We start from the raw sequence: 439,667 nt of genomic DNA on the forward strand, positions 1-439,667 counted from the left end.
CAAACCATCCTGATCGACATGCCAATTCTCAATCTCGGTTTGGCTTTGGAAGATACCCGCACTCTGGTATACCAAGATAGAATTGACAGATCTTCCTTCTAGACGTTCATAGTCGGGCAACTGAGAGGTACCCTGCTCTAAATGCTCGGTACGTACATAGGTAAAATTGGCATTGATACCTAACTTCCAATCGGCATTGAACTGATGCTTACTGGATACATTAAAATCTATTCCACGGTCACGCATCTTGGCAAAATTCCGTATCGGTGCTCCGATTCCAAAACTCTGCGGCAGGGAAACCGAATTACTCAGGAGAATATCGTATCTGTTCTTTTGGAATACATCTACGACAAAACCTAACTTGCCGTTCCAAAGCGTAGCCTCTAGTCCAATATTCTCCTGTCTATTTTTTGCCCAGGTGATATTATGATTAGGAAGAGAACCATTGGTCAAATAAAATGTTGGCGCATAGGCTGTACCAAAAAGATAACCATAAGAACCAAATCTACCTGTGTTTCCGATACCATAGGTATAATAGTAAGAATTAGCACCTATGCCATCATCGCCAGTCAAACCGATAGAAGCCCTAAGTTTCAAAACATCAACAGTGGAACGTAATGGTTCAAAAAAGTCTTCTTTGGAAATATTCCAAGCCCCCGATAGACCTGGGAAGAATCCCCAACGATTGCCTGGAGCAAAGATCGTGGAGCCATCGAAACGGAAGCTTCCTTCCAAAAAGTAGCGTCCATCGTAATTATAGTTGACACGACCTACGTAACCGAGGCGAGCTGATTCAAAACGCGTACCCGATGTCACCTCGCCTGCTGTAGCTCCAATATTGATAATATCTAATCCAGGTGCTATTAGATTAATACGCTTATCACTATTAAGGTCTCCATTGGACTCGGTCACAGTGAACAGCCCCAATAAATCTAATCCGTGCACACCAAACTTACGATTGTAAGTCACCGCAAAATCCGCTGTATAGGTATTGCCATCATTGACACGATCTTCTACCGACGGCTTACCTGCTCCTGAGACTAGACGGGTACCTGTAGGACTCGTAGGGTCCCATTGATACAAAGGCACTGGAACACTATAATCTTTAGTACGTGTAAAATTTTTATCTACAGCGATGCTTGTATATGCTCCCAATCCCCTCACCATCTTACTCTCCCAAGTAAGCTTTCCGATCATCGTTATGAAATTATCTTTCGTATAGCGATATCCTGCTCGATCGGAAATATCTGCCATAGGATTACTTCCTCCACCGGTACCTACACCAAAAGTACCGTCTAACATATATACCGGGGTGAGCGGAGATGAATTGACCGCAGAATTGAGTACCGAAGCCCCTCTTACATCCTGCCTGCCACCTCGATAACTAATATTAACCTCGGCCTTTAGCTGGTCGCTAAGCTTGAAATCTAAATTTGACTGCAATGTATAACGCTTATATCCATTCCCGGCATACATGCCGTTTTGATCGGTATACGAACCAGAAACAAAATAACGGACAGCCTCAGAGCCGCCGTTGATATTCATGCTATGATTTTGAACTAAAGCCGAAGTACCGGTCAAAAGGTCGATCCAATCCGTGTTAGCATACTTGTGCGGTGCCCATTGATTTTGAATGGTATCCAAAACAGCTGGCGAATAAGGTGCTGGTAGACCATTATTGAGTGCAATCTCATTCTGAAACAAGGCATAGGTATGACCATCTATTGTGCTAATCATCCGACCTGGCTTAGTCCAAGAGGTATTATTAGTATAAGAAAAGGAAGGTTTACCTATTTTACCCCGTTTGGTGGTGATGATAATTACGCCATTGGCAGCCCGTGATCCATATACTGCTCCTGCTGCATTGTCTTTAAGTACCGATATACTTTCCACTTCATTGGGATCTATCTCCTGTAATCCAGCCTGATCATTACCATTAATATTACGAGGCACTCCATCTATAACCAACAAAGGAGCCTGGGTAAGTGATGTAGTACGGATCAACAGGGTAGCATCATCTGCTCCTGGTGTACCTGAAGTAGTTCGAGACAACAATCCAGGCAATCGGCCTGCAAAAACCTGTGAAAGATTCGTGGTCGGCATCTGGGTTATCTCTTCGGAGGTAATTGTAGAAACAGCTGTTGTTAGATTTTCCTTTTTAGTCTTACCGTACCCGACGACGACCATTTCATCCAGCTCTTGGTTTTCTACTTTTAGCGTGACCTTATTTTCTACATTGGGCAATAGGTTTGCTATTTTCCCTGAATACCCCACCATAGTAATACTAGCCATGAGGCTAGTTGTTCCTGGGATAGAGAAATAACCATCTTTGTTCGTTTGAAATTGATTTTCTACGTTTGCAACACGAATAGTAACACCAGGTAGTCCTTCCCCTTTTTCATCCAGAACTCTCCCCTTAATATATTGCTGTTCCTCTACAGTCTGTTGTACATGAGTTGTCCGTTGCACTGCTCTACGCTTGAATACAATCGTCCTATCAGATAAGGTATACGTAACAGGTTGCTCAATGCAACAGCTCTCCAGTACTTCTTTTAATGGTTTGTCTTTGACATCTATATTAACTGGTTTAAAAGATTTGGCCAAATCTGGTGAGTAGGCGAAATCATACCCTGTCTGTTTACGAAGTTCCCTTATGACTTCTTCCAAACTGGCATTTTTAAACTTCAGGCTCACTTGTTGGGCACTCAGCCCAAACGAACTGAACACCAATATGCCCGCAGCAACGGACTTAATACATTTTGTAGCCAAAATGGCTCTAAAAATGCGATTCCCCATCTTCTTTTCGGTATTCGATTTAGGTTGCATATTAAAATTGTAAATAGTTTTCTTTTTATATCTCTTGTTACTTGGTTATGTATACTTTATTGCCCTGAATGCGATAATTAACACCGATGCTTTCCTGCAGAATTTTCAGCATAGCATTCAATGGTTTATTCCGGGAAACTTGCAACGTGACACGTTCTATTGTCGCCTCTTCTGTACATTCAATCTGCACACCATACCATCGCTCTAGAATCGGAATCAAGCTCCCAAGATGCTTGCCCTGCAGATAAAAATCTCCAGCTTTCCAAGCAACGTATTCCTGCACATCTACAGAACGGACCTGGATAGCATCGCCTACAGTGGCCTGTTGCCCAGGTGTAAGGATACGTTGAACCCCATTTTTCTTTATTTTCACCTTCCCTTCGACCAATGTTGTCCGATAAGATGACTGTCCCTTATAAGCCTCTACATTGAATTGCGTGCCCAAAACCTCTACATCATGTCCTTCTGAACGTACAATAAACGGTTTAGCTATATTGTGCTGATTTCTTTTACTGACGTCAAAATAGGCTTCTCCATTCAGTTCGACTATTCTTTCAGTCGTCCCTTTAAAACTGGAAGGAAAACGTAAAGACGAAGATGCATTGAGCCATACTTTAGTTCCGTCCTCTAATTCTATCTGATAATATCCACCTTGAGGAACAGTAATGGTCTGCCATTTGATAGTGGCCCCCGACTCACCTACATCGGCTATAGACTCGCCATTCTCATAGGCAATTCCTGATGTCTGCACCTTGATTCCGCCATGATGATCATCTAGGTTAATGAGAGTCCCGTCATCCAACGAAAGAGTAGCCACATTACCTTTTGAATAAATCTGTCGCTCTGATGTTTCACTCTGTTCCATGTGCTCCTGCTGACTCGAGAGACTAAACCAATACAAAGAGAAGCTAGCGACAAGCAATATCGAAGCAGCAATAGCTCCCCAGTAGAAGCGTACACGCTTACTCGGTTCTACAAGAACTTCTTCTGGTTGTTCGATGATACCAAAGAGAATTTGACCTCTTAGCGCTGGTTTCAAAGCGACTTCATCTCGTTCCTCTTCGAATGATCTGCCCAACAATCCACGGACTACCTCTGCAGTAGACTCTTCATTCATCAGCTGAAAAAACTCTCGTTTTTCAGCTTTGGAACAAGTTTGATTGATATAGCATATCCACAGATATTCTATCCTATCTCTATCCATAATTTGCTTTATGAAAATGGTAAAGTAGTAGAGTGACGTACTTCATACTACCGCTTCGATACTGAAGACTTTAAAAAAACCAGGTCGGGTAGGTTTTTATTTAACTTTTTTTTATTTAATCAATAGAACGACTAAATACGCAGGGAAACCGCTACTTATCAACGCCATACGCAACTGCCTCAAACCTTCCTTCATATGAAAATGAACTGTATGAGTTGAAATATCCAATTGTTCTGCCACTTGTTGGTAACTCATTCCCTCTATACGACACAATTGATAAACTTCTTGCTGTTTTGGGCTAAGGTGCGCTAAGGCCTGTTCAAGTACACGCTGCCCTTCTTTCGCATGGATGCCCTCCTCCATACTATGGTCGACAAAATATTTATCATCTTCCCATTCTTCCAGCTCTAGAAAATGTGTCGCTTGAGACTTGAGCATATCAAAGGCTACATTCCGCGCTGTACGTATAAGGTACCCCTCCAACTGTTCGACCTGCAGCAACCTGCCGCGAAATTTCCAGATCCGCAGGAATACTTCCTGCACCACCTCTTGCGCAAGGTTCTCCGACCGAGTCAGTTTAAGTGCGAACGCATTTACCTTAGGGCTGAAAAAATCAAATAGGGATGTAAAAGCCTTCTCATCTCCGGCAGCCAAAAGCTGAGTAAACTCCTGATTGAATATCGACTTTAACATTATATATGATTCCTAATTGGAGGACAAATATAAAAAACTGAACAAGTATTGTACACTTTTTCGTCTGAGTAAATTGGTTTGGGCCACAAATTTACAATCCGATAACAGAATCCATCTGCCTTAGGAGCTACTCACAAGACAGTGATAATATTCCCTTGACGCTGAGACCGCCAAGGGAGTATTAATTACTTAACAAAAGGGGAATGCAGCATAAGATTGACCATTTTGTCAATTCTTTCCCTAGATGCAACTGTCAGCTTCCGCTCGTCCGTAAGCAGATCTTTTCGTTGCATCGGTAAGCTATAAGGTAATGTCCACCCACGCAATGATTTTGCGACATCATCCATCCCATTAATACCCTGCATCGCCTGCACCCCATCGGCCCAGCAAACGAGACCTATCAATTTCCCTGTTAAATAGGGAGATTGTAATTTTGCACTGCACTCTAACCAATCAAGACAGTTTTTCATTACTCCGGTCATCCCCCCATGATAAAGTGGGGTTAACCACACATGTAGATCGGTTTCTCTAAACATGATATTCATGCGATCTACCGAGTTGGGAACTTTATTCAGGGTCGTATCAAACAATGGAACCCCAGAGTCTGTAACTCTAAAAACATCGACAGAAGCATTTTCCGCCAAGAACCTCTCTTCAAAATACTTTGTTATTATTTCGGAAGTAGCTCCTTCTCTTCGGTCCAACGAACCATTAAATAATAATACTTTCATACATCTATCGTTTAAAAATAACTTTAGGCATACCCGCCTCACCATACATCAGCGTCGCGACCACAGGACGCAACTTATCTACAGCCACCATAAAGAGATCGGGATCAATATTAGGATTAGCTTTTACAACGACTTTGGCGCCTTCCAAATGTTCAAAATCAGCCCCCACAAGCTCCTCTCTCCACAAGAGATTCTTCAGCTCCTCCGTTGTTCTATAATCTACACGCCTCGCAATACCATGTAATCTGTCGGCGAGCATAAAATAAACCCAGGTAGGGATGATGGTATCTTCGCTACAGCCGATGGCCACTGCTTTGCCAGTCAATGCTGCCCAATCGTAACGAGACAATTCTTCTTTAAACTCCTTTTCCTTTATGATAAGCCCCATAAACAGAAAATCTTTAATATCCAGAAAAAAAACATCTTCCTGTGGCTCATAATCCATCAAGTCGATTGTTATAATACCGGATGCATGCACCTTATTAAAAAAAACTTCTTCTTCCATACTCCATTTTCTAAAATATACTAATAACCAGAGCCCAATCGACCGAATGGGTCGGCCTTATAATCCCAATATTACCTGCACAATGTAACAGTCGTAATGAATAAAATTAAAGAAACTTCGATATTCCATAGTGCAAAAATGAGAAATGCCTATTAATAAAACAAGTTAAAACTTGTTTTATTAATAGGCATTAAAAAAATAGAATTATCTTTACGCCGAAACATAAACGTAACAAACAGAACAAATGAAAAAAGAAAGTGTAGACCGTATCTTAATGATTATCAAAATGCGTGGAGAGGCTACACTTGCATTAATAGCGTCCGAGCTAAGCATTACCAAAGAAGGTGCCCGTCAACATCTCAATGGTCTGATCCAATCGGAACTAGTGATATCCGAGCAACGAAGTGAGGGTGTAGGACGTCCAACAATATATTACAGCCTCACGGACAAAGGTTTTTCACGCTTTCCGGACACCCACGCCCAGGTCACTGTAGATTTATTACAGGCGATAAAAAGTCTGTTGGGCGACGACGCCTTAAATCTTTTGATTTCAGACCGCGAACAGCAGACCTATAGCCGATATGCCGAAGCACTAACAGGATTAGATACGATAGAAAGCCGACTGGATAAACTCAGTCTGCTGCGTAGTCAGGAGGGGTATATGGCAGAATGGAAAAAAGAAGAAGATCTATATTACTTTATAGAGAGCCATTGCCCAATCTGCGCTGCGGCAACAGCCTGCCAGGGATTCTGTAGGGCTGAACTGCAGAATTTCATCAAACTATTTGGCCCTGCGTACGAAATCAAACGATTAGAGCATATCCTGGCCAAGGATAGACGCTGTGTGTACGAAATAAAAGAATTGTCCAAAGCTAGACAATAGCTATACCGAGCCATAGGTCGGCAAATATGTTGAAACATTTTATGTCCTAACTATTTACAGTTCAAAATATTCTTTATATCTTTGCGGACTTTAATAGTATTTTTAAACAAAATTTAAAAACAAAAACAGGTAAATGCCTACTATTCAACAATTAGTTAGAAAAGGTAGAGTAGCTCTGGTTGACAAGAGTAAGTCACCAGCGTTGGACTCATGTCCACAGCGAAGAGGTGTATGTACACGTGTATATACTACTACCCCTAAAAAACCAAACTCAGCAATGCGTAAAGTAGCTCGTGTACGTTTAACAAACGGTAAAGAGGTCAACGCTTACATCCCTGGAGAAGGTCACAACTTACAAGAGCACTCGATCGTTTTGATCCGTGGTGGTCGTGTTAAAGATTTACCAGGTGTGCGTTACCACATCATCCGTGGTGCATTAGATACTTCAGGTGTAGCAGGTCGTAACCAACGTCGTTCTAAGTATGGAACTAAGCGTCCTAAACCAGGACAAGCAGCTGCAGCTCCAGCAAAAGGCAAAAAGAAATAATTAAACGGAGGAAAGAAAAATGAGAAAATCAAAACCAAAAAAGAGAATCATTTTACCTGATCCAAAGTTTAACGACGTTCAGGTAACACGTTTTGTAAACAATATGATGTTTGACGGTAAGAAATCTATCGCTTACTCTATTTTTTACGATGCAGTAGAATTAGTAGAACAAAAAACACAAGAGAACGGACTAGAAGCTTGGAAAAAAGCTTTGAACAACGTAATGCCTGCAGTAGAGGTTAAATCTCGCCGTGTTGGTGGTGCCAACTTCCAAGTTCCTATGGAAGTACGTCCAGAGCGTAAAATCGCTTTAGGGATGAAATGGTTAATTTCTTACGCTCGCAAGCGTGGTGAAAAAACTATGTTCGAAAAATTAGCAGGAGAGATCATTTCAGCTTCTAAAGGTGAAGGTGCTGCTGTGAAGAAGAAAGAAGATACGCACAAAATGGCGGAAGCTAACAAAGCGTTCTCACACTTCAGATTCTAATTTTGAAAACGACAAAACAAATATGATTACACCGATCGTTGATAAAGATTTCCATCATTATCACGGTCGGTGTACTTATTTAAACTGTTAAAATTAAACAGCCTCCCAAAGGCAAACTGCAAAAATAAAATGGCAAAAGATTTAAAATTAGTTAGAAATATCGGTATCGCTGCTCACATCGATGCTGGTAAAACAACAACTACAGAACGTATACTCTTCTACTCTGGTGTAAACCACAAATTGGGAGAGACTCACGAAGGTTCTGCGACTACAGACTGGATGGCACAAGAGCAAGAGCGTGGTATCACGATCACATCTGCAGCTGTAACTGTATTCTGGAACTACCGTAACAAAAAATACCAAGTAAACGTAATCGATACTCCTGGACACGTGGATTTCACGGTTGAGGTAAACCGTTCGTTACGTGTATTAGATGGTCTAGTTTTCTTGTTCTCAGCAGTTGATGGTGTTGAACCTCAATCAGAGACTAACTGGAGATTGGCTGATGGATACAAAGTACCTCGTATTGGTTTCGTTAACAAAATGGACCGTTCAGGTGCTGACTTCTTGAAAGTAGTTGGCCAAGTAAAATCTATGTTAGGATCTAACGCTGTCGCTTTACAATTACCAATCGGTGCGGAAGATGGTTTCGAAGGTGTAGTTGACTTGATCAACAACCGTGGTATGGTATGGAATGAGGCAGACAAAGGAATGACTTTTACGGAAGTTCCTATTCCTGCGGACATGTTGGACGAGGTATCTGAATACCGTGAAAAATTATTAGAAGCTGTTGCTTCTTATGATGAAACTTTGATGGAGAAATTCTTCGAAGATCCAAACTCATTGACTGAGCGCGAAATCTTAGATGCTTTACGTAAAGCAGTATTAGACAATGCAATCGTTCCTATGGTATGTGGTTCATCTTTCAAAAACAAAGGTGTACAGACAATGCTTGACTTAGTAATGGAGTTATTACCTTCACCTCTTGATATCGAAGCGGTAAAAGGAACAAACCCGAATACAGGTGAAGAAATCGAGCGTAAACCATCTGAATCAGAGCCTTTCGCAGCATTAGGTTTCAAAATCGCAACTGACCCATTCGTAGGTCGTCTGTGTTTCGTACGTGCTTACTCAGGTGTACTTGAGGCTGGTTCTTATGTATTGAATACACGCTCAGGAAACAAAGAGCGTATCTCTCGTATCTTCCAAATGCACGCTAACAAGCAAAACCCTATCGAAAGAATCAGTGCGGGTGATATTGGTGCAGTTGTAGGTTTCAAAGATATCAAAACAGGTGATACACTATGTGATGAAAAGAATCCTATCGTTCTTGAGTCAATGCAATTCCCAGAGCCAGTTATCGGTTTAGCGATTGAGCCTAAAACTCAAGCTGACGTAGATAAATTAGGTATCGGCTTAAGCAAATTGGCTGAAGAGGATCCAACATTCGTCGTTAAAACTGACGAAGACACAGGTCAGACTGTAATCTCAGGTATGGGTGAGCTTCACTTGGATATCTTGATCGACCGTTTACGTCGCGAGTTCAAAGTTGAAGTAAACCAAGGAGCTCCTCAGGTAGCATACAAAGAGTCTATCAACGGAACTACAGAACACCGTGAAGTATACAAAAAACAATCAGGTGGTCGTGGTAAATTCGCAGACATCAAAGTTGTTATCTCTCCTATCGACGAGGATTATGATACGTCAAAATCAGCGCTTCAATTCGTAAACGAAATCGTAGGTGGTGCTGTACCTAAAGAATACATCCCTGCGGTTCAAAAAGGTTTCGAATCTTCATTGAACAATGGTGTATTAGCTGGATACCCACTATCAGGTATGAAAGTTCGTTTGATCGATGGTTCATTCCACGCAGTGGATTCAGATTCATTGTCATTTGAGCTAGCTGCTAAGATGGCATACCGTCAAGCTCTTCCTAAATGTTCTCCAGTATTGATGGAGCCTATCATGAAAGTAGAAGTATTGACTCCAGAAGAAAACATGGGTGATGTAATGGGTGACTTGAACCGTCGTCGTGGTCAGATGCAAGGTCTAGATACACGTAATGGAGCTCAAGTAATCAAAGCTATCGTACCTCTTTCTGAGATGTTTGGTTACGTAACACAATTACGTACTATCACTTCAGGTCGTGCGACTTCGACTATGGAATTCGATCACTATGCTGAGGCACCACGTAACGTACAAGAAGACGTGATTGCTAAATCAAAAGGAAGAATCAAATCTATTGAAGACTAATAATTTAGAATAAGGATAAAGGAACAAATATGGAGGACATGTCTTTTATCTTTGTTCTTTCCATCCTTAATCCAAAGAAAGATAAACCGACCGCTGGTTGCGAATAGCTCTAATCAGCGGTCATTTTAAACAAATAAAAAATGAGCCAAAGAATCAGAATCAAATTGAAATCTTACGATTACAATTTAGTTGACAAATCAGCTGAGAAAATCGTAAAGACAGTAAAACCTACAGGTGCAGTTGTTAGTGGTCCTATTCCATTGCCTACTGAGAAAAAAATCTATACGGTATTACGTTCTCCACACGTTAACAAAAAAGCACGTGAGCAATTCCAATTGTGTTCTTACAAGAGATTGTTAGACATCTACTCATCTAACTCAAAAACAGTTGATGCGTTGATGAAATTAGAATTACCTTCAGGTGTTGAAGTTGAAATCAAAGTGTGATAGATTTCAGTTACTGAAAAGAAAAGCCTTCTCTAACAAGAAGGCTTTTTTTATGGACGCAAACGAAGCCATCGTGTTAAATAAAAGTAAACTCTATACGGAATGGGTGCAAGGGTACAAACTATTGCCTAATTTTGTATATGGAGAATTTAAAAGGAAAGAAGGCCCTCATAACCGGTGGCGGTAGAGGCTTAGGTAAGGCTACTGCCTTGGCATTCGCCAAAGAAGGCATCAACGTAGCGATTACAGGGAGGAATGAACAACTGCTGAAAGATACAATCGCAGAGCTGGATACACTAGGCGTACAGGCGACTTATGCGGTCTTTGACGTGGCTGATTTTGATAGCGTAACAGCAGCTATAGAAAAGTTAAACGCTGACTTTGGAACATTCGATATTTTGGTCAATAATGCTGGTGTAGCTGCTTTTGGATCGGTATTGGATATGGATCCTAAGACCTGGAAAGATATTGTCGAAACAAACCTCTTGGGCACCTACTATGTCACCAAAGCGGTGCTTCCGCAGCTTATAGAAAAGAATGAAGGAGATATCATCAACGTGTCCTCTACAGCTGGATTGAATGGTGCAGCCACAACTTCGGCGTATAGCGCGTCCAAATTTGGTGTTATCGGTTTCTCTGATTCATTGATGCGCGAGGTACGCAAACACAACATCCGTGTATGCACATTAATGCCCAGCACAATTGCATCGGATATGTCCAAAGAACTACAGCTGACAGACGGCAATCCAGATACGGTACTACAGCCGGAAGACTTTGCCGAACTGATCGTAGCTAATCTGAAATTACCACGCAGGGCGATGCTTAAATCAGCTTCTCTCTGGTCTACAAATCCATAGATAACAAAAAAGCCTCACAAATGTGAGGCTTTCTATTTTTTGAACTTCTATTCAAATTAGAATTTGAAAGTCAAACCGAATTTAGCAGTGTTGAAGAAGTTGTTGAAAACATTTACGTTTGTATTGAATTCAGTCTCAGCTTTAGCACCATCTACGTCAGCTTTACGTGAACCGAAAGAAACTACATCAGCAAAAGCAAAGTTAACAGCAATTTTCTCTGTTAAGAAGAAGTTAGCACCGATACCTGCATTAGCACCAAATCCATTGAATTTAGCTGCATCAGTCTTAACATCACCAACTTTTTTCTCACCAACTTTCTCATTCATGTAACCAACACCTACTTCAGTGTAAGTTTTGAAACGTGAACCAACTTCTAAGAAGTAGTAACGACCGAAAGCACCAACACCAAAGTTTTTGTCTGTAGCAACAGTTTTGATATCAGCTGCATAAGTAGTTTTTTTATCTTGACCGAAACCGAAGTCAACTCCTACTGCGATTTTATCCGTTACGAAGTAACCAGCTTTAGGATTGAAGTTAAACTCTGAAGTTTTAGCTTTTGTTCCTTTATCGTTAGTATTAGAAGATTGGAAGTTACCTTCTACGATGAAGTTACCTTTTTCAAAACCAAATTCTTGCGCTTGAGAAGCAGCAGTCAAACCTGCAACAGCAGTTAATGTAAGTAAAAATTTTTTCATATCTTTTTAATTTATATTTAACACTGGCAAATGTAGAACTTTTTAAAATCAAAAAAAGAACAAAAAGTCTTCTAATTGTCACAACAACTAAAACTAAAAAATAAAAAACTAAAAATCAACAAGTTACAAGTGTAACAATTGTGTTTTTTATCAAAATGCGATAAAAAGATCGAATTTTATGCAATTATACTAATGAAAAAAGAACTTTAATACTGACTATTAATCAAAAAAAGGTCAATTATTTAAAAGGTTTCAAACGAAACTATAGAAAAAGGTCTAAAAAGTTTACTTGCACATATATTCTTAGAGCTGTTTTCCCCAATACCGACCGCTCCCTCTTACGCCTTCAGCTCTGAGACGTCCTTCGACTGTTGCTTATAGATTCGAAAACAACAAAGAGCCAAACCGATAACCGTTAATCCAGCCGATAGCAGAAAAGGCATTCCTGGGAAATAAAACCCCGTGCCCTCTCTGGTGAAATAAGAAAAACTAGAAGTCATCATCGGCGGAGCGACAAAAGTGGTAAACCCGAGCAAACAACCTAAAACTCCTTGGAGTGCTCCTTGTTCGTTGTCAGGTACGCTTAGAGAAATCATACTTTGCATAGCAGTTCCTTGAATACCTCCAATAATAAATACAATTATTCCACCGAATAGTAACCACTGCATGTCTGTGAAAGCAAAAATAAAAAAGCCCAGCATAATACAACATAAGCCACCGATCAGCATCTTCCGCTCCCCCACTCTATCCGTTAGAAAAGAGACACCCCACAGCTGCACAATAATAGAAAGGGCACCAATAAATGCCAATGAATACCCCACCATCGCATTGCTCCAGTGAAACTTCTCTATGGTAAAGAACGACCATACGCTCTCCATACTATGTGTTGCCATAGAAACAAACAGCATTGCAATAACCAATGACCAAACGGCAGGGAGTTTTCGCAAGTGTACAAGGGCACCCAAGGGATTGGCTTTTCTCCAATCAAATTTCCGTCGATTATGATTCTCTAGCGACTCTGCAAAGAAAAAATACCCGAATATAAAATTGATAAAGCTCAGTAACGCCGCAAAGAGAAAAGGTGCGTGTGTCCCCCACCCTGCCAACACCCCTCCAACAGCTGGCCCCAATATAAAGCCTGCCCCGAAAGCGGCATTAATCAAGCCGAAATACTTTGTTCGATCTTGTCCTGTGCTGATATCAGCTATACAGGCTGATGCGACCGAGAAACTCGCTCCGGTCATACCAGCAATCATACGCCCACAGAATAACCAAAGTATACTCGGTGCGAAAGCCAAGAAAACACAATCAATTCCAAAACCTAATAAAGAGCTTAAAAGCACCGGACGGCGACCATAAGCATCGCTAAGATTCCCCAGTACAGGGGCGAATACGAACTGCATAAAAGCATAACCAAAGGAAAGCCAGCCTCCATACTGTGCAGCAGTACTAATATCAGCGTGCAATAAATCGGTCAGTAATTGTGGTAATACAGGGAAAATAATTCCAAAACCAGCGGTATCTATCGTGACCACTATAACGATAAAAATTAGAGTATATCTCTGTTTAGATTTCATATTGATGTGACAATAACAAATAAGCCACTATGCCTGATGGATAATGTCTGTTGACAATATATTTAATACATGAAATGAACTTCGATCAGGAGTGATCAAAGTGTATGTCTATAGAAAAGAATAAATTTATTACTGCCGCATAATGATACAAAGGTATCGAAAAGAAAGTATAGCATCAAAAATCTCTTGACCAATACAAACAATAAGCATAGATTTCATCTTTTGGGTCGTCTTCCTTATCATTGGAAGACTTATTTATACAACAGAGCTTATGTATTATCTTAAGGTTTCATTTTAAGCAACGATTTGTACGAGTAGTCTTTAATAATGCTTCTACCCTCCTTCGAGAATGCTTCGGGACAGGTTCGGGATAGCATCGGTTGTTGTTTGCCTATCGTTTGCCTTAGAGGCGAAGCGAAGGCAAAGAGATACCGAAGGATAGGCGAAGCAATACCGAAGGAACCCCGAGTATGGTACGGAGTTGTAACGAAGGACAGTCGAAGCTATAGCGGATTTGAGGGGACTTGAACGGACTTAAGGAGACTTGAGGGGACTTCCCCTAGATCTTCGGATCCATTCTCATGGTTTTTCCGAAAATATAATCCCCCCGATGACCGATTCTCCTTTAGTTTAAAAGGGACCGTCTCAAGGATCAATAGACAGTCCCATTCAATACATATTTTATTATAAGGCTTGATTTACCTCATCTATCATTTTATCGATGGAGATTACGCCTCCTCCGGCTAAATACCATGTTTCGGAATCTAAATAAACAATTTTCCCATTTTTAAATGCATTTGTGCGTTGGATCAACTTATTTTCGATTTCTTCCTTATTCAGTGGAGTATCACCAATAGCAGCACTTCTATCTACAACAAATAAGATATCCGGATTAGTCTCTGCAATAAATTCGTTAGAGGTCTTCGTGCCATGAAGATGGGTATCTAAACCTTTTGCAGCTTCCTGCACACCGAGAATATCGTGGATAAGCCCAAAGCGTGAACCACTGCCATAAGCACTAAAACGTCCTTTATTATGTAATACAACTAACGCCTTTGCATCAGATTTTCCAGCTTTTTCTTTGACTGATGCGGCCTTGTCCTTGATAGCGGCTAGGGAAGCTTCAAACTCTTTTTCCTTACCAAAGATCTTACCCAGGTTAGCGGTATTTTTCTCTAATGCACCAAACTGATCCTTTGTATCCCAAACGGGAATAATAGTTGGGGCAATTTTAGAAATCTGTTCATAGGAATCTTTCAGCCTGCCTCCAATAATGATTAAATCAGGATTCAGCTCATTCAATTTTTCAATATTGGCCTCAACCAGATTACCTAGGTCAGCAATGCTATCATCGTCCTTATATTTCGAAAGATACTTTGGCACTCCTGTTTTGGGGATACCTACCGGCTTTACTCCTATAAAGTCTAGGTTTTCCAATTGACTAAAATCCAATACAACTACTCTCTTGGGATTGACTGGCACATCTACCGTTCCCAATTCATGAGTTACGGTGACTCTACCGCTAGACCCTTCACCTTCGGCCTTACTTTGATTAGCATTGTTACACCCCGTAAAAGCGACTGTTATCGCGAGTGCGAATAAAAAAATAGATTTTTTCATATATATATTATTTAAACAGAATTAGCATTATATTTTTTTGACTTTTAACAATAGATACAAAAAGTATATCCCTCCCACCAGATTGATAATTGTACTGATTGGTGTAGAAAAATTAAGTATCCGTTCCATAATGAACTGCCCTCCGACAAGAGCAACAATAGCTACCAGACAACAGGCTGGAATAACCAATCCGTGGCGCTGTGACTTTATCAATTGGTAAGTGACATTGGTCACCAACAAGCCTAAAAAGGCGATAGGACCGATTAATGCTGTAGAAACCGACACAAGAATAGCAATGATAATAAAGAAGGTCTTCACCACCTTAGGATAATCCACTCCAAGACTAATTGCCTGATCACGTCCCAAAGCAAGCACATCGAGATACCGATTCATTCGAAAAGCGAAGAGCAAAACGATTACCAAAATAACTGTAGCATACCATAGCAAGCTTTCATTTATCTTATTGAAAGAAGCAAACATCTTCCCTTGGATGATGAAAAAATCATTGGGATCAATCAATAACTGCATAAAGGAGCTCAACGTATTGAACAATATCCCAAGCACCAGTCCCACCAATAGCAACAAATACATATTGTTGCGCCCTCTTCTATAAATCAGAAAATAAAGCAGAAAGGAAAACCCGATCATGAATAGAACCGACAGCAAGAAATTGTCAAAACTATTAAGAACACGAAAAGTCGTATCACCGTATACAAACACAATGATGGTCTGCAATAGCATATAGACCGATTCAAATCCCATAATAGAAGGTGTCAGAATACGATTGGCAGTAATGGTCTGAAAAGCAACAGAGGAATAAGCAACACAACAAGCTAGGACAAGCATGGCGACCAACTTGATGGATCTTAATTCTAGTGCAAACCGCCAACTAGTCCCAAGATTATAGCCTAAGAATAAACCTATAATAATGAGGGCCAATAATAGTAATAGCAAAATCCGCTTCTTGTTCTCCTTCATTTCTTACGCAATAAAAGAAGGAGAAATAGTATACCTCCAATAAAACCAACAACCATACCTATCGGAACCTCGAAAGGGAAAATAATTACCCTTCCGATAATGTCACAGATCAGCAGAAAAATAGCTCCCCATAGCGCAACATAAGGAAGTGTCTTCTTAATATTATCGCCATGTACCATACTGACTATATTCGGAACGACCAATCCCAGAAAAGTAATAGAACCAGCAGTGATAATGACTGTACTAACGGTTAATGAGACACATAATACCCCAATATTCATAACAGATTTGTAATTCAGGCCAAGGTTTTTGGAGAAATCCCGCCCCATCCCTACCACAGCAAACTTATTGGCATATAGATAAGTGACTATTATCGCAGGTAGACTGACGTAAATAAGCTCGTACTGTCCCTGCAAAATACCTGAAAAATCGCCCATCATCCAGGCGTTCATATCCTGAACCAAATTATGATTGACAGCGAAAAAAGTAGCAATAGAGTTGAGAATACCTCCAAACATAAGTCCTACCAACGGAATAAAAATAACATTCCGAAATCGTATCCGTTCCGTAATAAACAAGAAGAGTAAGCTACCAAAAAAGGTAAAACAGAATGCAAAGATCCCCTTAACAAGCATACCCGATGTAGGAATAAGAAACATGCCTGCCAACAAACCAATCTTTGCAGCTTCTAATGTACCTGCTGTAGTGGGTGACACAAATTTGTTCTGTGTCATCTGTTGCATAATAAGACCACAGACACTCAATCCAATGCCAGCTAATATCAGCGATATCGTCCTTGGTATGCGACTCAAAGACACGATAGAAATCTTGTCTATATCCCAACGAAGAATATCTGATATAGAAATATCGGCCACTCCTACGAATAGGGAGAGTATAGAAAAAAATAATAAAACAATTATAAACAGTGTTGTCTTCAACTCCTTAGTCCAGTATTTGAAACAATTAACAGAATCATTACAATGCTATGCCTTAATGCTATTCTTATTAAGACTCATTATAAATATATTTGCAAAGCTAGATTTATCTTAATGCAAGGAGTTAATGAAACAGGATGATTATTTAATATAAACGGATTAAAAAAATGAAGGTATCAGCTAGACTAACGGAATCGAACAAATACTATATTCGCAAAGAAGTGAAGGATAGCTACAGTAAATCGGCTTTATTAGAAGAAAGTGAAATTGATATTGTAGAGCAAGAAATTGGTCATATCGCCTATAAGCAAATCGCTTCCAGTGGCATGATACTAATTGATGCAAAAATGTATTTTCAACTGCCGACAATAGATATCTTCAAGATAGAGGGAGAAAGTATCATGATGGAATTTCTGTATGACTCAAACAGTCACAACATCACTTTTTCGAAAAACTATCGTGGCCGATTCGAAATGGAGGCTGAAAAGCAGATTCATTTTTTCATTATCATCCTCTCTAAGGAATACTACTTCACCCTGATTCCAAAGAGCTACAGCTTACATCGAAACTTTGTAGATAATATCTTTGCACAAGACACCGTATCTATCTCGGAAACCATGCTGCAGTTTAATCCTGCTATACATAGTGTCATTCACGAGATCAAGTCCTGTAATCGCAAAGGAGAACTGAAACGTCTTTATATTGAAAACAAAATACAGGAACTCTTATTACTGCAATTGGAGGTAAACCAACAACAGTACCTACTGCTCCATCAATCCGGGCTGAATGACAAAGACCACAAAAAACTACTTGAAGCAAAGCATATCCTGGATACCAATTTTAAAGATGCGCCACGTATCCCTGAGCTCGCACGTATGAGCTATCTCAATGAGTTCAAATTGAAAAGCGGGTTCAAGACTTGTTTTGGCATGACTATCAAAAATTATGTAATCAGCTTAAGAATGAAACAAGCAATCAATCTCTTAAGTGAAGATCAACACAGTATCACCGAAATCGCATATCTATGCGGCTATAATGGCATAGTGCAGTTCTCCTCTGCCTTTAAAACGTATTATGGATACTCTCCAAGCTTTTTACGTAAGGTGCAGTAATAATTTCTACTTTTTTAATGCTACTTTCCCGTCGGCATTCTCAGGACAAAAGCTCCTCGGAACCCGCTTACTTTTTATAGGTTAATATCGGGACTTTTCTTAAGAAAGATAGTCCCTGTACCGTTGAAACATAAAGTATTGAGTTTAAAAAGTGTTTAGATTTATTTAGAAAAAAAACAACTAGCGACGGCCTCATTTTTCTAATTGCTAGATCAACATCTTCAATTAAAGCACTGGTAGAACTTCTAAGAACATATTTGACTTTAACCGCAACTCCTATTCTTTTGAACAACCGCGCTTCTAAAAGCTTAGCTTTAAGTAGAGTTTCTTTAGAAGCGATGACATGCAATAAACTAATTTCAATATTAAGATTTCTTACAAACCCTAAGATCTTCTTGATTTCTTTTTGATAATTAACCATATCTGAAGCGTAACAAATACTATCTATAGTTTTTGTCTTATAAAAACTAGGGACACTAATTACCGGAACTGGAGACTTCGCAACTAATTTGTTCGCTGACGTACTAATAGCCTCACCGCCCCTGCCTATCCCCTGAATACCAAGACATATACAGCTGCATTTATGCTTGGCGACGCATCTCAAAATAGTGGTCACTATATTGGGATTCATCTGAAGGTCTATCTCAAAATTGACGATAGGCGTTTCTATATTGGTAAAAATTCGATCTAAAAACTTGTTTAACTTAGCTAATATAAATTCTCTTCTGACTTGACGATAATTTTCAAACCTATGAGGTCGCCAGCTTTTGGGTTTCAAAAGATGATAAACATGCACAATAATCAAGGTAGCACCTTTTAACTGTGACAATTTATAAGCAAACTGAATCGCAGAAATAGAGCTAGCTGAAAGATCTGTAGCTACCAGAATTTTTTCCATACACTTTCGTCATTTTTCGCCAAAATTACTTATAGAATAATGCGGCTACAATGACGGATATCAGTCAAAATACTGATCGTTAGCGTAAAATATGCTTTACATATAATTTGTTGTTATACACTTTTCAAGATTAATCAAGAGTGCCTTACACAGGCATTTTTCGGGAAGGTTACTTATAATTGTTGTGAAGAAGGGATGTAAACCGTTTATTTAACTTTTCATCTTAATTAAACCGTAAAGATCTATAATCTGGATTTGACTTCCATTTCTTTCTATCAAACCTCTTTCTTTAAAATCGGTAAGTATTCTACTAACGGTTTCTATGGCAATACCGGCAAGTCCTGCAAGCTCGTCCCTACAAATATCTAGTTGGTCTATCGGGACCGCATCCTTATTTAACCGGACCAACACTTGTGCAAGTCTTTTTCTCACAGACTCATAAGCTAGCTCGATGAGTTGGTCTTCTTTTTCGTGTAAATTGGCAGATAATATTTTAATAAAGTGTTGATTAAGTTCAACATGTTCGTTTAACAAATCAATGATTGCACTTTTAGATATAAAATAAAGCGATGAATTCTGAGTAGCTTCGGCACTTTCAAGCCAAGGATCATCTAGTAACAAAGTGTCCAAACCAATAAAACTTTTTGGTTTATACAAACCTGTAATCATTTGCCGGCCATCATCTGTTAGTTTTAAGGTTTTAATACAACCTTCGATCAATAGATAAAGCCATTGCGAATGATCGCTTTCGTAATACAACATTTGCTTCTTTTTGATATGTCTTATTTTACATTGAGAGATAAGATCAATCAGTTTTTCTAGCCCTTTACCATTATGGGGATGAATATTGTCTACCTCGCTAATTGGCAATGATGTCTGATTCTTATTCTTGTTAATTCGAGCTTCTACAGACCGAACAAGTTGACCGCCCTGAAATGGTTTGGTAACAAAATCATCAGCGCCGCACGCTATACCTTTTTTTACAATATCTGGAGTCGATAATGCATTTAAAAAGACAAATGGGATTTTAGTGGTTGATGGATTTCTTGACAATACAGATAATACTCCAAAACCATCTATGTCTGACAACACAGTATTGCATAATATTAAACTAGGAAGTTTACTTATTGCTAGATTAATTCCTAGTTTGCTATTTAATGCAGCTGTTACTTCATACCCTGAATTTCTTAATATATCCGAATATTTACCCAGTAAATCCGGATCATTTTCGATAATTAAAATATTTTTCATTTTGTCAAGACCTATAGCTGATCATTCATAAATCTACTTCTAATTCTACCTTGCGGCAATTTTTTCTTAAAAAATGTAGCGTTTCAGCGACAAAACCAAAATTAAAATAAGTGACCATCGTCACTATAAACCTTGACAAGCATCATTTAATATACAATTCATTTTAAGGAAATTTAAATGAAAATTAATTATAAACTAAAAGTTAAGGGGATTATGAGCGCTATCAAACCGGGGATTGATTTTTTTAAAATTGGTTTAAACAACAAAAGTAGCAGAGCTACCTTAAAATACTCTTCGCAAAAACATGCAGGTAGTATTGTAGAATCTATTATTAGAAAGCAAGGCCATAATATAAGTAAGCTGGCTAGATATATGAAGATTAGCAGGTGTACATTATACAATTGGTTTGAACATGACACCTTACCTTTTGATATATTAGTAAGAATCGGCTCTTATATTAATTATGATTTTTCTTCTGACTTTCCCGAAGTTTTTTGTCCAAATACAGACGCCCAATTAGCCCCCTCTCCTTTAGAAAACCAATTCACAGAAAATGAAAAGATTGACTATTGGATAAGAAAATATATCCTTCTATTAGAAAAATACAACGAGTGTCTAGTAAACCAAAATCATTCTCAACAATCCAAATGATTTCCTTAGTTCAGTACATTCGTTCAAAATAAATCCTCATATCCTTTCCGATATTTTTAGCTTGTATGTACAAAGATTAGTACTAAAACTTAATGATGTTCGTTTTTTTGGCTATTATCTCTGATTTGTATCCGTCTATATACACCTCACTAAAGAGACTAAACAGTACTTGATGGCCTCCTCCTCTATTTCTATCATTTAGATACATCTCCCTTTTGATTATCCATCGTTTAAAACTGTTGAAAAATCAAATGTTCAAACTGAAAAATGAAATTCTGCTGTTTTACAACTTTTCTCAAATTGATATACAACAAAAAACATCTTCATCACAAATAGAATACAACTAATAATTGCACACCTAACAATTCACTTCTTCTACAATTCTTGTTAAATCTGTTCAATAAAAATGTAAACTTTTGTAAAATATGTATACCATTTAAACACTTTAAATACAAAGTAATTTGCTGCATAAATTATTGATTGTTTTATACATAACTTAGTTGTAAAGAAGTTTTTCACATTTTAAGAAATAAAATCATGAGAACAAAACACCTGCTAATTATTATATATATACTCACTTTTTGCTCATGTGCACAAAAAAGAGATTTGGCTTATTTCAGCAATTTAGCTCAGCAAAGCGCGGAGGATAAAATACAATATGAACCTATAAAAATACAACAAAACGACCTCTTGAGGATAAATATAAATAGTCTTAACCCAGAATCGAACACGCTATTTACAGTTAATCGACAAAATACAGCAGGTACTTATGAAGGTCCGACAGGTTATAGAGTTGCTAAAGACGGCATGATTACGCTGCCCGTAATAGGTAATATTAAAGTGGAAGGTTTGACAATTACACAAACCCAGGATATGTTAATAGAAAAGCTAGCTAAATATGTTAAAGAACCAATGGTTGAAGTACAACTCTTAAATTTTAAAATTACTGTAATCGGAGAAGTAAATAAACCCTCGAGCTTTACCATACCTGGTGATCATATTAATTTATTAGAGGCGCTTGGTATGGCAGGCGATATGACGGTTTATGGTAAAAGAGAAAACGTATTAGTCATTAGAGAGCAAAATGGGAAAAGAATAATGAAAAGGTTGAATTTAAACCAACAAGCTGTTCTTAATGATCGCTTTTTTAATCTGATGCAAAACGATATAGTTTATGTGGAGCCGGATAAATCTAAAGCTATAGAGTATAGCCCTAGCACGAGAATTATGCCTATTGTTATCGCCTCTATATCGGCAGTAGCTGTCCTGATTTCAGCCATTTTAAGAAATTAATTACTTAAGGAATAAGATCATGTTTGCAGAAAAGAACTTAAACGGCCCTAAAGACTTTTCAGAAGCTCTGAAAAGGTTTATCAAAAACTGGCCCTATTTTTTAATTAGCATTACAGTAGCAATAGCATTCGTTTACGGCTTCTTGCTCATAACACCTCCTATTTATAAAATTAGCAGCACTTTGCTCGTACAAGACAATAAAGAGGGTACCTCTATGTCTAACGGCACTGCTTTTAGTGATTTGAACATGTTCCAAACCACCAAAACAGTTGAAAATGAATCTGAAATTTTCAGATCAAGAGATTTGATATCTAAAGTTTTAAAAGATTTGAATCTTGAGACATCATACTTTCAAAAAGTAGGTTTTAAAACAATAGAGTTATACGGCAATACATTACCTATTAAAGTAGAAGTACAGGAATTAAAAAAGGGGGCTTATTCCAGAGCGATAGAAATTACATCCATTAACGAAAACCAATTTCGCTTAACAGATAGTAATATTAATCTGATTGCAAACTATAATCAACCTATCAAAAATAAAAACTATACAATAGATGTAAAGAAAGGACCTGCTTTTAAAAATGAATATGGAAAAATAAATATTCAATTTCAAGATCTGTACAAACTGACAGAGGTATACAGTTTAGCCAAGTTGAATGTAGTTCCTGTAGTTAAAGATGCTAATACTATTGTAATTAGTTTGAACGATAATATTCCACAAAGGGGATTAGACATTTTGACAAATCTTATTGAAAACTATAATATTAATAATGTAAACAATAAAAATATTATCGCTCAAAACACAATTAAGTTTATAGATAACAGATTAAAATATTTAATAAACGACTTAGCTGGAGCGGAACAAGATGTAGAGAACTTCAAACAACAAAATCAAGTGACTGATCTCGGTATAGACGCACAATTAAATGCAACAAGGTCGGTTGAATACAATCAACTGTTAGCAGAATCAGTTATAAAGCTCGGACTGGTAAAATCTATCGAAGGTTATTTTCAAAGCAATCAAGCACAAGGCAGTTTAGCGCCAAGTGCCATGGGAATAGAAGATCCTATACTAAATGTGATGATTGGAAAGTTTAATGATTTGCAGGCAGAAAGGAATAGAATGCTTCGCACTGCTAATGCTGAAAACCCTCTGGTTTTAAATTTGAATGATCAATTATCAAGTTTAAAAAGCAATATTCTGGAAAACTTAAAGTCAATTAAAAGTGGATTTAATATCCAAAAAGACAATTTGCAAAAAAATTATTCACAATTCTATAGTAAAAGCAAATCTGTCCCTACCATAGAAAGAGGACTTTTGGAAAGAAGTAGAGAGCAAAGTGTGAAAACTGGCTTATACCATTACTTGTTGCAAAAACGTGAAGAAACAGCATTATCATTATCTACAACAGTACCTACATCACAAGTTATAGATAGACCCGCTTATAATACCACACCTATTGCTCCAAAAGCACAAATGCTTTATTTATGCGGTTTAGTCTTCGGATGCTTAATACCTGCAGGTCTTATTTATGTTAGGGGACTTTTCGACAATAAAGTTAGGGATGCCAGAACCATCGAGCTTACAGGTGCAAAATTGCTAGGCGAACTTTCCCACAATCTAGATAAAGGCGCCAATGTTTTTCAAACAGACCATCGCTCCACTATTTCCGAACTATTTAGGTACATACGCATGAATTTAAGCTTTATGACAAATCAACGTCATAAAGTCATATTGGTTACATCCAGTATGAAAGGGGAAGGAAAGACATTTTTTAGCACCAATTTGGCAACTACATTAGGAATGCTTAGTAAGAAAGTTGTTATTGTAGAACTTGATCTAAGGAGTCCCGTCTTATTAAAAAAGTTAAACTTATCATCAACGCTAGGAGTTACAGACTACCTTGATGATGAATTTATTTCTGTAGATGATATTATCCAACCCAGTCTATTGTCAGATAACGTCAGTATAATTGGATGTTCAGAAATTCCAAAAAATCCAGCAGAAATGATCATGAGCTCTAGAATTGATGAACTCCTAAGCGAATTAAGAAAACGCTTTGACTATATTATTGTAGACACATCCCCTGTTGGACAAGTAGCCGATGCTTTCAGTTTAGCGCCTTATGTAGATGTAAGTATTTATCTGGTAAGATATAATTACACAAACAACTATCAATTAGCTATCCTGAAAGACATTAACGACGAAAATAAGCTTAAAAATCTAATGGTAGTGTTTAACGACGCTAAGAGAGAAAAGAACCAAAAGTATGGTTATGGTGGCTACGGATATGCCATGCCCAATTAACATTTTCATAAAACCAATAAATAGATCTATTGCAATATTTAAAACAATAGCCATTATATAAATAAACTTACGTTGCACCTGACTTAAAATAAATGATCTGCAAATAATTATTTTAGCCGCCTCTTATTTACCCTTTATCTAATTACTTTACAAAAACACACGCTCATCACTGTAAGTGATATGGCGAAGCCTTGCTCCCCAGAGTAGCGAACCAGGAATTACATATTGTTCAGAAAATTCTATTGGGTCTAATAAAACAACACATTTTTTTACTTCCTCTTAAAGAATCTAACAATGGAAATGGGATTAAATTACAAAAGAAAACTTGAAAAAAACTGGCTGGTTATTTATGTACGTCCACGTTGGGAAAAAAAGGTTGATAAACTGTTGCAAGACCAAGGGATAGAGACTTTCTGTCCGTTAAGAACTACCGAAAACCAATGGGCGGATAGAAAAAAGAAAGTTAGTATACCACTTTTTACCGGTTATGTCTTTGTTAAAATAGATGATAGAGATCTTACAAAGGTTAGATATACGCTTGGCGTAATTAACTATATCTATTTTATGGGGAAGCCAGCTGTGATAAGGGAGTCAGAAATTGAACAGCTTAAGGAACTGGTGAAAACATATAATAACCTGGAAATAATCAACCTAAATGATCTTTCGCCTGGTGATAGAGTAAGAATTAGAAGTGGCTTATTCTATAATCACGAAGGTAAAATAATCAAAGTACAAGGAAAAACGGTCCTGATGTCGCTTGACCATATAGAATGTGCATTGGTAACCTGTATTGAGATTAATCATCTTGTAAAAGCTTCACCTTTAAACACAGCATTATGCACAAGATAAAACCCACAAGAATAGCCGTAATCGGGCTCGGGTATGTTGGACTTCCACTCGCAGTAGAGTTTGCCAAAAAGCATAAAGTTATTGGTTTTGATATTCTCCAACGGAGAGTGGATGAGCTTAATGAAGGTAAAGATGGTACTTTAGAGGTCAGTGAAGAAGAACTTAAAAAAGTGCTAACCTATGACCGTACAGATCCAAATGGATTGTATTGCACGAGTGAAAAAGACAAATTAAATTCTTGTCAAGTTTTTATCGTCACCGTTCCGACACCTGTTGATAAGAATAACAGACCAGATTTAACGCCATTAATAAAAGCAAGTGCACTAGTAGCAAGTGTATTAAAAAAAGGTGATATTGTCGTTTATGAATCGACTGTATATCCAGGTGTGACAGAAGATGAATGTGTACCTATTTTAGTAGAAAAATCAGGGTTAATTTATAACGAAGATTTTTTTGTAGGATATTCGCCCGAACGGATCAATCCTGGAGATAAAGAACATACTGTTGCCAATATACTAAAAATCACTTCGGGCTCTACACCAGAAACGGCGACTACAATTGATAATCTTTATAGATCTGTAATTGGGGCAGGCACACACAAAGCTTCATCCATAAGAGTCGCAGAAGCAGCAAAGATCATAGAAAATGCACAAAGAGACATCAATATTGCTTTTGTTAATGAATTAGCAATGATTTTTAATAGGCTGGGTATAGATACCACCGAGGTGCTTACTGCAGCAGGCACAAAATGGAATTTCTTGAACTTCAGACCTGGCTTAGTCGGTGGGCATTGTATAGGTGTTGATCCCTATTACCTTGCCCAAAAAGCACAAGAGGTGGGTTATCATCCCGAAATTATTTTGGCTGGGCGCCGCGTAAACGATGGAATGGGGTCTTATGTAGCAGATCAGCTTATTAAACAAATGATCTATAACGGCACGCATATCATAGATGCAGATGTGTTGGTGTTAGGATTTACTTTTAAGGAGAATTGCCCCGATGTGAGGAATACAAAGGTAATCGACATAGTTAGGAGGTTAGAAGAATATAAAGTAAAGGTCTGCATTCACGATCCTTGGGCCAACTCAGATCAAGTCAAACAAGAGTATGGTGTGATTTGTCAGAATGGAGAGTCGAAGAAGAGACAATATGATGCAATTTTAATAGCCGTCGCTCATCAGGAATTTAAACACCTCGACCTTACAAAGCTTTGCAAAGAAAATACAGTCGTTTACGACATCAAATCAGTCTTACCAAATACCATGGTAAGTGCACGCTTATAACAAATGACTTTAAAGGAAAAGACCATCTCTGGCGTAATATGGTCAGTAGGTCAGCAATTTGGTTCTAAACTAATTAGTTTTTCTATAACCATAGTGCTTGCTCGCATTTTAACCCCGGCAGAATTTGGGTTAATAGCTATGTTATCGGTATTTATATCCATCGGAAATACACTACTAGACAGCGGTCTTACTTCTTCGCTTATACGGACGACTGATGCAGATCAAAAAGATTTTTCTACCGTTTTTTATTTTAATTTGATAGGGAGCACAATACTTTATTTTATATTATATTTTTGCGCCCCTCTTATTTCATCATTTTACCATCAGCAAGTCCTTACAAGTATCATCCGTGTTTATAGTCTGATATTTATTTTAAATGCTTTCTTTGGTGTACAAAATACCCGTCTTGTAAAAGAGATGAGGTTTAAAACACAGACAAACATACAAATACCGTCCTCTTTAGCTGGAGGAATTTTAGGAATTATTCTTGCTAAAACCGGATATGGCGTTTGGAGTCTGGTATGGATGAGTTTATTTACCACATTTTTATCTACCATACTTCATTGGATATATTCGGACTGGCGTCCAGTTTTGATATTTGATAAAACAAGTTTTAACCGTCATTTTCATTTTGGTTATAAAATGACCCTATCGGGGGTACTTGATACCCTTTACCAGAATATATATACCCTTATTATTGGTAAATTTTACTCTGCTACGCAACTAGGATATTATTCCCGGGCCGATTCTATCAGTCAGCTACCAACAGCAAATATTTCAGCAGCTGTCAATAAAGTCACTTATCCGATGTTTTCAGAAATATCGCATAATAATGTGCAATTGAAAAGGGTGAACAAAAAAGTGATGCAGCAGGTTATTTTTTGGAATGCTCCCATATTGATTTTTATGAGTGCCACAGCCCAGCCTCTTTTTAGTTTTTTATTAACCGATAAATGGTTGCCAGCAGTACCTTATTTTCAAATACTTTGTATTGCCGGTGTAATGCAGCCCCTTCATGCGTATAATTTGAATATTTTAAAGGTAAAAGGCCGGAGCGATTTGTTTTTAAAGCTGGAGGTTATAAAAAAAGCACTAAGTGTAATAGGCATTTTGAGTGTAATACCATTCGGCATTTACGGTCTGCTATATTTTCAATTATCCTTTAATTTCATTGGCTTTTACATCAACACAATCTATAGCGGAAAGATGATTAACTATCCGGTGAAAGAACAGATATTCGATATTTTACCCACCATAATCTTATCTCTCTTTATTGGTATTTCAACTTATCTTCTTGATTCTTTCTTAGTGGATTCTTTTAATATTAACAATTTGACACGGATTATCATAAGTGCTCTATTTTATGCTCTTACTTATTTAAGCATCAGCAATCTTATAAACCTTACGGCAATAAAAGATTTTAAACAATTAATTCTAAAAAGATGATACCAGTAACTAAGCCATTTCTTCCTAGAGTAGAGGAATTTGAAAACTATGTAAAAAGTATTTGGGACCGCCAATGGTTAACCAATAACGGCCCTCTGGTTAATGATTTGGAACTTAAACTCAAACAGTATCTAAATCTGGGTTATTTATTATATGTATCCAATGGTACTATTGCTCTCCAAATGGCTATTAGAGCATTGGAATTGAAAGGAGAAATTATTACAACTCCATTCTCTTTTGTTGCTACGACGAATAGTATTTTATGGCAGGGCTGCAAACCAGTATATGTGGATATCGATCCGGATACATTCAATATTGATCCCAATAAAATCGAAGCTGCAATTACCCCTAAAACCTCTGCGATTTTGGCAACCCATGTTTATGGCAACCCATGTAATATTGATGCAATACAAAGTATTGCTGATAAATACGGTTTAAAGGTGATATATGATGCTGCCCATTGTTTCGGAACCAAATACAAAAACAGATCAGTTTTTGAATATGGAGACATTAGTACCACAAGCTTTCACGCCACTAAATTGTTTCACACCATAGAAGGCGGAGCAGTTTTTACGAAAAAACCAGAATTGTTAGAGAAAATGGCATTTATGCGAAATTTTGGATACAGCGGTCCGGATACCCTTGCGCTGGCAGGTATAAATGCAAAAAATTCGGAATTCCATGCAGCTATGGGGTTGTGTAACCTGGGTCATATTGATGCTATTTTGGAAAAGAGAAGATCTTTATCGCTGCATTATCGAGAGAACCTGAAAAAATTAAAAGTTAAATTTCAGTTCATTGATTCTGCTCCCGATTACAATTACGCCTACTGCCCGATTCTGTTTGATTCAGAAGAACTGATGCGTGATTGTCTTGTTAAACTTGAATTGGCAGGTGTATATTGCAGGAGGTACTTTTCCCCCTCTTTGGCTACATTACCGTTTGTAAGCCGTAAAAGAATGCCCGTATGCGATTCTGTGGTAAAGAGAATTGTTTGCCTGCCTCTGTATGATACACTCACCATCCCCGATCTGGATATGATCTCACGTATATTATTGAGAGCACAGAAATACCCTGTGAAAACCATCAATAAACAAAAAGGCTTTGGAGAATTGATTGCCAATCGAATAGAAAAAGTCATAAATGGTCATGAAAAAAAGTAAACCAGCTATGAAAAGTATAGAAACTGAAGTGATGGTTAGTATCTGCTGTGTAACTTACAATCATGAGAAGTATATAGCACAGGCTATTGAGGGCTACTTGATGCAACAAACATCTTTTAAATTTGAGATTCTTATCGGAGAAGATTGTTCTACCGATAATACCAGAAAAATTGTAGAGGAATATGTTCTAAAACATCCTGATAAAATAAAATTAATTACTTCAGAATCTAATGTGGGTGTCCACAATAACGCGGTACGAGTGAATAAAGAGGTAAAAGGTAAATATCTGACCCAATGCGACGGAGATGATTATTGGACTGACCCTTTAAAACTGCAAAAACAAGTCGATTTTTTAGAACAGAATCAGGAATATATAATGTGTTGTCATTATTCGAAAAGGATTAAAGAAAATAATGAAATATATTATATGAATTTAAATCCAAAACCAATAGTCTATTCGTTTGAGGATATATTATTCGATAATGATTTTGAAACAGTACTCAATACAATTCTCTTCAGAAATACGACCGAAATTAGAGAAATTTACTCAACCGATTGGTTCTTTAAATTTAATGCCCCAGACAGATTTCTTAAACTTTATTTAACATTTACTTCCGGAAAGAAAATCTATGTTTTACCCGAAATAATGTGCTGCTATAGAAAGCATTCAGGAGGCATATGGAGCATGTTGAAAGCAAAAAGTTTAAAACAAAAAACACTTGACGATTTGTACTTGATTATTGAAATTTTTAAATATTCCCGCGTTCAAAAAATCAAGTTGCTTCTCTATTATCTTAAAAAATATTTCCTATTTGAAGTTAGAGATCACAGCCTACAAAATGCTTTTAGTACAATAAGAACCATATTGTAAGTGGTTAGAAAATATAATTATACATTAAATAACTTCCGATATGAAATATCTTAAGATTATTATTTTATTCTTAGTTTTCTGCAATCTTCCAAGTTATTTCTTGGTTAAAGCTAATGCCGCAATCGGTCAGCTTTTAAGCTACAGCACCTTCCTTCTCATCATCGTTTATTATTTTTTTAGCGAGAATAAAAAGCCGATAGTTCCATTTATCGTGTTTGGCCTTTTATTCTTTTTAATATCGATCATAGTCAGTGCACAAAATGACGATGGTTATTTAGTAACGCTTATTAAATATTTTATTGTCATAGTTATGGGTGCAAGTGTTGTAAGCGATACCACAAGGGAAGATATATATGTAGTACTTTTGCTAGGATGTTTAAGTATAATTTTTGAATCTATTTTTATTGAAGGTATTGGTGGCAGATATAGAGGGTATTATATAAACCCTAATGCAGCTGGCTATGCTTGTATATTAGGATATTCCCTAAGTTTCTCAATAAATAATAAAAAATTAAAAATCATTGGCCAATTACTGTTTTCAATTGCAGGCTTTCTTACTTTCTCCAGGACTTTCTTATTAATCTGGATATTAGTCAATTTGATATCTTTATTAATCAATTATAGAAATGTATATAAAATCCTAGTAGGTATTGTTCTATTTGGTCTGTTTCTTTCATTTGGAGATAAGCTGGATTTAAGTACGAAAAGAATGCATGCTTTTTCAGGAATACTTGAAGGAAAAGTAAATGAAGATTTAAAGGAAGAATCGAGAACAGAAACCTGGTCCCATTATTACAATCAAATTTTAAACAATCCAATCTTGGGTAATGGATACCATTCCTTTAGTGGAGAAATTTTTGGACCTGAATACAATTCTTATACTGTAAAAAATGGTGTACACAACACTTTTTTAATGGTCATTGGTGAAGCCGGCTTTTTTGTCCTTCTCTATTTTCTATGGATATATGGATCTTTTTTAATTAATGGCATAAGAATGTTTCATGATAACCCGGTAATTTTTCTGGTTTCATTTTCTTTAGTAATGTACATGCTTACCAATCATAATTATTTTGAAAATAACCTGGTATTATTTGTTTCGATGTGGCTATATATTCAAATAGATCTGAGCAAGAAAGTGTCTGAAAAGAAACATTTAGATCTTCACCAAGTCAAGAACTATCAGGTTGAGTATCTAAATATAAATGCATTTTAGTATGTGTGGAATTTATTTAACCAATATTCCCATTGAAGAGGAGGCCGTAAAATTAAAGCTGGAATCCATACAATTCCGCGGGCCGGATTATTTAGGGATTCAAAAAGTATTTGATTTGACTTTTGGACATTTACGACTATCCATTTTAGATTTAAATGTTCGTTCACATCAACCTATGACGTTTGAAGACCTCGTTATAGTGTTCAATGGTGAAATTTATAACTTTCAGGAGTTAAAAACAGATTTAGTAGCTCTAGGGTATACTTTTGATACAACCAGTGATACGGAGGTGTTACTAAAAGGTTATAAAGAGTGGGGAGCTGCTTTAGTGCCGAAACTAAACGGAATGTTCGCTTTTGCTATATATGATGCCACATCAAGAAAAATATTTTGTTCACGCGACCGCTTAGGTGTAAAACCCTTTTATTATTCATGGAAGGACGGTGACTTTGAAATTTGCAGCCAGTTACGTCCAATAAGCCAACACAAACAAATAAACAATGAAGCCGTATCCATGTATTTGGACTGCGGTTATATCCCCAGCCCATACACGATCTATCAAAATGTCTATAAATTACCTCCCGGGAATAATCTGGAGATTGATTTGGACAGACAAAAATACGATGTTAAAGAGTACTGGAATCTGAAGGAGGTCGCCGAAGTGAGCTTGTCTTATAATGAGGCCAAAGAGAAGTTGCACACTCTGTTAAAAGATGCCGTAAAAATAAGATTGCAAGCAGATGTGCCTTTTGGATCATTTCTCTCCGGAGGAATAGATTCTGCTCTAATATCCAGTATTGCTTCAACGGTTTCAAAGGATCCTATCAAAACATTTTCGATAGGCTTTGAGGATCCGGAATATGATGAAAGCAAGATCGCTGCAGAATATGCAAAAATTATAGGTTCTGAACATACAGAAACAATTTGTAAAGCAACAGATATTTTAGAAATGATTCCCCAATTGGTAAAAGTGTTCGATGAACCTTTTGCTGATAGCTCTGCATTGCCTTCTTTACTATTGAATAAAATAACGAAACAATCTGTTACCATGGTCTTGTCTGGAGATGGAGGGGATGAAAGTTTCTTTGGATACAACCATTTTAGATTAGTGCCTTACGCAAATAAAATTACGTTTGTGCCCTATTTTTTGAGAAAAATGGCAGCCAGCGTATTGAGTTTTAATTTCCTAGGTGCACGCGCACTTTCCTATAAAGGAATACTCAATGCTGCTTCAAAATATGACTTCATTGCAGGTATATTTGTTGGATATGACTCTCTTCTAAAGAAGAGAAACTTTAATTGGTTGTCTCACTATAATGGTTATAAAATATGGTCGAAAGATTTGTTACAGGCAACAGCTGATTTAAACATTAAATTGTGGCTAGAAAACGATAGTAATGTAAAAGTAGATCGTGCCAGTATGGCTCATTCAGTAGAAGTAAGAAGCCCATTTCTGGACTATAATATCATTGAGTTTGCAAGAACACTTCCTATATCATTTCGTTGCGAAAAAGGCCGGAGAAAAAAAATACTAAAGGATATCCTGAAAGAATACATTCCTGAAGAAGTATTTGATCAACCCAAAAGAGGATTTGCTGTTCCTTTAGCCGGTTGGATAAGAAATGAACTGCGTAATGAATTTGAAGAAAACCTAACAGACGATTTTTTACTTCAGATTCCCATTTTAAATACCCCCAGATTTAAAGATATTTTTAGAAAGCATTTAGAAGGAAAGCATGACTATTCATCTTTTATTTGGAGAATATATATTTTGTCTAAGTGGTATCAGGAATTTGGATTTTATAAAAAGATTGCTGTCCAATAAATACCTTTAGCACCGAATAATAATATCGTTTACTTCTTCTTTAACTAAAAAAAATTGTTTTAAGCATTTAAGGCTTTTCTAAATGCTTTTAATCCTTGGTTTGCCCCATTTAATATTTTGATCATTGAAGTTTTCCAGATAGTTGTCAGCTATGAAATACTCCTAGTTAGCGAAGCCCCATGAGTATTCCATTCCGATAACTCGGAATAGGTTAATGACAGATAAAAGACAGATTAAACACCTATGAAATATCCATGTAGCAAAGGCTACACAAATAAGAATGACCGCGAAGCAGCATGCACACCAGTTACAACAATCCGTGCATAATATAGTTTGGATATTCCATATGGCCGTTAAAAGTCAAATTATTTACATATGAAAAATAAATTATTTTTTGTTATTAATAACCTTCATAGTGGAGGGGCAGAAAGAGTGTTATCTATATTGGCGAATGAATTTAGTAAACAAGGGCTGAGCGTTTTTATTCTTTGCCTCAACGAAGCGGAGCCTGGGTATCAAATTTCACCTCATGTCAGGATGATTAATTTATTAGAGAAGAGGGATAAAGAAAATATTTTTAACCGTATTAAATATGCATTATTAATATTTCTGCGATTGTCCAAATTACTTATTAAAGAAAAGCCGACTTGTGTTGTCTCTTTTATGACCACGGCAAATCTATGGACTGGTTTAGCTTGCTCTCTAATTAAAACACCCTTTATCGTTTCAGAACGAACGACCCCTGATCATACGATTAATTCATTCAACTTCTTTTTAAAAAAGATTTCCTATATCATATATAAAAAATCTAAGGCTGTAGTTATACCAGCCAAAGGAATAGAGGACTGCATTAGAAAGCATGGATCTTTTAAAAGATTAAATAATTTCAAGATTATCAGAAATCCTTTAAATGTATTTAAATCGCCCTCTGCAAAACCTGTAAACAGTAAGAAGTTCATCTTAGGCGTCGGTCGACTTTCCTATATTAAGGGATTTGACCAACTAATTAAGGCATATAGTAAAATTAAAGCTGATGACATTGATTTATTAATTGTTGGTGGCGGAAGTGAATATGAAAACCTATCCAATCTAATTGAAAAATTGGGTATACAAAATCAGGCTAAACTAATCGGGCCAAAAGATAATCTACAGGATTACTATAATCAAGCGGAATTGTTTGTTCTACCATCCAGAAATGAAGGATACCCAAATGCTTTAATAGAAGCGATGAGTTTTGGCTGTCCTTGTATTGCAATGGACTGTGAGTTTGGTCCATCAGAAATAATAGAAAATGAAGCAAATGGAATTTTAATAGAGGCAAATAACATTGGTAAACTTACTTCAGCAATGGATAATTTATTAGCCGATGAAAGCCTTAGAATAAAAGTCGCAAGCAATGCGCAGTTAATAAATCAGATAAATTCTATAGAAAATATTCTTCCAAAATGGAAAGATTTGATATTGCATAATGCATAATCCATGTCCTTTCTTTTATTGTAATAGATATTCAACCACACTAAACTTCAGAATTATGAACATTCCATTTTCACCTCCGTTTATTGATCAAACGGTCATTGACCAAGTCGTACAAACACTTCAAGATAAGTGGATTACAACAGGACCTAAAGTTAAAGATTTAGAGCAAGAAATAGTTAAACTTACCAATTCGGATGCGGCAATTTGTGTAAATTCCTGGACATCCGGAGCAATACTGATGTTAAAATGGTTTGGGATTAAGGAGGGAGATGAAGTAATAATACCTGCTTATACCTATTGTGCTACCGCTTTAAGTGTTTTGCATTGTGGTGCCGTTCCTGTAATGGTAGATATCAACGATGATTTTTGTATCGATCCTGAAAAAGTCAGAAAGGCAATAACTCCGAAAACAAAAGCTATTATAGCTGTAGACATCGCCGGATGGCCGTGTAATTATGCTGAACTAAAAGCTATTATCTTGGATTCGGAGGTGAATAATATGTTTACAGCAGAGTCTGACAAACAGCAACTTTTAGGACGTATCTTATTGATCGCAGATGCAGCACATTCTATAGGCGCAACGTATAACGGTTTGTCTTCAGCTAAAATGAGCGATATCGCTATATTTTCGTTTCATGCCGTAAAAAATATCACCACAGCCGAAGGTGGGTGTATATGCTTAAATCTCCCACGCAGTTTTAATGCCATGACAGAATATGAATTTCTAAAGATATATACACTTAATGGACAAAATAAAGATGCCTTGGCTAAATCAAAAGGTGGCGGCTGGCGTTATGATATTTTATTTCAAGGGTTAAAAATTAATATGCCGGATATATGTGCTGCTATTGGTTTGGCACAAATAAAAAAATACAGTAATGAGTTATTGCCTCAACGTAAAGAAATAGCCTCAAAATATTGCAAGGGATTAGCGCAAATGAGTTGGTTTATCAAGCCTCCGCTGCAGGATGACGAGCGAGAATCATCCCACCATCTGTTTCCGCTACGAATAATGGGTATTAACGAAGCACAACGGGATCAAATAATAGATGATTTGGCTCAACTGGGTGTAGCGGCCAACGTACATTTTATACCGATGCCTATGCTTACCTATTTTAAAAACCTTGGGTATCATATAGAAGATTATCCGGTCGCCTATAAGCAATATTCATGTGAGATTTCATTACCCATTTACCCTCAGCTTACAGATGCCGAAATACAATTTATCATCGAATCGGTAATTGCCACTGTACAAATTCAGCTGAACAAACCAGTACAGGCAGAGGTGAAAGATAAAATTAAGAGAACAAGAAGACCAATCGTTTCAACAAGAATTTTTGGATATGGACACTAAACGCATATTTGATGTTTTATTAGCCTCATTTGGCCTGATTGTACTTAGTCCGGTTTTTGTAGTAATTGCGATACTGATACTTCTAGATTCAAATGGAGGAGTATTCTATCGTCAGATCAGGGTTGGGAAGAACGTGGAAGATTTTCCGTTGCTCAAATTCAGAACAATGTATGTTCATCAGACAGACCAGCAACTGCTTACCATAGGTAATCACGATACTCGTATCACAAAAATTGGATATTGGTTAAGAAAATATAAACTGGATGAATTACCTCAGTTATTAAATATACTAAAAGGCCATATGAGTTTTGTCGGACCGCGTCCCGAGGTTCGTAAATATGTAAATCTTTATAACGAGGAGCAAATTAGGGTACTCTCTGTTAAACCGGGAATTACCGATTGGGCTTCAATTGAATTTTCTGACGAATGTGAACTTTTGGCAAAGACCAATGATCCGGAGCATTTCTATATAGAAGAAATAATCCCATTAAAAATCGCACAAAATCTGAGATACATCAATAATCATGATTTATGGGTCGATCTGAAAATCATATTTCTGACTTTAAGAAAAATTGCGATTGGATAAAGCAGTCAATTAATACGATTCAAAAACTCATCAACAAAATGAAAATAGTTCACATTATAGGCGCACTTAGAAGAGGTGGAGCAGAGCGCTTTGTTGTCGACTTATGTAATGAGCTGGCAAAGAATGATCATTATCAAATATATTTAATTTCTCTTTGTGATAATGATGCAGATACTACTTTTCTTAATGAAATCAGCGGGAATATAAGTTATTTATCCCTACACAAGGGCAAAGGTCTAAATTTCCAGGTACTTTTTAAATTGACCAGTTGGCTGGTTAAGCAAAAAGCGGATGTAGTTCACACGCACTTAAATGCTTTTGAGTATTTGCTTTTGTATCGATTTATGAGTGGTAGTTGCAAGTTTTTTCACACCATCCATTCAACAGCCCAAGCCGAATGTCCGAATTTTCTAATTAAGGCATTTCGTAAAACGCTGTACAAGAAGAATAAGGTAATTCCTATCGCAGTTTCAAATGATGGGGGCAAATCATTTAAAAAATATTATGGTTTGGATAATGTTATTGTAATTGAAAATGGTCGTCCATTTTTAACTCTGACTGATGAATATCCTGTACTTATTAAAAGATATAAAGAAAATATAAACTCTTTCCTTTTAATTCATGTGGGAAGGATTATGAAAGTGAAAAACCAGCAGCTATTAATTGAAGCTGTACAAAAGTTTAATGCAAATGAAGAGAAAAAATGCAAGCTATTAATAATCGGTGATGTTCGTGATGAATCCGTATATCATCATCTTTATTCAATGATAAAAGACGACCCTTACGTTGAGTTTGTTGGAGGAAAAGAAAATATCGCTGATTTTCTAAGTATGGCAGACTTTTTCTGCTTATCAAGCTTTTATGAAGGCATGCCTATATCCTTAATTGAGGCATTATCAGTTGGATGTATATCTATTTGTACTAAGGCCGGTGGTGTTAAAGATATGATTAAGAATGAGGAGACCGGCTTCTTGAGCAATGATAACAGTGTAGATTCATATTATCAAACGATAAAAAGAGCGGTTTTCTATCCCGACAAACAAAAGATAAAAGAAAATAGCCTGAATTCTTTTAAACAGCGCTATCATATAGGAACTTCATGTAAAAAACATGTAGATGCATACCTTGTTTTCTAAACATAAATACTAAATAAACAGAACCTTTTAAGAATTTGCATAATCAGGTTTGGATAATGAAATTCTTGTTATTTAATCTTGACGAAAACATGAATAACGTAATTGACAGGTATTTTGGTGCAGACAAATGGAATATAGGATTTGTGGAACAATCTGCTGCAGATTTAATCCGGAGAAAAAGATTTAATGGAAAAGTAGTATGGTTGGAAGAGGATGAAGCGCATTATTCGGCAGACCCCTTTGTTGTCAAAATTAATTCCAGTCTTTTCATCTACTATGAGGAGCTTAACTTTTGGAAAATTAAAGGCAAAATTTCGAGAATTAAAAATTTTAATTTTAGCACTAAACAAAGGATATCTGGCCTTACACCAAAAGGGATCCATTTTTCGTATCCATACATTTTTGAAGAAAAGTCAAATCTTTATTGCATTCCAGAAACAGCAGATGCAGGTGAAGTAAGTCTGTATCAGCTGGATCATGAAAATGCTACCGAACTAAAGAAGAAAAGGGTTTTACTAATGGGGCCACGCTATGTAGATACTTCGATTATCCACTACAAGGGAAAATATTGGCTATTTACCAATATAGATGGCATGTTAAATGATCTATACATATACTATTCAGATTCATTAGAGGAGGAATTTAAACCACATGCGTTAAACCCCATTCCGGTAAGTTCAAAAAATTGCAGGAGTGCCGGAAACTTATTTATAGTAAACGGGCAACTTTACCGCCCAACTCAGAATCTGGAAATCCGTTACGGAGGATCCATAATTATCAATAAGATTTCTGAACTTTCTGAACATTCATTTAAATCAGATCCTGATTTTGAATTATTACCGGAGGCCCCTTATCTGGAAGGTATGCATAATATCAGCTTTGGAAACGATTTGATTGTTGTCGATGGAAAGAGAAGAACACATTCTCCCATTACTCCCGTACATAGATTATTAAAAAAAGTTCTTTACTAAAATAGTATGCCCTATTGGCACATAATGTTAGTTGAGAAATGTGATTATTTTCAAAGGATGGATACGGTTTCAAATAGATTATTATTTGTATCAATGTCTGATACTGCAGGTGGAGCAGAAAATATCCTGCGTATGGTAGCAGAGGTAACAAACAGTCCATTAATATTTCTCAAACATGTATTCGATTCGCGCCTTTTCATACCAAAAAAACAGGAGGTAAAGCATTTGACTCAAGGGACGCTGTTGATAGGCTTTTTGAAACTTGTTAAGGAGCTATACCCTTACAGAAAAGATTACACGATCATAAGTACACATCCTTACCTAAATTCGTATTTAGGCCTACTCAAACGCGTTGGATACCTAAAATCAAACCTAATTGTCCGCGAATGTACTTCGGTATTTACCCGCTATACAGGTCTCAAAAAATTAAGCTATCAGATAGCTTATAAATTAGGTTATCCAGCCGTTAATTTAATCGTGTGCCAAACAGGAATTATGCGTAATCAGCTATTAGCGCAAAATAAATTTATCCCAGACGATAAGGCTGTAATAATAGAAAATCCGATTGACCTAAATCATATACTAAGAAATGCAGAAGCCCCTATAGATGAAAGCCTGAGAGATTCAGAATTTATCTGCTCAGCCGGCAGGTTAATTCCTGAAAAGGGCTTTTCAATACTAATCCGTGCATTTGAAAAAATTGCACGGCAGCATGAGAATCTAAAGTTATTGATATTAGGAGAAGGCAAAGAAAGGAAAAATCTACATACTTTAATAAAAGACACCGCTCTACAAGAGCGAGTAGTCCTAATGGGGCATGTTGATAATCCAATACCATACTATAAAAAAGCAAAACTATGTGTTGTCTCCTCTATTAAAGAAGGATTTCCAAATGTTTTACTTGAAATGATGGCCGTAAATGACTCCGTTGTTTCAACCCTTTGCGCCGGTGGCATTGAAAGAATACCTTCTATTTTTAAAGTTGAACCCAACAATATCAACTCTTTAACATCAGCTATAGGATTTGCCATTGCTGCTTATCCCAATCAGAAAGACAACGGCAAACAAGACTATCTCAAAGATCGCAGTCCTGAGCAATTTATTAATTCTATTCTGGAAGAGGTGCACCGGGTAAATAGCTTATAACTTTTAATAAAAAGACTCAAATAGTCTATAATTCATCTATAAACTTATATCTTATGAAAATTTTAGTCACAGGTACGGCCGGATTTATTGGCTTCCATCTAGCCAAACGTTTGTTAGAAAGAGGAGATACAGTAGTAGGTATAGATAACATCAATGATTACTACGATGTCAACTTAAAACACGATAGACTTATAGAAACAGGAATAGATGTGACAGCACTAGAATATGGTAAAAGTAGGATAAGTACTAAATATCCAAATTATACTTTTATTAAATTGGATATATGTGATAGTGAAGGTTTAGCGGCTTGTTTTGAAACTTTTCAGTTTGATGCTGTTTGCAACCTTGCTGCACAAGCAGGCGTAAGATACAGTATCACAAATCCTGAAGTTTATGTAGAGACTAATATAAAAGGTTTTTTGAATGTTTTAGAGTGCTGTAGAAATTTTAAAATTAAACACTTACTTTATGCCAGCTCATCGAGTGTGTATGGATTAAATAAGGTAATGCCTTTTTCTACACATGAAAGTGTAAATCATCCGGTTTCACTATACGCTGCATCTAAAAAAAGTAATGAATTAATGGCTCATGCTTATAGCTATTTGTTTAATTTACCAACGACAGGTTTAAGATTTTTTACAGTTTACGGTCCTTGGGGTAGACCAGACATGGCTTTGTATATTTTTACCAAAGCAATAATGGAAGGTGAAGAAATAGAAGTTTTCAATAGCGGAGAGATGAGTAGAGATTTTACTTATATTGACGATATTGTCGAAGGCATAGTTCGAGTAATTGATACTCCCGCACAAGCAGATCCAAATTGGAATGCGAAAAGTCCTGATCCTGCTACTTCAAAAGTACCCTACGCTGTTTATAACATTGGAAGAGGCGAACCGGTAAGTTTGCTGAATTTTATTAACGAAATCGAAAAACATACAGGGATTAAAGCTAATAAAGCCTTTCTACCTATGCAAGCTGGAGATGTTACCGAAACTTCTGCGGACATTAATGATCTAACGAATAAGCTTCATTACCAACCAATAACAAGCGTGGGAACAGGAGTTAAAAATTTTGTAAACTGGTACAACAACTATTATACAGCATCTTATCAAAATCAGACAAAAATTATACAAACCGCAAATGGTTTGTCATAATACTGTAACATAAGGTTTTTTAACAACTTTAATAATTTTACTTGAAAACAAAAATTTGAAAAATCACAACCAGCTAAATATCAAAACCTAACGAAAAAACTTTCAAAGTTAAATTAGATAACTACTTCATTATCTGCATTGTGTTTTAAATTACAAATCTTTTAGGTTTGCGCCCAAGATGTAAATTTAAAACACAAGAATTCATGCAGAAGAAAACAAAATTAATTACAAAAGTGCTAGTATTTAGCTCACTACTGTTTACAATTTTCACCTTTAGTCAATGTCAAAAAGAAGGGATAGAAAATCTAACAATTGATGCTCCTAACGATGCGGATTTACAAAGTGCTGTTTCAACAACTTCAACTTCTGTATTCACCGTAAATGCTTCAAAAGGTATTTCCGACGGCGGATTTTCGGTACGAATTCCGATGGACGCCAATTTAATAAGTGACACAAATGATAAGCCAAATGCTTCTACCGTAAGGGTATTTGAAAATGGTGTTGAAATAGGCCCTTCGCACTCTGTACACCAAGAAATCAGAAACTTAGGTAAAGGTCGTTTCAGTCATAAATCGGGTTTCTTGTTTCTTTCGGCTTCTGATAACTCAGATCCGAGAACCAATCGTAAGAAATACACCTATACTGTAGGCGATCAAAGCATTACAATACCTCCAGTTGTTCCGCCAACCGGTACCACAGATCCTCCAGTATCTACTAATGTACCTATCGGATATGCTTCTGTAAATGGTAAAACAACAGGTGGTGCAGGTGGTCAGACAGTAACTGTGTCAACTTTTTCTGCGCTTCAAAGTGCTGTATCATCCTCGGCATCGTTAATTATACAAGTATCCGGAACAATTACCGGTTCAGGACTACTTCGGGTAGAATCTAATAAAACAATCCTGGGACTTAGCGGCTCTAAACTGATCGGTGCTAGTTTGTTTATTTACGGAAAGAACAATATCATCATTCGGAATATGACAATCAGTAAAGTTAGAACCTATTCCAACATAATTATTAAAGGTGGTGCACACCACGTATGGGTAGATCACTGTGACCTTTCATCAGAATTGGTAAGTGATTGGGACTACTATGACGGATTGCTTGATGTAGGAACAGGTGCCGATTACGTTACACTATCATGGAATAAGTTGCACGATAACCATAAAGCTATGCTGATTGGTTTTAGTTATAATGAACCGGAATCTGTTGGTAAACTCCGTGTTACAGTACACAATAACTATTTTTACAATGTTTCAGAACGTTGTCCAAATGTAAGATACGGAACTGTTCATACCTTCAATAATTATTATGACAAAGCTGGGTTTGTTAGCGCTTTTATGGGAGCAATTGTAAGAGTAGAAAATAGTTATTTTAAAAACACTTCACTCCCAATCAGAACAGATCTTAGTAATGTACCGGGTGTTATCAGCGGTGAAAGTACCAATATATTTGATAACTCTGGAAAAAACAAAATTACGACATCGCCTTCAAACTGGGCACCTACTTACGAATATAAATCAGTACTTAGTACTGCTGCAAATGTCCCATCTATTGTGATGAAAGGTGCTGGCGCAACTTTATAATCAACAGAAGTAAGTTAAAATATTTAATTGCAAGGCCATCTGACTGTAAGTCAGGTGGCCTTTTGGTTCATGTACAATTCTTTTTAATTCCATTATTATGGCAGAAAATAGAAAAAAAGTATTGATAGCGTGCGATTCTCCGCGTACATTACTTGATTTTAGGGGCAAACTCATTGAAGAACTTATCAAGAAGAATGAGGTATTTGTTTATACCCCCAAGATTTCACAACAGCATGTTCAAGAAAGGCTAAAGAATCTTGGAGTAACTGTTTTTGAAAATCATCTGAACGGAAGTAATGTATCGATCCTCTCCGATCTTACATACATGACTCAATTATACAAGCTTATCAGGAAACTAAGACCGGATATTTTCTTCCCCTACACATTTAAGCCTGTAATCTATGGAACTATTATAGCAAAGCTTTGTGGAATAGATTGTATAACTCCGATGTTAACCGGACTGGGGTACAATTTTACCGATAATGGTTCAAAAAAAAGTATAGTGAGTCTGATAACCAAAAAACTGCTTAAGTTCAGCCTGATGGAAAACCGGAGGGTCAGAATCATTCTTCAGAACCGAGATGATTATAATAAATTAATAGAATCAGGTATAATAGGAATTAAACATCAGGCATTTGTAGTAAATGGCTCTGGTGTGGATTTGGATCATTATGATTATTCTGAACCAGAAACCACTAATATCAGCTTTCTAATGATATCTCGCCTTATCAATGCAAAAGGTGTAAATGAGTTTTTTGAAGCAGCGGAAACCATCAGATCCAAATATCCGGATATAAAATTCAGGCTTATTGGTTCTTTTGATGATAATATTGACTCCATTAACAAAGAACTGTATTTCAAAATCCAATCTGGAGATACGGTAGAATATATAGGGCAAGTGGATGATGTAAGGCCATATATAAAAAACTCATCTATCGTTGTACTCCCTTCGTATTATGGAGAAGGTGTTCCTAGATGTATACTGGAAGGCATGGCCATGGGGAGAGCCATCATTACCAGCGATTCTGTCGGATGTCGTGAAACTGTAAATGTTTCACCTTCCTGTACTAATGGCTTTTTAGTTCCCGTAAAAAACATTCCAGCTCTTGCTTCCAAAATGGAGCACTACATAAATAATACCCGAGATATTATCTCGTATGGTATCAATGGGCGAAAATTCGCCAAAGAGAAATTTGATGTGAACCTTGTCAATGCAGAAATGCTTAAAATCATGAACGTTGGCTAGCTTGTACATCTAAAAAAACTATAGTTCTTTAAATACATTATTAGTCATGGCATATCGCTTGATCAATTTTCAACAATCGGAAGAATGGACAGCGTATGTCCGTAATTCTGTAAACTATGATTTTTATCATACCTGGCACTATCATTCACTAGAGAAAAATGGGGATCCATTTCTTTTCGTTTACGAAGAATCAGATGTCTTTATTGCTCTACCCCTGCTAAAAAGAGAAATTGCAAATTCAGGTTTGTATGATCTAACTTCTGTGTATGGTTATTCAGGGCCGATTTCCAATAGAAAATTTGCAGACATAAGTGACCAGATACTTGAAAATTTCAAATATTTCTTCTTAAACTTCATGAACACAGGAAGGTATATCTGTGTTTTCTGTAGACTTAATCCTTTCATTGACCAGAAGGTGTTAATTGAAAAAATAGGAGGAATTTCCGACAATGGTAAAACTGTATATATGGATTTATCCATTTCTATTGAAGAGCAAAGAACAGGCTATGAAAAAAGGATGGGCAGACAAATCAGGCACTTGAGAAAGATGCCTTACATTATTAAAGAAGCTAAAACTAAAGGTGAAATAAGGTCATTTACGGCCATGTATAATGAAAACATGCTCCGGTTGAAAGCAGAAAAAAATTATTTTTTTAACGAAGATTATTTTGCGGCAATCATTAAAGAGGATAGTTGCAAGTTAATCGTGATGTATGATGGAATTAAGATGATCTGCGGCGCAATTATTATGTGCTGTGGAGGTATAATCCGAAACCATCTGTCGGCCACAGCAGTCGATTATGTTAATCAATCGCCCAGTAAGCTACTCACGGACGAAATAAGTATAATAGGGAGACAGCTGGGAATGAAGTATTTCCACCTGGGCGGTGGTTTGGGAGGTCGAGAAGACTCCCTATTTAAATTTAAATCTTCCTTTTCAAATCTGTTTCTAGAAGATTCTACCTGGAAATTTGTATCAGATACATTCGTATACAATGACCTAATCAAAGAAAGAAAGAGCGATTTAAATATAAATTATTTTCCCTTGTACCGTTACCCTGAGATGATCATTAAATAAAATCAATCCGATTTCAAAATTCCGAATTCTTTTAAAAAACTAAATTTTTAACCATTAAATCTATATACTTTGAAAAATATATTTAATTATTCTGGAGCTACTATTAGTGACTTTGAGAATGCAATTGATCAGTTTGGTTGGGTTATATATGAAAACGCTCTTAGTGAAGAGCTGATTGCTCAAATTATTTATGACCTGGAACCTGCTTATTTGCAAAGAAGAGAAATCCAAACCCAAAACGGTATTGAAACAAATATGGAGGGTACCCTTCATCATTTATTGGAATGTGACAATTTTAGTTTACATTTTTTAGAACAAATGTTTTGTGATAAGGAAATGCGCTTCTTTTTAGGTGGAAACTACATCTTAAATGGGTTTAGCGCGGTTATTAACATGAAAAATGATAGGCCCTATGTTCAAAATATCCATCGGGATTTGAGAAGTTTTACCGGAAATATGAAAATGATGATCCAAATGATTGTGTTGCTTGATCATTTTACAGAAGAGAATGGCGCCACTTATCTACTTTCAGGCTCACACAAGGAAGATGTCAAACCAAGTGAGGAATATTTTTACAAACATGCTGACCGGGCGATAACAAAAAAAGGCAGTATTATCTTGTTTGATTCTAACTTATGGCATGCTGCCGGTAAAAATTACACTGAAAATGCCAGAAAAGTATTAACATTAAGTTTCACCAAACCATTCTTTAAGCCGATGTTTGATTTTCCAAGATATTTAGGTTATGAATTTGGAGAATCTTTAAGTGAAAGCTTAAGGCAGGTTGTTGGTTATAATGCCAGAATTCCAGCAGATTTGTACGAGTTTTATCAACCTCCTCATAAAAGAATGTATTTATCGAGTCAGGGTTAACAGTTTTTTTGAAAAAAATCAACTTCCAATTTTTATGAAAGATCAAAAAGAACTTCAGAAAACCATTGGAGGCTTTTTTCAGTTACAGCTCTCAAATGGCGAAGAATACTATCCTTCACTTATAAAATTAAATACAACTAGAAATGCATTAGAATATATATTGAGGGTTAAGGGGTACACTAAAATCTATGTCCCCTATTTTACCTGTGATACAATATTGGAACCTATGATAAAAATGGCTGTTCCATATGAGTTTTATACACTGGACAAACAGTTAGACCCTATAGTCGATTTTGAAATTGGATATACTGAATGCTTTTTGTATACCAACTATTTCGGTATAAAACAGCACACAGTAGAAAAATTAAGCAAAAACATTAAAAATTTAATTGTTGATAATTCGCAGGCCTTCTTTTCAAAACCAATAGATAAAATCGATACAATATATTCATGCAGAAAGTTTTTTGGTGTCTCTGATGGTGCTTACTTGCAACTTAATAGTAATCTCCGATTGAACATAGAAACGGACATATCTTTTGATAGATTGTTACATCTTATAAAGAGTATCGATATAGGAAGTGAAAATTCATATGGGGATTTTGTTGAAAACGATAAAAGTCTTGAAAATAACGATATAAAAAAAATGTCTGTTCTAACGCAGAAAATTCTTTCCGGAACTGATTATCAACACTGTGGAAAAACAAGAAAACAAAACTTTAAATACTTGCAAGAAAATCTGGGTACAATAAATGAGCTTGATATTGAAATGCCTCTTGATGCTGTTCCCATGGTATACCCTCTTCTTATCTCAAATGATCAAGTTAAAACTAAACTTATAGCGAATAAAATATTTGTTCCTACTTATTGGCCCAATGTTTTTAAGTGGACAAACGAACATATGTTTGAAAATCATCTGGCAAAACATCTTGTCCCACTACCAATAGATCACCGGTATACTATAAAAGATATGGAACGAATAATTTGTGTGTTGAAAGATATAATACGTGAACTAGCATCCTAACTCTATTGACTAGGCTCTTTATTTTTTGATTCACACTATGAATTTTCTTTTAAATAAGATGGATAATTTAGTTTATATAAGACCATTGGTTTTAAGTGATGCAAATGTCTCTTATCAGTGGAGAAATGATTCTGATATCTGGAAATATACTGAATTTAAACCTGATAGATACATTTCTTTAGAAACTGAGCAGGAATGGATAAAAGGCAAATTAGAGAATAAGGATGAACGACGATTTGCAATTTGCCTCAAAGAAAACAATCAATACATAGGAAATATTCAATTATTAAATATAAACAATGGACTGGCATCCTTTCATATATTCATAGGTGAGAAAAGCTTATGGGGAAACGGAATAGGCAAGCAAGCTACAAAGCTTATATTAAAGTATGCTTTTTTCGAACTAGGTTTAAAATGTGTTTTATTAGAGGTAAATCCATTAAATATTTCTGCTTGTAAAACTTACGAAAGAATGGGCTTTGTTGCAGTAGGCTCCAATGAAGGAACTGGATTTACCAAAATGAAATTAAATAAAAAAGAGTTTCCCATCTAACCTTAGTTCGCTTACTATCATGAGAAAATTAATCACTCTTTCTCACAAAGAGCAATGGATAGCCTACGTAAAGAATTCCGTAGAGTATGATTTTTATCATACCTGGCATTATCACACGTTAGATCAAAGTGGAGATCCCGTTCTCTTCGTATATGAAGAAGGAAATAACTACATCGCTTTACCTTTGCTTAAGAGAAAAATATCAGATTCCTCATTTTCAGATCTGGGTTCTGTATATGGTTATACAGGGCCTATTTCTAACCGCAAATTTGAAGATCTTGAAGAAAGTCTGATGGATAATTTTAAAAGCTCCTTTTTGGACTTTCTGGATAAGGAACATAATATTTCCGTATTTTCCAGACTCCACCCTTTCTTTAATCAATATTTATTAATCGAAAAATTTGGAGGTGTTTACAAGAATGGCAAAACTGTAGCGATTGATCTTACTATTCCACTTGAACAGCAGCGTAAAAAATACAGGAAATCCACTTATCAATATATCAAAAAAGCGTGGCATAATGGCTATTCAGTAAAAGAGACAAAAGATCTTGAAGATATCAGTGTTTTCTTTGACATATATACAGAAAACATGAGGCGGATTGAAGCCGGAGATTACTATTTTTTTAATAAACAATATTTTATAGACCTCATTAGTACAGATGAGTTTGACTGTCGTCTTATATTGGTTTATGCTGGCGATAAGATAATTTGTGGTAGCATAATTACCTGTACATGCGGCATAATTGAAGCCCATTTGGTGGCTACCTTAACTAAATATCTTCATAAATCACCTGCCAAATTTTTAACGGACGAAATTAGCATCCTCGGACGTAAATTAGGCATGAAGTATTACCACTTGGGTGGTGGTCTAGGTTTTAAAGAAGATACCTTGTTTAACTGGAAAGCTGGCTTTTCAGATCTGTTTTTAGAATATAAAAGTTGGCGCTATGTTGCCAATGAGCGAATATATAATTCCTTAGTTGATCGTATAGGAATTGATCCCAATAATAAGATTGATTACTTTCCCTTATACAGATGTCACTTTGTACCGGTAAATAATACAGTACTCCAATATTAGCTGATATAGGTTAACCTCCTGGTCTCGTATCCACCTAAAAATGTATTCTATGATTAAATTACTTACTCTTAACGAAAGAAACGAATGGAATTCTTACGTTAAACGTTCTTTTGTACATGATTTTTATCATACCTGGCATTATCATTCTTTAGACAATAGTGGTAATCCTATACTCTTGATTTATGAAGAAGGTGAAGACTTCATAGCCTTTCCGTTTCTCAAAAGAGTTATTCCTGATTCGCCTTTTTTTGATTTAAGCTCTGTGTATGGGTATCCTGGACCAATTGCAAGTAGAAAATTCGAACACCTGAATGAAGGATTAATCGATAATTTTAAAAAGTCATTTTTAAAATTTCTGAAAAACGAACAGATAGTCTCCGTATTCTCCCGATTGCACCCCTTTTTTGATCAGTATATTTTGATGAAGGAATTCAAAGGGGTTCATGAAAATGGACTTACAGTTGCGCTCGATCTGAATTTGCCTTTAGATGTTCAACGTAAAAAGTACGATCGTTCTACCTCTAGAGCGATCAAAAGGTGCCGTGATAAGGGATATTTCGTAAAGGAATCTAAACGACCAGAAGATATTGATATATTCATTGATATCTATACAGAAAACATGCGTAGAATCGGGTCCACAGAATACTATTTGTTTGACAAGCAATATTTTATAGACCTGATTCATTCGAATGAGTTTGATTGCAGATTATTATTGGTTTATTTAGGTGATGAAATAACATGTGCAACGATTATCTCTTTTTCGCACGGAATTATTCAGGCACATTTGGTTGCCACTAAAGCATCCTATTTAAATCAATCTCCTGCGAAATTTCTAGTTGATGAAATTACCATTATTGGACGCAAAAGGGGAATGAAGTTTTTTCATCTAGGTGGTGGGCTCGGATTTAAAGAAGATTCCCTGTTCCGATGGAAATCGGCTTTTTCAGATCTGTTCTTAAACTATAAAAGTTTCCGGTTCATTGCAAACCGCAAAGCATACAACTATTTGCTTGATAAGCGAGGAGTTGATAGAAAAATAGCAATTGACTATTTCCCTTTATACAGAGCTTCCATCGCCTTATTTTCCTCTCTATCATTTATCTAAAATTACTCTCATGAAAAAGTTATTATTTAGTGATAAAGTACATTCAAGATGGCTGATATTATTGATCGATCAGCTAATCGTAATCTGGAGCCTCTTTATATCTTTATTGTTGACCAAAAAAATTGAATCTGCTGAATTGTTTTACACCAGCGATATTCTGTACATAGGTCTGTACAGTGTGATTTCTATTTACGTGTTTATCAACATGAGAATTCATACAGGAATCATAAGATATTCCAATACAGAAGATATCTTTCGCGTATTCATGGCAGTGCTTATAAGCAGTATTGGTTTTATGCTTATCGGTAATCTGCTTGTTGCTCCATATTTTAAACTTCCGTGGCAATGGTTTGACAAAGCACTATTATTGAACTTTTTTATTTCTTCATCCTTGTTGATTATTTTGAGAATAGCCGTTAAACACATTTTTGGATATTTAAAAGATTTACAACCAGGAAATATAAAGGATAATATATTAATTTATGGGACTGACAACACGTCAATTCTGGTGAAACAAGCACTCGACACCTGTCAGGAAGCACCTATAAACGTGTTTGGTTTTATCGATGATGATCAGGATAAAATAAACAAACATATAGAACAAAAGAATGTATATCCGTCATTTTGCATAGAAACCCTTAAGAAAAAACATGCCATCAACAAGGTCTTATTAGTTGGTAACGATCTGAACATTAATGGTAAAAAGAAAGCAATTGAAAAATGTATAGAACTGGGCATTAAAGTCGTTACAGTGCCGTCCTCTGATAAATGGCTATATGGTAAATTAAGTCCTAGTCAGATACAGGATTTGAAAATTGAAGATCTTTTACAACGGGAACCTATTATCCTCAAGAAGAATAATGTATCAAAAGAGATAAAAGGAAAGAGAGTTTTGATTACTGGAGCGGCAGGTTCGATCGGTTCCGAAATTGTACGTCAGGTTTTAAACTATAAACCAGAGTATATCATCCTCTGCGATCAGGCAGAGACACCTTTACATGACCTTCAGCTTGAAATTGAAGATTATTATCCCGAAGCCAAAACCAAAATATTCATGGCCAACATCCAAAACAAAAGCCGAATGAAAACACTATTTGAAGAATTTAAACCACAGATTGTTTTTCACGCCGCGGCTTATAAACATGTTCCGATGATGGAAAACAATCCTACAGAAGCTATATTAACCAACGTATTAGGCACGAAAAACATATCCGATCTCTCGATAGATCATGAAGTAGAAAAGTTCATTATGATTTCTACAGACAAAGCTGTAAAACCCACTAATATTATGGGGGCGTCTAAACGTCTTGCAGAAATGTATATCCAATCGCTAAATAACAATAACATAGCATCCACTTCGGAAAACGTTGCAGCAAATTTTAAGAGTCTACATAAACCAAAAACTAAATTTATTACGACCCGTTTCGGGAATGTTATGGGATCAAACGGATCTGTCATTCCGAGATTTAAAGCTCAGATAGAAAAGGGAGGCCCCATAACAGTTACCCATCCCGAAATAACCAGATATTTTATGACTATTCCTGAATCTGTACAATTGGTACTGGAAGCTGCAGCAATGGGAAATGGAGGTGAAATCTTTATCTTTGATATGGGAGATCCGGTTAAGATTGTTGATCTGGCAAAGAACATGATCAAACTTGCTGGCATGGCTCCCGATAAGGATATCAAAATTGTTTTTACCGGATTACGCCCCGGAGAAAAGTTATATGAGGAGTTACTCCTTCTGGAAGAAGAAACTATTCCAACCCATCATCAAAAGATTAAAATATCTAAAATCATTGATTATAGCTTTAATTATGTTCATCGGGTTACAGAGGAATTATTACGCTTAAACAGCTTGAACAACGACTATGAAATGGTAAAAAAAATGAAAGAAATTCTACCAGATTTCATCAGTAATAATTCTAAATATGAGGAGCTAGACTTATTTGAGGTTAACTAGATCAACTTTTACATTTTTTTATCATGGGCATACACGTAGGAAATATTCTAGAGCAAGTTCTTAGAATGGAACGTATTGGGATTAGCGAATTATCCCGAAAGCTTAAAGTAAGTAGAAGAACAATATACAATTGGTTTGAACAAGAGAATTTGAATCTTCAAATTCTGTTAGAAGTTGGTAATATAATTGGACACGATTTTACAGCCGAATTACCAGAAAATTTAATAAAAAAACATCGTCACGTACTTAATGCAAAAGATACCTCTTCTGTAAAAAATACAGACGTTGATAATAATTCTGTTTATTTCTGGATGAATAAATATATTAGCTTGTTAGAAAAATATAATGATCTATTAAATCTCATTTCCGAAAATTCACCTTCAAATAAAAACATAACAGGTAAAAATGGTTATTTTTAATGCCACAAAAGCCTTTTTCTATTGGAAGAAATAAAATGATAACCTCAAATCTCCCCTCCTATCTCTTTCTATTCAGAATCAATGTAAGATGTAGAGGACGCAAAGATTTGCGCTTTCTTCTCTCCTAAACCTCGAAGAGATCAGAAAACTGTTAAACACAAAACAGGATCTTAAGCATTCCCTCACTATCTCTTCTTCCCCCCTTTTTCTTTACTCCTTAATACAGACTTCACCCACGACCGTCAATACGACGTATTTGATGACGTATAGGATTGGTACGTATTTTTTTCATCGATTCTTTAGAGTTCCTTACTACTGAAACAATAACAAACACTACTAAACCTCCACCAAGAACCTACAAATGAAAAAAGCCCCACTTTTCAGTGAAGCTTTTTCCAGTAGCGGGGAGCAGGATAGAACTGCAGTCCGCCAGCTGGCGGATATGAAGCCCGTCTCGTTAATACCTATAAATAACAAAAGCTCCAAGTTTCCTTGAAGCTTTTTTCAGTAGCGGGGAGCAGGATCGAACTGCCGACCTCAGGGTTATGAATCCTGCGCTCTAACCATCTGAGCTACCCCGCCGTTTCAGTGATGCAAATATAGCAATAAGGAATTATTTTCAAAGTAATTTTTTAGAGATTTTAATATTTTTATATCCTTCAAAAAAGCCTTCCGACGCAATTATCTAAGAATGAAAGCTGTAACATGTTGACAACTTTTTGGATGTTAACAAATATTATTCTGCTTCATGTACTTTTAAAATAAAAATATGTATTATTACAGAAATCAATATGAAAACGTTAACTAAAAAATGATTTAGCTATGTCGGAAAAAACTAAAATTCACCTAGAATATATAATCAACTCTTCTCCACGCATTCTGTACCCTTATTTAATTGAGCCGAACGATCTTGCACAATGGTTTGCTGATGATGTAATCTACCATGATGGAGTCTACGAATTCATCTGGGATGGCGAGTCGCATAGAGCAAAGATTGCTATTTCTAAAGAAAACAAATACGTTAAGTTCAAATGGGTAGATGACGAACCTCACTTTTTCGAATTGGAAATCATCCAGGATGAACTAACGAATGATGTGGCTCTTGCCATTACCGATCATGCGAAAGATGAAAATGTAGAAGATCGAAAAAAAATCTGGGACAACTCGATAAGCTATCTTCAAAGTGTAATTGGTGCTTAAAATTCTGTACCTTTGTTTATCACGCATAGCCTCATGTAAAGCTAACAAGGCCATGCTTATAGATACATGAAAAAAGTACACAAATTAATACTACAAGCATTCATTAAGCCATTCATTGTCACATTCTGTATCGTGATGTTTGTGCTTTTGATGCTTTTTTTATTTAAGTATATCGATGACCTTATCGGAAAGGGGTTCGAATGGTACGTCATTATGGAGCTTATTGGCTACCAATGTGCCGTACAGTTGTCCATGGCTCTCCCACTTTCTATGCTGCTCTCCTCCATCATGACCTTTGGTAATCTAGGAGAAAGCTATGAATTGGTCGCTATAAAAGCTGCCGGCGTTTCATTACGAAAAGCCATGAGCCCCTTGTTCATTTTGGTTGGAATATTCGCTGGCGGATCCTTTTTATTTTCCGACTACATACTACCTGTAGTCAATCTGAAGATGGGTTCGCTATTATGGGATGTCCGTAACAAAAAGGCGGATTTTCTCATCAAACCAGGAATCTTCAACAGTACCATTCCTGGATATGCCATTCGCGCCAAAAGCAAAAGCAAAGATGGGACGGTACTATACGACCTCACTATCTACGATAAATCTAAAGGCAATGCCGCGAGTGATGTCCTTGTTGCAAAAGAGGGATATATGTATAACTCGCGAGATCAAAGTTTCATGATCTTAAAACTTATCGATGGGGTTCGTTATGAAGACGCTCGTTCGAATAATGCAAAAACCTACGACCCTCGTCAACAGTTTACGCGCTTTTATTTCAAAGAAACGGAAACAAAGTTTGACATGGACGCGTTTGAAATGAAACGCACAGATGAGAATCTCTTCAAACAGCACCATCAGATGCTAAATCTACGTCAGCTTAAACTTAAGTCTGACACCAATCTGATGGAGCTGGATAGCATCTCCAAAATCAGTGCACAAGAGTTAAAACACAATATCCTTTATACTTCTCGGTACTATAACGAGGGGAATAGAGAGAAAGCAAAAATAGAACTCAATGGTGATATCCTAACATACATTCCAGAGTCTAATCGGAGAAATGTAATAAGCAGTGCTCTTGGGCAGATTCAGCAATTCAAAGATGGCACATTTAATAGATCAACCGAATACCAGGGGTTAATTGATAAAGATATCCGCTATGACGTTGAATACCACAGAAAATTCACATTAGCAATTTCTTGTCTTCTTCTATTTGCCATTGGAGCACCATTAGGTGCCATCATTAGAAAAGGTGGACTAGGCGCTCCTGTAGTGATATCGATCATATTCTTTCTTATATACCATATCATATCGACTGTCTCAGAAAAGGCTGCAAAAGACGGAGCTATCACTCCTTTTTGGGGAATGTGGATGGCAATAATTGTACTCACGCCATTAGCCGCGTTTCTTACCTACAAATCCACCACGGATTCTGCACTATTTGACATGGATCAATACAAGATTAAAGCACAACTTGCCTTAGGCTGGATTAAAGAAAAACTAAATATCAAAAAACAAAAGGTTTAGTCTAGATTTTGACTTCTTGATTATTAAAAGAACGAAAATCAACTATACCTTTGTAATTGGAAAACTAATATATCAATGGATATAAAATTAAACACAATCGAAGAAGCCATTGAAGACATCAAGGCTGGAAAAGTAATCATTGTAGTGGACGATGAAGACAGGGAGAATGAAGGTGACTTTATTACTGCAGCTAGAAATGCTACTCCTGAAATAATCAACTTCATGGCGACACATGGACGTGGATTAGTTTGTGCACCATTATCAGAAGAGCGCTGCAGAGAGCTGAACCTACACCCGATGGTGGGCCAAAACACAGCGATATACGAAACTAACTTTACCGTCTCTGTAGATTTACAGGGTTATGGATGTACAACAGGGATATCAGCATCAGATCGTTCAAAGACAATAAAAGCACTTATAGATCCTAATATTAAACCAGAAGAACTTGGCCGCCCTGGTCATATATTTCCATTGATAGCGATGGATGGAGGTGTTTTACGCCGTACCGGGCATACCGAAGCAACTGTCGATATAGCTCGACTTGCAGGCTTTGAGCCGGCAGGTGTATTGGTGGAGATCCTCAAAGAAGACGGAGAGATGGCAAGACTACCTGATTTGCTTGAAGTTGCCAAACGGTTTGATCTCAAAATCATAAGTATTGAGGATCTAATAGAGTATCGTCTAAAACATGATTCATTAATCAATGAAGAAGTATCCGTAAAAATGCCTACGGCCTACGGAGAGTTCCAGATGAAAGCCTTTACCCAAAAAAATAGTGGCGAACAACACCTTGCAATATACAAAGGCGAATGGAAAGAAGATGAACCTGTATTAGTACGTGTACACAGCTCTTGTATGACGGGAGATATATTTGGGTCTTGCCGCTGCGACTGTGGACCTCAGCTTCATAAAGCGATGGAGATGATTGAAAAGGAAGGTAAGGGCATCATTGTATACATGAACCAAGAGGGACGAGGGATCGGATTAATCAATAAACTTCACGCCTACAAATTGCAGGAAGAAGGTATAGATACTGTGGATGCCAATATCCAATTGGGATTCAAAGCTGACCATAGGGATTACGGCGTAGGTGCTCAGATACTCCGTCATATGGGAGTCTCGAAAATGAGATTAATGTCCAACAATCCGACGAAAAGAGCTGGTCTCGTAGGATATGGCCTTGAAATCATCGAAAATGTGCCTATTGAAATAGAGCCAAATGCGTACAACGAAGCGTATTTAAAAACTAAACGTGACCGAATGGGACACAGCATTCTCAAAAACATATAGATATAAAAAAAGAGGACTAAGTCCTCTTTTTTTATATCTACCATAAGTGATAACGTACGCCCAACGTTAAATAATTGGGCTGGAAGTTTTCATCTTCTACTAGATACTTCACCTTGTACCCCGTATATACCGATAACTGTACAGGCTTAAAATAATAGCTTAATCCAATCTGTCCGTTAAGAACAAAACGTTCATCTTTTACAAACGCATACTCTTTTACACCTACCTCTTGGTACCGAACAAAATCTTCAGCGACCCCAGTGCCAAGAAAAACGTTAAAATTGCTTTTTCGTTTGTCTAAAAATGAGAAAAGATAATCTGCACCAACAGAGACAAAATTACCGCGCCCATGTACCTGTGCCTGTACGGCGTTCCGACTGTTCAGATCGTACTTCCCTTGTATACCGAAACTACTTTCCTTCGCCGATTTTACGCTCATATCTCCATAAAATCCAAATGCCCAACTATGATCCTGTCCAAATGAAAGTGTCGACATCCCGGTTATAAATAAAATTACCACTAAAACTCTTCTCATAATAAATTAGTTTACTTGTTCCCCCTTTGATTTTCTATATGCTTTATAGAGTTTAATAAGCAGCATTAATAATATAGCCAAACCTACAATCCCAATAACACCATATATCCAATTCAGAGCGGATTTCAGAATAACGACAAATACGATAGCAAACAACAATACTGTAGCCATTTCATTCCACAACCTCAATTGTTGCGATGTCCAAGTCGATTTTTCATCCCTTAGACTGAACATTAATTTTTGAGTTCTGAAATGATAAAACACCATACCTCCGACAAACAACAACTTGACATGCATCCAACTTAGGCTTAATAAACCTGGAGTAGAATACAACATCAATAGTGCAGAAACAATTGCAATATACATTGCAGGAGTCGTTATCACCCACCATAGGCGGTTTTCCATTAATGAAAACTGCTTATGCAGAATTTGATATTCGACGTCCCCCTTACCTTTCGCTTCGGTATGATAAATAAAAAGTCGAGGCATATAAAATAGTCCCGCCATCCAACAGATTACAAAGATAATATGCACCGCTTTCGCATATAGGTATATCATAGCACAAAAATAAAAAGGAAAAATTAAATAATTTTTCCTTTTTTAATCTAATCGTTAGTATCTAAACTCTCTGATAACTTCCACTGCGTATTTGACATGGTCAAATGGCATATCAGGCATAATACCGTGTCCTAGGTTACATATAAAACCATTCTCCCCGCGCATTCTTTCGAACAACTCATGAATCTTAGCTTTAATCACCGGCTTGTCTGCATACATGATAAACGGATCTAAGTTCCCTTGAACAGCCATGCCTGCAGGCAGACTCTTCTTGATATTTAGCAGATCCGCATTCCAATCGACAGAAATAACGTCTGGATTACTTTCAGCCATTACAGGTGCAAATACAGATGCTCCTTTCGCAAATGATATTACAGGGACGGTACGCTTCAGATTCGCTAAGATATACTTATTGTACTTATGCGAGAATGTATGGTAGTCATTCCACGATAGCGCATTAGCCCAGCTATCGAAAAGTTGAACAGCATTAACACCTGCATCGATCTGCATATTCAGATAAGCTATCGTCAGGTCCGCTATTTTCTGAAGAATAAGGTGCGCCAATTCTGGCTCATTATTCAACATCAACTTCGTTAACTTAAAATCTCTAGAAGATCCACCTTCTACCAAATAGCTTAGTATAGTGAACGGTGCTCCCGCAAATCCAATCAAAGGAATACGTCCATCAAGACGTTGTTGTATAACACGGATTGCATCCGCTACATATTGCAATTTGTCAAGACAATCCACCGACAGATTTTCGGCATCCTTCCAAGTACGGACAGGATTTGAAAAACGAGGTCCTACTCCTTGCTCAAAAGATAGATCTCCTCCCATTGCCTCTCCAGTAACAAGGATATCCGAAAATAAAATGGCAGCATCGATACCCAAAAGATCAACCGGAAGCATAGTCACATCAGCAGCGATCTCGGGAGTTTTACACATCTCCAAAAAGCTGTATTTATTTTTAATCTCCCAATATTCCGGCATAAAACGTCCTGCTTGACGCATCATCCACACCGGAGGTCTCTCCACTTGCTGCGAAAGCGCAGCCTTGATAAACAAATCGTTCTGTAAAGTTGTACTCACTATATTCTAATTATATTTTTTTACGTCTTCTCTAATTTTTGCAACGATATCACTTTGTCTGTGCGTCAAAGCCAACTTATCCGTTAGGTCCAAGTAGGTTTTCACTCTATCGTATTCCTTTTTCCGCAGATTAATATTGGCAAGATTAATCAGAACCATTCCTTTCTCGTTGTCTCTACGCCACGGCAACCGCGACGCCAATTGGAAATGATACTCAGCCTCCTCTATATTATCATTTTTTAAGGCCAGATTACCTTTCATAAACTCGTAAAAATTACGTCTACCTTTACGCAGATTATCTGGATTTTTAATCTCAGAAAGCAATTTGGCTGTTTTCTCGTAGTCTTGCTTATGGAATGACTGGGTTGCTAAAAAAACAGTCCCTTCTCTATATTGACTCCATATAAAGTAACCAATAATCCCTAACAAATAAACACAAACATTATAGTGCTTAAAAACAACGGCATAGGCTAATCCAATAATGCCTATGCCAATTATTATCATTCGGCGCCGTGTATTCATATGTTATTACTCGGCTTGCCCCTCTGTATTATCTGTGAACTTATACCCCACCCCTCTAATCGAGTGAAAATAAATAGGATGCTTTTGATCAGGTTCAAAATACTTTCTAAACGTCAGAATAAAATTATCAATCGTACGGGTAGAAGGGTACACATCGTAGTTCCACACTGTTTCTAAAATCTGCTCTCTAGAAACAGCTTCATTACGCCGTTCGATAAGTAACTTTAGGAGCATGGTTTCTTTCTTTGTCAACGAAGTGACCGTACCATCTGCTAAGTGTAACTCATAGGAATTGAAATAGATGGTCTTGTCACCTATGGTATAAGAATTGAGTTCCTTTAACTCGTCTCCTTTCATCCCTCTTCTAATCAAATTACCTACACGCAAGATTAGCTCTTCAAGGTTGAACGGCTTGACCAAATAATCGTCTGCCCCTTTCTTTAAACCTGTAATGCGATCTTCGCTACTATTCTTAGCCGTCAGAAACATAATAGGTACTTCTGTATTCTGAAGGCGGATGGTTTCTGCAACCTGAAAACCATCGATTTCAGGAATCATTACATCCAAAATGATCAGATTGAAGCGTTCTTCTTTGAAGATTTTCAACGCCTTCTTACCATCGGTAGCCGTAGTGACACGGTACCCTTCTAATTCTAAATTTAATTTGATGGCCTCCAACAAGTGTTCCTCGTCTTCGACTAAGAGTATCCTTTGTTTAGCTTGCATAATTTTCAAATGTTACTTCAAAGATGCTCCCGGAAGGTTTATTATCCATAACCCTGATGGTAGCATCATGTTTTTGCAATACAGATTTTACTATATATAACCCCAAACCAGTTCCTTTGGTTTTGCGAGTGGATTCATTCCCTACACGATAGAATTTATTAAAGATAAGTCTCTTTTCCTCATCTTGTATACCAGCCCCATGATCAGCAACAGAAAAGACAAGGTCATTATCTTTTTTCTTGAGACTCACTTCTACATTGGCACAAGGTGGCGAATACTTGACTGCATTCTCCACAAGATTGGTCACCACATTAGTAATTGCAAACTTATCTGCATGTAAGACAATCCCTGGTTCAATCTGTGGCCTAATAATTTCTGATTTGCACGCATTTTTCTGAAGCCTATCTAAAATTTCTTCAATCAATACAGAAAAATCAAAATCCTCCTTGGGTAGAATAAAAGTCCTGTTTTCCAATTTAGTAGCTAATAGAACATTCTCCACCAAATAATCAAGACGTTCGATATCTTTCAATGAATTCGACAAGAAAGTTTTCTGTTGCTCACGATCCAAGTCCCGCTTCAATATGGTCTGCAAATAAAGCTTAACAGAAGCCAAGGGTGATTTTAGCTCATGGGTAACAGAAAGTAAAAAATTCTGCTGTTGCTGTTGGTAATAGCGTTCGCGTTCCAGATGTTTTTTCAGCTTAATTACAGCGAGCACAAAAATTGCTATAAAAATCAATCCCTCACCAATAATCATCCCCTTTCTATCTGGAACATGCTTTATGAACATGTATCCCCACCCTATTAATTGACAAAGTGCATATAACGCCAGTAGATAAAACCAAAAGAGTGCTCTTCTCATAAATGCTATTTCAACAAAAATAGGTAAATATAGGTGTATAATAAAATAGCCCGTGTTTTATGACACTAATAAGAAAAAGGAGTAAGGTCTGCTATACATATTGTGTACAATATTGAATTTATGTAGGTTTGTACATGTTCAAGCAAAAAAAAGACATATTTTTCGATTTAGATCATACCATCTGGGATTTTGACAAAAATGCAGAAGAGACCTTACATGAACTCTACGTAACGTTTCGATTTGACCGACTTTTTGGAAGCGAGCGCGCAGACTTGTTTATTGAAACCTATACACTGAACAATCACCGCGTATGGGATTTGTACCACCACGGCAAGATAGACAAACCTACGCTAAGAAAATTAAGGTTTGCAGACACCTTTACACAACTTGGTGTAGATCCAGAACTTTTCCCAGTTGCGTTTGAAGAAGAATACCTCAAAATTTGCCCCACAAAGACAAATCTATTCCCCAATGCACATGAGACACTTGCCTACTTAAAAGGCAAATACAACCTCCACTTGATATCAAATGGTTTTAAAGAGGCCTGTGAACTTAAACTAAAACACAGTCGCCTGGCGGACTACTTCAAAACAATCGTTATATCCGAAGTATTTGGAGTCAACAAACCTGATCCGCGCATCTTTGATCATGCTGTAAGCAATGGATCCGCTGAAAAAACGACTTCTATTATGATTGGAGATAATATTGACGCAGATGTACGGGGAGCACAAAACGCAGGTCTAGAAGCCATATACTTCAACAGTACTGGGGCTGATAAACCGACAGACGTAGACTATATGATCAGAGATCTTAAAGAGCTACAGCATATTTTCTAAAAATAGGGAAGAGTTAGAACACCCTTCCCTATTTTAATATTTTTTGAAGCAACCTAATATAGGACTGCGCTATCTTATTCATACCGTAATCATTGGGATGAGCATAATCTACAGTAGAATTGACATCCAAAGCAATCTCTCGACTATCTAACCAATATAGATTTTTGTTCCCCTCTTTTATTAACCGATCAAAAGTAGCTTTTCCTACTTCTGTAGACTTTTCATATTCCGCCAATGTAGCTTTATTCATAAATCCTGGAGTAAATGCGGAACTGTGTCCCGTAAGAACAATCGGCTTTTGCGGGTGCTTTACCCGAATGGTTTTGATAGCTCCAACAATCAAGGAGTCCAGCTGCTTTTCATTTCGCTGAGGGCCGACCGCTAAATTAGGAAGGCAGTCTAAAACATATGCCGCAGCGTCTTCTTGAGCGATCAAATCCAACACCGGTTGTTCCAACCGTCCATTTCCTGAAAATGCCAGATTAATAACCTCATTGTTCAAGGAACGTCCTAAAATATTCGTCCAGGCCATACCAGGACGCGACACACAGGCTCCTTGTGCGATGGACGTTCCGTACACCACAATAGGAGCCTTTTTTTCCTTGTTATCCACAAAAGAAAACCATTGCGATTTATCTACACCTATTTCAAGCCACTTTACCGTATTATACAAGGGCAGGTATAAACGATATACCCCTGTTTTATTGTTACCGATATTACTAAAGGTATACTGTATCGTATCTTTGAATTGGTAACTTCCATATGCCCAGCGCCATGTATTGGCTTCTTTCAGATATAAATCGACGCCACTGACACCCGTAGTCGGCATATGTGGCATATTCAAACCTCCAGATACGGCATAGCGCACTACTATAGTATCAGCATCGGTACGAAAGTCTACATATATACCTGCTGCATTCTGTCCCAAATTCCAAACCGCATCCCGCACCTGTCCTTGTAACCGACTTGGGAGACGACCAATTGAAATTTCATTCCTCATTTCTTTGGACCTTCCCTGTAAAACCTCTGCACCTACAGGGTAAAACGTTCGTTCGCTCTGCCCAAATACGCTAAGTGAACAGACCGAACAAAGGAAAGCACATACAATCACAGCTCTCCATCCCGTCATATACATACGCATTAGGGCAATACCTTGATGGCCACGTTACGATACCAGACATCGTCACCATGGTCTTGAAATCCAATCACACCTGGCTCAGCCCCCACTTTAGAAAGCAGCTCAAAAGCTAGAGGCCACTTATCTTGGCTAAACTTACTAGATTGCAATAATTTATTCCATTCAGGGGTTCTGACCGTATACTCTACGACTTTCTTACCATTCTGAAAATGTTGAATTTTCTCTCCCTGAACGACAATTTTCGATTTATTCCACGTTCCTACCGCCTTTGCATTCTGAGGCTTTGCGGGAATCATATCATAGAGTGATGCAGACTGTCTATTTCCATCAACACCCTTGCTTGCGTCTGGATGCTTCTCATTGTCCAGGATTTGGTATTCTGGGCTTGATATGTAAATCGGTTGACCTTTGACTTCTTTTGCTAAGAAAAACACACCGGAATTGCCTGCTTCAGATATCTTCCATTCAAACTCCAGTTCAAAATTCTTGAAATCATGTGCAAATATAATGTCACCCCCCTCCGGTTTATCGACATTAGGTTTTTTGGAAAACTTAAGTGCACCATCCTCTATATTCCATTTATTAGGAATATAAGCTTTATTATATCCTCGCCACCCTTCCAACGAGCTACCATCAAATAGTACATAGGCTCCGCTTTTGTTTTTCTTGAACTTTGTCAAATCTACCTTTGGCAGATCCATCAATTCATAAGTAGGGGCAACGGCCTCGAAACTCTTTTTGCCCTGTGCATGTGCTGCCGAAAAGGAAAACATTCCCATCATTAAGCAAGCTGATATAAAGCTAGTCTTCATTAGTGTATTTTTTATTTACGGTCTTCGAATTATCCAAAACAATTCAGGTTCAAATATATAATCGCAATTCTACCAATAAATATACAAATACTTAATGTAATTCCTACACTTAGTAGTCTAAAAGAAAATCCTAATAACCTCCCATATTTTCATCGGAAGGCATGTCTTCATTTTTCTTCCGACCTTTGGTCAAATCCTGCACTCCAAAACGGTAAGAGAAACCAAGCGTAAACGTACGCTTAGACCATCTAAAGAATCGGTCAGAATACTGAGACGACAGATAGCTATCACCACCAAACTGCCTAGAATCGAACAAATCGCGGACATTAAACGTTATACTGCCTTTACCTTGCAACACATCCTGTTTTAAAGCCAGATCTCCCCCCTTCATTGCTTTCGTCCTGCCCTGTAAACTGTTCATTGGAGCACGGTAGTCACCACGCAATTGAAGAGAAGTCAACTTTGCCAGTTTGAGGTTTGTGGTCAGGTTCGCATTCCAAGACAGTCCATCAGAAGACCGAACATTATACCCTTCATTCGGTTCTATTTTAAAATAGAAAACATTTCCATTTGCGGTTATATCCCACCAGGGAAAAATATTCACCTTGGAGACGACCTCAAACCCGGCATTATTTCTGGAACCTATGTTTTCCCAGCGCATAAAAGTAGCATTGGGATTATCATCCAAATAGACAGCTGCTATAGAATCATTTTGATCATACTGAAACGGTTGCGTAACGTCATTTATACGGCGGTAGTAAGCCGAAGCAAGGAAATTCCATCCCGAATAAAACTTTGCAAAACTCATCTCCACAGCGTGAATATCTTCAGGCATCAACTCTGGATTTCCCTGTCTAAAGTTCGTCTCGTCAGACAAATCCACGAAAGGATTGACTTGCCATCCCCTTGGACGTTGTACCCGCCTGGAATAACTCAGCTGTACTTTATCTCCTTCCGAATTAACGTCATAGGTCAAAAACAGACTTGGATATACTCGAAAGTAATCTAGTCTTCCTGGTGTCACATCTCTACCTTTTTCAATGAGAGATGGTTCAAAGCTACGGATAGTTGTATTTAGAAAAGCATCCTCCGCACGAAGTCCTAATTGTAGCCCTATCCGCTGAGATAACATACGCTGGTAGTTAGCGTACAATGCATGGACACCCGATTTCATATTAAAATCATTGTTCACCCCATAATCAGGTTCAAACACTCCTCCTACTAATTTTTCAGAACGCTGCCCCTCATCCGACGAACGTAATATCGTACGGTACCCGGCTTCGAACTTATGGTTCTCGCCTAATGGCAAAACATAATCCAGTTGAAAATTCCAATTCCGGCCACTTTCGTTGGTTGCATTTTTTCGTCTACTTTCGGAGATAGTAGAAGTCTTATCGTAGCGCTGTATATAGTCATTCGTACCATCCTCTTTGTCGTAACCAGAAGTTACATTAGCAGTCAACTCCTCTCCTTCCTTACGTAAGGTACGTTTAAAATCAAAACTGATATCATAGCCCAGATCCTCTTCTTTCTGTCTGGATTTGCGGGAACTGGAACTGCCATAACCAGGGCGGTTATAATAGTTGTAAAAAATATCTTCGCCTCTTTTATTATCCCTCAGACTCAAATTGGCTCCTACGCTAATCGTGGTCTTTTCATTAGCATAATAATCCGTTCCTAAACGAAAAGAATTATTGATTCCCTTTCGGAATGTTTCTGAGTTCGATTCGGTGATTTCACTGTTCTCCTGTTGCAAACCGTCAAACAGTTGCACAGTACGTACTCCCCCCTCACCTACATTACGGCCATTTCTATAATTATACCCTCCGAAATAATTAAACTTCCGGTCCCTATAATTCAACGTAACCCCCGCGTTATAGTTATCGTAGCTACCAACAGAAGCATTTGCTACCCCGTTAAACCCCGTGCGGGTATTCTTCTTTAATACAATATTGATAATTCCGGATTGACCCTCTGCATCATACTTTGCAGAGGGATTGGTAATGATTTCAACCTTAGCAACTGCGTCAGCAGGTAGCGACTGAAGCAATTTATTAACATCAGATCCCGCCATAGCAGACTCTTTGCCATCGATCAAAACACGAACGCTATTAGACCCTCTCAAACTCACAGAACCGTCCATATCCACCTGTAAGGTGGGAACATTAGCTAGTAAATCCTGTGCCGTACCACCTACGCTAACAATACTCTGGGAGACATCAAACACTTTTTTATCAATTCCCAACTGCAATTCGGGCAGACGCCCCTTCACAACAATCTCGTCCAGCTGGCGACCGCTCTCAACAAGGGATACAACACCGATATCATTTGTTTTATTGGCAGCAATTACCACACCTTCCCGTTCATAATCAAGCATTCCGACAAAACTGATCTTCAGGATATACTTACCGGCCGGAATAGCATCCATCAAAGCAACTCCATTGCTATCAGTCTGTCGTCCCTTTACAGGGGCCTTTGAAACAGCATGCAATAACGAAACACTAGCCCCAAGCACGGGCTCTTTGCTTGATTCTTCTAGAACAGAGACTTTAAACTGCCCTTGTTGCGCATATATAAATAAAGGTAGGGCAAAAAATAAGGTAAATAATAATTTAAGTTGCATAGCTTAGATTGCGTTCGTAAGCTACAAAAATGGAGAATAAAACAGAATAAGGGGCTATCGTAACCGTATTATTACCAAGCGAAAAACTACTCCACCGAAACGGTAAGACCTTCTGCCTTCAATATCTTTCTATAGATTTCCAACTCCACGTAAGGTCCTTCTAGCACCGCACATTTCCCTTCTGTGTGTACTTTCCAAGCAATACGTTCCGCCTGCTGTTCTGTATACTGCAGGTGATGGATAAGACAATAGATTACATGATCAAAAGTGTTGATATCATCGTTCCAAAGAATAAGCTTATGGCTTTCTTTAACAGAGGCTAAAATTTCTTCAAGCGTAAAGGTTTCTTGTTCGGTTTCTACACCCATAGCGCAAAAGTAGTGTATTTTTCAAAAAAACCGTAATTTTGTAGTAATTTCCTCCCTATAGGCAGCCCTCTTTAGATAAAAGGCCTTCCTAATCAGTTGATGGGTTGAAAATAGTTAGATTATTAACAACTAGAAGTAAAAAATCATGTTCCAATCTAAAATTGCAGGCCTAGGACATTATGTTCCTAAAAATGTGTATACTAACAATGACCTTACCCGATTCATGGATACGACCGACGAATGGATTCAGGAACGTACTGGCATCAAAGAAAGACGGTATGCTGATCGTCTAGAAGAAACCACTACCTCAATGGCTGTTGAAGCTGCGAAGATTGCTATAGAACGTGCAAAAACAACAGCTAAGGACATAGACTTTATTATATTCGCGACACTGTCTCCTGACTATTATTTTCCGGGCTGTGGAGTACTGCTTCAACGAGAAATGGGTATGGGAGAAATCGGGGCATTAGACATCCGTAACCAATGCTCAGGTTTTGTCTACGCTTTGTCTATAGCTGATCAATTCATAAAAACCGGAATGTATAAAAATATACTGGTCGTCGGTTCAGAAAAACACTCTTTTGCCTTGGATTTTTCGACACGAGGCCGAGCCGTCTCCGTGATATTTGGTGATGGAGCAGGTGCAGCCGTACTGCAACCTACAACTGAAACAGGCAAAGGCATCTTGAGTACCCACCTCCACTCAGATGGTGCGGAAGCCGAAAAACTAGCAATGTATTACCCAGGAGCGTCGGGAGGAAAAGGTTTGGAAAATAGACCAGAATGGCCTGACCAGGAACTAGGCGGTATGTTCGTAACCCCTAAGATGCTAGAGGACGGAAGTGCTTTTCCCTATATGGATGGTCAAGCCGTTTTCAAAAAGGCAGTGGTAAAATTTCCGGAAGTCATCGGTGAAGCTTTAGCTAAAAACGGACTAACGTCTGCCGATATAGACCTTCTGGTACCGCATCAAGCCAATCTCCGTATATCACAGTTTGTACAGAAAACATTGGGATTAGCGGATGATAAGGTGTTCAATAATATTCAAAAATACGGCAATACAACTGCTGCATCAGTACCAATTGCGCTTTCGGAAGCTTGGGAAGAGGGCCAGATCAAAGAAGGGGATTTGGTTTGCCTAGCCGCATTTGGAGCAGGCTTTACTTGGGGATCGGCATTGATCCGATGGTAATAATATAATGCTGTGATATGGAATCGTCTTTCTGTCGACTTTCTTATCACAGCATTTCAACTTGCTTTCTTACAATACACGCACTAATAATCCCTTCAGATATTCACCTTCGGAGAAAGAAGCACGTACAGGATGATCCTCTGGCTGCGAAAACTGTCTAATAAATTGGATTTCTTTACCTGCATCCAGAGCGGCCCAAGCCAATACCTGTTTAAAGGTCTCAATATCCATTGCTCCAGAACAAGAAAAAGTGGCCAATAAGCCTCCACTCTCCAACAACATCAATCCCCTACGATTCAAATCTTTATAAGCTCTAGAAGCTTTCTCTAACGTCGATCTTGAAGGTGCATACTTTGGCGGATCCAACACAATTACATCAAACTTTTCACCTTGCTCTCCCAATTGACGCAAGTACTTATTCACATCAGACTGAACAGCCACATGTTTTGTTTCATCAAAACCATTATACCTCACATTTTCTTTTAGGGTATCTATAGCTAATGCCGAACTGTCAACCGAGATAACTTCATCAGCCCCCGCTCGAAAAGCATTTAAGGTAAAACCACCGGAATAACAGAAACAATCCAGCATCCGCTTACCTTTGGCATATTGAGCCGTCAAAAAGCGGTTGTCACGCTGATCGCAATAGAAACCCGATTTCTGACCATCAATGATATTCACTTTATAGTGGATTCCATTCTCTACGATTTCAACAAAATCTGGAGGTAATTCTCCCCACAGCACCCCATTTTGATCTGGCAATCCTTCATATTCTCTGGATTTCAAATCACTTCTTTCGTAAATCCCCTTAGGTTGCAATAGATTTACCAATTCATCAACGATAAGTCCTTTGACCTGTTCTATCCCTACCGAATGGACCTGAATAGAAATATAGTCTGCATATTTATCCGCAATCAGCCCAGGTAAAAAATCAGCTTCTGCAAAAATCAAACGGACCGCATCATTATCTGCCGTCAACAGGTGCTTCCGATTCTGAATGGCCTTTCTTACACGTAATCTCCACCAGTCTTCATTAATCTCATTCGCTGGATTCCATTCCAACAAACGGACTGCTACGCGAGATGTATTATTATAGATTCCATACGCAATGAACTCCTCTTCTATATTATATACAGCTACAACCTCTCCTGGTTGTACCCGACCATTTATTTTGCCAATCGCTCCAGAAAATACCCAAGGGTGTAATTGCCAAGCAGCTTTATCTTTACCTTTTTGTAAGATTATCGTATTCATCGCACAAAAATAAAACTGAAGAAGCAAACAATATTATTTATTTTAAACTTTTTCAAAATTTTATTCCAAAACAATTAAAAAAAGAGCAGCACATATTGAATGGCTGCTCCTTTTGGCTATAACGATAGATCAATTTTATCACTATTGTAATGGATCGACTATGTGTTCAGACATAATATAACCTTCGTCTAATTCAATTATCTTAAAATTTCTAAATTCAATTTTTGCTCCCTCGGCTTCTAGGCATAAGTAGCCTTTACGCTGACTTGATTCGCGGATTCCGTTTACAAACTTCCCGTTAATAGACAATTTAATCGTACCATCTACACATACAACCGTATATTTATTCCACTCTCCCACCCCTAGACAACGATTTTCTATTGACTTACTCCTTATCCCTCTAGGATTGTCGGGTATGGTTCGGGTTTTCCCTGCACCAAAAAGCTCACCGTGAACATAGGCTATTGGCGGCACTACTCCATCTCTCTTATTCTGATTGACCCAATCTAGTTCTAGCATCTGGACTTCAACCCCGCTGGGCAATCTACTAGATACTTCAGGAACGGCATCGCACCAAACAAAAACACCAGAATTACCTCCTGCTTCCATATGTCGCCACTCGACATCCAAAATAAAATTTTGATACATCTTTTCGGACCGAATCACTCCGATAGGTAATCCCCTACAAACTAACACTTCCTGGTCTTTAGACCAAGTAGCAGCGCTAGTGTTTACATCGACCCATCTCAGGGGCTCACTAATAGGAGCTCCCTCCATAAGATCGCGCCAACTTTTCCCTTCTCCAAATTCAAAAAGGACTTCTTGAGAAAAACCAAGAACAGATGACATAAAACATAAAAAAAAGAGAACCAGCCTAACTATTTTTTTATAGTAAGCGTTATAATCACAATACGTACAATTCTCCCCGCTCACAAACGAATGATTACATGTTTTAATGGAATAACAAGACATTTTAAACAAAAGTTAAGGATGAATACCTAAATTAATTATCGAGGTCATTTTATCCATGCACTGTCAACCTCAAACATTCATTTCCAATCTGACTCGGAAATACTCCGTAATAGATTTGGACAAAACACACCATTTCTCTATTATTTGTCTATCTATTGCCTACGTGCAGGGTAGACAATAGATAGAGGGAGAGGCATGAATAGCAGACTATCTATTTGCGAGCAAATACGCCTTAAAATCTTCATAGCTGACCTTCAAGTCAGTAGCAAGCTTAGGCTTATTCGACAAATCTACCGCTCCCTTAGGAAGAGTTACTTTGGCAAATATCGCTTCGTCTATTGCGTCTGGAAATTTACAAGGGTGCGCCGTTGATAAAAACACCGAAGCGTAAGTCCCCGGTGTATCTCTACGATACGCCTCCGATGCCAGATAAGCTATCGCAGTGTGAGGGCAGGCTACGTAATTATATTTTTCATACAGCCCTTTCATCGCTTGTTCAGTCGCTCCATCATCATAGGTATACGACGATATCATACCTCGAAGGTGCTCTAAATCTCCATCAAACATATCTTGTATTCTCACCCAGTTACTTGGATTACCTACATCCATGGCATTAGCTAGTGTTTGTACAGAAGGTTTAGGCTCATAACTACCTGAACGAAGAAAACGGGGAACGGTATCATTTAGATTTGTCCCCGCGACAAAATGCGTTACCGGAAGTCCCATTTTATAGGCTAATAACCCTGCTCCAATATTTCCGAAATTGCCACTAGGCACTGTAAATACGACTTCAGAGATTCCCTGAGCTTTCAATTGAGCATAAGCCCAGAAGTAGTAGAATGTCTGAGGAATCAATCGAGAAATATTGATTGAGTTTGCCGATGTGAGGCGCAGCTCACGATTAAGTTCGGTATCATTAAAAGCCTCTTTCACCAAAGCCTGACAGTCATCAAATGTACCATCCACTTCCAGAGCTCTAATATTCTGCCCATTAGTAGTCAACTGCTCCTCCTGCACCTTAGATACTTTTCCCTTAGGGTACAATATTGTGACACGCGTTCCTTCAACTCCTAGAAAACCTAAAGCTACTGCTCCACCGGTATCTCCGGATGTCGCCACTAACACATCCAAGAGCTGATCGCCTTTTTGAGAGAAGTACCCCATTACCCGACTCATAAAACGAGCTCCAAAATCTTTAAAAGCATAAGAAGGTCCATGGAACAACTCCAAAACAGCGGTCTCCGCATTCAAGAATTTGACAGGAGCATCAAAATTAATCGCATCATCCACAATCTTCTTCAGATCAGCCTTTGGAATATCATCACCAATCAATGCTGAAGCCACGGTCAGAGCGATTTCCTGAAGCGAATATTGTTGTATATTCTGGATAAAAAACGGATCTAATTGTGGGATCAATTCAGGCATATACAACCCTTTATCCTGCGGAAGAGAGTTGAAAACGGCTTCTTGAAAAGAAACCCGTAAGGTCTTATTATTCGTACTATAAAGTTTCATTTTTTAAATATTAGATTTAAGATATTAGATTTAAGACTTCAACACTAAGCATCAAAATCCAGTAACCGAGGACCTTCAACATTAACCGCGGAAACATATTGATAACTATCTATTTCTTTCGATGACAAGTGTTCTTTAATCTTAGCTGTTGCTACACGAGCGATATCCGCTCCTCTAGAGATTGCTACCACCGACGGTCCTGACCCTGATATCCCGAAGCTTAGAGCGCCACATTCTAATGCAATCCGTTTCATCTCATAAAACTCAGGTATCAAAATAGCACGAGTAGGTTCGATCAATACGTCCTGCATGCTACGACCTATCAAATCATAATCATTTTGGAAAAGGCCCGCGATCAACCCTGCAATATTTCCCCATTGTACAACAGCGTCCTTCAGCAAGACCTTGTCTTTTATTAACTGGCGTGCATCACGCGTCGGTACATCGACCTGAGGAAATACAATCCCTGCATAAAGCTCTCCAGGGACGGGAAGTTTTACGATATCCAAAGCTTCCTGTCCACGGATCAACGTAACTCCTCCCATCAATGCTGGTGCAACATTATCAGCGTGCCCATGCCCACAGGCTAGCCGCTCTCCTTCTACACAATAGGGCATCAGTTCTTCCTTCGTAAGTGGTGCGCCCAACAAGGCATTAATTGCATACAGACCAGCAACCGTACTCGCAGAACTAGATCCCAAACCAGAACCTATTGGCATATGCTTGATAAGTTCAATCTCCACACCAATGGTATCCGCAACTCCTAGATCACTTAGCAACATTTTCACGCAGGCACTAACGGTGTTACGATCGGCATCAAGAGGCAAACGCCCATCATCACCTGCTATCGAACGGATGCGGACTCCGGGTTCGGCTACTCGATACATCTTAACCTCATCGCCAGGTTCGTTGACAGCAAACCCCAGGATATCAAAGCCACAGATCATATTTGCCACGGTAGCAGGAGCAAAAACCCGCACCTTATCTTTTATATTATCAAAGTTTACTTTCTTATCTAATTTTATTTCGTTCATAACTCGACTGTTAAACTGAATCAAAGATCTTATACGACTGCTTATCTGGCTCCGACATTAATTAAATCGGCAAATACCCCTCCTGCTGTTACTTCGGCTCCTGCTCCAGGCCCCTTCACTACTAGTGGTCGCTCTTTATACCGTTCTGTTGTAAATGAAATGATATTATCGCTACCTGAAAGTGCAAAGAAAGGATGTGTGTTATCCACCATCTGCAAAGAGATCTTCACCTTACCATCTTCCAATGTACCGATGTAACGGATTACTTTATTTTCGCTCGCCGCTTTATCCTTCAACGCATTAAAATACTGGTCAGCTTTCAATAATTCGGCATAAAATTCATCAACAGAGGCAGCCAGCAAACAGGATTCAGGCAGGATAGCACCTAAATCGACATCAGATGCTTCGATCACATGTCCTCCATCTCTTGCCAAAATCAACATTTTGCGCATAAAATCTACCCCTCCTAGATCATCGCGGGGATCAGGCTCTGTATAGCCCAACTCCTGTGCCTTTTTCACAACTTCATAGAAAGAAGCATCGCCAACGAAATTATTAAAGATATAAGAGATCGTACCCGACAGAATTGCTTCTATCCTTAAAATTCGATCCCCACTCATCATCAGGTCTTTTAAAACACGTACGATAGGCAAGCCTGCACCGACATTGGTCTCATAGAAAAAGTCAACCCCGTGCACACGTGCGGTGTCTCTTAGTGAACGGTACTGCGCATAATCTCCCGAATTTGCTATTTTATTGCATGTTACAATTGATATATTAGATTTAAAAATATCTTCATAATAGGTAGCAGGCAACTTACTGGCAGTATTGTCAATAAAAACGCAATTTGGCAGGTTCATAGCCTTCATTTTTTCCATAAAAGCAGATAGGTCAGCAATTTCCCCTTTATCATCCAAATCTTCTTGCCAGCCTTCTAGGTTAATTCCCCCTTCATTGAAGAGCATTTTTCTAGAATTAGAGATTCCAACGACTTTTACTTCGATATCATTATTGTCCAATAGAAAATCATGTTGTTCATGAAGTTGCTTAAATAAGGTAGCACCGATATTACCCGTTCCCAGATTAAAGACATGTAATGTCTTTTTCAACTCAGCAAAGAAAGCATCATGTACTGCATTTAACGCTTTAGCAAGGTCGTCTTTTGAAATAATAACTGATATATTGAATTCTGAAGACCCCTGGGCTATCGCACGTACGTTTATTCCGTTTCGACCTAATGCATGAAACAGCCTTCCTGATATACCCGGAGTACGCTTCATATTTTCACCTACTATAGCCAACACCGAAAGATTTTCTTCCAACTCAGGCATAATAAGCTTATTTGCTTCAAGCTCTAATTCAAACTCAACGGCTATCAATTGCAATGCTTTCGCTGCATCCTGCGGATTGACCGCAAATGTAATACTATGCTCAGACGATGATTGTGTGATTAAAATCACATTTATCTGCTCTCTCGCCAACATCGTAAAAAGTCGACCAGAAAATCCTGACTTGCCAATCATTCCACTTCCTGTAAGATTGATAATGGATATATCTGAAATAGACGATATACCTTTTATAGGATAACTAGACTTATCCGACTCAAACTGAATAACCGTTCCAGCCAGATGAGGTTCGAAGGTATTACGGATAGCGATAGGTATTTTCTTCATGAACGCTGGAATCATTGTTGGCGGGTAGATTACTTTCGCGCCAAAGTACGAGAGTTCCATTGCTTCTGTGTAAGACAATATAGGTAATGAAAACGCTTTTTTAACAATACGGGGATCCGCTGTCATCATTCCGTTTACATCGGTCCAGATTTCAATTATAGAAGCACCTAACACTGACCCGAAGATCGCAGCAGTGTAATCAGAGCCTCCACGTCCCAATGTCGTCACGCGTCCCTTATCGTTAGATCCAATAAACCCCGTAACAAACAATAATCTGTCCGCATGGGTATAGGAAAGAGCCTGAATCAACTGTGTTGTCAAATCTTCATTAATATGGGCATTTCCAAAATTAGAGTCAGTTTTGACATAGTGAGAAGCATTAATATATTCGGATTCCGGTATATATTGCTCCATGATTTTAGAAACCAAATAATTAGAAAAGCGTTCACCAAAAGAAACAATTAGGTCTTTGCTCTGCATGCTCAACTCTCTCAGTGCAAAGACGCCCTGTAGAATTTCATCCAGATCATTGAGCATAAGTTTTAACTTGGTAAATACCGGATTTTGGAATTTGACCGCGATAAGGCTCCTTACAACATCAAAATGCTTTTCCTCCAATGCTTTCAGGTTCTCATCAAACGATTTCCCTTCGGCGGCATGCTCTGCCATTTGAGTCAACAGATTCGTCACCCCAGACATTGCAGACAAAACGACAAGCGGTTTCTCTCCTTTGTCAAAAGACTCCTTAACGATTGCCAATACCTCTTGGATACTTTCTTTTGTACCTACCGAAGTCCCTCCAAATTTTAATACCTTCATTAGTTTTATATTAGTTTGTGTCAAAATAGTTCAAAAAAAAAGCCTTCCTCTTTTCTGGAGGAAGGCTCTATCTATTCGCTACACTTAATCATTTCACCATAGAACTACTCCCTCCAGAATCTATCCCGGTGGTAATAATAGTTGTTGAAATAATAGTGCTTAAAAACATCTCTTTTGTAAATTTTGAATAAAGATAATACAACTATAATAACAAATCCAAATTTATTTTGACAAAATAGAAATATTAATCATTTTTTTCCACCTAATTCAAGTGGATCATCAAATAGTGAAGCTTGTCAATATATCAAAAATAACATTTTACAATACTCATGGATGAACAAACAGAATAGCAGCTGTAACACAAGCAATTAAGCCAATCAAAAAGTTAAAGTTTTGTTAAAAAAATGTAAAATAGTTTGGAACCGCAATCATAATACCCTATCTTCGTTGATGTCGATGTGTAGATATACATCTACGGAAGGAAAGTTGTAATTAAATAAAGCGATTTAATGAAAACAAAAAAGATAATAGCAAGTATGCTATTTATAGGCTTTTGTCTAGTGTCGCACGCACAAACAACAAACAAAAGTAAAACAGGAGATCAGGATAATCTTACAAAAGAGTACTTTTCTCAGATTATGGGTGTAGCTATTAATACTACAACAAGCACAAAGCTTTATCAGTTTGTCTATGATTGGTTAGGTACTCCCTACCGATTAGGCGGAGATTCCAAAAAAGGCATAGATTGTTCCAAGTTCTCACTGGCTGTTTATGAAAACGTATTCAATACCACAATCGGATACAATAGCAGGAATCAATATGACAATGTAACTCCTATCAGAAAAAGCGATCTTCAAGCGGGAGATTTAGTTTTTTTCAAAATCAGAAGCAAAAGTATAACACATGTAGGTGTCTACCTAGGAGACGACAAGTTTGCACATGCGTCCTCGAGTAAAGGTGTTATGGTAAGTAGTCTTAACGAAGCTTATTGGCAGCGTTATTATTACAACGGCGGAAGACCTAAAAAAGATGAGGATAGGATTATGACGGCGGATGCGTCAAACTACAAAGAAGACATCAAATAGACTTAATTACTGTTTGAACAATATAGAAGCCTAGATGGAATCCATCTAGGCTTTTTTTTATTCATCTCTCACTAAATAATTTTCATACGTATTATATATAAGTTCTCTCCTAATTTCACTAAATTAGCATAGTCAAATAATCATCATGTCAACAAAGAAAACTCTGATATTAAACAAGCAACAGATACAGCAAAAATCTCGTCGTATCGCTTATCAAATCCTAGAAGACAACTTTGAAGAAAAAGCTGTTGTACTCGTAGGTATTGCTGACCGAGGGTATATTTTTGCTCAACGTCTACAAAGCATACTTCAAGAAATCGCACCTGAAAAAGAAATAGAACTTATCAAAGTTAATATAGAAAAAAGTAAAAGAAATCTAGAAGCTAGCACAGACCAACCTGTTGAAATGGCTAAAGACAAGGCAGTCATCATTGTTGATGATGTACTTAACAGTGGCCGCACATTAGCATATGCCCTAGGTGCCTTTATTAATGTACCATTAAAGAAAATGCGGACAGCAGTGCTCATTGACAGAAGCCACCATAAGTTCCCTATATTTAGTGACTTTTACGGTGTAAAACTATCTACAATTCTGAAAGAGCATGTTGAGGTCAGACTAGAAGAAATCGATAATGAAGAAGATGCTGCTTGGCTTTACTAAGCAGCACCTTTTCCATCCCTAACCTTTATTTATCTTAAGCTTCATTCCCGGTTTAATCATATCACTTTTTAAACCATTGTCAGCTTTCAGCTTGGAGACTGAACTTCCTGAGAACTTATTGGCTATCCGATCCAAAGAATCTCCTCTTTGCACCGTATAAACGACACTTGTATTTTTCCTTTTAGCTGCAGCAGTCTTTACATTCTCTGCCAAACGGGAGTCTACAGGCTTCTCTACAACCAAAACACGCCCTACAACCTTACTTTTAGAGGAAAGGCCATTCCATGCCACAAGATCTTGAACCGACACCCCTAGCTTACGTGATACACTAACCAAGGTTTCACCGCTTTTAACTTTATATTTCTTTTGGCTTTGAACAGCTAACTTTGTTTCTACCTCTTCATTTCGAATTGACTGCTGAGGCAGTACAGCTTCATTCAATGCTAAATACAAAAGACTATCATTTGTATTCTCCGTAATAGGCAACAATAAGCGTCGCGGTTTCTCGACCGACCCGACCACAACATTCTGCTTGAAAGCAGGATTGTATTTCTTTAACTGATCTAAAGATACCCCGATAGCTTCAGCTACATTTGTCAAAGCTATCTTTTTATCCACCATAATCAACTTGCTCTCCATTTGTAACTCTGTGGTCTCTGCCTCTATGCCATAGTAATCGGCATTTGAAAGAACATAGGTCATTGCAATATATTTGGGGATATAATTCTGCGTCTCTTTAGGAAGGAATGGAGCTAGCTCCCAAAAGGAAGGGTTGGTGAATCCCGACCGTTGAATAGCGCGTTGTACACATCCTCTTCCACAATTATAAGAAGCTAAGGCTAATAACCAATCGTTAAACTGCGTATGCGCTTCATTAATATAGCGAGCGACAGCATAGCTCGCCGCATAAGCATCTTTTCGCTCATCGATATTACTATTCATCTCCAAATCATAAAATTTGGCGGTAGCATACATAAACTGCCAAGGTCCAACCGCCCCGGAAGTAGAAACCAAATGAGGGTTTAATGAAGACTCAACTAACGAAAGATACTTGATCTCTTCTGGTATCCTGGCCTCTTCAAAAACAGTTTCATATATAGAAAAATAATGTTGGCTCAATCCAAGCAATCTATTCATATAGGGTCTATAATTCTGAGATGCATATTTACCAATATATACCCGCACCTGTGAATTAAACTCCAATGGCACATCCTTCGAAATAGACTTCAGCCTTCTCAGTATCCCGAGGTCTTCAGGGGTGATTTCTAGGTTTGGATCTATATTTTCCTTGATTGAATCGAGATGGGACGCCAATTGCTTTTGTTGAAGCTCTATAAAGGCATTCATCGAACTATTCAGTTCTTCTTTTTGGGTATCAATCGCAACTTCCTGAGCTATCGTACATGAGTACACAAATACAGCAGCGATTGACAGTGTAATAGAAAATTTCATGCTTTCTAGTTTTTCAGCCGACTAGTGGGCAAGGTTTATAAATAAAAAAGGATTCAATCCTCCAAAACGAAGATCAAATCCTTTTCCTTATATAAAAGCAATCATTAAGAATTGCTTGTGTTATCAGATGTATTGTTCTTTTGATCAGATGGCTCTTCCTTTTGCCCATCCTTAAATTCTTTAACACCACGTCCCAAACCACGCATTAATTCAGGAATCTTCTTTCCTCCGAACAATAACAGAACCAAGACAACTATAATGATAATCTCTTGGGTCCCTATAAATAATAAATTTGATGTATACATTTTGTTCTATTATACTTATAAAAAATTTTACAATAAACACTCCTTATTACAAATATAGATATTAATAAATTAATATCCCGTAACTATCTTGCTATCCAAGAAGATGGATCCAAAACAGTCTCTCCTTGGAAGACACTGAAATCAATATATGTAAACCCTTCTTCGGCATCTCCAGCCGCTGTACCGATTACTGTACCTGTACTTACTGACTGGCCTTTGCTAACTGAAGTGCTCTTCAAATTTGAATATGCCGTGTAATAATTACCATGTTTTATGACTACGGCTGAGGTTCCCATACTTACAACTTGTACTACTGTTCCGGAGAACACTGACTTTACAGCGGCACCATCCCCAGTCCGAATACGCACATAGTCATAAAAATCCCTTACACCATGCTCAACAACCACACTTCCATAATTACGGACGATATTACCCTGCGCTACAGGCCAAGGTAACCCACCCCTGTTAGCCTGAAAACTTGCAGACAGTTTTGCGACTTCAGGCGTACTCGCGATAACATCGGCCCCTTTTCTCTTATCGATTTCCTTCCGTGCATCCTCAACAGATTTACCCGTTTTTTTCGACTCCGCTAAAGCGGCTTTCTGCCGTGCTTCTTCGGCTCTCCGTCTCTCCTCTGCTGCCTCCCTAGCAATTGCGGCCTTTATCAACGAATTTAACTTTTTTCGTTCTTGTTGTTTTGCAGACAATTGACCTTGGAACGACTTTTCCTCTTTTGCCAATTGGCTTAATTGCCCTTGATGCTCCGAACGGTCTTTGGCGATAACATCTCTTTCTTTCCGTTGCTCGGCCAATAGCTCATTCTGTGTTTTTCTATCCACTTCCAGACGTGCAATCTTCAGTTCTATCTCCTTTTTAACACCTTCGATTTCTGCTGCTTTAATCTTTCGGGCATCATTAAACTGTTGCAAATATTTCACCCTTTTAAAAGCTTGGTTAAAATCCTTGGAGGCAAAAATGAACATCATTTTATTATAGGCATTCTTGTTACGGAAGGCAAACATGATCATCTTCTCATAATCTTGACGCATTTTTTCGAGCTCCACTTTTAGTGCTGCGACCGATTTTGTATTGTCATCAATCTGCTTAGACAGGTTACCTAATTCACGATTGATGATTGTAATCTTATCTTCCCGTAAATTCAACTGACGGCTAAGTGCGTTGACCTCCTTTTGGGAAAGGAGCTTTTCTTTAGTTTTAGCAGATAACTCTTTGTTCAAGGCAGAAATATCCGCATTGATTTTTTCCAATTGCTTCTTTAATTCCGCACTGCTTTGACCGTATGAGAAATGCGCACATGCGCCAATTATAAATATACTGAGTAATATTTTCTTAAAAACCATGAATTGCTACTTCTAAACTTAGCGTTTTATATAACCTCCAAAAATAAACATATCTCACTTACTTGCCTAATAAAAATAACTTTTTAACACCTTTACCACATTATTCTACCATTTTATATTTAGCTGGCACGACAAAAGGCGTATCTATATCCTGATTAAAATCGGCTTTATTGTAATTTAAAATTGCACTTATAGACATTCCGCCTGCTCCAAGTTTTATCTGTTGATTCTGTGGAAAATTATAGCCACCAGAAACTACGAAATTACTATAGAAGGATTCCAGGTTATCATCTCGACCGATAACATTTAGCCGGAATACCTTAGGTCTGTTCTTCTCATTCAAGCTGTACTGAAAAGCCAATTGATCCTTTACTCCAACAATCTGCACCTCATTTGATGCACTTGCCACAGTAATCTGGTCCGTCCTCAACAAAGGTTGTGACACATTAGCCATCAAAAGATCCTGCAAAGTAAAAAATGAAACGCCCTCTCCTGTATAACGATGCACATAATCGAAACGCTTTGCAACATACTCACTTCTCATTTTGTTTAATATCTGAATGCTATCCGGTGTAATCTTAACACGTGCCACTTCAAAATTAATCAATGTCGCAGTAACCGAGATCCAGATCTCCCGATCGCGCAAAACGCGCACATGCAAAGTCACGTCGTGCTTCTCATTATCAAACTCAATTTTTGATTTTGCTCGACCTGAAAACGTACTAAAATCGAGGTTATTAATCAAATAACCTTCTGCTCCATTTTTATACGCTGCTCCCTCTCCCCCCTTCGCACCGACCACTTGCTTCTTACTACCACACCCCAACACAATGGATAATGTTAGTAACAACAGAACACACCTACTCCACATATCGTTTATCTTTTATTTTTAACTTAATCTTATTTACATCCACATTATCACCTTTAACAAGAGACAGTGCTTTTTCCCACTGTTTAACTGCTTCTTTTTCTCTACCAAGTTGTACTAGGATATCACCATAGTGTTCGAATAGCAAAGCCGATGGGGATGAAGAAGACTTAATGGCCTTTTCCATCCAAAAGGCCGCTTCTTTATATGCCCCCTGTTGAAAGAGCACCCAGGCATAGGTATCTTGAAAGGTAGCAGAGCTCGCATCTATTTCATTCGCTCTCTTTGCATAAACTGCGGCCTTATCCAAATCCTTCTTCCGAATGGATAGATAATAAGCTAAATTATTCATAGCTGTACTATTGGTACTATCCAACTGTATAGCCTCCTCATAAGCCACATCAGAAGCAGCATCCATTTTCAACTGATGGTATAGATCCCCCAAGCCGCTATAAATAATTGATCTCAAATAGGTATTTTCCTCCTCGCTATGATCCAAAGCCATCTCCAACATAATACGTGTCTTTTCGAAATCCTCTTTTACCATAAAAGCCAATCCAGAAAAGTACATTAACATTGCATTACCAGGATTTGCTCGGATAGCTTCATCCGCATGGCGAATAGCTTCGTCTACTTCATTCAATCCTAAATCAGTATTGATTAACATACGCCAGGCATCAACATGCCGAGGATTAATCCCTACAGCGGTAAGAAATAGCGAACGGGCTTCTGCCGTATTCCCTTTACGCCACAGCACCTCACCTTTGACCACATGACTCTCTGCTATCCTCGGATGCACCAAGACTAAGGTATTTGCCAAGGTTTGAATTTGATCTAAGGTGAAGCCCTTAAAATCAGGATGCATCACATTCAGCATCACACGATGCTTATCGCCGAACTCGACCTGATTAGACTCGAATGCAAGCTTTAGCGACTCAAAAGTCATCTTCATCTTTCCATCCGCTTTATACGCATCTGCAAGATCCAAATATAGAACCGGATCTTTACTATATTTCACTCCTCGTTCTAAGACTGCGATAGCTTGTTTAGTCTTTCCCTTTTGCAAATTAACGTAGCCCAGTGTTCCATACACATGCCTTAATGTCGATTTACCATCCCACGGATCTAATAGCGACTCCGCATCCTGGAGACGATCGTTCATCACATAAACATCAGCCAAAACCACATCCAAGGTATCCGAAGCATGTCCCCTAGCTACCTCATCCTGATATACCTTAATAGCTGTATCCAACTTCTTAGCATTAGACAAAACCATAATTAAATCCCGTCCTATCGAAGGCACTCCAGTATACCTCTCTCTAAGTTCCTCTAATAGAACACTTGCTTCTGCCCAATTCTGTTTACTTTTATAAAGCTCTACGACAAGATTTGCGTGCATAATATTTGCATCATATCGATAGGCGGTTTTAGCATTTTCTAAAGCCTCGTCATAATTACCTGTCTGTCCGAACAACAAAGCCTTTGCGTAATACACTTCAGCCGCATCCGGGTACTTAGCCGTAATGCGATCCATTTCCCCCATAGCCTCCCTAAAATCACCTACCTTCAATCGTTCTTCAACCTTTGCCAACTGCATCTTATAAGGGGGATCGACACGTTGGGCATTTGCGGCTCCCGCAAACAATAGCACCCCAAATACAAATACTTTTTTTAGCAAACCTATCGCTTTTATATTCAAAACCATCTTCAAAATCATAGTAACACCTTTACTAAGGTAACATATTGCCTTAAAAAAAGAGTACAATAGTATCAAAAAGTTTAATCCGAAACTCCTTAATAAATGTTAAATTTGGTCATAAGACCATTAATTATCCCAAGTCAACACCGCTTTATACACCAACCCGGATAAACACATCTACACTTCGAAAAAAATTAAAACATAAAAGCAAAAATAAAAGAGCAACGTCTCTTGTGTTTTAAGAAATAAAAAACGTACCTTTGCAATCCAATTGTAGTGATTACGATTGGTATAACAACAAGTTTAATTAATTAAATAAAAGCAAGTGAATACGTTAAGTTACAAAACTGTCTCTGCCAACAAGAACACCGTTAACAAAGAGTGGATCGTTGTTGACGCTGAGGGCGAGATCTTGGGGCGCTTGGCCAGTGAAATTGCGAAAGTAATTCGTGGAAAACACAAGCCTACATTCACCCCACACGTAGACTGCGGTGATAACGTGATTGTTATCAATGCAGACAAGGTTAAATTGACTGGAAACAAATTAGGCGACAAAACTTATGTTCGCTACACTGGCTACCCAGGTGGTCAGCGTTTTGTATCTCCTAAGGAATTAATGGCAAAACACCCAGAGCGCATCATCGAGAAAGCTGTTCGTGGTATGTTACCTAAGAACCGTCTTGGCCGTCAGTTATTCAAAAATCTTTTTGTTTATGCTGGTGGAGAACACAAACATGAGGCACAAAATCCAAAACCCGTTAAATTCTAAGGAGCATTATTATGTCAACAACTAACACTTCAGGAAGAAGAAAAACTGCTGTTGCTCGTATTTACTTAGGAGCAGGAAGCGGAAACATTACCATCAATGGTAAAGACTACAAAGAGTATTTCCCAACATTGCCTTTGCAGTACATTGCTACTCAATCTTTATTAGTAGCAGAGTCACTAACAAATTTTGATGTTAAAGTTAACGTTCATGGTGGCGGAGTAAAAGGTCAAGCAGAAGCTGTACGTTTAGCAATTGCTAAAGCACTAGTTGAGCTAGACCCAGAAGTAAAACCAGCTTTACGTGCTAAAGGTTTAGTAACGCGTGATGACCGTATGGTTGAGCGTAAAAAACCAGGACGCAAGAAAGCTCGTAGAAGATTCCAATTCAGTAAACGTTAATCAAAGGAGGATCACAAAATGGCAAGAACTACTTATCAAGATTTATTGGATGCTGGTGTTCACTTTGGTCACCTTACTCGTAAATGGGACCCGAAAATGGCTAAGTACATTTTCATGGAACGCAACGGTATTCACATTATCGATTTAAACAAGACTCTTACGAAATTAGAAGAAGCAGCTTCTGCTATCAAACAAATCGTAAAATCAGGTCGTAAAGTTTTATTCGTAGCAACGAAAAAACAAGCAAAAGAAATCATCGCACAACAAGCTAAGGATGTAAACATGCCTTATGTTACAGAGCGTTGGTTAGGTGGTATGCTTACAAACTTCGCAACAGTTCGTAAGTCTATCAAAAAGATGTCTAACATCGACAAAATGCAAAAAGACGGTACATTCGATGTATTATCTAAAAAGGAAAAATTAATGATTCAGCGTGAGCGTATCAAATTAGAGAACCTTTTAGGAGGTATCGCTGATTTGAATCGTCTACCAGCAGCTTTATTCATCATCGACGTGAAAAAAGAGCACATTGCAGTAGCTGAAGCTATTAAATTGAACATTCCTACTTTTGCAATGGTAGATACAAACTCTGATCCTACTAACATTGACTTCCCTATTCCAGCAAATGATGACGCTACTAAATCTATTAGCTTAATCGCAGGAATTATCGGACAAGCAATCGTTGAAGGTTTGGAAGAGCGTAAACGCGATAAAGAAGAAGATGCGGAAAAAGAAGCTGTTGCAGCTAAAGCAGCAGTTGACAATGGTGAAGCAACAGATGCTACTCCAGGAAAACGCACTCGTAAAGCAAAAGACGTAGAATAATAATTCTATATTAAGCCGGATGGACAAGTGTTGGTTTCTGGAAGAAAAGCTTCCTTAAACAAACTCGTCTATCCGGTTTCTTTTTATAACATTAACAATAGCTTTACTTACAAAGTATACTTTTGTTAATCCTACAATTGTAATTTTAAAAAAAATAAAATATCATGTCAGTACAAATTTCTGCATCAGATGTAAACAAATTGCGTCAACAAACAGGCGCAGGTATGATGGATTGTAAAAAAGCTCTAGTAGAAGCAAACGGCGATTTCGAAGCTGCTGTTGACTACCTACGCAAAAAAGGAGCTAAAGTAGCTGCTAGCCGTCAGGACCGTGATTCTAACGAAGGTGTTATCATCGCTAAATCTTCAGCTGATGGTAAAACTGGTATCGTAGTAGAAGTTAACTGTGAAACTGACTTCGTAGCTAAGAATGCTGATTTCGTAGCTTTCGCAGATAAAATCGCTGATGTAGCTTTAGCTAACACTCCAGCTTCTTTGGATGCATTAAAAGCTTTAACAGTTGATGGAAAAGTTATTTCTGAAGCTTTAATCGAACAAACTGGTGTAATCGGAGAGAAAATCGACGTTTCTAAGTTCGAAATCGTAACTGGTGAAAAAGTAGTAGCTTATATCCACGGTAACTACCGTTTAGGTGTATTAGTAGGTCTTTCTGCTGACGCAGCAGGAGCTGAAGAAGCTGGTAAAGATGTAGCTATGCAAATCGCTGCAATGAACCCGGTTTCTATCGATAAAGATGGTGTTGATTCAAAAACTATCGAGCGCGAATTAGAGATTGCTAAAGAGCAAATCCGTGCAGAAGGTAAACCAGAAGAAATGGTAGAAAAAATCGCTGCTGGTAAATTGAATAAATTCTACAAAGAGAACACTTTATTGAACCAAGAGTTCGTAAAAGACTCTTCTAAAAACATCGCTCAATTCTTAGATTCTGTTTCTAAAGGATTGACTGTTACTGCGTTCAAACGCGTTCAATTAGGAGAATAATCAGCGTATTTACGTTGAAAAATATAAAAGCCTGCTTTATAATTTAAAGCAGGCTTTTTTATGGCATAGCCATTTATCACTTATTCGGCCGGTGTGATATAAAATGGGATTTCAATTTATCTAACCCAATATCCTCTTCTTCTTTATCCAGTTCATACAACCACACCTTATCATTCAACATCTCCACACGTTCCTTAGAGTTTATCAGATCCAGTGGTTTCACACGGAACTCTTTATTCAACGGTTGTTGCCGTGGCTGGAGTGTCTTACTATGTTGTATTATCTGTATATGAAACGTAGGCCATTTACCTACAGTAGCAAAATTAGCCATATAGAACTGTGCATAATCGTGCGTTGGAATCAAATTTCCAAAAACGCCCGTCACCTTAGTTGCAGATAAAACAGAAACACTTACCAAAAGCTCAAAAGACGTTTCATTAATGATATAAAACTTAGCTACACCGTTTTTTTGTTCACCTGCTACGCCTATGAAAATTCCTTTATCAATAAACGGTAGATTTGCCGTAGAAACACTTTCTTCCAGCTCATCTTCAGGCATCCTCATATTTCCGTGAACCAGAGTAACCTTGGTTTTTAAAACCGGAATTTCAAAACCTGTATCATCCGTAACCCCAATAACATCGTTGGCTTGAATAGAGGTAATATGTCCCTCAATCGGTTCCTCTACAAACCTTACCAAATCACCTATCTTCAAATTCATCTTTTTAACACACTTTACTTAACACATCGACGACACGGTCAATGTCTTCTTTATCATTATATAAATGAATCCCTATACGGATTCCTTTTCCTCTCGGAAAACATTTAATTCCCACCTCCTGCAGTAAGGGATAACAATCCTGCGGTACTTGCAAATTGATCAGCCCAGACCTACAAGACCTGCTTTCGACGATTGGGAGAATCCAATTCCGATCAATAAACCGCTCATAGGCATAGTCCACAACATCATCTAAATGCTGCTTTACGTTGGATAGACCTATTTCTTTAAAAAAAAGAACAGATTGAAGCAATGTTCCATGACTAAGTACATCTTGGTGCCCAGGTTCAAAAAACGTATCAAGAATTGATTTGTGTTCCCACATCAACTCTTTAGGCCGTTCCCGCTTCTGGGCATCTGCGTATAGCACTTCTTTTAATCTGTCGGACAGCATTACGTAACCATTTCCAAAACCTGCAACCATCCACTTATAACCGCTACCGCATACCGCATCAAAGCCCGATTCGATAAAATCAAATGGTTCGGTTCCTAAATACTGCGTAGCATCACCTATCAGAATAAGATCTGGAAAATCGCGTTTAAGCTCCTTAATAAAATCAAGATCTATCTTAAGTCCACTTATATACTGTACGATACTTAGTATAAGTACATCAGCTTTTTGCTGCTTGAGTGCATCGCGAATGTTGGCTTCTAATCGACCATCTCCAATCGCTATAATATCATAACGATAACCTCGACTTATCACCGGATAGTTTAATGAAGGGTAATCATCCTCTAGCAATAAAAACGTAGACTCCCTAGATAGACCTTCCAGCAACACGTTGAAGCCGAAGGAAAAGTTCGGAACAGCATACACATTGGTTGCTGGACAATTAAATAAACCCGATATCTCCGACTTTACCCCCTTTATAAAAGCCACCTGTTGATCCCTTAAACTACCTAAAGGATCAAAAAAAGCAAGCTCCCATTCCCGTCTCCATTCATAATGCTTTGTAGGCATTAGCCCATTTCCTGGCGTATTAAGGTAAGTCAATCCCTTAGGAATATCGAAATAACTTTTGTAATCCATTGATTTCAACTTCTTGTTGTTGTAGTTTCCTATAAAAAAAAGATGCATCTACTGTAGTCGCCCCCATTGATGCTAAATGCGAAGAATAAATCTGACAATCAATCAGCTGCAGATCAAAGTTTTGGCATAGGTAAATTAAGGCTGCCTTTGAGGCATCAGGAACCTTAGAAAACATACTCTCTCCACAGAATACCTTACCTATCAAAACACCATACAATCCGCCTACAAGATTCCCGCCTTGACGCACTTCGATACTATGTGCATAACCTTCTTGATGTAACCGGGCATAAGCAGTCAACATGTCGTCTACAATCCACGTCCCATCCTGCCCTCTACGTGCTACCGTAGAACACTGCTGCATGACATCTTCAAAACAGGTATTAAAGGATAGCTCAAATATATTTTTTGCAAGCACCTTAGCCATCGACTTGCTCACCTTCACCTGCTGAGGGTAAAGAATAAAACGCTCGTGAGGAGCATACCATAGAATAGGTGTATCATCGCTGTACCATGGAAATATCCCCTTCTTATAGGCCTCGAGCAACCGTTCTGTACGAAGATCTCCGCCTACTGCTAGAAGCCCATCTTCCTCCGCCAACTGTACATCGGGAAACAAAATTAAATCTTCATCTAATTGAAACACCATGGGAAAATAGACTTAGAACTACTAATCTGGCTGTCTCGGTTCCTTACTGATTTCGTCAAAAAGGCGATCCATATGCTCCACATATTCGTTTGTATCGTCCAGAAAAAACTCCAAATCAGGTACGATTCGAGCCTGATTCTTAATTCGTGCTCCTAGTTTATACCTGATTTCACTAACCTTAGCCTTAATGCTTGCAATATCAGTTTTGGCTGTATTGGTATTCAAAAAACTAAGGTATACACGAGCTATCGCAAGATCTGGAGTAACACGAACTTTTGTTACTGTTATAAAAGCCCCAGGAGCCCAATTCTTGCCATCCCGTAAAAACAGTTCGGCCAAATCCTGTTGGATTACTCCCGCGAATCTTTGTTGTCTCTTACTTTCCGTTCCCATGCTATATGAATATTTAAAATAATAATACCAGGCATCAACAAATGTCAACACCTCATCTCTTACAAAATTAGACAAAATGCTTTGTATTCACGAACACCTGAAATAAAACTTTCATCCCTGCTATTGAATCAATGGCAGTGGTAAAAGTTCTTGATCGCCTTTTAAATCTACATTTTCAGAAAAAAAAAGACTTGTCACGGGCAAGTGGACAAGTCTTCATCAAAATTAGTTTATAATTGGATAGAAAAATTTCTTTCAAGTTTTAAGACTTTGCCGTCTATCAATATTCAGTTGTTTACTTTTTGTTGGTTACAATTGTGAGTAAAGACTCACAAAGTATTTCTTTTCATCTCCCTTTGTGTTACAAACATAAGCAGATATTTATAATAACTGAAAATATATTTTAAAAAAAAGTAAGTGGTCACTTTTACACCTATTTGCTATTCTTCTTTCTCTCGTGCAAACACATCGGCCGATTGCCGTCCAAATTCATTACTATAGACCTTAATTAAAACCCCTACTGAGGAGAGGATAAGTGGGCCAAAGATAAGTCCAAGCATACCAAACATATTTAATCCTAATAGTACTCCAAATACGGTTATCATTGGTGGTACGTTTCCTAAGGTTTTCAATATCGTAAACCGCAATATATTGTCGATACCCCCCACCAAGAAAAAGCAATAGATCCCCAGACCAATACCACTAGCTGTCTCTCCAGATGCTAAGACCATAACGGTAACTGGGACATAAATAGTCATGGTTCCTAAGACCGGAACAATTGAGGCGACCCCTGTAAGCACCCCCAAAAGCACAAAGTTCTCCACCCCGAAAATCCAATATCCCAACATAGCGACCAGACCTTGACAAATACCTAAAATTGGAATACCTAACGCATTTGACCGTACCATCAGATTTACCTCATTCCAAATCTCATTCTTACTACGAATAGAAAAAGGTATTGCTCTTTCTATAGCACGCTCCATTGCTTTTCCATGTACCTGCATGAAGTAAAGGACAAACAGGGTTACGACCACATTAATAACCACCTCGACAACAGAGTTTACAATATTGGGTATATATCTGGTGAGTCGCTGCACAAAAGCCAATAAAGCCTCATCAGACATATCGATATCCTTAAGCAGCGGTTTATCTTTCATATACTCCTTGATCAAGTTAAACTGATCAACTAATCGATCCGTATTCGTCAAAAATGTAGACAACTGAGGTGCTAAATAATCTACAATAGCCCATATTGGCAACACGATAAAGACTATAGAGATAAAAATATACATGACACTGGTAGTGGACTTATTCCACTTGCGTCCTTCAGTAAGTGAAAAATAGGAACTTCGGAATAAGATATACAGGGTAATTGCTCCCAAGAAACCTGGCAGATAATACAGCAGATTCTTAAAAATCAAAATGCAGATCAAAAGAATAATCAGAATCAGCATAATCTGATTAATGGGCGTATTATTTATCTGCTTAGCTCTCATATTGTTTAGATTGTAAATCAATTAATCTCTTTGACCTTTTTAACACTCAGCACTGAGATGAATACCCCTATAAATAAAACGAGCCACCCCCATTTCAAATGCAATGTCTTAGCTAGGATACCATCAACAAATTTCATCCCAAAATAATTGTTTATCTTAAAATAGACACCCAAAAAAGCGACCGCACACCAAATCAAGAGCAGGTAAGATGTCCACCGGAACCAACTCACCTTTCTAAGTGTAAAAAAAAGAACCAGTACTCCTAAGAGTCCTATTGTTCCTCCGAAAAGAATGAGATCCGTCTGATACAAGTTCCAGTTTCCGACCAATGGTACCTTGAGAAAAGGACAAAACACTGTTGAAAACGCCGCAATAACTATCCCTAGCAATGCGTATATTTTATTAAGCACATACATAACGTAAAGGTAGATTTCAATTTTTGAATGTCAAAAGACTTTAAACGCAATTAATAATATTTTTTCACCTTGCAGGCACCCTATTCTCTTTCGCGAAACATGCACTCAACTGCAATTTAAATCAACATTTACTTCTCCAGTCTCCCTCCATCTACAATAGTTTAAAAGAGTAACTAATCTCTGAATTAACTTTATTTGTGCAAAACAGGTAGATGTCACCTGCTCTCAGACTAAAACCCAAAGAAGCCGAGGCTACGGAATACCTGAAGCACAAACCCAAACAAATCCCTGTAAAAAAGCGATTTAACAAAAAATTAACATTATTTATAAACCTTCTAAATTAGCTCGTTTGACAGATTTTTGACATAACACCCGAGGTTTTAGTCTACATTTGCATCAATATAATAGAGGCTAGATTACCAAGGCGTTGAAGAATTTAAAAGTTATAGCATTTACCCACAAACATGTTGACCTAAAAGATTTGGGCAATTTGGTGATTTGTAACGAAGAGTTAGATTCCAGATTAATCAATCTAAAAAACAACTTAGACATCCCTGAGATATTCTATATTGCAACATGTAACCGTGTGGAATTTGTTTTCTACGGAGCCCATGAACTGACTGATGATTTTATCGCACACTTCATGGATAAGATGAACTTCTGCGTGCCATCAGAAAGGCTTCAATGCTATCTAGGACAAGTAAACCGTTATTCTGGACTAGAGGCATTAAATCACCTTTTCAGAATGTCTTGTTCCTTAGAAAGCTTAGTCGTAGGTGAAAAAGAAATTTTAGCTCAGGTTAGAAGAGCTTACGAAAAGTGCAAAGAGGCTGGATTTACAGGAGACTTTCTTCGCCTCATGATGGATCGCCTTGTAAAGACAGCTAAAGAAGTCTACACCCATACCAACATTTCTCGGAATCCGATTTCTGTCGTATCGCTGGCATACCGCAAGCTGAAAGAAGTAAAACTATTAGGAAATCCTAGAATACTAGTGATTGGCTCGGGAGAGACGAACCAGAACCTAGCGAAATATTTAAAAAAGCATAAACTTTCAAATTTTGTCGTTTTTAATAGAACAATTGAAAATGCAAAATCACTTGCCAAAGAGCTAAACTGTGAAGCTTATCCACTAAGCCAGCTGGCAGACTACAAAGGAGGTTTTGATATTATGATCACCTGTACCGGTGCATCTGAATCTATTATCGACAACAATCTATATCAAAACTTATTACAGGGAGATACCGATAAAAAGATCGTCGTCGATTTAGCAATACCAAACGACATAAACGCGGAAGTCATCCCCGACAATGCAATTCACTATATTGAAGTAAGCGGTTTACAAGCTATCGCAGAGAAAAACCTCCAAGAACGCTATGGAGAACTGACAGCTGCCGAAAAAATAATCAACGAAAACATCAAAGAATTTCTTCCACTTATTAAACAGCGTCGCGTTGAAGTGGCAATGCGTCAGGTACCTGACAAAATAAAAGAAATTCGGGAAATTGCGTTGAATGAGATTTTTGCCCAAGATGTTAGTAAACTTGATCCGCAGGCGCGTGAAGTACTAGAAAAGGTCATTAACTACATGGAAAAAAAATACATAAAAGTTCCAATGGTAATGGCAAAAGAGATCTTGGTTAAGAACACCGAATTCGAAAACAATTAATTTACGATAATCTTCCTAAAAGATACTTTATTCTGACATTATATGATCAGATTATTAGGGTATTTGGCTAAATTTGCCATGGTATTTTTCGTAACATAAACAATCCATGTTGAATAGAAAACTAATTATTGGAACTCGAGGCAGTGAGCTTGCACTGTGGCAGGCTAACTTTGTAAAAGACAGATTAGCGGAAATTGGCATAGAGGCCGAATTAAAAATCATCAAGACTCAAGGCGATATTATCCAACACCTTAGACTTGATAAACTAGAGGGAAAAGGCTTCTTCACCAAAGAACTCGAAGAAGAGCTATTATCTTCTCAGATTGACCTAGCTGTACACTCCCACAAAGACTTGCCTACTGTAAATCCTCCAGGTCTAATCATTGCAGCGGTTTCAGAAAGAGAAAACCCTGCCGAAGTAATCATCATCCATAAAGACTGTGTTGATATTACAAAACGTCTATCCATAAAACATGCGGCTACGGTTGGTACCTCTTCAAACAGACGCAAAGCGCAATTGCTATCTCTTCGTCCAGACTTAGAATTTGATGACCTTCGTGGTAATCTTCAAACGCGGATTCAAAAACTACGGGATGAAAAATACGACGCTATTGTCTTAGCAAAAGCAGGTGTAAACCGTATTAACATGGAGCTTTCGGATTTCCATATTGAAGAGATCGCACCAGTAGAAATAATACCCGCCCCTGCTCAGGGAGTATTGGCTATCCAAATCAGAGAATCTGACCAGGAGCTCTTTAATACACTACAAAAAATCAATGACACCAAAGTCGCACAGACGATCGCTGTAGAAAGAAAGGTACTCAACATGTTTGACGCAGGTTGTCACGCTCCGCTAGGTTGTTACTGCCGCGAACGTGATGGCAAATTTGAATCTTGGACTTCTATTGCAGAAGACAACGAGGATTTTCCAGATCGCCTATACCTACAGGCCGACACAACAGAAGGAATGGCTGAAGCCATATTCAACAAGTATGACAAATCCAGAAAACTTCCTTCCTCATTGTTTATTACAAGAGATCTGGATGAAAACTCGTATTTGGGCCGCTACTTAAAAAAGCATAACATACAGATCGACGCACGCTCGTTGATAAAAATATACCCAACGATCAATGTCCTCGACTCCTTTATATTGAAAAGAGCCGATTGGATATTTTTCAACAGTAAAAATGCTATCGAGCATTTCTTCGCCCTTGACCCACTCATTCTGAAAAAGACTAAAATTGCGGTATTAGGAAGAGGTTCGGAATCTACCCTACGAAAATTCGGTCGGGTAGCAGACTTTTCTGGAGACGATCTTGGTATCAGTACAGAAGCTATCGCACAAGCTTTTGCCGAATTGGTCGACGGGCAAACCGTCCTCATACCTAGAGCCAAAGACTCATTACAAAGTATACAAAAAGCTTTGACCCCAAATACGCATATTATAGATATGCCGATTTACGAAACGGTACTCGAAGAAGAGGTTGACAAATCCAATGCTGAGGTATTAGTTTTCACTAGCCCAAGCAATGTACAAGCCTACTTCAAAGAAAACCTTGCAGACCCAGGTCAAAAGATAATATGTATCGGTTACTCCACAGCACAGGCCATAGAAGAAATGGGGCTTTCTTATACCCTACCCTTCTCACCCGATGAAATGGGACTTGCCGAAGCCATATTTGGACTGGATATGTAAATCGAACTTCGTACTAAAAGACTAAGAAATGTTAAAACGCCCTAGAAGAAACAGAAAGTCTCCTGTCATTCGTAATATGATACAGGAAACACACGTATCAGCAGCTAATCTAATCTTCCCTCTATTTATTGTAGACGGGGAGAACCAAAAAGTAGAGGTAAAATCCATGCCAGGTATCTATCGCTACTCTATAGACAACTTGCTTAGAGAAGTAGAAAGCTGTCTCAAAATCGGTTTGAACGCATTTGACTTATTCCCTGCTGTAGAAGAAGCACTGAAAGATAAATACGCAACAGAGAGCTATAGAGAAGGTACGCTTTATTTGCGCGCTATTGAGGCCGTAAAAAAGAACTTCCCTGAGGCATGCGTTGTGACCGATGTCGCTATGGACCCTTATAGCTCCGATGGTCATGATGGTATCGTAAAAAATAGCGAAATCTTAAACGATGAGACACTGGAGGTTTTAGGTAAAATGGCACTAGCCCATGCTCAATCTGGAGCTGATATTATCGCTCCTTCCGATATGATGGATGGACGAATTGGCTATATCAGAGAAATCCTGGATTCAAACGGGTATACCGATGTATCCCTGATGTCCTATACGGCAAAGTATGCTTCAGCATACTATGGTCCATTCCGTGATGCCTTAGGATCGGCTCCAAAAAATGGAGATAAAAAAACCTATCAGATGAATCCTGCAAATAGCAGAGAAGCACTGATCGAAGCACAACTGGATATGGAAGAAGGGGCAGATTTCCTTATGGTAAAACCAGGTCTTCCTTACTTAGATATCATCAAGCTATTGCATGACAATTTTGACCTACCGATAGCAGCCTACAATGTATCAGGAGAATATGCTATGCTTAAAGCTGCAATAGCAAATGGATGGCTTTCAGAAGCTGTGATTATGGAAACACTATTAAGTTTCCGCCGTGCTGGGGCAACCTCGATATTGACCTATCATGCAAAAGAGGTCATAGAAAAGGGCTGGGTAAAATAGATCTGAAAAAAATAAACTCTTATTAACGTTATGGCGACAAAAGATATATCAAGAGAGAAATCGGCTCAACTTTTTGAAAAGGCTAAAAATTATTTTCCAGGAGGGGTCAACTCTCCTGTACGTGCGTTTAAATCCGTATACGGCAGTCCATTATTTATTGAACGCGGAGATGGTTCGCGCCTCTGGGATGCGGACAACAACGAGTTCATCGACTTCTGTTGCTCTTGGGGTCCTTTGATCCTAGGACATAATAATCCAGAAATCCGTGAAGCGGTACAAGCCCAATTGGGTAAGGGATTGAGCTTTGGAGCTCCTACCCGCCTCGAAAACGAACTTGCCGACCTGATATTAACACACAATAAATATATAGAGAAGATACGCTTTGTTAGTTCAGGTACCGAAGCAGTTATGTCTGCAATTAGGCTAGCACGTGGCTATACCAATAGAAGTAAAATCGTCAAATTCGAAGGCTGTTACCACGGTCACTCCGATTCACTTCTTGTAAAAGCGGGATCAGGCTTGGTCACCTTTGGAGAAACTTCTTCTGCTGGAGTACCCAAATCATTTGCCGACGAGACAATCGTAATTGCTCTAAATGATAAAGAAGCATTGGAGAAAGTTTTCTCTGATTTCAAAGACCAGATTGCAACAGTAATAATCGAGGGTATCCCTGCCAACAATGGACTACTTATCCAAGATAAAGAGTATATCCAATTCTTACGAAAAATAACGAAAGACAATGGTGCTTTATTAATTTTTGACGAGGTTATAACCGGCTTTCGCTTAGGTTTTGAAGGCGCTGCAAAATATTACGATATACAACCCGATATACTTACCTACGGTAAGATTATAGGTGGTGGTATGCCTGTGGGTGCTTATGGTGCATCGTCCGAAATCATGTCAAATATATCACCTGATGGGAATGTTTATCAGGCGGGCACATTATCGGGCAATCCAGTGGCTATGGCAGCAGGGATAGCAGCCTTACGCATATTGTCGCAGCCCGGATTCTATGAAAAATTAGAACAGACAACACAGGCTTTCGTTAATGAAATTCAATCGTTCATTAACGAAAAACAACTTGATGTAAAAATATTTACAGTAGGATCGATCTTTTGGTTTGCCTTTGCAACTTCAGAACGCATACAGCGTGCTGATCAGATTGATCCGAATTCTATGTTGTATTATAAAAAAATGCACCGTGAGTTGCTCAATAGAGGAATATATTTTGGCCCATCGGGTTATGAAGTAGGATTTATATCCGCAGCCCATACAGAAGCAGACCTAGCGACAGCTCTCGCTGCCATCAAAGAATCTTTACTTATTGCTTTTGAAGCATAACCAAATGTAAAAAGCATGAAACAGGCTTCCTTTATAAAGGAAGCCTGTTTTTTTATTCCTCAAAAACAAATACGGCAATCCAGCTGTTGTATACGTTACATTAAATTCACACATAAACGTTAATATTATGAAAAATTGGATATGTAGCATTACAGCACTGACATTACTAGCTTCCTTTAGTGCCTGTAATGGCCCCACAAAAAATACGGAAGGTGAAGTCAAAGATAGCACACTGTTGAAAGATACAGTCGGCGCTATAACGGTGAACCCCATCGCTCATGCAAAGGATTTCCCAGGAGCTACTTTGAGCATAGCAAGTATAACAGGAGAAAAAGTTGGCAATGACTCTGCAAAAGTCACCGTAAAATACAACGTACACAACTTCAATCTGACCGAACAGACTGCCCATACCCATAATATGGCGAACTCCCATGAGGGCCAGCACATACATTTTATCCTGGATAATACCCCTTATGCTGCACTATATAAACCCGAACATAGCGTTACCGTTGCACTCAACTCCGAACACTACTTAATGTCCTTTCTATCTAGGTCATTTCATGAATCGATCAAAACAGCTGATGCGTCGAGATTGCTAAAATTCAGAGTTAATGCCAACGCTCAGATTGAAGAATTACCAAAAGTAACACCCCCCTCTCTATTCTACAGCAGACCAAAAGGCGAGTACAGAGGAGCTGACACCAAAAACATACTATTAGATTTCTTTGTTGAAAACACAACATTGGCTGCAGACGGAAATAAAATCAAAGCAGACATTAATGGGCAGGAATTCATGCTCGACCAATGGGTCCCTTATGAAGTACTCAATCTTCCCTTAGGCGAAAACGTTATCAAACTCACGCTAATTGACAAAGATGGTAATGCATTAACTGGCGATAATGTCTCTGTAGAACGGAAAATAAAGCTTATCGCGGAATAATCAATTATACTATATAAGGCTCCAGAATGACCTGCTCATAGGATAAATCTAGGGCCTTATTCTTTTATGGCAATATTTTTGCTTAGATTAAACGATTAAAGACTTGTAGTGTCTTATCATTATATATAGAAAAAAGAAATCGATTGTTTAACATTGAAACTAATTTGAAAATATGAAACGATTATTACTTGCATTTGCGATAGCAGGAGCATCCCTCATTACGTTTAATTCTTGTACAAAGGAGTACATTACAAACAATTTTGTTCCTAGCCAGACCATGATATACGAAAGATTTGCCAAAGACTGGACTGGATCGAAAAACAGTATTTATGTTGATCTAAACGTAAAAGAATTGACCCAATACTACATGGATCAAGGAATTGTAACACTTGCTATGAGTCAGGATGGAGAGAAAACGTTTCAGGCTATTCCTGGAACTATAGACGGTATATCCTATTCATTTGACTATCAACTCGGCAGTATCCGTGTTTATATAGAAGATCCAATAATGGACAACGGTGTGACAATCACCCCACCTAATAAGGTAATCTTCAAAGTTTCATTAACAGATGCTGATTGGGTAGAATAAGACTTTAAAGAGACTATCACTTTACACTGCCCCCAAAAAGCTATACACTTTCTGGGGGTATTTTTTTGATCAAGCATAGATCACGCCAAACTCTCAATCCCTTTTAAATGGACTTCCTCCCGCTAAAATTTGATAAAACAATACGTAAAAATACGATACAAAAGGTTTGTTTTTCGGACAAATACATAGGGTAGGCAAAAACGATTTTGCCGTTTTCCACACCTTTTTACGTCTTTATTTTCATCAAAAAAACAAAAAAAACAGCGCTTAAATAACTTTAAACCCATATTTCAGATCTCAAAAACCGTCTAAAACTGGATTTCGTCGAGCTACATCGCAAACGCTACGCGCTAGCGCACAGAGCCGACACACTAGCGTCCAGAGTCTTGGCGTTAGCTACCCGAGTTGACGACCTAACGCACAGAGATCAAGCGCTTACGTATACGGTCTACCTCCTAGTACATAGCCTCTAATCGCTCACTATTAACATCGGGAGGATAGCTCCTCATGGGCAAACGCTAGCCTGTATTGTCCAGACGCTCGCCCGGCTATGCTGCATGTGTGCTAAAAGCCTCTTCGCGCTAGCGTTTTGCATCCGCACGCTAGCGCATCTCCTCTGCTCACTAGCTTGCATAGTCTGTGTACAAGCTTAACATCTCTACGCGCTGACGTATATTTCCCCAACGCTAGCGTACGAGATAGAATCACTATCGTTCTTTCTACTCAGGTTATCGAAAATACACTATCCACCACAAGACACTTGGTCTTCCTATGGCAATTACAAGTGAACTTATAACTCAAAAAACAGGGTAAAAATTGTCCTAAGCAGATGCTCAGGACTTTAATAACTCTCTTGCGTGCTGTAATGCCGCCTCGCCAGGGTTGGTTCCACTCAGCATTTGTGCGATTTCCATAACACGTTCATCTTTATTCAACAACTGTATATTAGATTGCGTCTTATCCCCACGATCCTCTTTATAAACTTTAAAGTGTGCCTTTCCTTTTGAAGCGATCTGTGGTAAATGCGAGATCGCTAACACTTGCATATGATCTGCCAAGCTATCCATTACCTCTCCTACACGCAAAGCAACCTCACCGGATATCCCTGTATCTATCTCATCAAATATAATCGTCGGCAGGGCGGATGATTTTGCCACCAAAGATTTAATCGCCAACATCACCCGCGACAGCTCCCCTCCAGACGCCACTTTATGAATCGCCTGCATCGCCTGTCCTTTATTTGCGGAGAAAAGGAATTGTACAACATCCAGCCCCTTCACACTCATCCGATCAGCATCCAAAAGTTGTAAATCGATCTTCAACTGCGCATTAGGCATTCCTACAGCACTCAGTGTTTGCTGCACCTCCGTTTCCACCTTCGGAATAATTGCTTCCCGCTTCTCATGTATATCGCGCCCTAACTGGAGTACCTTTTGCATTTGCTCTTTCTGCTTATGCGCGAGTTCTTCTACAAGCTGATCTTGGTTTAAAACCATCTGAAGCTTACTCTCTAATTGTTGACGGATCTGGACGAGTTCATTTTCAGAATCTACACGGTGCTTTTTCTGTAGAACGTAAATCTCACTTAAACGGTTATTCACCTCATCTAAACGTTGTTCATCCAGATTGACGCTGCTCTCCTGTGTCACCAACTCATCGGCAATATCTTTGAGTTCAATCAGGGCACTTTGCATCCGTTCTGTCAACGCCTCAACACCACTAAGGTAGCGAGTTACATGTTGCACCTGTCCTACACTCTCCTTCAGAAGTGAAATCACAGTAGCTTCCCCCTCAGACAAGGAATAGCTTGCAGCATTTAGCCCCCGCTTTATTTCTTCAGCATGCTCCAACTGCTGTTGCTCTTCTTCCAATCCCTTGACTTCATCAAGCTGCACATTCACACGCTCCAATTCGTCAAATAAGAACTGATTATAATCAGCTTCCGCATTCGCACTGTCCAGCTCCTCCCTCACTGTCTTGAGCTGTTTGTCCAAACTCCGTAACTCCTTCAACTCTTCTCTAAACGAAATCAACCGTTCTTCATTTTCGGCCAGGCTATCTAAAACAAATAACTGAAAATCTTCGGTATTGATCTGTAAAGTTGCATGCTGGGAATGTATGTCAATCAATTTTTCGCCTAAACCCTTCAATGTAGCCAAAGTGACAGGCGAATCATTAACAAATGCGCGGGACTTACCATCTAACAGGATTTCTCTGCGGATAATGGTTTCGGCTTCATAGTCTAAGTCTTCCTCCTCAAAGAAGGATTCTAAGCCATAGGCGGAAACATTAAAATATCCTTCGATAACACATTTTCGCTCTTCGCTAAAAAAAGGACGCCCTTCTACCCTACTTCCCAAAATCAACCCCAAGGCTCCCATCAATATAGATTTACCAGCTCCTGTCTCGCCCGTAATGATATTCAGTCCTTTGTCAAAAGAAATATCTAAACTATCGATCAGCGCATAGTTTTTTATCAGTAATCGTACTAGCATAAAATTCAATCAAATTTTAGTTCTTCAACTTTTCATATTTTGACACATTCGTCGGGTCCAGGTCGGCCAACAAGTTGAAGACCTTAACACTTTCATTGCCGGGCATCTTCGAAAACAAACCTACAAATTCATTCGCCTTTGCTGTAAACAACGCATTGGTGAGCACGTTGCCGGTATTAGAGCGATCTACATCTTTCAATTTCACAAGAAGTTCCGCCATCTTTTTTTTCGATTCTAGCTCCTTTTCCGCCATCAGATCCAACCCTTCTCTATGATAGGTGTAAGAAAATTCTCGATAAGGAAAATACTTCCTATCCAACAAATTATTCACCAACCAGTATCTATTATCTGTAGCGTCCATAGCACGCCACCCTTCGGTCTGTGTGGACTGCGAATAGTTCACGATATTCCGGGCTCGTCCAAATACACTCGTCCCCCCCATACTTTTGAAGGTATCCATGTCCATCCCGATAATAATCTGCGCATAAAACGCTAACAAAGAAGACAACGTCCCCATATTTTGGTTTTCATTAAACTCCAGTTGCTCCCCCTCGGTATAGGTGAAATTAAAATATTTGTCTTTAAAACTCAGAACAGGAGAATTGTAATTCGTCCCGTATACAGGCCGTGCAGAATTGACCTGAACAGTCGCTTTATACTGGCTAACTCCATCAAAGGAAGAAATCACAATATTGAAGCTACAATCTATACGTTCCTCTGGTTTGACTTTATGATCCGTCCAGGATCGATTGTTTAAATAATCAGAAACGACCTTTTTCAAAAAATCTATAGTACGTGAGTTTGCATTTTGAACCTGAGGAGCCGAGATTTCAACTCTCGCTAGCAACTCCTGTCCCCACGATAAACAATAAAAGTGAACAAAAAATAAGGTGAAAAGAATCCGGACCATATGTATTTAAATATCTAAATCAAACTTAGATAAAATGCTTTATATTCACGAATTTGAAATTGAAATAATCTGAAATATCAATGTAGCAATAGCTACACAAACATGCCCATAAAATAGTTTGGATATTCCATCCCGACAGGTCGGGACAAGTTAATGACCACTAAAGAACAAACCGGTCCGCCAGCTGGCGGATCATGAAATAATTATTTGCATATGAATACCAAAAGAAAATAATATGTTTGCAATCATGTCAGACTTTAGCAAACAACTGAGTAAATATATGCCTGAGGCTGCTGCTCCCATTATCTCCCAATGGATCAATGACACGTCATGCCGCTTTAAAGTGACCCGAAGCCGTAAGACTAAACTAGGAGATTACAGGGCTCCTTTTAGAGGCAGCCCTCATCAGATTACGGTAAACCATGACCTTAATCCATACGCTTTCTTAATCACGAGTATTCATGAATTTGCACACCTAAAGACATATCAAGATTATAAAAGTACGGTCAAACCACATGGTAAAGAGTGGAAACAGAACTTTGCGGCACTTATACAGCCTTTTATTAAACTGTCTATATTCCCCACAGATCTCCTCATCGCGATTTCGTCCTATATGAGCAACCCATCCGCGTCATCATGTACAGATCTAAATCTATACCGTGCATTAAAAAAACATGACACCCAAAATACCGAAGGAGCGACTGTGGTGGAAGAACTTTCTCTCCATTCGATTTTCACCTTAAAAAATGGACGGAAATTCAAAAAGATGGAAAAGGTCCGAAAGCGTTACAAATGTATTGAAATAGCTACGGATAAGATATACCTGTTTCATCCCATTGCCGAAGTCTTCATCTCTGAAGATTAGCGTCTTATTCTGAGCGCCTCTTATCAATAGCTCAAATTATGGGAAAAATATTGTAATTTTAGAGTTTGCAATCCACAATAATATACTTTAAACAGCGTATTCACATATGAACAACCAGCTATTCATCATCTTATCTACATTCTTTATATGCATTGGATGTACGCAAACAAACAACACTTCATACGACGCATCGGGCATTGATAGTGCTGCTATTGCTGCTATCAACATGGAAAGCTATGCAAATAATGTAGCTAACCTAGCCTCAGATAAATTTGAAGGAAGAATGCCATTTACCAAAGGAGACAGTCTTACGGTCGATTACATCAAAAATCAATTTATAGCACTAGGATTACAGCCCGGAAATGGCGACTCTTTTTTCCAAGAGGTACCCATGGTCGAGATATCGTCCAAACCTATAACTCCAACACTTACATTTAAAGGAAAAAACGGCTCTCTATCCGCTCAGTACCTGGATGATTATGTCATCGGTACGAGGCGATTAGAAGACCATACCGATATCGCATCTACGGATTTGGTATTTGCTGGTTTTGGAATTGTAGCACCTGAATATAATTGGAATGACTACACCGACCTCGATGTAAAAGGGAAAACGGTCGTTGTCTTGGCTTCCGATCCGGGACACTATGACAAACAATTATTCAAAGCAGATACCATGACCTATTATGGACGATGGACCTATAAGTTTGAAGAAGCTGGTCGACAAGGTGCCGCAGGTGTACTAATCATCCACGACACCAAAGCTGCTAGTTACGGTTGGGATGTGGTCCGCTCGGGATGGAGTGGTCCTCAAATGGACCTCGATGACAAAAACACAGCAGATCCAAAACCACAATATGAAGGATGGATATCGGCAAAAACTGCGCAGCAGTTATTCAAACTGGCAGGAATAAGCATCGAGGCAATCGAATCTGCTAAAAAACCAGGTTTTAAAGCTATCCCCCTAGCTATTTCAACATCCGTGCAGTTAAAGAATACATTAAAACATGCAAAATCTAACAACGTCATTGCGAAAATAGAGGGTACCAAAAGAGCCGACGAAACCATCATCTATACAGCCCACTGGGACCACCTAGGAATAGGAGAAGCTGTAAACGGAGATTCCATTTACAATGGAGCGATTGACAATGCTGCAGGGGTCTCTGCATTATTTGAAATAGCAAGGGCCTTTCAGTCGGCAAAGGTAAAACCGGAGCGAACAATCATCTTTATGGCTGTGACTGCTGAGGAGCAAGGCTTACTAGGGTCGGCACATTATAGCAACAATCCAATTTATCCCATCAACAAAACTGTGGCAAACCTAAATATGGACGCCTTCAGTCCTTTGGGAGAGACGAAAGATGTCTCTATTGTAGGATTTGGACAAACGGAAATCGATGACTATGTCATACAATCCGCTAATAAATTTGGACGGACAGTGCACGGTGAGAAAAATCCAACATCAGGTGGCTTTTATAGATCAGACCATTTCAATTTTGTAAAAAAAGGTATTCCCGGCCTCTTTATGGGGAGCGGTACTGAGTTGGTATCGACCGATACGATACAAATCAATAAACGAAGAGCAGCGCTATCGAACCGCTACCATGCACCATCTGATGAATTGGATGACAACTGGGATTTTGAAGGAATACGAGCAGACATTAAATTGTTTTTTGATATTGGATATACATTAAGTATGGAAAAAACATTCCCACAGTTCAAAATTATGTCAGAATTTCGTGAATTAGGAGAGAAACGATTAACAAAGTAGTACTTTTGACGGAATCATTATTAAAAAAGAGAAAAACAAAAGAGAGAAATTAAATTATAAATCATGTTAACAGGAATGAAACACCTACACTCTACATTAGCTATCATCTTATTGATTGCTTTAGTTATTTCGATTGTAATCACGGCAGCAAATTATTTCAAAGCAAAACCTTACAACCGTAAAGTAGCATTAATTGGCTTTATCAGTGCACACCTTCAGTTGTTGATTGGTCTAGTTTACTTCTTCACGCTTAAATATCATACGATGTTCTCTGCAGGCGTGATGAAAAGTCCTGAATTACGCTTTAAAGTAATTGAGCATCCATTGACGATGCTTATCGCTATCGTATTGATCACAATTGGATACTCAAAAGCAAAAAAAGCAAAAGAAAGTTATGCAGCAAACAGAACTGTCTTTATTATGTATACAATCGGATTGATACTAATACTATCTAGAGTACCTTGGTCTACATGGTCTATATTCAACTAAACAAAGCTTTCAGAAAAAAAGGCATCGAAATAATCGATGCCTTTTTTATTAGACGATAAGCTTAATTGAAATCTAAGGTCTTATCCTTTGGCGATTTCACTAAGTAGCTGATTCTATACGTTTGCGTTTCATTTGGTTTCACGCGAAGCATCCAGGTTACAATTCCTGTTTCTGTATTAACCTGTCCGGACTTCGCTTCCAAAAGCTCTACCTCAATAGATTTGTCCGTAGAAATAGGAAATTGATCCTTCAACAAGATATCAACCTCACTAGCCTTGTTGTTCCTCACTTTGATCTCATAGGTAAACACCTGTCTTTTCCAGCTGCCCGAAACCTGTGTACTCTTTTGGTCCATGATCCGCTCTCTCTTTATGGATATTCCTTTATCCCGACCAAGGCTAAGATTTAACGTATCCACAGTTACATTCGGGTTGATGTAGGACTTACCCACAAACATATTTTCGAAAGATACATTCGCCTCCCCTGGTATAAGGTTTAACTTTTGGAAATCCGTAATCTCAGCCATTAAGAAAGCATCCCTATCCAATTTTGGAACTGCATAATACTTATAGATAGCCGGCTGTGAAAACTCTTTCAGTGCAACACTATGAGGCTGTCCGTTTGACAAAATGGTATAAGGAACCTCTATATCGAAAGTCGTGCTCAGTTGATTTTCGACCATATTAATGGCTGGAGCTGCAACCTCTTCTACATATTTAGCATCCGCAGTAACCTCTGCCCGTATAGACTTTGCGCTCATAGACTGTATCCTATTCTGCGTTCTATTTTGTACACTTAAATTTGCAAAAATTGCTTCATCCAAATTACGGATTACAGCATATGAAGGTGATAGAACTGGCGCAGTCCCTCCCACAGCAGGATTACCAGTTGATAGAATCAACTTCGCATTTCGCCAATCCACTCCAGAGCTTTGCGAGACGCCCGCCTTATAATACATTCTCAGGGGTGCTGATACTGAAGCGGCCTTCAAATCATAATAAGCTTGCCAGCTCGCGGCGGAGGTCATATAACGTATTTCCATTGAAACATTTCCACTACGAGCAGAGGTAATTTGTAACTTTAGCTGACCTCCATTTCCGGTATACATACGTAATCCCTCTTGAACTTTAGCTATTCGTTTATCCAATTGCTCGATCTCTTTGCTCAGTGCGGATATATCCTTATTAAGATTTACCGATTTAAGCTGATAATAGTCTACCAGTTTGGATAGGTCTGCGATATCGATCTTTCCATCTCCACCGCCCAACAAATTCTGGTTGGTCAAAATCTGTAAAGCACCCCGTGCTGCATCCAGCTTATTTCCCAACAACTCTCTATCGGCAGTAAATAAATCCAATGAATCCTTGAGCTTTTGATGCGAAGGGTTCGTCACCTGCACATCTTCAGCCCGCGTCTTGGCTATAGATAGTATAGAGAGATAATCGGGGCCACTAATCTGAATATTCCTTTCATCCAGGTCGCTGGCCACATTATTGATCACTAAATCACTACTACCGGCTGGTAGGTTGACTTGGATCCGGTTCTGCACCTGAGCTCCATTGGCATAGACCGTTACTTCTTTTACTTCTGCGGTTGCACTGAGCCTGTTTTGTGCAATACCAGGCAATACCATACCGAAAAATGAAACACAAAAAACAATTTTTTTCATACAATATTCTATTTTAATAACCATTTTGAATCTACAATTTGACTAGGGATGCACAATCCATACCAATTCCATAATCGACAACAATTAAAAATGCAATTAATACCCCTAAATATTCAAAATTCACTACCTTTACGAATAAACATTATGAAATTCAATTAAAGATGAGTGTAGATATTAACAATCTCGAGCAAATCGCTTCCCAGGTAAGACGTGACATCGTACGTATGGTACATGCCTGTCAATCTGGTCACCCAGGAGGGTCTTTAGGATGTGCAGACTACTTTGTAGCACTGTATTTTCACGCCATGAAACATGATACTTCTTTTCAAATGGATGGAAAAAACGAAGACTTGTTTTTCTTGTCCAATGGACATATCTCCCCTGTGTTTTATAGCACCTTAGCTAGAGTTGGTTATTTTCCGGTCAGTGAACTAGCTACTTTCCGCAAACTCAATACTCGTCTGCAAGGTCACCCTACTACCCACGAGCACCTTCCAGGAATACGCGTTGCATCTGGATCTCTTGGACAGGGGCTATCCGTAGCGATAGGAGCAGCACAAGCTAAGAAATTAAACAACGACAATAGCTTAGTCTACGTATTGATGGGAGACGGAGAGCTACAGGAAGGTCAAGTTTGGGAAGCAGCAATGTATGCCCCTCATAATAAAGTAGACAACATCATCGCTACGGTCGACTATAATGGAGCGCAAATCGATGGCCCTACCAACCAAGTATTATCTCTTGGAAACCTGAGAGCAAAATGGGAAGCTTTTGGATGGGATGTATTAGAAGTGACGAAAGGAAATGATATGACTGCAGTGATAGCAGGCTTAGATGAAGCAAAATCCCGTACTGGGAAAGGAAGACCAGTTGTTATACTATTGCATACAGAAATGGGCTTTGGTGTAGATTATATGATGGGAACGCATAAATGGCATGGCGCAGCGCCTAATGACGATCAGTTGGAGTCTGCTCTAAACCAAATCCCAAGAACTTTAGGGGATTATTAATTTTAATAGAGTTTTAGAAATTAGATATTACTCCTATCTCACACCTATAATATAATGAAAAAATATACTTTTACAGAATCTAAAGATACACGCTCGGGTTTTGGAGCAGGCCTGTTAGAAGCGGGCAAAATAAACAGCAATGTCGTAGCACTCTGTGCCGATTTGATCGGTTCACTAAAGATGGAGGCTTTTATTAAAGAGTTTCCGGAACGTTTTTTCCAAATCGGAATTGCTGAGGCGAATATGATTGGCATTGCCGCGGGACTTACAATCGGTGGAAAAATCCCTTTCACTGGAACATTTGCTAACTTTTCTACAGGACGTGTATACGACCAAATTCGTCAATCAGTTGCCTATTCTGGGAAAAATGTTAAAATCTGTGCTTCGCATGCTGGACTTACACTAGGTGAAGATGGCGCTACACACCAAATTTTGGAAGACATCGGTTTGATGAAAATGTTACCAGGTATGACTGTAATCAATACCTGTGACTACAATCAGACCAAAGCGGCGACTATCGCCCTAGTCAACCATGAAGGCCCAGTCTATTTACGTTTTGGACGTCCGGTAGTACCAAACTTCACCCCTGCTGATCAAACCTTTGAAATAGGAAAAGCGATTTTACTTAACGAAGGAACAGACGTTACCATTATCGCAACAGGCCATTTAGTTTGGGAAGCGATACAAGCGGGTGAAGAACTTGAAAAACTAGGCATCAACGCGGAGATTATCAATATCCATACCATAAAACCACTGGATGAGGAAGCTATCTTAAAATCTGTAGCCAAAACTAGGTGTGTTGTAACTGCGGAAGAACACAACCGTCTAGGTGGACTTGGAGATAGTGTCGCACAGGTACTTGCTCAAAAACTACCTACACCTCAGGAATATGTTGCCGTAAACGATAGTTTTGGAGAATCCGGCACACCGGCACAGCTTATGGAAAAATATGGCCTAAATGCCAACAGCATTGTCGCTGCTGCACGTAAAGCTATTAGTAGAAAGTAATTCAAATGGAAGACGCGCAAATCATTGCTATGTTTGCTGATGAACGTACACGTGAAGATGCGTTCAGTCATTTGTTAAAAAAATACCAACAGAAAATATATTGGCACGTCAGACGCATGGTCATCGACCATGACGATGCGGATGACGTGACCCAAGATATTTTCATCAAGATATGGCGCAATCTAGAGAAGTTTAGAGAGGATTCTCAGCTATACACTTGGCTGTACCGTATTGCTACAAATGAATGTATTACATTCTTAAACAAGAAAAAACAAAAACAGAATGTCTCGCTCGACGATGACAATTCTTCTTATCTATCTGAGACCTTAGCAGATACCACCTACTTCGACGGAGACAAAGCGCAGATGAAGCTACAACAGGCTCTACTGACGCTTCCCGAAAAACAACGCTTGGTATTTAATATGAAATATTTCGAGGACCTCAAATACGATGAGATTTCTGAAATACTAGGAACAAGTGTGGGAGCGCTAAAAGCTTCGTACCATCTAGCGGTTAAGAAGGTTGAAAACTTTTTTAACAACAACGATTAAACCTTTAGTCCGAGAAAGCATCTATACATAGACCATGAATCAAAGAGACACATATAACGAGCCAATGGAAGAGAATAACCTTCCGGATTCACTACGTGTCACCCCTTTTTCTACAGATAAGGATTTCTTTGCTAAACAGGAAGAGCTGATACGAGCCGAAATTAAAATTGGCCTACAGAGTTCTTCACTGAAATCAAGTGGATATACGGTGCCTGAGGGATATTTTGGACAATTAAAGGAATCTATTTTCCTAAAAGAATCTGAACGTAAACTCAAAGAGCAAGCAGCTGATTCATCGTATCAAGTACCAGAAAATTATTTTGAAAACCTAGCGGATTCAATACGCGTTAAAATTTCAGAGATCAATCTTAAAGAATCTGTTGTACAGAGCGGTTTTGCCGTTCCAGCAGACTATTTTGCGACTTTAGAAAATCGTATTACCACACAGGGTTCAGAAGAATTCCTAAAGTCAAAGGTCGCAACTGATGGTTATTCGACTCCAGCAGATTATTTTCAATCACTATCGGGCAAGATAATAACTAAAACATCAGCACATAGCAAAGATGAAGGAGTAAAAACAATTGCTATTAACAGAGAAAGAAGCTGGTATAGCTATATTTCTGCTGCAGCAGTTTTATTCCTTATCGGATTCGGTTCTTATTTTGCACTGAAACAAACTCCATCATCCGATGCGACTCCCAATCTACAAACTAACACATCGAAAATCAATGTGAAGGATGTAAGCGATGAAGAGATACTGGAATATCTCGCCCAGGTTTCGGAAGGAGAAGAGCTAATTCACCTCACAAAATTTGTAGAACAAGAGAAAACGAGCCAAGACCATATTGACAATTCAATAGACGACGAGGATATAAAGGAATATTTAAACTACATGTTATAATGTTACGGTTAAAGTATATTTTAATTGCGTTTTTTGCACTACTGTCTTCCCATTCAATCTCATTTGCACAACAAAGAAACTTTGAAGCAATTGAAAGTGAGAAGATTGCCTATATTACTAAAGAATTAAAAATTACTCCAAGTGAAGCGCAAAAGTTCTTCCCTATCTATAATAAGTATATGGATGAACTAAGGGAGTTGAAAAAAGCAAAAAGAGGAGAATCACCACAACAATCCAATTCTTTTATGGGAGGCAAGCGGGATGTCATTGCTTTTGACGCCAAAGAAGTCGAGACAAAGAAAAAATACAGAGAAGAATTTTCCAAAGTTCTCGGACAGGCAAGAGCGTCACAGTTCTTTCAGGTTGTTGAAGATTTCAACGATTTACTGAGAAGTACATTACAAGAACGACAAAACCAAGAGCGAAGAAGAAGATAAAAATTGCTATTAAAGCTTTATAGATTTTAGAGAAACCTCTTCGTCTTTACTGTCCGAATTCAGTAATCCAACCAACATTAAGGTATAGAGAGTCCTATTTTCTGGGACAAAAGTCTGTGAAATCTCCGGAGTCTTATTGCGATCTCCAGTAGGTATTATTTTCAAACTCAAACTTTCGTTAGCCTTTACTTCGATAAACTCGGTAACATCTTTAAAAGGAATGTTCCCAAACAAAGGCTGGGTCTGCTCCTTATCCCACATACTGAGAGCTGGAGCATCTTTAACCATATGTACGAATCTTATCTTCGCATATCCATCCCTAGGAACTACGATATTATCCTTTGAAAGTTTGACTTGAATACCTCCCTCCTCATAAAGGAACAGACTGTATATATTTTCTGCCTGCAACGTTATACCCGTTGACGTACGCAGTGGTTCACCTTTTGTCGTCATCCCTTCAATATTCAACCTCTTCTGTCCCGGAAAACTATTCCGATGCCGCATAAACTCACCGAAAGAAAATTTTTCATTTGTATTGTTAAACCGTACACCGTCTAAAAAAAGATTGACCTCTGAAGTACCGGGAACAGCATTGAAGGCTGCTAAACTAGAAAGACTCCCCGGATTATCAAATACGCGATTTGCATCATCCTTTACACAACTGCTTAAAAACAGTGTTATCAAAAAAAGCGCAACATTATATCTATACTTCATGGCTGACGAACAAAATACTAATTTACTCATTAAAACGAACAGTATACAACAATCGCTACAGATACCTTATAAATCCAATGACAACACTGCATTTCTACGGTTTTTTTTAATAAGTTTGTATAAGGTAAAGTATAACATTTTCATGGCATACAAAGGCAATACATTTAAAAATAGCAGTCAGAGTAGAAGTACTAAAGAGGCAAAGAATACTGCAACAACATCAACTAAAAAGATTCCCTCATTCGTCAAATCTTTCGATAACATTGATTTTTCGGAGGGACAAAGAAAAGCGTTAAAAATAATTGGTCTTTTCCTTATACTAAGCTCTTTTTTACTAGCAGTTGCTTTTACATCTTACCTTTTTACATGGAAAGAAGACCAAAGCTATATTGCAGCGACAAACGGAGGATGGAAAACACTATTTGATACCAGTGCAGAACTTCAAACTGAAGGATTAGAAACCCCAATCGTCGAGAATAAATTAGGAAAGTTAGGTGCCCTTCTTGCCAACATGTTTATTTTCGAGTGGTTTGGTATTGCCTCTTTTCTTTTTATCCTGATTTTATTTGTAGTTGGTTATAAACTGCTCTATAAAAAATCAATACTTCCGGTATGGAAAACCGTACTTTATTCGTTTATTGGCATCATATTTCTTTCCGTCACTCTCGGATTTATACAAGAATATATAACGGAGACGCCACATATCTTAGAAGGGAAGTTTGGTTTCTGGACCAATCAGTTATTAAACACACAAATCGGGAAATATGGTGTAGCTGGCCTTTTGATATTCTCCTATCTCACCGCCTTGATATTGATCTACAACCTTGATCTCAAATTATCATTTCAATCAACCAATAAATCCGATAATGTAGACTTTGAAGAAGAGGAGGATGAAGAACCGACCCAAATAAACAGAGTCTCCACACCAAAGAACCAGCCTGTCCCTAGCCCAGAAAAAGAGGAAGAGATTAATATTGATGGTGCCGTAATAGAAGTTTCAAATACCTTGCGAGGTAGGAACACGCCCAACCTATCTGCCAACCTATCTCCAAGTCTGAATGACAGGTACGCGCATCTACAGGAAGACAACCAAGAAGAGATCGAGGCCCCATCCCTAGACGATATAGAGGTTATCAACAGTGTGAACTTTGAAACAAAGGCTCAAATAGAACCAATTGCATCTTCGGAGAATACAACGATCGAATTGTCCATAGATCCTCCTCTTGATATTGAACCTCGCCAAGAAGAAGAAAACCAAGAGCCAACTTTAATTATTGAGGAACAAAAAGAAGAAAAGTCTATATCAGCAAGTGATTTGGTCGCTCAATTTGGAGAATACGACCCAAAACTGGATTTATCAAGTTATCAGCACCCTACGTTAGAGCTACTAAAGGACTATGGTACTGGAAAAATCACAATCAACCAACATGAGCTTGAAGCCAACAAAAACAGGATTGTTGAAACATTAAGAAACTACAGCATTGAGATAGAACACATCAAAGCAACGGTAGGTCCTACAGTCACCTTGTATGAAATCATCCCCAAACCTGGTGTACGGATTTCAAAGATCAAAAATCTCGAAGATGACATTGCATTAAGCTTGGCGGCTTTAGGTATACGGATTATCGCACCTATGCCAGGCAAGGGAACCATAGGAATTGAGGTCCCAAATAGTACTCCGGAAATGGTTTCTATGCGTTCGGTGATATCAACCGAAAAATTTCAAAAGACAGATATGGATTTGCCTATTGCACTAGGAAAAACCATATCCAACGAAGTCTATATTGCTGATTTGGCAAAAATGCCTCACCTGTTGGTCGCAGGGGCTACCGGTCAAGGTAAGTCGGTGGGTATAAATGCAATATTGACCTCTTTGCTTTATAAAAAACATCCAGCCGAATTAAAGTTCGTTCTAGTCGATCCGAAAAAAGTCGAGTTATCCTTGTTCAAAAAAGTAGAAAGACACTTTCTAGCAAAATTACCAGGCGAGGAAGATGCTATTATCACTGATACAAAAAAGGTTATCAATACACTAAACTCGCTTTGTATTGAAATGGACCAACGTTATGACCTGCTAAAGAATGGGCAGGTACGTAACTTAAAGGAATATAATGCAAAATTTGTCAATAGAAGATTAAACCCTGAGGAGGGTCATCGATTCTTACCCTTTATAGTTCTTATTGTAGATGAATTTGCAGATTTAATGATGACCGCAGGTAAAGAAGTTGAAACCCCTATAGCACGACTAGCTCAATTAGCACGAGCCGTGGGAATCCACTTGGTCATTGCAACGCAGCGTCCATCTGTCAATATTATTACGGGTACCATCAAGGCCAACTTTCCAGCACGGCTAGCGTTTAGAGTGCTATCCAAAGTAGACTCCCGGACGATTCTGGATTCGGGCGGAGCCGACCAACTTATCGGTCGAGGGGATATGCTCTTAGCTACTGGAAGTGACCTCATACGGATACAATGTGCGTTTGTAGACACACCAGAGGTAGAAAGTATTTCCGATTTTATAGGAGGACAACGGGGCTATCCATCAGCATTCATGCTGCCTGAATACGTAGATGAATCGGGTGAAGGCTCTGGATCTATGGATTTCGATATGTCCGAGAGGGATCAACTCTTTGAAGAAGCCGCCCGTCTTATTGTGATGCATCAACAGGGGTCAACCTCACTGATACAGCGCAAATTAAAATTGGGATATAATAGAGCTGGAAGAATAATCGATCAATTGGAGGCTGCCGGTATTGTAGGTCCATTTGAAGGTAGCAAGGCCCGCGAAGTACTATATCCAGATGAATACTCGCTAGAACAGTATCTAGAGACTTTGAGAAAAGCTGATTAATATGAAAAAACACATTCTTACATTGATTTGTACTGCTATTGCAGCGCTATCTATAGCACAGACCGATCCGGCAGCAACGAAAATGCTAAATGAGGTTTCCAAAAAGTACGATGCTTATAAAACGATTCGTTCGGAATTTGACTTGACTGTGCAAGATGCCAATAAAACAGCTTACAGTAATACAGGAATCATGTATTTCAACAAGCCTAAGAAACAATATGCTATCAAAATGGAAGATCAAGAAATATTGTCCAATGGAAAGACAGTATGGAATATCTCTCACGACATCAAAGAAGTTCAGATAACAGATGCAGAGCATGATGATAGTACTATAGGCCCAAACAATCTTTTCTCCTTCTATAAAAAGGGATATAAATATGTATCGATGCCTGAAGAGAAATTAACTAAAAATGGTAAAACCGAGTCCCTACGTGTAGTAGAATTATCTCCATTGGATACGAAAACAAACTATTTTAAGATAAAATTACGAATCAACCAAAACAATCATATACACGACGTTACAATTTTTGATAAATCCAGTAATCGATTTACTTATACGATTAAGTCACTATACCTAGGCCAAAAATTCGATGAAAGCACTTTTACTTTTGCGAAAGACAAATTTAAAAATTACGAAATAATCGATTTAAGATAAACATAAAAAAAGAGGTTAAATAAACCTCTTTTTTTGTATATTAGGCTCAGGAGGGATCTAATAACATGACCAAAATTACCTTAAAAGAAATTGCTGAAAGATTACATCTATCGCCATCTACTATTTCCAAAGCGCTGAACGATAGCTATGAAATCAGTGAAGAAACTAAGATAAAAGTTAGGGAGTTTGCCAAAGAGCATAATTACCAACCTAACCCCTTGGCAAAATACCTAAAATTAGGAAAGACCAACAATATCGGTGTACTACTACCAAGTATTCAAACTCCTTTTTCGGCTCAGCTACTACAATATCTACACCAGAGTGCCATAAGTAACAGCTACAACATCATCTTCATGCAAAGTATCGATAACGAAGAAGAAGAAGAGAGAGCATTAATGACACTGACCAATCAAGGTGTGGATGGAATTTTGATTGCTCCGGTAAGTGAGACCTCCAATCTAAAACTACTTGCTAGTATACATAACAAAAACTGTCCTGTGGTTATATTTGACCGCATCCACTATAATCTTGACACCCATAAGGTTGGCATCGACAATGTCAAAAGTACTTATCTAGCGACTGAGGAACTCATAAAAATAGATAGAAAAAATATAATAGTACTCTGTGGCAAAAATCTTGGAGTAACGCAATACCGCTTAGAGGGATACCGAAAGGCCCTGGAAGATTATAATATTCCAATTAAAGAAGAAAACATCATCTATATAGACTACAGTAAATCTCTAAAAAAAATAGATGAGAGTTTGAAAGAAGTTATCACCAAGTGCATGCATTCTGACAACGCTCTTAATGCTATTTTGGGTACAACGGAAACCTTGACTACACGTGTACTTGGAATCCTCGCCGACTTAAAAGTACAGGTACCTAAAGAAATTGCAGTTATTGGTTTTTCAAATATAGAATTTGCAAACAGCCTTAATCCCGCGTTATCCACAGTTCACCAACCTACGGAAGAAATGGCTAGTACTGCATTACAATTACTTTTGGATCTTATAAACTCAAAAAGAGAGCGGAGCCAGATAGATTTTCAAACTATTCTTTTAGAAACCTCTATCCAGCTCCGAAAATCTACTGCACTTGCATAAGAGCTATCAGCCCCTGTTCCACCCCTCTTAATTCGGCCAACCCGCGTAATCTACCAATAGCAGAGTACCCGGGATTCGTAACTTTATTCAAGTCGTCTAACATCTGATGCCCGTGGTCAGGTCGAAAAGGAATAGGACGTAGCCTATTTTGATTCTCTTCGACAAATATTTGGAGAAGCCCAGGCATATCTACATCGCCATCAAGATGATCAGCCTCATAGAAATTGCCTATACGATCCTTCTTAACGTTTCTAAAGTGAGCGAAATGAACCCTGTGCTTGATAGCACGGGCTATATCCAAAACATCATTAGACGCGCCCGCTCCTAAAGATCCAGAACAAAAGCAGACGCCATTAAAATGACTGTCTACCCCATTTATTACTCTAAGGTAATCCTCTTTATTGCTGGCTATCCGAGGTAAGCCCAAAATCGGATAAGGTGGATCGTCCGGATGCAGTGCCATCTGTATTCCGTTGGTCTCACAAACCTCTCGAATCTCCCCTAAAAACCACAAGAGATTGCTCAAAAGCCCATCAAGTCCGATATTGGAGTATACGTTTAAACTATTTTGAAGATCCTCCAACGAGATATCTTTTTCGCTAGGAATCCCCATCAATATCACATGAGTTAGCGAAGCCAGATCCTCGGCCGAATGCTCTTTAAAACGTTGCTTGGCAGCCGTTACGATTTCCTCAGAATAGTCCTTATCAGCGCCTTGTCTTTTCAGAATATAAATATCAAATAGAGCAAGGTCGGTCCAATCAAAATACAGTGCTTTTGCCCCATTTTCCATTTCTTTATCGAGCATCGTCCGCGTCCAATCCAATACTGGCATAAAATTGTAAGTAACAATATATATTCCACAGGAAGCGAGATTCGTAAGCGTTTCTTTATAATTATCGATATATCGCATTGCATCACGACCTCTAGTTTTTATAGCCTCATGGACTGGCACACTCTCCACAACAGACCATGAAAGTCCCCCCTCCTCAATTATCCGTTTCCGTTCAAGAATATCCGTTACTGTCCATACCTCTCCATGAGGTACATGGTGTAAAGCCGTGACGACACCTGTAGCTCCAGCTTGTCTGATATCTTGTAAAGACACTGGATCATCGGGTCCGTACCATCTCCAAGTTTGTTCAAATTTCTTCATTTTCTCTTTTTATTTACACGCCTGTCCATGCATTAAACCCACCGTCTACGTACACGGTCTCTCCCGAAACAAAAGCCGAAGCATCACTCAATAGATAAATCAATGTACCTTCCAGTTCACTCGGATCACCCAAGCGGGAATAAGGAGTGCCATTCACAAAACGTTGTGCCCGTTCGGTAAAAGACCCATCCGGATTAGTCAATAAAGTTCTATTCTGCTCCGTCAAAAAGACACCTGGTGCTATAGCATTGACACGCACTTTATCTCCATAGCGCAAAGCCAACTCAGTAGCCATCCATTTTGTATAGCCCACTACGCCATTTTTTGCAACAGTATAGCCCAATACCCTTGTGATCGCCTGACTCGAAGAGAGAGAACCAATATTTATAATCACACCCTTTCCCTTCTCTGCTATCACTTTACCAAAAATGTGGGTGGGTATTATCGTACCGAACAGGTTCAACTCTATTGCTTTGATTGTATCCTGTATATTAGAAGCGAATAAATCCTGATCCGGCCCGATTGTAGCTCCAGGTATATTACCGCCAGCCGCATTAACTAAAGCGTCTATAGTCCCCCATTTGTCCAATACCTGTTGACAAGCATGTAGCATAGACTTTTCATCCAAGACATCTCCTACAATCGCCAATCCCTCTCCTCCAAGTTCTTCAACTAGCATAACACGCTCTTGTGCTTTCACTAGATCTCTCCCAATAATACAGACTTTGGCTCCCGCTTCTGCGATAGCCTTCACAAAATTCTTACCGAGAATACCAGTGCCTCCTGTTACGACAACAACCTTCCCTGATAAAGAAAAACGTTCTAAAACATTCATAATCCAATTATAATTTTATTAAGATAATAAAGCTAATTAAAAAATAAGGTCATCGTTATATATATATACGAAAACGTTTTCGTACGCTTTATAGGAGTAGAATCAAAAAAATTAATCAAAACTAATAATCTTCATTTTTGGCACTAGTAATTTCATAACTCCCCATGCAGCTAAATAAGATACAGCACAAATGCTGAACATGATGGTATACCCAGTTTCGATATGCCCTAATGCCTTATAATGATCAAATAAATATCCACCAAGTTTAGTCATTAAAGCGCCTCCAATTCCTCCAGCCATTCCACCGATACCAACGACAGAAGCTACTGCTCTGCGCGGAAACATATCTGAAACAGTGGTAAATATGTTGGCACTCCAAGCCTGGTGTGCAGACGTACCTATTCCGATCAATAAAACCGGTGCCCAGAAACTATATCCACCTAAAGGCTGCGCTAATAAAACCACCAAAGGAAAAAAAGCAATAGCCAACATAGCTTTCATACGTCCATCATAAGCAGAATATCCTTTGTCTATAAAATATTTAGGGAACCAACCTCCACCGACACTACCAATCATTGTCATACTATAAAGCACTGCTAAAGGCAGCATGATATCCTCATTGACGATATTATATTGATCTTTAAGGTAGCCAGGTAGCCAGAACAGAAAAAACCACCATACTCCATCGGTCATAAATTTGCCTAAAGCAAAAGCCCATGCTTGTCTAAATTTCAACAATTTAACCCAAGAAATAGGTTTTTCATTTACCTCCAGCGGCAATCCTGCTTCCTTACGCCTTTTATCTTCTTCCTGATCCTTGCTAATATACGCACGTTCCTCATCAGACATACGTTTTTGCTTACTGGGTTTTTCATAAAAAACAAACCAAAAAATCAACCAGATAAAACCAAGTGCACCTACAATTTCGAATGCGGTAGCCCAGCCCCAATGACTTGCTATCCAAGGCACCGATAACGGCGCTAGTACCGCACCTATATTAGCACCTGAGTTAAAGATACCTGTAGCAAAGGAGCGCTCACTCTTTGGAAAATATTCTGCTGTAGCTTTGATGGCAGCAGGGAAATTACCAGCTTCACCTACAGCAAGCACCGCACGCGCAAACATAAAGCCAATGATAGAAACTGGTACCGATGCAATTCCTATCCAGCCAAACATATCGATTATTCCCTCTCCAATAAATATAGCATAGGCATGAATAACAGCTCCTACGGACCACAATATAATCGACCAAGCATAACCCCACTTTGTACCAAAACGATCCACAAAACGTCCTGCAAACAGCATAGATATCGCATAGACAAACTGAAATACTGCAGCAATATCTGCGTAATCACTATTGGACCAACCAAACTGTTCTTCTAATGTAGGTTTTAATAAACTCAATACCTGCCGATCCATATAATTGATCGTTGTAGCAAAAAACAACAGCGAACAGATTACCCATCTGTAGTTTCCCATCTTCGTATTTTGTGTATTCATCAAATTTTAGGTTTATATATTGTTTTTTAAATAGGACTTTCCATTTTTAGTAAAATCTAAAATATTCACGCGCATTATAATAACTGATATCCGCTATAATCTTACCTATCCATTCGATATCATCTGGTAATTCCCCCCGTTCGATCTCGCCACCAAATAGATCGCAGACCAATCTTCTAAAATACTCATGCCGTGGAAAAGAAAGGAAGCTACGCGAATCCGTTAACATGCCCACAAAATTACTGATGAGGCCGACATTAGACAATGCATTCATCTGTCTTGTCATACCATCCTTTTGATCCAAAAACCACCATGCCGATCCAAATTGAATTTTACCTTTGACAGATCCATCATTAAAATTGCCGGCCATAGCGGCAAAGAGTTCATTGTCTGCCGGATTGAGATTATACAATATAGTTTTCGCTAATTTGCCACGGCTGTCTAAACGATCCAAAAAACAAGATAGTGCTTGCGCCTGTTTAAAATCTCCTATAGAATCATGTCCTGTATCTCCACCTTTAGCCTGCAACATCCGCGTATTATTATTACGAAGTGGCCCCAAGTGGTACTGTTGTACCCAGTCTTTTTCATGATCCCACTCTGCAAAATACAATAGTAGTGCAGATTTAAATTTTAACACCTCTTCAGCAGCAGGTTGTTTTCCTGTACGAATTTTATTAAATACAGCATCTATTTCAGCATCTGTATAAGCTTCTGTGTACATGTATTCTAAACCGTGATCGGAGACTGAGCAACCGCATGCCGCAAAAAAATCATGTCTTTGTTTCAGACTGTCCAAATAATCTTGAAACCTTACGATCGACCTATCTGTGACTTCTTCTAGTTTTGAAATATAGCTATTCAATGCAATAGTATCATTCGCATTCATCGCTTTATCGGGTCTAAATGCTGGCAACATCTTAATTGAAGTTCCCTCCTTGGCAAAGTGTTGATGGTTTTCTAACGAATCGATAGGATCATCTGTGGTACATATTACCTCCACATTCATTCTTTTCAGTAAGCCTCTCGCCGTAAAACCGGGAGATTTTATTTGTTCATTTGCTTGCTCATAGATACTTTCGGCAGTTTTAGGAGACAAAAGTTCCGTAATACCGAAATAACGCTGCAATTCTAAATGTGTCCAATGGTATAACGGATTCCTTAAGGTGTAAGGAACTGTTTCAGCCCATTTTAAGAACTTTTCTTTATCCGAAGCATCCCCTGTTATATATTTTTCATCTACACCGTGTGCACGCATCGCACGCCATTTGTAATGATCGCCCCCCAACCAAAGCTGTCCTAGGTTATCGTATTTTGTATCCCGTGCTATCTGATCGGGCGGTAGGTGATTATGATAGTCTATAATTGGTAAGTTCTTTACAAAGCCATGGTATAATTCCTGCGCTCTACATGTGTCCAATAAAAAATTGTCGTCTAAAAAATTCTTCATTAATGGGTTTAAATTCTAGCATTAGTAATCTATTCTGACCATATATCTTATAATTGTTCAGATGAGGTTACACCGTTACTACTTATTACATACGAGCATAATAGAATCGCAATATAGGTAACATTTACAGTCTTGTTCACAAACTATTTACGAAAACGTTAGCGTAAGCCTTAGATGAACAAAGCAGGTTTCGCCTGTCAGATTCTGTAAAAATCTTCCCACCCCTTTCTGGGAGGAGGCCCCATCAAAAGCGCATTGGCAAATTGATTATTTACGATTTGCTTTTTACTGGTATCAAACTCAATTTTTGAATTTAATCGCTGCGCTATTACGCCAAGACAAAACACCTGGCTCAATGGTCCTGATATCGAGAATGGCGAACGTGTCTGCTCAACTCCTTGACAAGCCCTCAAGAAGTTAGCGTAATGGTTCGAACTAGAAGCCGGAACTTCAGGCAATTTATTGGCCATATCTTTGCCCTTCGCATCGGATATAATTTGTAAGGTGCTACCGTGTGACCCTCCTTTGAAAATTAAATCTTTGGAATAGATAATCTTTCCTGGATTTAACTGAGCAGGTTCCAATTGCCCCGTACTGGGAGGTGGAATATTGGGATCTAATCCCGAAACGCCGTACCCTTCCGGAATAGGAGGAAGATTGTTAATACCATCATACCAGTTTATCTCCACAGCTGGTTTATTCTGGCGCTTTGGAAAACTAAACTTTAGCGTGGACGACATCGGAAAAAAGAAAGAATTATGACCTTCCAACATGATGGGGTCTACGACCGTAGGTAGCCCCAGTTCTAAAAACTCGTGAGCGGTATCCAAGATATGTGCGCCCCAGTCGCCCAATGCTCCCATACCAAAATCGAACCAACAGCGCCACTGTCCATTAATAAAATCTTTGTTATAGTGGTGTCCTAGCGTATGCATCTGCCAAAGATCCCAATCTAAGGTATCTGGTATCGACTCTTGATTTGGAAAGTTTTTCATATTGATATCCCATCCATGCCAACGACGAGGCATATTCATATGGGCATCTATACGTGTTACATCTTTAATCACACCTGCTTTTTCCCAGGCTTTGAATTGAAAGTAGTTAGCTTCTGAGTGCCCCTGATTCCCCATCTGCGTGGCTATTTTTTTGTTCTTTTTTGCTTTTGCCATCAAGAGTTCGACCTCATGGAAGGTATGTGCAAGAGGCTTTTCCACGTACACATGCTTCCCTAAATCCATAGCCATCATAGTAGCTGCAAAGTGGGCAAAATCTGGTGTACCAATAGAGACTCCATCGATCTCATTGCCCATCTTGTCAAACATGATGCGAAAGTCCTGAAATTGCTTCGCATCAGGAAATAGCTTCAGAATATCCAAAGTTTGCTTAGCTCCCAGATCGACGTCGCATAAGGCGACGATATTACACAATCCTGTACTATGAAGTGCTTTTATAACTTCAGCTGCACGATTGCCGATACCAATACAGGCAAGATTTACGCGATCATTCGGAGATGCCATTTTGAGCTGTCCGAGTAGGCTGTTACTCAACAGTGCCGCTCCACCGGTTATTACAGATTTCCTTATAAAACTTCTTCTGGAGAAACTATTATTTATCATGATGGTAGATGATTTAGTTCAGTTCTTTAATTTTAATATTACGGAAAGAGACATGATCACCATGATCTTGTAAGAGAATATGTCCCTCCTCAGCCTCACCAAACCGTTCCCAGTTTTTATACTTGCTCAACGCGACCAGATCTTTGTACTCCTTAGATCCTCGTATATAGGACAGCACTTTAAAACCATTAAGGTAGTGTGTGACTTGCCCGTCCGCCGACACCACTATGCGTCCACGATTCCAGGACCCGATGGGCTTCAAACCACGTGTTGTTTTGTTTGCCGTAATCAGATCATATAGCGAAGCTAACGTACGGTTTCCATCGAGTCCTTCTTTTGCATCTGGATGCAATTGGTCATCCAAAATTTGATATTCCAACCCAATAGCTGACCCACTAGTTTGTTCTTGGAGTGTAACAAAGTACTTAACGCCACTATTAGCACCTGGAGAAAGTTTAAATTCGAAAGAAAAATCAAAGGTCTTGTATTGCTTTTTTGTAACGATATCACCACCATTTGTCGATTCGGCTCCATCTGATTTCAACACGCTAATTTGTCCATTGTTAATCTCCCAGCCTTTGTCCGGAAAATCACTGCTGCGCACGCTTCGCCAGCCATCCGCATTCTTGCCATTAAACAACAATTCATAGCCAGCTTTTTTCTCAGCTCTACTCAAATGGTTTGGCTTTAAATTAACGATATAGACATCTTCGGGAAAACTACGTGGCTTTAGGTCTTGGGTTTGGATACGGATATTTTTAAAATAAACCTTCTTTCCTGCCAAATAATCTGGTATCCCATGCACCTGTAGGGCGATAAAACCTTTTGGATCTAAGGTATCGATGAGATAAGTTACAGGCACCCCATTGAGCCAAGTCTTGGTTTCATCGCCAATAGCTTCGATGCGAATGTGGTTATAATCCTCCACTTTGTAAGCAGTCTTGGCTTTTTCGTTGAGGTCTACAGGATAAAGCCACAGTCTACGAGACTCATCATAGATACCTCCTGACCACGAGCGAGCAGTGGGATCGATTTCGACTTGTCGACCATATACTTGCCCCTTCTCATTGATATGACTTCGGGTTTGTACACCTGAATTAGTTTCGGTCCCCTCTAACTTTACTTCCAGTTCGAGGATAAAATCACCATAATCTCTCTCCGTTAATAAAAATGAATTAGGTGTCCCTTTTACCATTGTACCAACAATTACTCCGTTTTCAACGGTATAAGGAGCTTTCCCTCCAGCTGTCTTCCACCCTTTCAAAGTCTTACCATCGAACAGATCAGTCCACTTTTCTCCTTTGCTCTGAGCGTGAACACACGCTGTTGTCGAAAAGAACAAAACAAGTCCGACAATAAAAATTTCTCTTGTTACAGATTTAATGCTTGCCATCTATTTTGGTTTTAAGTTTTAATTAGTACATGAAGCTAGTAAACTATCCCCAGATTTAGGAGAGATATTAAGAATAAAGTGAATGTTATTTGCGAAAACGATTGAGTTAATAAAAGCATATCTACACCTGTTTATTTTTTATTTTTTGCTTGATAACACGTATTCTTGTGCAGAATAATTACCCTATAAATTTAATATGGAGACTTTTATGAAACGTGTATATTCGTTATTACTTGTTCACACCCTACTATTTCTTTCGGTTACTTTTGCACAGAAACCCACTATCAGTTTAGAGTTTATCAATCAAGAACTATCAGACGCCGCTCAGCAGATCCAGGTATTGGTTGAGGCTACGCCACAGGATAAATTCCCGAAAACTTTTGAAAATGGTCAGCAAAAATATAGCAATTCGGATTGGTGGTGCTCTGGTTTTTATCCGGGGACTTTACTTTATCTATACGAAGGATTAGTCGACCAGAGATTACTTGATGAAGCTAAGGAAAAACTGATCTATTTAACAAAAGAAAAGAACAATAAGGGAACACATGATCTGGGCTTTATGCTTTATTGTAGTTTTGGAAATGCGCTGCGCTTGACCCATGACTCTACCTATAAGGAGGTATTACTAACAGGTGCCGAGTCCTTAGCATCCCGTTATAGTGATAAGCATCAAGTTATTAAATCCTGGAGTTGGGGTTCATGGAATTATGCGGTAATAATTGACAACATGATGAATCTAGAGTTTTTGACTGAAATGTCTAAGCTATCAGGAAACCCAAGATATCGGACTATCGCTATTAATCACGCCAACACCACGATAAAAAATCATTTCAGAAAAGACTACAGCTCCTATCATGTCGTTGATTATGACAAGGATACAGGAGAGGTCTTCGCTAAGAAAACACATCAGGGTGCGGCAGATGAGTCTGCATGGTCGAGAGGACAGGGTTGGGCTCTGTATGGCTATACGATGATGTACCGGGAGACAAAGCACAAAAGCTTTTTGAGTCAAGCCCGCCACATTGCTAAATATATTCTTAACCACCCCAATCTACCAGAAGATCTGATACCTTATTGGGATTTTGATATGGATAAGATCCCTTCATCTAGCAAAATGTATGAAAATAGAGCTTTAAGAGATGTATCCGCTGCTTCTTTATATGCTTCGGCCCTATTGGAGTTAGCCCAATACACCAAAGGAAGCGAAAGCCGTCGTTTCTTTACTGCTGCAGAAACAATAATAAAGAATCTTTCTAAAGCACCTTATAAAGCTAATTATGGTGAGAACGGAGGGTATATCCTTCAGCATAGTGTCGGGGCATTACCGGGGAATTCTGAAGTAGATGTCCCACTGACCTACGCAGACTATTATTACGTTGAAGCTTTGATTCGTTACAAAAGATTATTGGAAGGACAGCCTCTTACATTGGGATTATAATACAACTGAGTTGAGTCGGCTCAAGGTCGGCTCAACTCAGTAAATATTTATCTGCCCATCCAGCCCCCATCAACAGTCAAGATAGTGCCGTGCACATAATCAGATGCTTTGGATGCTAAAAAAACAGCTGGCCCTTTAAAGTCTTGTGGCTGCCCCCACCTTCCTGCAGGTATGCGGCCGAGAATAGATGCAGAACGTTCGGGATCATCACGAAGTGCTTCAGTATTATCTGTAGCGATATAGCCTGGGGCGATCGCATTTACATTGACGCCTTTGGATGCCCACTCGTTGGCAAAGGCCTTGGTCAATGAACCAATGGCACCTTTAGAAGCAGCATATCCGGGAACAGTAATACCTCCTTGAAAAGTCAGTAGAGATGCTGTAAAAATAATCTTACCTGCCCCTCTAGCAATCATATCTTTTCCAATTTCACGTGTCAATACAAATTGAGCATTCTGGTTAATTTCAATAATTTCGTCCCAGTACTCATCAGGGTGTTCTGCTGCTGGCTTACGAAGAATATTACCCGCATTATTGAATAGGATATCGATTACGGGGTGATCCTTTTTTACTTGTTCTATAAACCGGTATAGCTCCTCCCGCTTGGAGAAGTTACATTGATATGCGTAAAAATTACGTCCCAAATCCTTTACAGCTTTCTCAACCGTAGATCCTGTCTTCTCTAACGAAGCGGATACCCCAATGATGTCTGCCCCTGCTTCAGCAAGAGCCTCGGCTAAAGCTTTCCCTATTCCTCTTTTACACCCTGTAACGATAGCAACTTTGCCCGATAGATCAAATGAATTTATAATTGACATTTCTTTACTTATTTAAATTTAATTCTCAATGGCTTTTTTATCGCATCAACGAAATCCTCAACATAGTCTTCCCACCTTTCTGCTGATGTTATCTTTCCGGCTCTATCCCAAGCAGCACCATTATAATAAACAAAAGGCTTTCCATTAGCAATTTCTGTCTTCAACAAGTATTGTTTTAAATCCTCAGGAATAAACTGAATTTTTGCTTTGGGGACGAATAGGGCTATTCCCGTACGACCAGCGTTATTGATCTCGGGTTCCCAATACCATAACGTCCGATCTGAAGCACTATACTCGAACTCAGGATTGCTCTCACCCCGCTTTACAATACCTACAACTACAGGTGTAGTCGCTGCATCTTTATTATCCAAGTTGACCTCGATCCGGCTGAACTGCTGACCTGCATCTATGGATATCGTCTTGCTGAAGGAAACTTTTTCACCTTGTATATCCTGGGGTTCAAAAATCAGACGGAAAGAACTCCTCAAAGGGCCATTATCCAACACCTGATATTGCCTATAATGCTTGGTAAATTGTATCTTATCGCTATAATAAAGAGCTAAATCTCCTGCACCAAGAGTTTGCCCAACGGAATAATAATCCATCCCCTCACCATGATCTTTGTGGTAATCATTTTCTTTATACCACTTATTAATCACAAGTTCATTGGTTCTCTTTGCCCAGTAATCCATCCCCTGTGCATCATCGCCCCTCCCTTCAAGTGCTTTGCCATACATTCGGAAAGCCACGAGATCATTTTCCCAAGCAAAATCATCAAACCGCTCGGGAACATAGCGCGCATAGGTTTTTGATTTAGCTGCTACTGCCCGTTCATTGTTAACTATAAGATGCAAATTAGAATTGGGTGCGATATTCACTTGGATCAACACATTCTTTACTGTCGCCGTCCCCAACTTCTCTAGTTGGTGGACTACGGGCTGACCAGAAGTTTTATCCAGTATACTAAAAACAGTGTCTATCCCAAAGTGCTTAGCGAAAGACGTATAAGGAATCGATATCACCTCTAGCCGATTCTTATCTGTCGGATTCGTCACTTGAATAATTCGCTGAGCCTGTGCCGATAGATATGTTGCGCAACCTATTGCGATCGTTAAAAAGGTCTTCTTCATCGCTATCTACTCACCTCAAATCCGTAATTGGACTTTTGTCCATATCATCATAGTCCATATTTTCGCCTGCCATACCCCATATAAAAGTATAATTGCTGGTTCCGGCCCCAGAGTGGATAGACCAAGGAGGAGAAATGACAGCTTGTTCGTTTTGCATCCAAATGTGTCTGGTTTCGTCGACTGGGCCCATAAAATGAGAAACGGCCTGCCCCTCTGGCACCTCAAAGTAGAAGTAAACTTCCATACGGCGATCATGCGTGTGCGATGGCATAGTATTCCAAACTGACCCTGGTTTCAACTCGGTCATTCCCATCTGAAGTTGACACGTTTGAATAACCGTGTGAAGCAACATTTGGTTGATAGTACGGTGATTCGCTGTTTCCATACTGCCTAACTCAATCTTATTAGCTTCGGCTTTTGTAACCCTTTTGGTAGGATAACTGTGATGAGCAGGAGTGGAATTTAAATAAAACTTAGCCGGATTTGATGCATTATCACTACTGAAATACACCTCCTTTGCACCCTTGCCTATATATAAGGCTTCCTTGGCACCTATCTCAAAAACTTGTCCATCAACCTCAACAACACCGGCCCCTCCAACATTGATAATTCCCAGTTCACGACGCGAAAGAAAGTAAGGCTCTTTTAAAAGAGGTTCTATGGTCTCTAATTTTATTTTCTGTGTAATTGGAAAAGCTCCTCCTGCCATATATCTGTCGTAATGGCTATATACAAAGTGTACTTTGTCTTCGAAAAACAGCTTCTCAATCAAAAAATTATCACGTAATCCATTTGTGTCCAACGACTTGCTTTCATTCGGACCAATTGCGTACCTAGATTCAAAAGTTACTGACATAATTGTATAGTTAAATTGTACTAAATATAGCTAGCTAAGCTAACAACAGCTTAGTTAAAGTTATTATTACACTTAATTGCTACTAGAAAAGATCTATTATTTCATCTTTCTCTGTATCAAAACTCAAATAAAAAAATCCATCTCGTTCAAAACTACGGGCAGGTGTAGCACTTTTCAGTTCACGTTTACTCCGAATGATACATTCTCCTCCGGATAAGGATTTCAACCGCGCATACGTAATCTCCATATCCTTCCAATGTAAATCAACTTGAAAGTTACCACGAGCCTTAATTCCAAGAACCTTTCCCTCCTTCCAAGTCCGCGGTAGCGCCGGCAACAAATCTATTATATCTGTATGACTCTGCATAATCATCTCGGTCATCCCCGCTGTCGCACCAAAATTTCCATCGATCTGAAAAGGAGGATGTGCGTCAAATAAATTGGGGTAAGTGCCGCCACCGCTCGTGCTTTTCACCGTTTTATCTGCCGGGTTTATATAGTTAAATGCCTTTTGTAAAATTTTATACGATCGATCTCCATCCCTCAATCGCGCCCACCAATTAACTTTCCAAGCCATACTCCAACCTGTGCTCACGTCACCACGATGCTCTAATGTTACTCGAGCTGCATCGGCCAGAGCTGGAGTTGTAAGAGGATCAATCTCTGTACCTGGATACAATCCAAAAAGCTGAGAAATATGCCGATGTGTATCCTTAGGGTCATCCACATCGTCATACCACTCCTGTATCTGTCCATATCGTCCGATCTGATGAGGATATACACGTGCTAACTGCTCCTCCAATTCTTTACGAAATGCTTCATCTTCTCCCAATTCTTTTGCTGCCTCAATAACATCAGTAAAGAGCTTGCGAACTATTGCCAGATCCATTGCGGTCCCCTTACCGATAGCATACTTCTTTCCCTCGTAGGTAAAATGATTCTCAGGAGACGATGATGGAACTGTCAGCAGATAGCCTGACTCTGGATCCGCCACCAACCAGTGTTGTAAAAACTGAGCTGCTCCTTTCATCAAAGGATATGCCCTATTGCTTAAGAACACCTTATCCCGATTATACCGATAGTGCTCCCACAAATGTGTGCTCAACCACGCTCCTCCCATCTGCCAGCAGAAAGCTTGCGGATAATAGGTTTTATCCATATCAAAATGTCCTACTGGAGAAGTTTTAGCCCATAGGTCCGAGTTATGATGTGCCATCCACCCCTCATCAATACCATAATTCACTTTAGCCGTCTTTGCACCATTAACAGCCAGTTCCTCAATAAATGAAAACAATGCTTCGTGGCATTCCGGTAGATTAGTACTTTCTGCCAGCCAATAGTTCATTTCAGTATTTATATTAATGGTATAATTGCTCCCCCATGGTGGATGTATCTTATCATTCCACAGTCCTTGTAGATTAGCAGGTCTACTACCAGGTCTTGAACTTGAAATAAGCAAGTAGCGGCCAAATTGATAGTACAGCTTTTGCAACCCGACGTCATCGCCATGTTGCATAAAGAGTTTCAACCGTTGATCAGTAGGCAACTGGCTATAATCAGTTGGTGCAACTAAATCAAACTTCACCCGTTCGAACAGATTTTTATAATCTAGGACATGTTCCTTACGCAACTTCTCCCCTCCTTTATTCATAGCTGCTTTTAGGTATCCCCTAGCAATGCTTCCTGGGTCTACTGCACCATGACCGGACTCCTGATCAAAACCTGCAAAGTTTGTGGACTCTGTCAAATAGAGTGTCACCTCATCCGCATTCTGGATTTTCAACGTGCTATCCTGTACAACGATTTCGCCTCCTTTAAGATCTATACCCAAATGGGCCTCAAAACGGATTCCGCGATTATTATAAACCACCTGATCAGGAAAGTAATTTCGTGCTGCGACCTCATAGGGTGCTTGCCCCTGCATAATCATTCCCCGACTTGTAGCCTTGGTACTATGCCTAAGCTTGCTATCTAATTGGATTCCAAAACTTAGCTTCCCTTTCTTATCCGCCTTAAGCTGGATAACGAGGGTTTTTGCGGGATGACTGATGAATGCCGTACGCTGGTAGCGCGTACCTTTGTTCAAAAAGTCAACGGTTGCAACAGCTTCATTGATATCTAGCGTCCGCACGTATTCCTCCGTTGTACCGCCCATATCAAATAATAAGCGTAAATCCCCTAAAGGAAGATAGCGGGCAGAGTACGGCCCCTGCATATTCCGCCAAATCGCCTCAGCCTCTTCGTAGTTCCTACTAAATATGGCCGATCGCAGTTCTGGAAGGAGTGCTGCCGCTTGCAGATTGTTACCAGGTTCTGGACCTCCTGACCAAAGCGTATGATCATTAAGCTGGAAATGCTCCTCCTGTATACCGCCAAATACCATCGCTCCGCTAAGCCCATTACCCAAAGGCAGTGCCTCCTCCCATATACGTGCCGGTTGATCATACCACAGTGTTAGCGACCTGTCTATACTCTCCTGTGAAAATACAGGTAGCGCACAAAACCAGCTAGTTGCTAGAGTTAAAAAATAAGCGAAACAAGACTTTATTACTTGCATAAGTTAAGCTGTATTAACATCTACATTTTGGCTTCCATTAATTTATCCGCCTTTGATACTGGGGTCCCCAATTTCATCTTGATTACAAATGCACGTGAAGATGAAAAGCTGTTCGGTACCATCACATCGTAATATGTGTTCTTGTCCAAATCCAAGCCTATGTCTGCATGTTTAACCTCCAACGTAACTTTAGTCGACAACAAAATTGCCTCCACAGGCACCTGCGTAGCTGCTTTTGGCACCGCGATACGCACAATACCATTTACCGGCCTGTTGAACACCGTTAAGTACAGATCATCGCCTTTCTGTGTATAGTAACCATATTTAGACAAAGGTAGGTCTGTATGACGTACCCCGTAGACCGCCTCACCGTTTACCTTCATCCAGTCACCAAGTTCCTTTGCTATTTTATCTTCCCGCGGGTGCATATTTCCTTCCCCGTCTGGCCCAAAGTTCAACACGAAGTTACCATTCATCGACACCGAATTCAGCAACATATCGAGGATATCATCCGTCGTTTTGGTATATAGGCCAGACCAGTCTTTCATATAGCCCCAACCGTTGGGCGGTATCGTCATCACCGCATCCCAATCATTGCCATCCAACCATTCGTACTCTTTCGGCATCTTACGCTCCCAGCCCTGCTCATAGTCACCCAATAGGTTGCCGTTCGAATCAAAGTGACGAGCACCATACTCATCGTTTCTAAAACGAGATCCTATAACTAGACCAGGATGCTTCTCCCGCATCTCTTTTTCCAGCTTATAGGTAAAGTCATAGGCAGCCTTCCATGAAGCATCCCAGGTACCATCAAACCAGAGTCCTTTTATCGTAGGGTAATTGTCCAACAACTCTAAAAGCTGATTGCGCGTATAAGCCAGAAACTTATCAAAGCGTTTCTTTTCCTCCGTCGTCTGCGGCACCTTACCCATATAATCTGGATTGTTCCATTCTAGCACAGAGAAATATAAGTATACATCAATACCTTCCGCAGCGTAAGCATCCACTACCTCTTTAACGATATCCTTTTTATAAGGCGTTTTACTGATGTTATAATCCGAGTATTTTGTAGGCCACAAAGCAAAACCATCGTGGTGCTTAGTCGTAAAAATCATATACTTAGCCCCCATATCTTTTGCCTGCTTTGCCCATTTCTTAGCATCAAAGTCTTTTACGCTGAAAGACTTATATAGGTTGTCATAAGTCTTTGTCCAGTCTTTGGGCGCATTAGCGCCACCCCAGCTCCGTATCCATTCCGATGCTGCTGCACCACCACGTGCGCTCACCCCTTCCCACTCATTCCCCGGAATAGCGTATACCCCCCAATGGATAAACTGCCCCAATCCGTAGTTTCTAAAAGCTTCCATATTCGCATCCGTGCGCTTAGCAGACACTAGCGGACCGTACATGACTTCTTTTTGCTCCGTAGGCTTCTTTTTCGGTCCCGTCCATTGTCCATAGCTTGTTCCCGACAATGCAAGCAACACTGCCGATAACAGGATATATTTTTTCATTTTCTTCATAACAGTTTTAACCTTATATAATTGCTATTAGAGCCCCACATGTTCATCCTTCGTGACCGAAGGCTCCCCGATAGCACGTTTATATTTCGGATCGTAGTTCCACTTTATTTCATCTTCGATAGTCTTTCCATCTTCTGTCTTTACGATAGCCTTTACCACATTCTCACCCAAATTCAACTGGACATTATCGTATTTGAAGTGTACGGCAGTTTCACCTATTTTTACTCCTTGCACTACTTTTCCATTCACCGTCAGAATCGGTTCCCCCTGATTAGAGTAAACAGTTATAGGCGTAATTTCATTTCCTCTGTTTACCACCCGACGCTGTGTGATGTATACCACTGGCGTTTTACTCCAATTGGCCTTATACCAATAGAAAGCATCTTTTTTCACTTTTCTATCAAACGTGACAATCCCTTTATAGTTACGAGGACGCACATTCAAGCCCGTAATCGGCGTCGCAAATTCAAAGGTATTCCACAGGTATGAACCTATTAAAGTAGGCGTTTTGGCTATTGTACCCCAGTTGATCTCGTGAAAACGCGTAGCAAAATCCTCTGGGAAGAAATCCGGTTTACTAAACTGATTTCCAAAATTGCCGGTCACCTCCGCCTGATCTTCGATCACAGCCTCAGCCCCATACTCCGAATAAATCAATTTGTAATCGCTAAACTGTTCCGAGATACGCTTAGCCCAAGTCTGTACATCATCCACCTTATCTGATTGATTTTCCAGCTCACCGTTGTACCAACCAAAATAATGGTTGATTCCCTGTACATCTGCATTATTATTTACCGCATGATCGACCACATTATAACCGCTAACCTGCACCGTGTAACGATCCGGATCCTCGGACTTTGCTAGATCATGTAATTTGGACGTCAATTCTACTGTATAGGTATTTGGTGTATACACTTCATTATGTAGCCCCCAGATATAAATAGAAGGGTGATTAAAATTCTGACGGATCAGTTCCTTCATCTGCTGCAGTGCATTATTTTCTTCAAAAGTAGTCACACGATTTACAAAAGGAATCTCTGCCCATACAATTATGCCCATGCTATCACATTTCGAATAGAAATAATCCGACTGCTGGTAGTGCGCCAGACGGATACTTGTCGCCCCCATTTCCTGGATGATGGCCAGATCCTCATCATGATCCGCCTCACTCAACGCCGATCCCTTTCCTTCCCGGTCCTGATGACGGCATACGCCATACAACGGATATTTAATACCATTCAGAAAAAAACCTTTACTCGCGATCAATTCAAACTTACGGATACCCAGTGGCTCTACAATCTCGTCCACGACAACCCCATCACGTTTAACCTGTGTCACTACTTTGTAGAGGTAAGGATCATCCAGCCCCTGCCACAAGTGCGGATTCTTGACATTGATCTCGTACTTCAGCTCCTGTCTTCCTTGGGGCAATAGCGGATAAGATTGCTTATAGGCAGCCTTAATCTTACCGTCATTTTCATAAATAGTTGTTGTCAGCTCTATTGGTTGTATCTTTCCTGTTTTATTTTCCAACTTCACTTTAAAGCCAATATCCGCACTTTTCTTAGACACATTTTTCTGCGTAATATAAACACCAGAAGAAGCAAAATCACTGGTTGCGATACTCACCTCATCCGTTACGATCAGCTCCACCGGGCGGTATATCCCGCCATACATCGGAAACAGTGTATGGTTTACAGGAATCACCTGTGGTGTAGCCTCATTATTCACCTTGACCAACAATTCATTATCGTTTCCATAATCAATCATCTTAGTCAGTTCAAACACAAAGGCCGAATACCCCCCCTGATGGCGTCCTACAAACTGGTAGCTGTCCATAGCCACCGGTTCGCTGTAGGTGACTGATCCCTTGTCCTTTTTGGGTGCAACTGATTTGGTGTTTAGATACACTTCCGTATTCGTATTCACACCTTCAAACTTGATAAATACCCGCTTTCCTTTCCATGCAGCTGGTACGGCAAACGATTTGCGGTAATAGCTATCGCCTACATAAAAGCGTTCATTCTTACCCAAACTTCCTACTTTGATAGTTGTCTCCTGCATATCTGTTGCATTCCAGGTATGTGGTACCTGAACCGTCTGCCATTTACCTTGAAACACTGAGCCGTACTGAAAAACATCGTTGGTAAAGGGTCCTCTTTTGTATGCCCAATCCGAATTAAAAGGAATAACCTCTCGCGCAACAGACCATTGAAGTAAACAAAACAAAAACAAACTCAATAAGGAAGTAACTCTCATGTATAGATTATTAATAATAATTAGATATAATATTGTTTATAAGGTCGCTCTTAAACCTATATAAATTCGTTAGAATATTCCCGCTTTCCACATCCACTTAATTCTTTATAGTCGAAATATAACGACTACGGTATTAAAGTTAAAACAACAAGGCTCCCTTCATTCCTATTTAACCTTCAAAATAGAAAAAATACAGCTCTCGAATCCTCTAAAACGAAACTATATCGTTTGAGTGAATTCCCTCAAAGTAACCAAAATGTTGCAACAATTAACTAACAGAGGTATATCCTGAGAGATTAATAACTGCACCTATCCCCATAAATATTCCATTACAATTCCAAACTTAAATGTTTACTTTGTCCTGCATATGGAGATGAAGGTAAATCAATTTCACTATGCTTAAACTGCCCCTTTTTCTTAAACAATACAGACACACATGCTTTTTTATACGTCTGGTTAGGATCTGAAACAAACAACTCATATGCACTATCACCAACTTTCTTAAGCATTATTATTGATGGGATATCCGTTTTGATGAGAATATTCTCATCTTCGTAATTAGTCGCACTATCATAAAAAATCATTTGCCAAATACCTAGCTCTATGTCATTTACAGCTTGTAGGTTCTCGGTATTGTAAACAATTTTGATCGCACTATTCTCTCGAAACCGCGCAATGTCCTCTGCGTTATCAATACCCGGCAGGAGAATATATGCATATGAAGCGTTATTCGGTTTAATACCATGCTGAATTCCTAGCTGAAATACTGATTTAGACTCTCTGTTTTCATTTTCCTGAGACGATCGTATCGTGCGCCAATCTCCAGATCTTTCTTCAATACGTAAATCTACAGATTGAGCCGACGGAAAGAAATAACCTACACGATTGTGCCATATACTTTCAATATCATCTATATATTTTTCACCAGAAAACTTGTTGATTGCTTTGCTTCTTCTCTTTTTGATAAGAACATCTCCATTCCCAAGCAGACATTGGTTTAATGTCGTATTCAAAGGTACAGAAAGCTCACTCTTTATTCCTGCTCCTAAACATATGATAGTATGATCAAACATAAACCAGGATTTTTTATAAGAAGTTCCCAAATCGTTTTCAACAACGTATGCTGTCGCACCATACAATGAATCTGAAACCCCTCCAGAAAAAGAAGATGTTCCTCTCCTATCACCCGTTCCTGGAGCTTTATTTTCAAGTAGAGGAATACTATCTGGTAGTGTAGTACCAGGAAGTCTCGCCCAATTCCAAATTGGAAATATATTATAATATTCATTTCCTTCCAATTGTAGATTAGTAGTCCCCTGTGCCCCCCAATATCCCATTAGATTCTCCTGATTACCGATTTCCTGTGAATAATTACGATTGGACACTGCATGTATACTGAATGTGTACGCGGGACGTTTGTGTACAGTATAATCTGTTTTCCAATAATGACGATGAGAAGGAGTTATATCAAACCAAGGTGTATTTAAACTCGATATTCTACGTTGAATTATTCTGTACTGTTCTCCCGCAGCAGGATCTAATGCTATTAACTTGTCTAGTATTACCGAAAGATCTTTTTTAGTTGCATTAATCCGTGATATTCCTCTTCCTAGTATGTTCCAATCTATAAATGGACCGCGCATTAATCCAAAAATAGACTCGTTAATGAAGTTCCGAAATAAAACTAATTTTTCTCCTGTGAGCGCATAGGGGCTGTCTTTCATTATATAAGCGGTCTCCACCACACTCTGCATAAAATCAACGCCGTATGATCCGTTATAGAGGTAACCATAGTGCATATCATAAGACAAGTCATGTTGGATTCCCTCTCCTGTAGTTCGTTGGATAGGAGCATAGACCTCCTTTACACCAATTTCCAACATATTCCTATCCTCCAATATAGCTCCGATGATAACCCATCCTTTGGCGATTTGTGCTTTATTGGCTCCGAAGTTATATTTATGATTAGGATTATTCCTTCCCGGACTATTTAGCGCCGTGTCCAAGCAAATTGCATCTATTAGGTTACGTTTTGTCTCTGTATTCAAACCTTCAGCCGAAAGTTGCATATTTATCAAACATTTGGTCAGCAATTGGGGCCGAGTTATTCCTTGTATGTACCAATTATCACAATAAGGTAGAGGCTTCTGGGAGGTAAAAAAGTATAAGCTGTTGCTAACTGCTTTATACAGATCTTTGTCTCTGAAATACACGCTTTTCGGATGCGTATATGCTAACGTCATCAAGCGCATCCGTTCCAACACAGGTATCCAACTCGGATTGATACGTTTATGGTCTTTATAGTCAAATGCTGTCCACTGTCCAGTATTCTTGTCCAGTCCAGATAAGTATTCTGCAATTTGTTTGTCTAATCCAGACACATTATCAAAATCGCGTAGTTGTTCATCATGAACAGTTCTAATTACCTTTTCTAATATTGACTGTCCACAACTCTCCACATAACAAAAAAAGAAAGTGAAGACTTGAAAAAAACTAAAAACAAGGTAACGCACCATATAAAAACAATTAGAATACCTCAATAAAAATATCTCTCAAACCTTTCACAGAAAGACAACTTATACTCATTTTTTTAACGATAATCATAGTTTAGCATATGATCTCCCTTTCAGATCTCCTGTTAAATCAAAGGATATCCAACTCGTAGAATTAGCTATTTTAGAAAAACATTATAGTCGCTGCTAGAGCTTTTAATCCGAAACCTACCTTAACAGCTTTTCTATTTCAGCAAGTAATGGTAAATATATTTCATTTAACAATTAATTTTCAGGTTCCATGGGTTATCTATATTATACTTTCGATCGATTAGACTTATATTCTCTAAGTCCATCGACATACAATTGTACTATAATATCTCATCACAAGCAAAGTCGAAAGTCAACGCGATCGATTGCATAATTCACTATAACGTTATAGTTATACTTCATAAAAACCAATGAGATAAAGTAATTAGATAGCAAAATTACTTATCATAAAAAAGGGGGTATCCAGCTGGACACCCCCTTTTTGCAATGTTATTAAATAGCGATTAATCTTCTTCTTTAGAAGCTAACAACTGATCGTATTCTTCGCGCGATCCAACGATGATATTACCGTATTGACGAAGACCTGTACCTGAAGGAATTAAGTGTCCTACAATTACGTTTTCTTTCAATCCTAATAAATTATCACGTTTTCCGGCGATAGCTGCCTCATTCAACACTTTAGTAGTTTCCTGGAAGGACGCTGCTGAAATGAATGATTTAGTACCTAATGACGCTCTAGTAATACCTTGAAGCAATGGACTAGATGTAGCTGGAATAGCATCACGAACTTCTACTAGTTTCATATCTTGACGTTTCAAAAGTGAATTCTCTTCGCGCAATCTACGTAACGTAACAATTTGTCCTGGACGCAATTCGTTAGAATCACCAGCTTCAACAACAACCTTTTTGTCGTATAATGAATCGTTCTCCTCCATGAAGTCCCATTTATTTACAGCTTCTTTCTCTAAGAAACGTGTATCTCCTGGATCTTCAATATTTACTTTCTGCATCATCTGGTGTACAATCGTCTCGAAATGCTTATCGTTGATCTTCACACCTTGTAGACGATAAACCTCTTGGATACCATTTACGATATACTCTTGTACAGCTGCAGGTCCTTTGATTGACAAAATATCACCTGGAGAAATCTGTCCATCAGATAATGGCATACCTGCTTTGATAAAGTCATTATCCTGAACTAAGATATGTTTTGAAAGAGGTACTAAGTACTTCTTAACCTGACCATCACGGGATTCAATAGATACCTCACGATTACCACGTTTTACACCTCCTAATGATACAACACCATCGATTTCTGTAACAACAGCTGGATTCGAAGGGTTACGAGCTTCAAACAACTCTGTAACACGAGGTAAACCTCCCGTAATATCTCGAGTTTTACCTGTCGAACGAGGGATTTTAACTAAAACAGCACCTTCTTTCAATTTTTGACCATCAGAAACAGAAACGTGTGCTCCTACTGGAATATTGTATGAACGGATCACCTCACCTTTATTATCAAGAACCTTGATTGTCGGGTTTTTAGTTTTATCACGTGTTTCAATAATCACTTTCTCTTTGTGACCAGTTTGCTCATCTGACTCTTCGCGGAAAGTAACACCTTCGATGATAGCATCGAATTCAACTTTACCGGCAAACTCAGAGATAATCACAGCATTATATGGATCCCAATCAACAAGCTTAGCACCTTTTTCTACTTTATCACCTTCTTTAACATAAAGATTAGATCCGTAAGGGATAATTTGTTGATAAAGCACCTTACGGTCAGCATTTACAACCTTAATCTCCCCAGAACGACCTAAGACAACATTATACGGTCCTTCTTCACCTTCTTTTTCTACCGTACGAACGTTCTCAAACTCGATAGTACCTTCATATTTCGCGATGATAGTAGACTCATTGGCAATATTCGATGCCGTACCACCCACGTGGAATGTACGAAGCGTCAACTGTGTACCTGGCTCACCAATAGACTGAGCAGCGATTACACCGACTGCCTCACCCATTTGAACACGCTTACCTGATGCTAAGTTACGTCCGTAACAACAAGCACAAACTCCACGCTTAGCCTCACAAGTCAATACCGAACGAATTTCTAAGCCTTCGATACCAGCTTCGTCAATTGCAGCAGCAACTTCTTCTGTGATATCATCATTTGCAGCTACGATAAGCTCATCGGTTTCAGGATGATAAACATCATGAAGCGGTGTACGTCCCAAAATACGGTCATACAATGGTTCGATAATATCATCATTATCTTTCAATGCTGTCGTATAAAGACCACGTAATCCACCACAATCGAAATCAACAACAATCATATCCTGTGCAACGTCATGTAGACGACGAGTCAAGTAACCCGCATCGGCTGTTTTAAGGGCCGTATCCGCAAGACCTTTACGCGCACCGTGAGTAGAAATAAAGTACTCCAATACCGACAAACCTTCTTTAAAATTTGACAAAATCGGGTTCTCGATAATCTCACCTCCAGAAGCTCCAGATTTTTGAGGTTTAGCCATCAAACCACGCATACCACATAGCTGACGAATCTGCTCTTTCGAACCACGGGCTCCAGAATCCAACATCATATATACAGAGTTGAAACCTTGGTTGTCATTAGACAAGATATCCATTACGTGCGCAGTCAACCTGTTGTTGATACGCGTCCAAATATCGATAATCTGGTTGTAACGTTCGTTGTTAGTAATGAAACCCATGTTATAGTTGTTCATCACCTCGTCTACTTCATTTGTAGCTTGCGAAATCAATTCTGCTTTTGCAGCAGGAATATTTAAATCTTGCAAGTTGAAGGATAAACCACCCTTGAATGCTGTTTGGAAACCAAGTTCCTTCATATCATCCAAGAATTTTGCTGCACGTGCCATACCTGTAGATTTTACAATCTCACCAATGACATTACGCAACGATTTCTTAGTCAAGATCTCATTGATATAACCTACCTCTTCTGGAACAATCTGGTTGAAGATTACTCTTCCCACAGTTGTCTCGATGATTTGCGGTTCAATCTGTCCAGCCTTCGTAAGGACTTCAGTTCTCACTTTAATCCATGCGTGAAGATCAATGCGATTCTCATTCAAAGCGATGATTACTTCTTCTGGAGAATAGAAAGTACTTCCTTCACCTCTCATCTTGCGAGAATCATCTGTCCTACGGCCTTTAGTAATATAGTAAAGACCCAATACCATATCTTGAGATGGTACAGTAACAGGAGAACCATTCGCAGGGTTCAAGATGTTATGAGCAGCCAACATTAGGATTTGGGCTTCCAAAATTGCAGCATTACCTAGCGGTAAGTGAACTGCCATCTGGTCACCGTCAAAATCCGCGTTAAACGCTGTACACACTAATGGGTGTAATTGGATAGCTTTACCCTCTACCAAAGTAGGTTGGAAAGCCTGAATACCCAAACGGTGAAGCGTAGGAGCACGGTTTAATAATACAGGGTGTCCTTTCAATACATTTTCAAGAATATCCCATACTACCGGATCTTTGCGATCTACAATTTTCTTAGCTGATTTTACCGTCTTTACAATACCTCTTTCGATCATCTTACGAATGATGAATGGTTTGTAAAGCTCAGCAGCCATATCTTTAGGAATACCACATTCGTGTAATTTCAAATGAGGTCCTACAACAATTACCGAACGAGCAGAATAATCGACACGCTTACCTAATAAGTTTTGACGGAAACGACCTTGCTTACCTTTCAGAATATCAGATAATGATTTCAACGCACGGTTACCTTCAGTTTTCACTGCGTTTACCTTACGAGAGTTGTCAAACAATGAGTCGACTGCCTCTTGAAGCATACGTTTTTCGTTACGTAAGATTACTTCAGGAGCTTTAATTTCGATCAAGCGTTTAAGACGGTTGTTACGGATAATAACACGACGGTATAAGTCGTTTAGATCCGAAGTCGCAAAACGACCACCATCTAAAGGCACCAATGGACGTAACTCAGGTGGGATAATAGGAACGATCTTAACGATCATCCACTCTGGTCTATTTTCTATACGTGTATTAGCACCACGGAAAGCTTCTACAACGTGAAGACGCTTTAAAGCCTCATTTTTACGTTGTTGCGAAGTCTCGTTTGCTGCTTGGTGACGTAAATCATAAGACAACTGATCTAAGTCAAGACGCTTTAACAATTCTTCTAAAGCATCTGCACCCATCTTAGCGATGAATTTCTGAGGATCATTGTCATCCAAATATTGGTTTTCTTTTGGAAGGGTATCCAAAATATCCAAATATTCTTCTTCTGTTAGGAAATCCATGTACGAAATACCATCATCCTCCTTGATACCAGGTTGGATAACTGCATAACGCTCATAATAAATAATCATATCCAACTTCTTCGTTGGAAGACCTAACAAATAACCAATTTTATTAGGAAGTGAACGGAAGTACCAAATGTGCGCTACAGGAACTACCAAGTTGATATGTCCCATACGCTCACGACGTACTTTCTTTTCTGTAACCTCTACACCACAACGGTCACACACAATACCCTTATAACGAATACGTTTGTATTTACCACAGTGACATTCATAATCCTTCACAGGACCAAAGATACGCTCACAGAATAAACCATCACGCTCCGGTTTGTAGGTACGGTAGTTGATTGTTTCTGGTTTAGTAACTTCTCCACTTGAACGCTCCAAGATAGTTTCTGGCGAAGCCAAACTAATGGTAATGGAAGTGAAGTTACTTTTAATTTTATTATCTTTTTTGTAAGACATACGTTGTATAACTTAAAGATGTATGTAAAAGCTTAAGAGGACAGGCCTCTTAAGCTCATTTCTTTACTTGATTAATCTAATGTGATGTTCAGACCTAAACCTCTTAGTTCATGTACTAATACATTGAACGACTCAGGAACAGAAGGAGTAGGTAAATTATTACCCTTAACAATTGCTTCGTATGTCTTAGCACGTCCTACGACGTCATCCGATTTCACAGTCAAGATCTCTTGTAAGATGTTAGATGCACCGAATGCTTCTAAGGCCCAAACCTCCATCTCACCAAAACGCTGACCACCGAATTGCGCCTTACCACCTAATGGCTGTTGCGTAATCAATGAGTAAGGTCCGATAGAACGAGCGTGCATCTTGTCGTCGACCATGTGTCCTAATTTCAACATATAGATAACCCCAACAGTAGTCGGTTGATCAAAACGATCTCCTGTAAGACCATTGTACAAATACGTACGTCCTGATCTAGGTAATCCAGCTTTGTCTACCCACTCTTCCACTTGATCCATTTCAGCACCGTCGAAGATTGGCGTCGCGAATTTCATACCTAACTTTTGACCTGCCCAACCTAATACAGTTTCATAGATCTGACCTAAGTTCATCCGTGAAGGTACACCCAGTGGGTTCAATACGATATCTACTGGTGTTCCATCTTCTAAGAAAGGCATATCCTCGTCACGTACAATACGTGCTACGATACCTTTGTTACCGTGACGACCAGCCATCTTATCACCAACTTTCAACTTACGTTTCTTAGCGACATAAACCTTAGCCATCTGTACGATACCAGAAGGAAGCTCATCCCCCACAGAAACAGCAAACTTATCGCGTTTGAAAGCACCTAGCTCCTCGTTCAATTTGATGTTATAGTTGTGAAGCGACATTTTCACCATATCGTTTTTCTCGTCATCTGTAGTCCAGCCAAATGGGTTAACATTTGCGTAATCTAGATCCATCAGAATTTTCTGAGTAAACTTGGCACCTTTTGCTAATAAAAGCTCCTTATAAACATTATAGATACCTTGGCTAGTTTTGCCATTTACAATTGTAAATAACTTATCAACCAAACGGTCTTTCAATATTCTTAGATTCTTCTCATGTGTAATCTCTAATTTCTCTAAGGCTTTTTTCTCAACCTCTTTAGACATTTTCTTAGCACGAGAGAACAACTTGGTATCGATGACCACACCTTTGATAGAAGGAGGAGTTTTCAATGAAGCGTCTTTTACATCACCAGCTTTGTCACCAAAGATCGCACGTAATAACTTCTCTTCTGGTGAAGGGTCAGACTCACCTTTAGGCGTAATCTTACCAATCAAGATATCACCTTCACCGACCTCAGCTCCAACACGGATAATACCGTTTTCGTCCAAGTCTTTAGTAGCCTCTTCAGAAACGTTAGGGATATCTGCAGTCAACTCTTCTTCACCACGTTTAGTATCACGTACCTCCAACTCGAACTCTTCAATATGAAGAGAAGTGAAGATATCTTGAGACACTACACGCTCAGAAATAACGATCGCATCCTCAAAGTTGTAACCTTGCCAAGGCATGAATGCCACTTTCAAGTTACGACCTAATGCTAGCTCGCCATCTTCAGTTGCATATCCTTCACACAATACCTGTCCTTTAACAACTTTTTGTCCTCTCTTAACGATTGGCTTCAAGTTGATACAAGTATTCTGGTTTGTTTTCTTAAATTTAATTAAACGATATGTTTTAACATCGTCGTCAAATGATACTAGACGATCATCATCCGTACGGTCGTAACGGATTTTGATTTCCTCAGCATCAACATACTCGACTACACCAGAACCTTCAGCATTAATCAACGTACGAGAATCGGATGCTACACGTCCTTCTAGACCTGTACCAACGATTGGCGCTTGTGGACGTAACAACGGAACAGCTTGACGCTGCATGTTGGATCCCATCAACGCACGGTTGGCATCATCATGCTCCAAGAAAGGAATTAACGAAGCTGCAATAGAAGTAATCTGATTCGGAGCAACATCCATCAAATCCAATTTCTCTGGCTCGATAACCGGGAAGTCACCCTCATATCTTGCTTTTACTTTTGGATCCTCAAAATTACCCTTATCATCATATATTGCATTCGCTTGCGCAATTGTTTTCTCATCTTCGTCTTCAGCAGACAGGTAAACAACAGGTTCCTCTACCACTACACGACCATCTTTTACTTTACGGTATGGAGTCTCGATAAAACCAAGGTTATTAATCTTTGCGTGAACAGCCAATGATGAAATCAAACCAATGTTTGGTCCCTCTGGAGTTTCAATCGTACAAAGACGACCATAGTGTGTATAGTGAACGTCACGAACCTCAAATCCGGCGCGCTCACGAGAAAGACCACCAGGACCTAATGCTGATAAACGACGCTTGTGCGTAATCTCAGCCAATGGATTCGTTTGATCCATAAACTGAGAAAGCTGATTCGTACCGAAAAACGAATTAATCACCGACGATAATGTACGCGCATTGATCAAATCTGTAGGCGTAAACACCTCGTTGTCGCGAATGTTCATACGCTCACGAATAGTACGAGCCATACGAGCTAGACCAACACCAAATTGAGCATATAACTGCTCACCTACAGTACGTACACGACGATTAGACAAGTGATCGATATCATCCACTTCTGCTTTAGAATTGATCAAGTTGATCAAATACTTAACGATAGCGATAATATCTTCACGCGTCAATACTTTTGTATCTGCGTCTTTACCTAATTGTAACTTACGATTGATACGGTAACGACCTACATCACCTAAATCATAACGTTTGTCAGAGAAGAATAAACGATCGATGATACCACGAGCAGTTTCCTCATCAGGTGGTTCAGCGTTACGTAATTGACGATAGATATGTTCTACCGCTTCCTTCTCGGAGTTAGACGTATCTTTCTGTAAGGTATTATATATAATAGAATAGTCCGCATTGTTTGATTCATCTTCTTTGGCAAGTATAATAGATTTTACACCTGCATCGATGATCAAGTCAATGTGATCCTCTTCCAAAACAGTTTCACGTTCAAAAATAATTTCGTTACGATCGATTGATACAACTTCTCCTGTATCCTCATCCACGAAATCTTCAGTCCACTTGTTCAATACCCTTGCCGCCAAACGACGACCAACGTATTTCTTCAATCCCGATTTACTAACTTTTACTTCATCAGCTAGGTCGAATAATTCTAAGATATCCTTATCTGAATCATAACCGATAGCACGTAACAAGGTCGTAACTGGGAACTTTTTCTTACGATCGATATAAGCGTACATGACATTATTAACGTCTGTCGCAAATTCAATCCAAGATCCTTTAAAAGGAATTACCCTTGCAGAATAAAGTTTAGTACCATTTGTGTGTCTACTCTGACCAAAGAATACACCAGGAGAACGGTGTAACTGAGATACGATAACGCGCTCTGCACCATTGATAACGAAAGTACCTTTTGGTGTCATGTACGGTATTGTACCTAAGTATACGTCTTGTACGATGGTTTCGAAATCTTCGTGCTCTTCGTCATTACAAGATAACTTTAACTTTGCTTTTAAGGGCACGCTATAAGTTAGGCCACGCTCGATACATTCTTGAATATCGTAACGAGGGGGATCGATAAAATAATCCAAAAACTCTAGCACGAAAATGTTTCTTGAATCAGAAATAGGGAAGTTTTCCGCGAAAACCTTGTACAACCCTTCCTGATGGCGATTATCAGAAGTAGTTTCCAATTGAAAAAACTCCCTGAAAGACTCCAATTGCACGTCCAAGAAATCCGGATAATCAATTACCTTCTTACTTGTAGCAAAGTTGACTCTTTCCTTTTGAATATTATTGTTTGCCAAGGGAATAAGATTTTAGTTTAAAAAAACTGAGCTTAATTGTACTGTAAATTGTCACTCTAAAAATCATGCGCCAGTACACGTATGATCCTCTTCAATACATTAAAACAGGAATAGACTCTGATAGAAACTATCAGAGTCTAATCTCTTTTGGGCTCTATGCGAAATTATTTAATTTCAACAACAGCACCAGCTTCTTCTAATTGTTTTTTCAAAGCTTCTGCTTCGTCTTTAGAAACACCAGCTTTCAATTCTTTAGGAGCACCGTCAACTAAATCTTTAGCTTCTTTTAAGCCTAAGCCAGCTAAATCTTTAACTAATTTCACTACCGCTAATTTTTGACCACCAGCTTCTTTCAAGATAACGTCGAATGAAGTTTTCTCTTCAGCAGCAGCGCCAGCTTCAGCAGGAGCAGCAGCAACTGCAACAGCAGCAGCAGCAGGCTCGATACCGTACTCGTCTTTTAAGATATCAGCTAATTCTTTAACTTCTTTTACTGTTAAATTTACTAACTGCTCAGCAAGTTGTTTTAAATCTGCCATTTTATTTTGATTTTTAAAATTTTCTTAAATAATTGTTTTTTTTAGTCTACGAACTTTTATTTGAGAGACGTTCGTTAGCCTCTATCTTCTAAAGCTTTCAACAAACCTGAAACTGTATTTCCTCCCGATTGAAGAGCAGAAATAACATTCTTCGCAGGTGATTGTAATGCTGCAATGATGTCTGCAACCAATTCATCCTTAGATTTAAGGTTAACTAGTGCATCTAATTGATTGTCGCCTACGAAAGCTGTTTCTTGGATATAAGCAGCTTTTAATACTGGCTTATCTCCCTCTTTGCGTAATTGCTTTATCAATTTTGCTGGCGCATTACCACTCTCAGAGAACAATAAAGTAGACGCACCTTTCAATACGCTTTTCAATTCTTCTGAGTCGATTCCTGCTTCGATCAAGGCTTTCTCGATCAAGCTGTTCTTAGCAACTTGAATGACAATATCTTGCTCAAAACATCTGCGACGAATTCCATTGATTTTCTCAACAGATAAATCAGCAGTGTCAGTAATATAGAAATTACCGTAGGATTTAATCTGTTCGGCTAAAGCTTGAACAATTTCTTGTTTTTCTTCTTTTCTCATGATTAAATTCCCGCTACTGATTTAGTTTCTACATGAATACCAGGGCTCATCGTAGATGAGATGTGGATACTCTTGAAGTATGTTCCCTTAGCTGCAGAAGGTTTCAATTTAGAGATAACTTGCAATACTTCTAATGCATTCTCATAAATTTTCTCTGCAGGGAAAGACACTTTTCCAACTGAAGTGTGAATAATTCCTGTCTTGTCAACCTTGAAATCAATCTTACCACCTTTTACGTCTGTTACAGCTTTACCTACTTCTGTAGTTACTGTACCAGTCTTTGGATTTGGCATTAAGTTTCTCGGGCCTAAAATACGTCCCAATTTACCTACTTTTGCCATTACCGAAGGCATAGTAATAATGATGTCAACGTCAGTCCAACCACCTTCAATTTTACTGATATAGTCATCAAGGCCTACGTAATCTGCACCGGCAGCTTTAGCTTCTTCTTCCTTGTCAGGAGTACACAATACTAAAACACGCACAGTTTTTCCAGTTCCGTGAGGCAATGTTGCAATACCACGAACCATTTGATTCGCTTTACGTGGATCTACGCCCAAACGCACGTCGATATCCACAGAAGCATCAAATTTAGTCATAGTAATCTCTTTAACTAATGCCGTAGCATCAGCTAAAGTGTACGCTTTACCAGCTTCAATTTTGGATAGTGCCGCTTTTTGATTCTTTGTTAATCTAGCCACTTTCTTAAACTGATTTCGTTAATTAATTTTTCCAAGGAGCGTCACCTGAAACAGTGATACCCATACTACGTGCCGTACCAGCGACCATTTTCATTGCCGCGTCTACAGTAAATGCGTTTAAATCTGGCATTTTATCTTTAGCGATCGTTTCCACTTGCTCCCAAGTAATAGAAGCAACTTTCTTACGGTTAGGTTCGCCAGATCCACTTTTCAATTTAGCAGCGTCTTTCAACTGAACTGCAACTGGTGGAGTCTTAATGATAAAATCAAATGATTTATCAGCATAAACAGTAATTACAACGGGCAATACTTGTCCTGGTTTGTCTTGCGTACGAGCATTGAACTGCTTACAGAAATCCATAATATTCACACCCTTAGCACCTAAAGCAGGTCCTACTGGAGGTGATGGATTAGCTGCACCGCCCTTTACTTGTAATTTTACTAACGCACTGACTTCTTTTGCCATTTTGTTTGTTATTTAATTTGTTAAATGTTTGTTAGTAAGTTGGAAGCAAACTGTAACATTTATTCCGAGAAGCTGCAAAACCGTAGTTTACACAACCAAACGAGGTGCAAAGATAATAATTAGTTTTTAAATACAAAAACTAATTATCAAAAATTGCTACAAATAAAAACCCTGACCAAAATGAGCAGGGTTTTTAATATCTTAATGCTTTACAGCTATTATTCTTTTTCAACTTGCATATAGTTAAGTTCTAATGGAGTCTTACGTCCGAAAACTTTAACCATAACTGTTAGCTTCTTTTTATCCTCATGCACTTCTTCAACCTCTCCTGTAAAACCATTGAACGGTCCATCGACAACCTTTACTGACTCGCCAACGAAATAAGCCATATTAATAGACTCTCCTTGTTCTGCCATCTCATCAACCTTACCTAAAATACGGTTGATTTCAGTCTGACGTAAAGGAATAGCAACACCTGCCTTATCTCCCAAGAAACCGATAACACTATTCAAGTTCTTGATCACGTGTTCAATCTCACCATCCAAAGCAGCCTCTATCAATACGTAACCTGGATAATAGTTACGTTCTTTAGCAACTTTCTTTCCATCACGCATTTGGTAGTATTTCTCCATCGGAATCAACACCTGAGGAATCAAATGTTGTATACCCAAACGATTCACTTCAGCCTCTATATACTGTTTTACCTTCTTCTCTTTTCCACTCACAGCACGCACTACGTACCATTTCAACGTTTGATCTGCCATAACAAATAGATGATTACTTAGTACCGTACAATAACTCCAAAATATTGCTTGAAGCCTTATCCATTGCCAACACCACTAAAGCGATTATTAAGGAAGCTATAAGTACAACCACAGCATGGTTTTGCAACTGCCCCCAAGTGGGCCAAGTTACCTTTTGTGTGATCTCTTCGTATGACTCTTTAAAAAAACCAAGTACGTTAGCCATTGTTTTGATTATTTAAGTTATTATGCACGGGCACCAGGACTCGAACCCAGACCAAAGGTTTTGGAGACCTTCGTTCTACCTTTAAACTATGCCCGTGTATTTCTTATTTTGTGTTGCAAATATAGTGTTTTAAACCGTTTGCAGCAAATCTTTTTTATCTTTTATTTCAAAAAATGAACATTGTAATAAAAGAAAAAAATAAGCTAATCAGAATGAACCGATTAGCTTATTTCTATTTTTATAATCTATAAAGATTAAATGATTTCAGTTACCTGACCAGCACCTACTGTACGACCACCCTCACGGATAGCGAAACGTAGACCTTTTTCCATAGCGATAGGACTAATCAACTTAACAGAGATAGTAACGTTATCACCTGGCATAACCATTTCAGTACCTTCTGGCAACATGATTTCTCCTGTTACGTCTGTTGTACGGAAATAGAATTGAGGACGGTATTTGTTAAAGAATGGAGTGTGACGTCCACCTTCTGCTTTTGATAATACGTAAACCTCAGCTTTGAAGTTATCGTGAGGAGTTACTGAACCTGGTTTACAGATAACCATACCACGTTTGATATCAGTTTTCTCGATACCACGTAACAATAGACCTACGTTATCACCAGCCTCACCGTAATCTAAGATTTTACGGAACATCTCAACACCAGTTACTGTAGATTTTAAGTTCTCAGCACCCATACCTAAGATTTCAACTGGATCACCAGAGTTGATTACACCTCTTTCGATACGTCCTGTAGCAACAGTACCACGACCAGTGATCGAGAATACGTCTTCTACTGGCATCAAGAAAGGAAGGTCAGTCAAACGTGGAGGAATTGGAATGTAGTTATCTACAGCATCCATTAATTCCATGATTTTATCAACCCACTCAGGCTCACCGTTCAATGCACCTAGAGCAGAACCTTTTACTACTGGAATATCATCACCTGGGAATTCGTAGAAAGATAATAATTCACGAACTTCCATTTCAACTAAGTCTAACAACTCAGGGTCATCAACTAAGTCAGTTTTGTTCATGAAAACTACTAACGCAGGAACACCAACCTGACGAGCCAATAGGATGTGCTCACGAGTTTGAGGCATAGGACCATCTGTAGCAGCAACTACGATGATAGCACCGTCCATCTGAGCAGCACCAGTTACCATGTTCTTAACGTAATCGGCGTGACCTGGACAGTCAACGTGTGCATAGTGACGGTTAGCTGTTTGGTATTCTACGTGAGACGTGTTGATTGTGATACCACGCTCTTTTTCTTCAGGTGCAGAGTCAATTGAATCAAATGAACGAGCTTCTGAAAAACCTTTATCAGCCAATACTTTTGAAATAGCAGCTGTAGTGGTTGTTTTACCGTGGTCAACGTGACCGATTGTACCAATGTTTAAGTGTGGTTTACTACGGTCAAATTTCTCTTTTGCCATGTTTATGCGAATTAGTAATTATTAAATATTCTTTTATTAAATTTTATACAAAAATATAATAAACTTTAAGTTATCGAGCCAAAGATGGGATTTGAACCCACGACCTCTTCCTTACCAAGGAAGTGCTCTACCCCTGAGCTACTTCGGCTTTATAAAAGCTTATTTACAGATTTATGCCTCCACCTAACATCATAAATTTACGAAAAGATAGAGACTGAAAATCTTGAAATTAAAGAGCGGAAGACGAGGTTCGAACTCGCGACCTATAGCTTGGAAGGCTATCGCTCTACCAACTGAGCTACTTCCGCTTTTGACCTTTTCAAAGGTCAGAAAAAAAGTGTGGGGGGAGAAGGATTCGAACCTTCGAAGCCGAAGCAACGGATTTACAGTCCGTCCCATTTGACCGCTCTGGAACCCCCCCAGACCTGCAATTTACATTGCATTTTTTTGAGCCTCCTATCGGAATCGAACCAATGACCTACTGATTACAAGTCAGTTGCTCTACCAGCTGAGCTAAGGAGGCTTTTATATATTTTTCTTTAAAATCTCTAAGAACATCTGTTACTTTGGAACAGCGAGTGCAAAAATCAAAATTTTATTTCAAACTTGCAAGAGATTTTTTAAAAAACTTTTTTCTTTTTTTCTTACTTAAAGAACGTCTTCAAAAGCGAAACAAACAACAGATGTTTCCGTTTTTGATGATGCAAAGATAGACACAGAAATGACTTATCAAAAACATTTCGACAAAAAAAATGCGCCTAACCACTCATCACACTGATATGCAAGCAAATAATTTTCATTAAAAAAACACCATATTTCACGAACACCTCCACACTCCCCTTCCTTCAACAGAAAAACAATCGCTTTATACGAATTTATACACCCCATTTTTTTACATCGATCCGTCTACCCTGCCAGGAAAGAACCTTCCCGCCACGAGTTTTTCGGTAAGAGTTTCGTGAATTCAATCCATTTTTTCTAAGTTTGAGACTTTGAATTTTCACTGTTACATGAATCGATATAAATTAATACTTAGCCTCGTCTTACTAGGAACTACACTTTCAGCAACTGCTCAAAAAGAAAACAACTTTGTCAAAAGAGTAATTAAAAAAGTATTCTCCTCAACAAGTGACAGTACCCGTGGCCCAAGTTTTATGTTATTGCCAGCATTTGCATATGCACAGGAAACAGGTTTGGAAATAGGAGTTGCAAGTGCATACAACTTCTATATGGACCGGACAGACTTGCAAAGTAAAACATCAAATGTCATGCTTATCGCAACCGTAACTACAGAAAAACAAAAAAAAATAAATATCACTTCCGATTTATGGACCAAAGGAAATGAGTACCATATCTTAACTGACATACGCCTACGTGACTGGCCATTCAACTTTTATGGTATTGGTAACGATACTTGGAAAGCGGATGAGGATTATATAGAACAAACACTATACCGTGTAAAACTAGATGTAGAAAAACGCGTTGCACCAAAATTATATGTTGGGGCCAATGCAAACTATGACAAATTTAAATTCCAAGATGCAGAAACCGGAGGCATCTTCGACTCGCAAAATATCTATGGAAAAGATGGCGGACAATTTCTAGCTTTAGGAGTTTCAGCTCTATACGACACCCGCGATGTTACTACATTCACCACTAAAGGATTCTACGGAAGAGCAAAATATGCTTACGCACCAAACTTTTTTGGAAAGGACAATTACAAAGGAAGTCAGGTAGAAATCGATTTGCGTGGCTATTACCCCTTTTCTCCCAAAGTAAGCTTAGCGACCCAAGGACTTTACAGAGGAACATATGGGAAAAACATCCCATTTTATGCTATGAGAGACCTCGGTGGAGATATGAGCATGCGGGGGTACTATCTTGGACGTTACAAAGACAACAATTATATCACTGCACAAACCGAACTGCGTTACCGTTTTCTACCTCGTTTTGGAGTCGCTGGTCTACTTGGAACGGGAAGTACGTTTTCAGAAGAACATAAACTTCGTCTTTTACCAAGCTATGGGGCAGGTATCCGCTATTTCTTTAGTATAGAGCACAGTAGTAGTATTCGACTAGATTACGCCTTTGGAGAAAAAAGGGCTGGAGAAAAGAGACAGTCCGGTTTCTACCTGAGTGTCAGCGAGGCATTTTAATACCGACAAGATTATCTCCAATACGGAAAACGCAATTTAAAAAGTTCTTTGGGCTGCTCTTTTCGATAGAACACTAAACCATAGTAAAACAAATCTATACAAACGATAAAACGGGAGTCTCGACAAATCGACTCCCACAAGAGTTTTCTACGGTTATCCCTATAAATATCTGGAATCACTAAATATCGGAACTGCTGTTGGAGAGTCACAAGTTGCTCCACATCCTCCATTCCATTTTCTATAATCAAAGCCTTATCATTGCCTATCTCCAAAGGAGAGGAAACATAGTCTACCTCAAAGTAGGCGGCGATATCGAACAATAACAGCTGTTGCTTATTAGATACATGAGTACGCTTGGATTTTGCGTAAATCACTTCATCGGCCATGCTGTACACGAAAGGAGAATGAGTACCATGTCGGCTATTGGAAGAAAAAAAATGAAAAAACAGACGCCACAAATATTGCATCCCGCAAAATTAACACTTTCGGGCAAAAGAATAACGAAAACCAGAGCTGGTTTATGTCTTTTGCCTCCGCTCTACTGACAAACTGTTGTCAAAACTCGACTTAACTTTGCTTACATACATTTTAAACACATCATATTATGGAATTTTTACAAGTAGACTCGTTTGAACTTATAGGCATTTCGGTTTTAACCAGTAATGATCCAGGCAAAGCTGAGGTAGACATCCCTGCCCTATGGGAACGCTTTTTTGCGGAGGACATTATAAACAAGATCCCAAACAGAACGGACAGCTCAATCTATTGTGTCTATACAGATTATGAAAGCGACCATACCCAGCCCTACCGTGTCTTATTAGCTTGTGCGGTATCCACAATCGACGAAATACCAGACGGTATGCTTGCCCACAGGATAAATAAGGGTAGATTTCATAAATTCACAGCTAAGGGTGACATGAAGGATAATATCATCTACAACAAATGGTTGAATATCTGGGAATCAGGCCTGGACAGAACGTTCCAGTCGGACTATGAATTATACAATGAGCGCAGTCAGGACCGCAGCAACGCTGAGGTTGACATTTTTATTGGCATAAAATAGTACAACACAAAAAACAAAATTTGGCCGGCACTCCCCAAAAGGTGTCGGCCACATAAGAACACGAGCAGACCTATCAGAAATTTAATGTAAATACACTTCCCTTTTCCTCCTCACTGTCCACCATGATGTTTCCGTTATGGACCAACATAATTTGCTTGCTTAAAGTGAGTCCTACTCCAGTACCTGTTTTCCGAGTGGTAAAGAATGGTGTAAAAATCTGTTCCTGTATATCAGCATTCATTCCTTTGCCATTGTCTGCAATCTGAATCTGTACCCGACCGTCCTGCATCCTTCCAGATATACTAATATAAGGCTTCTCACAGTCTGAAACTGCCTCCATCGCATTCAGTAAGAGATTGATAACAACCTGCTCTATAAGGTTTCTATCGGCCCTCACCAGTAAACGTCGATCTTTAATAATAATATCTACATCAATCCCTTTCTGTAGCATGGTTGGCTCCAGTAACTGATAGATATCTTCAAAAAGATCAATCAATAATACGTCGTTAAAGTCGGGCTGGTCCACTCTGTTGATCAATCTATAGCTCTTGGCAAACTGTAGCAAGCCTTCACTCCTCCTCTTTATGGTATAAATACCCACCCTTAAATCCTCAATATCATCATCATTATAACCACTTTCCAGACGTCCATGGAGTGTTTCCGCTAAAGAACTAATCGGTGCTATCGAATTCATGATCTCATGCGTCAATACCCGGAGAAGCTTTTGCCAGGCATTTGTTTCGGCTTCATCAATAGCTTCATTAATATTTTGGCATACCACGATTCGAAATACCCCTTCTTGTGTCTCGAACTCAGAACTATTCATTAGTAATTTAATCTTCCCTTGAACTGAATTTACGGTCTCCGTCTGTGGTTTCCCCATTTTCAACCCCAAGGTTTTGTCATATAAATCCTGATTTCTTTTGGTCAGCCCTTTGATATTCCCTAAATGAGGCGTATTGAATAGTTGTTTAAAAGCATCGTTGATCCAAATAACCTTTCCAGATTCAGCTTCATAGAAGATAATAGCTGAATCCAGCATATTAATAACCTTATTCAAGTATTGATGCTGCAACTCTTTATCTATACTGATCTGCTTGTAGACCTGATTGATCATATTAAAGGCGGAAAACAATTTACTCTCCGGGCTTTTCTTATTCCTGACAGCAAATCTCCTCGTAAAATCATTGTATCGAACAGCTTCTGCAAAATCCAGCACATGATTCAATAATCTTCGCTCAAGACTAAAACATTGATAGGCTAATATAACTATAATCAAAAACGCTATTATAGTGTACCACCAATATCCCACTAGAGCAAGATAAGCCACACCTGTACCACACAATAGCAACAAGGTGATTTTCAAGAAGAGGGAAAAGCCCAATTTATCCATCTATCAGATATTATATTTCTCCATCCGCCTATATAAAGCAGCACGTGTCAGTCCCAAATCTTTAGCGGCTTTACTAATATTACCGTTATACCGTTCGATAGCTGATTGTATAGCCTTCCGCTCCAGTTCTTCTAAACTCTGATTTCCAAAGCCCTGATGTTCCATAGGGAACTCAACCGCCGAGACTTGTTCGATAGGCGAAAATAGAATATCACGTTCTCCGATACTCAGCCCTTCGCTCATAATAATAGCCCTTTCAATACTATACTGTAATTCTCTGACATTTCCTGGGAAGTGGTAAGATTTCAACTTGGCTACCGCATCCCGTTCAAAACCTTCAATATTCTTATGGTATTTTGCATTGTAAAAACCTAGGAAGTGATTCGCCAAAAGAACGACATCCTCTCCACGCTCTCGTAATGGTGGAACTTGGATCTCTACTGTATTGATCCTATAGATAAGATCCTTTCGGAACCGACTTTCATCTGCCAGTGCTCGTAGAGAAACATTTGTCGCACTCAGCAAACGAATATCGACATCTATACCGATATGCGAACCTAGAGGAGTAACCTGACGATTCTGTAAGACACTAAGCAATTTGGCCTGTTGATGTAGCCCAATATTTCCGATCTCGTCAAGGAATAGTGTCCCTTTGTCAGCCGCCTCAAAACGGCCTGCCCGATCCTCACGTGCATCTGTAAATGCGCCTTTTTTATACCCAAAGAGTTCACTTTCGAAAAGCGTCTCCGTGAGTGCGCCGACATCAACCTTAATATAGGAAGCTTTACTCCGCAACGAACGTCTATGTAGAGCCTTAGCAATCAAGTCCTTTCCTGTACCATTCTCTCCAAGAATAAGGATGTTAGCTTCCGTAGGTGCAACTTTATCTATTTTGTACTGCAAATCTTCCATCACTGCAGACTTCCCTACCAATTCATCTTCTTCGCGCATTGCTTGCACGCTTTTTTTCTTCCCCTTCTCTTTCGTCTCGTTGTAGGTCGACTCGAGCGTATTCAACAAATGTTCGTTTACCCAGGGCTTGACAATGAAATCCGAAGCACCCAATTTTAGCGAACGAACCGCTAGATCGACCGCACCATAAGCAGTGATCATAATGACCCGAATATGTGGATAAGCCTCCTTTATCTTCCCCAACCAAAACAGCCCTTCATTTCCTGTATTGATTGCACTTTTAAAATTCATATCCAACAACACCAAATCTATCGGGTTTTTCGAGAGGATACTCAACAAATTTTCTGGATTACGCTCAATAATCACCTCATTGACTAGCGGACGCAAGAGTATCCTTACCGCAGTCAACAAATCTTGATCATCATCTACAACTAGTACACGTGCTTTTTTCATCAAGACTAAATTAGTTATAAATTTATTGTTCCTGTATAATAGTCATTGATATATTTCTGCAACATAAGTTCGTACCTTTTGATCAATAGCTGAGCTTGGGCATTATCTAACTTTGTTTTTGCTGTAAGGAAGACCACAGAATTACTATTTCCTGCATCAAAATGAACCTGCGCTATTCGAAACGATTCTTTATAACTTTTCTCTTGTTCTCGAAGGTTAGCAACATTTACCTGCAACGCTTCTAAATCAAAAATCGTCTTAGCAGTCTCCTCCCGCAATTTATTTTTTGCTATCTCCCTATCCCAAATCACTTCCTGAAGATTCAGCTTTGCCAATTTAACCTGATTCCTTGTCCGGAACTGATTAAAAACCGGGATACTAAGACCTAATGAAACGCCCTTTGATAGGTAGTTGTTCAGCTGTCTGCCATAGCTGCTCGGGTTGGTACTCGAATACCGTGACCAAAGCCCCGCTCCTAATGATAAGGATGGGAAATAAGCTGCCCGTTCCACCTTCACCCCTTCTTCTGCCTCCTTGATACGCCAATCATAGGCTTTAAACTCCGGCAAAACCTCCAATGCATTTTTAAAAAGCTCCGCTCCCGTTTGTGTTCTTACCTCAAGCGACAAAGCCAAAGGCTCGATATCACCTAAACTATCTATAGATAGATTTAGAAGAGAAGCCAACTGCAATCTATTTTTATTTAATAATTGCGCGCTTGCTTCTAGATTATTCTTATCTACATGTAGCTGCCCCTGCAGATCATAGTAATCTCCTGGACTTACCGCCCCCTCTTTATGCAAAATCGCCGTACGCTGCACATTCTCTTCCGTCACGGCCAATTGTCTTTTGGTCTGTTCCAGCATATCTTTCGCCGTCAAAACTAGGATATAGGCCGTCAGCACATCCAATTTCAGTTCATTCTTTGCATGATCAAATTCAAATAGCCCTGCTTCTTTGGCATTAGCCTGCTTACGAATATGATGTAACGTCTGGAATCCATTAAATATAGGCACGTTCAAATTAAGCGCCTGATTACCCGAAAAATAACTCTCTTCGACAAACTGATTCGTCGTTGGGTTTACACTCCGTCCCTCATTATAAGCATGCCCCCAGTCTGCCTTTAGAGAAGGTAGCCTATTGTTTTTCGCCTGTTTAAGTGCTATATTATTTCTTGCTAGATTCAATTCGGATCGCTGCAATGTAGGATTATTATCCAGAGCCAGTGCAATGCAATCCACAAGGGACAAACGCTTTGTCTGCCCTTGCGCCTGCATCAAACAACTAGTAAATAATAACAAAATAAAAATTCTAAAAATCGTCTTCATTATTAAATGATCAATTATTAGATCGACTTATCCACAGCACGTGCCAAAAACATAAACAACTATAAAACAACACCATACAAAAGAGATAGCATACAGGGTGTCCATTGCTGAACAAACAGTGTCCGAATACGGACACCCTAAAACCGCAAAGAACAATAAACAACTGTAAAACAGCGAATTAAAAAAATGGCACAAGATTGTAGGTGATTCTGAGTGAAAGGCTATTTGCACACCTTTTTTGAATTTCTAATTTTTAGTTTTTGAATGGACAGACCGATACAACAAAAGAAATGGAATACAAAACGTATTCTCACCCTGATAGGAATAATAGCTATTGTCGCATTGATTGGCGGAAGCTATTATTTCAGTAGTGGCAATAGCCGTCTCAATGTCGATACGGACCGCATCAGTATCGTAGAGGTCAAAGAAGGTGTTTTCCAGGAATTCATACCTATCAATGGGACAGTACTCCCTATAAGCAGCATATATCTTGATGCTTCCGTAGGTGGTCGCGTCGAAGAGAAATATGTAGAAGATGGAGCTATCCTTAAAAAAGGTGACCCTATCATGAAACTGTCCAATACTGATCAAGAACTAGGCCTCGTGCAACAGGAGACACAGGTTCTCAACCTCCTTACGCAAGCCCAGATTGCCCGAACCAGTGCCGAACAGGTATCTATCAATAACCGCAATCAAATGGCAGATGTCGAACAGGCATTACGGGAATCGGCACGTGTATTTAATCTCAACAAGAAACTGTTTGCAGAAAAAGCAATTGGATCCCAAGAATTTGAAAAGTCAAAGAATGACTATAATTATCAGAAAGAACGGGTTGTGTTGACCAAGCAGATATTACGTCAGGACTCTATTTCTAGTAGACAAAAGATCAAACAAGACCAAGAAACCTTCCAACGTACACAAAGCGCCTTAGAGCTTATGCGCCGCAAAGTGGGAGATTTGATCCTTAGAGCTCCTGTAGACGGACAGCTCACCTCATTTGATGCAGAGATCGGTCAGAATAAAAACGCGGGCGAACGCCTTGGACAAATCGACGTGCTCACTGGCTTTAAAGTTCGTGCCGAAATCGACGAGCATTACATCAACCGTATTTTTACTGATCAGGTAGGAGAATTCAGCTTGAATGGAAAACCTTATCAATTAAAAATCAAAAAGGTATATACACAAGTCACCAACGGTAGGTTCCAAGTAGACATGGAATTCGTAGGGCAGGCTCCCACAACAGTACGAAGAGGACAGACCTTACAAATACGACTTTCATTAAGCGACGAAACCAAAGCATTATTACTTGCCAAAGGTGGCTTCTATCAACAAACCGGAGGCAACTGGGTTTTCAAATTAGACAAAACAGGGACGACCGCTTATCGTATAGACGTACAATTGGGCAGACAAAACCCCGAGTTTTACGAAGTAATCAGTGGACTGAAGCCTGGTGACAAAGTGATTGTCTCCAGCTATGAGACCTATGATAAGATACAGGAGCTAAATATTAAATAGTATGGAGATGTGAGATATAAGATGTGAGACACATTTACTATAACCTTCATCACAACATAACCTGATAACTAGATAACTAGATAACTTTATAACTTGACAACCATGATCAAGAACTTTATAACATCAGCTTTCAGGAATCTTTGGAAAACCAAGGGATACAGTTTCCTGAATATTTTTGGCCTAGCGCTTGGGATTGCAGTCACCGCCCTGATATTCCTTTGGGTGGAAGATGAGATTTCTTGGAATGATAATTTCAGCAACAAAAAGGATATCTACATCACCAAATCAAAACAGACTTATGATGGTAGCATCAATGTGTTTGAAGCCACCCCAGCTCTCTTTGCAAAGGAATTCCAAAGAGAGTTTCCAGAGGTGCTACATGCTGGAAGGATGAACTTTGGTAACAATGTCTTGTTCAAAGTTGGTGACAACTTGATTTATCAATCAGGTTATTATGCAGATCCTGAAATACTATCTATTTTTGCTCCAGAATTCATTCAAGGCAATCCCCAGTCTGCGTTGAGTGATCCTACCAAAATTGTTTTAAGCGAATCTGCTGCAAAAAAGCTATTCAACACGACCGATGCAGTTGGAAAAACAGTCAAGTTCGACAATAAAGAAGTTTACACCGTATCTGCTGTAACTAAAGATTTTCCTAAAAACTCAAACTTCCGTTATAATTGGTTAATTAATATTGAAAAAATGATTTCATCGAGCTCCAATTTTGGATATGATAATTGGGGGAGTAATAATGTCATAAGCTTGGTTCAATTAAAACCTGATGCGGACATTAGCGCTGTGAATAGCAAGTTGAAACATTATATCGAAGACAAGCTAAATGCGAAGGAGTACTCCTCCGAAAATTTCCTTTATCCAATGGAAAGATGGAGAATGTATAACCAGTTCAAACAAGGGATTGAGCAGGATGGAAAGATCAAGAACATTCGCTTGTTTACCTCCATAGCCTGGTTAGTACTGTTGATTGCCTGTATCAACTTTATGAATCTTTCTACTGCAAGATCCGAGAAAAGAGCCAAAGAAGTGAGCATGCGTAAAATTGTAGGTGCTAAAAAGAAAACATTAATTTATCAGTTCTTAGGTGAGTCTATTGTGTATGCCTTTATTGCGGGTCTGCTAGCTATAGGATTGGTAAAATTGGGATTACCTACTTTTAATACGACTGTGGGCAAAGAACTTTCCATCAATCTCAGCAATTGGCAGCATATAGGCTTTATCTCTATTATTATTTTAGTGGTTGGAATTATTTCCGGAAGTTACCCAGCATTCTTTCTATCTTCATTCGATCCATTAACTGTCCTAAAAGGAGGAAAACGGAAAATCGGCACCAATGGTATTATCCGGAAAGGACTTGTTGTCACTCAATTTACCGCAGCTATTATTCTGATGATTTGTACATCGATTGTCTATCTTCAGATTCAATACGCCAAAGACAGAGACCTGGGCTTTGACAGGAGTCAGGTTATTATGACCGATATTCAAGGTGAAATGTCCAAACATATGGATGTCATCAAACAACAACTTCAGGCTACCGAAAATATAGAGGCAATCGGTTCAAGTCAAAATAACGTATTGAGTGTAGGATCAAATTCTGGAGGCTTTGAATGGGACGGTAAAGATCCTAAATCATCTATTTTGATTGGCTATTCCTTCGTGGATTCGGACTTCATAGATGCAATGAGCATGAAACTTTTGGATGGCAGAAACTTCAGAAAAAGCTTTTTGGGGGATAGTAGCTCAGTATTGATCAATGAAAGCATGGCAAAGTTGATTCAACCTAACGGTTTAGTTGCAGGAAAGTCCATTAAAATGAATGGGGAGCCCTATACTATTGTAGGCGTTATCAAAAACTATGTCTATAATGATATTTACGGAAATGCTGAACCTTTGGTGTTAGCACCATTAGCTGTTGGTGAAGCTTTTGGGGTCTCTGGTGGTATTCTCAATATCAAAACAAAACCAGGGATAGACGTTCAAAACGTGGTAAAACAAATTGAAGATGTTGTCAAGAAATATAATCCTGACTTTCCATTCAATTATTCCTTCCTAGATGAATACTTTAATAATTATTTCTGGTCTGAAATTATGCTTCAGAAGTTAGCGAGTTTATTCGCGATTCTTGCTATAATCATCTCCTGTCTAGGCTTATTGGGCTTGGCAGCATTTTCGGCCGAACAAAGAGCTAGAGAAGTCAGCATCCGTAAGGTATTGGGAGCTTCCATTGGGAATTTAGTCAAAATGTTGAACACAGAATTTCTGATATTAGTGGGAATATCCTGTTTAATCGCCTTTCCTATTGCCTGGTGGTTTATGCAAGATTGGTTGACCGGCTATAATTATCACATGGATATGCCCTGGATCATCTTTCTATTCGTTGCAGGATTGGCTTTATTAATCGCTTTGTTCACCATCAGTACCCAAGCATTAAGAGCCGCAACTAGTAACCCTACAAAAGTCCTCAGAAACGAGTAACATTGACCAATTATAAACGAAATTAATCATTTGAAATAAAGACACACCATGATAAAAATAACGAACCTACAAAAGTATTATCGCACCGAAGAAGTCGAAACAGTTGCATTGAACAATGTAAATATCCACGTCAAAGAAGGCGAATTTGTCGCTGTCATGGGGCCTTCAGGTTGTGGTAAGTCTACATTATTGAATATAGTAGGGCTTCTCGACGATTTAGATGAAGGCAGTTATCTGTTCAATGGCACCGAGGTTGCCAAATTCAAGGAAAGCAACCGCTCCAATCTTCGAAAACACAACATTGGTTTTGTATTCCAAAGCTTTAACCTCATTGACGAGCTTACTGTTTTCGAAAACGTAGAGCTTCCCCTCGTATATACAAACGTACCTGCTGCCGAGCGCAAACGGCGTGTAGAAGAAGTATTGGAGAAAGTACAGATTATGCACCGGCGCAATCACTTTCCACAACAACTATCCGGAGGACAGCAGCAGCGGGTTGCTGTAGCCCGAGCAGTAGTGAACAATCCGAAGTTAATCCTTGCCGATGAGCCAACTGGTAATCTGGATTCGAGCAACGGTAACGAAGTCATGCAGCTCCTTACCGAACTGAACGAAGCAGGTACTACTATTGTAATGGTAACACACTCCGAACATGATGCCAAATTTGCAGATCGGGTGATACGTATGCTAGATGGCCAGGTTATCATGGCGACTCAGACTATTTAAAGGCAATGCTATGAATCACATTAAACTAACCTTGAGAAAACTTTGGGCAAATCGATTTTTCACCACACTGAATATCCTAGGCCTTGCTATTGGTATTAGTGCATGCTGGATTATATTTCGCATTGTCAATTATGAATTGAGCTTTGACAAATCCATTCCTAACAACAAGCATATCTATCAGATTGTACATAAGTCAGTTTTCGATGGTAAAGAAAATGGATTTGGCGGACTTCCTCTTCCCTTATACCCATACATATTGGAAAAGTTTACAAACATTGATCAGCTTGTGCCTGTGTATAATAGATCTTACGAGGAGGTTAGTATTCCTTCATCAACAAACACTCCGATTTCCTTTGATGAACCTCAAGAGATTAAAAGCACTACTTCGGCTTATTTTGATATGCTGCCATACGAATGGATTGTAGGAAATCCTAAACAAGCATTATCTGCCCCCAAGCAAGTGGTACTTACATTATCCCGGGTTAAACAATACTTTGGCAACACCCCACCGGAATCTGTATTAGGTCGAACCTTAAATTACGATTCCACCTTGTTTACTGTGACAGGCATTGTAAAGGACCTAGATGACCCGAGCAGTTTCACTGCGAAAGAGTTTATGCCGATTCCAAAAGAGGAATTACAAAATAATCAATGGTCGAATTCTAATTCTGACCATAAGCTGTATATAAAAATTGCTGAACCACAAACAGCCCCCCTACTTAAGGACATTAATGCAAAAGTAGCGGAAATGAACAAAGAAATATTCGAAAAATACCATTTTAAAGTTTGGTTTGATCTATTGCCTCTTGCTCAAAAACACTTTACACCCGAGTACGCATCCGGTGAATACACCGCTAATCGAAAGATGCTACTAGGATTAATCGGTATCGGCATATTTTTACTTATACTCGCCTGTATAAACTATGTCAATCTTTCCACAGCACAACTCCCCTATCGCGCTAAAGAAATAGGGATTCGGAAAACCCTTGGTGAGAAAGGCCAACATTTGACTTTAAAATTTGCGTTAGAAACTTTTACCATATCGATACTAGCGCTATTGTTATCAATTCCCTTCGTTTCTTACTTTACCTGGCAGTTTAATGACTTCCTTCCCAATAACTTTCAGGATTTTAATGCTCCAATTGCTACTTTAATATTTTTAACAACCTTAATTATCTTAATTACCCTATTATCGAGTATATATCCTACATTTCTAATAAATAAAGTAAAGGTCATTGACGTATTAAAAATAAAAAGCTTAGGTAGCATCATTCAAAGCGGTGTATCACTACGAAAAGTACTCATTGTATTCCAATTCGTCATTGCACAGTTCTTTGTCATAGGGACTTTCATCATTACTGCACAAATAACATTTATGATGAAGACTGATCTAGGCTTTGAGAAAAATGCAATTATATCGATCCCTATTCCACAGAAAGCCAAATACGAGGCACATACCAACCCATTCCTTTATAAGCAAGCCATACTACAACACGCAAAAATACAAGACGTAGCACTTGGACATCAGCCGCTAGACAATAACCATTGGGGAAGTAATCTTGCAGTTCCATCCGACACAGGTGAAATACAACTCAATCTAGCCTTCAAGTACACTGACGCAGACTACTTGTCTTTTTATAGAATAAAACTGTTAGCGGGAAGAAGTACTGTTCCAGGCGATACTACGGGGAGTATATTTATAAACGAATCAACTCGAAAAGCATTAGGTTTTGCTAGTAATGAGATCGCTGCAGGTCAAAACATCAACGACCACAGTGGTACGCCTATACGAATACAGGGGGTATTTCAGGATTTTCACTCAAAAAACTTGCATACTCCTGTAGCACCATTAGCCTTAGTGGTAACAAATAACAAGCACAGTCTACGCTATTTCAATGTAAGACTGCCCGACCAGCCTTCTAAATGGCCTAAAGCCATCGCTACCTTGGAAAAAGAATGGATAAAAATCTACCCAAAAGCCCCCTTTATATACAGCTTTTATGACGAGGAGCTCAAAACATTCTACGAATCAGACATAAAACAAAGTCGTATAATCAATCTAGCAACTGCTATCACAATTATCCTTAGTTGTCTTGGATTGATAGGCTTAGTAACGGTGACTGCATTTCAACGAACAAAAGAAATAGGGATACGAAAAGTGCTTGGCAGTTCGGTTTTTGGTATCATCACGTTATTATCCAGGGAGTACATAAGACTGATTATTATTGCCGTATTAATCACCTTACCCATAGCTTATTGGAGTATGAACAAATGGCTGCAAGAGTTTGCTTATCGCATAGAGATACAACCTTGGATGCTACTACTGGCAGGATTTAGCACGCTTCTTATTGCGCTATTATCTGTCAGCTACCAAGCATTAAAAGCCGCTAGAGCCAATCCAATTGAGAGTTTGAAGGATGAATAAGGAATATAAAGACCATACGAATGTCTACGTACTCAATACTCACATCTTAATACTAAAGACATGTTAAGAAACTATATCAAAATCGCATGGAGAAACCTTTGGAAAAACAAAAGGTATTCCTTTATCAATATTTTAGGGTTAGCCTTGGGCATGGGTATATCGTTGATTATCGCCCTTTGGATTAATTCTGAGATAAAATATGACCGATTCTATTCCAAAACAGACCGTCTATACCAAGTGTATACGAGAGATGTATTCGAAGGCAACTCACACACCTGGGGCGGAACCCCACACGTCCTTGGTCCTATTTTACAACAGGAACATCCGGAAATAGAAGAAGTCGTACGTATATGGAATATTGACCATCGTCTCCATCATGATGCCGAGCCAAGCCTCAGTGCTTCGGGAATAGCTGCAGATCCCGCCTTTTTAAAACTATTTGATTTCAAAGCTATCTCCGGTAATACCACGACGAGCTTATCCCGTCCCGATGCAATAGTACTAACGGCATCCATGGCTAAAAAGCTATTTGGTAAAACAGATGTAATTGGTCGCAGAGTGGAGATGGACACGACCGTTTCCCTGACTGTCGAAGCTGTGATTGAGGACATACCACGTAACTCCAAGTTCTATGGAAACGATTTTATCTGCTCCCTGAATTATCTCGCAGAAAGAGGAAAAACCTTTTCCGATTCTTGGACTGCCTACAACCATGAAACCTATGCACTTCTAACAGATGGAGCATCACTCGCCTCGATCAATAACAACATAGAAAACCTCGTTTCCAAACATACCAATGGCACCGCAAAAGCGACCATATACCTACACCCTGCCCATCGCTGGCACTTGTATAACAAGTCAGTTAATGGACAGATGGTAGCCGGCAATATCACCAGCCTACAACTGTTTGGGCTAATCGGTATATTCATTCTTTTGATTGCTTGCATCAATTTTATTAACCTAAGTACCGCAGGTGCAGAAAGACGGGCCAAAGAAATCGGTGTACGTAAGGTTGTCGGTGCACCGAAAAAATCACTTATTCAACAGTTTTTATTAGAATCCTTCATCTTAACCTTTTTGGCCGCGATCTTAGCATTATTGATTATTTTCTTGGCACTTCCGTTTTTCAATAACCTAATACGTGGAGATCTTTCCATTGGTGACTATCCGATATTTTTCTGGTCTATATTTCTTATCATTATCTCCTTCTGTACCCTATGTGCTGGATTATATCCCGCCTTTGTGTTAGCGGCCTTTGATCCCATAAAAACCCTAAAAGGCAATTACTTGATGTTAAACTCGGGTCTACAACCCAGAAAAATCCTTGTCACGCTACAGTTTACCATATCAATCGGTCTGGGAATATGTACTTTTATTATCGGGCAGCAGATCCGTTTTGGAGAAGACCGAAATGCGGGATACGATCGAAATAACCTCGTTTACTTACCGCTAGAAGGCAACCTAAGCAAACACTACGAGGCATTGAGAAATGAGCTATACCAACAGGGAGTCGCCATTAACATTAGCAAGACATGGGGCCGTATCAGTCGTAATGGTAGTAACAGTTGGGGATATTCCTGGCCAAATGCTAAACCAGAGGACTACGATGTCGTATTCAACAATATGGCCACAGACTGTGATTTCACCCAAACAATGGGGATTAAACTGCTACAGGGACGAGATATTGACATCTACAAACACGCTTCAGACTCCAATGCCATTTTGCTGAATGAAACAGCTGTTGCCAGAATGCAATTAACGAATCCCTTAGGCACACAAGTAACTGTAGGGCAAGGTACAGAATATCAGCAAGACTATACCGTTGTGGGCGTCATCGAAGACTTTGTATGGCAATCGCCCTATCAGAACATTGAGCCTATGATAGTCAAAGGCCCAACTTGGTCAGATTACATCCACATTAGATTAAACAGTGCAAAAAGCGTACTGACAAACGTAGAAGCGATTCAATCCTTAATAAAAAAATACAATCCCGACTATCCTATCGACATTCGCTTTACGGATGATGATTATGCTTTAAAATTTGCTACTCAAAAACGTACCGCAGCGCTAACAGGGCTTTTCTCAGGCCTGGCCATCTTTATAGCCTGTTTGGGGCTATTAGGGCTAGTATCTTTCGCAACCATCCAGAAACAGAAAGAAATCGGCATACGCAAGGTCCTTGGTGCAACAGTGTCAAGTATAATCGCCATGCTATCACGCGATTTTGTAAAATTAGTCCTTATTGCCCTACTCATAGCATCCCCTATCACTTGGTGGGTTATGGATCAGTGGCTATCCGACTATGTATACCGTATCCATATACAATGGTGGGTATTTGCTTTAGCAGGAATATTTGCCATAGCAATAGCCTTATTAACGGTCAGCACATTAGCCTTTAGAGCGGCAATGCTCAATCCAGTTAAGAGCCTTAGAGATGAGTAAAAACAATAAACCCTTATTAAGATATGTACAAACTAATTAAAACAATCATCTTACTTTTCATAGCAAATTTTGCTATCGGACAACAGATGTTAAGAAAAGAAACCTTCGATTTGAACAAGGTAAAAGAATTGACCGTCAATACCACTGGTGGACAAATAAAAGTTGACGGAACAAAATCTGGTTCAGCCTCTGTAGAGATCTGGGTGTCCCGTAATGGTATGCGTCTCGGTTCATCAGACAATCTAGAAGCCCTGCTTAAAGAAAATTTCGACATCAATATCGACCTACAAGGAGGAAAACTTGTTGCAACGGCTAAACGCAAAAATGGGCAACGTGGCAACTCCCCGATTTCTGTGGCTTTTCATGTTATCGTCCCTCAAAATATCAATACCAGTCTGCAAACCGCTGGAGGAAGCATCAACCTAAATACACTCAGTGGAGTGCAAAACTTTCAGACTTCTGGAGGTAGTTTAAATTTAAAAACAATCTCTGGGCAGATTAATGGTCAGACTTCAGGAGGTAGTATCAACGCGACAGACTGTGACGGAACAATTCAACTGACAACCTCAGGTGGCTCTATCAATCTAGACCGGGTTACTGGTAAAATTGCGATCTCTACTAGCGGAGGCTCTATCAATGGTAAAAAACTATCAGGTTCTATCCAAGGACAAACCAGCGGGGGTAGTATTACCATGGATATGCAAAGTGTATCCAATAATATTGCTCTCTCTACTGCCGGTGGAAGTATAAGAATCAATGTTCCACAAGGAAAGTATGATATAGACCTAAAAGGTTCCCGTGTTGAGCTTCCTTCTTCTGGAAATTTTAACGGTACATCCAAAAAGACATTTGCACAAGGAACCATTAATGGTGGTGGCACTAAAATAAGTGCCAGTACCTCCGGTGGCTCTGTATCTCTCGATTTTAAATAGTCACCCATGTTAAAAAACCATCTGATAACAGCTTGGCGGAATATTACTAAAAGGAAGTCGCTAACACTGATAAATACGTTAGGGCTGTACGCTGCTTTTGTCTTTGTGCTACTTATAGGAGCTTACATATGGCAGGTCTTTCAAGTCAATTCAAATCTAAGGCACAAGGAAAGACAGTATACTCTACAAAGTAACTACAAGGAACCGGGCATGGGGATGGAACTCACCACCATCGGAGCTCTTCCAAAATCCCTTAAAGAAGAATACCCGGATTTAGTGGCCAACTATTACCGTATAGATGGATTGACCTGTATCGTATCACAAGGAGACGTCATACATGAAGAAGCAGCCTCCCTAGGAGACCCCACGTTATTAGATATGTATGGTTTCGAATTATATGAAGGGGATACCAAGACTGCCTTACTGTCCCCTTCTTCTATAGTCATCACCGAAGCTACCGCTATACGTTATTTTGGGAACAAAGATGCTATTGGCAAAATCCTCCAAATAAAAAACTTCAATGGAGATAGTCGCCCATTTACAGTGACTGGCGTAATGAAACCTACCGTACAAAACTCGGTTATGGAACTAATGCCGGCTATGCGGGCGACGATTTTCTTACCACTGAGTAGTCAATCTTATTTTGGCCGGGATATGGATAATTGGGACAACCTTTGGATTGCAGGCTTTATTGAACTCCAGGAGGGCGTCACCCCTTCACAGCTACAGCAGCCCATCAAAGATTTACTGAGCCGCCACGCCGATCCAAAGGTAGCTGCGAATCTAATCCCAAATATTAAACCACTAGACAGCTATTATCTAGAAGATAATAATGGTGCCGTAAAGCAGATGGTCATCATTCTAACAGCGACCGCATGCTTTTTGATGCTAATGGCAATAATCAATTTCATCAACTTTACCATCGGACAGAGTTTATCTCGGTTAAAAGAAATGGGCATTCGCAAAGTGATGGGAAGTAGTAGTCGATTACTAGCCTTACAGCTATTGATCGAATATGTAATCATCGTCACCGTAGCAGGCATACTCGCAATTTCCAGTTATCCGCTATTCAAACCGCTATTCGACTCTTTACTGGACAGTTCGCTTCCCCGATTGATGGCATTACCTATACCCTTTTTCTTTTACTTTGCGATCGTAGTTTTACTCATTGGTCTATTGTCCGGAAGCTATCCAGCATACAAACTGGCCAAAAATGATCCTATGTATGCTGTTAAAAATCAGCTGACAAATACAGATTCTAAAAAATCCTTGAGACATGTTCTTTTATTTGTACAGTTTGCCGTCGCCATCTTTGTCTTTATCTGTTCACTTATTGTCAGCAAACAAGCCCAAACCTTTATCTCAGAAAAATTAGGCTACAATAAAGAACGTCTTCTTACGGTACAGGTTCCAAGAGACTGGTCGGATGCTGGTCTTAACCGCATAGAAGCAGTTCGCGAACAGTTGAGCAAACTTCCTCAAATCGAGGCGGTGAGTCTATCCTACGGTGTACCAGGAGCGTTTGGTAATGGTGTACAGCAGATCAGAAAAAAGGGAGCTTCATCTACAACAGATGCACTCTTCATCACTGCAGACGAGCATTTTGCAGACACCTACCAGATTCCGATCGCAGCAGGAAAGTTTACAGACTTGGGCGGCACCTACAACGATAACAACATAAAAATAGTCATCAACAGAAAGGCCGCTATCAACCTAGGATACACAACCCCGGAAGAAGCAATAGGCCAATCTATAACATCCTCCAATGATAGGCTCACCACAACGATTGCAGCCGTCACGGATGACTTTTATGCCAATACAATGCACAGCCAATCACCTGCCGTTGTCTGGTTTCCCGTGAAAGCCAGTCCACAATACCGCTACCTTTCAATTCGACTTAAGAACGGCGAAATGGCAGACAAAATAAAAAATCTGGAAAAAGAATGGAAGCACCTCCTACCCGATGCTCCATTTGAATTCGAATTTTTGGACACAGCAATAGCCCGAATGTATAAAACCGAACTTCAGTTGAAAAGAGCATCCCAAACCGCAACCGTGATTTCTATTCTCATTGTAGTATTGGGCATTATAGGTCTGACCTCTCTCTCAGTCAATAGCCGCCTGAAAGAAATCGGTATTCGCAAAGTATTAGGAGCATCCCAAAGAGGACTAGTTTTATTATTTGGCAGAGATTTCTACCGGACATTCCTAGCCTCTCTACTCGTCAGTATCCCACTCGTATATGTAGTAATGAATCACTGGCTCCAAAGATTTGTAGTGCAAACCTCCATAGACCTTGTTTCCATTTTCCTTCCTACAGTTTTTCTCGCTGTTATGGTTACTATCCTGATTACTGCTATTATCTTTTGGTCGACCCACAATAATATCAGCAATAGTCTAAGGGATGAATGAGGTTAAAATAAGCCGTAGGTTGCTAGAATAAAAACTGATTTCAGTCATCAAGAAAAGATTGGTTTATAATTGGTTATTCCTACGGCTTATAATATTGTTTTCTATATACCAACGGTTGAAGTGGCTATATAATATGCTCCTTTTTTGTTCTCAACTCTATTAACCACAGGGACATCTTTCAAATTAACTCGTTCATGTAATATCGTTAGAATGACTATGGGCTTCACCCTATGCTCTAGATCAGCACAACTTTTTTCATAAATTTCAAGCGGAGTCCTACCCTCTTGAAAATAGCCTTCTTCAGACATAGACCTCAACCAATCCCTTACCTCTTGTATTTCCGATTCGGCATATCGTTGGTAAAGATCTACATCGTATCTTTGGTCAATTAATTGGAATTCATCAATAAATACCTCTTTCTCCGAATCCATTTTTTTCATATCATAAACCACATAGTCTTCATAAGTCTTTATAGAAATTTGATATAGGAAAGGTTCAGTTATATCGGCTTTTACAGCAGGAAATATCAGCGCTAGGCCATCGATATTCAAAGATCTTCCTGCTCTGAAAAAGTCGCTCATCATCCATCGAATAAACTTAATCCGCTCTACTTTACCCATAAAATCCAGCGGCTTTCCCATCAAAAAAGACATCTCTTTTGGTGATAAATTTTGTGATATCCGATGTATCAACATTCGATAGTAAATTGCAATGTACAGAGGATCGCATTTGCGTGTGTATACTCTTACTTTCGGCTCATCATTCTTCTTTTTCATAATTCAAAGTTTACATTTGTATAGTTTATCAATACAAAAGAGAAGAAAAACAATCAATATCCAAAACATTTGTTATAATAATAACTACATTTTATAATTTTATCTATACATACTAATAGATAAACGCAAAATAACATGACTAAACTTGGTGAGTACTTAGCAAAAAAATCGGTAAATAAATCTATGATAGCCCGTAAAACAGGACTCAGTAAAGCAAGAATAAACGAGCTTACTATGACGGATACCTCCAAACTACGTCTAGATGAGATGTATCTGATTGCCCTAGCTATCGATACCAATCCTTGCGATATGATGAACACACTTTGTGAGGGTCTGGTTCTACAAGAGGAGAAATAAGCTTCTTTTCAGATATTAAATCTGACCAAAGTCAGAACATAGAGCTCTTTAAAAGCCTCTTTATCATTATGCTTCTGCGCTCAGGTTAATTTAAAACCGTTTATTTTACCTCGTAATGCCCACTGATTGGAAAAGTTTTCAGCTTTCTCCAGTCAAGAATGCATTCACTAAAACGTTCGCTCCGAATCAAGTTGGAACGAACATTTAGTTGTTTCCACAAGTATTATTTTATCTACACACTTACCTACTACTTACAAGTAGTTGAATTTGATTAGGAGTGTATTTCCCAACGTTTTTATCTCCTTTATGACAGGTTCCGAACAGCTTTATTATTGGTTATATAGTTATAGTGATATTATTGAGTTATAATAGAGGGTTTGTAGAGGGTTCATAGAGGTAAAACACTATAAATCCTCTGTAATATCTCTCTTAAGATAGGCTATATTCTCCTTTATTATTTAAGCAGAATAGAACATGATAATAACCAGTCCCCTTACTGTCACCTTTTGGAGATTTGAGACATGTCGTTCAGACTGTTTAAAGACCAAAGAAAAAAAATAGTTGCATATGTGATAACTGTTCAGCGCTATCCCTGAGCACATTATTGTCCAGAAATGTACAGCCACTGTCCGATATCGAACAGCAAGCAAAAACAAACAACAAACAAAACACTTATCAATCAGTGCTTTATATAAAATGGTTCAGAAATTGAATCAACTATAGTGTACAGTATTGAAAAGAACTTCAGTGTACATTAAATTTATACTAAATATCAGCGTCACGATGAAAAATGCTTTATTCAGTACATGGAGAAATATTCGAAAGCGAAAACTACAGACCTTCATACAGATAGGTAGTTTAACACTTGCCTTTGCTATCGGAATAATCCTTTTCCTGTCGGCAAGCTTCGAATTATCTTTTGATCATTTCCATAACCATATTGACCGTATCGGTGCTCTTTACTTTCAATCCCAAGAAGGCGACAAAAATCATGCGGCCAGTACCATGCCCGTCCCCTTAGCATCGACCTTAAAAGAAGAACTCCCTTATATCGAAAAAGCGACACGCTGGGGTAATGGAGGATTAGTTCTGAAAACAGACCAAAAAGAAATCAATATAGGAACACGCTATGTCGATCCGGACTTCTTTTCCATATTTAATTTCGAATTTAAGATAGGGAATAATCATGCGCTAGATGACCTTGATAATATCGTCCTTACACAATCTACTGCAGAGAATCTTTTCGGAAGTACAGATAAAAGCATTATAGGTCGACAGATTGAGGTCAATATCAATGGCCAATGGCAGAACATGCAGATTTCTGCTATCTTAGAAGATCCTCCTCGAAATTCCAGTTTGTCATTCAAATCCTTGCTAAGATTTGAAAAATTTCCAAATACGTTTGATAAAAACAGTTGGTCTAACAAAAACCATGATGTATTTGTACTTAGTCAAACACCAAGCATCGATGCCCAGTCGTTCGCTGTTGCTGCGAGATCCTTTACGACCAAATACTTTGCTGACGATATAGCAAAGCTAAAACGCGACGGGACAAGTCCCAACAATGATGGCAGTTATCTTGCACTTTCCTTAATTCCTTTCAAAAACTATCATCTCAATGATCTATCGATCGGAAATCCCAATAGCCCCTTACTTCCGAAACTACTGCTGGGATTAGCACTGTTGATCCTTATTATATCCGTCAGCAATTTTATCAATATACAATTGGTCAGCTCCGTTTCCCGCAGTCAAGAAGTTGCCATTAGAAAGACCTTGGGAGGTAGCATATTCCAGATTAGCGTTCAGCTGTGGTTAGAGACCCTAATCTGTTGCTTATTATCGCTTGGTCTTGGTTTATTGTTAGCTTGGTCTTTGATCCCTTTTTATAACAGCAATACCCATTATCGATTGGCAATCATCGATCTATTTACCTGGCAGCATGTGCTTATAACCCTATTTTCATTTTTGACAATCAGTATAGTTGCAGGTGGTTACCCAGCCTTACGTGTTGCCAGGGAAAGTATCTTATCCTTAGTAAAAGGCAGCTCGGGCATACGTAACCATTGGAATATCCAACGCATATTACCACTGATTCAGTTTACGATAGCCATAGTCTTAGTCGTATGCAGTGTCGTTGTCGTCTTACAGATCAATCATATGAAACATCTTCCCTTGGGTTTCGAGAAACAGGAAGTCATCAGTATTCCCATCGGCCCAAAACTGGATGGCAGTCAGGCTTTAAATAGAATGCGACAAGCTTCACTGGATAATCCATTTATTATGAGCGTGACGGGATCAGACATTAATTTAGGATTAGGTCGTGATGGTAGCCAGTCTACTTCCCAATTGGGATTTGATTATCAAGGCAAGGGGTATAACACCAATTGGCAACGTGTAGATCTTGATTATTTCAGCACCTTACAGATACCATTGGTCGCTGGCCGTGCCTTCTCAGCGGATCGACCGACAGACTCTACAGCGCTGGTCATTAATGAGCAGATGGCAGCACAGCTTGGAGGAATAGAACAGGTATTAAATAAACCTTTACCCTTATTTGATAAGCAGATGACAGTAATCGGTGTTGCAAGAGATTACAATTTCAAAGACCTGAAACAAAGAATAGAACCTCTATCTTTATTCATGGATCCAGATCTGGGATTTAACATCAAATATATACTGGTACGTATAAAATCAGGTAACCTAGTCCAGTCCCTGCAGGAAGTCGAAGGTCTCTGGAAAACCATCGATACAGACTATAAAAACAATGCGTCCTATCTTGATGAGAATACAGACCGGATGTATGAGCAGGAGCAACAGATGATGAAGATAATAAGTGTAGGAGGAGTTATTGCTGTTATTATTGCCTGTATGGGACTCTTCGCTGCGGCATTGGTTGCTATTAGTACACGTGTAAAGGAAATCGGGATCCGCAAGGTACTAGGTAGTTCAATATGGAAACTGGTGATCTTATTGTCGAAAGACTTTCTACAGATTGTCCTAATCGCACTGCTGATCGGTCTGCCCATAGCTTGGTATCTTTCCCAAGAGTGGCTCAACAGCTTCTCTTACCGTTTTAACTTTCACTTTGGAATCTTGTTTTTATGTGCACTCGCCGTACTAGCCTTGGCGGCTATCACAATAGGGATGCATACCATAAAAGCGGCCAGTACGAATCCCGTAAATGCACTTAAAGATGAATAATCACCTTAAAATAGCCTATCGCAGCCTTTTAAAGAACAAAGGTTATACAGCCATCAATATTATTGGACTGTCCACAGCTATAGTGGCTGTACTGTTTATCGGTATCTGGATTCATAACCAGTTCCTCTATGACAATTTTTATCCCAATAAAACCAGTATTTATAAGCTTTTCAATCGTTCCGAAAGCCAAGGTCAAATTCACGTCAGCGATATCACAATGGCTCCTGCCGCTGCTATTTTAAAAAGCGAATATCCGGAAGTCGAATACAGTGCCCGTCTTTATTGGAGTACAGAAAGCCTTATCACAACAGGAGACACCAAAGTAAAATCAGAGGGTAACGAGGTTGATCCAGACTTTATAAAAATATTCAGTTTTCCTGTTGTAGAGGGATCGTCTGACAATATGCTCAATTCCCCCAATAACATCGTACTTACAGCGCATCTGGCCAAAAGTCTATTTGGTGATACACCAGCACTGAATAAGGTAGTACAATTTGATTCGGGGGAGTCCTACAAAGTTTCCGGTGTTCTAGAGGACCTCCCTTCCTATACGGATTTTAACTTCAAATATCTTGTTCCTCTGAGCGAAAACAAAACGAAAGATTACGGCTCCAACTGGAACACGAATACCTACTATACCTTTCTCCGACTAAAGGCAGGAAGCGATGTCGAACAGTTCAACACCAAGATTAGCTCCCTCGTACGTGACAATGCAGCGGATCTAAAAGGTACCTCCGTATTTTTATATCCGCAATCCAAGACACACCTCTATTCCAAATTTAAGAATGGGGTTCCCAACGGTGGTAAAATAGACCAGATCCGGCTAGTGGGAGTCATCGGATTACTTATACTCATTATTGCCTGTATTAATTTCGTCAACTTGAGTACAGCGCGTGCTCAAAAACGTAGTAAAGAAGTAGGTGTACGTAAAATTGTAGGTGCTACAAAATTTGTGTTGGTACAACAGTTTCTTACGGAATCCATACTACTTACTATAATCTCTGGCACTACCGCCCTTTTTATCGCCCTAGGAACTTTACCCCTATTCAATCGTATTCTAGGCCAAACATTATTCATCGAATGGAGTAACCCCATAATATGGGCAATACTTCTCCTGTTTTTATTACTTACAGGTTTACTTGCTGGTATATACCCGGCTTTCGTACTATCAACAATCCAACCTATAAAGTCCTTAAAGGTAAACATAAAGAGAAGCCGTCTACTCAACTTCAGAGAAGTTCTAGTCATCCTTCAATTTAGCATAGCTGTAATCTTAATCATAGCGACGATGGTCATCCGGCAACAGATAACTTTTGCCGGAGAAAGAGAAGTGGGATATCATGCCGATCAGTTGATAGAGATCCCCATTGAGGGAAATATAGAACAACATTACCAAGCAATTAAAACAGAACTTCTCAACAATAGAACAGCAAGCCATATCACCCGTACTGGCTGGACAGTCACGGCAGACAATGCTTCTTCTAGTGGAAATTTCTCTTGGGAAAAAGCGACTCCTGATCAACAGAAGAATACTGTATTCACGATCCTACGTATATCCGGTGATGACTTTGTCCCTACATTAGGTTTGACTCTTCTTGAAGGAAGGGATATCAACTACGAAAATCTCCCGGCGGACAGCACCGCTGTTCTTCTCAATGAAACGGCTATCAAGACTATGGGATTAGAAAATCCGATTGGTAAATATTTCAAATGGGGAGATGCAACATTTACTATTGTCGGGATTGTCAAAGACTATATAAGCGGATCACCTTATCAACCGGTACGCCCCCTACTGATCCATCCCTCCAAGAGGTATCTTCAAAGTATGCTGATACGTACAAACGAACAGTTCGATACCAGACAGAATTTGGCTCAAATAGAAACGGTAATCAAAAAATTTAATCCGAATTATCCTTTTAATTATCAATTCGTCAATGAGCAATTTGCCAGAAAATTCAAACAACAGGAACAGATAGGAAATCTCACTTTTGTTTTTTCCCTGCTCGCTATTATCATTTCCTGTTTAGGTCTATTTGGGCTCGCGGCCTACATTACTGAAACGCGTACAAAAGAAATCGGTATCCGCAAAGTACTAGGAGCATCGATCAATAACATCAATATACTGCTCTCAAAGGATTTCATTAAACTAGTCATTATAGCCATTCTGATCGGTACGCCTATAGCTTGGTGGGGCATGAATCAATGGCTTAAGGATTTTGCCTATCGTATCCATATTGGATGGTGGCTTATTGCATCGGCGGGCATAATAGCGGTTATAGTTGCCCTAGTCACTGTCAACGTACAATCCCTAAGAGCTGCTAGAACAAATCCTATAAAGTCTTTGAGGGATGAGTAACACGAATCAAAATAGCCAAAGATGATAAAACATTTTTTTATAACAGCAATCCGACATCTGTCCAAACATAAAATACATACCCTGCTCAATGTATGGGGGCTGGCATTGGCTATCGCATGCTGTCTGTTCATTTATACCTTCATTGTATACCAACTCGGCTTTGACCGTTTCCATCAAAAAAGTGACCGTATATTCATGGTTGTTCAGGATCTAAAACTGGAGCAACTCGAGCATAGCAAAGGAGGATCTTATGCCATGTATACGGCTATTGAAAAAGAAATTCCGCAGGTGGAACACGTCACCTTATATATGGATAAGCAGGAGCTCACGCTTAAAATAGACAATAAGTTATTTAAAACGGAGGGTAAGGCTGCATTTACAAACGCGACCTATTTTGAAATCTTAAACTTTCCATGGTTGAGAGGAGATGTCCAACAGCTGAATGAGCCGAATACTGTCGCACTAACCAAGTCTATCGCTGAACGGTATTTCGGCACTGCAGATGTCATTGGTAAGACTATCTGGGTGGAAAGCCAACATCCGGTTACCGTGGTCGGAATTATTGACGACAGTAGGAAAAACTCGGACTTCCGCTCCGAAATCTATTTTTCATTAGCATCGGTTAAAGGACTTAAGGGAATAACAGAGGACAGTTTCTTTAATAATTGGGGCTATACCCATACCAGTAATAACATTCTAATGTCCTTGCACCAGCCTAATACAAAGTCTTTGGTAGAAAAAAGCCTGCACGATCTCGTGGCTAAGCATTGGCATAAGGATGTACTTGAATACTACAACTATAAATTACTAGGATTACCTGAATTTCATTTTGATAAAGACTACGGCAAGGGTACACAAAAGTCGTTACTGATCATTTTGGGCAGCATTGGTCTTGGCATACTTGGGATGGCCTGCGTCAATTATATCAATATGACATCTGCCCAACAACTATACCGAAGCACAGAGATGGGGATACGGAAGGCATTAGGGGGAACAAAAAAACAATTGTTCCTGCAATTTACGATAGAGACCTTATTGTTGTCACTTATTGCCTTAATACTAGCTTGGTTATTGTTTTTCATCGCATTCGACTGGGCAAATAAATACCTCTTCTTAACGGATCCTATTCAACGAATACCTCTTGGCTCTTTCTTGATGATATCTCTACTGTTATGGTGGGGCATAGCCTTATTGACCAGTATTTATCCTAGTCTATTTCTTAAACAATTACATATACAGACCGGGATAAAAAAGCTGGCACTAGGTCGATGGAACTTTACTCAACGTACACTAGTTGTACTTCAGAACTCAATTGCCCTCTTATTGGTTACTGGGACTATTGTAATCGTGAGCCAGGTCCGTTATTTAAAAAATACCGACAAAGGTTTTGACCGATCATCGGTTCTGATTATTCCCATAAAAAACCAAATGTGGGCCCAAAAAGAAAAAGTGTCTAACTTATTAAGAGAAAACCCTGCAATAATCAGCTACTCCTTTTGCGACAATCCACCATCATACGATAAAGTATGGGGCGGTACCGTACAATTTGACGACAGCACAGAATGGGAAACCTGGGCTCCACGATTTGCAATTGGAGATAGTTCCTATCTAAGTACTTTCGGCATTCATCTATTGGCTGGAGATAATTTTAATCAGGATATGGAAAATCCGCAATTCTTGATTAATGAGACTATGCTTCACAAATTAGGTTATACACAGGCCCAGGATATTATCGGAAAGAATCTAATGGCTGGCGGGTTGAATGATCAGCACAAAGGCAAGATTATAGGTGTAGTTGCCGATTTCAGTACGCACTCCCTGAATGAAGCTATAGCCCCCACAGTATTAGGGTACAATGAAACACGGTTCAAAAATGTCGCCATAAAATACGCAGGAACAGCATCAAGCAGATTACTGAACACTTTGGAACAACAATGGAAAATCTTGTATCCGAATGAGGTCTTTGAATATCACTTTTATGATGAACAGATTGCCAATCTCTATAAAAAGGAAGCGCTATTGGAAAAACTGATCTGGATTGCCGCTAGCCTCTCTATTATAATCAGTATATTCGGTTTTTTAGGACTAATATCAGTAATAATTGCGAAGCGGACCAAAGAAATTGGTATCCGGAAAGTTTTAGGTTCGAGCAACGTGGGCATCTTTCAATTACTGGCAAAAGACTTTATTCGTTGGATATTGATTGCCTTTCTAATTTCGGCTCCCATAGCTTGGTATCTACTCAGCAAATGGTTAGAAGATTTTACCTACCATATAACACTAAGCTGGTGGATGTTTGTCTTGACCGGGATAATAGGGATTCTTACAACCTTACTCACCATCAGCTTTCAATCATTCAAAGCTGCAAAAACGAATCCTGTAAACTCGCTTAGGGATGAATGACCGAGACAAAACAGCTATTTAAAGTAAAAAATACTAAATACTAAATACTAAATACTAAATACTAAATACTAAATACTAAATACTAAATACTAAATACTAAATACTAAATACTAAATACTAAATACTAAAAATGATCAAGCTAGAAAATATATTCAAATGGTATCAGGTTGGCGGCGCTCGTTCTTTCGTGTTAAAAGACATTAACCTACATATAGAGCAGGGGGACTTTGTGTCGATAATGGGGCCATCTGGTTCGGGTAAATCAACATTGCTTAATGTTATTGGCCTACTTGATGAACCTAATGAAGGAAAATACTACTTTATGGGTGAAGACGTCCTTGCCCTTAAGGCGAAGAAAAGAGCTGCTCTATTCCAATCTCATATGGGATATGTCTTTCAATCCTATCATCTTATTGACGAGCTTACCGTCTATGAAAACATAGAGACGCCCCTTATCTATAAAAATCTATCCAGCAAAGAGCGCAAGGCAATTGTTGCTGATATGCTAGACCGCTTCGGTATTGTGGGCAAAAAAGACCTATTCCCTTCTCAGCTCTCCGGTGGACAGCAGCAGATCGTAGGTATTGCCAGAGCACTTGCAGGTTCGCCCAAGCTTCTGCTTGCAGATGAACCGACCGGTAACCTCAATTCCAAACAGGGCGAGGATATCATGTCTTTATTTAAACAACTCAATGAAGACGGTGTTACCATTATACAAGTGACACATTCTGAGAAAAATGCCGAATATGGTCGACGTACAATCAATATGCTAGATGGTCAGCTAAAAGACATATAACAATAGAAATATTGTACAAGCGCTTTATTTTTCGTAAATTGGTATATGAAGGAAGCGGAATTGAAAGCACTTATTTCATTGTTGGATGATCCCGACGTGGAGATTTTCAATCAGGTCGAGCAGCAATTGATAATCTATGGACCTGAAGTTGTACCCCAACTCGAGGCGAGTTGGGAATCTTCGTTTGACCCTTTGTCCCAGACCCGCATTGAAAACATCATCCATAAAATTCAATTTGAACAGGTTCAAAATGAATTACAATTATGGGCACTAAAAAATAATGAAGATCTTTTGGAAGGACTCTTGATAGTCAATCGCTATCAGTACCCCAATCTCGACGAAAATATTGTTCAATATCAATTAGCCGAACTACGACGAAACGCCTGGTTTCAGCTGATGTATGATATGAGCCCATTAGAAAAAGTCAAACTCCTGAACAATATCATTTTCAGAGAATTTGGCCTTTCAGGGAATACCACAAATTATCACGATCCTCAGAACTCATTTTTACATAAAGTACTGGAAACAAAAAAAGGAAATCCAATTTCCCTCGCTTGTATCTACAGCATTGTGGCACAAAAACTAGATATTCCTATCTACGGCATCAACTTGCCAAAACACTTTGTAGTTGCCTATATCGAAGAAGAACATGAGAGTCCTTTATTTTACATAAACGTATTCAACCGGGGCCAGGTCATGAAGCATGATGATATTTACTCTTTTCTGAAGCAACTCAACCTCCCGCCAAAAGAAGAGTACACACTCCCCTGCTCTAATATCGCTATTATCAAGCGCGTACTTCGCAACTTGACAACAGCCTATGATAATCTTGGGAACATGCAAAAAAGGGAAGAAATAGCTTCCTTACTTCAGTTATTGCACGATTTTGACTAGCGGGAGTCCAAAGATACTGATTGCGGGGGTCTATTGTCAAAATTCAATTCCCCATTGGGCTTAACATTTCCATTATCACTGATCAAGAAACGATAAACACGCTTACTGACAGGATCAGCTACAAAGAAATATTTACCACCAGCTTTTCCATCTATTGCTACATCAGTCGGCTCCTTGAGCTGAGTTAGATCACCTTCTACAATACGTGTTGGTGTGATATCCTGTGCTGCTTTATACTGCGAGAACTTCTCAAAAATCAAAATTCGTCCGACATTTCCTGGTGTTGTACCTGAGGTCGACGGACCATAGTCTGTCACCATCAGGATATCTGCAGATTTAGAGTAACTTATTCCTCTTACATTATTAGCACCTGGAATATTCAACACGTAATGATCCAATTCCTGCATTACCGAATCACCGTTTTGCAGTAATTTATTTCTATAGCCTTTATAAATAATAATTGCACCTTTCCCCTCTTCAGCCCTAGAAATAATTAAATCTCTATCAATAGTTAGTACGCCCCAAGGATTATGACGTAACTTCATACGATATCTAGGTCGAGAGTAACTTCCTGTATTTTCAGGTTTAAAAACAGCAAATAAGGTATAGTTAGGATCATTAGCACCATCTGTTGTATCCGACGCATTAGCTATAAGTAAGTAATCTTCTGTTAATTTTCCATCACTCTCTACAGTATAATACAGCCCTCTCACATTGTCGTAAATTCGACTATTCAAACTACTTTTATTATCCAGCACTCCGGTTTTACTAATTCCCATGACATGCACGGCCGTATCCAAATTAGAAATAGGATTCATACTTCCCTGAAAGATTCTACCACCGTTAAAAGGGCTATAATGAATCATTCTTCCCCCTTTTGCTGCAGATTTAAAAGGGCGGAATTCCGATCTATCGGGCAACTCCTCTCCGTCAACATTATCAACAGGCCAAACATTAAAAATAGAAGCAGATGCTGATCCTGCTGAATAATCTGAAGTCGACACGTACAACCTAGAAATTGGCTTCCGAACCCGTTCCGGTTCATCATCATCCCGCTTACAACCTGCTATGGATATCAGTATACACCCTACTACTATACTAAAGAGATAATTCTTCATGCTACGTCTTAATTCTTATATGCAAACTTATATAAAATGCTTTGTATTCATGCACACCTTACAGAAAATTCACACTTAATAACATAGCTAACGAATAAAGAGCTGAAAGTGCCACAATACAATTAAAACTTTCTAATGTAGAGAGTTTTCCGTAAAATTGCACTTCAGAAGGAAACTACAATGGATGGTAACAACAAATTGATAAGGGAAAAAATAGCTTTACCTAAAGATGGTAAAAAGCTCTTATTGCACTCTTGCTGTGCCCCTTGTGCGGGAGAAGTAATGGAAGCTTTGATTTCTTCGGACATCGACTTTACAATTTACTTCTATAACCCCAATATCCACCCAAGGAATGAATATGACATCCGCAAAGAGGAAAATATACGTTTTGCTGAAAAGCATAACATTCCCTTTATAGATGCCGATTATGATGTCGATCACTGGTTTGAGCTCGCCAAAGGCATGGAGCATGAACCTGAAAAGGGGATACGATGCACCATGTGCTTTGATATGCGTTTTGAAAAAACCGCAGAGTATGCTGCCGCCCATGGCTTCGATGTCATATCCAGCTCCCTAGGTATCTCCCGTTGGAAGAACATGGAACAGATCAATGACTGTGGTGTACGTGCTGCATCTAGGCATCCCGACATGGAATATTGGACTTTCAACTGGCGAAAAAAAGGGGGCTCTGCCCGTATGTTAGAGATTAGCAAAAGGGAAAGATTCTATATGCAAGAATATTGCGGATGCGCCTATTCCCTTCGCGACACCAATAAATGGCGTATGGCCAATGGTCGCCAGAAAATAGAATTAGGCACTAAATATTACGGTGACGAGGAATAAAAATTATTTTGACAAAATAATTGCATCCTTGATTTTAAAACATTAATTTTGCAGGCTCAAATACAGGATTGTGAAGTATCTAAAACAATATAGAATACCTTTTTCAGGACTTGCTGCGGGGATACATGATTTTGAGTTTGAGATTGACGACAAGTTCTTTGACTGCTTTGAGCATTCATTAGTAAAAAAAGGAAAGCTTCTTGCAAAGGTTTCATTACAGAAGCAAGAGACCATGTTGATAGTCAATTTTGACATCAGTGGAAAGATTTCACTAACTTGCGATGTATGTTTGACGGAGTTTGATGCTCCGCTACATTTTACAGAGCGTGTGATTGTCAAGTTTATTGATGAAGAGTGGACAAACGACACTGAAGAGGTCATCGTCTTAAACAAGGCAGATCATGAATTAGACATTGCCAATCTACTGTATGAGTATATCAACGTACAGGTCCCATACTACGCTAAATGTAGCGAACAAGGGGAAAATATATCTTGCGACCCAGAAATGCTAGCAAAGATCAGTGGTACGGTCGATACAGAAGAAGAGTCAATAACAGAGAGTGAGCATATAGACCCACGTTGGGCGGCATTAAAGAATATTAAAAACAATTAAAAAAACATAATACGAGATGGCACATCCAAAACGTAAGACTTCGAAATCGAGAAGAGACAAAAGAAGAACACATTATAAGGCTGAAAGACCTACATTGACAGTATGTAAAGAAACTGGCGCTGTACACGTACCACACAAAGCGTATGAAGTAGATGGCAATTTATATTACAACGGTAAATTGATTATCGAGAACACAGCCGCTGTCTAAAAAATATCTTTTGAAAAACATCCCAAAAAAGCTTAATTATTTAACATTTTGCTTTAACTTGGGATGTTTTTTGCGTATTATTGATTTAGAAAAATAATAACGGATGAAGATCGGATTAGACGTCTTAGGAGGAGATTATGCTCCAAATTCCACAATACTTGGTGCCATAGAGGCCCAAAAAGTTCTTAAAAGTGATCAACGTATTGTGTTGATCGGAAATGAAGAAGACAGCAAAAATCGAATAATAGAAGCAGGTGTAGACCCTTCATTATTTGATTACATTCATGCTCCGGAAAATATTTCGATGCATGAACACCCAACCAAAGCTATCTCTCAAAAACCAAATTCAAGCGTAGCTAAAGGCTTTGAATTGCTAAAAAATGGTGAGATAGATTCATTCTCTTCTGCAGGAAATACTGGCGCTATGCTTGTTGGCGCAATGTTCAGCGTAAAGACAATTCCTGGCGTATTAAGACCTGCAATAGCAACCAATGTTCCCAAACTAAAAGATGGTTACGGAATCCTATTAGATGTAGGAGCGAATGCTGACTGTAAACCCGAAATGCTCAATCAGTTCGCTTTACTAGGAAGCTTGTATTCGGAACATGTGTACGGAGTAGAAAATCCAAAAGTAGGACTTCTAAACATTGGCGAAGAAGAAGAAAAAGGAAACATCTTAACTATATCAACCTATCCCCTGTTAAAAGCCAACCCAAAAATCAACTTCATAGGTAATGCCGAAGGCCGAGATTTGTTCACGGACCAAGCTGATGTCTATGTATGTGATGGCTATACAGGAAATGTAGTCTTAAAACTCGCAGAGTCCTTCTACGTAGTGACTCTAAAAAAAGGATTTAAAGACGACTTTTTTGACAGGTTCAATTATGAGCGATATGGCGGGAGTCCTATATTAGGTGTCAATGCTCCAGTCATTATAGGACACGGAATCTCCAGTCCTAAAGCTATAAAAAACATGCTATTATTATCTAAGGATATGATAGAATCTAAATTTATTGACAAAATCAAATCTGCTTTTAACTAAGATAATATGTCTAAAATTCATGCAGCTATTACGGCCGTAAATGGTTATGTTCCGGATTATATATTAACAAACAAGGAACTAGAAACAATGGTTGACACCAATGACGAGTGGATTGTCTCTCGCACAGGTATCAAAGAACGTCGCATCCTTAAAGGTGAAGGCCTTGCGACATCAGACCTAGCCGTACCCGCTGTCAAAGGATTACTTGAAAAAAGAGGAATAACCGCTGCGGAGATCGATTTAATTATCTTCTGCACCAGTACACCGGACATGTTATTTCCAGCAACCGCCAACATTTTGGCCGACAAAATCGGAGCTAAAAATGCTTGGGGATATGATTTACAAGCTGCCTGTTCCGGCTTTTTATTTGGTTTGACTACTGGTTCACAGTTTATCGAATCCGGAAAACACAAAAAAGTATTGGTTGTCGGCGCAGACAAAATGTCTTCTGTCGTAAATTATAAAGACCGTAATACCTGTATCCTTTTTGGTGATGGTTGTGGTGCAGTATTACTAGAACCCAATACAGAAGGAAATGGGATACAAGATACCCTATTGAAAACTGATGGCTCTGGTGGACAATACCTAAATATTAAAGGGGGTGGTTCATTAAATCCTGCTAGCCACGAAACAGTAGAGGCCGGTTTACACTATGCCTATCAAGAAGGAAAGACTGTATTCAAATTTGCCGTTACAAATATGGCCGATGTTGCCCATGAAATCATGGTCCGCAATCAGCTGACAGCAGACGACATCGCATGGCTTGTACCGCACCAGGCAAACAAACGTATCATCGATGCGACTGCCGAACGAGCTGGGCTACCTGAAGAAAAAGTAATGATAAATATCCATAAATATGGAAATACCACTAGTGGAACAATTCCACTTTGCCTTTGGGAATGGGAAAGTCAACTAAAAAAAGGAGACAACCTCGTTCTCGCCGCATTTGGTGGAGGATTTACATGGGGCTCTATATATTTAAAATGGGCTTACTAAGTTTGTCCTTTTTATGTATCTTTACACGCTATTTTAAAATTATTTAAATAAAATAAAACCTACTGAAGTATGAGTATGGATATCAAGCAAATTCAAGATCTGATTAAATTTGTATCTAAATCAGGTGTGAATGAAGTATCGATTGAAGAAAAAGATTTCAAGATTACAATAAAAACAAATCAGGAACCTACTTACGTAACAGCAGCTATACCTGCTGTAGCACCTGTAGCTGCTCCAACTGCTCCTGCGGCCCCTGCTGCAGCACCTGTAGCGGTAGTTGCAACTCCTGCTGCTGACGATGAATCGCATTTGATTACGGTAAAATCTCCTATGATAGGTACCTTTTATCGCTCACCAGGACCAGACAAAGCATCTTTTGTCAATGTAGGTGACGATATCACTCCTGGAAAAGTAATCTGTATCGTTGAAGCTATGAAATTGTTCAATGAAATTGAATCTGAAGTTTCCGGTAAAATCGTAAAAATATTAGTAAACGACGCTCAACCTGTCGAGTACGATCAACCTTTATTCTTGGTTGACCCAAGATAATCTTAAGCTGCTTAAAAAGCAGCTTTTTGAATTTAGAGAAACAGTAGTAGGCACATAAGCACCCTACTGTTTTTTCTGAAAAGCCTACAGTACGGAACAAAACTGTCCCGTATCAAGTATTCACCAAGTCATTTACTATGTTCAAAAAAATATTAATAGCAAATAGAGGCGAAATCGCTTTACGCATCATCCGCACTTGCCGGGAGATGGGAATCAAAAGTGTAGCCGTATATTCAACAGCGGATAGAGATAGTCTACATGTGCGCTTTGCAGATGAAGCCGTCTGTATTGGCCCCCCAGCGAGTAAAGATTCCTATCTTAATATCCCCAATATCATTGCTGCAGCCGAGTTAACCAATGCGGATGCAATACATCCAGGATATGGTTTCCTATCTGAGAATGCCAAATTCTCGGCAATATGTGCAGAGTACGGAATCAAGTTCATTGGTGCTACCGCTGAGCAAATTGAAAAAATGGGTGATAAAGCATCGGCTAAAGACACCATGAAACAAGCAGGAGTACCTACGGTACCTGGTTCTGATGGTCTTGTCCCAGATGTAAAAACAGGTATTAAATTGGCCAATGAAATCGGCTACCCTGTTATTATCAAAGCTACCGCCGGTGGTGGTGGCCGTGGCATGCGTATCATTACAAAAGATGAAGACTTCGAGCCTAGCTGGGATTCGGCACGTCAGGAATCTGCAGCTGCTTTTGGCAATGACGGTATTTATCTTGAAAAATATGTCGAGGAGCCCCGTCACATCGAGATCCAAGTAATCGGTGACCAATATGGTACCGTATGTCATCTTTCTGAGAGAGATTGTTCTATACAACGCCGTCATCAAAAATTGGTAGAAGAAGCTCCTTCTCCTTTTATTACACCAGAACTTCGTGCCCAAATGGGAGAAGCAGCAATAAAAGGAGCTCAAGCGGTTAAATACGAAGGTGCAGGTACGATCGAATTTTTGGTAGACAAACATCGTAACTTCTACTTTATGGAGATGAATACCCGTATCCAGGTAGAACACCCCGTTACAGAAGAGGTTATCAACTTTGACTTGATCAAAGAACAGATAAAAGTAGCAGCAGGTATTCCTATTTCAGGAAAAAGTTACGAACCAACCATGCATGCAATCGAATGTAGGATCAATGCAGAGGATCCATTTAACAATTTCCGCCCTTCACCAGGCAAGATTACAAATTTCCATTCGCCAGGAGGTCATGGTGTGCGTGTAGATACACACGTCTATGCAGGCTATACGATTCCTTCCAACTACGATTCAATGATCGCTAAATTAATCTGTGTTGCACAGACAAGAGAGGAAGCAATCAATACAATGGAACGCGCACTTAGCGAATTTGTTATCGAGGGAGTTAAAACAACTATCCCTTTGCATTTACGTTTGATGCGTGATCCTAATTTCAGAGCAGGCAATTTTACCACGAAATTCATGGAAACTTTTGACCTAACGGCTTATCCAGACGAAGATTAAACGTAAAATTTTTGTTTTATATTAAAAGATACCATTCTTCTCCTAAAGAATGGTATTTTTGTTTTCTATACAAACACCCAATATGTCTAGTAAAAAACTAATTGACGCCATCAAAGAAAAAGGAAAGAATATAGAAGCCGAAATGTCTTTTTTTGAACATTTAGAAGTTCTTCGATGGCATATCATCCGTTCCGTAATAGCGATTGCTGTATTTGCTATCCTATCCTTTACTTTTTACGACTTTGTCTTCAATCAGATCATCATGGGCCCAAAAAATCTAGATTTCTGGACCTACCGTATGATGTGTAAAGTTGGAGCACTGATGAACTTAGATGGATTCTGTGTAGAACGCATACCATTCAACATCATTAATACCGAACTAGCAGGACAGTTTATGTTACAGATAAACTCCTGTTTGTTAATGGCACTGGCTTTAGGTTTCCCTTATCTTCTATTTGAAGTATGGCTTTTTATAAAGCCAGCGCTTACAGAGATTGAGCGGAAATCTGCCCGAGGTTTCGTGTTCTATGCGACCCTACTGTTCGTCATAGGAGCTTTATTCGGGTATTATATCGTCGTTCCTTTGTCTGTTAACTTCTTAGCCAATGTATCCTTGAGCCAAGAAATAACAAACCAGATTACGATAGATTCTTACCTTTCTACAATAGCAACATTGACATTAGGTTGTGGGGTTATCTTCTTACTTCCGATTTTGATCTTCATTCTTTCCAAATTGGGCCTTATGACGCCACAATTTATGCGTGCGAGTCGTCGTTATGCTATTGTAATAATCCTGATTATTGCAGCTATCATTACTCCGACGGCAGATGTAATAACACTCTTGACCGTTAGTGCCCCGATGTTCATTCTATATGAACTCAGTATCATGGTATCTGCTAATGTAAAAAAGCAAAAAGATAAAAGAGAAAAAGAATTTTATAACAGTTAACATCGATCAAATTTATAAACATATGAAAATTGCAATAGGCAGCGATCACGCTGGATTTGACTATAAAGTAGAAATCATCTCTTACTTAAAGGAACTAGGTCATGATGTCCAAGATTTTGGACCTTCGAGTGCTGACTCTGTGGACTACCCTGACTTTGCCCACCCGGTAGCTACATCTGTAGAAACTGCGGAAAACACGCTAGGTGTCTTAATCTGTGGGAGTGCAAACGGTGTCGCTATCACGGCGAATAAACATCAAGGAATACGCGCAGCTATAGCGTGGCAAAATGAAATTGCAGCTCTAGCCCGTCAGCATAATAATGCAAACATTATCTGTATCCCTGCACGTTTTGTCGATTTAGAGCTCGCAAAAAAAATAACACACACTTTCCTAACGACAGATTTTGAAGGTGGCAGACATGCCAACCGTGTCAATAAGATTGCTTGTAATTAGTTAAAAGACCGAAACCATGAGGAGACTATTTTCTATTTTATTAATCCTACCTGCGCTGTACAGCTGTAGCTTCGCTCAGGTACAAAAGAAGTATGGGGAACTCATCACCGAAGAGAGCTCCCGAAAGCACCTCACGATATTGGCCAGTAAAGAGTTTGAAGGAAGAGGTACCGGACAGGAAGGTGGAAGAAAAGCAGCAAACTATATTGCCGATCACTTCAAGAGCTACGGATTGAAACCCATCGTCAACAACGATTCATTCTTTCAGCCTGTCTCCTTGTTACGTACAGAGCATATCGTAAAAAACTTCAGTATCGACAAGACTTCTTATGAAAACGGAAAAGACTTCTATGTCCAAGGAGACAATGATATCAAAAAATTCACTTCACAAGAGATAGTTTTCGTAGGCTACGGTCTTCAACACAATGCTTACAACGAACTTAAGTCTACAGATATCAAAGGAAAAGTTGTTTTAGTACTGAATGAAGGAGAGCCATTCGATCAAGATGGAAATTCACTTTTGACAGGTAATAGTACAGAATCCGAATGGTCTAAAAGTCGTTTCAAAAGAGTACAGGAGCTTGTCAAACTAGAACCTAAACTGATTTTGGCAACCACACCTCTTGTGGCAAGTATGTTAAACAGAATGAGAGGCAGGTCATCGTCTGCTCGCATTTCACTGGATCAGGGAAATGTAAACCGTGCAGTTACTCAGTCTATTCCTGTTGTTAATATAAACGAGGATATTGCCAATAAAATATTATCCAAAGCTAATAGTTCACTAACTACTTTTAAAGAACTAGCACGCAAAGGCGTTCAAAAGCCGATAATAATAAAGAGTCAATTGGAGGCGGAAATGGGGGTGAACCAAGAAAAATTGGATGATCCCAATGTGCTGGGGCTATTAGAAGGCTCAGACTTAAAAGACGAAGTAATTGTCATCTGCGGACACTATGACCACGATGGTATATTACCCGACGGGACATTCTTCCCTGGCGCGGACGATAATGGCTCTGGAACAGTTGCTGTACTAGAACTAGCAAGAGCTTTTTCTGCGGCCAAGAAAGAAGGCAACGGACCGCGAAGAAGTATTCTTTTTATTGGTTTAGCCGCTGAAGAAAAAGGACTCCTCGGATCTAAATTCTATGTAGAGCACCCTATAATCCCATTAAAAAACACAGTAGCTTGTATCAACATAGATATGATAGGCCGTATTGATGATAAGCATTTAAATGGAGACCATAATTACCTACATGCTATAGGACTAGACAAACTCAGTTCGGAATTACAGCAGGTTACTGAACAAGCCAACAAAGACTTTGTACAGATTGGATTAGATTATTCCTATAATGACCCTAATGAACCTATGCGACTCTATTACCGGTCAGACCATTACAACTTTGCAGAAAAAGGAATTCCATCAGCGTTCTTCTTTTCGGGACTACACCCCCACTACCATACTCCTGAGGATACTGTCGACAAAATTGACTTCCCGATGATGGTAAAAAGAGAAAAATTAATTTTCTATACGACTTGGGAAATAGCCAATAGAGCAAAAAGACTTGTGGTAGATAGCAATAAGAAATAGCTTTCAGGTCAATAAAATTAGTAAAGCCGTTCCAAACTAGGGACGGCTTTATTATTTAAACAAATCGTCCTTCCATTTGTTTATTACATATCAACAAGTAATTATGGCATTTGTAGATTATTATAGCACATTAGGGCTTGACAAAACCGCAAGCCAAGAGGACATTAAAAAAGCGTATCGCAAACTCGCACGCAAATATCACCCTGACTTAAATCCAGATGATGAAGTGGCCAAAAAGAAATTTCAAGAGCTCAATGAAGCAAATGAAGTTTTGACCGATCCTGAAAAGCGAAAAAAATATGATCAGTATGGTGAAAACTGGAAACACGGTGAGGAATACGAGCGAGCTCAACAGCAATACAGAGGTAGACCAAGTGGATCTGCACAACAAAATCCTTTTGAGGGATTCGATTATAATGGCAATTACGAAACCGGTGAATACTCAGATTTCTTCGAACAGCTTTTTGGATCCAGATTCGGAGCGGGGCGTAAAGGTTCATTTAAAGGCCAGGATTATAACGCAGAGATAGAACTCACACTACAGCAAGCCAGCAACACCCATCAACAGACTTTCACCGTAAACGGTAAAAATATTCGTATCACGATTCCTGCAGGAGTTCAAGACGGTCAGAAAATACGCCTCAAAGGGCAAGGTGCTGCTGGAGTAAATGGAGGCCCCAACGGTGACCTTTATATCACTTTCCACATTCTACCTGACCCTCGTTTTGATCGCAGAGGCAACGATTTATATAGCAAAGTTGAAATAGATCTATTTACAGCTTTGCTTGGAGGAGAGGCAATCGTAGATACACTAGGAGGAAAAATAAAAGTAAAAGTAAAATCCGGTACGCAGAACGGTTCAAAAATCCGTTTAAAAGAAAAAGGATTCCCTCTTTATAAACAGGAAGGTAAATTTGGTGATTTCTACGCTGAAGTCGCTGTAAAAATACCAAGCGATCTTAGTGAAGAACAAAAGAAACTCTTTGAACAAGCAGCCGCTTTAAATAAAAAATAATATGGAAGCTACATTATTCAAAATAGTTGACATCTGCCGATCCAACAACATCGAAGCAGCTTTTATTAAAGAGCTGCACCAAAATGGTCTGATAGAAATCATGATCATAGAGAGTCAAGAATTCGTACATGAGGATGAAGTCGCGCGAATCCAGAAATACCAAAACTGGCATTACGATTTGGAACTCAATATTCAAGGAATAGAAATTGTACAACAGCTCTTATATAAGATTGAATCGCTGAAGCAACAGGTGCAAAGCCTAAAGAGAGGACATTAGTATTTTCACGTGAATGTAAACTCTACGTATTTTTTTCCTAGTAGAGTCATAATCAAACGCTTTCCTTTCTTCTCCATACTTTTCTAAAGAGATATTGGCTAACTTGTTACTAAAGGATATAACATAAGTTAAACAGGTATGAAACAGTTAGAAAATAAGGTCGCCATCGTAACCGGTGGAGCTTCAGGAATTGGAAAGGCAATAGCTGAGATCTTCATTCGAGAAGGTGCCAAGGTCGTAATCTCTGACATCAATGACAAAGCAGGGAATGATTTTATCAATAATTGCGAAGGCAATAACGCAATTTTTGTTAAAGCAGACTCTTCCTCCCCCAAAGACAATGAAAAGATTGTGGAGGCTGCCGTTGCTAATTTTGGAGCCTTACATGTGGCCGTGAATAATGCAGGAATTGGGGGTGAATCGAACCCAGTCGGCGAATTATCAATCGAAGGTTGGAATAAAGTTATTGACATCAACCTAAATGGTGTTTTCTATGGTATGCACTATCAACTGCCTGAGATCGCAAAATCAGGCGGCAGCATCATCAATGTTGCTTCTATACTTGGATCTGTTGGATTCATGAATTCTGCGGCTTACGTCGCTGCTAAACATGGTGTCGTAGGACTGACCAAGACGGCAGGCTGGGAATACGCGACTAAGGGAGTCCGAGTCAATGCCATAGGTCCTGGATTCATTGAAACCCCATTGATCGAAAATGCATTAGATAAAGATACCCAAACGTACTTAGCTAGCCAACATGCTTTCCAACGACTAGGAAGACCCGAAGAAGTGGCTGAACTCGTACTTTGGCTTGCTACAGAAAAATCATCTTTTGTCACCGCATCATATTATCCTGTGGATGGCGGATATTTGGCAAAATAGTATTAAATTGCGCGCTTTAAACTCAACTTCTCATGCAATTAATCTATAAAGGTAAGACTAAGGATGTCTACAATCTAGGTAACAGCCAGTATCTATTAAAGTTCAAAGATGATGTAACAGGTGAAAATGGAGTCTTTGACCCGGGAGCCAATACCGTAGGCTTGACCATAGACGGAGCCGGTAAATCAGGACTAAAGATGACCAAATATTTTTACGAACTGTTGAATGGTCTTCAGATTCCTACACATTTAATTTCCGTTGACCTAGACGATGTCAGTATGGTCGTTAAAGAAGCAGAAGTACTAGGAAAAGGACTAGAGGTGATATGTCGTTATAAGGCAGTTGGAAGCTTCTACAGACGTTATGCTGCTTATTGCCAAGAAGGTCAAGACCTTAATGGTTTTGTAGAGGTTACGATTAAAGATGATGAACGCGGAGACCCTGTTATCTCTGAGGATGCATTGGAAAATCTGGGTATATTAACCAAAGAACTATACCAGGAATTAAAAGCACTAACCGTTAAAATATGTGACATAGTTAAAGCGGAATTGGCGAAAAAAGGATTAGACCTTTACGACATCAAATTAGAATTCGGTTACGACAAAACGAACAATCAAATCATCCTCATCGATGAGATTTCAGGTGGCAATATGCGTGTTTATAAAAATGGACAGTATATCGCTCCTTTAGATTTAGAAAAAGAATTCTTAGCATAACATAAAATAAGAGCTGACTCCAAAAAGTCAGCTCTTATTCTTTCGAAGAGTGCTAAAAACTAATCTTTTATAGACAGTGTGTCTCGCTGTACCACTTTTGATTCAGCATCTAGGTATTCCAAATAGTATCGCCCTGGACACAAGCTCACCTCAATACCGTCCCGATCAATTGGTTTTAAGATCTGAAAATACTGGAGACCTGCATTCCCATTTTCAAAGTCCAAATACACCTTTAAAAAAGCAATCTGATTCGAGAACAACATACTCCGATCGGATTTTAAATGGACAGACTTTCTTACCTCTCCGTATTTGCAATCTGTTATCTGCCAACGGAGACTATCGTTATCTTTTTTCTGTAGTTCCAAGGCATTAATACGTGCCAGGTAATCGACTTTACAGAAACGGCAGTCAAGATGCTTTTCGGTACTGATATAGTAGATGAGACTCAATGCACCATCTTCCCTATAGGGGATATAAATATGCCGGATGTCTAACCTACCAGACGTTATATCTCGTTGAAAATAAAATGCACTGTCCTGCACTTTTCTTTCGTAACCATCTAATCTTTCAACTGCATTCCGATGCTGTATAGCAATAAGGTGATACTGAGGTTTTGAATCCGGGACTGCCGAAAATAAAAGCTTACTGCCCTTCGTATGAATACCGACTGATTTCATAACCTGCTTATCATCCGGATAAAGCTGCTTCATCTTTAACCCCGTTCCCTTTGGGTTAAAGGGCTTAATATCCATATACAACCAGACATTTGCATGACTTAAATCTGTATTGAAATACCGATCTACATCCTCGACAAATACCCCTCCCTTGGCAAAGCGTGGAGATTTACATCCTGCTAAAGCTAAAGAGACAAGGATAAATAAGACAATCAAATGTGACCGCATAATGGTTTAATTTCCTGGATAAACCCGCATGTTCCCTCCCATGAGACCTGCAATTCTCACCTGTCCATCTCCCTCTAGATCATATTGAACAGGTAGTGTATAGGATGTAACCGTTTTTTTGCCATCTATAATACCAGGGCTCCAATTTCCATAGCTTTTTGCTGCTGCTATTACATCTTTTGCCATACCGGCATGAGCTTCTGTAATCACCTTAAAATTACCCAATTCTCCGTTTGGTAATACATCGAATCCCAATTCGACCAATGTCCCTTCTTGCTTCAAGCTTCTTAGAACAGGGGGAAAACTAATTTTGCTTGCTACAGACACCATAAATTGTCGCATTCCTCCTTTAGGCTCAGGTAGTACCTCTACACGCTCTCCTTTAGAAAGAACTGCCCCACCGCCTGCAAGTCTCAATCCAACCGCAGCTCTGGATTTTTGCTTAGCACCGTTCTCTTCAGCTGGAATCCATTTTGTATTTTTCAATAACGCTACAAAACGAGATTTAAAGCTTTCCTCTAACACAGACCCAACCGCAAAGTTTGAAAGAGAGCCATCAGGTGCAACATCAAACGTTGCCCACATCCAAGGATCCAGATCCTTGGATGTCAATGTGCGTGGAGATTTATAGGATGATACCAACCATTCTTGGAGCCTGCTCTCTCCTAGTTCAGGTTTGGCCCTATAATTTGTTCTTTTTTGGAACATTGTTGTCAAATCCAATCGTATTGGTAAGGTGTATGCAATGCGCACCGCTTTCCCATTCTGAACAGCTGGTGACCACTTAGCCGATTTACTAAGCATATCAAGAGCAGCCTCCCCTGTACCATATCCAAGGTCTCGAACTACCTTAAGATTACTCAACTGTCCGTCTTTCTCAACAACAAAATAAATTTGCAATGTCCCCTTTATATCAGCATCTATCGCTGCTTTTGGGTATTGATAGTTTTCTCCAATCCATTTACGATAAGCTACCATTCCTCCTGGAGGTTCCGGGTTTATTTCCGTAGTTTCAAAAATCACCTCATCACCAACCGGGTCCTGTGTATTAATCTTCTTTGAAGTATCCTGATCCGTTAGCAATAGAAGATTCGAGGTCCCTACTTCCGACTCCATTCGATCTGCTGATATAGCTGACTTAGGAAAACTAACATCAGCCAACTGCGTTTCTACACTAGCTACCACTTCCTTGGCTCTACTTGTATTAAAAACCAATGTAGACCCAATTGCTACTAACAATACAGGAAGGCTTGCCAAATAAAACAACTTATTTCTATTCGACGATTTATTTTTAAATAACATCATAATTCTCTTTTTTAAGAATGACTGGTTCGAAAACTCATGGACCAGACTATTCAAATCTGTTCGCATCGCATTCGCCACCAACAACTCCGCATAAGCTACCTTATCCTCCGAGCAGAACTCGTCGGCGATACACTCATGTTGAAATTTTAGCTCCTTTCGAATAAGATAAACTATGGGGTTAAACCAATTAAACACACAAATAAGCTCCAATAGTAGTACATCATAGGAATGTCCTTGCTCCACATGGACCTGTTCATGCCGATCTATTACCTGATCATTCCTGACCTCTGCTCCCAAAAACACCCGTTTAAAAAATGAAAAACTCACATGGCTTTCTTCACTTGCAAATGCCCTGTTGACCATCCATAACCGATATACCAAAGCAATTATTCCAAGACTGACAACAGTCCAATACAGGACCGTGAGCAGGTCAACTAAGCTATAAGAAGTATCTACCACTATAGGTATATATATCACATCCATGACCTCTATAAAATTAACATGAGGAATGACTTCATCCTCTGCTATTAAGCTTGATATATCAATGAATAGCCCTATAGGTATAAGGATTGCCAGAACCACAATACCAAGTAAATAAAGTCTATTCCATTGAAAGAATGTCAACTTTCGGAAACAAATATGATATAGGCAAAAACCTATCGTCAAGGCGATATTAACCAGAAGTAAGTAAACCATAAGTAATTAAGTTTATAATCAAGCAATGGATAGCTTGTTATTTGTGTCTATTGATTATTGCCAATATTTCATCCAATTCTTTTACATCCAACTTATTTTCTTCTAGAAAAAAAGACAGCATCCGTTTCGGCGAGTTATCAAAATAACCATTCAACAACTTGTCCGCAACTACTTTCTTATACATTTCCTTCGAAATCGCTGGAATATACCGATGGCTTTTGCCAAAGGCTTGATGATCTACAAAACCCTTGGTCTGTAGAATCCTGATAATAGTAGAAACTGTATTATATGCAGGTTTTGGTTCCGGGAGTCGATCTATAACTTCCTTAACAAATCCACCTCCCATGTCCCAGAGTTCCTGCATGATTTGCTCTTCTGCTTTTGTAAGTTCTTTAATTTCGTCCATAATACTGTTTATTAAAAAAGGCACGTCTGCCGATAATCGATTATAAAACGAATGTATAACTAAAAAACTAGTTTTGAAACTAATTATTTAGTTTAAAACACAAACAACTGTAAAACAACATATTAAAATCAATCCAATCGCCATCTTCTATTCGATTTCTTCTCGGATAGTTTGTTTTTTCGGTCCAACCGGGCCAATACTTTCGAGCGAGGTACTTTTGTCGGAATACGTTTCTTTGTGGGTGTCAATGCCTTTATCAGTAGATTATGCAGCCGCTCTATAGCGATATCTTTATTTGCCAACTGACTCCTACTCTCCGAAACTTCAAGTTGTACCAGCCCTTCTGAATGTATACGATGTGCCAACTTAAACTGAATAATATCTTTTTGTATGGGAGACAATAGTAAAGAGTTTGCAACATCCCACAACAACGTCACTTTCGTTTCTACTTTATTTACGTTCTGTCCTCCAGCTCCTCCAGACCGGGAAGTCTTAAATGTCACTTCCTTCCTTAAATCTTCCGATTTAATATACATACTATAAACTTTACGATTTTATTGCAAAATGATTGCTAAACCTTACTTAAATTTGATTGTTATAAATATAAAAAAAACTTCATGAAACCATCATGGGTAAATCGGGCTATATGCCTCCGAAAATGCTCTTGATAGCTTCATCACTTAACTTAATAGAAATTATTGATGAAAATAGGAATAGTTTGTTACCCCACATTTGGTGGTTCAGGAGTCGTAGCTACAGAGCTAGGAAAAGGATTAGCCTCCGAAGGTCACCAAGTGCATTTCATTACTTACAGTCAACCTGCACGGTTAGACTTCTTTTCCGAAAACCTATTCTATCACGAGGTTGCTGTTTCCCAGTATCCACTTTTTGACTTTCCTCCTTACGAATCTGCATTGGCTAGCAAGCTCGTCGACGTCGTTCGTTTCGAACAGTTGGACGTACTACATGTACATTATGCTATTCCACACGCATCGGCCGCTTACTTAGCAAAACAGATTCTTCGTAGTTATGGCATCAATATCCCCGTAGTCACTACACTACATGGTACGGATATCACATTGGTAGGCAAAGACAAAAGTTTCAAACCAGTTGTACAGTTCTCCATCAATGAATCCGATGGTGTCACAACCGTATCAGAAAGTCTCAAAAAACAGACCTTAGAGTTTTTCGACATCACTAGAGACATCGAAGTAATCCCCAACTTCATTGATCTCGAAAGATTTTTCAACAAAAAGAGAGAGCACTTCAAAAGAGCCATTGCCCCGGATGATGAGCGCATCCTGATACATACTTCCAATTTCAGGAAGGTAAAGAATACGACAGATGTAGTACGTATATTCCATCAAGTCAATCAAAAAATACCAAGCAAACTATTGATGGTTGGTGATGGTCCCGAACGTAGTAATGCCGAAGAGCTTTCAAGACAATTGGGAATCTCTAGTAGTGTCCGTTTCTTGGGCAAGCAAGATGCTATCGAAGAAATATTGTCTGTTTCGGACCTATTCCTCATGCCTTCATCCTCAGAGAGCTTTGGATTGGCCGCATTAGAAGCGATGGCCTGCAGTGTACCTGTAATATCGACCAATACAGGCGGGCTTCCTGAGCTGAATGTCAATGGCGTGACTGGATTTTTGAGCGATATTGGCGACGTTGATGACATGGCAAAAAATGCCATCCACATTCTGGAGGACTGTCCTCGCCTAGAAGAATTCAAAAAAGCGGCTTATGCTCGCGCTAAGGATTTTGACATCAAACAGATCTTGCCCTTGTATGAACGCTATTATCAAAAAGCCATTGACAGCTTAAAAAAAGAAAACAAATCGTTTTAAGTCCGTCGTAGGCGGAAAAAAAATTATATCTTTGACTTTTGGAAATATTCCGAAAAAATCAAGCATGAAATATAAACGTATCCTACTAAAACTCAGTGGTGAAGCTCTAATGGGAGAGCAAAACTATGGTATTGACATCAATAGAGTAGCTCAATATGCCAAAGACATTAAAGAAATTCATGAACAAGGTTTAGAAATAGCTATTGTCATTGGAGGAGGAAATATCTACAGAGGCCTAAGCGCAGAAAAAGCAGGTATGGACCGAGTGCAAGCTGACTATATGGGCATGCTGGCAACCGTAATTAATAGTATGGCTCTACAAGATGCTTTAGAAAAAGTAGGGCTAAAAACAAGACTACTTACTGCGATCAAAATGGAACAGATTTGTGAGCCTTTTATTCGCAGAAGAGCAGTAAGACACCTAGAAAAAGGCAGAATTGTAATCTTCGGTGCAGGTACTGGAAACCCTTATTTCACAACAGACACAGCTGCTTCGTTAAGAGCTATCGAAATTAATGCAGATGCTGTTTTAAAGGGAACTCGTGTTGATGGAATTTATTCAGCCGACCCAGAGAAAGATCCGAGTGCAACTCGTTTTGACAACATCTCTTTCACAGAGGTTTATCAAAAAGGCTTAAATGTAATGGATATGACAGCATTCACCTTATGCCAGGAGAACAATCTTCCAATCATAGTTTTTGATATGAATAAACCTGGTAATTTGAAAAAATTGGCCGAAGGAGAACATATTGGAACTGTTGTTAGCTAAGAAAAATAAAATTACAAACATATGAACGAACTGATATCTATAGAATTGGATGACTGCAAAGAGAGAATGACAAAAGCCGTGCAGCATACCGAATCAGAACTTACAAAAATTCGCGCTGGAAAAGCTACACCATCCATGTTGGACGGTATTTATGTAGACTACTATGGCTCTGCTACTGCACTCTCTCAAGTTAGTAACATCAATACTACGGATGCTCGTACAATTGTAATTCAGCCTTGGGAAAAGAACCTCTTAAGCACTATCGAAAAAGCTATCATGGATTCCAACATTGGGTTAAACCCGCAAAATGATGGCTCTATAATACGTTTGGTTGTTCCGCCTTTGACAGAAGAAAGAAGACGTGATCTAGTAAAAAAAGCAAAAGAAGAGGCTGAAAAAGGACGTGTCACGGTACGTAATATCCGTAAAGAGACTAACGAATCTATCAAAAAACTAAAAAATGATGGAGCTTCCGAAGACGAGATTAAAATCGGTGAAGCTGAAGTTCAAAAGCTAACAGACAGCTATATCGTAAAAGTTGATCAATTGGCAGAGTTGAAAGAAAAAGACATTATGACGGTGTAAACCTTTCATACATATCCTATCAAAAAGCCATCCTTCAAAAAAGGATGGCTTTTTTAATATCCACATAATCCCTAAACCTAGCTTTCTATTCGTATTTGTCAACAGCATTTGTTAAATTTAGTACGCTATATAATTTTATCGAGGATGACTACAAGACGTAACTTTATTAAAAAGACAGGCTTAGGCTTAGCTAGTGCCTACTTAGGGTCTTCCCTACTCCATGCCTGCACATCGAGCAAACAAAAAGGAGAAGGGCCCTTCGCCAACATAGGCTTACAGATATACTCATTACGAGATCTCTTAAGCCAAGATGCCAAGCTCACGCTGGAAACCGTTTCAAAGATAGGCTATAGCCATATCGAAACATTCGGTCTCGATACCACTACGAATTCCTTTTGGGGACTTAGCGTACCCGAACTGAAGAAGATAATGGCCGGAATCGATCTAAAGACCTATAGTGGACACTATGACTTGAGTAGGTACCTCAGCAGACATCATACCGATAAAGAACCGATTGAAAAATATATCGAGACAGCACATGAGCTAGGTCAAAAGTACGTCATAGCACCTGTAACTCCTATGGACGATCTTAACAACTTAAAGGTTGAGGATTACCAATATGCGGCCGAACAGCTTAACAAAGCTGGGGAAATAGCCAAACAAGCAGGTATCAAAATCGGCTATCACAACCATTTCTGGGAATTCAGAACATTTGCCAATGGCACAAAGGGATTAGATATTTTAATTGCTTTTACAGACCCCGAATTGGTGGCTTTTGAATTGGACATCTATTGGATTGAAAAATCAGGGTTGAGCCCACAATCTTATTTTCAAAAATATCCCGGTCGTTTCCCAATGTGGCACATAAAAGATATGGATAAAAGCTATAGCCAACCTATAGTAGGCAAAGAGTACGACAGTTTACCATTCGACTCTATACAGAACAAAATACGCTTTACTGAAGTTGGTAGCGGACAGATTGACTATATCAATATCTCACAAAGTGCTAAACAAGCGGGGCTAGAATATGCGTTTGTCGAACAAGACGACATCTATATGCCAAACAAATTTGAGAGTGTCAAAAAGAGTTATGACTATGTCCAAAAATTCCTGACAAAATAACGAAAAATTAAAAAGGGCTGTAAAATGATTACAGCCCTTCTTTTTAAAACTTCATTGCTTCTACTTCCGAAGCTGTTTCTTCTACTTTCTCTTTTAGTCCTTTCTTGAAGCTCAATAAGTTTTGTCCTATTGTTTCATCAAAAGTCCCTATAATCTGTGCTGCCAGAATTCCTGCATTCTTTGCTGCATTTAAAGCTACAGTTGCTACAGGGATACCATTTGGCATCTGTAGTATGGATAGTACAGAATCCCAACCATCAATAGAATTGGAAGACTTCACTGGCACACCTATTACAGGAAGATGGGTTATTGACGCTACCATACCTGGTAAATGCGCAGCTCCACCAGCTCCAGCTATAATTACTTTAATACCTCTAGAAGCCGCCTCTTCAGCATATGAAAACATACGATGAGGGGTACGGTGAGCTGATACAATAGTAACTTCAAAACCTACCCCTAATTCCTTTAACACTTCTACTGCATCCTGCATAACAGGGAGATCAGATTTACTCCCCATGATAATTCCAACTTGGATTGATTGTGTGCTCATTTCTTTATTATGCTATTACTTTCAATATTTCCTGTACCTTACGGGCATTACTTATCGCAAGCTCCCGATCTGCATTCACAATACAGACGTGTCCCATCTTTCGGAAGGGCTTAGTATACTTTTTACCGTACAAGTGTAAATACACACCTTCCATTGCCAGAATTTCTTCTATCCCCTCATACTTAGCCAATCCTTCATATCCTTCTTCTCCCAAAAGATTGATCATCACAGCATTCGAGCGTGCTTCAGTGTTTCCTAATGGCAAATTGAATATTGCTCTAAGATGCTGTCCGAACTGAGATGTAAAGTTTCCCTCGATAGTTTGGTGTCCCGAATTATGAGGACGTGGCGCCAGCTCGTTGACTAAGATTTCACCTTCTTCGGTCAAGAACATCTCAACAGCCAATAACCCTACAATCTGCAAATCGTTCGCAATCTTCTTCGCTAGTTCTTCAGCCTTCTGTTGGATCTCGAAACTATAAGTCGATGGAGAGATCAGAAACTCTACTAAATTCGCTTGTGGGTTAAACTCCATCTCCACCATTGGAAAGGTCTTAACTTCACCACGATCGTTACGAGACACGATAACAGCAATCTCTTTCTGGAATTTTACAATCTCCTCAATGATACTTGGCTCCTCAAACGCGGTCTGCAAATCGTCTTCGTTAAGAATCATTTTAACGCCCTTTCCATCGTATCCGTCTTTGCGCAATTTTTGTACAAACGGCAACGGTAGGTTCGCATTGCGAAGTGATTCACGATTAGAAATCAGTTGAAATGCCGATGTCGGGATATCATTTTGCTTAAAGAACTGCTTTTGCAAGCCCTTGTCCTGAATCAAACGTATCACACGAGACTGTGGATATACAATCACCCCTTTATCTTCCAACGCTTCCAACGCATCGACATTGACTTTCTCAATCTCTATCGTAAGCATATCTAGGTTCTTACCAAAATTAAAGACCGTATCATAATCGCTCAGTGATCCACATTCGAAGTGATCACACAATTTACGACAAGGTGCATTTTTATCTGGATCTAGCACATGCACATTCACATTATAACTAATTGCTTCCTGAATGAGCATCCGGCCCAACTGGCCACCGCCAAGAATCCCTAGCTGCAACTCACCATAAAAATCTTTTCCCATAATTAAACTTATATCCTTAACAGTTCTCCTCAAAATATTTTTCGTGAAGAATCTGTTCTTTTTCTATCTTCTTTTGTAATTCTAAAAACGCGCCTATAAGCGCTTCTGGTCTAGGTGGACACCCTTGCACATACACATCTACCGGGATAATTTTATCTACCCCTTTTACCACATGATACCCATGCTGCCAATACGGTCCTCCACAATTAGAGCAGGAGCCCATTGAGATAACATACCGAGGCTCGGGCATCTGCTCATACAGCCTCTTGATCCGATCAGCCATTTTAAAAGTCACCGTACCCGCAATGATCATAACGTCAGATTGTCTTGGAGATGGTCTAGGAAAAACTCCCAAACGATCCAGATCATACGTTGCTGCCATTGCTCCCATCATTTCAATAGCACAGCATGCAATACCAAAACTGACTGGCCACATCGATGATAACCTAGCCCAATTCAGCAAGTCATCAATCTTAGCCACAATAACACCATCAGACCTTAACTGTTCATCTATACTCATGGCTTTTTGAATCTAGGTTTAAATCCAATGGATGGCTTAGAAACAGTATCTTCCGCAACATCCTTTCTGTCCTCTATAGGAGGCTCTATACTGGCACGGTAATCTCGGATTACATGCACACTATTATTAAGCTGTGCATACGCATCCTGTGGTATATTCACATTAACAGCAGGCCGGACATGGTTTGGCTTAATCCAATTCAAATCACCTTTACACCATACGTAGATCAAACCAACAATCAGAATTGCCAGAAAAATCCCCATCTCCGCCATAGTGAACCACCCCCATCTCCCATCAGCTGCAATGAGGTATTCGTTTCCAAACACGACAGACCATGGAAAAATAAAGATAAGCTCGACATCAAAAAGTAAAAAGATGAGTGCTATGACGTAGAATCGTGGATTAAATTGAACCCAAGCAGTTCCAACAGTCTCTTCACCACATTCGTACGTACTCTCTTTAATTGGATTAGGCTTCTTTGGAGCAATCAACTTGGCTAAAAAAATCGTCACGCAGACTAACAGGATACCAATAATCCCCATAAGGAGAATAGCTCCATAAGCTGAAAGTTGCGAGGGATGATCGTCCATAACGACAAAATTAACAATAAATTCTATTCTTTCTAAAAATAACCGTCAAATTTAGGTCTAAACAAAACGGAGGGACAACTATAAAAACTATACTTGCCCCTCCGTTCCTTAATCTGGAATCAACTCCCCGAATCTATCTACCAGGCATTTTTGGCATATTACGCATCATTTTTGCGGCCATAGCTGGATTAGACATTTGTTTCATCACTTTACGCATATCCATAAACTGCTTCAACAGCTTATTAACTTCATTAATATCTGTACCAGATCCTTTGGCAATACGCATTCTTCTCTTTTGATCTATTGCATCTGGATTTTCTCTTTCGAAAGGCGTCATTGAATCAATAATCGCTTCGATTGGTTTAAAAGCGTCATCTTCAATTTCCACATCTTTAAGCGCTTTACCCGCCCCCGGTATCATACCGATCAAATCCTTCATATTACCCATCTTCTTGATCTGTTGAATTTGGGATCTAAAATCATTGAAGTCAAACTTATTCTTACGGATTTTCTTCTGAAGCTCCGCAGCCTGTTTTTCATCGAATTGTTGCTGAGCACGCTCTACCAAGGAAACAACGTCACCCATCCCTAAGATACGGGACGCCATACGTTCAGGATAGAACACATCCAACGCATCCATCTTCTCCCCTGTACCAATAAATTTAATTGGCTTATTTACAACCGACTTAATAGATAGCGCAGCTCCACCACGAGTATCCCCATCAAGCTTAGTTAATACAACTCCAGTAAAGTCTAACCTATCGTTAAACGCCTTAGCCGTATTGACTGCATCCTGTCCCGTCATAGCATCTACGACAAACAAAATCTCATTCGGTTGAGTCGCATCCTTTACTGCAGTTATCTCATTCATGAGCGCCTCATCGATTGCCAGACGCCCCGCTGTATCTATAATGATAACATTATTACCATTACGTTTACCTTCCTCTACCCCAGCTTTTGCAATTGCGATAGGATCTGTCGAATTTCTATCTGTATATACAGGTACTCCTACTTGCTCTGCGAGAACCTCTAATTGATCGATCGCTGCAGGACGGTATACGTCACCAGCAACCAAAAGAGGTTTTTTACCTTTCTTATCTTTCAAAAAATTAGCAAGCTTCCCGGTAAACGTAGTTTTACCCGCACCATTCAGACCTGCAATTAGAATAACTGTTGGATTTTTTGATAGATCGAGTTCAGTTACCGAGCCTCCCATTAAACCGGTCAACTCATCATTCATGATCTTAGTCAACAACTGTCCAGGAGAAATACTACTCAATACATTCTCACCTAATGCCTTTTGTTTGACATCATCTGTAAATGTTTTTGCAGTTTTATAATTCACATCGGCATCCAACAAGGCCTTGCGAATTTCTTTCATCGTCTCAGCGACGTTTATTTCGGTAATATTCCCTTGGCCTTTTAATACCTTAAAGGCTCTATCTAGTTTATCCTGAAGATTTGAAAACATAGTTAATTTTTTGAAACTCTTATGCTAAGTTGCAAAGTTAACAATAATTTGCTTTTTCTCAACCCCTGTATTATACAGAATTGTTTTAACCAGATATACGTCTATCACACAAAAAAGCCGAAACAGTTTTGTTTCGGCTTTTCTTTATTAATTCTATATAAATGAGCGATTATTAATCTCTTCTTCCCAATAGAATAGATGCATAATATAAAAGCGTAACCAACGCAGACAAAGCAGCAATTACATAGGTCATTGCAGCCCATTTCAAAGCATCTTTTGCCCCATCGTGTTCTTCTTGACTATGCGTTACATTAGCCCGGTCCAACCAAGCTAAAGCTCTTTTCGAGGCATCAAACTCAACCGGCAAAGTTATAAAACTAAACACTGTAGTGACAGCTAATGCTGCAACACCTATTTGTAGCAATAAAAAGCTCTTTGAAAAAATAGCCAACATCACACCTATCATCAACGTGAAAGAAACGATTTTCGAAGAAAAGTTGACGATCGGCACCATAGATGAACGAAACTGCAACCATGAATAGGCCGTTGCATGCTGTACAGCATGTCCACATTCGTGGGCAGCCACCGCAGCAGCAGCAACACTACGCCCATGATATACTTCTGGACTCAAATTGACAGTTCGATCACCTGGATTATAGTGATCCGTAAGCTGTCCTTCCACCGACACAATATTCACATCATAAATATTATTATCATGCAGCATCTTTTGCGCTATCTCTGCCCCCGATAACCCAGAGGTCAACGGCATTTCCGAATACTTTTTAAACTTATTTTTAAATCTTGTTTGGACAATCATACTAATGATCCCGATAACAATCAATAAAATCCAAATTCCCATATTTTTTTCTTGTTTTTAAATCTATCCTTAAATTATACAAAACCAATTTCAAAGGTCGTGCCACAACAAATAAACACAAATTTTCTGTCATTTTGACAACAAATAAGACACCAAACCTCATATAACCGTCAAAAAATCTGGAAACACTTTATCACTCATTAGTGGTAAATAGCACCGAGCAACAAGTAAAATGGACTCTCAGTAAAACCAAAAGTCCATTTGAATATTCTTTAATTTATAATGGAATCTAATTAAATTGGAAGGTCATATTATGATCCTCAATCATTTTGCGTAAGTTACTCAAAGCATACCGCATACGTCCCAATGCTGTATTGATACTCACCTCTGTGATCTCCGCAATATCTTTGAAGCTCATATCGCAAAAGTGTCGCATAATCAATACCTCTTTTTGATCATCAGGCAGAAGCTGTATAAGTTTCTTTAAGTCCACATCAACCTGACTCCGTACCAACTTACTTTCTGCATCTTCGTCAGCAAAGTTAAGCACTTCAAAGATATCATAGCCATCGCCATTGATTACAGTAGGTCCTCGCTTTTCCTTTCTAAAATGGTCAATTACCATATTATGGGCAATACGAATTACCCAAGGCAAAAATTTCCCTTCTTCATTATAGCGTCCTGTCTTAATGGTATTGATTACCTTGATAAAGGTCTCTTGAAAAATATCCTCTGCCAAGAACTCATCCTTGACACGAACAAAAATAGAAGTATATATCTTAGTCTTGTAACGATCTATCAGCACCTTCAATCCACCTTCATCGCCATTAATATAGGCACGGATTAACTCTTGATCTGTTTTGCTTTTCAATAGTTTCATAATAATTCCCCTAATATTTTAAGTATAGAGCATGTAAGCAATTCAATTTTTTAGAGTAACCGTGTTTCGATAGGCATCTATTTTTAATTGTTTTAAATATCGTTATCTACTCCAAAGTAGCTGAAAAAAAATGATGTTTCAAATTTACCTTACGAGTTTTAACATTAATTCACAGTTCTTAAACGCAATAATTATACCACAAAGCCTGCCCACCAAATAGGTCATTAAGCCCCCCTTCCCCGCAGGCGAAACTTACTTTCAACAAAAAAGCTCCAAAATTTCTTTTGGAGCTTTTTATATTATTTATCCACCTATCTATTTGTATAGTGGAAACTGAGCCATCATTGCTTTCACTTTATCATGGATTTTTGCCAACTGTGCTTCGTTTGCACGGTTTTGCAATGCCTCATCGATCAATTCACCGATTTGAACCATCTCCGCTTCTTTCACTCCACGAGTTGTAATCGCAGCTGTACCGAAACGAACACCTGAAGTAACAAAAGGAGAACGTGTATCAAAAGGAACCATATTTTTGTTGGTAGTTATACCTGCTAGCCCTAATACAGCTTCTGCTTCCTTACCAGAGATATCTTTATTACGTAAATCGACTAACATCAAGTGGTTGTCAGTTCCTCCAGAAATAATCTTGTAGTCACGATCCACAAAGAATTTAGCCAAAGCCTGTGCGTTGCTCTGTACTTGCTTCACATATGCTAAATAGTCATCGCTCAATGCTTCACCATAAGCTACAGCCTTAGCCGCGATAGTATGCTCCAAAGGACCTCCTTGTGTACCTGGGAATACCGCTAAATCCAACAATTGTGTAATTGTACGAGTCTCTCCTTTAGGAGTCTTCGCTCCCCAAGTATTTTCAAAATCCTTACCCACCATGATCATACCACCACGAGGTCCACGCAATGTTTTATGCGTAGTCGTAGTCACGATATGACAGTGCGGAAGAGGGTCATTCAACAATCCTTTGGCAATTAATCCTGCTGGATGAGAGATATCTGCCAATAATAAGGCACCTACCTCGTCAGCCACTTTACGCATACGCGCATAGTCCCAATCACGTGAGTATGCAGAAGCACCACAAATAATCATCTTTGGCTTCTCACGAAGTGCAGTTTCCTCTAATTGTTCGTAATCGATCAATCCTGTATCCTCTTTTACACCATAGAATAAAGGTTGATAGATTTTACCCGAAAGATTAGCAGGAGAACCGTGCGTCAAGTGACCACCATGAGAAAGATCAAGACCTAGGATTTTATCTCCAGGCTTTATTGTAGCCAAAAACACAGCGGCATTAGCCTGTGCACCAGAGTGCGGCTGTACGTTGACCCATTCTGCACCGAAAAGCTTTTTAGCCCGTTCGATAGCGATAGTTTCTATTTCATCGACAACTTCGCATCCACCATAATAACGCTTTCCTGGAAGTCCTTCAGCGTATTTATTGGTCAATACAGAACCTGCTGCTTCCATCACTTGTTTGCTCACGAAGTTTTCTGAAGCGATTAATTCAATGCCTTCTTCCTGGCGTTTTAGCTCATCTGCGATTAGATTAAAGATAGCTTGATCTCTTTCCATTCTTGTGTATATTATTATTGGGGTGTTGAGAATAAATTATTTTGCCGCAAATATACGATTATCTTACCTTTTAAAGGAATTCTTTGATGTATCTTTTGAAAAACAAATCCTACATTAAACAATTATCAATCAAAGGCATCTTGTCTTCGGCAGGCACCACCTCCGGTCTAGGCCGCTAGTTCCTTTTTTAGCAGCACCTGAGCAGCTTCATAAGGGTTCACATCAAGCGTCTTCATATGTTTTAAAACCACTTCGATATAGCTATCGACGGTTCCTTCTCCCCCCATCCCCTTGTTTGCATTACGCATCAGCTCCAACGTATTGTCCTTCAAACCCTTCACAATAGCCCAAGCCACATCCGAAACATACAGTTGTTGTGTAAAATTATGCTGAAATTCAGATTCTATATCTGTCAGTATAGCCTGCTTAAATTGATGAAGCGTAACCCCTGCCCCATGATGTCTGAGCATTAATTGCTCCGGCGACACTCGGTGAACAAATAACAACAGCCGCTCATAAGCTGCAAAACGCAACTGCAAACGATCCTTAAGGAGTTCTTTGTTTTGATTGATATTACCCATCTTGAGAAAATGTCCCTCTATTTTGGGCCAAATAATATAAAATGCCAATACCAAAGCGATAAATACGCCAAAGGCTAAAACGAAAAGTTGCTTAAAAAATTCAATATACTCCATTATCAAGTCTTGTTTATATAGTGTCAAAAAAAACACAGCATGTTTATTTCGGCTAAAAATATGTATTTTTGTTTAACTATCAACAATAGGGAAAGGTAAGAAAATGAGTATCGAACATACAACAGGTGCAGCCCCTGTAAAAATGACGGAAGGCGCTGTTACGGAATTAAAAAAATTAATAAGTCAACAAGAGATAAGTGCCGACTATGGTCTTCGCATCGGTGTAGAAGGTGGAGGTTGTTCTGGCATGAACTATATCCTTGGCTTCGACCAAAAGAAAGATGGGGATTCGGAATACGAGATCGAAGGTCTCCGTGTATTCATGAACAAAGCTCATGGAATGTATCTTGCAGGAATGGAGATTGATTTCAAGAATGGTTTGGATGCAAGGGGCTTTACATTTAACAACCCAAATGCCACAAGCACTTGTGGATGCGGCTCTAGTTTCTCCGCTTAAAAGAATAAAAAGCTGTCTTCAGATATCCCTAAAAAACAGATAACTAAGACAGCTTTTCGCTCCTCTTCTCTATCTAATCGCTCAAAAAGGGCTTTACAGCTCTAATTTCCCGTCTATAAAAAGCGAGCTCAATATTATCCGTTTCTAACTTTCACCTTTCCTTAATATTCATTAAATTAGCCACCTTTAAAAATTGATTTACAAATACGTGATGTACAAGGAATATAAGCAGTTAAATTTACCGGAAATCGGCAAAGAAGTATTAAAACGTTGGGAAACAGAAAATATATTTGAAAAAAGTATTTCAAACCGTCCAGCGAGCAAGCCCTACACTTTCTATGAAGGTCCCCCTTCAGCAAATGGTACCCCAGGTATCCACCACGTGATGGCGCGTGCTATTAAAGATATTTTTTGCCGTTACAAAACCTTAAAGGGATTTCAGGTAAAACGTAAAGGAGGTTGGGACACCCACGGTCTACCAATCGAACTTGCTGTCGAAAAATCCTTGGGTATCACAAAAGAAGATATCGGAGTCAAGATCTCCGTGGAGGCCTATAACGATGCGTGCCGCAAAGAGGTCATGAAATACACCGACCTCTGGAACGACCTTACCGAAAAAATGGGATACTGGGTAGATTTAGAGAATCCTTATATCACCTATGAAAATGAGTACATAGAGACCTTATGGTTCTTATTGAAAGACCTATACAAAAAAGGCCTTCTGTACAAGGGCTACACCATACAACCTTATTCGCCTGCTGCGGGTACAGGGTTGAGCTCCCATGAGCTCAATCAACCAGGCACATACAAAGATGTGAAGGACACTACCATCGTAGCAGAGTTTCGCTTAGACAAAAAGCAGCTACACCCTATGGTAAATACGTTGGTAGAGACACCAGAAGAGGATGTCGCTTTCATCGCTTGGACGACTACCCCTTGGACCTTACCGAGCAACACGGCACTTGTGGTTGGCAAAAACATTGACTACGTCAAAATCAAAACATTCAACCAGTATACTGGCGAACCTGTTTCTGTTATCTTGGCCAAAAACCTAATCAGTAAACATTTCAAAGCTGAAGGCGAAAATGCTTCTTTCCAAGATTATAAAACAGGAGATAAAATCGTCCCTTGGGAAAAAGCAGCTGAATTCAAAGGAGCGGAGTTAGTAGACCTGAGATATCACCAGTTGCTACCTTATATTACATCCGAGGAGTTGTTAGAAAATGCTTTCCGAGTGATTCCAGGTGATTTTGTAACGACCGAAGATGGTACAGGTATTGTGCATGCTGCGCCGACTTATGGTGCGGATGACTTTAGAGTATCCAAAGAGAATGGCATCCCTGCTATCTTAGTCAAAGACGAGAATGGCAAAGATGTACCTACCGTAGATCGTACTGGACGCTTCGTCAAAGAAATCAGCGACTTTGCGGGACGTTTTGTAAAAGAAGAATATTACAGTGCTGAAGAACGCGCGGACAAAGATTTCCGTCCGACCGATGTACTTATTGCCATCAAATTGAAAGAAGACAACAAAGCGTTTGATGTCAAAAAATACGAACACACCTATCCACATTGTTGGCGTACAGACAAACCTGTACTATACTATCCATTAGATAGCTGGTTCATCAAAACCACCGCTGTAAAAGAACAATTGGTAGCTTTGAACAAAACCATCAACTGGAAACCGGAAGCAACAGGTACAGGACGATTTGGCAACTGGTTAGAAAACCTTGTGGACTGGAACCTATCCCGTTCTAGATACTGGGGTACTCCCCTACCGATCTGGCGTTCGGAAGATGAAAATGAAGAAATCTGTATCGGCTCTATGTCCGAGTTGAAATCTTATCTAGAGGCTTCACTTACCTCTGATGTTTTGAGCGATGCCGAAAAGCAAATCAACAGCGAATACTTAGCCAAATTTGGAACAGAGAAACTAGACCTTCACCGTCCGTACGTAGACCATGTTGTATTAGTATCCGATGCCGGGCAGAAATTATTCCGCGAACCAGACCTTATCGACGTATGGTTTGACTCTGGAGCTATGCCTTATGCACAATGGGGATTAGACTATGACAAACTTGCAAATGGTGATGCATTACCATTCAAGAATGAATATAATAATGCGTTTCCTGCAGACTTCATCGCCGAAGGCGTTGACCAAACCCGCGGATGGTTCTTTACATTACACGCCATCTCGACTATGGTTACAGGTTCAGTAGCTTTCAAAAACGTAGTTTCAAATGGGCTTGTACTGGATAAAAATGGCAACAAGATGTCCAAGCGTCTAGGCAACGGAGTAGATCCATTTGCTACGATAGAGAAATACAGTGCGGATGCCACCCGTTGGTACATGATCAGCAATGCAGCTCCTTGGGACAATTTAAAATTCAACGAAGAAGGCTTAGACGAAGTACGCCGTAAATTCTTCGGAACACTATACAACACCTATGCGTTCTTTGCGCTTTATGCCAATATCGACAACTTCAGCTATGCTGAACCCGAAATTGCATTAGCCAACAGACCGGAGATCGACAGATGGATATTATCTTTACTGAATACCCTTACCAAGGAAGTAGATGAATGCTATAGCGACTACGAACCTACAAAAGCAGCACGTGCTATACAAAACTTTGTTGACGAGCATTTGAGCAACTGGTATGTAAGGTTATGCCGCCGTCGCTTCTGGAAAGGAGAGTATACGGAGGACAAAATCTCAGCCTACCAAACATTGTACACCTGTCTGGACACCATTGCTAAATTGATGTCTCCTATATCTCCGTTCTTTGCAGATCAGCTTTATCTAGACTTGAACCAGGCTACAAAAAAACAGACCTTCGAATCTGTACACCTAGCCGACTTCCCTGTTTACCAAGCTGACCTAGTTGACAAAGAGCTAGAAGAGCGTATGGGCCTAGCACAGGATATTTCTTCATTGACGCTATCTCTACGTAAGAAAACGGCGATCAATGTACGTCAGCCACTAAGCAAAATTCTGATTCCGGTATTGGATGCTGCTTTCCAGACAAAAGTGGAAAAAGTAAAAGATTTGATTCTTTCGGAGACCAATATAAAGAATATCGAGTTCATCACAGACACCGCTGGTCTTATCAAGAAAAAGATAAAACCTAACTTCAAGGCTCTAGGTGCCAAAGTCGGCAAAGACATGAAGACCGTGAGTGCTGCAATTCAAGCCTTCACTATAGAACAAATCAGTCAGTTAGAAAAAGCTGGAACTCTTGAGCTAGAAGGCACTCCTTATAGCATCGGCTTGGAGGATGTAGAGATTATTGCAGAAGATGTAGCTGGATGGCAAGTAGCCAATCTAGGCAACCTTACAGTGGCCTTAGATATACAGATCAGCGACGAGCTAAAACAAGAAGGAATCGCACGCGAACTGATAAACCGCTTGCAGAATCTACGCAAAGAAAAAGGGTTTGAGGTAACTGACAGAATACGAGTTCAGTTGACACAAAATAATGAAATTGAACAAGCTGCCAAGAATAATTTATCGTATATTTGCACGGAAATATTAGCTGATTCATTGATTTTTGAAAATGAGGTAACAGGAGGTGAGAGCATCGAAATCAATGATAATAAACTTGAGGTATTAATTGAAAAGAATTAAACTATGGGAGAAAACACAGAAAAAACCCGCTATAGTGACGCTGAATTATTAGAATTCAAAGCCATTATAATGGACAAGTTAAGAATTGCGAAGGAAGAGCTCCTAGCCTTAACAAAGACTTTGAGTGGAGGAAATGCCAACGGAACGGATGACACAGCTGGTACCTACAAGACACTAGAAGACGGTTCTGCAACATTGGAAAAAGAACAGACAAACCAATTAGCAGCTCGTCAAAAGAAGTTTATTGACAACTTAGAAGCAGCCTTGGTCCGCATCGAAAACAAAACGTATGGAGTCTGCCGGGAGACTGGCAAATTGATTCAAAAGGAACGCCTTAAAGCAGTTCCACATACTACATTGAGCATCGAAGCCAAGAACAAACAATACTAAACAAAATACAAATAGCCTTTGCCACGTCTTGCGCAAAGGCTATTTTATGAATTCACTATGAAAGGCTACACAAGACCTATTACGCTAATTATCATCGTTTTATTAATAGACCAAATATCTAAGTTTTGGATTAAGCTGAATATGACTATTGGTCAGGATTTCAAAATCCTTGGCGATAAGTTTTTGATTCACTTCATCGAAAACCCAGGAATGGCCTACGGCATGGAATTTGGCGGAGAATATGGCAAATTATTCTTAAGCGTGTTTCGGATAATTGCCGTATCGGGAATTGGTTATGGCCTTTACTATATGGTCAAAAACAAATATAACCGAGGCTTTATATTAAATGTAGCGCTCATCTTTGCGGGTGCACTGGGCAACATCATCGACTCGGCATTCTATGGCTTAATATTCAGTGAAAGCACATTTTATGAAAAAGCAGTTCTTTTCCCTGAAGGAGGAGGCTACGCCTCTTTTTTACACGGAAAAGTCGTTGACATGCTCTATTTCCCTCTAATAGAAGGAAACTTTCCAGATTGGTTACCAATATGGGGAGGTGAACATTTCTTATTCTTCCGTCCTGTATTTAACATTGCAGATTCGGCCATATCAGTTGGTGTATTCTTAATCTTAATCTTCCAGAAACGTTATTTTAAAGAAGAGCACAAAGAGGAAGACAGCGTACACAGTGAAATATTAGAAGATTAAAAAAACATGAATAAGAGCGGAATATTTCCGCTCTTATTCATTATATACTATTTTTGTTAACAACAATTCCTTCAACCACATGTATATAAAAAAACTCCAGATCCTTTTACTATCGATATTCAGTCTATCCATCTTTGTGTCTACCGCGCAAGAAATCAACATAGACAATTTAAAAAAGCATATCTACTACCTTTCCTCTGACAAGATGAAAGGCAGGGCAACAGGCAGTCAAGAACTCAAGAAATCGGCCAATTACATCGAAAAAGAATTCAAGAAATATAAGCTATCACCCAAGGGGACTAAAGGCTATCGCCAGTCTTTCACGGCCAAAGTCAGTCGCGTTGTTGTCCCTGACAGCTTACGTCGAGCAGAAAACATCATTGGCTTTTTAGACAATAGTGCTCCTTACACCGTTGTAATAGGTGCACATTATGACCATCTGGGACTAGGAGATTTCGGAGGATCAAAAGATCCCGACAATATTGGCAAGATACACAATGGTGCCGATGACAATGCTTCTGGTGTAGCGGGCTTACTCGAGCTTGCCAGACATTACTCTAACAATGGGGTCAAAGAGCAGTTCAACATCCTCTTTATTGCATTCAGCGCTGAAGAGCTTGGGTTGCTAGGTTCAAAACACTGGACTGAGAATCCCACACTCCCCCTATCCGAGATACACTGGATGCTCAATATGGATATGATTGGTCGCTACAATCCAGCTAATGGATTAGCCGTTATCGGTTATGGTACTAGTCCACAGTTTCCTGCAATCTTTGAAGGTATACAAAGTGATATCAAATTCAATCTAAGTAAAGATGGCAATGGAGGTTCCGACCAGACCTCTTTTTATAAAAAGAATATCCCTGTCCTATTTTTCCACACTGGTGGACATGAAGATTACCATAAAACGGGAGATGACGCCGAAAAGATTGACTATACAGCTTTAAAAAGTATTCTTCAATTAGAAGTAGAGGTCATTGATAAGTCAATGCAACAACAAAAAATGGATTTTACCTGGACAAATTAACCGTATGCGCATATTAATCACTGGATCCAACGGCTTTGTTGCTCAAAAATTCTGCGAATTGTGGCAGCATAATCAAATAGAAGGTGTTCTTTTAGGCGTATCCAAGACAGCCAATAGAAATAAAGACCTTCCCTCGTCCTCTTTTAGGCAATGCGACCTTATAGATCTCGAAGCTCTTAATGATTTGCTTACAGCATTTCGTCCGACCCACATCTTACACACAGCGGCACTGAGCAGTGTAGAATCCTGTGTTGACAATCCGGATATGGCGCAACGAATAAATGTAGACCTGACCACATTTTTAGGAGAATATGCTACCTCCCACAATGCGCATTTGACATTCTTGTCTACAGATTTCGTATTCGACGGGATACAGGGGCCTTATAAAGAAGAAGACCTCACAGCTCCGGTCAATGCCTATGGAGAGAGTAAAGTAAGAGCAGAAGAGTCGCTCCTCACATTAGAGGGCAAAATAGCCATATTAAGAACCATTCTGGTATACGGCTGCATCTCAGACTCTAAGCGCGGCAACCTTGTACTATGGGCAAAAAAACAACTGGAAGAGGGCAATCCCATCCGTGTCGTGCGCGACCAATGGCGTATGCCCACTTGGGTCGACGATCTCGCTCAGGCCTGCTTTCTAGCCATGAAAAAAGAAGCACAGGGCCTATTCCATATATCCGGCTCAGAGCTATATAGTATAGAAGAAGTCGTATATCAAGTCGCTGACTATTGGAATCTAGACAAGTCCTTGATTAGCTCCATCACAGCCAAAGACATTGGTCAGGACCAAAACCGTCCAGCTAGAACAGGCTTTGTTCTTGACAAAGCACGGACTGTTTTAGGCTTTACACCTACTCCTTTTGTCGTATCTTTGCAAAAAATTGACGAACAACTAAAACAACATAACAGCTAGATGGAAGGGAAAAAAGCAAAAGATTCGTACACCGAAATGAACGAATTAGTTTTACCAAACGACACGAATACCTTTGGTAATCTAATGGGGGGCAGACTATTATACTGGATGGACATTTGCTCTGCTATGGCGGCACAGAAACACTCCAATAGTCCTGTGGTAACGGTATCTGTAGATAATGTTTCGTTCAAGAGATCGATCAAATTAGGTGAGGTGGTTACCATTCAAGCCAAAGTATCACGTGCTTTCAACTCTTCTATGGAAGTACGTATGGAGATATTCGCTCACAATCTGCCCGAAGGGACCAAAGTCAAGAGCAATGAGGCTTATTACACTTTTGTAGCGGTCGATGAAAACACCAAACCCAAAAGAGTTGCGGACCTTATCCCAGAGACGGAAGAAGAAATCCATTTGTACGACGAAGCATTACAGCGTAGAGAGTTACGTTTGATTCTTGCCGGAAAAATGGAAATGAAAGATTCAAAAAGCTTAAAGAAGCTTATAAGCCATGCAAAAAGTCATTAAATAAAAAAGGTTCAGTTTGATAAACTGAACCTTTTCTCTTTATGAATAGAATTATCCATTTCCCAACTCTAGGATACGGTCAAATTCTTCTTGCTTGAGCGGCATCACCGACAGCCGCCCCTGTTTTACAAGCGCAATATTCTGTAAGAACTCATCTGCCTTTACCATTTCTAGTGTAACTGGCTTCTTCAAAGTCTCTACCGGAGCAAGATCTACCACTACCCATTTGGGATCTTCCGTCGTAGGATCCTGGTAGTATTCCTTTACGACCTTAGCTACACCAACCACCTCTTTGCCTTCGTTACTATGATAGAAAAGAACGAGGTCTCCGACCTTCATCGACTTCATATTATTCCGGGCCTGATAATTACGTACGCCATCCCAGAATGTCTCCCCATCTTTATTAAACTGTTCCCAGCTATATTTAAAGGGTTCTGATTTTACTAAGAAATAATTCATACTAGCCCTCTCCTTCCAATACTTCCATCTTATCCGCAAAGTGCGCACAATAATCACGGAGGTCACCGATTACTTTCTCTGCCATTGGGTCACCACCAGACGCTCTTAAAAAAGAATCCCCCATGGTTTGCATCGTCTCATAAAAAAAGCGTTTCATCTCATCGTACGGCATATCTTTAGTCCATAAGTCAATACGTAAGGAATTCTTATACTGTGCATCCCATAATGACAAGAACATTGCCTTCGCTGGCAACGTATCTGAAGTCTCTCCATCCGTAGAAGACCATTGAATTACTTCTGGAACATTATTTTCGTCCAACTCGACGTTCAATTTTATTTCTGCTTTTTTCATCCTATTGTTTAATTTTTAATACCTGTAGAGAAGCTGCATAAATAACGTCCCCACTGGTTATTGATATTATATAAGCCTTTGGGCTTCCTTATTGCATTTTCAATATAACCATCAGTATACCGACAAGCAGTATAAAACCAATCTGTAGAAACCATATTCGCTTTAGGTCTTTAAAGAACAAGCGAAATCCCAAATCTATCAATGCCAAGAACACGGTCAGAACCAACAACCAGCCCCAAGACATAATCTTCTCCTGTTCACTGCTCCACTCAGAAATCACCCATACCAAGATACAGGCCAAAGTAATATTTAAGGGCGTTAGCTTCACAGATTAACTATTTTTAAACTTCTTGCCCTTCTTCTTCTTTACTCCGGAGGATTTAGGGGCTGTCTTTTTCGGCTTATAGCCGGATTTTAACGCCTCCTTTTGTTTAATAATAAACTTCTTCTCATGAAAAGCCCCTTTAAAGTCAGGATTATCTTTTTTCTTTTGATTATCGATTTCCCGGGCTATAGTTTGCCGTTCATCGAATGGAGTTTTCTCCACAAAGACATCTTCTGGTAACTCCGCAACCGGAATAGATTGACGAATTAGCTTTTCAATCTTTTCTACATAATACTCTTCTGCTGGGTTTGCAAAAGTGATAGCATCCCCTTTATTAAAGGCACGTCCTGTACGTCCAATCCGATGTACATAGTCTTCAATCACGATAGGCACATCAAAATTAATCACATGACTTACGTTGGAAACATCCAATCCTCTAGCCGCTACATCGGTAGCCACCAAAAACCGAATCTCACCCGATTTAAATGCATTGATAGAATTTATCCGTGTGTTCTGCCCTTTATTCGCATGGATTACACGTACATTATCTTCACCATATTTTCGGTCTAAATAACCGAATACATTATCGGCAACTTCTTTGGTCTTACAAAATACGATAACACGGTGAAATGCCTCATCGTCTTTAAATAGATGTTGCAAAAGATTAATCTTAGTCTTAAGATTGGGCACCCGATAGAGCGTCTGTGACACCGTCTTTGCCGGTGTAGCTTGCTCGGTAACTTCAATTACTGTAGGAAATGCCAAAAAATCACCTGCAATCTTTCGAACCAGCTCACTCATCGTCGCCGAAAACAAAAGATTTTGGCGTTTGCGAGGAACTATCTCCAATACACGGTGTATTTTACTGATGAATCCCATATCCATCATCTTATCCGCTTCATCCATCACCAAAAACTTCAACGATTTGGTATTGATATATCCATCGAGATATAAGTCAAGGAAACGCCCCGGAGTTGCGACTATAATATCACAGCCTTTCTCCAGTTGTTCCTTCTGGGTCTTCGGTCCCAACCCACCATACAAAAGTACTGTCCGGAGATCCAGATAGGTTGAGAAGAGACGGATATGCTCTTCGATCTGCATAGCCAGTTCACGAGTCGGGCTCAATATTAAAGCCCTAGGGTCCATACCCTGAGCATACTTTAGCTTCATCAATAAAGGCAACACAAAAGCAGCTGTTTTACCTGTCCCTGTCTGCGCTATTCCCATCACATCCTGTCCAGCTAGAAGGGGTGTTATAGCCTTCTGCTGAATCTCCGTAGGCTCCGTGTAACCTGCCTCCGCGATTGCGTCTAGTATTTGCTTATTGAGTTTAAAATCTTCGAACGATACCTGCATCTTACAAAGATAATGAAAAAGATATTAGTTGTAAGTCATAAGACAGGAGAATGCAGATAGATATTACTTCCAAACTTTATTTTTCAAAATTTTGTTTTGCCAGCGATTTAAAGCAATTTTGTTTCAGAAAAAATAATTAGAATGAAGAAAATAGTATCGTTATTAGTGCTATGTGCAGTCACCTTGACTACCATGGCAGATGAGGGAATGTGGTTCCTCATGCATTTAAAGCGTCTGAACGAAGCTGACATGCAAAAAAAAGGTCTTAAACTGACCGCTGAAGAAATTTACAGCATTAACAATTCCAGCTTAAAAGATGCTATTGTACAGTTTGCTGGAGGTTGTACAGCCGAAATCGTATCTGGATCAGGCCTTGTTATGACCAACCACCACTGTGGATACGGTGCCATTGCAGAATTATCCTCTCCGGAGCATGATTACCTGACCAATGGTTTCTGGGCCAAAAACCACAGCGAGGAGTTGAAGCCAAAGTCTCTTTCGGTACGCTTCTTTGTACGTATGGACGATGTTTCAAAACGTATATTAAGCTTAGTAAATGATAAGATGTCTGAAAAAGAAAGACAGAAAATCATCAACCAGGAGATCGCTAAAATTGAAAAAGAAAACAGCGAAAACGGCAAATACATCGTTTCTGTCAAATCATTTTATAACGGTAACGAGTATTACTACTTCGTATATCAGGACTATGAAGACGTACGTCTAGTAGGTACACCTCCAAACAGCATCGGTAAATTCGGTGGTGACACCGACAACTGGGAGTGGCCGCGTCACACTGGCGATTTCTCTGTTTTCAGAGTCTATGCTGATAAAGACGGAAATCCTGCCCCTTACTCCAAAGAAAACGTACCGTTGAAACCTAAATATCATTTACCTATCAGTCTAAAAGGTATTAAAGAAGGCGACTTCTCCATGATTCTAGGATACCCTGGCCGTACCAATCGCTGGATGCCTGCTGCTGGAATTGACCAAAACGTCAAATATGCATACCCTGCTTGGGTAGAAGCTTCCAAAACAGGTATGGATGCCATGAAAAGACACATGGAAAAAGACCAAGCCGTAAATATCAACTATGCTTCTCAATACTCAGGTGTTGCCAACTATTGGAAAAACCGTCAAGGTATGATTGATGCCTTGTCTAAACACAACACGGCGAATGCAAAACGCACATTAGAAAGCAACTTCGAGAAGTGGGCCAACAAAAAAGAAAACAAAGAAAAGTACGGTGATGTTATTAAAACGATCAACGACTACTACACTGCTACCAACGAAAAAGCACGTCATGACAACTACCTAACTGGTATGATTCGCTCGTCTACTTTTGCTTCGTTCCCTTATAGCATTGGTAGTGCATTAAAACAATATGCTGAAGCTAATGAAGCTGCACGCAAGCAAATGCGTCCACGTTTTGAAGCTGGGATCCAAGAAACCTACGAAAAGGCTTACATTCCTTTGGAAATAGACGTATTAGCTGACGAGTTGAATCTCTATAGCGCAAAAGCTGGGCAGATTGCTCCATATATCGCAGAATTGGCAACACAGAACAGCAAAAACTTCAACACAACGATAAAAGCTGCATTCGACAATAGCGTTTTCGGTTCGCAATCAAAACTAGAAGCATTCTTGGATAATCCTTCAGCTTCTGTCATCAGCCAAGATCCTTTGTTCAAAATCTCTGAGGCCTTAATGACCAAATACAGAGAGCGCACGGCCGAACAAGAGCAACGTGAAGATAATTTTCAAGCAGCCTTCCGTAAATATATTGCAGGTTTCTTAGAGATGAATCCAAAAGGCAAATACTATCCAGATGCGAATAGTACCTTACGCCTTACTTATGGTACGATCAGAGCACTTCCTAGCGACCCTCGTAATGATGCTAAAGTAAACAATTACACCACTTTAAAGGGCACAATAGCGAAATACAAACCAAATGACGAGGAGTTCGATTTACCAAAAAGACTTATCGATTTGTACGAACAAAAAGACTATGGCCGCTATGCAGACAAAGATGGCTACATGCCTGTAAACTTCCTAAGTGACCAAGATATCACTGGTGGAAACTCGGGTTCTCCTGTATTAAATGCTAAAGGAGAATTAATTGGCTTGGCTTTTGATGGTAATATTGAAGCCATGGCTGGCGATGTGATCTTTGACCCTAAACTACAACGGACTATTTCAGTAGACATCAGATATGTTCTGTTTGTCATTGATAAATTCGCTGGTGCAAAAAACATCATCGACGAACTTACAATTGTAGAATAATCGCTATTAAATTGTTTTTTTCAACAAAAAAATAGGATTTAATTACTTTTGTATTTGTTGTTTTTGTATATTTATTACATCTTAGTGCAAATATTTAGAAACTAAATTATATTAATTAAAATGGAAAACTACACTAAATTAAAAGAACTAGTTGCTTCAATCGAAGCTGATGCTGAAAAATTCTTCAACAATGGTAACTCTGCTGCAGGTACTCGCGTACGTAAAGGCTTACAAGACATTAAGACTTTAGCACAAGACATCCGTAACGAAGTAACTGCAAAGAAAAACGACGGAAAAAAATAATCTATTTTAGATTATACAATAAAAAATCCCGTTCTGAATTGCTCAGAACGGGATTTTTTGGTTCCTAAAACTTGACTCCTAGCTACATCAGGGCTAACTTGATAACATAATCTATCGTCTCTTTATTTAGAAAACTGCTGAAAGTATCGTTCATCATTTTAGCGATATCAGTCCTATTCATCCGTTTTGTCTTCGTATTATTAAACAGTTTTTTATCCAATACGACATTATCCATAAGCTCTACTTTCGTAGCAAAGTAAGAAACATGTTGGCTGGGTACTACCAAACCCAAAATCAGTCCCGGTAGACCGTTAATAGATTCTGGACCTCCATTTGTCAAAAGCTCATTACTATAATAACCTATTACATAGGTGGAGTCTGGCGTAATACCATTGGCCCGCCTACAATTGTAACCTGCAATCTCTCGGTACTCATCAGTGACCTTCCATTCAATCGTTTTTACGGTGTCCTGTATAACTATCTTTTGTCCGATAATATCATTGTATCGTTTATAATCTTTAGTCTTTAAATCAGACAACGTAGTCGCATCAAAGTCTATAGCCAACATCATAATAAACTGCTTAATTTCCGCATCCAGATCCTGTTTAACAGGTTCAAACAAAGTCTCATTCCCATTAAATTTCAATGTCTTTTTCAATACTAGATTCTCCGGTGCATTGGGTATCATCGACTCAAACTGAGACCTAGAACGATCATCCGATTTATCCAGGTACTGCTTACGCATGATATTCTTAATATACATGGTTTTATCATAAGTCACCACTCCCGATTTTCCAAACATGGCAAACTGTGCTGTAGCTGTATGGCCCAGTACAAAAAGGGCCAACAGCATCATTATATTCTTCATTCTCATCATTATTTCACAAACATTTTATTAAAATCCCAAGACAACTTCAACATATAATACCGTCTTATGGTATCAAAACGCCTCTGGGTAAACACAGAGTTTGATTGAGTTCTAGAATATCCTAAGTTCTGATTAAACACGTCATTGATTGTAAAATCCAACATGAGCGATTCATTCTTAAAGAACTTTTTACTGATTCCAGGATGCACCAAAAATCTTTCCAGCTTCTGGTCAAATGCGTCCGTAGGTGCTTCGTACGAATAGTCATAATTGGTATATATCTTGAATGAGCTGGATAAGAAATACTCAATGCCGCCAGATACACCAAATACAAAACCACTATTATCTCGTTCCGGACTCAAGTTGGAGGTCATCTGTCTGTATTGAGGACTTATTTTCGTCGTAAAATTCAAGCCCGTTTTTGTTTCCCTTTTTATCTCATAACTGAACGTGTAGTTCTGCGACTTCACTAAATTAGCTTCACTATTAAAGAAGTTATTATTCCTATTAACTCCCAAAACCAAACTGACTGAATTCTCCAACATCAATGCTTTGTTCAATCTAAAGTGATACCCTCCGTACATGGATGCAGAGAAATCCTGTTTACCAGTCATATTATCCCAACGGTAATAATTGACCCCATTACTGGTTGTAATATTCTGCGTGATCGGGTCCTTCGTTAAGGTAACTGTTCCCCCTAAATATTTGAATTGATTTGATAATAGATTAAAACTATGATAAAACCCTTCAAATGTATTCGTAAAAGCCGGATTTAGATCCTCGTTACCATTGTAGATATTTAATTGATCCGAGTTATTCATGATGGGCTGTATCTGATTTAGAGACGGCAGTTGGTTTTGCCCCGAATACGACAGTCTCAGCGCTTTGGCCATAGAGAACTTATAGGTCGTCGTCAATCTCGGATTATAGGTAAAGAAGTTTCTATTCAACGCCCTATTGTCGTAATTATTGATCTGTTTTAAACGGTCATCATTAAACGTATTTGTTAGATTAGCTTCCAGCTTTTCTCCTTGGTAAGCCATAGTGACATCATAATTATTACTCAATCTATTAAAGTCATAACTACTACTGTACTTAGGGTCCAAAACATCATATTTTCCGCTAGTCCCCTTATTAAGAGACTCCAAGAGCGATGCATTCTTTACACTGACGATACCGTAAGCCACCGATAGGTTCAATTCTCGTGTCAGGGGCTCTGTATAGGTAACCCTACCCTGCACTTTACTGAGCTCCTGCTTTGTGTTTTTAAATTGGTCTGTAGTTGGCAGTTTTCCTCCCGGATCCTTAATCAGCTCAGAGTACAAAGTACCTGTCCCAATAGTTTCACTCTTACTACCTGCTGCATTCAAAGAGAAAACCCGTCCTTTTTTCAAGAATTTTTTGGTGTATAATGCATCGAAATCATAACTATTGACCTTATTGTCTATATCTTCTTTACTCTCGTTTTTCGTAACCGTATCCGCGTAGTTTGTAGAGTTAGTAACTGTATTACTCCACAATTTCTTCCGGCTAGCTGATCCTGTAATCAATATTTCATTTAGTGAATCGATCTTTGTTTCCAGACGCAGGTTGACACGGTGTTGATCATTATCCGTATCCACTTTCTTCGTGGTCTCACTGTTGATAATACCAGACATTATAGTGCTTTCCTCACCATCCGCAGCAATCTTTCCATACTTATAGTTTAGGTTCAGCCGGTATCTATCCCCCTTCCATCTATCTGTAAAGTTTACTCCCGTATTGATTGCACGTGGTATTCCTGTCACTCCTTCTCCGGAAAAGGGATCATTCACCTTCATCACTCCACCTTCAAAAGAGGCATCGACATCTACACCAAACTTTTGGGCATCTTCCCAATTCATCGTTGTAGTTCCGTTGTTCCCGAATAAACCATATACAGACACCTTCTGAGGACCTTTGAACTTATTGAACATGAGCTGTCCCATATAGTACTTATCTGTACCACCACCAGCCAGGGCCTTTCCAAAGAAACCGTTCTTCGCACCGTCTTTCAGTTTTACATTAATAGTCTGCTCACGCACCCCATCATCTACACCGGTCCGCTCCGTCTGGTCAGACTTCTTTTCGTATACCTGCACTTTATCCACCATATCCGAACGGAGATTGCGCGTCACTAAGGTGGGATCATTCCCAAAGAACTCTTCTCCGTCTACCAGTACCTTTTTAACCGTCTTACCTTGCGCTGTAATCTTACCCGAAGCATCTACTGTAATACCTGGTAATGCCTTAAAAAGGTCCTCCACTTTCGCATTTGCCTCCATCTTAAACTGAGAAGCATCGTATTCGGTTGTATCCCCTTTAATTGTTATAGCGGCTCTTCGCTTTACGACCACTTCTTCAATCAGGTGAGCAACACTTGTCAGCCCCAACTCACCGAGGTTCGAACTTGTCGTTCCACCCGTTACCGTCTCATAGAAATCGGCATACTTTGGATAGGAAACAATTACGAGATACGAGCCATTTGCGGGTCTTTTCAACTGGAACTTACCTCCAACATCCGACCTTCCATAGTCGACCAATGTGGAATCTTGTGTTTTCAGCAACATAATTGTTGCATTTTCCAGGCTTTTCTTATCTGTCGCATCCACGACCTTACCTGTAACTACATTTTGGGAGTATCCTTTAAAATACAACCCGGACATTAACATAAAACAAAGAAGTATACCTCTCATAAAAGGATCTAATAAAACTACGTATCAACTATTTTTCAGTATTAGTTGTACAAAAATGAAAAATGTTACACCTTATCGCTAAAAAGATAGAAAAACGTGACTTTTTATTACACTAAAGAGCCTTCCAAAAAAGCAGGAATACCGTTTCAAAATACTTACCTTTGTATTAAATCATTTTTTGACATGCAAAACATCAAAGATTATGTAGAAGCTAATAAAGAACGCTTCTTAAACGAACTATTTGAATTATTGCGCTTTCCTTCCGTAAGTGCTGACCCTCAATACAAAGAGGGTGTATTGAATACCGCAGAATTCGTGGCTAAAAAACTTCAGGATGCTGGCGCTGAAAATGTAGAAATATGCCCTACAGCTGGATACCCTATTGTATATGGTGAAAAAATATTTGACCCATCTTTGCCAACAGTGTTAGTATATGGTCACTATGACGTACAGCCTGCTGACCCTTTAGAGCTTTGGGACACTCCTCCATTCGAACCTACAGTCCGTGATGGGAAGATCTATGCTCGTGGTGCTGCCGATGACAAAGGTCAGTTCTATATGCACGTAAAAGCATTCGAATACATGGTTACAAATAACCAATTGGCATGTAACATCAAGTTTATGATCGAGGGTGAAGAAGAAGTAGGTTCTGAAAACCTAGGTATCTTCGTTGCAGCTAACAAAGAGCGTCTAAAAGCGGACGTTATTGTTATCTCAGATACCTCTATGATCAGCTTAGAAAACCCATCGATAGAGACAGGCTTACGCGGTCTTTCTTACGTTGAGGTAGAAGTAACTGGACCAAACCGTGATCTACACTCAGGTGTATACGGTGGAGCAGTAGCTAACCCAGCTACTATTTTATCCAAAATGATTGCTTCCCTACACGATGAGAACAACCATATCACCATTCCTGGTTTTTACGATGATGTCTTAGAATTGACAGCAGAAGAGCGTAAAGCATTGAACGAAGCACCGTTTGATGTTGAAGAATACAAAACAGACCTAGGTGTTAGCGAATTGTGGGGCGAGAATGGCTATACTGCTATCGAACATACAGGTATTCGTCCTACACTTGAAGTAAACGGTATCTGGGGTGGTTACATTGGCGAAGGAGCAAAAACAGTATTACCATCTAAAGCCTATGCTAAAATCTCTATGCGTTTGGTTCCTAACCAAAACTCAGATAGAGTTACAAAGCTATTCAAAGAACACTTTGAAGCTATCGCTCCGAAATCGGTAAAAGTAGAGGTAAAACCACACCACGGTGGCGAGCCTGTAGTAACACCGACGGACAGTATCGCTTACAAAGCTGCTGAAAAAGCGTTGGAAGTAACATTCAACAAAAAACCTATTCCTACGCGCGGTGGTGGTTCTATTCCAATCGTTGCACTTTTCGAAAAAGAATTAGGTATCAAAACGGTATTATTAGGATTCGGTCTGGACAGTGACAACTTACACTCTCCAAACGAGAAATATGGTATCGAAAACTATTTAAAAGGTATCGAAACAATTCCTTTGTTTCACAAATATTACGCTGAATTAAGTAAGTAATTCGGTATAAAAAAATAAAAGGGTTATTTTTAAAAAAATAACCCTTTTTCTATGGATTTTGATTTTCGACTTAAGGTCTTTCATACTGCGGCCCAGCAACTCAACTTTACAAAGACCGCAGCAGTACTCTACATATCCCAACCTGCTGTCAGCAAAAACATTATCGAACTGGAAAAGAAACTCGGTGTTTCCCTTTTTGAACGCAAAGGCAACAACCTAATCTTGACAAAAGCAGGAGAAATCTTATTTCGTTATGCTGCACAGATCATACAACTATACAACAAAGCAGATCAAGAAATATTCGATCTACAGTCCAATATGAAGGGACACCTGATACTGGGAGCTAGCACTACCATATCCCAGTACATCATTCCCTCACTATTAGCCAAATTTCTGAACGAACACCCCAATAGCCATATTGAAGTCTCTCAATACAATAGTCGCGCTATTGAAGAACTACTCATTGAAAACAAAATCGATCTTGGCATCACCGAAGGGGCTACAGACAACCGGGCACTGAAATATATCCCTTTCATGAAAGATGAACTCGTATTAGTAACCAATAGTCAAAACGCACTACTGAAACAGCTCAAAAAACCGGATGTCCTAGACCTTTACAGACTCCCCTTGGTAGTTCGCGAATTAGGCTCTGGCACACGTTCTGTTATCGAAAATAAAGTGAGATGCCTCGGTATTGATTTTTCCAAACTCAATATCGAAATGGTATTGGCCTCGACCGAGAGTATAAAGCGTTATATTCAAGAACGCGATTGCTTCGCTTTTCTTTCCATCCACTCTATCCAAAAAGAAATCTTGGAAAACAGGCTTACCATACTAGATATACCTGATTTACAGATCGAACGTTATTTTCATTTCACCCATGTATACGGGGGACTTACAGGCATACCTAATCAATTTTTACAATTCTGTATGAGGTAATTAACTTTTGCAAATAACTTTTGGTTATACCTTATAATATTTCCTTTCTTTTTGAATAATTCAAAAGCAAGTTTATTTGTACAAACAATTATTCGAAAAGATGGAGTATAAGAAACTAACCAATTATGTAAAAGCACTCGGCGGGATAGCCTTACTATCATTGGTATTATGTGTATGTCTTTTCCTTTTTGCTTATCAACAAGGAACATCAACAAATACAGCTAGTGAAGTAAAAAACGACAGCATCATCAACCACGTAGCAGACTATATCCCTGTCACTTTTAAAGAAGACAGCGAGGGACAACTGGCGAGCTATGGCGAAAAGTTAATAAAAAATACTTACGACTACTTCTACGAAGACGGCAAAAAAATAGGCAATAATCTAGCCTGTACGAATTGCCACCTCAATGGAGGGACAAAAGCTTTTGCTGCTCCGTACGTCGGCCTGCACCAGGTCTTTCCGATGTACATTGGGCGCGAGGACAAGATCGAATCGCTAGAAGAACGGATCAACGGTTGCTTCGAACGTAGTATGAATGGACGAGCAATCCCCGAAAATGGTAAAGAGATGCGTGCTATTATCACCTATATCAAACAGGTCAGTTCCCGCACACGCAATGACAAACGTCTAGAAGGACAAGGTTTCGTAAAACTAGAAATTCCGGACCGTGCCGCGGATCTCAAGCAAGGCCAGTTGATCTATACGAATAAATGCATGAGCTGCCATGGAGACCAAGGACAAGGACAGAAAAACCCAAATGCGGGAGGGTATCTATATCCACCATTATGGGGCCCCGATAGCTACAATGATGGTGCAGGAATGGCGCGTATGCTTACCGCTGCTCGCTTTATAAAAGGCAATATGCCACTGGGAGCGACCTTTGAAGAGCCTCTTCTGAGCGACGCTGAGGCTTATGATGTCGCTGCATACATTAATTCTTTTGATAGACCCAAGAAAGCAGACAAAGACAAGGACTATCCTAATCTCGCAAAGAAACCAAAAGATTGCGCCTATCCTCCTTATTCGGATAATATAAGTGCAGAACAGCATAAATACGGACCATTTAATTTTTAAAAATAATAATACCCATATGAACAACAGCATCATTACAGCCTGCATCATCCTATTTGCAATAGCATTTCAGGGACAGAGTTACGCTCAGGAGAGTGCATTTATCACAAAAAACAAATCATTCCAAGGTGCGATAGCTAAAAAGAAAAGCTATAAAGCGATCTACCAGCTAGACAGCGATGACCCCAAGACAATTGCGAAGGCGTTCCGGAATATCAACAACGCATTGAAAGACCCACGCCTGCAAGGAAAACTAGAAATCGAACTGATTGCATTTTCGGGTGGAACAGAGGCCTTCAAAAAATCGAACAGCCAATATGAAGCTGCTTTAAAGGATTTGATCGAAAAAGGAGTCCATGTCGTCCAATGCCTTAATACATTAGAAGAACGAAAGATAGCCAAGAGTGAACTTTATGACTTCCTTGCTTACGTACCTAGTGGCAATGGGGAGCTCATCTTGCGTGCTAGCGAAGGCTGGATTATTGTAAAACCGTAACAAAAACACGTAGAAATCATGAATTACAAGAATATACTTCTCGGCATATTCCTACTGACTAGCACCCTAGGAAAGGCCCAAGATCATCGCTTTGATCCGCCTTGGAATACACCTCCCGAATCGGCCGTTCATTTCACTGTACCTGGTATTAACAATGTACCCGATCTTTATGGTGACATTGTAAATCCTCAATTAACCATATTCTTTGCGGGCAATCAATTTATGGTTGTAGACGATCTTTTAGCCGCTTTTAAAAAAGAATATCCGCAGTACCAGCGCATATTTGTTGAGACTCTGCCCCCAGGAATATTGGCTAAGCAAATAAAAGGAGGTTCGTTGACATTGGGCAACCTTCGTATTGACCATCAGCCTGATGTCTATACTGCCGGCAAGCGTACTATTGAGGAGATGAAGGACTATTTCAGCCATACCCAGATTTATTGCTACAACAACATCTGTCTTATGGTACCGAAAGACAACCCTGCAAAGATTACCTCCCTCAATGACCTTGGTCAAGACCACATCCGCATTGCTATGCCCAACCCGCTGTGGGAAGGTATAGGCGAACAGATACAGGCTTCCTATAAGAAAGCGGGAGGCGACGCTTTACTGGACAAAATCATGAAAGACAAAGTCGCTACTGGCCTCACTTACCTCACCAAGATACACCACCGCGAGAGCCCTATGCGTATTCTGTATGGCGATGCGGATGTTGCCCCTGTATGGACCTCGGAAGTGGTCTATCAAAAACTGAAAGGACATCCTGTAGATGGCATAGAAATACCCGATAACCTCAATACCACTGCTACCTATATGGCGGCAAAGCTAAAAAAAGCACCTCACCCGAAGGCAGCTGATGATTTCTTGCGATTTATGGAAACAGAAACCGCCCAGAAAATATACATGAAATATGGATTCAGCATAAAATAGAACTTTCTAAAAAAGGATACCTCGGTATCCTTTTTTCTTTTTAAATTCGATTTTCATTAATGTAAATCGTATGGTGCAAATCCTTAGAAAGATACACAGACTATGGTATTTCCTATGTCTATTATCCTTTTTCATTCTATTATTTCCGTTCTTGTATGTATTGACCCGCCGCCCTGAAAAGAACTATGCAGCTATTGTCCGAGTAAGACGAGCCATAGCACTACTAGCATCCACCTTTTCAGGTATATTCTTCCAGGTAGAATTTGAATCCGAAATCGACTGGTCTGTCCCTTATATCATCTGCCCCAATCACACCTCTATTTTAGATATCACCGCTATCATCTTTATGTGCCCACAGCCATTTTCCTTCATGGGTAAGGTGGAGCTATTACGCAACCCTGTAACACGTATTTTCTTCAAGACCATAGATATCACCGTGGATCGAAAGAGCAAAATATCAGCATTCAGAGCATTTAAAAAAGCTGATGGCTTAGTAAAAGAAGGAAAATCGGTGGTTATCTTTCCAGAAGGGAAAATCGATGACGAATACCCTCCACGGCTTCATGAATTTAAATCAGGTTCATTCAAACTTGCTATAGACAATCAGGTACAGATACTGCCCGTAGTCATACAGAATGCCTGGCAAATATTATTTGACAGCGGTGATGCATTCGGTTCTAGGCCCGGTGTTGTTCGAATACACGTGCTTTCTCCTATCTTTCCACACCTCTCCCTTACCGAACGGGCTAGCGAGCTACAGTCGGACGACATACAGGAACTGGTGTACAACCGCATGAAATCGCAGTGGGATAGTGTCAACGATAGTCGTCAAAATGTCAAAAAAACAGAAACACAAAAACACATATAGCTACTAACCAACACAATAACAATCACAAACACATTTAATATACAATTAACTTGCTATTTTAAAATATAATACTATTTTTGCGGAAAAAGTAGAACTTAAATTGTAATACTATGTATTGGACTCTAGAATTAGCATCACACTTAGAAGATGCGCCATGGCCTGCAACTAAAGATGAATTAATTGATTACGCAATTCGTTCTGGTGCTCCAGTAGAAGTAATCGAGAATCTTCAAGCTTTAGAAGATGATGGCGAACCTTATGAAAACATTGAAGAGATTTGGCCGGATTATCCTACAAAAGATGATTTCTTTTTCAATGAAGACGAGTATTAATCCAGCATAAAAATCGCACTTTTCTAAGTGCGATTTTTATTTTATCCTCTTTTCGCTATCTAGCCGACCTTTCCTAAAAACACTACGCGATTAATCCTTAATTTTTCTGATGGTGTCTATCCTCAAAGGTCATCAAGAACTTTCATATAGATTCTTTATCGAAAAGGAATCATGAAAGTTTTATTACTTTTGTCAAACGGATAAACAAATCATATACATATGAAAGTACTCCTCAGTCTTATATTATTCACCCTATCATCCAGCTTGTGGGCACAGGAATCAACCCCAAAAGACCACACAAAAGATGTTACGCTGATTCAATCATTTATACGGGATCTGGCCGATGAAAACAAGGCGGTAGACATTATATTGAGCCAGTACCTGATTGTCGAAAATCCTTCGGACGAAATCTATGATTACCTTGAAGTCTCACTAGAAGAAGTCCGGATTAACCTTATGGCAAAGAATTTAGAGGAAATCGATTATATACCGTATAACAAAATGCCAAAAAAAGAAATTCGGGACATCGACCCTGAAGGTTTAGATACGGGCAATATGTACTTTCTGCATTACCGTAAGCGACAAATGCTGGCAGTGTATCTAGAGAATGGCAAAATTGGTTCCTTTACGCTAGTCTCGAAGGGAGACAACCTTGCACATTTTGTACTTTATTAAAATTTCAAAAAAAACTTGACATTTTTAAAAACTTATTTGATATTTGTACATAACGACTAAGAAATGAGCAATTTTGTAATCAATAACGCATGGTGGTGGCACGACAGTTAATGTTGTGGCAGATGTCTATTGCTTAAATTTGATACAATCAAAAATATAGTGAGGCTTGCCATATCGGCGAGCCTTTTTTTTGTGCTTTTTTTTCAACTACAATTTTTTGACTTTTTAACTTAACAAATGAAAGAGATATTAACTCACCTATTCGAATACAAATCATTCAGCCGACAAGAGGCCTATGATATCCTGACCCACATCGCTACAGGAAAGTACGATAGTCATCAGATTGCAGCTTTTATGACCACCTACGGCATGCGCAGTATCCGTGTTGAGGAACTGATGGGCTTCCGTGATGCCATGTATGACCTTTGCCTAAAAGTCGACTTCCAAGGGTACGACCTCATCGATATGTGCGGCACAGGCGGGGATGGTAAGAATACCTTTAATATCTCTACATTAGCGTCCTTTATCGTCGCTGGAGCAGGGTACCATGTCGCCAAACACGGGAATGTTGGTGTTTCCTCTGGTTGTGGTTCTTCCAACGTAATGGAGTATCTCGGTTATCAGTTTACGAATGATAAGGAAAGTCTTCAGCGTCAATTGGACGAAGCGAACATCTGTTTTCTCCATGCTCCTTTATTTCATCCGGCAATGAAAACAGTTGCACCGATCCGCAAAGCACTAGGTGTCAAGACATTTTTCAATATGCTAGGACCACTCACCAATCCTGCCAATCCAACGTATCAATCCGTAGGTGTATTTAGTCTGGAACTAGCCCGCCTATACACCTACCTGAGCCAAAACACAGACAAGCAATATAGCATAATCCATGCACTGGATGGCTATGATGAGATATCCTTAACAGGTGATTTTAAACTGATAAACAATGCAGGAGAGCATTACTACACAGTCGAAGAACTAGGTTTTGAGCCTGTCACAGCCGAAGAGCTGGCTGGTGGAGATAGTGTTGAAGAAGCTGCCTCCATTTTCAAAAACATCATACAAGGTGAAGGCAACAGTACGCAGAATAATGTCGTGCTGACCAATGCCGCTTTTGCAATAAAGACATTCCATCCTGAAAAAAGCTTTGGTGACTGCTATTACGAAGCTGAAGAATCATTAATGGGATTAAAGGCATTGGATAGTTTGAAGAAGTTGGTAGGGAGTTAAGGAGTGAACAAGACACAAGATAACATGTTAACAAGATAACTGGATAACAGAATAACAAACATGAACAACATTAAAATAAAGGTTTGTGGCATGCGGGATGTAGAAAATATAAAGCAGCTTATCGAGCTACCGATAGCTTATATTGGATTTATCTTTTATTCCAAATCCCCTCGTTTTGTACAAGAAGGCATTCCTCCTATTGTCCCCGACGGCGTTGAAAAAGTGGGCGTATTTGTCAACGAGACATTCACGGTTATAATGGACAAGGTCAAATCCTATCAGCTCCAAACAGTACAGCTGCATGGTAATGAGCCTGCGACATTATGCGCTGCATTAAAAGCAGAAGGTCTGACGGTAATCAAAGCCTTTGGAATCGACGAAACATTTGACTGGACCTCTTTAGCGAGTTACCTAGATGATGTTGACTTCTTTTTGTTCGACACCAAAAGTACACAGCATGGTGGCACAGGCCAATCATTCTCTTGGTCAGAGTTAGCACATTATCCTTATGCCACACCTTATTTCCTAAGCGGTGGCCTGGGTCTAGAGAATATAAAAGAAGCGCTTAAAATAAATGACAGTAGGCTTTATGCTTTAGATTTAAATTCTAGATTTGAAGAACAACCTGCTGTAAAGAATATACACACATTAACACAAGCATTATCAATCATACAACATGAGCAAGTATCAGGTAGACAATAGAGGATATTATGGGCCATTTGGTGGCGCTTATATTCCGGAGATGCTGTTTCCAAACGTTGAACAATTAGAACAGCAATATTTAGAAATCATGAATGACCCTTCGTTCCGGGCTGAATTTGATCAGCTACTCAAGGATTACGTCGGACGTCCTTCACCGTTATACCATGCCAAGCGACTCTCTGAGCGCTATGGGGCTACCATATTTTTGAAAAGAGAAGATCTCAACCATACGGGAGCTCACAAGATCAATAATACGATAGGTCAAATACTACTCGCCGAGCGCTTGGGCAAGAAAAGGATTATTGCAGAGACGGGTGCCGGGCAGCATGGTGTAGCTACAGCCACCGTATGTGCGCTAAAAGGCCTAGAGTGTGTGGTATACATGGGCGAGGTTGATATCGAGCGACAAGCCCCCAATGTAGCCCGTATGAAAATGATGGGAGCTACCGTAGTACCTGCGACATCCGGAAGCAAAACACTTAAAGATGCGACCAATGAAGCATTGCGCGATTGGATAAACAACCCATTGGATACACATTATATCATCGGGTCTGTAGTAGGACCACACCCCTACCCTGACATGGTTGCCCGCTTCCAGTCCATCATATCCGCTGAGACTAAAATACAATTATTAGAAAAAACAGGAAAAGAGACACCCGATATTGCGATGGCCTGTGTGGGCGGAGGTTCAAACGCTGCCGGTATGTTCTACAACTTTGTAGATGATGACGTGCGTCTTATCGCTGTAGAAGCTGCAGGACACGGTGTTGACTCCGGCGAGACAGCAGCCACAACAGTATTAGGCAAGGAAGGCGTACTACATGGTAGCCGTTCTATCTTAATGCAGACAGAGGATGGACAGGTCGTGGAGCCCTACTCCATCTCCGCGGGATTAGATTATCCTGGTATAGGCCCGCAGCATGCTTGGTTATTTAAATCCGGTCGTGGCGAGTACGTATCAGCCACCGACGATGAGGCTATGCAAGCTGGCTTACGCTTGACACAGCTCGAGGGGATCATACCTGCCATAGAAAGCTCACATGCCTTGGCACACCTCGAAAAGATGACATTCAAAGGGGACGAAGTCGTTGTAGTCTGTTTATCCGGCCGTGGCGACAAAGACCTCGACAACTATATGAAGTATTTTAATCTGTAGTATTAGTTATCAAGTGAACAAGTTATCGAATTAACAAGTTGCGAAGGCTCCTAGATAACAAGATCACTGGATAACATGTTAACAAAACACAACATGCAACTCAACAAACACGCAAACGGACTATTGTCCATATATTTTACGGCGGGCTATCCCACTTTGGATAGTACGGTTTCCATTGCCAAAGCATTAGAAGAAGCGGGCGCTGATTTTTTGGAAATCGGTTTCCCCTATTCAGATCCTGTGGCTGATGGACCAACTATACAGCATAGTTCCGAAGAAGCGCTCAAAAATGGAATGACGCTTAGCGTTCTGTTCGAACAGCTTCAAGATCTGCGCAAGCACGTCTCCATCCCCGTATTCTTAATGGGCTACGTCAATCCAGTCATCCGTTTTGGAGTAGAAAATTTCTGTAAAGCCTGTAAAGAAGTAGGTGTCAACGGAACTATTATTCCAGACTTGCCTATGTACGAATACGAGGAGCTCTATCAACATATTTTTGAGGAAAATGGTATCAGCAATATTTTTTTAGTGACGCCACAGACATCCGAAGAACGGATACGTAAGATAGACAAACTATCGAGTAGCTTTATCTATTTGCTCTCTTCGAATGCCACCACCGGCAAAAACTTAGAAGTAAAAGATCAAGCTGAAGCGTACTTCAAACGGATAAAAGATATGGATCTAGACAATCCCTTTATCATTGGATTTGGTATATCTAATCAAGAGACATTTCGTAAAGCCACGACCTATGCCAATGGCGCTATCGTAGGTACTGCATTTGTCAAACTATTGGACGAAGCAGATTATTTAGCAAAAATCCCTCAGTTCATACAAAATCTACGTTAATAAAGATCAAAATGCATAACATTTTGTGCTTTTGTTGACGATTAGCAAATAATATAGCGTATTTTTGTAGTATTAGAAAAAGAAAAAATTCCCTTAACTAAAAATGGAACACACACGAATTAAAGAATTATTACAATCGGAAGATTTTGGAAAAGAAGTTATCGTAAAAGGCTGGGTTAGAACATTTCGCAATAACCAATTTATAGCTATCAATGACGGTTCTTCCATCAATAATATCCAAGCCGTAGTTGATTTTGAAAACACGCCTGATGCGATTCTAAAAAGAATCACTACGGGTGCTGCCGTTCGTGTAAAAGGTAATTTAATCGAGTCGCAAGGAAAAGGTCAACGTGTAGAGGTAAAAGCAACAGAAGTCTCCATTATCGGTGACTCCGATCCGGAAAAGTACCCTTTGCAACCTAAAAAACACAGTTTAGAATTTCTTCGTGAGATTGCACACTTGCGGGTACGCACAGGCACATTCAATGCGATATTCAAGGTACGCAATGCCTTATCATTCGCTATCCACAAGTTCTTTCAAGAACGCGATTTCCTATATTTCCACTCTCCTATCATCACAGGTTCTGATGCCGAGGGTGCTGGCGAGATGTTTAGAGTTACTACGCTAGACCCTATCAGCCCACCTTTGACTGAAGATGGCAAAGTTGATTTCAAGGAAGACTTTTTTGGTAAAGCTACAAATCTAACCGTCTCCGGACAGTTAGAGGGTGAACTTGCAGCATTAGCTTTTAGCAATATCTACACTTTTGGACCTACGTTCCGTGCCGAAAACTCCAATACGACCCGCCACTTGGCCGAGTTCTGGATGATTGAGCCGGAGATGGCATTCTATGAATTGGAGGACAACATGGATTTGGCCGAAGACCTATTGAAATATGTCATCAAGTATGCGCTAGAGCAATGCCCTGAAGAAATTGAATTCTTGAAAAACAGATTGTTGGAAGAAGAGAAATCGAAACCGCAAGCAGAGCGTTCAGAACTTAATCTTGTTGAGAAATTGAACTTTGTATTGGAAAACAACTTCGAACGTTTGACCTATACAGAGGCTATAGATATTTTATTGCGTAGCAAGCCCAACCAGAAAAAACAATTCAAGTACCTTATCGAAGGTTGGGGAGCCGACTTACAGTCAGAACACGAACGTTATTTAGTCGAAAAGCACTTCAAGAAGCCTGTAATCCTTACAGACTACCCTCGTGAGATTAAATCGTTCTATATGAAACAAAACCAACCGGATGCGGAAGGTCGCCATACCGTACGTGCTATGGACATCCTTTTCCCAGGTATTGGCGAAATGGTTGGAGGTTCACAACGTGAAGAAGACTTACAAAAGCTTTTGACGCGCATGGCCGAGGTCGGTATCGAAGCTTCAGAAATGGAGTGGTTCTTGGATACACGTCGTTTTGGTACAGTTCCACATTCAGGATTTGGCGTAGGCTTCGAGCGTTTGGTATTATTTACCACCGGTATGACCAATATCAGAGATGTCATTCCTTTCCCTAGGACACCGAACAACGCAGAGTTTTAATATAAAGAACAACAGCCAAAACAAAACATTTTGGCTGTTGTTCTTTTAGGAGGAAGCAAGACCATACCAAACAACAATCGACATGCTATTAAAAATATATAACGACAAGCCAAACGAAAAATACATTGACCAAGCGGTAGAGATACTACGCAAGGGAGGAGTTATCATCTATCCCACCGACACCGTATATGGTATCGGTTGTGACATCACCAACCAGAAAGCAATAGAACGGGTGTGTCAGATACGAGGGTTAAAAACAGATAAAGCAAACCTCTCTTTTATCTGCTATGACCTTACTGATATCTCACAATACACGAAACCTTTCGATACGACTGTTTTCCGTGTTTTGAAGAAAGCACTGCCTGGCCCGTTTACCTTTATCTTTAATGCCAGCGGACAAGTACCTAAGCTATTAAGTTCGAAAAAGAAAACTGTTGGTATCCGTGTTCCAGACAACAATATTGTACGTGAGATTGTCAAACAATTGGGCAATCCCATCGTAACAGCGTCGATCCATGATGAAGATGATATTATCGAGTACTCGACCGACCCCGAGTTAATCTACGAAAAGTACCAAGAACTTGTCGACCTCGTTATAGATGGTGGGTATGGAGACAATGTCGCTTCTACTGTCGTCGATGTCACTGAAGGTGAGTTTGAAGTCATCCGTGAAGGAAAAGGAGACCTGGAGCAATACCTATAATCCAGGTCTTGGCTCCAGCCCATCACAGCTTTCCTTCCACCTCGGCTTTCAGTGCGGCATTAAAAAGCAGAAAGCCATTTTTCGTATCCACATCAATCATTTTCTTCAAAAAAGGAATCAATATCCCGGAAAACAATTCCCCCTGGCTAAACCGGGTCTGCCCATTAGCCGCAGGCTCGACTATAAAATAGTGCTCTCCATCAAAGATTCCATCTATCCAGAGCTTTCCCTTCCACCGGATTTCCTTATTCGTTTCCAGTTTTAGGAAAACCGGATTCATCGTTATGCGCATACCATCAGGCTGCTGCAACAACACTTTAGTACGTTGTCCAACCTTGGGTATACCTCCAAACTCCCGAATAGTAGGACTCCAGACTGGGTAATTTGAGAAATCAGTCAGCACCGACCAGACCGCCTCTACAGGTGCATCAATTAGGATTGTTGTTTCTATCTTTCGTTTCATAACGCAAAGTTATCTACGCTTAGAAACAATGCCCTTGACATTTATCAAGAAGATAAATTTCTGTTACACGGCAGCTAGCCTCCCACCTTACTCCGTATCCGGCTAAGGGTTTCGGGAGTCATCCCCAAGACAGAAGCTATAAACTGTAAGGGTACCTGATTAAAAAAAGCTTTATGTTGTTCGAAATATTGCAGATAGCGCTCTTCTGCCGATAGGGATATAAAATCGAATACACGGCTTTCGAGTACCATAAAACACTTCGCTATAAAACGTTTCTCCACCACATTCCATTGCGGAAGTAGGGATTCGAAACGCTGATAGTCACTCTTGTACAGTGATAAGACCTTAGCATCTGTCAATGCCTGAATCTGCCAACGGCTGGGTTGATCAAACAAAAAAGAGGACAAATCCGTAATAAAGTACCCTTCCCCCCCAATCCATTGCGTCACCTCTCTACTTTCAGTCTGGGCAAATACCCTGAATATCCCGGAAGCAATAAAACTCAAACGATCAGCCCGCTGTCCATTTCCCAAAAAGAACTCCCCTTTTCCGACAGTCTCCTCGACAAAGTATTGGCTTATCTCCCTCACCTGACCAGGAGGTAGGTCAAAAACCTGCTGCAGTTGAATTTCAATATCCATCGTTATGCGGTTAAGACTTCTTTTCCAATGACCTTCCGCTGAGAACGGATATAGGCCACATTAAAAATAATAACTGCCAGAAAAATCAAGCCATAGGCTAGAATCTGTACTCCGTTTATCGGTTCTTCAAAATAAAAGACCGCTAACAAAAAGGCAATCGTCGGATTGATATACAGCAATATCCCTACCACCGAGGAATCTAGGCCCTTCAGCGCATACATATTTAGAAATAAGGGGATAATCGTAAATAACACCGCAATCAATAGCACATAGCCGTAAAAATCAGCTCCGTGTACCGTGCCACTGGGCAGAATATACAACAGTGGGGTCAGTAAGATTGTACAGATAACAATATGTAAGTTTAGGGTAAAAAACTTGTCCAACCTATTATTCCGTTTTTGGAGTACCAGATAGGTCGCGTATGAAAACGCAATCACCACACTGTATATCATATCGATAAAATGTCCATAGGCCAACATCGCACAGGCAAGCACACTCAACCCCACAGCCAGCCATTGCCCTTTATTCAGCCGCTCTCTTAGAAACAGACTGGCCAATACCGTAGTTATAATGGGACATATAAGATAGGCCAACGAAGTCGCTTTTACACTGACATTGTTCATCACGTAGATAAACAGGAACCAGTTGAGTGCCAACATAAGTGCACTGCAGAGTGCATGTAGAAATACAGCACCCTTTTCTCGGGTTGACATCCTACGGATGAGTTGGATATTTTCTTTAGTTGCCTTCGGCCGGATGAGAAAACTTGTGACCAGAATCGCTGCAGAAGCAAATAAAACTCGATACAAGAGAATATCCAAAGAAGTATAAGCACTTAATGGACGCAGCACCAAGCTGAACATCCCCCAGACAATAAAAGAAAATAATGCCGCAGCGTAATACTTGGTTTGCATTTTTTGAACTGTAAAACTGTTAAACCGTGAAGGAGTAAAAACGTTAAACCGTAAAACTGTAAACTCTTAATTATTCATGTATTTACGATTTCACCTATTTACAATTCCACCTCTAACCTTTTAACTTCTTAACCTTCTAACCACCTTTACAAAATCACAAGTTCTTCGACGAGCACCTGCCCTGCATGCTCATTGACACGGCCGATGACCTGCTTACGCATGAGCGTCAACTCGTGTTTCACCACTGCAGATTCCACTTTAACAAAAAGCTTCTTATCCTTCACAAAAATCTTCAATGTGCGTTTTTCGATATAGGGACCGATGATCTCCCCCCAGAAAGAAGCTACGGACGACTCATCAAATTTACGTCGTAGACGGTATACTTCCAGCCATTTCTCAACAGCCTGCTTCATACTGATATCATCCCGTGTGGGTATTTCGTCAAATTTTCTCTTATACATGAACCTCGCCTCCTTCAATATCAAAGATACGTATTGGTTGTGCTATTTCATCGAATATTTCCCGAATTCTAGCGGCATCGGTATCCGTAATAAAAATCTGCCCAAACTCCTCGTCCGAAACCATCTTCATGAGCTTCTTTGTCCGTCTATCATCTAGCTTATCAAAAATATCATCCAATAGCAGCAAGGGTCTGAATTTCTTCTGTTCCTGTAGAAAAGTATATTGCGCTAATTTGAGGGCGATGAGAAAAGATTTTTGTTGCCCTTGAGAACCAAACTTCTTAAGAGGCATTTCTCCATGTATTGTAAACAGGAGATCGTCTTTATGTATCCCCTGGCTAGTCCGCTCAAGTATCCTATCCTTCTCGAGACAGGTGTTCAACAGCGTCAGAAAATCATGCTGATGCAATGGTGATTCGTAGACCAGCGATACCTCTTCGGCCTGATCAGTAAGATACGTATAATGCCGTTGAAAAGCTGGCGTAAAGTCTTCCATAAACTGCTTACGGCGCATATATATACGCTCACCAACCTCTACAAGCTGCATATTCAGTACCTCCAATAGGCCAACATCAAATACACCGCGCTCTTTGATACTTTTCAGCAACATATTACGTTGCAAAAGTATCTTATTATAAGATATCAGCGTATCCAAATAGCGATTGTCCGTTTGTGAAATTACATTATCCACAAAACGCCGACGCTCTTCGCTTCCTTCCGTAATTATCTCACTGTCATTGGGCGATATCATCACCAACGGAAACTGGCCGATATGATCTGCCAATCGCTGATAGTCCTTTTTATTACGTTTAAATTGTTTTTTCTGATTTCGTTTTAGGCTACAGGAAATAGCCTCCGTACGTTCATCCCGTTCAAATTCTCCCTGCACCATAAACCATTCTTCCCCCTTCTTGATATGCTGCGAATCAATAGGGTTGAAATAGGATTTACACAACGAGAGATAGTGTATTGCATCCAGCAGATTGGTCTTTCCTGCGCCATTATCTCCGGTAAACGCATTTACCTCGGGCAGGAAAGTGAGTGTCGATTCAGCGTAATTCTTAAAATTTAACAGCGAAAGTTGCTTGAGCCACATTTACTTTACCTCTTCAAAATCGATAAACTCACCAGCTGTTGCTGTCCCCTTACGCTTCGATTCTTGCGTAGGTACATAATCCACCTTTATTTTGACTTCTTTTGTATACGTTCCTCTTTGCGATTGTTGCTGAGAGGCACCCCCAAAAGGACTACCGTTTCCAAAAGGATTACCTGCACCACCGTAATTATATTGTCCTTGACCCTGCTGTTGAGCTTTCTTCATCATTCGTTCGGTCAACTTGCGCATTGCGAACGGCAATAACAAACGCATAGAAAACTTAAAGATGTAATAAAAAGCAACAACAAATAATATAAAATATAATAAACCCATTTCTTTCTAATTCTATTTATTCAAACCTACATAAATTTGCCTTCACGCGCAATAAAGTCGCGCCCGTATAGAGTAAAAATAACAAATTCAATACCAGACAAGGTCAAAGAAATGTCAGACTAAAAACCTTAACATTTCATTAAGATTCCTTCTTCGCTTTCAAGATCGCATTATACAGTTCCTCTTGTTTATGCGTACCTATAATATATATCAAGCCATCTCGATCCGTAAGCCATACCGAATCTTTGCCCCCTGCATAAAAGCGGATTTTTCCATTTTTATGCAAGTTATAAACTGGATTGTTGAACACAAATTTGCTATACGGCTTTTTCTCCACCTTCACCAATGCAGCTAGGTCTATCTTAACCAGACTGGTAGTCCATAGTCCGCTTAGTGTTATATTATTCGAGCTAACCGCTGTCTTATAATGCACCAAATACATCATCACTACCGATACCACGATAATACAGCTCCCTACGATAAAGAACAATTGGCTCGACACCAGATGATCCATATTTAAGTAATAGACGATAAAGCAAAATAGTGCTAAGACCATCCGCACACTAATCCATGTCATATCCCTTCCTAGATACTGACGCTCAACAAATAGACTATTTGTATCCATATGTATATTACTTGTTTTTATCTGTCAATCAACTATCCAACCTACCGGAAGCGCATCGTCTCCATTTCTCCATCACTTACAGGTATCTTCCTTCTATGGCTATATATTGCAATCTAATTTAAGGACTTTTTGTGTATTTTCTGTAATCTTATACCTATCATCTATTTGATAGTTTGTAATCCACAGCACTTCACCGTTACCATTCAGCCAAATAGGTATTCTCTTTTTGTCGAAGAGACTAACTTTCCTTTGGATGAAAAAATCGGAAATCTTCTTCTTCCCATTCATCCCCAACGGCTGAAATACATCCCCTTCTTCCCAAGCCCGCACCGTCAATGGGAAAATCAATTTATCATAATCCAAGAGGGCTATTGCAGGATTTTTCACAACTGTAAAGTCTTCTTCACAACTCACGGAAAACACATACTTCTGCCAAGTCAGCACACGATCTGATGCTTGCAGTTCTACACTCCCTCCCTCTTCCGCTATTTTCTGCAACCGCAATACAGTTCGGTCCAAGAGCAGCTCATGCGTATCAGACCTAAAGATACGCCCCGATTCAGCTGAAAATGCGGCAACAAGATCCGCTAACACCGGTTTTGAAAACCCGAAAGGTTCGAAAAGAAAATACAACAGACCGACATCCAGTCCGGCAATAGCTGCCTTACTGATCTGCCATTCATCCGCGCCTATCGCTACAAACAGTTTTTGACGTTCTTGTTCCACGAAAGCCTGTAGCACACGTTGAGTTTCTTGAAAACGTCCGATATTATCATCCATAATCTGTATAAAATCAGGATTGAGACGTTCAAACTCAGGAATGATATCAAGCCGGATTTTATTCCGTGCATATTTGTTAGAAAAATTGGACTGATCATCCCTATAAGGGACATTTAACTGTTCCACCGCTTGCAGTACCTCAGCGCTATTTAAAAACAACAGCGGTCTTAATACACCTTCTCTCTTGGGTAAAATCCCTTGCAAGCCCAACAGTCCCGTCCCTCGCGACAGATTGAATAACACCGTCTCCACGTGGTCATTCTTGTGTTGGGCAATAGCGCTATAGTCGTAACCATATTCCGCTCTTAGCCTATCAAACCAAGTATAACGCAGGTCTCTAGCCGCCATCTGTATAGAAATTTTATGACTTTCGGCATAGCCTTCAGTATCAAAATGCTCCACATGGAGTTTTATCCCTAACTGTTTGCAGTATGCACGAACCAACTGCTCATCCTTATCAGACTCCTCCGCACGCAGCTTAAAGTTACAATGAGCCGCAGCTATTTCTACCCCATATCGGGATAGCAAAGTCAATAACAACATCGAATCCCGCCCCCCACTGACAGCAACGAGCAGTTTATCTTCACGTGTAAACAACTTTTGCTCTTCTATATACCGTTCAAAACGCACATCGATATTCATAGACCAAACCTAAATAAATTCATTTTCATATGCAATGGAATGGGGATATTTCACAAAGTAGATAGTTTAAATTTCGGACACCCACTCCTTCATATCGCCAACTGCTATATTTTATAACATAAAATGTGACCAATATTAGTTAATTTTATTTAGCATTAAATTTCACGTAATTAACATTTTTTTGCTATTAAAATCCATATTTTTGCCTCCGTGAGAAACTGGCTTATAATACTAACTTTTATGTTATCCCTAGCGTCTGCTTTTGGGCAAACGCCTATTGGTGGAACTCCAACACAGCAGGGAGACCGTCTGAACCTGGTATCGTCCAATAGTGGCCGAATCAATGCCAAAACGGGACACATGGTATTTTATATTCCTGTTTATGAACACAAAGGAAATACGTTATCCGCAGATAGTGGCTACATCTATGAAGATGAAATCAAAAGACAGTTTTTCGAAGCTTTCGGAAATGTTGTAATTACACAACCATCTGGAACGGTTATTTATGCGGATTATCTGCATTATGATGCCGCAGCCCAGCATGCGCTACTCACCAAGAATGTGAAGATGGTGGACAAAGGTTCAACCTTGACGACGAATCACCTGACCTATAATATGCGATCCAAAGTAGGCACCTACACTGGTGGCGGAAGAATAATCTCTCAGGGCGACACTATTACTTCTAAGAATGCGTACTATTTTGAGAACACCTCCGATGCCTACTTTCGTCACAAGGTCGTCGTACGAACGCCCGACGTAAAAGTGTACACCGATACAATGCGTTACAATTCGTTCAGTAAAATGACGTACTTCTTTGGGCCTACAAATATAAAACCAACCAGTAACCAACAAGGTCAAAATGAAAATCTCTATACCGAACGAGGCACCTATAACACAGGAACAGGAATTGCTGACTTCAATAAGAATAACCTCTATACGGAAGGTTCAAAATTCCTAAAAGGAGACAGTCTACACTACGAACGTGCAAAAGGCGTTGGTGAGGCTTTCAGAAATGTTGTTTTCGTTGACACCACGGACAAATTCTACGCATACGGCGGACGAGGGCTGTATAGCCAATCGGAAGAGTCAATCTTGATGACCGAAAAGCCTTACATCATTACCGTTGTCAAGGAGAATAATGATCCCACGCCAGATACTACTGTAACTCCTTTAGAAACCAAAGGTAAAGAGAAAAAGAAAAAAGAGGACAAGAAGGAAGTAAAGGAGCAAGAGGAAAATGTAAACCCATCGACACCAGATAAAGCAGATGCCCCCCCCTCAAAAATGCATCTACCTGCAGACAGTTCTTTACGTGAAGCCAAGATGGACTCGGTCTATATGACGGCAGACACACTTTATTCCCGAATGATTCTGGTAAAAGACTATAATCCCCTACAGCTCAACCTCAGCCGAGATGGAGGTAAACTAGAAGCCGACGAGGAAAAAGATTATGGTGATGATGAGGACGATAATGACACGAAAACAGACTCTACAACGCTAAATCTTAAGGACAGTCTACAACAACAATTGGAAGAGATTGCTGAAATTAAGAAAGAGGATGCTCCACTACCTATAAAACCTACAGTAAAAAAAGACAGTATCAAAACACCTGTTCCTTTAAAACCAAAGACGGCGACTACAGAACCCAATCGGATGGGGGACAGACAAAATATAGGTTCTACCTTAAAAGCCGATTCTGTACTTCGGCAGAAGGCTATCGTGCCCATTGCCAATCAGGCAGACACGCTTATTAATCAAGCCTTACAAATAGCCCAAAAGCCCGATTCGGTCCAAAAACGACCGGACACCCTGACTGCGGCACAACTAGATACTGCCAAAACACGTATTGTACGCGCCTACTATAACGTAAGGCTATTCAAATCTGACTTACAAGCTGTCGCTGACTCCGTATATTATGGTATGGTGGACTCGATGTTCCGCTTTATGGGACGCCCAATGATTTGGTCTCAAGGATCGCAGATCTCTGCTGATACTATTTACATGCAGATTCTGAACCAACAGATGGACAATGCCCTCCTAAAAAACAATGCTTTCATGGTCAATGCGGTATTGGACTCCATCAAATTCAACCAGTTGAAAGGACGAAAGATAACAGCATTCTTCGCCAATAATAACATTGACCGACTATTTGTAGATGGCAATGCCGAGAATCTGGTATTTTCTGAAAATGATAAAACGAAGACCATTACAGAAATGTTCCATGATCGAGGGGGACGTATAAAGGTTAAGATGGAGGGGAAGAAAATCATAGACTATACCACGATTCGAAAAGTAGACCAGAAGGTTTATCCATTCAAACTCGTCACCCAAGAGAATGAGATACTTCCTGGCTTTATCTGGCGACCACAGGACAGACCTACCTCCAAAGAGGATCTCCTTAATCGTAAACGGGAAGCTCCACAGTCAGTAGACGCTAAAGCCGGTGAAAAGAGTGATGAAAAATCACAGCCCGCAGACAACAAAGAGAACATAGAAGAGCCTCCTAAAAAAGAAGAGTTGACAAAAGAAGGCAATAACCTTCAAGATATAAAACACGAGACTAATTAGTCGGTTAAGATTTCTATTGATAATAGAGAAGGTAAATTTTATCAAAGCAGAAATTTTTCATTTTAGAAAAGCTGTCGCTTAAGAAGCTTTTGGCAACAGCAGATGAATGCATTACCATACAGCCAAAAGGCTCAAGCGACGAGTTTTGGTTACTTTTTCGAAAAAAGTAACATGCCCACTCCGGCAGAGAGGCGCAAATATTAATACCCTTTTAAGAACTCAGCCATTTTAGACACAGCAATAGAGCGGTGGCTAATTAAATTTTTTTCAGCTGCAGACATCTCGGCAAACGTACGTGAATAGCCCTCAGGGATAAATATAGGGTCATAACCGAAACCTCCATCTCCTCGACGCTCTTCGATAATGCGTCCTTCAATAGCCCCTTCAAAGAAGTATTGCTTACCTTCTAAAAACAACGAAATAACAGTCTTAAACCGTGCTGCTCTGGACTCCACGCCATTCAGACGTTCCAATACCAAATCGATATTCTGAACCATATCCCGAGAGCCGGAATAACGTGCAGAATAAACTCCTGGCTCGCCATTCAATGCATCAATTTCTAAACCGGAATCATCACCAAAACAGTTCACTTTAAATCGCTCAACCAGATAATCGGTCTTCTGCTGCGCATTCTCGTGAAAAGTCACTCCTGTTTCCGGAATATCATCATGACAGCCAATATCCGTCAATGATTTCAAATTAAATTTATTTCCGATTATCGCCTGTACTTCTTCAAGCTTGTGGGTATTATTGGTAGCAAATACGAGTTTTAGCATGTGTATTGTATTTTGTTATCCTGTTATCAAGTAATCTTGTTATCCAGTCCACTTGATAACTTGTTAACAAGTTAACTTGATTAACCATTAACCATTAATGAAAGTCTTAAACTCTCCCCAGAAAAGCTTCTTCTTTTCGACATCGGCAAACATCTCTTCAAAAGAAAAGGTATTGAAAACTGTCGCCACTCGTCCGCGCATATAGGAGTTATGTGCAATCTCGGGAAGTTTCAAAGATGCTGGTTCGACTCCCAATAAGGTAATCTTCGTGGGTTTAAAGAACTCCATGATTCTTTTAAACTCATTCGGATTTTGGGGATTAGCCAGATTAACGACCGCTACATTATGGGGAGTGAGCTGCAGGGCTCCGATGGTCTTTATAAAAGCTTCTTCAGCCTGTGGTGAGAAATAGGGAAATTCGGGATAACGAAGGATAAAAAGAACACCTGTACTTTTATCACCTTGAAAAACGAACTCTTCTGATGAACTATCAAAAGCGACAGCGTCGCTGCTTTCCTCACTTCTTCTTTCAACATTATCTATAGAAAAACCGGTCGAGAATATCGTTTCTGACATCAAGGCCTGTAGCGCTGTGGAATTGTCCGTAAGGAGATGGTTCATGGTTGTAGATTGAGACTTAAGATATGAGAGACTTAGATATTAGATGTGAGAAATGAGGCAATCTCAAATCTCACGTCTAGTATCTCACATCTAAAAAATTATTGTCCTAAAACATAAGCAAAGATCAACGGAGCGACGATTGTTGCATCCGACTCGATCATAAACTTAGGTGTATCGACATCCAACTTACCCCAAGTGATTTTTTCATTTGGAACGGCACCAGAATACGAACCGTAAGAAGTTGTTGAATCTGAAATCTGACAGAAGTACGACCAGAAAGGAACATCAGTCCATTCTAAATCCTGATACATCATCGGTACTACACAGATTGGGAAATCTCCAGAGATACCACCAGCAACCTGGAAGAAACCCACACCTTTACCATCAGAGTTAGCGCGGTACCACTCTGTCAAGTAAATCATGTACTCAATACCTGATTTTACAGTAGATGCTTTCAAATTACCTTTGATCACATTCGAAGCAAAGATGTTACCCGTAGTTGAATCTTCCCATCCTGGACAGATAATTGGCAAATTCTTCTTAGCAGCTTCAACAATCCAAGAGTTTTTAGGATCGATTTCGTAGTATTGCTCTAATACGCCAGAGTTTACCACTTGGTATAAAAACTCATGTGGCAAGTAGCGCTCACCCTTAGCTTCAGCAGCATGCCATACATCTTCTAAGTGTTTTTGAAGGCGACGGAATGCCTCTTCTTCAGGGATACAAGTATCCGTAACACGGTTAAAGTGTGTATCCAACAACTCACGCTCTTGCTCTGGAGTAAGATCTCTCCAATTTGGAATACGTTTGTAATGCGAATGTGCGACCAAGTTCATGACATCCTCTTCCAAGTTTGCACCTGTACAAGAGATAATATGTACTTTATCTTGACGGATCATCTCAGCTAGAGATACACCTAGCTCTGCAGTTGACATTGCTCCACCTAAGGAAACCAACATCTTTCCACCTTCTAATAGGTGTGTTTCATACCCTTTTGCAGCATCTACTAAAGCAGCTGCATTGAAATGACGGTAATTGTGCTCAATAAATTGGCTTATAGGCCCTTTTTGTGTACTCATCTTTTTTTACGTTTTAACAAGTCCAGCAAAGGTACTGAATATAATTTATTTTAGCCCCTCCAGTACTGCCAAAGCAGTGGTCAGCGCTCATTTTTTATCATTTGTTAAAAAAACAGTTATTTTCTACGAATAAGATTTATAACAAAGAAAAATGCTGCTATCAAAATCAGCACCATCACAAGAAGGATAATCACCTCCGACATTCCTATACTCCAAGTTGTGTTGTTCATATTCTTTTTTTTGTTATCAAGTTATCGAGTGAACTAGTTAACCTGTACTTCCCCCATCACTTCCTTCAACTGTTATCTTGTTAACTGTCCTCACTTGTCAACTACCTTCACCTCAATAGTGTCCCAAAGCCGACACAATGACGACCGTTACCATATTTTCATCCACAGAATAAATGATACGGTCCTTTTTTTTCTGAAAGTGTCTGTCTTTAATGGACATCAAGAACTTTCATGCCTGTTGGTAATCCGAAGGAATCATGAAAGTTTTATTTAGGCGTCGTGACCAATACCCATTCAATTGATATTTTAAAGGCTCAGGATTTCCAATCCCTTCATAGGGCGTTCTGGACAATTCTAGAAGTATTTGCTCTATTCTTCTTATCGTTGACTTATTACCTGATCGGAAATGAAATTCCAAATCTTTTTTAGCAGAAAGTTTTATTTCAAGTTCAAACTTTCCCATACATTGTCAGGGTCTATTTTAAAGCTTTCCTCCTCCTCGGCACATCTAATTTTCTCAACAAACCCAGCATCATAGTGACTTCCTTTATCCCCTGTACTTTTCAGTTCTACAAAAGACAAGGATTTGAGATATACCAATAAAGCCTTAGCCTCCTTATTCCGTTCATCTATTTTTATCGTAATCTCCATATTTAAAAGCATTTATACACAAAAATAAACAAAAAAATCATTAAAAGTCGCTCAGCTCAACTGTTATCTTGTTATCAAGTTATCATGTGAACTAGTTAACAAGATAACAAGTTCACTCGATAACTCCTTAAATCACCCACTTCTCACATTTATCCAAAAATTCCTGTTTGATATCAGCACCAATACCAGGCTCGTCGGATATCGATATACCGTATCCATTATATTGGATACCGCCTTCTACAGGATCTTCGAGGTGCCCTACCATACAGGTATCTAGGTCGTAAAACTTAACGTTAGGTGCAGCATAAGCAAAGTGAACCTTAGCGGCCAAAGCTAGGCGAGACTCCAACATTCCCCCTATCATACAGGCTACCCCATATTCTGCAGCCACCGTCTGTATCTTTAAGGCCTCGTGTATACCTGATGATTTAGAAAACTTAATATTAATATAATCACAGGCATCTGCCTTACACAGGCGTTCGGCATCGCGATGTGTATACACTGACTCATCGGCCATAATCGGCACAATAGTTTGCGTACGTAACTCGGGCAATAAATGATCATTATAGGTACGCATAGGTTGCTCACAAAATTGAATCTTATAAGCCTCTAGTCCCTGCAGCGCCTCCACAGCACCTTCATAAGACCATCCTTGGTTGGCATCAATTCGGATAGGCAAATCAAAGCCTACAGCCTTACGGATCGCTTTGATGCGCCCGATATCGTCCCCAGGATTTTTACCCAGCTTTACTTTTAGCGCAAATGCCCCACCTTCTTTCAGTTTAAGCGCCTTCTCTGCCATTTCGTCGGCCGAAGCTATACCTAAGGTGATATCTGTTGTGATTTCTCTCTTCTCTCCTCCTAGGAAACGGTACAGCGGTTGACCAGCATGTTTGGCTGCAATATCGTACAGCGCCATATCAAAGGCAGATTTTATGGTCGCATTACCTGCGATATAAAGATGTAGTTCCGCCAGACGGTCCTCCAAAGCCAGCGCATCTTTTCCTTTCCAAATCTTTGCAAAATCCTGCGCTACCGCAAGACAGGTATTCTGTGTTTCTCCGACAATCATCGGGAAAGCAGAACATTCGCCAACCCCATAGATGCCCGCATCGGTATGTACACGAACAAACGTATTCTGTGCATAATCCATCGTCCCTGTCGCGATAACAAAAGGCTCCATAGGTATGCTCAAGCGATATATTTCAATATGCGTAATAATCATTGATATCCTTTTTTAGGTTGCTATATGTTGTGTTTATTTTAATGACGAAAGTTAAAGACTTTTGAAACAATAAGCAAGAAACAAAAGTAAAGCCCTATTTTTGCCAAAAGCAGAACAGATAAGAGAAAATAAACAATTAATACATCAGAATGACTTTATATAAAGCAGTAATAAAGCTAGTACTTGTACTCACTATTTCACTATCCTATATCTCGGCAGAAGCGCAACAATTTGACGACTATTTCACGGAAAAAACATTAAGACTAGATTATATTTTTGCGGGAAACCGTACTGACCAACATATTTATCTAGCTGATCTGGTACAACTGGACAAATGGAATGGAAGAAGGGGCAACTTAAGCAAAACACCTATTCAGGGCAACGGCCAAGTCAAAGTCTATGATGCAGAGACAAACAAACTGATTTATGTATTACCTTTCAGCAGTCTATTTCAGGAATGGCTAACCCAGGAGGAGTCCAAACAAACCACCAAGAGTTTTGAGAACTCCTATTTAGTACCTTTTCCAAAAGCAAAAGCCAAGGTTGAAGTCTCCTTCTTCAACCAGCAGCATAAAGAAACCGTCCTATTGACACACTTAGTAGACCCTAACGATATTCTGATCAGAAAAGCGACAAAAAACGACATCCCTTATGAGGTAATACATAAAGCATCAATTGCTAACCCTATCACCGTTGCGATAGTAGCAGAGGGATATCAAGAGGCGGAAATGGATGAGTTTATGGACTATGCAAAGAAAACCGTTCACAGTTTGTTCCAACACAAGGTTTTCAAGAAGCACGAAAATGCTTTTGAAATTGTCGCCGTAAAATCCCCCTCCAAAGACTCCAATGTGAGCGTTCCGTCCAAAAACATATGGCGGTCTACTGCCGTACAGTCCAACTTTGACACCTTCTATGCAGAAAGGTACCTAACAACTTCACACACTAGACTATTGCACAACTTATTAGAAAACATCCCCTATCAGCATATCATTATTTTGGCAAATACTGATGTCTATGGCGGTGGAGGTATATTGAATTCCTATGCCCTTACAACGACCAAAAATGAGCAGTTTGCTCCCGTTGTAGTACACGAATTTGGACATAGCTTTGCAGGTTTGGCAGACGAATACTTCTATGCGGTTGACGTTTTTGAGAACAAAGCTGTTGAAAAGATAGAACCTTGGGAAAAGAACAACACCTCATTAGTTGACTTCAAAAGCAAATGGGCCGATATGGTGTCGAAAAACACCACAATCCCTACACCAGACAGCATGTTAGGAACTGTTAAAATAGGTGCATTTGAAGGCTTAAAAGGAAATGGACTATATATTCCATCACACGACTGTAGGATGAAGGCCAACAAACCAAAAGACTTCTGTCCTGTTTGTAGCCGTGCCCTCGAAGAAATGATTCTGTTTTATACCAGTAAATAACTACATCTTGGGGCAGTCTCCTATATTTGTATCAAGCATAGGAGGCTGCCCCAAGATTTTAATATTCTTTCGCCAATCGTACAAACTCTTTAAACCAATTCGCACTTACCTTATGTCCCAGACGTACCATAACAAGATTTTTATCCGGATTCACATAGATATACTGCCCTAAGATACCTTGAGCTGCAAAATCACCATTCTCCGTAGGCAGCCACCACTGATATTGATAGCGTTTGTAACTCCCTCCCGTACTGTCTACTTTCGTTGATTCCTTGACCCAGTCCACCGGCACCAACTGCTGTCCATCCCAATTACCTTTGTTCAGATACAACCTTCCCAGCTTTGCAAAATCCCGTGCTCGCGCATTCAGGCAGCAGAACGTCTTCTCGATACCATCCTCTTTTCTATCAATACTCCACGAAGCATCATACTCCATCCCAATAGGTTTCCATATCTTCTCGTCCAGATATTCCGTAATTGTTTTACCATTCAGCACACGCTCCAGTACCAATCCCAATATCTGCGTATTGCCACTAGCGTAGGCAAAGTCCTTTCCGGGCTCCGCTTCCAACTTCAATTTCTCCGTATCTTTACGCAGATCAGTACCGTAATAGAAGGAAGCTACTTCACCAAACGGATTGTAATAGCCTTCATTGAATTTAATACCGGATGTCATCTGCAACACATGTTCTATCGTGACCTTATCAAAGCCATTCTTAGCCATCTCTGGCACATACTTACTAATAGGATCTTGCACCGAACCAATCAGTCCGTCATCGATGGCACAACCAATAAGCATAGAAGTGACCGACTTGGCCATGGAAAATGATGGAACAATGGAAGATTCCTCATATTTATCCAGATACCTTTCATAAAGAATACTATCATTACGGATAACCAAAAATGCGACAGACTTTGTCTCTTTTAGAAAATCTTCAAAAGAGACTTCTTTATCCTCGAATTTGGTTCCTGTGGGGTGTGTCTCTATATTGGCACGATGGAATACAAAAGGTGTAGTTGAAGCTTTCAATTCCCGCTTCGGAAAGATTTTGTAATCATTGAGATCTGCAAAATTATACCATACAAAACGGCCATATTTACAAGCTGAAAGCAAACTGGATGTACCAATAAGTACTAAAGCAAATAGATAATATATTCTCCTCATATTTATACAATTTAGGTATAACAACGGTTATCTCCCTAATATACAATCTATTTCAAACAAAACCAAAACCTAATAATTTCATAGTGAAGTCTCATCCCTCTAGGCCCCCTCCTAAATATAGGGTATTTACATTACCTCATTTATTTTGCATCTTTGGCTACCTGCTCAAGTACCTAGCATAAAACATGAAAAGATTATTTTACGTTCTATTTTTGAGTCTATCAGTCCAAGTACTTAATGCACAACTTTTGCCTCAAGAACAATTAAGAAATGACAGCTTATTAACCTTATTAAACCAAGGAAAAACGGATAGCATACAAGCTAGAGCAGCTTTCCACCTCTCGAAGATGTGGATCAATATAGATTCTACAAAAGGAATAGCGTACCTCCAACGAGGCAAAAAACTATCACATAACAACGCATATCTTAACGCTATCTATCGATATCAAGCCATCCCCTCTTATAAGGATGAGGCAGAAGTCACTGCTATTCTCTCCATCTTTAGCCGATATGACACCCCGGACAGCTGGGATTACGCCTATCGGCTTTCGATAAACCGGGTAAGATGGCTTATCAACCAGCCTCGCACAGACGAGGCAATTAGGATGTTACAGAAGGATGTCATACCGCTTGCTAAGAAACTCAATAATGCATCATACCATGCCGAGATAGCCCTAGAAATGGGACGATCCTTTTTTAATCAGGGAATGTACAGCAAAGCAGCCCCCTATCTGGAGAAAGCCGTAGAAACATACGAAACTATCCGCCCCAAAGATCAAACCCTACTGCATAATCATATCCACACATTAGGCTCCTTAGCGAATGTCTATAATCTATTAGAAATAGATGGGAAAGCGGATTCAGTCATTCGGCGGGCTAAGGAACTTTTGCTTATACAGCCAAACCTTCCACAGGAGTTACGTATTGCCTCTTATGAAGCCATGCATCTAGTACTGACCAAGCAATATAAAGCGGCCGAAAGACTAATAGACAAAACATTGGCTAAGGCCAAAGAGGTACCTCGACGTTATCTACTCAACCTTCATTTCCAACGTTATAAAGCACTAGCTGGAATGGGAGATTATTCAAAAGCACTCCGATCTCTGAAACGGAGCCACCCAATAGACAGTATAACAAAGGATCTCAACACATTTAAAGCAGTAGACTTAAGCGAACTACTACCTGCATATGCATCGGCATATGAACAAGTAAACGACTACAAGCAAGCCACACAGTACTGGAAACAGTACTTCAAACACCGCGACGCTGTACAAAAGGACAAAATTGCAGAAGAGATTTCCAGACTAGAAGTAAGGCTTCGGACCCAAGAAAAAGATGCGGCAATACACCATCTGAAAGCCGAACAAAGTGAAATCGCATTACGCCTAAAAAACCAGCTGATTTTAAATGGATTGTTTGCTGCCGCGACCATCCTTTTGTTAACTCTTGCAGGATTCATCCTGTACATCTATAAAAACAAACAACGAGCTAATGCAGACCGCATTCAACAGATGGAGACGAAGAGCAAACTCCAAGTAGCCAAAGCACTACTGGAAGGCGAAGAAAGAGAGAGGCAACGCATAGGCCGCGATCTGCACGATAGCCTAGGTGGGGCTCTAGCTGGTATCCGCATCCAGCTTTCTGAGTCACAGCGTAGACATCCCCAGCCGACATTGGACCATGCCATACTAAATCTTGAAGATTCGATTACCGAAGTACGGCGTATAGCACGCAATATGGTTCCAGAGAGCTTACTTCAATGCGGACTGGATGAGGCATTGAGTGATCTCTGTGTCTCTTTTTCCACAACAGATACCACCATAGAATATCAATCTTCTGGTCTATCGACCAAAATCCCAAAAAGCACACAGATCAACCTCTACCGTATCGTACAAGAACTATTAGTCAATGCCCAGAGACACGCGAGGGCGACAAACATTATTGTACAATGCATACAAAATGAGAAGACCATACTATTGACCGTCGAAGATAACGGTCAGGGGTTTGATGTAGCAAGTATACTATTCACCCCTGGACTAGGTCTCAAAAATATCCAAAGTAGAATAGATTACATGCGGGGAAAACACACTATAGAAAGTGAACTAGGTCAAGGAACAACTATTAATATCGAAGTACATGTCAGTTAAAAACATAAGCGTAGTCATATTGGATGATCATCCTATTGTATTAGAGGGGTTAAAATCTCTACTTGCTCACCATACAACAGATATTACGATCCACGCCTTTGGTAATGCAACAGATTTTGGAACATTTATGGAGGACGCTCCTTCTGTAGATGTTATTCTTCTGGATATTAACCTCCCGGATGGCAATGGATTGGATATTTGCAAAAACACAAAGATAAAATATCCGTCAATCAAGATCGTAGCGCTCAGCAATCAGGCCGAACAGAGCATAATACGACAGATGTTTGAAAACGGAGCCTCTGGTTTCCTGCTTAAAAGCACACCTTCTGACAAACTATTATCCTGTATATACGATGCTTTAGATGGACAAGTCGTCATGGATCCAGAGGTAATGCGCATACTCACCACTCCCTTACAACACAAAGACTTCCCTTCCTTGACCAAAAGAGAAAAGCAATTAATCAAACTGCTCGCACAAGGAAAGACAACCGCTGACATTGCTGATGAACTTTTTCTGAGTAAATTCACTGTCGACACCTACCGTAAAAATCTGCTGCAAAAGTTTAAAGTCAGAAACACTTCTGAATTGCTCATGCTTATCGTGCAGGAACAATTGTTATGACCCTCCCATAATTAGGAGGGGAAAAACCCTGATTATCGGTATTTCAAATCATTGCAATGCAAACTAGTTTTGTAAAAGAAAATCATTCTATCTACTTGAATAAGATTCCTCAATTTGGATTGAACACGCTTTAAAAACAAAACTAATGAAGAAAACCGCATTATTACTAGCCCTTTTACTTGTATTCAGCTCTTGTAGCAAATCTAATGACGATACCGAACCTGCTCCTGGCGAAGGAGGTTATGTTTCTGGAACTTATTGGCCATATGCTGTTGGCAATACCTGGAATCTGGTGAATATGGAAGATCCAGAAGACAAGTATCAATATCTGATCCACAAATCACTAACCCATGAAGGCAAAACATACTTCCAATTCAAACCTGTTGGGACAACTGCAGAAGTAGCATTAAATGACGGCTTTCGCGAAGACAACGGGGTATTTATTTCTCTTCACGGTGCCACCTCACAGATGGGCATAAATACCGCTGCAGGTACCGCAACTTACATCAACACCAACTTGAAAGTAAATGAAATATGGAAGGAGAAAATAACCTTACAAATTTCTGGACTAGCTTCGGGAGCAATCACACATAGCAATGAGGGCCGTATTTTGGAAAAAGTAACAAGTGCCGTAGTAAATGGCAAAACATACAAAGATGTGATAAAAGCTGAACTCAAAAAATCAATCCACAACAGTACAACGGGCTATACGAACCATATTACTTATGAAACATGGTTGGCCAAAGGTATCGGTATCATTTTTGAGAAGACAACCTATGATAATTCTTACACCGAGAGTTATGGTTTAGTTAATTACACTGTCAAGTAAAAACTCATGAAATAATTGTTTACATATGAGATATCCATGTAGCACTGACTGCACAAACACGAATGACCGCGAAGCAGCATGCGCACCAATTACAACAATCCGCGCATAATGTAATTTGGATATTCCATAAGACAACTGAAAATCAAACCGGTCCGCCAGCTGGCGGATCATGAAATAATTATATATATATGAAATCCAGAAATATAATGAAGATCAATTTTTTAATTACGTCGGTTGCTATCCTTGCTTTATTCGCAAACTGCGGTAAAGATAAAAAAGAAAAAAACGGAGATACAGATATCAAAACGGAGGTATTCGAACAAGGCATTATTGAAATGGGTATATTTTCCCAGGATGTAGAGCTGAGCAAAATTGTCGGCAAAATTGATTTTTCGCAGGCAGACCCCAAATCACAATATCAAAATCTATTAAAAAATGACAAAGACGTCCAAGCCATTACAAAAGTGATAGAACAGATTGCGACTAAAAATCCACTCGCAGGACTGGCTCTATCCATGAATACAACCTCTTGTACGTATTATATAAAAGAGGACAAAGTGCTCGGAAAAGTGAAAGGATTTGGATGGGAAATGGATAACTTACACGATAAAAAACAGGACAAAGGGAGTCTCTACCTCCAAACGTTGACCAACACAAAGGAGATTCCTGATAGCGACAAGAAAATATATGCACAATACATCCCGAGTAAAAATCCTGATGCAGGAGCGAGTAACGCTATTGAACTCGACAACTTCAACAGAACAGAACTTCAGAAAACAGAGATCATTAACGGCTATGAATGCAATGTCTCTCAACTTACTCCAAAATCAATAGATTCAGACGCACCTATGACGATGCACAAACTGTTGGTGTATACCTCTCCCTTATTTAATAATACAATCAACTTTACCCATCCGTTTTACCTGGAAGAGAATAATGGTATTCTTCGAATAGATATCTATTTTATAGATGACAAAACACCAACATTGGTCATGAAGCCCAAATCCATTGAACAGCGAGCCATTAGCGCCGATGAGCTACAAAGTCGAACTGCTCAGCCAGTCTATGGGGAGATCAATGCCGAATGGGCTTTCAAGGCATTGCCAATCATGATGAGCGGATGGGGCATCCTTTCAAATTAGGAAATCAATAATTTAACTTGGTTTGTCCACTGATTTTACAGAAATTAGAAATCAATTTATATTGAACTCCATGACAAAGACTACATTATTGTTCGCTTCTGCTGCAATGTTTCTCGCTTGTAACAATAGCCCTAAACAAGAACAAGGCAATACACAAGACAGCGTATCATCTACGCAAAACACTGAAAGTGAAAACACTTCTACAAACAGTAACGCTAAATTTGATATCGAGAGCATCCCGGTAACGACAACAGATATCGGTACTTTTCCTTATTTCACTTTGCCGAAAGGTCTGAAATCGATGAACAAACCTTTTCAGAAAGAATTCGACGTATGCTTTTTCCCAATAAACGGTATAATGACCCCTTTTGAAGGAAAACTCTACAAAATCAACGTCGAAGCTGAACGAGGTGAAGAGTTCTCCAAACGCTATTATGAAAAAAGTCTGGAAGACTATTTGCAGTCTACAGGTGCGGTCAAGGTATTCGATGGAACAATAGGCCGTGAGGAATATGACCGCTATAATAAGCAAGATCCCAATAAAGGAGACGAGGGAGATATGGGCTACGCTGACGAAAACATCAAGTTTTATGTGATCCGTACCAAAGACCAAGGAAATATCTACATACAATTTAGTGCAAATAATGCCGGTGGTAAATTAAACATCCTGCAAGAAGCTACGATGACGCAAACTATCACGAAGATCACCGCCGACGAGATAGCAAAAGACCTGAATGAAAAAGGAAAATCTATTCTGTACATCAACTTTGATACCGACAAATCCAATCTAACGACAGATGGGAAAGAAGTGGTGCAACAGATCGCTACCGCATTGAAAAAAGAAAGTGGACTGACCATCAATATTGAGGGCCATACCGACAATACCGGTGATGCTACACATAATAAAAAATTGTCTGGAGAACGTGCCAATGCCGTACTGAGTGCATTGACTGCGGATGATATTGACAAATCTAGGCTTAAAGCGCAAGGATTCGGAGCCGAACGTCCGCTGGTAGCCAATGATAGCGAAGGCAACAAAGCTAAAAACAGACGTGTCGAATTAGTAAAGAGCAATTAAAGTTTTTTACAATAAAATCAGATGCCGCGAACATGCTTTTTCAAACATGCGCGGCATCTTTTTTTACTCCATATATAGTTGTGTTAACTTTCAACAATTACCGTTCTAATATTTCTACCCCCACGCAGTAAACCACAAAACCACGGCAAGTATAAATATCAAGGTAGAAATTACACCAATAATAAAATCTACATTGACAATATTTTTAACTACTCTAACAATCGCACCTCCCCATTCGTTTCCCCAGCTCTGCATCCATTGCCCAACTGTTTTAAGTAAATGCATGTCACTTACCTTAACTGAAGATTCCTGTTTAAAGAACACTTCCCTTATCATCGTGTATATATTTAAATTGTTCAAGATCGATTAGTATTTCTTTTATCTATCTATTCTTCGCATTAGCAATCAACCGCAACACATATTCCCTATTTTGGGCCGAGCTGACCCATTTGGGCAGTCGGCTCGCTATGCTATCGTTCTGATAAGGTATACCATTTCGCTCTCGCAAGGCATCTCTGACATAAGCCTCGATAACGGACAGATGTTCTAGATTATAGGCCCATAGCAGCCCCTCGTTGGCCGTAATACAATACCATAGTGCAAATCCAAAAAAAGGATCCACCGGGCCATTGAGGTACAATATCCTGCTGTACCTTGCTCCCACTCTGTGGTTGGCTCCCACCACAACCTTAGGTGTATTGCCATATTTTATAGCATACCCACAAGCGACACAGGCAAAGCGCACCTTCTCTTCGTGCCGGGCCGCAGTCAAATACAAGCCGGCACCTCTGACCAGCGCTTTTTTTTCACAGCGTGGACACACCACATCGATAGGGTCGGTAAAGTCGTCGTTGCGGACGGTATAAGGGTTAGGAATAATCATATCTACTTCCTTCTTATCTCTTTCCAGTACTTCGCCTTTTCTTTATTTTTTTCTATGCCATTGCCACCACGGCTATACATTTCGATAAGATTATCGATATAACTCTCGTTTTTCTTTTTGTTATCATAATACTTTTCATAGTATTTTATTGCTTTTGCATAATCTTTTGTAATGCCACCTTTGCCGGAAAAGTATAGATTAGCAGTTTTTAACGTTACTTCTGGATAAACTTCAGCGACCTTTTCATAATATTCCAGGGCTTTTTGAGGTTGATTGTTATCTTCCAAACTGTATAAATCTCCTAAATTCAGATAACCGGATTCATCTCCTTTATCAATCATCTTCTGATACCATTCTGCTGCTTTCGTATAATCTTTAGCATAATTTCCTAGTTGTTTGTGATATACCGAACCAATTATACGCATTGAATTTGTAATTCCAGAATTGGCTGCTTTTAACAAATGTTCCATTCCTAGTTGCGTGTTTTTTTCAACGCCGTCTCCATTAAAATACAATACTCCCAGACTTTCCATCGCTTTATAATGACCTTTTATAGCTGCTTTTTTGAAGTATGGGAAAGCTTTTGTATAATCTTTAGCATCCTTATATTTTTCACCTATTTTGTATAAACCAGCTGCGATTCCCAAATCTGCTGCTTGTTGGTAATATTCCATGGTTTTTGTTACATTACCATCTTTATTGGCATACCAGCCTAATTCATAAAAACCATAAGGATGTCCTAATTTCGCGGCTTTTTCAAAATATTCTCGTTTGATATCTTCTTCTGTGTTCACATAAGCAAAAGCACCCGTAGCTACAGCATTTCCTTTATCAATTGCTTTCAGGTACCATTCTTTGGATTTTTCATTATCTTTTTTTATTCTGTAAATTATTCCCAAACTGTGCATTGCAGAACTGTTTCCTCGTTGTGCCAATTCTTCGTATAGCGGAATAGCTACATCGTAGTTTTTGGCATCATACTCTTTTTTAGCTTTTAGGAAATCGGCACTTTGGCGCTCCTCTAACTTTAAAGCTTTTAATGTTTTTTCGATACCATATACTACTTTGTATTTATCCATAGGTACCTCATCGCTTTTTAGCTTGTTGAGGTATGTCATATATAGGGTTACTTCCTCATAAAGCGGTTGCATGGTCGGCGCTCCAAAATTTCCCATGTCGGTAAGGGCGTACAAACTTTCTATTTTAAGATAGGAAACCAAAGGTGACCATTTGCCTAATTCTTTTTCGGTTTCATTCAGGTGCTTCAGAGCTGTTTCGTAGTTTTCTTCCGAGAAGGCTTTTTCGGCTTCTTCAAATTCCAATCTGGCTTTTATATCGTTTTGCGCTTGGGCAAATGTAAAAGCGAATAGTAAAATTGGGGTATACAGTAGTTTTTTCATAATGTTAAAACTCTGACTTGCTGCGATTTACTTAAGTCACCTTATCTCTAGAATAATGAATAAAAATGTATTAACATAAAAGCATCTATTACATCCTATGGTGTTAAATACAACGAGTAATCTATCTTATTGTTAATAGGAAAGTTTTTTTCAAAACCACTAATGATATTCTCTAAGCTTCTTTCAGCGTCATTAAATCTCCCTTTAAAATCCAAATCTTGTTTGTATTTATTGATAATATTTTGGTAAGCTTTTAAATCATTGGTTACTTTTAATGCAAGTTCAGCGAAGTCCACATTAATTTTTTGGACTGAATTTAGAAGAGTATTAATTTCAGTCTTCCAATTTCTTATATTATCGTTTCTTTTATTTTCTACATATTGAGCTGCTTTTAACTTCAATGTATTCATATATTCTGATTCTTCCATAGCACTATATAATGGCTTCGTGAACCTTCCTTTAGACTCTCCTAATCGTTCTATATTTTCATCTAGTACTGCATTATATATTCCCGTATAATTTTCTATTGCAACTTTTAATGCTTCACTATTGTTTATCATTTCAATTTCTTTATTAAATGATGATAATTTAACATTGAGCATCAGGATCTCACTACTCTCCTTATAAATTCTCTTATCTTTTTTATAATTCTGTGTAAACAAAGAGATTCCTTCACTTAAAACATTCATATAGGGAATATTATTTATCAACATTCCTATTGTACTACTATCTTTATGAATAAAGTTTTGTAAAACATTTAATGTTGGATGTTGATTTTTCTTTGCACTAATATATTCATTGAATCTTTGCTTCCAACTCTCATATTTTGGATCATTTAATGGATTTCCGATTTTATTTATATCTTCATAGAAGCTTTTCGTTTTCTCATAAAGGTCAAGGTTATTGAGTAACGAATTCAATTTTATTAATTGCAAAACTGCCGCTTGATAATTATAGGTGTATACTTCCAATTCCCGCCTTTCTATTTCATTTTGTAAGTCTTCCATTTTAGACATTCTGACTTGTAAACTCCTTATCTGTTCGCTGTCATTCTGTCTTCCATTGCTTACTTCTTGATTTAATAGAGCGATTTCCTCTTTTAAATTATCAATATTCTTATCCGTTTTTATTATTTTTTGTTCAGATTCTACAAGTAAGCTATCTACCTGCCCCCACACTCCCCCCGAAACCATCAAGACGAAAAGTGCTATGAGTAATGTTTTCATAATTCCTATAGTTTATTGGTTTTTAAAAACTTCTTAATCCATTCGTATTAAAAATCTTTATAGCGTTCACTGAAAATATTGGCTTTTTTATTTTCGATATCAAAGGTTACGGGAATTCTACTGTATTTTCCATTCCACCAACCACCGCCTGCTTCGCTATTTGCCCCATATTTTAAAATAAGTACAATCTGAAAGTTGGGATTATCTTCGCCTTTACGCATAAGCGGCTCGCCTTGTTTATTGACTTCCAGCCAATATTCAATAGGATAAGCAGGTGTGCCGTGCATTTGAAAAAAGCCTTTGTTGTTTTCTTTTAATTCTGCATAAGGTTCGCCGTTGTTACTATCGTAATATTTATAATAACCCAGCATTTTCTGCAGAATATCAGCCGGTATTTCCTTTGTTCCAAAATGTTCATTTGAGCTGTCGTGTACATTGGTAAACGTTTCTATACTTTGCCCCCAGCTTTGCCCTGCAAAACCAAAAAGCACGACGAATGCTAATAGTATTGTTCTCATAACTTATTAAATCTATTTGTTGATTTATTATTGTTTAGAATGTGTTCTCGAGAACTTGTATCCATAATTCTTCTTTCGTACCCCAGTTCAATGTTTTTTCATGAATAAATATTTGAAAATACTTATATTCCCCATCAGTTTTTTTTTCAAAACCTTTAAAACCAGAAATCCAATATCCAATTGGACTGGTTGTATCTTTTCTAATTAATGGATCCGCTCCTGTTGTAAAATCGTTCCATTGTTGTGGTGTTATGTTTAATACGTTACAAATTTCTTCAACGGTTACCACTCTTCTACCTGTGTTCTCTTTCTCTTTATGATAGCTTTTTAATATTTCCCATACTTGGTACTCCTTTACACGGTTATCGCCAGTATTATACATTTTTAAGTTATTAAAATAAATACTTCCCGTCGGTTTATTACCGTAATAAAAATAATCCTTTTTACCTTCAGAAATGATGGTTTGTAAATATTTATCTTGCTGTTTCTCCTTTTTAATACCCTTGTAATCAGGCGCTAACCATGTAGAAGGGATACTCATAAAAAAATCGCGAGCTGATACTTCTGTTTTCGGAAACTCCGTAGCCAAACGATACACCATTTCTTCATAATGCTTTTTTAATTCTGCTGTGCGGCTTGCTTCTTTTTCGTAAGCAGTTTTTCGTTTATCCAAATCCATTTTTATACGGTAAACTTCCATGAGCTTGTCTTCGCCAAGGGCATTTTTGTCTTTGTGCTTGTCGAAATCGACAATGGCTTTTTCTAATTTCCGGTAATTGTCTGTGCTTTCTTTGGCGGTAACAATTTGGTTGGTTATCATGACCTTTAAAAACAACATCGGCGGATTGGTGCTACCTAAAGCGGTTTCGGCTTTCTCCAAATAATCCAGCGCTTCGGTGTATTGTTTGGCATCAAACTTTTCTTCTGCCATTTGGTACGCCATTTTGGCTTCGGTAGGGTTTTGTGCGCAAACAACTGTTGCTACACACAGGAAAATCAATAAGGCTATAATCTGTTTCATTATTTATCAGTGCTATCTTTTATGTTTTGCCAAAAAGCGGCTCTTTTGGTGTTCTTTTTTAGTTTGTTACCACCCGTTGTGTACATATCTATGAGTTTATAAGCATTTTCGGGAACGAATTTTACTAAATCTTCTCCTGCATCTCTGTCTTTAGCAGCTTCAGCGGATAGTTGAGTGAAAGCTTCCTCTAAATATTGGGTGGCTTTGGCGTAGTCTTTTACTTCGGCATCGGCATAATAAATCGTTGCTAAGGTAATTCTGGTTTTATAATTATCTTTTCTTACAGCTATCGCTTTTTCGTAATAATCTATTGTCAAAGTGGCCTGTTTATTGTCGGGTAAATAATATAGTTCTCCTAAACTGGCTAATGCTTCTATTTGATAGAATTCATCTTCTTGTTTTATAGCAACAGCAAGAGTTTTTTTATACCATTCATCAGCTTTGATATAATCTTTTGAAAAACCACAAAGTCCATTTTTATAAAAATAGCCCATTGCATTTATTGCCGTTACATTATTATCTTCTACAGCTTGTGAAAGCCAATATTTAGTTTTTTCGTAATCTTTTTTAAAAGCATAATCAATTGCTAAATCATATTGTGCATCAGAATATCCATTTTCTGATGCTTTTATTATCCATTCATCATATAATTTTTCATCTTTTTCGAAACCATTTTTTCCTTCTTTATAGCTTTTCGCCATTTTATATTGCATTTCGGGCGTTTCGTACTTCTTTTTTAGTTCGGGTAATTCAATCTTTATGCGCATTACAGCCATCTGCTTGTCTTCGCCCAAAGCTTCTTTTTGTTTGGTGTTTTCAAATTTATCAATGGCTTTCTCTAATTCGTTAAGCATTGAAAAAGCTTTAAGTTTATCATCACTATCCTTTAACGCTTGTTGGACAACCATAACTCTTAAATAAGCAATATCAGGGTTGCTTTTACCAAAAGCTTCTTCGGATTTGTTAAGGTAATTCAAAGCTTCGGTGTATTGTTTGGCATCAAACTTTTCCTCAGCCACTTGGTAAAGCGCTTTGGCTTCTAAGTTACTTTGTGCGTGGGTTGTTATGGATAGACACAAAAAAATCAAAATTTGTAAAAACTGTTTCATGATTAATATAGCTGTTATTGTTCGTCGAATTTTACATACACATCTACAAAGTCTATATATTTTTTTCTGCCGTTTCTCCTATATTTTGCATCTGATTTTTGTAATTTGGTATCAATGGTCAATATATACGGAGGATTATTTTGTTTTAGCTGGTAACCTTTTAAATTCTCATTATAGAGAAAATTCCCTTTTACTGGCTGAAAAGCATCGGCATACATTGCCGGCATCCGGATAGCGGACATAAAATCGTCTTTGGTCACAGTAGGTGCCGTAAACTCTGTAATCAACAAATACTCTGTCACTATTCCTTTTGCATTGGTCTTTATTCTATAAACGAACGGCTCTCCAATGCGCAATGCCTCATCCAAAGTTGTACCGTCTAATTGCTTGCCGTCTCCTTTTCTATAACTCTCGACAATTGTTTTAAAAGACTCATAACCTCTCCAAAGCTTGGCATAAGGGTGCCGAAAAAAGTCTTTTATATCTATTCCTACCTTTGGAAAAGTATTGAAAAAGGTATTGAAAGCGTCGATTTTGATGGATTCATTAGCCCAGAATCTTTCGTATTTTTGTCTGCGCTCCTCTATTCCTTGTTTTATACGGTAAACTTCCATAAGTTTTTCGTCAGCAAGCGCCTCTTTGTTTTTTGTTTGTTCGAAATTGACTAATTCCTTTTCCAAATTTTCTAAAGCTTTTTTCCAATCCGCTTTACCGAAAGACACATCAAAGATTTGGTTCATTATCATTACCTTTAGATACGCTATAGGCGGGTTGCTGCTACCCAAAGCGGTTTCGGCTTTCTTGAGATAATCCAATGCCTTGGTATATTGTTTCGCATCAAACTGTTCTTCTGCCATTTGATAAGCTAGCTTGGCTTCGGTGGAGTTTTGCGCTTGAACAAACGTAAAAGTGAATAACAGGCCTATCGCGCAAATTATATTTTTCATCATATCATTTTAAATCAAGTATGACACTTAAATTATTGATTGTTTATAGATTGAGCAGTTCGCTCATACCAGTATAAGGCCTCCTTAGTCGCACTCGGTTCTCCTTTTTGGTTTTCCGAAACCATCCCCAACATAAACATCGGAAAGCTGCTATTAGCATCAATTTTTTGCTTATACCAAGCCTTAATTTTTTTATCATACTTCACAGTCAACATATTTTTTTGTTGGATTTCTGAGAGAGGTGCTCCCTCTTTAGAAAGATAAACTAAAGCTAACTGATACAATGCATTAATGTCCCCTTGGTCAGCGGATTTCAAGAAATAACTCAAGGCTTTTTTATTCCTTCCTTTTTTGTACTCCATGATATAAAGAGAGCGAGATGCGAGAGCATTACCTTCTTGAGAAGTTAATTTTAGCCAATGATAGCTATCTTTCTCATTTCCATTTTTTCTATACTGCTCAGCTTTTAGCCAACTAGTATCTTTATAATTACTTTCTTCTACCTTATTGGTTTCTATCAAAATATAATTGGCATAGGACTCTTTGAAATTATAAATATCAGTTAGAGGTCTAGGTTTGTACGATGAAGATGTGCTTAAAGCCAGATTATTTATATTGAAAGGTAATTGTTGCCCATTCACTACCATACAAGCCAATAAAAGTGTAATTATATAAGTCATTCTATCCATAATCTTATTTGTTTGTGCACGAATAGTTTTATTATCAGAAGATTGCTCGTTCATACGATTATCTACTCCAAAAATCAACTTCTTTTTTTGTTTCCTTTTTAGGCTCTGCTTTTTTGTCTTTTGTTGGCGTGCCCCAAAAGTCGGTTTCGGCATTTTGGGTATTGTTTTGTTTTTTAGTTTCGGTTTTTGTTCCCCAAAAATCAGTTTCCGAAGTATTGTTCGTTGTATTCGACTTTTGTTCTTTTACTTTTACTTCAACATTTTTCACAGTAAACTTGGCATTGGGCGCAACCTCCAATAGCGAGTTGCGGTAGTTTTCAGCCTCACTTTTATTGGTAAAGTACCCCATTAAAATAGGGTTGCTCAAGCCCTCATTTTCAAAAGTCCGTTTGACATTGGAAGTATAAGGATAAGTGCCATCGCTGTATCGATATACAGGTATTACGTTGCTGATACTCATGGCTACATTCTGGTTTTTATTCCAATCTGCTTTATTGCTGTTATAGGCAAATACATACAATACAGGGGCGGTTATCTTATGTGCACTCAGTGGCATCCCACCTTCAATAAACACCTTACCAATCTCGGTGCGTACTGCGACTAACGCATCTAACTGCATTTTTTTTATTCGTGCTTCCTCTGCTGCACGCTGCTCTTTCAGCTCTTCGCGAGCTCTATTCTGTGCTCGATTAGCTGAGATACTAGCAGCTATCCCGCCCAATGCCCCCACAGCTCCCGAATAATCATACCCCGAACTACCTGTACCAATGAGATTGGCATAAGCTTGAGCTCCTTGAGTAGCTGCTGCCTGCACTTGACTACCCATTGCAGATACTTGACGCATTTTTTGATTAAAAGCAGCATTGAGTTCTTCAATATTCTGAAAGCCACTGCCCAGATCGCTAGCATCCCGCATACCCTCTTTAGCTGCTGACATCACATAAAAGCTGGTACTTACATTATCCCAATTTTGTTGAAACTCAGCATCGCGTTGCTGGCGTTCCGCTTCTTGGCGTTCCATTTTTTCATAAATCTTATTAGCCGCTTCTCGTTCGTAAACGATCTTATCAACTTTACGTGCGCCACCTAATTCCTTTTTGTAGTAACCACCTGCCCCATCGGTAAAATACTCTCCTTCTTTAACTCCGTTAAGCTTGCTTTTAAACTTAGAATCGGCAACGAAATTTTCGTCCCTTGGGTACAAATCCTTGTTACTATTGACCGAATTACTCGTTGAATGTGATGACTTTTTGGAAGATGAACCATCGCCCCAAAAATCATCGTTTGTAGCATTACCTTTTTCAACTTGCTGGTTTCCTCCCCCTTCTTTCTTTCTGTTCGTATCAGATCCACTCTGTTTTTTTTCTTCCGCTTCTTTTTTCTTTTTGACGGCTTCTTGCTTTTTAGCCTCAGCTTCTTTGCGTTCTTGTTCTGATAAGTTGATGATTTTTACAATCCGGTACCCTAAGCTACTTATGATACTATAGGTTTTATCCCCATTTTTATCTACTCCAACTTGCTTCCACGTATTTTTTGGACACTCGTCTTGTGTAAACCGCTGATAACCGAAAGCACTATTCCATGTCGGGTTTACGGACTCTCCAGGCTGCATAATGTAACCATCGCCTAAAGGTGCGAAATCACTTGTCCTTCGTTTGCCACACACCGTCTCGGCATAATACTCGATATACACATGCAGCTTGTCATTTGTCTTGTTCTGGACAGTAATACGATAATCTTGCGTAAATACGCCTAATGTATTATTATCCCCAAGCTCATACTCCATACCAACATGCAATCGCGGATCCTGTTGTCTTACCGCAAATGTTGTCGTAGTTTTTTGGGCGATTACTACATGCGATACAAACAGACAAATTGAAGCAAGGATATACCTCATTGTTTTACTGAATGCTTTCATATTTATTGGTCATTTTTATTCTTCCAGCTATTTTAAGATTTCTTCCTATTTCTGATATAGGTTAATATCTTTACCACAAAGCTAGTCCCTCCTACTATACCCGTAAATACCTAGACCTAGGTATTTTGTCCAGACACACAACAGCAACCAAATCATAAACACCTCATTTTTGGATAGATAGAAAAAGAACCGTATCTTAAGGACTCACCAAACAAGCCTAGATATTATGGTTCGCAGTCATAGTATACCTTCTATACCGATTACAGATACGGCAGACATTTATGGAGCTCTGCCCAAGGGACGCTATTTTACCTTTCTCAACGAGGATGATATACTCCTTCATCAACGAGAGGGTTACATCGCACAACGCAAAATAGGCCCGCTAACCTTTATAGAAGCCAAATGCAGCCACAGTCAGGACTGGCAACTGCGCATCGGCAATAAGCGTCCGACTTTTTGGATGGCATTTCAACTGTTGGGCGAGTGCCGACTATCCATCGGTCAGGAATACAAAGTGGAACACCAACAGTATCTGGCCCTCTTTAATCGAAAGGGTAAATTGGATTTTGAAATCAAAGGAGGAAAAGCATCCCTACTACTCATCGGGCTAAAACTAAAGGATATAGAAGCATTCGCTATGGAATGGCGGCATTTGCAGCTCCATCACGACATCAAATTCAAGCAATATTCCAATATCCATATAGGCTACCGGATAAAGAACACGCTCACCCAGATACAACGCACAAAGAATACCTACTTCTCCCTGAAGCTTAAACTTGCTTCGCTTGTCGTTCAACTCATAGATACCTATCATGCTGATTTGATCGAACAATCAAAATCCTTGCAGCAGGCTGATGTTTCACTTTTCCACCGTGCGAAAGAATATATCATAGTGCATTACATGGATGAAGATATCAGTATCAAGCAGATGGTATCTGAGCTAAGAACCAGCAGACGTACGCTATTCCGTATCTTCAAAGAAAATGGACTTTCAATCAATTCAGCCATTCAGTCCATACGTATTTACAAAGGAAGGGAAATGCTCCGGCGCACGGATCTCTCGGTTGATATGATTGCCTTCCAGCTTCAATTTGCGACAGCAAAATATTTCATAAAACAATATGTCAAATATTTCGGGCACACTCCAGCTATGGAACGGCAGTTAAAACAACGGACTTCTATTTCAACGCAAGGTAGAAAACCAAACGAATTAAGTACAAAAGATAAAACTACAGATTAATTTGTACAAGTAGCACGATAGAAACTGAGACCATCACAATACCAAGCGCATCTATCACGAACATTTTAAAAACTTACGTAAACGATTGGCAGTCTATCGGACAATATGTCCCAACTATTACGATAATATTCAAAAACATCATAAACAGTTTGCTTTCTCACGAGATCGAAACAAAATTCTTCGTAATACAACGCGCATCTATCACGAACTATTCCGAAATCAACGGAAACTATTGCCGATACATTATAAAAGACACCAAATCTCTCGCGAAGAGTTGTCGATTCTTTACGATAGAAACAGAAACATCTGTAATAAAATCAGAAACACTTACGAACTTTTCCAAAACAACAACGAACAGCTGCCTAACAAAACCTCTCCCTTCAAAATCAAAAAAACAGGCTTAGAGCGACTGAAAGAAACAAAAAACACATAATTACTTCCTCAATAGTTGTTTTTTGAGGGGTAAAATAGTGCCAAAAAGTTTTTCGACCTTTTTGAATTTTGGCACTATTTTACCCCCTCCACGTCATTCCTCCTGTCGTATGTTTGTATCGTTGCTAGCACAATAAATATTTATAAACAATTAAAAAAGAAAAGACATGAGTAAATTAACAATCAAAGAAGTTAGACAAACTGACGTTCAATTAATGCAGACTGCAGAGCAGATCTTCACCAAGATGACAGCAGAAGCAACCTTATTTGCAACACCTGTCCCTTCACTTGCTACATTAGAAACCGCATTGATTGCGTTTCGAAATTCGGCGACCGAAGCCGCTTATCGAGATACCAGAGCAATCATAGTCCGTAAGCAGAAAAGAGCAGGCTTAGTCTACTTAATCAAAGAACTTGGCAAATACGTAGATACCATCGCAAAAGGCGACGACAGCATTATCTTAGCTGCGGGATTTGGCCTACGAAAAGCTAATGGCTCTTACAATGGACTAGTTCCTAAAGCCAAAGCCCCTCTAGCTGAACCCAATGAAATCGGAAGTGGTCGTGTTCTACTCCGCACGAGTCCTTGGGTTGGAGCGAGAATGTATGAATTTCAATGCCGTATAAAGGGAAGCTCTGAGGCATGGGCTTCGCAACTGAGCTCCAAGAGCAGCTGTATGATCGAGGGGCTGGAGCAGTTTAAAGAATATGAATTTCGCGTGACCTATATTGGTATCGACCCGACACCAAACTATAGCGATAGCACGAGCAGCTACGTACTGTAAAGGCAAGACTTTACGGCATACATAGTTACATTAGAACTACCCTTTTGATAGGGAAGTGTTTGGGAAAGCCTTAGCAAGGCGATAACAATATGCAAAAGATGAATAGACTTGAAAAGAACGAGACCATTCCTTATCTTGATAAAGAAAAGAAATCTGCTATCGAGATAGGAATGGTACTTGTTTCGAAACCAATCACTGATTAAACCGACCGATAAAGATGAAAGAAATAGTAAAAGAACACCCGTTAAGACCTATCATACTACGCTTTGACCTGGACAAGCCGCTCCTGGATTTTGAAAAAAAAGGACTCGAGGCACACTATCTCATGCACGATCTCACCTGGGATATGCTGCAACAATTTAAAACACATCATAACGCACTGGAAGAAATCGATATCGAAATATCGGAATTAGAATATCTGTTATTACCTATCGAACAGGAACTGGACTTCTTAGAGGTATTTCTGCGAATCAAAGACCCCTCAGCGCTCCCTTTTGACGAAAAGGACGGAGAAGCAGAAATAACCATTGATATCGGTGATTTCTTTCAAGGTGTGGTATACCACAATCAACGCCTACAAGACATCCACGCCAGTGTAGACGGTGAACACCAATGGTTTAAGAGTCACTTTGACATGATCTACGAAAAGGAAAGCTGGATAGCCCCCCGGCTGTGGGACGACATCCATCAGATATACCGCAACTATCTTCAGGCTCAGGTGGATATCGTAACATTAGACAGAGATCAAGAGGAGTTCAGAGGAGCACTAGCCGAGGTCTTTGACTATCAAGACAGCTATATGGATTATGGTGATAGTGTGTTTGCAGCCTACAATGAGCTACATAATCGCTCGGAACAGGTCTATCGTCGTGCAGAAGTCGCAAATAGTAGATTAGCTGATCTGAAACAGTAATTACAACATCGTATTGCACAAGAGACATTTATTTGTATATTTACACTGATTTATAACACGTTATAAAAAACCACCAATTAATTATAAAATATGGATACACTGGCCACACAACTCCATGGTATATCCAAGGGACTTAAGTATGGAGATTTTAATATTCCAGATATAGGTGATATTGTACCGGCATCGCTCATGATTCAGGATTTGGATGGGCTACGCCCTATTGGCTGCAGCTATATGAACAATTGGGGCTGTGAGCACTTGGGCTCATCCGTCGATGAAGTCAATCGTCTTGGTGAAGCTTACTATGACCGTTACTTTGTCAAAGAAGAAACCTATGGCATATTTGAAGGGATGAACAATTATCTGGTACTTGGCGATTTTGACAAGCAGTACAATTTCTTCCAGCGTGTCAAATTGTATGGCGATACGGACTATACTTGGTTTTATACTGTACTCAAAGTAGTTCAAGTCAAAGCCATAAGTGAATTAGAATACAAAATCATCCTGCTCTCCTCTCCAGTTATCGGTATGGACCATCTAATATCCCGGGTCAATAAAACATTGGACCAAGACCAGTACATCCGCAATAACTATCGCCGATTTGCGGAACTCACAACAAGGGAGAAGGAAATTATAACTCTGCTGGCAAATGGTAAATCAAGCAACGAAATAGCAGATATGCTCTTTATCTCTTCCCACACGGTATCCACACACCGCAAGAACATAATCCGTAAGATTGAATGCGATTCCTTTGCTGAACTATTGCGATTTGCCATGGCTTTTGATATGGTTTGACAAGCATCAAATAGCATTCAACCGTTGTCTTAACTCTAAAAAATTCTCCGCAGTAGTCTTCGCTAGTATTTTCTTTCTATGCGTATTTACAGTATGTTCACTGATGAAAAGACACTCCGCGATTTCTTTACTACTCTTGCCCTGAACAATCAAATCTAAAACTTCGACCTCACGCTTAGAAAGATCGTAATGATTCTCCACATGGACAGGTCTATTCTTCATTCGGTCGATCATTGTAAAATCATTTTCCTTCCTTTGGAAATCATCTTCCGCAACCTCATGAAAGACCAGCGACCGGCTCATATGTCCTCTTTCATCAATTTCGATCGCTTGATAGGATTGTTTAATGAATATATAATCGCCTGTTTTTTTTCGGACTCTGTAGGAATATTTGAAATAAAAACGGTAGTGATCTTCAAAATAGAGCTTATCCATGAGTTCAATAGCCTTTCTTTCTGATTCCATACAGTAGGCAACATCATCGGGATGGATAATAGACATCAAGAATTCAGAGGTAAATTGATTGGGCTCATAACCCAAAATATTCTTCAACGATAGACTAACAAAATCAATAGAATTACCAAAACAGTCCATAATGAAATGGTACCGCTTCAAATTCATGACCTCGGAATTCAAAACAGGTCGATCGGCAAAAATACGCCCATGATCAAACCAAAAATCCCAACCTTTATCTACCATACTATGAACTTGTTAACTTAATTAATTGGTGTTACAATAGCAAAGATACAAATTATATAAACTGCACTATCAGCTAAAATTGCCCTTCTCTATCTAACAGACAAAGTACTTGTCATATTTGGTGACAGAAATAAATTTTCAATTTATCAAAAAAAACCAAAAATAATACGAAAAACACCCAAAACAACAGAATCAATTAACATAAACACAAATAAATCATTTTTTTATTAAACATTTTGTAAAAACAAATTTGTTTTATTCATATATTTGTAACCGCAGGAGCTAACAATTCAAAAAACAGCAACCATTATCTATTAATGAAACTGAGATGAACTGAATCAATGCTCGCCACACATACACACTCAACCAAATACCAACGAAACAATGCAACAAGAAGGACTCTACAACCCCGAATTTGAACACGACGCCTGTGGTGTAGGATTTGTAGCCCATATCAAGGGATATAAGTCGCATGCACAGGTAAAGGACGCGCTCACCATGTTAGAGAATATGGAACACCGCGGCGCCTGTGGTTGTGACCCCGAAAGTGGTGATGGCGCAGGAATCATGATCCAACTACCGCATGAATTTCTATGGGAAGAGTGCATACAACTTGGCATACAACTTCAGGAACCAGGCTATTACGGTGTAGGGATGGTATTCTTACCAAAAGATCAGCAGCTCAACCAAATCTGTCGCTCGGTGATACAGGAAGCGACAGCCGACCGTAACATGGAGTTCTTAGGATTCAGAACTGTCCCCGTCAATCGGGAAGGCATAGGCCCTACTGCTTTAAGTGCAGAACCCGAAATTGTCCAGTTCTTCGTATCTAGACCGGACGGAGTAACCAACACCGAAGATTTTGAGCGTAAACTATATGTGCTACGCAGACTCATCATCCAAAAAATAAAAACATACCAAGCCTATCCCTTACCACTTTATATCGCCTCCTTATCCTGCAAAACTATCATATACAAGGGACAGCTCACCACCTATCAGGTAGGTTCTTATTATAAAGATTTACGGGAACCGAAAGTAGTTTCTGCTTTCGGACTAGTACACTCCCGCTTCTCTACCAATACTTTTCCTTCTTGGTCATTGGCACAGCCCTTTCGCATGATAGCCCACAATGGAGAAATCAACACCTTGACCGGCAATCTAAATTGGTTTTATGCCGGAGTACGCTCCCTTTCGTCCCCTTATTTCAGTGACGAGGAAATGGAAATACTACTACCGGTTGTAGACAAAGGTCAGTCGGACTCCGCCTGCCTGGACAACGTGGTTGAGCTATTGCTCCATTCTGGCCGCAGTCTACCCCATGTCATGCTGATGCTGGTACCCGAAGCCTGGGATGGAAATACGCAAATGGATCCCTTGAAAAAGGCGTTCTATGAATACCATGCCACATTAATGGAACCATGGGATGGCCCAGCCGCATTATGCTTTACCGACGGCAACACCATTGGCGCTACACTAGATCGCAATGGATTGCGGCCGTTACGGTACGCCATAACATCCGACGATCGTGTCATTGTGGCATCCGAAGCCGGAGCATTGCCGATAGATGAATCCACTATTATAAAAAAGGGAAGACAACAACCCGGCAAGATATTCGTCGTCGATATGCAACAAGGACTAATCCGTTCGGATGAAGAGGTCAAAGGTGAATTAATCCGCCAGCAACCTTATGGAGACTGGATCAATCAGTACAAAATCAAACTGGAAGAGCTGGCAGAGCCTCGTGTGACATTCACCTATCTATCCAAAGAGTCGGTATTTAAATACCAGCAGGCCTTTGGTTATTCGCGTGAAGATCTGGAGACTATTTTGACTCCTATGGCACTGACGGGTTACGAACCGATAGGCTCGATGGGTACAGATGTACCATTGGCCGTACTATCCGACCAGCCACAGCATCTGTCTTCCTATTTCAAACAGTTCTTTGCGCAGGTGACCAATCCACCAATCGACCCTATACGCGAGCGACTCGTAATGAGCTTGGCTACATTTATCGGCAACGCCGGCAATATATTAATAGAAGACAAAAAATTCTGTCACTGTGTGACACTCGAACATCCCATATTGACCTCCAGTGAATTGGAAAAACTACGTTCTATAGACACAGGGGTATTTCAGGCCAAAACATTACAGGCCTATTTTCGTGCTGACGGCAAACCAGGCTCTTTGGAAGCAGGCATAGAGCGCCTATGCCGCTATGCCGACGATGCTGTACGGGATGGCTTTGAGGTCATTATACTTTCTGACCGGGCAATAGATTCGCAACATGCTGCTATCCCATCTATACTTGCGGTATCGGCTGTACATCACCACCTCATAAAAACTGGAAACCGCGGTGCCGTAGGCCTGGTGGTCGAAGCCGGAGACGCCCTCGAAGTACATCACTTTGCTTGTTTACTTGCCTTTGGCGCAACAGCAATCAATCCTTATCTGGCACTAGCAAGCATACGGACTTTAAAAGCGGAGAACCTGCTTGACACGGAATTAACTTGGGAGGAATTACGCAAAAACTATGTCAAAGCAGTATGCAATGGCCTATTGAAGATATTCTCCAAAATGGGGATCTCTACTTTACAGTCGTACCATGGTGCTCAGATATTTGAAGTGCTTGGTATTGACAAATCGGTGGTAGATACGTATTTCTGCGGTGCGGTATCCCGCATAGGAGGACTTAACCTAGATGATCTTGCCAAGGAGGCGCTAGCTAAGCACAAGCGAAGCTTTGAAAGCTCACGCACACCTAAAAACCTATTGGCCGAAGGGGGTATCTACCAATGGAAGAGACGGGGGGAAGGCCACCTTTGGAATCCCCAAACGGTACATCTGCTACAACAGGCTTGCCGCACAGGTGACTTTGATACCTATAAAAAATATTCGGCACTGATCAACAACCAAGAGGAACATCTGTTCACCTTACGAGGATTGCTCGATTTTGCCAAACACCGCACCGCTATTGCTATCGACGAAGTAGAGCCTGCGAGCGAAATCATGAAACGATTTGCCACAGGTGCAATGTCTTTTGGGTCAATATCACATGAGGCACACAGCACACTGGCTATTGCAATGAACCGCATCGGAGGCAAATCCAATACTGGGGAAGGTGGCGAAGATGAAATCCGCTATGAAAAACTGCCTAATGGGGACTCGATGCGGTCGGCCATCAAACAAGTGGCTTCTGCCCGTTTTGGCGTAACATCCAACTACCTCACACAGGCCGATGAGATACAGATTAAAATGGCTCAAGGAGCCAAACCTGGTGAAGGCGGACAGCTCCCAGGCCATAAAGTGGACGAATGGATTGCTAAAGTACGTCATGCCACACCTGGCGTAGGCTTGATATCTCCACCTCCGCACCACGACATTTATTCTATCGAAGATTTAGCACAGCTGATATTTGACCTTAAAAATGCCAACCGCGATGCCCGAATCAATGTAAAACTGGTATCAAAAGCGGGTGTAGGAACCATCGCTGCAGGTGTAGCCAAAGCCCATTCGGATGTCATATTAATAGCAGGATATGATGGCGGTACAGGAGCCTCTCCTATCAGCTCTATCAAACATGCCGGCCTACCTTGGGAATTAGGTCTTGCTGAAGCGCATCAGACACTCGTAATAAATAAACTACGGAGCCGTGTGGTGCTACAGGCCGACGGACAGATGAAAACTGGACGCGACTTGGTTATCGCAACGCTCTTAGGAGCCGAAGAATGGGGAGTAGCTACAGCAGCTCTTGTCGCAGGAGGCTGTATCATGATGCGGAAATGCCATCTAAACACCTGCCCCGTTGGTGTCGCCACCCAAGATCCGGAATTGCGGAAACTATTCTCCGGCAAACCAGAAGATATTGTACACCTCTTCCAGTTCCTAGCGGAAGAAATGCGTGAAATCATGGCGCAGCTCGGATTCCGAACGATCAATGAAATGGTCGGAAGAGCGCAGTTTCTAAAAAAGAAGGAGCACATAACACACTGGAAGGCTAATAAAGTAGACTTTAAAGACCTGCTCCATGTCGCCCACAACGAAATGGGCGAAACCCTATACAACACCGAAGAACAAGACCATGGCATGGCTATGATCTTAGACTGGGGCTTATTGAAGCAGGCAAAACCAGCATTAGAAAGTAAAACTCCTGTATTCGGCACTTTCCGTGTGAAAAATACCGACCGCACAATAGGAACACTGCTTTCCAACGAAATATCTAAGATATATGGTTCTGACGGGCTGCCGGACAATACCATCAACTTTAAATTTGAAGGATCTGCAGGTCAATCTTTTGGAGCTTTCAACACCAAGGGGATATCGCTTGAGCTGGAAGGTGAAGCAAACGACTACGTAGGCAAGGGGCTATCAGGAGCACAGTTGGCCATCTATCCGGCAAAAGAAAGCACTTTGGTGCCACACGAAAATATTATCATTGGCAATGTCGCATTGTATGGTGCTACCTCCGGCCACCTATTTATTAATGGAATGGCTGGAGAGCGATTTGCCGTCCGTAACTCTGGCGCCACTGCCATCGTAGAAGGCATTGGCGACCACGGTTGCGAATACATGACCGGAGGGCGGGCGCTCATCCTCGGAGAGACTGGACGCAACTTTGCAGCGGGTATGAGCGGAGGGATAGCCTGGATATATGACATTAAAGGAACCTTCCGCGACAACTGTAACCAGGAAATGGTAGACCTCGACCCCTTAGAATCTGAGGATGAATCTGCTATTATCGCACTATTGAAAAGGCATATACACCTCACTAATAGCGAGCGGGCAGCCTATATCCTCCAGAACTGGGCATCAGAAAAGAACAGATTCATCAAAGTATTCCCGCGTGAATACAAAAATGTAATCCGCAAACAATTGGTTGTAGCTTAAATAATCAACGAAACATGGGAAAAGCGACAGGATTTTTAGAATTTGATAGACTGGCTCCTCAGAAAGAGCCTATAGAAAGCAGAACAAAAAACTATCAGGAATTTGTTCACAGCTACTCTGACAAGCAACTTAATGACCAAGCGGCACGTTGTATGAATTGCGGGATTCCGTTTTGCCACTCAGGTTGCCCGCTAGGGAATGTAATCCCCGAGTTCAACGATGCGGTATACGACGGAAAGTGGGAAGACGCTTACAACATATTGACATCAACCAACAACTTTCCAGAATTTACGGGACGCATCTGTCCTGCTCCATGCGAATCGGCCTGCGTATTGGGTATCAACAAAAGCCCGGTGGCCATCGAGGAAATCGAAAAGCATATTATTGAAATAGCCTATAAAAAGGGATATGTTAAACCGAACAAATCTTATCTCAAAACAGGCAAGAAAGTAGCCGTGGTAGGTTCTGGTCCAGCGGGCCTGGCTAGCGCGGCACAATTGAATAAGGCAGGTCACGATGTGGTCGTGTACGAACGCGACGATCAATTGGGCGGGCTGCTACGCTACGGTATACCTGATTTTAAACTGGATAAATCGGTGATCGATAGACGTATACAGATTATGATAGAATCTGGAATCGAATTCCGTACGAATGCAGAAGTAGGGACAAATATCCCTGTATCTGAGCTCGACCAATATGATGCTGTAGTGCTCGCGGGTGGATCGACCATCCCCCGCGATCTCAATATCCCGGGACGCGAATTACAGGGGGTACATTATGCCATGGAGTTTCTCAAACAGCAGAACAAACGTGTAGGCAATTCTCCAATCGAAGTACCTCAGATACATGCAGAAGGCAAAAATGTATTGGTCATCGGTGGTGGTGACACGGGGTCTGACTGCGTAGGCACCTCTAATCGCCATGGCGCTAAATCTGTCACTCAATTTGAGCTGATGCCCCAGCCACCGCAAAGCCGTACCGAAGCGATGCCCTGGCCGACCTACCCTATGTTACTAAAGACCACAACTTCACACGAAGAAGGATGTCAACGACACTGGAGCATCAGTACTAAAGCATTTCTAGGGGATGACAACGGACAATTACGTGCAGCCCTTGTCGTAGATCTGGAATGGGAAAGTGATGCTTTTGGAAGACCTACTAAGTTCAAAGAAATTGCAGGTTCGGAGCGAGAGATTCCTTGTGAGCTAGTGACACTAGCCATGGGATTCCTACATCCACAACAGGAAGGGTTGCTCCAACAATTGAATATTGCTCGGGATGAACGTGGGAATGTAAAAGCGACAGAAAGAGATTACAAAACAAATACCGACAGATACTTTGCAGCAGGTGACATGCGTAGAGGACAATCCCTGGTCGTATGGGCAATATCCGAGGGCCGGGAGTGCGCACGTAAGGTAGACGAATTCCTTATGGGAAGCACCGAACTCGAGAGCAAAGAAGCCGTACAACAGTACGCCTAAAACAATAGTTACTAATTCATCAATCTATATTTTTTCTTCTATTAGACCTCTCCGAGCAATCAGAGAGGTCTTTTTCAACCACACCACTTATTCCATAGCAAGCCAAAAACACAAAATAATATTTCGAACAAAAAACGCATTATAAAAATATATTTTACATAAGTGAATTTTTCGTACTTTTGCAGTCGATTTAAAAGATCAATTGTAAATAGGTTTTATGACTCGTACAGTCCACCATTTTTTTGGCAAGGAGTTTAGCAAAGATGCCCTAAGAAACATCCTTGTTATCCTGCTCCCTGCTGTCCTACTCTTCTATACCGTAAGTCTGGATGTTGCCATAGCATTCGCCGTTGGTGTAATACTATCTTCACTGACCGATTTACCCGGGAATAGGCAGGACAAAACGATGACCGCTATCTGGTGCACTCCCTTATTTGCCTTCACCGCATTTTGTACCGCATTGGCGCTGCATTATCTATCATGGGGTATATGGCCGATTTTGGGTATCTGGGGCTTCATCTGTACATTATTGATTGTATTAGGCCCGAGGTGGGGCGTGATTGGCAACCTAACACTAATTGTTATCAGTTTTACAATCGGGCTCAAACCACAGGATCCCATCATTTTTGCACTATCTTTTAGTCTAGGGACATGCAGCTTTTTTGCAGTCAGTCTACTGCAAGCTTATTTGTCCCCTTATCGCTCTTTAAAATATGCGATGAAAGAAGGTTTCGAACAAATGGCCACGCTGCTACAGGCAAAAATAAAATGTTATGACGAGAAGACACCATTGGAACAGGTGTATAGAGAACTCAGTTTACTTCATATCAAAATAAGTGAGCAGCTAGAGAGCATCCGCTCTCTACTACTCCGCGAAAAGGCATTAATTTCATCCAGCCAACATGCCGACCTTATTTGGTTAAACAAAATCTATCGATTAATAGACCTCTATGAACTATTAATGGGGATAGATACGGACTATGAAACCATACGTGAAAAACTGAAACATTCGGAAGTACTTCCTATAATCAGGCATATCCTTTTGTTGCTCTCTGACGAAATCAAGGACCTGGAAAACAGTAATTCTTACCATGCCCTATCGAAAAACCACACACAGATTAGCGTGGATATACAGAAGCTAGAAGAAATACAGGCCAAAGCAAACAGTGAAACGAGATCACTAATCAACCCGATTCTAATCCATATCAAGCATATCGTAGCCATCGTTCAACAGATTCAACAAGCTACTATTGTACAGGACCCCACTTGGGTGAGCACAGCGGCATACAAAAACTTCGTGCCTACTACAAACAAACGGCAGGTCATCGCAAAACACATCAAGACCAAGTCGCCCATATTGATATACTCGATACGTATGGCCACACTACTGATGTTGTCGGGACTCGTAGGCTACACACTCCCAGAATACCGATACGCCTCTTGGATCATACTGACTGTAATCCTCGTGGCACGCCCAAGCTATGCCACTACACAAAGGAGAAACTATCAACGTATCGTAGGTTCACTCATAGGTATTGCCATCAGTTTGCTGATTACACTCGTCACGCACGAACCTATGCTATTGCTCTCGATCGCAGCAATCACGCTATACGGTTTCTTTTTATTTAACAAACCAGACTACCTAGTCTGTGTGATATTCATTACTATCGCCGCTATACTGGCCCTACATCTATATGAAGGTAACATCTGGGATTTACTAGGAAGCCGGCTAGCCTTTACACTGTTGGGCTCTACCCTAGCCTTGATAGGTTGCTTTGCGCTACCGGTAAATCATCGGAAAACCATGAAAAGCCTGTCCGACACGCTCATTGATAACTATCAAAACTACTACCAAAGACTTCGCGCCCGTCTTTGTGAAGAAACGATAGATCATCAAGAGCTGAGACTCGTTCGGAAACACGCACAGACTTCGCTCGCTCAGCTGTACGATAGCTTGGACCAATTCCAGAAAGAACCCCGCTATAAAAAGCTGGACTGGACCGATCTAATTTCCTTCCAGACACTAGCTTATCGCATTAACGCACTGTTGGTCGGTATCTCAGTAAGTATCACCAAATCGATCGAACAGGAAAATGATACCGCTCTACTACAGCGACTCCACAATATCGAAGCGCTAATCAATGAGCTATATGAATTGGGGCAATCTGAAAAACTGACCAATAAAACACACAAAGCTCCGGCAGCAGTAAGTTAAAAAAACAATACTCTACTGAATTAGTATATTATTCCGAAGAAATAGTTTATTTTTGGATTATAGAAAACCAAAACGGCCTGTTTAACTCATAATTGTACGTATGACATGCCTATGATAGTTTTTCTATGGTTCTTTTGCTACGTTTTGCGTATGTTTGCATCCAATTAAGAATTATTCTAAAGAGCTTTGTGAGCCAACTGTTTATCCATATCCTAGTACCTGTAGCTATCTTTGGCTTCATCGCGCTATTTACGTTATTCGCTGTATATGCTGAACGTAAAATCGCTGGATTTGTGCAGGACAGACTAGGCCCTATGGAAACCGGAAAGTATGGGCTTCTACAGACTATCGCCGATATACTTAAGCTTTTACAAAAAGAATTCATTACCCCAAAAGCAGCAGATAAAATCTTATTTGCGGCAGCTCCTGTTATTATATTCGGTGCCGTATATATTGGTTATGCCGTAATTCCTTGGGCACCCGATTTTCTCCCGGCGAATACACATACAGGTCTCTTCTTCATTATGGCCGTTGTATCTATTGATGCAATTGGTATCCTAATGGCAGGCTGGGGGTCAAACAATAAGTATTCTCTCCTAGGGTCTATCCGGGCTATAGCACAGATGGTATCTTATGAAATTCCTGTTGGCCTGTCGCTGATTGCTGCGGTCATGATTACCCAGACGCTAAACCTCAACGAGATTGCGCTACAGCAAGGAGTGCTCTCTCCAGAGCCTGTTTTCTTTTTAGGAATCTGGGATGTGTCTAATGTCGGAGGCTTTCTAGCATGGAACATATTTCAGGCACCGCATCTTATAATAGTATATATCATCTTCTTCATAGCCTCTCTAGCTGAATGTAATCGGGCACCGTTTGATATCCCTGAAGCAGAATCTGAATTGATAGGTGGTTTTCATACCGAATATGGAGGTATCCGTTTTGCATTTATTTTTCTTGCGGAATATGCTATGATGTTTTTAGTAGCCATGCTTGGTGTAGTGCTATTTTTAGGTGGATGGAATACGCTGTTACCAAATATAGGACCGCTAAAACTGGCTGATTGGACAACAGGAATTGGGTGGGGAATATTTTGGACACTGCTCAAATCGCTGACTATTGTTGGTGTACAGATATGGATCAGATGGACATTGCCGCGTTTTAGGGCAGACCAATTGATGAGCCTATGCTGGAAAGTAATGATTCCACTGGGCTTTGTATGTATGGCAATATCGGGATTATGGCGAATTTTGGTAATGGTGTAAGGAGGTGAACGAGTTATCGGGTGAACAAGTTAACAAGCCAACTTGACAACTGGTTAACAAGATAACTAGATCACATGATAACTAGATAACATAATAACAGGTTAACAACTAGAAATTGATATTAAAAACAACGATACAGGGCATTTCTTCGGCCGTCAAGGGATTATTCTTGACGTTCCGGCACCTCTTTGGTGCCCGTCGTTCCCGGCAATCGGTTGACATCCGAAATCCGGAGTATTTTGACCAACAGGAAGGCGTCACAACGGTACAGTTTCCAAAAGAGACCATGCCTATCCCTGAAGTCGCAAGATACCAACTGGATGTAGACATCGACGACTGTATCGTCTGCGACCTCTGTGCCAAAGCCTGCCCAGTAGATTGTATCATCATAGAAGCAGTAAAATCGCCAGAGGCAATCGGAAAAACTTCAGATGGTTCTGTAAAAAGACTATATGCGGCTCAGTTTGATATCGATATGGCCAAGTGTATGTATTGCGGACTATGCACCGTAGTATGCCCTACCGAATGTATCACCATGACCAATAAATACGACCGTAGTACAACAAAACTAACGGATTTAATATATGGTTTTGGAGAGATGTCGGATGATGAAATCGCTCAGCGCAAAGCAGAATGGACCCAATATCAAGCTGAAAAGGAGGCAGCAAAGAAAAAGTAACGCTCATGGAAGAACTTGTCTTTTACGCATTCGCTATTCTAGCTGTTGGCTCTGCGCTTTTGGTCGTTAATCTAAAAAACACTGCACGCGCCTTATTCTTATTTTTCGTCACGCTATTTGCTATGGCAGGCTTATTTATATTTGCTCTGGCAGACTTCGTAGCCATTACGCAGATTATGGTCTATGTAGGTGGTGTTTTAATATTAATGTTATTCGCATTCATGCTCTCTAATAAGGAATTGCTAAAAGCGCTTCAACATATTCCAGGCAGATTCCTAACCATGCCGAACTGGCAATCCCTGCTATTAGCTCTTGGCTTTTTTGGGGTATTGCTTTGGGGGGTGGTCGAATGGCAGCAACAAACACCTGATTGGATTGTACAGAATATCAAGCAGGGCAATGTAATACAGCCTCACGATAATAACATACAGCAACTGGGCCTAAAATTCATGACACAATACATACTCCCTTTTGAGGTGATTTCGGTATTTCTGCTCATGGTATTAATAGGAGCAGCCCACCTATCGAGAAAGGAGGAACAGAAATGATTACATTAACCCATTTTCTAGTGGTCAGTGCATGCATCTTTTCCATTGGTCTCTACACCGTACTGGCCAAAAGAAATGCCATCATGATACTGGTTGGTATCGAACTGATGATTAATGCTGCCATACTCAATTTTGTAGCCTTTGGCCGTTATGACAAAATAAACTATTCAGGCCAAGTATTTGCCCTGTTTGCTATTGTACTCGCGGCGGCTTCTGTAGCTGTAGGACTAGCAATAATTCTCAATGTGTACCGTCATTATAAAACAATTAATCCCGACCAAATTACCGACTTGCGCGACTAATGGAGGAGCTGTTAAATATATCACCAATTCACGCCAGTATACTTGTAGTATTACTGCCTTTTGTGGCATTCTTAATACAGGCTATACGGGGTAAGAAATCTAACTCGGGCAATATATCGCTTATCGCTATTACACTAAGCACGCTACTGTCGGGTATCTTTGTCTTTGCTGAGGTCTGGAACTACCTCCCTATGCACAGTACCTACGACTGGTTCCGTATCGGAGAAAAAACATTTACGATCGGCATACTACTTAATAACTTAACCGTACTGATGCTCTTTATCGTATGTATCGTTGCATTGCCGGTACATATTTATTCTCGGGCATACATGAAAGGCGACCCCGGACTACACCGTTACTGGATGTACCTCAGCCTATTTTGTTTTGCCATGCTCGGTCTTTGCATCTCTAAAAACATACTGGTCTCTTATATTTTTTGGGAGCTTGTAGGATTTGCGTCTTACCTATTAATCGGATTTTGGTTTACCAAAGAAAGCGCGGTACAGGCCAATAAAAAAGCTTTCTTGATTAATCGTATCGGAGATTTAGGCTTCTTGATAGGTATAGCTGCAGTCTTCACATCGTTTGGCACCTTAGACCTTGTTGAGCTATTCGGCAAAGAAGGGTTAATCTATTCCGAATTTGACAAGGACTCTGGCCTGATGACATTAGCTGGCTTGGGCTTCTTTCTGGGCGCCATGGCCAAATCGGCCCAATTCCCACTACACATCTGGTTGCCCGACGCGATGGAAGGTCCCACATCAGTATCCTCCCTCATCCATGCCGCTACCATGGTTGCAGCGGGTGTATTTTTACTATGTACGATATTCCCTCTATTCAATGATACTGTTTTGCTCCTAATCACGATTATAGGCACGATTACCGCTACATTGGCAGCGTATTTTGCGGCGGGACAATACGATATAAAACGAGTACTCGCTTTTTCTACCATATCTCAACTGGGGTATATGATGGCTGCAGTAGGTATTGGTGCCTGGGATGCGGCTTTATTCCATCTGGCAACGCATGCCTTTTTCAAATGTCTCCTCTTTCTATGTGCAGGAGCTGTCATTCATGAAATCGCTCACGCCAAGACCATCGCAGGACTGGATTTTGATCCGCAGGACCTTCGCAATATGGGAGGGTTGCGTAAGTATATGCCGAAAACTTTTGTACTGATGAGCATTGCTTCTCTTGCATTAGCTGGATTCCCCCTCACTTCGGGTTTTCTTTCTAAAGATGCCATCGTTATCGCTACATTTGAATGGGCGTTCCATAAAGGAGGTGCATACTTTATAGTACCTATTCTACTCGTTCTAGTCAGTATCATAACAGCATTCTATATCGGACGCCTGATTTTCAAAGCATTTATGGGAGAATCGCGTCTACCAGAGCCAGCAGAATCGAACATACATGAAGCACCTAAACAGATGCTTTATCCTATGTATTTTCTAGCCATCTGCTCGCTGTTTTTTGTGTTCTCGATAAATCCTATATCCTACCATCAAGCGGGTATTTTATCTGGATTTTCGGTCAATTACACATTCAAGGAGATACACAGTCTACACCTTTTTATACCACTGACCCTAACAGCAACTGCTCTCATAAGCTGGATAATCGGCTACAGATGGTATGTATTGAACAAATACCCTTTAAATGCAGAAAGCGGCTGGATCAAAGCAGAGACCAACCAGCTTGGCATAAATGATTTTATAAATAACACGATCGTGAAGGTGACATTGATTATCAGTAGAGCAAGTGTCTGGCTGGATAAATATATCGTCGAAGGTCTCGTAAATTCGGCAAGCAAAGGCACTTTATACCTGAGCAAGATAGCAACGCTATTAGACAGACATTTGGTCGATGGTTTTGTAATGGCAATACGTAATCTCACGATAGGTCTAAGTCGGGTTGCTGCATGGTGGGACAAACATATTGTAGACGGTATTGTTAATACTATTGCGGGGCTGGCTTATTACCTAGGTCATCTCCTGCGCTGGGTACAGAATGGGCGTATCCAAAACTACCTAGGATTTGCGTTTACTATTGTTTTAATTGGAATACTTTATTTGATATTGCGATAGCATGGGATTACTATCATTACTCATATTTTTGCCCTTGGCAGCCACATTACTGATATTGTTGCTCCCTGCCAACTTACAAAAGTCTTACAGATACATTGCGCTAGGCATTACATTGACCCAGTTTTTTATCGCGGGATCACTCTACCTACAGTTTGATCAGTCGGCAGCGGGTATCAACACCGTAGAGGGTTATCAGTTTGTCGAGCAGATCCCATGGATAAGACTAAGCCTTGGTAGCCTAGGACAACTGGAGATTGATTATTTCCTTGGTGTGGATGGCGTATCCCTCCCACTACTTCTGTTATGTGCCTTTGTAATGTTGATGGCTGTAGGTGCATCATGGAATACCAGCAAAAGTCCTAAAGGTTATTTTGCGCTGATTATGTTGCTCAATATGGCTGTAATGGGGATATTCACTGCTTTGGATTTCTTCTTATTCTACATATTCTACGAAGTAATGCTCCTTCCGCTCTACTTCCTCATAGGAATATGGGGTGGCGCAAACCGGGAATATGCAGCTATTAAATTCTTTATCTATACGCTATTTGGTTCGGTATTCATGCTGCTGATTATTGTAGGTCTCTACTTTTCAGTCATCAATCCGGAAACAGGGGCCCATACGTTCAACATGTTGCACATGATGAATCCCGATAACTATGTGGATGGCTCTTTCTTTGCCTACTTAAATAATTACAATGAGGTATTGGGAATTCCGGCACGTATGATCGGCTTTATAGTCCTATTCATCGCATTTGCTATCAAAATCCCTATTGTACCACTACATACCTGGCTGCCTGATGCACACGTAGAGGCACCGACCCCAGTGTCTATCATCCTCGCAGGGATATTGTTAAAAATTGGAGGATATGGTATCATCAGAGTTTGTTATAGTATCTTTCCCGACATGACGGTCGATGCCAATTGGTGGCTGGGACTCATTGGGATTATATCCATTTTGTATGGCGCATTGAATGCCTTGGCACAAACAGATTTAAAACGCTTGATAGCTTATTCTTCCGTATCCCATATGGGGTTTGTGCTACTCGGACTTGCCTCTATGACGGCCGAAGGTATGGCTGGTGCTGTATTTCAAATGATCAGCCACGGATTCCTTTCTGCGGCGTTGTTCTTTTTGGTAGGGGTGATTTACGACCGTGTTCACGACCGTTATATTTATAATTTTAGGGGACTTGCGAGCCTAATGCCTGCTTACACGGGCTTCGTGGCCGTTGCCTTCTTTGCTTCGTTGGGATTACCCGGGTTCTCCGCTTTTATTGGGGAAGCCTTTGTAATCATAGGTACGTTTAATGCTGAAAGTGTAGGTACCGGTATTCCACGCTGGATGGCTATAGCCGGTTCATTAGGTATATTACTTAGTGCAGTTTATTTCTTATGGACACTACAACGGATGTTCTTTGGACAGACTCGTGTAAAAGGTGGCGAAGAATGGCTTACTGCACTAAAGGACGTCACGATAAGAGAACGTATTGTTTTGTTCCCAACATTGGCACTAGCCCTCTTGCTCGGTGTCATGCCTTCGTTGGTATTTGACACTTTAAATAGTAGTGTACTGAATCTAGTCTCTTTATTATCGCCTTACTTTTAATAAACATGGAAGGATTGACGACACAGATTAGCACACTATTGGACCAAATCATGGTCTCTATACCGGTATTCAAGCCGGAGCTCATCTTGATAACTGCTTTTATCGGAAGTATCTTTGCGAGCCTCTTTATCGACCAACGATGGAAACATGGTTCTTTAAGTTTTGCTATAGCGGGGATTGTCCTTTCAGCCTATTACGTATATACGCAGTTAGGCCAAACGCAGACTGGCTTCTTTGGCATGTTACAGATAGATACACTATCGGTCTATGCGCGCTTGATTATACTTGGACTACTATTGCCTATTCTGCTTTTAATCCAGCAATATACCAAAGATAATGGCATAAAAAATCTTGGAGAAATCTACAGTATCCTATTGGCAGCGACAATAGGCATGAATCTATTGACCATCAGCACAAACTGGCTTATGGTCTTTATTGGGATAGAGACGCTCTCGATAAGTTCTTATATATTGGTTGGCTATTTTTCGGAAAACAAAAAAAACGTAGAAACCGCCAAACTTCAATCGGAGGCAACGATGAAGTACGTATTGTTCGGCTCGGTATGTGCCGCAGTCATGCTCTATGGTCTTTCGCTAATTTATGGTTTCACGGGGAATCTCGATTTTACCAGCACTGCCCATATCCAAGGACTGATAGTTGCACCAAAGGTAATGAGCAGTATCGCTATCTTATTTGTCTTTGTAGGAATTGGTTTTAAACTGGGCTTCGTTCCTTTTCACCTCTGGACACCAGATGTATATCAAGGGGCACCGACACCTATCACAACCTTTCTTTCGACAGTCCCGAAGGTAGCGGCACTGATACTATTCCAACGCCTGTTCGAGTCCTGGACATCAACTCTGTTTTATTTTGGCGAACTGACCATGCTTTTCATCACGGTAGTGGGCATCGTAACGATGTTGGTCGGGAATCTCATCGCACTCCGTCAATCGGATGCCAAACGTATGATGGCCTATTCCTCCATCGGACATACAGGATTTCTCCTGATGGCTATTATCAGCAGTGCTAGCGCAGACTATACCACACTACTCTTTTACGTGAGCGTCTATGCCATAATGACTATCGGCGTATTTGCGATTATACAGTTTTTAGAGAAAAACATTGGCTCAACGGAGCTAGTGGCGTATAGCGGTCTCGGGAAAAGTAACCCAGTGTTATTTACTGTTTTTACCCTACTCGGCATCGCATTAATTGGACTCCCTCCTACAGCAGGATTCATCGGTAAGCTTTTGGTCTTTACAGCGACCTTCGACCTCTATCAGCACACAAAGGATATCCCGATTCTCCTACTTTTAATAACAGGAGCACTCACTTCGGTGATATCACTGTTCTATTATTTCAAGATACCCCTATTTGCTTTTTTGCGGAAAGGAGAATCTACTGAACGTACGCTACCGATAAACTCCGTAGCCTATTTTATTGCAGTGGTGTGTGGAATAGCGATGCTTCTTTATGGGCTATTCCCGAACTTATTGTCAGGGTTATTCTCTCAATAAAAGTATAGTAAGCCTGAGACTGAGCCACTCGATCGGAAAAAGATACGGAGTAATATAATTTATGCACCTAATTGGTGAATATAAACCATTTTATCTAAGTTTGTAATATGATTAGTGCAATTGCAAATGCTATTTTCCAACGTGTAATCAATGATTATCACGTTCAGGATGAGATTGACCATCCGATTGAAAATCCATACGAAGGGAGTTCTTTGGAACACCTACTGTATTTGAAATGTTGGATAGATACCGCCCAATGGCATATGGAAGATGTCGTACGAAATCCAGATATCGACCCTAAAGATGGACTGTATTGGAAAAGACGGATCGACAAGCAAAATCAAGTGCGTACAGATACGGTTGAATATATAGATAGCTATTATCTAACGAAATACGCGGATGTGACGCCAGCGGCTGATGCACGTATCAATACAGAAAGTCCCGCTTGGGCAATTGATAGGCTCTCGATATTGGCCTTGAAAATCTACCATATGGAGCAGGAAACATTGCGTACAGATGTTGACAAAAACCATATCGACACCTGTCAGCAAAAACTGGACATCCTATTGGAACAGCGTAAAGACTTATCAAAAAGCATCGATGAGCTGCTGGAAGATGTAGCGTCGGGGCAAAAATACATGAAGGCATACAAGCAGATGAAGATGTACAATGACCCTTCATTAAATCCGGTTCTTTACGGAGCTCAGAAATAAAACCTAGATGAAGCGTATTATAGTTACTCGTTTTTCTGCGATGGGTGATGTGGCTATGGTCGCTTCAGTACTCTCCGAATTCCAGCAACAGCACACGGACACCGAAATCATTATGGTGTCCAGAAAGCTATTCGCTGCATTTTTCGAACATATTCCCCGATTGGTATTTCATCCAATGGACCCCTCCGGAAAACACCGAGGTGTGCTTGGACTCTTTAAACTATTCGCGGAATTAAAAAAATACAAACCAAACTTTGTTGCCGACTTACATAACAATATCAGGTCACGAATATTAGGGAGCCTGTTTCGTCTATCGGGGACGACAATATGTACTTTGGACAAAGGCCGCGCAGAAAAGAAAGCATTAACACGCCCCAATAATAAGGTAAAACGTCAGCTAAAACTAACAACGGAACGCTATGCTGATGTACTCCGTACGCTTGGCTTTAAAGCCCAGCTAAGTCATGCATTAAAAAAGACAGAGAGATTGCTTCCGGAAGAACTATCGGCAGACTTTTCTAAGGTAAAAAAGAGTATTGGAATTGCCCCATTTGCACAACATAGCTTTAAGGTATTGCCACTATCTAAAATGAACGAAGTGATAGCCCGTCTATCCCAGCTCGACTACAGCGTCTATATTTTTGGAGGGGGCGCCCAAGAAAAGGCAATAGCCGAGAAATGGGCCGACGAGTATACTAATGTAAAAAGTCTTATTGGCCAATTCAACGTAAGCGAGGAGCTCAATATCATCGCCAATCTAGATCTGATGATCAGCATGGACAGTTCCGGTATGCATATGGCCTCATTGGTAGGTACACGATGCGTATCCATCTGGGGGGCGACACACCCGTTTGCCGGTTTTTTGGGATATGGGCAGCGATATGAGGATGTCATACAGGTAGAACACCCTAACCGTCCCAGTTCTGTCTATGGCAACAAACCTTGTGATTGTGACGGTATCGAAGCCATAGATTTAGTATCTTCGCAGATGATAATAGACCATATCACCAATATATGCGGATAGGATTTGATGCTAAACGTTATTTTTTGAACCAAACAGGCTTAGGCAACTATAGCCGGGACTTGGTGCGTATCCTCGAACAATACTGCCCAGAAAACGATTATATCAAATATACGCCAAAGCTTCGTGGAGCATGGTTGGATTCAGCAGAATTCAGAAAGACAACCAGACTGCCAGAAGGGAGATTGAACAACATCTTCTCAAGCCTTTGGAGAAATAGTGGCATTGTTAAAGACCTCAAGCGGGATAATATTGATATATTCCATGGGCTCTCCGGTGAAATCCCAATGGGTCTAAAAGAGAACCATATCAAATCGGTTGTGACAATGCACGACTTGATTTTTTTGAAATACCCTAAGCTTTATAAAGGTATCGACCGATACATCTATAACAAAAAATTCAAATACGCGGTCAATAATGCTGATAAGGTCGTAGCAATAAGCGAACAGACGAAGCGTGATATCATGGAGTTTTATGGTATTCCGGCAGAAAGAATCGAGGTAATCTATCAAGGATGTCATCCTGCGTTTAAAACAATAAAAACAGAAGTACAAAAGGAGAATCTCCGCAAAAAGTATAACCTTCCGAACCAATTTATATTAAATGTAGGTTCGATAGAGCCCCGTAAAAACGCCTTTCAGATTGTTAAAGCGGTAGAAAACTTAGATATCCCGTTGATAATTATTGGAAAGACAACGGAATATGCAAAACAAATCAAAGCTTATATTGTAGAAAAAGGCCTCGAAAACAGGATTTTTCTAATGCAGGGATTCACAATGGAGGAGCTTTCGGTCATTTATGCAATGGCAGATGTTTTTGTTTACCCTTCATTATACGAAGGTTTTGGAATTCCGATTATAGAAGCCCTCTACTCGGGTACTCCCGTGGTAACGACCAACTCGGGCGTATTCCCAGAAGCCGGGGGTCCGTTTTCATACTATATCAATCCTCAGGATATAGGAGAAATTCAATATGCAATATCATCAATATTAAATAGTTCCAATATGCGTGATGAAATGATTGTCAAAGGACTCGCCTTTGCACAACAATTTAATGACGACAAAATTGCAAAAAACTGGAATAGTCTATATACCGACATAGTGTAATACAACTATTGGTTTGTTAGCTGAAAGTATTTTTCCAAAACGCGTAAAGATATCTGACGCTCCACTTTTTCATCTTTAAATTGTTCGATATACTGGTGGGCATTCCTTATAATCTCTTCTGCTGCTTCAGGATACTCAATATAGTAGGTTAGTTTTTCTTCCAAATCAGAAAAATCATCTGCGATACAGATATAATGGTAATCGGGGATTAATGTACCTTCCATATACCAGGTTTCATAGGTCGGGCGTGGCATGACGGCAATAGAATTGGAGGACATAATCCATTTCAAATTGGTAGCGACGTCGTTCCCCTCCAAAGCGAGAACGAATTTATAGTTCAAATGTGCTGCAATGGATAAAAAGCCGGCATCCGATTTTCGGGTTGCCTTTTTTAAATCACACAATGGATGCTCCTTGTATAAGGTATAAAAACGTGCCCTATGGGATTGATTAAAACCTGATCTACCCACAAGCAAGTCTTTCTTATCACTAAAAGCTACCTCATCTTTAATGAAATTGAAGTGTCTGCTCTTATCCAGCTTTAGGATGACGGAGTTCGCATTATCCCCTGCTATAGGCCTACTTTTGACGATACAAGGCTCCTCTGGAATATGGGTAATGTCTCCTGGTAAAATCCTGAATCTGAAATGGGGATTAAAGTACTTTAAATAACATATACTGTCGAAAAAATAAACCCTTATTTTATTGGGTAGCTTATAGTCCTTAATAGCTATGGCTTCGTTGGATAAGACTGTGTTCTTATCAAGACGGTTGTAATAATCGACCCTGAATTGCATCGCGTCTGACGCAACGGAAAGTCTTTCATCCAACCTAGTCCTTAATCTATTTCGATAGAATACCGAGGGTGTCTTCCACCGGAATATTGCTTTTACATAGTAGAAAAGCTTATTGTTCTTATTTTTCAGTAAAACACGCTTCCAATTCATAATGAAAAAATAATTACGGTTGCCAAAATGAAACAAACGCCCTTACGTCTTGAACTTCGGATTCTTTCGGTAAGCAACATTGATCATAACGGACAGGCAAAAGGTAGCAAATGCAACTACACGGCAATGTTTAAAACAAAATTGACTAAACACATACTCAGTAAGCATAAAAATTCAGATAGTCCATTCTTGCAATATATAAGCTTATTGGTTTTTGTCTTATTTAGTATCGCATCATTGATAGGCAAGGAATCTCTTGTCGCCTCAAAATGGTAGAGATGATAGGCTATAGCAACGAACCGCAACAACTTGCCCCTAACGCCAGAATTTAACAATCGCTCTACAAACTCACTATCCTCTCTGCCCCATCCTACAAAATCATTGTTAAAGCCGTTCACTTTGCGCGCGTCATCGAAGAAGAAAGACATATTACAAGAACGTACCTTATCCTTATTTTTCAATTCCTTACTAAAAAAATAGGCTAAAACTCTAGACCTAAATGCAGTCAATCTTTTTTCCAAACGACTCTCTAATCCCGATGAAATCAATTTGGGAGAAAACTCCTGAGACGGTTCAGCCAAAACTAACTTTGTCATCTCTTCTGTCATCATCACCCGTCCCCCCTGTAGAAAACGTCCCTTTTCGGCATGTCTCAAATGGTCACTGATGAAAGACCGATGAAGGACCATATCGCCATCAATAAGAATAACATATTTGGAAATCACCTTGGAAAGCGCTCTGTTTCTTGCTTCGGCAGCCCTAAATCCATCATCCGGTCTCCAAGAATGAACCAATGGAACCGGAAAGATCTCTTGATAACGAGTGATTAACGTTTTAGTTTCTGGACCAGAACCATCATCTGCAACAATCACCTGACAAGGTAATACTGTCTGATTCATTACTGATACAAGAACGGCTTCTAAAGCATCCGGTCTATTATATGTTGTAATAATTAAGTCAGTGTTCATTCGCTATACTAAGTATTTATCTATCCCATTTTTACAATAGGTTAGTTTGGATTCCTTTGTAGTCTTAAATATAACATTATTAGCATCTAGGTTTTCTTTAGCATTAACTGCGTGCCACAGATGAAATACGATACCTCCGAACTTTAAGAATCGCTTTTGAACACCTTTGTTCAATAATCGTGCAACAAATTCTTTGTCTTCAGGTCCCCACCCTTTAAAATCTTCGTTATAGCCGTTGACAGCTATCGCATCTTGTCTCCAAAACGCCATATTACAGCCGTGAATCTCCCATAACTCGTCTCCTTTAACTTTATAATTGGTCGCTAGAAGCCCCTGTAAAGCAGGTACTCTAAAGGCGCTGAAGAAATTGGACAACTTACTTTTAAAACGATTGACCACTATACTTCTGTCCTTTAGCTTTTGGTTTGTTAATTCTTCGTCTAAGTAAATACGGCTAGCGCGGACGAAAGAATTCGGCCTAGCAAAATTTTGATGATCTTTTATAAAATATTTATGCAAAATCAAATCCCCATCAATCTGTACGATATAATCGGAAGTAGCACAGGAAATAGCTTTGTTCCTAACCTTCGCCAATTCAAATCCATTATCCTCATGCCAAATGTGAATCAAAGGCACATTAAACAACCGTTTATAATCTTCAATCAACTGCCTTGTCTCTGTTCCTGAACCATCATCTGCAATTAAAATTTCATCGGGCAGTACCACTTGGTTCAAAACACTTTTTAAACATACCTCCAAAGCATCAGCACGATTGTATGTGGATATAACTAAACCTATCTTCATATTTATATTGACCGTAAAATTACAATTAATAATAAACTAAGTACAGTTTTTGATAACTTTGTTCTATAAGTTTTGTTAAAAAAATTAATACACGTATTTGTCTGCGGCATTTTCGTTTGAACACCCCTACTAGCTAATATTATTTTATACATGGTTAAAGATCCTAAGACAATTATTTTCTGTGCTCCATCCGACTTTGGTTTCTCTGACGTTATAAAACAAGCACTCCAACGGGAAGGTTTTATTGTCTATGATTATCCAGTTGCAGACTCGCGTTATCGATATAAAAACATCTATGAACGGTTGCAGAATACATTCAGAAAAATTGTATTTCGAGATTATTCATACAAACGTAAATTAAAAATGTCGGAGCGTAAGAAACTGCTGTTAGGTAAACGAGAATCTGTCCCAAACGCTACATATGCTTTCATTATTCGTCCAGATTTATTCCCTTTTGAATTTGTCAGCGAGATAAAAAATAAAGTGGACAAAATGGTCGGATATCAATGGGATGGATTACAGCGCTTCCCATATATTTTTGAATATATCAATCTCTTTGATCGCTTTTTTGTTTTTGATGCGAAGGACTTAAAATATAAAAAAGGGCTATTACCGCTGACAAATTTTTTTATCCCCAAAAAGATAGATTTCATTGATAAAAAATTAGTTTATTTTATTGCTAGTTACGATGACTATAGACTTGAGCTGATGAAAAAACTGAATAAAGTATTTATTAACACAGACCTACAACGACAATTATACTTTATCACAAACGAACCCAAACAACATCAGAATCTATTAGATGCCGGGTTAGAGATCGGAAGGCCATTGACTTACCAAGAAAACTTAAAACGTGTAGAGCAGGCATCCTTACTAATTGACATACATGCTCCGGTACATGCTGGTCTTTCATTTAGAGTTTTCGAAGCATTAAACTATAATAAGAAACTAATTACCACAAATAAGGGAGTACGTGAGTACGATTTTTACCACCCTAATAATATTTTCATCTGGGATACCGAAAACGAAAATAATATTATTGATTTCTTAAAAGCGGATTTTGTAGAAATACCTAAAGAAATTAAAAACAAATACGGTTTTTCCAACTGGATTAACTACGTACTTGACCTTGGAGAATACTCGTCTATAACAATTCCGTATAAGGAGCACCCATAATGTTCTCTTAATCTAATAGCTTGGCATCCAACCAGGCTGAAAAACCATATTTTGAACGAACTTCTGCTGACAACGGGTGATAAGGAGTTTCTAAAAAATCGGCCAATTTATCTGCAGTTTCGAGCGTCCAAATAAAAAAATTATTTGGATGATAGAAATCAGCATCTACAACTGTCGCATTGGTTGTTATAACCTTCTTCCCATATTTAATCCCTTCTATTATTCGGAAAGAGTATCCGTTATGATCTGAAAGAACAAGATCTATAATGACTTTGGCATTTCTCACATAAGCCAATTGCTCTTCAAAAGAAACATGATGCGATTGTATTTCCATATTCTGGTGAATAAACTCCGGAATATCTTTCTCGTTCACTCTTCCTGGTATCACAACAAATTTAACTTTGCTATAATACCCAACTAATTGCTTGTACAAACTTAGTAGATGATCAACCCGGCTCGTCTGAAAACTGCTTACATAATAAACGTCATAAACAGTTTCCGGATCCGACTTTTCAGGATAATCAAAATAAAAATTAGGAGAGTACAACAAACCATAGGATGGGTATTTCACTAGGTCTTCTTTATCAAACACATAAAAACGATCAAAGTACTGCACGTAATCCAATATTACGGGATCACGACCTACTCCATCAAAATGAAAACTAATACTTTGCTCTGCACTTGCTTGTATTTCCTTAACCAGCTCTCTGTCAAAGAAATCTGCTCGAAAAACCAGCGCTATATCAAATGGGGCGGCATCTGCTATAATCTTAGATTGTCTGGTGTAATTGTATCTAAGCTTTAACTTTGTTTTGTACTCTTTGTCATTAAACACTACTTTTTTAAAAAAACTACGCAGACGCTGCCCAAGAGAACTATACTTAAACCCATAGCCATGGTCTTCAATATGGGTAACCTCATACCCCAAAAATTCAAGATTTTTAGCGATGGGCTGATATATATTAAACGAATTAGGTGCAGCTAGTAAAATTTTCTTCTTTGACATGTAATTAACTTAAACGTACTAAAATGGGTATTATACTCGTCCTTGATAGGTATAGATTATACTTTTCACTAAATAATATCCAGACAATATTACTTTTTTTTTTCAAGACTTGATGCATTAAGCCCGCAACAATAGTAGAACCTCACAATAACCATATCTCAAAACACGATGATAAAATTTCTCTGCTTCATTTACATAATTACACTCTCATCGAGGCACTAATTTTTCTTCTTAGACAAGAATTTACATCTCGAACCGATGTTTTCTTACCCAAACAAATATCAGCGATCAGAAATATAAGTGTATACTAGCTCGTTTTAATTAGTTATTTTTGGAGCAATGTTTCAAAACATAATGAAATATTTAATAATAGAAACTAGTTTTTTGAAGGTATAATCGTTAAGCAACTGTGTCAAATAAACAATTTTAGGATAATTACTTTCCGTTCAGAAACACAAATAATCTTCTAATCTTACGTTATATTTTAGAAGTAAGAATCTATGAACAGCAAGGAGCTCATACTGTCATAAATTATTCATATTCTCTTGTGTACTTTGAAAATGGACGCTAGCAGAACGAATTGGGCAAATTAGCTTTAATGCACGCTGGAAACAATCAAATTTAATATGGATACACCAAAAATAGCTATTATCATACCTTGTTATCTTCAGGCAAAATACTTAGATACCTGTTTAGAATCTATATACGCACAAAAATATACCAATTGGGAATGTATCATTGTTAATGACGGATCGCCTGACGACACAGCAATAGTTGCAAAAAAATGGAGAGCAAAAGACCCGAGGTTCAAATACTACGAAAAAGAGAACGGAGGTCTTAGTTCAGCTCGTAACTATGGTCTCCAAAAAGCACAAGCAGAATATATCCAATTTCTAGATTGTGACGATTTCATTCACACCGATAAATTTGAGATCTTTAAAAATGAACTTGAGACATCTTCCCATGATATTTTGTTGTCAAACTTTCAAATGTACTATCGGAAAAAGACCTTACCCCCTTTTTGTGATCTTAAAGAAAGCTATTTTGACTATACCTCAATACTACTGCATTGGGACATTGATTTTTCAATTCCCATTCATTGTGCAATTTTTAAAAGAAGCGTTATCCCATCTTCTGGTTTCAAGACAGAATTAAAAGCTAAAGAAGACTGGTTGTTTTGGATTAAAACATTTGAAAAAAATCCAACTACAATATGGAAAGATCAAACATTAAACTACTACCGTTCACATGACAAAAGCATGACAAAAGATCGCTTTTTCATGATGGAGAACACTAAAAAAGTAAATGTCTATCTAATAGAACATATTAAAGAAGAATATATCGGAAGTTTTATGGCATCCACGCACGAACGATATATGCTTACTCTAAAAAGCATGGATGACGAAATAAATAATCTCAAAAAATCATTTGAAAACCCAAATTTCTCGCAACTCAAGAATACAATTAAACAGTATGCAAAACGATTCTGGAGAAAAATAACAAAATAATCAAAGTCTAGAAAAAAGCTGTGAATAAAAAAATAGCAAGAGGGATAAAGTTTAAATAAATCTATATATACTTTTTTGAAAAAACGACAATGCAACTATCTATTATTACTATCAATCTGAATAATAAATCAGGCTTAACTAAAACAATAGAATCCATTAAAAATCAAACTTTTCAGGATTTTGAGTATATAATAATAGATGGATTATCTGATGATGGCAGTTTATCCTTAGTAGAATCGAACACACGTGTAAATCAATGGATTTCTGAAAAAGATTCGGGAGTTTACGACGCGATGAACAAAGGCATTAAAATAGCGAGTGGCGAATATTTATTATTCCTAAATAGTGGAGATATATTCTACTCCGAAAAAACCTTGGAAGACATAATTTCAAATCTGACCAAAACAGACATTGTATATGGGGATTTACTATTCGATCATACAGATCATACTGCTCCGTATCACTGTCCAGAAGAGCTTACCGTAGAATTTCTGTTTGAAGCCTCACTAGCTCATCCATCGACATTTATTAAACGCTCCTTATTTGAGCAATATGGACTTTATAACACCGATTACAAAATCATTTCTGATTGGAGTTTCTTTTTGACATGTATACTCAGAGGAAACGTTTCTACAAAACATATCAACCAAATTATTTCTATTTTCGACACAAATGGAATGAGCTCTGACCCCAAAAATCAAGAACAAATTAGAGTTGAAAGAACGCACTTCTTAACATCAGAGTTTCCCTTATTTTACAAACAATATTTAAATCAGAAAAAAGACACAGAGACGTTACGCAAAATACAGTCTTCCAAAGGCTTCAAATGGTTAAAAAAACTTGGTGTTAAAAAATTCCAATAAAAAACAGGTCACCCAAATTACAATCTTTAAATCATCATTTCTGATCAATGAACAAGATAATATACCTACTTGCGGTACACAAAAACCCTAAACAGGTCAAGCGACTGATTGCAAGGTTAAAGTCGGATCATTCATTTTTCTATGTACATGTAGACCTTAAATCTTCGATACAGGAATTTACAGCAGCAATAAACGACAGCCGTGTGTCTTTTATTGAATCAAGAGAAGATTGCATTTGGGGAGACTTCAGTCAGGTGAAAGCAACATTAAACCTCATCAACGCTGCATTAGCAGATCATCAATCAGGTCGTTTTGTTTTGCTGAGCGGAGAAGATTACCCTATAAAATCGACAAATTATATTGAGGACTTTTACGAAGAAAACGCATTAAAGAATTTTATAGAATTAGATCCAATAGAAAAGGTCTGGGAAGAAAACGAACGTAGCAGTAGAACTGATTTATATAAAATAAACTATTCAAACCAGAAATCCGACTTCATACTACTAAAACCAAGAAGATATAAACAAGCATTTAAACTCTTATTAAAAGGGAAGATAAATTTTTCCACTTTCTGTGATACCTTACAAAAAAGGGATATTCCATTTCCACTCTACGGGGGGTCAAACTGGTGGTCACTAAACTATGAAATGTTGAATGCTATTCAACATTTTGTAAGACAAAACAGAACAACACTATTCACCTACTTTAAATACGTTAAATGTTGCGATGAACTGTTTTTTCAGACGGTCATTAAGTTACTAGAAAAAAATGACTCCAGCATTAACTACCAGCCCATGCTTACCTATGTAAACTGGACGAGAGAAAACTACGACAATCTACCTGTCATATTTAATCAAGATGACCTGACTGAACTCACTAGCCAAGGTGACAACAAACTGTTTGCTCGGAAATTTGACTGTACTTACGATGAGACGATATTAGATCTACTAGATGAGAAATTTCACAATGTGAACTCTTTTAAATAGATTAAAGATGTTGCATTGCAAAAATAAGGCTTAAGCTAGCATCTTGTAGACAGCCGCAGTACGATCAATACAAGACTCCATAGGATACTCCTGTAGCTTTTCCTTTCCCAGCTGTATCAGTTGATTTCTATAGGCAGAGTTTTCTATCAATAAATCCATTTGTTCTATAAGAGACTCTAGTGAAAAGGTTTCAAAATAGGCAGCAGCTTCCCCTGCAATCTCAGGGAAACAACTCGCATTACTTAATAAAACAGGGCATTCATTTTTATAAGCTTCCAAAATCGGAAGACCAAATCCCTCATACGTAGAAGGATAAACGAAAAAAAACGCGTTTTTATACAGTGTGTTCAACTGTCCATCACTAGCCGCAAAAGTAATCACCTTGTCTTGAATACCATTTCTCCATAACAGTTCTTCTTCCGCTATACCAAGGGGACTCTCCGCAACAACAAGTTTTAGACCATCATACTTTTTAGAAATACCGGAAAAAGCCTGCACTAAAAGATCGAAATTTTTATAACCACTACGGCTACCAACATACAAAACATATTCTCTAGGGAGATCTTCTATACCTTCATATGATAATGGCACGTATTGATCTATACCATGATGTACAACAGTAATCTTATCGTCATTGACATCATAATACTTCAAAATATCTTCCTTAGTCCTTTGCGAAACAGCAATAATCTGATCTGCTCTTTCAATATGTAACCGTTTTTGATGGGCAGTTGGTTCGTTGGAAGGAAATAGACTAGGAAAATTTTCATAGATCATATCATGAATAGTAATAACTAAAGGCTTTTTGACCTGATCAATAAAATAAGAATCATAATACGTCGGATGAAACACATCTATATCTCCACTATCAAGCATTTCTAACGTAGTACGTTGGTTTTTCAAAAAGGCTTTATGCTCTTTCCTTGGATATTTTTTTAGCTTTTCTATTAAAGAAAACTCTTTGAAATAACGCAAGGGTAGATAGTAATTTTTATTCCCCACAACTTCCAAGTGAGTAGAAAATCCCGGCATATTCTCTATCCCTGCCATTAGATCAACAAAATACCTAGATATTCCACCGAACTTTTGAGCCACGAAAATCTGATAATCATACAAAATATTCATCCAAAGAAATTTATAAAGCTTACCTTTTTACTAAAGAAGAGCAAAGGTAAGCATTACAAATAACTTAGAACTTATTCAATACATCGACTACTTGAAGTACCTCGGCTTCCGTATGAGCAAACGAAATAGGCAAACTTAAAACGGTATTTTGGATTTCTTCTGCAATTGGAAATCCCCCTCCCGTAAATACGCCCTTCATAGCCTTCTGTTGATGCGGAGAAATAGGATAGTGAACCTCCGTTTTCACCCCATTATCTAACAAATATCCACGCAGACGATCTCGATCATGGTGCCTAATTGCAAAAATATGATAGACATCTTCATACCCATCGTTGACTACAGGTAGAATAAACTGTTCTTTTAGCTCACTCAGATAAATACTTGCCAACATCCGCTTGTGCGCATTAATAACATCAAGATATTTTAGTTTTACTCCCAAAAAAGCAGCCTGAACTTCATCCAACCTCGAATTATAACCGACTTCATCGTTTACATACTTGACAGAAGATCCATAGTTACGCAGCACCTTAATCTGCTGAGCTGCTGTACTACTATTGGTAATCAATGCACCTCCATCGCCTAATGCACCTAAATTTTTGGTAGGATAAAAGCTGTAAGCCCCGAAGTCTCCAATGGTCCCGGCCATTTTTCCCCGATACTTGGCTCCGTGTGATTGTGCACAGTCCTCTATAACGTGTAGATGATATTTAGCCGCAACAGTCATAATAGCATCCATATCACACATTTGGCCATACAGATGGACAACCAATATCGCTTTGGTTTTCGTTGTGATAGCAGCCTCGATCAAGGAAGGATCTATATTATAACTATGTATATCAGGCTCTACCAATACAGGTTTTAAACCCGCATGTACTACGGACAACACCGAAGCGATATAGGAATTAGATGGCATAATAACTTCATCTCCGTTAGAAAACCCCATCTGCTTAAGCGCCAACACCAAAGCATCTAATCCCGAAGCTACCCCTACACAATGCTCAGCCCCGCAATAAGTAGCAAACTGACGTTCAAAGCTCTCAACCTCTTGCCCAAGAATATACCAACCACTATGTAACACCCTTTGGAATACAGTAGAGTACTCTTCAAAAAAAGGAGCATTTACTCTCTTAAGATCTTCGTAAGCTATCATTTACTATAGGGTTCATATATATAATCACTAGGATCAAAATATTCTGAAGCTAGCACCATTAATATGGCGTCAGCTGAGAAATTGTACATTTGATGCCAGTCACTGGTTTCTAAAATCAAACAACTATGAGGCTGATCGAGTTCAAAAACCTGCTCATTTACACCGTCACAATTATAAATACTACATTTACCACGAATACTAATAGCCGCCTGACGTGTCAGATGATGCCGATGTCCTCCCCGTACAGCTTCATTAACACCATATATATAGAAAATACGCTTTACATCGAAAGGGATAACTTTTTCAATAACAGTTAAATTTCCTCGATCATCTGTAAAAGTTTTTAAATCGATCTGATGTGCCATGCCCCTAAAAAATAAGACTGATGATAAAATTTCTTGAACTTTCCTCGAATGTATAAATTAAACATCCGTCTCAAAGAGACACGGATACGAGGAATAACCAAGCATTCATGAAAAACCTGCCGACATCCAGACTTTTTAATCTCTTGAGCGGCTGTATACAATGCTCGAACATAAGGTCTATAGATATAACGCATATCATTTTCAGAAAGCAGATAAGCCTCAGAAGGTTGATAGGCATTAGACACAGCATACTTAAAGCCGTGATAATGATAGAATACTAAATCAAAACTGGCTCCCGAAGCTAATTCTCGACCAGATACAGCATCTGGACTTCCTTCGAAATCATACTGTTGCACATTCCAAGGCGCCACGCCGCCACCAAGATGGATCAACTCATGTACACCTGAGAACCTCGTACACCAATCATCTAAATACTTTTGGTCTCCAAATCGACCTTCTTCAAGCCTATTATAACACCATTCTAGACAGGCTGATCGCCACCACCTTAACACCTTCATTCCCTCATCTGTATTTTTAAAACATACAAACTGCACACAATATATACCGCTAGTGGCCGATTGGTCATATTCGGGGGTATAGCGATGTGGGGTAATCAATACCGAAGCATTGCCCATTTCCTCCAATAAGGTACTGGGATTACTAAAGAACAATAAATCGGCATCCAAATAAGTACAGGCCTCTAACCCATAAGTCTCGATGGCGTGTAAAATGACTGCAGGAGTACATGTCCAACAGTACTCTCCCGGTGTACGTGTAAGTTTGACCGATAGGAGTTCCTCGTCTTCAAAATCGTCAAGTCTTAATACCGTAACTTTAGATAAGTCCATAGCCGTTAACACGGTATAGCATGCATCATCAAAAGCATAGATATAGAGATGAAAATCCGGACAATACTGCTCCAGTGAGCGATACATCGCTATCCCCCGAGTGAGATAGACCGAATTAAATAGCGTACAAAAATTATTTTTCATATTTCCTACACAGTAAAAATCCCTTATCATACCCTGCTAACTCACCATCAATCTGTAGTTCAGATTCTCCTTCGACATAAGACATGAAATCCGCCATGACGTAATAATCTGAAAAATGACCTAGAAACGCTTGTTCATTGAAAAACCAAGAAGGATAAGATGCCTCATAAATGGATGGGGGCACCTTCTGAACGGTCAGTCGATCTGGCCCCGATTTAATAAATGCCGTTCTGTCAAACAAAATATAATCCACATTCAAAGAAGAGAGGAACGTTAAAAACTCATGCGGATCACGCAAATACTGTACGACACTAGAAAGAAGAATAACGTGAGGACGAACCTTCGCCATACTATCGTCTATAGTATAAAAAAAACTGAGTTGCTCATTTTCAAACTCTTTTTTACCTATTTCTACATGTCTAGACTGCTCAACAATATGCCAAGTCAACAAATCTAAGGGATTCATAAATTCGGCTACTTTAAAATAAGTAGTCCCTAAAGAGCCTCCAAAATCCAATACACTTAACTTGTTGTTATTTTTAGCAGCGATATATAACAGACAGGAAATTAAAGGAAAGGGGTATTGCTTCTTATCAAAAAGTACGGAATCACGCTCGTATACCGCATCACCATCTCTGATCTGAGCCAATGCAGCCCAAGTCTTCCGTAAAATATTGTCCTGATCATAACCTGTCGTTTCTAGACAAGCAGATTCCCAACTATCATAATTACCAAACCAACCGTAGGAAGGAGGTGCAACAACAGCCTTTTTTTTAGAAAAAAAACGCATAAAATAATACTAAAAGGATAATAAAACATCTTACCAACACCCCTTACCAGGGATGTTATTATTCTATGGTTGATAGTTTATATTGGTTTCATTGCTATCGAAGTCTATCGCTTTTATCTAAGCAAGCCTTCTACCCAATCATGAGAAGACTTTCTTTTCACACAGCTGATGGTTAATCTATAATTTAAAACAATTGAAAATGTGTTACCGTTTTTAAACTTTGCTCATATCAATTGCAACAAATATAATACAACAATCGGTCTAAAAAATATTTAATTTACATTTATTTACACTAATTAACACTTCTCATGCAAGCTCCCTATTTAAATACTTACTTTCATATCTTCTAGACGCTATCCTATTGGAGATAACGTATCTAAGGTTAAGTAAGGCTTTAAAAAAAAATCATCTGCTATATATAGCTTAACACATTAAGCAACAGAAAACTACATATACATTGTTAATAGAAAAGAAAATCCGTGAAAACTAAAAATTTATTGACTATATTTGGTATAATAACTTTAAACTATGAAATTTCTGATACCGATCTTCCTCCTCTTCTTTGCAATATCATGGGTATCTTGCCAGAAAGATGGCGAAGAAATCTCAACGGAAGAAGAAAATCTAGCACTTGACCCGATTAATAGAGACAGTATTTCGTTTACGCTGAATGGAATAGTTTATGGTTCTAAGGAGATGGATGGTTTTGGATTTGCGAACAAACAAACCAATGTTATGCCCTACGCTGAACCAGTGAACACTCGAGAAGCTGCCTATGTCACTGGTGGTCATTGGTGGTATGGTGAAAGCGATTCGCTCTTATTTGAACAAACATTTTCATTCAAATCCCCTGAGTTCACGAATATCTCTATTGGTCTAAGCCAAAAATATGCAACTAAAGATCTCGTAAAGAAGGACAATCTATTGGTTCCTTATAAAAGTGACTCTACTTTTCGGGTAGGACCAAAAGATTTTGCTACTGACAACAACTTAGAAAACAAAACCCATGGTGTTAGCCTAGAATTAAATCCGATACAGACCAAAGAAAGGTTGACAACATCAATACCGGCTCTGTCTATACTGGTAAGATCACACCTGGACAACCACCTGCAAGACGACTCTTACTTTCATATTATTAATCTTGATACCTTAAAAAATGATGCTTTACGAGTGGAAGCACGGTTCGAAGTCAATGTATATACTGAAGATGGCACAGCTTACCGGATTAAAGATGGATTCGTTCGCTTCAAAACAAAACTCAAACAGCTAGATGTCAAATAAAAAACTCTACATCATTCGGCACGCTAAAGCTGAAATACCAACTTGGGAGAAGAAAGACTTTGACCGGAATATCATGGACAAAGGAGCTGTCCGTGCACAATATATCGCAAGCAAATTAAAAGATATACTCATCGTTGATGATAAGACTGCTGTAATCTCATCTACAGCGAATAGAGCAATACAGACCGCACACATTTTCTGTGCATCGTTAGGATTTCCAGTACACAATATACTACAGACAAAGGCCGTATACGAAGCATACTATCAGGATATTTTGCACATCATCAATCAAATACCCGACCATATCAATACTGTACTGGTATTCGGCCATAACCCCGGGTTATCCGATCTTACGAATTACATCTGCAACAGCTATATCGACCTAAAAACATCCCATGTCGCTGTTATAGACTTGGAGGAGGGAATCGATTTCGCTAGTTTATCCGGAGGAACAGGAACCTTAACACAAACGATTACAGAACATCTCAGCTAAGGTTAACCAAAAGTTAATTTCGAACAAAAACCAAATCTGACCAATTATACCATTAAAAAATAAACGCCCTCAAAACGCTCTATATTGCTTCTACGACGATCCTGCTTTTTTTAGAGATAAAGTCAGTGATTTTTTTCAAAAATGGCCGCGGTCATTTTTTATTTTACCTAAGTCTTTTTCTAAACTTGCCTAAGCAACTTTGGAAAAAGGCTTAGGCAAGTTCCAAAAAACCTTGGGTTCAACAAGCATTTTCCGCCAAATCAAACAGAAACAATCTCGAAACAATAATAAAACAACTTTTAAAGAAATTATTTTTACTCTATAATTCTCGTATAAGCGAAGAGAATTATAGGATAAATAACTTTTACGTACCTTAGCTATATGGCAAATAAACTCCAAAACGAGAGCTCTCCCTATCTCAAGCAGCATATGCACAATCCAGTCCATTGGATGCCTTGGGGAGAAGAAGCATTGACGAAAGCTAAACAAGAAAATAAATTAATCATCATCAGTATTGGTTATTCGGCCTGCCATTGGTGCCATGTCATGGAACGCGAAAGCTTCGAAAACGAAGCTATTGCACAAACAATGAATAAGTTCTATGTATCAATCAAAATAGATAGAGAAGAGCGTCCGGACATCGACCAGATTTACATGATTGCAGTACAACTGATGACTAAATCCGGAGGCTGGCCCCTTAATGTAATCTGCCTTCCTGATGGGCGCCCTATCTATGGTGGCACCTATTTCAAACCGCAGGACTGGCAGAATATCCTATTACAGATAGCTCAGATGTGGGAAGAAACACCACAAATAGCAATCGACTACGCAGAAAAACTAACGGCTGGAATACAACAGGCAGAACGCTTACCTATTGCCGAGATTCCGGAACAATACAGCTTAACGGATCTCAAGTCGGTCGTATTACCTTGGAAAGAACTATTTGACTACCGTGAGGGAGGCTACCGTAGGTCTCCGAAATTTCCGCTACCTAACAACTGGACTTTTCTCTTACGGTATGCCACCTTGACCAAAGACCAAGAGATTCTCACACATGTACATTTCACGTTAGAACAGATTGCCAACGGGGGAATATACGACCACATCGGTGGTGGTTTCTGCCGCTACTCTGTGGACGAAAAGTGGCATGTACCCCATTTCGAAAAAATGCTATATGATAACGGACAGTTGATATCGCTTTACAGTGAAGCTTACCAACAGTCCCCAAATATAAACTATAAAAACACAGTACAAGAGACTATTGCCTGGGCTATACGCGAAATGAGAGCTCCTAATGGAGGTTTTTACAGTGCACTAGATGCAGATAGTGAAGGAGTAGAAGGCAAGTTTTACACCTTCGACTCAGAAGAATTTAATTTATTGGGCGATGATGCAGAACTCGCTAGAAATTACTTCAATATCACAAAAAAAGGCAACTGGGTCGAAGAACGAACCAACATCCCATTTGTAAGCAACAATAACAAACAGCTCATTACCGAAGCTGGCTTTTCTCCAGAAGAATGGAATACCTATATCGCGGAGATAAAAGCGAAATTACTACAATATCGAGCAGCAAGAGTACGGCCAGGACTGGACACAAAACAGCTGACAAGCTGGAATGCATTACTATTAAAAGGACTTGTTGACGCCTACCGAGTTTTTAATGATCCGCTGTACTTATCCACAGCGCTAGGTATAGCCGATTTTATAGCTCAAGAATGTTCTATAGGGAATTCCCTCCTCCATCAACCACAAGATAATAATAGAAAGATTGCTGGTTTTCTCGATGACTATGCATTTACTACCGAGGCTTATATTGCCTTGTATGAAGCAACTTTTGATGAATCTTGGCTTTACAAAGCCAAAGCTTTGGCCGACCGTGCTATCGAATTGTTTTACGAGATAGATACCGCAACCTTCTACTATACGCCTAAGGATGGTGAGGAACTCATTGCCCGAAAAAGCGAAATCATGGACAATGTTATTCCGGGATCGGCATCAAGCATGGTACGTCAGCTTTACAAATTAGGGATCCTTTTCGATGATGAGAATTTCACAGCGATAGCTGATCAGGTATTTGCCAATGTCTTCCCACACATCGCCAGTTATGGATCCGCCTACTCCAACTGGGCAATACAATTATTAGAAATATACTTTGGCACTAATGAAATTGCTTTGACAGGACAGCAAGCCAACGAATGGCGCAAAGAATTGGAGCAGAACCTCTATGTGCCAAATAAAATAATATTGGGAGGAACAAATTCTACACTTCCTTTGTTAGTAAATAAACAAGAATTCGATTCAAAAGCATACCTTTGTCGGAATAAAACCTGCAGTCTACCCCAGCTGTCGATTGCACAATTGATTGAATTAATAAATAAGAACGAGGCTTAAACCTCTTTAAACAGTAAAAAATGGCAATAGAAAACAACAACGTAGTAACGTTGAATTACACACTTCACACAATTGAAGGAAACGGAGAGAAAACGTTTGTAGAGCAGACAACAACTGAAAATCCACTTACATTTCTATACGGTGTAGGAATGATGTTACCTAAATTTGAGGAAAACATTGCTGGTCTTCAAATTGGTGACAAAACATCTTTTGCATTAGATGCTGTTGATGCTTACGGAGAGAGAGATGACAAAGCAATGGCACAATTGCCTGCAGACATGTTTAATGAAACTGGTTTGCCTCCTGTCGGAGAAGTATTACCATTACAAGACAATCAAGGAAACCAATTCCGCGCAGTAGTAGTTGAAGTAAGCCCAGAGGTTGTCGTAGCTGACTTGAACCACCCAATGGCAGGTAAAAAGCTAAACTTTGACATTGAAATTCTTGCAATGCGTCCAGCAACTGAAGAGGAGCTTTCTCATGGCCACTCTCACGGTATTGACGGTACAGAAGGTCACTAAATAAAAAAAGGAGCAAAGACATCCAACAATCTTTGCTCTTTGCTCTTGACTCTATAGTTTTACAGCTCGTAACATCTCTCTTTTCCCCGGTGCACCTGGGGCCTTTTCGATTTCAAATCCCAACGCCTTCATTGATCGCTTTAGATTACCAGTAATAGCATACGTAACAAATACCCCGCCGACACGCAGATATTGACACACATGGGCCAAGGTCTCATCGGTCCACATTTCCGGTTGATGTATCGCTGCAAAAGCATCAAAATAGATAACATCAAATAACTGATCGCTCTTAAACTCCAATACCTTACAATGAGCAATCTGCCAGTCGATATCGTCGGCAAAATGCACCGATCTCGTCAAAGCATCAGCATATTTATCCTTGAAAGCATTCCACACCGATAGAGAAACATAATTATCATAGCCCATACTAAATATAATATCCGCTGCTAAAGGATAGGCTTCTATCCCACAATACTGTAATTTGATTCCTTCGCGGATACTGTAATCTGTAGACTGCAAAAAGTTGAGCCCCGTACCGAAACCAACTTCCAAGATAGCGACCGAATCCACCTTCTCCTTTTCAATAAAATACGCTAACCCTGAATGTATAAATACATGCTTACTCTCTTGCAGCGCACCATGCTTTGAATGGTAATGCTCACCTACTTCGGCATGATATAGCGTACTCGAACCATCGGCCGTAACAACGAAATCCATATTAATCTATTTTTTGAACAAACTTACACAAATTCACAGCAAAGGCCCCAGTAAAAAAATGATGAAAATACAAGTATTTAGAAACGGAATCCCGTTTTAATTCGACCGTACTGATGATTGCCAAGCATTTCCTTTCCCTCTCTTGTATTAAATAGAAAAGATGCATCGATAGAAAACCGACCCTTAGAATAGGCAAAACCGACTTGCTGTGTCAATACGTGACTGGAAATATGATATCGCTCATCCTTTCTACGAGCAAACAATGCTCCCTCTATCGTTGCATCATAAAACTGATACATATAGCCAGGTGTATAGAAAAAATAGTATTCTCCTTCATCAGAAAAAAAACCACCATTACCCGTAAAATGACTTTGTCTATAAGGAGTCAATTTGCCTACACGAAAATATACCTGCCCCGAAAAATGAGAAAAATTCATACCTCCGCGCCCCACGGCCCTTCCAGAAATCTCAAAATGATCCGTCTGATTGCGCCATAGCTTTTTCATAACGGTCCCTTCTATGTCCACACCAACGGAACTACGGAGATCAGATTCCCAGCTTTCGACCTCATACATGTTAAATAGCCTATGGATAAAATGCTGTATCTGCTTTCCTTGCCCCGCCCCACCGACAACACCGACTTCTGCCTTAACAGTCCAGAGCCACTCATTAGTATATATACGTTGGAATTGGCTATTCAGAAAAAAACGCCCTGTAGACGGACGGTCCCAATTATAATCATTACGATCGTGCACTTCACTACCATTAAAAAGCTGATGGCCCAACTCCAACCGTAATAAATCGCCTCTACCTGAATTTTGTTGTAAAGGTTTATCAAAAGTTATCACCAATCCATTCGTATAGTACTGGTCCTGCCCTGTCATGAGATAGGAGTCATTGTCCGTCTGTAGACTAAGCGCATAACGTCTATTCGTTTGGGAAAACACGGCAGATAGACTTAGGAAAAAGCCTCCTAATACAAATACTATCTTTATGAAGGGAGAGATAAACCGTCTACCCATTTATTATCTTATAATCTATGAATTAATAACACCGGTCACAATAACAACAAAATAGAGGGAGTCCACTCTTCACAAATTTTCTCTGCAAATAAAAAGAAAACATCACTCTATCAAACTTAAGCTTATTTGGACAAAAAATAACCTATAGACCAATCTATATTTTGAAAAAATACATTTGGAGTACATTCTTATTTTCCTCTTCAAGAATCCTTATTTTATATGTTCGGATTTTTTTCCATCAAAATAAAACAGTTAGGACAATATTGATAAAAAAATAAGCTATTTTAGCTTAAGACTAATCGTTATGCAATCTATTCTCAAAAACTACAGCAGCATAATACTACTTCTGATCGGCATCAGTTTTGGTAGCCTAATAGGCCTATTCCTTCCTACCGTAGTTCCTTACATCAAACCGTTGGGAGATATTTTTCTAAACCTACTTTTTGTAGCAGTTATCCCACTGCTGTTTTTTGCAATATCTTCCGCTGTAGCGAATATCGAAGGCAATAATCGTCTAGGTCGCATATTGACCAGCATGTCGTTTGTATTTATCATCACTATAACTATTGCGGCAATCTTAACCATACTCGGTTTATGGGCTTTTCCTGTCACCGCAATAAGTGATGGACAAGGGGCAGACGAAAACATCCTCAATGCAGCCAACGATGGATGGGGAGAAAAAATCGTTCGATTTGTCACAGTAGGCGAATTCGTCAATCTATTATCTCGACAGAACATACTCGCATTTGTCATTTTTTCCTTTTTGGTCGGTATATCCGTAAGGAAGAGCGGTGAAGCAGCTCAACCTTTCTTACGCTTCCTCATAGCTGGTAATGAGGTTATGAAAAACATGCTGGATATCGTTATGAAATTGGGACCTATTGGATTGGGCGCTTATTTTGCTCATCAAGTGCATGAACTAGGTCCTGAATTATTCGGGTTCTACGCAAAGCCTTTAGGATTTTATTATATTTTCGGCACAGTGTTCTTCTTTACAGTCTTTTCGGTTTACGCATTTATCGCTAGAGGACGTAAGGGCATACCTCTTTTTTGGAAGAACAATATTACGCCATCCCTGACCGCATTGAGCACCTGTAGCAGCCTCGCAACACTACCATCCAACCTCTTGGCAGCAAAAAGAATAGGAGTGCCTAACAGCGTTGCAAATGTCGTAATCCCGCTTGGCAATACTTTGTACAAAAATGGATCAGCCATTTCTTCCATACTTAAAATCTATGTCGCATTTTCGATTTTAGAGTGGGATTTTTTTGAACCATCTACCCTATTGATGGCAGTAGGAATTACCTTATTGGTCAGCATGGTTGCTGGAGGAATTCCCAATGGAGGCTTCATAGGTGAAATGTTGATGATATCAGTATATAATATCCCTAATGAAGCAATACCGGCCATCATGATTATCGGTGCACTCGTTGATCCACTAGCCACCATACTCAATGCAACAGGCGATACTGTCGCTGCAATGCTAGTAACACGATTTTCCGGAGAGAAATTCACAAAAGGAGAAGAAGAGAAAGTAGACAGTAGTATTGTTTAAAATCCGCCGCCTATACCGCGAAGATTTCAAAGAAAAGAGTTTTATGCATTCTTTTTTCCACCTTTATTTGTAATATTGATGATGCAATCACTCTACCTATCTTAGAATGACAACAAAGAGACACAAAAAAACATCTAACACCTATCTATCAACCACATAGATATCCCAAGAAATCTATTTAGATTCGCTCTAAATAAAGAGCGAAGCTTGCTAAATTCCTTCTTTCATTTCTCATTTCGTAATTTTGTAATTGATTACACAGCAAGTAGAAATCATAAACGAATACTTGGCATATGAATAACATCATTGCCACAACAAAACGCATAAATGAAAAAAAGTTCCATCATCTTAATTGTAATCATAGCAATAGCCATTGCCATGATTTTAGTTATTTACACGGATTCCAGTACCTATTCAACCTTTGCAGAAGCAAAAGAGAAGAACACAGAACTTTATGTGGTCGGCGTGTTGAATAAAGAAAAAGACCTACACTACGACCCGGTAAAAGATGCCAATCATTTCTCATTCTACATGTACGATAATGATAGTACCGAATGTCAGGTTGTATTCAATGGTTCAAAACCACAGGACATAGAACGTTCGGAACAAATCGTATTAACAGGAAAGATGGAAGGAAACACATTTCATGCGAGCAAAATTCTGATGAAATGTCCTTCAAAATACAATAAAGACCAAGTTGAGGTAATCGAAGCTACAACTACTGCTTCTTTATAACCCAGACTTCTAATTTCTTACTCAATAACAATGGATATTACTTACGTAGGCGAGCACCTATGGCCAGGGAAGATAGGGCAATTTTTTGTTATACTATCTTTTGGTGCCTCTTTACTATCACTTATCAGTTATTTCTTTGCGACTAAAAACCCTGAAGAAAAACATTGGAAAAAATTAGGACGCATCGGTTTTCTATTAAATGCTGTTTCTATTGTTACGATAGGTTCGATTTTATTTTATTTAATATATAACCATTATTTCGAGTACCACTACGTATGGGCTCACTCTTCCAAGTCTTTACCTACGCATTACATCATTTCTTCGTTTTGGGAAGGACAAGAAGGAAGTTTTTGGCTTTGGATGTTTTGGCAGGTTGTACTGGGTACGGTGCTTATTTTTAGAGCTAAAAGCTGGGAAACTGCAGTAATGACTTTCGTCATGCTATGTCAGACTTTCCTAGCAACTATGCTAATAGGTGTTGAGATATTTGGAAACCGCTTAGGAAGCTCACCTTTCATTCTATTACGGGATGCCTTAGATATCCCTGTATTGAAAGACCCCAACTACCTTTCAATGATTGCAGATGGTAATGGGTTGAACCCTCTCTTACAGAACTACTGGATGGTTATCCATCCGCCGACATTGTTTCTTGGATTCGCCTCGATGATAGTTCCTTTTGCCTATGCCGCAGCTGGGCTTTGGCAAAAACGTTATAAAGAATGGATGACTCCAGGCTTACCATGGGCTTTATTCGCGGTCATGATTCTAGGAGGCGGTATCATAATGGGTTCATTTTGGGCATATGAGGCACTAAACTTTGGAGGTTTTTGGGCCTGGGACCCTGTAGAAAACGTATCTATCATACCGTGGTTTACACTCATTGCGGCAGTACACGTTATTCTAGCTTATAAACATTCGGGACACGGCTTCTTTACAGCAACCTTATTATCACTTATAAGTTTCGTTCTAGTAATTTACGCCTCCTACTTGACAAGGTCTGGTATATTGGGAGAAACATCCGTACACTCTTTCACCAGCTTGGGAATGTCTGGTCAATTGATTTGGTTCAATCTGACCTTTCTATTCATCATGATCGGGCTCTTAGTATGGAGAAGAAAGGATTTGCCGCGGACACAAAAGGAAGAAGATATTTATTCCAGAGAATTTTGGTTATTCATTGGTGCATTGGTATTGACGGTAGCCTGTGTACAGATGATCGCGACAACATCCATCCCTGTGTTCAACGCATTATTTGGGACCAAAGTAGCTCCTCCTATCGACCCGATCGCTCACTACAATAAATGGCAAGGGGCATTTGCAGTAGTAATATTATTACTTACCGCTGTGGCTCAGTTTCTGAAATACAAACGCACAGACAGTAAAAAATTCTGGGCGGCCACGCTGGCATCTTTAATAATAACAATTTTGATAGCTGGTATTGCAGTCTACTTTACCAAGGTGTATACCAACGTAATGTATGTTTTGATTACATTCACAGCTATATTCTGTATAATTGCTAATATTCGTATACTGGGTGATGCTTTCAAAGGGAAGTGGAAATTAACAGGTTCTGCCGTATCTCATATCGGATTTGGGCTACTCGTCTTAGGGGCTCTTATCGCAGCAGCTACCAACGAAGTAATATCTGTTAATGATAGTGGTTATATCGGAGTCCAAAACTTCGGAAAAGAAGGCGACAAATTTACAGACCCAGGAGAAAACCTATTCCTTACGGAGGGAGAACCTGTACAGATGGGTGATTACAAAATCACTTATATAGGCGATAGTATAGCACCACCTAACGTGTATTACCATATCAAATACGAGCGCCTAGATGAAGAAAGTGGAAAAGTAAAAGAGCACTTCGTATTAAGTCCTTTTGCGCAGAATAACCCTGATATGGGTGGTCTTATTGGTACCCCTGCTACAAAGCATTACTTAACACACGACGTATACACCCTAATCACCGCCGCCGCGGCAGATTCACAAGCCCCAATGAGTAAAATCAAGGACGAAGAGAAAACCGGCTTTGAGGATTATGATGAGCCGGCGACCTACCAAGTCAACATTGGAGATACACTCCGCTATAGGAATGGAATCTTCGTGATAGAAGGGATAAACAAGAACGCTAAACTGGAAAAAATTCCTTTAAAACCTAGCGATGTCATTGTCGGTCTTAAGATAAAAGTTATAGCTGCAGACGAAAAAACATATGAAGCAGAGCCAACATTCCTATTGAAAGATGGTAATGCTTATGACTTCAATAAAGATGTGAGTGAGCAAGGCCTGAAATTCAGATTTACCAATATACTGCCTGAGAAGGACAAGCTGGAAATCATGGTCTATCAAAAACCACTTCCGGAGAAAAAATGGATTGTTTTTAAAGCCATAAAATTCCCTTACATCAACTTCTTCTGGCTTGGGACTATCGTAATGACAGTAGGCTTCTGTATGGCTATATACAGAAGAATTAAAGAAGGCAAAAAGAGCAATGTAAAAACCGAGATATGACAATCGTAATACTAGGAAGTGGAAATGTAGCAAGTCATCTTGCTCGAGCACTCTACCATAACGGTCATCAGATCATACAGACATACAGTAGACAATCAGCCAATGCAAGAGCATTGGCTGACGCCGTTAACGCTATACCGATTTCAGATCTAAAGGACATGGATTGCAACGCAGATATCTATGTCATTGCCGTAACTGATACTGCCATTCCTCAGATTATCGCTGATATGCCAGAAATTACCACGGGAACCGTTATACATACTTCTGGAGCAACACCATTGGATGTGCTGAATCGCTTTACTAATTATGGTGTTATATATCCTGCCCAAAGCATAAGCAAGCAGATTGAAATCGACATGAGCTTGATCCCCGTGGGAATCGAAGCAAACACTAGTGAAACGTTCCAATTACTTACGGATTTGATGACCCCTGTAGCGCCTCACATATTCGCCTGCAATAGCCAACAAAGACTAGCATTACATGTTGCTGCTGTGCTCGTCAATAACTTCGCCAATGCACTCTTTAATATGGCTCAAGGTATCCTAGAGCGCGAACAACTTGATTTTTCCCTCCTTCGCCCAATCATTTTAGAAACCGCAAATAAAGTACAAAATCATCTACCTTCGGAGGTACAGACAGGCCCTGCTTCTAGAAATGACCTCGGCACGATAAATAGGCATTTGCAATTCCTAAGCTATTCAAATGAGCTAACTGAAATCTATCAACATTTATCTACTTTCATTACTAAAAGCAGACAGAAATAACCCATTGTTTACGAAAAAACTAAAAGTTTAAACCTGTATCATAAAGCGCAAATTACTTGTTAATTTTGCTGTAAATTAAAACAAACGCGCTTAACAAACGTTTGTTCATAGAATAACTTCATATGTATCATGGCAGTTAGAAAATTAATTCTTGTATCCATTATTCTTGTAAACTTAATTATCATTTCTTTTGGAATTATTTTTACACCCCGTTGGTTTTGGCTTCTAATTATCCCAATTCCATTATTGATTGTCGCAGTTTATCATAGTGTGCAAACCAGCCACGCCATACTGCGTAACTACCCCTTGGTCGGTTATTTCAGGTATATCTTTGAATCTATCCGCCCAGAATTAAGACAATACTTTTGGGAATCGGACACCGATGGCCGTCCGTTCAACAGAAGGCAACGTTCTATTGTCTACCAAAGAGCAAAGAATCAACGCGAGACTGTTGCCTTCGGTATGCAAACAGACCCCCAAGCAATTGGAAATGAATGGATAGCCCACTCGATATTCCCAACACATATTGAGAATCATGACCTTCGTACAGTAGTCGGTAATAGCGAATGTAAGCAACCGTACAGCTTAAGCATCTATAATATATCAGCAATGAGTTATGGTGCATTGAGTAAAACAGCTATCACAGCGCTGAACAAAGGTGCCGCCTTACAGAATTTTGCACATAACACAGGTGAAGGTGGTATTAGTAACTACCATATCAGTGGTGGTGACTTAATCTGGCAAATCGGTACAGGTTACTTTGGCTGTAGAGATGAACATGGTTATTTTAATGCAGATCTGTTTACAGAGAAAGCAAACAGACCATATGTCAAAATGATCGAGTTAAAAATCTCTCAGGGTGCTAAACCTGGGCACGGTGGTATCCTACCAGCAGCTAAAAACACCCCTGAGGTCGCTGCAATTCGCCATGTCGTACCTGGTACTGATGTTATGTCGCCACCGGCGCATAGTGCATTCTCGACACCGTTGGAAATGATGCACTTTATCCAAAAGCTAAGAGATTTATCTGGAGCTAAGCCAATCGGTTTTAAAATATGTATTGGTGACAAGCAAGAGTTTATTGATATCTGCCAGGCGATGCAGACGACACAGATATTTCCAGACTTCATATCAGTTGATGGATCTGAAGGTGGTACAGGGGCCGCTCCATTAGAATTCACTGATAACTTGGGAATGCCTCTCTATGATGCGTTGACATTTATAACAAAAACATTAATCAACTTCGGTTTAAAGAAACATATTAAGATCATCGCATCAAGCCGTATCGTTACCGGTTTTGACTTGCTGAAAGCGATAGCTCTAGGTGCTGATGCCTGCTATAGTGCAAGGGGGATGATGTTTGCATTAGGTTGTATTCAAGCTTTGAAATGTAATGAAGATGTCTGTCCTGTGGGTGTAGCAACACAGCGTCCTCATCTTTACAAAGGACTAGATGTTGAGGATAAATATGTACGAGTAGCTCAGTTCCATAGAAATACCCTCCGCGCTACTGTGGAAATCATGGAAGCTTGTGGTTTCAAAACTTTAGATGACGTCACTGCAGACAAGTTTTTCCGAAAGACAGATAACATCACAACATTAAGCTTCCAAGAAATCTATTTTAAGGATAGCGGGCGATTAAATAAAAAAGAAAATGCTTTTGCAAAGGAAGAGTTTTTAAATCATTAAAACATTCCTTCTATATAATAAAAGGCCTCAATCATACTATTGAGGCCTTTTATTATATCTATAGTGTTTCAAAAAATTATTTCAGATTTTGAAACACCTTTTCCAAAATTTCTTGCGCTATCTTTAAATTTATTTCGTCTACGCCATCCAAAGCTTGTCTGATCGTGAGTGATGCCTGCTGCATTCCGGCTTCCTTAAGCTTCCTCCCATCCTTGGTTAGGTATATCAGATTAGAACGTCGGTCTTGTTTATCATTCACACGTATCACCAATCCCAAGCGTTCCAGATTATTGATCAATCTAGTAATACTAGGTTTGTCACGAAAAGTAAAATTGGCCAATTCCTGCTGCGTAAGTCCCTCTTCCATCCAAAGATAGTAAAGAATACTCCATTGCTCTGCAGTGATATTTAATTTTACTTCCTTCAAATTACGTTGCAGCCGCCGTGAAATAGCAGTTGATGCTTTACCCGATAAGAAGGAAAAAAACTCCTCCGAAATTACTGTAGATTCATTCATTAGTTAGTTATAATTTTAGGTTGTTTATGCAATTAAGCAATTCCTTATACAATATCCAAATTTTATTTCAACATTATAACTTTAACGTCAAAATTGACTATATTTATTCGTATGGAAAATCTATTGGTCGTATTGATATTTGTAGGCTCGATTGTTTACAAGATTTATTCAAATTATAAAGAAGAAATGGAGAAATCTGCCAAACGTGGACCTCAACGCCCTCCTATCACCAAAAGTCAAGCCCCCGGCATCCCGGGCAAGCCTTACCAACAGAGCTCTGTGCCTCCTCCGATTCCAAGTACAACTGCAAGAACGGTGCAACAGGAGTTTGTAACAAAAGGCAACATCATACAAGATATACCAGAAGAGGTACAACGTGTTAAAGAGTCTAGAAAAAAGCACGGGAAAGGAGAAGTAGAACCGACAAAAGAGACCAACGAACCTATTGCTTTTGACCTTCGCCAAGCAGTGATTCAAGCCGCAATCTTAGAACGTCCCTATAGGTAGCAGTGTCTCCAGAGTATAAACTCATACTGAGGAACATAGACCAGAAGGAATTACAGTAGAGAGAAGTTGTCTCTATCTTGCAAAAATGGAAAGCGATCGCGTGTATTTTCGAGGTCTTTAGGGTTGAGTGTAAAGGTATACAAGTCCTCATCTTCTGGTTTATAATACACAACATCACCTAAAGGGGAAATACACATGGACCCCCCGGAGTAATAAACCTCATTGCCATCGTGCCCAACCCTATTAACACCAATTACAAAAGCTTGGTTTTCAATAGCGCGAGCAGGGATTAAAGCTCTCCAATGCGCAGATCGCTTATCTGGCCAGCTAGCAGTATATACTAATAAATCATATCCATTTTCTTGATTCCTAGACCAAACTGGAAATCGTAGATCATAACAGATCATTGGACATATTTTCCAACCCTTTAGTTCAACAATAACACGAGAGTTACCTGCTGTAAAGGATTTATCCTCCCCTCCCATCGCGAACAGGTGCCGTTTGTCATAGTGCACATAGCTACCGTCTGGGGACATCCAAACAAATCTATTATAATAACGCCCTTCTTCTTCAACAATAAGGGTACCAGCGACTACACAATCGAAAGAAACGGCTGTATCATACATCCAACGCATAGTCATTCCATCCATGCGTTCGGCACATTTCTCTACATTCATCGTGAATCCGGTATTAAACATTTCAGGCAGCAGAATTAAATCTGTCTTCCCTTTAAGAGAGGACAAACGCAGTCTCAGGTTTTGCAGGTTCTTTTCTGCATTCTCCCAAAAGAGGTAAGCTTGAAATATTGTTATTTTTATCGGTTCCATGAATGTTTACAACTCAGCTATTAGTAAGAAACAACCAATTTAATAAAATTACGAGTAAATTCCTAAGTAATTTATTACCGTGCCCTATACATTAAATGATCGGCTAAGCTAAAAAGCTCTTCTTTTCGTTTATCCACGACGTCTATTTGGCTCAAACTTGTATAAGCGCACTGCGTATAATACTCTTTTAGTGCATTTGCCTTACTCAACACATCATATTTTTCATACAATCCCTTCATCTGCACAATCTTCTCGCTAGATTCGGCCGATGTCATCTTTAAAATAGAAGCAAAAACCTCAGAATCCGCGACATTTAGCTCTTCTTTTAATAAAATATGAAGTATCGTCTTCTTGTTCACGATGATATCACCGCCTATTTGTTTACCAAAAGTAGCGGGATCTCCAAAGGCATCTAATATATCATCTTGCAACTGAAAAGCTATTCCGAGGTTTTCACCAAAATCGTAGACTTTATTACGCTGTTCGCTTGTTGCTCCAGCAATAATAGCCCCCATCTCTAAAGCTCCCCCCAATAGCACTGACGTTTTCAGCCGAATCATGTTGACGTACTCTTCTTCAGAAACACTTTCCAATGTTTCGAAATCCATATCCATCTGCTGTCCCTCGCAAACTTCAAGAGCAACTTTATTAAAAGTAGTCAATAATGATGGTACAAATATAGCGGGACATTTAGCGAGTTGCTCGTAAGCTTTGATAAGCAAGGCATCACCAGAGAGTATAGCGACATCTTCATTCCACTTTTGATGTACAGTTTCTTGTCCTCTTCTTAAAGGTGCTTTATCCATAATATCATCATGGATCAAAGTAAAATTATGGAAATATTCGATAGCCACAGACGCAGGAACCACCTCTTCAATATTCGAGTGACCAAACAAATCAGCCCCTAATATAACCAATTGAGGACGAACACGCTTCCCTGCTAAAGAGAGTATATATTTTATAGGTTGATATAGATTCGTAGGTCCGTCTGGGAACTGTACACTCCCTAGGGCCTCACTAATTTTATCGGAAAAAACTGCGTTGCCAAAAACACTTTTCGTAATCATACGCTAAGATACATAATAATCCGCTCTTTAAGAGATAAACCGTAAAAACCTCCCTGAAAGGCTTTATTTTCCAAGAGAACGTATCCAGCTAATCTGCAACTTTTATACCTACATGGATAGAATACAAAAGGAAAATGATAATTTTGTATGTATATTTCACTTATGCGCATTCTAATAATCCATAATTTCTACCAGCACAAAGGCGGGGAAGATGTCGTTTTTACACAAGAGGCCACGGTTCTAAAAGATAAAGGGCATCAAGTTGAAACATTATCCTTTCAGAACAAAAAAGGGATAAAGGGATTATTTCAATTTTTGCTATACCCATGGAATAGCTTTGCTGCACATAAGATAATGAAAAAAGTTGCTGATTTTCAACCAGACATTGTCCATATACACAATACACACTATGCCATCGGCCCGTTAGCATTCAGGAAGCTTTCTAAAAGAAAAATCCCCGTTGTTTTGACATTGCACAACTTTCGGTTATTAGACCCTTCGGCTAATCTTTTTCACAACAACAATGTGTTCACGGACACCATAGACAAAGAGTTCCCTTGGAAATCAGTGAAGAATAAAGTCCTAGACAACTCCCTATTAAAAACTTTCTGGACCGCTTTTACTATTTATATCCATAAAAAACTGGGAACTTGGAAAAATATCGACAGAATACTCAGTTTCTCCGAATTTGGAAAGCAATTATTATTGCGTTCTACACTACAACTAAGCGCTCAAAACATCGTCATAAAACCGAATTTTGCTTTAGAAAGTTTGGAAGAAAAGCAGATAGAAAAGAAAGACTATTTTGTATATATAGGCCGTTTATCTGAAGAAAAAGGTATTGATTCTTTACTTACGGCTTTTTCGAAATGTGAGTATATCATTCATATTTTTGGCGATGGCCCTTTAGTAGAAAAGGTCAAACAAGCGGCCCAACTCCATCCCAATATTGTATATGGCGGATTTCAACAAAAAGAAACACTACATCAACATCTATCGGCAAGTCAAGCGCTCCTCGTCCCCTCTATATGGTTTGAAGGCATGCCTATGACCGTACTGGAAGCCTTCGCTTGCGGCACACCAGTCATTGCCAGCAAGATTGGTATATTAGAAGAAATGATTCAGAATAAAAAAAATGGACTTCTCTTTGAACCAAACGATGATAAAAGTATAATAGACGCTCTCCATACTTGGCAGACACTCTCTATCGATGACAAGAATGCAATATCTGAAAATTGTAAAAAAGATTTTTCAGATACTTATTCTTCTCAAAAAAACGTATTATTATTGGAAACAATATATAAAGAAGCAATTCAACAAGCAAAGAACAAATGAGCATTATAATCATGGATCCGCTAGGTTTAGCGCCCAAAATACAAGAGGCACTAGAAAGTGTCTATGACCCAGAACTAAAACCTGCAAACATTGTAGACCTAGGTCTAGTATATGAAATAATTACTAAAGATGGAGGAATAGCAAAGGTGGTAATGACTTTAACTGCACCTGGATGTCCTGTAGCAGGAGAGATTATGGATGAGGTACAACGCAAAGTAGCAGCAATTGATGGCGTAAACGAATCTTTAGTCGAACTTACATTTGACCCACCTTGGAATAGAGATATGATGAGCGAAGAAGCGAAATTAGAACTGGGTTTTCTCTAATCCTCTTTTGGAAGCACACGAGCTTCCAATGCCTCTAAAGTCTTTCTAGGCTTTGTTCTATTTTCCTCTTTCCCGAACAACGCATTCCATATTTTCCTAGACTCTTTCGTCAATAACGGAGAAACAATGGATAAAATGAGTACATACACAACAACAAAGGACTGCAATATAGGTAAAAGGCCTCCTGCCTTGCCTATATTGGCCATGATAATAGAAAATTCCCCACGAGCCGACAGGGTCAAACCTATATCGAAAGAAGCGCGAGGTTTCATTTTTGAAAAATGAGCTGCAAAATATCCGGAGGCTACGTTACAGACCACAGTGACTACCGCTGCTAGCGTAGCCCAGCCTATGGCTCCACCCAAACTATAGATATCTATCGATAGACCAAAACTAAAGAAGAACATCGCCCCAAAGAAATCCTTATAGGGTAAAACCATCGCTTCAATCTTTTTGATATATTTTGAATCAGCGAACACCAATCCAGCCATCAGAGCACCAATTGCTTCCGCGACATGAATAGTCTCTGAAAAACCAGCAATGACGAAAAGCAAACTAAAGACGATAAGTATAAAGAGCTCGGATGATTTTTCCTGAAGTAAACGATCAATAAATGGAATTAATTTTCGACCTAAAATCAAGAAAGTAAGAATAAAACACAAGGCCAACAATGAGGTCCCCAACACAGCCCATACGGAAGTACTACCTGTCAAGATTAATCCAGAAAGGAACGATATATGCATAGCGATAAAGAGATCATCAAACATGATCATTCCCATAATGACCTCCGTTTCCGGATTGGCTGTACGCTTTAAATCGGTCAGCACTTTTGCTACGATGGCAGTAGAAGAGCTTGTCATAAGCCCAGCGAGCACCATTACCTCCTTAAATGGAAGATCCATCAACCATCCGATAAACAATCCAGAAACAAAATTGAGCAACACGTATAAAGACCCGCCTGCTAAAATAGACTTGCCTGACTTTATTAATCGTCCTACCGAAAACTCAAGTCCCAGATAGAACAGCAAAAATAAAACCCCCAGCCTACCCATAAATTCAATAAAGGGCTTACTTTCGGAGAAAGTAAAAAAACTCCAAACTTTTTCAACACCCGCTGTCAGTGTAGGGTTATCAGCTTGTTCCAAAAAAGACAATAAGAAGTTGGGGTACTCCTTATTTCCCAAAAACATTCCTATAATAATAAAAAAGGGAATCACGGAAAAACGCAATCTATTGGCTAATAGACCAACCGACGCAACCAGTAAAACAGCTATCCCTATTTCTAATATTATAATATGCGACATAGAATTATAACAGGATTTCCTTCAAAAGCTTTATATTCTTGGATTTCCCCGCGATAACCAAAGTCACACCAGTCGTTATAACGTACTCCGGTCCGGGGTTAATGATTGTTTCATCTTCTCGAATAGCCGCAATGATTGTAGCCCCGGTTTTTTGCCGCACGGCCAGATCTCCAATACTTCTATTGGCCCAATCATCAGAAACATCTATTTTATACCATTCAATACGCAAATCATCCAACGCAACCTCCATTGTCTCCAGTGCTTTAGGCTTGTAGGAAAGCCCTCCAAGGATGCCGGCAATTTGTCTAGACTCTTCATCAGATAGAGTCATTACACATTGCGTATCATTGTCCTCATCATCACGACGATACAGCTCGCGCCTACCATCATCATGAATTACTACAACCATATTATCGCCTGCTTCGGTCTCGATCTGGTATTTTTTTCCAATGCCAATAAGATCACTTTCTCTAACTACCGACATGATTACTTTTTATTAGTTATAAAATAGACATTAATCAAACTTAACGAAAATTAGCTTTATATACAACTAGCGGTTTTCTAATTCATTAAGTCTCTTTAGACGCATCTATCAGGATATAAGCGCCATCCTCCTTTTGTTGAGGTCTACCTATCGCCATTGACTTACCATGATAGAACATAAAAACCCATCCTTCTGGGGCTCCTTCTTGCCAATACTCCTTGCGTCGGTCGCGGGCAGCACGGCCGTCGTAATCATATTTAGCAATAAAGTTCTTAAATAGTTCTTCCGGTTCGGGCAGTACATCCCCTCCAAAGAAAAAATGTTCACCCCCAGTCTCTATATGAAAAGCTTGATGAAACTCCGTATGCCCTCCATTAACCGCATAGCGAATCTCATTATTCACAGTACCTTCTCCTTCTACAAGGGTCAAATTACCACTACGTTGCAAGACATCAAACACTTCAGTACGATAGGATGCTGATTCCGAGCTATAGGCGTTCTCCCATTCACCACGCTGTATAATATATTCTGCCTCAGAAAAAGCAATCCGTCCCACTCCGTCCTTAAAATCCACCATCCCACCTGTATGATCTTTATGTAGATGTGACATCAACACATATTTTACATCGTTAGGCTCGAAACCTAGTTTACGAATATTAGCATGTATCAACAGCTCATCGTCTTCCGTACGTGAGCCTAACCCTGTATCACACAGAATCAAACCACAGCCAGCTACAATCAAAAACGGGTGTACATGAACAAATAATGAACCCGGACGGCTCTTAGGATCATCTTTCGAGGGGTCAAAAGGAACGAATTTTTTTGTTCCGTCAACTGAAAAAGAACCTTCAAAAAGGGAATATGCTTGTATCATCTTTTATAATCTTGTAAATATGACAGTTAGGCTTCTCACGTTCGAAATACCCGAGCCAACATTAGGTAACCATACCTAGAAAATGTATATTTACATACAAAATATAGTGCAAAGATATGCAAAAAAGGTGGGTCCTGAAACCGAAAAATGACAGCAACGCAATCAATAAACTACAATCTGAACTAGGAGTAAATCCTATTATTGCTCGACTATTGGTTAATCGGGAAATCCTCACTTTTGAACAATCTAAGAACTTTTTCAGACCTTCTCTGGAACAACTACATGATCCCTTTCTGATGAAAGATATGGACATTGCCATATCCCGCATAGAACGGGCTATCGGAAACAATGAGAAGATTATGATATATGGAGACTATGATGTGGATGGGACGACTGCCGTTGCAGTGGTCTATAGCTTCTTTCGAGCCTTTCATTCCCGCATCGAATATTACATTCCAGACCGCTATGCTGAAGGTTATGGTATCTCAACACAAGGAATCGATTATGCTGCGGACAATGATTTCTCTTTGATTATAGCACTCGATTGTGGTATCAAGGCTTTAGAAAAAGTTGAATATGCTAATACTCGTGGTGTAGACTTTATCATTGGTGACCACCATCTTCCCGGTGATACAATTCCGGATGCCTGTGCGGTCCTCGACCCCAAGCGCTCAGATTGTCCCTATCCTTATAAAGAACTCTCCGGATGCGGCATAGGCTTCAAAATCATTCAGGCATTTATACAGAAGAATGAAATGGATATGGAGGAAGCCTACAAATACCTGGATTTAGTCGCTGTCAGTATTGCTTCAGACATCGTTCCGATCACAGGAGAAAATAGGATTCTGACACACTTTGGCCTTAAAAAATTAAATTCCAATCCTTCGGTAGGACTTCAAGCATTGATAGACCTGTCTTCCAATAAGACAGGAGTTTTTTCTATTAATGACATTGTATTTCAGATAGGTCCCCGCATAAATGCAGCAGGTCGAATCGACCATGCAAAGGGAGCAGTCAATCTCTTAATTTCCAAATCCAAAGAAGAAGCTTCGACTTACTCTGCAGCCGTAGATGACCAAAATAATCTGCGAAAGGATTTTGACTTAAGGATAACCGAAGAAGCACTTTCTATCATTGAGAATAGCGAAAGTAACCAACTCAGAAAATCAACTGTCCTCTATAAATCAGACTGGCACAAGGGAGTTATTGGTATTGTAGCATCAAGATTGACCGAGCGGTATTACCGTCCCACGGTCATTCTTACACAGACCAACGGGCATATCGCCGGATCAGCGCGCTCTGTCTTAGGCTTTGACCTTTATGAAGCCTTGAGCGAATGCAGTGACCTACTCGATCAGTTCGGAGGGCATAAGTATGCTGCTGGTCTTACTATGCAAGAGAAAAATATAACTTTGTTTCAGCGTAAGTTTGAGGAGGTCGTCCAGCGTTCTATCAAACCGGAAATGCTACAGCAAGAAGTTTCGATCGAAGCAGAGATAGAGCTTAAAGATATCGACAACAAGTTCTACCGAATTCTTAAACAATTTGAACCCTTTGGCCCTCAAAACGAAGCGCCTATATTTGTTTCAAAAAACATTAAACTGCATGGATCAGCATATGTAGTGGGTAGCAATCACCTCAAGTTTACCAGCTTTCAGGATGGTTCACCAGCTTTTGATTGTATCGCCTTTGGATTAGCAGAACATATTGGCCATCTCAATAGCAAAAGACCCTTCGACATATGTTACAGTATTGAAGAAAACAATTGGCGGGGTAAAAAGAACCTACAATTGAACATTAAAGGAATACGATATTAAAGCAATCCCTCTGGAACATAAGAGAGTTTTATATCTTTTTTGCTTTTTAATTTTTACTTTTGACTTTTCACTTAGCAGAATGATACTAAGAGCAGAACACCTAGTTAAGAAATACAAACAACGTACGGTAGTAAACGATGTTTCCTTTCATGTTGAACAGGGAGAAATTGTTGGCCTTTTAGGTCCCAATGGAGCGGGAAAGACAACCTCTTTTTATATGATCGTAGGTCTAATAAAGCCAAATGACGGCCATGTCTATCTCGATGAGGCAGAAATCACAAAAGACGCTATGTATCAACGTGCTCAAAAGGGAATTGGATACCTCGCACAGGAAGCCTCGGTATTCAGAAAACTATCTGTAGAAGACAATATCCTTGCCGTATTAGAAATACACCATCCGGACAAGGAAGAACGTAAGAATAGACTTGAAGAGCTACTGACAGAATTCAGCTTACATCGTGTTCGCAAAAACAGAGGTGACTTGCTCTCTGGAGGAGAGCGTCGTCGTACTGAAATCGCCCGAGCTTTGGCGGCTAATCCAAACTTCATTTTATTAGATGAGCCATTTGCCGGTGTTGACCCTATCGCAGTAGAGGAAATCCAAACCATAGTCGCTAAGTTAAAAGCAAAGAATATTGGCGTTCTAATCACTGACCACAATGTTCAGGAAACCCTTTCGATTACAGATCGCGCATATCTATTGACTGAGGGCAAGATTATGCTCACGGGTACACCTGAAGAAATTGCAGATAGCGAAATGGCCAGAAAATTCTATCTTGGCCAAAACTTCGTGTTGAGACGAAAAAAATTATAACCAAATAAAGACTATTATGGAACTATTGAATTCTATCTTCACATGGATCATGAAAAAGCGCATACATCAAATTGAGCTATTCATGAAATATCCACATGATGTGCAAGAAGAATGGTTCCAAAATCTAATATCTGCAGCCGAAGCAACAGAATGGGGTAAAAAATACGATTATAAAAGTATATTAACTCCTGAAGAATACAAAAACCGGGTGCCAATCAGCGACTATGACGACATTAAAGGATATATAGATCGCATGATAAAGGGCGAGCAGAACATCCTTTGGCCCTCCGACATTAAATGGTTTGCCAAATCTTCGGGCACGACCTCAGACCGAAGCAAATTTATACCAGTAAGCATCGAGGCTTTGGAAGAATGTCACTTTCAAGGCGGTAAAGACATGCTTTCAATCTATTGCCATAACAAACCTGACAACAAAGTATTTACCGGAAAGTCAGTTGTAATCGGAGGTTCATCACAAATAAACAATTTTAGCCCAGACTCTTACTATGGAGATTTATCTTCTATTTTGATTCGTAATCTTCCTTTCTGGGCCGAGTTTAAACGTACTCCCAACTTGGAAGTCACTCTAAATCCAAACTTTGAAGAGAAAATAGAACAAATTGCCCAGATTACGATAAAAGAAGATGTCACGAGTTTAGCTGGAGTGCCAACCTGGAACATCGTAATGGCCAACCGAATTTTGGAAATCACCAAAAAAGATAATCTTTTGGAAGTGTGGCCCAATCTCGAATTTTACGGTCATGGCGGTGTGAGTTTCAAACCTTATCGTGAACAGTTCAAACAGCTGATTCCTTCAGATGAAATGTATTATCTTGAAAACTATAATGCTTCAGAAGGGTATTTTGGTCTTCAAGACCAGTCGGATTCCGACGACCTGCTCTTGATGCTGGACTATGGTATATATTATGAATTCCTACCGATGGAGTTCCTCGATGACGAACATCCCAATACCATCGGTCTAGACCAAGTGGAATTAGGTAAAAACTATGCCATGATCATATCGACCAATGCTGGATTATGGCGTTACAAAATAGGAGATACCATTCGATTTACCTCGCTTTACCCCTACCGTTTTCAAATATCTGGCCGTACAAAACAATATATAAATACCTTTGGTGAAGAGATAATAGTGGATAATGCAGAGCAGGCGCTACATGCCGCATGTATAGAGACAGGAGCTAATATCCGAGATTATACAGCAGGTCCCGTATATTTCAATGCTGGAGAGGCAGGTGCACACGAATGGGTAATAGAGTTTGACAAAGCCCCCTCTGATTTTGAAAGGTTTTGTGATATTTTAGATCAGAAGTTACGTGAAATCAACTCAGATTACGATGCTAAGCGTTTCAAAAACATGGCTCTGAACAAACCGATTGTTCACTATGCTCCAGCTTCTACATTTTACAATTGGATGAAATCTAGGGGCAAACTAGGAGGGCAAAACAAAGTACCACGACTATCCAATAACAGAGAGTATCTCGATACGCTTCTCGAAGTCATGCGCAACTCTTAATCCATTTTTTCACGCAGTTTCGCGGCCTTGTCTCCAATTTCGCCTTCTGCGGGAATTTTGTTTAAGCACATTTTTGCGTTGTCCTTATCTCCTTTTGTATAGTAAGCCAATGCGAGATAGTAATTAGAGTCTATCGAAAAGACGGAAGGTCCGTTTGCTATGGGCGCTAACAAGTCGATTGCCTTTACCCATTGCTTACTCCCGATATAGGTAAGAGCCAAGTAATACTGGTATTGAACCTGCTCTGGGTCTGACTCCAAAAGCACAGACAAAATATCTCCTGCCTCTTTATACCTACCCGCGTTAAAGGCCTGCACTGCGTTCTCGTAGGATGTATTTTCCATCTTACCGCGTACAATCTCTGACCGCATCATTGGTAATTCATACAGCTCATTCGAACCCTGGAAGAAAAACAAAGATCCAACCAATAATAGACAAGCTGCTACAACGACAGGCAACCATCTTTTCACAGCCGACTTGGGAGAACTTGACGAAGACCGGTAACGTCGATTGACTTCTGCCAAGGTCATTTTTAAAGGTTCATCCTCAACATGAACCCGTCTATTTAAAATATCATATACTTCTCGTTGTAATGCCACCATATTTCTGAGTTCTTTGTCTACGACAAGTTGAGCTTCAAACGACAGGAGCTCCTCTCCTGCTAGAAGTCCCTCAATATAATCCTGTATTTTCTCTGAATGGTTTTCCATTACTTTAAACTTTTGAAAATATTACTTTCTTTCACCCTTTTAATCAAGGTTGACATACATTCACTTTTTTTCTTACGCAGATAAGCATAGGTTATTCCCAATGATTCAGCTATCTTCTCCTGCTGTTTTTCAACTAAACAGCGTCTTATGATATCCTGACAGCTCTGTCCCATTGCTCCTAATATCTTCATTACATGATTTTCCCTCTCCACCTGCAACAACATCTGCTCCCACTCGTCATACGACTCATCCTCAACATATAATAACTCATCTTCTCCATTTGTTACCTGTTCGCGTTGCTTTTTCTTCAAAGCATTCAACCACTTACGCCTACAGACTAAGGATAAAAAAGAAATAAAACTCGTCGTTAACACAAAATCGCGTCGGTGAGCCATGTGATAAATATCCATTAAAGACTCTTGCAAAATATCATAACCGTCATCCTCCGAACCATTGTTCTGCTTAATTAGTATAACAATCTGTTTCGCATATTTGTTATATATAAGCTGTATACCTCGGCTGTCATTCTCTTTGAGATACTGAATATATATCTGGTCTATGTGCATTTAATTGGCCATTACATTGTAAATGTAAAAATATTTCGGTGATAATAAAAAAATCATGAAACAGGAGTAAACTTTCCTATTTACATTATCTACACAGACAATTTTATTGCATATAAAAAGAAATTTATTTATGTTTATTTACATTTTGAAATAGTCAAGATCGACTTTGACATAGTAAAAATAAACAGATTCATTTTATTATGAGTCACTTAGACTAAATATTAATGAACCAATATACCTTTAGGTAGACCACTATGAAAACACCTTGGATTATTACCCTAGTTTTCCTTCTGAGTACTTCATTCGGCTTTGCACAGCAAGATAGTAGTATAGCACCTATAGACACCTTCGAAAGCAAGATAGATATTCAACAGCTCTCAAACGGGATATCTTTCAAGCCTGTATTGCGACCTTTGATCCAAGTTCCTGGAGGACGGGCACCTTATTACAAGTATTTATGGGATTTTGGCGACGGCCACTTTAGCACGCAAGCTGAACCCACGCATCAATATGCTAAACCAGGGGATTACGAGGTATCGCTCTATGCAGTTAATAACTATGATAATGGTCCCAAGCCTAAAAGGCCGACTCGTAAAATAAAAAACACAACCCCACCTTCGGCTTTAGCCAGCTTACCTGTTCATGGTTTTGAGGATAATTTTTTCGCTTCTAACGGTATTTTTCAAATCTTCAAGCTATCTGATGCAAAACCCGGTGAGGACATCACACTTGTTGTCGGTGTAAATACTGAAGGTAAAAAGGGGAAAATATACCTATTGTCCAATGAAAAAGTCGCCGGATTGGATGGGTTCAAATTTGCTAATCAAACCGCCTATCACCGGGAAAAAATTGACACCTTAGTTCCAACAGATAAATTGCACAGTCTCTGGGCAGGTGTAAAGCAATCAACTTTTACAAAGACAGGCTCTCCCGATTATGGAATCAAAGAGATAGCTACATTTCAAAACCAACAGCAAGCAGTCGATTATTTCAAAAAACTCTACGGGGCATACAACTCACTAGCGTCCTATGATATCGAAAGTTCGAATGGAGAGCAGCAATTCTCACTAATCAATCTAGATGTTACCTCCGATATGTTAGTGGACACCAATGCTATTGTCACGATTACGGGCGTGTTTATCCCAGAGGATGGCCTAGCCAACGTACACCAAGTTGATATTCCAATTGTGAAATCTCACGACCCCAATAAAATGTCAATTAGGCCGGCACGTATGAATTATCGCTTTCAAAAAAAGCGAAAAACAATGACCTACAAAGTTCAATTTCAGAACGATGGAGAAGGAGATGCTAAGAGTGTACGGTTAGAGATGCGTATTCCAGACGAAATAGTAAAAAACACATTCAAACTGAAAGCGCTGTATCCCAAATGCGACAGCTGCGAAGTGAACAACAATACCGGTTGCTTCCGCTATTATATAAAAGATGACGGTACGCTCGTCTTCCATTTTAAAGATATCGCTCTACCTGGCACTGCTGCCAAAGATGTAACTGATATGGATAGCACCAAAGGATTTATCCTATTTGAAGTGGAAACGCAGAAAAAACTAAAGAACAAATCTTTTGATGCGTACACTAATATATACTTTGATAATAATCCGCCTATAACGACCAACACAGCCACGACACGTTTCTTAAGAACGTTATCTCCATTCGTCACCATAGGTGCCGCACATACTTTCGGCACGCCTCGCGAAAATGAGCTCCACCATAAGTTTAAAACTGGATATCAAATTGGTATCGGTATCGCTCCAACAGCACCTTACCGGAAGCCTTATTGGCAGGTCGAGCTCTATGCCAGCTATTTCAAACGCGAAAGTGAGTCCCCTCAGAGGGCCGAAAAAGGAGAACATTCCTATCTTGTGGACGGCAAGCCTAATTACTTCGCTTACAGTGCGATTAGCGACTTTGAAAAAAGGGATTACCTTACATTACAAGTACCTGTACAGATTCGTTATAATTTCAATTCCTTTGTCTCCATGGGAATCGGCGCTAGTATGCGTAAAGATTTTAATATCGAAAGTTCTGGAGAAACAACCTATTATTTTCAACGGGATGGCGCCAATGGTGTAATGCAGGATTTAACATATACTGAAGCAAAAGAACTAGCGAAGATAAACAGCGCTATAAAAGTAAATCCTTTTTTCGACCTAAATATAGGTAGTGTCAATCTAGGTCCGGCTCTAGGACTACGATTCGCTTATGATAAAGATCAAAAATCAAGTGGAGGTATCTATGGTATATTTCGGTTTTAAATCATGATACTTCGCTCACTACCGATATACATTTTTTTGTTCCTATCCTGTAACAGACCGAGCTCAACGATTGATAAGTCTTCTTCACCTATATATAGTGAAGAACAACTGGACTCTATTTTTGAGTCTTTTGAAAGTATTGCTTATGAACGACCAGCGCAATATGTGAGTAACCCTGATTCATTTTTCAATCACCTAACAGTGCAGGCTAACAGTCCGTATCAAAAGGAAATGTATGCTTATGGTCTGTTATTTATGGGCTATGGTCTCCTCCAACACGGAGATAATTTCGGAAGTGTCAAATATTATGAAAAAGCGTATAACTACATAAAAGCCAATCAGGTTCCAACGGAAAATATAAACACCGAAATCATAACTCCGCTGGCCAATCTGTACGTACAAATCAACGATACACAGAAAGCAATAGCACTATTACAGAAAGCACTATCGGAGACAAAAGACAACAACGAAATAGTACGACTAAGCAATAACCTAGCGAATGCATATTTATATAATGCAGATCTAGATAGTGCTAAAACAATTCTCCTTCAGTCCATAAAACGTCCAAGTAATACCTTATCTAGCGCACTGCTCTACAACACACTCGCTACGGTCTATGAAGAGGAACGGAACAAGAAAGAGAGCACTTATTACAATGATCTAGCTTTACGTAATTTCAAACAGAGCCATCTAGAAGGAGACACTTTACTCTGGTACATAGCAGCGTTGGGATTAAAAGGAAGTCTCGAAAAAGATAGCAAATATGTCAATGAAGCGATCACTATCGCTGAAGAGAGTTTTCCAAATGACCAAAATAGATTCAAAGCTAAACTGACATTAAAAAAGGGAGATATCTTGCGGGAACAACACCACCTCAATGCCGCGCTAGCTGCCTACGATAATACCTTGTCCTACTTCAATCCGGAAGACAAAGCATATATTCTGGATTACACCTATACCCAAGCACTAATAGGTAAAGCAAGGCTGTATACCTCACAACAGCTATTAGACTCGGCACTGTATTACTATGAATGGGCTGTAGAAAACGATTTTAGAACCCAACAGTTGATTGTCAGTAGTAAAGATCAGCTAAGAAACAATATACTCAATAAGGAAACTATCCAAAACATCATAGATCTCATACAGAGCAAGGCTGGCCTAAGTCAAAGAAAAGAAATTGTGCAGCAACTACTTTGGTGCATCGAATTGAGTAAAGCCCGACTTTTGATTAATGAAATCAATCGCTCAGAGAGTTGGAACAGCTCATCTAACAAAACGAAAATCGGAATGCGGACCATTCGGGATCTCTACCACAAAATAGATATTTCGGTCGATACAAACGAGAAGAGAAGGCTATCAGAACGTCTCAAAAAAGCAATGATAGAGTTTGAACTTTCCGAAAAACACTTCGAAGCAACTCAATTCACCCCTCAAAAGGCAAGTTTTTTAAAACACTTGAATAAACCTAACAGTGATTTTTACACTTATTTTATCCATAACGATAGTAGCATAACGATTATCCATAAATCAGGACAGGAGTTTTCCTTCAAAAGGAATTCAGCATCCACTCCCCTATCAAAGCTTCTATCTTTCAAAGCAAAATATTTTGGAGACACGCCCAATAATTATAATCAGAATCCAAAAGAATACCGAGAACAGGCACAATACCTAACGAACGAACTGCTTCCTGACCTTGGAAGTGCACAACGTAATGTTTTCATTTCTTTAGACGCCCAACTCTATGGCTTCCCTTTTGATGCGTTATGTGATGAGGACTTTCTGGTCAAGAAACATAATTTCGCGTACTTAAACTCATTTTTGCTATTTGATTTCTTAAGCAAGAAAGCAAGAGAAGAATCAAAAATCAGTATATTTTATCGGTCAGAATATCCCTCTCCTCTCCCCAACCTACAATTTGTAAACACCGAAGTAGAACGTATCTACAATAGTTTCTCGTCACAAAAAATTGGCCCTGATAAACAAAATGACTCTACTATCCGTAAGCAATTTGCCCAACCGAATATTGTACATATAGCGGCCCATACCATTCTGGACACCACAGCCCCTCCGATTATATATTTGAATCAAGCTATTTCAACCAATCAATTACGGTTTTACGAAATGAAAACACCTTTGGTATTTCTATCCGCCTGTAATACAGGTTACGGAAAACCCCTTCCCTCAGAAGGTACAGAAAGCATACAACGGGTATTCCTAAGTAAAAATGTACCCTCGGTCGTATCTACATTTTGGTTCGCAAACGACCAGACTATGCTAGACCTCACGACCTCATTTTATAAACAATTAGATCAAACTAGGGATCCCATATGTGCCTTAGGAGAAGCTAAACGAAGTTACCTCCAATCAGCAGGTTCAGTGGAACAAAACCCATGGTATTGGGCGAACATCAACTATACTGGGATAGGAAATGAAATAGGTTTGAAGAAATCTTCAAACCTATCCTATTATCTTTGGGGTACGGCTATCCTAATCCTATTAGGCCTTCAATATCCCTTTACATTATGGCTTTACAAAGCGATCAAATATAAAAACGAAAAAACCTATAATAAAACCAAATAGACTCATCTGTTTATAATCATCATCGCTATACATAGCCCTTTCTTCCAATTCTTCCAAATCTTCTTTCATAAGTATATAATTATTTCATGATCCGTCAGTTGACGGATCGGTTTGATTGTTATTCATTGCCATGTAGCTATTGAAGTTTGATCATAACTTTTAGATCTGCTACACCGATATAATACATATATAGATACTTCTCAAAACGTACATCGACTCAAATCCGCTACTTAACATACTCTAAAACTTTTATTTCTGTCCGTCTATTCTCTTGATGTTGCTCCTCGGAACAATCTACATCATTGCCACAGTCATTCACTAACTTTGACTCTCCATACCCTTTTGCGACCAATCTAGATTTAGCAATTCCATTATTTACTAAATAAGCTACAGCGGCATCAGCCCGACGTTGAGATAACTTCAGATTGTAATTACCGTCCCCTCTACTATCCGTATGGCTGGATAGCTCTATTCGCAAACTCGGATTTTGCTTCATTATCGCTACCACATTGTCCAATACCAAAGCTGCGTCTTGACGAATATCACTTTTATCAAAATCATACAGAATGTTTTTCAAAACCCAACTTCCATCCTTTTCTAAATCGCACACCCCCAACTTCAAGGTAACATATAGAGTTTGGCTACGATCCAAACCTTTGGTGGATACCAACTCGGTTTGTGAATATTGACCTTGCTGATTAGCCATCAGTGTAAAATCAGATTGAGCATCCAACTGATATATAAACTTTCCTTCTGCATCCGATATTTGGCTAGAATTTGCCCTACTCTTACTATTAGTCAGAACAGTATTAATATTAGGCATGTTACGTGCTAATGCACAGTCAAAAGTCTCTCCTATCAACGTAAAGCGGGGATCATCATGAAATATCTCTTTAAAAATAACAGCACTGCTTGTATTAAAGTCCGCATCCGTTAATGTCAGGATCGGTGTTTTAACGCCGTTCTTTTCGCCTACAACCTGATAAACACCACTTTTAACCCCCGATATCTTACTGGCCAAACCATTCGCATCTGTCGTCGACTTTTCGGCAGTATTTGACCCTTCTATAGACACGATAACACCACTCAAGGCCAGATCAGTTTGCTTATCACGGACCATAATCTGTAAATCTTTGGTTTCGACTTTGGTTTTCACCACTTCATCATACCGATTTTGATCAGGAGCTATCAATGTCACATTTTTAGGGCTTTCCTTTGCAAACACATATTTGATACCAGCACCAACCTGTAGACTTTGATGAAGTGTGTTCTTTACAATAGGCACCTCTTCATAGTGATCAAGGTATCCGTTTATGGTAGTAGAAGTAGTAATTGGAGTTGTCGTAGAAACACTCTCCTTTACAGAAAACTGACTTGGCTTACTTCCGAATTTTGTTCCAAAAGTCCGCACATAATCGATATGGGCAAATAATGCAAAATGTGTACTCAACATATAGTTAGCTCGTAATCCACCAAGACCTGCCCAACTATTTGCCTTATTCGTAATATCATTTTGTGTTGATTTAATACTATAATCATAGGTACCTTTCACGTCCGAATAAGTCAATGTTCGATCATATTCAGGGAAATATTGCATCATTATCCCTCCTCGTACATAAGCTTCAATATGAAATCGATCCTTTGTGAATTTATAACTTGGACCAAGTGTAAAAAGGTAATCTTGAAAGCGAGCACTATTTTTATAGGTTGTCGATACATGTCCATTAGCAAAATGGAAGCTATCTATTTTCGATAAATCATTACGAATATAACGCGCATCGACACCTACCCCGAACATGTTTCCATTAAAATACTTATCAATAAATAAACCAGAATAAAACCCAGTTTTAGCTTCACCAATTTTCTTATAGTCATTAATGGGCAAGCTGCCCCCTCCCTGAACTCCAATCTGGAAATCTCCTTTTTGCCTATCCTGGGCAATTGCTAAAAATGTAATTCCAAATAACATTAATGCGAGTAAAAGTTTTTTCATATGTCTTTGTTTTTAGTTTACAATTAGGGTTGCTTCCTTCTCGGATTTTTCCCGTGTATTGTTATATCACGACCATTTCTTTTTTGTTACCCCCGAAATGAAAGAAAATCCACATTTTTTTTTCATAACTTGCGACTTTCAAAAACTATAGCATTGATATGAGCGCGACAGATCAAATTTCAATTCGCGTAGAGCCAACTAAAGAATCAAGACTCTCGCAAGTAGACTTTAACAATTTAAAATTCGGACAGATTATGTCGGACCACATGCTCGTGGCCGAATACAATAACGGAACATGGACCGATGTCAGCATCCAGCCCTACGGCGATATCGCAGTAAGCCCATCGATGTCTGCCCTACACTATGGCCAAGCAATATTTGAAGGGGTAAAAGGCTACAAATTTGAGAATGGTACAGTAAGTATCTTTCGTCCCGACAAAAACTGGGAGCGTTTCAACAAATCGGCTTCACGTTTACAAATGCCGGAAGTTCCGGAAGAAATATTCTTAGGTGGATTAAAGAAACTGTTAGATATTGATCGGAATTGGATCCCGTCAAAAGAAGGTACCGCATTATACATCCGTCCATTTATGTTTGCGACGGAAGCAGCATTAGGTGTGCACCCTTCTATATCGTACAAATTTATTATTATCACTTGTCCGGTAGGTGCTTATTATAGCAAACCTATATCGTTAAAAGTAGAAACACATTATACCCGAGCTGCTGAAGGCGGTGTAGGATTCTCGAAAAATGCAGGTAACTATGCACTTTCTTTATATCCTACACAATTGGCCAACGATGAGGGATATGACCAAATCATGTGGACTGATGCTGCCGAGCACAAATATATCGAAGAAGCAGGAACGGCCAATTTGATATTCCGCATAGGTGACACCATAATAACACCACACGGTGACACGATTTTGCACGGTGTAACACGTCGCACGATCATGGAGCTTGCTGAAAAGTGGGGATACAAGACCGAACAACGTAAGGTATCCGTCGAAGAGCTGATCGAGGGAATTAAAAATGGTACAGTGACTGAAGCTTTTGCAGCCGGGACAGCAGCAACTATTACTCATATAGATCGTATTGGTTTCAATGGACAGGATTACACACTACCTCCGGCAGAAGGTCGTGAGTTCTCTCTAAAAGTCTTAGACTATCTAAACCAATTACGTTATGGCAAAATTGAAGATCCATTTGGATGGAACTTTATTGTCTAGACAGACAGTACATTAAATTATAAAGAAAAGCCGAAGGAAATTGATTCTTCGGCTTTTTTATATCCAAGAAACAGAGCTTTTCCTATTATAACACAGCAATAGTCAGTCACGTTAACCCAGATAGACTTACTACAGTACAATTTGTCCATTTCAATAAATTTACAGATATTTGACCAGGTCTTGAGTCATCTATTTAAAACATGAAGAAGACTTTAATTGTTTAATTGTTAACAAAATTATTTTCTTCAATATTCAGATTTGATACATAGATAACTAACACTTAGTCAAAGGATTATCAACTGTAGTTTTCACTATACTTTCAAAAGTAACATACTTGAGATAGCTGTCTAAACCCCAGCAGTGTGAACTAAAATCGAATGCTTATTTAAGAAATATTGATTTCGGCTATATGGGGTTAAAAAATAAAATTAATAGTTTCAAAAATCGTGCAGAAGCTATTGTCACAGATCGACGCTTTGTTATTGGCTTGTACATCCTAGTAGCTATCCTAGCTGCGACAAAACAATATTTACGGGGCAACTTCAACAATTACCTAATTTTCAAACACGTATACTGGCACAGCAAGGAGTTTTTGGATTTATACGCGTTGTATCCCAACGAATATTTTGACAGCAACCACTATGGACCGTTCTTCGCCCTGCTAATAGCGCCATTTGCACTATTGCCTGATGTCGTTGGGATGGTTAGCTGGAATATTGTCAACGTCATTGTCCTATGCTGGGGCATCTACCAACTACCCATATCTGAAAAAAATCGATCCTGGATTGCCATCATAGGTGTCCATGAAACCTTAACGGCACTCCTCGGCTTTCAATTTAACATTGCGCTAGTCGGTCTAATGCTGTTATCCTTTTCCTATATTGTGAAAGGCAAAGATATCTGGGGTGTTGTCATGATACTAATTGGTTTTTTAGTCAAACTATATGGTATCGTTGGCTTAGCATTTTTCTTCTTCTCAAAAAACAAAATACGGTTTGTAGTTGCAGGGCTAATTCTTTTGCCCATTTTAGCCTTTTTACCTTCAATTATTTCTACGCCAACCTATGTCTATGATAACTATATCGGCTGGTATGAATCTTTAGTAGAAAAAAATGGTCAGAACATCACCTTAAGTTCTCGACAAGACGTTTCGTTGATGGGTATTGTCCGTCGTATCAGTGGCGACCCAACCATCCCCAATACCCCATTTATTGCAGTAGGCTTATTATTATTCGCACTTCCCTACTTGCGTATTGGTCAATACAAGACTCAAGGTTTTCAGCTCGCTCTCCTTAGTTCTGTACTGATATTTCCTGTGATTTTCAGTTCTAGTTCAGAATCGCCAACCTATATCATCGCCATGTTTGGCGTAGCGGTATGGTTTATGATGAAATCAGCGCCCCGTAGTCCCGCACAGATTACATTATTTGTGCTTGCCATGTTATTAACGAGCTTTTCACCTTCTGATCTTTTTCCAAAATTTGTGCGTGAGGAATATATCATCCCTTATTCTTTAAAAGCATTGCCTTGCGTATTGGTTTGGTTTGCGATTGTTTATGAAATGTTAACGATAGACTATAAAAAATCGGCAACAGTATGATCGAAAAAAAACTAGTCTCTGTTGTCATACCTGCCTATAATGAGGCCGAGAATATCCCAATAATAGCCAGCGCTCTAGAAGACACCTTTGCTACACTTCCGGATTACGGGTTAGAAATAATTTTTGTTGCAGATGGCTGCACCGATAATAGCATTGCTGTTATCGAAAGTCTAGCTCAACATTCAAAACATATTTTTTACCTAGAATTTTCCCGTAATTTTGGTCATCAACTAGCTGTAAAAGCCGGTATGGATTACTCTCGTGGTGATGCTGTCATCTGTATGGATGGGGATATGCAACATCCGCCATCTTTAATACCTGAATTGATCAAAAAATGGCAAGAAGGCTATGAAGTAGTCTATACCATCCGAAAAGAGGACAAAAGACTTCCTTTTAAAAAGCGCTTCACTTCACGGATTTTCTACAAAGTATTAAATAAGCTTTCTTCGGTGCAACTAGAAGCTGGAGCAGCAGATTATAGACTTTTAGACCGTTCAGTTGTCGATGTCATGAAACAGTTTCATGAAAATGAGCCTTTCCTTAGAGGCCTTGTCAAATGGGTAGGTTACCGTCAGTTTGCAATCTCGTATAACCCTGCTGAACGTCATTCGGGGCAGTCAAAATACTCGCTCAAAAAAATGTTACGTTTTGCTTTGCAGGGAGTAACATCTTTCTCAACCAAACCTTTATATATGGTTGTATATCTAGGTTTTTTGTTTTCAGGTCTATCCGTTTTATATTTACCCTATGTCGTGTATGCATTCTTAAGTGGACACGAAGTATCGGGCTGGGCATCATTGATTATGACCATTGTTTTCTTTGGTGGTCTACAACTCATCATGCTCGGAATTATCGGTATATATATCGGTAAAATGTTTACGCAGGTCAAAGTACGACCTAATTATATTGTACGCTCTACAAATATCAACACTCCAAACAAGCCATGATACTATTAAGTTTTGACATAGAAGAGTTTGACATGCCATTCGAATACAACAAGGATATCTCATTTGATGAGCAGATTCGTCGTTCTATTGAAGGGACAGAAGCAATTCTAGACATACTGGCGAAGCAACAGGTAAAGGCAACATTCTTTAGCACAGTCGTATTCGCTCAGCATGCGCAAGGTACGATACACCGTCTATTGCGGGAGGGGCATGAATTGGCATCGCATGGTTATTATCATTCAGATTTTAGTCCTGAACATCTATTAGCCTCAAAAACGGCTTTAGAGGAGTTATTCGATGTATCTATCCAAGGATACCGTATGGCGAGGATGCAACCTGTCGACGAAAAGGAAGTTGAAAAAGCAGGGTACATCTATAATAGTTCTATAAACCCAACGTGGCTTCCTGGAAGATACAATAATCTCCATATTTCGAGACGTTACTTTTGGCAACAAAATGTCTTACAAATACCCGCCTCAGTTACACCTGTCGTGCGCTTTCCTTTATTCTGGTTATCCTTTCACAACCTTCCACTATGGCTATACAATGGTTTGTCACGGTGGACACTCAACAAGGATACCTACTTGAACATCTATTTTCATCCTTGGGAATTTACAGATCTAACAGACAAAGTCAAATTTGGCTTCCCATTCTATGTCCGTAAAAACACAGGAAAAAAGATGATCCGTCGCATGGACAGCTTTATCGCCAGCATGAAGAAGAGCAAAGCTGACTTTGTAACGTTCAAAGAATTTATCCAACGCAAAAAAATAAATAATGGGAATATGGACTAAGGCATGGCCTATCCTTAAAGTTGTCTTCAAACTATCTTTTACTATCGCTGCCCTGACTTGGGTAGTATATAATGTAGATATGTCCGCAGTCAAAACGATTTGGAAGAACTCAGATCCCCTTATGCTCTTTGCGGCATTTGTTGCATTTTTTGTTTCACAAATCTTTGCTTCGACAAGGATACGCTCTTATTTTTTGGCCACGGGCTTAAAACTATCCGAATGGAGCAACTATAAACTCTATCTCTTGGGCATGTTCTATAATATGTTTCTCCCTGGTGGTGTAGGTGGAGATGGCTATAAAATCTATTACCTCCGGAAGACACACCATGCAGATACCCGCAAATTGATTTTAGCTACTCTCCTTGATAAGGCGAGTGGGCTATGGGCATTATGTGTTATATCTTTAGCCCTTCTTCTAAAACTACCACAGCTCCATATACCTACCATTTGGATCTGGCTATTGATGATCGTAGGAACTATTGTCTATTACTTGATATACCACATCGGCTTCAAAAGCTTTTTATCTAGTTTTGTTACGACCAATGCTAAAGCAATGGGTGTACAGCTCTGTCAAGTCTTATCTGTCGTTTTTACGTTGTACGCATTGGGTATCAAAGAAAACCATACTCCCTATCTGGTCCTCTTTATGGTTTCTTCACTTGTTGCTTTATTTCCGCTAACAATTGGCGGATTGGGAGCGAGAGAATTAGTATTCATGTATGGTGCTGAATACTATGCGCTAGATGCACAGATTGGGGTTGCAATAAGTTTATTTTTCTACGTTATATCAGCACTGGCTTCACTCCCTGGACTATACTTCGTCTTCTATAACAAGTATCTGGAAGACTCGCCTATTGCAGACTAAAAGACTAAGCCTTTAGCTTATCAGCAACAAATTGAACTATCGAGTCGAGTTCTTGAGGCTCGAACCAGGTCGTATTACCGTATTTTTTAAACCAGGTAATCTGCCGCTTTGCATAGCGCCTTGAGTTTTGTTTAATCTTGTCGACAGCTTCTTCCAAAGAAATCTTTCCATCAAAATAATCGAACATCTCGGCATATCCGACTGTCAACAAAGCAGGTTTATTACGAAATTCGGATAAAGATCTAACTTCTTCTTGTAATCCTGCTTCAAGCATCCTATCCACACGCAAATTGATACGATCATATAATTCACCCCTATCCATATTTAGTCCAACGGTTACGACATCAAATGCTCGTTCACGGACTGCATTCTTCTGGTAGTAGGACATAATAGGATTGCCTGTTGCTTCATAAACCTCGAGTGCACGTATCACCCGCTGTGGGTTATCCACATCTGCAACTTCGTAATAGGCAGGATCGACTTCTAAAAGACGTTGTTTTAAGGGAGCCAAGCCTTCCCTCCTAAATTGCTCATTCAACCGCTCTCGCACTCCATCGGGTGCCTTAGGCAGATCATCGAGTCCCTCTGTAAGTGCCCTAACAAATAGACCAGAGCCTCCTACTGCGATCACGACATCATGTTTACGAAAGAGTTCGCTTAGTAAACCCAATGCATCTCTTTCATAATCTCCCGCAGAGTATTCTTCTTCTATCGAATGAGAGTCAATAAAATGATGCACGGCAGCCTTTAATTCGTCCGAATCAGGCTTGGCAGTACCTATAGACATTTCACGATAGAACTGTCGAGAGTCTGCCGATAGCACTTCTGTAGCAAAATGTTGTGCTAAAAAAATAGCCGTAGCAGTCTTACCTACTGCTGTAGGTCCAACCACTACGACTAGTGTCTTTTTTTTATCTGTAGCCACTATAGCTTAATAATCCTCTTCAACACTACCAAACTCCGCTTGGCCTTCTTCTTCCCCATCCTCATCATCGCCATCCATAGTGTCATAGTCATCGTCTTCATCGACGCCATATTCTTCCGTAGCTTCTTCTACATACTCATCGTCTTCGTCATCGTCACTGGCTACCGGAAAATTAGCTGCGGCAACCATTTTTGGTGCCTGTCCGACCGATTTAAAAATGGCAGGATATTCTTTTCCTTCTTCTTCCTTTAAAATCTTCACCAACTCCACATGAAAGTCATAAGGGCGATCAAAATTATAGATATAATAAAACTTCTGGTGCGGATCATCGATAAACTTACTCAAGCGAATATCTTCCATCAAGAGAACTCCGGCATCGATCTTACGCTGAGATGGCATAAGTGCAATTTCGGTTCCTTTTTTCCATTGATCATTACTTACATAAAAAGAAGAAGAAGCATCGACCTGGTACCCCGTACTCTTATGGATTTCCCGATGCAATTCCACGAACGTACTTTTTGAAGGCATATCGATGTCACGATATATATCTTCGTAATCTTCAAATGTTACTCTAAATCTATAAATTGCCATAATCAAAATTGAAAATAAGCCTACGCCTATCCAAATGTAAAAATATAAATTATTTTGATGTCACTAAGGACAATGTTTCTTTCGGTTCTAAGTTGAGCCCCTTCGCTCGTGTCACCATAAATTGATAAGCTGCTTCTCTTTCATTTGGGATTTCACCTTCCAATATCGCTTCTCTAATAGCATTCTTGATTATCCCCACCTGCTTACCTGGTCCTAATCCAAAGACATGCATAATATCCTCTCCAGTCACTGGAGGTTGCCAGTTCCGCAAGTGATCCCGTTCTTCGACGTCCTTCAGCTTCTGCTTTACCAGTTCGAAATTATCTCTATATTTCTTTTTCTTAAACTCATTTTTAGTTGTTACGTCAGCATGGCACAAAAGCATCAATGCATCGATATCATCCCCTGCTTCAAACAACAAACGTCTTACAGCCGAATCTGTCACAATATCTTGAGCTAATACAATGGGCCTCAAATGCAGTTGTACCAACTTCTGAACAAATTTCATTTTTTCGTTCAGAGGCAGTTTTAGTTCTCCAAAAAGCTTGGGCACCATACGGGCACCTTTATCTTCATGTCCGTGAAAAGTCCAGCCTGCCTTCTTATCAAATCTTTTGGTAGCTGGCTTAGCAATATCATGCATAATTGCAGCCCACCTCAACCATAGGTCATCCGAAAGCTCTGCCACATTATCCAATACTTCCAAGGTATGATAGAAGTTATCCTTATGACCTCGACCGTCAACGATCTCGACACCATACAATTGATGCATAGCAGGGAATATGATTTCCAACAATCCCGTATCAAAAAGATAACGAAAACCGATAGAAGGTTTTGCCGATAGGATAATCTTATTAAGCTCGTCCGTAATCCGTTCCTTCGATATAATCTTAATACGGTCCTTATTATCCACAATCGCCTGTATGGCTTTAATATCTATCTTGAAATTCAGCTGAGTTGCAAACCGTATGGCACGCATCATTCGTAACGGGTCATCAGAAAACGTTTCTTTTGGATCCAACGGTGTACGTATAATGCGATTCTGTATATCTGCTACCCCGTCAAAAGGGTCCAATAACTGCCCAAAGGTAGCTCCATTTAGTGAATAGGCCATCGCATTAATGGTAAAATCGCGTCGATTCTGATCATCTTCCAACGTACCGTCCTCTACGATAGGTTTGCGCGAATCCCTTCTATAAGATTCTTTACGGGCACCTACAAATTCTATATCCAAACCATCATACACCAACATCGCTGTCCCAAAAGACTTATAAAGCGCCACCTTGGTACGCAATTGTTCTCCTAGCAGAGTAGCAAACTCAATTCCAGAACCAATCACCAATATATCGACATCGTATTTAAATGGCCGCCCCATAAGCCGATCCCGGACATATCCGCCAATGACATAGCAGGCCGTATCCGTTTTATCGGCCAAATCTCTAATAATGGGAAATATAGGGTGTTGTAATTGTTCTATCATAGCTTGCGCATACAGACCTAGAGGTCTAACAAGTTACAAAAGTACTTATTTTAAAAGAATTTTCTGAACTATTAACAGAGTTAATTAAGTTATGCTTCTAGTCTCTGTCTCTCGAAAGCTTACGGAAGGCCAATGGGCTTGCGCTCAGTTCTGCCTGTTCTCTACGATTCTTAACGATATGTACAGCTGTAAAAATAGCTTCTAGAAAAGACTCATGCGATGCTAAGTTCTTTCCTGCGATATCGTAACCCGTACCGTGATCTGGAGAGGTGCGCACAATTGGAAGCCCCGCTGTATAATTCACCCCTTTACGGTCTGCAATATGCTTGAAAGGAATAAGCCCTTGATCGTGATACATAGCTAATACTGCATCAAACTTCAAATACGTAGTAGATGCAAAAAATCCATCTGCCGGATAGGGACCAAAGCATAGGATACCTTCAGCGTTGGCCTTTACTACAGCAGGGCGGATAATCTCGTCATCCTCTGTACCAATCACACCATTATCTCCAGCATGAGGGTTCAGACCGAGTACAGCGATTCTAGGTTTTTGAATCCAAAAATCCTTCTTCAAACTGTTATTCATCAACCTCAGCTTCTTAAGTATTGCCTCTTCAGTAATCTGAACTGCCACATCCTTTATCGGCACATGCCCTGTCACTACACCTACGCGCAGATCATCACAAAGCATAAACATCAGCACATCGTCTGCACCAACCTTCTGCTGAAGATATTCAGTATGTCCCGGAAAACGAAAGCCTTCCTGTTGTATATTATGCTTATTGATAGGAGCCGTGACCAACGCATCGATCTTTCCTGCTTCCAAATCTGCTACAGCTCTCTCCAACGAAATGAATGCATACTTACCTCCGATTTCATTTTCTTCACCCAGGGTAATCTTAACATCTTCCTGCCAACAGTTAATGATGTTAGCACGTTTGGCGTTCGCTTGATCTGGATGTTGAATTACATTAAAGCTAAAATCATTGATATTATTTGCCTTACGATGGAATGAAGCATTTTTAGTATTACCATATACAATAGGCGTAAAGTAATCCAGAACACGGCTATCCAACAGTGATTTAATAATCACTTCCATCCCGACTCCGTTTAAATCACCTATACTGATACCTACTTTTAATTTTTCACTCATTTCATTAAAGCATTTTATACTCAAAAGTAACAAAAATTAGGCAAGGAAAAACACTCGAGCATTGAAATTATCCTTATTGCATAAAAAATAGTAATGCTCCATAACCTTTATTTTAAAGATTCATGACGTTTTTCTTCTTTTTACTTTTTACTTTTGGGCTTTGAGACATTTCATTTTTCGACATTTCACATGAGTACAGTACGTGCAAAAAAACATCTCGGTCAACACTTTCTAAACGATAAGAATGCGGCGCAACGCATTGTAGAAGCTTTGACCCCATCGCTAGGCTTCACACAGGTACTAGAGGTAGGCCCAGGGATGGGTGTTCTTTCTGATTTTTTATTACAAAAGACAGCGTATGAAACTTACCTGATAGATGTAGATGATGAATCTATTGAATTTTTAGCAGACAAGTACAGCGAACTAGGTGATCGTTTAATCCATGGCGATTTTCTAGCCCTTGACTTTTCTAAGTACTTTGGCGACAAAATGGCCATAATTGGCAACTTCCCCTATAATATCTCCTCGCAGATTCTATTCAAAATCTTGGACGAAAGACATCGCGTAATACAAATGGCGGGTATGTTTCAAAAAGAAGTTGCTGAACGGTGTGTCGCCAAACCTGGAAGCAAAGAGTATGGTATACTGAGTGTCTTTCTACAAGCATACTATAAGGTAGAATACTTGTTTACTGTCAAGGCTGGAGCTTTCAACCCTCCGCCCAAAGTACTTTCAGGCGTGATGCGTATGACCCGGAATGAGGTAGAACAACTAGATTGCGACGAGCAACTATTCTGGAAAGTTGTAAAAGCAGGCTTTAATCAACGTCGGAAAACACTACGAAACGCATTGTCAGCTGTCGTCCAAAAAGATAAGATGAGTGACAATCCACTTTACGAACTACGCGCCGAACGCCTTACCGTAGGAGATTTTGTACAGCTTACCAACGAAATAGCGAATTCACGATAATTATAAAGTACTATGGACAGCGAATTTCTAATTATAGGGGGAGGTGTTGCTGGACTTACGACCGCAATAGCACTTCAATCGATTGACCGAGATTTTAGACTATTCGAACAGAGCCAACTACTACAGGGTATCGGTGCCGGATTTGGTTTGGCGGCCAATGCTATGCAAGCTTTAGAGATACTCGGGCTTAAAGAAGGAATCGAACAGCTGGGCTACTATATCGACAATTACAACATACGCAGTTCGAACGGCACCATCCTCTTCAGTCCTGACACCAAACGTCTCTCTAAACAATACAGCCAAAAAAACTTCGCTATACATCGGGCCGACTTACATAGTCATCTACTCTCTCAAATTCGGACGGAAAACATCGTTTTAGGGAAAAGAGCAAACAGACTAGAACAGGACGAGCAATCTGTCCGTGTTTTCTTTGAGGACGGCAGCACACATACCACCAAATACCTGATAATCGCGGATGGTGTAAAATCACTGTTGCGCCAACAGCTTGTTCCCTCTTCCGTCCCTCGGTATTCGGGTTATACCTGCTGGCGTGCTACTATTGACAACAGCAGCATCAAACTAAACCAAGGCTTTGAAAGCTGGGGCAGTGCTGGTCGATTCGGAGTTACCCCATTGGTTGACAACCGTATCTATTGGTACGCCTGTGTCAATGGAGAGCCAAATAGCCCGATATTCAAGAGTACGACAGCTAATGATTTAAAAAAACGTTTCCAACACTATCATGCCCCCATCTCTACCATCCTAGAATCGACCCGCGACGAAGACCTGATATGGAGTGACATTATTGATATCAAACCTTTAGAACACCTTGCTTACCATAACATTTTGATCATTGGGGATGCAGGGCACGCTACCACCCCCAATATGGGACAAGGCGCCTGTCAGGCACTGGAAGACGTCGCTGTACTTATTGACGAATTGCAGCAAAATAAGACTACAATCGAAGCCTTTCGTTCTTTTGAAAAAAGAAGATTAGCACGCACCCGTTATATCACGGACACTTCTAGACAGATTGGCCACGTCGCACAATGGGACAACCCGCTGCTGATTGCCTTACGTAACGCATTGGCTAGGATAGCTCCCAATCGAATAAAGCAACGCAGCTTATCGAAACTACTGTCTAGAGACTTTATGCAGATAAAAACACCCTAAAATGAATATTCTAATTGTAGACGACATCCACAAAATATTACTCGATAAATTCGACGAAAACAATATTTCTTACAACTACCAACCCGATATCAAACGGGAGGAAGCGGAACAATTGATTGCGTCTTATGACGGCCTAATCATCCGTTCGAAGTTTCAAGTAGACAAAAATTTTATAGACCTAGGAACTAAACTCCAGTTTATAGGTCGTTCTGGTGCAGGAATGGATAATATTGACGAAGCTTACGCTAGCTCAAAAGGAATCACACTGCTACCAGCTAATGAGGGAAATCGGGATGCCGTAGGCGAGCATATGATCGGCATGCTCTTAAGTCTGATGAACAACCTTAATCGAGGAGATAAAGAAATCCGTAATGGGAAATGGAGGAGAGAAGAAAATCGAGGCTATGAACTTATGGGACGTACCATAGCCCTCATTGGCTATGGCCATAACGGTCAGGCTATGGCAAAAAAACTCTCCGGATTTGGTGTTACTGTTCTCGCTTATGACAAATATAAAACTGGTTTTTCGGATGAATATGCGACAGAAGTATCTATGGAAGAAGTTGTCAAACGAGCCGACATATTAAGTTTTCACATACCTCTTACGAGAGAAACCAAAGGAATGGTTGATGAAGAATACCTCCTTCATTTCCGCAAACCTATTTTCTTCTTAATGGGAGCTCGGGGAGGAATAGCACATATCCCCGCGATATTGAAAAACCTAGACAACGGCAAAATCCTTGGAGCAGCATTTGATGTACTGCCTATTGAGAAATTCCCTGCATTGGCACAAGAAGAATGGTATGCGAACCTTATACAGAGAGACAATGTATTACTCAGTCCGCATGTTGCTGGCTGGACCTTTGAAAGTTACTATAAGCTATCAGCTATCCTCGCGGATAAAATCATACATCTACAAGACAAATAATAATACGCAAAAGTATTGTACCAATAGGGCTACATCAAGCAAATAAACTTGATGGTAGCCCACATTCTTCTTGAATAACACAAAGTACAAAGCGATACCAATTAAAATATCCGTTAAAATAACCCCGGCTTTAGCAGGCACCGCAAACGGTACAGTCACCAACAGACAGATATGTATTCCAATTAAAATATAGCATAGGAGCTTAGCTTTTCGCTCACCTATAAGGTGGGGGATAGTTTTCAAATGATAATAGGAGTCTTGTTTCATATCCCTGATATCGAAGGGTAGCGTACAAATCAGTAGAAATAAAATTTTCAGGAACCCTAGTGCATTTGCTTGTCCCCAATCTACAGGCACTGCTTCTCCCCAAGCTTCGACAACCGGCAAGCCTACACTACTCAATGACCATACAACTGCTATATGAAAAAGTTTCAGCCCAGGAACCTGCCGTAAACCGCCTGCTTTTCCAGAAAAACGAAAAATGGGTAGACTATACCCCACACTAACTATCCCTACCACCCCCAAGAACAGCCAGGTATAAAAATGAACATGACCTAAACAATAGAGAAGCAATACTGATGCGATCAGATTATTCAACCAAAATATACGTTCATGTCCAAAAACCCACCTGGTTCTTAAATAAGGAGAGTCTTGGGGATTCTTTGGTTTGGATAAAAATAGGCTAAAATTATAAAGCAATAATGTAGCTGTACCCTCGATACCTACCACATACCAGTTGGATGGCAACCCGAGAACGATATAGGTCAAAAGACACTGGGCCATAGCGGCCGATGCAATCAACACATTACTAAAAATTATAAAATGATATATTTTTTTGAGTGGATTCATCCCATTCTATCTCGCCTATTGACACAACAAATTAAAAAGCTTCTTGTGACAAAAATTAGTTTTTAATCGCAAAAAAAATTAAATTAGCCTTACAACAGACTCTTTTACAGTTCTAAATAAATTGATGTCTGTTTTGAATAACAAATATATAATAATAGACCTATACTAAAAATCAGAAGTAAGAAATGAGTTTTCAAATTAAAAACTTTGAGGAGTATCAGGATGCTTATAAAAGAAGCGTCGACAATCCCGAGCAATTTTGGGGAGAAATAGCAGATAATTTTTTCTGGAAAAGAAAGTGGAACAATGTTCTTAATTGGAATTTTACAGAACCAAATATTAAGTGGTTTGATGGAGGTAAGTTAAATATCACAGAAAACTGTCTTGATCGTCATATTTATAAAAATGGAGATACGCCTGCTATAATTTGGGAACCCAACGACCCATCTGAGGCACACCGTATCTTAACCTACAAACAGCTATTAGCAAAAGTAGAGCAATTTGCCAACGTATTAAAAAACAACAATGTAAAAAAAGGTGACCGGGTCTGTATCTACCTGCCAATGGTCCCTGAATTGGTTATCGCAGTATTGGCCTGTGCACGGATTGGGGCTATCCACTCTGTTGTATTTGGTGGCTTCTCTGCACAGTCTATCGCTGACCGCATCAATGATGCTGAATGTAAACTAGTCATCACTTCAGATGGCGGTTTCCGTGGAACTAAAGTACTAGAACTCAAATCTATCGTAGATGATGCTTTGATGCAATGTCAATCCGTTGAAAAGGTAATTGTTCTAACCCGTACACGCACTCCTATCTCCATGATCAAAGGCCGTGATGTATGGTGGGAAGATGAAATCAAGAAAGTAGAGACACAAGGCAATCCTGCCTGTCCTGCGGAGGAGATGGATTCGGAGGATACACTTTTTATATTATACACTTCTGGATCGACAGGCAAACCAAAAGGTGTGGTCCATACGACGGCAGGTTATATGGTCTATACAGGTTACACCTTTGCCAACACCTTCCAGTACAAGCCTGGAGAAGTTTACTTTTGCACAGCCGATATCGGTTGGATTACAGGTCATAGCTATATTGTATACGGGCCATTATCCCAAGGTGCGACATCTTTGATGTTTGAGGGTATCCCTACTTTCCCTGATGCAGGCAGATACTGGGATATCGTAGACAAATACAAAGTCAATATTATATATACTGCTCCTACAGCAATCCGTTCGTTAATGGCTTTTGGCGACAGTTATGTAGACAATAAAGATCTCTCTTCCCTTCGCGTATTAGGTTCCGTAGGCGAACCTATCAATGAGGAAGCGTGGAATTGGTACAATGAAAAAATCGGAAAGGGTAAATGTCCGATTGCAGATACCTGGTGGCAGACAGAAAATGGAGGCCATCTCATCACCCCTATCGCGGGAGTAACACCTCAGGTACCGGGTTACGCTATGCTCCCTCTACCAGGGGTACAGCCTTGTTTAATGGATGAAAATGGAAACGAGATTGAAGGCAACGATGTTTCTGGAAATCTGTGTATCAAATTCCCTTGGCCAGGTATGTTACGGACGACTTGGGGTGACCATGAGCGTTGCAGACAGACCTATTTTGCAACATACAAAGATATGTACTTTACAGGCGATGGATGTTACCGTAGTCCAGAAGGTTATTACCGCATTACAGGTCGTGTAGATGATGTTTTGAATGTTTCTGGTCACCGTATCGGAACTGCCGAAGTAGAAAATGCGATAAACATGCACGCTGACGTAGTAGAATCAGCAATTGTAGGTTATCCACACCCCGTAAAAGGACAGGGCATCTATGCTTATGTAATCGCTAATCACCACATCGATGCAGAAAAAACACGTCAGGATATCTTACAAACGGTAACACGTCTGATCGGTGCTATTGCAAAACCAGATATCATTCAATTTGTAACTGACCTCCCAAAGACTAGATCAGGAAAAATAATGCGCCGCATCTTACGAAAAGTAGCTGAAGGTGAATTATCGAGCCTAGGTGATACCTCTACACTACAGGACCCAACTGTGGTAGAAGCCATCATCGAAGGATCCAAAGAATTTAAAAAATAAACAATAAGGGAGCTCAAAAGAGCTCCCTTATTGTTTTTTACATCTGTTTTCTTCAAAAAAACCTAAAAAAACCAAGGTTTTTTACTATTTTTATGACATTCCATTAATGTGCATAAACTTTCGCACTCCCTCGGAGTGAAGTCAAAGACATGAAGGGCCTTAATGTCATCCAAGTGGCTCGCCCAACTAACGGGAGCTTTTGATGCCATTGATTTATACAAAATCAATAAAATAGACACTTTCAGAAAAAGGGATAGATGCTATTAACTATATTATCGGGATTATTTACATCATGCTCAATGGTCTTCATTGGCAAACATTTAAAATCTAGGTGGAGTTTTGTTCTACCTATTTTACCAGCTCTTTTATTTATATTTTTTGCTGCGCACGTCCCTTTGATTTCAAGTGGCAACCAACAACTGCAACATTTCAGTTGGGTACCTTCATTAGGTGTCAACTTTGATTTAAGGCTTGATGGACTTTCTCTCTTGTTTGCATTATTGATTACAGGAATTGGCACAGCTATTTTCACCTATGCCCGTTACTACCTAAAAGGTCATATCTATTTTGACCGTTTTTTCGGTTATCTTTTTTTATTCATGTCTGCCATGCTTGGTGTTGTACTATCGGACAACATCATTTTACTATTTGTTTTTTGGGAACTGACGAGTATCTCTTCTTTCTTCCTAATTGGCTTTAACAATGATAACCAAGACTCTCGCAAAAGTGCTTTAACCGCACTTAGCATTACAGGATTAGGAGGGTTCTTCCTACTCGCAGCCCTAATACTCGTTGCCAATATTGCTGGCACATTTAGTATCTCTGAGATGATGGACAGTAGGGCATTGATTCTAGATCATCCACTGTACCCATTGGTGATTTCCTTATTATTTATAGGAGCATTTACCAAGTCTGCACAATTTCCGTTTCACTTTTGGTTGCCCGGGGCGATGAAGGCTCCTACGCCAGTATCAGCTTACTTGCATTCTGCTACGATGGTCAAAGCGGGTATATATATACTCGCACGCTTTACTCCAATTTTAGGAGGAACCGATTATTGGAACTATACATTAATAATCGTTGGAGGGATTACGATGCTTTATGCTTCTATACATGCTCTATTCCGTATCGACCTGAAAGGTATATTAGCCTACTCCACCATCTCCGCATTAGGCATATTGACCTTTTTAATAGGAATCGGAACCCAAGATGCTTTCATCGCTGCAATGGTTTTCCTCCTTGCCCATGCCTTGTACAAAGCAACTTTGTTTATGGTTACGGGAATCATTGATCATGAAACCGGTACGCGAGATATCACCATATTAGCAGGTTTGAAAAAAGTGATGCCTCCAGTTGCTTTGGCCGCTGGGCTGGCAGCACTATCCAGTGCAGGGCTTCCATTTACCTTTGGTTTCATCGGGAAGGATTTAGTCTATGAAGCTACCCTACATAGCCCTTTGAACGATTATATATGGGTACTCACAGGGTTAGCGATTGTGACAAATATCGGTCTTGTGGCCGCGGGTTTTATGGCCGGAATCAAGCCCTTTACGGGAAAACTACCCACACAATTAGAACATGTTCACATGCCTAGCAAATCGTTATGGATTCCACCATTGATGCTAGCTATCCTAGGCGTTGCATTCGGCATATTCCCGGCATTTGCAGGCAACTATTTAAGCATACCTGCAGCCAGTTCGCTCACCGCAACCTTTTTTACCAAAAACCTACAAATCTGGCACTTTAATCTGATTTTGGTTCTGAGTATCGCTACGTTACTACTAGGTACATTGATATATGTACTGAACAAACCAAGTGTAGCTAAACTCGATAAGCTGGCAAAATTTGACAAAGTTTCACCGCAGTGCATCATAACGGGCTACGCTAATGATATTGTCCGCTTTGCGACATGGTTTACCAATCTATTCCATAATGGCTATCTACGTTCTTACCATCTTAAAATAATTTTATTTGCAGAAGCATTGCTCGCCTATAAATTGTGGGTCAGTGGCCCGATAAAGTTAGACCTATGGATGCTTACCTATCCCGATATTTACGAAGTTGTTATCGTAGCGGTATTGATTGGTGCACTTTATATTATCGTAACCACACCTTCCCGGCTTACATCTGTCGTATCTATGAGTGTCATCGGTTATTGTATCTGTTTGATATTCGTAATCTACAGTGCTCCAGATTTAGCAATGACGCAATTTACCATAGATACCCTATCTACGGTACTATTTGTCCTTGTACTATACAAACTTCCAGGCTTCATCAATTTTGCAAGCAAAAAGATACTTTACCGAGACGCGTTGGTTTCACTCGGATTTGGGGTTACCTTATCTCTAATTGCTTTAAAAGCCTGGTCCGAACCCATATCTAGAGAAGTTTCTAATTTCTATGGAGAAAATGCTTATCTCTTAGCAAAAGGAAAAAATGTAGTAAATGTCATTCTCGTAGATTTCAGAGGAATAGATACCATGTTTGAAACCGTGGTATTGAGTATTGCTGCACTAGGGGTATATAGTCTAATCCGTTTACGTTTAAAATCCTCTGAGAGAGAATAATATGAAACATCAATATAGCAGGGCGACAGAAATGAGAACACTTTGGATCTTCCAATTGGCAAACAGCCATTAAAGACAGGCCGATCCATCAATTGACGGATCATGAAATAATTGTATACATATGAAAAGTCCGATACTACAATCTGCAAGCAAATATCTGCTTCCCATATTACTACTATTCTCCTTCTTCCTACTACTACGGGGACACTATTACCCTGGAGGAGGATTTGTCGGTGGTCTAGTCGCCTCTATAGCATTTGTATTACACAGTTTCGCCAATGGAACTGCCCAGACGATGAAACTTTTAAAAAGAAAACCACTTTCACTGATTCCCATTGGATTAGGATTATCAACGATAAGTATGGTTATGCCCATGGCATTTGGTCTTCCACCAATGACTGGACTTTGGTTTGAACACCCGATCCCTGTAATTGGTATGGTCGGCTCTTCCCTATTTTTTGATCTAGGGGTTTACTTAGTTGTCATTGGTGTAGTCCTGACTATTCTGTTTACAATCGCCCTAAACAACGAGGAGGAAAATAGCTAATGGAATTATTACTCATTATACTGATAGGACTTTTATACGCTGCAGGGGTTTATTTGATCCTTCGTAGGAGTATGGTCAAGTTGCTGCTTGGAATTATGTTACTGGGCAGCGGTGCTAATATTTTGATATTTCTACTAGCGGGGATTACTAAAGGCAAACCGCCGGTCATCGACGAAGACGCAAAGTTATTTCAAGACGTCTTTGCAGACCCCATCCCTCAAGCTTTGATATTGACCGCTATCGTCATCAGCTTTGCTTTAACGGCTTTTGCTATTGTACTTTTAAAAAGAGTCTACGCGTTGGTAGATTCGGATGATTTAGATGATTTAAATACCCCTGAGGAAGAAGATATATGATAGACAACCACATATTAGCTCCAGTTTTCATCCACCTGTTTACGGCGATCCTTCAACTTATTGCGTGGAGAAAGACCGTCACACAGCGCTTTATGAGCGTAATTGGAAGTTTCTTAGCGGTCGTTCTTTCACTACGCTTATTACTTCGCGTCAACGAGACAGGAATCTTGACGCTGAATGCCTCCAATTGGGAATCGCCATTTGGAATCGTGTTTGTAGCCGACCTGCTCAGTAGTTCCCTGGTACTCATCACGTCCTTTGCTGGGCTTGCGGTATCTTTATTTTCATCAACAGGTCTCAATAGACAGCGGATGAATTACGGTTACTTCCCTATTTTTCATTTTTTGGTCATGGGATTAAATGGCGCCTTTTTGACGGGAGATATTTTCAACCTTTATGTATGGTTTGAAGTCATTATTATTTCATCCTTCGTATTAATGACTTTAGGCGGGCGCAAGACACAACTCGAGGGAGCAGTCAAATATATGGCGATGAACATTCTGGCCTCCACTTTCTTTCTAACAGGAATAGGTATATTATACGGTATGACCGGTGCACTGAATATGGCCGACTTAGCTATTAAGATTAAAGAAGTTCAGAACTCCCCCCTAATTGGCATCACTGCCTGTTTCTTTTTATTGGGTTTCGGTATTAAATCGGCTGTATTCCCATTATACTACTGGCTGCCATCCTCCTATCACACGCCACCATCTGCTGTAGCAGCTACATTTGGAGGATTATTGACTAAAGTAGGAATCTACGCCATGATTCGCGTATTCAGTCTCATATTTATTCCGGATCAATTTACCAAAGACCTTTTGGTATGGATAGCTGTATTTACCATACTTACAGGAAGCTTTGGCGCACTCATAAAAACCAATATCCGCAGACTTTTCTCCTACCTGATTGTCTGTCACATCGGCTTTATGATAGGGGGTATAGGTATGTTTACCAAAGTCGCATTAATGGGTACTGTATTCTACTTATTCCATGACATCTTGGTAAAAACAAATATGTTTCTGATTGCGGGTCTGATTGGACAACTGAGAGGCAGTATGGATATGAAAAAAAATGGGGGGCTATATGCAGAATATCCAAAACTATCCCTACTTATAGCCATTGTATTATTCTCGCTAGTAGGGATCCCACCACTTTCAGGATTTTGGCCTAAGATATATTTATTCCAGGAGGCTTTTACCCAATCTCAGTATGTATTCATAGGTGCTCTGATTGTGGGAAGTTTCGTCACGCTCTATGTTATAGCAAAGATGTGGGCCGAAGTATTCTGGAAGAATGTACCGGACGATGTGATAATAGAGAATAAATTTGAGTCCTTACCGTTAGTCCGCAAGATATTACTTGTATTACCAATAGGAATGTTAGGGTTGGCAACCCTATATATAGGGTTAAATTCGGAAATAGTTATTCAATTGGTCGATAAAATTACAGATCAATTAATCAATACACAACCGTACATAGAAGCGGTATTAGGTAAAAGAAACTAAGCGTATGATTAAGCAGTTTTTAATGAACCTTCTGCTTTCCTTCATTTGGGTAGCATTAACTGGTTCGATGTATTATACCAATTTTTTATTTGGGTTTCTACTCGGCTTTGCTATTTTGTGGATCATGAGCCGAAACGATGGTGACCGTGGTTACTTCTACAAAGTACCTCGAATCGTCAGCTTTGTATTCTATTTTCTCTTCCAGATGATCAAAGCAAATGTACAGGTTGCCTACGATGTGATGACACCTCGTTATTTTATGCGTCCAGGAATCGTCAGGTATCCGATGAATGCACAGACGGAAATGGAGATCAACCTTTTATCGATGATGATATCGCTTACTCCAGGTACACTGATCTTGGATATCAGCGAAGACAGAAAAACAATGTATATACACGTAATGTACCTTAACGATCCTAAAAAATTCGTACAAGAGACAAAAACAGGATTAGAACGTAGACTATTAGAAGCTTTAAGATGACATTAGCCACATACTTCGATTATTTCATACTCCCGATCCTCACCATATCGGTGATTCTGGTATTTATCCGACTTGTAAAAGGCCCCAAGGTCGTAGATCGTGTAATAGCACTTGATTTGATTATTACAATTGGGATTGGAATTATTACTATTTTCACAATAAGATCTAACCAAAAAGTACTGTTAGATGTAGCTATTATCTTGGCCCTTATTGCATTTTTAAGCACTGTAGCTTTTTCATTTTACATAGAAAAAAGAGAAGATGATTGATATATTAATTGCTATATTAAGCACTATTGGAGCATTAGCTATTTTCTTTGCCTCCCTTGGTATTTTAAGAATGCCAGATTTCTACCTTCGCCTATCGGTCACCGTAAAAGCGGCTACAATGGGGGTCGGTTTACTTTTATTATGTGCAGCTATATTATTCCCTGATATCTCAGTTAGTACTAAGGCAATTGCTATTATCTTCTTTTTGATTATCACTTCTCCTATTGCTGCCCATATGATAGGCCGTGCGGCCTACCTAACGGGAACTCCCCTATGGAAAGGAACTATTATTGATGAATTGGCTGGACAATATGATAAAGAGACAGGATTACTCAAAAATGAAAAACCTTCTGAACAAAAAACAGATAGCGAACAGCCTCAAGGACAGATAGCAGAGAGCGAAGAAGAAACAAAGTAAAACCCAGTTACTACTTATTTTCTAAACGATTTCGATTTTTGGACCGTGCTAATCCTGCCTTTAGAAGAGGGTATAGAAATACGGCTCCTAATATGATCACAGCACCAAAATAAAAGCCTATACTCATAGTCTCTTTGTGCCCTAAAATCACAATAGCGAGTAGAATCCCATATACAGGCTCAAGATTAGTCGTCAATGCCACGGTAAAAGCACTTAATTCCTTCATTACAGCTACTCCTAGAACATAGGCAAATGCTGTACAAACACTTCCGAGCAACAATAAATAAACCCAGTCAGAAGATGACAGCACCATTTCTGCAGTAAACTGTCCTGACAATAACATTATGATCGATACACCTATAAAAGCACCTATCATCTCATAAAAGGTAATAATCGTCGGACTATCCTGCTTCACCATTTTCGCATTGAGAATGGAAAATAGACTCGCACATAAAGCTGCCGACAATCCAAAGATGATACCCTGCCAATATTGGAATTCAAACTTAAAGATAAGGTAGATACCGAATATGATAACCATACCAACAATAACATCACCAATCGCTATAGTCTTGCGGTTAAATAGAGGTTCTAGAATAGCGGTAAATAGCGTCAGGGAAGACAACGTAACTAGGGTAACTGAGACAGTCGATATTTTAATAGCGTGAAAGAAGCACACCCAATGTAAACCAACTATCATACCCACCCCTAGAAAACGCAAGATTTTACTCCAGGACACAACAAGCTTCTGTTTACTTAACTTAAAATACACAAACAGTGTAAGCGCTGCAATCAACACTCTGTACCAGACCAGATGAAGCGCCGAGACCGTAATCAAATCTCCAAGCACTCCCGTAAAGCCCCATATAAGGACCGTAAAATGCAAAATAAGCAGATTTCGATAACGTCTTATAAACTCCATACTATTAAGTCTACTTATTTCGGTGCCTTTTTCAGCAAGACAAAGGCCAACAGTAAGAATGTCAAGCTAGGAATCAGTACAGCGATTAGAGGAGGGAGCCCTCCTTTTAACGAAAACATGGTCGAAAACTGATTAAAAACCAAAAAGGTAAAACTCAGACCTATACCAAGCCCTAGACTCAAGCCTATTCCTCCCCGAACTTTTTTGGACGACAGAGCAACTCCCATCAATGTCAGAATGAATGCAGAAAAAGGATTCACGATGCGTTTATACTTTTCCAACAGCAAATCATTCATCATTCCTGTGCCGCGAGTTTCTTCTTTACGAATCCGTTCGTTGAGTTCATCTGTCCCCATCGCGGTAAAAATATTATCATATGTTTCAAAATCCTGCGGCTTCATGTCTAAGGTCGTATCCCGTGTATCTCCTTTCAACATTTCTTCGCTTAAACCATTGATAATACGATTCGTATAATTTTCAATACGCCATTTGGTCGTTACAGAATCCCAGACGACACGATCAGCCATTAGCTTTTCCTTCAACTCCCTACCATCAAATTTCTCCATCACGAATCCCGTTCCTGTAGCTCTTTGTGTATCGAAATTATCGATATACACATAGGTATTACTATCAATCTGCATATGGGTAGACGAAGTTGTTGTATTTACCCGATGTGGCTTGACGTAGACATTTTCAAACTGAACTTTTATCTTATTAGTAACCGGCAATATATAGAGGTTGGAAACCAATGAAAAAGCAAAAATAAGTGAGGCCGCTACCATATAAGGACGCAGCAACCTATTAAAACTCATTCCTCCGTTGAGAATGGGCACGATCTCCGTCTGATCGGCCATCTTTGATGTAAAAAAGATAACAGCAATGAAATTAATCAGCGGGGTGAGCATATTAAGAAAGAAAGGAACCGAGCCTAACGCATAATACTGAAATAGAACCTGCGTAAAGGAAGCCTTATATTTCAAAAAGTCATCCAACTTTTCAGAAACATCAAATATCACGATGACCACGATAAAAATACCTACTGTAAACAAGAAGGTCGTAAGGTATTTACGGATAATGTAACGGTCAATGATATTCATTTCTCAAAGTAAAAGTTTAAAAAGAAAAAGTCAAAAATCTCTAGTCAACACTTACAATCGTTGCCCTAAGACTTTTACCATCTTCTCTTTCCATTCATAGAATGTGCCATCTATTATCTTTTCCCGTGCCTGTTTTACCAACCAAAGATAGAAGTGTAGATTATGCAATGAAGCGATCTGAGCTCCCAAAATTTCCTGAGAACGGATTAAATGTCTAAGATAAGCCTTAGTATAGAATTGATCCATCATCAAATCAGACTCCGCTTCGATTGGTGAAAAGTCTGCTTTCCACTTTTCATTCTTTATATTGATGATTCCATTTCTGGTAAAAAGCATACCATTACGTGCGTTACGTGTAGGCATGACACAATCAAACATATCAATACCGAGTGCTATATTTTCCAAAATATTGATTGGAGTACCAACTCCCATCAAGTACCTAGGTTTTTCTTTTGGCAGGATTGCTGTTACGACTTCCGTCATCGCATACATTTCCTCTGCGGGCTCTCCTACGGAAAGTCCCCCAATCGCGTTACCTTCTCGTTCGAAAGAAGCAATTACCTCTGCAGATTTGGCTCTCAAATCTTTATATACAGATCCCTGTACAATTGGGAACAAGGTCTGGTTATAACCATACAAAGGTTCGGTACTATCAAAACGATTACAGCATCTTTTAAGCCAACGATGTGTCATATCCAAAGAACGACGAGCATAATTGTAATCACATGGATAAGGTGTACACTCATCAAACGCCATAATAATATCAGCACCAATGACACGCTGTGTGTCCATCACATTTTCCGGTGTAAATAAATGCTTCGAGCCATCCACATGCGATCGGAAGGTAACCCCCTCTTCTCTAATCTTACGCACTTCTGTTAGTGAATAGACCTGATAACCTCCTGAATCGGTGAGAATAGGTTTATCCCAACCATTGAACTTGTGCAGACCACCGGCTTTTTGCAATACATCCAATCCGGGTCTAAGATAAAGGTGATAGGTATTTCCCAATATAATCTGGGCCTGGATATCATTGACCAATTCATGTTGATGAACGGCCTTAACAGTCCCTGCCGTACCAACAGGCATAAAAATAGGTGTTTCAATCTTTCCGTGAGCGGTCTCCATCACCCCTGCACGTGCCTGGGAAAGTTTATCTTGAGCTTGAAGCGTAAATTTCATATGTATATAATTTGACTTTCAGTTGTCATATGGAATATCCAAATTACATTCGTTCGTGTTTGTGTAGCCTCTGCTACATGGATATTTCATATTATATTATAAGCTGACTTTTGATAGTCGTATTGGAATATTCTAAATCCACTGCAAAAATACTATAAAATTTCAACCCGACCACACCTTTGCTATTTAATTAGCAATTCTTAACGACTAATGTTATAACTATTAAAAAGAACGCCTTATCTTTGAGTTTTCATATGAATTTTTACAACTATATCATTCCCAATATCGCCTATATAACTTATGGAGTCTTAGGTGTCTTACTATTGTTTCAACTCTACTACATCTTATTTGTATACAGCAAATTAGCAGTATACAAGGTAAAGAGTTATAAGGAGAATGAAAACCTTCCCCCCTTATCAGTAATCATCTGCGCGCACAACGAGCAGCAGAATCTAGAGGCATTTTTACCTAAAATATTGACGCAGGATTATCCTCAATATGAAGTGATCGTCGTAGACGACTATTCCAGTGATGATAGTCAATGGACATTACAGGCTTTTAAAGCCCAATATCCCCACCTTCGCATTGTAGAGATAAAAGAACACATCCAGCTCAAACACAGTAAAAAGTTTGCTTTAACACTAGGTATTAAAGCTGCAAAATATGAGCACCTAGTAATGACTGACGCGGATTGTGAACCCCAATCTAACGAATGGCTCAAAGAGGTAGGTGGCGCATACAGTGCTTCTAAAGAAGTCATACTAGGCTACTCACCTTATTTTAAAAAGAGAGGCTTTCTCAATAAACTCATCCGATTCGAAACAACTCATACAGCGATGAGCTACCTCTCCTATGCTTTAAAGGGCGACCCCTATATGGGGGTAGGCCGGAATCTTTCCTACTTAAAAAGCCTATTCTTTAAAGGTAAAGGGTTCAATGCACATATGCATATCAAATCGGGAGACGATGATCTATTTGTAAATCAAAATGCGACAACACAGAATACACAAATTGCAATAGCTCCAGACGCTCATATGTACTCTGTTCCAAAAGAAAGCTGGAGCTCTTATTACAAGCAGAAGGCCAGACACTCAGGAGCTTCAGTAGCCTATAAAAATAGACATCAGTTTATGCTGGCTACACAACTTATTACAGCTTTTCTTTTTTACATCGTCTTTTTCTTTGCACTTGCCATTTTACCATCTTTATGGTACATCGCTGTAGGAGTATTTTTCTTACGCTACCTGTGCCAGTTCATCGTCTTTCGTCCCATATTTCTCAAACTTAAGGTCAAAGATCTACTCTTTTGGTTACCGATATTAGACTTGTTTTTTTATTTCTATATCTGTTTAAATGGGCTGTTCAACCGAAAAAAGAAACAGAAATCTTGGTAAGATCTTAAAATATTTTAGTACAAAAAAACGTATTTATAACACCCTATAACACCAGTAAAACGTGAATCCAACAGTAGACATTATATTCAAATATTTTCCAAATCTCACAGCGACCCAAAAATCACAATTTGAAAAACTCGCTGAAGTATATCCATTTTGGAATGACCAAATCAATGTCATTTCCCGCAAGGACATTGAAAGTCTCTATCTAAAACATGTCCTGCACTCATTAGCAATCGCCAAGTTCGTTCAAGAGTTTGCTCCTGGCACACGAATCCTAGATGTTGGGACCGGTGGTGGATTTCCAGGCATACCATTAGCCATCTTATTTCCAGAGGTGCAATTTCATCTGGTAGACTCAATAGGCAAAAAGATAAAGGTAGTACGCGGAGTTGCTGAAGCCATTGGATTGACCAACGTAGAAGCCGACCATATCCGGGCAGAACAACTAGACTATACCTATGATTTTGTAGTGTCGAGAGCAGTGACTAGACTAGGCGATTTTGCTCCTTGGATTAGAAACAAGTTTGAGAAAAAAGATAAAAATGGCATACCTAACGGTATTCTTTATCTTAAAGGAGGAGATTTAAAAGAAGAAATTAAAGAATCAAAATTAAAAGCTGAATTACATCCTTTGACTTCCTACTTCGAAGAAGACTTTTTTGACACCAAATATGTCGTATACGTACCGATGTAGCCAGCGGTTTTGAAATATTCCAAGCGCCTTTTTGCAGTAAAGCACTTGGAATATTTTTTCTTCGAACTAACTCCCTAGTTCTTCTATTATTTTACTGCCTATCAGATTAATTTCTTCATCCATCCCAAACAAGGGTAAACCTGTCTCAGGATGCAGCTTCAACCAATTGGTTTCTGTGTCCTTAATAATCTGAACATACTCTTCTCCATCCTTAAAAATTGTGTAAGTATCTTTTTCATCGGGAAAAACCGAATATGTAATCTCTCCGATCTCTATATCGAAAGGTTCTTGCATTTCCATGATTTTGCTAATTTTAAAGAACAAAGTTAACAATCTCTATCCAAGTACAAGCTAAACTCCCGAATAATATGGTATTGGAGATATACTATATTTTACTTAAGTTTATATACCGATTATGAACATACTTGATAAAATTGCCTTAACAAAAATAAAGGGCATAGGTTCCAAACTTAGCTGTAATCTACTGGAATACTGCGGCTCTGCAGATGCTATATTCAATAATTCAAAAAAAGCTCTGCTCGCTATCCCAGGCATAGGTCCTGCTGCCGTTGAAAGTATTTTATCCAAAAGTTACCTTAAAGAAGCCGAAGCAGAACTTGAGTTTATCCAAAAACATCAAATTGAAGCAATCTGGATAGAAGACGACAAGTATCCCAGCAGATTACGGCACTGCGAAGACGCTCCCCTTTTATTGTATTATAAAGGCTCAGTAGACCTCAACCCAAATCGGGTCATAAGTATCGTCGGATCTCGAAACTCGACACATTACGGACAACGTATCTGCGAAAAGCTCGTCGAACAACTAGCCACACTCGATGTTCATATCATCAGTGGCTTGGCTTATGGTATCGATGTATTAGCTCACCAGTATGCTGTAAAGCAACAAATCCCCACCATTGGGGTATTAGGCCATGGATTAGATCGGATATATCCTGCTAACCACCGAGAGATTGCCTCCAAAATGTTGAATAATGGCGGCTTGCTCACTGAGTTTCCATCAGGTACCAATCCCGATAGACAAAATTTCCCTATGCGTAACCGAATTATAGCTGGGCTGGCCGATGTCACAATTGTAATAGAGGCTGCTATGAAAGGGGGAGCCTTAATAACAGCTGAAATTGCCAATGGCTACAATAGGGACGTATGTGCATTTCCTGGCTCCATTGAGCAAGAATACTCTGCAGGATGTAATTACTTAATTAAAACAAATAGGGCACACCTCATCCGTAATGCCGAAGACCTTTGTTATCTGATGAACTGGGATTCAATTTCGAGCAAACCCGAAAAACAACTTGTTCTTTTACCGAAATCCCTGACCCGAGATGAGCAGAAAGTATACAACTTTTTATCCGAACAAGAATTGGGACAAGCTACAATCGATCAGATTGCCTGTTATTGCGACTGGCCACAGAGCAAACTTGCTATCATATTATTAGAAATGGAACTTGAAGGTCATCTGTTATCCTTACCAGGGAAAGTTTTTAAACTGATCTAACCTTTTTTTCCTCCAAAGTCTAGGATCATATATTCTGCAAGCCGAAATAAAAGTAGACCTAAACACCCTATTTCGAGCTATAACGGATGCTACCACCCTTAAAATACTTTTTTTACCCCTGTCTATCAACACAGTACAATTTAAATACATTATAGTTCTTGTTAAATAGATTTTTTTTCTATTTTTGCGGTGGGTAAGTCCTTTACGACCAGCTCCCATTGACTCCCCCAGGTTGGGAACAAAGCAAGGGTATTTGGTTGAGCGGTGCGATAAAGGGAGCTTACCCATTTTTTGTGCCCAGAATTTTGCACCAAAACATCCACCATCTCCTTAACAATTTCCACGAAGTCCCTACAAATCCCCTAAAATCTGTTAAAGTGCCCTCGAGTACCCTGTAAACGGCATATAGATCTGTTGATTCTAGCATCCACACAAGGGTATTACAACTTTACTCCGCATTAACTTTTAAGTTTTAAGTTTCTTTTCGTTTATTTGTAGTTCGAATTAACACGAGTATATGAGTTGGTTTAAACGAAACAAAGCTGGTATTAATACCGCAACAGAAAATAAGAAAGAAGCACCTGATGGCATGTGGAACAAATGTCCCTCATGTAAAAAGCCTCTTTTAAACTTAGAGCAAATCGAAAACAATTATGTTTGTCAATATTGTGGTTACCATATCCGTATTGGATCGGCAGCTTATTTCTCTATTTTATTTGACGACAACGCCTTTACAGAATTATTTCCAAATCTCACCGCTGGTGATCCTTTACACTTTGTTGATAGCAAGCCCTACAGCGAGCGTCTGGTTGAAAGCCAGGCGAAAACAGGTTTAAAGGACGCACTAAGAACTGCGCATGGAAAAATGGATGGACGAGACATCGTGATTGCTTGTATGGACTTCAATTTTATTGGTGGCTCTATGGGATCGGTTGTTGGAGAAAAGATTGCACGCTCTATTGATTACTGTATCGAGCACAAGCTACCTTTCATGTTGATTTCTAAGTCAGGTGGGGCCCGTATGATGGAAGCTGCATTCTCATTGATGCAAATGGCCAAAACATCAGCGAAACTAGCTCTTCTCAGCCAAGCAAAACTTCCGTACATCTGTTTATTGACAGACCCTACCACAGGAGGTGTTACAGCATCTTATGCAATGTTGGGAGACATCAATATCGCAGAACCAGGAGCATTGATTGGCTTTGCCGGACCACGGGTTATCAAAGAAACAATTAAAAAAGACCTTCCTAAAGGATTCCAAACGTCGGAATTTGTATTAGAACATGGATTTTTAGACTTTATCGTTGATCGTAGGCAACTTAAAGAGAAAGTTTCAACTTTCTTGAAGCTCGTTCAATAAGAACGTATAAAAGAAAAGCAGTCCAAAATGGACTGCTTTTCTTTTTAACTTCCTTGTTTCACAGACCACTTCCGTTACTACAGGCTCTTAAATATCATGAATCAATAGTTTATAAATTATCAATAGTACCTTCTAAAATTCCATATCTTTCTGGTTCGAAGATAGTACAGATCGGACTGTTGGGCATACGCTTCCCTTTCGAAGCTAATATTCAAGTATGCATCCTCTACATTTCTATAATAAACAAATCTTATCAGAAACTCGACACAATAGAGCAGGTAAAAAGGTAATACCAACAATTCCAGGGCCTGTACGAGATGAATCCGCTCATGGTTTATTAAATGTTCATCCTTCGACATTACTTTATTCCGTACAAATATAAAAGGGAAAACAGTCACTGCACTCGCCCTCCCGAAGGAGAACAGATTTGTTAAAAACGAACTAACAATAACCTTACCTTTCATACTCCAAAAGTAATTAAAGAGATCAAGATAACCATAATCGAAGTTTCTGGGCTTCGGAGGCATTTATTTTTAATCAGGTATTCGTGAATGCCAAGCATTTTGTCTAAGTTTGTTATGGTACAAACAGATATATTAAATATGCCTTACAAGGAACGAGAAATTAACAAATTGTATTACACAATGGGCGAGGTCACCAAGATGTTTGACGTGAATGCTTCGCAAATTCGTTTTTATGAACGCGAGTTTGATATCCTACAGCCAAAGAAGAATAAAAAGGGAAACAGACTCTTTACACAGACTGACATTGCTAACCTCAAAATAATCTTCAATCTAGTAAAAGACAAAGGCTATACATTACAGGGAGCACGTGATTATCTACGCACGAATAAGACTGAAGCAAAAGAGAACCAACGTGTCATTGATTCTCTTGAGCGACTTAAGTCATTTTTAGTTGAAGTCCGGGATAGTCTATGATTTATCCAAGAACTCCAATACTTTATTAACCATATCCGTACTACCCAGTATTGCTGGAACACGCTGGTGTAACTCTTCTGGTGCTATTTCTAATATTCTTTCGGTTCCAGTTGTTGCCTTCCCTCCTGCTTGCTCTATGATAAAGGCAATAGGATTACATTCATACATCAATCGAAGCTTTCCTTTAGGCTGTAAAGCTGTCTGTGGATAGATAAAGACACCACCAAGCAACAAATTCCTATGGATGTCCGCTACCATAGAACCTATATATCGAGAGGTATAAGGACGATTCGTACCCGCATCTTCTTCTTGACAGTATTTGATATAATTCTTTATTCCTTGAGGGAACTTAAGATAGTTTCCTTCATTTACCGAATAGATATGCCCTTGCTGCGGAATTTTCATGTTGGGGTGAGATAGACAGAACTCCCCAATTGATGGATCCAAAGTAAAGCCATTAACTCCTTTACCTGTCGTATAGACAAGCATCGTTGATGACCCATAGATAATATATCCAGCAGCCACCTGACGTAGCCCTGTTTGTAATAAATCCTCTTGCGTCAATGCCTCACCGACCTGACTGATGCGGCGATATATTGAGAAAATAGTCCCTACAGATACATTTACCTCAATATTCGAACTGCCATCCAACGGATCAATACAAACGATATACTTCGCATTTTTGGAAATCCCCGTATCGGTCAGCTCCACTCCCTCTTCTTGCTCTTCAGAGGCAACAAAACAGCACTCTCCTCCATCTTTTAGCGCTGCTATAAACTGTTCATCGGCATAAACGTCAAGTTTCTTTTGATTTTCGCCAAATACATTGGTGTCTCCTACCGTACCCAAAATATCCACCAATCCTGCTTTGTTGACCTCACGGTTGACAATCTTAGCTGCGATTCCGATATCGCGCAACAATCGGGACAATTCTCCTTTAGCATAAGGAAAATCCGTTTGTTTTTCAATAATAAACTGACCTAAAGTTTTTAAGGATTTCATAATTTATTTTTATAAAAAACAAAAATATGAAAATATTTACCGATTAAACAACTCTATTATTTCCAAATTTTTAATTTCACCCAAATCAAGATCAAAACGCATCAATGTTCTCACTTTATGCCAGCCCTGTTTTCCTGCCGCACCGGGGTTTAAATGCAGTAAAGCAAGCTTTGGATCATACTGTACCTTCAGAATATGGGAGTGTCCACAAATAAATAATTTAGGAGGATTCTTAATAATCTCGGCCTTTACACCTGCGGCATATCGACCGGGGTATCCTCCGATATGCGTCATCCATACATCAACGCCTTCACAATTAAAACGCAGATGCTCGGGGCACTCGGTCCGGATGTCCTTCCCATCGATATTCCCATACACTCCTCTAAATGGTTTAAAATCCTTCAACCGCTCCACAACATCGATACTCCCAAAATCTCCTGCATGCCATACTTCGTCACAATTTTCAAAATGTGTAAAAACAGCTTCATCTAAATAACTATGTGTATCGGAAAGCAATCCTATTTTTTTCATATGTGTATAATTTGATGCTCAGCAATGTTCCTATCGAGCGATCTATTAGTCTAGCACTATTGTTCCTTTTTTGTCAACAGCGTGGCGCATCAGGGGTATTCCCTTATTAAAAACCGAGAAAGAAAGGCTTCAGAAAATCCTGGTAGGTTTTAGAGTAAATACCTTTATCTGCGTAAATAACAAAATCAAGTCGTTCTTGTTGGTCAACATCTTCTTTACTTAAAATCAAAACCTTACGAATTGGCTCACTATGGGCAAAAGAACGAATACTTACCTCCTTTACCAAGGTCAGTCCATTTTCCTTCGTATAACAAAGGAGCTCATCACATAAATCTACCGGCAAAACCAACTGTAGTGTGCCCCGATAAGAAAGTCTATCATTGGAAAAAGTCAGAAGACGCTTAAAGAAATCCAAATCTGTATGTCTAGCGACGCGCTTACGTCCATCGGGATTATGTAGCGCATTAATATAGAAAGGTGGGTTACTGACAATCACATCATATGCTTTCTCCTCGGACATAGTCTCAAAATCTCCAAGCTGCGCACGCATACGTCCTGCAAAAATAGATGCCTGAAAGTTCTCCTCTGTACGTTGATAAGCAGTCTCGTCAATATCTACCGCATCAACGATAGCCTCTGGAAAACGTTGGGCCAACATTAATGCAATCACACCTGTTCCGGAACCGACATCTAAAATACGGGCAGGCTCCTTCGCTTCGACCATTGCGGCCAGTAAGACTCCATCCGTATTAATTTTCATCGCGCACCCCTCTTGATTGACCTCGAACTCTTTAAATTTAAATACCGTCCCCATGAGGCACAAAGTTAGCCTTTTGTCATTGATGAAACTAAAAAATAATTCGTACTTTCGAATGTACTTTTGTATCATCAAACCCTATGCGCTACCTTTATTTATCATTATTTGTATTCATTTTTTCTTTATCCTCCTTGTTCGCCCAAAATGGTTGTGAACCGGTCGTAGGCGCTGCACTTCAAAAACTACCAAGCATTTTAATGAAAAATGATTTCGGTCAACTGAAGACTATAATCAACACTTTAAAAGGTACCTGTGAGAAAAATGAGCTTGGGCGTCGACTGGAAATCATCTCGCAATTACTTCAAAAACAGAATACACATCTATCTATCAATGCCTACCTTGATGGACACTATGATGATGTACTGATACAACGTTTTGATGCGGCTGCGACCAGAAATCCCAATGGCACATACAGACAAAACCCGAAAAAATACCAATATTTCCCATTGAACCATCCGGTCGACTCTCTCTTGAAGCAAAAAGCCGTAGCCCTATTACAATCACAAAGCTATGCCTTAAATAAAGAGGAAACAGCCATAACCTATCTTTTTGCAGATGATATTGATGAATTTCTCCGAGAGCGCAATAAAAAGCCCAGCAAGTCCGTTTCAAATACCACAGCAGGCTATTATCCGTCAAAAAATAACATGAATGGTCCGACAATTGGACTCAGCGCAGGTATCTTTAGCCCGTTTGACAGTAACCCTATCTTCGACCAATCGGGTATATTTGGAGTTTCCTATATGGGGTCCTTGAACAATTCTATCGTCTCTGAACTTGTTTATAAATTCAGAGTGCACAATAACTCCCGTCCCTTTGACATGCGCTATAAACGGGAGATACGAGAAGTAAATCCTAACAGCAGTCATTTTATCGGTCTGGGCTTCGGCTATAAAGCCTATGACAATGGAACACTCGTGTTATTGTTGCCCAAGGTGAATACGGGGCTAGGATTTATCTGGACTGGGCTATCCGACTCTTACTACTATACAGATGAGTATGGTTTTGAACGCAAAAGTATCTCACTCCGGAATATCAAGACCTGGCAAAACAGCATTGGGATTACGAGCATGGTACGCCTCCAAAGAAAAACCTTTATAGGCGTAGAGCTCAATTATCATCTCATTCCTTACAATTGGGATGACAAATTAGTACCCCATATACCAAGTGGTTATGGCAGCGCCGAATTTTTTATCCGCTTTTAGTTCTTGAGTAGACGTTGTATCTCGTCCAATTTCATGAGTGCTTCTACCGGAGTCAGCGTATTTACATCCAGATTATTCAGCATATCCCTTATTTTCTCCAAGATAGGGTCATCTATAGCAAACATCTGTAACTGATACGCTTGTTTTTGAATCTTGCGCATACTGTCCTTGATCTTTTCACCGCCAGTACGCTCTTGTTCTAGTCTTTTCAAGATCTCTGAAGCGCGACCAATCAGTCTAGGGGGCATACCGGCCAATTTGGCCACGTGAATACCAAAACTATGCTCTGAACCACCAGGCACAAGTTTGCGTAAGAAGATAATTTTATTATTGACCTCTTTGACCGAGACATTAAAGTTCTTGATCCTCGGCATAGAATTGCTCAATTCATTCAATTCATGGTAATGTGTTGCAAATAAGGTCTTAGCTCGAGCACTAGGATGTAGGTGCAAAAACTCTGCAATAGCCCAAGCGATAGAAATCCCATCATAGGTACTTGTGCCCCGCCCAATCTCATCCAATAAAATCAAACTCCTATCAGAAAGATTGTTCATGATACTCGCCGTCTCATTCATCTCGACCATGAATGTCGATTCTCCTGAAGAAAGGTTGTCCGATGCTCCTACTCGGGTAAATATTTTATCTACAAGCCCAATATGAGCTTCCTTTGCCGGGACAAAACAGCCAATCTGCGCCATCAAGACAATCAAACCAGTCTGACGCAATAAGGCTGACTTACCCGCCATATTCGGACCAGTTATTATTATAATCTGTTGCGATTCGGGATCTAGAAAAGTATCATTCGTAATATAGTCCTCTCCAATCGGAAGGTTCTTTTCAATAACAGGATGACGTCCTCCTTTTATATCCAGAATTTTCGTATTACTGATCTCTGGTTTGATATAGTAATTTTTCTCCGCTATTACAGCGAAATTGAGCAAAACATCTAGCTTCGCTATCAGTTGCGCATTTAACTGTACTGGTTTGATATATTCTCCAATCGAAAGGAGCAACTCGGCATAGATCCGATTTTCGATAGCCTGAATCTTTTCTTCTGCTCCTAGAATCTGCTCCTCATATTCTTTAAGCTCTTCTGTGATGTATCTTTCGGCATTCACTAAAGTCTGCTTACGGATCCACCCCGATGGCACTTTATCCTTGTGTGTATTAGTCACTTCTAGATAATAGCCAAAGACGTTGTTAAATGCAATTTTCAATGAAGGTATGCCCGTAATTTCGGACTCCCGACGTTGGATTTCCAATAGATAGTCCTTCCCTCCAAATGCCACTTTACGCAATTTATCGAGATCTTCATCAATCCCATCTGCGATTACATTTCCCTTATTCAACGCTACCGGTGGTTCGGCCTGAAGAGTCTTTTCAATCTTCTCCCTGATCAGCGCACAAGGATTCAATTGTTCAGAAATCATCGAAAGAGCCTCCGAAGCTTTAATATCAGTCAGCACTTTTAGTTTTTCGACAGCATATAGAGAGCGCTTCAGTTGTGCTATTTCTCTTGGATTAGCTTTTTGAAGTCCAATTTTACTGATCAACCGTTCTAAATCCCCAACCTGCTTTATTTCGCGAATCAACTCATCACGTAGATCCTTATGCTGGTGAAAATAATCAACTACATTGAGGCGTTCCTGTATCGATTTGATATCCTTTAAAGGCATCACTATCCAACGCTTCAATAAGCGTGCACCCATTGGCGAGGAAGTTTCGTCCAGCACATCGGACAGGGTAATCGCATTCTCATTGGCCGAACCAATAAGTTCTAGATTACGAATCGTAAAGCGATCTAGCCACATATAACGATCTTCCTCTATTCGTGCAATATGCGAGATATGCTGCAAGTTACGATGCTCAGTTTCATTCAGGTAATGTAGCGCTACTCCTGCCGCAATAATTGCAGTAGGCATGCGATCAATACCGAAACCTTTTAAAGACTGGACCTCAAAATGCTTCAACAGATTCCCCTCAGCATAATCCCCGGTATAAGGCCATTCATCCAACGAATAGGTGTAATATTGACTTCCAAAATTCGTTGCAAATTCTTTAGACTGCTTGCGTGGCATGATAACCTCTGTTGGTTTAAAACCTTGAAGCAATTTATCAATATAACCAACGCTGCCTTGCGCTACAAGAAATTCTCCAGTAGAAATATCTAAGAAAGAAATACCTACAGAGTTTTTATCAAAAAAAACAGAGGCTAGGTAATTATTCGATTTCTGTTGTACAATATTATCGCTGTACGACACCCCTGGTGTCACCAATTCTGTCACCCCTCGCTTTACAATCGTCTTGGTCATTTTAGGATCTTCCAGCTGATCACATATCGCGACACGCTGACCAGCCCGTACCAACTTGGGAAGATAGGTCTCCAATGAATGATGAGGAAACCCTGCAAGGGCAGTTTCTGATTCAGACCCATTCCCTCTTTTGGTCAAGACAATACCCAGGATTCCCGCAGCTTTAATCGCGTCCTCACCAAAAGTTTCATAAAAATCACCAACACGGAATAATAATAATGCACCAGGATACTTCGCTTTGATCGTGTTGTACTGCTGCATTAGGGGAGTTTCTTTCTTTACCTTTGCCAATGGAAATCTGTTTTTTGTTGAGGTGTAAAAATAAGAGAATTGTAGGGATTTGACAAGCCGAATATCCTTCTATTAAAGCATTATGGCCTACTACTTGTAAATCTCCACCTTAATCTCGCCAGATTCAGTAATATATCCTCTATACATACCGGCTGTATTGAATGGCAAGGCTACATTCCCATCTCTATCTAAGACGATCATTCCACCATCTCCCCCCATGTCTCCAATTTTGCGAATCACTTCCTTTGACGCCTCTAGTGCAGATAGCGACTTATACTCCATCAGTGCGGCTACATCATATGCAGCCACATTACGTATAAAATATTCTCCCCATCCTGTACAGGAAACTCCGACTTGCTTATTCGCATAGGTACCTGCACCAATAACTGGGGAATCTCCGACACGTCCAAATTTTTTATTTGTCATCCCTCCAGTTGATGTACCTGCTGAGATATCCCCTTTACTATCCAACGCTACACACCCCACCGTTCCGAATTTATCGTCCTTCCATTCTGGCTTTGTAATCGACTGTTTGTCACTATGATCTAACTCAATAGCTTTACTATCTTCTTTCAATATCCGCTGTAAGGCATCCCAACGCTCTTGTGTATAGAAATAAGAAGGATCTACCTGAGCTATCCCTTGCTCTTTGGCAAATCTTTCAGCTCCTTGCCCCACCATCATTACATGAGGCGAATCTTCCATCACAGCTATAGCAGCCGTTATCGGATTCTTTATTGTGGTAACTCCTGCTACAGCTCCAGCAGCACCATCTTTTCCCTTCATAATAGAGGCATCAAGCTCATTCGTCCCTTCATGGGTAAAAACAGCTCCTTTGCCTGCATTAAATAAAGGGGAGTCCTCCATAACATGAATAGCAGCTTCGACAGCCTTCTCACTACTTCCACCTGTTTTAAGTATATCATAACCTGCCTGGAGTGAAGCACGGAGTGCACTCGTATAGGCCTGCTCTTTTTCTGGCGTCATTTTGGACTTCAAGATTGTTCCAGCTCCACCATGTATCACGAGGATTACCTTATCTTTGGGGTCTACCTGTTGCCCCACACCAACTAAACTCATAAACATCAAAAATAAAAAAAGGGTATTTTTTACAGTCATAATATGGATAATAATCCTGTAAATTAGTCATTTTTGTACAATGTATCTACTTATGGCTTAAAAAAGCAATTGTGACTACCTATTTTGTCGGTTTTTTTTTAGGTTTGCATCGAATTTGTGATCAGGTCATGGCAATAAAACGTGGTAATTATAGAAAGAAAAAAGTGTCATCCACTTCTTGGAAGAAACAGCTAAAAAGTTGGTCTATCCGAATCGTAGTGGGATTTTTTGCCTTAAGTATCTTTTGGGTACTTTGTCTTAAGTTTATCAACCCACCCATTACCTATCTTATGATAAAAAGGGGATTCCAGTGGCAGTCAGAAGGCAAAGGCTTTAAAATAGAAAAAGACTGGCTGCCTTACGACGATCTTTCAAATAATCTGAAGAGAGCAGCTTTGGCTGGTGAAGACGCTCACTTCATGAGCCATAATGGTTTTGATACAGATGCAATCAAACAGGCATTAGAAAAGAACCAATCTGGAAAACCGCTCCGGGGAGGAAGTACTATCAGCCAACAGGTTGCAAAAAATGTCTTTCTATGGCCGGGACGTTCTTGGCTCAGAAAAGGTCTAGAGACCTATTTTACATTTCTTATCGAAATCATCTGGAGCAAAAAACGTATTCTTGAGGTGTACCTCAACGTGATCGAAATGGGACAAGGAGTATACGGAGCAGAGGCTGCATCACATTACTATTTTAACAAATCAGCGAAAAGCCTAACAAAGAAAGAGGCTGCATTAATTATCGCCATCTTGCCCAATCCAAGACAATGGGATGCGCGCCGTCCGTCGAATTACGTCAACTCAAGGGCAAATAACATAGTCCGTTACCTCAGTCATTACGAGATTCCGGATTAAAAAGATTAAAAAATTAGACAGACCGGCTTACTAACTGAGATTGCTACCGATTCGTTTATAGCCAAAGCTCCTGTCCGTGTATTTCTTTTAAAAACGCTAATTTGATTGGAAATTTGATTGGTTACGAACCCCCAGTTCCCATCTGCAGAAATATTTAAGTTTCGAGGCGAATTGCCTCCTGTAGAAACAATACTTTTTAAGCGAAGCATTTTGTTTTTCATCACCTCATAGCATGCAATTACATTTGCATCTCCCCGATTTGTAGCATAAACAAATTTACCATTAACCGACATCTTTATATCAGCACCCCCATGCTCCCCCTTGAAACCTTCATCATATACAGGCAGTACCTGAGTATTGACCCATTGGTTATTTTTCTGTTGAAATACCGCTACCTCTCCTGTCAATTCAAGCACAGCGTATATGCACTTTGCATCATCCGAGACAACGACGTGTCTTGGACCTGAACCTTTTGGAGTAGATATACTATCGACTCTCTGGAGGCTGTATCTCGTACCTTCCTGTTGTATCTCATAGATATAGATTAAATCAGCTCCTAAATCGGAAACAAATAATCGAGAACCATCCTTAGAGAAAAAAGCAGAATGAATATGCGAACTCGACTGTCTATCTTTATTAATGCTACTACCTTTAAACTGTATAAAGTCTTCTTCCTGATTTAAGCTTCCATCATCTTTTAAAGAAAACAAAGCTAGTGATCCACTACTATAATTAGAAACCACCAGAACAGGCTTAGTCGGACTAAGAGATACATGACAGGGGTGGGCTCCCTTGGTAGGTAAAGTCCCCATGATCGCTCTACTTTCTAAATCGATCGCAGTCACACGACCTTCGTTATTCTCATTGACGGCATACAGCATCTGCCCTTTTCTAGCCAAAAAAGAAGGATTGTCCATAGGTATAGTCCCTGAAAAAGTAGAAGCACCCGTGGCGGCTTCAAAATCATAAAGCTGTACCCCTTCACTCCCTCCTGCTGACGTATATGTCCCCACATACAGCTTAGCCGTTTGCGCCTGAACATTCAAAAAAAAGCCTGGGACCGACAGCCCTAAAAAAACAGCAAACATTCTCCCTAAATCAATCATATTATACCTGCGTTAAATTTCGTTAAAAACGATATTAGCCTCTGTCAAAAAGCTATATTCGTAACAAAATATGGAATAAAAAAGACATTAATAAATCAAACAAGATAATCTTACGATGCCTTCTCTGATTATTTCAGTCTAGGTTCGAGGAGATGATCTTATTCTGATGAAAAATACGACTTTTACAAATTATTCTGATATTTTTGTGTACAAATATTGAATAACGTATATTATGAAAGAATCATGATTTATACAGTCTCATTGAGGAATGCATAAGTCGGATCATTTCATCACAAATTAAAAACAAATCAGAAAAGATGAAAAAAATCTTAGGGATATTTCTTATTCTATCCATATACTTTTCACCAACCATCGGACAAGAAAAGCTAATAGACCGTGTTATATCAACTGTTGGTACGGGCCACATATTACAATCGGATCTGGAGCTGGAGTACACACAGTATCTAGCGCAAGGAAACACACCTAATGATAAGATAAAATGTTATATCCTTCAACAATTGTTGACCCAGAAACTTTTAGCGCAACAAGCTGTAATTGACTCAGTGGAAGTATCGGAGAGTGAAATCGATGACCAACTGAACTTCCGTATCCGTTCGATGATCCAAAAAGCTGGAGGCAAAGAACGATTGGAAGAATTCTTAAACCGGTCGATATTACAACATAAAGAAGAAATGCGTCCTGCTGTTGCCGAACAACTAAAAGGAAACAAGATGCAAGGACAATTGGTATCGAAAGTAGATGTCACTCCACAAGAAGTAAAAAAATATTTCCAAAGCTTAAATGCAGATAGTCTACCTTATTTCAATACCGAAATCGAATATGCGCAGTTGGTAATCAATCCTGTATTGACCAAAGAGGAAAAAGAACAATTTCGGTCCAAAGCCGAAGGCTACCGTCAGCAGGTACTGAACGGTTCGGATTTCGGAACTATTGCCCGTCTATATTCTGAAGATGGTTCGGCTCCTTATGGTGGCGAGTTGGGCTTCAGTACAAGGGATGCATGGGTAAAGGAATTCTCGGCACAGGCCTTCAAATTGAAAGCAGGTGAAATGTCCCCTGTATTTGAGACACAGTTTGGTTTCCACTTCCTCCAAGTACTTGAAAGACGCGGGGAAGAGGTAAATGTGCGGCATATCCTCATCAAAAGCAAACCTACAAACGCTGCATTATCACGCACTAAAGCTAAGATAGATAGTATCTATGATCTTATCGTAGACACCAAACGTATGAATTTCAATACTGCTGCGTCCCTATATTCGGATGACAAAGAAACGAAATACAATGGTGGTGTAGTGACGAACATGGAAGACCGTTCTACCTTGATCCCTGTCGACCAACTGGATGATGTATCCGTGTTCAACGCAATAGATCCTTTGAAAGAGGGCGAAGTATCCAAAGCAGTATTATATACAGACAAAAGAACTGGTGAGTCTTCTTATCGTATTTACTACTTAAAATCTAGGATCGCTCCTCACAAAGCGAATCTAGATCAAGATTTTGCTAAAATTAAGGAAGCTGCTCGTCAAGACAAAATCAACCGCACACTGAGTGAATGGTTTGAATCGAGAAGAGAGACAACCTATATCGATATAAATCCGGAGTTCCTATCCTGTGATGAATTAAAAGTCTGGGCAAAGACAACGGATAAAACAGCAAAGGGCAATTAATAAAACTTTCATGATTCCTTTGGATTATCAACAGAAATGAAAGTTCTTGATGTCCATTAAAGACAGACAGTTTCAGATAAAAAAGGCGAAAAGTAAAACTTTTCGCCTTTTTTATCTTTTCACCGATCTCACTACCGTTCAAATAGCATTTCTAAAATCACACGCCATTGATAGTCATCTTTTAGCTGCCATATCCTGATGTAGTTAAACTTTACCTCTTTATCTTTAGAAGACACCGTTGCATTCCCCAGCGAATAGGCAAACTCTCCACTATAAGCGCGCCCTACATCAGTAGGTTCCGTTTCAATGGCAATACGTTGCTTTTTTAGAAATGACAATACATTTTTCTTACCCGATATTTCCTCTTGCCACGGGTAATAAAAGCGTGCATCATCTGTTAGGAATTCAGAATAGGCTGTTTCATTATTCGCTTTCAATACTGTTGAAAACAATTGATCAGTAGACATAACCACATCCTCTCGCTGCTGTAACCTAACTTTAGAGCGATGTTTCAAATACCAAGAATCATCGGGCTCGTGGTACCAAATCTCTTGGGGCTGATTCTTTCCAAAGTTCTCCACTTCAGCTCTCAGTTCAACTTTCCAATCGCCTTTCTTACCACGCTTCCACACAGTAAGATACTGCCCATTTCTTTTTACAGCTCCAACCTTTTGAAACTCCATCTTGCCAGACGTCACTCCCCAGTCAAGACTCTTGGATACCAATGCAAAATTAGGATCCCAGCTCAACACATCCGGAATATTCGGTCTATTATTCAGGTAATTAAAAGCGTTCACTGCCGAAGGCACATAAAAAGTAGACTCTTTATCGATAATCGACGAAAATGCAGCGTGTGGAGACTGAGCCTTGGAAAGCATTGCCGCGTTTCTATCTGCTGTGATTAAGCCCCCCACTTTGTCTGGCAACTGGGCAAACAGTACCTGAGCCGGGAATGCGATACAAACAAGAGATATGCTGGTTAAAAAACTATTATATTTCATAAATACATGACCTATTTTTAGCTGTCATTTTTGAACCTACAATATCAAATCTTATTCCAAAGTGTTCCATCTTTGCTATCTTTCAATTGAATTCCAATTGCAGATAGTTCTTGTCTTATTCTATCAGAAGTTGCAAAATCTTTGTTTTGCTTGGCTTCATTACGCATCGCGATTACCAAATCCATCAACCCTTCTATATCTTGATTATTACCACCTAACTGATCATCTTTCAAGCCCATGATGTCAAAGACAAACTCTTTCATCAATTGCTTTATTTGTTCCAAGGTTGTAGCATTAACCTGTTGTTTACCGTCGTAAATAGAATTGATAAGACGAACCACTTCAAAAAGCTCCGCAATCAATATAGGACTATTAAAGTCATCATCCATTGCCGCGTGACATTTCGCACGAACCTCACTCAAATCAACATCAATCTTTGTCTTACCAGAAGGGGTGATTTTATCCAGCAAAGCGATAGCTGTCATCAAGCGCTTATATCCTTTCTCAGCTGCATCCAACGCCTCATTAGAAAAGTCCAACGTACTCCTATAATGTGCCTGTAACATAAAGAATCGTACCGCCATAGGGGAATATCCTTTTTCAAGCAAAGGATGATCACCGGTAAACAATTCACCAGGCAAGAATCCGTTACCTGCAGATTTTGACATACGCGCTCCGTTTACGGTCAACATATTAGTATGCATCCAATACTTGGCCGGTTGTACGTGATTACAAGCTTCTGACTGTGCAATCTCATTCGTGTGATGCGTAGCCGCCAAATCCATTCCACCTCCGTGGATATCAAACTGGTCGCCAAGATATTTACGGCTCATTGCCGAACATTCTATATGCCAACCAGGGAAACCGACGCTCCAAGGCGCTGGCCATTGCATAATATGCTCAGGCTTCGCTTTAATCCATAACGCAAAATCCAACCGCCCCTTCTTTTCATCCTGACCACCCAGTTCGCGGGTGTTGTTCAACAAATCCTCTAAGTTACGATTGGTTAAAATGGTATAATTATGCTCTTTTACGTATTTGTCCACATCAAAGTATACAGTTCCGTTTACCTCATAGGCATAACCATTTTCGATGATCTGCTGTACCATCTCAATCTGTTCTGAAATATGGCCGGTAGCTGTTGGCTCAATACTAGGAGGCAGTGTATTGAACATACGTAATACATCATGAAAGCCTAGCGTGTACTTCTGCACAATTTCCATCGGCTCTAACTGCATCAGCTTTGCCTTTTTTGCAAATTTATCGTCCCCTTCGTCATTATCTCCCTCAAGGTGTCCAGCATCTGTAATATTACGTACATAACGAACTTTGTACCCTAAATGTAAGAGGTAACGAAAAATCAAATCGAAGGAAACAAAAGTCCTACAATTACCCAAATGTACATCACTGTATACGGTCGGCCCGCACACATACATACCAACTAGATTAGAATGAATTGGTTCAAACTTTTCCTTTTTTCGCGTAAGGGTATTGTATACGACTAGATTGTGTTGCATATTGAACAGATAATATATTGATTAAACTATTTTTGTCTAAAATACACTTGGATTGGAACACCATTAAAATCGAAATGTTCTCGTAATTTATTTTCTACAAAGCGTCTATAAGGCTCTTTAATATACTGTGGCAAATTACAGAAAAACGCAAACATAGGGCTTCGTCCTGGAAGCTGTGTTGCATATTTGATTTTAATATACTTACCTTTTATGGATGGTGGTGGGTAGTTTTCAATAATCTCCAACATCACCTCATTCAACTTAGATGTAGGTATTTTCTTCGTCTTATTCTGGAAGATTTGCATAGCCTTCTCCACGACTCTGAAGATACGTTGTTTCTCAGTCACAGAAGTAAAGAGGATAGGCACATCAGTAAAGGGTGCTATTTTCTCCTTAATTCTTGCCTCAAACTCCTTCATCGTTTTGTTGTCCTTTTCAATAGTATCCCATTTATTGACAACGATAAGGATACCTTTTTTATTTTTTTCAGCTAGATGAAAGATATTGATATCCTGTCCTTCAATCCCATCATTGGCATCTAACATTAATACCACTACATCCGAGTCTTCTAAAGCTTTTATCGTACGCATCACCGAGTAAAACTCGATATCCTCGCTCACTTTACTTTTCCGTCGCAACCCAGCTGTATCGATCAACAAGAATTCGTGTCCAAATTGGTTGTAATGGATCCGTATAGAATCACGTGTAGTCCCTGCTACATCCGTTACAATATTACGATCTACTCCTAACAAAGCATTAGTCATAGAGGATTTTCCTACGTTCGGTCGCCCTACAATCGCTACTTTTGGCAAAGGAGTTTCATCCTCTTCTTCCTCATCTGGAAAATTAGAAACCACCGCATCCAAGAGCTCACCAGTACCTGATCCTGTAGCCGAAGACACGTTGTAGATTTCACCTAAACCAAAAGCATAGAACTCTGCAGAATCATGGTGTAATTTTGCATGATCTACTTTGTTTGCGACCACATATACCGGTTTGGATGTACGGCGCAATAAATCCGCAATTTCATCATCCAAATCCGTAATTCCGGTAGTTACATCTACCATAAATATAATCACTGAAGCTTCTTCGATAGCGATATGAACCTGATCCCGAATAGCCTCTTCAAATACATCATCTGATCCGTGTACAAAACCACCGGTATCAATTACAGTAAACTTCTTACCGATCCAATCTGCGACTTCATAATGACGGTCACGCGTCACTCCACTAAAGTCATCTACAATCGCTTTTCTACTTTCTGTCAAGCGATTAAACAAGGTCGATTTTCCCACATTGGGACGACCTACAATTGCAACAATGTTTGCCATATCTTTAAATTTTTATCTCGCGCGTTACCCTCACGGCAACTAATCTTTTATTACTCAATAAATAGAACGGACAAAGTTACGCAAAAACAGTGGCATTATGTTTTGTTACCAGCAACTTCCTAGATAATATTTTCATCACAACAAAGGACAATGAATCAAAAAGAAAGCCCCACATAAAATATGTGAGGCTTCTAAAAAAGCAAGTACTTGCCGAATCCTATTAATTGCCCGTAGGATTTTGCGTTAATGTACCTGGATATGAATTAATAACACTTTGAGGAATATAATAAACCACTCTATAATCAGTAGCTTTAATCACTTCTGTTTGATTATGAGGTCCTGGATATCTTCTCGTCAAAGATTCACCGTTTCTAAACACATCATAGCTACGTTCAGCCTGATAAGCCAACTCTAATTGACGTTCTTTATCTATCCGTTCACTTGCATTGCTTGCATCCAATGAAGCATAGCCTCCATTTACAATAGAACGGTTACGGATAAGGTTCAAATCCGACAAAGCTGCTCCGTAATTATTCAGTTTAGCATAAGCTTCAGCACGATTCAAATAAACTTCCCCAAGACGGCTAATAACTGGCGAATGCAAATGTGAATCCTCACCTTCTCTTGAAGCTTTTGTGATATAAAACTGCGGATAGGCTCTATTCAAGTTAATGTAATAATCTAACACACCGCTATAAGTTTTGCCATCTTTATATTTGATACTGTATACACCTTGCTCGACATTAACAGGAGTCAGTGTATAGGTATCTTTATTATTTTTAGTAGAAACAGTAGATCCGCTTCGCACCACAGTATCCTGTACATAACTCCATGTCTGATTATCATTTTCTTTTATAAAACGAAAAACCTCTAGGTATTTACCTGTTTTTTCATCCTTAGAATATGTAGGCTCAATAAATGCAGCTCTCGCATCAACAATCTTATAGCTGTCCGGCCTCCAATCATTTCGACCTGTTTCATTTAATAGATCAATGTATTTTCCACTGGCATACATTTCCCCCCAACCTTGTCCACCAATATTCGCATACATACCTCCAACTCCATAAAAATGATCATCTCCGGAAAATTCTGAAGCTAAACGCTTAACCGCAAAAATTGTTTCTGGATTTGCTTCTGGCGTATAGGTATTATATTTCATAAATTGATCCCTCCCCAAGAGCACATATGATCCTGATGAAATCACTTTATCAGCATAATCTACAGCCAACTGTGCGTATTGTACATTTGGCGATTCATAAGTACCACTCATGTATAAATACACACGGGACAACAAAGCCTGTGCTGCTCCTTTTGACGCTACAATTGGCATTCTTTTCTTGCCATTCCGTTCGTTAGCAATCATCGTTTCAGCCTTTTTCAGATCACTAATGACCTGCTCATACACCTCTTTTACTGTAGAACGATCTGGTAGTTGCAAACCATCAATGACATTATCTGGCGTACCATTCACAATAGGCACACCTAAATTTGTTTCTGGGCTCTGCGCGTAGGGTCTACCGTAAGCACGAACTAGGTAGAAATACAGCATTCCTCGAATATAATAACACTCACCAAGTTTACTATCCAATTCTTCGCTCTGCCCTTCTTTTATCATCTTCAATATATTCGAAGCCTGAGCGATTGCAATATAACTATCATCCCAAAATTGTCCCAATCGTCCATTTTCAGGAGTTCGAGAAAAGGAAATAAATTCATAGAAATCATCAGTAGACGCTCCCCGAATCATCATATTATCCCCTGCGTATTCACCAGCTCTGTGCATTGGATCGGACCATGCCTTCAACTGTGCATACGTTCCATTCAATAATCCGTCTATAGCCGCCTCTGGATTACCTATTATATTCTCAGACTCCATCGAGCCATAAGGCATCCTATCAATATCACAAGCAGCAAGAGAAGCTGATGCGATCAATATCATTATTATCTTTTTCATAAAACTGTCTTGCTCTTCTTAAAATGAAACATTTACACCGAACATAAACTTCCGAACGGATGGATATACATCGGTCCCTGTTGAACTTAATATCTTGCCATCATCTTCCTTAACAGGCAACTCAGGATCTACGCCTGAATACTTCGTCCAAGTGAATAAATTTTCTCCTGCAAAAAACACACGTAGGTTTTTCACTTTATACTTCTCAAGATTAAAGTTATATCCAATCGTCAGAGACCGTAAACGTAAAAAATCACTATCTTCTAAATACCGAGAAGAAACCTTATTCCCGTTCATATTATTTTCATAAAGCGCGACAGGATGAGTAGCCTCATCCCCAGGCTTCTCCCAACGACTCCAACCATTCTGTAATTTCATTTGATTACGATCGGTATATGTACCATCCGCATCGTACTCCTGCCGTGAGTAATTGTAAATCTTTCCACCGATAGAGTAGCCAAATACTGCAGCCAAGTCGAACTGCTTATAGCTTAAAAATGTGTTGATACCACCAAATATATCCGCTGACGCTTTACCTAACTTCTCTGTAGTTGCTTTCGCGTATTCAGATGTTGTCGTTCTTCCAACCTCCTGGCCATTTGCGTCACGATCTACAATGTACCACATCGGCGCTCCATTATCCGGATTAACCCCAGCCCATTCTTTCAAGTAATAGGTGTCCACAGGGCGGCCAATATCTAATACTCTACTCGCCGAACCAGCTATATTGGTATCATCACCTATAATAATATTTTTGAACACATAAGAACCATCTGCCTGTCTTGTTTGGTACATTCCCGTCAACTTATTCCGGTTATGCCCTAGGTTAATATCCACAGACCAAAGCCAATCTTTCTTACGAATGATATCTCCGCCAACAGTAATTTCGAAGCCGCGATTATTCATCTCACCAATATTCTTCCATACATCCCTCACCCCTGTAGCTGTAGGAATAGGTACCTTGTAAAGGATATTATCTGTGTTTTTATCATACCAGTCCAAGTTCACCCTTAAACGGTTATCGAATAAAGCCGCATCTACTCCAAGACCCGTTGTGGCTGTCTGTTCCCAAGTCAACCCCCTATTACCAATTTGAGTAATTAGCATACCAGGCAGAGCATCATAGCTATATTCCCCCCCTACTCCATATAAACTATACTGTGGATAAAGCGAACTAGGCCTGTTTCCTACTGTACCGTATGCTGCACGAAGCTTCAAATTATCAACCCAATCCACATTAAACCAACTCTCGCGATGAATGTTCCATCCTCCACTAATAGAGTAGAAGTTACCAGACCTTTTACCAAAGTTGGACGCTTCGTCCCTACGGAAAGACACTTGCGCTAAATACCTGTCATCATAAGAATAATTCGCATTAGATAAATAAGACTGTGTCGCCCATTCGTTTATACTACTTCTAGTACGCTCAGGTATTGACACTGCATCCAAAACTTCGAAACCTGGAATAAATCCTGTCCCATAAACATCCAGAATCTTTGCCCAATAGTCATTAAACTCATAAGCAACAATACCATTAACAGCGTGCTTACCCCACCTTTTATTCGCTCTCAGAATTTGCGTCGTATACCTTCTTGCATACTCTGTCCTGTAGTCTTCGTTACGCCCATTAACGTTCAAGCCACTATTAGATCGAGGGTCGGTATAAGTACTCTTACTAGATGTATTATACCTATAGTTATTTATAGACGAGTAGGTTAACCAATCCGTTATCTTAATATCAAAATCCAGATTACCCATTAACTCATAATTCGTACTCGAACCATGATTCCATTGTAAATCGTACAGATAGTTCGTACTATTACTATTAACCCATCCGCTATAACGGTGTGGCACGAGTTTACCACTTTCATCATAAGGACTATCCCAAGGTAAATTCGAGTACATCGCACCTGTCGAATACTGACGATCATCCACTCCCCTACGCGCACCTACAATAGAAGGCTTAATAGTCAACCAATCAAACGGTTTATAAACTGTATTCATTCGCACGTTGTAGCGATCATAACCATAGCCTTTTACAGCGCCAACTTCATCATAATACCCAAGTGAAAGTAAAGATTGTAGCTTTTCTGTTCCTCCTTGTATAGACACATTATGATTCTGAACAAACCCTGTTTTCGTCGCTAACTTCCACCAATCAAAATCACGCTCCATTAAATCCTCATTCCAAAGCTTGAAATCAATTTTATCAGCATTCTGAAACGATTTATAATAATCATAAAGCTCCTCACCATTCATCATCTCAAGGTTACCATTATGGAGTTGATTGAAACCCACCTTCGTTGAAAAATTCAAACTAGTTTTTTGAGCAGAAGGTGTTTTGGTTGTGACTACAACAACGCCGTTAGCTCCTTGCGAACCGTATATGGATGTAGAAGCTGCGTCTTTCAAAATAGTCATACTCGCAATATCATCTGGATTAATATCGCCAGGACTAGAGCCCACAATCACCCCATCAATAACCCATAATGGACTTGAAGTACCGCTCAAAGTGGCTTGTCCACGAATAACTACAGCCCCTCTAGCGCCAGGCTTTCCTCCTCCGGGAGAAACATAGACACCTGCAGCCTTACCATTCAACATATTCTCGACAGCAGGAGTAGTTACATCTCTCAATTTACTACCACTGACAGTTTGTAGTGCTCCAGTTAAACTTTCCTTTTTCTGTTGGGTACCATATCCTACTACCACAACCTCTTCCAATGCCTCACTAGATTCCACCAACACAATCGCCAATACTTCGCCAGTTATTTTCTTTTCTAGAGGTTCATATCCCACAGCAGTAATAACCAATGTCTGTCCTACAGCAGCAGAAATCGAAAAATTACCATCTTTATCAGAAGATGTTGCTACACCAGGGTTTTCCTTAACTGTAATCGTAGCACCGCTTAAAGTACCTGAACTAGAAGTTACCTTTCCGGAAATGTTTTTTTGCCCTTCTATAGTATTATCACCGATTCCATGAACAACAAAGTTCGCATGAGCTAAATTAGGCGCCACCAATGCTAACACTACCGCTGAAGTAATCGAATAGAATCCATTGACAAAAAAAGGTTTTGAAAATCTTTTTATCATAAATATTAATTTAAGGTATTCGGCAAACTAGTCCTTATCACAATCTAGTTTTATGGCTCCAAATTACCCTAATGTTACAGTTTTAAAAACTCTATGTTAACATCAAACGTTTGCGCAAATTGAACAATCGTTTGCATAAACAACAATTATGTAACATTTAAATAATTATAGCTAAATCATTTTAACATTACTGAACAAAAATTAAAAGTTGCATACTGAATAACAAAAAAACATCCGTATTTAGAAAGAACAACATCTTGTTCTCAGGAGGTTATAAAACTAAGAAAGCCTAATCTTACGATTAAGCTTTCTACTGAGTAGCGGGGACCAGACTCGAACTGATGTCCGCCAGCTGGCGGATAAGAGCCCTTCAAGCCAACATACCACGGATAAAAACACGGCCCTGAGCACTCTTTAATTCTCGTTCCCTCCTCATTGCCTCTTCTTTACTGCTGTATTCCTCCTGATGGAGCAAATCCCATGGCCTGTACCGAACCGTCCAGCCTTTTGTCGACAGCTCATTATGACTCAATAAACGATTAGCTAAATTACCAGTATAACCGATATAGATCTTATCATAAACAGGTGAATGCAACACGTAAACAGTATACATGATTTCTTTAAATTGGTTATAAAACTAAGAAAGCCTAATCTTACGATTAAGCTTTCTACTGAGTAGCGGGGACCAGACTCGAACTGATGACCTTCGGGTTATGAGCCCGACGAGCTACCACTGCTCCATCCCGCAATATATCTTATTGCAATTTTGAGACTCGAACCGATGTCCGCCAACTGGCGGATAAGAGCCGATGAGCTTTATAGCTCTATCTCGAAATGCTTTCATTTTTCTTTGAAGCCTCGCGCTTCAAGTTTTTTTAGTAGCGGGGACCAGACTCGAACTGATGACCTTCGGGTTATGAGCCCGACGAGCTACCACTGCTCCACCCCGCAATATATTTTTATTTCAAATCTTTGCTTCTGCTAGCAAAATCAAAGATTATTTACTCCCTTAATTGGAGTACAAAGATATTATTTGTTTCTTTGCAAAACAAATAAAAAGCAAAATAATGTCACACAAAGCAGGATTCGTAAGTATTATTGGTAAGCCAAACGCAGGTAAGTCTACGCTAATGAATGCTTTAGTCGGCGAAAAGATGTCTATCATCACGCCTAAAGCTCAAACTACCCGTCATCGTATTATGGGAATTGTGAACGATGAAGACCATCAAATAATATTTTCTGACACTCCTGGAGTGATCGTTCCCAAGTATACACTACAAGAATCTATGATGAATTTTGTCGAAGGTTCATTGATCGATGCTGATATTATTTTATTTGTGACTGATATACACGAGAAATATGACGAGAGTGATGTGCTAGATAAATTACGTAAAACCTCTTCTCCGGTGGCTGTTCTAATCAATAAAATAGACAAGTCTTCCGAAGAAGAAGTAAAAGAGAAAATGGAATTTTGGAAAGAGAAGCTCAATCCCGAAGCTATTTTCGCGATGTCGGCTTTATTAGGATATAATGTCCCTCCTATTTTGACTTATATCAAGGACAAGTTACCTATACACCCTCCATATTACGAGAAAGACGAGCTTACGGACAAATCTATGCGTTTCTTCGTTTCAGAAATAATCCGTGAAAAAATCTTCAAGCTATATGACAAAGAAATCCCTTATAGTACAGAGGTCGTGGTAACCTCCTATAAAGAAGAACCTAAGATCACGCGGATCGCAGCGGAAATTATCGTAGAGCGGGATTCCCAAAAGAACATTCTTATTGGTAAAGCAGGTGCTATGATCAAAAAAGTAGGTACCTACGCAAGACAGGATATTGAAGAATTTATTGATGGAAAAGTATTTTTAGAATTATTCGTAAAAGTCATTCCCGACTGGAGATCCAAGAAGAACCATTTAAAACGTTTTGGATACGACGATTAAATAATAAAGAGGTGCCAGCAGATATGCGGCACCTCTTTATCAATAACACCCCAAGTACAGCTATTCTATAGGCATTTCAAAATAAGACCGTAGGGCTTTGAGCTGTTTCGTATTGAGCACCTGTCCCAAATTATCATCCGACTCCTCTCTAATCCGCTTCACAGACTTAAAGGTCTTTAAGAGCTTCTCGACCGTAGTCTTTCCAATACCTGGTATATTTTCCAATTCAGAAACAAAGGTCTTGCGGCTGCGTTGATTCCTATGAAATGTAATTCCAAAGCGATGCGCTTCGTCACGCAAATGCTGTATCACCCTAAGAGTTTCAGATTTCTTGTCCAAATAAAGGGGATACTGATCTCCAGGGTAGTAAAGCTCCTCCAATCGTTTTGCAATCCCAATAACCGTAAGTTGCTTTTCTATCCCTAAAAGCCTTAAGCTCTTTAAAGCTGCCCCCAATTGCCCTTTTCCTCCATCTATAATGATCAGTTGAGGTAATTCCTGCTGTTCATCCAACAATCGTCGATAACGCCTAAAAACCGCTTCTTCCATAGTCGCAAAATCATTAGGCCCCTCCACAGTCTTTACGTTAAAATGCCTGTAATCTTTTTTAGATGGTCTGCCATCTTTAAAGACCACAATAGCAGATACTGGAAAATTCCCTTGAATATTAGAGTTATCAAAACACTCAATATGCCGTGGCAGCACATTCATCCTTAAATCTTTCTGCATCTGGCTCAACAGACGCTCTGTTTTTATCTCTGGATTTAATTTCTCATATTGAAGCAATCGCTCCTTCTTAAAATAAGCTACATTCTTAAGTGATAGATCTAAAAGCTTCCGCTTATCCCCCAATTTGGGCACAACAAAGTTAATTTCAGATGGAAGCCCATCAATCTCTAATTCAAATGGCACAATAATCTCGCGCGAAACACTCTTATAGCGATTTCTAATCTCCGGGATCGCGATAGCCAAGAGCTCTTCATCACTTTCATCGAGTCGCTTCTTCATTTCCAATGTTTGTGTCTGGATTACAACTCCATTCATTACTTTTAGGAAATTGACAAAAGCGTAACCTTCATCCGAGGCAATGCTAAAGACATCGACATTAGTAATAGACGAACTAACCACGGTAGATTTACTCTGATAGTTATCTAACTTATCTAGCTTTGTTTTCAAAAGATGTGCCTCTTCAAAGTTCAGCGCAGTAATAGCCTCGGCCAATTGCTCTTTCAACCTAGAGGTAACCGCACCGATCTTACCGTTCAGAATATCTTTAATACTTTCTAAGTTTCGATCATACTCTTCCTGCTTCTGTAGACCTTCACATGGTCCTTTACAATTCCCAATCTGATATTCAAGACAGACTTTATATTTCCCTTTAGCTATGTTTTCCGGCGATAGATTCAACGAGCAGGTCCTTAATGGGAAAAGCTCGCGTATCGTATCCAGAACAATATGCATCATTCCTACCGAAGCATAGGGCCCATAGTATCGCGAACCATCCTTGACATAGTTGCGCGTCCAGAACACACGAGGATAGGCTTCATTCTTTATCACAATCCAAGGATAAGTCTTGTCGTCTTTGAGCATGACATTATACCTCGGCTTATGCTTTTTGATAAGATTGTTTTCAAGAAGCCATGCATCAATTTCGGTATCAACAATTGTAAAAGCGATACGCTGTATTTTACGGACTAAGACCTTCGTTTTTGAATTGAGTTGCCGTTCATTGACGAAATAGGAACCCACCCGATTCCGCAGATCCTTAGCTTTACCAACATAAATCAGCACATCATCTTTATCGAAATATTGATATACCCCAGGTTTGTGCGGAATCCGCTTTAATTCTGCTTTATAGTCAAATGAACTCATTACTTTTTCAACCTCTATTTTTATCGTAGGACAATCCTAAGACTAGAACAACACCAAACAAAAAGCTCACCGAAAGAGTATTTTCCTGCGGTGAGCATCTTATATTGTTGTGACCACAAAGATCACATCTAATTTAAAAACCTAACCGATCATCTTGCAGTTCAGGCTCCGAGGAATAACCTTCATACCTCGAATATTCCGAACAATCCATAACACGCGTCATGCCTTCCGGTGGTTTTGGAAAATCAGTCTTCGTATAATTTAAAGATTTATCGCTGTATATTTTTTTCATAAACAGTCCGAATACCGGCAAAGCCGCAGCGGCACCTTGTCCGTATTGCATGCTACTGAAACTAATTTTCGGATCCTCGGCTCCTGTCCATACTCCCGCAACTAATTGTGGTGTAAAACCGATAAACCAAGCATCGGCGTTACCGTTTGTAGTTCCAGTCTTCCCTCCCATAGGAATAGTCAATCCACCATAGTCCGCTCTACGAACACGGGAACCTGTACCTCCATCAACCACACCCCTCAACATATCGACCATGATGTAAGCAGATTCGCTGTTCAGCACTTTCAGTACTTTAGGTGTACGCTCATAGATAGGCGTACCGTTCTTATCTTCTATGCGTAGAATCATGGTTGGCTCGATCCACGTACCGTGATTGACAAAAGCAGAATAAGCCCCAACCATATCATACACCGAAGCTTCATATGCTCCCAAAGCAATCGAAGGATAATTTGGCACATCCGACGTCACCCCCATTTTACGCGTCAAATCTGCAACACTAGACGCTCCAACTTCATTAATAACAAAAGCAGTTGCAAAGTTTTGTGAATACTTGATCGCATTCTTTAATGTAATAGGGTCCCCACCTTGCACTGTTCCACGAGGAGTCCAGTTACCGTAAGTCTGCTGGTGATTGGGAACCGTATAACAAGGAGAATAACCATTATCAATTGCTACCGCATAGGTGAAAGGTTTGGCTGTTGATCCAACTTGTCTCGTACCCATTTTTACGTGGTCATACTTATAATGTTCAAAATTGACTCCTCCGACCCAAGCCTTGATATGTCCTGTCATCGGATCCATGGCCATCATTGAATTACGAAGTATCAATTTATTGTACTTAATTGAGTCCATTGGCGTCATCACTGTATCTACAGACCCACGCCAGGTGAATATACTCATTGACACCTTCGTATTAAATGCTTTTTTGATTTCTTCTGCAGAAGCACCATTTTCCTTTAACTCCCTATAACGATCCGAGCGTCTCATACCCGTCTCGAGCAACTTGGCTCTTTCGCCCGAAAACGCATCTCTACTACGCCACTGCTTATCGAACTCACGTTGCAGTTTTTGCATCCATTCTTTCTGCGCCTGTTCGGCATACTCCTGCATCTTATAATTAAGGGGAGTATATATTCGCAAACCATCTCGATCCAAATCGTAGGGGGTACCGTCAGCCTTTGTAATAGAGAGTCGCTGTAATTCCTTTTTAATCTCGTCCTTCAGTACAGATCTAAAGTAAGGCGCTAAACCTTCTCCGTAGCTTGAGATATTTATATCCAATCCCAAGGGTTTGTTTTTAGCCTCAGCAAGCTCAGCATCCGTCAAAAAATTCTCCGCATGCATATTAATCAAAACCTGATTACGACGAGTCAATGCTTTATCCGCAGCTCTTATTGGCGAATACATGGTAGGCCCCTTCAGCATACCTACTAGTAACGCAGCTTGTTCCGCTGTCAACTTATCGGGTGTTGTATTAAAAAACGTACGGGCACCAGATTTAATACCAAATGTATTTTTATACCCAAAATCTACGGTATTAAAGTACATCATAATAATTTCCTCTTTGGTATAATTCCGTTCTAAACGCACAGCTGTAATCCATTCCTGAAACTTCTGCATAACACGTTTTATAGTGCTACGTTCGCGTCTTTCAGAAAACAGATTAAGTGCTAACTGTTGAGTTATCGTACTACCTCCTTGTTTGTCACGTAATACAACCGTATGAAAAATTGTTGTCAACGTTCTAAAATAATCGATCCCTGAATGGTCATAGAATCGCTTATCTTCTGTAGATACAAGGGCATGTACCAAATGGGGAGATAACTCACTATATTTTACATTTGATCTATTTTGAAGATAGTAGGTTCCCAACACCCGATTGTCATCTGTTAGAATTTCTGATGCCAGATTACTACGAGGGTTCTCCAAATCCTCAAACGATGGCAGCTTTCCAAACAACCCAACACGCACACCGACTAAAAACAAACATACTAGAGCTATTACGCCTATTAAAATCTGCCAAAATGTACGCGTATATTTACTTATTTCCTCCGGTGTTAGTTTAATGTTCTTCGATTCTCTCTTCATCGTATAAAAATATCCGCTATTGTTCTATGTAATTCTGATGGTACTTCTTTATCTCTACACCATCTGTCAGTGCCGGGATAGACTGCTTTGTAATAACAAAGGTATTATAAATTTCTCCTGGTATTTTCATTATTTCTGGCATCAATGGCAACAACCTTGACTCATATAGTTTTACTTCTTCAAAAGTCTTAAACGGACCAATAAAGATTAGTTGGTTTTCTCCATTAATGACCGCTAGTTGATGGTTAATAGATAGATTACTATACCTTGTCCGGTTAAATTGTCCTAGTCCATAACGACTTGGCGCCATATTTACTTTAGGATCCAGAACATTTATTGTAAAATAATATTCAGCTGTATCTGGAAATAACTTCTTGTCTCTATAATCATTCGGACCAAAGTCTATTTTTGAATCCAACAGCTTCAAATCTTTCCCCACTATATTCACATCCGTGTTCACTTTTCCATTTGTGGCAAGCCTATCAGTTCCCTTAACATCAACTAGAGATACTTCTTTCTTTTCCTCTTCCTTCACCTTCTCTTCCACCTTAGCCACTATAACTTCCTTCTTAGGTTCCTCCTTCACTTTTTCCTCCACCTTAGCCACTATAACTTCCTTCTTAGGTTCCTCCTTCACTTTCTCCTCTACCTTAACAAGCACAGCCTCCTTCTTGGGCTCCTCTTTCACCTTCTTCTCTACCTTAGCAACCACAACCTCTTTCTTAGGCTGTTCAACGGGCTTTGGTATCTCCCTAACAATTGCCGTACCAGTTCTGTAATCACCATAGATACCAAGGCTAGGCCATGCAGTCATATCCGGTTCATCAACGAAAGCGATACGAGATTTGTCCATATCCTGAAGTGCATTGACTCGATTCACAAAATATTGAGGATTCTTATCTATAAACGCTAGATTTTCCTTTGCCAACGGCACAACAAGACTATCTGATGGATATCGTTCGGTAATACTTTGGAGTGCTGCAGTAAAATCTTCCACGCGACCAACACGTCCCACTGCAAGCGCCCTTAGATATTCGACTTGAGCGACCAAAGCTGTGTTTTCAAAACGCTCTTTAAGATCGATATCAGCTTCTCTGATAACTGCTGCATGGTCACCACTTGCGTAGAGCGTAAACAATTTTTCGAAGACCCGGTCGAGAATATTTTTATCCCTTTTTATCTTATCCATATAAGATGGATCTTTAGCAACCTTTGCATGCAGACTATTCGGGAACAGTGTCACAAGTCTATTAAAGTAGTTTTGTGATTTTGCCTTATCAATACCATCGTACATTCTATATAAAGAATAATATATCTCCGCAGCAGCTTCCGTATTTGGATATCTCCTTAAGAATTCTTCATACACCTTAATAGCATCTCTGTTATCCTGCGTATAATCCCTGTAAATATTACCTATTACAATAAGCTTATCATGTACAATTTTATGGCTTGCCTCAAATGCCTCCTGATTTGTAGGAACTTCTTTTATATAACGAGCTTTTGCTGTTGCAATAAATAGCTCTTCATCCAGCGCCTTTTTTTCTATTGCCGTATCCTGCACAGCAAGCGCTGTCTGTTTGACTGATAAGTTCCCAGAATTATCACTATCATAGCGCCAATTATCTTTGAGTTGCCGATTTCCCCATCGACGCTTAAAGGCACTCTGCCCGACCAATAGCTCATCAGGATTATTAAAATAAAAAGCGCGATCCGTGGTTCCAGAAACATCCATAGACTGTCCCTGTCCGTAAGCTGCATAAGCGGTATTGGTAACAGAAACACCAGCAGATTTTTTCTTGGTTCTCTTAGCTAGTTTCTCCTTCTCTTCAATCTCTTTCTTCTTCACTTGCAACTGATGCTGTGCATACGTCTCCACGACTGCTTCACGCGCGGTATCATGCAGAGCGGCCAATTGAAGTAAGGTATCCTGCCACGAAATTTCTTGATATAATTGGGTGATTTCATCCATATATCCTAACTTCCGACGTACCTTATTTACGTCAGTATAATCTGACGGCAACACCATGGCGACAGAGTCAAAGTAGTTCTGGGCTTTAAAATAATACTGATTATTGAAATAATGCTCTGCCAATCTCAGATAAGTTTCTGTAGATTGATACTCATCACGTTTAGGTTGGACCAATGACCTTTCAAAATATGCTAAGGCCTCCTTCGTTTCTCCCGCTTCGTAATAAATATCTCCAATTTGGTAAAGTATCTGATCCTGATAGCCATCATTTTTCCCTTCTTTAAGCATCTTTTTCAAAGGCTTAACACGCTCTTCAACACTTCCTCCTTTACCTCCCTCCAAAAATGCGGCTTGAAGACTCGCTTCAAACGCCATATCAAAGGGAACATTACTTTTTGAAATCTTATCGAAATAGAGATAAGCCTTCTCCTTTTCTCCATTATCCATATACAGCTGAGCCAGCAGAAAGGTCCAGCGTCTTTTGTCAATCAAACTAGCACTGGATTCCAAAGCATACTCTAGGTAAGGGATTGCGGCCAGCTCTTCACCAATCCGAACATGATAATTGGCCGCTGCTGCATTTACAAAAGTCCGCGTACGTTTCTCTTCATCCAGTGTTACGAAAGAGGAATCAACCGCCAGCTTAGCAGCGTCATTCTTACCAATCTGCAAAAGAGCCCTTGACTTCCAAGCGTAAGCGAGAGGAAGATATTCTTTCTGTTCTTCCACTGCAGAGCGGAGCAAATGATTAAAAAATTCTATTGAAGTGTGATATGCCCCCTTATAGTAGTTAGCCTTCCCAATTAAAAGGTAAGCCTCATTAACGTACTTGCTTTCCTGCTTGTTATTAACAATCTTATACGCTTTCTGGATTAGGGAGTCCATTAGCTTGTGGGCTTCACCGTCACCTTGAGGTTCGTCAAACACCGTCTGACGGACTTGGTAGTTCTTCTTTGCACTATGAAAAATATTTTCCTTTTCCTCATCCAACATGAGGTTTGAATTGTAAAGGATATTATATTTTGTAGTGAAATTCTGTCGAAAATTATATTCCTTATCTTCCTTAGTGCCATTAGCCCTGTCAAAGGATCTGTTCTTATTCTTAGCACTCTTACAGGATGCAAAAAAAATAAAAAAGGTTACCAATAAGGTAGCTCCTAACAGTAAATAACGTAAGGCAGATTTCGAAATTAAAACTAACATTCTATAAACCTATATATTAAGGTAATCGGATTCAAACACTTCGCCCCCAAACACTACAAAAGTATTAATTATTACAGCATAATCGCAGTTAAAAAACACTAAATTTAAGGATTTTTAAGGCTGTAAGAACATCAAGCTATTAAATCGTCTTATCCTTTCTGAATTAAACAGACCGCATAAGCAACCACCCCCTCTTGTCGACCTATAAATCCCATTGTTTCATTGGTTGTTGCTTTTATCGAAATATCATCTACCTCTAGCCCTGCTGCTTCAGCTATTTTCTCCTTCATTGCTGCAATATAAGGCTTTATTTTAGGCGCTTCAAGACAAAGCATGGCATCAATATTTCCTAGGATCCAACTCTTCTCCCGAACGAGACGCACACATTCAGTAAGCAAGACCAAGCTACTTATCCCTCTCCACCGTTCTTCCGTATTTGGAAAATGATAACCTATATCCTCTAGATTTGCTGCACCAAGTATAGCATCACAAATCGCATGTACCAACACATCCGCATCGGAGTGGCCAAATGCTCCAGCATGATGATCCAACAACACTCCTCCAATAATAAATGGATGCCCTTCTTTAATTTGGTGAACATCAAATCCAAATCCTACCTTAATCTTCATATGTAAATAATTATTTCATGATCCGCCAACTGGCGGACCGGTTTGTTTTTTAATCGCCATATGGAATACTCATTAATGTTTGTGCTTCGCTAAACATGAGTATTTCATATGTATTTAATCCCTTAATGACCTGTCTACGGACCGATCGGCTTGTATTTCGAATAGCAATCAAAACTATCCCTTAAAAGATGCCTAAATTACTACATATTTCGGATAAAGCACAATTCCGGTATAATCGCAAAAGGGGAAAGATTGAGACAAATAGATGATTTTATATCGTAAAGCATACCATATCTCTTAAATTATTTATATTTTTGGGAGTTAATTAAATGGACAATTGATTATTCATATGAACTATCCATGTAGCAGAACTGCACAAGCACCGCTGAAGATACTTTGGATATTCCATATGACCATTGAAAGTCAAATTATTTACATATGAACTATTTGAGATTTGTCATTACATCTGCGGTTTTAATTACCGCATCGTCATTGCTGATGACCTCCTGCAAAAGCAAAAGCCGACGTGGAGATATATCCGCGAAGACGGGCGTACGATATAACGACCCTTACAATGGAGGCCTTCAAATCAATCGTAAGATTAAAGAGAGTCCCGGACCTGGCCTCGTCGGAATCGAAGGAGGTACGTTTGTCATGGGCGGCAGCTTGAATGAAGATTTGGCTTTTTCACATGACAATCTAAGAAGAAGAGTAACCGTCGCTTCTTTCTATATCGATGAGACCGAAGTGTCCAATGCTGATTGGTTAGAGTACCTACACTGGATCGCACAGAACTATCCACAAGATGGCAAACTATACTATGATGCATTGCCCGACTCGTTGGTATGGCGAAATCCATTATCCTACAACGAACCCTATGTAAACTTTTACTTACGTCACCCCTCTTTTCAGGACTATCCAGTTGTGGGGGTTTCCTGGGAACAAGCTAACGCATACTGTCAATGGCGTACAGACCGAGTAAACGAACATATTCTTCGCGAGCGCGGCATATTAACGGATTACAAGACATTAAATGAGCAACAGCAACAAGCTGGGCAAGCTTTCAACACCGAAATCTATCTAAACGGCCAATTACAGGGCGCTGGAATAGATGGTAAAAATATGCCTAAGGACAATAAAATAGGCGCACAAAAAGATGCTAGACGTACCGTCCGCATGGAAGACGGTATTTTGAAGCAACCTTACAGACTTCCGACAGAAGCAGAATGGGAATATGCGGCATTAGGACTTATCGGTAATACCTACGACGGCAATATCGAAACAAGCAAAGCCTACCCTTGGAACGGTTTGGGCGTACGTGATGGCAGTCGAAAAAACCAAGGTAGAATGATGGCCAACTTCAAGATTACAGGTGGTAATAACATGGGAGTCGCAGGAGACCTAAATGATGGTGGAGATATAACTGTACCTGTAACAAGTTATAAACCCAATGATTTCGGGCTTTACAATATGGCTGGAAACGTAAATGAATGGGTGAGTGATGTGTATCGCCAGCTTTCATTTGAAGATTTTGAAGATTTCAATCCTTTCCGTGGTCATGTATTCATGGACAATCAATACGAAAACGCCGAAAATAGAACTCTTGCAAAAGACAAATATGGCAGACCTATTAAAGTACCTGCCAAAGCCCCTAGAAAGCAAACTTGGGAGGAACTACAAGCCGCTAAATCCGGTGATCCTAACAAGACAACTTATGACTATGATGTAAGAGGCTTTAAAGATGAAGAACAACAGGCTCTTTACGGTAAAACTACGCTTGTCAATGATAAATCCCGGGTATTCAAAGGTGGATCTTGGAATGACAGAGCTTACTGGTTAAATCCGGCAACCAGACGTTATATGCAGCAAAACGAATCTAATGCTATGACAGGATTCCGCTGCGCCATGACCATGGTCGGAAACGTATTTGGCCCAGGAAAATAAGCGAAAGGCTAATAAAAATATTAACATCAAATAAATAAGCCCCGAAGTACAGTACTTCGGGGCTTATTTATTTGATACAACTATCCGCAGTCAACTTTACCTCTTCAGCAGAACAATCTCGTAATAGATTAAATATTACAATAGCAATAACCTAGGGTCTACATAGGGTTTACATAGCCTTTACATAGCCATAACCTAGCCTTTAGCTATATTAAGGGTAGCTAAAGGCTAAACTAACGGATACTTAATATATAAGGATGGCACCTACTGGCACACAAGCATAAGACTCTAATGGGGGATCAAAAATTAATGGCATAAAAAAAGCCCAGCTATTAAAAACAGCTGGGCTCCATATCTACAATAAGATGCTTATGCTTTGGGAGTATCTCCCGCTGGCTTAGCATCTTGCTTTGGTTTCTCTTCTCTTGGAGGACGAGGCAATAATACTTTACGAGAAAGCTTCATTTTACCTTGTTTATCTACATCTAGAAGTTTTACCGTAACGATATCACCTTCTTTCAATACACCATCCATTGTCTCTAAACGAGTCCAATCGATCTCAGAAATATGTAACAACCCGTCCTTACCTGGCATAATCTCTACAAAAGCACCAAAAGGCATAATAGACTTCACTTTTCCTTCGTAGATCTCACCTATCTCAGGTTTAGCTGCAATGTTCTTAATACGTGTACTCGCATCATCAATTGCTGCTTTATTATCTGCAAAAATCTGAACGATACCTTTACCATCAACCTCTTCGATAGAAATAGTAGCACCAGTCTCACGTTGCATTTCTTGAATGATTTTACCCCCAGGGCCGATTACAGCACCGATAAACTCTTTATCAATAGTCAAAGAAATAATACGTGGCGCGTGCGGTTTATAATCCTCACGTGGTGCATCTATTGTCTTCTTCATCTCACCAAGGATATGAAGGCGAGCTTCTTTCGCTTGATCCAATGCTTGAGTCAACACTTCCCACTTTAATCCATTGATCTTTAAATCCATCTGACAAGCGACGATACCTTTTTCAGTACCTGTTACTTTAAAGTCCATGTCTCCCAAGTGATCTTCGTCTCCCAAGATATCGGATAGAATAGCATACTTACCTGATTTTTCGTCTGTAATCAATCCCATTGCAATACCAGAAACAGGCGCTTTCAATTTAACCCCCGCATCCAACAATGCTAAAGTTCCAGCACATACAGTAGCCATTGATGACGACCCGTTAGATTCCAAAATATCGGAAACAACACGGATAGTGTATGGATTTTCAGAATCACTAGGAAGCACTTGTTTTAAAGAACGCATAGCTAGGTTACCATGACCGATCTCACGACGACCAGCCCCTCTGTTCGGTCTTACCTCTCCTGTAGAAAATCCTGGGAAATTGTAATGCAAGATGAATTTATTATATCCATTGATGAAAGCACCATCGATCATCTGCTCATCGTCTTTAGCACCTAAAGTAACAGATGTCAACGATTGTGTCTCACCACGTGTAAACACTGCAGAACCGTGAGCTGCAGGCAAATAATCCACTTCAGACCAGATTGGACGTACAGTACGTACATTACGGCCATCTAAACGGATTCCTTCATCCAACACCAAATTACGTACAGCATCGTACTGTACATCGTGGTAATATTTCTTCGCTAAGAATTTTGTCTCTTCATCCAGTTCTTCACCTAACGTTGCAAAAAATTCTTCACCGATAGCAGAGAATTTCTCTGAACGTTCGTGTTTTGTAGATCCGGATTTTGCGATTTCATAAACCTTATCATAAGTTGCCGCAAAAATGGCTTCACGTAACTCTAGATTTGAAGGCTCATGGTTAAATTCGCGTTTTACTTCAGAACCAACAAGCTTAGTCAACTCCAACTGAGCATCTACTTGCTTTTTGATAGCCTCATGTGCAAAAGCAATAGCTTCTACCATTTCAGCCTCTGAAATTTCATTCGCTTCTCCCTCAACCATACCGATATCCTGCGCAGAACCAGCTACGATAAACTCTAAAGTCGCTTTTTCTAACTCTGAAAGACGAGGGTTAATTACTAATTGACCATCAATCTTTGCAACACGCACTTCTGAAATCGGACCATTAAAAGGGATGTCAGAAACAGCAATAGCTGCAGACGCTGCCAAACCTGCTAGCGCATCTGGCATAATATCTTTATCAGCAGAAATCAATGAAATCATCACCTGAGTATCCGCGTGGTATGTTTCTGGGAACAATGGACGCAAAGCTCTATCGACCAAACGAGAGATTAACACCTCGTAATCCGACAGTCTTGCTTCACGACGTAAAAAACCACCTGGTATACGACCTGTTGCCGCATATTTCTCTTGGTAATCTACCGATAGTGGCAAAAAGTCAACACCCGCTTTAGCTTCTCTGTTTGAAACAACAGTAGCTAATAGCATCGTATCACCTTGCTTCAATACAACAGATCCATCAGCTTGCTTCGCTAACTTCCCTGTAGACAACTCGATTGGAGGTTGGCCACCGCCCATCTCAATCGTTACTTTCTTTTCGTTATAACTCATTTTGTTTTCTTTATCAGTGCATTTTCCTCTTTACTAATATGATGCACTTTATTTTTTGACCTTTAAAAATCATCACAAAGGTAAATAAAATTTAGAGTAAAAAACGGAGTAAACAAAACTTTCATACCTCATTTCACTTCACAAAATGATTCATAAAAAAAGGCCGTCCAATATTTGAACGGCCTTTTAAGCTTTTCACTGTATCAAGCTTACTTGATGATATCACGTAAACCTAGACCTTTAATGATCGCACGGTAACGGTTAATATCTTTTTTGTACAAATAAGCTAATAAAGCACGACGCTTACCTACTAACATCTGTAGAGAACGTTGTGTGTTAAAATCTTTTCTGTTTTTTTTCAAGTGCTCAGTTAAGTGAGCAATTCTCTTTGTGAATAAAGCAACTTGTCCTTCTGCAGAACCTGTGTTTCCTGCTGCTCCAGCAAATTCTGCGAAGATATCAGCTTTGTATTCTTTACTTAAATACATCTCTTGAATAATATTAAAGCGTTATAAAATTTATTAATTGCCTGCAAAGGTAAAAACTTAGATTGAAAGAACAAAGATAAAAGAACAAAGACTTACCTCGTATCTGTTTCTTGCTCCTTCTTACTTATTCCAAGAACTACACTTTTACATATATTTTCTTCTGATCAAGCCAATAACAGATAATCCACATAATTACCAAAAAGCAAAGTGAATAGATAAACGAACCTAGCTCGGTAGGCCCAGGAATCTGCGCACAGACATTCTTATAAAACCAAGCAAAAGGCGTTGTAAATAAAGCTTCACCATTTTCTCCGATTCCATTTGGAATGCGAATCAACCCCATTGCCTTGGGTAATAGTCCACTCAACACAAAAATAAACAAAGGATTCTTACCAAATACATCAAAAAACTGAGTCAATTTATTCTTTACTCCCTGTACTTCAATATACCAGATCATCCCCCCGATGGTCATAATACCTAAGCCCGTTGTATATAATACATAGGAACTGCTCCATATTTTCTTGTTAATAGGAAAACCTAGCGACCATGTCCAACCTAAAACTATCAAGATAAATCCTGTAACGAACAAACCGGACAACAATTTAAAATGGGGTTCATTACTTTGTGGTACTTTTGTCCACAACCAATTAACCTGTCCTTGGTTCTTTATAAAAGTACCTGCTAGATACCCAAAGACAACCTGTACAACGGCAGGTATCGTACTCAACAGTCCTTCCGGATCAAATGGGACACCCTCACCTTTATACATATGAGCGACTCCCAGAATCTGCTTATCATAGACTGTACCAAACCACCCTTCTAACGAGTAAGGATCTCCTGTACCCAAAAATGCACATAGCCCCCAATAGCCCAATAAGATGAAAGCACTCAAATAGATCAAGGTTCGTGGTCTGAAATAATAGGCCAGTACAGAAGCAAAGAAATAGGCTATTGCTATTCGCTGCAACACACCAAATATACGCACACCTTTAGTAGGATCTACACTACTCACCCATTCCCTAAATTGTAATCCGGCGTCGCCCCACTGTACAAAAGGGAACCAGTTCAGCCCCAAACCGATCAAAAAAATCAAAATAGTCCTTTTACCCACCTTCTTCCAGAAAACACCAGCACCTGCATCCTGCATCCTAGGAATGACAAATGACATCGCATTACCAACCGCAAACAGGAAGAATGGAAACACCAGATCCGTCGGTGTACAGCCATGCCAAGGCGCATGTTTGAGCGGTGCAAACATCGAAGACCATGTACCAGGATTATTAACCATGATCATCAGTGCTACTGTAGCCCCTCTAAACACGTCCAAAGAATAATATCGTTGCTTCATAATTTACAGTGTATTGCACGAAGTTACTATTTTTCATTATAAATCCGCAAAAACAGACAAGGGAGTTTTAATATATTTCTCCTCTATCGAGCCCTTGCATTGTTACAAAAGAATCAATCAGGGCATTATACAAACAACCCATTGCGTAAAAATTAAGTTCTACATTATAGTATTAGTTCGCCCATAACAGCATATAGCAACATTAACACGCAACAACTTATTAAAAAAATTAAAAAGTATTTTGATGTTAAAATATTTTTAACATACCTTTATCAATATATTAAATCCAGTTATTTACAATGCTATAGCTTCTTAACAGTGAAAACGCTCAATCAGGCAATATTGTCCGCTTTATATTATCAAACTCCGCAATCTATTGCTGAGTTAAGTAATGCTATTGGAAAAAGTGTTCCCAACGTTACTCGAAGTATACAAGAACTGCTCAAAGATAACTTGATTAGTTCGGAAGGACTTGCGCCATCTACTGGAGGTCGTAGAGCGATACATTATTCGCTAAACATTGAGATTCTACCTATCGTATTGGCTATTGCTATCGACCAATACAACATGAGTATATCTTTAATAGACCTTTCTAACCGAACAATTAAAGAGCAAAAGCATATCAACTTACATCAGAACGAAGGTTCTTTACAAAGGATTATAGCATCAATTGATTCATTCTTAGAAAATGAGAATAAGAGCAATATTTTAGCAATTGGCATAAGTATGCCAGGCTTTGTGGACTCTGAGAAAGGCATTAATTTTTCTTACGCTGTTACAGACCCTTTATATAATATCAAGGATGCTATTGAAAGACATCTGCACATCCCTACCTACATAGAAAATGACTCTACAGTGATTGCCATTGCTGAGCATCAATTCGGAAAAGCAAAAGGATCGAACAATGCGCTTGTTATAAATCTAAATTGGGGAGTTGGACTAGGCATGATATTAGAAGGTAGTCTATTTAAGGGCCATAGTGGATATGCAGGCGAATTTAGCCACATCCCATTGTCTAACCAAAATAAATTGTGTTCTTGTGGCAAGCGTGGTTGTCTCGAAGTAGAGGCATCATTAATTGCGGCTCTAGGTTACGCCAGCGAACAAATCGAGAATGGACAAATTTCTCAGCTAACCGCTAACTATGGCCAAGAAGGTAGAATAAGCGTAGATCAGCTGATAGCTGCTGCACTCAATGGAGATCAGGTTGCAATCGAATCGTTTGCCAAGATCGGTTATATGCTCGGGAAGGGAATTGCGACATTGATACATATCATCAATCCAGAAAAAGTGATTATCAGCGGAAAAGGTTCAGAAATAGGACAAATACTATTGCCTCAAATACAGGCATCCATGCTCGAATTCAGCATACAACGCCTATCAAAGGACACTAGTATAGAAATCTCTACATTACATAATGCACAAATAATAGGAACTGCTTCTATAGCAGTATCCTCATCAAATTGGGAAATATTACACAAAAAACAAACAGAAACGAACTAAAACTAAATTTTATGAGCAAGTTTTATCTTAAATGTTGCAGTCTATCGGCCTTGATGCTCTTATGCATATCGATGGTATTTGCACAGCAATCTGTTACGGGGATCGTATCAGATGCTTCTGGCCCTTTAAAAGGTGTCAGTATATCTGTCAAAGGCACAAACAAAGCGACACAGTCGGATAGCCAGGGAGCATATTCGATACAGGTCGAGACAGGACAAACATTGCGTTTTTCCATGATTGGTTACATTTCACAAGAAATTATTGCCTCATCAGCTAAAACGATTAATGTATCTTTAGTAAACCAAGAAGGAGCTCTAGATGAGGTTGTTGTTACAGCCATGGGGATGAAGAGAGAGAAAAAATCTTTAGGCTACTCTTTCCAGGAGGTAAAGTCTGAGCAATTAATGGATGCTAAAGAGAATAACATCGCCAATGCATTAGTTGGCAAGGTCTCTGGACTACAAGTCATAAAAGGCTCCTCAGGACCGGCTTCTTCCACTAAAATCACTTTACGGGGTAATAACTCATTAACGGGAGATAATCAACCGTTAATAGTTGTTGATGGAGTTCCAATGAACAACTTTATTGGTTCTAAAACAAGTTCCGGTGCAGCTAATAATGACTTTTGGAATCCAGGAACAGATATGGGAAATGGATTGGGAGACATCAATCCAGAAGACATTGAATCTATGTCTGTCCTTAAATCTGGAGCCGCTTCTGCATTATACGGATCCAGAGCAGGTAATGGTGCTATCATCATTACAACTAAATCAGGGAAAGCTCAAAAAGGAACAGGTATTACAGTTTCTTCAACATTGGGATTGGAAAGACTCTTTATGTTTCCCAAGCTTCAAAATAGCTTTGCGCAGGGAGCTGATGGTACATTCGACAAAATTAACGCGAACAGCTGGGGTCCTGCCATGAATGGAAATGATTTAAAAGCTTATGATAATATCGACAACTTCTTTAAAACAGGCGTCAATCATACACAGAATATTTCATTCCAGCAAAAAGTAGGCAATACCAACATATACTCGTCAGCAACTTATTTAAATGATCAAAGCAAAATTCCAGGTTCTAGTCTCGAACGATTAAATTTGATGACGAGGGCAAATTCTACTTTTGGAGCAAACGATCGTTGGTCTACAGACGTGAAGGTACAGTATATGAATAATAATGCGACCAATAGACCTACTGCGGGACAGAATAACGGCAATGCCTACAATACATTATTTACACTTCCACGATCACTAAATATCCTAGACTATAAAAACACGTTAACCCCAACAGGTAAAATGAATTGGTTTGGTAACAGCAATTCGATGAATCCATACTGGTTATCTGAATATCAGATCAACAATGATATTAGAAATCGCTACCTAATGAATGCAACTGTGAAGTATAAAATTACAGACTGGTTGGACGCAGAGGCACGTTTCGGCATGGATAGCTATGCAACACGCTTTGACAACCGTACTTACGGTGGTAGTCCTTTAGCAGCAACTGGTAAATATTCAAATGGAAAATCAGATTTCTCTGAACGCAATTACACAATAGCTTTACATGCTCATAAGGATCAACTAGGTGATAGCAAATGGGGTGTTTCAGGATCAGTATTTGGTCAGATTATGAAAAACACAGATTCTTATCTGAGTATAGATGCTGGAGAACTAGAAGTTCCTAATTTTTTCCATGTTGAAAATGGCAAGGGTAGAGCAGGGTTAAATCAACTTTATTCTGAAAAGCAGATTAACTCATTGTACGCAATGGGCGAGTTAAACTATGATGGCTATTGGTTCTTGACAGTAACAGGTCGTGAAGATTGGTCTTCAACACTGTTAGATCCATTTTTCTATCCAGGAGTCAGTACATCTCTTGTACTATCCGATATGATTAGAAAAAATGGTGGTAATCTACCGTCTTTCTTAAGCTTTTTAAAATTAAGAGGCTCTTATGCTATGGTTGGTAACGACTCTAAACCTTATCAATTATACAACAGTTACGCTATCGGAAAAGATCCTAACGGAACTACAACATCAACATACGATGAAATTAAATATAATCGTAATCTTAAAAATGAGCTAATAAAGTCACTAGAGTTTGGTTTTGATGCGCGCTTTCTTAATAATCGACTTGGTTTAGACTTTGCGTGGTACAACAATAATGCGACAAATCAGCTACTCGAAATCCCAATGGATCCAATGAGTGGATTCCGCGCAGAAGTAATCAACGCCGGTAAAATTCAGAACACAGGTTTTGAGATCACCTTAGATGCTCAAATCTTGCAAAAGGATAACGGAGGTCTAAACTGGAATACATCCATTAATTTCTCAAAGAATACAAACAAAGTTATTAAGTTGACGGACGAAGTAACAACCTATAAGTTAGGTGGTTTCGACAATCTTGAAGTAAATGGTCATGCAGGTGAACTATATGGAAATATCTACGGGACAAAATATCTACGCGTTGAAGATTCTAGTAGTCCGTATTTTGGACAACGAATTTTAAAAGATGGTCTACCACAGGCAACTGATGTAGTGTTATTAGGTAATCAAGCACCAAAAGCTCTTATAGGCTGGATAAATAGCTTTAATTACAAAAACATTGGACTATCATTCCAAGTAGACGGCCGCTTTGGAGGTAAATTTTTCTCCGGAACGCAAGTTAACCTACAGCGCGCAGGTGTTGCGGATATTACTGCACCAGGAGGGAAGCGTGAAGACTTTGTTGTTCAAGGCGTGACCAAAGATGGTAATGGCTATAAAGAGAACACAACCTCTGTAACACATCAACAATACTGGAATCAAGTAACCAATACAGGTAACCTGGGTATCAGTGAAGAGAATTTATACAATGCAACAAACATTCGGTTAAGAAATATCACATTAAGCTACAATGTACCTTCTTCTATATTAAATAGTAAAGTTTTACAACGTGCAAAAGTTGGTTTTACGGTCAATAATGCATGGATGATAAAGAGCTATGCTAATGGCATTGATCCAGAATCAGTATTCTCAATAGGTACTAACGCCACTGGGTTTGAGAATTTTTCAACACCAACTTCTAGATCATTCTTATTCAACTTAACATTAGGTTTCTAAACTATTAAGAGAGAAAACAGATGAAAAATACTATCATAAAAACAGGATTATTCTTCGCGCTAGCGGCAGGTTTATCAGGCTGTTCAAAGTTCGATGAAATGAATATAAACCCATTAAAGGTTACAGAAGAGCAGGTCGAAATTGAATACCTATTCAACGATGCCTTGATTGGAGCACAACAAGACCCCAATATTGCTGAGCGGATTTTCGTTTTGTATTGGAAGAATGCATCCAGACAGCATCTCGCTACTGGCCTTGCGGGAGGAACAAATAACGACGGATACTCTAACGAATACTGGGGTAGAAGTTATGGCGCTAAATGGTTATCTAGCATCAATAAAGCCATTAAGATTGGTGAGTCACGTATTGCTGATGGCTCCGCAGAGCCTCATATCAATACTATGGTTCAAATAGCTCGTGTATGGAGAGCTTATTTATTAAGCGAATTGTCAGATAATTTCGGTCCAATGCCATTAAACGGTTTTGAAGGAGAGAATCCAACCTACAACTCAGTCGAAGATATCTATAAATTCATCCTCACGGAGTTAAAAGATGCCTCAAATAAACTAGACAATGCTACAAAAGTTCCGGAAGCAAAGAATAAATTCGATGTGGCTTATAACTTTGATGCGGCCTCTTGGAGAAAGTATGCTAATTCTCTACGCATGCGTTATGCTATTCGTATTTCCGAAGTTGCGCCTCAAATAGCAAAAACTGAATTTGAGGATGCCGTTAAAGACGGTATTTATATCAAGACCGCAGCAGAAATGTTTAAAGTACAAGAAAAATCAGGATGGGACCCATTGACCGGTGTAATGAGCCGCGAATGGAATGGACAAGTTCTCTCTGCCACTTTAAATAATATATATCTTGGCTTAGGAGGCATTAAATCAACAGATCAATTAGCGACCTCTTTCCATACGAGCATTAAGCCCGAGAATTATGTTGGGAAAAGATTATTAGGACACTATTCAGTAAAAACCAACGATCCATCCGCAGGTTATTTCTTTGACGGCTTACCGCATTCTATTGACCCTCGTGCTTACAAAACTTTTTACATCCCTGGAGATGTAAATAGTTCCACCTGGATCAACTACCCTTCATGGACGGACGATGCAAAAACCACTAAAGTTAATTTGAATCCAATACAAGGTTTTAACACCGACACCCTGAAATTAGACACCAAAAACACTTGGAGCACAACAGCTATAGGAGATTTTGGGGCTAAAGGTACAGCGAATGAAATCAGGTCCGTACAAATCGGAAAGATACCTGGTTTAGCTTCTCAGTTTAGAAGATCGGAAGCTAAACGCATCTTTTTTGCCGCTTGGGAATCCTACTTCTTACTTGCTGAAGCTTCTTTGAAAGGTTGGACTACAGGAACAACTGCACAGGCAGCTTACGAGGATGGTATCAAAGCTAATTTTGAGTACTGGGGAGTAAGTCAGCATTTGTCAACTTATCTAGCATCTGAAGATTTCAACCGAGTAGGAACCTCTGTGAAGTTCACTCATACAACAGAACCTGGAAATACACATCAGATGAGTTATGTAGATGGTTATACCAGTACTACAGGAACTGCAAGCATTGCTTATCCTGTAAACAGTATTTACAAAAACGGAACTATCAGAAATGATGCGTTGACCAAAATCATTACACAAAAATATATAGCAAACATGCCATGGCTACCATTAGAAGCATGGAGTGATCACAGACGCCTAGGATTACCATTCTTTGAAAATCCGGCTATTGAAAACCCTCTTCCAAATCTACCAGATTTGAACAATGGCAACTTTATGACTAATAACATCAAATTTTTTCCTCAGCGTATCCCTTACCCTTCTAATTTTAGAACAGCATCTCCTGATGGCTATGCACAAGCAACATCGCTACTTGGAGGAGAAGATAAAGTCCTAACCCCGCTTTGGTGGGCTAAGAAAAATTAATCCCACTTATTTATTACATCCCCGTTGCTGTGAGCAACGGGGATTTTTGTATTCTATAATCTCCTGCTTTATTTAGTCAACAACCGTTTTTTTCGGTATATTGCTTAGTGAAACAACCTTTACCATCATGTATTACAACCTATTAAAGATTGCTTTAATATTCTTAACGTGCCTCAGCACACACTTACACACGTTTGCCCAATCTACTCCCACAAAAAGCCAATGGTTTCAGGAAGCTCGATACGGTATGTTTATTCACTGGGGCTTATACAGCGCTGCCGAAGGACTTTGGAAAGGAGAAAAACTACGCTATCTGAATAACTATGCAGAATGGATAAGGTATCGAAATCGTATCTCAAAAGAAGAGTATGGCGAACTGGCCCACCGTTTTGACTGGACTAAGATAAATCCGGAGGAGTGGGTTCTACTCGCAAAAGAAGCAGGTATGAAATACATCATTATGACCAGTAAACATCATGATGGAGTAGCCCTATGGGACACTAAAATTGGAGACTACTCCCTACCCCATCTATCTGGTTCCGACAGAGACATTATCAAAGAACTGGCCGATGCCTGTCGTAAACACGGCATGAAACTGGGCTTCTATTATTCCCATTGGATCGACTGGGAACACCCCTATGCCTGGGATCATAATCAAGAACTAAAAGGCCACGTGAGCGATGCCCAATTTGACCAATATTGGAAGGAAAAAGTTATTCCCCAACTTACCGAGCTATTGACCGATTATGGCGATGTCGCCCTGATGTGGTTCGATATGTGGATTCCCTATCAAAAATCGATTATCAAAAAAGAGCAACTATTACAAGTTGTCGAACTCATACGCCGCCTACAGCCTAACTGTCTTATCAACTCCCGTCTCGGTCTACCTACGGACAAGAGTGCGGTAGACTTTGAAACCTTTGGCGACAACCAATTTGGCACCACCTACATCGATCATCCCTGGGAAACACCTGCGACAATAGCACACTCTTGGGGGTACAACGGACAGGAGAATGAATGGAAATCGACTTCTCAGTTATTTCATTCCTTGATTTCTAATGTCAGCTTGAATGGTGGTCTCACCCTCAATATAGGCCCCCGAGCAGACGGAAAAGTACCCTATGAAAGTATACAACGCCTCCACGAGATTGGAGACTGGCTAAAAAACAATGGCAATAGTATCTATGGAGCTACAGGACTTCCATTCCGGGCAGGGCAACATGACTGGGGATACCTCACGACCAAGCAAGAAGGCACTTCAACTTTTGTATATGCCCAGGTCTTCAACTGGCCATTGGATCACACCCTACGCGTCTCAGGAATCAAGACTATACCACAAGAGGTCTATCTGATGCGAGGCACAACAAAAAGAAAACTACCATTTAAGTCTGACGGACCGTTATTACATATCGATCTAAAAGGTGAAGAGCAAGACAACCACGTTTCCAATATCATACTACAATACAACCAACCACTGGCAATAGACAGCGATATTGTTGCCGAGTCAACTTTTGGAGGTTTTGCACTCACCGCAACCAACCATCAGGACAAAGAAATCGCTTTTCAGAAATATGATGGGAAACAACCTAACCGTATCAAACTCGACGGGACAAAGAAGGTCAGATGGACTGTATATATTGCTGAACCAGGCCTATACAAGTTGGACCTATCGGCCTATAATCCGCTCAAAACGAATAAAAGAATCAGTATTACAGTAGATAAAACGACGATTAAAGGAGTACTGGAACCAAACTCGATGATGGTAGCCGAGCCAAATGAGAACAATTACAATCCTGAGTTCACAGATCGACGGATAGGTGAAATTTCCTTTCCAAGCAAAGGCACCTATATCATTGAACTCACCAATGAAGGAACAGATGCGTTTTGGTTTAATCGGATATGGATCAATAAATAAAAAGCGAAAGAGAAGGTATTAAGATACCTTCTCTTTAAGCTCTTTCACTTCTTGAGCGACGGCAGTATTTCCACCATCAGTGATTGCCGAAGAGTGAAAATATACAGCAGCCGTTTCACGTAAAACCTCCTCCACATTCGTCGAGCGGAGACCACCTCCCGGCATGATAACAATACGTCCTTCAGCACGCTGCACAAGATGCTTTAGATTGGCTATACCGTCCATCACATTCGGTTCACATCCCGAGGTTAGAATAGTAGTAAACCCACAAGAGATAACATCTTCCAAAGCAACGTCCATATCTACAACATCGTCAAAAGCACGATGAAACGTACAAGGCAAGGGAGAAGCCAATTCTACTAGCGCTCTATTCTGTTCCATATTCACGCTGTTATCTTTATTTAATATCCCAAAAACAAAGCCATTGACATCCTGTTGTTTCATACGGATCAGCGCTCTTTTCATCTGATCAAACTCGTCCTCACTATACACAAAATCTCCCCCTCTTGGACGCACCATTACATTCAGATCGATATCGAGCTCTTTGCGAAGCGCGATAACATCCTCTATATTTGGGGTGATCCCTCCCACCTCCATACCTGCACAAAACTCAATCCGGTCTGCACCATTTTCTTGCGCAATCAATGCTGCCCGACGATTGAAACTTGCAATCTCTATATTAGCCATTCGTTTTTAGATAAGAATTTGAAACAATAAGCTCGTTCCCCTTAGAATCATATTTCGCATAATTGAAGCCTCCGTGGATACAATACGCACCGTATTCTCCTCTTTTATTCAAGGCAATAAATCCTACCTGTATATTATCCAAAGTTTTTTGCCGGTTATGGGTAAATTTAACGATTCGCTTTACCGCTTCCTCACATGCTTTTTGAGGAGCATACCCCTGCCGCATCAACTCCACGACCAAATGGCTTCCTACCGTACGGATTACCTCTTCACCATGCCCCGTAGCTGTAGCCGCCCCGATTTCGTTGTCTACATAGAGTCCTGCCCCGATAATCGGAGAGTCGCCCACCCGGCCGTGCATTTTAAAGGCCATACCGCTAGTAGTACAAGCCCCGGATAGATTGCCGTGGCTATCTAGCGCAATCATACCTATCGTGTCATGATTTTCAATATTGACTACCGGTTCATATTTGGCCGTTTTTAGCCACTCCCGCCATTCTTTTTCCGATTCAGCAGTCAAGAGATTTTCCTCTGGGAATCCCTGCTCTTTAGCGAATTGCAAAGCCCCATCTCCCACCAACATCACGTGAGGAGTTTTCTCCATCACTGCCCTCGCTACAGATATCGGGTGTTTAATATATTCCAATGCAGCTACAGAGCCTATGCCTGCATATTCGTCCATGATACAGGCATCCAGCGTCACCTTGCCATCCCTATCGGGGCGTCCACCATATCCGACGCTCCGTTCTGTAGGATCAGCCTCTGTAAGTCGTACGCCCTGCTCTACCGCATCTAGCGCACGCCCTCCTGCGGACAGTACCTTCCAAGCCTCTTCGTTGGCCTTTAGACCAAAATCCCATGTCGACAGTACCACTGGCTTGTTCACTTTCTCTAACGACATCCCTTTTGACAAATTCGGAGCCAAACCTAGAGCCAGAGAGCCTACGCCTATTTTCCGTAAAAACCTTCTTCGTGAGTTCATCTATTTATATTATATTAATATAAGGCCATTAAAAGATAACAAAAGGCTATTCTCTAAAAGAACAGCCTTCATTAAAGAATTGAATTAGATTGCCTGAGTCTTCTCTCTCAACCACTCCGCCTCTTCCTCAGTCAACAACGGAGACAATTTGTCGTATACCCATTGGTTGTAACCGTTTAGCCAGTCGATATGACTTTGCTGCAACAGGTTCTTCTCAACTAAATCTGTGGCTATATAACAAATGGTCAGCGTTTCAAAGTTCATGAAATCTCCAAATTGAGAACTCTTATAATTTGCTGATAACACCAGGTTTTCAATACGGATTCCGTGTTTCCCCTCTCGGTATAACCCGGGTTCGATGGAGGTAATCATTCCTTCTTCCAACGGTATATCCACATTGGTCGGATTGATGACTTGAGGTCCCTCGTGCACATTTAAAAAGAAGCCGACTCCATGGCCTGTCCCATGACCATAATTGCGTAAGGTCTCCCATATTGGCCGTCTCGTGATTGCGTCTATCTGATAACCTCGGGTATTCTGTGGATATATCGCCTGACTACCTTCAATGGTACCTTTCAATACGATGGTATAATCTTCTTTTTCTTCTTGTGTAATATTACCCAATGACACGACACGCGTGATATCGGTAGTTCCAGTCTTGTACTGTCCACCTGAGTCTACCAACAATAGACCTGAGGGTTTTAATGTATAGTTGCTTGCCTCCGTGGCGTGATAATGTGGAAGCGCACCATGATCTAAATAACCAGCGATAGTATTAAAACTGATATCAACGAATCCAGGTTGCTCCGCTCTAAATCCCTGTAATTTCTCCGCAATTGAAATCTCTGATAATTCTTCTTGACCTAGACTTTCCTCCAACCACTTAAAAAACTTCGTCATAGCTACCCCATCGTTGACCATCGTATTTCTCACATGCGCTATTTCAGTCTTATTTTTAATTGTTTTCAAACTGGTCGATGGATTGATACGCTCTACAATCTTTACTCCTTCCGGGATATTGTCATATATTGCAAAACAAGTCCGTTTAGGGTCGATAAGGATGCTTCTGATTGACATATTCTTAACAAAGTCAAAAGCATCCGCATAATCCAGTACACGTACACCATGGTGCCCTAATTCTGCGATTGCCTCCTTACCCAGTTTTGAGGATTCTACGAAGAGAATAGCTTCTTTCTGTGTAACATATACAAAACCTAGCACAACTGGATTACATGGTACGTCTTGCCCTCTAACATTAAGCAACCAAGCCAAATCGTCCAGTGACGATATAAAATGTCCTTCGACACGATATTTTTCCAAGGATTTCCGAACTTCGGCTAACTTAGAACTTGTATTCTGTCCCGTAGTACTTTCTTCCAACAGATAGGCTTTCACTTGTGGCAAAGCAGGTCTTCCCTCCCAGATTGCACCAAGCAAGTCCACATGTCCATCGACCACTATTCCTCTAGGCTCTAAACTGTTCTTCACAGTTTGTGCAACGAGTAGAGATGCAAGATTTCCATCGAATGCAACTTTTGCTCCTTCTCCCAAACGCTGATCCAACCACTCTACATATTCTGCTGCTGCCTGCACCTTGAGTTTGACCAACTCAAATCCCGTCCCAGCAAGTTGTTCAGCAGCTTGGACGAAATAACGAGCATCAGTCCATAATCCAGCAAAATCTGGCGTAATTACTAAAGTACCCGCAGATCCACTGAAACCTGAAGTCCACTCAATACATTTATAGCGTTCAGGGAGGTATTCACTAATATGAGGGTCCGACGAAGGAATAATATACGCATCAATTCCTTGCTCCTTCATTAAACCACGGACCTTGGCTAATCTTTCTAAATGTGACATATTTTTATAACTAAATATCTTCTGCAAGTTAGCGATTTCTATTCCTTTACGGAACTACGGACTGGCTTTTCTTTCTGTAACAATCATCATATGCTAGCTTCACGATTATATTGGATATAAAAATGAATTTATTTAGGTTTGTCTAAATGCTATTATGATTATGAACACAAAACAATACGTTGCGCTATTCTATTTTTCGCTACTCTCTATTACAACATCTTTAGCGCAGTCTATCCAACAAAATCTAGACAAAGGGTTTCAGTCATTCCTCGCCCAGCCAAGCCTGACCAACGGAATAGCGAGCTTACACGTCATAGACAGAAGCACAGGCAATATTGTATATGAAAAAAACAGTAATATCGGCCTCCCTACAGCTTCGACCCTTAAAGTAATAACGTCTATCACAGGCCTTGACCTTTTGGGCGCAAACTACAACTACAAAACGAGGCTCTATTATACGGGCACCATAGACAGTCTAGGCATTCTTCATGGCGACATTGTAGTCCAAGGCTCGGGAGATCCTACCCTTGGAAGTGACCGTTATGAACAGACCAAAGAACAGACACTGCTAAACAAATGGGTAAACGCCATCAAAACTGCGGGCATTACAGCAATTGAGGGACGCATCATCGGTGATGACCGTCTCTATAACGGTCACGATATCCCTGGAGGATGGATATGGACCGATATGGGCAACTACTACGGTGCCGGGATATCTGCCTTAAACTGGCAAGAGAACAAAGCCGGAATTAACTTCCAAACAGGCAGCCCAAATAGCCCAGCAGCAATAACATCGACCACTACGGACCTATCTTACCTTCAATTAATCAATACTGTAAAAACCGGCAGGCCGGGCAGCGGTGACAATGTGTACGCTTATTCAGCCCCTTACTCCGAAAAGATATACCTACGCGGCACCTATGGGCAGGATTTAAAGAAAACGATTGAGATTTCTCTTCCAGACCCTGCTTTGGCACTCGCTTTCGACCTCTCCAAAGCTATCGACGCCTCTGGAATATTCGTCAGTTCTCCTCCTACAACGGGACAACGCCTAGTGGAACAGGATTCTCTATTCCCCCAAAAAACTGCCGAACTGGACACACATACATCTCCAAATCTGACAGACATTGTATACTGGTTTAATCAAAAAAGCATCAACCTCTATGGTGAAGCTATATTAAGAAGTATAGCCTATCTAAGCGGAGGCAAAACTTCCACCTATGATGGTGCAAACTACCTACAGAAGTTCTGGCAGCAAAAGCTTCAGATCAATAGTAGCGAACTAGGCATTATCGACGGTTCAGGCCTTTCCCCACAGAATAATGTCACCACCAATTCCATGAACAGAATCATGCAATACGCTATTAAAAGGCCCTGGTACGATTCATTTATCAAGAGCTTACCGGTCTATAATGGGATGACCATGAAAAGTGGCACTATAGGTGGAACATTGGGATACACTGGATACCATAAAGCAAAAGATGGAAAAGAGTACACCTTCACAATAATCGTGTATAACTATAGCGGGAGTGCGTCAAAAATGCGTCAAAGTATGTTCACCGTTCTAGACAACCTGAAATAATAGCTTTATTATTGTATATTATAAAAACAGAATAATACCTTTGGAGGCTTAAATTTGACACCCATATTAAAATGAGTAATATCAATAGAAAAAAAGAGGCTTTGGACTATCACGCCCTTGGCCGTCCCGGTAAAATTGCAATTGTTCCAACAAAACCTTACAATTCTCAACGCGACCTATCGTTGGCCTACTCTCCTGGAGTAGCAGAGCCTTGTCTTGCAATCGCTGAAAATCCAGAAGATGCTTATAAATATACTGCAAAAGGAAACCTTGTTGCTGTAATCAGTAATGGTACAGCTGTATTAGGTTTAGGAGATATCGGTGCTCAAGCAGGAAAACCGGTTATGGAAGGGAAAGGTCTTCTTTTTAAAATATTTGCAGACATCGATGTATTTGACATCGAATTAGACACAAAGAATGTAGATGAGTTTGTCAATATCGTTAAAGCCTTAGAACCTACTTTCGGAGGCATCAACTTAGAAGATATCAAAGCACCTGAATGTTTTGAAATTGAACGTCGCTTAAAAGCGGAGATGAATATCCCCGTTATGCATGACGATCAACACGGTACAGCTATTATTTCTGGAGCAGCATTAATCAATGCTTGTGAGCTTCAAGGTAAAGACATCGCATCTGTCAAAATCGTTGTTAATGGTGCCGGTGCTGCCGCTATCTCCTGTACAAGCATGTATGTAGCCGTAGGTGCTAAAAAAGAAAATATCGTCATGTTAGATAGCAAGGGAGTAATCCGTAGCGATCGTGAACAATTGGATGGCTCCAAAGCAGAATGGGCTACGAACCGGGATATTCACACCCTAGCCGACGCGGTAGCTGGGTCAGATGTATTCATCGGTTTGTCAGCAGCAGATGTTCTTACTGCAGACATGCTAAAATCAATGGCTGATAAGCCAATTGTACTAGCAATGGCGAATCCAAATCCAGAGATTGCATATGATCTAGCTGTAGCCACACGTTCTGATATCATTATGGGAACAGGTCGCTCAGACTTCCCTAACCAAGTGAATAATGTCTTGGGATTCCCTTATATTTTTAGGGGAGCTTTAGATGTGCGAGCAACAGCAATCAACGAAGATATGAAAATTGCTGCAGTCCATGCCATCGCTGATCTAGCAAAACAAACTGTACCAGAAGAGGTAAACCAAGCATACAACACGAATAATCTACGTTTTGGAACTGATTACGTAATCCCAAAACCTACTGACCCTCGTTTGATTACAGAGGTGTCGATAGCGGTAGCTAAAGCTGCGATCGCATCAGGCGTCGCAAGACAGACAATTACAGACTGGGAAGTTTACAAAGATGAGCTCCGTAAACGTCTTGGAAAAGATGACGGCATCATGCGCAAGGTAACCTCAATTGCGAAAAACAACCCAAAACGAGTAGTTTTCGCAGAGGCTGACAATGCAAAAACACTTCGTGCGGCACAAATTGTGAAAGAAGAAGGAATCGCTATCCCTATCCTATTGGGTAACAAAGACCGTATCACCAATATGATTGAGGAGTACGCTTTTGACCTGGATAATGTTACAATCATCGATCCTAAAGCCGAAGAAAAGACAGAACGTTTTGAAAAATACGCAGAGCATCTTTACAAAAAGAGACAACGCAGAGGAGTTTCTAAAATGGATGCAATCAAACTAATGTCCAACCGCAATTATTTTGCAGCGAGTATGGTCGAATTCGGCGAAGCGGACACCTTGATTTCGGGATTGACACGCAATTATGCGTCTACTATCAAGCCTGCATTACATGTGATCGGTGCCAAAGAAGGAAGCCGCATCGTAGGGATGTACATGATGTTGACTTCAAAAGGTCCTTTATTCCTAGGCGACACTACCGTAAACACGGATCCTTCTGCTGAGGAACTTGCCGATATCACTGTATTAATTGAAAAAGCTGTACGTCGTTTTAATGTGAAGCCAAGAATAGCAATGCTTTCTTACTCTAACTTTGGTTCTAGCGACGGCCCTACACCAACAAAAGTCCGTGAAGCCGTCAAATTACTTCATAAGAATCATCCTGAAATCATCGTTGATGGCGAATTACAGGCCAACTTTGCATTGAATAAAGAGATGCTGGACAGTAATTTCCCATTCAGCACACTGAAAGGTGAAAGTGCCAATACACTTATATTTCCAAGCTTAGCATCTGGAAACATTGCTTACAAACTATTGCAAGAAGTTGGAAACGCTGAAGCTGTTGGACCGATACTGTTAGGTATGAACAAACCTGTACATGTATTACAACTGGATAGCTCTGTTCGTGAGATTGTGAATATGGTAACTATTGCGGTGGTTGATGCACAGGCACACGAGAGTTTAAAATAAGGTGATAGGGTGACAAAGTTATGAGGTTATAAAGTTACAAAAGACGACTTGATAACTTCCATAACTACATAACTTGATAACTACATAACTTCTCTATAACTATAAAACAAAACCATGTACGATTATTTCAATGGTAAACTCGTATTCAAAGCCCCTACCCATGTCATACTTGAGGTTGGGGGCATTGGATATTATGTCCATATTTCATTGACGACCTATTCATTGATCAAAGATCAGGAGAACTGTAAACTCTTTATTTCTTTTCAGGTCCGCGAAGATGCTCATACCTTGTTCGGTTTCGCTACGGAGGGCGAGCGCCATTTATTTAATCATTTAATATCGGTTTCAGGAATAGGCCCGAATACAGGCCGAATGATGCTTTCTTCTATTACTCCTGAAGAGATTCAGTCTGCTATCATCAATGGACAGGTAGCAGTCATTCAAAAAATAAAAGGGATAGGCCCTAAAACCGCCCAACGGGTTATTCTTGAACTACAGGACAAACTCAAGAAGCAGGGAGATCATGCCTTACTTCCACTTCCTACCACAACACAATCTGTACCAGACGAAGCACTATCGGCTCTTGTAATGCTCGGTTTCCAAAAATCACAGGTCGAAAAAACGCTCGCGACACTCGTCCAAACAGAAAGTGATTTGACAGTAGAAGGGCTTATCAAAGCTGCCCTCAAAAAACTGTAATACGTAGTAAAATAACGACATTAACAATCTTTTAACATTTTACTCCCAGGAATATCTTGGGAGATTTTGTTATTATTAATTAAAACTTAGATATTTGCTTGAATAATAGCAATTATTAATTTTATTTAGCCAAACTCTCTTGAAAAAGCACAGGTCATTATTTTCATTATTGATACTTGTTTGTGTACTGATAAATATTGGCTATGCCCAACTGGTAACACCTGTTACGAACCTTTCGGCCGGTGATTCCACGAAATTAAAATACCACCTCAAGGACAATCCTTTTATCAAACTACCGAAATCTTATCGTCCCATTTCATTAGATATACCTGAAAATATCGAACGTGAGATTGTTTTTGACCCAGAAACAAAACAATATATTATTAGGGAGAAACTAGGCTCAAAGATGTACCGCCCTCCTCTATATCTGAGTATCGATGAATTTAAAGATTATGAATTCAAAAGACTGAAGAAAAACTATTGGGAAGAATTGGCCGGGAAGGAGATCGCAGAAGAACGTCGACGTAGACTCTTCCCCGTCATTGAAATAAACAGTCCTACCTTTGAAAAGATATTTGGAGGAAATACCATAGACATCAATCCGCGCGGTAGTGTGGATATTGGCATTATGGCCCAATACAATACCAACGAAAACCCTATGTTTAACGAGCGGCAACGCAAACAATGGGGAATGGACTTTGACCAGAATATGAACCTCAACCTAGTAGGTAATATTGGTGAAAGGGTAAAAGTAAATGCCAACTTCAATTCCCGTGCTCAATTCGGTTTTGAAAATCAGATTCGATTCGACTATGTCGCCGGCGACGACGATATTATACGTCGATTGGAAATTGGTAACGTGAACATGTCACTCAATTCCACTCTCATTCAGGGAGCAGAGTCGCTGTTTGGTGTAAAAACGCAACTACAATTTGGTAAACTGGCCGTTACAGGATTACTTTCTCAACAACGTTCCAATAAAAAAGAGATTACATTATCTAATGGGAGTCGCGAAAGTGAAATGACACTAGAACTCAGTAATTATGAGGCCAACCAACACTATTTTTTAGGGCAATATTTTAGAGACACCTACGCGCAGTCCCTAGCGATGGCACCAATTATTACTACTCCTATAAATATTACACAAATAGAGGTTTGGGTCAATAACCGTTCTAATACTTTCGAAGATTCTAGAGACATTATGGCTTTAATGGATCTGGGAGAATATAACCCCTACAATAATATCATCAATCGCGTATCTCCCAACCGGTTACCGTCCACCGGAATACCAGGTTCGTTAAGCCCAGATATTTCCAACGACCTACTGTCCCAACTGGGTGAGCCCGGTCGGGAGTCCACAGGAAATGTCGTACAAAGTTTTTTCTCAGGAAGTGGTGCTAATGACAACTACGCTAAGCTCACCTATGCGCGCAAACTTACGGAAGGTAGGGATTACACTATAAATAGACGTCTAGGATATATCTCCCTAGTGTATCCACTAGGACAGGATCAAGTATTGGCTGTCGCTTATCGTTATCTAGCGAATGGTAAAGAATATCAGGTTGGAGAATTCAGCACGGATATTCCAGTAACCCCTTCTGCTCCGAAGATGCTCTATACCAAACTATTGAAGAATGAGGTTTTGAAAACAAATCTTCCAATATGGGATTTGATGATGAAAAACATTTATTCGCTCAATGCGACCAACATCTCGGAAAATAATCTCTTTTTACAGATTTACCGTACTGAAACAGAAACTGGAGCTGATCGGCCATCCATGTACGAAGGTAGCCAAACCGCCGAAAAAACCTGGCTGCAACTAACGAGCTTGGACCGCGTCACACAGAATCTAGCCGCAGGAGCTGATGGTTTATTTGACTTTCTACCAGATATTACAATCGAACCTGTACGCGGAAAACTGATTTTCCCTGTTGTTGAACCTTTTGGTAAGGATCTAGCAGCCCGCTTTAACGCAGGTGAAGTTGACCTTATAGAAAAATACACTTATCCCGAGCTGTATACACATACTAAGGTTGATGCGGAACAAAAGTTCCCGAATAAGAACCGGTACAAACTAAAAGGAAGATATCAATCAGGATCTGGCACAGAGTATCAGTTGAGTGTTATGAATCTCCGTCCAGGGCAATTACGTGTCATGTCAGGAGGTGCTATTCTTACCGAAGGCACTGACTATATGGTAGACTATCAGATTGGGACATTACGTATACTAAATCAAGCCCTCGTACTCTCTGGACAACCAATTAGCGTTTCAGTAGAGGATGAAACCTTATTCGGCTTACAACAGAAGACTTTGATGGGTGGTCGCCTAGATTATACTGTTAATAAAAATCTAATGGTCGGTGCTACCGTCATGAATCTGACGGAAAAGCCCATATCAGAAAAAGTATTCATTGGGGAGGAACCTATATCCAACACGATGTTTGGTGCGGATATTACTTATAATGCCCCTTCCCGCTGGCTGACGAGAATGGTTGACAAACTGCCTTTCCTAAGTACAAAAGAAGAATCTCATATCAGCTTCTATGGAGAGTTCGCCCATCTAAAACCGGGACACCCTAAAGGTTTAAATACCGCGAATGGAAATACTGGTACTACCTATATTGATAATTTTGAGAACAATTTTTCTTATATAGACATTAAAGGACAGCTGGGCTGGCAGATTTCGGGAACACCACGCATGTTTCCAGAATCAAACCTGAACAATGATTTAGCCTATGGCTATAATAGAGCCCAACTCGCTTTCTATAATATCGACCCTATCTTTTATCAGTCTTCGAATTTAAATCCTCGTATAAATGACCGCTTTCTACTCGATCATAGAACGCGAAAAGTAACGGAAAAAGAGGTATTCCCATACAAAGAAATTAAAACTGGCGGCGACGCTTTTTTACCGACGTTGGATTTGGCATACTACCCTATGGCACGTGGTCAGTTCAATTACACCACCACGAATGTAGGTCCTGATGGCAATCTATTGAATCCGAAGACACGTTGGGGTGGGATGTTCCGTAAGATTGACCAAACAGATTTCGAAGCGCAAAATATTGAGTTTTTAGAGATGTGGATGATGGATCCCACATTGACTAACCCAAATAAAGCTGGAGGAGATATCTATATCAACTTGGGTAATATATCCGAAGACATCCTTAAAGATGGTCGAAAATCTTTAGAAAATGGTCTTTCACCAACAGGAGATAAGTCATTAGTAGACCAGACCGTATGGGGCAACGTAGTGCGTAACCAACCAGTAGTGCAGGCTTTTGAAAATTCAGATGCAAGTAGGTTAAATCAAGATGTTGGGCTTGACGGTTTGACTAATGATGATGAACGTTCTTTCCATGCTAATTTTTTGAATCAAATGCGAGGTATTCTTGATCCTCAAGCATTCGCAAAACTGCAAGATGATCCATCTTCAGATGACTATATCTATTTTAGAGGTAATCACTTTGACCAAAATGTAGGTATCCTCGAGCGTTATCAATACTACAACGGAACTCAAGGGAACACCCGTACCAATAATCAGTCTATGACAGATTTTGGAGTTGAGACCTCTGCAAGTACACTACTGCCAGATGGAGAGGATATCAACCGAGATAATACCATGAACGAAACCGATGAGTATTATCAATATAAACTTTCCCTTCGTCCTCAGGACATGGTCGTTGGCAAAAACTTTATCGTTGATGAACAAACATCTACTGTCCGTGTGCTTAGCAAAGACATGGAGGTTAAATGGTATAAATTACGTATTCCGTTAAATGAATTTGAAAGTCGGGAAGGCAACATTCAGGATTTCAAATCAATCCGTTTTGTTCGTCTTTTTATGACCAATTTTGCGGACACCGCCGTAGTTCGCTTCGGAAGAATGCAATTCGTGCGTGGCGATTGGAGAAAGTATAATGCAGAAAATGTGGCTAATAAAGTGATCGCAGATCACAGCATGGGAGTTGTTGCTTCCGACAACTCAACATTCAACGTCGCAAACGTAAGTATTGAAGAGAACGGTAAGCGCGAACCTATACCGTATGTTGTTCCTCCAGGTATCAACAGACAAATCGACATCTCTAATAACAACCTAGACATACAATTGAATGAGCAATCCATGAGCCTCGATGTAAAACAACTTCGGGATGGTTATGGTCGCGCGACGTTCAAAACAGCCTCACACGATTTCAGACCTTATGGTCGCCTTGAAATGTTTATCCATGCCGAAGGCGAAAACCTTAACGATGGAGACTTTAGGGCCTTTATTCGGGTAGGTACAGATGATAAATATAACTACTACGAATATGATATGCCCTTGCGTATCACTCATCCTGGAACAACCTCCCCAGACTTAATCTGGCCGGAAGAAAACAGAATGAACATCCAAATCAAATTATTCCAAGATGCTAAATTGGCAAGGGACAATGCTAAGTTGAATGGGCAACCTTGGCCATTGGATGTACCCTACGAGCACTCCGACGGCAAGAACCGAATTCTAATTATCGGAACACCGGACATCTCTAAAGTACGTTTTTATATGATCGGAGTACGTAATCCTCTACGCGGGTCATCGACCAGTACGCCAATGGACGATGGGAGAGACCTTGCTGGAGAATTCTGGTTTAATGAACTTCGCCTTACCGACTTTGATGATAAAGGTGGATGGGCAGCTACTGCACGCCTTAATGTCAAACTAGCTGACTTTGCCAATGTAGCTCTAACAGGTACCAAGTCTACTATCGGTTTTGGATCCATATCTCAACGTGTTGGCGAACGCAACCGCTCGGACAACTTCTTCTTTGATATTACCACAAATGCGGAGTTTGGAAAATTCATACACCCTAGACACGGAGTAATCATTCCATTTTATTTCAACTATTCCAACCAGACAGCGACACCTGAGTTTAATCCACTGAGCCCAGACATAGAATTGAACAGTGCGCTTGCAACACTATCAAACAACCAAAAAGACTCTTTATTACGTCTGGTACAGGATTATACGACTCGCAAAGGCTTTAGTTTTACTAACGTAAGAAAAATCAGGACCAACAACGAGAAACCGGTGCGCCCATGGGATATCGAAAACTTTGGTCTTTCTTATGCCTTCAGCGAATACTATCATAGAGATTTTAACACGGCTTCTGCTTTACAGCGTAATTATAGAGGCTCATTGGATTATACTTTTAGTAGTCCAACAGTAACATTCTTTGAACCATTCAAAAGTATCAAGTCCAAAAATCTAGCGTTGATACGTGACATGAACTTCAATCTTATGCCTTCGTTGTTGAACTTTAGGATGGAAGTAAATCGTATCTATAATGAAAATACGCTACGGGACAATTCGTCCAATAACGTGCTACCGACATATTATAATAAAAACTTTAATATGAATCGGATATATGGTATCAGTTGGGATTTGACCAAAGCACTTCGTCTAGACTTCAATGCGACCAACTATTCCATCATCGATGAACCAAACGGTCGCATCGATGGAGCCAAACGGGATACCTTATGGTCAAATTTCTGGAAGATGGGTAGAACAACAGATTACAACCATATGATGAATCTAACCTATACCCTTCCAATCAATAAGATCCCTTACTTAGAATGGATAAATGCCACTGCGCGGTACGGTACTCAATTTAACTGGCAGAGTGAGCCTTTATTGAGTTTACAAAATGAGAACATTAATCTGGGTAATAGCATACAAAATAATAGAACGATACAGATTAACCCAACGCTGAATCTGAGTGCCCTGTATAACAAATTTAGTTTCATCCGTCAGAATTCAGGAAGAAATAGTACTGGGACTGTTCCATTTTTGGTCCAGCTTTTGACTTCAATCCGTAACGTAAATGGGGCTTATACAAAAACAGAAGGTACATATCTTCCTGGCTATTTGCCTTCGACCAATATGCTCGGATATGACTTCAATTCGAATGCTCCGGGATGGGGCTTCCTATTCGGTGGACAAGGAGATATCCTAGATAAAGCGGCCCGTAATGGCTGGTTGTCATCGGATACACTCCAGACGAATATGTACACTAAAACATTTGCAGAGAACATCTCCGTTGTAGCCAACCTAGAGCCTATCAAAGGCCTGAGAGTAGACTTAACAATGTCACGTATAGACAACTATAACCTGACTTCCGCTATTCAATTTAATGCAACTACAGGACAATTGGAAAGTGCATCTCCGTATGTGACCGGAAACTATACTGTTTCTCAGATTTCTATCCGCACTTCATTTAAAAACAGTGATGCATTATTCCAAAAATTTGAAGAAAATAGGCAGGCTATATCGCAACGTCTAGGTGAAAAAAACATTAACTCGGTAGGTCAATCCGCAGACTTCTATGCCGATGGTTATAGCAAAACACAACAAGATGTAGTGGTCAATGCATTCCTTGCGACTTACCTTGGCAAAGATGCGGACAAGGCAAGACAAGGGATAAAGCCAACCTTCCCTCTTCCTAACTGGAGAATTTCTTATAATGCCTTGGCCAATGTACTGGGAATACAAGACTTCATCAGCTCTATCAATATCAACCATGCTTATCAGTCTCAATATATTATTGGTGGGTACACGTCAACTGCGAGGTATGAGGAGGCTGATGGAATGCCATTCGCCCGGGATGCAAATCAGAATTTCTTACCGAAGAATCAATATGGTCAGATATCAATTATCGACAGATTTGTTCCGCTTATCGGAGTCGACATGCGTTTTGCAAATGCCTTATCGGTAAACTCTGAATACCGTAAGACAAGGGATATGAATATGAGCCTACAGAATAGTCAATTGGCGATGATGACCGATCAGTCTTTTATCGTAGGTATGGGGTATCGGAAAAATAACGTCCGTCTTCCTTTCGGAATTTTTGAAGACCGCAAATGGGTAAATGACATGAACTTCAGAGTGGACTTTGCTTTGAACGACAGGAAAACTACGGTATACCGATCCGATATTAATCAAGCTGAGATATCAGGAGGAAACAAGAGTTTAACAATTAATCCGTCATTGGATTACACCGTTAATCAGTTCTACAATATTCGCCTATTCTATAATTCGAATGCTGTAAAACCGTATACTTCGCAAAACTATGCGACATCGTATACGTATTTTGGGATTAACGTACGGATTCAGTTTCAATAAGGAAGTTAACAAGTGAACGAGTTATCATGTGATCAAGAAGATATTATCTTTTGAGCTAGATACCTCTAAAATTTCATAACTTGTTAACTTCTATAACTCGTTAACAGGATCACTCCTTAACTCGATAACAATAAAAAAATGGCAGAAGATCTTAAAATAAATACGGGGAATAAAGAAGACCAATACAAAAGTCTGATCCCGCAGATTAAAGCACTGTTGGCAGGAGAACCCGATGAAATTGCTAACCTAGCAAATATTGCTGCTGCTTTGAAAGAACAGTTCAAGTTCTTTTGGGTCGGTTTTTACCTTGTAAAAGGCGACCAGCTTGTGTTAGGTCCATTTCAAGGCCCTGTAGCCTGTACACGAATAGGTTTTAATAAAGGAGTGTGTGGCACTTCCTGGGCACAGAAAGAAACACTAATTGTACCCAATGTAGAGGAGTTCCCGGGCCATATTGCTTGCAGTTCAATTTCTAAATCTGAAATCGTCATTCCTCTGATGAAGAGCGGTGAAGTAGTCGCCGTATTGGATGTAGACAGTGATCAACTGAATACCTTTGATGATATAGACGAAAAATACTTAAAAGAGATAGTTGATGGAGTTATCGTGTTATCCTGTTAACTTCATAACTCGTTAACAGGATCACTCTATAACTACTTCACCAACCAAACTTTTATCAACTTATCGTCTCCGGCAGTACATAGTAATTTAAGCACTCCATCATAGGCCATGCTATTGATAGAAAGATGATGAGAATCTACACCTTTGTCACGAGATATATTCTTGAGCAGTCGAAAGTCCTTGTCCCAGACCTTAATCGTCTTATCCCGACTTACCGTGATCAATCCATTTGATAATCCAGCGATTCCATAAACGGTAAAAAAATGGGGTGTCAACTCATTTTCTTTCTTTAAAACTGGAAACTTCAATTTATACATTCGGGCATCCCTTCCTCCCGTATAGAGGTAATCTTTGTCAAAAAGCATACTTGCAATTGCCATGTCATGGATTCTTTCGGTTGTGATCTGATGAAAATCCTGCGAATCATGAATATACACCCAACCTTGTTTGTCACCAAAAGCTATAAATTTTCCTTCTGTAGACACGGCCATAGTACGTACCCTATCTTTGGATACCTGAAAAGTGTAGAGCAACTGAAAAGTATCTAAACTCCAAACATATGCCTTCCCTTCTTCCCCGATCGCAATAATTTCATTCTTGGGGGCAAGGAACTGCACATCAAAAATAGCTCCTTTTTCAACTTTCAGTTTGGCGACCAGTTCTGGCTCTGTGCGTTGAATAATAAAGAGCTCTCCATTACGCATTCCTGCTGCAATCCAATCCGTTCCTGGAATAATTTTAAGACAATATACAGAAGCAGGAACAGCGCAGAGTATACGCTTAAATTTCATTTCCGTCAAATCCCACTCTACAATTCCCTTATCGTTACCTGCAGAATATAAGATATGGCTATCCATATCAACCTCTAGTGTATAGATAGGGTTCTGATGCCCCGCCAGTGTTCCGTGTAAACTAATCTCCGTCATATTGAATAAGTAATCATTCCATCACGAAATTAGACAAATATAGCGGAGAGACAAAGTTATTATCTAGTTATAGACAATATGGTCGCTGAGTTTCTTTTTAAGACGTTGTTTAGCCTTTTTAACTCCATCCAAGGATACGGAGAGCTTGTCAGCAACTTCTTTATTAGAGAGGTTAAGATTAATCAATGCTAGCAAGCGCAGGTCAGAGTCGGTCAATTCTGGATACCGCTGTAGCATATCACTAAAGAAGCAAGGAAAGCTGTTTATATAAGCTAGTTTAAATTTTTCCCAATTACGGTTATTCATGAGATTTCCACCTAACAGCTGCCTCAGTTCTAGGCTGATCTGAACAGGCTTATGCGAGTCTTCAACATGAAATCGCTTATCACTCAATATGACCATCGGACAATATTCCTCTTCTTCTTTTCCATCGACTAGAACTTCTTCCCTCTTACTTCCCCCCTTAGTCTTGTTATACGTAACAACAAAAAGAACAGACAAAGCACCAATCAATGTTACGATCAGTAACAGGTTTAATTTTTTATATTGTCTGGATTCGTAATAGAATTGATCATATTTCGATTTTTCCTCTTCTAATTTTGCCATTTCAATAGACGAGCTACTATGCAACGTAGCAAGTAAGCGGTTGTATTTAGTCGCTTCTTTCAAAGTCAACAATTGTCCCTCTTCTATAGAAAGCGTATCCAATAATCTTGCCTTTAGGTCGTAGGCTTCGACCAGACTTTCGTACCGAATAGGCTTTTTCTCCATCTTGCTGAGATAGATATCAATATTCACCAATGCTTTGGCAAACTCGCGTTGTTGAAACTGTATTTCAGCGATTTTTTTTAGAGAAATTAAACCCGATATGATATCTCCAGATGCTTGAGAATTGTATTTATAATCAAGTTCAAAATAAGAAAGTGCTTTATTGATATCGTGTTTTTGAGCATAAACATTCCCCATATTTCCATAGGCTATCCCCATCCATGCAGAATCCAGTACAGCATTAGACTTTTCCAGAACCTTTTTAAAATAGTCCAACGCTTCATCTGTCTTCCCTCTATTAAGCGCAATAAGTCCTAAGGTATTTATGATATCAAAAAGCTCTCTAGGAGCTAGCTTATTATTATACACAACTGCTTTTTCGAGCAACTGCGACGCCATATCATACTCCTTGATATCATAGAAATAACGCGATAAAGTAAGATAATATTGCCATACATGGGCAATACGGTTTTCATCAAGCTTCTCTAAAAGAGAAAGAGATTGTCTAAAATAACGATAAGCATCAGCGTATTTAAAGTACGTGTAGTAATAATTGCCAAAGCTAAAATTCTGCCGGAACAGCTGTTCATCTAAGGAGTTATCTTGTGCAAATTGGACGGCTTTTTCATGGTTCATCGTAGCCAAACTATTGACCCGATCATAACGAAGGGAAAAATAGTGACCTAGCATTTCGTAATAGACCGAAATAAGATTTTTGTCGTCTTTCTCCTTCGCCAGCTTATGTATAAACTCGATATTCTTAAGGACTGAATCCGCTTCGTGGAGATCCATATCGAGACGTAAAATAGAAAAAGCTTTGACTGCGACAAACTCACTTTTTAAAGCTCTTAATTCTTCATAAGGATTCACCTCTCCTTTTGCTCCATTACAAAAGATGACGAACAACAAAGCATTAATCCAGAGAGAAGATAACAGTTTCACTTTAGTCCCGTAATTGATTTACAAGACAAATAACATAAAGGAAAATGACTTCAGCAAAAGTAGCTACTAATTTGTAGTACTATAGCTACAAAAGCAGCTACTTTTGTTTAAAATACCCAAAAATGGGTATATGACAGCTAATTATTAGCGACTAATACGATAGAACCTCAACCTCTGTCCTTCTGTTGGCCTGATGTTCTGCAGCAGAACATTTTACACCATCTGCACAGCCATTGACCAGACGACGTTCACCATAGCCTTTAGCTACAAGTCGGTCACGCTCTATCCCTCGAGAGACAATATAATCCACCGCACTCTCGGCTCTTCGTTGTGATAACACATCATTGTATCGATGAGTACCTCTACTATCTGTATGGCTTGATAATTCGATACGCAACGTAGGATTATCGCGCATCGTTCTGACCAATTGATCCAATATTACAGCCGCATCTTTCCGAATGTTATATTTGTCAAAATCGTAGTATATATTTTCCAGTACAAACTTATGCCCCACCTCCATTATCGGCTCCAAATATAGCGCGACCTGATATACCGTATCTTTTGTCGGTACTGCGGTCGATAGACTCACCGAGTCTGCATGGAATCCGGAGCGCTCTCCCAAAATCTTATATTCCGAGTTTTTGTCGGCATCGAACGTAAACTCTGCCTTTCCATTACTTAGCGTTTTGGCTAACATTTCTCTTTTATCCCCATACAACGTGACATTGGTCTCTGCTAGCAGTTCACGCGATTTCTTATTGAAGGTCTTTCCTTCGATGATAATTTTAAACACCGGCTTTTTATTTGCATAGCGATAGATATCGTCTCCTCCTACCGTACCTTTCCTGTTGGATGAAAGAAATCCCTTCTGTGCTATTTCATTATCTTCCTGCACAAAATAGGCGAAGTCATCGGAGGCACTATTAATAGGGAATCCCATATTTTTGGCTTGTACAATCTTTCCGTTTTTCACACTTGCCTCAAAAATATCCAATCCCCCCATCCCGGGTCTACCATTACTTGAAAAATAAAATTTATTGCCGGATACCATCGGAAACATCTCATCATATTTAGTATTCACCTCAGCTCCTGCGTTGACAGGAGAACTCCAAGTGCCATCCGACTGCAAGTCAGAATACCAGATATCCACTCCGCCCAGACCTCCCGGCATATCCGAAGCGAAGTAAAGTCTGTTCTCACTATCGCTCCATGCCGCATGTCCTAAAGAATATTCTTTTACATTATTAAAAGGGAAGGCTGTCTCTTTCCAGTCGTTTCCTTGCTTCTCATATATCATCAATTCTAATGTCGAGCGCGACCACTTTTGTCCCTCCTTACGGTATTTTTGCACTTCTTTCTCTGGATTAGTACGTGTTACATACAATTTGTCTCCTGTACCGTTACTTGCAACCGGGCCAACATGATATTTAGCATCGTTCATACTGCCATCTGATACGATGCTACCCTTACCTGATGCATTGATGTCTTTGGAGAAAAGTCGAAGAAACGAATGGCCTGTCATTCCCGATTTCCCCACTGTAATATCGTTGGTTTCTCCAGCATAGTATAATTTATTAGGCGTAGCAGTCATCCCGAATTCAGAAAGTGGGGTATTAACATCATTAAAGGGCAAGATATCCACTTTTCCTGGATGAGCGATCCAGCGCACAGCTGAATCCGCCCCCTGTAGAGCAACTTTCACGAAATCGTCATCGCCTTGCTCATCCATATATCGTCCGTACATAGCTTTCGCCTCTGCATACTTTCCGTTCTGCTTGAGTACATTTGCATATTGCAATAGCGATTTCTTGTTGTAATCAGCACGTTGCGCAACCCGAGCGTACCAGTTTTCCGCCAGATCATAATTATTGATTTGCGCGTAGCTTTCCGCTAAGCGTTCTAAATTTCTTGTTTTGACTTTTTTTGACTCACTCAATTTACCATATAATTGGGCCGCATTATAGTACTCGTATTTTTCAAAAAGTAAATCTGCTTTTGCCTGTAGACTGAGTTGTTCCTGCGCACAAACCGTAGTCGTAAGGAACATCAGTCCCAAGACGAAATAGTGGTTTAAAAATATACGGTTATATTTCATGTTAGTAAGTTTTAGAAGAACCTTGGACTTAATATCTGTTTCAACGGACGATCGAACGTGATTCCCAATGTCACTTCATGGGTACCGCTCTGTAGTCCCTGCATCTTATTCAGCATGATATCGTAAGAGTAGCCTATTCTGAACTTAGGGGTTACATAAAACTGTGCTATTCCCTGTACAGAATTGAGGGCACTCAGCTTAGCTGGCGAGTTATCGTAATATTTTCTATCGAAGACTTTAGCCCGTGTCCTATACCCTCCACCTATCCAAAACTTATTATTAAAGATAAACATTGCATTGACATCGAGAGATGTAGGCCCTTTGAAATCATCCTTCACCAAAAGACTTGGTCTTAAATGTAAACCTTCTTCTAACGAAATCAATCCTCCAGCAATAACGTAAAGGCTCACATTCTTATAAAGGCTCTCGAGCGAGTTCTGATTAAACACAAATTCATCATTATCTACAGAATTAGAGAACAGATCATGTACTGCTACACCTGCATATATTTTTGGGGTTGTATAATAAGCTCCTAACCTTACATCAGGTACCCAGGTTGAAAGTTTTCCATCTGGGAGAACCTGATCTTTTTTGGTTACAGGATCAAGTTTAGCCCCATCCAAACCATACTGCGTAACACCTGCAGCAATCCCCAAACTAATTCGCTTGGTATCCTCAGGATCAAGTTGTAATCGTAATGCATAGTTGGCATATATAGAGGTCGCAGACTGTGCCCCCAATCCGTCGGCCGTAATTTGCAGACCGACACCGTGTCTTCTACTGACAGGGTCTAAGACCCCATCAATAGAAATACTACCGGTTTTTGGAGCGCCATCCCAGCCCGTCCATTGACTTCTCAATCCGACCTGTGCGAACCATTCTTCTTTATACCCTGCATAGGCCGGATTCACACTCAGCGAGTTGAATATATACTGCGTAAATTGTATGTTCTGTTGTGCCTGTGATGTTAGAAAACAGGTTACACCCATCAGTAACAGTACAAATCTTTTCTTTATATTATTCTTGTTCATGACCTTAAGCTTTAGCGTGTTTTGATTAGTACATGACCTTTATACAGATCCTCTTTCGTTCCTTTTATCGTTTTAACGATATAGAAATACGTTCCCTCGTTAAGCCCATGTCCTGTCCACTCATTTTTATAATTGCTGTTTCTGTAGACCTCATTACCCCAACGATTCAGGATAGTTACTTCTATACGATCAAACCCTTCTATTCCTTCAATCTCAAACGTATCATTCGTACCGTCATCATTTGGTGTAAACACATTCGGGATGAAGAAAGGCATTTTCGCAATTCCCACTGTTCTCTCTGCACGTCCATCTAATTGTCCTCCCGCTAAATCTTTCGCTGTTACAAGCACTTCGTTTACTATGCTGCCTTTGTCGAAATCATCACGTCTCACCTTATAAGTCGTTTTGAAGGTCTTCTCTGCTCCTACAGCCATATTGCCTATCGTCTCCATCATACCAGTCAATGGATCTTTAACCACCACATCGGTAAGGTCATAGTTTCCTTTATTAGCAACCTTAATAGTATATGTAATAAGCTCCCCTTCTTTATTGACCTCAGTCTTATCGGCATCTTTCGTTACTTCAAGGACATTATTGAATATCACTTTAACTAAGACTTCATTCGAAAGCTTCTCAATTACTCCAGTAGCTGAATTGAAAGAACGCAATCTGACTGCACCACCTACCATACCTTGAACGCGTGCTGTATTTCTGATTTCACCTCGGATGATATCAGCCAATACAGACTCATAGGTAAGGTCAAACTTCCGAGTCTCACCCTTTGCAAGATTACCTACAGTACCTGTAAAATTAGGGAACATAGGATCCGTCACAACCACACTAACCAGATCGACAGTCCCGGTGTTAGTTACCTCAATGGTGTACTCCACCAATTCCCCTAAGAACGTAACCACACTCTTATCTGCGCTCTTCACAATACTTATCTCAGGTTCAAAGCTAACTTTAGTCGATGCCTCATCAGTCACTCTTTCCTTAGTTTTCAAAGTTGCTGAAGCGATATTGTCTAACGACGCTTTCAATAAGTCATTGTACGTGACTGTATATTTCAATTGGTAGGTCTTCACCTCTCCAACAGTCAAGTTAATGACATCATTAAGATTTAACATCGCATCGTCGACGGTCACATCTTCTAAATCAATGTTACCAGTATTCGTTACTGTAATGGTATAAGTCAGTTCTTCTCCAACTTTAGATACCTCTTGCTTATCTACTGTTTTCTCTATTGCGACCTTGCCTGTTTGACAGATAGTGACCTTCACTTCATTTGAAGGAACTTCTACTTTTCCGCCTACCGCTCCTGTAATCTGTCCAACTGGAGTATTAGCAATAACTTTTGCTGTACCTGTTACAAAGCCTCTGTTGATATCAGCCTGATTGATGACATACTCTGCCGTAAACTCGCGTGTAGCTCCTGGCAACAATGCTCCCTGTGCTGTAGAAGTAATATTCCCCAGTCTAGGTGACAATGTGCTGGTTAAATCTAAATTACTCAACGCCACATTACCAGTATTCTTGACAGTGAAGGTATACCTGATCTTATCATTGACCTTCAAGCCGAAACAGTCATTACTAGTTCCCAGGTTATGTTTTTGATCTAGGGAGATACGAGCGAATCTATCTGTTTCAATTATCGCTGGAGGTGTATCCTCATCACCTACAGTGGCAATATTGCGTATCTCTGCTGCCTCCGTCAAATCACTATTGACTTTTACTTTGAAGCTCAACGAAAGTGCCTGTCCAAATGGTACGTCTACTGTCCAAGTCAGCTTACCACTGTTAAAGACAGCACCATTACTAGCTGTACCTTCTTCGTAAGTTGTATAAGCCGGAATCATATCTGTGACAAGTAGATTCTTCAGATCGACATCTCCGTCATTTTCTATTTTAATCGTGTATGTCAATAATTCTCCCGACTGGGCCTTGTTATCGCCATTCGCATCTGCAACAGTTTTTACCGAGCTGTGCGATGGTTTGCTCTCTGTAGGGATCTCAACCTCTGGGGTATCACCGCCAACAGTAGCGATATTCTTGATCGACGTTACGCCGGTAAGGTCTGCGTCAACTTTTACTTTGAAGCTAACGGAAACCTCGCCACCGAATGGCACATCCACAGACCAGTTCAATGTGCTGCCGGTTAAGCTGCCACCACCTGTTGCACTATTAGCCACATAGCTGGTGTTCGCTGGGATAGCATCGCTGATAGCAACACCTGTCAACGCCACATCACCTGTGTTCTTGACTGTGATCGTATAGGTCAGTTCCTCTCCCGACTGAGCTTTGTTATCACCGTTCGCATCCACAACAGTTTTTACTGAACTGTGCGATGGTTTGCTCTCTGTAGGGATCTCAACCTCTGGGGTATCACCATCTACCGTAGCGATATTCTTGATCGACGTTACGCCGGTAAGGTCTGCGTCAACTTTTACTTTGAAGCTAACGGAAACCTCGCCACCGAACGGTACATCCACAGACCAGTTCAATGTACTGCCGGTTAAGCTGCCACCACCTGTTGCACTATTAGCCACATAGCTGGTGTTCGCTGGGATAGCATCGCTGATAGCAACACCTGTCAACGCCACATCACCTGTGTTCTTAACAGTGATCGTATAGGTCAGTTCCTCACCGGACTGCGCCTTGTTATCACCGTTCGCATCCACAACAGTTTTAACTGAGCTGTGCGATGGTTTGCTCTCTGTAGGAATCTCAACCTCTGGGGTATCACCGCCAACAGTAGCGATATTCTTGATCGACGTTACGCCGGTAAGGTCTGCGTCAACTTTTACTTTGAAGCTAACGGAAACCTCGCCACCGAATGGCACATTAACAGACCAGTTCAGTGTACTGCCGGTTAAGCTGCCACCACCTGTTGCACTATTAGCCACATAGCTGGTGTTCGCTGGGATAGCATCGCTGATAGCAACACCTGTCAACGCCACATCACCTGTGTTCTTAACAGTGATCGTATAGGTCAGTTCCTCACCGGACTGCGCCTTGTTATCACCGTTCGCATCCACAACAGTTTTTACTGAACTGTGCGATGGTTTGCTCTCTGTAGGGATCTCAACCTCTGG

Annotated in this window: 370 protein-coding genes, 8 tRNA genes, 1 other RNA gene and 1 pseudogene (1 of these 380 only partly in view); 200 read left to right on the forward strand and 180 right to left on the reverse strand. The window is 39.6% G+C overall.

All coding sequences use genetic code 11. The annotated features are described in order from the left end of the window. The 5 genes from CLV99_RS14240 to CLV99_RS14260 all read right to left on the reverse strand — a co-directional run. A protein-coding gene (locus CLV99_RS14240) for a SusC/RagA family TonB-linked outer membrane protein (protein WP_133585191.1) crosses the window boundary here: on the reverse strand, window positions 1-2,826 show its 5' portion. The gene continues 561 nt to the left of window position 1, outside the view; 2,826 of the gene's 3,387 nt are visible here — the first part of the coding sequence; it begins with the start codon at window positions 2,824-2,826; the stop codon falls past the left edge of the window. Window positions 2,827-2,863: 37 nt separating this feature from the next. Then, a complete protein-coding gene (locus CLV99_RS14245; RefSeq protein WP_133585192.1) occupies window positions 2,864-4,030 on the reverse strand; it encodes a FecR family protein in 1,167 nt (388 codons plus the stop codon). 111 nt (window positions 4,031-4,141) lie between these two features. Continuing rightward, a complete protein-coding gene (locus CLV99_RS14250; protein ID WP_133585193.1) occupies window positions 4,142-4,723 on the reverse strand; it encodes an RNA polymerase sigma factor in 582 nt (193 codons plus the stop codon). Between the two features lie 185 nt (window positions 4,724-4,908). Then, complete coding sequence (locus CLV99_RS14255; RefSeq protein ID WP_133585194.1) at window positions 4,909-5,454, reverse strand: NADPH-dependent FMN reductase; 546 nt, start codon at window positions 5,452-5,454, stop codon at window positions 4,909-4,911. A 4-nt stretch (window positions 5,455-5,458) separates the two neighbouring features. Continuing rightward, window positions 5,459-5,959 carry a DUF2480 family protein gene (locus CLV99_RS14260; protein WP_133585195.1) on the reverse strand — a complete coding sequence of 167 codons (501 nt, stop codon included), beginning with the start codon at window positions 5,957-5,959 and terminating at the stop codon, window positions 5,459-5,461. A 244-nt stretch (window positions 5,960-6,203) separates the two neighbouring features. Here CLV99_RS14260 and CLV99_RS14265 point away from each other — a divergent pair, with 244 nt between their 5' ends. From CLV99_RS14265 to CLV99_RS14290, 6 genes are all read left to right on the forward strand, one after another. After that, window positions 6,204-6,842, forward strand: a complete 639-nt coding sequence (locus CLV99_RS14265; protein WP_133585196.1) for a helix-turn-helix transcriptional regulator — start codon at window positions 6,204-6,206, stop codon at window positions 6,840-6,842. Between the two features lie 133 nt (window positions 6,843-6,975). After that, window positions 6,976-7,389 carry a 30S ribosomal protein S12 gene (gene rpsL / locus CLV99_RS14270; protein ID WP_002993550.1) on the forward strand — a complete coding sequence of 138 codons (414 nt, stop codon included), beginning with the start codon at window positions 6,976-6,978 and terminating at the stop codon, window positions 7,387-7,389. Window positions 7,390-7,408: 19 nt separating this feature from the next. Next, window positions 7,409-7,876 (forward strand): 30S ribosomal protein S7, encoded by a 468-nt coding sequence (gene rpsG, locus CLV99_RS14275; RefSeq protein ID WP_022829265.1) that lies wholly within the window; start codon window positions 7,409-7,411, stop codon window positions 7,874-7,876. 129 nt (window positions 7,877-8,005) lie between these two features. Beyond that, window positions 8,006-10,129, forward strand: a complete 2,124-nt coding sequence (fusA, locus tag CLV99_RS14280; RefSeq protein WP_133585197.1) for an elongation factor G — start codon at window positions 8,006-8,008, stop codon at window positions 10,127-10,129. Window positions 10,130-10,269: 140 nt separating this feature from the next. Continuing rightward, the gene (gene rpsJ / locus CLV99_RS14285) at window positions 10,270-10,575 is read left to right on the forward strand and encodes a 30S ribosomal protein S10 (RefSeq protein ID WP_013667229.1); all 306 of its coding nucleotides are present in this window, start codon (window positions 10,270-10,272) and stop codon (window positions 10,573-10,575) included. A 140-nt stretch (window positions 10,576-10,715) separates the two neighbouring features. Further along, entirely contained in the window at window positions 10,716-11,432 is a 717-nt protein-coding gene (locus CLV99_RS14290) for a 3-ketoacyl-ACP reductase (protein ID WP_133585198.1), read from the forward strand. Window positions 11,433-11,488: 56 nt separating this feature from the next. On the opposite strand, the gene CLV99_RS14295 is transcribed toward CLV99_RS14290, so the two are convergent. The 5 genes from CLV99_RS14295 to CLV99_RS14315 form a co-directional block, all read right to left on the reverse strand. Then, a complete protein-coding gene (locus CLV99_RS14295; RefSeq protein ID WP_133585199.1) occupies window positions 11,489-12,127 on the reverse strand; it encodes an outer membrane beta-barrel protein in 639 nt (212 codons plus the stop codon). Window positions 12,128-12,465: 338 nt separating this feature from the next. Continuing rightward, window positions 12,466-13,704, reverse strand: coding sequence for a TCR/Tet family MFS transporter (locus CLV99_RS14300; RefSeq protein ID WP_133585200.1), 1,239 nt, complete (start codon window positions 13,702-13,704; stop codon window positions 12,466-12,468). Between the two features lie 684 nt (window positions 13,705-14,388). Continuing rightward, window positions 14,389-15,324, reverse strand: a complete 936-nt coding sequence (locus CLV99_RS14305; protein ID WP_133585201.1) for a siderophore ABC transporter substrate-binding protein — start codon at window positions 15,322-15,324, stop codon at window positions 14,389-14,391. A gap of 27 nt (window positions 15,325-15,351) precedes the next feature. Then, window positions 15,352-16,302 carry an iron chelate uptake ABC transporter family permease subunit gene (locus tag CLV99_RS14310; protein ID WP_133585202.1) on the reverse strand — a complete coding sequence of 317 codons (951 nt, stop codon included), beginning with the start codon at window positions 16,300-16,302 and terminating at the stop codon, window positions 15,352-15,354. Next, complete coding sequence (locus tag CLV99_RS14315; protein WP_133585203.1) at window positions 16,299-17,240, reverse strand: ABC transporter permease; 942 nt, start codon at window positions 17,238-17,240, stop codon at window positions 16,299-16,301. Before CLV99_RS14315 ends, CLV99_RS14310 begins: the two co-directional genes overlap by 4 nt. Window positions 17,241-17,404: 164 nt before the next feature. Here CLV99_RS14315 and CLV99_RS14320 point away from each other — a divergent pair, with 164 nt between their 5' ends. After that, on the forward strand, window positions 17,405-18,349 hold the full coding sequence (locus CLV99_RS14320; protein WP_133585204.1) for a helix-turn-helix domain-containing protein: 945 nt from the start codon (window positions 17,405-17,407) through the stop codon (window positions 18,347-18,349). A 67-nt stretch (window positions 18,350-18,416) separates the two neighbouring features. On the opposite strand, the gene CLV99_RS14325 is transcribed toward CLV99_RS14320, so the two are convergent. Together CLV99_RS14325 and CLV99_RS14330 are read right to left on the reverse strand one after the other, a co-directional pair. After that, window positions 18,417-19,247: a universal stress protein gene (locus CLV99_RS14325; protein ID WP_133585205.1), complete on the reverse strand. Its 831-nt coding sequence runs from the start codon at window positions 19,245-19,247 to the stop codon at window positions 18,417-18,419. Between the two features lie 210 nt (window positions 19,248-19,457). Then, on the reverse strand, window positions 19,458-20,498 hold the full coding sequence (locus tag CLV99_RS14330) for a response regulator (protein WP_133585206.1): 1,041 nt from the start codon (window positions 20,496-20,498) through the stop codon (window positions 19,458-19,460). A 177-nt stretch (window positions 20,499-20,675) separates the two neighbouring features. Between CLV99_RS14330 and CLV99_RS14335 the strand changes: the two genes are divergently transcribed. The 27 genes from CLV99_RS14335 to CLV99_RS14465 all read left to right on the forward strand — a co-directional run bounded on the left by CLV99_RS14335 (window position 20,676) and on the right by CLV99_RS14465 (window position 52,145). After that, the gene (locus tag CLV99_RS14335; RefSeq protein WP_133585207.1) at window positions 20,676-21,149 is read left to right on the forward strand and encodes a helix-turn-helix domain-containing protein; all 474 of its coding nucleotides are present in this window, start codon (window positions 20,676-20,678) and stop codon (window positions 21,147-21,149) included. A 537-nt stretch (window positions 21,150-21,686) separates the two neighbouring features. Beyond that, on the forward strand, window positions 21,687-22,442 hold the full coding sequence (locus CLV99_RS14340; RefSeq protein WP_133585208.1) for a polysaccharide biosynthesis/export family protein: 756 nt from the start codon (window positions 21,687-21,689) through the stop codon (window positions 22,440-22,442). 19 nt (window positions 22,443-22,461) lie between these two features. Next, window positions 22,462-24,750 (forward strand): GumC family protein, encoded by a 2,289-nt coding sequence (locus tag CLV99_RS14345; protein ID WP_133585209.1) that lies wholly within the window; start codon window positions 22,462-22,464, stop codon window positions 24,748-24,750. Window positions 24,751-25,044: 294 nt separating this feature from the next. Further along, on the forward strand, window positions 25,045-25,599 hold the full coding sequence (locus CLV99_RS14350) for a UpxY family transcription antiterminator (protein WP_133585210.1): 555 nt from the start codon (window positions 25,045-25,047) through the stop codon (window positions 25,597-25,599). Next, the gene (locus CLV99_RS14355; protein ID WP_133585211.1) at window positions 25,587-26,882 is read left to right on the forward strand and encodes a nucleotide sugar dehydrogenase; all 1,296 of its coding nucleotides are present in this window, start codon (window positions 25,587-25,589) and stop codon (window positions 26,880-26,882) included. The genes CLV99_RS14350 and CLV99_RS14355 overlap by 13 nt, the downstream gene beginning before the upstream one ends. A gap of 3 nt (window positions 26,883-26,885) precedes the next feature. Next, window positions 26,886-28,328 carry a lipopolysaccharide biosynthesis protein gene (locus tag CLV99_RS14360; protein WP_133585212.1) on the forward strand — a complete coding sequence of 481 codons (1,443 nt, stop codon included), beginning with the start codon at window positions 26,886-26,888 and terminating at the stop codon, window positions 28,326-28,328. Further along, a complete protein-coding gene (locus CLV99_RS14365; protein ID WP_133585213.1) occupies window positions 28,325-29,491 on the forward strand; it encodes a DegT/DnrJ/EryC1/StrS family aminotransferase in 1,167 nt (388 codons plus the stop codon). The genes CLV99_RS14360 and CLV99_RS14365 overlap by 4 nt, the downstream gene beginning before the upstream one ends. Before the next feature lie 7 nt (window positions 29,492-29,498). Next, window positions 29,499-30,362 carry a glycosyltransferase family 2 protein gene (locus CLV99_RS14370; protein WP_246032775.1) on the forward strand — a complete coding sequence of 288 codons (864 nt, stop codon included), beginning with the start codon at window positions 29,499-29,501 and terminating at the stop codon, window positions 30,360-30,362. Between the two features lie 40 nt (window positions 30,363-30,402). After that, entirely contained in the window at window positions 30,403-31,575 is a 1,173-nt protein-coding gene (locus CLV99_RS14375) for an O-antigen ligase family protein (protein WP_133585214.1), read from the forward strand. A gap of 1 nt (window position 31,576) precedes the next feature. Continuing rightward, window positions 31,577-33,400, forward strand: a complete 1,824-nt coding sequence (asnB, locus tag CLV99_RS14380) for an asparagine synthase (glutamine-hydrolyzing) (RefSeq protein ID WP_133585215.1) — start codon at window positions 31,577-31,579, stop codon at window positions 33,398-33,400. 375 nt (window positions 33,401-33,775) lie between these two features. Beyond that, window positions 33,776-34,876: a glycosyltransferase gene (locus CLV99_RS14385; protein WP_133585216.1), complete on the forward strand. Its 1,101-nt coding sequence runs from the start codon at window positions 33,776-33,778 to the stop codon at window positions 34,874-34,876. Window positions 34,877-34,931: 55 nt separating this feature from the next. Continuing rightward, window positions 34,932-36,230 carry a DegT/DnrJ/EryC1/StrS family aminotransferase gene (locus tag CLV99_RS14390; protein WP_133585217.1) on the forward strand — a complete coding sequence of 433 codons (1,299 nt, stop codon included), beginning with the start codon at window positions 34,932-34,934 and terminating at the stop codon, window positions 36,228-36,230. After that, window positions 36,220-36,816 carry a sugar transferase gene (locus CLV99_RS14395; RefSeq protein WP_133585218.1) on the forward strand — a complete coding sequence of 199 codons (597 nt, stop codon included), beginning with the start codon at window positions 36,220-36,222 and terminating at the stop codon, window positions 36,814-36,816. The genes CLV99_RS14390 and CLV99_RS14395 overlap by 11 nt, the downstream gene beginning before the upstream one ends. Further along, window positions 36,762-37,952 carry a glycosyltransferase family 4 protein gene (locus CLV99_RS14400; RefSeq protein ID WP_133585219.1) on the forward strand — a complete coding sequence of 397 codons (1,191 nt, stop codon included), beginning with the start codon at window positions 36,762-36,764 and terminating at the stop codon, window positions 37,950-37,952. Before CLV99_RS14395 ends, CLV99_RS14400 begins: the two co-directional genes overlap by 55 nt. 89 nt (window positions 37,953-38,041) lie before the next feature. After that, complete coding sequence (locus CLV99_RS14405; protein WP_133585220.1) at window positions 38,042-38,923, forward strand: glucosamine inositolphosphorylceramide transferase family protein; 882 nt, start codon at window positions 38,042-38,044, stop codon at window positions 38,921-38,923. A gap of 57 nt (window positions 38,924-38,980) precedes the next feature. After that, window positions 38,981-40,069 (forward strand): glycosyltransferase, encoded by a 1,089-nt coding sequence (locus tag CLV99_RS14410; RefSeq protein WP_162850123.1) that lies wholly within the window; start codon window positions 38,981-38,983, stop codon window positions 40,067-40,069. 53 nt (window positions 40,070-40,122) lie between these two features. Next, window positions 40,123-41,223: an NAD-dependent epimerase gene (locus CLV99_RS14415; RefSeq protein ID WP_133585222.1), complete on the forward strand. Its 1,101-nt coding sequence runs from the start codon at window positions 40,123-40,125 to the stop codon at window positions 41,221-41,223. Window positions 41,224-41,456: 233 nt separating this feature from the next. Then, entirely contained in the window at window positions 41,457-42,809 is a 1,353-nt protein-coding gene (locus tag CLV99_RS14420; RefSeq protein WP_246032776.1) for a pectate lyase family protein, read from the forward strand. A 97-nt stretch (window positions 42,810-42,906) separates the two neighbouring features. Next, window positions 42,907-44,055, forward strand: coding sequence for a glycosyltransferase family 4 protein (locus tag CLV99_RS14425; protein WP_133585223.1), 1,149 nt, complete (start codon window positions 42,907-42,909; stop codon window positions 44,053-44,055). A gap of 46 nt (window positions 44,056-44,101) precedes the next feature. Beyond that, the gene (locus CLV99_RS14430) at window positions 44,102-45,133 is read left to right on the forward strand and encodes a GNAT family N-acetyltransferase (RefSeq protein ID WP_133585224.1); all 1,032 of its coding nucleotides are present in this window, start codon (window positions 44,102-44,104) and stop codon (window positions 45,131-45,133) included. Window positions 45,134-45,202: 69 nt separating this feature from the next. Then, complete coding sequence (locus CLV99_RS14435) at window positions 45,203-46,006, forward strand: phytanoyl-CoA dioxygenase family protein (protein WP_133585225.1); 804 nt, start codon at window positions 45,203-45,205, stop codon at window positions 46,004-46,006. A 34-nt stretch (window positions 46,007-46,040) separates the two neighbouring features. Continuing rightward, on the forward strand, window positions 46,041-47,027 hold the full coding sequence (locus CLV99_RS14440; protein ID WP_133585226.1) for a hypothetical protein: 987 nt from the start codon (window positions 46,041-46,043) through the stop codon (window positions 47,025-47,027). Window positions 47,028-47,085: 58 nt separating this feature from the next. After that, window positions 47,086-47,580: a GNAT family N-acetyltransferase gene (locus CLV99_RS14445; RefSeq protein ID WP_133585227.1), complete on the forward strand. Its 495-nt coding sequence runs from the start codon at window positions 47,086-47,088 to the stop codon at window positions 47,578-47,580. Window positions 47,581-47,599: 19 nt separating this feature from the next. Continuing rightward, window positions 47,600-48,658 carry a GNAT family N-acetyltransferase gene (locus tag CLV99_RS14450; RefSeq protein WP_133585228.1) on the forward strand — a complete coding sequence of 353 codons (1,059 nt, stop codon included), beginning with the start codon at window positions 47,600-47,602 and terminating at the stop codon, window positions 48,656-48,658. A gap of 49 nt (window positions 48,659-48,707) precedes the next feature. After that, window positions 48,708-49,763, forward strand: a complete 1,056-nt coding sequence (locus CLV99_RS14455; protein ID WP_133585229.1) for a GNAT family N-acetyltransferase — start codon at window positions 48,708-48,710, stop codon at window positions 49,761-49,763. A 10-nt stretch (window positions 49,764-49,773) separates the two neighbouring features. Continuing rightward, window positions 49,774-51,726: a polysaccharide biosynthesis protein gene (locus CLV99_RS14460; RefSeq protein WP_133585230.1), complete on the forward strand. Its 1,953-nt coding sequence runs from the start codon at window positions 49,774-49,776 to the stop codon at window positions 51,724-51,726. Between the two features lie 23 nt (window positions 51,727-51,749). Beyond that, a complete protein-coding gene (locus tag CLV99_RS14465; protein ID WP_133585231.1) occupies window positions 51,750-52,145 on the forward strand; it encodes a helix-turn-helix domain-containing protein in 396 nt (131 codons plus the stop codon). Window positions 52,146-52,653: 508 nt separating this feature from the next. Here the strand turns inward: CLV99_RS14465 and CLV99_RS14470 are convergent. Next, a tRNA-Met gene (locus CLV99_RS14470) sits at window positions 52,654-52,727 on the reverse strand. 240 nt (window positions 52,728-52,967) lie between these two features. On the opposite strand from CLV99_RS14470, the gene CLV99_RS14475 reads away from it, so the two are divergent. The 3 genes from CLV99_RS14475 to CLV99_RS14485 all read left to right on the forward strand — a co-directional run bounded on the left by CLV99_RS14475 (window position 52,968) and on the right by CLV99_RS14485 (window position 56,159). Further along, entirely contained in the window at window positions 52,968-53,345 is a 378-nt protein-coding gene (locus CLV99_RS14475; protein WP_133585232.1) for an START-like domain-containing protein, read from the forward strand. A 66-nt stretch (window positions 53,346-53,411) separates the two neighbouring features. Continuing rightward, a complete protein-coding gene (locus CLV99_RS14480; RefSeq protein WP_133585233.1) occupies window positions 53,412-54,869 on the forward strand; it encodes an LptF/LptG family permease in 1,458 nt (485 codons plus the stop codon). Between the two features lie 75 nt (window positions 54,870-54,944). Further along, a complete protein-coding gene (locus CLV99_RS14485) occupies window positions 54,945-56,159 on the forward strand; it encodes a bifunctional 3,4-dihydroxy-2-butanone-4-phosphate synthase/GTP cyclohydrolase II (protein ID WP_133585234.1) in 1,215 nt (404 codons plus the stop codon). A 37-nt stretch (window positions 56,160-56,196) separates the two neighbouring features. Here the strand turns inward: CLV99_RS14485 and CLV99_RS14490 are convergent, their stop codons facing one another. Genes CLV99_RS14490 through CLV99_RS14515 form a run of 6 tightly spaced genes read right to left on the reverse strand, consistent with a single transcriptional unit; the run spans window position 56,197 to window position 60,454 of the window. After that, the gene (locus tag CLV99_RS14490; RefSeq protein WP_133585235.1) at window positions 56,197-56,694 is read right to left on the reverse strand and encodes a hypothetical protein; all 498 of its coding nucleotides are present in this window, start codon (window positions 56,692-56,694) and stop codon (window positions 56,197-56,199) included. Window positions 56,695-56,700: 6 nt separating this feature from the next. After that, window positions 56,701-57,252, reverse strand: a complete 552-nt coding sequence (locus CLV99_RS14495) for a CopD family protein (RefSeq protein WP_133585236.1) — start codon at window positions 57,250-57,252, stop codon at window positions 56,701-56,703. 54 nt (window positions 57,253-57,306) lie between these two features. Next, on the reverse strand, window positions 57,307-58,341 hold the full coding sequence (hemE, locus tag CLV99_RS14500) for a uroporphyrinogen decarboxylase (protein WP_133585237.1): 1,035 nt from the start codon (window positions 58,339-58,341) through the stop codon (window positions 57,307-57,309). A gap of 6 nt (window positions 58,342-58,347) precedes the next feature. Continuing rightward, complete coding sequence (locus CLV99_RS14505; RefSeq protein ID WP_133585238.1) at window positions 58,348-58,863, reverse strand: hypothetical protein; 516 nt, start codon at window positions 58,861-58,863, stop codon at window positions 58,348-58,350. Window positions 58,864-58,869: 6 nt separating this feature from the next. Beyond that, entirely contained in the window at window positions 58,870-59,589 is a 720-nt protein-coding gene (locus CLV99_RS14510) for a response regulator transcription factor (RefSeq protein ID WP_133585239.1), read from the reverse strand. After that, window positions 59,579-60,454, reverse strand: a complete 876-nt coding sequence (locus CLV99_RS14515) for a sensor histidine kinase (RefSeq protein WP_133585240.1) — start codon at window positions 60,452-60,454, stop codon at window positions 59,579-59,581. Before CLV99_RS14515 ends, CLV99_RS14510 begins: the two co-directional genes overlap by 11 nt. A gap of 134 nt (window positions 60,455-60,588) precedes the next feature. Here CLV99_RS14515 and CLV99_RS14520 point away from each other — a divergent pair, with 134 nt between their 5' ends. After that, on the forward strand, window positions 60,589-61,290 hold the full coding sequence (locus tag CLV99_RS14520; RefSeq protein ID WP_133585241.1) for a YjjG family noncanonical pyrimidine nucleotidase: 702 nt from the start codon (window positions 60,589-60,591) through the stop codon (window positions 61,288-61,290). A 28-nt stretch (window positions 61,291-61,318) separates the two neighbouring features. On the opposite strand, the gene CLV99_RS14525 is transcribed toward CLV99_RS14520, so the two are convergent. The 4 genes from CLV99_RS14525 to CLV99_RS14540 form a co-directional block, all read right to left on the reverse strand. Then, the gene (locus tag CLV99_RS14525) at window positions 61,319-62,431 is read right to left on the reverse strand and encodes an SGNH/GDSL hydrolase family protein (protein ID WP_133585242.1); all 1,113 of its coding nucleotides are present in this window, start codon (window positions 62,429-62,431) and stop codon (window positions 61,319-61,321) included. Next, entirely contained in the window at window positions 62,431-63,240 is an 810-nt protein-coding gene (locus CLV99_RS14530) for a 3-keto-disaccharide hydrolase (protein WP_133585243.1), read from the reverse strand. The genes CLV99_RS14525 and CLV99_RS14530 overlap by 1 nt, the downstream gene beginning before the upstream one ends. Window positions 63,241-63,370: 130 nt before the next feature. After that, complete coding sequence (locus tag CLV99_RS14535) at window positions 63,371-65,863, reverse strand: TonB-dependent receptor domain-containing protein (protein ID WP_133585244.1); 2,493 nt, start codon at window positions 65,861-65,863, stop codon at window positions 63,371-63,373. Between the two features lie 86 nt (window positions 65,864-65,949). Next, a complete protein-coding gene (locus CLV99_RS14540) occupies window positions 65,950-66,231 on the reverse strand; it encodes an ATP-dependent Clp protease adaptor ClpS (protein WP_133585245.1) in 282 nt (93 codons plus the stop codon). Between the two features lie 145 nt (window positions 66,232-66,376). Between CLV99_RS14540 and CLV99_RS14545 the strand changes: the two genes are divergently transcribed. Beyond that, window positions 66,377-67,423 (forward strand): 3-oxoacyl-ACP synthase III family protein, encoded by a 1,047-nt coding sequence (locus tag CLV99_RS14545; protein WP_133585246.1) that lies wholly within the window; start codon window positions 66,377-66,379, stop codon window positions 67,421-67,423. A gap of 69 nt (window positions 67,424-67,492) precedes the next feature. Here the strand turns inward: CLV99_RS14545 and CLV99_RS14550 are convergent, their stop codons facing one another. The 5 genes from CLV99_RS14550 to thrA all read right to left on the reverse strand — a co-directional run bounded on the left by CLV99_RS14550 (window position 67,493) and on the right by thrA (window position 74,690). Further along, a complete protein-coding gene (locus tag CLV99_RS14550) occupies window positions 67,493-68,677 on the reverse strand; it encodes a class I SAM-dependent rRNA methyltransferase (RefSeq protein ID WP_133585247.1) in 1,185 nt (394 codons plus the stop codon). Between the two features lie 141 nt (window positions 68,678-68,818). Continuing rightward, entirely contained in the window at window positions 68,819-69,526 is a 708-nt protein-coding gene (locus CLV99_RS14555) for a 3-keto-disaccharide hydrolase (RefSeq protein ID WP_133585248.1), read from the reverse strand. Between the two features lie 330 nt (window positions 69,527-69,856). After that, entirely contained in the window at window positions 69,857-71,164 is a 1,308-nt protein-coding gene (gene thrC, locus CLV99_RS14560) for a threonine synthase (protein ID WP_133585249.1), read from the reverse strand. 44 nt (window positions 71,165-71,208) lie between these two features. After that, entirely contained in the window at window positions 71,209-72,198 is a 990-nt protein-coding gene (locus CLV99_RS14565) for a homoserine kinase (protein WP_133585250.1), read from the reverse strand. A 41-nt stretch (window positions 72,199-72,239) separates the two neighbouring features. Then, the gene (gene thrA, locus CLV99_RS14570; RefSeq protein WP_133585251.1) at window positions 72,240-74,690 is read right to left on the reverse strand and encodes a bifunctional aspartate kinase/homoserine dehydrogenase I; all 2,451 of its coding nucleotides are present in this window, start codon (window positions 74,688-74,690) and stop codon (window positions 72,240-72,242) included. 509 nt (window positions 74,691-75,199) lie between these two features. On the opposite strand from thrA, the gene CLV99_RS14575 reads away from it, so the two are divergent. Further along, window positions 75,200-75,775 (forward strand): C40 family peptidase, encoded by a 576-nt coding sequence (locus tag CLV99_RS14575; protein ID WP_133585252.1) that lies wholly within the window; start codon window positions 75,200-75,202, stop codon window positions 75,773-75,775. 145 nt (window positions 75,776-75,920) lie between these two features. Further along, a complete protein-coding gene (locus CLV99_RS14580; protein WP_133585253.1) occupies window positions 75,921-76,436 on the forward strand; it encodes a phosphoribosyltransferase family protein in 516 nt (171 codons plus the stop codon). An 18-nt stretch (window positions 76,437-76,454) separates the two neighbouring features. Here the strand turns inward: CLV99_RS14580 and CLV99_RS14585 are convergent, their stop codons facing one another. The 5 genes from CLV99_RS14585 to CLV99_RS14605 all read right to left on the reverse strand — a co-directional run bounded on the left by CLV99_RS14585 (window position 76,455) and on the right by CLV99_RS14605 (window position 82,139). Then, window positions 76,455-77,888 carry a LysM peptidoglycan-binding domain-containing protein gene (locus CLV99_RS14585; RefSeq protein ID WP_133585254.1) on the reverse strand — a complete coding sequence of 478 codons (1,434 nt, stop codon included), beginning with the start codon at window positions 77,886-77,888 and terminating at the stop codon, window positions 76,455-76,457. Window positions 77,889-77,992: 104 nt separating this feature from the next. After that, window positions 77,993-78,193: a twin-arginine translocase TatA/TatE family subunit gene (locus CLV99_RS14590; RefSeq protein ID WP_133585255.1), complete on the reverse strand. Its 201-nt coding sequence runs from the start codon at window positions 78,191-78,193 to the stop codon at window positions 77,993-77,995. An 83-nt stretch (window positions 78,194-78,276) separates the two neighbouring features. Then, complete coding sequence (locus CLV99_RS14595; RefSeq protein ID WP_133585256.1) at window positions 78,277-79,554, reverse strand: murein hydrolase activator EnvC family protein; 1,278 nt, start codon at window positions 79,552-79,554, stop codon at window positions 78,277-78,279. A 100-nt stretch (window positions 79,555-79,654) separates the two neighbouring features. Further along, window positions 79,655-80,425 carry a DUF4292 domain-containing protein gene (locus tag CLV99_RS14600; RefSeq protein ID WP_133585257.1) on the reverse strand — a complete coding sequence of 257 codons (771 nt, stop codon included), beginning with the start codon at window positions 80,423-80,425 and terminating at the stop codon, window positions 79,655-79,657. After that, complete coding sequence (locus tag CLV99_RS14605) at window positions 80,415-82,139, reverse strand: tetratricopeptide repeat protein (RefSeq protein WP_133585258.1); 1,725 nt, start codon at window positions 82,137-82,139, stop codon at window positions 80,415-80,417. Before CLV99_RS14605 ends, CLV99_RS14600 begins: the two co-directional genes overlap by 11 nt. A 307-nt stretch (window positions 82,140-82,446) precedes the next feature. Here CLV99_RS14605 and rplM point away from each other — a divergent pair, with 307 nt between their 5' ends. From rplM to tsf, 4 genes are all read left to right on the forward strand, one after another. Beyond that, complete coding sequence (gene rplM, locus CLV99_RS14610) at window positions 82,447-82,890, forward strand: 50S ribosomal protein L13 (protein WP_133585259.1); 444 nt, start codon at window positions 82,447-82,449, stop codon at window positions 82,888-82,890. Between the two features lie 11 nt (window positions 82,891-82,901). Next, on the forward strand, window positions 82,902-83,288 hold the full coding sequence (gene rpsI / locus CLV99_RS14615; protein WP_021068909.1) for a 30S ribosomal protein S9: 387 nt from the start codon (window positions 82,902-82,904) through the stop codon (window positions 83,286-83,288). 18 nt (window positions 83,289-83,306) lie between these two features. Beyond that, window positions 83,307-84,113, forward strand: coding sequence for a 30S ribosomal protein S2 (gene rpsB, locus CLV99_RS14620; protein ID WP_133585260.1), 807 nt, complete (start codon window positions 83,307-83,309; stop codon window positions 84,111-84,113). 164 nt (window positions 84,114-84,277) lie between these two features. Beyond that, window positions 84,278-85,114: a translation elongation factor Ts gene (gene tsf, locus CLV99_RS14625; protein ID WP_133585261.1), complete on the forward strand. Its 837-nt coding sequence runs from the start codon at window positions 84,278-84,280 to the stop codon at window positions 85,112-85,114. 76 nt (window positions 85,115-85,190) lie between these two features. On the opposite strand, the gene CLV99_RS14630 is transcribed toward tsf, so the two are convergent. The 6 genes from CLV99_RS14630 to CLV99_RS14655 all read right to left on the reverse strand — a co-directional run bounded on the left by CLV99_RS14630 (window position 85,191) and on the right by CLV99_RS14655 (window position 89,867). Then, window positions 85,191-85,835, reverse strand: coding sequence for a hypothetical protein (locus CLV99_RS14630; protein ID WP_133585262.1), 645 nt, complete (start codon window positions 85,833-85,835; stop codon window positions 85,191-85,193). A gap of 4 nt (window positions 85,836-85,839) precedes the next feature. Beyond that, complete coding sequence (locus CLV99_RS14635; RefSeq protein ID WP_162850125.1) at window positions 85,840-86,922, reverse strand: aminotransferase class V-fold PLP-dependent enzyme; 1,083 nt, start codon at window positions 86,920-86,922, stop codon at window positions 85,840-85,842. Beyond that, window positions 86,891-87,568 (reverse strand): leucyl/phenylalanyl-tRNA--protein transferase, encoded by a 678-nt coding sequence (aat, locus tag CLV99_RS14640; RefSeq protein ID WP_133585264.1) that lies wholly within the window; start codon window positions 87,566-87,568, stop codon window positions 86,891-86,893. The genes CLV99_RS14635 and aat overlap by 32 nt, the downstream gene beginning before the upstream one ends. A gap of 21 nt (window positions 87,569-87,589) precedes the next feature. Further along, window positions 87,590-87,961, reverse strand: a complete 372-nt coding sequence (gene rbfA, locus CLV99_RS14645; protein WP_133585265.1) for a 30S ribosome-binding factor RbfA — start codon at window positions 87,959-87,961, stop codon at window positions 87,590-87,592. 440 nt (window positions 87,962-88,401) lie between these two features. Further along, a complete protein-coding gene (locus CLV99_RS14650; RefSeq protein ID WP_133585266.1) occupies window positions 88,402-89,457 on the reverse strand; it encodes an AI-2E family transporter in 1,056 nt (351 codons plus the stop codon). A gap of 17 nt (window positions 89,458-89,474) precedes the next feature. Continuing rightward, entirely contained in the window at window positions 89,475-89,867 is a 393-nt protein-coding gene (locus tag CLV99_RS14655) for a hypothetical protein (protein ID WP_133585267.1), read from the reverse strand. A 433-nt stretch (window positions 89,868-90,300) separates the two neighbouring features. Here CLV99_RS14655 and hemA point away from each other — a divergent pair, with 433 nt between their 5' ends. The 6 genes from hemA (at window position 90,301) to CLV99_RS14685 (ending at window position 97,108) form a co-directional block, all read left to right on the forward strand. After that, window positions 90,301-91,542 carry a glutamyl-tRNA reductase gene (gene hemA / locus CLV99_RS14660; protein WP_133585268.1) on the forward strand — a complete coding sequence of 414 codons (1,242 nt, stop codon included), beginning with the start codon at window positions 90,301-90,303 and terminating at the stop codon, window positions 91,540-91,542. A gap of 106 nt (window positions 91,543-91,648) precedes the next feature. Then, window positions 91,649-93,238, forward strand: coding sequence for a hydroxymethylbilane synthase (gene hemC / locus CLV99_RS14665; protein ID WP_246032777.1), 1,590 nt, complete (start codon window positions 91,649-91,651; stop codon window positions 93,236-93,238). Between the two features lie 28 nt (window positions 93,239-93,266). Then, window positions 93,267-94,238 (forward strand): porphobilinogen synthase, encoded by a 972-nt coding sequence (gene hemB, locus CLV99_RS14670; RefSeq protein WP_133585269.1) that lies wholly within the window; start codon window positions 93,267-93,269, stop codon window positions 94,236-94,238. Window positions 94,239-94,268: 30 nt separating this feature from the next. Beyond that, the gene (hemL, locus tag CLV99_RS14675; RefSeq protein ID WP_133585270.1) at window positions 94,269-95,579 is read left to right on the forward strand and encodes a glutamate-1-semialdehyde 2,1-aminomutase; all 1,311 of its coding nucleotides are present in this window, start codon (window positions 94,269-94,271) and stop codon (window positions 95,577-95,579) included. Window positions 95,580-95,706: 127 nt separating this feature from the next. Next, window positions 95,707-96,519, forward strand: a complete 813-nt coding sequence (locus tag CLV99_RS14680) for a hypothetical protein (RefSeq protein ID WP_133585271.1) — start codon at window positions 95,707-95,709, stop codon at window positions 96,517-96,519. A gap of 172 nt (window positions 96,520-96,691) precedes the next feature. Beyond that, complete coding sequence (locus CLV99_RS14685; protein ID WP_133585272.1) at window positions 96,692-97,108, forward strand: hypothetical protein; 417 nt, start codon at window positions 96,692-96,694, stop codon at window positions 97,106-97,108. A gap of 833 nt (window positions 97,109-97,941) precedes the next feature. Here CLV99_RS14685 and recN read toward each other — a convergent pair. Next, window positions 97,942-99,603 carry a DNA repair protein RecN gene (gene recN, locus CLV99_RS14690; RefSeq protein WP_133585273.1) on the reverse strand — a complete coding sequence of 554 codons (1,662 nt, stop codon included), beginning with the start codon at window positions 99,601-99,603 and terminating at the stop codon, window positions 97,942-97,944. A gap of 16 nt (window positions 99,604-99,619) precedes the next feature. Further along, a complete protein-coding gene (gene porD, locus CLV99_RS14695) occupies window positions 99,620-100,513 on the reverse strand; it encodes a type IX secretion system protein PorD (protein WP_133585274.1) in 894 nt (297 codons plus the stop codon). Between the two features lie 235 nt (window positions 100,514-100,748). Here porD and CLV99_RS14700 point away from each other — a divergent pair, with 235 nt between their 5' ends. The 3 genes from CLV99_RS14700 to CLV99_RS14710 all read left to right on the forward strand — a co-directional run bounded on the left by CLV99_RS14700 (window position 100,749) and on the right by CLV99_RS14710 (window position 103,635). Beyond that, a complete protein-coding gene (locus CLV99_RS14700; RefSeq protein WP_246032778.1) occupies window positions 100,749-101,378 on the forward strand; it encodes a SprT family zinc-dependent metalloprotease in 630 nt (209 codons plus the stop codon). Between the two features lie 106 nt (window positions 101,379-101,484). Next, window positions 101,485-103,146 (forward strand): M28 family metallopeptidase, encoded by a 1,662-nt coding sequence (locus tag CLV99_RS14705; protein WP_133585275.1) that lies wholly within the window; start codon window positions 101,485-101,487, stop codon window positions 103,144-103,146. A gap of 75 nt (window positions 103,147-103,221) precedes the next feature. After that, window positions 103,222-103,635: a hypothetical protein gene (locus CLV99_RS14710; protein ID WP_133585276.1), complete on the forward strand. Its 414-nt coding sequence runs from the start codon at window positions 103,222-103,224 to the stop codon at window positions 103,633-103,635. Window positions 103,636-103,696: 61 nt separating this feature from the next. Here the strand turns inward: CLV99_RS14710 and CLV99_RS14715 are convergent, their stop codons facing one another. Then, the gene (locus tag CLV99_RS14715) at window positions 103,697-105,304 is read right to left on the reverse strand and encodes a DUF4139 domain-containing protein (RefSeq protein WP_162850126.1); all 1,608 of its coding nucleotides are present in this window, start codon (window positions 105,302-105,304) and stop codon (window positions 103,697-103,699) included. 161 nt (window positions 105,305-105,465) lie between these two features. On the opposite strand from CLV99_RS14715, the gene CLV99_RS14720 reads away from it, so the two are divergent. From CLV99_RS14720 to CLV99_RS14740, 5 genes are read left to right on the forward strand one after another with little or no spacing between them, the layout of a single operon-like run. Next, window positions 105,466-106,314 (forward strand): transketolase, encoded by an 849-nt coding sequence (locus tag CLV99_RS14720; RefSeq protein ID WP_133585278.1) that lies wholly within the window; start codon window positions 105,466-105,468, stop codon window positions 106,312-106,314. 54 nt (window positions 106,315-106,368) lie between these two features. Then, window positions 106,369-107,322 (forward strand): transketolase family protein, encoded by a 954-nt coding sequence (locus tag CLV99_RS14725; RefSeq protein WP_133585279.1) that lies wholly within the window; start codon window positions 106,369-106,371, stop codon window positions 107,320-107,322. Between the two features lie 5 nt (window positions 107,323-107,327). After that, window positions 107,328-107,873, forward strand: a complete 546-nt coding sequence (locus tag CLV99_RS14730) for an RNA polymerase sigma factor (protein WP_133585280.1) — start codon at window positions 107,328-107,330, stop codon at window positions 107,871-107,873. Window positions 107,874-107,907: 34 nt separating this feature from the next. Beyond that, entirely contained in the window at window positions 107,908-108,774 is an 867-nt protein-coding gene (locus CLV99_RS14735; RefSeq protein ID WP_133585281.1) for a hypothetical protein, read from the forward strand. Next, window positions 108,774-109,211, forward strand: a complete 438-nt coding sequence (locus CLV99_RS14740) for a hypothetical protein (RefSeq protein WP_246032779.1) — start codon at window positions 108,774-108,776, stop codon at window positions 109,209-109,211. Before CLV99_RS14735 ends, CLV99_RS14740 begins: the two co-directional genes overlap by 1 nt. Before the next feature lie 9 nt (window positions 109,212-109,220). Here CLV99_RS14740 and CLV99_RS14745 read toward each other — a convergent pair whose 3' ends face one another. Further along, the gene (locus tag CLV99_RS14745) at window positions 109,221-109,925 is read right to left on the reverse strand and encodes a DUF4397 domain-containing protein (RefSeq protein ID WP_211348548.1); all 705 of its coding nucleotides are present in this window, start codon (window positions 109,923-109,925) and stop codon (window positions 109,221-109,223) included. Window positions 109,926-110,067: 142 nt separating this feature from the next. Here CLV99_RS14745 and CLV99_RS14750 point away from each other — a divergent pair, with 142 nt between their 5' ends. The 3 genes from CLV99_RS14750 to CLV99_RS14760 all read left to right on the forward strand — a co-directional run bounded on the left by CLV99_RS14750 (window position 110,068) and on the right by CLV99_RS14760 (window position 114,534). Then, the gene (locus CLV99_RS14750; RefSeq protein ID WP_133585284.1) at window positions 110,068-112,776 is read left to right on the forward strand and encodes an FtsK/SpoIIIE family DNA translocase; all 2,709 of its coding nucleotides are present in this window, start codon (window positions 110,068-110,070) and stop codon (window positions 112,774-112,776) included. A 1-nt stretch (window position 112,777) separates the two neighbouring features. Next, the gene (locus CLV99_RS14755) at window positions 112,778-113,431 is read left to right on the forward strand and encodes a LolA family protein (protein ID WP_133585285.1); all 654 of its coding nucleotides are present in this window, start codon (window positions 112,778-112,780) and stop codon (window positions 113,429-113,431) included. Between the two features lie 65 nt (window positions 113,432-113,496). Continuing rightward, complete coding sequence (locus CLV99_RS14760; protein ID WP_133585286.1) at window positions 113,497-114,534, forward strand: LacI family DNA-binding transcriptional regulator; 1,038 nt, start codon at window positions 113,497-113,499, stop codon at window positions 114,532-114,534. Here CLV99_RS14760 and uxuA read toward each other — a convergent pair. The 6 genes from uxuA to CLV99_RS14790 all read right to left on the reverse strand — a co-directional run bounded on the left by uxuA (window position 114,518) and on the right by CLV99_RS14790 (window position 122,484). Continuing rightward, window positions 114,518-115,690 (reverse strand): mannonate dehydratase, encoded by a 1,173-nt coding sequence (uxuA, locus tag CLV99_RS14765; protein WP_133585287.1) that lies wholly within the window; start codon window positions 115,688-115,690, stop codon window positions 114,518-114,520. The genes CLV99_RS14760 and uxuA overlap by 17 nt on opposite strands. 13 nt (window positions 115,691-115,703) lie before the next feature. After that, a complete protein-coding gene (locus tag CLV99_RS14770) occupies window positions 115,704-116,525 on the reverse strand; it encodes an SDR family oxidoreductase (protein WP_133585288.1) in 822 nt (273 codons plus the stop codon). A 111-nt stretch (window positions 116,526-116,636) separates the two neighbouring features. Beyond that, complete coding sequence (locus tag CLV99_RS14775; RefSeq protein WP_133585289.1) at window positions 116,637-118,025, reverse strand: MFS transporter; 1,389 nt, start codon at window positions 118,023-118,025, stop codon at window positions 116,637-116,639. Between the two features lie 46 nt (window positions 118,026-118,071). After that, a complete protein-coding gene (gene uxaC / locus CLV99_RS14780; RefSeq protein WP_133585290.1) occupies window positions 118,072-119,475 on the reverse strand; it encodes a glucuronate isomerase in 1,404 nt (467 codons plus the stop codon). A gap of 197 nt (window positions 119,476-119,672) precedes the next feature. After that, window positions 119,673-121,091, reverse strand: a complete 1,419-nt coding sequence (locus CLV99_RS14785; RefSeq protein ID WP_133585291.1) for a Gfo/Idh/MocA family protein — start codon at window positions 121,089-121,091, stop codon at window positions 119,673-119,675. Window positions 121,092-121,104: 13 nt separating this feature from the next. After that, window positions 121,105-122,484, reverse strand: coding sequence for a 3-keto-disaccharide hydrolase (locus CLV99_RS14790; RefSeq protein WP_133585292.1), 1,380 nt, complete (start codon window positions 122,482-122,484; stop codon window positions 121,105-121,107). A gap of 208 nt (window positions 122,485-122,692) precedes the next feature. On the opposite strand from CLV99_RS14790, the gene CLV99_RS14795 reads away from it, so the two are divergent. After that, on the forward strand, window positions 122,693-123,922 hold the full coding sequence (locus CLV99_RS14795) for a glycoside hydrolase family 88 protein (protein WP_133585293.1): 1,230 nt from the start codon (window positions 122,693-122,695) through the stop codon (window positions 123,920-123,922). Window positions 123,923-123,969: 47 nt separating this feature from the next. Here CLV99_RS14795 and CLV99_RS14800 read toward each other — a convergent pair whose 3' ends face one another. The 21 genes from CLV99_RS14800 to CLV99_RS14900 all read right to left on the reverse strand — a co-directional run bounded on the left by CLV99_RS14800 (window position 123,970) and on the right by CLV99_RS14900 (window position 149,500). Then, on the reverse strand, window positions 123,970-124,740 hold the full coding sequence (locus CLV99_RS14800) for an SDR family oxidoreductase (RefSeq protein WP_133585294.1): 771 nt from the start codon (window positions 124,738-124,740) through the stop codon (window positions 123,970-123,972). 8 nt (window positions 124,741-124,748) lie between these two features. Next, a complete protein-coding gene (locus CLV99_RS14805) occupies window positions 124,749-125,870 on the reverse strand; it encodes a DUF4861 family protein (protein ID WP_133585295.1) in 1,122 nt (373 codons plus the stop codon). A gap of 10 nt (window positions 125,871-125,880) precedes the next feature. Next, window positions 125,881-126,726 carry a 5-dehydro-4-deoxy-D-glucuronate isomerase gene (gene kduI, locus CLV99_RS14810; protein WP_133585296.1) on the reverse strand — a complete coding sequence of 282 codons (846 nt, stop codon included), beginning with the start codon at window positions 126,724-126,726 and terminating at the stop codon, window positions 125,881-125,883. An 82-nt stretch (window positions 126,727-126,808) separates the two neighbouring features. Beyond that, window positions 126,809-129,283, reverse strand: a complete 2,475-nt coding sequence (locus tag CLV99_RS14815; protein WP_133585297.1) for a glycoside hydrolase family 95 protein — start codon at window positions 129,281-129,283, stop codon at window positions 126,809-126,811. A 20-nt stretch (window positions 129,284-129,303) separates the two neighbouring features. Next, window positions 129,304-130,797 (reverse strand): alpha-L-fucosidase, encoded by a 1,494-nt coding sequence (locus tag CLV99_RS14820; RefSeq protein WP_133585298.1) that lies wholly within the window; start codon window positions 130,795-130,797, stop codon window positions 129,304-129,306. A gap of 36 nt (window positions 130,798-130,833) precedes the next feature. Continuing rightward, complete coding sequence (locus CLV99_RS14825) at window positions 130,834-133,065, reverse strand: glycoside hydrolase family 2 protein (protein ID WP_133585299.1); 2,232 nt, start codon at window positions 133,063-133,065, stop codon at window positions 130,834-130,836. Window positions 133,066-133,394: 329 nt separating this feature from the next. After that, a complete protein-coding gene (locus CLV99_RS14830; RefSeq protein ID WP_133585300.1) occupies window positions 133,395-135,581 on the reverse strand; it encodes a polysaccharide lyase family 8 super-sandwich domain-containing protein in 2,187 nt (728 codons plus the stop codon). A gap of 530 nt (window positions 135,582-136,111) precedes the next feature. Continuing rightward, on the reverse strand, window positions 136,112-140,389 hold the full coding sequence (gene rpoC / locus CLV99_RS14835) for a DNA-directed RNA polymerase subunit beta' (RefSeq protein ID WP_133585301.1): 4,278 nt from the start codon (window positions 140,387-140,389) through the stop codon (window positions 136,112-136,114). Between the two features lie 71 nt (window positions 140,390-140,460). After that, window positions 140,461-144,270 (reverse strand): DNA-directed RNA polymerase subunit beta, encoded by a 3,810-nt coding sequence (gene rpoB, locus CLV99_RS14840; protein WP_133585302.1) that lies wholly within the window; start codon window positions 144,268-144,270, stop codon window positions 140,461-140,463. 164 nt (window positions 144,271-144,434) lie between these two features. Then, the gene (gene rplL / locus CLV99_RS14845) at window positions 144,435-144,809 is read right to left on the reverse strand and encodes a 50S ribosomal protein L7/L12 (RefSeq protein ID WP_133585303.1); all 375 of its coding nucleotides are present in this window, start codon (window positions 144,807-144,809) and stop codon (window positions 144,435-144,437) included. 74 nt (window positions 144,810-144,883) lie between these two features. After that, the gene (gene rplJ / locus CLV99_RS14850) at window positions 144,884-145,402 is read right to left on the reverse strand and encodes a 50S ribosomal protein L10 (protein WP_133585304.1); all 519 of its coding nucleotides are present in this window, start codon (window positions 145,400-145,402) and stop codon (window positions 144,884-144,886) included. Window positions 145,403-145,404: 2 nt separating this feature from the next. Further along, window positions 145,405-146,103, reverse strand: a complete 699-nt coding sequence (gene rplA, locus CLV99_RS14855; RefSeq protein WP_133585305.1) for a 50S ribosomal protein L1 — start codon at window positions 146,101-146,103, stop codon at window positions 145,405-145,407. Between the two features lie 22 nt (window positions 146,104-146,125). Beyond that, window positions 146,126-146,569, reverse strand: coding sequence for a 50S ribosomal protein L11 (gene rplK / locus CLV99_RS14860; RefSeq protein ID WP_133585306.1), 444 nt, complete (start codon window positions 146,567-146,569; stop codon window positions 146,126-146,128). Between the two features lie 218 nt (window positions 146,570-146,787). After that, window positions 146,788-147,333 (reverse strand): transcription termination/antitermination protein NusG, encoded by a 546-nt coding sequence (gene nusG, locus CLV99_RS14865; RefSeq protein WP_021068871.1) that lies wholly within the window; start codon window positions 147,331-147,333, stop codon window positions 146,788-146,790. A gap of 13 nt (window positions 147,334-147,346) precedes the next feature. Continuing rightward, window positions 147,347-147,538 carry a preprotein translocase subunit SecE gene (secE, locus tag CLV99_RS14870; RefSeq protein WP_133585307.1) on the reverse strand — a complete coding sequence of 64 codons (192 nt, stop codon included), beginning with the start codon at window positions 147,536-147,538 and terminating at the stop codon, window positions 147,347-147,349. A gap of 25 nt (window positions 147,539-147,563) precedes the next feature. Then, window positions 147,564-147,634, reverse strand: a tRNA-Trp gene (locus CLV99_RS14875). A gap of 158 nt (window positions 147,635-147,792) precedes the next feature. Further along, a complete protein-coding gene (tuf, locus tag CLV99_RS14880; protein WP_133585308.1) occupies window positions 147,793-148,977 on the reverse strand; it encodes an elongation factor Tu in 1,185 nt (394 codons plus the stop codon). A 76-nt stretch (window positions 148,978-149,053) separates the two neighbouring features. Beyond that, window positions 149,054-149,125: transfer RNA gene (locus CLV99_RS14885), tRNA-Thr, on the reverse strand. A gap of 87 nt (window positions 149,126-149,212) precedes the next feature. Then, a tRNA-Gly gene (locus tag CLV99_RS14890) sits at window positions 149,213-149,285 on the reverse strand. A 32-nt stretch (window positions 149,286-149,317) separates the two neighbouring features. Next, window positions 149,318-149,398 (reverse strand) — tRNA-Tyr (locus CLV99_RS14895). Window positions 149,399-149,427: 29 nt separating this feature from the next. After that, a tRNA-Thr gene (locus tag CLV99_RS14900) sits at window positions 149,428-149,500 on the reverse strand. 487 nt (window positions 149,501-149,987) lie between these two features. Between CLV99_RS14900 and CLV99_RS14905 the strand changes: the two genes are divergently transcribed. Next, complete coding sequence (locus CLV99_RS14905) at window positions 149,988-151,133, forward strand: BamA/TamA family outer membrane protein (RefSeq protein WP_133585309.1); 1,146 nt, start codon at window positions 149,988-149,990, stop codon at window positions 151,131-151,133. 11 nt (window positions 151,134-151,144) lie between these two features. On the opposite strand, the gene CLV99_RS14910 is transcribed toward CLV99_RS14905, so the two are convergent. Continuing rightward, the gene (locus CLV99_RS14910) at window positions 151,145-151,600 is read right to left on the reverse strand and encodes a hypothetical protein (RefSeq protein WP_133585310.1); all 456 of its coding nucleotides are present in this window, start codon (window positions 151,598-151,600) and stop codon (window positions 151,145-151,147) included. Between the two features lie 137 nt (window positions 151,601-151,737). Here CLV99_RS14910 and CLV99_RS14915 point away from each other — a divergent pair, with 137 nt between their 5' ends. Further along, complete coding sequence (locus CLV99_RS14915; protein ID WP_133585311.1) at window positions 151,738-152,196, forward strand: GyrI-like domain-containing protein; 459 nt, start codon at window positions 151,738-151,740, stop codon at window positions 152,194-152,196. A gap of 73 nt (window positions 152,197-152,269) precedes the next feature. Here CLV99_RS14915 and CLV99_RS14920 read toward each other — a convergent pair whose 3' ends face one another. Genes CLV99_RS14920 through CLV99_RS14930 form a run of 3 tightly spaced genes read right to left on the reverse strand, consistent with a single transcriptional unit; the run spans window position 152,270 to window position 156,282 of the window. Next, window positions 152,270-153,589 carry a sensor histidine kinase gene (locus CLV99_RS14920; RefSeq protein ID WP_133585312.1) on the reverse strand — a complete coding sequence of 440 codons (1,320 nt, stop codon included), beginning with the start codon at window positions 153,587-153,589 and terminating at the stop codon, window positions 152,270-152,272. 3 nt (window positions 153,590-153,592) lie between these two features. Then, complete coding sequence (locus tag CLV99_RS14925; protein ID WP_133585313.1) at window positions 153,593-154,954, reverse strand: sigma-54-dependent transcriptional regulator; 1,362 nt, start codon at window positions 154,952-154,954, stop codon at window positions 153,593-153,595. Window positions 154,955-154,968: 14 nt separating this feature from the next. Next, the gene (locus CLV99_RS14930; RefSeq protein WP_133585314.1) at window positions 154,969-156,282 is read right to left on the reverse strand and encodes a TolC family protein; all 1,314 of its coding nucleotides are present in this window, start codon (window positions 156,280-156,282) and stop codon (window positions 154,969-154,971) included. A 264-nt stretch (window positions 156,283-156,546) separates the two neighbouring features. Here CLV99_RS14930 and CLV99_RS14935 point away from each other — a divergent pair, with 264 nt between their 5' ends. The 7 genes from CLV99_RS14935 to CLV99_RS14965 all read left to right on the forward strand — a co-directional run bounded on the left by CLV99_RS14935 (window position 156,547) and on the right by CLV99_RS14965 (window position 169,224). Then, window positions 156,547-157,797 carry an efflux RND transporter periplasmic adaptor subunit gene (locus tag CLV99_RS14935; RefSeq protein WP_133585315.1) on the forward strand — a complete coding sequence of 417 codons (1,251 nt, stop codon included), beginning with the start codon at window positions 156,547-156,549 and terminating at the stop codon, window positions 157,795-157,797. Window positions 157,798-157,899: 102 nt separating this feature from the next. Continuing rightward, window positions 157,900-160,287 (forward strand): ABC transporter permease, encoded by a 2,388-nt coding sequence (locus tag CLV99_RS14940; protein WP_133585316.1) that lies wholly within the window; start codon window positions 157,900-157,902, stop codon window positions 160,285-160,287. 48 nt (window positions 160,288-160,335) lie between these two features. Beyond that, window positions 160,336-161,013 carry an ABC transporter ATP-binding protein gene (locus CLV99_RS14945; protein WP_133585317.1) on the forward strand — a complete coding sequence of 226 codons (678 nt, stop codon included), beginning with the start codon at window positions 160,336-160,338 and terminating at the stop codon, window positions 161,011-161,013. A 10-nt stretch (window positions 161,014-161,023) separates the two neighbouring features. Next, window positions 161,024-163,438, forward strand: coding sequence for an ABC transporter permease (locus CLV99_RS14950; protein WP_162850128.1), 2,415 nt, complete (start codon window positions 161,024-161,026; stop codon window positions 163,436-163,438). Between the two features lie 60 nt (window positions 163,439-163,498). Next, the gene (locus CLV99_RS14955; protein WP_133585319.1) at window positions 163,499-165,880 is read left to right on the forward strand and encodes an ABC transporter permease; all 2,382 of its coding nucleotides are present in this window, start codon (window positions 163,499-163,501) and stop codon (window positions 165,878-165,880) included. 23 nt (window positions 165,881-165,903) lie between these two features. Further along, window positions 165,904-166,812 carry a DUF4097 family beta strand repeat-containing protein gene (locus CLV99_RS14960; protein ID WP_133585320.1) on the forward strand — a complete coding sequence of 303 codons (909 nt, stop codon included), beginning with the start codon at window positions 165,904-165,906 and terminating at the stop codon, window positions 166,810-166,812. Between the two features lie 6 nt (window positions 166,813-166,818). Next, window positions 166,819-169,224 (forward strand): ABC transporter permease, encoded by a 2,406-nt coding sequence (locus tag CLV99_RS14965; protein ID WP_133585321.1) that lies wholly within the window; start codon window positions 166,819-166,821, stop codon window positions 169,222-169,224. 101 nt (window positions 169,225-169,325) lie between these two features. On the opposite strand, the gene CLV99_RS14970 is transcribed toward CLV99_RS14965, so the two are convergent. Continuing rightward, complete coding sequence (locus tag CLV99_RS14970; protein WP_133585322.1) at window positions 169,326-170,000, reverse strand: hypothetical protein; 675 nt, start codon at window positions 169,998-170,000, stop codon at window positions 169,326-169,328. A gap of 135 nt (window positions 170,001-170,135) precedes the next feature. Between CLV99_RS14970 and CLV99_RS14975 the strand changes: the two genes are divergently transcribed. The 6 genes from CLV99_RS14975 (at window position 170,136) to CLV99_RS15000 (ending at window position 180,007) form a co-directional block, all read left to right on the forward strand. After that, window positions 170,136-170,357 (forward strand): helix-turn-helix domain-containing protein, encoded by a 222-nt coding sequence (locus CLV99_RS14975; RefSeq protein WP_133585323.1) that lies wholly within the window; start codon window positions 170,136-170,138, stop codon window positions 170,355-170,357. 783 nt (window positions 170,358-171,140) lie between these two features. Beyond that, window positions 171,141-173,558 (forward strand): ABC transporter permease, encoded by a 2,418-nt coding sequence (locus tag CLV99_RS14980; protein ID WP_133585324.1) that lies wholly within the window; start codon window positions 171,141-171,143, stop codon window positions 173,556-173,558. Next, window positions 173,551-175,914, forward strand: a complete 2,364-nt coding sequence (locus CLV99_RS14985; protein WP_162850130.1) for an ABC transporter permease — start codon at window positions 173,551-173,553, stop codon at window positions 175,912-175,914. The genes CLV99_RS14980 and CLV99_RS14985 overlap by 8 nt, the downstream gene beginning before the upstream one ends. Before the next feature lie 21 nt (window positions 175,915-175,935). Next, window positions 175,936-178,317, forward strand: coding sequence for an ABC transporter permease (locus CLV99_RS14990; RefSeq protein WP_133585326.1), 2,382 nt, complete (start codon window positions 175,936-175,938; stop codon window positions 178,315-178,317). A 130-nt stretch (window positions 178,318-178,447) separates the two neighbouring features. Continuing rightward, window positions 178,448-179,113 (forward strand): ABC transporter ATP-binding protein, encoded by a 666-nt coding sequence (locus CLV99_RS14995; RefSeq protein WP_133585327.1) that lies wholly within the window; start codon window positions 178,448-178,450, stop codon window positions 179,111-179,113. Window positions 179,114-179,158: 45 nt separating this feature from the next. Next, window positions 179,159-180,007, forward strand: a complete 849-nt coding sequence (locus tag CLV99_RS15000) for a transglutaminase-like domain-containing protein (protein WP_133585328.1) — start codon at window positions 179,159-179,161, stop codon at window positions 180,005-180,007. Here CLV99_RS15000 and CLV99_RS15005 read toward each other — a convergent pair. Beyond that, window positions 180,004-181,125: a hypothetical protein gene (locus CLV99_RS15005; RefSeq protein ID WP_133585329.1), complete on the reverse strand. Its 1,122-nt coding sequence runs from the start codon at window positions 181,123-181,125 to the stop codon at window positions 180,004-180,006. The genes CLV99_RS15000 and CLV99_RS15005 overlap by 4 nt on opposite strands. A gap of 180 nt (window positions 181,126-181,305) precedes the next feature. Here CLV99_RS15005 and CLV99_RS15010 point away from each other — a divergent pair, with 180 nt between their 5' ends. From CLV99_RS15010 to CLV99_RS15075, 14 genes are all read left to right on the forward strand, one after another. Continuing rightward, window positions 181,306-181,968, forward strand: coding sequence for an epoxyqueuosine reductase QueH (locus CLV99_RS15010; protein ID WP_133585330.1), 663 nt, complete (start codon window positions 181,306-181,308; stop codon window positions 181,966-181,968). A gap of 70 nt (window positions 181,969-182,038) precedes the next feature. Beyond that, window positions 182,039-182,581, forward strand: a complete 543-nt coding sequence (locus CLV99_RS15015; protein ID WP_133585331.1) for a YceD family protein — start codon at window positions 182,039-182,041, stop codon at window positions 182,579-182,581. Window positions 182,582-182,597: 16 nt separating this feature from the next. Beyond that, complete coding sequence (gene rpmF, locus CLV99_RS15020) at window positions 182,598-182,789, forward strand: 50S ribosomal protein L32 (protein ID WP_021068848.1); 192 nt, start codon at window positions 182,598-182,600, stop codon at window positions 182,787-182,789. A gap of 103 nt (window positions 182,790-182,892) precedes the next feature. Next, the gene (plsX, locus tag CLV99_RS15025) at window positions 182,893-183,831 is read left to right on the forward strand and encodes a phosphate acyltransferase PlsX (RefSeq protein ID WP_133585332.1); all 939 of its coding nucleotides are present in this window, start codon (window positions 182,893-182,895) and stop codon (window positions 183,829-183,831) included. 6 nt (window positions 183,832-183,837) lie between these two features. Then, entirely contained in the window at window positions 183,838-184,827 is a 990-nt protein-coding gene (locus CLV99_RS15030; protein WP_133585333.1) for a beta-ketoacyl-ACP synthase III, read from the forward strand. A 69-nt stretch (window positions 184,828-184,896) separates the two neighbouring features. Continuing rightward, on the forward strand, window positions 184,897-185,376 hold the full coding sequence (accB, locus tag CLV99_RS15035) for an acetyl-CoA carboxylase biotin carboxyl carrier protein (protein WP_133585334.1): 480 nt from the start codon (window positions 184,897-184,899) through the stop codon (window positions 185,374-185,376). A gap of 137 nt (window positions 185,377-185,513) precedes the next feature. After that, a complete protein-coding gene (accC, locus tag CLV99_RS15040) occupies window positions 185,514-186,869 on the forward strand; it encodes an acetyl-CoA carboxylase biotin carboxylase subunit (protein ID WP_133585335.1) in 1,356 nt (451 codons plus the stop codon). Window positions 186,870-186,951: 82 nt separating this feature from the next. Beyond that, window positions 186,952-187,818, forward strand: a complete 867-nt coding sequence (tatC, locus tag CLV99_RS15045; protein ID WP_133585336.1) for a twin-arginine translocase subunit TatC — start codon at window positions 186,952-186,954, stop codon at window positions 187,816-187,818. Between the two features lie 22 nt (window positions 187,819-187,840). Further along, window positions 187,841-188,272 carry a ribose 5-phosphate isomerase B gene (rpiB, locus tag CLV99_RS15050; RefSeq protein ID WP_133585337.1) on the forward strand — a complete coding sequence of 144 codons (432 nt, stop codon included), beginning with the start codon at window positions 187,841-187,843 and terminating at the stop codon, window positions 188,270-188,272. 16 nt (window positions 188,273-188,288) lie between these two features. After that, window positions 188,289-189,860 carry a M28 family peptidase gene (locus CLV99_RS15055; protein WP_133585338.1) on the forward strand — a complete coding sequence of 524 codons (1,572 nt, stop codon included), beginning with the start codon at window positions 188,289-188,291 and terminating at the stop codon, window positions 189,858-189,860. 103 nt (window positions 189,861-189,963) lie between these two features. After that, window positions 189,964-190,875 (forward strand): DnaJ C-terminal domain-containing protein, encoded by a 912-nt coding sequence (locus CLV99_RS15060; RefSeq protein WP_133585339.1) that lies wholly within the window; start codon window positions 189,964-189,966, stop codon window positions 190,873-190,875. Window position 190,876: 1 nt separating this feature from the next. Beyond that, the gene (locus CLV99_RS15065; protein WP_133585340.1) at window positions 190,877-191,152 is read left to right on the forward strand and encodes a chaperone modulator CbpM; all 276 of its coding nucleotides are present in this window, start codon (window positions 190,877-190,879) and stop codon (window positions 191,150-191,152) included. Window positions 191,153-191,290: 138 nt separating this feature from the next. Next, a complete protein-coding gene (locus CLV99_RS15070; protein ID WP_133585341.1) occupies window positions 191,291-192,034 on the forward strand; it encodes an SDR family NAD(P)-dependent oxidoreductase in 744 nt (247 codons plus the stop codon). Window positions 192,035-192,066: 32 nt separating this feature from the next. After that, window positions 192,067-192,750, forward strand: a complete 684-nt coding sequence (locus tag CLV99_RS15075; protein WP_133585342.1) for a phosphoribosylaminoimidazolesuccinocarboxamide synthase — start codon at window positions 192,067-192,069, stop codon at window positions 192,748-192,750. Window positions 192,751-192,809: 59 nt separating this feature from the next. On the opposite strand, the gene CLV99_RS15080 is transcribed toward CLV99_RS15075, so the two are convergent. The 4 genes and pseudogenes from CLV99_RS15080 to arfB all read right to left on the reverse strand — a co-directional run. Continuing rightward, entirely contained in the window at window positions 192,810-193,652 is an 843-nt protein-coding gene (locus CLV99_RS15080; protein WP_133585343.1) for a hypothetical protein, read from the reverse strand. 6 nt (window positions 193,653-193,658) lie between these two features. Then, the gene (locus CLV99_RS15085; RefSeq protein WP_133585344.1) at window positions 193,659-195,653 is read right to left on the reverse strand and encodes an energy transducer TonB; all 1,995 of its coding nucleotides are present in this window, start codon (window positions 195,651-195,653) and stop codon (window positions 193,659-193,661) included. A 37-nt stretch (window positions 195,654-195,690) separates the two neighbouring features. Continuing rightward, entirely contained in the window at window positions 195,691-196,059 is a 369-nt protein-coding gene (locus tag CLV99_RS15090) for a BlaI/MecI/CopY family transcriptional regulator (RefSeq protein WP_133585345.1), read from the reverse strand. A 128-nt stretch (window positions 196,060-196,187) separates the two neighbouring features. Then, window positions 196,188-196,565 (reverse strand): annotated as a pseudogene (gene arfB, locus CLV99_RS15095) (alternative ribosome rescue aminoacyl-tRNA hydrolase ArfB); the annotation flags it as partial. A 195-nt stretch (window positions 196,566-196,760) separates the two neighbouring features. Here arfB and bshA point away from each other — a divergent pair. The 4 genes from bshA (at window position 196,761) to CLV99_RS15115 (ending at window position 200,385) form a co-directional block, all read left to right on the forward strand. Next, a complete protein-coding gene (gene bshA, locus CLV99_RS15100; protein WP_133585347.1) occupies window positions 196,761-197,909 on the forward strand; it encodes an N-acetyl-alpha-D-glucosaminyl L-malate synthase BshA in 1,149 nt (382 codons plus the stop codon). A gap of 64 nt (window positions 197,910-197,973) precedes the next feature. After that, complete coding sequence (gene pyrH, locus CLV99_RS15105; protein ID WP_133585348.1) at window positions 197,974-198,678, forward strand: UMP kinase; 705 nt, start codon at window positions 197,974-197,976, stop codon at window positions 198,676-198,678. Window positions 198,679-198,699: 21 nt separating this feature from the next. After that, on the forward strand, window positions 198,700-199,263 hold the full coding sequence (gene frr / locus CLV99_RS15110; protein WP_133585349.1) for a ribosome recycling factor: 564 nt from the start codon (window positions 198,700-198,702) through the stop codon (window positions 199,261-199,263). Between the two features lie 144 nt (window positions 199,264-199,407). Continuing rightward, entirely contained in the window at window positions 199,408-200,385 is a 978-nt protein-coding gene (locus CLV99_RS15115; RefSeq protein WP_133585350.1) for a sugar phosphate isomerase/epimerase family protein, read from the forward strand. A 43-nt stretch (window positions 200,386-200,428) separates the two neighbouring features. Here the strand turns inward: CLV99_RS15115 and purE are convergent, their stop codons facing one another. From purE to CLV99_RS15160, 9 genes are all read right to left on the reverse strand, one after another. After that, window positions 200,429-200,935: a 5-(carboxyamino)imidazole ribonucleotide mutase gene (purE, locus tag CLV99_RS15120; RefSeq protein ID WP_133585351.1), complete on the reverse strand. Its 507-nt coding sequence runs from the start codon at window positions 200,933-200,935 to the stop codon at window positions 200,429-200,431. Between the two features lie 7 nt (window positions 200,936-200,942). After that, a complete protein-coding gene (locus CLV99_RS15125) occupies window positions 200,943-202,085 on the reverse strand; it encodes a 5-(carboxyamino)imidazole ribonucleotide synthase (protein ID WP_133585352.1) in 1,143 nt (380 codons plus the stop codon). A gap of 16 nt (window positions 202,086-202,101) precedes the next feature. Further along, the gene (locus CLV99_RS15130) at window positions 202,102-202,605 is read right to left on the reverse strand and encodes an NADH-quinone oxidoreductase subunit B (protein WP_133585353.1); all 504 of its coding nucleotides are present in this window, start codon (window positions 202,603-202,605) and stop codon (window positions 202,102-202,104) included. Next, the gene (locus CLV99_RS15135) at window positions 202,602-203,195 is read right to left on the reverse strand and encodes an NADH-quinone oxidoreductase subunit A (protein ID WP_133585354.1); all 594 of its coding nucleotides are present in this window, start codon (window positions 203,193-203,195) and stop codon (window positions 202,602-202,604) included. The genes CLV99_RS15130 and CLV99_RS15135 overlap by 4 nt, the downstream gene beginning before the upstream one ends. A gap of 133 nt (window positions 203,196-203,328) precedes the next feature. Next, window positions 203,329-204,666 (reverse strand): signal recognition particle protein, encoded by a 1,338-nt coding sequence (gene ffh / locus CLV99_RS15140; RefSeq protein ID WP_133585355.1) that lies wholly within the window; start codon window positions 204,664-204,666, stop codon window positions 203,329-203,331. Between the two features lie 172 nt (window positions 204,667-204,838). Next, window positions 204,839-205,525: a zinc metallopeptidase gene (locus CLV99_RS15145; protein WP_133585356.1), complete on the reverse strand. Its 687-nt coding sequence runs from the start codon at window positions 205,523-205,525 to the stop codon at window positions 204,839-204,841. A gap of 247 nt (window positions 205,526-205,772) precedes the next feature. Beyond that, the gene (locus CLV99_RS15150; RefSeq protein WP_133585357.1) at window positions 205,773-206,363 is read right to left on the reverse strand and encodes an RNA polymerase sigma factor; all 591 of its coding nucleotides are present in this window, start codon (window positions 206,361-206,363) and stop codon (window positions 205,773-205,775) included. Between the two features lie 315 nt (window positions 206,364-206,678). Continuing rightward, entirely contained in the window at window positions 206,679-207,950 is a 1,272-nt protein-coding gene (locus tag CLV99_RS15155; RefSeq protein ID WP_133585358.1) for a serine hydroxymethyltransferase, read from the reverse strand. Window positions 207,951-208,117: 167 nt separating this feature from the next. After that, on the reverse strand, window positions 208,118-208,645 hold the full coding sequence (locus tag CLV99_RS15160) for a DUF7935 family protein (protein ID WP_133585359.1): 528 nt from the start codon (window positions 208,643-208,645) through the stop codon (window positions 208,118-208,120). A 103-nt stretch (window positions 208,646-208,748) separates the two neighbouring features. Between CLV99_RS15160 and CLV99_RS15165 the strand changes: the two genes are divergently transcribed. From CLV99_RS15165 to CLV99_RS15195, 7 genes are all read left to right on the forward strand, one after another. Continuing rightward, entirely contained in the window at window positions 208,749-209,102 is a 354-nt protein-coding gene (locus CLV99_RS15165; protein WP_133585360.1) for a HesB/IscA family protein, read from the forward strand. 211 nt (window positions 209,103-209,313) lie between these two features. Further along, a complete protein-coding gene (ileS, locus tag CLV99_RS15170; protein WP_133585361.1) occupies window positions 209,314-212,727 on the forward strand; it encodes an isoleucine--tRNA ligase in 3,414 nt (1,137 codons plus the stop codon). A gap of 3 nt (window positions 212,728-212,730) precedes the next feature. Further along, window positions 212,731-213,117 carry a TraR/DksA family transcriptional regulator gene (locus tag CLV99_RS15175; protein ID WP_133585362.1) on the forward strand — a complete coding sequence of 129 codons (387 nt, stop codon included), beginning with the start codon at window positions 212,731-212,733 and terminating at the stop codon, window positions 213,115-213,117. Between the two features lie 57 nt (window positions 213,118-213,174). Further along, entirely contained in the window at window positions 213,175-213,825 is a 651-nt protein-coding gene (locus tag CLV99_RS15180; protein ID WP_133585363.1) for a lipoprotein signal peptidase, read from the forward strand. A 79-nt stretch (window positions 213,826-213,904) separates the two neighbouring features. Beyond that, window positions 213,905-214,852, forward strand: coding sequence for a M20/M25/M40 family metallo-hydrolase (locus CLV99_RS15185; RefSeq protein ID WP_133585364.1), 948 nt, complete (start codon window positions 213,905-213,907; stop codon window positions 214,850-214,852). Window positions 214,853-214,856: 4 nt separating this feature from the next. Next, entirely contained in the window at window positions 214,857-215,768 is a 912-nt protein-coding gene (locus tag CLV99_RS15190; RefSeq protein WP_246032780.1) for an SDR family oxidoreductase, read from the forward strand. Further along, a complete protein-coding gene (locus CLV99_RS15195; protein WP_133585365.1) occupies window positions 215,769-216,293 on the forward strand; it encodes an acyl-CoA thioesterase in 525 nt (174 codons plus the stop codon). It begins immediately after the preceding gene. 51 nt (window positions 216,294-216,344) lie between these two features. Here CLV99_RS15195 and CLV99_RS15200 read toward each other — a convergent pair whose 3' ends face one another. The 4 genes from CLV99_RS15200 to CLV99_RS15215 all read right to left on the reverse strand — a co-directional run bounded on the left by CLV99_RS15200 (window position 216,345) and on the right by CLV99_RS15215 (window position 218,788). Next, window positions 216,345-216,752 (reverse strand): EVE domain-containing protein, encoded by a 408-nt coding sequence (locus CLV99_RS15200; RefSeq protein ID WP_133585366.1) that lies wholly within the window; start codon window positions 216,750-216,752, stop codon window positions 216,345-216,347. A gap of 1 nt (window position 216,753) precedes the next feature. Continuing rightward, a complete protein-coding gene (gene gldC / locus CLV99_RS15205; RefSeq protein WP_133585367.1) occupies window positions 216,754-217,104 on the reverse strand; it encodes a gliding motility protein GldC in 351 nt (116 codons plus the stop codon). Window positions 217,105-217,192: 88 nt separating this feature from the next. Then, window positions 217,193-217,432 carry a hypothetical protein gene (locus CLV99_RS15210; RefSeq protein WP_133585368.1) on the reverse strand — a complete coding sequence of 80 codons (240 nt, stop codon included), beginning with the start codon at window positions 217,430-217,432 and terminating at the stop codon, window positions 217,193-217,195. A gap of 3 nt (window positions 217,433-217,435) precedes the next feature. Continuing rightward, complete coding sequence (locus CLV99_RS15215; protein WP_133585369.1) at window positions 217,436-218,788, reverse strand: DEAD/DEAH box helicase; 1,353 nt, start codon at window positions 218,786-218,788, stop codon at window positions 217,436-217,438. 141 nt (window positions 218,789-218,929) lie between these two features. Here CLV99_RS15215 and CLV99_RS15220 point away from each other — a divergent pair, with 141 nt between their 5' ends. Both CLV99_RS15220 and CLV99_RS15225 read left to right on the forward strand, forming a co-directional pair. Then, window positions 218,930-221,068 (forward strand): S46 family peptidase, encoded by a 2,139-nt coding sequence (locus CLV99_RS15220; protein ID WP_133585370.1) that lies wholly within the window; start codon window positions 218,930-218,932, stop codon window positions 221,066-221,068. A 120-nt stretch (window positions 221,069-221,188) separates the two neighbouring features. Next, window positions 221,189-221,371: a hypothetical protein gene (locus tag CLV99_RS15225; protein ID WP_021068808.1), complete on the forward strand. Its 183-nt coding sequence runs from the start codon at window positions 221,189-221,191 to the stop codon at window positions 221,369-221,371. 82 nt (window positions 221,372-221,453) lie between these two features. Here the strand turns inward: CLV99_RS15225 and CLV99_RS15230 are convergent, their stop codons facing one another. Together CLV99_RS15230 and CLV99_RS15235 are read right to left on the reverse strand one after the other, a co-directional pair. Then, a complete protein-coding gene (locus tag CLV99_RS15230; protein WP_162850132.1) occupies window positions 221,454-222,239 on the reverse strand; it encodes a GLPGLI family protein in 786 nt (261 codons plus the stop codon). An 8-nt stretch (window positions 222,240-222,247) separates the two neighbouring features. Further along, window positions 222,248-224,953 (reverse strand): outer membrane beta-barrel protein, encoded by a 2,706-nt coding sequence (locus tag CLV99_RS15235; protein ID WP_133585372.1) that lies wholly within the window; start codon window positions 224,951-224,953, stop codon window positions 222,248-222,250. Window positions 224,954-225,136: 183 nt separating this feature from the next. Between CLV99_RS15235 and CLV99_RS15240 the strand changes: the two genes are divergently transcribed. The 14 genes from CLV99_RS15240 to CLV99_RS15305 all read left to right on the forward strand — a co-directional run bounded on the left by CLV99_RS15240 (window position 225,137) and on the right by CLV99_RS15305 (window position 238,002). Next, window positions 225,137-226,507, forward strand: coding sequence for a dipeptidase (locus tag CLV99_RS15240; RefSeq protein WP_133585373.1), 1,371 nt, complete (start codon window positions 225,137-225,139; stop codon window positions 226,505-226,507). 51 nt (window positions 226,508-226,558) lie between these two features. Next, the gene (locus tag CLV99_RS15245) at window positions 226,559-227,446 is read left to right on the forward strand and encodes a LysR family transcriptional regulator (RefSeq protein WP_133585374.1); all 888 of its coding nucleotides are present in this window, start codon (window positions 226,559-226,561) and stop codon (window positions 227,444-227,446) included. 100 nt (window positions 227,447-227,546) lie between these two features. Beyond that, window positions 227,547-228,521, forward strand: coding sequence for a c-type cytochrome (locus tag CLV99_RS15250; protein WP_133585375.1), 975 nt, complete (start codon window positions 227,547-227,549; stop codon window positions 228,519-228,521). 16 nt (window positions 228,522-228,537) lie between these two features. Continuing rightward, on the forward strand, window positions 228,538-229,014 hold the full coding sequence (locus tag CLV99_RS15255; RefSeq protein ID WP_133585376.1) for a DsrE family protein: 477 nt from the start codon (window positions 228,538-228,540) through the stop codon (window positions 229,012-229,014). A gap of 18 nt (window positions 229,015-229,032) precedes the next feature. Then, a complete protein-coding gene (locus CLV99_RS15260; protein WP_133585377.1) occupies window positions 229,033-229,944 on the forward strand; it encodes a molybdate ABC transporter substrate-binding protein in 912 nt (303 codons plus the stop codon). A 70-nt stretch (window positions 229,945-230,014) separates the two neighbouring features. Then, window positions 230,015-230,812, forward strand: coding sequence for a lysophospholipid acyltransferase family protein (locus CLV99_RS15265; protein ID WP_133585378.1), 798 nt, complete (start codon window positions 230,015-230,017; stop codon window positions 230,810-230,812). Between the two features lie 110 nt (window positions 230,813-230,922). Next, entirely contained in the window at window positions 230,923-231,144 is a 222-nt protein-coding gene (locus tag CLV99_RS15270) for a DUF2795 domain-containing protein (protein WP_002996718.1), read from the forward strand. Between the two features lie 219 nt (window positions 231,145-231,363). Beyond that, entirely contained in the window at window positions 231,364-231,819 is a 456-nt protein-coding gene (locus CLV99_RS15275) for a hypothetical protein (protein ID WP_133585379.1), read from the forward strand. 237 nt (window positions 231,820-232,056) lie between these two features. Then, window positions 232,057-233,046 (forward strand): anthranilate phosphoribosyltransferase, encoded by a 990-nt coding sequence (gene trpD / locus CLV99_RS15280; protein ID WP_133585380.1) that lies wholly within the window; start codon window positions 232,057-232,059, stop codon window positions 233,044-233,046. A gap of 60 nt (window positions 233,047-233,106) precedes the next feature. Next, window positions 233,107-233,748 (forward strand): phosphoribosylanthranilate isomerase, encoded by a 642-nt coding sequence (locus tag CLV99_RS15285; protein ID WP_133585381.1) that lies wholly within the window; start codon window positions 233,107-233,109, stop codon window positions 233,746-233,748. Further along, window positions 233,723-234,904 carry a tryptophan synthase subunit beta gene (gene trpB, locus CLV99_RS15290; RefSeq protein WP_133585382.1) on the forward strand — a complete coding sequence of 394 codons (1,182 nt, stop codon included), beginning with the start codon at window positions 233,723-233,725 and terminating at the stop codon, window positions 234,902-234,904. Before CLV99_RS15285 ends, trpB begins: the two co-directional genes overlap by 26 nt. 93 nt (window positions 234,905-234,997) lie before the next feature. Then, the gene (gene trpA / locus CLV99_RS15295) at window positions 234,998-235,750 is read left to right on the forward strand and encodes a tryptophan synthase subunit alpha (protein WP_133585383.1); all 753 of its coding nucleotides are present in this window, start codon (window positions 234,998-235,000) and stop codon (window positions 235,748-235,750) included. A 103-nt stretch (window positions 235,751-235,853) separates the two neighbouring features. Beyond that, on the forward strand, window positions 235,854-237,299 hold the full coding sequence (gene asnS / locus CLV99_RS15300; protein ID WP_133585384.1) for an asparagine--tRNA ligase: 1,446 nt from the start codon (window positions 235,854-235,856) through the stop codon (window positions 237,297-237,299). 82 nt (window positions 237,300-237,381) lie between these two features. Beyond that, window positions 237,382-238,002, forward strand: coding sequence for an L-threonylcarbamoyladenylate synthase (locus tag CLV99_RS15305; RefSeq protein WP_133585385.1), 621 nt, complete (start codon window positions 237,382-237,384; stop codon window positions 238,000-238,002). Between the two features lie 22 nt (window positions 238,003-238,024). Here the strand turns inward: CLV99_RS15305 and CLV99_RS15310 are convergent, their stop codons facing one another. The 8 genes from CLV99_RS15310 to tilS form a co-directional block, all read right to left on the reverse strand. Continuing rightward, window positions 238,025-238,465 (reverse strand): SRPBCC domain-containing protein, encoded by a 441-nt coding sequence (locus CLV99_RS15310; protein WP_133585386.1) that lies wholly within the window; start codon window positions 238,463-238,465, stop codon window positions 238,025-238,027. A 74-nt stretch (window positions 238,466-238,539) separates the two neighbouring features. Continuing rightward, a complete protein-coding gene (locus tag CLV99_RS15315; protein ID WP_133585387.1) occupies window positions 238,540-239,106 on the reverse strand; it encodes a Crp/Fnr family transcriptional regulator in 567 nt (188 codons plus the stop codon). A 2-nt stretch (window positions 239,107-239,108) separates the two neighbouring features. Continuing rightward, window positions 239,109-240,020: an EamA family transporter gene (locus CLV99_RS15320; RefSeq protein WP_133585388.1), complete on the reverse strand. Its 912-nt coding sequence runs from the start codon at window positions 240,018-240,020 to the stop codon at window positions 239,109-239,111. A gap of 146 nt (window positions 240,021-240,166) precedes the next feature. Continuing rightward, the gene (locus tag CLV99_RS15325; RefSeq protein WP_133585389.1) at window positions 240,167-240,481 is read right to left on the reverse strand and encodes a DUF721 domain-containing protein; all 315 of its coding nucleotides are present in this window, start codon (window positions 240,479-240,481) and stop codon (window positions 240,167-240,169) included. Further along, the gene (recF, locus tag CLV99_RS15330; protein WP_133585390.1) at window positions 240,474-241,577 is read right to left on the reverse strand and encodes a DNA replication/repair protein RecF; all 1,104 of its coding nucleotides are present in this window, start codon (window positions 241,575-241,577) and stop codon (window positions 240,474-240,476) included. Before recF ends, CLV99_RS15325 begins: the two co-directional genes overlap by 8 nt. Next, on the reverse strand, window positions 241,578-241,910 hold the full coding sequence (locus tag CLV99_RS15335; RefSeq protein ID WP_133585391.1) for a DUF4834 family protein: 333 nt from the start codon (window positions 241,908-241,910) through the stop codon (window positions 241,578-241,580). It lies immediately after the preceding gene. A gap of 139 nt (window positions 241,911-242,049) precedes the next feature. Continuing rightward, window positions 242,050-242,535, reverse strand: a complete 486-nt coding sequence (locus CLV99_RS15340; protein WP_133585392.1) for a hypothetical protein — start codon at window positions 242,533-242,535, stop codon at window positions 242,050-242,052. 99 nt (window positions 242,536-242,634) lie between these two features. Then, window positions 242,635-243,957 (reverse strand): tRNA lysidine(34) synthetase TilS, encoded by a 1,323-nt coding sequence (gene tilS / locus CLV99_RS15345; protein ID WP_133585393.1) that lies wholly within the window; start codon window positions 243,955-243,957, stop codon window positions 242,635-242,637. A gap of 240 nt (window positions 243,958-244,197) precedes the next feature. Here tilS and CLV99_RS15350 point away from each other — a divergent pair, with 240 nt between their 5' ends. Further along, window positions 244,198-246,525, forward strand: a complete 2,328-nt coding sequence (locus tag CLV99_RS15350; RefSeq protein WP_133585394.1) for an OstA-like protein — start codon at window positions 244,198-244,200, stop codon at window positions 246,523-246,525. A 200-nt stretch (window positions 246,526-246,725) separates the two neighbouring features. On the opposite strand, the gene rdgB is transcribed toward CLV99_RS15350, so the two are convergent. The 6 genes from rdgB to CLV99_RS15380 form a co-directional block, all read right to left on the reverse strand. Continuing rightward, window positions 246,726-247,301 (reverse strand): RdgB/HAM1 family non-canonical purine NTP pyrophosphatase, encoded by a 576-nt coding sequence (rdgB, locus tag CLV99_RS15355; protein WP_133585395.1) that lies wholly within the window; start codon window positions 247,299-247,301, stop codon window positions 246,726-246,728. A gap of 87 nt (window positions 247,302-247,388) precedes the next feature. Continuing rightward, entirely contained in the window at window positions 247,389-247,922 is a 534-nt protein-coding gene (locus CLV99_RS15360) for a hypothetical protein (RefSeq protein ID WP_133585396.1), read from the reverse strand. 98 nt (window positions 247,923-248,020) lie between these two features. Then, window positions 248,021-249,001 carry a deoxyhypusine synthase family protein gene (locus CLV99_RS15365; RefSeq protein WP_133585397.1) on the reverse strand — a complete coding sequence of 327 codons (981 nt, stop codon included), beginning with the start codon at window positions 248,999-249,001 and terminating at the stop codon, window positions 248,021-248,023. 459 nt (window positions 249,002-249,460) lie between these two features. Beyond that, window positions 249,461-249,694 carry a Txe/YoeB family addiction module toxin gene (locus CLV99_RS23565; RefSeq protein ID WP_211348550.1) on the reverse strand — a complete coding sequence of 78 codons (234 nt, stop codon included), beginning with the start codon at window positions 249,692-249,694 and terminating at the stop codon, window positions 249,461-249,463. Then, window positions 249,670-249,882 (reverse strand): hypothetical protein, encoded by a 213-nt coding sequence (locus CLV99_RS15375; RefSeq protein WP_133585398.1) that lies wholly within the window; start codon window positions 249,880-249,882, stop codon window positions 249,670-249,672. Before CLV99_RS15375 ends, CLV99_RS23565 begins: the two co-directional genes overlap by 25 nt. Before the next feature lie 127 nt (window positions 249,883-250,009). Beyond that, window positions 250,010-251,107: a mandelate racemase/muconate lactonizing enzyme family protein gene (locus CLV99_RS15380; protein WP_133585399.1), complete on the reverse strand. Its 1,098-nt coding sequence runs from the start codon at window positions 251,105-251,107 to the stop codon at window positions 250,010-250,012. Between the two features lie 149 nt (window positions 251,108-251,256). Here CLV99_RS15380 and CLV99_RS15385 point away from each other — a divergent pair, with 149 nt between their 5' ends. Next, window positions 251,257-252,543, forward strand: coding sequence for a M64 family metallopeptidase (locus tag CLV99_RS15385; protein ID WP_133585400.1), 1,287 nt, complete (start codon window positions 251,257-251,259; stop codon window positions 252,541-252,543). Between the two features lie 58 nt (window positions 252,544-252,601). Here CLV99_RS15385 and CLV99_RS15390 read toward each other — a convergent pair whose 3' ends face one another. Then, window positions 252,602-253,708, reverse strand: coding sequence for a serine hydrolase domain-containing protein (locus tag CLV99_RS15390; protein WP_133585401.1), 1,107 nt, complete (start codon window positions 253,706-253,708; stop codon window positions 252,602-252,604). Window positions 253,709-253,893: 185 nt separating this feature from the next. Here CLV99_RS15390 and CLV99_RS15395 point away from each other — a divergent pair, with 185 nt between their 5' ends. From CLV99_RS15395 to CLV99_RS15415, 5 genes are all read left to right on the forward strand, one after another. Further along, window positions 253,894-255,855 carry a tetratricopeptide repeat-containing sensor histidine kinase gene (locus tag CLV99_RS15395; protein ID WP_133585402.1) on the forward strand — a complete coding sequence of 654 codons (1,962 nt, stop codon included), beginning with the start codon at window positions 253,894-253,896 and terminating at the stop codon, window positions 255,853-255,855. Next, window positions 255,845-256,477: a response regulator gene (locus CLV99_RS15400; RefSeq protein ID WP_133585403.1), complete on the forward strand. Its 633-nt coding sequence runs from the start codon at window positions 255,845-255,847 to the stop codon at window positions 256,475-256,477. The genes CLV99_RS15395 and CLV99_RS15400 overlap by 11 nt, the downstream gene beginning before the upstream one ends. Window positions 256,478-256,622: 145 nt before the next feature. Next, window positions 256,623-257,306, forward strand: a complete 684-nt coding sequence (locus CLV99_RS15405; RefSeq protein ID WP_133585404.1) for a hypothetical protein — start codon at window positions 256,623-256,625, stop codon at window positions 257,304-257,306. Window positions 257,307-257,494: 188 nt separating this feature from the next. Next, window positions 257,495-258,448 (forward strand): hypothetical protein, encoded by a 954-nt coding sequence (locus CLV99_RS15410; protein WP_211348551.1) that lies wholly within the window; start codon window positions 257,495-257,497, stop codon window positions 258,446-258,448. A gap of 70 nt (window positions 258,449-258,518) precedes the next feature. Then, window positions 258,519-259,526, forward strand: coding sequence for an OmpA family protein (locus CLV99_RS15415; protein ID WP_133585406.1), 1,008 nt, complete (start codon window positions 258,519-258,521; stop codon window positions 259,524-259,526). A gap of 114 nt (window positions 259,527-259,640) precedes the next feature. On the opposite strand, the gene CLV99_RS15420 is transcribed toward CLV99_RS15415, so the two are convergent. From CLV99_RS15420 to CLV99_RS15465, 10 genes are all read right to left on the reverse strand, one after another. Next, window positions 259,641-259,862: a hypothetical protein gene (locus CLV99_RS15420; RefSeq protein ID WP_133585407.1), complete on the reverse strand. Its 222-nt coding sequence runs from the start codon at window positions 259,860-259,862 to the stop codon at window positions 259,641-259,643. A gap of 46 nt (window positions 259,863-259,908) precedes the next feature. After that, window positions 259,909-260,409, reverse strand: a complete 501-nt coding sequence (locus CLV99_RS15425) for a hypothetical protein (protein ID WP_133585408.1) — start codon at window positions 260,407-260,409, stop codon at window positions 259,909-259,911. Window positions 260,410-260,411: 2 nt separating this feature from the next. After that, a complete protein-coding gene (locus CLV99_RS15430) occupies window positions 260,412-261,809 on the reverse strand; it encodes a tetratricopeptide repeat protein (protein ID WP_133585409.1) in 1,398 nt (465 codons plus the stop codon). A gap of 95 nt (window positions 261,810-261,904) precedes the next feature. Continuing rightward, window positions 261,905-263,035 carry a hypothetical protein gene (locus CLV99_RS15435; RefSeq protein ID WP_133585410.1) on the reverse strand — a complete coding sequence of 377 codons (1,131 nt, stop codon included), beginning with the start codon at window positions 263,033-263,035 and terminating at the stop codon, window positions 261,905-261,907. 47 nt (window positions 263,036-263,082) lie between these two features. Then, on the reverse strand, window positions 263,083-263,553 hold the full coding sequence (locus tag CLV99_RS15440; protein WP_133585411.1) for a hypothetical protein: 471 nt from the start codon (window positions 263,551-263,553) through the stop codon (window positions 263,083-263,085). Window positions 263,554-263,587: 34 nt separating this feature from the next. After that, complete coding sequence (locus CLV99_RS15445) at window positions 263,588-264,574, reverse strand: outer membrane protein assembly factor BamD (protein ID WP_133585412.1); 987 nt, start codon at window positions 264,572-264,574, stop codon at window positions 263,588-263,590. Next, window positions 264,574-265,683 (reverse strand): tetratricopeptide repeat protein, encoded by a 1,110-nt coding sequence (locus tag CLV99_RS15450; protein WP_133585413.1) that lies wholly within the window; start codon window positions 265,681-265,683, stop codon window positions 264,574-264,576. Before CLV99_RS15450 ends, CLV99_RS15445 begins: the two co-directional genes overlap by 1 nt. Window positions 265,684-265,697: 14 nt before the next feature. Next, window positions 265,698-266,633 (reverse strand): hypothetical protein, encoded by a 936-nt coding sequence (locus tag CLV99_RS15455; protein ID WP_133585414.1) that lies wholly within the window; start codon window positions 266,631-266,633, stop codon window positions 265,698-265,700. Between the two features lie 29 nt (window positions 266,634-266,662). After that, window positions 266,663-267,373 (reverse strand): tetratricopeptide repeat protein, encoded by a 711-nt coding sequence (locus CLV99_RS15460; protein WP_162850134.1) that lies wholly within the window; start codon window positions 267,371-267,373, stop codon window positions 266,663-266,665. 4 nt (window positions 267,374-267,377) lie between these two features. Continuing rightward, a complete protein-coding gene (locus tag CLV99_RS15465; protein ID WP_133585415.1) occupies window positions 267,378-269,237 on the reverse strand; it encodes a hypothetical protein in 1,860 nt (619 codons plus the stop codon). Window positions 269,238-269,463: 226 nt separating this feature from the next. Between CLV99_RS15465 and CLV99_RS15470 the strand changes: the two genes are divergently transcribed. From CLV99_RS15470 to CLV99_RS15485, 4 genes are all read left to right on the forward strand, one after another. Further along, the gene (locus CLV99_RS15470; RefSeq protein WP_133585416.1) at window positions 269,464-270,477 is read left to right on the forward strand and encodes a helix-turn-helix domain-containing protein; all 1,014 of its coding nucleotides are present in this window, start codon (window positions 269,464-269,466) and stop codon (window positions 270,475-270,477) included. A gap of 599 nt (window positions 270,478-271,076) precedes the next feature. Further along, on the forward strand, window positions 271,077-271,694 hold the full coding sequence (locus CLV99_RS15475) for a hypothetical protein (RefSeq protein WP_133585417.1): 618 nt from the start codon (window positions 271,077-271,079) through the stop codon (window positions 271,692-271,694). A 217-nt stretch (window positions 271,695-271,911) separates the two neighbouring features. Next, complete coding sequence (locus CLV99_RS15480; RefSeq protein ID WP_133585418.1) at window positions 271,912-272,607, forward strand: hypothetical protein; 696 nt, start codon at window positions 271,912-271,914, stop codon at window positions 272,605-272,607. A 90-nt stretch (window positions 272,608-272,697) separates the two neighbouring features. Further along, entirely contained in the window at window positions 272,698-273,402 is a 705-nt protein-coding gene (locus CLV99_RS15485; RefSeq protein ID WP_133585419.1) for a LuxR C-terminal-related transcriptional regulator, read from the forward strand. Window positions 273,403-273,408: 6 nt separating this feature from the next. On the opposite strand, the gene CLV99_RS23515 is transcribed toward CLV99_RS15485, so the two are convergent. Further along, window positions 273,409-274,101 (reverse strand): LuxR C-terminal-related transcriptional regulator, encoded by a 693-nt coding sequence (locus tag CLV99_RS23515; protein ID WP_133585420.1) that lies wholly within the window; start codon window positions 274,099-274,101, stop codon window positions 273,409-273,411. Window positions 274,102-274,485: 384 nt separating this feature from the next. Here CLV99_RS23515 and gltB point away from each other — a divergent pair, with 384 nt between their 5' ends. From gltB to CLV99_RS15555, 13 genes are all read left to right on the forward strand, one after another. Next, entirely contained in the window at window positions 274,486-278,985 is a 4,500-nt protein-coding gene (gene gltB / locus CLV99_RS15495; RefSeq protein WP_133585421.1) for a glutamate synthase large subunit, read from the forward strand. A 14-nt stretch (window positions 278,986-278,999) separates the two neighbouring features. Further along, window positions 279,000-280,466: a glutamate synthase subunit beta gene (locus tag CLV99_RS15500; protein WP_133585422.1), complete on the forward strand. Its 1,467-nt coding sequence runs from the start codon at window positions 279,000-279,002 to the stop codon at window positions 280,464-280,466. A gap of 217 nt (window positions 280,467-280,683) precedes the next feature. Continuing rightward, window positions 280,684-282,681, forward strand: coding sequence for an FUSC family protein (locus tag CLV99_RS15505; RefSeq protein WP_133585423.1), 1,998 nt, complete (start codon window positions 280,684-280,686; stop codon window positions 282,679-282,681). A gap of 125 nt (window positions 282,682-282,806) precedes the next feature. After that, window positions 282,807-283,943 carry an NADH-quinone oxidoreductase subunit NuoH gene (gene nuoH / locus CLV99_RS15510; protein WP_162850135.1) on the forward strand — a complete coding sequence of 379 codons (1,137 nt, stop codon included), beginning with the start codon at window positions 282,807-282,809 and terminating at the stop codon, window positions 283,941-283,943. A 118-nt stretch (window positions 283,944-284,061) separates the two neighbouring features. Next, window positions 284,062-284,622 (forward strand): 4Fe-4S binding protein, encoded by a 561-nt coding sequence (locus CLV99_RS15515; protein ID WP_133585552.1) that lies wholly within the window; start codon window positions 284,062-284,064, stop codon window positions 284,620-284,622. Window positions 284,623-284,627: 5 nt separating this feature from the next. Next, complete coding sequence (locus CLV99_RS15520; protein WP_133585425.1) at window positions 284,628-285,170, forward strand: NADH-quinone oxidoreductase subunit J family protein; 543 nt, start codon at window positions 284,628-284,630, stop codon at window positions 285,168-285,170. Continuing rightward, window positions 285,167-285,472 (forward strand): NADH-quinone oxidoreductase subunit NuoK, encoded by a 306-nt coding sequence (gene nuoK, locus CLV99_RS15525; protein WP_133585426.1) that lies wholly within the window; start codon window positions 285,167-285,169, stop codon window positions 285,470-285,472. Before CLV99_RS15520 ends, nuoK begins: the two co-directional genes overlap by 4 nt. Then, complete coding sequence (locus CLV99_RS15530; protein WP_133585427.1) at window positions 285,472-287,556, forward strand: NADH-quinone oxidoreductase subunit 5 family protein; 2,085 nt, start codon at window positions 285,472-285,474, stop codon at window positions 287,554-287,556. The genes nuoK and CLV99_RS15530 overlap by 1 nt, the downstream gene beginning before the upstream one ends. Window position 287,557: 1 nt before the next feature. Further along, the gene (locus CLV99_RS15535) at window positions 287,558-289,162 is read left to right on the forward strand and encodes a complex I subunit 4 family protein (protein ID WP_133585428.1); all 1,605 of its coding nucleotides are present in this window, start codon (window positions 287,558-287,560) and stop codon (window positions 289,160-289,162) included. A gap of 5 nt (window positions 289,163-289,167) precedes the next feature. Continuing rightward, window positions 289,168-290,679 (forward strand): NADH-quinone oxidoreductase subunit N, encoded by a 1,512-nt coding sequence (locus CLV99_RS15540; RefSeq protein WP_133585429.1) that lies wholly within the window; start codon window positions 289,168-289,170, stop codon window positions 290,677-290,679. A gap of 107 nt (window positions 290,680-290,786) precedes the next feature. Then, the gene (locus CLV99_RS15545) at window positions 290,787-291,392 is read left to right on the forward strand and encodes a DUF4254 domain-containing protein (RefSeq protein WP_133585430.1); all 606 of its coding nucleotides are present in this window, start codon (window positions 290,787-290,789) and stop codon (window positions 291,390-291,392) included. 7 nt (window positions 291,393-291,399) lie between these two features. Next, a complete protein-coding gene (locus CLV99_RS15550) occupies window positions 291,400-292,416 on the forward strand; it encodes a glycosyltransferase family 9 protein (protein ID WP_133585431.1) in 1,017 nt (338 codons plus the stop codon). Further along, window positions 292,407-293,519, forward strand: coding sequence for a glycosyltransferase family 4 protein (locus CLV99_RS15555; protein WP_133585432.1), 1,113 nt, complete (start codon window positions 292,407-292,409; stop codon window positions 293,517-293,519). The genes CLV99_RS15550 and CLV99_RS15555 overlap by 10 nt, the downstream gene beginning before the upstream one ends. 5 nt (window positions 293,520-293,524) lie before the next feature. Here the strand turns inward: CLV99_RS15555 and CLV99_RS15560 are convergent, their stop codons facing one another. The 3 genes from CLV99_RS15560 to CLV99_RS15570 all read right to left on the reverse strand — a co-directional run bounded on the left by CLV99_RS15560 (window position 293,525) and on the right by CLV99_RS15570 (window position 296,238). Then, on the reverse strand, window positions 293,525-294,466 hold the full coding sequence (locus CLV99_RS15560) for a glycosyltransferase family 90 protein (protein ID WP_246032782.1): 942 nt from the start codon (window positions 294,464-294,466) through the stop codon (window positions 293,525-293,527). A gap of 116 nt (window positions 294,467-294,582) precedes the next feature. Continuing rightward, entirely contained in the window at window positions 294,583-295,434 is an 852-nt protein-coding gene (locus tag CLV99_RS15565) for a glycosyltransferase family 2 protein (protein WP_133585433.1), read from the reverse strand. Between the two features lie 3 nt (window positions 295,435-295,437). Beyond that, window positions 295,438-296,238 (reverse strand): glycosyltransferase family 2 protein, encoded by an 801-nt coding sequence (locus CLV99_RS15570; protein WP_133585434.1) that lies wholly within the window; start codon window positions 296,236-296,238, stop codon window positions 295,438-295,440. Window positions 296,239-296,388: 150 nt separating this feature from the next. Between CLV99_RS15570 and CLV99_RS15575 the strand changes: the two genes are divergently transcribed. After that, window positions 296,389-297,414 carry a hypothetical protein gene (locus CLV99_RS15575; protein ID WP_133585435.1) on the forward strand — a complete coding sequence of 342 codons (1,026 nt, stop codon included), beginning with the start codon at window positions 296,389-296,391 and terminating at the stop codon, window positions 297,412-297,414. A gap of 7 nt (window positions 297,415-297,421) precedes the next feature. Here the strand turns inward: CLV99_RS15575 and CLV99_RS15580 are convergent, their stop codons facing one another. Beyond that, window positions 297,422-298,420: a glycosyltransferase family protein gene (locus tag CLV99_RS15580; RefSeq protein WP_133585436.1), complete on the reverse strand. Its 999-nt coding sequence runs from the start codon at window positions 298,418-298,420 to the stop codon at window positions 297,422-297,424. A 626-nt stretch (window positions 298,421-299,046) separates the two neighbouring features. Between CLV99_RS15580 and CLV99_RS15585 the strand changes: the two genes are divergently transcribed. The 3 genes from CLV99_RS15585 to CLV99_RS15595 all read left to right on the forward strand — a co-directional run bounded on the left by CLV99_RS15585 (window position 299,047) and on the right by CLV99_RS15595 (window position 301,777). Next, entirely contained in the window at window positions 299,047-299,928 is an 882-nt protein-coding gene (locus CLV99_RS15585; protein WP_133585437.1) for a glycosyltransferase family 2 protein, read from the forward strand. An 89-nt stretch (window positions 299,929-300,017) separates the two neighbouring features. Beyond that, window positions 300,018-300,791, forward strand: coding sequence for a glycosyltransferase family 2 protein (locus CLV99_RS15590; protein ID WP_133585438.1), 774 nt, complete (start codon window positions 300,018-300,020; stop codon window positions 300,789-300,791). A gap of 47 nt (window positions 300,792-300,838) precedes the next feature. Then, window positions 300,839-301,777: a beta-1,6-N-acetylglucosaminyltransferase gene (locus CLV99_RS15595; RefSeq protein WP_133585439.1), complete on the forward strand. Its 939-nt coding sequence runs from the start codon at window positions 300,839-300,841 to the stop codon at window positions 301,775-301,777. 30 nt (window positions 301,778-301,807) lie between these two features. Here CLV99_RS15595 and CLV99_RS15600 read toward each other — a convergent pair whose 3' ends face one another. The 5 genes from CLV99_RS15600 to CLV99_RS15620 all read right to left on the reverse strand — a co-directional run bounded on the left by CLV99_RS15600 (window position 301,808) and on the right by CLV99_RS15620 (window position 306,199). Further along, on the reverse strand, window positions 301,808-302,902 hold the full coding sequence (locus CLV99_RS15600) for a glycosyltransferase family 4 protein (RefSeq protein WP_133585440.1): 1,095 nt from the start codon (window positions 302,900-302,902) through the stop codon (window positions 301,808-301,810). 64 nt (window positions 302,903-302,966) lie between these two features. After that, window positions 302,967-304,052 (reverse strand): DegT/DnrJ/EryC1/StrS family aminotransferase, encoded by a 1,086-nt coding sequence (locus tag CLV99_RS15605; RefSeq protein WP_133585441.1) that lies wholly within the window; start codon window positions 304,050-304,052, stop codon window positions 302,967-302,969. Beyond that, window positions 304,049-304,417: a sugar 3,4-ketoisomerase gene (locus CLV99_RS15610; protein WP_133585442.1), complete on the reverse strand. Its 369-nt coding sequence runs from the start codon at window positions 304,415-304,417 to the stop codon at window positions 304,049-304,051. Before CLV99_RS15610 ends, CLV99_RS15605 begins: the two co-directional genes overlap by 4 nt. Further along, the gene (locus CLV99_RS15615; protein WP_133585443.1) at window positions 304,396-305,409 is read right to left on the reverse strand and encodes a glycosyl transferase; all 1,014 of its coding nucleotides are present in this window, start codon (window positions 305,407-305,409) and stop codon (window positions 304,396-304,398) included. Before CLV99_RS15615 ends, CLV99_RS15610 begins: the two co-directional genes overlap by 22 nt. Further along, the gene (locus CLV99_RS15620) at window positions 305,399-306,199 is read right to left on the reverse strand and encodes a methyltransferase, TIGR04325 family (protein ID WP_133585444.1); all 801 of its coding nucleotides are present in this window, start codon (window positions 306,197-306,199) and stop codon (window positions 305,399-305,401) included. The genes CLV99_RS15615 and CLV99_RS15620 overlap by 11 nt, the downstream gene beginning before the upstream one ends. Before the next feature lie 528 nt (window positions 306,200-306,727). Between CLV99_RS15620 and CLV99_RS15625 the strand changes: the two genes are divergently transcribed. From CLV99_RS15625 to CLV99_RS15640, 4 genes are all read left to right on the forward strand, one after another. Further along, complete coding sequence (locus CLV99_RS15625) at window positions 306,728-307,480, forward strand: hypothetical protein (RefSeq protein ID WP_133585445.1); 753 nt, start codon at window positions 306,728-306,730, stop codon at window positions 307,478-307,480. Continuing rightward, a complete protein-coding gene (locus tag CLV99_RS15630) occupies window positions 307,470-307,973 on the forward strand; it encodes a SixA phosphatase family protein (protein WP_133585446.1) in 504 nt (167 codons plus the stop codon). Before CLV99_RS15625 ends, CLV99_RS15630 begins: the two co-directional genes overlap by 11 nt. A gap of 381 nt (window positions 307,974-308,354) precedes the next feature. Then, window positions 308,355-310,367 carry a thioredoxin domain-containing protein gene (locus CLV99_RS15635; RefSeq protein ID WP_133585447.1) on the forward strand — a complete coding sequence of 671 codons (2,013 nt, stop codon included), beginning with the start codon at window positions 308,355-308,357 and terminating at the stop codon, window positions 310,365-310,367. A 20-nt stretch (window positions 310,368-310,387) separates the two neighbouring features. After that, a complete protein-coding gene (locus CLV99_RS15640) occupies window positions 310,388-310,888 on the forward strand; it encodes an FKBP-type peptidyl-prolyl cis-trans isomerase (RefSeq protein WP_133585448.1) in 501 nt (166 codons plus the stop codon). A 51-nt stretch (window positions 310,889-310,939) separates the two neighbouring features. Here the strand turns inward: CLV99_RS15640 and mnmD are convergent, their stop codons facing one another. Next, window positions 310,940-311,605, reverse strand: coding sequence for a tRNA (5-methylaminomethyl-2-thiouridine)(34)-methyltransferase MnmD (mnmD, locus tag CLV99_RS15645; protein WP_133585449.1), 666 nt, complete (start codon window positions 311,603-311,605; stop codon window positions 310,940-310,942). Between the two features lie 77 nt (window positions 311,606-311,682). Beyond that, complete coding sequence (locus tag CLV99_RS15650; RefSeq protein WP_133585450.1) at window positions 311,683-312,627, reverse strand: lipid A-modifier LpxR family protein; 945 nt, start codon at window positions 312,625-312,627, stop codon at window positions 311,683-311,685. Between the two features lie 304 nt (window positions 312,628-312,931). On the opposite strand from CLV99_RS15650, the gene CLV99_RS15655 reads away from it, so the two are divergent. The 5 genes from CLV99_RS15655 to CLV99_RS15675 all read left to right on the forward strand — a co-directional run bounded on the left by CLV99_RS15655 (window position 312,932) and on the right by CLV99_RS15675 (window position 319,881). Beyond that, window positions 312,932-314,182 carry a dicarboxylate/amino acid:cation symporter gene (locus tag CLV99_RS15655; protein ID WP_133585451.1) on the forward strand — a complete coding sequence of 417 codons (1,251 nt, stop codon included), beginning with the start codon at window positions 312,932-312,934 and terminating at the stop codon, window positions 314,180-314,182. Window positions 314,183-314,509: 327 nt separating this feature from the next. Further along, the gene (locus CLV99_RS15660) at window positions 314,510-314,917 is read left to right on the forward strand and encodes a cytochrome c maturation protein CcmE domain-containing protein (protein ID WP_133585452.1); all 408 of its coding nucleotides are present in this window, start codon (window positions 314,510-314,512) and stop codon (window positions 314,915-314,917) included. A gap of 30 nt (window positions 314,918-314,947) precedes the next feature. Beyond that, window positions 314,948-317,428, forward strand: a complete 2,481-nt coding sequence (locus CLV99_RS15665) for a heme lyase CcmF/NrfE family subunit (protein ID WP_133585453.1) — start codon at window positions 314,948-314,950, stop codon at window positions 317,426-317,428. Next, the gene (locus CLV99_RS15670; protein ID WP_133585454.1) at window positions 317,425-318,192 is read left to right on the forward strand and encodes a Rossmann-like and DUF2520 domain-containing protein; all 768 of its coding nucleotides are present in this window, start codon (window positions 317,425-317,427) and stop codon (window positions 318,190-318,192) included. The genes CLV99_RS15665 and CLV99_RS15670 overlap by 4 nt, the downstream gene beginning before the upstream one ends. A gap of 129 nt (window positions 318,193-318,321) precedes the next feature. Then, the gene (locus CLV99_RS15675) at window positions 318,322-319,881 is read left to right on the forward strand and encodes an FMN-binding glutamate synthase family protein (protein WP_133585455.1); all 1,560 of its coding nucleotides are present in this window, start codon (window positions 318,322-318,324) and stop codon (window positions 319,879-319,881) included. A 76-nt stretch (window positions 319,882-319,957) separates the two neighbouring features. Here the strand turns inward: CLV99_RS15675 and CLV99_RS15680 are convergent, their stop codons facing one another. Next, window positions 319,958-320,398, reverse strand: coding sequence for a MarR family winged helix-turn-helix transcriptional regulator (locus CLV99_RS15680; RefSeq protein WP_162850136.1), 441 nt, complete (start codon window positions 320,396-320,398; stop codon window positions 319,958-319,960). A gap of 111 nt (window positions 320,399-320,509) precedes the next feature. Between CLV99_RS15680 and CLV99_RS15685 the strand changes: the two genes are divergently transcribed. After that, window positions 320,510-320,905, forward strand: a complete 396-nt coding sequence (locus tag CLV99_RS15685; protein ID WP_133585456.1) for a hypothetical protein — start codon at window positions 320,510-320,512, stop codon at window positions 320,903-320,905. A gap of 50 nt (window positions 320,906-320,955) precedes the next feature. Here CLV99_RS15685 and CLV99_RS15690 read toward each other — a convergent pair whose 3' ends face one another. Together CLV99_RS15690 and CLV99_RS15695 are read right to left on the reverse strand one after the other, a co-directional pair. Next, window positions 320,956-321,732 (reverse strand): amidohydrolase, encoded by a 777-nt coding sequence (locus CLV99_RS15690; RefSeq protein ID WP_133585457.1) that lies wholly within the window; start codon window positions 321,730-321,732, stop codon window positions 320,956-320,958. Window positions 321,733-321,806: 74 nt separating this feature from the next. Continuing rightward, window positions 321,807-322,799 carry a polyprenyl synthetase family protein gene (locus CLV99_RS15695; protein WP_133585458.1) on the reverse strand — a complete coding sequence of 331 codons (993 nt, stop codon included), beginning with the start codon at window positions 322,797-322,799 and terminating at the stop codon, window positions 321,807-321,809. Window positions 322,800-322,961: 162 nt separating this feature from the next. Between CLV99_RS15695 and CLV99_RS15700 the strand changes: the two genes are divergently transcribed. Both CLV99_RS15700 and CLV99_RS15705 read left to right on the forward strand, forming a co-directional pair. Beyond that, window positions 322,962-324,134, forward strand: coding sequence for a glycosyltransferase family 4 protein (locus tag CLV99_RS15700; RefSeq protein WP_162850138.1), 1,173 nt, complete (start codon window positions 322,962-322,964; stop codon window positions 324,132-324,134). Continuing rightward, complete coding sequence (locus CLV99_RS15705; protein ID WP_133585460.1) at window positions 324,131-324,460, forward strand: metal-sulfur cluster assembly factor; 330 nt, start codon at window positions 324,131-324,133, stop codon at window positions 324,458-324,460. The genes CLV99_RS15700 and CLV99_RS15705 overlap by 4 nt, the downstream gene beginning before the upstream one ends. On the opposite strand, the gene CLV99_RS15710 is transcribed toward CLV99_RS15705, so the two are convergent. From CLV99_RS15710 to CLV99_RS15720, 3 genes are all read right to left on the reverse strand, one after another. Next, entirely contained in the window at window positions 324,457-325,764 is a 1,308-nt protein-coding gene (locus tag CLV99_RS15710) for a cation:proton antiporter (RefSeq protein WP_133585461.1), read from the reverse strand. The two genes, CLV99_RS15705 and CLV99_RS15710, sit on opposite strands and share 4 nt — an antisense overlap. 4 nt (window positions 325,765-325,768) lie before the next feature. Next, window positions 325,769-326,248: a cation:proton antiporter regulatory subunit gene (locus CLV99_RS15715; RefSeq protein WP_133585462.1), complete on the reverse strand. Its 480-nt coding sequence runs from the start codon at window positions 326,246-326,248 to the stop codon at window positions 325,769-325,771. Window positions 326,249-326,333: 85 nt separating this feature from the next. After that, complete coding sequence (locus CLV99_RS15720) at window positions 326,334-327,122, reverse strand: MBL fold metallo-hydrolase (RefSeq protein ID WP_133585463.1); 789 nt, start codon at window positions 327,120-327,122, stop codon at window positions 326,334-326,336. Between the two features lie 116 nt (window positions 327,123-327,238). Here CLV99_RS15720 and recJ point away from each other — a divergent pair, with 116 nt between their 5' ends. The 3 genes from recJ (at window position 327,239) to CLV99_RS15735 (ending at window position 331,287) form a co-directional block, all read left to right on the forward strand. Next, on the forward strand, window positions 327,239-328,939 hold the full coding sequence (recJ, locus tag CLV99_RS15725) for a single-stranded-DNA-specific exonuclease RecJ (protein WP_133585464.1): 1,701 nt from the start codon (window positions 327,239-327,241) through the stop codon (window positions 328,937-328,939). 79 nt (window positions 328,940-329,018) lie between these two features. Then, window positions 329,019-329,753, forward strand: coding sequence for an LPS export ABC transporter ATP-binding protein (lptB, locus tag CLV99_RS15730; RefSeq protein ID WP_133585465.1), 735 nt, complete (start codon window positions 329,019-329,021; stop codon window positions 329,751-329,753). 16 nt (window positions 329,754-329,769) lie between these two features. Further along, window positions 329,770-331,287 (forward strand): GH3 auxin-responsive promoter family protein, encoded by a 1,518-nt coding sequence (locus tag CLV99_RS15735; protein ID WP_133585466.1) that lies wholly within the window; start codon window positions 329,770-329,772, stop codon window positions 331,285-331,287. Here the strand turns inward: CLV99_RS15735 and CLV99_RS15740 are convergent. Together CLV99_RS15740 and CLV99_RS15745 are read right to left on the reverse strand one after the other, a co-directional pair. After that, window positions 331,284-331,997, reverse strand: coding sequence for a tetratricopeptide repeat protein (locus CLV99_RS15740; protein WP_133585467.1), 714 nt, complete (start codon window positions 331,995-331,997; stop codon window positions 331,284-331,286). The two genes, CLV99_RS15735 and CLV99_RS15740, sit on opposite strands and share 4 nt — an antisense overlap. After that, window positions 331,997-332,563 carry an RNA polymerase sigma factor gene (locus tag CLV99_RS15745; RefSeq protein WP_133585468.1) on the reverse strand — a complete coding sequence of 189 codons (567 nt, stop codon included), beginning with the start codon at window positions 332,561-332,563 and terminating at the stop codon, window positions 331,997-331,999. The genes CLV99_RS15740 and CLV99_RS15745 overlap by 1 nt, the downstream gene beginning before the upstream one ends. Window positions 332,564-332,817: 254 nt before the next feature. Between CLV99_RS15745 and CLV99_RS15750 the strand changes: the two genes are divergently transcribed. Next, window positions 332,818-334,836 carry a PKD domain-containing protein gene (locus CLV99_RS15750; protein WP_133585469.1) on the forward strand — a complete coding sequence of 673 codons (2,019 nt, stop codon included), beginning with the start codon at window positions 332,818-332,820 and terminating at the stop codon, window positions 334,834-334,836. 3 nt (window positions 334,837-334,839) lie between these two features. Further along, complete coding sequence (locus CLV99_RS15755) at window positions 334,840-337,416, forward strand: CHAT domain-containing protein (protein WP_133585470.1); 2,577 nt, start codon at window positions 334,840-334,842, stop codon at window positions 337,414-337,416. 226 nt (window positions 337,417-337,642) lie between these two features. On the opposite strand, the gene CLV99_RS15760 is transcribed toward CLV99_RS15755, so the two are convergent. Then, window positions 337,643-339,409, reverse strand: coding sequence for an OmpA family protein (locus CLV99_RS15760; protein ID WP_133585471.1), 1,767 nt, complete (start codon window positions 339,407-339,409; stop codon window positions 337,643-337,645). A 158-nt stretch (window positions 339,410-339,567) separates the two neighbouring features. Between CLV99_RS15760 and CLV99_RS15765 the strand changes: the two genes are divergently transcribed. The 5 genes from CLV99_RS15765 (at window position 339,568) to CLV99_RS15785 (ending at window position 344,841) form a co-directional block, all read left to right on the forward strand. Then, entirely contained in the window at window positions 339,568-340,635 is a 1,068-nt protein-coding gene (locus CLV99_RS15765) for a branched-chain amino acid aminotransferase (RefSeq protein ID WP_133585472.1), read from the forward strand. Between the two features lie 409 nt (window positions 340,636-341,044). Continuing rightward, complete coding sequence (locus tag CLV99_RS15770) at window positions 341,045-342,235, forward strand: glycosyltransferase family 87 protein (RefSeq protein ID WP_133585473.1); 1,191 nt, start codon at window positions 341,045-341,047, stop codon at window positions 342,233-342,235. Then, window positions 342,232-343,182, forward strand: a complete 951-nt coding sequence (locus tag CLV99_RS15775; RefSeq protein ID WP_133585474.1) for a glycosyltransferase family 2 protein — start codon at window positions 342,232-342,234, stop codon at window positions 343,180-343,182. Before CLV99_RS15770 ends, CLV99_RS15775 begins: the two co-directional genes overlap by 4 nt. Next, window positions 343,179-343,976 (forward strand): polysaccharide deacetylase family protein, encoded by a 798-nt coding sequence (locus CLV99_RS15780; protein ID WP_133585475.1) that lies wholly within the window; start codon window positions 343,179-343,181, stop codon window positions 343,974-343,976. The genes CLV99_RS15775 and CLV99_RS15780 overlap by 4 nt, the downstream gene beginning before the upstream one ends. Further along, window positions 343,960-344,841 (forward strand): lysylphosphatidylglycerol synthase transmembrane domain-containing protein, encoded by an 882-nt coding sequence (locus tag CLV99_RS15785; protein ID WP_133585476.1) that lies wholly within the window; start codon window positions 343,960-343,962, stop codon window positions 344,839-344,841. Before CLV99_RS15780 ends, CLV99_RS15785 begins: the two co-directional genes overlap by 17 nt. Window positions 344,842-344,845: 4 nt before the next feature. On the opposite strand, the gene miaA is transcribed toward CLV99_RS15785, so the two are convergent. From miaA to pdxA, 4 genes are all read right to left on the reverse strand, one after another. Continuing rightward, window positions 344,846-345,766, reverse strand: a complete 921-nt coding sequence (gene miaA, locus CLV99_RS15790) for a tRNA (adenosine(37)-N6)-dimethylallyltransferase MiaA (RefSeq protein WP_317126634.1) — start codon at window positions 345,764-345,766, stop codon at window positions 344,846-344,848. A 6-nt stretch (window positions 345,767-345,772) separates the two neighbouring features. Beyond that, window positions 345,773-346,357, reverse strand: a complete 585-nt coding sequence (locus CLV99_RS15795) for an IS1096 element passenger TnpR family protein (protein WP_133585478.1) — start codon at window positions 346,355-346,357, stop codon at window positions 345,773-345,775. Window positions 346,358-346,406: 49 nt separating this feature from the next. Continuing rightward, a complete protein-coding gene (locus CLV99_RS15800; protein ID WP_133585479.1) occupies window positions 346,407-347,837 on the reverse strand; it encodes a CCA tRNA nucleotidyltransferase in 1,431 nt (476 codons plus the stop codon). Between the two features lie 97 nt (window positions 347,838-347,934). Continuing rightward, complete coding sequence (pdxA, locus tag CLV99_RS15805; RefSeq protein WP_133585480.1) at window positions 347,935-348,990, reverse strand: 4-hydroxythreonine-4-phosphate dehydrogenase PdxA; 1,056 nt, start codon at window positions 348,988-348,990, stop codon at window positions 347,935-347,937. Between the two features lie 189 nt (window positions 348,991-349,179). Between pdxA and rsmA the strand changes: the two genes are divergently transcribed. The 3 genes from rsmA to CLV99_RS15820 are packed head-to-tail and all read left to right on the forward strand — an operon-like array spanning window position 349,180 to window position 352,060. Next, entirely contained in the window at window positions 349,180-349,959 is a 780-nt protein-coding gene (gene rsmA / locus CLV99_RS15810) for a 16S rRNA (adenine(1518)-N(6)/adenine(1519)-N(6))-dimethyltransferase RsmA (protein ID WP_133585481.1), read from the forward strand. 12 nt (window positions 349,960-349,971) lie between these two features. Continuing rightward, entirely contained in the window at window positions 349,972-351,132 is a 1,161-nt protein-coding gene (locus CLV99_RS15815) for an FAD-dependent monooxygenase (protein WP_133585482.1), read from the forward strand. Window position 351,133: 1 nt separating this feature from the next. Then, complete coding sequence (locus CLV99_RS15820) at window positions 351,134-352,060, forward strand: NAD(P)-dependent oxidoreductase (RefSeq protein ID WP_133585483.1); 927 nt, start codon at window positions 351,134-351,136, stop codon at window positions 352,058-352,060. On the opposite strand, the gene CLV99_RS15825 is transcribed toward CLV99_RS15820, so the two are convergent. Then, window positions 352,046-352,909, reverse strand: coding sequence for a UbiA prenyltransferase family protein (locus CLV99_RS15825; RefSeq protein WP_133585484.1), 864 nt, complete (start codon window positions 352,907-352,909; stop codon window positions 352,046-352,048). The two genes, CLV99_RS15820 and CLV99_RS15825, sit on opposite strands and share 15 nt — an antisense overlap. A gap of 185 nt (window positions 352,910-353,094) precedes the next feature. Between CLV99_RS15825 and acs the strand changes: the two genes are divergently transcribed. The 8 genes from acs to mnhG all read left to right on the forward strand — a co-directional run bounded on the left by acs (window position 353,095) and on the right by mnhG (window position 361,154). Then, window positions 353,095-355,011 carry an acetate--CoA ligase gene (acs, locus tag CLV99_RS15830; RefSeq protein WP_133585485.1) on the forward strand — a complete coding sequence of 639 codons (1,917 nt, stop codon included), beginning with the start codon at window positions 353,095-353,097 and terminating at the stop codon, window positions 355,009-355,011. 257 nt (window positions 355,012-355,268) lie between these two features. After that, window positions 355,269-357,578, forward strand: a complete 2,310-nt coding sequence (locus CLV99_RS15835) for a putative monovalent cation/H+ antiporter subunit A (protein ID WP_133585486.1) — start codon at window positions 355,269-355,271, stop codon at window positions 357,576-357,578. Between the two features lie 121 nt (window positions 357,579-357,699). Further along, complete coding sequence (locus CLV99_RS15840; protein ID WP_133585487.1) at window positions 357,700-358,125, forward strand: Na+/H+ antiporter subunit B; 426 nt, start codon at window positions 357,700-357,702, stop codon at window positions 358,123-358,125. Then, on the forward strand, window positions 358,125-358,481 hold the full coding sequence (locus CLV99_RS15845; protein ID WP_021068689.1) for a Na+/H+ antiporter subunit C: 357 nt from the start codon (window positions 358,125-358,127) through the stop codon (window positions 358,479-358,481). Before CLV99_RS15840 ends, CLV99_RS15845 begins: the two co-directional genes overlap by 1 nt. Further along, window positions 358,478-359,986 carry a proton-conducting transporter transmembrane domain-containing protein gene (locus CLV99_RS15850; RefSeq protein WP_133585488.1) on the forward strand — a complete coding sequence of 503 codons (1,509 nt, stop codon included), beginning with the start codon at window positions 358,478-358,480 and terminating at the stop codon, window positions 359,984-359,986. The genes CLV99_RS15845 and CLV99_RS15850 overlap by 4 nt, the downstream gene beginning before the upstream one ends. A gap of 4 nt (window positions 359,987-359,990) precedes the next feature. Then, complete coding sequence (locus CLV99_RS15855; RefSeq protein WP_133585489.1) at window positions 359,991-360,467, forward strand: Na+/H+ antiporter subunit E; 477 nt, start codon at window positions 359,991-359,993, stop codon at window positions 360,465-360,467. Next, window positions 360,464-360,736, forward strand: coding sequence for a monovalent cation/H+ antiporter complex subunit F (locus tag CLV99_RS15860; RefSeq protein ID WP_133585490.1), 273 nt, complete (start codon window positions 360,464-360,466; stop codon window positions 360,734-360,736). Before CLV99_RS15855 ends, CLV99_RS15860 begins: the two co-directional genes overlap by 4 nt. Continuing rightward, window positions 360,729-361,154 (forward strand): monovalent cation/H(+) antiporter subunit G, encoded by a 426-nt coding sequence (gene mnhG, locus CLV99_RS15865; protein ID WP_133585491.1) that lies wholly within the window; start codon window positions 360,729-360,731, stop codon window positions 361,152-361,154. The genes CLV99_RS15860 and mnhG overlap by 8 nt, the downstream gene beginning before the upstream one ends. Before the next feature lie 10 nt (window positions 361,155-361,164). On the opposite strand, the gene CLV99_RS15870 is transcribed toward mnhG, so the two are convergent. The 3 genes from CLV99_RS15870 to tgt are packed head-to-tail and all read right to left on the reverse strand — an operon-like array spanning window position 361,165 to window position 364,352. Then, window positions 361,165-362,073: a DMT family transporter gene (locus CLV99_RS15870; protein WP_133585492.1), complete on the reverse strand. Its 909-nt coding sequence runs from the start codon at window positions 362,071-362,073 to the stop codon at window positions 361,165-361,167. 14 nt (window positions 362,074-362,087) lie between these two features. Next, window positions 362,088-363,170, reverse strand: a complete 1,083-nt coding sequence (locus CLV99_RS15875) for an LptF/LptG family permease (protein ID WP_133585493.1) — start codon at window positions 363,168-363,170, stop codon at window positions 362,088-362,090. Window positions 363,171-363,221: 51 nt separating this feature from the next. Beyond that, window positions 363,222-364,352 (reverse strand): tRNA guanosine(34) transglycosylase Tgt, encoded by a 1,131-nt coding sequence (gene tgt, locus CLV99_RS15880; protein ID WP_133585494.1) that lies wholly within the window; start codon window positions 364,350-364,352, stop codon window positions 363,222-363,224. Between the two features lie 254 nt (window positions 364,353-364,606). Between tgt and CLV99_RS15885 the strand changes: the two genes are divergently transcribed. Together CLV99_RS15885 and rsmG are read left to right on the forward strand one after the other, a co-directional pair. After that, window positions 364,607-365,746: a glycosyltransferase gene (locus CLV99_RS15885; RefSeq protein WP_133585495.1), complete on the forward strand. Its 1,140-nt coding sequence runs from the start codon at window positions 364,607-364,609 to the stop codon at window positions 365,744-365,746. A gap of 61 nt (window positions 365,747-365,807) precedes the next feature. Next, complete coding sequence (gene rsmG, locus CLV99_RS15890) at window positions 365,808-366,443, forward strand: 16S rRNA (guanine(527)-N(7))-methyltransferase RsmG (protein WP_133585496.1); 636 nt, start codon at window positions 365,808-365,810, stop codon at window positions 366,441-366,443. A 66-nt stretch (window positions 366,444-366,509) separates the two neighbouring features. On the opposite strand, the gene CLV99_RS15895 is transcribed toward rsmG, so the two are convergent. Further along, window positions 366,510-366,743: a hypothetical protein gene (locus CLV99_RS15895; RefSeq protein ID WP_133585497.1), complete on the reverse strand. Its 234-nt coding sequence runs from the start codon at window positions 366,741-366,743 to the stop codon at window positions 366,510-366,512. A gap of 115 nt (window positions 366,744-366,858) precedes the next feature. On the opposite strand from CLV99_RS15895, the gene dprA reads away from it, so the two are divergent. From dprA to accD, 3 genes are all read left to right on the forward strand, one after another. Beyond that, window positions 366,859-367,959, forward strand: coding sequence for a DNA-processing protein DprA (gene dprA, locus CLV99_RS15900; RefSeq protein ID WP_133585498.1), 1,101 nt, complete (start codon window positions 366,859-366,861; stop codon window positions 367,957-367,959). Window positions 367,960-368,150: 191 nt separating this feature from the next. Then, an RNA gene (ffs, locus tag CLV99_RS15905) (signal recognition particle sRNA small type) lies at window positions 368,151-368,248 on the forward strand. Between the two features lie 228 nt (window positions 368,249-368,476). Then, window positions 368,477-369,319: an acetyl-CoA carboxylase, carboxyltransferase subunit beta gene (gene accD / locus CLV99_RS15910; RefSeq protein ID WP_133585499.1), complete on the forward strand. Its 843-nt coding sequence runs from the start codon at window positions 368,477-368,479 to the stop codon at window positions 369,317-369,319. Window positions 369,320-369,438: 119 nt separating this feature from the next. On the opposite strand, the gene CLV99_RS15915 is transcribed toward accD, so the two are convergent. Then, entirely contained in the window at window positions 369,439-369,783 is a 345-nt protein-coding gene (locus CLV99_RS15915; RefSeq protein WP_133585500.1) for a hypothetical protein, read from the reverse strand. Between the two features lie 138 nt (window positions 369,784-369,921). Between CLV99_RS15915 and CLV99_RS15920 the strand changes: the two genes are divergently transcribed. Beyond that, the gene (locus CLV99_RS15920) at window positions 369,922-370,257 is read left to right on the forward strand and encodes a MerR family transcriptional regulator (RefSeq protein WP_133585554.1); all 336 of its coding nucleotides are present in this window, start codon (window positions 369,922-369,924) and stop codon (window positions 370,255-370,257) included. Here CLV99_RS15920 and fbp read toward each other — a convergent pair. The 3 genes from fbp to CLV99_RS15935 all read right to left on the reverse strand — a co-directional run bounded on the left by fbp (window position 370,252) and on the right by CLV99_RS15935 (window position 372,604). Beyond that, window positions 370,252-371,259 (reverse strand): class 1 fructose-bisphosphatase, encoded by a 1,008-nt coding sequence (fbp, locus tag CLV99_RS15925; protein ID WP_133585501.1) that lies wholly within the window; start codon window positions 371,257-371,259, stop codon window positions 370,252-370,254. The two genes, CLV99_RS15920 and fbp, sit on opposite strands and share 6 nt — an antisense overlap. A gap of 36 nt (window positions 371,260-371,295) precedes the next feature. Continuing rightward, entirely contained in the window at window positions 371,296-371,790 is a 495-nt protein-coding gene (locus CLV99_RS15930) for a metallophosphoesterase family protein (RefSeq protein ID WP_133585502.1), read from the reverse strand. Between the two features lie 106 nt (window positions 371,791-371,896). Beyond that, window positions 371,897-372,604: a tRNA1(Val) (adenine(37)-N6)-methyltransferase gene (locus tag CLV99_RS15935; protein WP_162850140.1), complete on the reverse strand. Its 708-nt coding sequence runs from the start codon at window positions 372,602-372,604 to the stop codon at window positions 371,897-371,899. A gap of 200 nt (window positions 372,605-372,804) precedes the next feature. On the opposite strand from CLV99_RS15935, the gene CLV99_RS15940 reads away from it, so the two are divergent. Then, window positions 372,805-373,812 carry a hypothetical protein gene (locus CLV99_RS15940; RefSeq protein ID WP_133585504.1) on the forward strand — a complete coding sequence of 336 codons (1,008 nt, stop codon included), beginning with the start codon at window positions 372,805-372,807 and terminating at the stop codon, window positions 373,810-373,812. On the opposite strand, the gene mutS is transcribed toward CLV99_RS15940, so the two are convergent. Together mutS and CLV99_RS15950 are read right to left on the reverse strand one after the other, a co-directional pair. Then, a complete protein-coding gene (mutS, locus tag CLV99_RS15945) occupies window positions 373,809-376,415 on the reverse strand; it encodes a DNA mismatch repair protein MutS (RefSeq protein ID WP_133585505.1) in 2,607 nt (868 codons plus the stop codon). The genes CLV99_RS15940 and mutS overlap by 4 nt on opposite strands. Window positions 376,416-376,505: 90 nt before the next feature. After that, window positions 376,506-377,495, reverse strand: a complete 990-nt coding sequence (locus CLV99_RS15950; RefSeq protein WP_246032783.1) for an isoaspartyl peptidase/L-asparaginase family protein — start codon at window positions 377,493-377,495, stop codon at window positions 376,506-376,508. 167 nt (window positions 377,496-377,662) lie between these two features. Here CLV99_RS15950 and mtgA point away from each other — a divergent pair, with 167 nt between their 5' ends. Next, complete coding sequence (gene mtgA, locus CLV99_RS15955) at window positions 377,663-378,391, forward strand: monofunctional biosynthetic peptidoglycan transglycosylase (protein ID WP_133585507.1); 729 nt, start codon at window positions 377,663-377,665, stop codon at window positions 378,389-378,391. Window positions 378,392-378,396: 5 nt separating this feature from the next. Here mtgA and CLV99_RS15960 read toward each other — a convergent pair whose 3' ends face one another. Then, window positions 378,397-379,497, reverse strand: coding sequence for a lactonase family protein (locus CLV99_RS15960; RefSeq protein ID WP_133585508.1), 1,101 nt, complete (start codon window positions 379,495-379,497; stop codon window positions 378,397-378,399). 317 nt (window positions 379,498-379,814) lie between these two features. Between CLV99_RS15960 and CLV99_RS15965 the strand changes: the two genes are divergently transcribed. After that, complete coding sequence (locus CLV99_RS15965) at window positions 379,815-381,185, forward strand: peptidylprolyl isomerase (protein ID WP_133585509.1); 1,371 nt, start codon at window positions 379,815-379,817, stop codon at window positions 381,183-381,185. A gap of 131 nt (window positions 381,186-381,316) precedes the next feature. Here the strand turns inward: CLV99_RS15965 and CLV99_RS15970 are convergent, their stop codons facing one another. The 8 genes from CLV99_RS15970 to CLV99_RS16005 form a co-directional block, all read right to left on the reverse strand. Further along, a complete protein-coding gene (locus tag CLV99_RS15970; RefSeq protein WP_133585510.1) occupies window positions 381,317-382,186 on the reverse strand; it encodes a nuclear transport factor 2 family protein in 870 nt (289 codons plus the stop codon). 44 nt (window positions 382,187-382,230) lie between these two features. Beyond that, window positions 382,231-383,703: a cysteine--tRNA ligase gene (gene cysS / locus CLV99_RS15975; RefSeq protein ID WP_133585511.1), complete on the reverse strand. Its 1,473-nt coding sequence runs from the start codon at window positions 383,701-383,703 to the stop codon at window positions 382,231-382,233. Between the two features lie 26 nt (window positions 383,704-383,729). Beyond that, a complete protein-coding gene (der, locus tag CLV99_RS15980; RefSeq protein WP_133585512.1) occupies window positions 383,730-385,034 on the reverse strand; it encodes a ribosome biogenesis GTPase Der in 1,305 nt (434 codons plus the stop codon). 220 nt (window positions 385,035-385,254) lie between these two features. Then, window positions 385,255-386,988: a RagB/SusD family nutrient uptake outer membrane protein gene (locus tag CLV99_RS15985; protein WP_133585513.1), complete on the reverse strand. Its 1,734-nt coding sequence runs from the start codon at window positions 386,986-386,988 to the stop codon at window positions 385,255-385,257. A gap of 18 nt (window positions 386,989-387,006) precedes the next feature. Then, window positions 387,007-390,084, reverse strand: coding sequence for a SusC/RagA family TonB-linked outer membrane protein (locus CLV99_RS15990; protein ID WP_133585514.1), 3,078 nt, complete (start codon window positions 390,082-390,084; stop codon window positions 387,007-387,009). Between the two features lie 370 nt (window positions 390,085-390,454). Continuing rightward, window positions 390,455-390,697: a GIY-YIG nuclease family protein gene (locus tag CLV99_RS15995; protein WP_133585515.1), complete on the reverse strand. Its 243-nt coding sequence runs from the start codon at window positions 390,695-390,697 to the stop codon at window positions 390,455-390,457. 63 nt (window positions 390,698-390,760) lie between these two features. Continuing rightward, window positions 390,761-390,832 (reverse strand) — tRNA-Met (locus CLV99_RS16000). A gap of 131 nt (window positions 390,833-390,963) precedes the next feature. Next, window positions 390,964-391,035: transfer RNA gene (locus tag CLV99_RS16005), tRNA-Met, on the reverse strand. 116 nt (window positions 391,036-391,151) lie between these two features. Here CLV99_RS16005 and era point away from each other — a divergent pair. After that, complete coding sequence (gene era / locus CLV99_RS16010) at window positions 391,152-392,030, forward strand: GTPase Era (RefSeq protein ID WP_133585516.1); 879 nt, start codon at window positions 391,152-391,154, stop codon at window positions 392,028-392,030. Between the two features lie 60 nt (window positions 392,031-392,090). Here era and uvrC read toward each other — a convergent pair whose 3' ends face one another. The 4 genes from uvrC to ispF form a co-directional block, all read right to left on the reverse strand. Further along, a complete protein-coding gene (gene uvrC, locus CLV99_RS16015; protein WP_133585517.1) occupies window positions 392,091-393,902 on the reverse strand; it encodes an excinuclease ABC subunit UvrC in 1,812 nt (603 codons plus the stop codon). Window positions 393,903-394,035: 133 nt separating this feature from the next. Next, the gene (locus CLV99_RS16020; RefSeq protein ID WP_133585518.1) at window positions 394,036-396,282 is read right to left on the reverse strand and encodes a penicillin-binding protein 1A; all 2,247 of its coding nucleotides are present in this window, start codon (window positions 396,280-396,282) and stop codon (window positions 394,036-394,038) included. A 16-nt stretch (window positions 396,283-396,298) separates the two neighbouring features. After that, entirely contained in the window at window positions 396,299-399,454 is a 3,156-nt protein-coding gene (gene porW / locus CLV99_RS16025) for a type IX secretion system periplasmic lipoprotein PorW/SprE (protein ID WP_133585519.1), read from the reverse strand. A gap of 149 nt (window positions 399,455-399,603) precedes the next feature. Beyond that, the gene (gene ispF, locus CLV99_RS16030; protein ID WP_133585520.1) at window positions 399,604-400,083 is read right to left on the reverse strand and encodes a 2-C-methyl-D-erythritol 2,4-cyclodiphosphate synthase; all 480 of its coding nucleotides are present in this window, start codon (window positions 400,081-400,083) and stop codon (window positions 399,604-399,606) included. 438 nt (window positions 400,084-400,521) lie between these two features. Here ispF and CLV99_RS16035 point away from each other — a divergent pair, with 438 nt between their 5' ends. After that, window positions 400,522-402,027, forward strand: a complete 1,506-nt coding sequence (locus CLV99_RS16035; protein WP_133585521.1) for an SUMF1/EgtB/PvdO family nonheme iron enzyme — start codon at window positions 400,522-400,524, stop codon at window positions 402,025-402,027. Window positions 402,028-402,396: 369 nt separating this feature from the next. Here CLV99_RS16035 and pnp read toward each other — a convergent pair whose 3' ends face one another. The 3 genes from pnp to CLV99_RS16050 all read right to left on the reverse strand — a co-directional run bounded on the left by pnp (window position 402,397) and on the right by CLV99_RS16050 (window position 406,410). Next, on the reverse strand, window positions 402,397-404,574 hold the full coding sequence (pnp, locus tag CLV99_RS16040) for a polyribonucleotide nucleotidyltransferase (protein WP_133585522.1): 2,178 nt from the start codon (window positions 404,572-404,574) through the stop codon (window positions 402,397-402,399). 209 nt (window positions 404,575-404,783) lie between these two features. Next, window positions 404,784-405,062, reverse strand: coding sequence for a 30S ribosomal protein S15 (rpsO, locus tag CLV99_RS16045; RefSeq protein WP_133585523.1), 279 nt, complete (start codon window positions 405,060-405,062; stop codon window positions 404,784-404,786). A 136-nt stretch (window positions 405,063-405,198) separates the two neighbouring features. After that, window positions 405,199-406,410: an acyltransferase family protein gene (locus CLV99_RS16050; RefSeq protein WP_133585524.1), complete on the reverse strand. Its 1,212-nt coding sequence runs from the start codon at window positions 406,408-406,410 to the stop codon at window positions 405,199-405,201. A 318-nt stretch (window positions 406,411-406,728) separates the two neighbouring features. Here CLV99_RS16050 and CLV99_RS16055 point away from each other — a divergent pair, with 318 nt between their 5' ends. The 4 genes from CLV99_RS16055 (at window position 406,729) to CLV99_RS16070 (ending at window position 414,875) form a co-directional block, all read left to right on the forward strand. Further along, window positions 406,729-407,913 (forward strand): ROK family transcriptional regulator, encoded by a 1,185-nt coding sequence (locus CLV99_RS16055; protein WP_133585525.1) that lies wholly within the window; start codon window positions 406,729-406,731, stop codon window positions 407,911-407,913. Between the two features lie 11 nt (window positions 407,914-407,924). Further along, complete coding sequence (locus CLV99_RS16060; RefSeq protein ID WP_133585526.1) at window positions 407,925-411,014, forward strand: SusC/RagA family TonB-linked outer membrane protein; 3,090 nt, start codon at window positions 407,925-407,927, stop codon at window positions 411,012-411,014. Window positions 411,015-411,034: 20 nt separating this feature from the next. Then, window positions 411,035-412,960, forward strand: a complete 1,926-nt coding sequence (locus CLV99_RS16065) for a SusD/RagB family nutrient-binding outer membrane lipoprotein (RefSeq protein ID WP_133585527.1) — start codon at window positions 411,035-411,037, stop codon at window positions 412,958-412,960. Window positions 412,961-413,087: 127 nt separating this feature from the next. Beyond that, window positions 413,088-414,875 (forward strand): alpha-L-fucosidase, encoded by a 1,788-nt coding sequence (locus tag CLV99_RS16070; RefSeq protein ID WP_133585528.1) that lies wholly within the window; start codon window positions 413,088-413,090, stop codon window positions 414,873-414,875. 18 nt (window positions 414,876-414,893) lie between these two features. Here CLV99_RS16070 and CLV99_RS16075 read toward each other — a convergent pair whose 3' ends face one another. The 3 genes from CLV99_RS16075 to CLV99_RS16085 all read right to left on the reverse strand — a co-directional run bounded on the left by CLV99_RS16075 (window position 414,894) and on the right by CLV99_RS16085 (window position 418,404). Continuing rightward, complete coding sequence (locus tag CLV99_RS16075; RefSeq protein WP_133585529.1) at window positions 414,894-415,562, reverse strand: copper homeostasis protein CutC; 669 nt, start codon at window positions 415,560-415,562, stop codon at window positions 414,894-414,896. After that, the gene (locus tag CLV99_RS16080) at window positions 415,555-416,544 is read right to left on the reverse strand and encodes an isoaspartyl peptidase/L-asparaginase family protein (protein ID WP_133585530.1); all 990 of its coding nucleotides are present in this window, start codon (window positions 416,542-416,544) and stop codon (window positions 415,555-415,557) included. The genes CLV99_RS16075 and CLV99_RS16080 overlap by 8 nt, the downstream gene beginning before the upstream one ends. An 84-nt stretch (window positions 416,545-416,628) precedes the next feature. Then, window positions 416,629-418,404 (reverse strand): aminopeptidase P family protein, encoded by a 1,776-nt coding sequence (locus CLV99_RS16085; protein WP_133585531.1) that lies wholly within the window; start codon window positions 418,402-418,404, stop codon window positions 416,629-416,631. A 160-nt stretch (window positions 418,405-418,564) separates the two neighbouring features. Here CLV99_RS16085 and dacB point away from each other — a divergent pair, with 160 nt between their 5' ends. The 5 genes from dacB to CLV99_RS16110 all read left to right on the forward strand — a co-directional run bounded on the left by dacB (window position 418,565) and on the right by CLV99_RS16110 (window position 430,813). Then, window positions 418,565-419,986, forward strand: coding sequence for a D-alanyl-D-alanine carboxypeptidase/D-alanyl-D-alanine endopeptidase (gene dacB / locus CLV99_RS16090; RefSeq protein ID WP_133585532.1), 1,422 nt, complete (start codon window positions 418,565-418,567; stop codon window positions 419,984-419,986). Window positions 419,987-420,057: 71 nt separating this feature from the next. After that, on the forward strand, window positions 420,058-422,334 hold the full coding sequence (locus CLV99_RS16095) for an NADP-dependent malic enzyme (RefSeq protein WP_133585533.1): 2,277 nt from the start codon (window positions 420,058-420,060) through the stop codon (window positions 422,332-422,334). Between the two features lie 114 nt (window positions 422,335-422,448). Next, on the forward strand, window positions 422,449-423,033 hold the full coding sequence (gene ruvA / locus CLV99_RS16100; RefSeq protein WP_133585534.1) for a Holliday junction branch migration protein RuvA: 585 nt from the start codon (window positions 422,449-422,451) through the stop codon (window positions 423,031-423,033). A gap of 139 nt (window positions 423,034-423,172) precedes the next feature. After that, a complete protein-coding gene (gene sov / locus CLV99_RS16105) occupies window positions 423,173-430,192 on the forward strand; it encodes a T9SS outer membrane translocon Sov/SprA (protein WP_246032784.1) in 7,020 nt (2,339 codons plus the stop codon). A 138-nt stretch (window positions 430,193-430,330) separates the two neighbouring features. Continuing rightward, window positions 430,331-430,813 (forward strand): GAF domain-containing protein, encoded by a 483-nt coding sequence (locus tag CLV99_RS16110; protein ID WP_133585535.1) that lies wholly within the window; start codon window positions 430,331-430,333, stop codon window positions 430,811-430,813. A 32-nt stretch (window positions 430,814-430,845) separates the two neighbouring features. On the opposite strand, the gene CLV99_RS16115 is transcribed toward CLV99_RS16110, so the two are convergent. From CLV99_RS16115 to CLV99_RS16135, 5 genes are all read right to left on the reverse strand, one after another. Next, the gene (locus CLV99_RS16115; protein ID WP_133585536.1) at window positions 430,846-431,739 is read right to left on the reverse strand and encodes a WD40 repeat domain-containing protein; all 894 of its coding nucleotides are present in this window, start codon (window positions 431,737-431,739) and stop codon (window positions 430,846-430,848) included. A 63-nt stretch (window positions 431,740-431,802) separates the two neighbouring features. Further along, on the reverse strand, window positions 431,803-433,449 hold the full coding sequence (locus CLV99_RS16120; RefSeq protein WP_133585537.1) for a tetratricopeptide repeat protein: 1,647 nt from the start codon (window positions 433,447-433,449) through the stop codon (window positions 431,803-431,805). A gap of 151 nt (window positions 433,450-433,600) precedes the next feature. Continuing rightward, on the reverse strand, window positions 433,601-435,544 hold the full coding sequence (locus CLV99_RS16125; protein WP_133585538.1) for an OmpA family protein: 1,944 nt from the start codon (window positions 435,542-435,544) through the stop codon (window positions 433,601-433,603). A gap of 11 nt (window positions 435,545-435,555) precedes the next feature. Beyond that, on the reverse strand, window positions 435,556-436,575 hold the full coding sequence (locus tag CLV99_RS16130; RefSeq protein ID WP_133585539.1) for a PorP/SprF family type IX secretion system membrane protein: 1,020 nt from the start codon (window positions 436,573-436,575) through the stop codon (window positions 435,556-435,558). A gap of 11 nt (window positions 436,576-436,586) precedes the next feature. After that, window positions 436,587-439,667: DUF7507 domain-containing protein (locus tag CLV99_RS16135; protein WP_133585540.1), on the reverse strand; the 3,081-nt coding region annotated here is incomplete at its 5' end.

The sequence above is a fragment of the Sphingobacterium yanglingense genome (assembly GCF_004363245.1).
Classification (GTDB): Bacteria; Bacteroidota; Bacteroidia; order Sphingobacteriales; family Sphingobacteriaceae; genus Sphingobacterium; species Sphingobacterium yanglingense.

Bases quoted from the DNA above. Each gene is read 5' to 3' on its own strand.
- cysS (WP_133585511.1), bottom strand. From the start codon at position 383,703: ATGCAACACAATCTAGTCGTATACAATACCCTTACGCGAAAAAAGGAA.
- rsmA (WP_133585481.1), top strand. From the start codon at position 349,180: ATGAGTACAGTACGTGCAAAAAAACATCTCGGTCAACACTTTCTAAAC.
- CLV99_RS14365 (WP_133585213.1), top strand. From the start codon at position 28,325: ATGATACCAGTAACTAAGCCATTTCTTCCTAGAGTAGAGGAATTTGAA.
- rpsL (WP_002993550.1), top strand. From the start codon at position 6,976: ATGCCTACTATTCAACAATTAGTTAGAAAAGGTAGAGTAGCTCTGGTT.
- CLV99_RS14710 (WP_133585276.1), top strand. From the start codon at position 103,222: ATGAAACACCTACACTCTACATTAGCTATCATCTTATTGATTGCTTTA.
- CLV99_RS15155 (WP_133585358.1), bottom strand. From the start codon at position 207,950: ATGGAAAGAGATCAAGCTATCTTTAATCTAATCGCAGATGAGCTAAAA.
- CLV99_RS14715 (WP_162850126.1), bottom strand. From the start codon at position 105,304: ATGAAAAAAATTGTTTTTTGTGTTTCATTTTTCGGTATGGTATTGCCT.
- rbfA (WP_133585265.1), bottom strand. From the start codon at position 87,961: ATGGGAACGGAAAGTAAGAGACAACAAAGATTCGCGGGAGTAATCCAA.
- CLV99_RS14305 (WP_133585201.1), bottom strand. From the start codon at position 15,324: ATGAAAAAATCTATTTTTTTATTCGCACTCGCGATAACAGTCGCTTTT.
- ileS (WP_133585361.1), top strand. From the start codon at position 209,314: ATGTACAAGGAATATAAGCAGTTAAATTTACCGGAAATCGGCAAAGAA.
- uxuA (WP_133585287.1), bottom strand. From the start codon at position 115,690: ATGAAGAAATTTGAACAAACTTGGAGATGGTACGGACCCGATGATCCA.
- CLV99_RS15420 (WP_133585407.1), bottom strand. From the start codon at position 259,862: ATGATAAGGGAAGTGTTCTTTAAACAGGAATCTTCAGTTAAGGTAAGT.
- CLV99_RS15995 (WP_133585515.1), bottom strand. From the start codon at position 390,697: ATGTATACTGTTTACGTGTTGCATTCACCTGTTTATGATAAGATCTAT.
- CLV99_RS15680 (WP_162850136.1), bottom strand. From the start codon at position 320,398: ATGAATGAATCTACAGTAATTTCGGAGGAGTTTTTTTCCTTCTTATCG.
- CLV99_RS15840 (WP_133585487.1), top strand. From the start codon at position 357,700: ATGAAAAGTCCGATACTACAATCTGCAAGCAAATATCTGCTTCCCATA.
- CLV99_RS14465 (WP_133585231.1), top strand. From the start codon at position 51,750: ATGGGCATACACGTAGGAAATATTCTAGAGCAAGTTCTTAGAATGGAA.
- CLV99_RS14455 (WP_133585229.1), top strand. From the start codon at position 48,708: ATGATTAAATTACTTACTCTTAACGAAAGAAACGAATGGAATTCTTAC.
- CLV99_RS14825 (WP_133585299.1), bottom strand. From the start codon at position 133,065: ATGAGAGTTACTTCCTTATTGAGTTTGTTTTTGTTTTGTTTACTTCAA.
- CLV99_RS15165 (WP_133585360.1), top strand. From the start codon at position 208,749: ATGAGTATCGAACATACAACAGGTGCAGCCCCTGTAAAAATGACGGAA.
- CLV99_RS14945 (WP_133585317.1), top strand. From the start codon at position 160,336: ATGATAAAAATAACGAACCTACAAAAGTATTATCGCACCGAAGAAGTC.
- CLV99_RS14490 (WP_133585235.1), bottom strand. From the start codon at position 56,694: ATGAGAAGAGTTTTAGTGGTAATTTTATTTATAACCGGGATGTCGACA.
- CLV99_RS14795 (WP_133585293.1), top strand. From the start codon at position 122,693: ATGAAACGTGTATATTCGTTATTACTTGTTCACACCCTACTATTTCTT.
- CLV99_RS15115 (WP_133585350.1), top strand. From the start codon at position 199,408: ATGACTACAAGACGTAACTTTATTAAAAAGACAGGCTTAGGCTTAGCT.
- tilS (WP_133585393.1), bottom strand. From the start codon at position 243,957: ATGAATATCGATGTGCGTTTTGAACGGTATATAGAAGAGCAAAAGTTG.
- CLV99_RS15200 (WP_133585366.1), bottom strand. From the start codon at position 216,752: ATGAATTATTTCTTAGTAAAATCAGAACCCTTTAAATATAGCTGGGAA.
- CLV99_RS14475 (WP_133585232.1), top strand. From the start codon at position 52,968: ATGTCGGAAAAAACTAAAATTCACCTAGAATATATAATCAACTCTTCT.
- CLV99_RS14925 (WP_133585313.1), bottom strand. From the start codon at position 154,954: ATGAAAAAAGCACGTGTACTAGTTGTAGATGATGATCAAGATTTGTTG.
- CLV99_RS14565 (WP_133585250.1), bottom strand. From the start codon at position 72,198: ATGAACGAAATAAAATTAGATAAGAAAGTAAACTTTGATAATATAAAA.
- CLV99_RS14295 (WP_133585199.1), bottom strand. From the start codon at position 12,127: ATGAAAAAATTTTTACTTACATTAACTGCTGTTGCAGGTTTGACTGCT.
- CLV99_RS15700 (WP_162850138.1), top strand. From the start codon at position 322,962: ATGCGCATTCTAATAATCCATAATTTCTACCAGCACAAAGGCGGGGAA.
- CLV99_RS15630 (WP_133585446.1), top strand. From the start codon at position 307,470: ATGTCAAATAAAAAACTCTACATCATTCGGCACGCTAAAGCTGAAATA.
- CLV99_RS15005 (WP_133585329.1), bottom strand. From the start codon at position 181,125: ATGAAGAATTATCTCTTTAGTATAGTAGTAGGGTGTATACTGATATCC.
- CLV99_RS15340 (WP_133585392.1), bottom strand. From the start codon at position 242,535: ATGGATACAAATAGTCTATTTGTTGAGCGTCAGTATCTAGGAAGGGAT.
- CLV99_RS15505 (WP_133585423.1), top strand. From the start codon at position 280,684: ATGACTCGTACAGTCCACCATTTTTTTGGCAAGGAGTTTAGCAAAGAT.
- CLV99_RS15395 (WP_133585402.1), top strand. From the start codon at position 253,894: ATGAAAAGATTATTTTACGTTCTATTTTTGAGTCTATCAGTCCAAGTA.
- CLV99_RS15740 (WP_133585467.1), bottom strand. From the start codon at position 331,997: ATGGAAAACCATTCAGAGAAAATACAGGATTATATTGAGGGACTTCTA.
- CLV99_RS16060 (WP_133585526.1), top strand. From the start codon at position 407,925: ATGAGCAAGTTTTATCTTAAATGTTGCAGTCTATCGGCCTTGATGCTC.
- CLV99_RS14505 (WP_133585238.1), bottom strand. From the start codon at position 58,863: ATGAATACACGGCGCCGAATGATAATAATTGGCATAGGCATTATTGGA.
- CLV99_RS15220 (WP_133585370.1), top strand. From the start codon at position 218,930: ATGAAGAAAATAGTATCGTTATTAGTGCTATGTGCAGTCACCTTGACT.
- CLV99_RS15625 (WP_133585445.1), top strand. From the start codon at position 306,728: ATGAAATTTCTGATACCGATCTTCCTCCTCTTCTTTGCAATATCATGG.
- CLV99_RS14790 (WP_133585292.1), bottom strand. From the start codon at position 122,484: ATGGCAAGCATTAAATCTGTAACAAGAGAAATTTTTATTGTCGGACTT.
- CLV99_RS14335 (WP_133585207.1), top strand. From the start codon at position 20,676: ATGAAAATTAATTATAAACTAAAAGTTAAGGGGATTATGAGCGCTATC.
- CLV99_RS15585 (WP_133585437.1), top strand. From the start codon at position 299,047: ATGGATACACCAAAAATAGCTATTATCATACCTTGTTATCTTCAGGCA.
- CLV99_RS15615 (WP_133585443.1), bottom strand. From the start codon at position 305,409: ATGAAAAATAATTTTTGTACGCTATTTAATTCGGTCTATCTCACTCGG.
- CLV99_RS15820 (WP_133585483.1), top strand. From the start codon at position 351,134: ATGAATATTCTAATTGTAGACGACATCCACAAAATATTACTCGATAAA.
- CLV99_RS14395 (WP_133585218.1), top strand. From the start codon at position 36,220: ATGGACACTAAACGCATATTTGATGTTTTATTAGCCTCATTTGGCCTG.
- CLV99_RS14720 (WP_133585278.1), top strand. From the start codon at position 105,466: ATGAGTGTAGATATTAACAATCTCGAGCAAATCGCTTCCCAGGTAAGA.
- CLV99_RS15670 (WP_133585454.1), top strand. From the start codon at position 317,425: ATGACAATCGTAATACTAGGAAGTGGAAATGTAGCAAGTCATCTTGCT.
- CLV99_RS15385 (WP_133585400.1), top strand. From the start codon at position 251,257: ATGACTTTATATAAAGCAGTAATAAAGCTAGTACTTGTACTCACTATT.
- CLV99_RS15235 (WP_133585372.1), bottom strand. From the start codon at position 224,953: ATGAGAGGTATACTTCTTTGTTTTATGTTAATGTCCGGGTTGTATTTT.
- CLV99_RS15190 (WP_246032780.1), top strand. From the start codon at position 214,857: ATGCGCATATTAATCACTGGATCCAACGGCTTTGTTGCTCAAAAATTC.
- CLV99_RS14485 (WP_133585234.1), top strand. From the start codon at position 54,945: ATGGATATAAAATTAAACACAATCGAAGAAGCCATTGAAGACATCAAG.
- CLV99_RS16115 (WP_133585536.1), bottom strand. From the start codon at position 431,739: ATGACGGAGATTAGTTTACACGGAACACTGGCGGGGCATCAGAACCCT.
- CLV99_RS14775 (WP_133585289.1), bottom strand. From the start codon at position 118,025: ATGAATACACAAAATACGAAGATGGGAAACTACAGATGGGTAATCTGT.
- CLV99_RS15940 (WP_133585504.1), top strand. From the start codon at position 372,805: ATGAAAAATGATTTCGGTCAACTGAAGACTATAATCAACACTTTAAAA.
- CLV99_RS15430 (WP_133585409.1), bottom strand. From the start codon at position 261,809: ATGAAAAAACTACTGTATACCCCAATTTTACTATTCGCTTTTACATTT.
- CLV99_RS15575 (WP_133585435.1), top strand. From the start codon at position 296,389: ATGGTTAAAGATCCTAAGACAATTATTTTCTGTGCTCCATCCGACTTT.
- CLV99_RS15135 (WP_133585354.1), bottom strand. From the start codon at position 203,195: ATGGACGATCATCCCTCGCAACTTTCAGCTTATGGAGCTATTCTCCTT.
- CLV99_RS14450 (WP_133585228.1), top strand. From the start codon at position 47,600: ATGAGAAAATTAATCACTCTTTCTCACAAAGAGCAATGGATAGCCTAC.
- CLV99_RS15620 (WP_133585444.1), bottom strand. From the start codon at position 306,199: ATGCGTTTTTTTTCTAAAAAAAAGGCTGTTGTTGCACCTCCTTCCTAC.
- CLV99_RS14375 (WP_133585214.1), top strand. From the start codon at position 30,403: ATGAAATATCTTAAGATTATTATTTTATTCTTAGTTTTCTGCAATCTT.
- rpsB (WP_133585260.1), top strand. From the start codon at position 83,307: ATGGCAAGAACTACTTATCAAGATTTATTGGATGCTGGTGTTCACTTT.
- CLV99_RS14930 (WP_133585314.1), bottom strand. From the start codon at position 156,282: ATGAAGACGATTTTTAGAATTTTTATTTTGTTATTATTTACTAGTTGT.
- uxaC (WP_133585290.1), bottom strand. From the start codon at position 119,475: ATGAAGAATTTTTTAGACGACAATTTTTTATTGGACACATGTAGAGCG.
- CLV99_RS15435 (WP_133585410.1), bottom strand. From the start codon at position 263,035: ATGAAAACATTACTCATAGCACTTTTCGTCTTGATGGTTTCGGGGGGA.
- CLV99_RS16110 (WP_133585535.1), top strand. From the start codon at position 430,331: ATGGCAGAAGATCTTAAAATAAATACGGGGAATAAAGAAGACCAATAC.
- CLV99_RS15565 (WP_133585433.1), bottom strand. From the start codon at position 295,434: ATGAACACTGACTTAATTATTACAACATATAATAGACCGGATGCTTTA.
- CLV99_RS15635 (WP_133585447.1), top strand. From the start codon at position 308,355: ATGGCAAATAAACTCCAAAACGAGAGCTCTCCCTATCTCAAGCAGCAT.
- CLV99_RS15985 (WP_133585513.1), bottom strand. From the start codon at position 386,988: ATGAAAAAGATAATAATGATATTGATCGCATCAGCTTCTCTTGCTGCT.
- CLV99_RS15595 (WP_133585439.1), top strand. From the start codon at position 300,839: ATGAACAAGATAATATACCTACTTGCGGTACACAAAAACCCTAAACAG.
- CLV99_RS15665 (WP_133585453.1), top strand. From the start codon at position 314,948: ATGGATATTACTTACGTAGGCGAGCACCTATGGCCAGGGAAGATAGGG.
- CLV99_RS15260 (WP_133585377.1), top strand. From the start codon at position 229,033: ATGAATTACAAGAATATACTTCTCGGCATATTCCTACTGACTAGCACC.
- CLV99_RS15520 (WP_133585425.1), top strand. From the start codon at position 284,628: ATGGAAGAACTTGTCTTTTACGCATTCGCTATTCTAGCTGTTGGCTCT.
- CLV99_RS14480 (WP_133585233.1), top strand. From the start codon at position 53,412: ATGAAAAAAGTACACAAATTAATACTACAAGCATTCATTAAGCCATTC.
- CLV99_RS15735 (WP_133585466.1), top strand. From the start codon at position 329,770: ATGGAACTATTGAATTCTATCTTCACATGGATCATGAAAAAGCGCATA.
- CLV99_RS14820 (WP_133585298.1), bottom strand. From the start codon at position 130,797: ATGAAAAAATATATCCTGTTATCGGCAGTGTTGCTTGCATTGTCGGGA.
- CLV99_RS15275 (WP_133585379.1), top strand. From the start codon at position 231,364: ATGAAAGTACTCCTCAGTCTTATATTATTCACCCTATCATCCAGCTTG.
- CLV99_RS15415 (WP_133585406.1), top strand. From the start codon at position 258,519: ATGACAAAGACTACATTATTGTTCGCTTCTGCTGCAATGTTTCTCGCT.
- CLV99_RS15215 (WP_133585369.1), bottom strand. From the start codon at position 218,788: ATGCAGGTATCGTTCGAAGATTTTAAACTCAATAAGCAAATACTAGAC.
- CLV99_RS15640 (WP_133585448.1), top strand. From the start codon at position 310,388: ATGGCAATAGAAAACAACAACGTAGTAACGTTGAATTACACACTTCAC.
- CLV99_RS15030 (WP_133585333.1), top strand. From the start codon at position 183,838: ATGTCTAAAATTCATGCAGCTATTACGGCCGTAAATGGTTATGTTCCG.
- rpmF (WP_021068848.1), top strand. From the start codon at position 182,598: ATGGCACATCCAAAACGTAAGACTTCGAAATCGAGAAGAGACAAAAGA.
- CLV99_RS15400 (WP_133585403.1), top strand. From the start codon at position 255,845: ATGTCAGTTAAAAACATAAGCGTAGTCATATTGGATGATCATCCTATT.
- CLV99_RS16125 (WP_133585538.1), bottom strand. From the start codon at position 435,544: ATGAAATATAACCGTATATTTTTAAACCACTATTTCGTCTTGGGACTG.
- CLV99_RS14260 (WP_133585195.1), bottom strand. From the start codon at position 5,959: ATGGAAGAAGAAGTTTTTTTTAATAAGGTGCATGCATCCGGTATTATA.
- CLV99_RS14555 (WP_133585248.1), bottom strand. From the start codon at position 69,526: ATGTCATCTGTTCTTGGTTTTTCTCAAGAAGTCCTTTTTGAATTTGGA.
- uvrC (WP_133585517.1), bottom strand. From the start codon at position 393,902: ATGAGTTCATTTGACTATAAAGCAGAATTAAAGCGGATTCCGCACAAA.
- CLV99_RS15780 (WP_133585475.1), top strand. From the start codon at position 343,179: ATGATACTATTAAGTTTTGACATAGAAGAGTTTGACATGCCATTCGAA.
- CLV99_RS14590 (WP_133585255.1), bottom strand. From the start codon at position 78,193: ATGTATACATCAAATTTATTATTTATAGGGACCCAAGAGATTATCATT.
- CLV99_RS14705 (WP_133585275.1), top strand. From the start codon at position 101,485: ATGAACAACCAGCTATTCATCATCTTATCTACATTCTTTATATGCATT.
- mnmD (WP_133585449.1), bottom strand. From the start codon at position 311,605: ATGGATTTCGTTGTTACGGCCGATGGTTCGAGTACGCTATATCATGCC.
- asnB (WP_133585215.1), top strand. From the start codon at position 31,577: ATGTGTGGAATTTATTTAACCAATATTCCCATTGAAGAGGAGGCCGTA.
- CLV99_RS14730 (WP_133585280.1), top strand. From the start codon at position 107,328: ATGGAAGACGCGCAAATCATTGCTATGTTTGCTGATGAACGTACACGT.
- rpsJ (WP_013667229.1), top strand. From the start codon at position 10,270: ATGAGCCAAAGAATCAGAATCAAATTGAAATCTTACGATTACAATTTA.
- CLV99_RS15150 (WP_133585357.1), bottom strand. From the start codon at position 206,363: ATGAAACTATTGAAAAGCAAAACAGATCAAGAGTTAATCCGTGCCTAT.
- CLV99_RS14345 (WP_133585209.1), top strand. From the start codon at position 22,462: ATGTTTGCAGAAAAGAACTTAAACGGCCCTAAAGACTTTTCAGAAGCT.
- CLV99_RS15390 (WP_133585401.1), bottom strand. From the start codon at position 253,708: ATGAGGAGAATATATTATCTATTTGCTTTAGTACTTATTGGTACATCC.
- CLV99_RS14535 (WP_133585244.1), bottom strand. From the start codon at position 65,863: ATGCAACTTAAATTATTATTTACCTTATTTTTTGCCCTACCTTTATTT.
- CLV99_RS14950 (WP_162850128.1), top strand. From the start codon at position 161,024: ATGAATCACATTAAACTAACCTTGAGAAAACTTTGGGCAAATCGATTT.
- CLV99_RS15410 (WP_211348551.1), top strand. From the start codon at position 257,495: ATGAAATCCAGAAATATAATGAAGATCAATTTTTTAATTACGTCGGTT.
- CLV99_RS15745 (WP_133585468.1), bottom strand. From the start codon at position 332,563: ATGCACATAGACCAGATATATATTCAGTATCTCAAAGAGAATGACAGC.
- CLV99_RS14265 (WP_133585196.1), top strand. From the start codon at position 6,204: ATGAAAAAAGAAAGTGTAGACCGTATCTTAATGATTATCAAAATGCGT.
- porD (WP_133585274.1), bottom strand. From the start codon at position 100,513: ATGGTCCGGATTCTTTTCACCTTATTTTTTGTTCACTTTTATTGTTTA.
- CLV99_RS15485 (WP_133585419.1), top strand. From the start codon at position 272,698: ATGGATACACTGGCCACACAACTCCATGGTATATCCAAGGGACTTAAG.
- CLV99_RS14635 (WP_162850125.1), bottom strand. From the start codon at position 86,922: ATGGATTACAAAAGTTATTTCGATATTCCTAAGGGATTGACTTACCTT.
- nuoK (WP_133585426.1), top strand. From the start codon at position 285,167: ATGATTACATTAACCCATTTTCTAGTGGTCAGTGCATGCATCTTTTCC.
- CLV99_RS15855 (WP_133585489.1), top strand. From the start codon at position 359,991: ATGATTAAGCAGTTTTTAATGAACCTTCTGCTTTCCTTCATTTGGGTA.
- porW (WP_133585519.1), bottom strand. From the start codon at position 399,454: ATGTTAGTTTTAATTTCGAAATCTGCCTTACGTTATTTACTGTTAGGA.
- rpsO (WP_133585523.1), bottom strand. From the start codon at position 405,062: ATGTATTTAAGTAAAGAATACAAAGCTGATATCTTCGCAGAATTTGCT.
- accC (WP_133585335.1), top strand. From the start codon at position 185,514: ATGTTCAAAAAAATATTAATAGCAAATAGAGGCGAAATCGCTTTACGC.
- plsX (WP_133585332.1), top strand. From the start codon at position 182,893: ATGAAGATCGGATTAGACGTCTTAGGAGGAGATTATGCTCCAAATTCC.
- rpsI (WP_021068909.1), top strand. From the start codon at position 82,902: ATGTCAACAACTAACACTTCAGGAAGAAGAAAAACTGCTGTTGCTCGT.
- trpB (WP_133585382.1), top strand. From the start codon at position 233,723: ATGAGCAAGTATCAGGTAGACAATAGAGGATATTATGGGCCATTTGGT.
- CLV99_RS14755 (WP_133585285.1), top strand. From the start codon at position 112,778: ATGAAAAAACACATTCTTACATTGATTTGTACTGCTATTGCAGCGCTA.
- frr (WP_133585349.1), top strand. From the start codon at position 198,700: ATGAACGAACTGATATCTATAGAATTGGATGACTGCAAAGAGAGAATG.
- CLV99_RS15145 (WP_133585356.1), bottom strand. From the start codon at position 205,525: ATGGGAATTTGGATTTTATTGATTGTTATCGGGATCATTAGTATGATT.
- pyrH (WP_133585348.1), top strand. From the start codon at position 197,974: ATGAAATATAAACGTATCCTACTAAAACTCAGTGGTGAAGCTCTAATG.
- CLV99_RS15450 (WP_133585413.1), bottom strand. From the start codon at position 265,683: ATGAAACAGTTTTTACAAATTTTGATTTTTTTGTGTCTATCCATAACA.
- CLV99_RS15885 (WP_133585495.1), top strand. From the start codon at position 364,607: ATGAATTTTTACAACTATATCATTCCCAATATCGCCTATATAACTTAT.
- CLV99_RS15465 (WP_133585415.1), bottom strand. From the start codon at position 269,237: ATGAAAGCATTCAGTAAAACAATGAGGTATATCCTTGCTTCAATTTGT.
- CLV99_RS15825 (WP_133585484.1), bottom strand. From the start codon at position 352,909: ATGAATCCACTCAAAAAAATATATCATTTTATAATTTTTAGTAATGTG.
- rplJ (WP_133585304.1), bottom strand. From the start codon at position 145,402: ATGAGAAAAGAAGAAAAACAAGAAATTGTTCAAGCTTTAGCCGAACAG.
- CLV99_RS14545 (WP_133585246.1), top strand. From the start codon at position 66,377: ATGTTCCAATCTAAAATTGCAGGCCTAGGACATTATGTTCCTAAAAAT.
- CLV99_RS15320 (WP_133585388.1), bottom strand. From the start codon at position 240,020: ATGCAAACCAAGTATTACGCTGCGGCATTATTTTCTTTTATTGTCTGG.
- CLV99_RS15845 (WP_021068689.1), top strand. From the start codon at position 358,125: ATGGAATTATTACTCATTATACTGATAGGACTTTTATACGCTGCAGGG.
- CLV99_RS15920 (WP_133585554.1), top strand. From the start codon at position 369,922: ATGCCTTACAAGGAACGAGAAATTAACAAATTGTATTACACAATGGGC.
- CLV99_RS14385 (WP_133585216.1), top strand. From the start codon at position 33,776: ATGAAAAATAAATTATTTTTTGTTATTAATAACCTTCATAGTGGAGGG.
- CLV99_RS15230 (WP_162850132.1), bottom strand. From the start codon at position 222,239: ATGAAGAATATAATGATGCTGTTGGCCCTTTTTGTACTGGGCCATACA.
- CLV99_RS14290 (WP_133585198.1), top strand. From the start codon at position 10,716: ATGGAGAATTTAAAAGGAAAGAAGGCCCTCATAACCGGTGGCGGTAGA.
- CLV99_RS14415 (WP_133585222.1), top strand. From the start codon at position 40,123: ATGAAAATTTTAGTCACAGGTACGGCCGGATTTATTGGCTTCCATCTA.
- CLV99_RS15660 (WP_133585452.1), top strand. From the start codon at position 314,510: ATGAAAAAAAGTTCCATCATCTTAATTGTAATCATAGCAATAGCCATT.
- CLV99_RS14325 (WP_133585205.1), bottom strand. From the start codon at position 19,247: ATGGAAAAAATTCTGGTAGCTACAGATCTTTCAGCTAGCTCTATTTCT.
- CLV99_RS16075 (WP_133585529.1), bottom strand. From the start codon at position 415,562: ATGGCTAATATAGAGATTGCAAGTTTCAATCGTCGGGCAGCATTGATT.
- CLV99_RS15540 (WP_133585429.1), top strand. From the start codon at position 289,168: ATGGAAGGATTGACGACACAGATTAGCACACTATTGGACCAAATCATG.
- CLV99_RS15360 (WP_133585396.1), bottom strand. From the start codon at position 247,922: ATGAACCATCTCCTTACGGACAATTCCACAGCGCTACAGGCCTTGATG.
- dacB (WP_133585532.1), top strand. From the start codon at position 418,565: ATGAACACAAAACAATACGTTGCGCTATTCTATTTTTCGCTACTCTCT.
- CLV99_RS15750 (WP_133585469.1), top strand. From the start codon at position 332,818: ATGAAAACACCTTGGATTATTACCCTAGTTTTCCTTCTGAGTACTTCA.
- CLV99_RS14525 (WP_133585242.1), bottom strand. From the start codon at position 62,431: ATGCGTATGTATATGACGGGATGGAGAGCTGTGATTGTATGTGCTTTC.
- hemC (WP_246032777.1), top strand. From the start codon at position 91,649: ATGTTGAATAGAAAACTAATTATTGGAACTCGAGGCAGTGAGCTTGCA.
- CLV99_RS14725 (WP_133585279.1), top strand. From the start codon at position 106,369: ATGAAAAAATATACTTTTACAGAATCTAAAGATACACGCTCGGGTTTT.
- CLV99_RS14430 (WP_133585224.1), top strand. From the start codon at position 44,102: ATGGCATATCGCTTGATCAATTTTCAACAATCGGAAGAATGGACAGCG.
- nuoH (WP_162850135.1), top strand. From the start codon at position 282,807: ATGGTTCTTTTGCTACGTTTTGCGTATGTTTGCATCCAATTAAGAATT.
- CLV99_RS15970 (WP_133585510.1), bottom strand. From the start codon at position 382,186: ATGAAATATAATAGTTTTTTAACCAGCATATCTCTTGTTTGTATCGCA.
- CLV99_RS15285 (WP_133585381.1), top strand. From the start codon at position 233,107: ATGAACAACATTAAAATAAAGGTTTGTGGCATGCGGGATGTAGAAAAT.
- CLV99_RS14785 (WP_133585291.1), bottom strand. From the start codon at position 121,091: ATGATAAATAATAGTTTCTCCAGAAGAAGTTTTATAAGGAAATCTGTA.
- CLV99_RS23515 (WP_133585420.1), bottom strand. From the start codon at position 274,101: ATGGTAGATAAAGGTTGGGATTTTTGGTTTGATCATGGGCGTATTTTT.
- pnp (WP_133585522.1), bottom strand. From the start codon at position 404,574: ATGAGTTATAACGAAAAGAAAGTAACGATTGAGATGGGCGGTGGCCAA.
- CLV99_RS14955 (WP_133585319.1), top strand. From the start codon at position 163,499: ATGTTAAGAAACTATATCAAAATCGCATGGAGAAACCTTTGGAAAAAC.
- CLV99_RS15445 (WP_133585412.1), bottom strand. From the start codon at position 264,574: ATGAAACAGATTATAGCCTTATTGATTTTCCTGTGTGTAGCAACAGTT.
- era (WP_133585516.1), top strand. From the start codon at position 391,152: ATGTCACACAAAGCAGGATTCGTAAGTATTATTGGTAAGCCAAACGCA.
- rplL (WP_133585303.1), bottom strand. From the start codon at position 144,809: ATGGCAGATTTAAAACAACTTGCTGAGCAGTTAGTAAATTTAACAGTA.
- CLV99_RS15675 (WP_133585455.1), top strand. From the start codon at position 318,322: ATGGCAGTTAGAAAATTAATTCTTGTATCCATTATTCTTGTAAACTTA.
- CLV99_RS14700 (WP_246032778.1), top strand. From the start codon at position 100,749: ATGTTTGCAATCATGTCAGACTTTAGCAAACAACTGAGTAAATATATG.
- tsf (WP_133585261.1), top strand. From the start codon at position 84,278: ATGTCAGTACAAATTTCTGCATCAGATGTAAACAAATTGCGTCAACAA.
- CLV99_RS15650 (WP_133585450.1), bottom strand. From the start codon at position 312,627: ATGGGTAGACGGTTTATCTCTCCCTTCATAAAGATAGTATTTGTATTA.
- CLV99_RS16020 (WP_133585518.1), bottom strand. From the start codon at position 396,282: ATGAAGAGAGAATCGAAGAACATTAAACTAACACCGGAGGAAATAAGT.
- CLV99_RS15350 (WP_133585394.1), top strand. From the start codon at position 244,198: ATGTTATCCCTAGCGTCTGCTTTTGGGCAAACGCCTATTGGTGGAACT.
- CLV99_RS14390 (WP_133585217.1), top strand. From the start codon at position 34,932: ATGAACATTCCATTTTCACCTCCGTTTATTGATCAAACGGTCATTGAC.
- CLV99_RS14495 (WP_133585236.1), bottom strand. From the start codon at position 57,252: ATGATATACCTATATGCGAAAGCGGTGCATATTATCTTTGTAATCTGT.
- CLV99_RS14985 (WP_162850130.1), top strand. From the start codon at position 173,551: ATGAATAATCACCTTAAAATAGCCTATCGCAGCCTTTTAAAGAACAAA.
- CLV99_RS14330 (WP_133585206.1), bottom strand. From the start codon at position 20,498: ATGAAAAATATTTTAATTATCGAAAATGATCCGGATTTACTGGGTAAA.
- CLV99_RS15685 (WP_133585456.1), top strand. From the start codon at position 320,510: ATGGAAAATCTATTGGTCGTATTGATATTTGTAGGCTCGATTGTTTAC.
- CLV99_RS14340 (WP_133585208.1), top strand. From the start codon at position 21,687: ATGAGAACAAAACACCTGCTAATTATTATATATATACTCACTTTTTGC.
- rplK (WP_133585306.1), bottom strand. From the start codon at position 146,569: ATGGCAAAAGAAGTCAGTGCGTTAGTAAAATTACAAGTAAAGGGCGGT.
- CLV99_RS15785 (WP_133585476.1), top strand. From the start codon at position 343,960: ATGGGAATATGGACTAAGGCATGGCCTATCCTTAAAGTTGTCTTCAAA.
- CLV99_RS14805 (WP_133585295.1), bottom strand. From the start codon at position 125,870: ATGAAGAAGACCTTTTTAACGATCGCAATAGGTTGCGCAACATATCTA.
- tgt (WP_133585494.1), bottom strand. From the start codon at position 364,352: ATGAAATTTACGCTTCAAGCTCAAGATAAACTTTCCCAGGCACGTGCA.
- CLV99_RS14910 (WP_133585310.1), bottom strand. From the start codon at position 151,600: ATGCAATATTTGTGGCGTCTGTTTTTTCATTTTTTTTCTTCCAATAGC.
- CLV99_RS16085 (WP_133585531.1), bottom strand. From the start codon at position 418,404: ATGTCACATTTAGAAAGATTAGCCAAGGTCCGTGGTTTAATGAAGGAG.
- aat (WP_133585264.1), bottom strand. From the start codon at position 87,568: ATGGTGTTTCAATTAGATGAAGATTTAATTTTGTTTCCCGATGTACAG.
- CLV99_RS14310 (WP_133585202.1), bottom strand. From the start codon at position 16,302: ATGAAGGAGAACAAGAAGCGGATTTTGCTATTACTATTATTGGCCCTC.
- CLV99_RS15060 (WP_133585339.1), top strand. From the start codon at position 189,964: ATGGCATTTGTAGATTATTATAGCACATTAGGGCTTGACAAAACCGCA.
- CLV99_RS14915 (WP_133585311.1), top strand. From the start codon at position 151,738: ATGGAATTTTTACAAGTAGACTCGTTTGAACTTATAGGCATTTCGGTT.
- ruvA (WP_133585534.1), top strand. From the start codon at position 422,449: ATGTACGATTATTTCAATGGTAAACTCGTATTCAAAGCCCCTACCCAT.
- CLV99_RS16035 (WP_133585521.1), top strand. From the start codon at position 400,522: ATGAACTATTTGAGATTTGTCATTACATCTGCGGTTTTAATTACCGCA.
- CLV99_RS15765 (WP_133585472.1), top strand. From the start codon at position 339,568: ATGAGCGCGACAGATCAAATTTCAATTCGCGTAGAGCCAACTAAAGAA.
- CLV99_RS14405 (WP_133585220.1), top strand. From the start codon at position 38,042: ATGAATAACGTAATTGACAGGTATTTTGGTGCAGACAAATGGAATATA.
- CLV99_RS15180 (WP_133585363.1), top strand. From the start codon at position 213,175: ATGAAAGGCTACACAAGACCTATTACGCTAATTATCATCGTTTTATTA.
- CLV99_RS15470 (WP_133585416.1), top strand. From the start codon at position 269,464: ATGGTTCGCAGTCATAGTATACCTTCTATACCGATTACAGATACGGCA.
- CLV99_RS15760 (WP_133585471.1), bottom strand. From the start codon at position 339,409: ATGAAAAAACTTTTACTCGCATTAATGTTATTTGGAATTACATTTTTA.
- CLV99_RS15440 (WP_133585411.1), bottom strand. From the start codon at position 263,553: ATGAGAACAATACTATTAGCATTCGTCGTGCTTTTTGGTTTTGCAGGG.
- CLV99_RS15325 (WP_133585389.1), bottom strand. From the start codon at position 240,481: ATGTATAAGAGAAAATTTGACGAAATACCCACACGGGATGATATCAGT.
- CLV99_RS14975 (WP_133585323.1), top strand. From the start codon at position 170,136: ATGACTAAACTTGGTGAGTACTTAGCAAAAAAATCGGTAAATAAATCT.
- CLV99_RS15815 (WP_133585482.1), top strand. From the start codon at position 349,972: ATGGACAGCGAATTTCTAATTATAGGGGGAGGTGTTGCTGGACTTACG.
- CLV99_RS15950 (WP_246032783.1), bottom strand. From the start codon at position 377,495: ATGAGTTTAGTTGGTGTGGGGCAACAGGTAGACCCCAAAGATAAGGTA.
- CLV99_RS15710 (WP_133585461.1), bottom strand. From the start codon at position 325,764: ATGTCGCATATTATAATATTAGAAATAGGGATAGCTGTTTTACTGGTT.
- CLV99_RS15695 (WP_133585458.1), bottom strand. From the start codon at position 322,799: ATGATTACGAAAAGTGTTTTTGGCAACGCAGTTTTTTCCGATAAAATT.
- CLV99_RS15705 (WP_133585460.1), top strand. From the start codon at position 324,131: ATGAGCATTATAATCATGGATCCGCTAGGTTTAGCGCCCAAAATACAA.
- gldC (WP_133585367.1), bottom strand. From the start codon at position 217,104: ATGAAAAAAGCAGAAATAAAATTGAACGTCGAGTTGGACGAAAATAAT.
- CLV99_RS15500 (WP_133585422.1), top strand. From the start codon at position 279,000: ATGGGAAAAGCGACAGGATTTTTAGAATTTGATAGACTGGCTCCTCAG.
- CLV99_RS14255 (WP_133585194.1), bottom strand. From the start codon at position 5,454: ATGAAAGTATTATTATTTAATGGTTCGTTGGACCGAAGAGAAGGAGCT.
- mtgA (WP_133585507.1), top strand. From the start codon at position 377,663: ATGGCAATAAAACGTGGTAATTATAGAAAGAAAAAAGTGTCATCCACT.
- CLV99_RS15895 (WP_133585497.1), bottom strand. From the start codon at position 366,743: ATGGAAATGCAAGAACCTTTCGATATAGAGATCGGAGAGATTACATAT.
- CLV99_RS16080 (WP_133585530.1), bottom strand. From the start codon at position 416,544: ATGAACTCACGAAGAAGGTTTTTACGGAAAATAGGCGTAGGCTCTCTG.
- trpA (WP_133585383.1), top strand. From the start codon at position 234,998: ATGCAACTCAACAAACACGCAAACGGACTATTGTCCATATATTTTACG.
- CLV99_RS14815 (WP_133585297.1), bottom strand. From the start codon at position 129,283: ATGCAAGTAATAAAGTCTTGTTTCGCTTATTTTTTAACTCTAGCAACT.
- acs (WP_133585485.1), top strand. From the start codon at position 353,095: ATGAGTTTTCAAATTAAAAACTTTGAGGAGTATCAGGATGCTTATAAA.
- CLV99_RS15535 (WP_133585428.1), top strand. From the start codon at position 287,558: ATGGGATTACTATCATTACTCATATTTTTGCCCTTGGCAGCCACATTA.
- CLV99_RS15240 (WP_133585373.1), top strand. From the start codon at position 225,137: ATGCAAAACATCAAAGATTATGTAGAAGCTAATAAAGAACGCTTCTTA.
- CLV99_RS15315 (WP_133585387.1), bottom strand. From the start codon at position 239,106: ATGGATATTGAAATTCAACTGCAGCAGGTTTTTGACCTACCTCCTGGT.
- CLV99_RS14630 (WP_133585262.1), bottom strand. From the start codon at position 85,835: ATGAATTTGAAGATAGGTGATTTGGTAAGGTTTGTAGAGGAACCGATT.
- CLV99_RS14960 (WP_133585320.1), top strand. From the start codon at position 165,904: ATGTACAAACTAATTAAAACAATCATCTTACTTTTCATAGCAAATTTT.
- CLV99_RS15255 (WP_133585376.1), top strand. From the start codon at position 228,538: ATGAACAACAGCATCATTACAGCCTGCATCATCCTATTTGCAATAGCA.
- ispF (WP_133585520.1), bottom strand. From the start codon at position 400,083: ATGAAGATTAAGGTAGGATTTGGATTTGATGTTCACCAAATTAAAGAA.
- CLV99_RS15915 (WP_133585500.1), bottom strand. From the start codon at position 369,783: ATGAAAGGTAAGGTTATTGTTAGTTCGTTTTTAACAAATCTGTTCTCC.
- thrC (WP_133585249.1), bottom strand. From the start codon at position 71,164: ATGAAACTTTATAGTACGAATAATAAGACCTTACGGGTTTCTTTTCAA.
- CLV99_RS15310 (WP_133585386.1), bottom strand. From the start codon at position 238,465: ATGAAACGAAAGATAGAAACAACAATCCTAATTGATGCACCTGTAGAG.
- CLV99_RS16095 (WP_133585533.1), top strand. From the start codon at position 420,058: ATGAGTAATATCAATAGAAAAAAAGAGGCTTTGGACTATCACGCCCTT.
- CLV99_RS15555 (WP_133585432.1), top strand. From the start codon at position 292,407: ATGCGGATAGGATTTGATGCTAAACGTTATTTTTTGAACCAAACAGGC.
- dprA (WP_133585498.1), top strand. From the start codon at position 366,859: ATGAACATACTTGATAAAATTGCCTTAACAAAAATAAAGGGCATAGGT.
- CLV99_RS15875 (WP_133585493.1), bottom strand. From the start codon at position 363,170: ATGAATATCATTGACCGTTACATTATCCGTAAATACCTTACGACCTTC.
- CLV99_RS14650 (WP_133585266.1), bottom strand. From the start codon at position 89,457: ATGAGAGCTAAGCAGATAAATAATACGCCCATTAATCAGATTATGCTG.
- CLV99_RS14300 (WP_133585200.1), bottom strand. From the start codon at position 13,704: ATGAAATCTAAACAGAGATATACTCTAATTTTTATCGTTATAGTGGTC.
- CLV99_RS15775 (WP_133585474.1), top strand. From the start codon at position 342,232: ATGATCGAAAAAAAACTAGTCTCTGTTGTCATACCTGCCTATAATGAG.
- CLV99_RS15990 (WP_133585514.1), bottom strand. From the start codon at position 390,084: ATGATAAAAAGATTTTCAAAACCTTTTTTTGTCAATGGATTCTATTCG.
- recJ (WP_133585464.1), top strand. From the start codon at position 327,239: ATGCAAAAAAGGTGGGTCCTGAAACCGAAAAATGACAGCAACGCAATC.
- CLV99_RS15185 (WP_133585364.1), top strand. From the start codon at position 213,905: ATGTATATAAAAAAACTCCAGATCCTTTTACTATCGATATTCAGTCTA.
- CLV99_RS15580 (WP_133585436.1), bottom strand. From the start codon at position 298,420: ATGTCAAAGAAGAAAATTTTACTAGCTGCACCTAATTCGTTTAATATA.
- CLV99_RS15195 (WP_133585365.1), top strand. From the start codon at position 215,769: ATGGAAGGGAAAAAAGCAAAAGATTCGTACACCGAAATGAACGAATTA.
- CLV99_RS14400 (WP_133585219.1), top strand. From the start codon at position 36,762: ATGGGTCGATCTGAAAATCATATTTCTGACTTTAAGAAAAATTGCGAT.
- secE (WP_133585307.1), bottom strand. From the start codon at position 147,538: ATGGCTAACGTACTTGGTTTTTTTAAAGAGTCATACGAAGAGATCACA.
- CLV99_RS14510 (WP_133585239.1), bottom strand. From the start codon at position 59,589: ATGCAAGCTAAACAAAGGATACTCTTAGTCGAAGACGAGGAACACTTG.
- CLV99_RS15380 (WP_133585399.1), bottom strand. From the start codon at position 251,107: ATGATTATTACGCATATTGAAATATATCGCTTGAGCATACCTATGGAG.
- CLV99_RS14515 (WP_133585240.1), bottom strand. From the start codon at position 60,454: ATGAGAAGAGCACTCTTTTGGTTTTATCTACTGGCGTTATATGCACTT.
- CLV99_RS15550 (WP_133585431.1), top strand. From the start codon at position 291,400: ATGAAGCGTATTATAGTTACTCGTTTTTCTGCGATGGGTGATGTGGCT.
- CLV99_RS15080 (WP_133585343.1), bottom strand. From the start codon at position 193,652: ATGCGGTCACATTTGATTGTCTTATTTATCCTTGTCTCTTTAGCTTTA.
- thrA (WP_133585251.1), bottom strand. From the start codon at position 74,690: ATGAAGGTATTAAAATTTGGAGGGACTTCGGTAGGTACAAAAGAAAGT.
- CLV99_RS15070 (WP_133585341.1), top strand. From the start codon at position 191,291: ATGAAACAGTTAGAAAATAAGGTCGCCATCGTAACCGGTGGAGCTTCA.
- CLV99_RS15075 (WP_133585342.1), top strand. From the start codon at position 192,067: ATGCAATTAATCTATAAAGGTAAGACTAAGGATGTCTACAATCTAGGT.
- CLV99_RS14750 (WP_133585284.1), top strand. From the start codon at position 110,068: ATGGCATACAAAGGCAATACATTTAAAAATAGCAGTCAGAGTAGAAGT.
- CLV99_RS15250 (WP_133585375.1), top strand. From the start codon at position 227,547: ATGGAGTATAAGAAACTAACCAATTATGTAAAAGCACTCGGCGGGATA.
- CLV99_RS14600 (WP_133585257.1), bottom strand. From the start codon at position 80,425: ATGTGGAGTAGGTGTGTTCTGTTGTTACTAACATTATCCATTGTGTTG.
- CLV99_RS15590 (WP_133585438.1), top strand. From the start codon at position 300,018: ATGCAACTATCTATTATTACTATCAATCTGAATAATAAATCAGGCTTA.
- nusG (WP_021068871.1), bottom strand. From the start codon at position 147,333: ATGGCAGATCAAACGTTGAAATGGTACGTAGTGCGTGCTGTGAGTGGA.
- CLV99_RS15690 (WP_133585457.1), bottom strand. From the start codon at position 321,732: ATGGAACCGATAAAAATAACAATATTTCAAGCTTACCTCTTTTGGGAG.
- CLV99_RS15960 (WP_133585508.1), bottom strand. From the start codon at position 379,497: ATGATTGATTTAGGGAGAATGTTTGCTGTTTTTTTAGGGCTGTCGGTC.
- pdxA (WP_133585480.1), bottom strand. From the start codon at position 348,990: ATGAGTGAAAAATTAAAAGTAGGTATCAGTATAGGTGATTTAAACGGA.
- CLV99_RS15800 (WP_133585479.1), bottom strand. From the start codon at position 347,837: ATGATAGAACAATTACAACACCCTATATTTCCCATTATTAGAGATTTG.
- CLV99_RS16065 (WP_133585527.1), top strand. From the start codon at position 411,035: ATGAAAAATACTATCATAAAAACAGGATTATTCTTCGCGCTAGCGGCA.
- CLV99_RS15870 (WP_133585492.1), bottom strand. From the start codon at position 362,073: ATGGAGTTTATAAGACGTTATCGAAATCTGCTTATTTTGCATTTTACG.
- CLV99_RS15935 (WP_162850140.1), bottom strand. From the start codon at position 372,604: ATGGGGACGGTATTTAAATTTAAAGAGTTCGAGGTCAATCAAGAGGGG.
- rdgB (WP_133585395.1), bottom strand. From the start codon at position 247,301: ATGCTAAAACTCGTATTTGCTACCAATAATACCCACAAGCTTGAAGAA.
- kduI (WP_133585296.1), bottom strand. From the start codon at position 126,726: ATGTCAGTAACTTTTGAATCTAGGTACGCAATTGGTCCGAATGAAAGC.
- CLV99_RS14990 (WP_133585326.1), top strand. From the start codon at position 175,936: ATGATAAAACATTTTTTTATAACAGCAATCCGACATCTGTCCAAACAT.
- CLV99_RS14745 (WP_211348548.1), bottom strand. From the start codon at position 109,925: ATGAAGTATAGATATAATGTTGCGCTTTTTTTGATAACACTGTTTTTA.
- CLV99_RS14530 (WP_133585243.1), bottom strand. From the start codon at position 63,240: ATGAAGACTAGCTTTATATCAGCTTGCTTAATGATGGGAATGTTTTCC.
- accB (WP_133585334.1), top strand. From the start codon at position 184,897: ATGAGTATGGATATCAAGCAAATTCAAGATCTGATTAAATTTGTATCT.
- hemB (WP_133585269.1), top strand. From the start codon at position 93,267: ATGTTAAAACGCCCTAGAAGAAACAGAAAGTCTCCTGTCATTCGTAAT.
- CLV99_RS14410 (WP_162850123.1), top strand. From the start codon at position 38,981: ATGGATACGGTTTCAAATAGATTATTATTTGTATCAATGTCTGATACT.
- CLV99_RS15835 (WP_133585486.1), top strand. From the start codon at position 355,269: ATGCTATTAACTATATTATCGGGATTATTTACATCATGCTCAATGGTC.
- CLV99_RS15860 (WP_133585490.1), top strand. From the start codon at position 360,464: ATGACATTAGCCACATACTTCGATTATTTCATACTCCCGATCCTCACC.
- CLV99_RS15125 (WP_133585352.1), bottom strand. From the start codon at position 202,085: ATGGGAAAAGATTTTTATGGTGAGTTGCAGCTAGGGATTCTTGGCGGT.
- CLV99_RS14905 (WP_133585309.1), top strand. From the start codon at position 149,988: ATGAATCGATATAAATTAATACTTAGCCTCGTCTTACTAGGAACTACA.
- CLV99_RS14445 (WP_133585227.1), top strand. From the start codon at position 47,086: ATGGATAATTTAGTTTATATAAGACCATTGGTTTTAAGTGATGCAAAT.
- CLV99_RS15655 (WP_133585451.1), top strand. From the start codon at position 312,932: ATGCAATCTATTCTCAAAAACTACAGCAGCATAATACTACTTCTGATC.
- CLV99_RS14355 (WP_133585211.1), top strand. From the start codon at position 25,587: ATGCACAAGATAAAACCCACAAGAATAGCCGTAATCGGGCTCGGGTAT.
- mnhG (WP_133585491.1), top strand. From the start codon at position 360,729: ATGATTGATATATTAATTGCTATATTAAGCACTATTGGAGCATTAGCT.
- CLV99_RS15610 (WP_133585442.1), bottom strand. From the start codon at position 304,417: ATGGCACATCAGATCGATTTAAAAACTTTTACAGATGATCGAGGAAAT.
- CLV99_RS14800 (WP_133585294.1), bottom strand. From the start codon at position 124,740: ATGTCAATTATAAATTCATTTGATCTATCGGGCAAAGTTGCTATCGTT.
- CLV99_RS15000 (WP_133585328.1), top strand. From the start codon at position 179,159: ATGAAGGAAGCGGAATTGAAAGCACTTATTTCATTGTTGGATGATCCC.
- CLV99_RS14770 (WP_133585288.1), bottom strand. From the start codon at position 116,525: ATGAATGTTTTAGAACGTTTTTCTTTATCAGGGAAGGTTGTTGTCGTA.
- CLV99_RS14735 (WP_133585281.1), top strand. From the start codon at position 107,908: ATGAATCAAAGAGACACATATAACGAGCCAATGGAAGAGAATAACCTT.
- CLV99_RS14245 (WP_133585192.1), bottom strand. From the start codon at position 4,030: ATGGATAGAGATAGGATAGAATATCTGTGGATATGCTATATCAATCAA.
- CLV99_RS15715 (WP_133585462.1), bottom strand. From the start codon at position 326,248: ATGTCGGTAGTTAGAGAAAGTGATCTTATTGGCATTGGAAAAAAATAC.
- CLV99_RS15130 (WP_133585353.1), bottom strand. From the start codon at position 202,605: ATGAGTATAGATGAACAGTTAAGGTCTGATGGTGTTATTGTGGCTAAG.
- CLV99_RS15365 (WP_133585397.1), bottom strand. From the start codon at position 249,001: ATGAGTACACAAAAAGGGCCTATAAGCCAATTTATTGAGCACAATTAC.
- CLV99_RS15965 (WP_133585509.1), top strand. From the start codon at position 379,815: ATGAAAAAAATCTTAGGGATATTTCTTATTCTATCCATATACTTTTCA.
- CLV99_RS15245 (WP_133585374.1), top strand. From the start codon at position 226,559: ATGGATTTTGATTTTCGACTTAAGGTCTTTCATACTGCGGCCCAGCAA.
- trpD (WP_133585380.1), top strand. From the start codon at position 232,057: ATGAAAGAGATATTAACTCACCTATTCGAATACAAATCATTCAGCCGA.
- CLV99_RS14550 (WP_133585247.1), bottom strand. From the start codon at position 68,677: ATGAATACGATAATCTTACAAAAAGGTAAAGATAAAGCTGCTTGGCAA.
- CLV99_RS15720 (WP_133585463.1), bottom strand. From the start codon at position 327,122: ATGATACAAGCATATTCCCTTTTTGAAGGTTCTTTTTCAGTTGACGGA.
- CLV99_RS14940 (WP_133585316.1), top strand. From the start codon at position 157,900: ATGATCAAGAACTTTATAACATCAGCTTTCAGGAATCTTTGGAAAACC.
- CLV99_RS16050 (WP_133585524.1), bottom strand. From the start codon at position 406,410: ATGAAGCAACGATATTATTCTTTGGACGTGTTTAGAGGGGCTACAGTA.
- fusA (WP_133585197.1), top strand. From the start codon at position 8,006: ATGGCAAAAGATTTAAAATTAGTTAGAAATATCGGTATCGCTGCTCAC.
- CLV99_RS15090 (WP_133585345.1), bottom strand. From the start codon at position 196,059: ATGGACGAAATTAAAGAACTTACAAAAGCAGAAGAGCAAATCATGCAG.
- CLV99_RS15460 (WP_162850134.1), bottom strand. From the start codon at position 267,373: ATGAACGAGCAATCTTCTGATAATAAAACTATTCGTGCACAAACAAAT.
- CLV99_RS14575 (WP_133585252.1), top strand. From the start codon at position 75,200: ATGAAAACAAAAAAGATAATAGCAAGTATGCTATTTATAGGCTTTTGT.
- CLV99_RS14920 (WP_133585312.1), bottom strand. From the start codon at position 153,589: ATGGATAAATTGGGCTTTTCCCTCTTCTTGAAAATCACCTTGTTGCTA.
- CLV99_RS14995 (WP_133585327.1), top strand. From the start codon at position 178,448: ATGATCAAGCTAGAAAATATATTCAAATGGTATCAGGTTGGCGGCGCT.
- CLV99_RS15480 (WP_133585418.1), top strand. From the start codon at position 271,912: ATGAAAGAAATAGTAAAAGAACACCCGTTAAGACCTATCATACTACGC.
- CLV99_RS14320 (WP_133585204.1), top strand. From the start codon at position 17,405: ATGAAGGTATCAGCTAGACTAACGGAATCGAACAAATACTATATTCGC.
- rpoC (WP_133585301.1), bottom strand. From the start codon at position 140,389: ATGTCTTACAAAAAAGATAATAAAATTAAAAGTAACTTCACTTCCATT.
- CLV99_RS14680 (WP_133585271.1), top strand. From the start codon at position 95,707: ATGAAAAATTGGATATGTAGCATTACAGCACTGACATTACTAGCTTCC.
- CLV99_RS15010 (WP_133585330.1), top strand. From the start codon at position 181,306: ATGGATGGTAACAACAAATTGATAAGGGAAAAAATAGCTTTACCTAAA.
- CLV99_RS14980 (WP_133585324.1), top strand. From the start codon at position 171,141: ATGAAAAATGCTTTATTCAGTACATGGAGAAATATTCGAAAGCGAAAA.
- CLV99_RS15375 (WP_133585398.1), bottom strand. From the start codon at position 249,882: ATGGAGATTACGATAAAAATAGATGAACGGAATAAGGAGGCTAAGGCT.
- CLV99_RS15160 (WP_133585359.1), bottom strand. From the start codon at position 208,645: ATGGAGTATATTGAATTTTTTAAGCAACTTTTCGTTTTAGCCTTTGGC.
- CLV99_RS15455 (WP_133585414.1), bottom strand. From the start codon at position 266,633: ATGATGAAAAATATAATTTGCGCGATAGGCCTGTTATTCACTTTTACG.
- CLV99_RS14520 (WP_133585241.1), top strand. From the start codon at position 60,589: ATGTTCAAGCAAAAAAAAGACATATTTTTCGATTTAGATCATACCATC.
- CLV99_RS15605 (WP_133585441.1), bottom strand. From the start codon at position 304,052: ATGATAGCTTACGAAGATCTTAAGAGAGTAAATGCTCCTTTTTTTGAA.
- CLV99_RS15755 (WP_133585470.1), top strand. From the start codon at position 334,840: ATGATACTTCGCTCACTACCGATATACATTTTTTTGTTCCTATCCTGT.
- CLV99_RS15085 (WP_133585344.1), bottom strand. From the start codon at position 195,653: ATGGTTTACTTACTTCTGGTTAATATCGCCTTGACGATAGGTTTTTGC.
- CLV99_RS15570 (WP_133585434.1), bottom strand. From the start codon at position 296,238: ATGAAGATAGGTTTAGTTATATCCACATACAATCGTGCTGATGCTTTG.
- CLV99_RS14250 (WP_133585193.1), bottom strand. From the start codon at position 4,723: ATGTTAAAGTCGATATTCAATCAGGAGTTTACTCAGCTTTTGGCTGCC.
- CLV99_RS14460 (WP_133585230.1), top strand. From the start codon at position 49,774: ATGAAAAAGTTATTATTTAGTGATAAAGTACATTCAAGATGGCTGATA.
- CLV99_RS23565 (WP_211348550.1), bottom strand. From the start codon at position 249,694: ATGGGAAAGTTTGAACTTGAAATAAAACTTTCTGCTAAAAAAGATTTG.
- accD (WP_133585499.1), top strand. From the start codon at position 368,477: ATGAGTTGGTTTAAACGAAACAAAGCTGGTATTAATACCGCAACAGAA.
- lptB (WP_133585465.1), top strand. From the start codon at position 329,019: ATGATACTAAGAGCAGAACACCTAGTTAAGAAATACAAACAACGTACG.
- CLV99_RS14585 (WP_133585254.1), bottom strand. From the start codon at position 77,888: ATGAAATTTTCTATTACACTGTCAATCGCTGCTGTATTTGTGTACTCA.
- CLV99_RS15065 (WP_133585340.1), top strand. From the start codon at position 190,877: ATGGAAGCTACATTATTCAAAATAGTTGACATCTGCCGATCCAACAAC.
- CLV99_RS15930 (WP_133585502.1), bottom strand. From the start codon at position 371,790: ATGAAAAAAATAGGATTGCTTTCCGATACACATAGTTATTTAGATGAA.
- CLV99_RS15175 (WP_133585362.1), top strand. From the start codon at position 212,731: ATGGGAGAAAACACAGAAAAAACCCGCTATAGTGACGCTGAATTATTA.
- CLV99_RS14760 (WP_133585286.1), top strand. From the start codon at position 113,497: ATGACCAAAATTACCTTAAAAGAAATTGCTGAAAGATTACATCTATCG.
- CLV99_RS14965 (WP_133585321.1), top strand. From the start codon at position 166,819: ATGTTAAAAAACCATCTGATAACAGCTTGGCGGAATATTACTAAAAGG.
- CLV99_RS14935 (WP_133585315.1), top strand. From the start codon at position 156,547: ATGGACAGACCGATACAACAAAAGAAATGGAATACAAAACGTATTCTC.
- der (WP_133585512.1), bottom strand. From the start codon at position 385,034: ATGGCAAACATTGTTGCAATTGTAGGTCGTCCCAATGTGGGAAAATCG.
- CLV99_RS15055 (WP_133585338.1), top strand. From the start codon at position 188,289: ATGAGGAGACTATTTTCTATTTTATTAATCCTACCTGCGCTGTACAGC.
- CLV99_RS15425 (WP_133585408.1), bottom strand. From the start codon at position 260,409: ATGATTATTCCTAACCCTTATACCGTCCGCAACGACGACTTTACCGAC.
- tatC (WP_133585336.1), top strand. From the start codon at position 186,952: ATGTCTAGTAAAAAACTAATTGACGCCATCAAAGAAAAAGGAAAGAAT.
- asnS (WP_133585384.1), top strand. From the start codon at position 235,854: ATGGAACACACACGAATTAAAGAATTATTACAATCGGAAGATTTTGGA.
- tuf (WP_133585308.1), bottom strand. From the start codon at position 148,977: ATGGCAAAAGAGAAATTTGACCGTAGTAAACCACACTTAAACATTGGT.
- CLV99_RS15545 (WP_133585430.1), top strand. From the start codon at position 290,787: ATGATTAGTGCAATTGCAAATGCTATTTTCCAACGTGTAATCAATGAT.
- CLV99_RS15305 (WP_133585385.1), top strand. From the start codon at position 237,382: ATGCTATTAAAAATATATAACGACAAGCCAAACGAAAAATACATTGAC.
- CLV99_RS14830 (WP_133585300.1), bottom strand. From the start codon at position 135,581: ATGGTGCGTTACCTTGTTTTTAGTTTTTTTCAAGTCTTCACTTTCTTT.
- CLV99_RS14440 (WP_133585226.1), top strand. From the start codon at position 46,041: ATGAAAGATCAAAAAGAACTTCAGAAAACCATTGGAGGCTTTTTTCAG.
- CLV99_RS14370 (WP_246032775.1), top strand. From the start codon at position 29,499: ATGAAAAGTATAGAAACTGAAGTGATGGTTAGTATCTGCTGTGTAACT.
- CLV99_RS14540 (WP_133585245.1), bottom strand. From the start codon at position 66,231: ATGGGTGTAGAAACCGAACAAGAAACCTTTACGCTTGAAGAAATTTTA.
- gltB (WP_133585421.1), top strand. From the start codon at position 274,486: ATGCAACAAGAAGGACTCTACAACCCCGAATTTGAACACGACGCCTGT.
- CLV99_RS15405 (WP_133585404.1), top strand. From the start codon at position 256,623: ATGAAGAAAACCGCATTATTACTAGCCCTTTTACTTGTATTCAGCTCT.
- CLV99_RS14350 (WP_133585210.1), top strand. From the start codon at position 25,045: ATGGAAATGGGATTAAATTACAAAAGAAAACTTGAAAAAAACTGGCTG.
- CLV99_RS14595 (WP_133585256.1), bottom strand. From the start codon at position 79,554: ATGGTTTTTAAGAAAATATTACTCAGTATATTTATAATTGGCGCATGT.
- CLV99_RS14425 (WP_133585223.1), top strand. From the start codon at position 42,907: ATGGCAGAAAATAGAAAAAAAGTATTGATAGCGTGCGATTCTCCGCGT.
- CLV99_RS15530 (WP_133585427.1), top strand. From the start codon at position 285,472: ATGGAGGAGCTGTTAAATATATCACCAATTCACGCCAGTATACTTGTA.
- recF (WP_133585390.1), bottom strand. From the start codon at position 241,577: ATGTGGCTCAAGCAACTTTCGCTGTTAAATTTTAAGAATTACGCTGAA.
- CLV99_RS14970 (WP_133585322.1), bottom strand. From the start codon at position 170,000: ATGAAAAAGAAGAATGATGAGCCGAAAGTAAGAGTATACACACGCAAA.
- CLV99_RS15475 (WP_133585417.1), top strand. From the start codon at position 271,077: ATGAGTAAATTAACAATCAAAGAAGTTAGACAAACTGACGTTCAATTA.
- CLV99_RS16070 (WP_133585528.1), top strand. From the start codon at position 413,088: ATGTATTACAACCTATTAAAGATTGCTTTAATATTCTTAACGTGCCTC.
- CLV99_RS14360 (WP_133585212.1), top strand. From the start codon at position 26,886: ATGACTTTAAAGGAAAAGACCATCTCTGGCGTAATATGGTCAGTAGGT.
- CLV99_RS15225 (WP_021068808.1), top strand. From the start codon at position 221,189: ATGGAAAACTACACTAAATTAAAAGAACTAGTTGCTTCAATCGAAGCT.
- CLV99_RS14685 (WP_133585272.1), top strand. From the start codon at position 96,692: ATGAAACGATTATTACTTGCATTTGCGATAGCAGGAGCATCCCTCATT.
- CLV99_RS15265 (WP_133585378.1), top strand. From the start codon at position 230,015: ATGGTGCAAATCCTTAGAAAGATACACAGACTATGGTATTTCCTATGT.
- CLV99_RS14740 (WP_246032779.1), top strand. From the start codon at position 108,774: ATGTTACGGTTAAAGTATATTTTAATTGCGTTTTTTGCACTACTGTCT.
- CLV99_RS15270 (WP_002996718.1), top strand. From the start codon at position 230,923: ATGTATTGGACTCTAGAATTAGCATCACACTTAGAAGATGCGCCATGG.
- rpsG (WP_022829265.1), top strand. From the start codon at position 7,409: ATGAGAAAATCAAAACCAAAAAAGAGAATCATTTTACCTGATCCAAAG.
- ffh (WP_133585355.1), bottom strand. From the start codon at position 204,666: ATGTTTTCAAATCTTCAGGATAAACTAGATAGAGCCTTTAAGGTATTA.
- purE (WP_133585351.1), bottom strand. From the start codon at position 200,935: ATGAGCACACAATCAATCCAAGTTGGAATTATCATGGGGAGTAAATCT.
- recN (WP_133585273.1), bottom strand. From the start codon at position 99,603: ATGCTAGTACGATTACTGATAAAAAACTATGCGCTGATCGATAGTTTA.
- CLV99_RS15600 (WP_133585440.1), bottom strand. From the start codon at position 302,902: ATGAATATTTTGTATGATTATCAGATTTTCGTGGCTCAAAAGTTCGGT.
- rpiB (WP_133585337.1), top strand. From the start codon at position 187,841: ATGAAAATTGCAATAGGCAGCGATCACGCTGGATTTGACTATAAAGTA.
- CLV99_RS15795 (WP_133585478.1), bottom strand. From the start codon at position 346,357: ATGGCAATTTATAGATTTAGAGTAACATTTGAAGATTACGAAGATATA.
- CLV99_RS14605 (WP_133585258.1), bottom strand. From the start codon at position 82,139: ATGATTTTGAAGATGGTTTTGAATATAAAAGCGATAGGTTTGCTAAAA.
- CLV99_RS15560 (WP_246032782.1), bottom strand. From the start codon at position 294,466: ATGAATTGGAAGCGTGTTTTACTGAAAAATAAGAACAATAAGCTTTTC.
- CLV99_RS15850 (WP_133585488.1), top strand. From the start codon at position 358,478: ATGATAGACAACCACATATTAGCTCCAGTTTTCATCCACCTGTTTACG.
- CLV99_RS15770 (WP_133585473.1), top strand. From the start codon at position 341,045: ATGGGGTTAAAAAATAAAATTAATAGTTTCAAAAATCGTGCAGAAGCT.
- CLV99_RS16130 (WP_133585539.1), bottom strand. From the start codon at position 436,575: ATGAACAAGAATAATATAAAGAAAAGATTTGTACTGTTACTGATGGGT.
- fbp (WP_133585501.1), bottom strand. From the start codon at position 371,259: ATGAAATCCTTAAAAACTTTAGGTCAGTTTATTATTGAAAAACAAACG.
- CLV99_RS15335 (WP_133585391.1), bottom strand. From the start codon at position 241,910: ATGGGTTTATTATATTTTATATTATTTGTTGTTGCTTTTTATTACATC.
- bshA (WP_133585347.1), top strand. From the start codon at position 196,761: ATGAAAATAGGAATAGTTTGTTACCCCACATTTGGTGGTTCAGGAGTC.
- hemL (WP_133585270.1), top strand. From the start codon at position 94,269: ATGGCGACAAAAGATATATCAAGAGAGAAATCGGCTCAACTTTTTGAA.
- CLV99_RS14580 (WP_133585253.1), top strand. From the start codon at position 75,921: ATGTCAACAAAGAAAACTCTGATATTAAACAAGCAACAGATACAGCAA.